The sequence below is a fragment of the Olivibacter sp. SA151 genome (assembly GCF_054130995.1).
The window spans coordinates 1-461373 of record NZ_CP096391.1 but is presented as its reverse complement, the minus strand read 5'-3'; the positions used below and the strand labels follow the sequence as shown (position 1 = coordinate 461373).

The following is a 461373-nucleotide window of genomic DNA, read 5'->3' as shown; positions in this document are numbered from 1 at the left end:
TTACAGCTACGGAGTTTTTCCGGACGGGTGACCGATGAACACAACACCCCATTACCGGGGGCAACCGTGAGCATTAAAGGCACAACCGCAGGTACAAAAACCAATGAAAATGGTGTTTTTGAAATCAAAACTTCCCTAGCCAACGGTATCTTCGTTTTCAGCCTAATGGGTTATGCCCCGGTAGAAGTGCCATTTAATAGCAACACAACGATAAATGTTACCTTGAAGGAAACATTGAGTGACCTCGATGAAGTAGTGGTGGTGGGATACGGTACTGCCAGAAAGAGTGACCTAACCGGGGCGATTACACAGCTGAAACCGGATGAAATTGCCGATGAAAATCCGCGTACCGTTCAAGATATTTTAAGGGGTACACCCGGTTTAACGATTGGACTGGATGCATCAGCAAAAAACGGTGGTAGTATCAACATACGTGGCCAGCGTTCAGTATATACGGAAGCGAATCATAACTCTCCTTTGTTGATTTTGGATGGGGTGATTTTCTATGGCGAGCTATCCGAAATTAATCCGGACGATATTGAACAGATCGATGTATTGAAAGATGCCTCGGCAGCGGCTGTCTATGGTGCGCAGTCTGCTAACGGGGTACTAATCATTACCACAAAAAAAGGAAAGCAGGGAAAGCCCAAAATTAATTTTACCTCAAACCTAGGACTTTCAACGATGGGTGCCAACCGACCGGTTTGGGGCCCCGAGGGGTATTTACAATACAGGCAAGACTGGTACATCGCCGGTACGTATGACATCAATCCGACTACAGGTAATTACGAGCCTTATATGTCCGGTAGTACCGACGCTCTACCTGCTAAAGGTAAGCCTGGTTATTATGAAAAACTGACCCCCGAAATGCTGGCTAAATATGGAATAACGGAGGCCGATTGGCGAGCTTATTCCGTTAACGGAGCCGATGCTTCCAATGAAGAAATATTTGCCAGACGGATCGGTCTCGATCATAATGTATTAACGAATTATCTTGCCGGAAAGACCTTCGATTGGTACGATCATAGTTTCCGTAACGGTTTTAATCAAGATCATAATGTGAGTATTTCCGGTGCCAGCGATAAGATAAATTATTATATGTCCGCCGGATATTTGTCTAATCAGGGTGTTATCGTAGGCGACAATTACCGGGCTGTACGGTCGAACCTCAAAGTAGATGGTAAGGTGACAGACTGGTTAAATATTGGTGCGAATATAAATTTTCAGGATCGTACGGATGGAAACATCGCCACGGATTGGGGTAGAGCTATCACGTTAAATAGCCCTTTTGGGTCTTATCGAGATGAGAACGGGAACCTCGAAGTACACCCGCAGGGCTCCGGTCTTACGGGGCTTATTAGAGGCTATAATTATGATTTTGACAGACAATTCCAAGATCTGGAAAGTGGCTATACCGTGTTAAATTCCATTTTCACAGCTAAAATAAAACTGCCTTTTAACATTACCTATTCATTTAATGGTTCGCCCAGGTATCAGTGGTTCTACAAACGCTATTTTGCTTCATCAACACACCCGGATTGGAACCCGCTTTCTAATAATGCGGGGGTAGATCGCGAAAACAGTAAACGCTTTGACTGGTCGATCAATAACACGATTAACTGGGAGCAAACCTTTGCCGAAAAGCACCGAGTAAATATAACCCTGGTGCAGGAAGCGGAAGAGCGGCGATACTGGTGGGATGTTATCAGGGCCCGGAATATAACACCTACCGATGCGTTGGGCTTTCATGAAACGAGTGGTGGAGACAGGTTGCGAAGTGAATTTGATACCGAAGACAGTCGGCAAACGGCAGACGGTATGTTGGCCCGCCTTTTCTATTCGTATGACGATAAGTATATGTTTACGGGTTCGGTACGCAGGGATGGCTACTCGGCATTTGGTACCTCCAATCCACGGGCTACTTTTTTGTCTGCCGGATTAGCCTGGACGTTTACCAAAGAAAATTTCTTTAATTGGAATGCCATGAGTAATGGGAAACTGCGCCTGTCTTACGGACAAAATGGCAATCGTTCGCTTGCAAACCCTTATATTGCATTGGCCAACTTAGCCAATGGTGTGGGCACGCAGGGCTATATCAACGCAAATGGCGACTATATACAGTATCAGTACTTACGGATAGACCGCTTAGCCAACAAGGATCTGCAGTGGGAGAAAACCGCTTCGTTCAATATCGGTTTGGACTTCGGCTTTCTGGATAATCGTATAGCAACGACCTTGGATTATTTTCAAATGTCCACTACCGACATGATCATGAACCAGTCTTTACCGAATTTTTCGGGTTTTACCAGCATTACTACCAATTTGGGTGAAGTGCAAAACAATGGATTCGAAATAGCCATCAATACACAGAACATCATGAAAAAGGACTTTAGTTGGAGCACTTCTTTTGGTTTTTCAAAATATAAAAACACCATTAAGCACCTGTATTACCAATATCAGGATGTGCTGGATGCGAATGGTAATGTGGTGGCCAACAAAGAAGTAGACGACATTGGAAATGGATGGTTTATTGGCCAGCCTATCAGCGCTATCTGGAATTATAAAGTAACCGGAATTTGGCAGGTTGATGAAATAGACGAAGCCGCCCGGTACGGACAACGTCCCGGCGATCCTAAAGTAGCCAATAATTATACCGCCGATGATATCCAGAATGCAGACGGGAGCATGCGTCCTGTCTACAACGATAATGATAAAGAGTTTTTGGGGCAAACGCAGGCGCCTATTATGTGGTCGCTACGGAACAATTTCACTTATAAAAATTTTAACTTTTCTTTTAATATCTATTCATACTGGGGGCATAAGAGCACGAACGGGGCTTATCTGAATCAGGATAACGGAACCTCAACGATTAGCCAGGGCTTGGCAAATACTTATGAGAAACCTTATTGGACACCGGAAAACCCAAGTGATTTTTGGGCGCGTTTAGAATCGAAAGGACCTGCGGGTCTTAACGCTCCCCAAAGAGTATTCGACCGATCTTTCATCAGGTTGGACAATATAAGTTTGGGCTATGCATTACCTAGTAAATTAATTTCGCGCTACCACATCGAAAATATAAGAGTTTTTGGTTCGGTTCGGAATGCGGCCGTATGGTACAAAGATAAGAATTGGCGGTATTGGGATGTTGAAACCGTTAATGACAATGGTATAGGTAGCTTGGCACCAAGAATATTCACTTTGGGGGTAAACCTAACTTTTTAAAAACATAATTATGAAAACGAAGACTTATTATATATCGGTTATCAGTATATTATCAGTTACTTTATTGGCCAGCTGCACAAAGGATTATTTAAAGCCAGATCCACTTTCGTTTTACGAACCTGAACTTACCTTTTCAACACGTTCTGGTTTAGACGCGACCGTTGCGATGGCAGACAGGCATTTGCGTACCTATTGGAGCCATTTGGAAACAAGGGATGTATCTGTCCCGATTAGTACCGAATATATGCTGTCGGACGTAGCGGTTTCCGGTAAAACAGACGACGGTAACATTTTTGCTGATGTGGCAACGCGCCTTACGCCGACGGACGGAATGCACGACAATCAAATAAACACGATTTCTTTTTTCTGGGATCAGACCTATATGGGTATCAAATATGCCAATACAATCACGAGTTTCATTGATAATGTGCCGGATTTGGATGAGGCTACCAAGCGCGAATACCTAGGTAGAGCCTACTTTCATCGGTCTTTTCGGTATTTGGCACTTTGTTTCCAATTTGGAGATGTACCACTGGTGACGAAAATATTAACAGCACCCAAACAAAACTATAAAACTTCCAGTCGCGCAGCTATTTTGGAAATGATTACCGCGGATATGGAGAAAGCGGTGGAATGGGTGCCGGAACAATCGCAAATGGCCTATGTTGGCATGATCAATAAGGCCGCTTGCCGTCAGCTTTTAATCAAATGCTACCTAGCCACGGGCCAGTGGGATAAGGCAATTGAACAGGCCAATATACTGATTGATCGTTCCGGATATGCATTGATGACGGAAAACTTTGGTACATTTGATAATCCCTCTCCTATTGCATGGCCTGTTACCCGCAATGTGGTATGGGACTTGCATCGCCCTATAAATAAAGCTATCGTAGCAAATAAAGAAGCGATCCTGGTAATGCCTAATCGCGAGGGCACAGATGCTACCATTCGGTATAAATCGATGCGCAACTGGGGTCCTATGTGGAACCAGGCGGCATTGAAATCACCCAGTGGAAAGGTTCTGTTGGCTGCCGCCAAAACCGATTCTAAATATAGAGCTGAATATGACATTAATGGTTCGGTAGGCAGAGGGATCGGATTGATAAGACCTACTCATTTTGCTCAATACGGTCTTTGGTCTGTTAACGGAATTGAAGATACGACTGATTTGCGGCACAACAGCACCGTCGGCAACTGGGCCCGCATGGAGATGCTTAAATATAATGATCCTACAGATGCCTATTATGGACAAAACTTGCGCCTGTACGAAGGCACCACGCTCTTATGCACCGATACAATCCGCAGCTGGTTTAATTGGCCTCACTATAAGATATACATCGATGACCCTGTATTCCTAGCAACGCCTACTTCGAACAGAAATGATGGTGGAGCTGCCGACTGGTACTGCTACCGTTTGGCAGAAACCTATCTACTAAGGGCAGAGGCACAATTTTATAAAGGAAATATTGGAATGGCGACAGCAGATGTCAATACCGTAAGAAAAAGAGCACAGTGTAGCCAGTTCTATGCAAGCGTTACCATTGGTGATATCGTTAATGAGCGCGCTCGTGAACTATATATGGAAGAATGGAGACACATGGAATTAAGCCGCATATCCTATAGTTTGGCATTGAGCAATAAAGCAGATGAATGGGGTAATACGTATCAACTAAATAACTTATCAGACAACAATTATTGGTACCAGCGTATTCAACATTACAACGATTATTATAATAAAAACAAGGTAACTGTTAGGAATAGAAGCTATACCATAGCGCCTCATAATATTTATTGGCCCATTCCTCAGGATGCAATTAATTCTAACCTGTATGCCAAATTACATCAAAATCCCGGTTACAGCGGCTATGACGCAGGAGTTGAAATGTGGACTAACTGGCAGGATGCCGTAGCTGATGAAGATACTACGAATTAAGCATTACATAGGTCTATTGAATTATGTAATGGATTAATAAATCAATAAAAATCAAAAATATGATGTGCAAGAAACGATTTCTTTTCATGTTGGCAATATTTTCTTTTCAATTATTATTTGCCCAGCGTGAGACTGCCAGTCAGCCTAATATCGTCCTCATCATTGCCGATGATATTGGTTGGGGCGATATTGGCTGCTATGGCAACAAGGATGTAAGAACGCCTAATATTGACGCCTTAGGTTCTGCCGGGTTAGTATTTAAGAACATGTATCTTACAACCAGCAGTTGTAGCCCCAGTAGAAGCAGCATCATTACCGGCCGGTACCCACATAACACGGGGGCGCCGGAACTACATGATCCGCTCCCGGCAAGGCAAATCATGTTTCCGGAGATACTCAGAAAAGCAGGATATTATACAGCACTTTCGGGCAAAAACCATATGGGCCCCGCTGTAAAAAAAGCATTTGATATGATTTCGTCAGGTAAGGGCCCCGGTGCGGAGGAAGACTGGGTGTCTATCCTTCAAAACCGACCCGAGAACAAACCCTTTTTTATGTGGTTTGCTTCGCACGATGCGCACCGCGACTGGCAGTTCGATGAACGGGGTATAACACACGATCCGGAAAAGTTAAAGGTGCCGCCCATGTTATACGACGGCCCTGAAACGCGCAAAGATTTGGCGGCCTATTACCATGAGATTTCCCGTCTCGACTACTATGTTGGAAAGGTGGTGGAAGAACTTAAACATCAAGGCATTCTTGAAAATACCTATATCATTTTTATGAGTGATAACGGGAGCCCTTTTCCGCGCAACAAAGTGAGATTATATGATAGCGGTATAAAAAGCCCTTTTATTATGATCGGCCCTGGCATAAATATCGCAGAGAATAGCTCCTTATTTAGCGCCATTGATATCGCCCCTACCATGCTGGACATAGCAGGAATCGCTACAACAGATAAGCGAATGCAGGGAAAAAGCTTTTTCGGGGTGCTACAAGGCCGCGAACAGATGATACGTGATTTTGTTTTTGCTGAACATAACTGGCACGTGTTTCAAGGTTACGAACGCATGGTTCGCTATAAGGATTGGGTATATATCCGAAATGGCTTTCCTCAAAGGCAGAACCTTGCCGGTGAATCAACGAAGATGTTCCCGGCAGGCAAAGAACTTTGGGAAGCTTATGGGAGAGGCTTGACCAACGCAGCACAGGAAGATGTTTTCCTAAAGCCGCGAAAGCCGGAAGAACTCTATAACCTATCCGGAGATACCTTTCAGTTTACCAATGTGGCGGAGGTGGGCAGTAATCAGAAGATACTAGCTTATCTGCGAAAGGTTCTTGATGAATGGATCGTAGAGACCGGTGATTCGAAGCCTCAAAACCCTACACCGGATCGGGACGATGTGGAAGGAAAACGACTTCCAGGAGCGTGGAAGAAAAGAGAGAAGCCAGGTGAACGGAACGAAGCCGATACCATAAACCGATCCGGTCCTATACTTGAAAAGGATCTCAGATAGCAAAACGATTATTTTTAATCATGCTTTCAAAAAAACTTAAATTTTCTCATAATTAAAAAACCATTCAATGAAGTATTTAAAAAAACCATTTTTGTTATTACTAACAGTATGTTCGTTTCAAATCTTATTGGCGCAAAATGTGTTGACCAACTTTCCGAAAGGATCAACGCCGACGGAAGTTGGTAAACGATTGGCTTATCATTTTATAGATGGGAGGCATGAGCTATATGCCGGGCGGTTTATCCATTATGCAGAGGTATGCACCTGGAATGGCGCTTTGGACTATGCTGTAAAAACTAATGACCAAAAGCTTATTAAACTCCTGCAGGAAAAATTTGAACCTTTTTTTACAACAGAAAGAGTATTATTGCCTCCCATGAACCATGTGGATTATAATATGTTTGGAAGTCTCGCACTCAAGCTTTATCAGATAACAAAAGAAGAGCGCTATAAAACTTTAGGACTGGCCTATGCTGATTCGCAATGGAATGTGCCAACAAATGCTAAAGCAGAGGAAAAAGCCTGGGCAGATAAGGGGTACTCCTGGCAGACACGTCTTTGGATTGACGATATGTATATGATTACGGTTGTACAAAGTGAAGCATATAAAGTGACGGGTGATCGTAAATACCTGGATCGAGCGGCAAAGGAAATGGTACTTTACTTAAATGAGTTACAGCGTCCCAATGGCCTTTTCTACCACGCTCCTGACGTCCCCTATTATTGGGCGAGAGGCGCCGGATGGATGGCAGTAGGAATGCCAAATCTGTTAAGGTTATTACCTTTAGACCATCCAGATCGATCACGTATTATGGAAGGTTATTTGACAATGATGAAGAGTTTGAAAAATTATCAGGGGGAAAGTGGTATGTGGAACCAGCTTATTGATGAACCTGATTTCTGGCCGGAAACCTCAGGAACAGGGATGTTCGCTTACGCTTTTATTGTTGGTGTGAAGGAAGGGTGGTTGGATGCGGCATCCTACGCTCCAGCTGCACGCAAAGCGTGGCTGGCGATGGTTCCTTACATTGACCAGCGTAATAATGTAACCGAGGTTTGCATCGGTACCGGCAAAAAGAATGACAAACAGTATTATCACGACCGTCCGCGAAATGCAGGAGATCTTCATGGGCAAGCACCTTACCTTTGGTGTGCAGCTGCGCTACTGGAAAAAGGCACAAAATAGTCGAACTCTCTACTAAGCTCGAAAACTTTTAGAGCACCCACTCAGTGGGTGCTTTGCCGAATTTCTTCTTAAAAGCGTGTGAAAAATGTGAAAGACTTTCAAATCCGAGATCAAGGTAGATGGCAGAGGGCTTCTTGTTCTTTCTTTCTATAAGATGTCGGGCTTCGGCCAGTCTTCTTTCTTGCAGCCAATGGCGAGGTGCCATGCCGAATATCTTATGGAAATCACGCTTGAAACTAGCCAGGCTTCTTCCTGTAAGCCCGGCAAATTTTTCAATAGGAATGTTATAATGAAAATTATTCAACATAAATTTTTCCAAATCGATCTTATAGGGCTCAGAAAAATCGAACAAAAATTCTTTGAGCTGAGGCATGGTATTAAGCAACAGATATACGACCTCTTTTACTTTTAACAAGCCTAACGTATTGATTATTTTTTCCTCAGGATGACGAATATAGGGAATAATGGATTGAAAAAAGGCCGCTAAAAAATCGTTTTCAGGGATGAGAATATTGGAAGGTCCGGCATATTTTTGTCCTATCTCAATTTGCTCTTCAAGCGCAATCTGCCGTAACAAATCTTCTTGCAGGCTTATAACAATCGTCTGATAGTCCTCATTCTCCAAGGGCGTTTTAGTAATCTCTCCCAGCTGATTTTTTCGCATTAATAACATCTGGCCGCGACTCATTGAAATTTTTTGATCCGCAGTTTCCAACGTAAAATAGCCTGAAACTAGCAACACCAAGATGTTGTGCCCCAAGAATGCTCCTTTTTCCTTCCTCTTACTTGAAAGATAGGAAAAAAAAATTACTCCAGGGACTATTTCGGTTGGACTCGTCATGATGTAAAGATATAAAACAGACAGAATTTATGCGTAGTCCGATTAGCGCTGTAAATAAGTACCACCGAGTATTGCATTGGGTGAAAAATGTGTATTGAGGGCGTTCATCTCCTCTGCCGTGAAGTTTATTTCCATCGCTTGCATATTCTCCGGTAGCCGGGATCTCCTGCTCATGCTTACCAATGGCATTACATGATCACCTTGCTTATTTACCCAAGCAATGGCTAGCTGCGTTGGCGTGCATTCTTTTTCTTTCGCCATTTGCTTTAAAAATTCCACTTTTTCCAGATTCCTAATCAGATTCTCTCCTTGAAAACGCGCGAAGTGATTTTGGTAGCTATCGGCCGGAAGCGGCGCTTTCATTTCACCGGTGAGTAAACCTTCGGCCGTATTGGCAAAGGCTACTACACCTATACCTAGCTCTTTAGCAGTGGGAAGCAGATCATGCTCGATTTGACGGTCAGCCAATGAATAACCTATTTCCAATGCCGACACCGGGTAAACACTATTCGCTTTTCGTAGTTGTTCGGCCGTTATTTCTGAGACACCGAGGTGACGTACCTTTCCTTCTTTAATCAGGTCTGCAATAGTTCCTATAATATCTTCTACCGGAACACTGTTATCCATTCTACAGGGTTGATAAAGATCGATGGTATCTATTCCCAACCTAACTAAAGAATAATTTATGAAATTTTTGATGGCTATGGGGCGTAAGTCGAGCCCAATCCATTGGCCTCCATAAAAGATCGCACCAAACTTGACGCTTATGAAAGCCTCATCGCGTCTATTCTTAATGGCTTTACCTACTAATAATTCGTTGTGACCACTACCATAAAAGTCGCCTGTGTTCAAAAAATTAATACCACTGTCTAAGGCCATTTGAATGGTAGCGATGCTTTCCTTTTCATCGTTCACCTGTCCTCCCCAAACGGGCGACATGCGCATACATCCTAGTCCGAGCTTGGACACAAGTGGTCCATTTTTACCTAAGGTTATCTTTGTTATTGTTGCCATTGCTGCTATTTTATGATTAACGGTATAAAGGTCCGTTTTTTTGCGCCGAGATTGCTTTCTCTTACGGCTCAATTTACTTGTCTGGACGGCTCAAGTATCGAGCTGATACGGTGTTCAACCAGTTTTAAGGGGGTAAACAATCTCTCTTGTTGTGAACCGAATTAGGATTCTGTCTTTTATGGCGTTAATGGCTTAGCCCTCATAGAAAACGGAGATACCAAAAGAGTGCAGTTTCTGCCTTTTCTGTTTGGATACCGCTATACAGGTACTGATCATAGCCCCCGAGGATAAACCCGTACTGCTTGTAGAATTTACAAGCGGCAACATTATTATTTTGCGTCTCCAAACGTAGTCCTGCCAACCCTTCTTGTTGTGCCCAATTAGCCGCGGCATTCATTAACAATTTTGCCGCGCCTAAACGACGCAGACCCTGATCAACCGCGAGATCATCGATGGAAGCATAGCCATTCCAAAAGCGGGAAACAGCAATGTAGCCTCTTGGTCTAAAATCGAGATCATCAACAACAAATAAGGCAGCCTCGGCATTACCGATATGCTCTTTTAAAGAGGTTGCATCAAAATCATATATTTTTTCGTACGGAACAGCAAGCGTACTTTCTATGAGATCAGATCCGTCAAAGGGTTCAATAAAAACGGACCGAACCTCAAATGCGTAAAAACCCTCTGCCAATTGAGCGACGTCTCCTTCACGCGCCTCTCTAACTTTAAAGTGCCTTGTCATCCAGAATAAGACTTGTAAAAAAAATGCAATTTAGTTAAGTTTGTGAAAACAACCGATTATGATACTAGAATCCCTAATTGCTGAATTTGAATACGAAGTAAACAGTACTAGAAAACTATTACAAGCTGTACCGGAAAGAGATATTAATTACAAACCTTCTACCATTTCATGGACAATGGGCGAGCTCGCGCAACATATCGCTACCATATATTACTGGTATGTGGGTACACTTACACAAGATGTGTACGACTTAGCGGCAGATCACCTTGAACGCGGAGAGGCGGTTGATATCAAAGCAACTATTGAACTTTTTGAAGAAAATGTGGAAAGGGCACGGGCGGCATTGAAGTCGATAAAGGAAGAAAACTTGCAAGACCCGTGGACCATGAAAGTGGGCGAACGTACGGTACTTGGACCGATGCCGCGAGGTATTGTAGCGCGAAGTTTTCTTTTTAATCATATTTATCATCACCGTGGCGAATTGATTGTTTATCTTCGTGCCACCGGCAATAAGGTGCCAGGCCTTTACGGACCAACCTACGAAGAAATGACAGGGCGCTAATAAAGCCCCTGTCAAGCAGATGCAACAACATAAGGTATCAAGCTAATAAAATGGATGCTTCTTGAACTAAGGATCCCATTAATCCGGCTGCATTACGATGAATAAAGCTTTGTGCGTGCTGGCCTGCCCAAAAGTTTACTAAATCTGTTTTTCCCTGCTCTAACGCAGCTTTTTTTAACGGTGCCAACAATTTTGTATGTAACGGAAATGGCAGTACCTCTTGCTCAAAGGGGATTTCGTCAGCAATACGATTTTTGATCATCCTACCCATTCTTCCGGTAAGCGATTTCGATACAACGGTATATCTACTCTCGTCTGAAAAAAGCTTAGCACGATGCGTCGCGGTTGCGTTACACTCTTCGCAAGCAACGAAGGCTGTGCCCAACTGTACGGCATCAGCTCCCAAATTGAATGCCGCTGCAATCCCCTTCCCATTGGATATCCCCCCCGCTGCAATGATTGGAATTTTAACCTTGGACTTCAGTTGCTGTAGAAGGGCGAACAATCCGGTAAACGACTCCTGAGGCGAGCGAAGAAAAGAAGGTCGATGCCCACCTGCTTCAAAGCCGGCAGCCACGAGGGCATCAACTCCTGCTTCTTCTAACAGAAGTGCTTCATCAAGCGTTGTGGCAGCACCCACTGTTCGAATATTCAGCCGTTTACATTCTCGAAGGATCTCAGATGATGGTGCACCGAATATAAAGCTGAATACTGTCGGCTTAATTTCGAATATAACCTCAACCTGACTTTCGAATTTGGATGGGATATCTGTGGATAAGTCTGGCATGGGAATGCTTAGTTCATCGAAATAGGGCTTGAATTGTTGCTTCACCTGTTCCACCTTTTTCACGGAATAGTCCGTCAGCCGTTCATCAACATCTGATACCCATAAATTAAAGTTATAAGGTTTATCAGTTAACCGGCGAATAGCTTTATCCGCTTCCCTTATCTCTTGAGGCGTTAACGTGTAAGCACCAAAGCTACCTAAACCGCCCGCATTAGAAACAGCTGCCAATAATTCGGGTGTTGAAAACCCTCCTCCCATTGGACCGAGTAAAATCGGGTATTTAATACCAAACAATTCGGTGATTTTTGTTTGATTCCACATTTCTATTTGTTTTTATTATGCCTTGCCCGGAATTATACTTATGCCTCTAATATATTTAAAAGTATCCTGCAATGGAATAATTTGTTAGGTTTTTACTTTTAGGTGTTATCAATTCTATACCCTTTGAATGGATAAGCCAAAATTGTCATTCAGCGTTGACGTAACGAGATTCAAGACGAACTTTACTTCACTAGAGTTCCAAAATCAATCGTGTCATGAAACCAGCCCTTTCAGTTGTATTCCTTAATGGCACTCCTATTACGAGGCCGACAGATACTGCATGGTTTAATGCCAGCTTTAGCTGTGGATGCAGTACACTATGCCATCCGGCCACATCCTTTTCCTGGTTACATTCTATTCCCAAAAAATATCCTCCATCCCATACATAATGGATACTTGTATGTAATTGATATCCTATGTAATTATCCCTTTTACTGGAAGAAAACATCCACTCGGGCCCGGTGTACAATAAGGAGTGGACATGTTTTCCCCATCGTCTTGCTATGATTAGTATTGGATTCTCTGAGACTCCTTTCATTAATTGGTGTCGATGGCGAATAGAATAAAAAGAGTGAAAACGAAATTCATGTATAAAAGCAAATGCCATGGAAGTTTGCCAATCTTCAGACACCAAAAAGGTATACTGGTTCGCCCACTTAAGCCCTTCTATCCGATTACTCGGAACATTTGCCAACGGATCCGAATGATTTCCTTTATAAAACGAAAAATCAGTTTCCACCTCCATTCCCCATCGATTTGCGACAGCGAATTCGAACTCCGCAAACCCTCCCATTTCCTTGTATCTCCCGTTCATTCCGTAACTCAAACCGATGTTAATCTCTTTTTCTCCTTTGTGAGCGCCGAGATCACGTATTAAATCCATATAAAGTGGTTCGGCATGCTTTAGCTTTAGCGGTAATGTACCTGACTCCACTTGGGCACAGCTGTTTTTGGTAGTCGCAAGCAGCAACATCAATAGTATCCATTTTATCATCCAATGTTCCTTTGTTTAATGGCAAGCTTAGAAAGGGAAACTGGAAAGAAGTTGGAATTGCGTAAATCTCTTTTATTTTATTTAGGTGTGTTACAAGAATAAATCCTCTCAAAAAAAAGAAAGGCGACCTAAGCCGCCTTTCCTATCTATTAGGTTTGATGCTATGCCATCGCAGCAGATATACCGTATCGCTGTGATTGACGAGCTAATGCAGTATTATACTCCTCAAGTAACGAAATATATTTATCTTTCCAATACGATACCTCCTCCACATGTTGGATAGAATCGTGGAACACTTCTTTTTTGCGTTCGAACTCCATTTGAAAATCTTCGGAGTTGAAAAGCTCGGGGAATTCCCGCGAAAAATCGTGGCGTAGTGTTACACCGATCTTGAAAATAATCTCTGATTTAACTCGTGGTTGCCCGAACCAGTTATAAATTGATCTTCTATTCACTTTCATCAAACGACTTAACTCACTAATACTGTAACCGTTGCGCCTAATTACCATTTCGATAATTTCGCCATAATGTTTGTCCATAGGTATGCTTTTATTTCAGTAGCACAAAGGTGAGAAATAAAGTAAAAAGTAACAGAAGGATTAATACCTAAATTAACACAGGAGATTTCCTGTTTTTGAGAAAAAATGCTGAAACTTTCATTTGATTTCGCCTCAATATCACAAATCCGCAAAGCAGGCACATAAAATTTGTGAGCAGATTAAAACAAAAAACCCAATAAAGAAACAGATTCGCTATTTCCTTTATAGTTTTAAGATTTTTTTGTAGAACTAAAAACAATACATCAACTTGACGGTTAATTATTAACAATAAATTTTGTTTTTACTAGTTATAAAGCTCCTCGAAAGAGGGGCTTTTGCGTTATTAACCCTACATCGATCCACGCGGCCGGTAATCGTATTTATTTTGATCTCTAGTACTACATCAAAGGCAACTATTTTCATGGCCGTTAACCTAGTAATTACAAATGGAGAAACGATCCATCGCACCAAAAATGATTATAAGGATTAATATATTTCCATAACTTTGTAAGTCACTTATCGGTTACCTCATGAAAGAACTTAAAGTATCCATGCTCATAAAAAAATACCAACGCCTGATTGAGTTGGAACCCAACGAACTCAAAAGAAATATTTATCAAGCAGTTTTAGAGGATCTGATGAGTTTACTTGAAAATAAAGTAGCTCCCAAATGATAATAACACAAAAAAAGTTCTATCTCGGAGCCCATAGGATCTTCCCTTTACCGAAAGGCAACGGATATTCATGCGGTTGGTACGCTGGGACCTGTCCAAATCAACCTCCAACAATGTCTAATTCACACCCGTTATAATCGACCGTAGGCTAGTAGTTTTGTACATTGACAAACGAATTTTAAAAGAACATTTGTAAAAAAACAAATGAACGACTTAGTCCCTTTAGTCTATGAAAATGAAATCGGCTGAATTTATTACACTCTCCGCTTGCACGATGATGCTTACCGCCTTGGGAATTGATATTATGCTGCCCGCATTTAGTGAAATTCGGAAACATTTTGGCCTCGCTGCGGAATCAAACGCCACGGCACAAATAATAGTATTCTTTTTTATGGGGCAGATTGCACAACTCGTTTTCGGTGCACTTTCTGATCGTTTTGGCAGATTAATTATTTTGCGAATCGGATTTCCTCTATATATTATCGGCGGCATTGCTGCAACTTATGCACCCAGCCTAAGCATTATGTTAGTCGCCCGCTTTATAGCCGGAATGGGAGCATCAGCTGTTTTTATGACCGCGATCGCCGGTGTGAGGGACCGGTTTGTTGGCGATAAAATGGCTAGCATCTTATCGCTGATCTTCACCATATTTTTGTTCACACCTGTTTTTGCTCCCTTCTTAGGTCTGGCGATTCTATCTTTTTCGACTTGGCGTGCCGTATTCTTAACACCACCCTTATTTGCGGTTGTAGTATTTGTTTGGTCATTGCGGATGGAAGAGTCGCTGCCGCTTGAGAAACGCAGTAAACTGAACTGGAACACTATCAGTCAATCCATACGATCCATTCTTAGCAATAGCGTATTTCTAAGATATACAGCAGTTACCACGTTTCTTTTCACAGGTTTAAGTTCTTGGGTTTCTAGCTCTGAACATATTTTGGGAGAAATATACGGAAGACCGGAACTATTTGCATGGATCTTTGCAAGCGTTGGTTTTATTGCTGCCTTATCAGCACTTACTAATTCACGGCTTTCATCTAAGTTTGGCGCAAGACGAACCATACGAGGGCTGTTGATTGTTTACAGCCTCGTAGGAGCATTATTGCTTGCCTGCACCTTTGCTTGGGGAGATCCGCCACAGATGACTTTATTTTTTATTGCCATTGCTTTATTGGTTGGCCTTAATTTAGCAGTTGAACCAAACAGTAGTGCATTGGCAATGGAACCAATGGGCGACAGGGCAGGAATGGCATCGGCTATATATGGAACTTCATTCTTTTTCATTGGGGCGGCCTTGGGCTCGTTTATAAGCAATCTGCTGGCCAACACGGTATTCCCATTGATTGCCTCCTTTTTTTTAATTGGAATTGTTACCCTTGCTTTAGTATTCGGAGATAAACGGCCAAGCACGGCCCGGTCTTAATCGTGTTAAGTTGCTGCCAATAAAAACACTTCTCCACTCGCAGGCAAAAGCTGATCAGCTCTGTCTTTGAAATAGGTTTGCTCCATCTCTTTAGTAGAAAATACCCGCGCCTCCTTAAAACCTACTTCCTTAGCTAAGGCCAACACCTCTTGTGGTGCAAAAAAACTCACAAATGGTGTTCCTGCTTCACGGGCGCCCTTTTCCGCTATTTGTTGTAAAGGTTTGTCTTCTTCATCCATCAATGCTAGCGGTAGATAGAAAGTCATAGCAAGTTGCGAGCCCGTGGCGAGTGAAGCGATCTGCTTCAGGGTGGATACAATAGCTTCCCTAGTAAGATATAGGGTTACACCTGTACAAACCACTACGGCAGCTTTATTCGCGTTAAATTTTGATTTTAGCAGTTCTTCCAACCACGAGGTGGCTTCAAAATCGACCGGTACAAAGTGTAAATAATCGGGTATATTATACCCTAAATCAATAAGCCGCTTTTGTTTCCATGCTAGCGTACTTGGTTGGTCTATCTCAAACACTTGAAGCTTGGACGCAATATCCGGCCTGCGTTGTACGAAGGTATCGAGCCCGGCACCAAGAATTACATACTGCTGAATACCGTGCGCACTTTGGTCAATGATTAAGTCCTCAATGAAACGGGCGCGGGCAACAATTGAAGCGCGAAGACGCTTCGTAAATTCCGGATGCATGTCGGGTCGTTCCCGCCAACCGGCATCGGGTGCAACGAGCCTCAACCCTAGGTCATCTTCTATTATAGGCGGTTTTCCGTCCACTTCTAAATGTAAAGCTCTCCATAAAGCGGTTCTTACCGCTGTATTATCCGGTTCCATTATCTTTTGTTCCATATGTTTTTTCCTTTCTGCATGGGAGCTAAGTCCAACCAGTTAATGGTATTTTTCATGCTTTTAAATTTTCAATTCACAGCGTGCAAAAATAACGCCTCTGAACTTTTGAAAATTGTAAAAAACCGACACGACTTGTTTAGGGTCTCCATTCGGGAAAGCCCGGCATACGTTCCGCAGCATCTCTTTTATATATCTTGGGGCTTACTCCCGAAAACCGTTTAAAATCGTGAATAAAATGGGATTGGTCGAAATAGTCAAGCGAATACGCAATATCTGTTAATGAAGCACCGCTGCGCTCTTTCAACAATGTAATCGATCGTTGGAAACGCATTATACGGATGTATAACTTTGGGCTAATACCAATATAGCTTTGAAAAAGGCGTTCCAATGAACGTTCAGATAGGTTAAGCTTGTTCAAAAGATGAGGAATGTTACCCCCTCTCTGCAATATCTCTATGGCATAGGTCAGCATTGTACCCGAATCTTGACGACGACCCGCAAGCCTGTTAAAACAGGTAAAAAGACAATTTGCTTGTTCTTCCAGCGAATCAGCATGGAGCAACTGTTCGGTCAAAGAGGTTTTAATCAGATCATGAATATTTATATGCTCGTCCCTTAGCTCGTTGGCATTCAGATTGAATAAACTTTTAAGGGCCGTCGGTCGAAAATTTATACCGCTTAGCTGAATACGCCCTTTCGCTTGTAAATTTCCATAGTGCGTTGCTTGGCCAAAAATAAACAACTGTGGTAATCGCTCCCCTCCAAAACCAGTAAATACGGCGGGATCTCGCTGAAAAATGAGTCCGGGAAAGCCACTGGACATAACCGTAAATACCCTTTGTGACATATCATCGACGGGTGCTTCCAAAGACCATAGGCAACTAATATATCGTGCTAACGATGGCGGCGGCGCTATTGTCCGATAATTCATATTCTAAACTTTGCTTTGCTAAAATACGGGATCAAAAAAAATAAAAAAAGAGCGGATACCCATAAGGCCGGATTTAACGCTTTAATAAGAGAACGTTGATCTTTAACAAAGACGCATGATCTCCATTAACTGTTGACATCAATGGCCTTTCAAAGAAATCGGTACAATTTATTCACATAATAAGTATCTTTCTTTCGTAATTTCATGTAGGTGTATTTATTATTTTTACCTGTAAATAAGTTTCATCGGCTATAGTAGTAAGTATCACGAATGCCTCAAAAGCCACAAATAACATGAAAAGAAAACCGAAAATAAATCATATAATACCACTTCTTGTCTTGACTTTTTTGCTATCTTATTTTAGAACGCTTGCGCAAGATCGTCCGAATATTATTGTGATCTTGGCAGACGATTTAGGATATGCCGACTTAGGGTGTTATGGAAGTGAAATTCCAACACCAAACCTGGATAATTTAGCTAAACGAGGTATCCGCTTTACCAATTTCTATAATACTGCTCGCTGTTGCCCTTCTCGTGCGACTTTGCTTACAGGCGTTTACGCTCACCAAGCCGGTATTGGGCACATGATGGACGACAAGGGGCCTGAACATCCGGGATACCGCGGACAGCTGAATGATCACACAATCACCATCGCCGAATTATTGAAAAATGCAGGCTATTTTACCGCTATGACCGGCAAATGGCATGTCGGCCAGCCTCATGGCGTAGTTCCCTGGAAGAGAGGCTTCGATCGTTCACTGAATGCACCGGCAGGTGGCTTTTACTACGGTAACGGAAAGAACGCAAAACTTTTTTTAAATGGCCGTGCATTAGACAATAACGCTAAAGAATTACCCAAGAACTGGTACTCAACCGACTTATGGACAGACTATGGATTGCGCTTCATTGATGAAGCTATTTCAGAAAAAAAGCCCTTCTTATTATATTTGGCGCACAATGCTCCCCACTTTCCATTACAGGCTCCGGCTGCTGAAATTGAAAAATTTAAAGGTAAATATATGAAAGGTTGGGACGCATTACGACGGGAACGCTATGAAAAACAAAAGAAACTTGGGCTGATTGATCCGTCTTGGAAATTGCCACCATTCAACCCTAATGTACCTAAATGGGAAACCCTCAGTAAGAAAGAAAAAGAAAAGTATGATCACATCATGGCTATTTACGCCGCTGTAATAACGCATCTTGATAAAAGTATTGGTGATTTGGTATCGGGACTGGAAAAAAGGGGTGTATTGGACAACACACTGATTCTTTTTATATCCGATAATGGAGGAAACGCAGAACCGGGCTATGAAGCTAAGTACGAAGGCCCTGATCCTGGATCCTCACAGTCGACCGTGTTTTTAGGACAAGGGTGGGCGGAAGCTGCCTGTACACCATTTTGGTCATATAAGCATCATACCCATGAGGGAGGGATTTCTTCTCCTGCCATTATTTCCTGGCCAAATGGCATCCCTACCTCGCGAAATGGAGCGTTTGAGCGGCAATCTGCGCATATTGTAGACATACTAGCAACGCTCGCTGAGATCGGCAGGGCCGACTACCCGAACAGCTGGAAAGGAAAGGCAATTTTACCGCCTGAAGGGATTAGTTTAAAACCTGTCTTAGCTGGTCAAAGACTTAAAAGATCGCAGTCCATCTTTTGGGAACACGAAGGGAATAAGGCTGTACTAGATGGCAGATGGAAGCTTGTTGCCGAGTGGCCTGAAACATGGCAACTCTATGATCTACAAGCCGATCGCACCGAATTGCACAACTTGATATTGGAAGAACCGGAAGTGGCCGGGCGCTTAAAACAACAATATGAATCGTGGTTTAAGCGTGTAGGCGCCGAAGCATGGGATAAAGGAGTGAAGTGGTTCTATGATTATGAAAAAGCGAAAAGCGAAACAATAAAATAATTTATACTCGCCTACAATTTGTATCTTTCATGTATCAAAAAGTGACTTTATGAACTTCTTAATTTTTTTTACGCTGATTCTTTTTACGGCAACGGGCTATGCCCAGCAACCCGAGCAAACAACATCAAAAAAGATTCATCAATTAAGAATCTATGAGATTTTTGATCATAATAAAGATGCATTTCATAAAAGATTTAACGATCATGCGCTGCGTATCATGAAGTCTTATAACTTTCATATTTTAGGTATGTGGGAAGCTAAAACTGATGATAAAACTAAATTTATCTATTTATTAGAATGGCCTGATACACAAACGATGGAAAGCTCTTGGAGTAAATTCATGGCAGATGAAGAATGGAAAAACATTAAACAGGAAACGGGAAAAACGCATGGTGTTATGGTCGGCGAAATTGAAGATATAAGAATGAATTCTGTCCCTTATTTCCCTACCTCCGGTTTATCCAACCACTTCACTCGTGGCAACTGATCAATACTAAAGGATATTCCCTGCATTAGGGCAACCTAAGTGTGTAGTACCGGCTAAAAGATAATTGAGAATTTCTTTTAAAAAAATTGCGTAGCTAAATAACTACACATATATTTGTAGTCAAATAGCTACATGATGAACTTAAGAAGAGACGTATTCCAAGCCATAGCTGATCCAACCAGAAGGGCTATACTTTTATTGCTTGCTTCGCAATCGATGACTGCAGGCACCATCGCTTCCAACTTTGATACCGCCAGGCCGACCGTTTCCAAACATCTTCAAATACTTACAGCGTGCGAATTGCTTGCTCAAGAGCAAAATGGAAGAGAGATTTACTATCACTTAAACCCTCGAAAGATGAAAGAAATTGCGGATTTTATTGAACAATTCAGGCAATTATGGGAGGATCGATTCGACAAGCTCGAGCATATTATGAAAAACTACAAAATAGATCAATAAGAATTATGAAATATAAGACGCAGGTGCATGCCGTAGATGGTAAGCAGGAATTAATGATTACGAGAGAATTTGATTTACCTCTAGAACTTCTTTTTAAGGCTCATGTAGAGCCTGAAATTGTTAAACAGTGGATGGGAACGAATGTATTAAAACTTGAAGGTAAAAAGCATGGTAGTTGGCAATTCGAAACAAGAGATGAGCAGGGAAACGTTCTTTTTCGGGCCAACGGAACAATCCACGCGTTTATTCCAAACCAAAAAATCATACGGACATTCGAAATGGAAAATGCACCTTTTGACGTTCAACTTGAGTTTCTGGAATTTGAACAACTTACGGTCGACACAAGCAAACTCACGATACACACAATATTTAGATCGGTAGCTCTTCGCGACGAAATGCTAAAGTTACCTTTTGCCCAAGGCATTAACATGGCACATAACCGTCTACAAAACATGGTAAACAAATTAAAACAAGAAAGATGAATATGCTAAATCGCTCCGCTGGCAAAGCACGAAAAATTACTTATTGGATTGCTACACTTTGGCTTTCATTGGGAATGCTTTCGACCGGAATTGTCCAATTAATAAAAATAAAAGAGGAGGTCGATGTGACATTACATTTAGGCTATCCGATCTATTTATTAACAATAATAGGTATTTGGAAAATTTTAGGTGTTGTAACGGTGCTTATTCCTAAATTTGCTTTATTAAAGGAATGGGCTTATGCAGGTTTTTTCTTTGCTATGTCGGGAGCGATATTTTCTCACATAGCATCCTGCGATCCGGTGAAAGAAATATTTCCGCCGCTACTTCTTTTAGTTTTAACGGTAATATCTTGGTATTTCAGACCGGCGGAGAGAACGCTTGTCACAGCTAACCGATAATCGAATAGACCTAGTATGCTACCGCAGACTATTAAAAAACTAAAAAAAACATGAATCCTAAAGTTGATTTCTTCTTCAATGAGGAACAAAAGTGGCAAAACGCATTTAAAAGACTAAGAACGATTATACTTGACTGTCAGCTAAGCGAAGAACTGAAGTGGGGTAATCCTTGTTACACGTTCCGAAACACTTCTCCTGATAACCAAGAAAGAAACATCGTTTTAATCCACGGATTTAAAGAATATTGCGCCCTTCTGTTTTTCAAAGGAGCTCTCTTGCAGGACATCAACGGCATCTTAATTCAGCAAACAGAAAATGTGCAGGCAGCGCGCCAAATCCGATTCACGCATGTGCAACAGATAATCGAGATGGAAGCCCTCATAAAGGCTTACATATATGAAGCGATTGAAGTAGAAAAAGCAGGATTGAAAGTAAATTTCAAAAAGACTGCGGATTTTACAATCCCGGACGAATTTCTGCATAAGCTAAATAAAACACCGGTTTTGAAAGCTGCATTTGAAGCATTGACACCAGGCCGGCAAAGAGCCTACATCTTTCATTTTTCTCAGCCTAAACAGGCGAAGACAAGAGAAGCGAGGATTGAAAAGTGTATACCACTAATACTGGAGGGAAAAGGATTAAACGATTAATATGTTGGTTTGATGCTTTCTGAAGTCGTAAACTAAATCATCTTAATTGAACTGAATAACAAAGCAAAAATAATATGGCAAATAATACAAAGAGGTTGTCTAAAGAGCAATCTGAAGAGCTATTCAAGACATTGAAAATGCGCTTTGAAAAAAATATGCAACGTCATAAGAATCTTGACTGGACAAAAATACAGGCACGATTGGAGGGAAATCCTGAAAAGCTCTGGTCTCTACATGAAATGGAAGTGACTGAAGGTGAACCGGACGTTGTCGGCTTAGATCAAACTACAGATGAATACATCTTTTTTGATTGTTCAGCGGAAAGCCCAAAGGGGCGTCGAAGCATTTGCTATGACCGCGTCGCACTGGATTCAAGAAAAGAACATAAACCGAAAAATAGCGCGATGGATATGGCTGCTGAAATGGGTATTGAAATGTTAACGGAAGAACAGTATCACTCCTTACAGGAGCTTGGAAAGTTCGACATGAAGACATCCAGCTGGATAATAACACCCGAAAATATTCGAAAACTTGGCGGTGCTCTTTTTTGCGATCGTCGGTATGACCATGTCTTTGTATATCACAATGGTGCCGACTCTTATTATGCTGCTAGGGGTTTTCGTGGTTCGCTTAGGATCTAATTTGATTTAGAGGACAAATATTAGACCTAAACAAAATAAACCCCGGCTAATGCCGGGGTTCGAAACAAGTACATATAAATATTTAATATATTATATTAACGTTTATCTTTTTAAATTGGTATCACTAAGATTAAAATCCGCGAGGAATACCATCTGCGTCTTGTAACCGTAAACTCATAAATTGAATTACTCGGATCAAGGTATTTTAATCTCTCTGGCCGTTTCTACATAAAGCATAATCTGATTGACAACCCGTGGTAGATTTCTTTTCACCTCGTCTGACCAAAAACGAAAAACAGTATAGCCCATTTCTCTAAGTTTTTCATGATTGATACGGTCTTTCTGCATGTTACGTTCAATTTTGGGTATCCAGAATGCCTTGTTGCTTTTAATTTGATGTTTGTTCTTTTCCCAATTATAACCATGCCAAAATTCACCGTCAACAAAAATTGCCAATTTGTATTTTTTTATAACGATATCGGGTTTGCCGGGTAAGGCCTTATCATGTAATCTAAAACGCAGATTTTTGGCCCAAAGCGCACGACGCAGCGTCAACTCCGGTTTAGAGTTTTTGCCTTTCACACGCGACATGTTGTAACTACGCTGCTTCGTAGTATAAAAGCCGGCCGCCTCTTCAAAGCGTGGCACCTTAATGGGATCTTCGCCTGCGGGATGAAATACCATAACACAAAGATAACACTCTTTAATGAGGCTTGTTTTAAGGCTGTCTATTACAATGTACATGCGTAAGAATCGCTGGTGCCACTTACTGGAGCGGGGCTTGGGCCTTCTTGAATTTCCATTACGTATCGTCATGATTTTTCTGTCATATAAAGGACTTAAGAATTACAATTACATTGCTATTGGATGGCTAGTCCATACTGTTTACGACTTGCTCCATCATTTTTGCGGAAATCCCATTGTCCCTATGTCACCAAGCTCATCAGCAGGGTGTGCCGTATGCGATCCGGTGCTCGCTATCTGGTTCTTTATGGGCGCTCCCTCCGTTTTCGAGCTTTTCAAAAAGAGAACATTTGTAGAACTCCAATAACGTTATCGCATGTATCATTTTATTGTTGGAAGGCATTTATGGCAATTTTAAAAACCGTTTGCTAAGTAGCGCGTTACTTCAGTAGAACATATAAACCGAGCACTAATGGCATCACACAAATTGTTTATCTTCCATCTTTTATCGTTGATTATTTTTTTTCACGCCGCCTGTTCGAACGGCAAGGATCCGGAAAAATATATAGGCTTTTGGCTAGACCCGGGCGATGAGTTGGCGATACCGACAGAAATTAAGCAAAAAAATGGGAAGCTTTATATCGTGATGAATGTTAATGGTGAGCAGACTGAATTACCGGCTATGTTTGATCGGGAGGGAAAATCTATCCTTGCCAAACTACCGATGCCTACCGGTAATTTGGTCGATGTGAAAGCACTTTATCTAAGTGAAAGCAAGCGCCTGCAAATGGATATCGCCGGTATGTCAAACGAACTTTCCAAAATATCTGAAGCGGTGGCAACTGAGCGCAAAAAAAAGATAAACGAATTTTATGATCCAAGCTTCTTCGTAGGTAAGTGGATTGACATAAAAACAACCAATCCGGATTCCATTGAAATTTCGAAGCAAGACGACCATTACTTTCTTAAAACAAAACTCGATAGCACGGAAATACGCTATAATAAGCGTTTTTTTGAATGGTTTTACATGGGTAATCCCAATACGATACGTCGATTGAAAAACGGAAATATCGAATGGTCTATCGGTGCTTTACGTACGGAATATAGAAGACTGTGATTAACTACTCCAAATTTAAATTATGATCATTTTCGAACGCCAGTGTTCATAATCGAACAGTGATAGAGAATTAAAATCGTTAGCAAACACAAAAAAAAGCGCTTTTAAAGGTGGCAAGCTTCTTGGTAGGTATCGGTTACACCCCTACTTTTAATGCGATGGTGTTGAACCAGTAGGCAGATTTATTTGTAAAATGATCAATAATACCTTGAAAATTGCCCTGCGCCATTTATGGCGCAATCGCCTTTTTACTACTTTAAATGTTTTCGGCCTGTGTATCAGCATCTCCGCTTGCTGGATTATATATCGTATTATTGGTTACGAATTCAGCTATGATGCACAACTCCCTAACAAGGAACATATCTACAAAGTTATTTCCTCTTTCGTTTCTGAAGATAAAACTTCAAAAATGGGGGGCGTGGCGGCACCCTTATACCAAGGAATCCAGGAAGAAATTACCGGATTGGAGCACGTAGTTCCCGTATTCTTTCAGGGAATTAACCGCGCGGAAACGCAGCGGAATGGAGAAAAGTTTACATTAGAGGACCCACAGCATGTCGCAGCAACGAATAACCAATACTTTCAAATGTTGCCCTATAATTGGTTAGCAGGCGACAAAGTAACGGCCTTAACAGATCCAAAAAGTGTTGTCCTTACCGAGCGTCGTGCAAAGGAATATTTTCCAAATGCAAAACCGGAAGATATGTTACATCAAACGATTACTTATTATGGGCGGGATACTGTACAACGAACGGTAACCGGCATCGTATCCGATTTTAATAAACCTTCCGAATTTATCGCGGAGGAAATGATTGCCCTGCCTGGAAAAGTTTATGAAAGCTACATGTGGACAAACACAAATGGAGGTGATCGTCTTTATCTACAATTCAAAAAAGATGCAAATGTAATCGCCAAGCTCAAGCAGATTAACGAGCTTGATAAAAGACATTGGAAAGCTTTTGCAGATGAACGGGGAAGTGAATTAAAGAAAACCAAATCGTATGAATTATTACCTATACAAGAGGTGCATTTTGCAACTGATGTAAGCGATTATGGTATTAGTAAAACCAGTAAACCGGTCATGTTTGGACTAGTAGGCATCGGTGTTTTTTTATTGATACTTGCCTGCATCAACTATATCAATACAAGCGTTGCCCAAATGCCGCAACGGGGAAAGGAAATAGGCGTGCGAAAGACCTTGGGAAGCAGTAAATGGCATTTGATGAACCAATTTTTAGTGGAAACGCTATTGACTACACTTATAGCGTCGATATTGGCGTTTGCTTTCGGCAAAATCGGATTTTCAATATTAAAGGAGCTTATTCCTATAGGAGTTACCTTTAGCGGCGAACCTCATGTATTCCCGCTATTCGTAAGCATCATTATAATACTAATAACATGTTTAGCGGGCCTTTATCCAAGCTGGCTTATCACGAGGGTAAAAACAGTGGAAGTGTTTAAAAATTCCTTCACTGTGATCCGCTCGGGCTCGCGATTCAGCTTACAACAGGCATTAATTATATTTCAGTTTGCCATTGCCATGGTGTTTATTATCTGCACCATTATTGTCGGCGCACAATTGCGCCATACGTTGAAAGCAGACATGGGATTTAATAAAGAAGCCATCGTGTTGATTGATATACCGTGGAAATATCTTGGTGATGCTCGTTATAGCAATAAGCAATTTACGTTGTTCTCTGAACTACGCAAACAACCAGGCATCAAATCTGTAGCCTTAGGTATCCCGCCCCTTTCCTCCGGGTATTCGTCCAGTCCTTTCCAGACTGCAGTGGATGGCAAAGACTTAAACATGATAAAAATGTTTAAAAAGAACATAGATACAGCGTACCTCCGACTTTATCAAATGCAACTCGTTGCAGGAAGAAATATACTTCCTTCTGATACGATCAGCGAATTTGTGATTAACGAGACCGCTGTTAAGGCTTTTGGCTTTCCTTCTCCCAAAGAGGCTCTCGGTAAAATGATCAATCAGTTAGGCAACACCAAACATGCTATTGTAGGTGTCGTGAAAGACTTTCATACACAAGATTTTTATACTTCAATAGAGCCTTTGGTCATGATGTCAGACAAGTCAAGCCTGTCTACATTGAATATTAAATTAGATACAGAGAATACGGATCAATGGCAAGCAACGCTTAAAGCAATTGAACATCAGTGGCGTAACTTCTATCCACCTGAAGGTTTTCGATACACCTTTTATGATGAAACAATCGAGGCCATGTACAAACAAGAAAGGCAAATTGCTAAACTTATTAACCTAGCGATGGCGATAACACTCTTCATCAGTTGTCTTGGCTTATTTGGCTTGGTTACGTTGACTGCTTTCCAGCGCACAAAGGAAATTGGCATACGAAAAGTGTTAGGTGCAACGGCCATGGGCATAGTAACCATGTTATCGAAGGATTTTATAAAGCTTGTAGTAATTGCCCTAATTGTGGCGTCGCCCGTTGCCTGGTGGGCGATGAATAAATGGTTAGAAAACTTTGTCTATAAAATTAATATTGAATGGTGGATGTTTGTGGTAGCAGCCGCTTCGGCAATCACCATCGCTTTGCTGACGGTTAGTTGGCAGGCCATCCGTGCAGCCCTTGTCAATCCGGTAGATAGTTTAAGGAATGAATGACTATATTTAATTGCCTCGCCTAAATCTATGTAATCACCTCGGGTAACACCTCTCCTTACCCGACGGGGCCTATCTTTGAGCTGTCAGTGGATATTGTCAGCTTGTTTTAGCAATTTTATGTAAATTGGCATCGATGCCAATGGAAATTTGCATTTCAATAAACATCGGACACCTAAAATGATTTTTGCAACAGATTTTTTGCGGAAGAGAAAAGTGGTGCTTTGGCATATCGTAGGCTGGATTATCCTGATCGCTTATGAGGTAAGTTTTATAGTGGCGTTGAAGGTGGGTTTAACGCTTGGCAGAGCTTTGTGTTCGTATAGTCTCGCTATCGCATTATTTTATTTCCATGCCCATTGGGTATTAACCAGAAAAAACAAATACTGGCTGTTTTTCCTTATACCGATCGAAATCATCGCCTATTATACAATTCAGACACTTTTCCTTTATTTAGGAGTCGATACTGAAAACAGCGGCCGTTATAATTTCGACACCCTATTGATTAAACATAGTTATCGCGCCCTTTTCTTTATAATGCTGAGCACAGTATATTGGATTTTTATTAATGCGCTGCAGAAGCACCGACAAGTAGCGAAATTAGAACAAGAACGTGCTGAAAATGAGCAAAAACAGGCAGAACTGAAAATGAAATTAATAAAATCACAAAATGCTAAACTGCGTACGCAAATTGAACCGCATTTCATTTTCAACACCATGAACTTCATCTATGATGCAGTAGAAGGCGTATCAGAAAAAGCAGGCGAGGCAGTTTTGCTCTTGTCGGAGATCATGCGCTATACCTTGCAGAAAACAGATGATGACCATGAGGTACCGCTTCAGATGGAACTGGAGAACATCCGAAATCTCATTAGAATAAACCACATAAGAACCAATGGCAAGTTAAATATCACCCTAGAAATCAATTTGGTAGACTATGACCTGAATGAATTAAAAATTCTTCCTCTTTTGTTTACTACCTTTGTGGAGAACATGTATAAACATGGCGATTTAACGGACCACCAGGCTCCCGGTATTGTTTACGTAATTGCCGAACATGGTGAACTTGTATTTAAAACCTGGAATAAAAAACGTACACATATGCCTGTTCAGGGGACTTTCGTCGGCATTTCAAATGCGCGCGAAAGACTGCAAAGCTTTTACAATGACCGTTTTAGCCTATCCATTGAAAACAGAGTTCATGACTTCTTGATTGAGCTCAAAATTAGATATGCGCATGATACGTTGTTATGTAGTTGATGATGAAGCAGCTTCTGTAAGCCTGCTAAGCAAATTCATAAACAAAACGCCCACCCTTGAATTATTGGGATCCTCATTAAATCCCTTGGAAGCTTTACAAAAATTTCAACAAAATGAAATCAGGGCCGACATCACCTTTCTTGACATTAACATGCCTGAAATATCAGGTTTGGAATTAGCCAATTTAATTAAAGACTATACGCATATTGTCTTTACTACAGCTCATACGCAATACGGTTTAGAAGCATTTGATCGTGACGTTATCGACTACATTGCTAAACCTTTTGGATACGAACGATTTTTAAAAGCGGTATCGCGTTATCAAAAACTTAAGCAGAGCACCCAACAGCCAAGCAAAAAAGAAAATTACTTCTTTATTAAAAGCGATATAAAGGGTAAGTTGATCCGTGTTTTAATAGACAAAATTCTGTACATCGAGTCGACGGCCAATTATATCACCATTTATACACCTACTGAAAGCTATATGACTTATATAACCTTAACTGAAGCAGAGGAATATTTAAAGCCATATGATTTTGTCAGAGTGCATAAGTCTATTATCGTCAATCCAAAAAATATTAAGTCGATTGAAGGCAATAAGATTTTACTTGGCAATGAATTGACAATTTTAGCAAGTCCCGGCTATCGAAAAATATTATCTGAAAAAGTCAACCAAAGTTTATTGATCTCTAAGCGACGCAACTAGCACTCCCATTAGTTTAAATATCAATACCCCACTCCTGCTCATAGAGTGGGGTAAAGAATGGATTATTTAGCGGAGAGTAGTTCAAAAATGCGCTTCCCGATATCGCTGTTTTGCATAAAACCAGTAAACCTAGCGGCTCCGGGGCCATAACCGTATACAGGAATAGGGGCACCGGTATGGTCATTTGTAACGAACTCACCGAGTACGAAGCCCTTCTCATAGTCACCATCCACCAATACTAATCCGCCTGTTTCATGATCAGAGGTCACCACTACCAGTGTTCCCTCATTTTTATCGGCATATTGCAAGGCCTTTCCCAATATCCTATCAAAGCTTAGATATTCCTCAATACATTGTGCAATCTTATTGCTGTGTCCACCCCCGTCAATTTTAGCGCCTTCAACCATCATAAAAAAACGATCATGCCGCTTTTCCATTAGAGCCAAGGCATCGTCAAATGCATCTTCCAACATATGATAGCCCCTGGAAGGATCATCTTGGGCCAGACAAATAAGCTGCTCGCCGGAAACGGTATCCAGCTCATGTGGGTCGGTACAAATAACGGTACCTTTTGCCACTAACTGTTGTTTCAGTTTAGCGCTATCTGCGACTAAGCTTGGGTGGCTGCCGCCTACAAATAACTTTACAGGGCTTTTAAGAATATCATAAGCGATGGCTGTCGAATGGTCGCGCTCGCTTTGATGTGCAAAGAAAGAGGCGAGTGTTGCGCCGGTAAGTCGATCGTTTGTGAGAATAGCACTTGGTATCTGTATGTTATTCAACTTCTCCGGTAAATTGGGCAAAGCTTTGCCGGTACTATCGTTACCGATGTATCGATTTTTTGTTTTTTCACCCGTAGCAAAAGCTGTCGCACCTGCTGCGGAATCAGTGTTGTAATCATCCGCCGGTGCAGTGTTCTGAAAACCAATATGCTTAAACTGTGTCATATTCAATTGGCCACCATTGATGGTCGCTGCTGCCCATTGCTGGTTGAAACCTGCTCCGTCGCTGATAAGCAAAATGACCCGCTTCACCTTTCCTTTCGTACCATCCTGCTTATAGCTTGGCCGATATATTTCATGCTTATTTTTACGGGTATAACTATTCACCTCGTATCTATTTAAAAAGCTAGCCAGAATATTCGGTGAATCGGTATTTAGGTAATCTACTCCCAATTTTATAAAGGCCTGCCAGGCCGTTTTGGTGTCGGGACAGCCCCAGAAGCGTACGGGTTTACCAACTGCATGCACCGAATCGATAAAATGCTTTACTTTGTTCCGCTCCGGCTCAGTTATTCTTCCCAAACCGTTCCAAACACTGAAAGACTGAAAAGGTGCACTATAGAATGCGACTCGTTTAAGCTGTTCATCGCTATAGCGAAGCTGTGTACGGCCGTCAAAGTAAAATATTGGATCAAAGGCCCCGAAACGCTCCGGCTTAGGCATATCACCACTAATTACTAAACGCACGGCATCCGGATTTCGGTTTACATCAAAATAAGCCCGAATGGGGGCAAGTTGGCGCTCCAATGCTTTCAAGGTAGGTTCTCCATCTGTTTTTAAGTCGATCAAAAATTGTAGTTGCCCACCTTCAGGGTATACCTTACCATTATGCAAAGATATCTGTTGCAATAAGGGCTTTAGATAGAGATTCTGAATGGTGTGTCCGGGTTTAATCTCCTCCTCTTCGTGTGCTACATAAAGTGAATCATTTTTCAGAAACACGTCTATTTCGATGGAAGCAAAACGATTCGCATAAGCTGTATAAAAAGGCTGTGCTTGTAAATAATCGTTGTGCGAATGCGCGTTTTTGTTAACCGTGTACTGCTGTGCGTGCGCAAACAGCCCGCTACTTGCCAAGCTGCACGCACATATCCATTTTCTTATATTCATCTAATACTTTTATGGTTGAAACCAAACTTTTGTATTATGAGTAGGCATGTTACCTCCCATTGTGTCATTTACCCATTGAATCAGATTGGGGTTATTTTGTTCATTATCCGAATACACATATCGAACAGGAATAGGTGCCAATACCGATGGTCCGGGCTTTAACTGTGGATAACCGGTACGTCTCCAAGAAGCCCAAGCCTCATAGCCATTTAAAAAAGCATCTATCCATTGCTGCTCGGCGATCTGTTGCAAAGCTGTTTCTTCCCGAAGTGCTATATCGGTACGCCTTAAGAAACCCGTTGTCTCCGCTTGACTGATATAAGGCGTTTCCTCGTTGGGTGCCTGACCTACTTGTGGCCATTTAGCCAATGAAGCGGCTATCCCCTCTAAATAAACAGCCGCCGCATCTCCCTGCACCCCCATATTTCTCACGATTGCCTCTGCTTTTAAAAACAGAAGTTCACTATAAGTGAAGAGGAAGGCCCTATTTTCTTTTCTTATTCGTTTACCCAATACGGAATAATCATCTTTATTGAGGCCTGTTTGCTGGTACAAAGCGTTCTGCTCCAATGAACTCAATCCAACCCGCTGTCCACGATAAACATAAGGAACAGTAGAGTTACTACGATGGGCGTTATAGGAATTTTTTGTCGGGGCTACATAAATTTTCATCCGAGGGTCGGCCACTTTCTGCAACATATCTACCATCGTCTCGCTTACACGATCGTTCGCATCGAAGTTTACACCACTACCATCTGCCGGCGGATTAAGAATAAACCACCGGTATAAATCGGCATTATTATTATAAACTAATGTAGCTTGATCTTCCACTTTTTCGAATATTGGATATTCCGAAGGATTATTAAAAATGGCGCTTACCGCAGCTGCGACATCTGCTTTTTGCGATTGGCGCATCAATATACGGATTTTTAAAGAGTTGGCGAATTTACGCCAAGCACCGGTGTTTCCATTATATAGGATATCGCGATTGATGGTCAATGAGGGATCTATGCCTTTTAGTAATTGATTGGCTTGCTCCAGATCGTTAAGCATTAGTCCATATACCTCCTGCTGCGATTGATAATGTGGAAATTCCAATCCTGCCACATCCCCTTTTCCAGCTTCGTCATAAGGTATATCCCCATAGGCGTCGCTCATGATCGATAAAATATAAACCTTGCAAATCAAGGCAACCGCTTCATAATGCGGCAATTGATTCTCCTGTGCAAGTAAACGTAGCTGATTCACATCTTTAATCAGACGCATCGCGCCGTTCCATTCCTCACGAAAAGAGGCTCCCGTCAGATTGTACCGGCCATCCTCCTCACTTGTTCCGCCCAAATAGGCAATATGCTGAACAAATTGTCCTGCCCTACTGCCTCCACTGGCAGTCATGGTGCTAACAGCACCACTGAGTATGGGGGGTAATAGCATTTCAGGAGGTACAATATCCGGATTATTAGGATTAATGTTAATTGCTTCAAAGTCTTTACACGATCCAAAAATGAGTAAAAGGATCGACAGTGAAAAATAGATCAACTTCTTCATGGTGCTTTCTCTAAAAGTTAATATTTAACGCAGCGCCAAAGCTACGTAGTGAAGGAAGTGAAAAGGCTTCTAAACCCTGAAATTGGCCATCGTAACCGGATACTTCAGGATCAATGTTGGGCACGTCCGACCATAGGACAAGGTTACGTCCCACTAGCGAAAAGCTTGCCTGTCTTATCGGTGTACGCGTCAGTAATTTTTCGGGCAGTCGGTATGTAATTTTCACCTCCCTCAGTTTTATATAAGAAGCATCAAAAGTGGCAATACGGTCATTGTTATAGTAAGCTCGCCAATAGTTACGCACCGTAACTTCTGTATCGTTCGGTTCGCCCGTATCAATATCAACCCCTTCACCAATCATTGTACCACCACCATTTGCATCCCGATTTACTAAGGATTCCTTCAAAGAGCCACTATTGATTCCCTCAATATAAGTACGTGAATGTACAACACCTCCTTTCTGAAATCCGAAGAGGAAGCTGAGGTCAAAATTGCGATAGGAAAATTGGTTAGTAATCCCTCCGGTATAATCAGGATTCACATTACCCAAGTATCCCCAGTCGCCATTTTCTTCTTGGGGTAAACCGTTACGATGCGTCAGTGTACCGTTCTGATAAATCAGGTAATCACCGTACAGAGAGCCGAAAGAACCATCACCTTTTGTATTTTCGGTACGCATTTCCAAAGATGCCCAACGCTCAAGCTGACGGATACGCGAAATGCCTAAATCTTCCGCCAAGTAGAGCACTCGGTTTCTATTTAGCCCAAAGTTCACATTTACGTTCCAACTAAATTGATTCGTTCTTATGGGGGTTACATCTATCATTAGTTCAACACCATTATTCTTCATTTTACCTACATTCATTAACTTCGTATCGTATCCTGCCGAAGGGTTTAGCGTAACGGGAATAATCAGATCGGTGGTAGTGCTTCTATAATAAGTAAAGTCGATCCCCAAGCGGTTATTGAAAAATCTTGAATCAAAACCAAATTCATATGAGCTAACTTTCTCGGGCCGAATGTCCGGATTGGGATAATTATTATTGTGTACAGCAACCGTCTCACCATTCCATCCCTGTGTAACCTGGAAATTTGGCATCGTCTGGTAGGGCTCGAGATCTCGCCTTACCGAAGAAAGGCTACTGCGAAGTTTTAAATAGCTTAAGGCGTCGCTACGCCAACCGAAAAGTTCAGTTGCCACCAAACTGAGGGATGCCGATGGATAGAAATAAGATCTATTTTGTTTTGGTAATGCACTTGACCAGTCGTTTCTCCCGGTGAGATCTAAAAAAAGAGCGTCTTTATAGCCAACCTGAGCAGTTCCATAAACTGAATTTATTTTTTTTTGTTGACGAATATTACCTGACACAATGGGAGAAGCGTTATTCGTCAGGTTGTACACATTGGGAATTGATAGACGATCTACAATAGCGCCGAGCCGTTTTGATTCCTGATTCATCAAATTCCCTCCCAAGGATGCATTTACGCTAAAATCGTCGTTGATCTTGGTATGATAAGAAAGTAAGGCATCATGATTCGTTTCAAGAAAATAAACATCATCTTCCTGATAATATCCATTAACATATTGTGCCGATGACACTGCATGACGCATCGTACGCTTATCATTATAGAAATCACGACCGGTACGCAGCATGAGGCTTAAGTTCGGCAAGAAGTTATAGGTAAACTTTACATTACCGTAAACCCGATCACGGTTGTTACCGTTTAGATTTTCGTAAGCAACAAAATAAGGATTGTTTAATCGACTGCTGTTTAAACCCCAAATGGGCGAAAGTTGCCTCGTTCGCAATGAACCATCTGCCCAATAATTACGCAAGCTATTTATGTTCACATTTCGAGGCATATATAGGAAGATTTTCATGATGGCATCCTCATTCTTGGCACCATAACTTGCGCGGTTATCACTTCCTGAATTAACATAGTTCATATTCACATCTATTTTTAACTTAGGAGTAATAGCATAACCTGCATTTAACCCAACAGCATTACGACTTAAATCGGTATTCGGTACAATTCCGCGCTGAGAGGTATTTGTATAAGAAAATCGGAAATTTAACTTTTCATTACTTCCCGCTATAGCTAAATTATTAGTGAAAGTTTGTCCTGTTTGAAAAAAGTCTTTCAATTGATTTGGATAGGCAATAAAGGAAGTAGGTATACGCTGCCCTGTAGCTGGATCGATTGGTGAGTCAAATTGCGGAATTAGCTGGCCATTCAGGCGTGGCCCCCAGTTTTCCATCACATTATCGTTTAAGCCGCCTCCCATGCCGTCTACATAGCTATATTCGCCATCGCGGCCCTGGCCATATTCGTACTGATAATCCGGTAATTTAAGTGGAGTCTCTGCGCTCGCTTGCGAATTGAAACTAACGCCAACACCCTTTGTTCCCTTGCCCGACTTGGTAGTAATTAATACAACGCCGTTTGCTGCACGCGAACCATAAAGCGCCGCAGCATTTGGTCCTTTTAAAACGGTTATGCTCTCAATATCATTGGGGTCAAGTTCTCCCGCCGCATTTCCATAATCTACTTCTCCTTCTCCGGCAGTGAAATTCGGATTATTAAAATCTTGCCTTCCAGTATAAGCCCTGGTCGACTGCTCATTATTGTTACTGATAGGAACGCCGTCTACAACAAATAAGGGCGAGTTATTATAATTGTAACCACTCACAAAATTTTGTCCACGAATTTGTATGTTGGCGGAGGAGCCAATTCCGCCACTCGAATTGGTGATGCGCACACCTGCCACTCTTCCATTCAAGGTATTAAGCAAATTCGTTTCGTGAGATTCTTGAATGGTTTGGCCTTCTACTTTCTGCTGAGAAAAACCAATCGATTTTGCTTCCCTCGATATTCCTAAGGCAGTAACAACCACCTCGTTCAAAGGGTTGTTATCTTCTTGCAAAGTCACGTCGATTCGGGCCTGCCCATTGACAGTTACTTCATGTGACCGATAACCAATATAACTAAAAACAAGTACGCTTTGTGAAGTTGGAACTTGCAATTGATAATGACCATTATGATCGGTAGCCGCTCGCTGAGATGTGCCCTTCACCTGTATATTTGCGCCGATGACAGGACTACCGCTAGTAGCATCACGCACTTGCCCGTTAACGGCTAATCCCTGTTGAACACGGCGAAGTGAAATAGTGCCGGCTTGTTCTTCAAAAACAATTTTTTCTGCTTTAAATAGATCAGACAGTATTTCGGATAGTTTACTATTTTGATAATGTATATGACTGAAAACCAACTTTTCCAGTTGGACGTCTTCTGTAAATGCAAAATCGACAGATGCCTTTCGTTCGATTTCCTTCAGCAGTGTATAAGCATTTACTTTATTAAAAGAGAGATGAATTCGCTTCTCAAGTCCTTGTTCGGGTTTATTTGCCGAAGCCATTGTAATTACCGCGCACATATTAACTAGTAATGCGAGCGATTGTAGTATTGGCAATTTAAAGCGCCAGCGTATTAATTTCATTTGAGTTAAGGGTTGAATTTTTAAAGATTGATTGATATTACTTCCTTTACGGAAGCTATCCTTAATGTATTAGAAGATATTCAAGGATCCATTCGCCTCCTTTCTGTATTGTTTGTTCAACATATGGCAGATAATCTCCAATGTTTGTGAAGCACTCCGTTCATACTTCAGTTTGAGCGTGTACCGATGACTTAGCACAGCTGCGTCGGTACTGATCAAGGATATCCCATAGACATCGCGAAAACACAGCGCCAGCTCTGAAAAAGACACCTGCGCTAAGGATATTGACCCGCCGCGCCAAGCCAGCGTAGCGGGAACAGCTTTCTTTCTGAATCGCTTATTTGCCCGATCATATATATATCCATCACCTCTATGCAACAGCAATGATTGCCCCTTATTTTCACTGCTTACCTGTACACGACCGGTGCTAACTGTTATTTCTGCTTTAGGCCTGTAATCATACGCTTTTACGTTAAAAGATGTACCTAAAACCTGTATAAACAACTCATCCGTTTGTACCCAGAAAGGGCGATCAGCAAGTGGCCGGATTTCAAAAAATGCCTCCCCTCGCAGCTGAACAAAACGTTGTTTTTCTCCATAACCATCTTTCAACACCAATGACGAATTAGCATTTAACGTCACGACAGAGCCGTCCGAAAGTTTTACTGTTTTATATTCTCCCGAGTTGGTAGAAAAGTGCATCACAATCGGCTCTTTGGTACGGTATTTACGGGACGGTAGACCAAAATCAGTAGGCTTGAACCAAGTGATTCCGAGGATCAACATGATAACTGCCGCCGCGACTCTCAACCATGGTGCAAGACGTTTTTGCTTATTACGTTTAAGCTTTGGCTCCTCCTGCTTATTCGCGTCAATATGTTTTCTCAAACGTTCTTTTACACGTAACTTTTCTTCTTCGCCGGGGCGAACTTCCGCCACCGCTCTCTCCTCTTCAAATGAATCGTACCATATGTCTACAAGCTGCCGCTCCACTTTGGTGCTCTCACCTGCATAATATCTTTTCAATAAATCTTTATATACACTAAATTTCACACCTGCTGATTTTATACTATAGTGTATAAAGTGCACGATCTATACTTCAAGAAAAGATGGTTAAATTGTTAAGTTTTTGTAAACAGGATTGTCAGTAAAGAATAAATAGGCAAATGGGGATGCGACTCAATGAGTTTGGTTTTCAACCGTCGCAGCGCTTCCGTGTGGTTGTTTCGAATGGTTTGGTCGGCTAGTTGCAATACTTCGGCTATCTCACCTATCGTATAGTCTTGCATACGCAGCAGAAAAACTCTCCGCATGTTTTCCGGAAAGGCTCGCACTGCCTCATTTATGGTTTGTTGTAGGGATGCAACTTCTAGAAGACTAATAACACCGTCTTCGATCTCTTTCATTCGCTGAAATAAGTGCGCATGCAATTCCTCCTCGCGTTCTTGTTGGCTTGCCCAACGAATAATTTTATATTTAAGCATAGCGCCGAGATAGCCTCCGAGATCGCTTTGAATCTGTAAATTGTGCCGTTGAATCCAAAAATCAGCAAAAACATCTTGTACAAGGTCTTCGGCCAGTTCCCGACTTCGGAGCCTATAATAAGCTCGCTGATAAAGGTGCTCCCAATATCGTTCGAAGAGCTGCTCAAAAGCCGCGGCGTCATCGTTCCGCATGCTTTCGATTAAGGCCTTTTCGCATGTTTCCAGGACAGGTTGCATTCAATTAACTCTTATAGCAAAGATAAGGGGTCTATATTATGGCAACGTTAAATCTTAAGCTAAGAATCTCGTTCTTCTCTGCATTGTTTGTGCGCCACTCCCCATTGTTCGAGTTGTTGCCAAATGGGGATAAGCGCTTGCGCGCTTGCTGTGAGTCGATAGTCGACCCGAGGCGGGACCTCTGCGTAAACTGTACGTTCGACCAATCCATCTCTTTCCAGTTCCTGTAAATGCAAAGTCAACATACGATCGGTAATGCCGGGAATAATTTTTTTTAGCTCACTAAAACGTAGTGTCTTTTTTTCAAGTTTATATAGAATGATCAGCTTCCATCGTCCTCCCAACATATCAACCGCATACATCATGCCGCAAAAGTCTATCAACTTTTCTCGGTTAATGCTATTGGTGGATGTAGGCTTTCTCTTACTCATTATGCAAACTCATTACTTACAATTTTGTGTGCCTCATACAAAGGGTTGCATACTGGCAAATATAAGGATCAGCCAATAATTTTGTCGACGCTTTATTAAAACATAAATATTATTTGTATGAAAATTCTCATTGTATATGCACATCCGGAACCTCAAAGCATGAACGGAGCCTTGTTTAAAATGGCCATCGATACCCTTACCAAAGCCGGGCATGAAGTAAAGGTATCTGATTTATACGAAATGCGTTTTAACGCTATCTCAGATCGAAGCAATTTTGTCAGCGTTCACAATCCGGAATTTTATAAACAGCAATTAGAGGAAGTCCATGCCACGAAAACAAACGGCTTTGCTGACGACATTGAGGCAGAACAACAAAAGGTTGAATGGTGTGACTTGATGATCTGGCAATTTCCGCTTTGGTGGTTTAGTGTACCTGCTATTTTAAAGGGATGGGTGGACCGTGTATTTGCTATGGGACGCTTCTATGGGAACGGTCGCATTTATGAAAAGGGCGTCTTTAGTAATAAAAAGGCTTTACTATCGCTTACTACAGGCGGCGGTAAGAGCGATTATCTAAAAGGTGGTTTTAACGGGGATCTTGCAGGAATCCTGCGTCCGCTTCATCGGGGGATTTTTGAATTTACCGGTTTCGAGGTACTGTCTCCTCACGTCGTCTACGGCCCTGCAAGGTTATCGCCAGCGGATCGTGAGCGTGAACTTGAAATCTGGAGTGAACGACTAATTCAAATTTTCGAAGAGCAAGCTATCTCGGTTGGAGAATACTAAGACACGTCCAAGCCTTCACGCGATCTTTTTGCTCAATCAGGGTAGATCAGGGTTATTTTTCCGGCATGACACTTTGGCTTAGAAAGAATGTACTTTTATAGTCATTACAAAAATTATATATTTGCATCATAAACCATACAAGGCATTAAATGTAGGATTTAATTTCTTTCAATAACAAATGAACATGCGTTGCCAATAATAGCAACCAGGTCTATGCTTGTACCCTTTAAGAAAGAAATTCATGCTTATCCTACGAAATGTTTCCTATATACATCCGGACAAAGAATTGCTGTTTGATAACATTAATCTGACGGTAAACAATCACGATAAAATCGCCTTGATCGGTAATAACGGTTCCGGAAAATCTACGTTACTTAAAATTATCAGCGGCGAACTGAAAGCTACCGGAGAGGTGATGACGGTCACAAGTCCTTATTACGTTCCTCAGATCTTTGGACAATTCAATCACCTGACTATTGCCCAGGCTTTGCGTGTCGAAGAAAAACTACATGCCTTAAGAGAGATACTAGAAGGACGAGCTACGGAAGAACTGATGGATTTGTTAGCTGACGACTGGACCATTGATGAACGTTGTAGAGAGGTTTTGGATCGCTGGCAGCTCAAAGACTTAAACTTGGAACAAGGGATGGATACTTTAAGTGGTGGACAGCGAACAAAAGTTTTCCTAGCAGGAATCTCCATTCACCAACCAGATTTCATACTGCTCGACGAACCCAGCAATCATTTAGATGCTGTAAGTCGAAAATTACTTTATGAGTTTATCGAATCCACTTCGAGCACGCTGCTTATAGTAAGCCATGACAGAACACTATTGAACTTGTTGAATACGGTTTGCGAATTGAATAAACAAGGTATCGCTGTATACGGAGGGAATTACGATTTTTATATCGATCAGAAGAATACAGAAACGATAGCGTTAAATCAGGATATCAAAAGTAAGGAGAAAGCGCTACGTAAAGCTAAAGAGCGCGAACGGGAAACTATAGAAAGACAACAGAAATTGGATGCGCGTGGAAAGAAGAAACAGGAAAAAGCAGGTATTGCGCGCATTATGATGAATACATTAAGAAACAATGCGGAGAAGAGCAGTTCCAAAATTAAAAGCGTACACACAGAGAAAATCGACGGTATTTCGCAAGAGTTACACACCTTACGTTCGGCTGTAGCCGACCTAGATAAAATAAAGCTTGGTTTCGAAGATTCTGTGCTGCATAAAGGGAAATTACTATTTACGGCCGTCGATATCAACTTCGCTTACAAGGAGCATCAACTTTGGAGAAAAAATTTAAGCTTTCAGATCGCCAGCGGAGAGCGCATTAACCTAGCGGGTTCGAACGGTTCAGGAAAAACGACTTTAATCAATATTATTTTGGGACAATTAAGTCCTTCTTTGGGTAACACTTGGCGAGCGATCAACAAGGCAATTTACATAGATCAAGATTACTCACTAATCCGGAATGAGCTCACGGTATATGAACAAGCACAAAGATATAACGAAGCTGCCCTCGAGGAGCATGAAGTTAAGGTTCGTCTCAATCGCTTTTTATTTACAAAAGATGATTGGAACAAGCCTTGTAGCACCTTAAGTGGTGGCGAAAGGATGCGATTGATACTGTGTTGCCTTAATCTAGGCAACAATTCTCCGGATGTAATTATACTTGATGAGCCAACCAATAACCTGGACATCCAAAATATTGAGATATTAACCATAGCGATCAAGGAGTATAGGGGCACGCTGATTGTAGTATCACACGATACCTACTTTTTGGAGCAGATCGGCATTGAGCGAACGATTTATTTATAGGCGGCGGTCCACAGGTGGCTGGTTTTATCTTTTAAGCCTAACCGAATAAATTATTCGTTCATTTATTAAATCTATTTAGCACGAATCCGCCTGTATCAATACCGAAGCCAATAAAGCTAAGATATCGCTTCAACATTTCAAGTCGGGCACCGCCATGATGTTGCTTTATCTTTTATCGTGAAGCGATAAATTCACTTTTTTTGATAAACTCGTACATAATCGACTACAAAACGATTAGGGAATTGGGTATTTCCTAAATCTCCTCCATTGATCCCGCCCATCGCCAGATTCAGCAGGATATAATGAGGCTGCTTAAATGGGTTAAAGCCCGAGCCATCTCGATTCACCAATTCGTCCAATGGAACCTTATTCAATAGGATATCGTCTACGTATAAAGCAATTGCTTCTTCATCCCAATCCATTCGCCACACGTGGAATTCTGATGCCCACTTTTTGCCCCCTAATTCTTTTACCGCTTTTGTTTTACTATACCATTTCGCCTGGTAGGGCTGATCGGTGCCGCAAGCAATATTGGCAAGGATATTACCTTTGTAGTATTCCATGATATCAATCTCACCATTAGATGGCCATTGCTTTGAAATGCCTAAAGTCCAAAAAGCCGGCCAAAGTCCGGCACTGATATTAATTCGTCCTCTCATTTCAAAACGGCCATATTGCCAGCTATGCAAACCGCGGGTATTGATTGAGGAAGAAGTATGCGTTATTTTTGATCTGCTTTCGCTCCATTGCTTGCTATCCGCATTATAATTCGGATTGGCTTTGTCTTCTCTACGTGCTTCAATAATCAATAACCCGCCATCGCACCAAGCGTTGTCTTTTTGATACCACTGTTTCTCTTTGTTCCTGACAAAGCCTTCCTCGAATTTCCAGTTAGCCGTATCGGGTACTCCGGTCTGGTCAAACTCGTCCGACCAAACTAAATGGTATCCCTCCTTTTCATATTTTCCTACAAGATCATTTACGACACGTTGCGCAAAAACAGAGGAAAAACTAATTGTAAATATGATGGCTAAAAGTTCTATATAATTATTCATTCTATGTCAGTTTTGTATCTTGGTTTATCGTTACCAGTTTATTATTAGTACTAAATTTAAAAATCTTTGGCGGAGTTCTTATTTTAATAGCCAATAGGCCCCGCGCCAGCTGTAACGGGCCATCCCGGATTTTGATAAATAGGTGAGGTCTCCGTTGACTGACCATCGGACGAAGAAATCAGAAAATGCTCGGTAAGGTTGATTGGTTTGTTTTCCTCCCTATAAAAAAGAGGGAAGAAACTCCATTTGGATTTATCGAGACGATAAACGCCCATTTTGGTTCCTACCCAAAGATTAGCGGCGCCATCTTCTTCGATGGCTGATACTCTATTGTTTGGTAAGGATAAAGAATCATCAAGGCTGTTTTTGAAAGTCCTAAACTGATAGCCATCATATTGGTTTAAACCATCAAAAGTACCCACCCACATAAATCCATATCGATCTTGGAAAATCGTGGTAACGGAATTATTGGATAAACCCTCCTTTAAACCGATACGCTTAAACTGCGCATTAACTGTCAAAGAAACAATTATCAATAAAATTAAAATGACCGGTTTCTTTCCGCTTGAAGGGTAAAAATAAAACATATCTTTAGGCTTGATATTAGTTTTACCCAAACATAGGAATTAACTCGCTAAAATCAAATAGCTTTATCCGGTGATCAGGTTAGCCAACAAAGAGCTTTCGCTTCCCGTTTTCTCTTGCAGAGGTTTCACCCCCTTCTTTAAGCTTTTCGCTTATCACGGTATGAGCTTGTTGTTGTTGCTTTCTCTCCCTTCTTAGCTTCAACCAGCCACTGTAAAGCAAATTTTCATTGATTGACGGTTTTGGAAAGAATAGGCTGCTAATATAGCCTACTACGACCACCAGAATATGGCTATATACACCAAGCATAAGCTTGTGATGGGTAAAATTAAAGGTGCCTAAATCCAGCAGTTTGTACTTATTATCTCCTATACCGACTTCCGTTGACGTTAAAAGTGCATAAGCTGTGAAAAATATACATGTTACAATAGCAATATTAACGCCTTTTTCATTGGCCCTACTTGAAAACAGCCCTAACAAAAAGATTCCGACAATGCCACCTGAAAATATAGCATATAATGTAAAAATAACCCCTAAAATCCCTTCACTTCCCAAATAAGCATATACGAAGCCTATTATGATGGTAATGATGCCCGATAATACTACAATCCATCTACTACTAGCTAAATAGATACGATCTGTTTTTCCCGGTTTTATCTTTTTATAGTAATCTTCTACCCCTACTGCTGCCAAGGAGTTAAGATCGGCACTTAAACTACAAATTGCAGCAGAGATCATGGCCGCTAACACAAACCCCACAACACCTGTTGGCAGTTCGGTCATAATAAAATAGGGGAACACACTATTGGCATTTACATTTGCTGGTAGCGGTTGCTGAGTATAGTATGCAAATAAGGCAGTTCCAATGAACATGAACAGCGCCCAAACGGGTACGGTAAGTAAGATACCTAATAGCGAAGCTCCAATAGCTCCCTTGTCTGTCTTAGCAGTTAAGTATCGCTGAACAACCGTTTGGTCAGTGCCGTATTTTTGTATTCCATAAAATAAGCCATTAATGGCAACGACGATGAAGGTCAGATTTTTAAAATCGAAGTCATAAGGTCCGAAGCCGGTTCGATGATTCATTTGGGCAATATGCCATACTTGTTTAGCACCGCCATCAACGGCAAAGAATATCAATAGCAGACAGATGATTCCGCTTAAAAACAGCATAAATCCCTGAAAAACATCTAACCAGATAACGGCCTCCAAACCACCAAGCAAATTAATAGTAATGATAATAGCCCCGGTACCGGCGATTACCCAAAAAGTATTGGCTCCTGTCATACTACTTAAAGCAACTGCCAATAGGTATAACACGGTCCCCATTCCGGAGAATTGGCGCAGAACAAAGGCAATGGAACTGTAATAACGGGCGAATGATCCGAAGCGCTTTTCAAAATATTCATAGGTGCTTAATCCGATTACCTTTCTGTACATAGGTACGATAAACCATATACTAAGCAGCAATACAATTGGCACCATTAACCCTTGGACTAATAAAATCCAGTTGGATGTGAATCCTTCGCTTGGGTAGCCGAGAAAAGTGACACTGCTTATCAGCGTGGCCAAGAGCGAAATACCGATAGCCCACGACGGAACCCTACCCCTTGCCGAAAAAAATGAGTGCGTAGACGTTTGATTTTTTGCATAGCGCATCCCCATATACAGGGTTATCATAATAACGATAACTATGATACCATAATCCACCGCCCCTAATGCAGTTTTTGTCATAATGTTGGTTGTTTTAGTGTTAGTATTTGTGCTATAGCGTATACCAGTTGTAACTACCCGGTTTTAAAGTTATCCATATTTTTGGCTCTTTATATATGCTACAGCGAATTACCCCTGGAGCTAATTCTTCCACTGGTTTTAATTGTCCGATCTGCCGATGTGCTAATATCGTTCCGGCCGTGGCTCCCCCTTCTATTATCAGTTCTTGGATGGTGACTTCATTCAAGAGGCGATCGACAATTTTTGCCATGCTTATCCTTAAGAAGCTTGGAGTTAATGGCATACTGGATACTAGCTCATTATCAAAGGCGATTATTGCTTTTTGATGATGCATTAGCGCAGCCTTCACCCGTTCCATCCAACGGTAGAGCTCTTCTTCATCCATATTTTCCCCCGGTTTACTGATCGGAAGGTAGCAAACAGGTTCATTCACCATACGCCAAGCCTTAATTCTTTGTATACTTTTCTCGTAATTGCTTCCGCAGATGTATAATGAAGGTCTCCTGAATCCTGTAAATGACTTATTTTCCTCCAATGGTTCGCACCTTAATGCCTTTGCTTTATGCTCAAGAAAAGCAATAAATGCGGAAGACCCGCCTGCAAGCAGGGTATCCTCCGGTGCAATTTGTACCCATTTACTAATGTCCTGTTCTGTCGCTATTTCGCCTACAACAAGGCCATGTGCAGGTAACGTGTCACTCCATGATTTTATCTGCACGTCTCCTTGCGCTCCAAGCATTTCCAAGACATTGGCATTTTTAACAGGAAATTCGGGATCGCACGAAAAAGCCGTCTCATGAATTGGTTTATCTTGCACATAGTATTTTCCCTTTCGGATTGTCCGGCCTAACCGTGGATTAGCAGGGAGTAATAATGCCCGTTTGGCACCAATAGCAAGCATTTGCGTTGTAAGCTCAGCAACTATATGTCCTCTTAATACAGAATCTATCTTTTTAAATATATGTGTAAAGGAAAGCGTCTTTATCCATCTCAGTACGTTGTCCAACCGCTCCATCGCCTGCTCTATAGCCATTGACCGCGTGTCTGTATTGATTACCAACAGATCGGTTCCCGAAGTTATAGAAACGTCTATTTGATTCGTAATTTCTACCTGAAGGTTATAACGTAGGGCGACCCCTCCTAATTCAGTGGCTCCGGTTAAATCATCTGCGATTACAATAATCATGTGCTAGACACTTTGTTTAATGCTAATTGTGTTGCTGCTTCGATCGCCAAGAGCATCGCGTCCTCACTGGCAATACCCTTGCCTGCGATTTCAAAGGCCGTACCGTGATCCACGGACGTGCGAATAATGGGCAATCCCATGGTGATATTAACTCCCTTCACGCTATCCATCTGCTTCTTTTCAGGATTCCATTTGAATCCGGTTAATTTAAAGGGAATATGGCCTTGATCATGATACATGGCTACAATTCCTCCGTAATAGCCGGTAGCGGCCTTGGAAAACAGGGTATCTGCAGGTACAGGCCCCTCCACATCATATCCAAGCTGCCCTGCCTCCGCTACAGCAGGGGCAATCTCTTCGTCGTCTTCCGTTCCGAACAGTCCTGAATCGCCTGCATGTGGATTAAGGCCGGCCACACCGATCTTTAAATTTCTTAAGCCTAAACTGATCAGCCCGTTTTGAAGCAATTCAATCACCTCTAAAATACGATCCTTCTTTACCAGATCACAGGCTTGACGGAGGGAAACGTGTGTTGATACGTGAATAACGCGCATTTGCTCTTCTACCAATAGCATCGCATATTTTTTGGTATTGGTATAATGTGCATAGATTTCGGTATGTCCGGGATATTGATGCCCAGCTTCACTAATCGATTTTTTATTAATGGGGCCTGTCACCGTGGCATCAATCTGACCGTCCATCGCCAATTCAATCACCTTTTTTACCGATCGAAAGGCAGCATCTCCCGCCGCAGCCGACACTTGTCCAAAATGAATCGCATTTAAATCAACAGGTCCCAAATCATATACATCCAGTTGGCCATAAATAAACTTTGCGTCTTCTATATGTTGTATTGAATGGATTGAAACCTGAATATCCAATGCATTTATGATATGTTGAAATACGTTGGCATTTCCTATCAGTAGCGGTCGGCATGCATCATAGACTTTTTTTGATAGTAGCGCCTTAACGGCAATTTCAGGCCCGATACTAGCCGGATCGCCCATAGTAATTCCAATAATTGGCTTCTCAGACATGATTATAAATATTCAGTTTTATTCCTTCTTCCTTAATAAGTTGCTGAAACGACTCCTTTAAAAGATTGATTTCTTCTGTGGATGACCCTTGAAGCGGCGGCATCACATGGGGTTCACATAAACCAACTGATTGCATCAGGATTTTTAGCGCCCATAGAGATTCGCCTAAGGTTCTTCCTTTTTGATAAAGATCGCCCAATAGGTCCGATTGTCGTTGATAATAGTATGCTTTCTCTTCGGAGCCTTCAGCAATGGCCTTGTACATTTCGTCGTAAATGGAAGGCGCTAAATTCCCCGTACTAGGTACCAAACCGTCGCTACCATGTAAAAGTGCATACGCGGACTTCGCAGCCCAACCGAGCAGATGACTAAAATCAGGCCTATCAGCCCAACGAGACAATGATTCCTGAAGACGTTCTTCTGATCGTTCGGAATCTTTGGTAGCTACGATATTGTCGTGCAGACTTAACTCGTCTAATAGATTTAGCGGTATAGACATATGGGTGGTAGCGGGTATATTATAAATAACCATTGGACCGTCCACATGATCGGCTAATTGCAGAAAATACTTCTTTATTTGACGTTCTGATAGCTTGTAATAAAATGGAAGCGTAGCAACCACCGCATCCGCGCCAAACTCGAAACAACGTTTCGAAAAATCAATGGTTTCCTTCATTGAATTGGATGATATTCCAACATATAGCTTATGTTCAGTTGATCGAATACCGGCAACTGTTTCAAGATACTCTAGTTTCAATTGGTTAGTCAGCAATGCGGACTCGCCGGTTGTACCCAAAATAAAGGGAGACGCATTGAACTGTTTTAAATTCTCCAAAATTCGGGCGACCGCTTCTTTATCAAGTTGATATTTTGTATTTATGGGTGTTACTAAGGGAACAATGGTACCATGGTATTTCTTTTTTGTCTTCATCTGTCAGTCTTTTGTTTTGTTTACATCTATCTATTTTGGCATTCAGGCGTCAGTCGTTTAATAAGCCTCGCGATAAATAGATATTGCATCATCTATGGTAATTTCCCTTGGATTGTTTACTAATAATCTTGTTATTTTCATGGCATCTTCGGCCAACTGAGGTATCGAAGTTTCCGGAATATTTAAATCTCTTAATCTAGCCGGAAGATTACATGCTCGAATAATTTGCTTTATTTTTTCAACACCCGCCATAGCAGTCCCTCGGTCATCGGCTAACTTTTCACATCCCAATGCGAGCGCAACCGCTGCGTAACGATCGGGTGCTGCGGGAATGTTAAAAGTCATCACATGGGGTAGAAGTAACGCATTGGATAAGCCATGCGCTATTTGGAAACGCGTCCCTAAAGGATAAGCCAGGGCGTGCACGGCCGCCGTATTGACCGGTCCAAGGCAAATCCCACCGAATAAGCTTCCCATCGCTACTTGCGCGCGAGCAAACTCATGGCTACCGTCCTCAACAGCCTTTACTAAATTGGCTGCTATTAACTTTATTCCTTCTAAAGCGTATATATCGATAAAAGGATGAGCAAATTTATTCGTATATGCTTCCAAGCAGTGTGTAAGCGCATCAAGCCCGGTAGCGGCGGTTACCCCTACAGGTACGCTATGCGTCAATAAAGGATCCACACAAACTAGATCGGGTACCAAAAAAGGGCTGATTATTCCTTTTTTTTGATGGTCGACCGGATCGATAAAAATCGCATTAGGCGAAGCTTCACTTCCCGTACCCGCAGTGGTTGGTACACAGATTAGCTTAATCCGTCTCTCTCGAATTAAATTTTTACCGACAATCGCTCCCAGCTTTTGATCACTTTTTAACTGCACGGCTGCAAGTTTTGCTATATCCAGTACGCTGCCACCGCCAATACCTATTACACCATCGATATCTTCCGCTACATAGCTATTTATCAGCTGATTAAAATCATCGAAAGAAGGTTCTTGTTCTATTCCTGTATGAAGAAAAACTTGTATCCCGATGTTATCTAATTGCTTGATCAAGCTTTGTATAGTGGGCAATAAAGGCGCTATACTGACGATCAGTACCTTCTTTAGGCCTAAAGGCGCAATATCAGATGCTATTTGATTCAAACATCCGCTTCCAAAAAGTATCTTGTTTGGAAAATTAACACTTATATCTCGTAGAACTGTCATCATCAAAAACGCAATTGTCAGCTTCTATATGAATTTCAATGGGTCTTCCCCAGAAGTCCCAAAAGTTTATAATGGCCGCTATCTTTCCTTATTATTAGAGACTTACACCGGCTATAAATGAAATTCAAATATAGGGCTCGGTAAAACCACTTTGTTGTACAATTTTCCCCTCATCCTATACAATATTTGCATAGAAACTACAAACATCTTACATTTGAGGAAATCATGCTATAACAAGCATAACAAGCTAACCAAACTTGTTTACATACCTTTAAGGATCGAGTTATCATATGACATAAAGTGATGATAGATTGGTCGGATATTATAAGATACTCGTTAAAAAAGTACGCAATGAAACCTCGTTTAAAAAAAGTTCCTGTAAAATCAGAGAGTTCCTTTAGCATCAATCATGATATCATGCCGAACTTTGGTAATGTTTGGCATTACCATCCCGAATTGGAGTTGCACTACAATATTAAAGGGGAGGGTGTACGGTTTATTGGTGATCACATAGACAATTTTTCTTCGGGTGAAATTATTTTATTAGGCGAAAACCTACCTCATGCCTGGCGCTGTCGAGAAGAGTATTTTCAACAAGATCCGAATTTTAATATTGAAGCCATCGTTATGCAGTTTTTGCCGGATTGTCTGGGCAAGGATTGGATTAATATACCGGAAGCCTACCTTATTCCAAAATTGTACGAAAAAGCCAAGAGCGGAATGATATTTTACGGAGAAACGCAGAAAAAAGTTGCACAGCTAATGCATGATTGTGCTACTGCTGAAAATTTGGAACGTATTATTCTATTGTTATCTATTTTAAAAACATTAGCGGAAAGCGATGAGTATAGGCTTATAACGAATAAATACCATGCCTTCACTTCGCCCAATGAAGCCGACACCATTCGGTTGAATAAAGTCTATACCTACACCTTTAGTAATTATAAATCGGAGATAACATTGAAAGAAATCGCGGCGATCAGCAACCTTAGCGTAACTTCTTTTTGTCGCTACTTCAAAATGATGACCAGAAAAAGCTATTACGATTTTCTAATTGAGATTCGGATTAGCCACGCTTGCCGTTTATTGATCGAGAATATTTTACCAACGGAAGTCATTTGCTTCGAATGTGGATTTAACAATGTATCTAATTTCTATCGGCATTTCAAAAAACAAAAAGGCGTTACTCCACTGGAATATAAGCGCATCCACCTTTCAAGATAAGTTGTAGGTTTTAAGCTCAAACCCATAGAACTTAAAATTTATAACCCATAGCAGTGAGCGCACACTATTTTAATTGGTAAACCGTTAATAAAGCGTATGAAGATAATTAGAAAATGGATAGCGGCCCCAATTTTATTGGCCCTAATATGCGTGCTGAGCTCGTCATATATCGTAGATAAAGAAGCTGAACGGATTCAAAAAGCAGCAAGTGTCTTTGAAGACTTCACAAACATGAAAGAAAGTATACCCGCATCCATGCTGGAAGACTCAAAGGGAATCGTCATTATCCCAAAAATGATCAACGCAGGATTTGGTATAGGTGGAAAACGAGGAAAGGGTGTTGCAATGGTAAAACTTGCTTCCGGAGAATGGAGTGATCCGGTATTTGTAACGATTACCGGTGGTAGTATTGGATTTCAAGCAGGGGTGCAAGCAGTAGATTTAGTGCTTTTATTTAAGCATAAAGAAGCTTTAACAAATGCTAAGAACGGAGACTTTACCATTGGTGGCGATCTTTCGGCTGCGGCAGGTCCTGTAGGCCGAAGTACGAGCGCCAATACAGATTATAAACTGGACGCAGAAGTTTATTCCTATTCGAGAAGTAAGGGGCTTTTTGCCGGCATCAGTATTAATGGTTCTAATATAGCTTTTGATAAAACAGCCAATAGTAATTATTACGGGGCTAATTCGGACACGCAGAAACTGTTTTCGGGAGCAAAACATACGAGTGCAGAAGTAACTGCACTGAGAAATGCGTTAGGGGGCAAATAAAATTTAAAAAGCCTATTGCATTTTAATAAAAAAACGTAGTTTAGCAAAATCATTAACTTAATTTTATAAACCCATAAAAATTTATAAGTATTATGGAAAAATTCTCTAAACTGAAAGAACTTATTGCTCAAGCTGAAAAAGACGCTCTTGCATTCTACGAAAAAGGAAATAAGGCCGCTGGCACAAGATTAAGAGGCGCATTACAACAAACTAAAGCGTTAGCTCAAGACATCCGTAATGAAGTAACGGAAAAGAAAAATGCGAAATAATTGCTTACAAGGATCAAAAAAAGCCTGTGCTTAGTAAGGCAGGCTTCTTTTGATCATTTGATTATTAAGTTCTATTCAAATATTTGCTGACGGGGCCAGTGAGTTTACGGCTAATTAAGCAAAACGTTCGGGTGAAAATAGCGATATATCAGATGAACTTGGCAGCTCATTTGCCAATTCGCAGACGACCTTTCCATAGGCAGGCCCTAAACTAAGTCCCATCATTCCACCCCCTCCGGCTATAATCAAGTTCTTTAACTGTTTAGTGTACCCAAGGTATGGCAAGCCATCGGGTGAACAAGGTCGGAAACCGAACCAAACGTCTTTTCGCTCCGGCATAGCCACTTTTAATTCGGGATAGTAGCGGGGAATAGCTTCAACGATGCCCTGTACGCGGTTCATGTTAATATCTTCGTTCAAAGCGGCCAATTCCATGGTTCCTCCGAAGCGAATATGACCATGCATGGGAGTTACGGCCACCCTCGCTTCGAGTAACAATGATGGATGCGATAACGTATGCTCCTGAGGTTTATACATAAACGAGTAACCCTTTCCCGGCATTAACGGAATCCGAAGTCCCGCCTTTTTTGCAATTGCCGGCAACCAAGCGCCTCCGGTCATCACAAATTTATCGGCACTGAACTTCTTGTTTCCGGCAATAACGGCCTGCAATTTTCCCATACCGGATTCAAAACCCGTTACCGTAGTGTGCTCATGTATCACTGCACCCTTTTGTCTCACAAAAGCAATAAGCTGCGCCATTAGCGCTTGTGGATATAAATGACCATCGCAACGATAGTGTACCGCGCCCAATACATCAAGCTTATTATTTGGTTCCAACAATTGTACTTGCTCTTTCGACAAAGCCTCTACGTCCAAACCCAGTGCTTTCGCCGTTTCAGCCAAATGGATTTCTTCCTCTGCCATTTTCTCTGTTTTATATAGCATGAGAATTCCTTTATGTGCTAATTCAAAGGAGAATTCATCCGTTTTCACCATTTCGTCGTATAAGTTACTGCTCAGGAGATTTAGGTCGCGAATACTTGGTGCAGAACGGTTAACATGGGTAGCATTCGCGTGTTTAATGAACTTTAACCCCCAAGAGATAAGATTAGCACTCAAACTCGGTTTTACATAAAATGGGCTCTTGCTGTTAAACATCCACTTGATTCCCTGCGCCACAATACCTGGAGCCGCGAGTGGTGTAAAGTGACTGGGAACCAGCATTCCGGCGTTACCATAAGAACAGTTGTCTTTTAAATCCCCGCTGTCTAGAAGCGTAACTTTCCAACCATCTTTTAACAGATAATAGGCTGAACATAATCCAGCAATACCTCCTCCAATAATCAGAACACTCCCCTTATTTTCTTTATCCATGTGTTAGCATACTAGTTGTCAGCTTTCTTTGTCCGTTCTCGGCTTTTTGAATTTACCAAGAACCAAACTGAAACGCATAACAGACTTTTTTACTTTTGAATTTTTACTTTTTACTTTTGAATTTAAATCACCTGAAAACCGAAAGCATAAGGGTCCTCATCATCAATGATGATATGATTATATCCTGTAATTAAAGCCCAGCCCTCTACACCGGGTATAATAGCCGGTTTTCCATTTATCGTCGCCTCTTCCTCGATCGTACCAAGAAATTTTGACCCGATATAACTTTCGTGAATAAACCGATCTCCTTTTTTCAGCTTGCCCTTGGCGTACCATTGAGCCATTCGTGCAGAAGTGCCGGTGCCACATGGAGACCTATCTAATGCATTCTCTCCTACAAGTACTGCATTTCGCCCAGTCGACGAAGGATCCAAAACACTCCCTGTCCATTGTATATGGCTTAGACCCGAAATATTACTGTTCTCCGGATGAATAAACTGATACTTTTCGTTTAATAGCTTTCGAATTACTTTACCGTAGTAAATGAGTTGGCTGGCAGAAAACCGGTTGATGTCCTCGAAATTTTCCTGTGGATCAATGATACCATAGAAATTACCTCCAAAGGAAACATCAACACGTATCATCCCTAAATCAGGGCAAACTACTTCAAGTCCTTCCGCGTATAAGAACGATTTAACATTCGTCAATTTAACGGACTTAACCCGTTTACCTTCTTGTTTGTAATCAATTAAGACCAGACCTGCCGGTGTTTCGAGACGTAATTTACCCGGTGTCTTGGGTTCAACCAAGCCCTCTTCAATAGCAATAGTAACCGTCCCTATTGTGCCATGTCCACACATGGGCAAACAGCCACTGGTTTCTATATATAGTACGCCGATATCATTCGCCGGATCGCAAGGTGGATACAATATACTTCCACTCATCATATCATGGCCCCGTGGCTCAAACATCAGCCCCTTCCGAATCCAATCGTATTCTTTCATGAAGTGCAAACGTCGCTCCATCATGGAATTCCCCTCCAACAGTGGGCCGCCGCCTGCAACGAGCCGTACCGGGCAGCCACAGGTATGGGCGTCTATACAGAAAAAAGTTTTTTTCATTGTTGTAGCAATTAGCCTTTAGCTATTAGCTGCTGTTAAATTAAATATTTTAGCTATTAATTTTATTCGCTTGAAAAGCCCCACTACCTTCCTTAAAATTTATAACTTACAACGCAGAAGCGTCCTTCGTCAATACGTTATTTACAGTACGATAAATACCTAGGGGATTTTCATTTTTCAAGGCATCAGGCAATAGTGCGTTCGGCCAATTTTGAAAAGAGATGGGACGTAGAAAACGCTGCACAGCATCTGATCCAACGGAGGTGAACCGTGCATCTGTCGTTGCCGGAAAAGGCCCTCCATGCTGCATAGCTATACATACCTCTACGCCGGTAGGCATACCGTTAAACAACAATCGCCCACACTTATCCTGTAAAAGACTTATTAATTTACTATGTCTGACGGCATCCGCCTCGGTGGCAGCCACAGTAATTGTTAGCTGTCCTTTTATATGATCGGCAATATTCAGCATTTCCTCTTCGCTCTCGCACGCCACGATTAATCCGAAAGGACCAAACACCTCTTCAAGTAAAGCGTCATTTTCTACAACGCTTTTCGCATCGGTTTCAACAAGCAGCGCAGCTCCTTGGCCTTCTGCAGCGATTTGTTCTGCTTTGCCTATTACGCGAATGGTGGATTCCGTTAACATGCGTTCGCTATTGGCATGGTAAGCTTTAGCAATACCTGCATGAAGCATGTTCGCTGGAGGGCAACTTAAAACTTCTTGGCGGAGAACTTCTTTAAATGTCTCAAGATCTTTCCCCTTGACAGCGACGAGTACACCTGGATTGGTACAAAATTGACCCACACCGAGCGTTAGCGAACTTAAATACTGGTTCGCTAAACCTCGCGGATCAGTCGCCATTTTTTCCGGCAGCGCAAAGACTGGGTTTACACTACCCATCTCAGCGAATACCGGTATGGGCTCCTTTCGTTGATTAGCCAAATCAAATAACGCTTTCCCTCCTCCATAAGAGCCCGTAAACGCAACCGATTTGACTATAGGATGTTGAACAAGATAAGCCCCCGACTCGTTTGAATTACCGTATATGTGGGAAAAAATTCCATCATGCCATCCCTCTTCTTTTATCGCACCGAAAATAGCCTCCGCCATTAATGCTGAAGTCTTGGGATGTCCCGGATGTGCTTTAAGAATTACCGGGCAACCCGCTGCGATAGCGCTCGCCGTGTCTCCACCGGCGGTCGAAAAAGCAAAGGGGAAATTACTTGCACCAAAAACAACTACCGGACCAACCCCAACCTTGATTTTACGCAAATCCGGCTTCGGTGGTGTTCTGTCTGGAATCGCTGTATCAATTCTTGCTTCAAAACATAGGCCATCTTTTATATGATCGGCATAGCTTCTCCATTGAAAGACAGTCCGGGCTTTCTCTCCGATCAGACGAGCCTCGGGAAGGTGGCTCTCTTCCATTGCTGTTGCGATCAATTCAGTCCCCAATCCCTCTATTTTGGCTGCAATCGCATACATTAAACCTGCTCTATCGATTGCGCTTCTTCCTTTTAGGTATTGAAATGCTTCTTCTGCCTTGTGCAGTAATTCCTTGACTTGTTCCTGTGGTGTTTCTGTGTACATTCTATTTCCTTTCAATAATTAAACTAGGCTACCGGAACCCTTTGTTTCCAAGTTTGGCCTATTCACCTTACTATCGGCAATAACTTTCAATATACGTTCGCGTTCTTCACCTACTAACGGTAGGCGAGGTGCACGCACGGTTTCATTACTAATACCCTCACTCGTTGCCGCTAATTTGATGTATTGAACTAGTTTGGCATGGATATCTAACTCTAGTAAAGGCAAAAACCAGCGGAATATAGCTAATGCTTTTTCTATTTTACCCGCTTTTACATAATCATAGATCGCAACCGTTTCTTTTGGATAAGCGTCCACTAAGCCGGCCACAATCCCATCCGCTCCCATTAGTAAAGCTTCTGTACTAATGGTATCAACTCCACCTAAAATCTTAAAACGGCCGCCAAATCGATTGATCATACGGGTGATATTGGTCAAATCGCGCGTAGACTCCTTAACGGCCTGGATATTGGGTACAGTAGCCAGTTGTTCAAACATATCCAACGTTACCAGATTACCATAGTCAACAGGGTTGTTGTAAACCATGATAGGAAGACTTGTACTGTTCGCTATCGTTGTGAAAAAAATTACTGTTTCTCTATCATCTGCCTTATAGCGCATAGGTGGCAATACCATCAATCCATCTGCACCTAATTCCTCTGCTTTCCGGGCGATTTTGATCGCTTCAGCGGTAGCTTGTTCCGCAATACCCAAAATAACAGGAACGTCTTTACCCGTTACAAAGTTAACGGTATATGTCAATAAATCGTATTTTTCCTGTGTAGTTAACGTACTGGCTTCACCTAATGAGCCCGCTAAAATCAAACCATGTACGCCCCCTTCAAGTTGGGCAGTCAGATTCTTACCGAACATATCAAAATCGATCTCTCCACTTTCTTTAAATGGAGTTAATAATGCAGGATAAATTCCTTTCCAAAGTTCTTTACTCATTATAGTTCTTATTTTTTTTCAAAAGTAAAACGAACATTTAAAGGTATCCATCCATGTATTAATCAATCATGCGCATATTTTAACTTTTTTAGCAAGGCACTTTGCCTCGCGTAAATAGCCAAATCAAAGAATGTATCTCTACTGTACGTTTCGCTGAAAATTCACCATGTATTCTTTTGGCGAATTACCAATTACACTTTTAAACACCCTATTAAAGTTCGTAATACTATTGAATCCACAGTTATAGGCAACGCCGGATATACTTTCACATTTATGGTGTGTTAATTTTTTACAAGCCTCGTGTACACGCATTTCGTTTAAAAATGCGACAAAAGTATTTCCTGTGTGCTTTTTAAAATATCGGCAAAAAGCTTGAGGAGTTAAATTTGCCTGATCGGCAACTTCCTCCAAGGTGATTGGCTTCGTGAAGTTTTGGGCTATGTAATTGTAAATAGAACCAATACGGATACCTTCATTTTCAGAAATCGAGGAGTTTTTACCGCCCGATAACGCATTTACTTGCTTTGATACATGGCATAACGTACGCAACAAATAAAAGAAGTGCATAAGCTGATCCATTTGACTGGCTTCCTTTAAGCGCAATACGCGCCTTGACACTTCTTTAAAATACTCATTCGGCACTTTAAAGCCTCTTTCGTAATCCTTCACAAAGCTTTGAAGCATATAAAGCTCCGGCAAGTTAAACAAGGAAGCCAACTTTCCGTTTGGATCGAAGAACACGGAAATCGAGCGGACCTGCTTCGGATGAGCCTCGTCAAAGTACTCCGCATTACTTTTAAAAACATGCGATTGATTGGCGCCGAGCAAGAAAATGTCGTTCTCTTGAAAGGGATGCATGCTATTGTCAGCAATCAACGTACCTTTTCCTTCTAGGATCCACATGAGTTGGGCTTCATGATGTCGATGTAAATGAGGATAGAAGTGCGGCATACAATCTTCCTGAACAATAACAGTCCGATCATGCGCTACTGGAATGGTGAATTGTAGTGTCTTCATCGTTGGTTTGGTGTATTAGGTAACGTGAATTTACCAATTTTTAACCCATAAATCCAAGAGTTATCACAAAATAGGTTAAAATAAGGTTATTATTCGTTAATTGACGCGTATTCGAACTAGCTCCGGATTATTTGCCTAGAAGCAACAACGGATCTTGTTAGCTAACGGCATGACTGACAGCCGGAATCTAAACAACTAGTTAAAATATGAATAATATAAGAGAAAAAAGGGAGAGCCATCCCCAAAATAAATTGCGATTTTTACCGGCGTATAATCAACAGCTGATGGGTAATACGCTTTAAATTTGACGTTATATGGGGCGATCTTTGTCAAAAAAGCGCATCATTACTTTTTATTATCAAAAAAGATAAGACCTTTGTTAAAACCATCAGCTATTACATACAGATATGTTCGAAAAATCGATTTATATTCAGCGAAGAAATCAACTTAAAAATCAATTTTCAGAAGGACTGCTTCTATTCCTAGGAAATGATGAACAGCCTATGAATTACGCGGATAACGCTTTTCCTTTCAGACAAGATAGTTCGTTTTTGTATTACTATGGTATTCAGGAGCCCAAGCTCGCAGCTGTCATCGATTTAGATGAAAATAAAGAAATATTGTTTGGAGACGAGCTCACGATCGACGAAATTATATGGATGGGACGACAAGAAACCTTGCGGGAAAAATGTGAAAAAAGCGGTTTAAGTATTGTCCTTCCCACCAAGGATTTACAAGATTATTTACAGCATGCATTAAAAAAAAACCGCAACATCCGTTATCTTCCCCCCTATCAGCCTACCAATAAAATTAAGCTCTTACATTTATTAGGCATCCCCCCTCTTGAACAGGAAAAAAAAGCTTCCGTGTCCTTCATCAAAGCGGTAGTCGCTCAAAGATCGATCAAAAGTAAAGAAGAAATTACCCAGATCGAATCAGCTGTGAATACTTCGGTGGATATGCACGTTCATGCAATGAAGATGGCCAAAGAAGGAATGAAAGAGTTGCAGATTGCCAATGCCATCCAGGAAATCGCTCAAAATGGTGGCGGCAGATTAGCTTATCCAACTATTCTATCTGTTCATGGCGAAATACTACATAACCATAAGCAGCATAGCACCCTAAAAAAAGGGCAATTAGTCTTGAACGATTCCGGAGCGGAGACTGCTATGGGCTATGCGGGTGATTTAACACGAACTTTCCCTGTCGATCTGCAATTCAGTACGAAGCAGAAAGAAATTTACAATATTGTATTGAAAGCCTTTAACCAGGCTTCTGCGATGGTGGCCCCTCAAGTGCGTTTCCTTGACGTGCATCTGGAGGCTTGCACCGTACTATTTAATGGATTAAAAGAAATTGGGTTGGTTAAGGGTGATACAGCCGAGGCGGTGTCAGCAGGCGCTCATACACTGTTCTTCCAATGTGGTACGGGTCATATGATGGGACTTGATGTGCATGATATGGAAGATTTAGGAGAACAATACGTTGGCTATACCGACACATTAAAAAAAGATACCTCTACTTTTGGTTTAAAATCGTTACGTTTAGGCAAAGCACTGGAAGCAGGCTATGTATTGACCGTTGAACCCGGTATTTATTTTATACCTGAGTTATTTGCCCGTTGGAAAGCAACTAATAAGCTAGCAGACTTTATTAATTACCAAGCAGTGGAGCACTACCTTGATTTTGGTGGAGTCCGTATTGAGGACAACTATTTGGTAACCTCATCAGGTAACCAACGCTTAGGAAATTATTTAGCCAAAACCGTTGATGAGATAGAGGAACTAAGAGGCAGTTAGTAAAGCGAACCCACGCCCTATTTTAAACACGGAAAAGACAACTCGGTTATTTAAAAAAACAATTGCTATATAACACATGAGACATGTAAACCACCTACTATGGATCTGCTTCATTGTAAGCAACTTATTCTCCATTAATTTTTTATTTGCACAACCTGGCGTAAAAACACAATGGACACCGGATGGTAACGGATATTATGAAATTTCGGACGGGCAGGTTTTGGAGGTTAAGTTATTAGATCCCAATCATCCGGTCGTTTTTTTAGATGGCTCCGCGCTAACGCCACAAGACAGTAGCGCACCATTGAAAGTTAAACAGTTTAGTATTTCTGCCGATCGCCGGAAAGTCTTGTTGTTTACCAATACAAAACGGGTCTGGCGTTATCATACCCGCGGCGATTATTGGGTTTATGATATTAACAAGAAAGAACTTAAACAATTGGGCAAGGGGCTTCCTGCTTCTTCCTTAATGTTTGCGAAGTTATCCCCTGATGGTACGAGCGTTGCTTATGTTAGCAAGCACAACGTGTATATAGAGGATTTGGCTTCAAATCATATTAGCCAACTTACAGAAGATGGGACCGACCGCATCATTAACGGAACTTTTGACTGGGCCTATGAAGAAGAATTCGGCTGTCGGGATGGATTCCGGTGGTCAAGCGACGGCAAACATATCGCCTATTGGAAAATTGACGCCAGAAGTATTCGCAATTACCTGATGTTGAACACAACAGACTCCACTTATTCATTTACTATCCCGGTAGAATATCCCAAAGCGGGACAAAATCCGAGTGCTTGCTTCATTTATGTGGTCGATGTAAAAACCAAAGAAAACAAAAAAATGGACATTCCCGGCGATCCCGTACAGCATTACATCCCTCGCATGGAATGGACCCTGGATGGCCAATCACTTATTCTCCAACAGTTAGACCGTAAACAACAGGAAAGCCATATCATGCTTTGCTCAATTGAAGATGGCAAAACTAAAACTATCTATACGGAGCAGGATCAAGCTTGGATAGACATTAAATCGCGTTGGAATGATGACGACCCCACAGGCTGGGAGTGGATCGATGATGGCAAGGCTTTTTTATGGGTAAGTGAAAAAGATGGTTGGCGACATATTTATAAAATAGATATGACCGGTAAGGAAGCCTTACTTACCAAAGGAGATTACGATGTTATTGGGATAAATTTAATTGATCAACGTAATGAAAAAATCTACTTCAGTGCCTCACCGGCAAATGCCACACAAAAATATCTGTATCAAATAAGTATAAAGGGCGGTAAAGCGACTCAACTATCTCCAACAAATCAAGCGGGCACCCATAGTTACCGTATTTCACCAAATGGAAAACTGGCTGAACATGAATTTAGCAGCAGCACGACATATTTTACAGGAGAAATTGTCAGTTTGCCAAATCATCAAGAAAGATTGGCCGCAACGGTTCGTCGGAGTCTACCTCAAGGCACGCCTAAGCCCGAATTTTTCAAAGTTACGACAATAGACGGCATAGAGATGGATGGTTGGATGGTTAAGCCAAGCCAGTTCGATTCAACAAAAAGGTATCCTGTTGTTTTTTACGTATATGGCGAACCAGCCGGACAAACCGTTACCGACACCTACGGCGCGGGATTCAACCGTTTATATGAAGGCAGCATGGCAGATGATGGTTACATCTATATTTCCGTAGAAAATCGTGGGGCTCCCGCACCTAAAGGTAGAGATTGGAGAAAAGCAATTTATCGCAACATCGGTGCTATCAACATTCGAGACCAAGCTATGGCGGCTAAAGAAATCTTAAAATGGAATTTTGTAGATTCATCTCGCGTGGCCGTATGGGGATGGAGCGGCGGAGGTTCCTCTACGTTGAATTTATTGTTTCAATATCCTGAAATTTATAAAACAGGCATCGCAGTAGCCGCTGTGGGGAACCAACTCATGTACGACAATATTTATCAAGAACGCTACATGGGCGTTCCGCCTGAAAGCCAAGCAGATTATGTAAAAGGCTCACCGATTACGCATGCTAAAAACTTGCGAGGTAATTTATTATATATTCACGGCACAGGCGATGATAACGTACATTATCAGAATGCTGAAATGCTCATCAATGAGTTGGTCAAACACAATAAACAGTTTCAATTGATGTCATATCCGAACCGCAGCCATTCGATATCGGAAGGTGAGGGCACGTCTGCGCACTTGTCGCGTTTGTACACGAATTATTTAAAACAATACTGCCCTCCGGGAGGGAGATAGTGGGCTGTACGTTCTAGGTTATAAGTTTTAAGTTGTAGGCTACCGTTGGCCTTACAAATAAAAACTACTTTTATCATGATTAAAACACTATATAAAAAATTAGGATACGTCCTTGGATTAGGATTATTGCCTATCGTAACTTCCGCCCAATTACTGGTAAAAGATCAACCGGTATTTACAAAGGCAGATTCGCTAAGAGGGACATTAACTCCTTTACGTACTTGTTATGACATCAAGTATTATCACTTAGACGTAAAGGTTGATATCGATAACAAATTCATCAGCGGAAGCAACCTTTTTAAATTTGAAGCCACTATGGACTTCGACAGGCTACAGTTTGATCTGTTTGCCAATTTAAAAGTAGAAAAGGTCATTTATCATGGTCAGGAGATGCCTTTTACGCGTAATTACAATGCCGTATTTGTAAACTTCCCGGCTAATATTAAACGCGGCTCGGTCGATTCAATGCAAGTGTTTTATTCAGGCAATCCGCAGGTTGCTAAACGAGCTCCATGGGACGGTGGCTTTGTTTTCTCTCAGGATAGCAATGGTAAACCTTGGGTGGCGACTGCCTGCCAGGGACTAGGGGCCAGCGTTTGGTGGCCTAATAAAGATCATCAAGCGGATGAAGTAGACAGCATGCTAATCAGTGTGAGCGTTCCAAAAGGGTTGACGGATGTTTCCAACGGCCGCCTCATCAAGAAAACAAACCGTAAAGGCGGCTACACCCAATTCGATTGGTTTGTACGCAACCCGATCAACAATTACAGTGTTTCAGTTAACATTGGCGACTATGTCAACTTTAAAGATACTTATCAGGGAGAAAAGGGCCCTCTGGATTTAAACTATTGGGTTTTGAGAGAAAACGAAGCGAAAGCTAAAAAGTTCTTCCCGCTTAATGTAATTCCTATGTTGAAGGCTTTTGAACACTGGTTCGGTCCATATCCTTTTTACGAGGACAGTTATAAGCTCGTGGATGTACCTTACACTGGCATGGAGCATCAAAGCGCTGTTACTTATGGTAATGGCTACGCCAATGGTTATCGCGGCCGCGATGCATCAGATACCGGTTGGGGTATGAAATGGGATTTCATTATTGTTCATGAAAGTGGGCATGAATGGTTTGGAAACAACATAACTTCGAAGGACCTCGCGGACATGTGGATACATGAAAGTTTTACCAATTATTCAGAGGCGCTATTTGTCGACTATAACTATGGAAAAGAGGCGGGACAAGCTTATGTGCATGGAATCCGGAGTGGTATCCGAAACGATAGTCCGGTGCAGGGTCCCTATGGAGTAAATCAAGAAGGTTCAGGTGATATGTATCCAAAAGGGGGTGTATTGCTGAATATGATTCGTACCATTATAAATGACGATGAGAAATGGCGGCAGATATTAAGAGGATTGAACAAAACATTTTATCATCAAACCGTTAATTACGAAGATGTAGTCAATTATATCAGTCAACATGCCGGTCGCGACCTGAGCACTGTCTTCGAACAATACGTTAAACACACGAACATTCCTACCCTGGAGTTTCGCTTCAAAGAAGGTAAGACCTACGCACGTTGGATTTCCGATGTGGCAGATTTCACCATGCCGGTGAAGATACGTAAAAAGGACAGTGATTATCAATTTATAGAAGTAGACAGAAGTTGGAAAGAAGTCACTTTACCCGGAGCCAACAAAGACAATATCGAAGTGGATACTTATAACTATTATATCGGTATATTGATTGAATAAATTTAGCTGTTCGCAACCTAAAAAGGCCGTTTTACAAGATAAAACGGCCTTTTTACGTCTAATTTAGTGCTGGTAGAATTTCCATACCGTTTTGCTTTCCCTTGTTAAAGGCTTTTCAAGCAAGATAGCTCGAATCATCTCCACCGGCATCGCATTCAATTTGAGCACGGTATCGTGAAATTCCTTTAAGGTATACTTGTGTGATTTCAAGACTTCCCGCTGGAGGGCATAGAACTGTAATCCGCCGATATAATAAGATACCTGGTAAAGCGGAAAGGCCTGACTATCCCTTGATAAAGGCCAATTTAGCTCGCTCTCCACGTTGGCCCGTTCATGTCCAACTTCGTCTACTAGAAAATCAGCGCATTGTTCTGCCGACCATTTGCCCAAGTGAAAGTTAAGCTGGAAGATGATCCGAGCACATCGATACTTACGCCAAAATAACATACCGATTCGTTCTTCCGGTGTCCGCGCAAAACCTTTATCCCACAGCAGCATTTCCCAATATAAAGCCCATCCTTCCATCCAAAAGGGTGTATCAAAATTCCGATAGGTTCGGTAACGGGCATTCATAAAAAATTCTAAATTATGCCCTGCTATTAATTCGTGGTGTACCGTTGCCCGGGAAAAATAAGGATTGTTGCCAAGCATGCGCATCCTTGCTAAGCCAAAATCCATTGTATTGGTTGGGTAAGTTATACTAATTTCCCACCCTCCCGTGAAAAAGGCATTTGACTTTTGACGTTCGGGCGACATCATAATCATTCCCCAGGTTTCCTCGGCAAGTTCAGGAATCGTAATTAAGTCATTTTTTTTAAGGAAATCTACCGATTCATCATACAACTTACGGATTACGGCAGGTTGTTTTCCAACGGGTACAGCACTTGCTTTCACTTTTTCCAAAGCAGCTTTCCAATCATTACTAAAGCCTAATGCTGCAGATGCCTTTAGCATTTCCTCCTGGCACCAAGCCATCTCCCGATGAGCAATTGCCAAAAGTTCGTCAGGACTATAGTCAATAAACTCGTGCTGAAGCAGTCGCATCAGCTCCTCTCTACCAATAGGGGTGCGTGTATAAATACCCATCTTGTTTGGTTGTTGCTTCTTTTGAAAAACACCGGCATAACGTACAAGCATGCTATCAGCACGATGATATGCCTCGGGCACCCACCACGAAAATGCCGGATCAAAACCATCATAGAACTGGAAAATACTTGCTGCCGTCCTCCGCAACAAATCCGCTTCTTCTCCTGCTGCTCTAATTTGTTCGGGTTCTAAATGCATACCACCCAAGTTCTTCATAAGCAGAGGAATCGCTTTCGCTATATGCGAAAAAGTGGAAGCAACCCGGGCCGCATCGAGTGAATTTCCGCGCCTACGTGAACGCTCTAATGTAAAAATGCTATCTGCGAAGGGAAATAGACCTTTCAGCTGTTCCATCTGCTGTGTAAGCTTTTCCAATTGATTTTGCTTCTCTTTTAAGTCTCTTGTAAATAATAAATAATCGACTTTACACTCCTGCGGTAATCGATCGAAATTTACATTCTTCAGTTGATTAAGGTATTGCTCATTCAACACCCTTAATCGTGCTTGCCGATCAGGCGATCCCAAGCCCTTTGCCATTCGGCAACGGGGGGCATTTTCTGAGGGAGAATAAAAGCGATAAATGGCTGCTTCATCCGCTTCAAACTGTTTCATCAAATAAGGAATCTCCTGACAGGGTACATACCCTTCTGTGGAAATTTGCGCTTTAACGGATGACGCATTAACAAACAGTAATATAAGCCCAATTGATAAAAATGATTTTCTTTCCATTTGGTTCAAATAAAAAGCGCCAAATCAAAGATTTGACGCTAAAAAATGACAACTTATTGAGCATCCCACCAAACACGCTTCGTGAGCGCATCGCCATTATGCTGTGGTTGCGGATTATTGGTTAACTCATTTAATGGGTATAGCATTTTCCGTGGAATATCAGAAACTGCGTTTTGCACTTTATTTATTGCCGGATAACCCGTTCTACGCCAATCGTTGAAAATTTCCGGCGACAGAAAATTGACAATGGCTTTCTCTTCCATAATGTATGACAAAGCATTGTCAGCATTGATATTTCCTCTGCTTGCTAAATAGGCTGCGATTGCGGTGCTAGACGAAACACCAATATGGGCCATATCTGCTTCAATAGCCTGCTGATATATGGGTGCTGCTGCCTCTGCTCCTGATAAGATTAAAGTAGCTTCCGCTTTCAACAGTAATGCTTCCCGATAATTAATGAGGTTTAACGGCGAATTAGCACTTGCGTAAAATGAGCCGCCTAAAGAATAAGATTCCAGCGAGCCAATACCAGATGAGCCAATAACACGACCTAAATAGGTATTATTCTGCTTTGAGCGGGTAATCAGTTGTGTTATTCTCGGATCATTTCGACTTACCAATGAATCAACGGTTTTTGACGATAAAATAATAGTCTCAACGGGCAGAAAATTTCTGTACCACCTATTCTCTTTGCCCGCTGTACCATCGTACACTAAACGCAAATCGTCTGCATTACTTTGCATACCATTTTCTAAGGCGCTCAACGCTAATTGAGCCTGCGCAGCTGCGGTATGATTTGGCGCTTTTGTAAGGTGCATATAATAACGGGCCTTTAGGGTATAAGCTGCCTTAATCCATTGCGTGGCATTTCCTTGGTAGAAAAAATCCCTGTTGCCCGGTAGTGTTCCACCAGCTGTCTGTAAACTGGCAATACCCTCGTCCAACAAGGTCTGAATCGTATTGTAGATTATTTCTTGACTATCATATACGGGTGTAAAAGTTTCCGTAGCATTTAATGCTTGCGAATAGGGGACATCCCCCCACATATCGGTCGCATACGCAAGGGTATATGCAGTTAAAACACTGGCTATTCCGCTATAAATGGTATTACCTTCCTCGTCCGCTTGTTCTTTCATCAATTTAAGATTCTCCAAACAATCCGTATAGGTATAACGCCAGGTATCATTCAAATCCGCCGGATTTAACAAATAAGTGCCTACATTGGGTGGCGCCTGATTCAAAGCAATCAGCTGCATAAAATGAGCCGCATCAATGGATGCCCAGCCAGCAACCACATTGTGCACCAAATTATATTCGATAGCAGGCAATAACAATGATTCCTGTACCGATGAAGGTTCATTCGGATTTTCATTGACATCCAAAAATTTCTCACAGCTGGAAAACAAGCATGATGCAACGAGTATGATATAAGGAATTGACTTTTTCATCTTTCTAATCAATTAAAAGGTAAGGGATAGCGTGAAATTATACGATCTGGAAGTTGGGGCAGAATTTCCGTACAAACCCAAAGCATCGTTCCCGGATCCATAACTATTTACCTCGGGATCAGAACCCGTAAAATGTGGGGCATATATCCACAAATTCCGTCCGGTTGCTGTTAATGAAGCCCGTTGGAAAGGTGTTTTCTTGATCCATTTTTCAGGAAAATTGTAGGTTAAGTTTACATTACGCAGTTTTACATAGGTACCATCCTGCACAGCCGCTTCATAGATCGCATTCAGTCGCTGATAGTAATCCTGAGCCGACACAGTAACCGTATTTGGTTGGCCTGTATTTACGTTCACTCCTTCCACTATGCGGTCTTCACGATTCTCGGTTGCCTTCGGTGTGCCATAAAAGAACCCATAACGATCATCCGAGTTCATAATATCCCCTCCCTTTCGCATATCGAAGAAAAAGCTCAAATTCAAATTTTTATAGGTAAAGCTGTTGTTTAAGCCTGCCAACCAATCGGGTTGAATATTCCCTATTTTTTGGGACGGTCCAATAACAGGTAAGCCGGTATCATCTATTAATTTTTGCCCAGCCTCGTTGTAACTATAGCCCGGAGCGTAGAACGTGCCATAAGGGTCACCGGTAAATGCAAAAGTCTGTCCAATCTGCACTTGATCGGCATCGCCATAAAGTTCCGTTACCCTGTTTTTTATTTTGGTGAAGTTGAAGGTGAAGTCCCAGGAAAAATCTTCACTTTTAACCGGTGTTACATTTAACAAAGCCTCAATTCCCCTGTTATACATACTCCCGGCATTGATATAGGAATTGCGATAGCCGGTAGAATTCGCTAAGGTAATATACGATAGGAGGTCTGTATGGTCTCGATCAAAATAATTAAACTCCAAGCCGATGCGATTTTTTAGAAACTGGGTTTCCAGACCGATTTCAAGCTCGGTGGTTGTTTCATTCTTCAGGTTCGTGTTACCTAAGTCGCCACTGATTAAAAATCCCGGCACACCGTTAAAGGGAAAATTAGTTGCCGTGTTGTATACTGTCGAAGTGGCGTATGCACGTACATTATCGTTACCCACCTTTGAGTAAGAAGCACGCAACTTACCAAAGCTTAGCCAGGGAGTTTGTTCTTTTAAAAGTTCGGAAAACACAAAACCTCCCGACACCGATCCATAATAATAGGTTCGGTTTGCTTTATCAAACACGGAACTTTGTTCCATCCGTCCCGTAAGCGAAAGCGTTAACATTTTTTTGTAATCAACCGTGGGTTGTGCGTAAAAAGATACGCGACGGAAGCGTCTATAATTTTCCGTACTTATCTGATTTTCGGTATTACTGATATTGTCAAAATCATCAACAGTAAATCCTCCTGTTCCTTCCAATTGATAGAGCTGATCATATGTGGCGAACACATTATTGCCCAGCAACATACTTACCTCTAGATCTTCTCCTATCTGTTTACGCGCCTCGGCGATCAAATCGTGGTTGAATTGCCGATAGTTATTATTGCGGTCGCGTAAGACACCGGTAGTTCCCACCGGTATACTAGGAGCTTCATGGTATTTGGATTGCTCGGAGTATATATCTGCCCCTAAGCGTTCTGTAATGGTTAACCAGTCTGTAGGCGTATAATTAAAAGTAGCGATTGGGATAAAACGATTTCCACGCACATCATTATATACATTTTCTAAAGACCAGTAAGGGTTATTGCGGGAGTAGCGGAAAACACGTTGTGTACCATCGTCATCGGTAGCAGGCAAAGGGTCCCAGGAAAAAGGAGCCGTATACACGGTCCATAAGGGTGCTTCTAAACCGTAACCCTCCGGGGTTCTATGCGCCGTTGTAGCGACATAATTGAACTGGAAAGTGGCTGTAAAATTATCATAGATCTTATTGCTGAATTTAGCAAAGGCCGCATGTCTTTTATAGTTCGTTGTTGGTATTGTACCTTCCTGATCCAGGTAGGAATAAGACATAAAATAATTAGATTTATCTGTTCCCCCTTGTACGCTTAATGTATTTGTATAGGTCTTGCCTGTTTGGAAAAACGCATCCATTGGATTCACATTACGTACCGGTTTACCGTCTACCATCAACGTATCCAAGCGGGGGCCCCAAACCAAGCTTGTTTTCTGATCGTTATCCACTCCATTCCAATACACGCCGCGATCGCCTTGTGCGTAAACCGATTGTACTTGTGGATAAATTGCCTTATCAAGCGAAAATTGTGTGCTAAAATTAAAACTTGGCTTCTGCTCTTTATTACCATTTTTGGTAGTAACGATAACTACACCACGTGCGGCACTTGATCCATATAGGGCCGAAGCGGCCGATCCTTTCAGCACATTAATGCTTTCAATGATGGCCGGATCGATATCTGAGAAACGACTGATACCACTTCCATTACCATTTGTAGCCGTTTGATCATTATTTATAGGAACCCCATCGACCACGATCAAGGCCTCGTTATTTCCGGTTAATGAACTCGTACCACGAATGACAATACGCGAGGAGCTTCCCGGTTGCCCGGAAGAAGAAGTAATCTGTACACCCGAAACTCTTCCTGTTAATGCATTAAGTGGGTTCGGTTCTTTTGTTTTGGCAATATCTGCCCCTGAAACCTCCTGCGTGCTATAGGTTAACTGCCTTTTCTCTCTTTTTATTCCTAAAGCCGTTACAACTACTTCATTCAAGGTTTGATTATCCTCTTCAAGTGTAATGTTTAAAACCGATTGCGCAGTAAGGGTGATCTCTTGCGGCCGATAGCCTAGCGCTGTAATTTTCAAAACAGCTCCCGGCCGGTAATCGATGGTAAAGACCCCATTTACATCGGTGGAAGTGCCTTGCGCAGTTCCGGATAATTTAATAGACACCCCTGGGATAGGGGTCTTGGATTGGTCTACTACCGCTCCTTTTAATGTCTTGGTTTGCGCCTGGACATCTAAAAAAGCCCATAAGCTTACGATGAAGGCAATTAAATAGTTGATTTTCATGATTAATTCGTGTTGGTTTTGTTGCTATTACCTATTTTTTTCTGGACTTTAACAAAACTATTACATAAACCCCTCGAATTATTATCAAAAATTAACTACAACAAACCGAATATTAACATAAAATCAAAAAAAAAGCTATTTTATTAGTTATTTTACACCAACAACCAACTACCATCCCCAATAAAACAGATGAAAAAAGTGTACTATTAGCAACAACTAGTGAAATTCATACAAATTAAAATCAGACAGACGTCCATAACCATATTTTTCTGAATAACTAGCTTGATATGGACCTACTTGCAGCACTTTATCAAGCCATTTTGGCTTAACATACGGGCTTCCCGGAAAATCAACCCATATTTTACCATCTTTACTTCCCCGAACAAAGATTAACCTACCTTCTCGCTGAATTTGCAGATAAGGATAGAAGTCGAAACCGGTATTATTATGCTGTTGTTTTCTCCTATGGTCTAGGTCCGTTACAATATTGCCTATTCCCCAACCAAGCATCACCCCATTTTGCAATAACTGTTCATTTTCTTCATTCACATAACGAACCATCAAACCCACTTCATTTGGGCCCAATGGCTTGCGTTGCTGTAGACCGGACAAATCGTTCACTTTTAGTTGCATCAAAAAGTTACCGGATATATTTTTATATAAAAAGGGCCCTCGATTACTACTACCGTCCCAAGCTGTTTTTGCCGAAGCCAGTTCAACAACGCCTTGGCCTTGCCGCATCGTTAAACTATCGGCCGAACCTCCTTCCATACCATCCCAATTATACTGGCCGGCAAAATCCTTTGCGAGGTCTAAGCCCTCTCGCATACTAGTAAATCGGTTTTTTTCGACATCCTTTAGCGAAATTTGTTGTGAACTCCATACAAAGCCGTAACGGTTTTTTACAAAAAACCGAAAAGCTCGCTTTTCTGTTTTATTCAAATCTTGTGCAAGGTAGTGGGTGGTTGATTGCCAGGCTGTACTTGTACTGTCGTTATTTATATTTTGAAAACTAAATTGATAACCCCGATTCGCCAGCGAAGTGTCTACCTCCATAAAAGCCAGTTCCTCCGATACCCATTTTGGATCAATCGTATAGGTCGGATTAATCTGCTTGTCCGGCTTTATATTCAGCACGGAATCTGCCCAGCGCTTTAACTCGTTTTCATCTTTAGTCTCATTCAATAAATGAAGCGATTTTAGATAAATGCCTTTTGAGGGAATCATTTTCATGAGTTCCGCATTCAGCTCATTTCGTTTTTCCCATTTATCCGAATGGTAACAATAAAGCCCATCGCGCTGTTTCACGAGGGCCGTTAATGCCCAGGTATCCTTCGTCTTCCGTTTATCATCTGCGTATACCAAAACAAGGCTATAATAAGCCAAACTATCAAGCGTAGATTTTAAATAAGGAAGCAACGCGTCCCTCCCGTTCTTTATGTATACCGCCATTTGCCCTTTGTAAGCGAGTAGTTCAGCGTCCTGATTTTGAAGCTCTATTCCTGATTTACCATAGCCTTTATTTATCCAAGTCTTCACTTTTCCAAACACTAAATCTTTCGCTTCAAACGATCCAACATACGCGCTCTTTTTAGCGCTAATCCGTAATTTTTCAATCTCTTGCGTCGTTAAAGCATAGTCGTACATTTTTAGCGAAGCAATGGCGCCACTGAAGAAGTGCTGTAAACGTCTGTCTGTTCCAATTAATATATCGGCAGATCTTTCCAGAAAAAGCATGCGGTTACCGCGATTCTCTAACTTGCCATTGACATATAATCGCTCTTCCGTACCATCAAAAACAAGCACCACGTGATGCCATTTGTTAGGACTTGGGATATCCTTGAAAGCCAAATTAGCCCACCCCCCATGTACTACTCCCCCGACGGCCGGATCGGATCCATAGCCCAATGATGCATTTGTCAAGTCCCTCCCGCCCGATGCCCATTGAATAATTGGTTCTTCTTTCGCGATGTTTGGATTATTTATCCATGCGCTGATGGTGAAACTACTGTTTCCTCCTACGGTTGAAGGGAGCGCCATTTCAGATTGCCAATAACTTTGTCCGTCAAAAACAAAAGCTTTTCTTCCCTGCACCAAATCAATCGTGTAGCTTCCGTTTTTTACCCGAAAAAGGCCGCCTAACACACCTTTGTTAGCCACCTTTTTATCTGCAGTATGTAGGGCATATTTTTCTGCCTCTAGGTCGACCAGCAGACCCAGACTTTCTTGCTTTCCAACCGGAGCTTGCAGTGTCGACAGTTTTCCTTCTTCATAAGCAATACGAGGTTCGCTAAATATCTTTACGTTCCAGATAGCCCTATTAAGTCCAGATAACTGAGTGTTTTTTATGGTGATTCGAAAATAACGGGCTTTTACATCGCCGTAATCTTTCATCGGGCTACCCCATTGCGTATTTTGGGTGCGGTCTGCAAAAACTTTCCAACGCTGCCCATCGTTAGAATATTCCATCAGGTATTGATAGTACCACGTAGCGTATTCAAACTGAGTTAAGACGCTCCGTATACATTCTTCTTTTCCTAAATCCACTTGCCACCATGCTTCATGCATATTATTGGCGGCTTTCCAGAGCGTCCCATTATTATCGTCGGCCGCATAGTCAGCTCTAAAATCATCGCTATACACAGAAGAAGCACTTATCTGTTTACCAAATGCTAAATTTATGGCTTGAATGGTATTTTTTGCCAACGCGCCGATACCTTGATGTGTAGGCACAACTTTTTTTATACTTCCCTCTTCGTCGAACTCAAGCTTATCTACGGCTATTTGTCGGTGAAAACCACCTCCACTGTGTGGATTGTTATGTCGGTGGTAAACGATGTAAAAATTATCGCCTTCCTGCAATACACTGTTATGCCCGGGACCATGTACGGTACCGTCTTCATTAGTAACTAATACCGGACTGTTTTTGCCATATACAAAAGGGCCCATGGGTCCCTCTTTGCTCGTTACATAATGGACCTTATAACTTGCATCTTCACAATGTTCAGCGCTGTACATTAAATAATAAATTCCATTTCGCTTAAACATAAAAGGTGCTTCAAAAAAGTCTTTTGCAATGGTATTTGGAATGATCCCCGTTTTCGCAAAAGATTTCATATCGGCATTCAACAACCCCATGCCACAACCACTATTCGGATAAATTCCCCAGGTACCCCAAAACATATACATTTTACCATCATCATCCCGAAAGGTTTGGCCGTCTAAAGTAATCACATTGGGTACAAGATAATTCGGGATCACTGCCTCGGTTCCCGGTAATAGCGGAGTCCATGGGCCCGTTGGCGAATTCGATGAGGCTCCATATAGTTCGCAAGGTTGGCTATAATACATATAATAATTGCCATCACTTGCTTTATTCACATCCGGCGCCCAATAAATCGGTGTATTCGGCCAATTCATCGGCTCCATATACCAGTTCACAAAATCTTTGGATTTCCATACTTGAGATGGCCCCAATCCGAAGCCGTTCCCATCCGTCGTGGCATAAATATAATAAGTATCACCCCATTTCTTTATAGTTGGATCAGCGAAATAACCCGGTATGATGGGATTTCCAGTCCTTGGCGAGTTCTGCCTTAGCACTTGCGTAAATCCACTAAGCGAACAAAGAAGTAGAAAGAAAACAAAAATCTCTTTTTTATCCATTATATTCTAAAAATAAGGAAGAGCCATCTCTTGCCCATAGAGATGGCTTTCCACATCAATTAAACAAACATAAACCAACTATTTAGGCCTTTTTACACTGTAAAAACCAAAGTTAAGGTCTTAGCGAATGGACAACCATCCAGATATTAACAGACTATTGTCTTTTTTTAACAATAAATGTCTTTAAAACAGTTATTTTATTTTTCTACCAACGTTCGATAGAAACGAAAATAGATAGCTGGCAAATAAATGGTTACTATTGGTTAAAATACTTTTAGTTTTAACTGCCAGCAAGTCATTAATTTCGTACAACGCAAATAAATGTCAACAAAACATTTATAAACTGAGCTCATACCCAATTATAAATTAAGTTCAAACTAAGGCAAGCACTACAGAATCCGAAACAGTAGTGATTATTATTATGTAACACTAAATTAATGAGCAATGCACAACAGTTCATGACCCCTTTTTATCCTTCTTCCTTCACAAGCTACAAGGATGGAAGAATCAACATTGGCCAAAGTATTAAAATCAAAGTTTAACGTAAGTTTTATTATTATTTATGAAAAAAATCAACATTTCAGAGAAGGTGGGGCACTTTCGATTAGCTATGCTAGTTCCATTTTTCATTTGCCTTCTTATGCTCGCCACTGTTCTTTCATGTAAGAAAAATCCTTTTCATCCGGTTCCCGGAGAGGAGGTCGATAGTTTAGCAATTTATATTCCGCAAGAATTCCAACATATGGACTTCAATGATACGACGAGCACCTGGTGTTATCCTCGTAGCAGGCAATCAGAACACTTCATTGTCTTTTGGGGAGCAAAATATGGAGATAACGATCCAAATTCAACCGATATTCCCTCTAAATATCGGGTCAATATCGATGATTTGCTAACTAAAGCTGAATCTTTTTATGATTTAAATATCAATGTATTAAAATTTGCTGAGCGTGGTAAGGGTAAATCGAATCTCGACAAATATAAGATGATGATTTTCCTTTATTACCAAGACGAATGGTTAGCAACAGGTTCCGGTTACGATGACGTAATCGGCGCGCTCTGGATAAGTCCGGGCACCTCACAACCCGTTGGTTCCACCATCGCTCATGAAATCGGGCATAGTTTTCAGTATCAGGTTCATTGCGATTTAGGTGGTGGTTCGGGTTTCCGATATGGTTTTGGTGGCAATGGAGGAAACGGTTTTTGGGAACAGACCGCGCAATGGCAAGCCTATCAAAGCTATCCCTTGGAAGCGTTCTCTTCACACAATTTCACCGTTTACACGCAAAACTATCATCGGCATATTCATCATGAATGGCAACGTTATGCAAGTTATTTCATCCATTACTATTGGGCAAATAAGCATGGCATTGACATCATTGGGAAAATCTGGCGTGAAGCACAACAGCCGGAAGACCCGATACAAGCTTATATGCGGATAACCGGTATTTCCAATGCGCAATTAAACGATGAATTATATGACGCAGCAGCAAAATTTGCCACATGGGACTTAGATGCTTTGCGGGAAAACGGAAAAAATTACATTGGAGCTCATAGCTTCAATTTTAATGAACTTGCCGATGGCAGTTTTCAAGTTGCTTATGACCATTGCCCAGGCACATCCGGTTATAATATCATACCACTGAAGGTACCCGCTGCCGGAACACAAATATCAACGGCGTTCACGGGTTTACCTAATGCGACAGGGTATAATACGGTGGACGCTTCGCGCGCAGGTTGGCGGTACGGTTACGTAGCTTTATTAGCTAATGGAGCCCGCGTATATGGGAACATGGAGCAGGGTATTAATAAGACAGTAAATTTTACCATTCCCGAAAACTGTGCAAAGCTATGGTTTGTTGTAACAGGAGCACCTAGTACCTATTCAGTACATCCTTGGGATGAAGACGAAAACAATGATGAACAGTGGCCGTATAAAGTTAAGTTTACAAACACTACACTCATCAATCATATCGATCTAGAAGAGGATGCCACACCAAAGGACACTACATTTACCTATAATGTAAGCTTTCCGAGAGATACTGTGAATTACTCGGGTAAGACCGTCTCGATAGACGTAACTCCTCTTGCCCAAGCTTTTGTACTACAACCTGGCAAGATCACACAATTAATGGGAAGTAGCGTTAAATTCTATGCAGTGGAGAACAATGGAAATTTAAATGCGACGACGACCGCCAATGGCTATGGACACTGGTTCGATGCAAACGGCAATGTTATTAATTGGGGAAATGACGCAAAAGTTTTCTCGGAGTTTAATACCACAAATTTTACTTTTTCAATCGGACAATATCCCGGTCATTCGACTCCAGGCAACCAATATACGGTGAAACAGGCCTTAGTTTACGAATATGAACCAGGAAAAACGGCGCAAGCTACATTTGTATTCAAAATTAACATCGAATAAACTGTAAAGAGGAGTGTCCGAGAACACTCCTCTTTATGCTAATAACTCACCGCTAAGCCAATACTAAAAGATCTTCCTCTTCCTATGGAATAGAAACTTTGTCGAACAGACCATGTTTATTTAGAATAATTTAAAATAGATTGTTTAGACTTATTTTAAATAATATATTTGCTCCCAAAAATCTAAATACCCATGCTACAAAGGTTTACTTTCTTTATTTTTATTTTTTTATGGACTTACGGCTCGGCCCTCGCCCAAGTCACCAGTATAAACGGTACCATCCGTACTTCGGACGGAAAACCTGCCGAATTGGTGAGTATCACCGTAAATGGTACTAACCTCGGAGCGGTAACGGACAAATTCGGCAGTTATTCTATAAAGGGCGTTACTCCTGGGTCCTATGTGCTTAAAGTAACTTCTGTAGGACTAGAAAAACAGGAAAAAACGATCGAGGTAAAACCAGGCAGTCCCTTAACAATAAATTTTTCGTTGGCGGAAAACGCCGCTACCTTGCAAGAAGTGCTTGTGTCCACTAAAAATCTAAATAAAAAGGACAATTACGTTGCACGAATGCCGCTTAAGAAATTGGAGAACCCGCAAGTATATAGCATCGTATCATCAGAGACGATGAAAGAACAAGGGCTTACCAACTTTGACGATGCTTTACGCAATGTACCGGGCATTACGCGTACTTGGGAATCAACAGGGCGGGCGGGTGATGGAGCCTCTTACTTTGCATTAAGGGGGTTTGACTCTCAACCCATTATGTACAATGGTTTACCAGGCTTAACGAGTGGAAACCTCGACCCCATCAATATCGAAGAAATACAAGTGATCAAAGGACCTTCAGCCACCTTATTCGGCGGCAGCTTCTACAGTTATGGAGGGATGATCAATACGATCACCAAGAAACCATATTATGAATTCGGTGGTGAGATCACTTATCAAATGGGAAGTTACGGACTAAACAGGGTAACAGCAGATATTAATACCCCTTTAAGTAAAACAGAAAAAATAGCGCTGCGCATCAATACAGCCTATCACGATGAAAACAGCTTCCAAGATGCGGGTTTCAAGAAGTCCTTTTTCATAGCTCCATCGTTGGTTTATGAGGTAAACGATCGACTGTCTTTCCATTTGATGGCAGAAATTCTTGAAGAAGAGCGTGCCGTTCCACCTGTATTTTTTCATTCAGACCGTACCAGACCTCTGCCATTTAAATCGCTCGAAGAACTTAACTTGAATAATGATCTATCATTTACCAATAATGACATGACCATTAAAAATCCACGATTTAATCTACAAGGTCAAATGCTCTACAAAATATCAGAACAATGGACTTCGCAAACGGCTATTTCAAGAGGGACTGTGAAGTCTGATGGTTATTACACCTATATCTGGGACGACGGAATCAGCGATTCGTATTTTGACCAATTTTTTCATAAAGAAAGACAAACAACCAGTGTAACCAATATTCAGCAAAACTTTAACGGCGACTTCAACATTGTTGGACTTCGGAATCGCTTATTGGTAGGATTAAACTACTTTAGCCGAAATGTTATTGATAATGGCTCAGGCACAGCGGCCGTAAGAAAAGTTACCCCACAACAAGCAGGAGTGGAATATATCAAACCGGGTACCACTGACACGATTGCACCTGTTTACCTCTCGTGCGCTTTCGTTGACCAGATTCTAGCAGGCACGGGGGGTGCCAACAGTAATGTGAGTAACAGTTCGTATAGTGCGTATGTCTCCGATGTATTGAACATTACACCCGCACTATCGGCAATGGTAAGCTTACGGGTTGACCATTTCGTTTCAAAAGGGGAAAAAAGCGACCCGGAAGATGATTTTAACCAGACAGCATTATCTCCAAAGTTTGGCCTAGTTTATCAACCTATTTTGGATAAGGTGTCCCTTTTTGCCAATTATATGAACGCTTTTATCAATGTAGCCCCTCGTTCAGTTGCTGATCCCGATGGAAGTAATCCACGCATAAAATCGTTTAAACCTGAGCAGGCTAATCAATTCGAGTATGGTATAAAAACCGATTTGTTCAATGAACGTTTAAATACCACCGTATCGGTATATAATATTAAGGTGTCAGATAGGGTATCGCCGGATCCCGCTAATGTAAACAACTCATTACAGGGAGGTAAAGTTCAGAGTAAGGGCTTTGAGGTTGAAGTGAATGCCAACCCCATGCAGGGGCTCAATCTAATTGCTGGATATAGTTACAATAAAACCGAGGTTATAGCAGGTGATGAAGCGGATTTTTATAGTGAACCCGGCCGCGCGATTGGAGGTCAAGGTCCACAAAACCTTGCGAATTTATGGGCAAGTTATCGGTTCACAAGCGGGAAATTACAGCATTTCGGTGTTGGCGTCGGAGGTAATTATGCTGGTAAATATCGGGTAATTGATAGTAGTATAACGGGCGAATTTGATTTACCAAGTTATGTATTACTCAATGCAGGGCTGTTTTATAACCAAACACATTATCGCATATCCTTTAACCTAAATAACATCACCAATAAGGAATATTATATAGGTTATTGGTCGGTTAACCCACAGAGGCTCCGCAACTTCGCTGCCAGCTTTAGTTATAAGTTTTAGATCGATTACATGACTGATTAATCTCCTGATTTAGCGCGCATCATACGCTTCATGATGGGATTAATCAGTATTAAGCCAATACCTATCCATACAGCATATAGGGCTAATTGCTTATAACCTTCCGTATAGGCAAATAGCTTATCATATAAAGAGGCCTTTTCATCGGTAATGGACATATCCGCGCCCAATAAACCGGCAACATATTGCCCGTAAGCGCTCCCTAGGAACCAAAGTCCCATCATCATACCCGTCAGCTTTTGGGGAGACAATCTGGTGATGACAGACATTCCGATTGGACCTATGCATAGCTCACTCAAAGTAATAAAAAACCAAGCAAGTGTAAAAATATTCAAAGAAGTTTTACCCTGTTCATTTGCATAAAACCGAGTTGCGAAAAACAAATAGAATCCGATAGCCAGTAAAAAGAATCCGATGCCAAACTTAATTAAGGTATTGGGCTCGATCTTCTTCTTCGCCATCCAAATCCATAACATTCCCAAGGGCGAGCTACAAAGTACAATAAAGAGTGCTCCCGATGAATTATTGATCATGTTGGGATCGATTTGGAAGAAAAGGAGCTCATGTTTTAAATTATTAGCCGCGAACAAACTCAAAGAACCACCCATTTGCTCAAAGAATGCGATATAGAAAATATAAGCGATAATGAAGATCAGTGCCGCTAACAGAGGATACCGAAACCGCTTATCCGACAGTTTGAACCATTCATAAAAGAAATATATTAGCGCTATCGGACCGATTGTATACATAAAAAGGTCGGTATACTGCGTGTTTTGGATCATGATCAAGATGCAGGGGATCGCCAGTAAGGCAAGAAAATAAACGAGTATTTCATTGCGTCTACGTTTTCCTTTTGGTTGATGTAACAGCGGCGATAAACCAATGGGGCCCAACTGTTTTTTTGAGAAATGAAAAGTAATGAGTCCGATCAACATTACCCCACCTGCCGCAGCAAAGGCTGAACTCCAATTCACGTATTTTCCAAGATAAACGCACAGGATACCGCCCAAAAACGATCCGATATTAATACCCGCGTAAAACATACTAAAACCGGCGTCTCTCCGTGTGTCGGTGGGTTTGTATAGCTGACCAACCATCGAAGAAATATTGGGTTTAAAAAAGCCTGTACCAATAATAGATAAGGAAATTCCAATATAAAAGAAATGATTTGGTGAAATAGCAATTAAAGTACTACCTGCAATCATTACCAAAGCACCAAAAATCAGGGATTTATTAAAACCTAAGACTTTATCCGCTACGATGCCCCCCATAAAAGTGAAGGCGTACACAAAAGCCTGGATAGCACCATATTTGAGGTTCGCTTCCCGATCATTTAAAGCCAATTGATCCACCATAAACAGAGCCAATATCCCTCGCATACCATAAAAGCAAAAGCGTTCCCACATTTCTACGGTAAAGAGATACCAGAGTTGCTTTGGATATTTTCCTTCAAAATTTTGGATTTCCTCTAAAGTTGTTGGAGGCATAACATGTATTTGGATTGACGATAAAATTAGGACGAATGTAAATAATTATCCCGGTAACAAATAAAAATCTATCAGTTGTTTTTATGTTACAACTGATAGATATACGCTCAAAATATACTTTTTCAAACTACGGAACAAACACCGGGACTTGACTTGGGTTTGGATTCTGCTCCAATGATCTGTTGTTAATCACTTCTTTTTCAGGTATCATGAGAATCAGTTTATTGGAGTTTTTTGGAACGCTGACATTTTGATAATGCCCTTGTGCAGTTGTCCGTTCCACCGGTAATTGCAAGCGCAGAATATCGAACCATTCAAGACCTTCCCCCCACATTTCCTTTCGCCGTTCCAGTAAAATGGCATCGATTAACGCTTCTTGACTCGAGGTGCTCGTTACCGCTGCGCCTCGTTCTTGCTGTAGGGTATTTAACACTTGTAAAGCAGTTTGTAAATCATTTTGTCTTGCCGCTGCTTCTGCTTCTACCAAATACATTTCTGCTGCCCGAAAATCGTAAAGGTGGCCATATGGAGGCTCGTCCCGCAATTCCCGGAATTTCGTGGCAGCATATTTCCCGGGGTACAACGGATTTTCAATAAAAAGGGCTCGTGGATCATCTTTCATTATTACCTCAACAAAATAATTGGATGGTAAAATTTGTTCGGCCTGCCAAGGCGCATTATTTTGTCCAAAATCAAACCAACAGGCAGGCGAATCATACCACCAGTAATCTTGCGAACCTTGTTCATAACCCAAAACCCACTCTTTATTAGGTGAAGAAAAGCCTGCTTTATATTCACCCGTCGTCATCAATTCATAGTTTGTACGGATTCTATTGGCATATTTTTGTGCATTAACCCAGTCTTCGATGGTAAGATACACTTCTGCCAAAAGAAAATTGACAACGTCAACATTGTAATAATTAATACTAGGGCGATTAAAGTCTATTAATAAAGTTTCAGCGTTAGTTAGATCAGCAATGATTTGATTGTAGACTTCTTCTACGGTTGCTCTCGCTTTTGGATTTAAATCGGAAGTTAATTGTAGAGGGACACCTGGCTTATCCTTAGCAATGATGTATGTGTGTTGATACATACGAACCAAATTAAAATAACAACGGGCTCGTAAAGCCAAGGCCTGTCCCTTAATTGCGTTCTTCTCTGACTGCCCTCCTATTGCTTGGTCCACATTCTCTAAGATAATATTGGTATTATTGATAACCCTATACATGGTAGTCCACATCGTAGATGTGACGCCGCTAGTCGCATCGTAACGTTGGTTACTATAAGTATAGAAGTACCAATTATTACCTACCTGCTCTTGATTGACCATCATATCCAAACCTGAAACGGTTGATAACAATTTAATTCCTAAAGGACTAGATGTCGCTGGATTATCACTGCTACCATTGTTTCCATCTCGCATCATGCGATAAGTACCTTGTAACAGTAAATTTAAACCGGTAACATCTTGCAGAACCGTTGTATTAGTCAAATCAGAAGTTGGCTCTTCTGTCAAGAATTTCTCGCAACCAGTGCTTAGCAATAGCATCGTTGTCAATAGACCTATTAAAGTTTTATTTATAAATTTCATTTTGTTATATTTTTACGCCTCATTTAAAAAGACACGTTTAAACCTAAAGAATAACTCCTTAATGCAGGAACACCTGAACTAGCATCCACTACACCAACTAAACCATTACCATAGTTCTCGGGATCCGTACCACGGCCTTTTGCACTGCCAAAGGTGAGTAGATTATCTCCTCGGAAATAGATTCTTAATGCAGAGAGGCCCCACTTCGACACTAACGACTGCGGTAAATTATACCCCAGCATCACATTTTTCAAGCGTACGAAATTATTAGTGAATATATATTGATCGCTGTAACGCGCATTGGCAAAAGCATCAAATGTACGGTACGTATAGATCTTCGCGATATCGGTTACATCTCCCGGTTTCTGCCAACGGCGATCCAAGTTATCGTAGGCGGCAAAATTCTCCCGCAATACATTACTTTCTGAGTAGTTGTAATCATATAGCTTACCACCGAAGCTATAATAAAGCATAAAGGAAAGATCTAAGCTTTTGTATCGAAAATTATTGGTGAATGCGCCAAAAACATCAGGCAATACAGAACCCTGATTGATGCGTTGTTCGTTCACATTCACTTCATTGTAGTTTTCTGTCTTTTCCTGACCAATAATATTTCCGTTTCCGTCAAATTCATATTTCCACCATTGGTTATGTCCATTATCGGGGTTGACACCGGCGAAACTGGGGGCATAAATATCATAACGCGACCCGCCTTCTTTCCATTTAAAAATGGCAACACCCTGACTATATTGCTCCTCTTTGCTTGGTAGACTTGTTATTATATTCTTATAGCTAGTGGCATTTAACGAAACATTCCAATCAAAATCCTTTGTTCGGACGGCTGAATAATTCAGATCTACCTCCCATCCTTTGTTCTGCACATCTCCAATATTGGTTAAAATTGCATCCATTCCTAAAGAAGGGGCCAATGGCCTGTTTAACAAAAGATCTTGTGACTTACGTGTGAAATATTCCACACTTCCGGAAAGTTTGTTAAAAACTGAAAATTCAAGCCCAATATTCGTTTGAATATTCGTTTCCCATTTTATATTTTCATTCTCCAACTGATTTAATCGTACACCGACAGTTCCAACATAGCTTGTTGGCCCGTATAAAGCTTGATAAGCATAGTAATTTCCTACGCGATCATTCCCCACTTCACCGTAACTGGCTTTCAGTTTTAGGTTCTGTAACCAGTCTTGTGTATTCTCCATAAAGGACTCTTCAGAGATACGCCAAGAAGCACCTAAAGAATAAAATTGTCCCCATCGATGATCAGGATGAAAACGGGAAGATCCGTCAGTACGAATGCTACTCGATATATAAAAGCGATTATCAAAATCATATTCCGCTTTACCAAAGAAACTGGCGAGACCATAACGTCCAAAGGTTGACCACGCAGTTGGATCATTAGATGCAAGTGAGATTTCTTTAAAGTAAGGAAGCGCAAGTCCTGAGCGGGTTACTCCAGAACCAGAAGTAGTATAAGAATAAATTTCCTGCCCAGCGAGTACGTTGATATGGTGCAAGTTATTGAAGGTCTTATCATAAGTTAACACGTTATTAACTGTATGCGAATAAGATCGGTAGTTGTCGCGCTGCACATAACCTTCTGATGGAAGCAGCTGATTTTCACGTTCAGGACTTTTCCACATACTATAGAAGTTGTCAATCAGTTGGAACGAATAAGTCGTTTTCAGGCTTAACCCGTCTAACAATCGGAACGTAAGAGCAGATACGGTTTGTAAATTATCGGTTTGGCTATTTTTTGCTTCTGTTAACGCTCCATAGGCACTCCATCGAGGCCACCAGGCACGACCGTTAGCTACACCCTCATCTAGTTGCGGTTTTCCGGTAAAAGGACTTATCGCATATGAATTGGTTTCATAGTCCCATAAATAGGCTGAATATTCCGTTGGCATCACACGAAACACCCGTGCATCAAAGCCACCGTTTACATCCGCACTGTTCATAAACATAATGGAGTTACTCATACTGAACCAATCGTTGATCTTTGAATTCAAGGCCACTCTTCCGGTGTAACGTTTAAAACCGTCGCTGATATGAACACCCTTATCATTCAGGTAGGAAAAGGAGGCATAATAGGTATTGTTTTCGCCCATTGCCCCGCTAAAATCCACTCCGTAATCTTGCTTTAAACGATAGTTGAACGCTTCATCAAACAGATCAAAATCCCATAAGCGTTGCGCTTCCGGCTTTATTTTCCCGTCCAAACCAACAGGGTAATCCATGTTCCAACCCGAACGATAATTCCTGATCAGGTTACCGTTCGCATCATAGAGGGGCGTCGTATTCCAAAATACAGAAGGTACCCGGTTACTCGCGTACTCTCGCGCTTCTTCATCGGATTTTCCATCAAAATCTCGCGCATCGTTGTACAAGCCTTCCCACGCCAATTCCCATTGTTTGGCGGGAGATACTCGTTCAGGAAACTTCACGGCAAAATCACTAGTTGTCCAAGCGGCCCGTGCATTCACCCTCGCTTTGCCGCTCGCGCCGCGTTTCGTGGTAATCATAATCACGCCATTTGCCGCTCTCGAACCATAAAGCGAAGTAGCAGCCGCATCTTTCATCACGGTGATCGACTCGATGTCCGACGGAGAATAAGCATTTAAATTCACGTCGGAAGGAACTCCATCGACGACGTATAGGGGCGCCATTTCTGCCGTTAATGATCCGATACCTCGTATGTTAATAGTTGGGTTCGCTCCAGGTCGTCCTGAAGTATTTGTGACCTGCACACCTGCGGAAAGACCTTGCAAGCCTTGCGCAACGTTGGAAGTGTTTACGTTTTCAAGCTGCTTCGCATCAATGACGGTAGCCGACCCGGTAAAGGACGATTTTTTGCTCGTTCCGTAGGCCGTAACCATAACCTCATCTAACCCGGCGATATCATCTTCCATCACTACTTCAAGATTATTTGAGTTGGTCACAACCAGCTCGTAATTCTTATACCCTATAGATCGGAAGATTAACTTAACACCAAGCTTCGGTAACTTGAGTAGAAATTTTCCTGATTCATCAGTTTTCGTACCGATACCCTCTCCGTCTTGCACAATACTCACGTCTGGTAATGGAAGTCCTCTCGAATCTTTTACATGTCCTGTTATCTGTTCCTGCGCTTGTACTCGCATTACGGAAAATAGCAACAGCATTAAAAACGTCCAACTGAGACGCCTTTTACTGGTTTGGTAGTTTGTCTGCATACAAATTTAAATTATAGTTAATACATCGTGTGGATACACAAAAGTTAGATCTCGCAGTGATTTCCTCGGTTCTGATAAATAAATAATTGGATAGCGTTAGTATATAAATGTCATTTAAACATTTATATTTCAAATGTAGAATGAAATGAGAAGCCTTACTTGCCGGATTTTAACAGGAACATTTCAATTTTTAACCAGTTTGTTACATGCTTTTCATATCTGCGAAGTTTCAGGAAATAAATAGTAATCTGAAAGGATGGATATCCTCTATTTTACTCTCCTGGCGACCCGTAAAGGTAGAAGCCCTCATGAATAAATAAAGACTGCACTATGTAGCCGTCGCTCCTAGTGCAGTCAAAGAGTCTGTATGGATTTGTTACTATGCTGTCCATCTCACGCTAAAGCTAAAAAGACCATCCGCCTCACGGCGGATAGTCAAACACACATGAAACAAAATCTTTAGTTTTCGGGTTTATCCCCGGATATTTTTCTCGGAAAAAAATGGAATACGTTACAATTGATTAGCCACTAGCCATCCGCTTAGCTTTCCACACAAATCTACATAAGACATTTATCCAAAATTAACCAGATTTTAACAATGTATCATCGAATATGAACAAAAAGGGAACCGCCTCTTTCGAAGCGGCCCCTACCATAGATTATCTTAGTATGGTTTTCTTAGTTATTATTGTTATCAGTCAATGTTAATATCGTTTCTTCGCTATACAATGGAATCAGATAAGCGCCCCTTTCGATATCCAGCTTTTTATCCAAAGAATAGCTCGCTGCTTTACTATCTTGGCTCAATCGCAAAAAGGCCTGTAGGGTAAAAGCATTTTTAGCAGCAAGCTTAATACGTATAGCTTTTGTATTTACATTGTACGCAACTTCACTGAATTGGCCCGCATCGAGGCTTAGCCAGAGCTTGGCCGATGCGATAAATATTTTCGATTTTGCAGCGGTAGTCGGCTTTAGCACAACCCAATCCTTTTCTTCTTTAATGTTACCACCAAAGCTTAACCATCCAAAATCTTCATGACGCACTAGATAGCTCGACGTATTGATTGCATAGCCAAAGAAACCACTACCGTAATCTCCTGATAAGGCATCATTTGCTAAGGTAGACGGGTAAGAGTGAAAAGCGGAAGGACCAAAGCCATCCTCCGTAATATTAGCTATCGCGCCCATTAGGCCTCCATAGCCCACACGCAATAAATGGAGATTTTCTGGCTGATCACGATAGGCTTTCAGTACAGGGATCGCATTCAATGCCGAACCATAGTGATGAATCTGCCGCTCAACGCGCGCTATTTTACCTCCATAAAGAAAATCCCAATAACGGCGCGCATTACCATTATAGGCCCAATGTGGCATAGTAGGCATATACGCCATAATCGCACTTAGTGTTACAGCCGCCTTATCTTGATAGCCAAAATAATCGGACCACATGTATACCTCCTCTTGTCCGGTAGAATCCCACGGCATCTCACTCCCAAACGGATAATTTAATGTACGCCAATGGTCAGCTCGTGCTTTCATAGCTGTCTCCAGCTCTTGTGCCTCCACCAACATATGCTCTTCCTTTAAATCCTGTAGTATAAGCAGGAATATTGTTCCTTCCATCTGGCCAAATTGTGCGTAATAAGGGGCCTGTTTCACCATGGCCATGCTCGTGTTAAAAGCCTTATCTAAATACCATTGCCAACTTTCGCGATCTACCAGCCCCTGATGATACCGAGCCAGTCGGTACAGCACCCAGTGTGCAGCCGCTACATGCGGGTAATTATAGGATCGGCCAACATCATCTGCCCCTTTTTTATTCCAGGCCGACCAAACTTTATAATTAATATTCGGATCGTAAGTACCTGCCGGCATGGAGTCCGGCTCATAGTAAAACACACTTTTTTTAACGCCATACTTCTGAGGTCCTTCGCTGTGCTGAATATTTCCCCACAATGTTTCGTGCGCAAAGGCTTGTAACTTTTGCAGTTCTTCCTTGTTAGGCTGCACTAATTGCTTCATAATGGCTTCCAACCAACTTCCGGCACCACCTTCATCGCTTAACCCGGCAACCCAAGCGCGGCGATCTTGTGTTACTTGCTTTTGCTCTTCATAATCGTATGAAATAACTGATGGGTTCCGCCCAAAAGGGTCATTCGCTCGATCAAACCACTGTTTGGTGGTCAAAAAGTGGCCGATAGAATCCATCACCTGTGTTTCAGGTCGAATGACTTTATAATGGATCGTTTGCACATTGCCATCTGCATAATGAATTTTTATAGTTGCCCTGCCCCATTTGTTTCCTTTAATGCGATAAGATTGTAAGTTTCCTTTTTGTCCCTTTTCTCTGTTTAAGGATAGCGCTCCTTCTGGAAATACTTTGACCGATTGGATTTTCTCTTCATAATCGAGGAATAATTTTCCGTCTACATCTTGTGGTAATACATAACCGGGTATTCCTACTGCAAGAGGTCGGTGATTCGTTTTTAAGGCTTTCTCGATCTGTGTAATATCTGCTGCTAACACAAATTGCAATCCATAACTTAATTTTTGCTTCGGCTTTAAGATCACTGCAGTAGGTTCATTCCACTGGCTAACACCCTTCCATTCCTTTTCCGCATAAGCTTTACTATGCACCGTCCATTCGTGAAAACCTTCAAAAGTAATGCCCCTCGGGGTTGGATCATCCAGCAGTGGTCTGTAGGCTTCAAACGGTGTTTTGCCGTAGGGAAGCACCAACAGTGCTTCTCCCTTCCCGCTCAAACGCGCCACTTGTAGATACCCTGCATCCATGCCTATATAAGGATCAAAAAAAACGTTTTTTGCGTGTGCTTCATCCAAACTTCGCTCGTGCAAGATATTATTAAAGATCATGGGAATCCCGAGGGCTCCTATTTCGACACCGTGCTCCGTGTTGTTAGTAAGTTCAAAACGAAGAATCAGCTTTCCATCTACCTGTTCCCAATAACGCTTAACCTTTATCGGAACGTCATTCCCTAAAGTAGAACTTAAATCAGCCGCCGCTAATACTTTCCCCGCTTGCGGCAAAGCCTGTACCTTACTCCGATGTTTTGCGGACGAGTAATCTTTCCATTCCACTGATCCGACCTGCCTTAAACGCAAATTAATGTCACCTAACTGATAAAGTCCATCCGCCTTACGCAAATCCAGTCGATCACCGGGCGTGAAGTCAAATGCTAAGTCGTTCAATGGTTGCAAGGCCGCAACCGTCTGTGATTCCTTAATGAGCACGAGATTAAATGATTGGGTACGATAGCTCTCCTTCCCACTGGCGAGCCCTAAAGTTTCCGGCCGCTGAGCAAGAGCTTTCCATGGATCTTGCGCATAACAAATGAAAGTCAATAATATACAAAATGGTATAAATAGAAGACTCCGTGTAAGCCCTTTGTCAATGCCAGTCGTTGGTATATGCATCTCTCTGTTCATGTATATCTTAGCTTATGAAAAAATTGCTTCAATACACAAATGTAAACAAGACACTTATTCAATTGAAACCGAATATTGACCTAAAGTAAGCTTATTTTAACGTTTCTCGATAGTTCAACCAGGGATTTCGCCTTTAAAAAAGGAACATTTTTATTAATCAACTTTTTTGTCGCTTTGGCTTGAGTGGCTGTTGCACTACCTGTTTTTTAAGATTTTAAAGATTTGGATTTGGCACATGTTTTAACAGGCATTCTCCGGCACTTTGCCAAGTTAGAAAACAGGCGGTCAGGTGGCGGGAACGAATAGGTCTAACTGATCGAAAATGAGCTGCACAAGTCTTTTTCCGGCCAATTTTATTCTTTGCAGGTTGTCGATCCGCTTTTTCGGGCTGAACTTTAGCATTTTTTTAAGGTTGTAGGCAATTGCGGCCATAGTCAGACATTTATTGGCCTGGGCGAGTCCTTTGGTATTGACCCTTTTCATTCCCAGGTAGTTGACCAGTGTGCCGATGACGGGCTCAACCGTGCTCTGCCGTTTCTTCATCAGGATTTTAGCTTTCCTTGTCTGCATACGCAGGTGCATTCTATCATAATAGGGTTTGTCAACGGTCTCCTGTATCAACGCACCCCTGCTTTTATTTTTAAACACAGTACACTTATCGCGTAAGGGGCATACATTGCATTCTTTTTTGTTTGCCCTGTAGTATTTGTTCAGATATCCCAGGCTCATACCTGTACCTCTATAGGTCAACTGTTTACCGTTGGGGCAGATGTAATAATCTCCATCGTGATCATAGGCTATATCCCGTATCAGCCAGAAGCTCCTCCATATTTAAGCCCTGTTCTTCCAGGTTATCCACCAGCTGTGGCAACAGAACAGGCAGGCACATGCTGTCTTTCCTGTCTGCTGTAAAGGCCTGTATGTGGGTAATCATATGGGATGCCGTATCCACACAGACCTGCCCCAGATAGTTCAGCGCCATTGCTTTCCCTTTTTTTACCGACATTTTTGCATCGGGATCGGAAGGACTGATATGCGTATCGTTATGCGGGTTCTTTTTTGGTCTGAGTAAAGGGTAGTGACGATCCTTTGTCTTTTTCATTTCCACGCTGCGGGGAGATGGGCTTTCTTCATTCTCTTTCAGCTCCCTTGCATAATTCTCCGCATCTTCGAGTATATCCTTCTGCACCATACTGTCCAATGAGGCATTGGCTTTGATATAGACGCCGTCAACAGCCTGCCGCTTACCCGACACCATTCCTTTTTCAATGCACTGGCCTAGCACCCGCCTGAAGAGCTCGCAGAACACCTCCTGACCGTACAGCTGACGGGTACGGCTCAGCGTGGAATGCCACGGCAGTTCCTCGCCAAGGTCATATCCAAGAAAATAAAGAATGTCCATCCGCATTCCCGCAGCGCTGATGATACGCCTGTCGCTGTTAAGGTTCTCCAGATAACCTACCAAGACCAGTTTCATGAAAACAACCGGATCAATGCTTTTCTGACCTTCACTGCCATAGTATTTAGATAGTCGCGTACAGAAACTCAAAATCCAAAGTCTCTTTTAGCCGCCGATAAAAATTATCCACCGGAACATAGTCCGAAAGTTGAAATTGGATGAACAGTTTCTCTTGATAGGTCTTTCTTCCTTGCATGACCTAATTTACTACTATTCAAGGATTTTATTAAAACAAGTTATCAACGCTTGTGAGTTGTGCAACAGCCACTTGATCCAAACCGACGCAAAGATCAAGGCTATGGATGCTACCTTGCACCTGATGGCAAAGCATCACTGGCGCGTATTGGAGCCGTTTCACTTCTTCAATCCGCTTGGATACTGCAATATGAACAGACGTGCAAATGCTTTACTGCTCGTTGCTTCGGTATCCTCCAAGGCCGTTTATCCGACACTCGGGGCCCTATGGCTGCCCGCAAAAGCTCTTCGTTCAGCTGAATATCGCCTAGGAAGTTTGCGGCTTGCAGGTTGAAGCACTACCATCGTAGCAAAGTTCCAAGCGATGAGTCTTTGGTTACTTTCTGCGGAAGAAAGTGACAAAAAAATGTTCCTTTAATATAAACACCTTCATCTATATACTAAAACGAAACCGACCAACGGGAGTTCACCGAAGGTAATCCCTGCCCTACTTTTAGACTGTTTGGACATCAATTACTGGACTATTCAGTTTCTAAAAATTGGACTACATAAACAAAACTACTAATATATACCTTCGTCTAAAAAGTAACATCATGTTTTCAATACAAACTCCCTTAGAAAATGAACGCGCATTATTAGTTCCTTTAGTAGAAGCCGATTTTGATGATTTATATGCCATCGCTTCGGATAAAAAGGTATGGGAACAACATCCCAATAAAGATAGGTGGCAAGAAACTATTTTCCGTACATTTTTTGAAGGCGCTATGCAAAGTAAGGGGGCCTTTAAAATTATAGATAAGGAAACAGACCTCGTAGCAGGCAGTACTCGTTTTTATTCCTATAATCAAGAAGATAATAGCATTCAGATCGGTTACACTTTCCTTGCTACCCAATTTTGGGGTACAGGCTTGAATCCCGCGGTAAAAAAATTGATGCTCGCTTATGCTTTTCAATTTGTGGATCGGGTGTACTTTCAAGTTGGCGCAGGTAATCTTCGTTCACAGATAGCCGTCAGCAGGCTCGGCGCTACGAAAATCGCCGAGCAAGAGGTAGCTTATTTTGGAGAGCAACCGAAGCTAAACTTCGTATATGAATTGAAAAAGCAGTGAGACGCTTCGTCACTCATCCTCGTCACTAAATTGTCTTACCACGCCGGTGGTTCTACCCCAAGCAAATGCTTTACAAAATAATCTCTTCTTTTATGTTCCCCAAAATCGCCACCGGAGGAATGTCCCATTCCCGGCACCATTAAAAAGTCAAAGTTCTTATTAGCTTTAATTAAGGCGTTTACTACCTGAAGAGTAGAAGAGGGATCAACATTATCATCCAATTCGCCCACAATCAGCATTAACTTTCCCTGAAGGCGATAGGCATTTTCGACATTGGATGATTCGGCATAGTGCGGACCAATGGGATATCCCATCCATTGCTCATTCCACCACATTTTGTCCATTCGGTTGTCGTGACAGCCACAGGAGGATACCGCGACCTTATAGAATTCAGGATGAAAAAGCAAGGCTCCTGCGGAACTTTGCCCGCCTGCTGAAGTACCATAGATGCCTACTCGGTTTAAATCCATATACGGATATTTTTCAGCTGCTGCTTTCATCCATGCAATACGATCCGGAAACCCCGCGTCCTTCAAATTCTTCCAACAAACGTCATGAAAGGCCTTTGACCGATTGGACGTTCCCATGCCATCTATTTGTACGACAATAAAGCCCAATTCCGCAAGCTCTTGCGCACCGTAGGGAACAAGGGTCTGAAAACTTTTTGGTACAAAGGAACTGTGGGGACCGGCATAAATATATTCTATTACCGGATACCGTTTATCAGAGTCAAAATTAGTTGGACGAACAATGATGCCCCATATATCTGTTTCGCCATCGCGCCCTTTTGATGTAAAAACCTCCGGCATTTTCCATCCAGTAGCTATTAATGGGCGGATATCAGCTCTTTCCAAATCCATCAGTACTTTTCCGGTAGCCGCATCTCTTATACAAGTAACAGGAGCTAAATCAACCCGCGAATATTGGTCAACAAGCAGCTTATGATTCGGTGAAAAACTTGCATCATGATTAGCATTTTCATTCGTTAACGCCTTTAATTCTGTTCCGTCAAAATTGATGCGATAATACTGAATAAGATAAGGATCTTGTCCTTTTTCCCGACCACTAGCGGCAAAAATGATTTGTCGCGTTTTTTCATCGACATGAACGACTTTCCGAACCACCCATTCACCTTTTGTAATTTGATTTTTGATCTTCCCGGATAAACCATCATATAAGTATAAATGATTCCAGCCATCGCGTTCAGATGCCCAAATGATTTCCTTTCCATCCGCCACATCATAACGATATTTCTTTCCGCTATAATCAATAAAAGTTTTACTCTGTTCATTCACCAACACCCTTGCTACGCCGGTCTGAGCATCCATTTCAATTATTTGATAACGCTGATGGCCGCGTTGGTTGTATTCAACTGTAAACGAACGGCTATCCTTACGCCATGCAGGAAAAGATAAATCGTATTGGTTTTCAACCAAACTTGAGGGTATTGCCATTACTTTTTTTTCCTCTACGATAAACAAGGTTGGCGTACGCTGCGGTAATGCATCTCCAGGTTTTAGGTAATCGCGCGTTTGTAACTTAGGTTGTAGCTGCTCGTCAGGAGACGACTCAATTAAATAAAGCGTATGATCTTCGTTTTTCCTGACCTTCATGGCTGCCAACTTTTTGCTGTCGGGCGACCAAGCCATCCAAGCATCGTAGTATTCACCGGCAGAACCATCGAAACTCAATTGGATTTCCTTATCTGCTCCCTTTCTTCTTTGGAGGTATACATTGTAGTTTTTTATATAGGCTACCCATTGGCTGTCCGGTGAAAAGGTCTTTTTGTCCTGTCCATCTTTGTTTCTGGCGCCCCAATAACCATTTCCTTTTTTCAAACGTTCAGTAAGCTCTTTATTTTCTTCCACTTTTTCGGATGAAAAATCTAAATTCCATCCTTTTTCAAAAGCAACGAAAGTTAATCGCTTCCGCTCCATCGAATAATTAAGCTGAGTCAAGGGTAAATCTTCCGCATTGACTTGTGCACCACTTAATGCTGAAAGCTGCCGGGCCACCTGTTGATGGTTGAATGCGGCTTTCTTTGTCTGTTGCCTGCAATCAGCTATCACAAACTGCTTACCTTTTTCTGTTGTTACACAATAGAAAGCTTGGTGTGTTGAATCTATCCATATTGGATTGGAAGTTAAGCCAGGTGTTTTACCTTTTATTAATTCTCGTAAATTATTGGCTCGATTGTAATCTTCTTTCGTACCCTGGGCTAACACATTCGATCCGCTAAGCGCGACTGTTAAAAATACGATCAAGCTTAGTATGCTTCTGTTCATATGAATCCTTTCTTTATTCTAGAATGAGGCCTATTTTACAATTTGTTTCTTTGCTATCAGGTAGTAAACCGGAATTCCTGCTAAAGTGATGATCAAGCCGGGCCAAGTATATTGTGGTTTATAAATAATCAATAAAATACAAAAACTTAAGCCCATTAAAACATAGATAATCGGCAAAACCGGATAACCGAAAGCTTTATAAGGTCGTGGTTGTTCGGGCCGTTTCTTTCGTAAAATGAATATTCCGATTATGGTTAACATGTAGAATAGTACCACAACAAAGGATATCATATCCAGGAGATCACCATAGCGACCGCTTAAACACCATAACGACGCAATGATAGCCTGCAGCCATAATGCTACCTCGGGAACCGCCTGCTTATTTAGGGTACCTACGTTCTTAAAAAACGCGCCTTCTTTGGCCATCGAATAATAGACACGGGCACCCGCCATAATCAGTCCGTTGTTACAACCGAAAGTAGACACCATGATCATCAACGCAATGATCATGGTTCCTGCATTCCCAAAGATTATATGAGAAGCGGTGACCGCAACGCGGTCCTTTTCGGAAGCGGCCATCTCCGGAAGGGTCAAAACTCCCGTATACATTAAATTGGTGAGCATATATAACAAGGTAACCAGTATGGTTCCCAGCGCTAAACTAAGACCCACATTTCGTTGCGGATTTTTAACTTCGCCGGCAATGAAGGCCACACTATGCCAAGAATCACTACTGAAAATAGATCCGACCATGGCAGCAGCTATAGCACCGAAGGCAGCTATGCTTGTGTATGTTTCTATCGAGCCATCTATATTTAATCGCTGCAAGTTCCAGGTTGAACCGCTTAACCAATTTGTTTGCCATACGTCTGACTTAAGGGCTAATAAGCCAAAAATAATTAAAAGCGCCAGTGACAGTATTTTAGCAAGCGTTATAATCGTTTGTACCCATTTAGCATTGCTTACACCGCGCGTATTAATATAAGTCAACAAGAAAATAATCACAATACTAAGAAGTTGAGCCGGCGAAATTTGGAGGATGCCAAAATTCGCGATCACCAAATCTTCACTGAATTGAGGTAGAAGATAAGCGGTAAACTTTGCGAATGCCACTCCTACGGCCGCAATGGTAGCCGTTTGGATAACTGTAAAAAAACTCCATCCATATAAAAAACTAATCAGTGGATTATAAGCTTCCTTCAAGTATATATATTGGCCACCCGCCTTGGGAAACATAGCACTCAGTTCTCCATAGCTCAAAGCAGCAGTAAGGGTCATAAAACCTGTGATAAACCAAACAAACATCAACCAACCGGCGCTACCGGTCTGACGGGTAATATCGGCACTGACAATAAAGATACCGGAACCAATCATGCTGCCTGCAACAAGCATCGTGGCATCAATGAGCCGTAAAGAAGGTTTAAAGCCCGTTTGATGCATTTCTTTTTCTGTTGTCATGCAGGGGGCGACAGTCAGTTTATCTTTACTTGAAATCATAGAATTTCCATTTTGTTTTGAAATCTTTAGACAATTTTTGATTGGTAAGAATTGCCCGCATCATCTCAATAGGCATCTGATTTTCCTGCATAAACGCATCATGAAATGCCTTCATCGTCATCTTGCCACTGTCAACAAGTTCATGCTTTAAACCCATAATTTGGATTCCTCCAAGTAAATAGGCCGCCTGATAAAGAGGCGGATAGCCGCCTTGAAACGAACGCCTTACTTCTCCTTCTGCGTTTGCACGTTCAAAGCCAACACGATTAACCAGAAAATCAATGCATTCCTGAGGGGACCACTTCCCGAGATGATAATTCAAAGAGAAAATAATACGGGCACAACGGTGCATGCGCCAAAACAACATACCTATACGCTCCTCGGGAGTTTTAGCGAAGCCATTTTCATACAACAACAACTCCCAATATAAGGCCCACCCTTCTGTATAAAAAGGTGTTCTAAATTCTCTTCTATAAGGCTTATATCGACTATTCATAAAGTACTGCAAATGATGCCCCGGAATAAGTTCGTGCTGTACGGTACCTCGAGAGAAATAAGGATTATTGCCACGCATACTCATCATCTTATCTTCGTATGACATCCCGGACGTTGGATATGAGATACTAATTTCTCTTCCTCCTGTAAAAAAGGGATTTACCAACTGCCTTTGAGGTGTCATCATGATCATCCCCCAAGTTTCGTCAGCCAGCTCCGGCCAAGTAATCCAATCCCGTTCCGTTATAAATGACTTGGCATCATTGTACAATTTTATAATCAGCTCCGGTTGTTGCCCTACGGGAACGTAACTATTCTTAACCTGTTCTTGTGCTTTTTTCCAATCGCTTCCAAAACCCATTTCCGCCGAAGCTTTCAATAGTTCTTTATCACACCAAGCAAACTCTTGATTTGCAATTTCAATAAGCTCTTGTGGACTGTAAGGTATATATTCGCGGCGTAGTAATTTATTCAACGCTGCCTCACCAACCGGATTCCCCTTGATACCACTTTGATCGGGTTTCTGCGTGGTCCTCAGTTCACCCAATGCAGCTAATCCTTCTGCGTATTTTCCTAATAATGAATCAAGCTGTTCGTAAGTCTGCGGCACCCACCAAGTAAACATGGGATCATAATCATTATAAAACTTGAAAACATTCTGTAATCTGGCCTGTAAAGCAGATACAGCTTCACGTGCAAATTCAGCCTCTCTCTTGTCAATTTTAGTTTGTTTCGATAATTCTTCTAAGCGCGTTTCCAAGTATTTGGATAGCGCATGCAGTTCTCCGGCAATCTTTTCACCGTCCACTGAGCCACCCCTCAGCCTTACACGCTCTAAGTTATAAATGGAATCTGCGAAAGGAATAAAGGGTTTGATCGATTGATATTGAGCATCTTCCTCCTTTAGCTCCTCTTGATAACCCTCTATCTGATTTTTTAATAAGAGGTAATCTACCTGTCCATTAACTTGTAGCTTATCAAACTGAAATTTAGTCAGTTCATTTAAATACAGAATATTAATTTCATTCAGTCTTTTTCTTTGTTGGGGCGAGTTCAAAACCGGTTGATAGGAAAATCCGTTTGCAGCCCGCGGTGAATAAAAATCGAGGATCGTGTGCACATCTTGATTATATCGGATAATTATTGGAGCTATTTCGCTCGTCTGCTTATAGAAGTCGCTTGGTTGCGCATCCATTTTTTCCACCTGTACTAAGAATAAAAAAACAAACATCATTTTTGAGAGCACCGTAATGGCCTTCGAGTTCGTATTGATCATTTCCTTTTGCTATTTATAAATTAATTTAGTGTACCCTCCTCAAGCCACTTAAATCGCTGATCAAGTATCACAAGTTATCGCCCTAAGCAAAATGGAGGTTTATTATTGTCAATTGTTAGCAAGAGCAAATATAATTTGATATGCATGTAATAGGCGATCAAATATTAACCATTTATTACCTTATTTTAAAAGGAAATGTAATATAATAGTTAGCTTTCACATCCTTAGCCTTCATTCCACCAATGATTTTACTTTTAAAAAGGAACGTTTTCTTTATTCAACTTTTCTTGATAAAAGTTGAGCAAAATCAAGGCTGTGTAGGCTACCTTGCATCTGATGGCAAAGCATCACTGGCGCGTATTGGAGCCGTTTCACTTCCTCAATCCGCTTGGGTAGTGCAACATAAACAGAGGTGCAAATGCTTTGCTGCTCGTTGCATCGGTATCCTTCAAGGCCGTTTTACCCCACACCCGAGGCCTTGTTGGCTGCCCGCAAAAACCCTCCGTTCTATTAAAATATCGCCTAGGAAATTTGCGGTTTGCACGTTGATGCACTACCGTTTGTAGCAAAGTTCCAAGCGATGAGTTTTTGGTTACTTTTTGCGGAAAAAAGTGACAAAAAAACGTTCTTATAATATAAACACCTTCAGCTATATATTAAAAGCGAAACCAACCAACGGGAGTTTGCCGAAGGTAATCTCTGTTCATTCCATGTAAAAAATTTGTAGCTGAAACTCTTTTTTTCGAAAAAGGGTTTCATATAAAAAATTAAAACTCTATTTTCAACGATGCGAGCATCCGGCTTGCATGAGAAGACAATTTTAACCTGCAGATCAAAGATGGAATATACATTTGATGCTATTGTCATTGGTTCCGGTATTAGCGGCGGCTGGGCAGCCAAAGAATTATGTGAAAGAGGGCTGAAAACATTGGTTATCGAGCGGGGCCGAATGGTAAAACATGTCCGGGATTATCCCACTGCGATGCTTGATCCTTGGGATTTTCAACATGGCAATACAAAAACATGCACCATGATTGAAGAGAACCCGACCATCAGTAAACACTATGCATTTGATGAATCAACGAAACACTTCTATATACAGGATGCGCTGCATCCTTATATCCAAGAGAAACCTTTTGATTGGATTCGAGGTTACCAAGTGGGCGGTAAATCACTCTTGTGGGCAAGGCAAACCCAACGCTGGAGCGATTATGAGTTCGAAGCCCCAAAACGCGACGGATTTGCTGTTGATTGGCCTATTCGTTATAACGACTTGGCTCCCTGGTATAGCCACGTAGAAAAATTTGTCGGTATTTCCGGTAATCGAGACGGGCTTCCCAACCTTCCTGACAGTGAAGTTCTACCCGCATTTGAAATGAATGCAGTTGAAAAATACATTAAAAGTAAAATCAATCGCCATTTTCCCGATAGACCGGTCATTATGGGAAGGTGCGCACACGTGACGGCTCCGCAAACAGTACACACGGAGCAAGGCAGAACAAAATGTATGGCTCGCTCACTATGCCAACGAGGTTGCCCTTTTGGTGCCTATTTCAGCTCAAACGCTTCCACCTTACCTTGGGCGGAGAAAACCGGGAACCTCACCATTAAAACAGATACCGTCGTACATTCCATCTTGTATGATGAGAAAGCAGGAAAGGCCGTTGGTGTAAAAGCGATTGAAAGTGACACGAAACGGGAACATCTATACAAAGCCCGTATTATATTTGTAAATGGCGCAACTTTAAATAGCAATTTGATTTTATTGAACTCAAAATCGAGTAAATTTCCGAATGGTCTTGGCAATCTGAATGGCTTAATGGGAACGCACATTGCCTTTCATAACTATCGTGGAAGGATAACGGCCTCTATAGACGGTTTTGAAGATCAATATTATTTTGGTCGCAGGCCCACCCAAGTATTTATGCCCTCTTTTAGAAATGTGTATAAACAGGAAACAGACTTTTTGCGCGGTTATATGGTGGCCTTCAGTGCAAGTAGAGAAGGGTGGTCTAAGCGGGCAGATGGTATCGGCTCCACTTTCAAAGAGGCGCTTACGGAGGCTGGAAAATGGGTAGTTTCTATGATGATGCAAGGAGAAACGGTACCTATCAAAGAAAACCATGTACGATTAAGCAACGATAAATCGGATCAATGGGGAGTACCTTTATTAATAACATCTATCGCCTACACGGAAAACGATGATAAACAGCTTCTAGATTTCTTTCAAGAGGGAGTAAAAATGCTTGAAACAGCTGGCTGTCAAGACATTGTTACAGTTGATCAACATGCTATTGGTTATAGAAATCCAGGGCTTGAAGTTCACGACATGGGAGGTGTGCGCATGGGAAACGACCCGGATACATCCCTTTTAAATAAATGGAACCAACTGCATCATTGCAAAAATGTATTTGTTACAGATGGGGCCTGTATGACTTCAACCGGTAACCAGAATCCATCACTCACTTTTATGGCCTTGACAGCGAGAGCTGCTAATTACGCCGTGGATGAAATAAAAAGAGGCAACTTGTAAATTAAGTTGCCTCGCGCGATATCATTTAATATCTAAAACTTCATAACGAAGCCTCCATTTCCTTTCATCGATATCGGAAGCTTGTTTGTCGCCGTAATAGTTTGATGTGTTATAAGCTCCGAACCATTCCCATCGGTAAATAACGCTCCTTGCTTTCCATCAATAAAAGACAAGTTAAGCGCCAATTGTTTCTCTTGCGTTTCTCCATTAATTCCAGCTATATACCAATTATCGCCTGATTTACGGGCAATAATTACATATTTACCGGGATACCCATCAATAAACTTCACATCATCCCAGCTGTTTGGCAACGCACGTAAAAAATTCTGAACATCTTCCGATACATGTTTCATTCCTTCCGGTGACTCTGCGTAATGTTGGATACCTGAAAGAAAAAGTACACTTGTTGCCAATTCAAACGCACTACTTGTTTTGCGTTGCACACTGCTTTGAATTTTATAAAGATTCATCGGTGTGAAATCCATCGGATCGAATGCATTGCGTGTAAAAGGAAGCATGGTAGCGTGCGTTGCTTCTTTATCAGCGTCGGCTTGACCAAAAGTGACCATTTCAAAACCACGAACAGCTTCTGTAGTCATTAAGTGAGGGTAGGTTCTTGCCCAACCTCTTGGCAAAGTAGCGCCATGAAAGTTTACTAATAATTGGTAGCTGGCTGCGTCTTCCAAGATTTCTTGATAATAACGAATAACCGATTGACCATCTCCGCCGAAGAAATCGACCTTGATTCCTTTAATGCCCATTTCCTTTAAACGCTTAAACTCCTGTTGCCTATCGGTATGGGTTAACAATTTATCTTTTGGCGTGTATTTTACCGTGTTCCAGTCTCCCGCAGAATTATACCATAAAATTAGCCCAACACCTTTCCGGCTGGCATACGCCGATAATTCAGCGATTTTTTCGTAGCCAATCTTTGTATCCCAGTTCACATCAACCAGGCAATATTGCCATTTCATATTTGCCGCAAAATCAATATACCGCTTTTGTTCATCATAGGTAATAAAATCGTCCTTGGAATTAATCCAGCTCCACGAGGCCTTACCGGGTTTAATAAAGGAGGAATCGGTATCCATCGCGGGCGGAGCAAGGTCGGTCCCTAAGGTAGATTCAATTATGGTTGCCAAATTACCAACGGTAACAATCCTCCATGGAGAATAGAACGCTTTATCTGAACGAGGCAAAATACCATCGTTTACTATTTCTTCCCTGGAATCAGGAAAAGCCACTTGATAAACTCCATTGGGCGATTGCGCGGCTAAATGGGTTGCACAATATTGGCTATCCAAAGCCGATTCTGTAATAAGTAACCAGTTATTGCCGCTTTTAAACAGCGAAGGATATATCCAGCCCGCACCTGTTTTTTCCGCCGTCCCTACCGGTATTTCCTGCTCATAATGTTCCTCATAAGAAGGATTCGTATGCTCCCAACCGGTTTTAGCAACGGCCATAGGTTGTAACCACGCCTTCGACCCTGTTGGTAAGTGATAACTTGTTAATTCTTTTTCAACCTTGGTGAGTGCTTTTATGTTAGGAAAATAATAACGGAAAGCTAAGCCATCATTTGCTAATTGAAATATGATGCGGCAATGTTGACCTTCTTCATTTTGTAACCCCAAAACCAGACCATTTGCTGCATAATGATTTTGCTTTCTCTTTGCATTGTACATTACATAGTTATCGCTAATTCCGTGATAGGCGGAATCAAATGTTACTTGTAATTTGTCGTCAAACTTAGTTTGGCTAAGTAGGACACCCAACCGTGACGAGTCTAACACCAGGGTATCATTTTTACGGAGCTGATACCATAGTCTTCCTTTCGCATCCAATTTATAAGTCAGGGCGATTTTCCCGTCAGGGCTCTTCAACACCGACTGCGAGCTCGATTGGCAGGCAACAAAAACCAGACAATATAGAAATAATGTACTATACTTGATCCGGTTCCATATTTGCTTAAATCGTATCATCTTATTTAATTGAAAATTTATAGATTGTTTTGGTCTTATAAGGCTCGCCTGGTCTTAACTCAGTGGAAGGAAAAGCCGGTTGGTTGGGCGAATCAGGAAAATGTTGTGTTTCCAGACAAAAGGCTGAGCGATATCCGTAATCTTTCCCGCCTTTGCCTATCTTTTGTCCTCCCTCCATAAAATTGCCGCTATAAAATTGTATGCCAGGCTCTTCAGTCAGCACTTCCATCTCAATACCTGTTTTTTTGCTATATACCAAAGCAGCTGTTTGTAAGCCTTCTTTTTTGTTCAACACAAAATTATGGTCATATCCCTTTCCTCTTTTCATCTGCTCGTCATCCGCATTAATACGCGCACCGATTGGAGTTGCTTTTCTAAAATCGAAAGGCGTACCCGTAACGTCCATAAATTTACCGGTAGGAATCAGGGTTTCGTCTACAGGTGTAATCTGGTCTGCATATAAGGTTAAATCATGATCTAAAATGGTAGAATCTCCTTCACCACTTAAATTGAAGTAAGCATGGTTCGTTAAATTTAAAACCGTTGGTTTATCGGTCGTAGCCGTATAATCGATTTCCAAGCTATTGTTGTCTTTTAGGGAGTAAAGCACGGTCATATCAACATTACCAGGATACCCCGCTTCCCCATCGGTCGAGTGATAAGTCAATTTAAGTGTTTTTTCATCTATCTGTTCGGCATCCCATACCCTATCATATACACCATTAGTCCCTCCGTGCAGTGAATTTTCTCCGTCATTTTTTTCCAGTTGATACGTTTTTCCATTGAAGGTAAATTGACCTTTTGCGATGCGATTTCCATACCGGCCTACAATAGCACCGTAAAAAGTTGCTTTATTTGCTTTGTAAGTTTCGGCCTTGTCATAGCCTAATACGACGTCTGTTTGTGTATTTTCTTTATTCGGGACTAACAAACTTACCAAACGGGCTCCGTAATTGGTAATGATCGCTTTTGCCTTACCATTTATCAATGTATACAGTTTTACCTCTTTTCCATCAATTTCAGCATTAAAACCGGAAGTTGTATCAACTTTCACCGTATCCGCCGTTTCAGCAGATTGTTGGGTACGCTGGTTGCATGCTCCGTTTAACAGACCCGCGGCTATTGCAGCAATGTAAATTATTTTGCTCATGATTATACTATCTATTGGTTTGATAATTCATTATTAATCAACAAAGGCCAACCTTTGTTGTCCCATTTTAATTTCTCAATTCTTAATTTAGGTTTACCCTGATCCTGAGCGTCATAGCCATGAAAAACGAGATAATCGTCTTCTTCAAGCTTTATTACGGCATTATGCCCGACGCCATGCCATCGGCTATCGCCCGCCAAAAGGAGTTTACCACCGGCAGAAGCCAAGTCTTTCCCCTGATCGTCCAAATAAGGTCCTGTCACCTTTTTCGCTCTTCCCACAATCATTTTATAAGTGCTTGCCGCTCCTTTGCAACAATAATCGATGGAGGCAAAAAGATAATAATAGCCTCCCCGTTTAAAGATAAAAGGAGCTTCAATGGCATTGCCCCCTGCATCAACCGGGTTGTTGTCTATGGCTGGGGGATTAGGTGCCCGGCGATTTATCTTTCTACTGGCAAGTGTTGGTATAGTAAGCAAATCGTCCTCCGTTCGCATACCGTCTCTACTTAGTCTCACCAATTTGATACCGTCCCAAAAGGAACCAAATGCAAGAAATGGATGCCCACTTTCGTCGAAGACTAGATTGGGATCTATGGCGTTCCAATTCGTCTTCCCAGGTATCGACTGGATCACTTTTCCACGGTCCGTCCACTTAAACCCCGAATCTTGCGGATTTAAAGTTGGATTAGTCGCTAGTCCAATACAGGAGGTGTTTTTTCCAAAAGCAGATATACTATAATAAAGATAGTACAAGCCGTTAAAATAATGGATATCAGGTGCCCAAATATGCCCTTTAAATGTTGGCACTTCCCGCTTTGCCCAGGTCGGTGATTCCGGAAAAACAGGTGCCTGTTTAGACCAGTTTTCCAAATCGGTTGAAGACCATACATCAATACCATCTCCGGTAGCAAAGAGATAATATTTATCGTCTGCCGAAATCAACACCGGATCGTGTACGATTACCTGTCCCGGCTGCTGTGCATAGCTAGAACAGGTAATCACGAGAAATACAACAATTAGATTCCGGCTTAGCATATCTATTTAATCTTGATTTTGAAGATATGAAAAGAATAGGGTGATAAGTCGGAGATTATCGTTTTCCCTTTAAGCGTCACCTTGTCAATTTTCGGGCTGACTTTATTGGGATGCTGAATGGAATTCTCTTCCGCTAATCCAGCGGTCAACACAATATGTTCTACTTCTTTTGCTAAATTTTCTTTTGTTTGTATATTAAAACTACCATTGATAGGATAATCGTTATGATTTACCACCTTAATGATCGCTTCGTTGGTTTTACTGTCTAGTACCGCGGACGCATATAGACCATCCTGACCACTAGGAATCACGTTATCCATACGAACGGAGATTACATGAGTTCCTTTGTTTATAGCGTATAGCTTCTGCACTTGATAGTTCGGTGTACCGTATGCTTGCAAATTATCCACCCAAATAAGGTCAGGTGTCCATTGCCATCCGTCAACATGAGCGAATAAGGGTGCATAAGAAGCCATACCGACAACGTCTGCATTTCGTTCTACCCCGGTTAAGAATGCTGCTTCGGCAATAGCCGCTTTCCAATTATTTCGGTTACCGGTACCTGCGGTCCGATCAGTATGGGCAGCATATTCACCCGCAAAAATTTTCGGTCCCTGGCGATCATAAGCGTCATAGCGATTAGCATGGGTCAAAAACCAATCGGGACTGCGATAATAATGTTCATCAATAAAATCGACCTTTAGTCGTCTTAACTCCTTATTAAGAAATTCAAAACGTTCGCCTTCAGGATCGGTACCTGAACTAGCTACAATCTTAATATTCGGATATCGTTCGTTAAGGGCTTTTTTGAAGACTTCAAGTCGTTCTATATATTGCGGACCCCAGTTTTCATTCCCTACTCCTAACATTTTTAAATTGAAGGGCAGCGGATGTCCCATTTCGGCACGCAGTTTTCCCCATTTTGTGCCGGTATCTCCATTAGCAAACTCTATTAGATCCAATGCATCCTGTACATAGTCATCCAGTTCATCTATTGGAACCAGCTCGGCCGTATTGAACTGGCAAGCCATACCGCAGTTCAAGATGGGCAATGGCTCGGCCCCGATATCCTCCGCCAACTGAAAATATTCAAAGAACCCTAATCCAAAGCTTTGATAATAATCAGGTGTTAAGCGATGCTTAAACTCGGTATTCCATCGATTGATGATGAGCTTACGATCCTCAATCGGCCCAACGGTCTTTTTCCATTGAAAACGATTAGCTAAGTCTCTGCCTTCAACGATACACCCACCGGGAAATCGTATAAAACCCGGTTTCATGTCCGCCAATAATTGAACCATATCTTTCCGTAAGCCCCCGGGTCTGTTTTTCCAAGTATCTTCCGGGAAAAGCGAAATCATATCTACATCTAGCGTACCCTTCCCTTCGAACCAGAGAACAAGTTTCGCTTTTGGTTCCGTTTTGGCGGCTCGGAAGCTTATCTGCTGCTTTTGCCAATCCGTCCCGGTTTTTTCCGGACGAAGCGTACTCTCCCCTATTACAGAACCCAAGGTATCCACCAGCTGTAAACGTAAAGTAATGCCCGGTACAGCTTGTTTATACAAGACACTAAAGTCATATCGAAGTCCCTGCTTAATCCCCATGCCGCGAAAACCTTCGTTTTGTAATCCAACTTTTTCTGATGATAAGCTTGTGTTAACCCGTAAAAAACGTGGATTATTGGGTTTGTCTTTTCGATTCAACACCAAAAAGGTTCCCTCACCAATCTTCTCACCCAATTTCTTCCAACCCATAAAAGGATCTGCGAATTCAAAGGACCTATTCTTTATAAGTTCAGCATAGATTCCGCCGTCCGCTCCTAAATTAATATCCTCAAAAAACACCCCCCACATATTGGGGGATATGTTTCCTGTAGGATGTGAAATATCGATAGTAAACGATTTCTTTTCTTGCGCATTTAAGCCGAGTGCGCAACTCAAAATAAATACTCCCAGTAACTTCCGTCGAATCATTATGTTATATATCTTTCGTTTGTGCCTTTAATTTAACGCTAAGACGGCCACAGAGAATGGCGGTAGCGTGACCGAAATTTGGTTATTTTTCATTTTGGCTCCTTTAAATATTTCTGGTTTTATGTAGCCTGGATTCTCAAAAGAATTAAAATCTCTAAGTTTTTTTGAAGTAAGTAATCGTCCGTTTAGACTTTTGTATTGTCTATCACTTAAGTCGATCGTAATTTCTTGCTGGTTTTTAGGATCGATGTTTACCAACGATATGTGTGTATTGCCGTCCTTTGCGATGGATGCCGAAGCAGAAACCGCTGGAATTGATTCGCCGTTAAATGAAAGATTTTGGCTATTTACTTCAATAGGAACCAATCTGGCATCCTGATGCACTTTGTACATTTCCAAAACATGGTAGGTTGGAGTTACCAGCATCTTATCACCTTCGGTTAATATAACCGCTTGCAGCACATTCACCGTTTGCGCCAGATTAGCCATTCGCACCCGTTCTGCATGATTGTTGAATATATTGAGCGTCATACCGGCTATCATCGCATCCCTCATGGTATTTTGTTGATATAAAAAGCCAGGATTAGTGCCGGGCTCTACCTCGTACCAGCCACCCCACTCATCAACAACAAGCGCGATTTCTTTTTTAGGATCATATTTATCCATGATAGCACTATGCTTCTCAACCAGCTCATTCATGAACCAGGCAGATTTCATCGTTTTGAAATACTGTTCATCGGTATACATGGTTGCTGAACCTTTCTTTTGCCAGTCAATTACCGCATAATGATGTAATGCTAAGCCCTTGACCAAAGATTTGGGAATCTTTTTCATAAGCGTTTCGGTCCATTCATAATTATCGCTGTTGGCTCCGGATGCAATACGAAACAGCCCGCCGCTATTGGTCCAATCTGACATAAAGGTGGCGTATTTACGGTATACATCCGCATAATACTCCGGCGTCATATTGCCCCCGCATCCCCAAGCTTCGTTACCAACTCCCCAGAACTTAACCTTCCAGGGTTTGTCTCGCCCGTTTTCCCTCCGAAGATCGGACATGGGGCTTTTTCCATCAAAATTGACGTATTGTACCCAATCGGCCAGTTCTTGCACTTCCCCACTACCTACATTACCAGCTAGGTACGGTTCGGTGCCAAGAAGTTCACACATATTTAAAAAATCATGCGTTCCAAAGCTGTTATTCTCGGTAACTCCTCCCCACCAAGTATTTACGATGCTTGGTCGCTTTCCTTTTGGCCCGATACCATCTTTCCAATGATAGGTATCCGCAAAACAACCACCCGGCCAACGAAGGTTTGGTATGTTTAATTTTTTTAATGCCTCAATCACATCATTGCGAACACCGTTGGTATGTGGAACGGTTTTATTGTCCTCGCCTACATAAATGCCATCGTAGATGCAACGGCCCAAATGTTCGGCAAAATGCCCATAGATATGTTTATTAATGGTAATGGTGTCTTTTCCCGGCAATAATTTCACCAGGTTTTGTGCCCATAATGTCGTACTGGAAATCAGCAAGGACAGTAAGGCAATAAGTGGTTTTTTATTCATGGTATCAATTTTGGTATCTAACAAATAATTGGCTATACGCTCGTCTAAGATAGGAAAATATTAATAAATGTAAAATAAACATTTAAAAACTATCCTATTCAGCTATTCCTTTTAATTTGCCGAATTAGGCAACAAGTTTCTATTAAGATCTAACTCTCGCTGTGGAATGGGAAGGTATTCCTTTCCTGCTCGCCAGGTGTCAAAATCGTTATCATTTTCTTTCAGTTTGGCAAGTTTATCCGGATCATATAACCAGCCCCATCGGATAATGTCATTAATCCGAATTCCCTCAATAGCTAGCTCTAGAAATCGTTCATGTGCGATTTGATCGCGCATTTGCTCTTGTGTCATATTCGGCTTTACACTCGCCAGATCAGGAAGTTTCGCGCGATCTCTTACTTGTTGTATATAAGGATAGGCTTGGTCTGTCTGGCCAAGTTCGTTCAGCGCTTCCGCATACATGAGTAATACGTCAGCATACCGAAGAATACGGTAATTAATGCCTGAGTTTTCCACGCCGTTATTTTCATTTGTATAGCCTGGAATACCATCATGGGTATATTTACGCGGATAGATATTGCTCTTCGGATTTTTCCAAACATCCCCATAGGCCAGTTCGGACACACCTGGCTCAAAGGAAGCAATGGTAGACAGCAGCCTGGGATCGAGCTCACCATCTATTGTCCGCTCTTCCTTAAATTCATTATAAAGGCCTCTTGTAGGCAAAAAGTCAGAATAACCAAAACCGTCCATGGCATAGGTATGCCCAACAGAAGAAACTTGCTTCCAGTTAGCATTCGGCTCTCCTCCGTAATTGAAGACAGTTCCTCCAACCGTTTCCGGGTCGGCAAATTGGACTTCAAATAAAGACTCGGCATTATTTTCGTTAGTTGGCTTGAAATTATCTCGATAATCAGTCATTAAACGATAGGTATTCAGCGTTGGCCCTTCTATTAGCAATCGGAATTGCTCAGCCGCTGCTGCCCAATTTTTCCGATAGAGAAACACTTTCCCGAGCATTCCCACTGCAGCGCCCTTCGTAACTCTCCCGGTTTGATTGGCATCAGGCCCGGATACCGTACTATAAGAAATCGGTAACAACTCTACTGCAGCACGAAGGTCGTCGATAATCTGTTGCCATAAAACCTCTTCAGAGGCTGTTGCCGGGTAATAATCCTGCCTATCGACAGGAGGTGTAAGAATAACGGGAACAGTCTTATAAGTATTTGCTAGGGTAAAATAGGCTAAACCCCTTAAAAAATGAGCTTGTCCAAATAGACGATCCTTCAATGCTTGATCCATCTCAATCTTGGGAACAAACGTAAGCACTTGATTTGCCCTGTATATCAATTGATACCATTGCGACCAAACCCACTCTACCGGTCCGGAGGTTGACATAACCGTAAACTTTCCCGTTTGCACCAAATCGCCCCAAGGGCTGTCCCCTACAAAATCATCTCCTCTTGCATCGGTAAGAGCAGGCATCATCCGCATATAGGTACCGTCTTGAATCAGACTATTGTAAATGGCGATAACACCCGCCGATGCTTGCTCTGCTGTTTGCCAATAAGTCTCTACTTGTTCTTGTTTTTGACTATTAAGATCTAGTTTTTTATCGCATCCAACCATCAACATGGAGAATAAAAACAGTGCGATTATATATCTTTTCATAATTATTTTGATTATATATTAAAACCCAACTTGTACTCCCAACATCAAGGTTCTTGGCTTCGGAAAGGAACCAAAATCAAACCCGGGCTCAAAGACCCCGGCAGTGAAATCAGGATTGTATCCTTTGTAAGATTGGAAAGTATATAAGTTTTGCGCCGTTGCATAGACCCGCAAGCGTTGAACGCCCTTGATCAATTTATCAGGTAAAGTATAGCCCAGTGATACCGTGTTGATCCGTAAATACGTTCCATCTTGCAGCCAGCCCTTTCTATCCGAGTCACGTCCGTTTCCATTGGGATCATTGGCTACCAAACGAGGGATTTCGGTGTTCGTGTTTGTCGGTGTCCAACGCTCCAAAATATCCTCATGTCTATTAATATAATCTGTCGTTAACATAAGGTCTCGGTACATTCTGCTATTGATTTTAAAGCCCGAACTACCGGATGCAAATAAGGTAAAATCTATTTTTTTGTAAGAGGCAGTGAAGTTCAATCCATAATTTAATCCCGGGATAGCACTTCCGAGATAGGCTCGGTCATCTGCATTAATCACATGGTCTCCATTTAAATCCTTAAACTTAAGGTCTCCAGGTGCTGTTCCTGCACTTTGAAAAGCATGCGCATTTACTTCTTCGACCGATTGAAAGATACCTTCCGTCACATAGCCAAAATGCTGTCCCACTTCGCCTCCAATTTCCGTTTTGGAACCGGCACCATAAATAGGTTCATTATTATCACCCAAAGCCAATACTTTATTCTTAATTGTACTTACATTTGCGGCAATACTAAAATTAAAATCTCCTTGGGTTTTATTATAGGCTGCCATAAACTCAAACCCTGAATTCTGCAAACTTCCCGTATTAACTGTCGGTGCCTTATTAACCGATCCCGTTGAACCGGGAATAGGAACACCAACCAATATATCAGTGGTTTTATTGCGATAATATTCTACGGTAAAATCAATTAGTCCATTCAGCAAAATACCATCCAAACCGATGTTGGAGGTAACTTTAGATTCCCATTTGATATCAGGCGACACTAAACTTGTTTGAAGTCCGCCGAACACTTTTTGGCCATTAAAGTTGTAGACAATATTCGGATTGATATAGCTCATATATAAGTAATCCCCAATATTTTGATTTCCCAGCTTGCCATAACTCGCTCGCAGCTTTAAGTCACTTACAATATCCTTCGATACCTTAAAAAATGGTTCATTGGTCAACTTCCATCCCAAAGCAATCGAGGGGAAATAACCGAACCTATTGCTAGGACTAAATCGGGAAGATCCATCTCGACGGATATTGGCAGTCAGGAGGTACTTATCATCGTAATTATATGTAATACGGCCTAAATAAGATGAAAGCGCATTTTCGTCAATGGTGCCGGAGGCCGTTTTATTGCTTCCATTGTCTAAAATTGGGAAATATGGCTCTGTAAAGGCTTCTGAATGTCCACTACGAACTAATGCAGATCCATACTGGTAGGTTTGCCCGATCAGTGCCGTGAGCGCATGTTTTCCAAACTTTTTTTCATAATTCAAGGTGTTCTCTACCAAGCCCGTTGTATAGGTGCGTTGCCCGTCGTCTAATCTGGAAATATTTGAATGGAAAAAATATCCCAAATCGAAGGCAGGTTGAAAAGCGTAATCCCGCGCCTGTGTTTTGTCGTATCCTAAATTTAATTTATATCGTAAGCTATGCCCATTCTTGTTTATTAAATCGATCTCTCCATAAGCAGTTGCAAACATGCGATCGACGTCTGTATAATTCTCAAACAAACTATTGATGGCAATTGCATTAAGCGATATAACATCATGGATATTCGACTCCGTACCGCCAAAACCTCCCTTATTATTAGGATCATAAATCATTTGTGTTGGAATAGCTTCCACCAAATCGATCACCAATGGCGGGCGACTGCCAGTCAATATGGTATTATTGTAGGTAAGTGTATTTTCGTGCGAGTGTGTATAGGTAAAAGTTTGGCCAACTTTGAAAATACCTTTTCTGGCAGTTGTATTGATGCGTGCAGTATACCGATCATAACTAGGTCCATTGCCAACAAAAGTACCGTCATTACCAAGGTAGTCGAAAGAAAGGTTATAGGTCGTATTTTCCCCACCACCCATAAAATTGAGATTATGGTTTTGCCTTGATCCGTTTTTTAATCCTTCCTTTTGCCAATCCGTATCCACGTTATCAATAAATAGTGGTGAAGATGGATCATTTCCCGGAATGAGCGGTAAACCGGCATTGGTTCTTACTTCATTGGCAATCAACTGATAATCGGTGCGCTTTAAAACCGGTATACGTTGCCAAACTTTGTCCATCCCATAGGATCCATTATACTCAATATTTAACGGCGTATTTTTCTTACCCTGTTTTGTTGTAATTATCACCACTCCGTTGGCTGCCATAGAACCGTATATAGCACCTGCTGAAGCGTCCTTTAAGACCTGCATCGATTCGATATCATTAGGGCTGAAATCACGTATGGACGTGCCCACAGGAACACCGTCTACCACATATAGCGGCTGTGCATTACCAAAAGTGCTTACGCCTCGAATTCTTACATTTGGACTGGCACCGGGCTGTCCATCGCTATTTACGGTAATACCCGGACTCCGTCCCTGTAATAGCTGGGAAATATCATTTGTTAAGTATTTCTTGGATTCGGCAACATCCACAATAGCAACAGAGCCGGTAATGTCTGCTTTTCGCTGCGTTCCGTATCCCACCACCACCACTTCTTCCAATCCCAGTAAATCCTCTTCCAAGGTTACGTCGTAGATGAATTGTCCGGAAACTAAAGGGACTTCTTTTTTTATATACCCAACATTGGTAAATACCAGCTTGCCAATTAAGGCCGGTACTTGAACTTGATAAAAACCATTGAGATCACTTGTAGTTCCGATTTTCGAGCCTGGTAGACTTACGCTGATACCGGGTATAGGCTCTCCTTTTTTATCAGTTACCTTCCCTTTAATTTGCGTGCTCTGTTGGCTCCACCCCAAATGGCTTAGCAGAAGCGCCATGTATACTATCAAAGCGCTACGCCAATTGAATTTTAAATTGATTCGTTGCATGTGTTTATATATTGGTTATTCGTTTTAAGCGTAATCGGTCGGAACGAATATAGAAGCTTTTTATTAAATGTCAATGGAACATTTAATAAAAAGTGTCAAAAAAACACTTCTTTGAATACTTAATCGTTTAAACAAATGATTATCTTTGTAACATTGTCTGCTTTACCAATTTGATAAAGCAACTGGAATTTGACTATCTTTATCGCATGTAATGCGAACGTGGAACTAATTTTTACAGAATGCCGATAATTATCTTAAATGAATATTATCTTACCGATCTAATTACCTTTAAATTATGACGAAATACTCAAAACAAACACGCCTACTTGTTGCCGTAGACTGTATCATCTTTGGATTTGATGGGGAAAGTCTTAAATTGCTGCTTATACAAAGAGGCTTTGAGCCTGAAAAAAATAAATGGAGCTTAATGGGCGGATTCGTGGAGCCGAATGAAACACCTGAGGAAGCCGCTGCACGCGTCTTGAAGCAATTGACGGGTTTAGAAAATGTATATATGGAGCAAATGGAGGTCTTTGGCGAACCCAATCGAGACCCCATTGAGAGAACAATCAGTATTGCTTATTATGCACTTATTGACATTCGTAAATACAAAGATCAGTTAAGCAAGGAGTATCGTGCCGAGTGGATGCCACTAAAAGAAATACCGAAACTTATTTTTGATCATAATAGCATGGTAGAACATGCGAAGAAAAAATTACGCTATAAAGCCGCCCTGCATCCAATACTCTTCGAGTTACTGCCCGAAAAATTTACTATCCCGCAAATACTGACTCTTTATGAGGGTGTTTATGATATTGTATTGGATAAAAGAAACTTTAATAGAAAACTTTTGTCAACAGGTTTATTAGTTCGTCAAAAAGATAAGGATAAAGAGAATTCGAAAAAGGGTGCATTTTATTACAAGCTCAATAAGGAAACCTATAAAGATAAAATAAGTTCATTCTTAAACTTTATACCTAACCCTTAATTTTTTTCATGCACATTTTTTCGATAATATTTTTTTATCTAAAAAAATAAATGTTATTTTGACACGAAATAGCAGAAGAGATTGACAGACTGACCAATTAGTATCGTAAACTCACAGCACTGTAATTCTCTGGGTATAAAAATTAAAGAACGAAATACACTTTAGTATATATGGACAATGCATATGTTATCGGAGTAGACTACGGCACGGATTCGGTGCGATCTGTGCTCGTGAATGCCCGTAATGGACAAGAGATCGCTTCCTCGATCTATCATTACCCCCGGTGGAAAAAAGGTTTATATTGTAATCCTTCCATCAACCAATTTAGGCAACATCCCTTAGATTATATTGAAGGTCTGGAATATACGATTAAAGACTGCTTAAAGCAGAGTGGTGAACAGATATCAGCCAATGTAAAGGCTATCGCAGTTGATACAACCGGATCAACACCGGTCGCCGTTGATAAAACAGGTACACCGTTAGCACTGCTTCCTGCTTTCGAGGAAAATCCAAACGCAATGTTTGTACTCTGGAAAGATCATACATCCGTAAAGGAAGCAGACGAGATCAATCAAACCGCCAAAAAATTTGATATAAACTACCTGCAATACGTGGGAGGCATCTATTCCTCTGAATGGTTTTGGGCGAAGTTGCTCCATATTTTACGTAAAGACAAAGCGATCGCCAACAACATTTTCACTTGGGTTGAACATTGCGATTGGATTCCGTTTTTACTAACCGGTGGCAAAGATGCGCTACATATAAAAAGAGGTGTATGCTCGGCCGGTCATAAATCCCTTTGGAACGAGTCATTTGACGGTTATCCACCAAACGAATTCTTTATTGCTGTCGATCCTTTGCTAAATGGCTTTACCGACAATATTTCAGCAGATACCTATACGGCCGATAAAAAGGCGGGCCATTTATGTGAAGAGTGGGCACAAAAACTCGGACTCAGCACATCGGTAGTGATCGGAATTGGCGCCTTCGACGCCCACATGGGAGCTGTGGGTGGACAAATTGAGCCATACTATTTAAGCAAGGTAATGGGCACGTCTACCTGCGATATGCTAGTGGCTCCGAACCATGAAGTAGACGGCATCTTAGTAAGCGGTATTTGTGGCCAGGTAAATGGTTCTGTCATTCCCGGCATGCTCGGAATGGAGGCCGGTCAGTCTGCGTTTGGTGATGCCTATGCCTGGTTCAAAAATCTTTTGATGTGGCCACTAAAAAATCTTTTGTCAACAAATGATAATCCGGCATTGGACGATTTGGCGAACCAACTAGAACAGCAGATTATACCGCAACTGAGTAAACTCGCCGAGAAGATCGAACCTAATATTCAGCAAGAATTTGCAATCGACTGGCTAAACGGAAGACGGACACCTGATGCTAACCAGGCGCTTAAAGGAGCTTTTTTCGACCTAAACCTGGGAACAGACGCGGTGCAGCTCTTTAGAGCATTAGTAGAAGCAACTTGTTTTGGCGCTAAGAAAATTGTTGATCGCTTCAATGAACAAGGTGTACCGGTTAAAGGCTTAATTGGCATGGGAGGTGTCGCCAGAAAAGCACCATTTATCATGCAAATGATGGCTGATGTAATGGATATGCCCATAAAAATCCATCGATCGGAACAAACTTGTGCGATTGGAGCCGCTATGTTTGCAGCCACTGCGGCAGGCATTTACACCAAAGTCGAAGAGGCTATGTCTGCCATGGGCCAAGGCTTTGACGCTGAATATCACCCGAATCCGCAAAGAGTTGCGATTTATAAACTACGCTACGAAAAGTATACACAAATGGGTATGCTCATTGAAGAGAAGTTAACCTCAAAAGACAATATATTAACTCATATCGCTTAAAATTCATGGCTAATTTTAATTATCAAGATATAAGAGAGGCTGCATATGAAAGCAATATGCAGCTCCCCAAACTAGGTCTGGTGCTTTTTACATTTGGCAATGTCAGCGTTGTCGATCGAGCTAAGGGAGTTTTTGCCATTAAACCAAGTGGTGTGCCTTACGAGAAATTAAGTCCCGAAAACATGGTGATTGTCGATTTTGAGGGCAATACCATTGAAGGTAACATGAGACCCTCTTCTGATACGAAAACCCATGCGGTATTATACAAACACTGGGAAAATATCGGCGGTATTGTCCATACCCATTCTACTTATGCTACTGCGTGGGCGCAAAGTCAGCGGGATATTCCCATATTTGGCACGACACACGCCGACCATCTTACTACCGATATTCCATGTGCTCCGCCCATGGCCGATCACATGATCAAAGGTAATTATGAATATGAAACAGGCTTTCAGATCCTTAACCACTTTAAGGATCACGGATTGGATTACCGAGAAGTGGAAATGATTTTGGTAGGAAACCACGCCCCCTTTACTTGGGGAAAGACCGCAGAAAAAGCAGTGTACAATAGCGCTGTCTTGGAAACGGTGGCACAAATGGCCTTATTAACGGAACAGATTAATCCCAATGCACCACGCCTTAAAGATTCATTGATCAAAAAACATTTCGAGCGGAAGCATGGACCGGATTCTTATTATGGACAACAGTAGTTTTAAGTGATGAGTTTTACGTGGTAAGTTTAAATTTACAACAGGGAATAAGCCCCCTGTTTCCCAGCTCCTAAGCCACAGAAAAAGGCTGGAAAATCAATAAACGTAAAACTGAAAACTTCTAGGAATATCTTGATACTTGATACAAAACAAATAACGAACAACGAAATATAGATATGCTAAATTTAAAAACTTTTGACGTCTGGTTTATAACAGGAAGTCAAGATTTATACGGTCCTGAAACCCTCGCGCAGGCTGCGGAGCACGCTAAAAAGATTGCTGATTATTTGACGGATCAAGCACTGATTCCGGTTAATATTGTGTACAAACCAATTGTAAAAAACTCGGAAGAAATATATAACACCATCGCAGAGGCAAACAAAGACGCCAATTGTATTGGCATTATTACCTGGATGCACACGTTCTCTCCGGCAAAAATGTGGATCAGGGGATTGAACGCTCTCAAAAAACCCCTCTTACATCTGCACACGCAGTATAATCGAGATATTCCGTGGGACAGTATTGACATGGATTTCATGAACCTCAATCAGAGTGCACATGGCGACCGGGAATTTGGGTTCATCGTTTCCAGGATGCGGATCAACAGAAAAGTAGTGACCGGCTTCTGGCAGGATGAAGATGTTGCCAAAAAGATTGGTATCTGGACTAGGGCCGCCGCCGCTTGGAACGATTGGCAAGGCGCGAAGTTTGTTCGCTTTGGCGATAACATGCGATATGTTGCTGTAACCGATGGAGATAAAGTGGAAGCAGAAATGAAATTCGGTTTCTCGGTTAATACTTATGCCATTGGTGATCTAGTAGCTGAGATAAACAAAGTAAGTGATGAAGCGGTTGCAGCACTGATAAAAGTATATGAAGAAGAATATATACTTGCCGATAACGCGAAAGAAGGCGGAGCGCAACGACAACACGTACTAGATGCAGCAAAAATCGAAATCGGTTTAAAGAACTTCCTGGAAGCAGGCGGTTATAAAGGATTTACAGACACCTTTGAGGATTTGCACGGTTTAGTACAACTTCCAGGTATTGCCGCCCAAAGGCTTATGCAACAAGGGTATGGTTTTGCAGGAGAAGGCGATTGGAAAACACCGGCTTTGGTTCGTGCCTGCAAAGTAATGGCTTCGGGTCTACCTGGAGCGAATGCTTTTATGGAAGACTATACGTATCACTTCGATCCTGATAATGCAATGGTACTCGGGTCACATATGCTTGAAGTAGACGCTTCCTTAGCAAAAGATAAACCTCGTTTAGAAGTTCATCCTTTGGGTATTGGCGGAAAGGCAGATCCGGCCCGACTTGTTTTTAATGCAGCAGGCGGAAAGGCATTGAATGCCTCATTAGTGGATATGGGAAACAGGTTTCGCCTTATTGTGAATGTTGTAGAAGGGGTTGATGTACAAAATGAACTACCAAAGTTACCGGTTGCACGCGTTCTTTGGAAACCATTACCGGATATGAAAACCGCATGTACCGCTTGGATCTATGCCGGTGGTGCGCACCATACCGTTTATAGCCAAAATCTAACAAGTGAGTACCTGGAAGATTTTGCACGTATAGCAGGTATTGAATTTGTAAAAATTGATGAAAACACGAAGCTTGGTCAATTCGAAAATGAATTGAAATGGAGTGAGGTGTTTTATCAGATCCAAAAATAAAATAAAAGGTGGCGGAACGGCTCTTTTCGCCACCTTTTTTGCTAACCTTTTAACCTTAACTCCATTATGGGAAAATTTGCACAAATTGATTACATCATATTTCTCGTCTATTTTGTAGTAGTAGCGGGATATGGATATTGGATTTATCGCAAAAAAAACAATGCGAACGCCAGTAGTAAAGATTACTTTTTAGCTGAAGGATCGTTAACCTGGTGGGCAATTGGCGCTTCGCTTATCGCCTCCAATATATCGGCAGAGCAATTCATCGGTATGAGCGGCAATGGATTTACCGTCGGGGTTGCTGTTGCAGCCTACGAGTGGATCGCGGCCCTGGCTCTTATTATTGTAGCCGTGTGGTTCATTCCTGTTTATCTGAAAAACAAGATTTTCACCATGCCGCAATTTTTAAATAATCGGTACAATGAAACAACCAGTCTAATCATGGCTGTATTCTGGTTGTTCCTTTATGTTTTTGTAAATCTAACGTCAATCTTATTCTTAGGAGCTTTAGCTATTAATAATTTGGCCGGCGGTGGAAGCTTTCATACGATTGTGTTGGCTCTATCGGTCTTTGCCGTTGTAATTACCCTGGGCGGTATGCGCGTAATCGGTTTTACGGACGTTATTCAGGTGCTGGTACTTATTATTGGTGGCGTAGCTACAACTTATGTAGCGCTTACACTTGTCAGCGAACATTTTGGTTTAGGCAAAGATGTATTGGCCGGCTTCTCGCAACTTATGAAGGATTCGCCGGAGCATTTTAAAATGATTATCGAAAAGCCGACTGCTTCGTCATCCCAGGAGGAAATTAATAAGTACCTTATGCTCCCCGGCTTAGGCATGTACTTAGCAGGGATATGGATTGTCAATCTAAATTATTGGGGTTGCAATCAATATATTACCCAACGCGCTTTGGGTGCTGATTTAAAAACCGCACGTACGGGAATTCTTTTTGCCGGATTTTTGAAGCTTTTTATGCCGGTTATCGTTATGCTTCCCGGGATCGCCGCTTATGTTCTATACAAAAATGGCGCTTTGCAGGAAGAAATGGCACCGGGTGGACATTTCAACCCTGACAATGCCTATTCGGCTATTCTAGGTTTTCTGCCTGATGGCATGAAAGGGCTATCATTAGCTGCCTTAACCGCAGCCATTGTTGCTTCGTTAGCGGGAAAGGCCAACAGTATAGCCACTATTTTCACCATGGACATCTATAAAAAGTATATGAATAAAGATGCGTCGGAAAGAAATCTGGTCAATATTGGAAAAATCACCGTAATCATCGCGATTGCAGCATCAATTCTCTTCACGTGGGACGATATGCTTGGAATCGGCGGAGAGGGCGGTTTTACTTTTATTCAAAAATATACCGGTTTTATCAGTCCAGGTGTATTGGCAATGTTTTTATTAGGTATGTTTTGGAAACGAACTACAGGAGCTGCAGCCATCGTAGGACTTATTATGGGTTTTGCTTTATCGGTAGTCTTTAACAATTACGCGCCGACGTGGTTTGGAAATGACACTTTGTTATATACGGCTTATCCAAACGGGCGCGGTGGTTATGAAATTCCTTTTCAGATTTGCATGGGCCTTTCGTTTCTGTTCACTGTTATTGCAATGATCGCTGTTAGTTTGGCAGGACCAAAAATTAATCCCAAAGCATTCGTTTTAGACACTAAAATGTTTAAAGTAGAACCTTCCGTAATGGTTATGATTGTATTGACTTTACTATTAGTTAGTGCGCTTTACGTAAGATTCTGGTAATCTCCCGAAAATGGGATACCTCTTATATTGCCTTTCAGTTACAAGAGGTATCCCATTCTATACACTTTTTAATCGAATATAACGCCACAGCCTTCGTTTTACACCTTTAAAGAAATCCTAAAAATGGGAGTCAAGCCATAACATTATCAAAACTGCCAAGCAAAATCGATAAAATATTACTAATTTTATACAATAAATATTGCATAAACCAAATTTTATTTTTTACATTTGCAACCATTATTAAATAAGGAAAGATTCTTTATAACATGAATATTGCTAATATGCATATAAATATTGCTAAGCATTCCAATCCAGGAAGTGCGCAAGTAATCCCATGCATAAAAGCGATTGGCAACAAACTTGTTTTAAGAGTCCGACGACCCATTATGCCCCGGGCTTGATTCGAGGGCATACCCACTCCACAAAAAGTACAATAGCGAGTCCGGTTATTGTATCTATCAAAAACAATTAACAAAAAGGTAATCAAAATCAAACGGTAGAGCAAAATGTGTTTTATTGTTTTGTTCTCTTGGGTCATTCACATTCAATGAATACTTCAAATTTTGTTGTTATTCCTGCAAATGAATCGCATATCGGATATGCCGAACAGATTTGCAATGAAATGGCGGAATCTGCCAAAGCACGCGGTACGGGTATTGCACGTCGAAAACCGGAATATATTGCCAATAAGATGCTTGAGGGAAAAGCTGTAATAGCGCTCCATAAAGATGGCACTTGGGCAGGTTTTTGTTATATCGAAACTTGGAGCCATGGTGAATATGTTGCCAATTCCGGCCTCATCGTTAATCCGGTTTTCCGAAAAGAAGGGTTAGCTAAAGCTATTAAAAAGCGGATTTTTGACTTATCGCGCGAAAAATACCCGAAGGCAAAAATCTTTGGTCTGACCACTGGTTTTGCAGTAATGAAAATCAATTCGGAGCTGGGGTATGAACCCGTCCCCTATTCAGAGTTAACCCAAGACGAAGAATTTTGGAAAGGTTGTCAAAGTTGTGTAAATTACGATATCTTAATGAGTAAAGACCGTAAAAATTGTATGTGCACAGCTATGTTATGGGACCCTGTGGAGAAGGAAAAAGAGCTTCGACAAAAAATTGAGCAAAAAGCGAAAGCAAAAGAACGTTTGAAACAGATGCAAAAAAAGCACTCCTTATTAAAACGTATCGAATTAAGTTTGAGAAGAAGGAGCAAAATTATCGCTACCTTATTTTTAGCGTACGATTAGTTGATGTATTAGTTACCGCTTACAGTAATTACAATATAAGCTAGCCTGTAAAAGACAGGTATAACCGAGTGTTAGGAGCTCATTTATGCCAATAAGAGCCTTCACTCATCATATTCTATAAGATGGATTTGCCGGCGTACTGCAAGCGAGTTCATTCCGTTTAATAATAAATTATTCTAATGAAAAAGAAAGTAGTATTAGCATTTAGTGGAGGATTAGACACCTCATTCTGTGCCATTTACCTATCCAAAGATATGGGCTTAGAAGTTCATTCCGTCATCGTCAATACGGGAGGATTTTCGGAAGATGAACTTAAACAGATCGAAACACGCGCTTATGAGCTCGGTGTTGCGTCACATGCTACAGTTGATGAAACCCAAAACTATTATAACGAAAGTATAAAGTATCTTATCTACGGTAACGTATTAAAAAATGCAACCTATCCCTTATCGGTAAGTGCCGAGCGTGTATGCCAAGCAACTGCCATTGCAAACTATGTAAAGAAAATCGACGCAAACTTCGTTGCCCATGGAAGTACTGGTGCAGGTAATGATCAAGTACGTTTCGATATGATCTTTAATATCCTGATTCCGGACGTAGAAATCATAACACCTATTAGGGACTTGAAATTAAGCCGCGAATCTGAAATCGATTACTTGCATAATCATGGTGTAACCTACAGTGCCGAAAAAGCAAAATACTCGATTAATAAAGGCATTTGGGGCACTTCAGTGGGAGGAAAAGAAACCTTAACATCCCATGAAACATTACCGGAAGAAGCATGGCCCACACAAGTGACAGCAAGTGAAAGCAGAAGAATTACCATCGAATTCGAGAAAGGTGAGCCGGTAGCACTTGACGGTGAACGGCTAGGTCCGGTAAAAGTGATACAAAAATTGCAGTCGATTGCCCAGCCATACGGAATAGGAAGAGATATACACGTAGGAGACACAATCATTGGCATCAAAGGAAGAGTCGGTTTTGAAGCGGCAGCACCGGTTGTTATTATTAAAGCTCATCATACGCTTGAAAAACACACACTTACGAAATGGCAGTTAAGTTGGAAAGATCAGTTAGCTTCTTTTTATGGTAACTGGATGCACGAGGGGCAATTTCATGATCCTATTATGAGAGATATTGAAGCCTTTTTGCAAAGCTCACAGGAAATGGTCAGTGGTCAAGTATTCGTTGAATTAAACCCGTATCGATTTAATATAATTGGCGTGGAATCCAAGCATGATTTAATGTCCAGTAAGTTCGGAAGTTATGGAGAGATGAACAATGCATGGACTGGCGAAGATGTAAAAGGATTCTCTAAAATCTTTGGAAATCAAGTAATGATATGGCATAAGGTTAATAAGTTGTAAGTTTTAAGTAATGAGTTATAAGTATCGAGTGAGTAAGAAAAAAACGTATAACGTATTACTTATAACTCAAAACTATTCTGATATGAATAAAATAAAAGTAGGGATTGTTGGCGGAGCCGGCTATACCGGAGGAGAGCTTTTAAGGGTTCTCATTAATCATCCTCATGTAGAAGTTGCCTTTGTCAATAGTAACAGTAACGCAGGGAACCCGGTTCATTCCGTGCATACTGATCTATTTGGCGATACAGAGTTGAAATTTACCGATGAGCTTCCCCAAAATATTGATGTCTTATTTCTGTGTGTTGGTCATGGTGCGGCCCGGAAATTTTTAGAGGCAAACCGGATAGCCGAATCCATTCGGATAATTGATCTGAGCCAGGATTACAGATTGAAGTCAAAGGCGGAAAACTTTGTTTATGGTTTACCCGAGCTTCAACGGGATAAAATAAAAACGGCGCAGCATATCGCGAACCCGGGCTGTTTTGCTACAGCGATTCAATTGGGCTTGCTGCCGTTGGCAGCTAAAGGACTGCTGACTTCGGAAATACATATCAATGCAACAACCGGCTCTACCGGTGCCGGACAGAGCTTATCACCGACATCCCATTTTAGCTGGAGGAATAATAACCTTTCCGTATATAAGGCTTTCGAGCATCAACATCTACATGAGATCGGAGAAAGTCTTATTCAACTGCAATCTTCGTTTGATCAAACAATCAATTTTGTGCCACAACGTGGTGCATTTACCCGAGGTATTTTAGCCTGTACTTATTTGGAGTCAACATTATCTATAGAGGAGGCATCAGATTTATATAGCCACTATTATGCAAGTCATCCATTTACTCACGTAAGTCCGGGCAACATCGATTTAAAACAAGTGGTGAACACGAATAAAGCACTGATTCATTTAGAGAAACATGGTACTAAATTGATGATTATCTCCATCATCGATAATCTTCTAAAAGGTGCAAGCGGACAAGCCGTACAAAACATGAATCTTCTATTCGGATTGGAGGAAACGACTGGATTGAAGCTTAAAGCCGTTGGATTTTAAGATAAAGGGTGAAAGGCATAAGGTTTAAGGTACAAGAATGTTATGAGGGACTATAAAAAGTTAGACGTTTGGAAAAAAGCCCATGAACTAAATATGTTCATTAGACAACGCGTATCCACAACCTTTCCGCAGCACGAAAAATATACCTTAACATCACAATTAGAACGAGCCGCATTATCTATTCCACTTAATATAGTCGAAGGATGTGGAAGATTTTCTGACAAGGACTTCGCCCACTTCCTGAATGTTGCATTAGGTTCATTAAACGAAGCAGATTATTGCTGTTTTTGCGCCTATGAACTTCATTATATATCTGAACAGAATTATTTATTAATTAACACCTTAATAAATGAGGTTAGGGCTATGCTCATTTCATTCTTAAAATTTTTAAGAGATCAACCTGGAAAGCTTACGCCTTAAACCTCACACCGTAACCCTTGCAAAAATGAAACTCTTTGACGTATACCCTATAAATCCCATTGAAATTGTAAAAGGAGTTGGCTCTTATGTTTATGATGCCACTGGCCGGGAATACTTAGACCTATATGGAGGACATGCAGTTATCTCCATAGGCCATAGCCATCCGCATTATATACAGCGTATAACAGATCAACTGAATAAGATAGGTTTTTACTCTAATTCGATTGAGATACCGCTTCAAAAACAACTCGCTGAGCTACTGGGCAAAGTTTCTGACAAAAAAGATTACCAGCTTTTTTTATGTAACTCCGGCGCCGAAGCTAATGAGAATGCGCTCAAATTGGCGTCTTTTTACAATGGTCGCAAAAAAGTGATCGCATTCAAAGGCGCTTTCCACGGAAGAACATCACTAGCGGTTTCGGCAACTGACAATCCCAAGATTATCGCTCCGGTAAACGAGACGGAAAATGTTATTTTCCTTCCTTTCAATGACGAAGACGCACTTGAAAAAATCTTTGCGGAACAAGGAGAAGCGATATCTTCCGTCATTATTGAAGGAATTCAAGGCGTTGGTGGTATACGGGTAGCCAACCACAGCTTCCTTCAGAAAATACGGAGCTTAACCGAACAGTATAATGCAATCTTTATTGCTGATTCTGTACAATGCGGCTACGGACGCTCCGGAAAATTTTACTCCCATGACCATGCAAACGTACAAGCAGATATTTATAGCATGGCCAAGGGTATGGGTAATGGCTTCCCGATAGGTGCCATTTCCATTTCACCCAAGATTAAGCCTTGGTTTGGTGAATTAGGTACCACTTTCGGGGGGAATCATCTTGCATGCGTAGCCGCCTTAGCGGTTTTGGAGACGATGGAGAAGGAACAACTCGTGCAGAACGCATTGCAAATTGGACGCTATTTAATGAGCGAATTAAAGGGATTTGATAAAATCAAAGAAATAAGAGGTGAAGGTTTAATGATCGGCATCGAGCTTCCGGAAGAGCTTAATCAGGTCAAGAAAGATCTATTATTTAAAAACCATATATTTACAGGAGAGGCAAAGCCTAATGTGATCCGCTTACTACCTGCATTGAATTTAGGGAAGAAGGAGGCGGACAGGTTTTTGGAGGCATTATCGGAGAGATTAAGAAGTTATAAGTAATAAGTTTTACGTCGTAAGTGCCTAAAACTTAAAACGTACAACTATTAAAAAAGAGATTCAATGAAGAAATTTTTTTCAGTAGCGGATGTAGATAATTTATCAACTATTGTCAAAGAAGCATTAGCGCTAAAAGCTGCACCGAATGCTCATCGCAAATTGGGAGAACATAAGATGCTCGGACTTGTTTTCCTGAATCCAAGTTTACGCACACGACTTAGTACACAGAAAGCTGCTATAAACTTGGGAATGGATGTTATGGTCATGAATATGGATAAGGATGGCTGGGCGCTTGAAACCAGGGATGGCGTTGTGATGGATGGCACAACGGTTGAACATATTCGGGAGGCGGCGGCCGTAATGGGTGAATATTGTGATGTTTTGGGCTTACGTTCCTTCCCAGGCTTAAAAGATCGTAAAGAAGACTATAGCGAAGACCTTTTTAATAAATTTTCAACTTACTGCAAAAAACCCCTTGTTAGCTTAGAGAGTGCTACACGTCACCCGCTTCAAAGCTTAACAGATTTAATTACGATCTTAGAGCATACGCCATCCACGTCTAAAGAAGTGGACGGTAAATTTTCAACAGTTACAGCCAAGCCAAAAGTTGTTCTTACCTGGGCTCCACATGTTAAAGCATTACCGCAAGCGGTTCCCAATTCATTCTCTGAATGGATGTGTAAAGCCCAAGAGCAGGGATTGTTAGATTTTACTATTACCCATCCTGAAGGATACGAGCTCGATGAGCACTTTACAAACGGGGCTACAATCACCACCAATCAGAATGAGGCTCTAAAAAACGCTGATTTCGTCTATGTTAAGAATTGGTCGAGCTATCAAGAGTATGGCAAAATACTGGTTACAGGAAGAGAATGGATGCCCACACCCGAGAAGCTTAAAGTAACAAACCATGCAAAAGTGATGCATTGTTTGCCGGTAAGAAGGGATCTGGAATTATCATCAGCCCTACTAGACGGTCCGGACTCATTGGTTATTCAAGAGGCTGGTAATCGCGTATGGGCGGCTCAGGTTGTATTGAAAAGGATATTGGAAAATCTATAAGAGCCACTTATATAATCCCTCATATGGAAAAACTAAATATCGTAAAAATAGGTGGCAATATTGTAGAGAATGAAACCGCGCTATCTGCGTTTACTAACGTTTTTGCCAATTTGAAAGGAAAGAAAATATTAGTGCACGGTGGAGGAAAAATTGCCAGTAAGTTAGCAAGCGATCTAGGCATCGAGGCAAAAATGGTCAATGGCAGACGGATAACGGATCTCGAAACGCTGAAAATTGTGACCATGGTATATGCCGGCTTGACAAACAAAAGCATTGTCGCCCTATTACAAGCGAACCACTGCGATGCGATTGGACTAAGTGGAGCAGATGGGAACACGATTCGCACCATTAAACGCCCTGTCAAAGAGATCGATTATGGATTTGCGGGCGATATGACCCCAACTTCGATTCATAACAAGCGTATCCAAAGTCTGCTCGAACTCGGCTTATGCCCTGTATTTTCCGCTATAACCCATAACGGAGAAGGTCAGTTATTAAACACAAATGCCGATACCATTGCTTCTGCATTAGCCGTAGGGCTCGCCTCAAACTATGATATTTCTCTAATTTACTGCTTCGAAAAAAGAGGCGTATTAAAAGATATAGAAGACGAAGGCTCCGTTATTACGCAAATTAATCGTACTCATTATAGCATGCTAAAGGAGCAAGGTATTATTGCCGACGGCATGATTCCAAAACTTGATAATGCTTTTGATGCCATTTCAAAAGGTGTCAAGAAAGTAATTATTAAACATGCGAATGATTTAACAGATGAGCAAGCAGGAACAACCATTTTTTAACGCAAATAATTCAACACGAACATTATGCCTAAGATTACCATCATAGGAAGCGGCAACATCGGCCTATCCTTGGCAAAAGGACTGATAGCGAAGGCTTATTGTAATGCCTCCGATATAACGCTCACGAGAAGGAACATCAGAAATATGTCACAGGAAGCCGAACTTGGATTTAAGCTTTCGGACAATAATAGAGAAGCAGTTCTTGATGCTAATATCATTGTTCTGGCGGTTCTCCCTCAGCAACTAAATCAAGTATTGGAACAAATCAATGGAGCCGTAATTGCCGATGAACAGCTTGTTGTTTCAGTAATTTCAGGCGTAAGCTGCCGAGATATCCGTCATAAGCTGGGCGATGCTGTACAAGTAATACGGGCGATGCCTAATACGGCCATCGCTATCGGACAATCCATGACATGCATCGCCTCCGATAATGCACACGAGCAGCATATGGACGAGGTCACTCGCTTATTTGAAACCGTAGGTGCTGTAGTTACCATCAATGAAGATTTGATGACTTCTGCCACTGCGCTTTGTGCTTGCGGGATTGCCTTTTTCTTAAGAAGTATTCGCGCGGCTTCTCAGGGAGGTGTTGAAATTGGATTTCATGCCCACGATGCATTAAAGATGGCTGTTCAAACCGCAAAGGGTGCGGCCGACTTGTTATTGCAAATGCAAAGCCATCCGGAAAGCGAAATTGATAAAGTAACCTCACCAAAAGGCTGCACAATTGCCGGCTTAAACGAGATGGAACATAACGGCTTTAGCTCTGCCTTTATCAAAGGCATTAAACTCTCTGCGGAACGGGCCGGCGGGCTATATAAGGAATAAGATGGACGCATTAATAAGGGATAGCATCGATTTATTGAAAGACCTAATTGAAATTCCATCTTTCAGCAAGGAAGAAACCGGGACAGCAGATCGAATTCAGCGCTTCTTCCAAGAGCGGGATATACCATGTTATAGGAAGTTAAATAACGTTTGGGCTTACAATCAGTTTTATGACAAGCGTAAACCCACAATTTTATTAAATTCTCACCACGACACAGTAAAACCGAATACAGGTTACTCCCGCGATCCCTTTAAAGCAGCTGTAAGCGATGGTAAATTATATGGCTTGGGGAGTAACGATGCAGGTGGACCGCTAGTCTCTCTCATCGCAACTTTCTTACATTTTTACCCTTTACAAGAACTCCATTACAATATATGCATAGCAGCAACTGCAGAGGAAGAAATCTCAGGAAGGAATGGAATTGAGCTGATATTTCCCTTATTAGAGCCCATAGATTTTGCCATTGTAGGTGAGCCCACGGAGATGCATCTCGCCATTGCCGAAAAAGGGCTAATGGTACTTGACTGCATGGCCCAGGGGGCGTCAGGACATGCAGCAAGAGAAGAAGGCGATAATGCGATCTATAAAGCCATGAAAGACATTGAGTGGTTCCGCACCTATAAATTCCCTAAAGAATCCGCTGTCTTCGGCCCTATAAAAATGAGTGTAACAGTCATCAATGCCGGATCCCAACATAATGTAGTCCCGGCAACCTGCAGTTATGTAGTGGACGTGCGCACAACCGATGCTTATTCCAATGAAGAAGTACTGGCTATCATCCGCCAATATGTGGCAAGCGATGTACAGCCGAGATCCACTCGACTCAATCCTTCATCAATAACAAAAGACCATCCTTTTGTGAAAGCGGGAGTGGCTTTAGGCAGGAAAACATATGGGTCGCCCACCATGAGTGACCAAGCGCTCATTCCCGTGCCGTCTTTAAAAATGGGTCCCGGTGATTCCGCCCGCTCTCATAGTGCGGATGAATTTATATATCTTCGCGAAATTGAAGAGGGAATAGAACTTTATGTAGCTTTGCTAAGCAAGGTTTTAGCTATTAGCAATTAACTTTCGGTTATCAGCAATCGGAGATTGGCACTCGGCTAATGGCTTTTTTACTTTTTAATTTTGAATTTTTAATTTCTTATGAAATGTCCATGATTGCAAAACACAAACTCGAATGAAAATAATCTGGACATTCTATATGACCTTTCAAAGACAAATTATTTACATATGAAACTTTGGCAAAAAGAAACGGAAGTAGAGCAATCGGTCGAAAAATTCACAGTAGGAAACGATCGAGCACTTGATATATTTTTGGCTCCTTTTGATGTATTAGGATCCCTTGCGCATACGCAAATGCTCGAAAGCATTGGCCTATTGACAAAAGACGAACTAGCGGTTATTCAAGAAGAGCTCAAAAAGATTTATCGCGAAATTGAGACGGGTGGTTTTACAATTGATGAGCATGTGGAGGACGTTCACTCTCAGATTGAGCTATTGCTCACGCAACGTATCGGAGATGCCGGAAAGAAAATACACAGTGGTCGTTCAAGAAACGATCAGGTATTGGTCGACCTCAAACTTTACTTTAGAAACGAGATCAAACAAATTGTAGAAAATACTAAGTTTTTATTCGAGCTACTCATAGAACTAAGTAATCAATACCGGGAAGTGTTAATGCCGGGGTATACCCATTTGCAAATTGCTATGCCTTCCTCATTTGGGCTTTGGTTTGGTGCTTACGCTGAAAGCTTAGTAGACGATCTGGAGCTTATGTTGGCCGCTTGGAAGATATGCAATAAGAACCCTTTGGGTTCCGCAGCAGGCTATGGTTCTTCCTTTCCATTGAACAGAACATTAACCACCGAATTATTGGGTTTTGAGACCTTAAACTACAACGTTGTATACGCACAAATGGGCCGTGGAAAGACAGAACGAGTCTTAGCACAAGGAATGAGTGCAATCGCCGCATCACTAGCAAAAATGGCCATGGATGCCTGCCTATATATGAATCAAAATTTCGGATTCATTAGTTTTCCCGATAAATTGACAACAGGATCCAGCATCATGCCCCATAAAAAAAACCCGGACGTCTTTGAACTTATCCGAGCTCGCTGCAATAAAATCCAGGCCTTGCCAAATGAAATCGCTTTGATGACCACAAATCTTCCTTCGGGATATCATCGAGACTTGCAGTTGCTGAAAGAGAATTTATTTCCCGCCTTTCAATCCATCAACGACTGCCTTCAAATGATGCACTTAATGCTGAGCAATATTAAAGTCAATACAAATATTCTCGAGGATCCAAAATACAACTACTTATTCAGTGTAGAAGTGGTGAATCATGAAGTGTTACAAGGCGTCCCTTTTAGAGAGGCTTATAAAAACATCGGTTTGGCAATAGAAAAAGGGACTTTTAAACCCATTAAGGAAGTAAAGCACACGCACGAAGGGAGCATCGGTAACTTACAAAACAAAGAAATAAAAAATCTCTTCGAAAAGGTCCTGGGCGAATTTGGTTTCCATAAAGTGGACCGAGCCTTAAAGGAATTGCTTCAATAAGGACGAAAGGTGAAGATGTAGGACATAACGCATAAGGTTATCAAATTAACCATAAGCCTTATACCCTACATCCCACTCCTTTAAGCTGCCTTAGTCTTTTACTAAAGTACCTATTAGCTCGCCTTGTGCTAAACGAACTAAATTGCCACTTTTATTCATGTCAAATACGATAATCGGCAATTTATTCTCTTGGCATAAAGTAAAGGCTGTCATATCCATTACATTCAATCCTTGATTATATACATCTTGGAAGGTAATCTGGTCAAACTTAGTTGCATTAGGATCCTTTTCCGGATCGGCAGTATAGATACCGTCTACCCGAGTACCTTTTAACACAACATCCGCATTGATTTCAATAGCTCTTAAAGAAGCCGCCGTATCCGTAGTAAAGTATGGGTTTCCGGTACCGGCACCAAAAATTACGATTCTACCTTTTTCCAGATGCCTTACTGCCCTTCTTCGGATAAACGGCTCGCAAATCTGCTCCATTTTTATCGCTGTGAGCAGGCGCGTTTTCATGCCAGCCTTTTCTAACGCATCCTGTAAAGCCATGCTGTTGATGACGGTGGCCAGCATGCCCATGTAGTCAGCTTGCACACGATCCATCCCTGCTTTTTCTGCACTCAGTCCACGGTAAATGTTTCCGCCTCCAATAACAATTGCAATCTCTACCCCTTCATCATAGACAGCTTTTATGTCTTGTGCGTACTGGGCGACACGGTCGATATCGATACCGTACTGTTTGTTACCCATTAAAGCTTCTCCGCTAAGTTTAAGTAGGATACGTTTGTATTTCATTTGTATATAATTATTGATAAGTATTTACATTATTTTGCCCGTACAATTCCTCAACTTGTGGGTCGTCATTAACAACGACGCAAAATTGGGTAGCTATGTTATTTGGGGGGAAAGTATACAAGATAAATAAGGGATTGATAAAACTCGTATTTTCTTGTGATATAAAATGGTGGATATTCATCCAGATGTTATTTAATTTTTAAAGATATATAGCGTAGTCTTTTCAATGTATCTTTCAAAACAACGATTTTGTCAAGGGGATTCTTATTCATCTTTTGAAATTTCACGTTCCCGGCAAATACGTCCCTAACCTGTATGCGGCACCTATATGCTTTAGATAATGAAATAAGAACAGCCCGCCAAAGATATTAAAAAATCGTAATAATCCATTTACTCAAAATCTATCAGATGCATAACAATTTCATCACAAAGTGCGATGATCGCATTGCGCATCTACGTTCAAGAAGCTGTTTAAGTGAAACAGCTTCTTAAAAGGTAAAATACATTAGAAATTAGGTACGATTGTTGTACCTTTATGTCAAAACTTTTACCACAGACCTTAACACATTATATGGTTGTCGACTTAAATAAACGTTCGAAGTTAGCAGAAAAACTTCCGCTAGCTATCATACTTTTTTTATCAACATGCCTTGGACTCCTTTCCTGTTCTACTAAGAAGACCGCAACAGAACAATCTTTGGATGTTCCTTACGTAGCCAGTAAACCAGCGGTTGTTGAAGCGATGCTACAAATTGCCCAGGTAAACAAAAACGACTTAATATATGATTTAGGTTGCGGAGACGGCCGGATCGTTATTACGGCAGCTAAAGAGTATGGAGCCACCGGTGTTGGCGTAGATATAGATCCGAATAGAATTAAGGAAGCGAATCGAAATGCACAGAAAGAAGGTGTTAGCGACAAGGTTCAGTTCCTACAGCAAGATCTTTTTGACGTGGATTTCAGTAAAGCATCCGTGGTGACGCTGTATCTGCTTCCCTATGTCAATTTAAAACTGCGTCCAAAACTATTGGAACAATTAAAACCCGGTACGCGTATTGTCTCGAACGAATTTGATATGGGGGATTGGCAGCCTGAGAAAAAAATCAAAGTTGGCGAATCTACTATTTACTTCTGGACGATCCCGGAAAAGAAGCCTATATAAAATGAGTTAACGATGAAGAATAAATCCATTCCATTGCCTTAACTTTGCAGGCATGGGTGGTATTTACTTTCATATACCTTTTTGCAAACAAGCATGTCACTACTGTGATTTTCATTTCAGCACTTCAATCAAGTACAAAAATGAAATGTTGGAAGCCATGGCGAAAGAACTGCGCCTACAATCGAGCTATCTTCCCACCGATCGAATTAATACAATCTATTTTGGTGGAGGCACGCCTTCGATCTTAGAAGCGTCGGAAATCAGTTTCTTACTGGATGAGGCAAGTCGCCATTACGACATTAGCAATACGGTTGAAATCACCCTGGAAGCAAATCCGGACGACCTAGGCAAAACAAAGATTGAAGCTTTTCGAAGAACTTCCATTAACAGATTCAGTATTGGTATCCAATCGTTCTATGACGAAGATCTGAAATGGATGAACCGTGCGCATACTGCTCAAGAAGCCGATAGTGCGATAAAGCGAGTACAGGATGCCGGTTTTGACGATATCACAGCCGACTTAATTTATGGCTATCCTTTGTTAACCGATGAAAAATGGTTAAACAATATACAGAAACTCGTACAGCTTCACATTCCGCATATCTCTGCTTACAGTTTGACAGTAGAGCCAAAAACAGCCTTAGCCCATCTCATAAAGGTAGGAAAATATAAAAAAATGGACGATGAACAGGCGGCAGCACAATTTCTTCAACTCATTGAAACGCTAGACGGCTATGCTTATGAGCATTACGAAATTTCAAATTTTGCATTACCGAGTCGTTATGCAAAACACAACACAAATTACTGGAAATCAAAGCCCTATTTAGGAATAGGTCCTTCCGCTCATTCGTTCAATGGATTACAACGGCAATGGAATATCAATAACAACCAGCAGTATATAACATCGATAAACCATCAGCGTGTTCCTGCTGAGGTCGAGACATTATCTGAAATCGATCGGATTAATGAGTATATCATGACTTCTTTACGAACAATGTGGGGGCTCGATCTAGAATACCTCGAACGTCTCTACGGAAGTGCCGCCCTGGGCTATGTTGTAAGCAATGCGAAGCAGTTTGAAGAAGATAACAAAATATATAGGGAGCGCGATTGCCTAAAACTGACCGTTTCAGGAAAATTGATGGCCGATTACATCGCTTCCGAACTTTTTATTGAAGAAGGATATGAACATGAAAAGATCTAAAAAAAATATAATACCTGCCGGTCATCGAGTTATTTGGATTATTGGCGCTTCAGCCGGAATAGGAGAAGGCTTGGCCAAGTACTATGCTTCTATAGGCGCTAAGCTTATCATTTCTGCCCGTTCGAGAGACAAGCTATACCAAGTAAAAGCAGCCTGCAAAGGCAATCCCATGAATGTCCATGTGTTACCTCTTGATTTAGAAGACGAAACTTCCCTGCCCGAAAAAGCACTGGAAGCATTACGCATATTTGGCAGAATCGACACATTGATCCATTCCGCCGGTGTAACCCAACGGGCCTTAGCCATAGACACAAAGTTATCCGTGGCACAAAAGATTATGGACATTAATTATTGGGGACCTGTAGCCATAACCCAAGCGGTATTACCCGCCATGCAACAACAGGGCAGAGGGCATATCATAGTTATAAGCAGCTTGATGGGAAAAATTGGAACGCGATTTAGATCTTCTTATGCAGCATCCAAACATGCATTACATGGTTATTTCGAATCCCTGCGACCGGAAATCTACGACGACAACATACACATTAGTATGGTATGCCCTGGTTTCGTAAACACCTCATTGGGCGAAAAAGCACTAATAGGCAATGGTGAAAAATATCAAAAGAAAGATGATGTCCACATCAAAGCAATGTCAGTATCCGAGTTCGTGAAACGCTTGATCCCTCATTTAGACAAACAAAAAGAAGAAATATTTATAGCGGGAAGTGAAATTAAAGCGATTTGGGCCAGTAAATATTTACCAGGCAAGCTCTTTAGGAGGAAAATCAGAGAAGCGAAAGTGATTTGAGCGGATGTATTAGCAGTTGTTAGTCGCACCTTATTCCTTCTACTTTCAAGAATGGTCGAGTAAATGCCACCACTGCACCCAACTACGGACCTACTCTCGACTTCCAGCCAAATAATCGATAATCTTCGCCGTAGCACCAGCCTGTTGTTGTACATAGCCATACGCTCGATTCCCCGCCTCCTGTCTAATCTCTATTTCTTGCAAACGTTCAAACACTGCTACAAACTCTTGTAAGTTGCGAATGCTAAAAGCTGCTTTGGCTGCAATTAGGTCTTTTGCTTCTTGAAATTTGTGATAGTGAGGGCCAAAAATTACCGGAACGCCATAAGTTGCCGCCTCCAATATATTATGAATTCCAACGCCGAAACCACCACCAATATAAGCGACATCTGCATAACTATACAAGTAGGAGAGCATACCTATGTTGTCTATAATTAGTACAAAAGCATTCGCATTATCTTTTGGATGAACGCTACTATTTAACGTGGAGAATCGCACACTCTGTTTAAATCGGCTATCAATTTCATTTAAATGAGCGGCATCAACAATATGTGGCGCAATCACTATTTTCCATTCGGGATAAACCTGTCGCAAAGACATAATCAATTCTTCATCTGGCAACCAAGTACTCCCCGCCACTAGAACTTTATGTCCGTTAACAAAACGGGAAACAACCTCTATCTCGCGTTTATGCTGCGAGAGGTGCGCCACGCGATCGAATCGGGTGTCACCCGTTAACGAAACATTTTTAAGACCAATACTATGCAGCAAAGCAACACTTTCCTGATTTTGAGCGAAATAAAAAGTCACATAGCGCAAAGTCGATCTAAAAAGTCGGCCATACCAAGTGAAATAAAATTGCCCTTTCCGGAATATAGCCGAAACTAAATAAAGGGGAATTCGCCGATTATGAAGCGCCTTAAAATAATTGTGCCAAAATTCATACTTTACGAAGAACACTTCTTCTGGATTGATGAGCTCGATAAACCTCTTGGCATTGGCGGGTGTGTCTGCGGGGAGATAAAACACATAATCCGCTTTGGCATAATTAGCTCGCACCTCGTAGCCGGATGGAGAAAAGAAAGTAACTACCACTAGCTTGTTAGGAAAATGTGTTCTATAGGCTTCCAAAACAGTGCGGCCTTGCTCAAATTCGCCTAAGGAAGCAAAATGAAACCAAGTGTGTTTCTTTGATGAGTCTACTTTACCGGCGATCAACTTAAACAAGCCTTGTCGGCCTTCTTTCCATTTCCGAACCCGCGCATTAAAGGGTGCGGCAATGAGTACAAAAAACTGTCCCAAAAAAATACCCAAATTATACAATATCCACATGCTGTTAGAAGATTATGAATCATTTTAAGGACAGACAAGGTCCTGATAGTTTTTTATAAGAAACGGCAATTATATTCAATTTGTTTATCTTCGCCAAAGAATATTCCAAACATTTATTAAAGCATGTCAAGAAAGCGCATATTAATTACCGGGGCAGCTGGTTTCCTTGGATCACATTTATGCGATCGTTTTATCAAAGAGGATTTCCATGTAATCGGAATGGACAATCTAATAACCGGGGATTTACGAAATATCGAGCATTTATTCAAACTGGAAAATTTTGAGTTTTACAATCATGATGTTTCCAAATTTGTCTACGTACCAGGGCGCCTAGATTATATTTTACATTTCGCATCTCCTGCTAGTCCGATTGATTATCTAAAAATTCCAATTCAGACATTAAAAGTCGGTTCCTTAGGCACCCACAATTTACTCGGCTTAGCACGTTCTAAACAGTCGCGCATTTTAGTAGCATCCACGTCAGAAGTATATGGCGATCCTACGGTAAGTCCGCAGCCGGAAGAATATTGGGGAAATGTAAATCCGGTAGGTCCTCGCGGGGTATATGATGAGGCTAAGCGTTTTCAGGAAGCTATTACCATGGCTTACCATACGTTTCATGGATTGGATACACGGATTGTTCGAATATTTAACACTTACGGTCCGCGTATGCGACTAAACGATGGAAGGGTTTTACCTGCTTTTATAGGACAAGCCTTGCGAGGTGAAGACCTAACGGTATTCGGAGACGGCTCACAAACACGTTCGTTTTGTTATGTGGACGATCAAATAGATGGCATTTACCGGTTATTAATGAGTGATTATACACAACCCGTAAACATAGGAAATCCTGATGAAATAACCATCAAGCAATTTGGAGAAGAAATAATAAGACTGACAGGAACGAATCAGAAACTAGTTTATCGTGACCTACCGATCGATGATCCTAAACAAAGAAGACCCGATATAACAAAAGCGAAGGAAATTCTAGGATGGGAACCTAAGATTGGACGGGAGGAAGGTCTGCAAAAGACTTATAAATATTTTAAATCACTTCCCGAAAAAGAAATAAAACACAAAGATTTTACGTATTATAACAAGCATTAATTAAAATCGATTATATGAGCAAAATTTTGGTTACCGGCGGTACGGGATATATCGGATCGCATACCGTTGTAGAATTACAAAATGCAGGTTACACGCCTGTTATTATTGATAATTTATCGAATTCTAATAAAGGGGTTTTGAAACAAATAGCTTCCATCACCGGAAATAGCCCGGAGTTTCATGAATTTGACCTCTGCAACGAACAAAAGGTAATCGAATTTGTAAAGAATAACCCGGATATCACCGGACTCATTCATTTCGCGGCCAGCAAAGCGGTTGGCGAATCTGTAGAAGAACCCATCAAGTACTATCGAAACAATTTCTTTTCTTTACTCAATCTATTAAATGCATTTAAGGGTCGCGATATCAATTTTGTATTCTCCTCAAGCTGTACAGTTTATGGGCAGCCTAAGGAATTACCGGTAACCGAAAGCGCACCGGTTCAAAAAGCTGAATCGCCCTACGGTAATACTAAACAGGTAGCCGAAGAAATCTTAAGCGATACGGCCAAGGCTTTTACCAATTATCATATCATTGCTTTACGTTATTTTAATCCTGTGGGAGCACATGCCAGTGCTTTAATCGGCGAATTGCCATTAGGTGTACCTCAAAACCTTGTACCCTTCATTACACAGACAGCAATTGGAAAGCGAGAAAAAGTTACCGTGTTCGGAAATGACTATGATACACCCGATGGATCAGCCATTAGGGATTATATCCATGTTGTAGACCTCGCAAAGGCACACGTAGCGGCCATAAAACGTTTAGAAGAACATAAGGCCAAAGCCAATTATGAAGTATTCAACATCGGTACGGGTAAAGGTTTGTCCGTGCTCGAAATTATCAGGGCCTTCGAATCGTCAACAGGCGTAAAACTGAATTATCAAATTGGCCCACGCCGTGCAGGAGACATCGAAAAAGTGTGGGGAGATGTCTCTAAATCATTGACGGAATTGGGGTGGAAAGCCGAATTGGATGTGGAGGAAATGATGCGTTCGGCTTGGGCTTGGGAAGTTTATTTAAAAGAGAAAAATCCATTTGGATAATAAAATTGTGTTTAGCAAACATACTTAATAGAAAGACCATGAATATCATTATAACAGGAGGTGCCGGATTTATTGGATCGCACGTAGTAAGACGTTTTGTTAACAACTATCCGCAATATCACATTATTAACCTCGATAAATTAACATATGCCGGTAACCTTGCCAACTTATCGGATATAGAAGATCAGGTGAACTATGAATTCGTAAAGGGTGACATTACTGACGCTGCATTTATCAATGAGCTGTTCGAGCGTGTCAAACCGGATGCCGTAATCCATCTTGCTGCTGAGTCGCACGTAGATCGCTCTATTAGCAACCCCTTGGATTTTGTACTGACCAACGTCGTTGGAACTGTCAACTTATTGAATGCTGCGCGGAAATACTGGGAAGGTGATAGTAGCAAACGTTTTTATCATGTTAGTACAGATGAGGTCTATGGCGCCTTGGGAGAAAGTGGTATGTTCACCGAAGAAACGAAGTACGATCCACACTCACCTTACTCTGCTTCAAAGGCAAGCTCCGATCACTTTGTCAGGGCCTATCATGATACGTATGGGCTTAATACGGTCATCTCAAATTGTTCAAACAATTATGGTTCCCATCACTTCCCGGAAAAACTGATTCCCTTAGCAATTCATAATATAAAAAACAATAAACCCGTGCCTGTTTATGGGAAAGGGGAAAATGTTAGGGATTGGTTGTGGGTAGAAGACCATGCCCGTGCCATCGACGTTATTTTCCACCAAGCAAAGGCCGGCGATACCTACAATATTGGTGGGCATAATGAATGGAAAAACATTGATCTGATCCGATTACTTTGTAACATTATGGATCGGAAGTTGGGACGACCCGCAGGCGAATCGGCAAAACTTATCACTTTCGTTAAAGATCGTGCAGGCCATGATTTACGGTATGCGATCGATTCCACAAAACTGCAAAAAGATTTGGGATGGGTGCCTAGCTTACAGTTCGAAGAAGGATTGGAAAAGACCGTTGATTGGTATTTAGCAAATGAAGATTGGCTAAATAACGTAACCTCTGGAGCCTATCAGGAATATTATAATAAGCAATATAGTTAATTGTTAATAGGGAACAAGGGAGTGGTTAATAGCGTAAAGCTTTAAGCGCCCTTTCCTCTTTCGATATGCGCTGTCACTTCAAGGTTAGCTTATGAATGAAATTAATTCCCATAAAGATTTATTAGTATATCAAAAGTCTTTGGACTTTGTCCAGAACATTTATCAATTAACCGCTAAATTTCCTGAAGAAGAAAAATTTGGCCTTACCAGTCAAATGAGAAGGGCTGCTATATCAATCCCTTCAAATATCGCAGAAGGAGCCGCAAGACAATTTGTTAAGGAATACATACAATTTTTATATGTTAGCTTAGGATCTATCGTTGAGATAGAAACACAATTGGAAATTGCTAAGCGCTTAAATTTCTGTATTGAAAATAGCCGGTTGCAAGAAGAATTATCCATATAAAGAGAATGTTGATAAAACTTATACAGATATTGAAGACAAAATGATTAGTTATCTCGATTCAACATGTCTATTAACAAGTTCTCTATTTCCTACTAACTATTAACAAGTTCCCTATTAACTATTTAACAATGTTATACTACCCCTTTCAGAAATTTTCCTTTGACAATAAGACTTGCTTTTTAAGTGGGCAAACGCTAACATCATCCGAAGAACAAATACAGGTGTTCCCTTCCTGGCTGATGCAACATTATCATTTAGAAGAAAAGCCATTCAAGTTGCTCGACGAAAGTATAACGACTTACAAAAAGCTTAAGGTGCCTTGTTCGGCAGACACTTCTGATAGATTGGAAAAGTTAGAAGAGGAAGTAAAAGCGGCTTTTTTAGGAGGCTATCAGGAAGTAATCAAACTTAACAAGCAATTATTGTTTCAATGGATTGGAAAGCTTCTTTATGGAATTGTATTCAATGAAATACAGATTGGGATCAGGCAACAGCATATGAGCGGTGAAGCGATGAACTTTTCGCAGGTTCTAGCCAAAAAATTTTCCAATCTACATGTTATGCTGCAATCGATGATTAAACCTATGGAATTCGAAGGCAGTTTACCTTTCAGCATCAACGTATTTGAAATAGACAGTCCGGAAGACAAATTCAGTTATCGAGATGAAATTAACACATTGGTTTTCTCATTACGAATGAACAATTTCGGCATTGTAGCTTGCTTGCAAGACAACGGAGCCAATAATAGATATCACGAGCGGAAGCTTCAGTTAGTATCCGGAAAAAAACTGCATCCCATTCAGTTTGAAGAGATTTGTGGCTTATTTTTTTATTCTGCTTATCTCTTTAATCGGCTACCTGAATATGCCATACTGCCAACCGAAGAAATCGTCTATATCGAACCTATGCCACTAGCGGGCATGGACACACGCCCCATCTTTGATACGTTTCAAGCTAAGACATATGGGCAGGTACTGGAAAATTTCTGGAAACCTTGGGGTTTTACCTTATTTGAAATCATTAAGGATCCTGAAAACCCGATGACATTTTTGGCGGATCAAAACGGATCATTCCGCCCGTGTGAAGCAATTGATTTACCTAAGACTTATGGCGACTAAGTGAACAGTTGTCCTACGGCGCTGAAAAAGTGACCAATAACCTGAGGGTATAGTAATACCGTAACAACAAGGCCAACGATCGCACCATAAAAGTGCGCATCATGGTTGATGCTATCGCGCCCTACTTTAGCTGCCCACACACAATAGAATAAAAACAAGGGACCAAAAATAACCGCAGGGATGGGAATAAAAAACACACCTATATAAGAGGTAGGTTGAAATAAAATAGCACTAAAAAGTACTCCACAGATGGCACCTGAAGCTCCCAAACTATAGTAATTGTAATTGTTTTTCTGCTTCATAATGGTGGTTATATCACTAATAACCAAGCTCAACAGATAAATTAAAGCAAATTGTACATGTCCCCAGCTGCTGATGGATACCAAAATTTTTTCTAATTGAAAACCGAAAAAAGAGAAGGTGAACATGTTAAAAAATAAATGCATCCAATCACGGTGAATCATGCCACTCGTAAGTAATGTATATATTCGCGCTCCCCTACTTATGCTATATGGATGCAGCATAAACTTTTCAAGAACACCGTGATTTGAAAAAGCATAAATACTGGTGATAAGCGTAAAAACAAAAATTAGGCTGGCAACAGGTGTTTCTGTGATATAACTCTCCATATCTTAAATAATAGGGTTGAAAGTACTAAAAAATTGTTATTAATCGTTAGAATAATCCTAATTGTTTCCCCTTGGTTGGAACGAATAGATCGTTACGTAATTCGGTCAGCTTATTTTCACCCATAAAGCGCGACACCGACAATTTAAATAGCTGATGCAGACTATCGGCGAGTTGTCCTTCTCCTCTAATCCGCCTACCAAACTGACTGTCATTTAAATTTCCACCATGACACGCAGCAATACCATGCAAAATTTTTTCAGCCCTATCCGGGTAGGCCTTATGAACCCAATCTTTAAATATCTCCCCGATTGCTCCATTAAGTCTTACAATGGTAAAAGAAGCTGCAGTGGCTCCATGCTTTGCCGCTTGCTCAATAAGGGCCGGCATTTCGTCGCTGTTCAAACCCGGTACAATTGGCGCACACATTAACATGACCGGGATGCCGGCATCCGTCAATTTCTTTATCACATTCAGTCGCCCAGCAGCCGTTACCGTTCTAGGTTCCATTTTTTGCCTTAATTCCTCATTTAAAGAATTGATCGTAACTGCTACATGTACCAGTTTCCATTTTGCCAGTTCAGTTAAAATGTCCAGATCACGAAGTATCAGGTTATTCTTACTAATAATGGAAACGGGATGCTTATATTTCAAAAAAACGTAAAGCAAAGATCGTGTAAGCTTAAGCTTGCGCTCCAGTGGTTGATAACAATCGGTATTTCCGGACAGCATAATGGTTGAAGGAACATAACCTTTTGCGTTAAACTCCTTCTCTAAGAGGGTTGCACAATTACGTTTTACAATAATTTTTCTTTCAAAATCCAGTCCCGCGCTATACCCCCAATATTCATGCGCATTCCGAGCATAGCAATAAATGCACCCGTGCTCGCATCCTTGATAAGGATTTATTGACCTCATAAAGCGTAAATCCGGACTGTCACTCTCACTTATAATCTGTTTAGGATAAGACTCTATGATCTGAGTAGCTGTATTTTCCAGAAAAGGCTCATCTAAGCCCTCTATGTGCTCACAAACATATTTGTTTTTAAAAAACTTATTGTGTGTATTTATTTGAGCTCCCCTACCCTTAAAATACTCCTCATTTTGCATTGTATCCATAAACAAATATACTAATATATTTAGTATTACAGCTAAAAATATTAGTATAATGTTATGACTCAATCGTGTCGTCCAACAATAGTAGATATAATTGTTTAGGCCCGTGAGCTCCTAAAACTAAGGTCTTTTCAATATCGGCAGTCCTGCTCGGGCCTGTAATTGCACTGATCATGGTAGGTATCTGCTCGTATTTTCGCTTGACAACTTCAAATCCGTCCTTTAGATCCATTACCAGTTGCGACATATAGGCGATTACGACATGTACATGAGGATAAATGCTCAATCTTCTTCCTGCAGCACCGCCATTGCTTACTAAAATACTTCCTGACCGTGCAATGAGTGCCTCACATTTCGTAATACCCATTTCTGCTTTTTGAAACTCCGCGTCCCCTCTAAAGAATGGAAATTCATACCGATCAAGTATTTCTTGTATCTCGCTCTCCCAAGCATAAATCCGCTTAATATTTTCCTTTTCCGTAATGGCAAGTAAGCTTTCTATCAGTTGGATTTCATCCTCACAAAAAACGAAGTTACCGGCAACGGCTGTAAAGTTTTGAGCGAATATAATCTCAATGGCTTCATCAGACTCTTTATATAGAGGCACTTCTTCCAAATTAGGGTAGGGATTATCCCGCTTTAGCAACAACGCTTTTCGTATTTTCTTCAACAATCTTTCCTTCGCAGTAGCTTCTTGCATAGTCATCTATTTAAAGTGCAAGTTATAAGTTTTTTATTAAAAACCTGAAAGAGAAGATAGACTGTGTAACCAATTAGGTAGTATAAAAAAAGAGACGCAACCAACTTAGCTGCGTCTCTTTTGATATTAGTTTTGGTAAAACGATTATTTCACCGTGTCAGTTGTACTGTTTTCATCGGAGGATTTGGTTTTATCGAAGGTTCCGGAATTGTCCCCTACACCTTCATGCATGAGCCCCTCAGCTGCTTTCCGTTGGTCAGAAGAACCTTCATCACCGTTCACAAATTCGTCATATGTAGTACGGTGGTCGAAAGGCCTTTTGCCTAAGATTTCCTCTAAATCCGATTGGAATAATATTTCTTTTTCCAATAACTTTTCTGCTAAGGCCTTCAGTCCGTCTGACTTTTCGCTAAGCAATTGCCGCGTTTTCTCATAAACATCGCTTATCAATTTACGAACTTCTTCATCAATAAGCTCCGCCGTCTTTTCGGAGTAAGGTTTTTGGAATTGAGACTCCTGACTATCGTTAAACGATATATTACCAACCTTATTATTCATACCATATACAGCCACCATTGCATAAGCTAATTTGGTAATGCGCTCTAAGTCATTCTGTGCCCCCGTAGAAATTTTGCCAAAAGTAAGATCTTCAGCAACCCTTCCGCCCATGGTCATGCACATACCGTCAATTAACTGCTCCGTGGTATATAAAAACTGCTCTTTCGGCAAGTATTGGGCATAACCTAAAGCGGCTACTCCACGAGGAACGATGGATACCTTAACCAAAGGATCAGCATGTTCCAAGAACCATCCAGCTATAGCATGTCCAGCTTCGTGATAAGCAACAATTCGCTTCTCTTCAGGAGAAATAATTTTATTTTTCTTCTCCAATCCGCCGATAACCCGATCGATTGCATCTTGGAAATCCTGCATATCAACCGATTCTTTATTTTTACGAGCGGCTATAAGCGCGGCTTCATTACAAACGTTAGCGATTTCTGCCCCTGCAAAACCAGGTGTTTGCGCTGATAATTTCTTCGCTTCTACATCTGCTGCCAGTTTAATCGGCTTCAAATGCACTTTAAATATCTGCTCCCGGCCTACCAAATCCGGCTTATCAATCGAAATCTGTCGATCAAAACGCCCCGGTCTCAATAAAGCCGAGTCTAGTACATCCGGTCGGTTTGTTGCAGCTAAGATGATAATACCCGAGTCCGTGCCGAATCCATCCATCTCAACCAACAGTTGATTAAGTGTATTCTCTCTTTCATCATTCCCGCCAACAATATTATTTTTGCCACGAGCACGTCCAATCGCATCGATCTCATCGATGAAGATAATGCAAGGGGCCTTATCTTTCGCCTGTTTGAATAAATCCCGCACGCGCGAAGCTCCAACCCCAACAAACATTTCAACGAAGTCTGATCCCGATAACGAAAAGAACGGTACTTGCGCCTCTCCTGCAACAGCCTTAGCCAACAATGTTTTCCCTGTTCCTGGAGATCCTACTAATAGCGCGCCCTTCGGAATCTTTCCTCCGAGATTGGTATATTTCTTGGGATTTCTTAGAAAATCTACAATTTCCATAACCTCCTGCTTGGCCTCTTCCAATCCCGCCACGTCATTGAAGGTAATATTTACTTGCGATTCTTTATCAAATAGCTGTGCCTTCGATTTACCAATATTGAAAATCTGACCGCCGGCACCACCGGCACCGCCACCCATTCGGCGCATAATGAAAACCCAAAAAAGAATCACAAGACCCAAGGGCAGGATGATAGACAGTAACCAGCCGGTCCAAGGACTATTTCTCTCCTCCAATGTAACACTCACCCGTTGATTTTCGGGAACACCTTGCTGTGCAGCGTTTAACTTACGCTCCAAAGCATCGAAGGATCCATCTTGAAAAAAGTACTGGGGTCCCGCACTACCGGTGGAAAGATTAAGCCCGTTATTTTTTGGACGCACGTCCTTATATTTCTCTTGATTGAGTTTATCCTTTTTAATATAAACCTCAACACCAATTAACTCATTTCGCTTATATGCTACCAACTTTTCCACGTCTCCTTCTTTCAACATGGTAGATTCAAATCGTTGATAGGTAATTTCTTTCGCACTCTCTCCCGTGAAAACGTACTGAAGAGCAATAAAACCCAATATCATGGCTATCCATAACCACATGATATTGAATTTAGGAGGTTTGGGGCTGATTTTCTTCCCCGGAACTTTCTTTATTTTCCCAGGTTGATTTGACATATTATCTTTCATAAATTGTTTTATCCTCTTTGTTTATTTAGCTCGGGGATCTTATGCACTTTGAAAATATTTCAGTTCTGCATCCCCCCATAAATCTTCTATCGCATAAAATTGTCTTTTATCCGTTTTGAAGATATGTACAACAACATCTATGTAATCCAGCAAAATCCATTCAGCATGATCTAACCCTTCTTTTCGCCATGGATCTTGTTTAACCGCTTTATACACTTCCTCTTCCACACTTTTCGCTATCGCCCTCACTTGGGTTGTCGATTCGGCATGACATATTACAAAATAATCAGAAACAGAGCTATGTACATTTTGGAGGTCTAATCTAACTATTTCGTTACCTTTCTTCTCTTGGATACCGTGTATAATAATCTCCGAGAGATGAGTGGATTCTTTAACCTTTTTACCTTTTACCATTAAAAAATTTTAGTTTTGAACAGTTTTTCATTTAATGCCACAAAGACTTTGCAAAGTAACACTTTTTTGGGACTTATTGTTGGAGAAAATATTATTACTCTTCAACGGGTAAATTCAACTAATGATTATCTTAAATCTAACCTGTCAAATTCTACGCCATATACTGAAGGAACTGTAATAATGGCAGTAGAGCAGTATGCAGGAAAGGGACAAGCGGGCAATATTTGGAAAAGTGAACCAGGTAAAAACTTAACTTGTAGTGTTCTATTGAACCCGACCTTCCTTTTACCAAAGGATCAGTTCGATCTCAATATCGCCGTTAGTTTAGCAATTGCGGATACTCTTCAACCGATATTGGGCGAAAATCTGCGTATAAAATGGCCGAACGACCTTTACTACCTAGATAAAAAAATTGGAGGAATTCTTATAGAAAATATACTGCGGGGAAGCAGTTGGAAACATGCCATTATTGGCATAGCGCTAAATGTTAACCAAACTGTTTTTGGTGACAATCAGGCGAGGGCTTCCTCTCTCAAGCTGCTGCTGAATCAGGATTTTGAAATAAAAACCTTACTGCAAAGCCTTTGCCTTCACTTAAGCACTGAATATCAACACCTTAAAGAAAAACATATAATACAGCAAAAAAGTCGTTACAGAAGCCTTCTTTACCGGTTAGGGGAGCCTGCCAATTTTCTGGTGCAAGGACAACACAAAAGCGGCACAGTCATTGACGTAAACAAAGAAGGAAAACTTATAGTAGATTTTGACGGCCAGTTGACAGAGCACGCTATTAAAGAAATTGCGTTCATTTGAGGATTCCTGCCAAGTATGCAGAAGAGAAATCACGGAACTGACTAAAGTTGGGGCGAAGAAGACGTAACCAAATTGCATAATCCCCTCCTTTTCTATAAGTTTGCACCGTCCTCGCTCCATAGTTTGCAAGGCCGACTATTCACACATAAGTTAAACCTTTTTGACCAACAGCGTCTAAAAAGACAAATTGTATTAAAATGAAAAAATTAAGTGCATTTTTAGCCATTTTGATTTTCAGCACCTTAATTGCGTCCGCACAGATTAAAACGCCGGTAAAATGGGCCTATGCTGCTAAAAAGATTAATAAAACGGAGGCTGTGCTTCTAATAAAAGCTACCATCGATAAAGGTTGGCATATTTACTCTCAAAACATCAAACCCGGTGGCCCGGTGCCCACCAGTTTTACTTTCACAAAATCAACAGATTACACCCCTGTTGGAAAAACCAGTGAACCGAAGGGGATAAGCCACTTCGAGAAGGTGTTTGACATGGATGTTGTATACTTTGAAAACGAGGTTGTCTTTCAACAAAAAATCAAACTCAATAAAGCCGCAACCTCTGTTAAAGGGACCATTGAATTTATGGTGTGCAACGATCGGGAATGTTTACCTCCCGATGAAGTGAATTTCAATATTCCAATAAAATAGGGAAAGTGGCTTAAGCCGCTTTCCTTCATCCCATCTTAACCTAACCGTACTTTATTTACAATAAGGAGACCTGAAAATTGGCACCCTCTCAGGAATAATTACTAATTTCACGCCTTCAAACTAAAACTGATGTATAGAAAATTCATTATAATTACATTAGCTAGTATTTTCTTAAGCTTTTTTATGAACGAAGCCTCTGCGCTTACGTTACAAACCGACACCATTTCTTTGGATGATATCGAATTTACTGATATAACAGAAGATACAAGCGTGAATACCGATACAGTCCAAGCAGCTACTCCTACTAAAGGTTTGCCTGCTCAACCGGTAATTTCAACAGATACTGCGAATAGCGTTTCACTTTGGCAAATATTCATTAATGGCTTGCTTTTTGGTTTTGCCGCTATTTTAATGCCTTGTATATTCCCAATGCTTCCTTTAACCGTTAGCTTTTTTACGAAGAGAGCCGGGTCTAAGTCAAAAGCGATAGGACAAGCTATTCTATACGGCTTATCTATTATAGTTATTTATGTTGGCTTGGGAATGCTTGTCACCATTTTTTTTGGATCAGACGCCTTAAATGCACTTTCTACCAATGGTATTTTTAATTTCTTGTTTTTCTTATTGTTAGTGGTATTTGCTGCGTCTTTTTTAGGTGCTTTCGAAATTACCCTTCCCAGCTCATTTGTTAACAAAGTAGACGCTAAATCGGATCAAGGAGGCCTTATTGGCATCTTCTTTATGGCTTTTAGCCTCGCTTTAGTTTCTTTCTCTTGCACGGGCCCACTAATTGGAACTTTGTTAGTAGATGCAGCCTCCAAGGGCGAACGTTTAGGACCTGCCATTGGGATGTTTGGCTTTTCTTTGGCACTTGCTATCCCCTTTGCGCTGTTCGCTTTGTTTCCATCCTTGTTGAAATCCTTACCGAAATCCGGAGGTTGGTTAAATAGCGTAAAAGTGGTATTAGGATTCCTCGAATTAGCCTTTGCTCTTAAATTTTTATCGAATGTGGATTTGGCATACCATTGGAATTGGCTGGATAGAGAAGTATTTTTAGCTCTTTGGATCGTAATATTTGGTTTAATGGGGCTATACCTACTAGGAAAAATCAAATTTGCACACGACAGTGAGGTTCCACATTTATCGGTTCTGCGTACATTTTTTGCCATTGTGGTGCTATCCTTTGTCGTATATCTGATTCCGGGTATGTGGGGCGCCCCATTAAAGTCAGTCAGCGCATTCTTGCCGCCAAGTGCTACTCAAGATTTTGACTTAAGCACCGGTATATCGGCTTCGTCTCATACTACCACAAACTCCGGTCCTAAAAAATATGCAGAGATCTTTCATGAACGTGGAACTCCGAAAGGATTTGATCCCTATTATGATTACGAACAAGCCTTGGAGGTTTCTAAACGAACAAACAAGCCTGTCTTAATTGATTTCACTGGTTGGAACTGCGTGAATTGTCGTAAAATGGAAGCAAATGTTTGGACGGATCCCCGCGTAAAAAACCTCTTAAATAACGAATTTATTATGGCAGAATTGTTTGTCGACGATAAGACTACGCTGCCGCAAAACGAACAATACATCTCGACTTACAGCAAAAAAAAGATCAATACCATCGGAAAAAAATGGAGCGATTTCCAGGCATCCAAATTCAACAGCAATTCGCAACCTTTATATGTTATTGTAGACAGCAATGGTAATGTATTGGTTCCTCCGCAAGGAGCGAATTATGATCCCCAAAATTACATCGACTTTCTTGAATCAGGTATTAAAGCCTATAAAGAAAGGCTATAGCGTCCGTAATAATCAAATCAGCTATACATTAATATGAGCACAATCAAAAATATTGCAGTATTTACTTCAGGTGGAGATTCGCCGGGCATGAACGCAGCTATACGTGCTGTTGTACGCACGAGTTTGCATTATAATCTAAATGTATTCGGTATTCAGCGGGGTTATGATGGTATGGTAAATGGAGATATCTTTCCGATGGATGCTAAATCTGTAGCCAATATCATTCAACGAGGCGGAACTATTTTAAAGACCGCACGTAGCAAAGAATTTCGAACCGTAGAAGGACGTCAACAGGCTTATGAACAAATCAGGAAATTCCAAATCGACGGATTAGTCGCTATTGGTGGAGATGGAACGTTCACGGGAGCAGCAAAATTTATTGAGGAACACGACATCCCGGTAATGGGGCTTCCAGGCACTATTGACAATGATTTAGCAGGAACCGATTTCACCATCGGTTATGATACGGCCATCAATACCGTTATCAGTGCAGTTGACAAAATCCGAGATACAGCGGAGTCGCACGATCGCCTATTTATTATTGAGGTAATGGGCCGTGATTCCGGACTTATTGCGCTTCGTAGTGGCATAGGAACAGGGGCAGAGGCCATTTTAATTCCGGAAAGCGCAACAAATTCAAAAGCTTTATTGGAAAAGTTGGCTCATGGCCGAAAAGATAAATCTTCGAAAATTGTATTAGTGGCCGAGGGTGACGAAGAAGGTGGCGCCTTCGCTATAGCCGAACTGGTGAAGAAACATTTTCCAAATTATGATACCAGAGTTTCCATTTTGGGTCACATACAACGTGGAGGTAGCCCAACTTGTATGGATCGAGTACTGGCAAGCCGTCTAGGCGTTGCTGCCGTGGAAGCGCTACTAGCCGGACGTAAAGGTGAAATGGCGGGCGTTATCAATGGTGACATTGCATTTACTCCATTCAATAAGGCCATCAAGCATATAGACTCCCTTACACCCAGCTTGCTTAAAATTGTGGATATCTTATCTTAATTTTATTTTCAAAACGATGTAAAAAGAGGCTAGGCTGGTTTTGGTCTAGCGCTCTTTCCAATTATAAACAAGTTTTATCGGGATTAATCCCAACAATTATCAAGACATCTACGTTGTTTTATGGAGTGTGATTTCAGAATAAAAGTGTTTTTCACTGCCGCTACGCAATTGAATTTTACAAAAACGGCTTCGGAGCTTTTTATATCACAACCTGCTGTTAGTAAAAATATCCAGGAATTAGAACAACAAATCGGCCAATCTCTTTTCGAACGAAGTGGCAACAAGCTTAAACTAACTGCCGCAGGCTCCATTCTATACAAACATGCTCGTCTTATTATTGAGCAATATAATAAAGCTACGTACGAAATCGATAAGTTAAAGGGAGAAACATCGGGAAAATTAAAATTAGGTGCCAGCACCACTATTTCGCACTACATCATTCCCCTCATATTAGCGAATTTTCATCGCAATTACGACGGTATACATATTGAAGTGGCACACGGCAATACACAACAAGTGGAAGATTGGCTCGATAAAAAAAACATTGATCTCGGAATTATCGAGGGGTTAACGCAAAATAAATCAATGAAATACACACCTCTCTTTAAAGACGAAATTGTTTTAGTTACACGTGCAGAAAATCCGCTTGCTTTGCATGATACATTCGCATTTAGGGATCTTTCACGGCTTGACTTTATTATGCGCGAGAATGGTTCAGGAACAAATGACGTGATCGCTAAACATTTAAAAGAAAAAGGTGTAGATCTACAGGACTTGCAGATAAACGTTAATTTAGCGAGTACCGAAAGTATTAAACAATTTCTTTTGCACAGTAATAGCTTTGCCTTTTTGTCTATTCATGCCATCACTCGCGAATTGCATGAAAAACATTTAAAAATTATTGAAATAGAAGATTTCACCATAGAGCGCAATTTCTTTTTCATCCATCCCCATGGACCGCTATCCGGCCTTCCCGAATTGTTTATGCGTTTTGCAAAGCAACAAGAGCAGTTTTTTATTCATGCCACCTAATACAATGGATTATTTTATTCCTTCACTATTGTTTTTCAGTTTTTTCTTAAAAACCTTTTCAAATTTTTCCAATTTCGGTGCTATTACAAATTGACAGTACCCTTCGCTCCGATTCAAATTAAAATAATTTTGATGGTAGTCCTCGGCTATATAAAAAGCACCGTATGGTTTTACCTCTGTGACGATAGGTTTGTTGTAGGCATGTTCTTCATCTAATCTTTTGATATAATACAATGCCTTCTCTTTCTGTTGCGGATTATGATAAAAGATGGCTGATCGATATTGCGTTCCCACATCATTTCCCTGTCTATTTAGTTGTGTTGGGTCATGGGCCACAAAAAATGCCTCGATCAACTCATCAAAGCTGATTACTTTCGGGTCGAAAATAATATTCACGGCCTCTGCATGGCCTGTATTACCCGTGCAAACTTCTTTGTAAGAGGGGTTCTTAACATATCCACCCGTATAACCGGAGACAACTGTATCAACGCCATTAAGCTGTTGAAACTGCGCCTCTACGCACCAAAAACACCCCGCGGCAAAAGTCGCCGTATCTAAAAGACCGGCATTTGCTGAAGGTGTAACTACCTTATTCTTCTCTTGCTTTTGTTGGGGTTCTCCCGCGCAAGAGAGAAACACGTTCATCAACAAAGCACTTATAACCATTCCTATTGTTTTCATCCTATTATTTCTTTTTAATGGTTAATGAGAGCTCGAGTAAATAACCGAAGCGACCGCGAGGCTCATTGACACCTAAAAATGTAAATGCTTGTCAATAATAATTGCCCTTTGTGTCTATTATTATTTACATCTCGGTTTCATCTTTCTATTACCTAATCCACTCTTAGTACCAGTTTACCAAATTGTTCCGAACGATCCATCTTCCTCACAGCTTCTTCGGCATGCGCTAAAGGAAAAATTGAGTCAATAACAGGCTTTACCTGATGCTTATTTACAAATGCCAACATATCATGAAAATCTTTAGGGGAACCCATCGTACTACCCAATATACTCAGTTGTTTCCAAAATATTTTTCTCGCATTGAGTTCAGGTAAATTGCCTGATGCCGTAGCACCGTAGAAAACAATTCTACCACCTGGTTTCGCAAGCTCGATATAATTATTAAAGCCCTCTCCTATAGCGCTGTCTACTATAACATCAAAACCATCGTTAGGGTGTATTTTATTTGTCCAGTTTTTATCGGTATACAATGCGCCGGCCTTCGCTCCTAGGTCTAGCGCCTTCCTTATTTTTTCCCGCTTGCTTGATGTTACATATACTTCTGCACCCGCAAATACGGCCCACTGCAAAGCAAAGCTTGCTACCCCACCTCCAACACCCGCCAGGAGTAGTCGTTCCCCCCTCTTCAGATGCGCCCTACTGAATAAGGCTCGCCAGGCGGTTAACCCGGCCAAGGGTATCGCAGCCGCTTCCTCAAAAGTAAGGTGAGGTGGCATAATATGTAAATTTTGGAGCGGCACGCTTACGTATTCTGCAAAGGTACCGTCCTGTGGAAGTCCGAGAATATGAAATGTGGTCGACTGTGCGGCTTCGCTTTCGCCCCAATTTAATGAGGGATTGATAAGCACTTCCTTTCCGATCCACTCCTTTTCCGATTCGCTCCCCACCTCTGCTACTACTCCTGCACCATCGGAACCTAAAATAATAGGGAATTTCAAACCGGCGTACTGTCCCTTTTGTATCCAATAATCTCGCCTATTAAGTGCCGCAGCTTTAAGCTTTACGAGTACTTCATTCGCTTTTAGTTTAGGCTTACTTACATTCTTTATCGTTAAGGGTAAGTTAATTCCGTCCAGAACTATCGCTTTCATTTATTTGTGTTTTATGTTGGCGATGCCATTCATCGCTGTCAGGCAGATGTGACCACAACTTTGTGCAACCATAAATCCGGAGCACTGTGCCGATCTTTCACGATTAAAAAAAGCAGTGCTGCCTAGGCAAACACTGCTTCTTCGCATGTTTTTAAATCTTTGAAAATCCAAATGAGCCATTATTTTTTGGCATTGGCGTAACGCTCGCCAACTGATTTCCAGCAGATAACATTAAAAATTGCCTCTAAGTAAGCAGGGCGTTTGTTTTGATATTTCAAATAATAGGCATGTTCCCAAACATCAATACCTAAGATTGGTGTTCCCTTAACTTCTGCAACGTCCATCAATGGACTGTCCTGATTTGGTGTCGACGTTACCTGCAACTTTCCGGAGGCATCTACAACCAACCACGACCAGCCGGAACCGAAGCGCGTTGCTCCGGCATCCTGAAGTTTTTTCTTTAATTCGTCAAAAGAACCAAATGTTTCATCAATAGCGGTAGCCAACTCACCACTTGGAGTAGTTTGCGCATCAGGCGACAATATGGTCCAAAATAAGGAGTGATTATAGTGCCCCCCGCCGTTGTTTCGAACCGCAGCAGGATATTTTGAAATATTCTTTATGATTTCTTCAATAGAAAGCGATTCCGCATCAGTTCCGGCAATTGCTTTATTTAAATTATCAACATATGCCTGGTGATGTTTTCCATGGTGAATTTCCATGGTTTCTTTATCAATATGTGGTTCTAATGCATCGGATGCGTATGGTAACGCAGGAAGTGAAAAAGCCATAATTTTATGTTTTTTAATTTTCTGATTGTTGTACACAAATATAACGATATATGCTCCGAATTGTTCTTATGAATTAAGTTTTTATAAGGAGATGACAATTAGCAATTGGCTGTAAGCGGTAAGCAATAAGCACCTTTCCAATAGCCTAAAGCCTATAGCCTACCGCCTAAAACCTTGGACTATCGTCTTTTCAACTGAAAAAATCGTTGCATTAATTCCCGACACGTCTCTTCCATAATACCACTTACTACCGTAGTTTTCGGATGGACAATATCTTTTGAAATAGTAGCGTATCCTCTCTTTTCATCCCGTGCGCCAAAAACGATTCGCTTAATCTGAGACCAATAGGATGCTCCCGCGCACATAACGCAAGGTTCTATTGTAACATAGAGGGTGCAATCTTTTAAATATTTACCACCAATGTAATTCGCAGCGGCTGTGAAGGCCTGCATTTCTGCATGAGCAGTTACATCATTCAGTGTTTCTGTTAAGTTATGCCCACGCGCTATAATTTTACCATCATGTACAATGACGGCTCCAATGGGAACCTCGTCTGCATCAAAAGCTTTCTGGGCTTCGCGCAAAGCTTCCTTCATAAAGAATTCGTCCGATACGGTATCGCTTGTATCTTCAAAATTTATATATTTCATTTATCTTCTCTTTCGACCGCAGGTTTTAAGCTAGACTGTCGGCCAGCCACTATCCGTTGATTAATTCACTACTAACAAATTCAAGATTCCGTGTTACAAGGCTATTATTGAAGCCTCACATCAGTTTGGCACCATTTGGTACCCTTGATGCAACAGTGGATAAAACAATATCTCCATTTTCGTCAGCGAATCCGGTCACTAAGCATTCAGATATAAAGTTGGCGATCTGCTTTTTGGGAAAGTTTACAACACCAATAATTTGCCTGCCGGGCAATTCTTCTTTTGTATAATGTTTAGTGATTTGCGCGCTGCTTTTTCGAATGCCTATTTCGGACCCAAAATCAATGGTTAACTTATAAGCCGGCTTTCGAGCTTTCGGAAAGTCTTCCGCTGTTACAATCGTACCTACACGTAGTTCTACTTTTTCAAAATCATGCCAATTTATCTCTTCCATGAGATAAACATAGATAAACTTGCTTTTTTTCACAAGTTTTTTTAATTCTCGGCACTTATTCGTAGCGTAACGCCTCGATCGGGTCTAGTTTTGATGCCTTAGAAGCCGGATAAAAACCCGAGATCATACCGACGCCCACGCAGACAACAATCCCCATTATTATCCATTTCCATGGCACGACAAAACTCGTTCCTACAACCACCGCTACGATATTACCAATTAAAATACCAAGCAATATACCGCCTATCCCTCCAAGTAAACAGATTACTATCGCTTCCGTCAAAAATTGCATTCGTATCACTTTTGGCGTGGCGCCGATTGCCTTTCGAACTCCGATTTCCCGCGTACGCTCGGTTACGGAAACAAGCATAATATTCATTAAGCCAATGGAAGCACCTATTAATGTAATAATGCCGATCACAAAGGCCCCCACGGCGACATAGGTAAGACTACTAACCAGTATTTGGGCAACAGCATCGCTTTTGGTGATCTCAAAATTATTTTCCTGTGTAACTGCCAATCCACGAATATTTCTAAATAAAGCGGTTGCTTCCCCAATTGTTGGGTCTATTCCCTGCGCGTTGCTACTCATTACCGTAATAGTATAAGAAGGCATTTCCCCCTGCACTACAGCTCGCGCACGCAACAAGGGGATGATACAGGTCTTATCAGCCCCCATGCCGGCACTGGATCCTTTGTCTTCCAACACGCCTATAATTAAATATTTTGCATTACCGATAACCAGCATTTTGTTCAAGGGGTCTTGTCCCTCTTTAAACAAACGTTTTTTTATTTCACTCCCGATAATCACCACATTGGATCCGGTTTCCAACTCGCGCTGGGTAAAGTTTCGACCGCTTTCCAATTTATACCCCCCGGTTTGCAAATAATGATCATCACCTCCCAATATGGATATGTTTGGATTTGACTGTTCGCTCCCGTACTTTACAACCGCAAAATTGGAAGCATAGGCGCTAATGGAAACAATGGCACCATAATCGAATTTCTTTTGGAAGGCCAAGGCTTCACGATAGGATATTTTTTTGAAAACTTTAGGTCTTGTACCGCTGCCTCCGATTTGTACGTTGATTCCTCTATTCCTAATATTAAAGGAATTGGCTCCCATTGCTGAGAACGAATCTTTTAATGAGTTTTGAATAGCATCAATGGACGTAAGAATGCCTACCAGGGCGGTGATACCGATTGCTATGATCAAGGCGGTCAAAAAAGTACGCAATTTATTGCTAGCAATGGACTCCAACGAAAGCCGGATATTTTCTCGATAGGGCATCTTTACTGACATAATCTCAAACGATTTGCTATTAAGACATGCAAATAAGGATTATGTTACAGCCGGAGACTCACTTACTAGTTCAAAAATGGTGATTTCAGGCAAAATGCCAACACGACCAGGATAACCTAAAAAACCATACCCCACATTAACGTACAGTTGTTGGTTACCATCTGTATAAAGTCCTGCCCATTCTTTATAAACGTATTTTGCAGGGCTCCACTGATAACGATCTCCTCGAATACCAAATTGCATACCGTGTGTGTGGCCGGCAAACATGACATCGATATCCTTATTATTTAATACTTGAGCTCGCCAATGGGACGGATCGTGCGATAATAAAAGTTTTACAGGCAGGTCTTCCGTACCTTTTTTTGCTAAATCAATTCGTCCATACTTAGGGAATCTGCCGGTTCCCCAATTTTCCACTCCTAATATACCAATCTCTTCATTATCAACACGCAATTTTCTATGTTCATTCAAAAGTAAATCCCACCCCATAATCCTATGGATGTCCTTCACCTGCTGTAAGTTTTTACGTTTCTCGGGGCTATCCTCCTTCCCATAGAAATAATCTCCATAATCGTGGTTCCCCAATGTCGAATAAACGCCCAAAGGTGCCTTCACTTTACTAAATAAGTCCTGATAATTGCGCATTTCATCGGCCTTATTATTAACTAAATCGCCGGTAAAAAAAATGACATCCGGTTTTTCGGCAAGTAGCATATCAATGCCTCCCTGAACGGCCGTTTTATTATAAAAGCTTCCTGAATGGATATCCGATATTTGCCCAATCGTTAATCCGTGAAAGGCTTTAGGCAAATTCGGCAAATAAAGTTTCTGTCGTCTCACCCTATAATCATAGCCTCCCACAGCAATTCCCCAACTCAAGGTGGCAAAGGGCACAGCAGCAACAACAATACCAGCTCTAGTTAGGAATTGTGATCGACTAATACGATCAGCATTAGTTGAAACGGTTTCCGCAGAAAGCTTCGTCGCTTCCGATTCACCTTTTCTGCCAAATATCTTTCTTGTCATCCACACGCCGCCTCTCCTAAAATCATCTACAAGCAAGACTAGTACATAAAAAATCTTACTGGTAAAGGTCAAGAAAAAAGCAACCAATATAATGGATCGAACAATCAAAGGAAGGCTGAAGTATAAGCTCGCCAGAACACCAATGAACAAAGCGATACTATATCCCCACCAAACAGCTTTAAAAAAACGCGCTTTAGCCCATCGAATGGTGCTTTTTTGAAGTGCATAATAAATATAAAAATCAATTAAAAGCAGTATAAAGGCATTAATAACGATCAGTCTCATATTTAAATCCTTTCCGGCCCTATCGGGCACACCCATTCAAATCCTACTTGTTCACAACTGTTTCTCCAAGCTGCATATTGGGTATGTTTGCCTGCTCGCCGAGTACCATTTGTTTTAATGCCTCTATCCATTTTGGATGGGTATTTAAGCTTGGCACCAATTCGACATGTTCTCCACCTAGCTTCTTAAATTCTTGCCCGTATTCTACGGTTATTTCATATAATGTTTCTATACAGTCGGCAACAAATGCCGGACTGAAAACCAGCAGTCTTTTTGCACCTTCATGGGCTAGTTTCTCCAGCGCATCGCTCGTATAGGGCTGAACCCACGGCTCCTTTCCTAATCTTGATTGAAAACAGACAGTGTACTTTTCAGGAGCTATATGAAGCTTTTCCGCAATCAACCGTGCTGTTGCATGACACTGCGCAACATAGCAAAATTTATTCGTTGAGTTTATCTGCGCACAGCAATTGGGGGCATCACAACCGTGATTACCGGAATTGTCAACGTTCTTCAATTGCCTAATCGGTAAGCCATGAAAGCTAAATAGTACATGATCGAAAGTTTCAGGTTTCTTTAATCTGCCATTGTCGGCAAAAGCTTCGATCATCAACTCGTTATCATAGAACTGATTGACAAATGATATTTCCGGAAAGGTTGGCCACGTACTCATTAGGCGCATTACCTTTTCAATCACAGACCCAGTGGTAGCGGATGCATACTGTGGAAACAAGGGGATGACGCGAATACTGTCAACCATAGCTAAACGAAGCTTTTCCAATGCCTGTTCGATAGAAGGGTTTTGGTAACGCATCGCGAGTTCAATCTGGTACTCGTCGCTCAGTTCCTCGCGCAATAAAGCTACCTGTTCTTCACTGATGTAAAGCAGTGGGGAACCTTTTTCCTTATCCCAAATCTCATTGTATAACTTAGCAGTCTTTGGACTCCTGAAAGGAACAATAATTCCCCGTACCAAGAGATTTCGCTGGATTACACCGATATCAATCACCCGACCATCCATCAAAAACTCATCTAGATATCGCCGAACGTCAGGTACCTTAGGACTATCAGGCGTTCCCAGATTAATCAACAACACGCCTTTTTTTGCTTTCATCTGTAAATTTTAGTGTTTTAAATCCCTCCCTACACAATCAAGAGCAGTCAGCACAACATTTACTGGTAAAGTAAAAGTCTGTCCTTGCAGACAAGTTAGACCTTTACGCCAAAACCTGTGCCATATTTTGCATCATTACTCCATCCCAAAATTACAAATTTGTATTCGCTTTGGTTTTAATCAAAAATGAATGTGAGCTTTATATGATAATGGGATACATGGAAAGATCGGACGATTAAAAACGCTCCAACTGTTCTTTCACTTTTTGCATTAACCACATAGGTGTTGATGTAGCCCCACAAACGCCAATAGTCTCATTTGGGCCAAACATAGAAGCATCCAGTTCTGCAGGATCAGAGATAAATATACTTTTTGGATTATTTCTTAGACAAACATCATAAAGGACCTTGCCATTAGACGATTTTCTGCCCGACACAAAAACAATTCTATTAAATTGTTTTGCAAACTTAGCCAGATCTTCATAACGATTGGATACTTGTCTGCAAATCGTATCATTTGCTTTCACTTCGTATCCCCGCTTTAACAGCTCATCTTTAATTTGATAAAATTTATCGGTACTTTTTGTCGTTTGGCTATATAAGGTAAACTTACCAGGCAACTCAAGCGCGTCAAGTTCTTCCAGATCTTGAAAAACGATTGCTTCATTATTTGTCTGACCTTGCAGGCCAATCACTTCTGCATGTCCATGTTTGCCGAAGATGAGAATGCGCTCTTTATCGTCGTAAGATGTCTTAATTCTGTTCTGCAATTTTAGCACCACGGGACAAGATGCATCAATCAAGGTTATATTATTCTCCAGAGCTATTTTATAGGTCTCAGGAGATTCTCCGTGCGCTCTGATTAAAACCTTTTCATTCCGGAGCTTAGGTAGATCTTCATGGGAAATGATGCGCAGCCCCTTGGCTTTTAGGCGGGATACTTCCTCATCATTATGAACAATATCCCCCAAACAATAGAGATATCCCTCCTCTTCCAAGATTTCCTCTGCCATGTCAATGGCATAAACCACTCCAAAGCAAAAGCCGGAATCCTTATCAATTGAAACGCGCAGCTGATAACTCATGATGATGCAAAGATAGCATTTTTTGGCTATAAGTTGTTTGTTAGTTGTTAGTTGTTAGTTGTTAGTTGTTAGTTGTTAGTTGTTAGTTGTTAGTTGTTAGTTGTTAGTAAAATTTACTTTTTACTTTTTACTTTTTACTTTTTACTTTTTACTTTTTACTTTTTACTTTTTAATTTCTAACTACTTCAATGCATTCAGTAATCTAAACATCTGCTGTCGCATATTATAAGCGGTACCTTCATAGTTGTTCACGAGCAAGCTAAACACAAGCTCGGTTCCATTAGATGCTTTTTGATATCCAGTGTACCCCAGTACACCGCCAATCGTACCGCTCTTCATCTTCATGCCATTATAAACAGGGATACTTTTATAATAGTCGCTAAACCAAGGTTCTCTTTTAATAGAGGTCAAAATTTTTGCCATGGCCATTGTTGTGACACGATTTTCGGGCGAGAGGCCACTACCATCAAATATTCTCATCGACCCTTTTTCCAATCCTAGTTTGTTAACCCAAAAGTCGCGCATTGTATCAGCCGCGTCGTCCGTGTCCAATACAGACCCTTTTTGTTGAGCGATCGTCTTTAGGAGTGCCTCACCATACAAATTGATACTTTTTTGATTGAACCAATAAACAAGATCTTTTAAGGTTGGAGATTGGTGGACAAACAATGTCCTACCTGCTGATGGCACTTCCTTTCCCGATAGCTTAAGCAATTTGCCACTAGTAGCAGGTTGTCGTACGCTTACACCTTGGCGTTCCAAATTCAACTGTAATCTTAGCGCTGCGTCGTAAGCGGCATCCGGAAGCGCGATCTGAATAGGCTTTTTTAAATCAATCCCGTAAGTACCCCGCAGATATATGAGCGATGAATAGGGTGCACTGTAGGGATAGACTTTATCTCCCGAACCGGGGCTACCCGTAGTAGATTCATTAACGATTTTTAAATACGATACATTAGGCACCGTCGACTGCAGGGTTGTGACAGCTCCTACCTGTCGGCCCGGGAGTATATGAACGTCCACTAAATTTTCTCGCCAATTTAACCCAGATATCCCCGCGCCATAATAACTTCCTAAATCCTGCCAAATCCATCGCGGACCAGCCTTTTGTCCTCCATATAACAAATCGTCACCGATAATACTACCGTTTATTTTCTTGATCCCTGCATTCACAATAGCATGAGTCCATTGTGTTAACAACAGGGATTCCTTTGTTTGCTCAAATCGGTCACTACCTAAAGAGGGGTCGCCACTTCCTTTAATAACTATATCGCCATTTAAGATACCATCTACAACCTGACCGGTATAGTACAATTCTGTTTGATACGTGTAATCTGCTCCCAACAGGTAAAACGCAGCAGCAGAAGTGATCGTCTTCAGGGTGGAGGCTGTAGCTAGCCCTGTATTTCCGTTCTTAGAAAAGATAACGGAACCGGTTTTAGCGTCTAATACGGTAAGTGATGCCGTTCCATACTTCAGGTTCGGATTACTTTCAAACTGTTGATAAGCGATATTTATTTTCTGTTCCAGGGATTGGGCATACGATTGAGTTGTCAATGAAAAAACGACCAAAATCAACCAAAATCGTATGCTTATAGCATTACTTAACACCATCTTTGCTTTAGTTATTTTCCGCTCAATAAGTCAATTCAACCATTACGGGGAGGTGATCGGAGGCATAAGGCTCTTTAATCACCTCGTGCCGTACCGACTGAAAGCGCTTTTTCGGTCTGAACATAATAAAATCAATTTCCCGATCGGGATTTACCTCAGGAATTGTAAAAGCAGCACTACCGCTAGTTTTACTCCTTGAAAAGTAGGTATCAAAATGATTAATTACGTCGGATTCCGGTTTTGCATTAAAATCGCCCCCTAAAATAACGGGTTGAGAATAGGTGCTCAATTTCTTAACGATGGCCTCTGCTTGCAACAGCCGGTTCTGCTCCTTTAGGTCTAGATGTGTGCTAGCAAACACAAGCGGTTTACCGGGCTTCGGCTCTACTGCTACAATGGCGAGTACGCGAGGTTCGCCATTACTTCCTTCAGCCATTGGTAATATTAAGCTATCCTTTTGTTGTATAGGCCACTTAGATAGTATGGCAACACCATAAGCACCCCCTTCGTAGTCGATGGCCTTTACAAAATGATGATGCATCCCTGTCAAGCTTCCCAATGCTGCCGCTTCGTTCAGGTTTTTACCCGATCGCCGGTTATTTACATCCACCTCCTGTAAAGCAACTAAATCCGGCTTATTTTGATTAATAACCGCTGCTATGGCCTCTAAATCGATAAGTCCTGGCTTTGACGGTGGGTTAGCATGATGAATATTATAGGTAATAATACGCAATGTATCCTTTTCATTGGCGGTTACAATTTCGGCTCCAAATATAAATTGAAGCAAACAGGTAATTGTAAAAAGGGTTCTCAAGAAGGCCTTGTTCATTGTTTTGTTTATTATGCTGACGCACCAAAAATAAAAAAGGAAGATGGCTTTCAAGCATCTTCCTTTTATTTTTATTTTCTATTGGCATTAAGCCAAGCCTTGCTTCACTAAATATTCGGCAATTTGGACGGCGTTGGTAGCAGCTCCTTTACGCAAGTTATCCGCCACAATCCACAAATTAAGTGTCTTTTCCTGGCTCTCATCCCTACGGATACGTCCAACAAACACTTCATCTTTTCCATGAGCGTCTTTTGGCATTGGATACTTCAAATTAGCCGGATCATCCACGACGATAACACCGGTTTGCTTTGCAAGTAGATCTCTTACCTCATTTAAATCAAAGTCGTTCTCAAATTCAATATTGACAGATTCAGAATGCCCTCCCATCACCGGGATGCGCACCGTAGTAGCGGTCACGCGGATATTATCATCCCCCATTATCTTATTCGTCTCCTTAATCATTTTCATCTCCTCTTTTGTGTAACCGTTATCTTGGAATACATCGATCTGAGGAATCACATTAAGGTCAATTTGATAAGGATAAGCCTTTTCTCCATCTTTGCCTGCTCGTTCATCGTTGAGCTGCTGTACCGCTTTCACCCCTGTTCCTGTTACCGATTGATAGGTGGAAACGACAACACGTTTTATTTTATATTTCTCATGAAGCGGTTTCAATACGACAACCATCTGAATGGTTGAGCAGTTTGGATTTGCTATAATTTTATCATCTGATGCGAGTACATGCGCGTTCACTTCCGGAACGACCAGTTTTTTTGTAGGGTCCATACGCCATGCAGATGAGTTATCAATTACAGTAATTCCTGCCGCAGCAAATTGAGGTGCATACGCCGTCGACGTTCCTCCGCCGGCAGAAAATAAAGCGATTTGCGGCTTCAAGTCTATTGCCTCGTCGGGTGTAACCACCTTATACTTCTTTCCCTTGAATTCAATTTCCTTACCCTTACTTTTTTCAGAGGCTACCGGAATCAATTCTGTTACTGGGAAATTGCGCTCTGCTAAAACTTTTAACATCTCCGAACCGACAAGCCCGGTAGCGCCAACGACTGCAATTTTCATTGTTTTGTTTTAAATTTTTGTTTTAATAGTAAATTTTAATGAATCATTATTTTTTAACCTTCAAACATACGAATTTTAAAGTTAAAAAGAGGAATGTTTTTAGCAATCAGCTTCTTCAAAGTTCATTTTTTCGAAAACACCTTGTTCAGTTCGTTCATTCTTCTTGCCAAGCGATTGAACGTTTGCCTGCCTCAACCAAGCTTTTTATCTTAGCTCATCTGAAATAAACCAAACCACAACCTGGATCATGAATAAGATCTGTCTTATATTAGCTTCATCCTTATTGTCTTTACTAACCGCGACACTACACGCTCAGGTAGAGCCACTTGATATATTGATCAATGAGATACTTCCCGATCCAAAAGCCAGTGGTGTGGAGTTTGTTGAAGTGTATAACCGGTCGGAAAAAACCATCGATTTAAAAAGCTTACAGATCGCTCGCGTTATTGACAAGGATAGTCTAATCAACGTCCGACCTCTTGCGACCAAAGAGACACCCTTTTACCCTAAACAATATATGGTACTAAGTAAAGATGGTAATATCGTTAAAGATCATTATTATACCGAAAACCCAACAGCTTTCATTGATATAGCGGCAATGCCTCAATTACCCAATACAGGCGGATCAATCGCAATTATAAGCGGTCAAACGATCATTGACCGACTCGACTATCATGAAGGCATGCACCATCCACTGGTAAAGAATCCGAAAGGAGTTTCTTTGGAAAGACAAAGTTTTGAGGAAGACACCAATAAACCGGGCAATTTCACTTCCGCAGCGGCTTCGGTGGGTTATGCTACACCGGGATACAGAAACTCACAGCAACGTACTGAGCGGCATGACGCTATCTGGCTTAGCTCAAAGACATTTTCACCTGACTATGACGGATTCGAAGATCTATTGCAAATCAATTATCGATTTCAGCAAAGCGGTAATATGGTGAATGTCTACCTATATAATGAACAGGGAATGCTGGTAAAAACCTTATACCGGAACCATTTACTTGGTACAAGTGGCACACTATTTTGGGATGGTGTTAGCGATACAGGTCAGCGACTCCCCGTGGGTATTTACCTCGTTTATGTAGAAGTTTACAACTCCGTTGATGGTATAAAAAAATATCGCATGAGTTGCGTATTGGCAACCAAATTTTAGGCAAACAATAGTTAACATATCAAAAGCGTAATCACCACACCTCACCAGAGAATTCGCCTTTAACCTGCTGATAAAGGTGTTTATATTAAAAGAACGTTTTTTTTATTCAACTTTTCTTGATAAAAGTTGAGCAAACCGAAGAACGTAGTGATGAGTTCATGAACTCATCTGAAAACAAACACATGTGAATAAATCAAGGCGGTGTAGGCTACCTTGCACCTGATGGCAAAGCATCACTGGCGCGTATTGGAGCCGTTTCACTTCCTCAATCCGCTTGGATACTGCCATATGAGCAGAGGAGCAAATGCTTTGCTGCTCGTTGCGTCGGTATCCTCCAAGGCCGTTTATCCGACACTCGGGGCCCAATGGCTGCCCGCAAAAGCTCTTCCTTCAGCTGAAATATCGCCTAGGAAGTTTGCGGCTTGCAGGTTGAAGCACCACCGTCGTAGCAAAGTTCCAAGCGATGAGTCTTTGGTTACTTTCTGCGGAAGAAAGTGACAAAAAAAACGTTCTTTTTTTAAAAAGCGATTTCCCTGCACACCTCACTACTCAGTTGCATATGAAAGGCAATTTATCTAAGTTTGTGGGCGATGGAAGAAAGCATTATCATTATCGGGTCTAACGGGCAAATCGGAACGGAATTAGCAACTGCTTTGCGATTAAAATATGGAGAAAAAAGTGTAGTAACATCAGATATAAGGCAACCTAATACCCCATCGCAGGGTCCTTTTGAAATTGTGAATGTTCTTGACAAAGAACTACTACAATCTCTATTCGAAAAGTACAAACCAACACAAGTTTATCTTTTGGCTGCTGTGTTGTCTGCTGTTGGTGAACAAAATCCCAAATTGGCCTGGGATTTAAATATGACCGGTCTACTGAATGTATTGGATCTCTCCGTAACATACCGCGTTGACAAAGTGTTCTGGCCAAGTTCCATCGCTGTTTTTGGACCCCATTCACCTAAAGAGGAAACTCCTCAATATTGCATCATGGATCCAAGTACGGTATATGGCCTCAGCAAACAGGCCGGTGAACGTTGGTGCGAGTATTATTTCAATAAATATGGCCTAGACGTTCGTAGCATCCGATATCCAGGTTTAATAAGCTGGAAGGCTGCTCCAGGCGGAGGCACTACGGATTATGCTATTCACATTTTTCATGAAGCTTTGAGTAAAGGAACCTATGAGTGCTTCCTCTCTGCCGAAACTCGCTTACCAATGCTTTATATGGAGGATGCAATCCAAGGTACACTTCAATTAATGGATGCACCTGCTGAAAATTTAACAATCCGAAGTAGTTATAATTTGACAGGCCTGAGTTTCACGCCGGCGGAATTAGCTGAAGCAATTAAAGTACATGTTCCCGAATTTTCCATTTCCTACTCGAATAATGATCCACGCCAGGCAATTGCAGATGGCTGGCCTTCTTCCATCAATGATGAATATGCTCGAAAAGATTGGGGCTGGAACCCACAATTTAATCTCACGGCAATGACAGAGGAGATGATAAAAAACCTAAAACAAAATTTAGAAACCACTTAATATACATTATATGGGAAGAGCATTTGAGTTTAGAAAAGAAAGAAAATTTAAACGCTGGGCCAAGATGGCGGTCCAATTTACACGCCTTGGAAAGGAAATCGCCATCGCTGTTAAAGAGAGCGGACCTCATCCGGAGTCCAACTCACGTCTTCGCACGGCTATACAGAACGCGAAGGCGGTCAACATGCCGAAAGATCGGATAGAAGCTGCGATCAAACGTGCATCTGAGAAAGACGCCAAAGGTTACGAAGAGCATGTTTATGAGGGCTATGGTCCACATGGAGTACCCATTTTAATCGAAACAGCCACTGACAATACCAATAGAACAGTGGCTAATATCAGAAGCTATTTCACTAAAGCAGGCGGTTCTTTAGGTAAAACGGGCTCACTTGACTTTATCTTTCAACGCAAGTCAATCTTCCGTTTTGCGGCGACAGAAGACCTGAATTTAGAAGAACTGGAATTGGAGTTAATCGATGGCGGCCTGGAGGAACTCTACGTCGAAGCAGACGAAGAAGGAAACGACATTGTGGTAGTACAAACGTCTTTCGAGGACTTCGGCAATATGCAAAAACTATTAGAAGAAAAGGGCATTGACGTAAAAAGTGCTAAATTAGAGCGCATTAACCTCTCTACAACTGAAGTTTCGGAAGAGGCTTCTGCAGAAGTGATGAAACTCATCGATAAGATTGAGGAAGACGACGACGTACAAGCGGTGTATCATAATATGGTTTAATTAGTAGTATCAAGATAAAAGACACCTGCCGGCAGGCAGGTAAGTAGCCAGAATGATACTTGGGTACTTGATACCCGATACTTGATATCTGATACTTAATACTAAAAGAATGACTTTCGAAGATTTCTTTATAAAAAAAAGGATAGACCTTCGCCAATTAGAGAAGGTGGAACCTCAATTGTATAGAGAGTTCAAAAGTCATTTTGAGCTAATGGGCGAAAAGAGCTTCGACCATACAAAGAAATTCTGGTTTAACCGCTTACGGAAAAGCTATCATCTCAAAGAAGAGGTTGGCCTATCTCAGGCGCCCATTAGCACTTCCTCTTTGGACGAAAACAAGGCCATTGCTGCAGCAGAATCCCCGCAAGCCGCGAAACCGACCGGCTTTAAACCGCGGTTTAAAGCAACTCCACCTACCGGAGAAGCAAAACCCGCTCCGAACCCCGAAACGGATACGGATAGTGCAAGCAAAGCGCCCACCGGTTTCAAGCCTAGATTTAAACCGGGACAGACCACGCGTTCCAAAGAAGACCATGCAGAAGATCAATCTGTAAAGGGTGAGGATACTCCTCCAACTGTAGCGCCAGCTACCGACCATGTCAATAAGCCGTCCGGTTTTAAACCCCGTTTTAAAGCTGGCGTAACAAATAAGGAAACGGCAACACCAAAAGAAGAACCGGCGCTGCCTAAGCAACTTGAAACAACAGGCAAAACAGAGGAACCTTCTGAAACACAGAAGACCGGTGAACCAAAAGACCTATCCAAACCCATGGGCTTCAAACCCAGGTTCAAAGCTGGCCTTACCGATAAAACAGCAGCCGAACACCTGCGGAAAGAACCTGACCACCCCTCAAACCAAGCAAGTAAGGTGGAGGGCGAGTCAAAAGATGCGAAAGATGTGTCCGACAAATCGGCTGCTAATGAACCGCCTACTATTTCGAAGCCTACGGGATTTAAGCCTAGATTCAAAGCCGGTATTACAAATAAAACGTCTACGGAAAAACCGCAACAAACATCCAATCCCCGTGCTGAGGAGGATAAAAAAAATATGGCTCCGGAAGCAAAAGCGGAGGTTCCTCATACAAATCCGAATACAGACCCCGAGCACAACGCCGCGAGCACTGAAGCTAAACCTTTAGGCTTTAAGCCTCGGTTTAAACCGGGACTCAAAAAGGGCGATACAGGAAACGACAAATAATATCGTCACTCTTGTGCGCGAAGTACACGCAGCACGTTGCCGCCCCATATTTTTTTAATCATTTCATCGGTGTAACCACATGCAATAAGTGCTTCGGTTAAATGAGGGTATTCACCTACATCCGCCAATCCTGCCGGGGTAGCGTCCATGCCATCAAAGTCTGCACCGATACCCACGTGGTCAATACCAGCCACTTGTACCAAATAATTGATATGATCCACAACGAGCGATAGCGGTGGTGCCAGTTGTTGCCTTACTTGAACAGGAAGCAGACGATATTTTTTATCTATACTTACCGGCAGGCTATCCGTCGAACTGATATGCTTTGCATATAGCAGACTTACATTCCGGCGAAAAGTTGGATCTAAAAAATCCGCATAAAAATTCACGCCGATAACCCCGCCATTTTTAGCAATAGCTTTGATCTGTTGATCCGTCAGGTTTCGGTAATGTGGGTTAATGGAATAAACATCGCTATGTGATACAAAAACCGGCTTATCCGTAATCTTCAGTACATCATAAAAAGTCTGTTCTCCTACATGCGACAAGTCAATTACCATGCCTAATTCGTTCATCCGCCTAACCACCTGCCTCCCAAAGTCTGTCAGCCCCCGACGCTTTCCTTTCCGCTCATCAGCTGCCGAAGAGGCCCACGCAGTACTATTATTCCATGTTAAGGTTAAATAGCGTACGCCCCTACGGTATAAGCTATCCAAATTGCTAAGCTGATTTTCAATCATATGTCCCCCTTCTACCCCGAGCATCGCTACTATTTTACCTTGTTGCACCCCTTTATAAATATCACCTACACTTTTAGCAAGGATTATTTGGTCTGTATTCCGTTCTATCAGTTCATTCAAAGCATCTATTTGCCTATTTGCATACTGAAAGGGCTTTAATTTTTTCCCGTCGCACCATACCGAGAAGAATTGTACATCAACACCCCCTTTCTTCAACCTTGGAAAGTCCGTATGACCTTTGGTCAATCGCTTTGTTATATCTTTTCCCGTGATAATTGATTCCGAAAGAACATCATTATGCAAATCAATCACGATTGCGTTTTTATGAAGGTCGTCTGCTTGCTGCCTGGCGGACAAGGAGGCAGCTAACAGTAAATAGAAAAAAAACAGAAAAAATTTCATGAGCAATAGGGCAATATTTCGCAATATATTATTAAAAACCTTATATTTAAAGCTTTTTTAACGACAGATAATGCTAAGAATAGATACGCAAAAACCATATAGTTTAGTTTATTCGTTATGTCAACATGAATTTTTGGGTTATTTAATTGAGCCGCACATTGTACAATTAAATCCAAATGGCGAATTTTCACTTACCTATCAGCGAATTTTTAGCAATACCGCTCGCGAGTATGCACCCGCACTCGAAGACAACGACTTAAAAATCATTAAACTGCTGGACGAGCTAGAGCAATCGGAACTCATCAAAAAGATGCATAAAAAAGCGATTCGCCCACGCGAATTCTTCAGCAAAATCTTCGACAAAAAATTATTTGATTATATCCGTCCAAAAATAGATAAAAAACTGGCAGCCATCTTACAGCTTATCCGCGATAAACCACTTTACCTAATGAGCAAAGAGGGATGGCCCGTAGAAGAAAAACTGACGATTGCTCCCGAGCCTGCTTCCGTACTGTTTCATTTTCGCAGAAATGCGGAAGAAACACGTTATTTCCCGACCATAAAGTATCAGGGACTGCGCATTGATTTTATGTACAAAAATGCGCAGATCATCAGCAATGAACCTGCTTGGCTATTATTAGAAGGAACGCTATATTCTTTTGAACAAGATTTAGACGGAAAAAAACTATCGCCTTTCCTAAATAAGCGTTATATCAGCATCCCCAGAAATACCGAGTATAATTACTTCGATCGATTTGTACGGTCGTTGATCACTAAGCACCACGTCTACGCGGAAGGCTTTGATATCAAAACCTATCAACATGAGGCATCTCCCTTGCTTAAAATTGTTAATACCACCAATGGCGATGCCTTTGCGCAATTGCAATTTAAATATGGCCCGTATACCTTTGATGCCGGTAGCGAACATAAGGTTACCGTTCGAATGGATTACAAAGAATCAGAAGATCTTTACACCTTCCATCGGGTAAAACGTTCCTTAAAATGGGAGGAAGACCATTTACAAGAACTTTTGAACTTGGGGTTATCAAAACCGGATCCGCTTTTCAACAACCTGAATATAAAAAAACATCCGGAACATATCGACGGCGCCACTAACACCCACTTATTGATCAACTGGATTAACGTAAACCACGACTTTTTGATTAATAAGGGTTATCAAATCGAGCAAAAAACAGAAAACCACCGGAAATATTTACTTGGTAATACCAAGATTGATCTGGAAGTAAAAGAAGAAAATGACTGGTTCGATGTTCATGCCATTGTTCGCTTTGGTCCATATGAAATTCCTTTTATTCAGTTGCGAGACCATATCCTGCATCAAAAGAGGGAGTTTATTTTACCTTCCGGAGAAATAGCGATTATTCCGGAAGCTTGGTTTGCTCAATTTAATAACCTGTTTTATTATTCCGCAAACAAAGGAAGCATTCAGCTTCAAAAACATCATATTGGCTTAATCAACGATCTAAGTGAAAGTAATATCCAAGGGCTTAGTATGGAGCGCAAGTTGCAGCGTCTTCAGGAATTTGAACAAATCGACGATATTGCACAACCACTCCATTTTAAAGGTTCATTGAGAAGTTATCAAAAAGCGGGATATAACTGGTTTCATTTTTTGAAAAACTATCATTTTGGGGGTTGCTTAGCCGATGATATGGGTTTAGGAAAAACGGTGCAAACCCTGGCATTGCTGCAAAAAGAGCGAGAAGAGTTACAAGAGAAAGGCATCCAAGGCACCTCGCTGATCATCATGCCGACCTCACTCATTTACAATTGGCAGAGTGAAGCCGAGAAATTTGCACCTGCATTAAATATATTAATTCATACGGGCACCAATAGGCCGAAAGTAAACGACCATTTTGGAAAATTTGATGTCGTTATTACTACCTATGGCATCGCTCGCGTCGATGAAGAATTATTACAGGGATTTTATTTTCATTATATTATTTTGGATGAAAGCCAGAACATCAAAAATCCAAGTTCCAAGTCCTTTAAAGCAGTAAAAGAACTAAGAAGCAAATATCGATTAACGCTCAGTGGTACACCGGTTGAGAATTCGGTGGGCGATCTCTGGTCGCAAATGTCTTTTTTAAACCCAGGATTATTAGGCAGTCATGCTCATTTCCAGTCCGACTTTGTAATTCCGATTGAGAAGAAAAAGGATGAAGAAAAGGCGCGCAAGCTCCAAGCGATTATCAAGCCCTTTGTGTTAAGGAGAACAAAAGATCAGGTAGCGCAAGAGCTTCCTCCAAAGTCTGAGCAGATCTTTTATTGCAAAATGAGCGATGAACAGGCCGAGTATTACGAAAAGATTAAATCGGAGTATCGCAACGTTCTGCTAGAGCAATCGCTCGACGAATTAATGGTTAAATCACAGATTCAAGTACTGCAGGGCTTAACAAAACTTCGCCAACTGGCAAATCATCCGCGCATGGTGGACGAGGATTATGAGGGAGAATCGGGCAAATTCGAGAACGTGGTGCACACGCTGGACAGCGTCTTATCAAGAGGACATAAAGTGCTTATATTTTCACAGTTTGTAAAACAACTGGAAATTTTCCGCCGGCATTTTGATAAGAAAAAAATCAGGTATGCTTACTTAGACGGCTCAACAAGAAACCGAGAAGATGTGGTTAATGACTTTAGAAATAACGAGGAAGTTAAGCTTTTCCTAATTTCCATTAAAGCGGGAGGTGTTGGATTAAATCTTATAGAAGCAGATTATGTATTTATTCTTGACCCTTGGTGGAATCCGGCTGTAGAACAACAAGCTATCGACCGGTCGCATCGTATAGGACAAACGAAAAACGTGTTCATTTATAAGTTTATCACAAAAGATAGTGTAGAAGAAAAAATTCTGGCTTTACAAGATCGCAAAAAGACGATAGCCAATCAACTAATAACAACCGAAGAGAGCTTTGTAAAATCGCTAACTGCAGATGATATTAAAGAGTTATTAAGTTAGTTGCATTCCCCCCCTATCGCAGACAGATACAACCACAACCAAGCGGGGTTTATAGCTTATGCCTCTAGACCTTTTACCTTACGCCATTGCACCAATGGTGCCATATAAGACCTTTCAGTCCTAGCTCAATAAACCACAATTTCATCTGTAAACAGAAATCCTTTCATATTATTTTGGCCTACAATACGAATGTAACGCGCAAGTCGACCCTCCAGATCGAAACTGAACGTCTTAAATCGTAAAGACGGATCGGTCGTCGGCACATCGTTATCGATTTTTTCCATTTCACGGAAATGCTTACCATCATCAGAGGCTAATATTTTCACACTGCCCGGTATATAAACCCCTGGCCCTGCAAGCTGCATGAACCGCAACTTTATCTCATGTAGTTCTTCGCGTCGTTCAAAATCAAGTGTCACATCAAAATCATCTAAAAATCCCTGCCATTCACCGTCACCGTAGCTTAGACCACCGTATTGCCCATTTAATAAACTACTATCCAGCTTTGCCGGATACTTGTCATTCCATTGATTATTGTAAACGATTTTTTTACCAATTCCCTTATGGATATCAACTGTAAAATCCTCCACCTTACCAAAACGGACAGAATCTTTAAAAACAGCTGCCTTAATAGTCGTTGTGTTTACGAGCGACAAGGAGTCAATGTATAACGTAGAAGCCATTGTTGGCTCGCTTCCGTCTGTCGTATATCTTATTTCAGGACTATATTGCTCAGAAGAAATTGTTACCGTTGCCTTTTTCTTATTGATGTCATATTTACTCGCAATGGAAACATCATAAGAAGGTCGATAGTAGTTGACATGCAAGCGTTGCAAAAGCAAATAATGTTTTTGCAAACGCTTTTTAAAGTCTTGCCAAACCCGTTTATCAGCAGGTGTCCATCCAACTTCTGCCAACGCTATAGCTCTTGGAAAAACCATATATTCAACTTGCTCCTGCGTTGGCATGTATTCTGTCCAGACATTTGCCTGTACCCCTAAAATATGTTTTTGTTGATCGGCCACAATTTCAGCCGGAATGGGATGATAAGAATACACCTTCTCTAAAGGTAAGAAACCACCCATGGCCTCCGGCTGACCAATTGGATTACTTTGGTAAGAGTCGAAATATAGATAAGCGCCGGGCGTCATAATCATATCGTGCCCCGCGTTTGCCGCCTCAATCCCACCTTGCTCTCCCCGCCAGCTCATGACAGTCGCTTCCGTGGGCAAGCCCCCCTCCAATATTTCGTCCCATCCAATGAGTTTTCTCCCCTTGTCTTTCAAATACGCTTCAACCCGCTTGATCGCATAACTTTGCAGGCCTTCTTCATTTTGAAGATTATCGCTCTTTATCCGTTCTTGGCATTTGGGACAGTTTTTCCAAGCTTTCTTGTCTGCTTCATCTCCCCCAATATGGATATACGTAGAAGGAAATATATCCATCACTTCATCTAACACATTAGTAATAAAAGAAAAGGTCTCCTCATTGCCGATACAAAACTCCGCATTTCTATAAGCCTCACCTGAGCAGGAGAGCTGCGGAAAAGTTGCCAAAACCTCTTCACTATGCCCGGGCATCTCAATTTCGGGAATTACGGTAATGCCCTTTTCAGCTGCATAGGCTACAAAATCACGCGCTTCCTCTTGCGTGTAGTACCCACCGGAAGCATTAGGATTTCCCACTTCCAAGTATCTTCGTCCTGAATTCCACCAATCCTTCCAACGAGGATAATTTCTCCACGCCGCCTTTTGCGTCAGTTGAGGATATCTTTTTATTTCCAGACGCCATCCCGCCCCATCCGTTAAATGCCAATGAAAGGTGTTTAACTTATATAGGGCCATCAGATCAATCATTCGCTTCAAAAAAGAAATCGGGTAAAAATGTCGAGACACGTCAAGCATTAATCCCCGATAAGCAAAAGCAGGTTCGTCTTGTATGGAAACAGCCGGTAGCAAGCGTTCGTTTGATTGCGTATAAGCAATTTGGGTGAGTGTCGCTAAAGCGTGTATTACCCCTTGACGATCATGGGCTATGATCGTTATCTTTCCTGTGTCTACCTCCAATTGATAAGCGCGTTGGGGCAGGCGATCCTCGGCTTCGGCTTTAAGCAAAAAAATACCGCTTTCGGGCATCTTTTTCCTGGATTTCAGCTTATGAGGCGTTTCAAAATGGATATAGGGATGGGTTCGGAGCAATTCAACTTCTTCTGTAAAATCTTGACTTACGTAGACCTCCGCTAATTCCGGGTATTGAAAGTATCCGGGCTTTTCTTGTAAAAATGTTGGTGCTGGTATAATAGAAAGGCTATCTTGAGCAAAGAGTATCGTTGGGCAAAGGCAAAGAAAAACCCATAGAGATAGCCCGGTAGAGAACTTCTTCTTTTCCATTTGTTTCTTATAAGATCTGACTTTGCAAACATAGGCAAATTAACGCTTATATACAATGTACCATTGTGTCGCAATGTGAACCTTTGTTGCATCCTTTTTCAATTCCTATAACTATTTTAAATGACTGTCGAATATAACACCTAAAAATAACAGGATTCGCTTTTAAAAAAGAACGTTTTTTTATTCAACTTTTCTTGATAAAAGTTGAGCAAACCGAAGAACGTAGTGATGAGTTCATGAACTCATCTGAAAACAAACACATGTGAATAAATCAAGGCGGTGTAGGCTACCTTGCACCTGATTGCAAAGCATCACTGGCGCGTATTGGAGCCGTTTCACTTCCTCAATCCGCTTGGATACTGCCATATGAGCAGAGGAGTAAATGCTTTGCTGCTCGTTGCGTCGGTATCCTCCAAGGCCGTTTATCCGACACTCGGGGCCCCTATGGCTGCCCCCAAAAGCTCTTCGTTCAGCTGAAATATCGCCTAGGAAGTTTGCGGCTTGCAGGTTGAGGCACTACCATCGTAGCAAAGTTCCAAGCGATGAGTCTTTGGTTACTTTCTGCGGAAGAAAGTGACAAAAAAAAACGTTCTTATAATCTAAACACTTTTATCAGTAGGTTAAAGGCGAAATCGACCGATGGAATTTCACTGAGGTAATCCCTGTTTAGGGAGGAAGCTGATAGTATATTGTAAAATTTGACCCTTACAGTGATATTAGCATTAATTAAAAGAAAATTTCAAGTAGTTGATGTTCTTATTGTCAGCTAGGTATTTTTTCTCGTAATAAGTTTTGATAGTAAGCGTCTCGTTTACAAACTCGGAATGATATAAATCTTCGGTTTTACAGTGCACTTTTAATCCCAGCTCTTCTATTTTGGAGAATGTGTAGGCATGCAAACCATCGTTATCCGTTTTAAGATTGACATAGCCGCCTTCTTTTAATACCCAATGATAGCGTTCTAAGAACTTATCGGATGTCAACCGCTTTTTTTCACGGCTAATTTGAGGTTGTGGATCCGGAAACGTTATCCAGATTTCGTCTACTTCCCCTTTTTCAAAAAAATCCAGGAGCGTCTCAATTTGTATTCTTAAAAAGGCCACATTTGAAATGTTATCTTCCAATGCCGTTTTTGCCCCCCGCCATATGCGATTTCCCTTGTAGTCTACTCCAATAAAGTTCTTTTCTGGAAAAAGTCTTGCCAGGTTTACAGCATACTCCCCTTTGCCACAGGCAAGCTCCAAGACAATTGGGTTATTATTACCAAAATGTTTCTCAGCCCATTGCCCCTTCATCACCTTTCCTTCCTCTAACTGTAGGACATTATCAAACGTAGCGATCTCAGCAAACTTTCTTAATTTATCTTTTCCCATTGCGGCTGCAAACTTAGATAAAAAGTTTTATACGAAAAATAGTTGTGAGTTGCCGGTTGTGAGATGTACTTAAAACTATTCAAGCCATCGCCAATCCCCGGAAATACGCAAAGGTTCTTCCAGTTTGTTCTCGATCATGAGTGCCTTTACTTCCTCATCGGAAAGGCGTTTAGTATCAATCACCGGTGCCTCCGCAATGCCATAAGCCAGCATCGCACCGAAACGAACTGTATTAATAAGCCCCGGTTTATCCACTAAGTTTATATGATCGCAATCCGCATGATAACAGTTTAATACATCCTTGCTAAGATACGTATCACCACCGCCGCCGGTAGGCACCCCTTGCAGCATAAACGGCTGATGATCACTATGCAAACCTGCTCTACCCTCAAAATTATTTTTGAATGTTGTATCAATGGCTTGCACTTGCTTTCCGATGGCCTCAAACAACGTTCTGCTACTTTCCAGACTGGATTGAAAACTCTTTGGGTTATTGGTCATGTCATAATTCAGCATATAACGAATGTGTTCGATACTTTTATCCCGTATCGCTTGCTCTACATAAGCTTTAGATCCAAGTAAGCCTTCCTCCTCACCCATGAAAAGCACAAATTCGATGGTTCGTCGTGGTTTTACGTTTAGTTTCTTCAAGGTACGGGCCATATCGATTACTGCAAACGCACCTATTCCATTATCAATGGCCCCCGTAGCCAGGTCCCAGCTATCTAAATGTCCACCAACCACAACCTTTTCTTTGGGTAATTCCACCCCTTTAATACGCGCAATAACGTTACGTGCCGTGACGGGGCCTGCATAATTAGTCATCACGATGGAAGCATTAAGTCGCCCTTTGTTTTTCAACGAATCCTTTAATGCCAAGCCCTCTTCCAAGCCTATACAAACAGCCGGAATAGGAATGAGCTTTCCAGTCACCGAGGCGGTTCCCGTAAGTAATACGCCTCCCGGAACTGTGTTATAAAGGATGATACCTTTTGCCCCGTATTTAATGGCAAGGGCCGTTTTCTCTGATCGATGTAAGTTTTTCGCAAGTGGGTTGGCGTCCGGCAAAACGCCCAAATAAGCTAGTACAATCTTCCCTTTTGCTTTATCCGGGTCAACTAGATAATCTCCCTCGAGGCCACTGCCCATATCAACGATTTCTGCATGCAAGCTCGCGTTCGTAGGAGCATGCGCAAGGGATACCGCTTTGATTTCTCTTTCCCCAGCATTACCGGTTACTTTTAAAGAAAGCGCGCCCCTGCTCCAGCCTTCTGCTTTAAACGTTTGAAAGGATACCTCGTCGAAACCGTAAGACTTGAAGAGATCATATGCAAATTGCTCAGCCTTGGCACCGTTCTCCGAACCGGTTAGGCGATGCCCTATACGAAGGGTAGATGTTTCCAGATTATGATAAGCCTCCGAGTGCTGAAGTACTTCTTCATTGATCATTTGAAAAATCGGCTTCAAACTCTCATTAGATTGACAAAAGCCTTCAAAAACAAAAAAGAAAAGAACAAAAGATAGTAAATAGATACGCATGTGTCAAAAAATAATCAATAATACCAGTAAATTCACTCCATAAGTACATCCATTAAAGCACGCGGCAAAGTAGTCCCTTTAGATATTCACCCTCCGGAAAGGACGCTCTGATAGGATGATCTTCCGGTTGGTTGAACTGATCAATAAACTGAATCTCTTTGCCGGCGTCCAAGGCAGCCCAAGCCAGTACCTGCTTAAAGGTGTCAATGTCCATCGCTCCCGAGCAGGAGAAGGTTGCCAGCAAACCACCACTGGATAATAACAATAAGCCCAACCTATTCAATTCTTTATAAGCACGGGAAGCCTTTTCTAAACTGCTCCTGGAAGGGGCATACTTGGGCGGGTCTAAAATCACCAGATCAAACTTTTCGCCCTGCTCTTTAAATGCCTTTAGCTGCTTGTTTACATCACTTTGAATGGCCTTGTGCTTCGACTTGTCGAACGCATTCTCGCTAATATTTTGGATCAAGGTCTCGATAGCCAAAGCCGAGCTGTCCACACTAAACACTTGGGACGCACCCATTTTTAAGGCGTTTAAGCTAAATCCGCCTGAATAGCAAAAACAGTCCAATACCTTTTTGTCAGGAGCATGTTGGGCTACAATTAACCGGTTGGTCCGTTGATCACAATAAAAGCCAGACTTTTGGCCTTCTGCAATGTTCACTTTATAATGTATTCCATTTTCAATAATGTCAACAAAGACAGGCGGGTGTTGGCCGAAAAGAACACCCCCTTGTGCCTCCAAACCGTCATGTGCCCTCGCCGCTCCATCTTCGCGTTGGTAAATTCCTTTTGGATTAAGCAGCTTCTGCAATTCATCCACGACGATCGATTTAACGCGTTCGATACCGCTAGTTAATATTTGTAAAGATATGAAATCGCCAAAACGATCTGCTATCAATCCAGGTAGAAAATCAGCCTCGCTAAAAATCAACCGGGCTGTATTTGTCTGTTCATTAAAGATACCATTTCTCGCCTTTACAGCCTTTTGGATTCGCTCTCTCCACCAATTTTCATTTACTTCTTTTGCAGGATCCCATTCCAAAAGACGTATTGCCACGCGCGACTCACCGTTGTAATAACCATAGGCAATAAATTCACGATCATCGTTATAAACGCTTACCAGATCACCATTTGCAGGCTTTCCAACTATCCTCGCGATGGCACCGGAGAAGATCCACGGATGTAATTGCCAAGCTGCTTTATCCTTACCCTTTTTTAATATGATTTCTGTCATTTACTCGCTTACACTATATTTTCCGTGATTTAAGAAATTAAGCCAAACATAGATAAAAAGGATGGTATTCTCGAAAATTGATGCGATAAAAAGCGGTAGGCGGTCAACTACTTCCCTACTTAACTCACTAAAAAAAATAAACAACGTGCAACATCTATAAACCTATTGCGTCTATTAGGCAAAGAACAATAAACAATTACATTGGAAGTCAGCTATAGCGACCCGCATGAAGATTTGATTGCCGACTGTAAGAAAGGTAATCGGCAAGCTCAGTTTAAGTTGTACAAGCTTTATTCAAAAGCTATGTATAATACGGCTTTGCGTATTGTAATCGATGCGGACGAAGCGGCCGACGTACTACAGGATGCATTTATTGACGCTTTCAAGCGATTGGACAGCTTTAGACAAGAAAGCACCTTCGGCTTATGGATGAAACAGATTGTTGTTAATAAATCGCTTTCCGCACTAAGAAAGAGAACCGTTGTTTTCGAATCCATCAGTGATATAGACGATGTGGCGGACGAAGAAATAGAAGAGAACAACTACAGCTTTCAAGTAGAACAAGTAAAAGAAGCAATCAATCAACTGGCAGATGGCTATCGCGTGGTATTAAGCCTTTATTTACTGGAAGGTTACGACCACGAGGAGATAGCACATATACTTAAAATAAGCGAGAACACATCTCGTACGCAATTTTTAAGAGCAAAAAGAAAACTATTGGAGATACTCAAGAATTAAAATAATATAGTATCATCAAAAATGTGGGTTTGGAAAATTAATAGAAGCCGCTCTTTAGCCAAAAGAAGCTTCGTAAAAAATGTTAGGTATGGGAAATATTGAGAAATTCATTTCTGAAAACAGGAAAGCGTTTGATAATGAATTACCACCTGATCGGATTTGGGAGAACATAACAGCTGTTTTCGAGGGGGAAGATTTGCTAAAAAAGCGCGAGAGATCCTTACGTCTTAGAACCATTATATCGATGGCCGCCATGTTTGTATTAGTATGCAGTGCTGCATTTTTGCTTTACAAAGCACGCACATCGAATCGTCTGGATTATAGTCAAATCGACCCTATATTGGCGAAACAGCAAGTAGAATACGCATCCTTAATTAGTGAAAAAAGGGATGCTTTATCAAATATGGCTACGAAAAACCCGCAGCTATATCAAGAATTCACCCAAGTTATTGATAAGATGCAGCGGAACTATAAACAGCTTAAAACCGAACTGGATCAAAGTCCGAATAAAGAGCTTACTTTAGAAGCCATGATCAATAACCTTAAGATGCAAATTGAGGTGCTCAATCAGCAATTGGAAATTTTGAATTATATCCATCAACAAGAAAATAAATCTTCTCATGAACAGGTATAAGATTTCTGTGTATATCATTGCCTTGCTTGTATCAAGTCAGTTTAAACTGATGGCACAAAATAATGACGAGGAAAATAAGCTAGCTCGCCGCTTGGAAGCCACAGGCGAGAAGATCGAACGGATGACAACTGAACTAGTGAAAGGTCTGAAGGAAATCGATACAGAAGGAATTGTTCAGCAAGCGGAACGGATCGCTAGCTTTTCGGAAGAACAGGCTAATAAAATCGCAGGAAAAATAGAAGGTATCGACTGGGAACAGGAGGGATTACTAATCGACCAAGAAAATGCAACTCTCACAAATGGAGTGGAGCAAAGCAAAACGATACAAAAAGTTTATATCATCTCCAAAAACACCCCACTTAGCATTAATAACCGCTATGGAAAGGTTGAAGTAAAAACTTGGACAAAGAACGAAATTAAAGTCGACATAACGATTAGAGCCATAGACGCCTCCGGAAGTAGAGCCGAAGAAATTATCAACAGTGTATCCATATCGGAGACTAAATCACCGAACAATATTTCACTTAGCACGCAGATTAATAAAGGGAAATCCAGTTGGTGGAATAACATAATCAGCGGGAACAATAAAGGGGTACAGATTAACTACCTTATTTCTTTACCGAAGGACAATTCGCTCGCCATCAACAATAAATACGGAACAGTTGTGCTACCTGATTTAGCGGGCGATGTGGACTTAGACGTGTCCTACGGCAGCTTAAATGCCGGCAGATTGTCAGGTAATAATATTCGCGTCCATTCCAGTTACGGTTCAGCTAAAATTCTTTCCGTGAAAGATGCAATGATGGATTTCAAATATGGCAGCATGGATTTAGGTGAAGCCAATAATATACAATTAAATATCGGCTACTGCGGAGGTAGTCAAATTGGCACGCTCATCAGCTCAGGAAACGTTGACATTAAGTACTCGGGCGGTTTTAAGATCGGATTAGATAAAAGCATCCAAAAGCTCAATCTGGACGCAGCCTACTCTTCTAGCACCATCCGTATTGATCCGGCAGCCCATTTTTCCTATCAAGTAGACGTTAGTTATGGCGGATTTGACAAGGGTGATGCGGTTGTTACCAAAGAAGAACCCGATCCAAGTGAACGAGGCCCCAAACTCCATAAAACATATAATGGCTACTTTGGTAAGAGTTCGTCCAATCAGGTACGCATTGATTCCAAATATGGTTCAATAACGTTTAAATAGAGGCTATAAGCTTTAAGCGATAGGCATTAAGCATTCGAATTTTGACCATCCCTTCGGGGTTATTGATGCTTCGTTACCTTATTAAAGGGGTTCGCTTTAAAAAAAGACCGTTTATTTTAACTTCTTTCTTTTCATTAAGTTTTCGTTTTTTAAGGCATTCAAGCTTTCCCTAACGGGAAGGTCCGCGAAATAAAGAAGCAAAGAGCCGACTGTAGGGAGTCTATGAACACCTTTGAAAATAATGAAGTAGTGAATAAAATCGCCACTTCCTGCCTACCGCAGGCAGGCAGCGGCATTGTTTTAGACGTCGGGCTTTTACTTTTAACCGGACGTATTATTATCTTCAGCCCTAAGTATAGCCCTGCGCGTGGGTAAAATGGCCTTGGAGGATACCGAAGCAACGAGCAGCAAAGCATTTACACGTCTGTTCATATCGCAATACCCAAGTGGATTGAGGAAGTGAAACGGCTCCAATACGCGCCAATGATGCTTTGCCATCAGGAGCGAGGTAGCTTACAAAGCCTTGATGTTTGCCTCTCTTTGCATCAAGGTAAAGAGAGATCAAATTAATATAAACACCTTTAGCTATATGAAAGCGAAACCGACGCAACGAGAGTTCACCGAAGGTAATCCTGACGCATCAATGAGCCCGTCGGGGTTTTGACTTCCTGCCTCCCGCAGGCAGGTTTAATTTTTACCCTCCCTGCGGGAGGCAAGCTTTTTAATTTACCATGTAACCATTGGATAAAAACTGCGTCTTATAAAAAACGTTATCCATATGGACCTTAAACTACTTCCTACCCTTATTTGCCGTACCCCTCTTTTTTCATATGAAGATACTTTAGAAGACAAGTGGGACGAGCTGAAAGAAGCCATTAAAATTTCGTCAAAAGACCTTTATGAGCAGATTAAAGACATCAGAAAAGAAGATTATGATAAACTACCCGAGAAAGTAAGGTTTTCTTGCTGGAAGTATTTCAATCGGGCACGCTTCCGGGCCACACCTTTTGGTCCCTTTGGTTCCATCACGATGGTCCCCTTGGAAAGAGAGGGATCCGAAGTTATCGTTGAGAAAGATCCTACGTTACATACGTTTACGAATTGGATTCATAAAGATACCTTACTATCCGATCTACCCAATCTTTATAAGAACGCCAAATTTTTTCAGGCCAACACGTCCGTTTACCCCTGCGGCGATCAATTACGTTACATCAGCACCTTGGAAGACGGCACCTTTGAAATTGCATCGATTGATAAACAAGCAATTATCGAAGATGTACTGCAGCGATGTAAAACCACTATTGCCAAAGAAAAAATAGTAGAGCATCTCATCAGTAAGTATGAACTAGAATTAGCAGTTGTAGACGATTTTCTGATTCAGCTCATCGAATTGCAGCTGCTATTGACTGATCTACATCCCAATATCATCGGTACGGATTACTTTAAGCGAGTTGGACTGGACGGGCAAGAATTTAAAGAAAATCCCTATATAATTGCTACCCGATCGTTGCTTAAAGGTAGTCTCAGCACACAGCAGTTTAAAGTAATACCGGAGGCCATTAATTTTATAAAAGACTATTTACCCCAACCCGTCCATAAGCCATTGGAAGATTTTAAGCGTGCTTTCCAACTTAAATTCGAATATCGGGAAGTTCCGCTCTTGGAAGCCTTGGACCCGGAACTAGGTGTGGGATACAATGAATTGGAATCATCGCCACACACAGACGAATTAATAGAGCTTTTAAAAGGCAGTCGGATACAAGAAAACGAACAAATACCTTACACCCCTTTCCATCAGTTTTTATTAAATGGGATCTTGAAAGGGGAAGATATTCAGCTCGAAGAACTAGCGAAGCACAATCTTCCGAAATATGTCACTAAATTACCCAATACATTTAGCCTGATTATACAGGAGATAGACGGCCAAATTTTAATCCAACAGGCTGGCGGAGCTACCGCAAATTCACTTATAGGCCGATTTACCTTGGAAAATCCCAATTTGACTCGGTACAGTAAAGAGCTCGTGCGCATAGAGGAAGAGGCTAATCCCGAAATCATATTTTTTGACCTTGCTTATCAATCCGAGCGGAAAGTCGATAACGTTAATAGACGGGATAACCTTTATCATTATGAGCTACCTCTGCTCACGTGGACCGAGAACGAACATCAATTACGACTAGACGATGTTTATATTAGTGTAAAAGGCAATGAAATTGTCCTGCGCGCGAAAAGCCTAGCTAAACGTATCGTTCCACGTTTAGCTAGCGCCTATAATTATACACGATCTGATTTATCGATATTTCGTCTTCTATGCGACATACAACATCAGCACCTACTTACCAGTCTAACAATTAATTTAAATAAGATTTTTCCTCAACTTAACTATTATCCTCGGGTTAACTACAAAAACCTTGTGTTTTCTCCTCGGATGTGGAGGATAAACGGAGAGACTTTTTTAAATGAGTCTATACCGATCAGGGCGCTAAAGAAATACCTAAAAAAAGCAGGAATACCTTCAACCTTCAAATGTTTAAATAGCGATCAATACCTGCTATTCAGTAAGGATTCAGATGAAGATCTCGAATTCTTACTGCAATATATAAAAAGCGGAAAGGAACTATATATCACGGAAGCAGCTTTACCAAAAAAATCGGCAATCAAAAGTAAGCAAAAACGACCTTTTTTATCTGAGTTGAACATTCACTTGCACGATACAGCAAACCGATATAAAACTTTTTCGACAGGCCTTACGAAGATCAATGCTGATCAACGAATTTCAATGATAGGACAAGACTGGTTATACGTTGAAATCTATATACATCCGTTACATTCAAATGTGCTGTTAACCGAAAACATTTCTCCTTATTTAGAAAAAGTTAAACCTAACATATCGAAATGGTTTTTTATTCGTTATTCGGCTCCTTCCCCTCACATACGATTACGTCTCAAGCTAACAGACCCCACATCCTTTCATGAAGCAATCTTTCAATTGACCAAACACCTATCTCGAGAAATCGAAAGTGGCATCATCTCCGATTTACAAATAAAAAATTATCATAGAGAAATTGAACGGTACGGTATTTCCACCATCGATCAAGCTGAACATTGCTTTTGGAAGGATAGTGAATACACGTTCATGTTAATTAAAAACAATATTGATCAGCATACTTCTTATAGACTAGTATTGCGTCTATTGGGTGATCTTCTTAACCAATTAGATGATGATCCTAAGAAAATAAGCGCTTTTATTAAAAATGGCAGTGATGCTTTTGCCGAAGAATTTAAGGTAGAAATGAAAGGATTTAAAGCAATCAATGAATTATTTAGCCATCTCAAAAAAGAAAAAGTGAGTATATCCCTGCCTAAAAAAATTGAAAGGGCTTATCAAACCTTATTAAAACAAGTTTCCCTTCTACTGAAACAAACAAATGTAAACGAATCCTTACAGCTAATACGGGATTTAGTCCATATGCATGTTAACCGACTATTTACCACCGATCAACGCGTCCACGAACTGATTATTTACCAATTTTATCTGAAAGAGCTGCTGGCGCAACAAAACCGTTTAAAACAGCAAGCTTGATTTGAACTTTTGTTTCAAAATTGTTCTTCCCGTCCGCAAAATATGAAAAGCTTGCTTGGTCTCCGTAAGTATGCTCAAGTCGTTTAGTTATATTTTCTAATCCTTTACTCAAGCCTGTAGTGTTATGAATAGCGTTGATAAGGTTTTTTGTCTCAATAAATAAGTTGTCTTGATCGGTATAAAGTTTTAAAGTAGCCGGATGATTTGACAGCGATAAGTTGCCATGTTTAAAGATATTCTCCGTTAAGGTTATCAAAACCAATGGAATCATCCAGATATTACGAACTCTTTCCTCCACTTCAATATCAAAATAAATTTGGTGGTTTTGTCTTAAACGATGCAGGTGAATCAAATTATGCACCTGTTCTATTTCCTCTTCGATGGCTATATAACCCTTTTCTTCACTACTCTCCACTGCATAACGCATCATGGCGGATAAGGTTAAAATAGCGTCAGCAGCAACAGGTGCCGATTTACGCGTTTTGTTATAGATAAAATTGAGCGTGTTAAATAAGAAGTGAGGATTGATCTGTGCTCTTAGATACGCATTTTGTGCATTAGTAAGCTCCTTTTCCATTTTCTGTTGGGCAATAATTTGATGTAATCGCTGTTTTTCAAGGGTCGCTGTTCGTTCTCTTTCTTTCAACAAATTAATAAGGAAGTAATATCCTGTGGAAAAGCCTATAAAATACAATGTTCGCCATGTAACCTTTATAAGATTTGCTTTCTCAAAGTTAATACGTTCAATTCCGAAGAACCCAGGATAGTATGCTGCCAAATATGCAATAACGTAATAAAACAAATAGTAAGCAATTACTTCAAGAACGATGCCTATTGGTAAGGTTAGAAAAGCTACTCCTGTTTTCAAAATTTTTGGTAAAACATAATGCGCGTGCAAATAAAATAGACAGATATAAAAAGTGTAGTGAACGAGGTATGAAGCCGGCTTCCCAAATTTTCCAGAGACTATCCCCACAATCACCGTTTCATAAAGCATAAATATTGTCCAGGTAATTACGTGAGCGCGGTATTTCGAAAAAAAATTCAAAAACATTTTACCCATAATTTTCGGTTTCGTGTAAGCTAGAGTGCATTCTGTGTAAAAATTTTGTACCTCATTAGAATAACTCCCAATTTTAAAAGAAAAGCCATGAAAAAGATTGAAGTTACAAAAAAAACAGTTTTTCTGTTTAAGCAGGTAAAAAAAAATGGTCAAGTAAAAAATGAAAGCAACACTACAGAGCTTCTTACCTGGACTTTCACAAATTAAGAATTTAAATAGTTTTAGTTGGTTGGTTTAAAGGCTGGCTTAGTTATGTACGGCCAGTCTTTATTGTATTTTTCAACAAGTAGTCATAAAAGGCATCTTTATAAAAGGTTCCTATAGGAATGAGCATGTTTTTAGGTAGCTTGACGAGACTTCCCTCTACTTTCTCGATAAAGTTTTTCGATATAATAAATGAGCGATGGATTTGTATAAAGTCATCGGTTTCATCAAACCGCTCTTTTATCTCTTTTAAGGTGAGATAGGTCATTATCTCTTCTGTAGTTGTATAGATTTTAATGTAATTCTTCACACTTTCGACCGCAATCACCTCATCAAATTTTATGCGGACAAAGCGATTACGTTCCTCCGTGGTTTTAACGTAAAACTCCTTTGAACTATCCTCCATTCGGACTCGCGGATTATCGTTAAGCAATTTATTGATAGTTAAAGCAAATTTCGCAAAGGTAAATGGCTTCAACAAATAAGCATCCGCTTCCACCTCAAAAGCCTCAAAAGCATATTTCGTGTGTGCTGTTGTGAAAATAAGCTTATTTGTCTTATTCCGTATATTTTTAGAAAGATCAATGCCTGAAATACGAGGCATATCGATATCCATAAAGATAAAATCAACATGCTCATTGATGGAGATGTCTGACATCGCTTTCAATGGGTCTGTGTAGCTTTGCTTCAGTTCAAGCTGAGGTATTTGTTGAATATAATCGTTTATAATCTCTATTGCGTCAGGCTCGTCGTCAATAATAATACATCTATAAGAGCTCATATTTGTTATACTATCCGCTAAAGATAGGAAAAAAATCCATACATCATCACGATTTTACTTTATCGCTTCAACTTCATTTATTAATATTTTTTATTGAAAAAGAGCATTATATCGATTAACTGATGAGTCAAATAAAAAAGGGCTATTGAGAAAATTCTCACAGCCCTTTCGCCTTATAACCCATAAACCCGATTATTTTTCCGGGTTATTAGGTAAAATTTGAGGATTCGCATTCACTTCCGCTTCAGGAATCATAAATAAGAATCTTGCATCTCCTGCAGGAATATTTAGCAAAGCAAAACTTCCATGATTTGTCCCAGAGTAATTTCTCTCAACTCCCTTATTTAAACGTTTTAAATCAAACCAAGCAGAACCTTCTCCCCACATCTCAATCCTTTTTTGCAAAATTATTTCATCAATTAACGCTGCTCCAGATTTTGTCGATTTTACGTACTCAGGATCTCTTTCCTTCGTAATTTCGTACAGCACACTTTGAGCACCGGCCTCATTACCAGAGCGAGCAAGACCTTCTGCTTCAATATAATACATTTCCGCAGATCGTAAATAAATGTAATCACCTTGTGTTCTATCTGAGGTCAGATCTCTAAATTTAAAGCTCATATATGGAGCATAGGTTGTACCTTCAAAGTCTCCTTCCTCCGCCCCTAAGAACATGCTTCTTCTATAATCAGTTGGTGACATCGCTTCATATAATCTCTTATCGATTGCGACATTTCCTCCCTCGGCATAACCAGTGTTAGTATTATCGAAGTGTGAAAAGAAATTCGCTACAAAGCTCGTTAATTCCGCATTGAGGTCTGCTCCCCACATGGTCTCATTTTGGGTAATGTCGTAAAATCCGTTCTTCCACCCACTTTCCGTTAATAAAGCATAACCTGATCTCGCATTATGAGCCATTTCAGCGGCTTCAGCATACTTACCAACCTCCAGATAAACTTGTGCTAAATAAGCCTGGGCGACACTTTGGTCAATTAACTCCCGATTAGGTCGAGAATATCCTTCCAGGGCTGTAACTGCCTGCTCTAAATCCGAAATGATTTGCGCATACACATCTACTACTTTCTGTCTTGTAGGGGTTACAGTACCAGTGTTAATTGGAATAGATAAATCATTTTCGTGACCGATATAAGTTGGTCCGTATATCCTGGCTAGCATAAAATGCAAATACGCTCTTAACGCGAGCCCCTGCCCGCGGATTGCTTTTAATTCTGAATCCGCTGTGTTTTCATCAATGCTATTTACGATCGTATTCGCGTTCTTGATCTGTGTATAATACGTAAACCAAGGCATGTGGGCCCTAGCATTTGTCGCAACTCTACCAGTATAATTGTAATTATACATATTCCAATTTGGATTAAGCATTACAACATCATTGCCCATCAAATCTATAACCGACAAAATCGATTTATGGCCATAATCTTCGTGCCCTGCGTACCCGGTAATTCCATATGACCTTAATCCAGCGAAAATTCCTTTCAAAGATCCCATCGTTGCAGACGGAGAGGATCCCAACTGATCCGAATCAATATAAGATTCTGGAGCCACATCCAAATAACTCTTTTTACAGGAAGTAAATAGAAATATTCCTGTGACGAAGTATATCAGTATTCTGTTTCTATTTTTCATTCTTTTAAAAATTAAGTGTTAAGCCTAGAGAAATACTCCTTAACAAACTGTAATTGTTTAATGTCAAACCGTTATTAATATCTCCTCCCAACTGCATCATTCTTGGATCTAAGCCTTTTCTTTTGGACCATAAAGCAATATTATTCCCAATTAAACTGAGTCTTGCCTTTTTCATACCTATTTTATTCAAATAATCTCCATCGAAATCATAAGAGACTGCAAAATTTTCAAGTGCTAAATAACTAGCTGAAACCAGAAACAAGTCCGAACTACCGTATTGTGTTCTGTCTACGCTCGATAGAACGGGTAAAGATGCATTTGGATTTTCAGGAGTCCAGGTATTATAAACGTCTCGGTGAAAATTTGCGCCACTTGTTCCCATACCAACGCCCTCATTAAAGAGCCCTTGATAGACATTATCGAAAATATAACCTCCCAATTGATAAGAAAAACCTACTGAAAGCGATAATTTTTTATATCGTGCGCTTAACCCAAAGCCACCATATAAATCAGGATTTGCCGTTTTATCACTTAAATATAGAGTGGCTGTTGAGTGTGTTGAAGTCTCTTCTTTCGGCCCTGTTGCCTCGCCAGTAATCTGGTCCGTGTTCCCCTGATACCATTTACCTAACCCTGTTTCCGGATCGACTCCAGCAAACTCTCTTAAATAATAAGTATATGCACTTTTTCCTTCAACAAATCTAAATACACTTGAGACGAATGGATCAGGCAGCTTTGTAATTTTATTCTTGTAATGCGTAGCATTTAGCCAAAGATTCAGATTAAAGTCGGATGCCTTTACTAAATCAGCATCAAAAGACACTTCCACACCTCTGTTACGCATATTGCCAATGTTTCGCGAAACGGATGGCGTCCCTGATGATGGCGATAGAGGGAAGTTATATAACATATCGGAAACAGCTCTTTGAAAATACTCAACTTCTAGGTTTACGCGATTATACAGACTAAGTTCAAAACCAGCATTAAAATTTTTAGAAACTTCCCACTTTAAATCCTTATTGCCAAAATAAACCTCACGTATAGACGGATCACCTGCAGCATCAGCCGTTATTTCATACTGCGTTAAATAGGGTAAAAAGTTTCGTCCAAAACTAAAGTGAGATCTATGATCCATAGAAACATAACTTGGATAGAATAGATTGTCATTTCCTTGCTCGCCATAACTTGCTTTTAGTTTTAAATTTGTAATGGCAGCACTTCCCGCTAAAAAGTTTTCTTTAGATGCCAACCATGCAGCGCCTAGCCCATAGAAATTGCCCCAACGATTATCTGGATGAAATACCGAAGAGCCGTCCCTTCTATAGCTCGCGTTAATAAAGTATTTTTCTGCATATCCATACGTCAATTTAGAAAGATAACCCTCTACTTTATATTTATCGTTATATCCATTTAACGCACTATATTTACTGGCATTCGACAAGAATACTGGACCAGGTATAACAACACTTGTTTTTGTTCCTGCGAGCATTTTGGAAGTAAAATCAGAACTTTCATGTCCTACCAAAAGGTCGATACTATGATCATTTATGGTTTTCTTATACGTGAGTAATTGCTGATTCGTCAGAGTTCCTTCAAACGATGCCGCATTCGTTATTGACCCACCATAAGGAGCTGCATCTCCCCCCAGCGGAGTTGCATATCTCAATCGGTAAGAGTCTAAATAATCATAACCCAAGTTATATGTAAAGTTGAAATCTTTTAGAAAGTCAAAGGACGCATAAACCCTGAAACTCATATTTTTGTTCTCGTTCGTCTGCGTATTCTCTAACGTCGTCCCATAAGGATTCATATTAGTAATATAGGTTCTATTTGCTTTACTTCCATCAGGATTAATCGTTTCACCAGTACCCCAATCGTATAGTTTATTCCCCTTGTCATCATATAAAATGTTACCATCTCGTCCTCTCGCATAAATAGGATAAATAGGTGCTATATTCCTAGTCCAAGAAAACAAGTTAGAATAGGTAGCTGATCCTTTCCCTGCTTGTGGATCTCTCATCTTTGTACTAGAAAAATTCACATTAGCACCTAATTTAACGAAGTTGTAAGGTTTATAGTCCAAATTCGCACGAGCAGATATTCTGTCAAAACCGGAATTAACTACATAACCATTGTCTTTTAAATAGCCTCCTGAAAGATATGTTGATACTTTATCTGTCCCATACTGTAAGTTTATGAGATGTTCATGACGCACGCTATTTTCGAACAGGGCTTTGCTCCAATCATCATGATATAATAATTGTGCATTTGGATTTATCTTTCCCGTAGTTCTATCAATAATCTGGTCATTGGCTACATTGAAAATATTATAGCCTAAATCTGATACTAGGCTGCTAGACGCTTGAGCAGCAGCCTCCTCCGGTGTTAAATCTGGATTATTAGCCATTGCTCCTAACCTTAACCTTTGCCACCTTAGTTCATAATATTCCTTTGGGTCTGTAATGATGTCGTAATCTGATACTGCCCGAGAGTTTACACCAACTCTAGACTCATAATTAATTCGCATTTCTCCAGTTCCCTTTTTTGTAGTAATAATTACAACACCGTTTGCACCGCGACTTCCATAAAGGGCGTTGGCTGCAGCGTCTTTCAAAAAAGATATCTGATCAATGTCCTGTGGAGATATAGCAGCTACGTCCCCATTATAAGGAACTCCGTCTACAACATATAAAGGTTGGTTGGATGAAGAAATAGAACCAATTCCCCTGAACCTGACTTGCGGAGCAGCGCCTGGTTGTCCAGTCGTTGATCTGATTTGTACCCCCCCAACTTTACCAGATAGTGACTGTACTACGTTTGATGTTTGGGTCCGTCCGATCTCTTCGCTTTTTAATGTTGAGATAGACCCGGCAATAGACTCTCGCTTTTGCTCACCATAAGCAGTTACAATAACTTCATCTAAAGTATTTTCTTCAGCCACTAATTGTACGTTTAGTGCAGCCAAATTATCAACTGATAAAGTTTGTCGAATGTATCCGATATATGTAAACACCAGACTTTTGTCCCCTCCTTGAATGTCGATGGAATAATTTCCGTTTGCATCTGTTTGTGTTCCATTTGCCGTTCCAGCGACCACAACAGATACACCTGGTAATGGTTCCCCCATTTCATTGGTAACCTTACCGCTAACTCTTCTCTCTTGCGCATACGCTGCCCCTATTAGCATTGTAAACAGCAAGAAGAAACTTAGTAGTTTTTGTTTCATGTGTTTTGTGTTTTGGTTAAAAATTAAATTGATTAAAAATATAAAATGATTGCACTTATATTATTTCCTTTATATTCAGACTAAAAACCGGAAACCTTATCATCAAGTTTGATAATAAATACACCTCCTTACTGGATTTCAGGTATTAATCTGTCGACCATATACCATAACTCGAGTTCAGTGCGATAAGGGATAGAGAAAAGTCGGCTATAGGACAGGTTGATCGATCCCCTCAAAATTCCTTCTACATCTATTATCCTAGTTAGGCTAAGTAAATCTACCTCAATACGCTACACTTTAGAGTTATATTAAAAAATTGACAATTAATTAGCAAAACTAAGATTTTGAAAATATTTTACAAGTTTTTTTTAGCTTTTTGCTTCTTTCTGAAAACTATAATTGGGCAAAATCGCTTAACTAAGGAGTTTTCTTTTTTATTTGAACTCATAAATCCTCATACAATGTAACAAGAACCTTTATTTAGTCGTCTAGCTTTCAACATCTGCTATCAAAACAAAATGCGCCATGGAATGGTTGCCATGACGCATTATAATAGGATAAGAGAATACGCTATTGTAATTCTTTAAAGCCCTGGGTTGGTTTGCTGTTCACCAACAGGAATCGGGAATATATAGGAAGATGAAGACGTACCAATAGGCCCTCCGGCTCCATACGATAATATCGCTTGTCCTCTTCGCATAATGTCCGGTGCTCGGAATCCTTCTCCGAGTAACTCAATACGGCGTTCTTTCAGAATTTTTTCAATTAAGTCTGCTTTACCGGAAGCAACGAGCGGATTAGCCGCGTCGGAGCGAGTGTGAACGGCATTTACCAAGGCTAAGGCTCTAGCCTGATCCCCCACTTCTGCTTCTGCCTCAGCCAGATTTAATAGTACTTCCGCATAACGGATAACGGGAATCCAATCTAAAAATGGCGATACACCTGTCCACTTAGTTAATATACGTACCGTATTACCCCCGGTTGTATAGTCAGCAGTTAGCAATGTTTTTCTTGCATCAGTACTGCTCCATTGCGGATCTGTGTAAATACCTTTTATGGCATTATCCGCCGTACTACCATTTAAGTAATATTCGACATTTCCATTTGGCACCGTATTATAGTAGTAGCCCATTTGGTTTTGTGTACCTGGTGCATTTGTATCGGCAAAAGGCATCGATAAAATATTCTCAGTCGTTGTGTACGGCGTCACAAAAACGGATTGTACATTCGCTTGCAAAGCATGCGAGACGCCTGATGGTGCACTAAACGGAGCTGATGCCGAAACCATTTTGTTCCCTTCTTCGATCACCTTTGCGAAATTCCCCATCGCTAAATAAACACGTGTCTTCAAAGCAATGGCCGTATTTTTATGCGCTCTGGTAGTGCGCAAAGTGGGATTGGCATAATCCGCGGGCAAAGACGCTTCTGCTTCGTCTAAATCAGTAAGTATTTGCGCATATACTTCAGCAACCGTACTACGGGGCAGCGAATTGTTTTCTGTATTGGTTTCCGCTTTCAAGCGTAGCGGTAAGCCAGGAGAAGTACCGTTATCCAACACATAAGGGCGGGCAAACATATGCACCAGTGCGTAATACATCCAGGCTCGTACAAACTTTGCTTCTCCTCGATAATTTGCTTCGAGCTCCGCACTTACCACGCCAGAATGCTGATCAAAATCTTCCAAAAACTTATTGACCCTGTTTATGGTCATATAGGCCTGAATCCAGAAGTTATTAACTTGCGTGGTAGTCGCATCATTCGTGTGATTATAAACAGCAAGTCCTGTCACACCGTTATTGGTCCGGTTTATAAACTCTTCTGCACGTATATCATTATAGATATAATAGCGTCCAGCCATAAGCCTTCCATCCTTGGCAGATGCATATAATCCGTTAACGTGCGTTAAGATACGTTCCGGCGTATCAAACATATTATCCTCCGGGATATTTAATTCCGGACGCAGATTCAAAAAGTCTTTACTGCAACTACTTACCGTTGTTGCAAGCACAAAAGATACCAAAGAAACTTTTAGTAATCCTTTTATATTATTTTTATATATCGATTTCATTTTATTACTTTAACTAGTCAACTTAAAATCCTACAGTCAATCCCATGGTAAATGTTCTGGCTTGCGGTATTGAATTACGCTCAATACCCGACGATAAATTCTGATTACCATTGCTCGATATTTCCGGGTCTACACCACGATATCCGGTAATGATAAATAGATTTTGTGCAGAACCATATACACGTAATGATTGTATACCACTATTTCCAAAAAGATGTTTTGGTAGGCTATATCCTAAACTGATATTTTGGAGTCTCAAAAAGTCGCCCTTCTCCACATTATCAGAAATCAAGAAAGAGGAACCGTTGGACACATTATCACCATAAACCGCACGAGGAATTTTACTTCCTGTGTTCTCAGGCGTCCACGCATCTAAAACCTCTGTTGAATTGTTCCAAACCCGTTGATCTAATAAGCCGGCACGACTACCATTATAGATGTAATTACCTCCTGAGAACGTAAAGATCAAGCCTAAATCGAATGCTTTATAACGGAAATTGTTGTTAAATCCTCCAAACCAGGTAGGAATGGTATTGCCCAATATCTGTTGTTCATTCGCAATATTTACACCCGTTGCAGGTGTGCCATCTAAATAGGTATAAGAAGTTCTAAAAGTATTGCCGTTTGCATCTACGAATTGCTCGCCGCCATGTAAATACTGTACCTGTACTCCATCTCTAGTTTCAAAAATACGACGACCATTCTCAGGATTCACCCCTGCAGACTTCACGCCGTAAATGCTCGCTGCTGCATATCCTACTCTAGTGATACTGGTCAATTCAAGACTAGAGGTATAAGCGAGCAACGGTGTATTTTCGTCCACTAAACTCGTCACTCGATTTTTTAAGGTCGAGAAATTCAAACTAGTGGTCCAAGTGAAATCCCCTTTATCAATAGGCGTCGCATTGATATTAAATTCAAAACCACGGTTATACATGGAGCCAACGTTCAGCAATATGGTATTTTCATCTGCTGTAACAGGAGCTGGAATGCCCTTGGATGGCGCTTGGGGCACCGCCAATATCATATTATCAATATCTTTATTATAGTAATTGGCCTCCAAGTTCAAACGGTTATTAAAGAAACCCAAATCCAAGCCAACATTTAGCTGGGTACTGGTTTCCCATTTTAAATCATTGTTACCGGCTTGTATATAATAATTACGTGATACACCACCGTAAATACCGGTTTGATACAAATTGTACGAGCCATATAAGTTATTCAAGTTACCATTTCCAACACGACCCCAACTTCCCTTTAATCGGAAGTTCGAAATCGTATTTGAAAGACTGGAATTTTTGAAAAATTCCTCATTGGAGATGGTATAACCGACAGAGGCTCCGCCAAAACTACCCCAACGATTATCTGGCGATAAAGCGGAGTTTCCATCTCTACGGAAATTACCACTTATATAATATTTATTATCATAATTGTAACTTACACTTCCCAAATAAGCTTCATAAGCTACTTCATTTACCCAGTTGCCTCCTGCAGTATTGACCAAGAAAATTCCCTGATATTGATCATAAAATGGATCGGCTAAATTAGAACGCTGGCCACCCCAAGCCCGATCAGACCGCTTTTGCGCGTCTGATCCGACTAACAAACTTAAATTATGGACGCCATTAAAGGTTTTATCGTAAGTCAAAGTATTCACCCAATTCCAGTTCTCCGACCTAATCTTGTTATTAAATGCATGCCCTGTGCTACCTACACCATCTCCTTGAATAGGATTCCAGAAACGTTGGTTTTCTATATTACGTAAATCCCAAGAATAGGTTGTACGAAAATTTAAGCCTTCCGCAAGCTTTATGGTGGCGCCTAAATTCGCCAACAAGCGATTGGTTTCCGAGGAATTTTTGTCCAAATCAATTAAAGGATATGGATTAGGAAACTGTGCGGGGATCAAGTTGGCTCCTCTCCCAATCGCATTTCCTTCAATATTATAGCTACCGTCAGGATTAAAAGGCCGTACGTTCGGCACTTGCGCAATAGCAATACGACCTAAACCGGAAGTTGTATATGCTCCCCCGTCATTTGAACCACTGTTAGGTGCGTTGTTTTGTGTATTGGTATAGTTTACATTGGCGCGTAGATTTAACCAGTTTGTTGCCTGATGATCGATATTCATTCGACCGCTTTTACGTTTGAAGTTATTCGCTTTCAAAAATCCATCCTGATCAGCCAATCCCGCTGAGAAATAATATTTAGTCTTTTGCGTTCCGCCCGAAATGGTCAAGTTATGATTTTGCTGCCAGGCCGAACGGAAGATTTCATCGTACCAACGAGTGTCCACTACCGAGCCATCATCATTGTATTGTAAGAAGAATCCTCTGCTCTCAGCATCTCTCTGAGCCGGTGGCACAGCATTTGGATTAATTGCCAGCGCATTCGCAAGCGCAGCATTCTTATGAGCCACGTATTGTTCCGCATTTAATACATCCTGTAGTCGTACCGCTTTTGTGTTACCTACCCATCCATCATAGGTAACGCTTGTTTTTCCTTCCCTTCCTTTTTTAGTGGTGATTACAAGAACACCCGCAGCTGCTCTTGATCCATAAATAGCAGAAGAAGCAGCATCTTTCAGGATATCCATTGACTCGATATCAGCAGGGTTAATATCTCCCAAAGGATTATTCACCGTAGCGTTCAGATTGGCCCCTTCAAATTGTGTAACATTGTCGCTGGTTATTGGAATACCGTCTACCACAACTAAAGGGAATGAGCTTAATGAAAGTGAGCTTAAACCACGAACACGTATTACCGGCGGATTATTTAATAAACCGTTCGGCTGTACCACATTTACACCGGTTGCCTGCCCGGTTAAACCTTGGCCAAAGCTTTGTATAGGCATGGATTTAATGACATCACCTCTTACGGAAGCAGCAGAGCCGGTAAATTCCTGGCGCTTTTGCGTTCCATAACCAGTAACAACCACTTCGGAAAGCTCCGAGGCGTCTGCTGATAATACAACATCAATGGTATTACGTCCGTTGATTGGTTCGGTAACCGACTTAAAGCCAATATAGCTAAAGGTTAGCGTCCGCGCGTCTGCGGGCACCGCAATAGAGTAATTTCCTTGACCGTCGCTTTGGGTCCCGTTAGATGTTCCCGAAACGACAATGGATACGCCTGGCAGACCTTTACCATCCGCTTCCGTTACCTTACCGCTAATTCGTCGCTCTTGACCATACGTGAGCTGGAATAGCCCTAGGCACAGCAGAACGAAACTAAATAGTTTTTGTTTCATGTGTTTGATTTTTTGGTTAAAAATTAAATTGATTAAAAAATAAAGAAGGGAAATAGCCTTATACGCTGGTTCACTCACCAGGTTTAACAATAAGCGCAAAGATTCTTAGTTGATATTTCATCTCAATTCGTATCGATTGAACTGCTTTTTTCCAAGAAATAGCAAGAAAGAGTTAGGCTTAGGCAAAAAACAAGCATATAGAGTCCGCCTACCGAGAACCTACATGAAGAATACCTAAAAAAGAAAGACGTTTAGTAAACTTTTTTCAAATTAACCCAATCTATACTATTTAATGATACTTGTTATTATCTATTCAGCAACAAAACTAATAGTTATTACAATTTTTGCAAGTATGAACTAAAAAAAATTGTATATTTACAACAAGAAAGCACTTCAACCTTATAAAAAAGCCAATTCGGTTTGAAACTAAATTAAAATTAGATAAGAATTGTAACAACAGTAAGCTAATTATATTATATAGCTTTGTGGCGATAGCCGCAGGTATAAGGTGTTTATTAGGGTATAAGGTGTAAGCTATAAGGTTTAGGAACACGTGGGACCTTTTCACTTAATGTGGTAGCAGATTGACAATCCTTCGTGCTGTTTTGCATTCCTCTTCCGATCAAATTGCTTCCTAACTTAGAATTCTTTCTCATAATGCTTTTCAAATTTCCCGAAGATCCTCGAAGCTTGTCGAAGGGTTGTCGAAGCTCGTCGAACAACACCCGAGCAATTGTCAATGACGACTCGAAGAACACATAGAGCGACTCCGATGAAAAAGCGAAGCCCAGCCGAAGCGCGAGCGAAAGTTTCTCAAAGCACTCCCGAGCCAGTCTCGAAGCAGTGTCGAGCAATTCCCAATGACTAGTCGAGCACTAGTCAAAGGCGTATCGAAGCGTCCCCCTTTGTCATTTCGACTGATGGTATCGTGGTGAATCTTGCGGAATGGAGAAATCTCGAAAATCCTATCATTCCAGCAATCCTATCATAGAGGCAGAACAGCTTCAAAACTTGGTGTAAATAACCTTCCATCCAAGTTAGGTTTGAATTTATGTTGGTTGCAAATTGTTGCCTTCATTCACTTTTTGTGAGTTATCTTCTACCAAGCTCCTCATTTTCTCCCAGTCAACTAGGTTAAACAAAGGATCCGCACCGTATCAGCAGGGAGTTCGAAGGGACCGCACTCCCTTAAAACTCCTTAGTGATACCGACTTGATACCCTGTCGGTCCTTATCTAGACGAAGCCGGTACGAAGCTGACACCTCCCTATATGCCATATACATCAGGTTTCCACCCTGCCCTCTCCCCTGCGAGCCAACTTGAGCGACACTGAAGGTGCACTCAATGGGCAGTTTCCCCATGGAGCTCGCCATGAGCGCCCATTGAGTCCCGACCAAGATCGGTCGAACCACCGAAGCCATCTTCAAGAGAGGGACACGCGAGGGACCCGACAAATTGTGTCGATTTATTATCTATATTAGTAGTGTGCGCATGAGCGGCTTCTTCCTTACCACATATTAAGATGGCGCAACTTTATTACATTTTATCTTCTTTAAAAGATACTTAACTTGCTTTTTATATTTTTAGTTACTGTCTTTATATAGATTAATGATTGCAATTTACAACCATTAGGATTCAGTTAGATTCCTATATGCAAAAGAAGTCTGTTTGTCTTCTTGTCATCATTTTTCTCTATAAGCGACAGCATGATGATGCCTGAGATATTTAGCTAGTTTTGATCTTCAAAGAATAACTTATGTCAATTCGTATTGGATTATCCAGAAACTTAAAAAAGCTAGTATAAAGAAATACTAATGAGGAAAGTTCGATTTAATTATGATATAAAGATGTTCCACCTGTAATTTGCCTATCTGCTGTTACAGATGATCTAGGCACGGAAATTTTTACAGTATCTATCGCTTTTCCTGCTCTCCAATTAATTTCTTCCCTGTCCAGATATTTTATGAGCTACCCCATTACCTAACAGATTTTCGCTAAACAGTTACTTGTACATTTTTTTATCGCAACTTAAAGTATAAATCCTTAGACAGTTTGATTAATTTCTATGCCTCTTTTATTTTTCCCAGAACAACAGTGATAATACAAATAAAAAACTCCGTTGGATAAATTGACTATCTATCCAACGGAGTTAAATCTAAAGGATTGCGGTTAATTAGATTAATCTATTTATCCCACCAAACTGGCTCATAAACAACAACTGTTCCTGGAAAGTTTCCGTTCGTATTAGCCTCGTTACTGGGATATAACAGGCGAAGGGGCATACGATCTGCTCCTATAACAGAAGCCGCGGATCTTACCAGAAAATTTGGATAGCCAGTACGACGCCATTCGGTCCAAGCTTCAAATCCCTGAAAGCCGCACATCGCGTAATACTTCTGCGTAATTATTGCTTGAACTCTGCCATTTAAATCTGCGGGTAGCTGTGCGTCTTCGGCTTGCGAAATATACGCTTCAGCATCACCACTTAGACTGACAGCAGCAAAGCTTTCTCTAATCCCTTGAGTAAATAACTGCGTAACATCACCTGATGCCCACCCTCTTGCAACAGCTTCTGCCTGCAAGAAATAACTCTCGGCAGCTGAAATCACTTTAACAGGAGCAGTAGCCGACGCTGGATTATTTGCAAAACCTCCAACTAATGCAGATGGTGGGGAAACTTCCTTTCCAGTATTTGAGCTATATGTTCCTTGAGGAATATAAGCGATAGAATCCTGACCGCCGATTGGACTGTAGAAAGCAAACCGTCTTGGATCATTGTTCCTCAAAAATGCAGTAACTGCAGTACCGCTAGCTACTAAATTCTGAGTATAACCCAAGTTTACCATTTCATTGTATAATGGATTTTCATTTCCCCCAGTTGTTGAATAAGCAATAGATGCGTCCTCTTCAAGAAATACTGGATTGTTAGCGTATAACGCCTCAATTCCAGCCCGTGCCTTCTCCGCATCTACTTGCGACAAACGTAAATAGGCCTTTAATTTTAAGGTATTTCCAAAAGCTTTCCATTTGTTTATATCGCCTTGAAAAATCATGTCTTGGCTGCCAGGCAAAACGGCATCTTCTGTATTTAACAGCGCCTGCCCTTGATCAATAAACATAAATATGCTATCGTAAACAGTTTCTTGACTTTCATAACGGGGGCTTCCATACTCATTTCCCTTTAAAGCTTCGCTTAAGGGAATATCGCCGAAAGCATCTGTTGCAACTTGAAATGTGTACGCTTTCAAAAGATAGGCAATACCCTTAAAATATTCATTGGAAGTCCCCTGATCGTTTATCATTATTTGCGCATTATTAAGCGCATTCCGATAAATCGTTAACCACACGCGATCTGTCGAGCTGTTAGTTTGGTTATATTGATCAATCGTCCGGTATTGGGAAGAAGAAGGATTTTGGGTCCAGTATTGAGCCCACATTCCTCCATATACCTGAAATGCATTACCAACAACTTGCCCTATTGAAGCTTCTACAGTTGGAAGCAATAAACTTGGTTCCGCGGAGTCCGGATTATTCGGATTTTCGTTCACATCCAAAAAATCCTTACAGCTATTCAACCCTAAACTAGCAACAAGACCCAGAGCTAGTAGGCTTTTTATATTCAATTTAAATTTCGTTCTCATTATTCGTTTCTTTAAAAGGATACCTTTACATTAATACCATAATTTCTCAAAGACGGTTGAGCAGTAAAATCAAAACCTTGTGTATTGCCCGATCCTGCAGAGTTTACCTCCGGATCAGCGAACTGGTTTTCTTTAGGTGTCCATATAAACAAATTATTTCCATATAGGCCAATAGTCAAAGCGCCAAAAGGACTATTTCTTAGTTGTTCTTTTGTAAATTGATAAGAGAGTGTTAGATTTCTCAACTTAACGAAGGAGCCATCGATTACGCTAACGCCACTCGCCATAGCAGGATAATAGTCTTGCTTGTTATACGTAACATCTGTATTAACAACACTGTTTCCATTTTCGTCTAAATAAACCGAGTTAGGGAAAATAACATCAATACGCTCTCCACCAGTTTCAGCAGAAGTTCCGACGAAGCCTAGGATATCCTTAGTCCTAGAGAAAAACTTGCCGCCTTGCTTAGTATCAAATAAGGCGTTAAGAGACCAATTTTTATAGCGAATATTCGTTCCCAATGAAGCCTGATATTTAGGATTATAACTACCAAGATATTGTGCTTCTGCTGTGTTAACCGGTAATCCAGATTCAGCATCTACAATGGTACGACCTTGATCATCTGTAGCATTTGTTACAGCATAGAATTCACCGTAAGGACGGCCTTTCGCTGCTACAATTGACATGCCGCTAAAGCCGCCTAATGAAACCTGATCAACGCCTTCCATTAATTCAATTACTTTATTGTTGTTTTTTGTGTAGGTTCCGAAGAGCTCCAAAGAGAAGCCTCCTTCTGTGCGAATAGGTGTACCCCTCAACGCTAACTCTACTCCCCTATTCCGTACTTCTCCGGCATTCACCACACTGAACCCATACCCTGTAGAATTAGGAATAGGAATGCTTAAGATTTGATTCCTTGAATTGTTGTCATAATAGGAAAAGTCAACAGACAAACGATTGTTGAAGAAGCCTAGATCGGCACCGATTTCGAATGATCTAGTAATTTCAGGTTTCAAATTAGCATTACCAATAGTAGTTCCAGACATCAACGCAGCAACGTTTCCAAAAGGAAATGTGGTGCTACCAAAACTGCCTAAAATTTCACCTCTTGAAAATGTTGTAAGTAGCTGATAAGGGTCTGTATCGTTACCAACTTTTGCCCAGCTAGACCTCAACTTACCGTAACTAATGACATTTCTTATGGTAGATTGTTGATCAAATAATTCGCTGAACACGAAAGACCCACTTACACTTGGGTAAAAGAACGAGTTATTCCCTTGTGGTAATGTCGATGACCAGTCGTTTCTCGCCGTAGCCTCGAGGAAAAGGAAATTTTTGTACGACAGGTTTAAATCTGCATAAACACCGACCAGTCTTCTTTTACTCATATAATCACGTATGATATTCACAGGTCCATTGCTATTCGATAAATTATACCAGCCAGGAACCACTAGTCCCCCGCTTTCGTTTGTGGCAGTTTCGCTCTCTGAAGTATAGCGTTGTCTAATATTATTACCGACCATCAAAGATGCGCTGAAATCCTCATTGAATTGATGGGTGGCTGTTATCATTAAATCATGAACAATCTCGTTGACGTTATATTGATCAATTTGATAGGATCCATTGCTATTATGTAAATTAGCAGAAGCTGAGTAATTACCAGTTGTATTATCAGCCGGTACAAAAGAGTACTTCGGCGATTCAAAACGCCTTCTGTCAGTATAATTGTCTACCCCAATACGCTCCTTTATATCTAGCCAACTAACAGGCTTATATCCAACATTAACATTTCCAGTAATTCTATTTACCTCATTATAATTGTTAAAATTCTCAAGCACCCAATAAGGATTCATTGTATAGGCGCCATAATAGCCATACTTGTCGTCTTGTGGAATGCCATTGGCGTCTACGTAACCATAACCGTAATATTTATTTCTTAAGTCCTTTAAATCCGTCAAAGGAATGTCACGCGGTGTTTGCAATACGTTATCGTATACTGAAAAATCACCTTGGCCTCCTCCAACATTGTTGCTATTTATTCTATTATAGTTTAAAGAAATGCCCGCATAAAATTTATTGCTAAATTCCGTAGTCCCATTAAATCGGACCCCATATTTGTTGTAGGTGTCTTTATTTCCTGGATAAACATTATTTGAGTTGAGAGAATTTAGACCAAGATAAAAACTTGTCTTTTCACCGCCTCCTGAAAAACTGAGGTTGTTATCAGACGTAAAGCCTGGTTTAAAAAAATCTCTGACGTTATTTTTTACTGCGGAATAAGGCTTGGTCAAACGCACACCATCTACTGCTTGCCCCCATTCTTGCACTTCACCTGTGAAAGGCGCTCCCCAGCTCCAATTTTCTTTCGGATCATTAGTAAACGTTGGATTTCCATTTTCATCATAAGCATAGTCGAAATAACCTTGTCCATATTCATTTTGAAAATCTGGAAGTTTTAAAATAGACGACAACGAATTCGTTGTGGTAAAGGTGATTTCCGTTTTATCGGCTCCTCTCTTTCCGCTCTTGGTTGTAATGATCAATGCACCATTGGAGGCACGAGAACCATATAATGCCGCCGCCGCAGGTCCTTTTAACACAGTGATTGATGCGATATCGTTCGGATTGATATCGTTTCCTCTATTACCAAAGTCTACACTCGATAAGGTTGATCCTCCTCCAATCTTACTTTCATTGTCGATCGGAATCCCGTCAACTACAATCAGCGCCTGATTATTTCCTGCAATCGACGAACCTCCACGCAAAACAACACGCGAGGAGCTACCAGGAGCATTAGACGTTGTTGTGATATTAGCGCCAGCTACTTTGCCAACCAAGGCGTTCAATGGACTGGTACTTCTGCCTTCCACTAATTCTTCACTATTGATGGTAGGGGCAGAATATCCCAATGTTCGCTTTTCTCTTTCGATAGCGTTAGCTGTTACCACAACTTCACTCAATTCAGAAGCGGCTTCTGTCAACGTAACGTTTATCGTGGTTTGAGATCCTATTTGAACAGTTTGGGGATTGTAACCGATATACCTAAATATTAAGGTGGTCGCATTCGTTGGTATGGTTAATGAATAATTTCCGTTAGCATCTGTTTGCGTCCCGGAAGTAGTTCCTGTAACGATAACCGACACTCCTGGAAAAGGTTCACCGTCATCTGAGGTTACCTTCCCTCTAATTGTTCTTTCCTGCGCATAGGCTGCCCCCAAGAGCAGAAATGACGCCAAGAAGAAACTTAGTAGTTTTTGTTTCATGTGTTTGATTTTAAGTTAAAATATTAAATAGGGTATTATGAGCAATTAAATAAAAGAGAAAAGATTGGCTGAATAGAATCTATTCACCTGGTTTAATAATAAGTACGTATGCCCTCGCTTGGGTATCCATTTCCTCTATCGTAAGTACTTCTTTCGGTATCCTCAGTAAACCCTTTTATGTCTTTTGAAACACATAAGAGATTCGCTTGTAGCTAATAATTTTAATATTAGCTAGATGTTAAAAAATGTTAAATTCAACCGCAAATATTCCTTCTATTTTAAAATTTTCAAAAAAAATAAAAAAATGTTACAAAAAATGTGGCTCAGAAACATTAGAACAATATTAGAAGTCTCAATTGTAACATTTGGCAATTTCTCTTTATCGCTTGATTTATTGAATCTTCGACGGAAAACGTCATAACAAAAAATGCCTCCCTTGCGGAAGGCATTTCAAATTTACAATAGCTAATGACGCTTAATTCACATCCCAGAAAACTTTATGAACCACATCATCTCCTCCTAATTTTGAGGCCGCAGCGTCTACGTTGGTACCATTCAGTGTACGTTCGCTCACCGGATAAGTGAGTCGGTTAGGTATAATGCCCGGGTCCACCGCTCGGAACGCAGGCTCCAGCTGAGGGTGATCAAGTCTTTTCCATTCTACCCAGGCATCATAACCTCGGTTATATAAAGCTAACCACTTTTGAACGCCAATCTTTTCTTTCCAATCACCCGAAGCGCTAGCATAAGCAACCGCTGGCTGCGCTAAATAGTTCGCTACATCGCGGTCGTCTCCACCCCAATAGGTGATAGATGCTTCAATCGCTTTGTTATAATGCTCGCTTGGTGTGCCTCCGATGCCCCATCGGGCAGCAGCTTCCGCTAAAATGAACTCTACTTCCGAATAATCGAGTAGCAGTGCTTCGAAATCAGGGGCAATTACTTTATCACTTGGCTTGGAGTTCGTTGAATATTGATTACTGGACCCAATTCCTCCACCAACATATTCACCATTAACGGTAGTAAAGAAGAATGGGCGCCTTGGATCTTCCAAGCTATTCAATACATTAACAAACGGTCCTCCAGCTACGTAATCTTGCCGCGAAGTAAACTGAGAATTCAAATTATTGGAAACCGGATTATTATTAGGCGAGGCCGAAACATAGGCAAAGGCGGCATTGTCTGCATTGCTCGTAAAAGCAGCTGCTGCTGAAGCTGTGATGATTTCACGTGCTCTGAGCTCGTCTACATCAGCAAGAGTTATGGCCATTTTTAGTTTTAAGCTATGCGCAAACTTCAGCCAAGCGGCCATGTCACCACCATACAATAAATCTGCACTGCCAAAACCTTCTCCACTCGGGTCTATCATGGCTATCGCCGCATCCAATCTATTCAGTAAATCGCCGTAAATCGTGGCTGCATCATCGTATTTTGGTTGGCCGATATCGGAAAGAGCCTCTGTATAAGGTACATCTCCCCATGTATTGACGAGCACCGTCCAGGCATAAACGGAAGTAATTTCAATAGCAGCTATTTGATTATTCCGTTGAACGTCTTCAATTTCCGTATCCTCGGTTGCATAAGTCTTTGCTTGCTTTAGATCATGTAAAACTTCTTGATAAAGCGGCTCCCAAAAATTTTCAGGAATATTTCGGGTAACAAAGTTATATCGAGGCTCGTCTTGGTATGTCGTGGCAGTCCATTGCTGAATCCAAAACCGAAACACATTGATATTAACGCTCGGAGAAGTTACATCATCCGTAAGTTCTTTCAGTGCATTACTGAAGAGTGGCGCCTGCGAAACTTCTGCAGGATTTTTCTGATCGACATTATAGTCGTCCAGGTTTTTTGCGCACGAAGCTAACAAAACTAGGGGCGCAATATATAAGAATATTCTTTTCATCTGTATACGATCTTAATATTATTAGAACCTCATTCGAACATTAAATCCAAAATTCCGAACAGCAGGGTACACCCCACTTTGAATACCCTGTAAGTTACCGGAGCTTAAGCCCCCTTCGGGATCTGCATAAGGTACATTACTATGAATTAACCAAAGGTTTCTGCCCACTAAAGAAAAGTCAATCCCTTTGAAGAAATTGGTATTGGCCAGCCACCTATTAGGTAAGCTATAGGTAAGCGAAACTTCTCTAAGTTTAATATATCCCGCGTCGTAAATAAATCCCGCTTGCGGATTATTGGCATAACCATAAGGTGTTACAGAATTGTCATAGGCTTCTACGCGGGTTGCGTTGGGAGAGCCGTCGGGATTAACCCCTGGCAACACAACGCCACCTCCCTGACTGATTGGTAAACGCTTTGGATTGCCTAAATCGTTCAATCCAGCCGTTTCGGGATAGATCCCGGTCGACATTCCGTAATATTGATCCAATGAGAATAAACTACCGCCTTTTTTAATATCGATTAAGAAGGACAATGAAAAATCCTTATACTTAAAGTTGTTTTGAATACCGCCCAACCAGTCGGGATTAATATTGCCTAGCACTTGATCCGGACCGGAAGTAAGATAGTAACCATCTTCGCCAACTATGCGATAGTCGGGGTCACCATGATGTCCATCAAGATATAGATAATCAACCCCTCTTAAAGTACCAAAGGGTTGATCTAAAGTGGCATTTAAGGTTATACCGCCTTGGAAGGTACCAAGCTGTAAATTGTTATTCCCTTCGTACAACTCGATCATCTTATTGCGGTTACGTGCGAAATTCAGATTCAGGGTCCAAGAAAAATCGTTGGTCCGCACCGGGATTACAAAAGCACTCAGTTCGAAACCTTGGTTTCGTAAAGAACCCGCATTCACCCAACGCCGATCATATCCAGTGGCTGAGGAAACGGTTACGGCCATAATCTGGTCAAAGGAGGTTGAGCGATAATAACTGGCATCAAAGCCGACTCTTGAATCCCAGAAATTCATCTCCAAACCTACCTCAAAACTTTTGGTACGTTCCGGTTTCAGATTTGAATTACGTAGCTCCTCAGCAATAGAAGCCATAGGAATTCCATTAAAAGGTGTATTAATGGTGTAGGTATTATACAAACTTAAAGCCGATGCGTCGTTTCCAACCTCCGCATAATTAACCCGTAATTTACCGTAATCTAGCCAGTTGGAATCCTTTAATAAATTTGAAAACAAGAAACTACCGGCAACAGAGGGGTACCAATACACATTGTTATCCGTTGGAAGTGTAGTTGACTGATCGCGACGGATAGACCCTTCTATAAAATAAGTTTCTTTGTAACCGAAGTTGGCATTGGCAAAAATACCGTCTACTCCGATTCTTTCATACCGTTCTTTGGGCGGTTCTATCGGGAAAATGGAGTTGGAAAGGGAATAAATGCCCTCATAAGCTAAGCCCCCATTCGTTTGTGCCCGAATAGCCGATAAATAATTTCGCCGCAAGTTACTTCCCAATAAACCCGTAAATGTCAAATCTTCTGCCAGATCTTTATGGAAATTAAGCATCAAATCGTAATTGGCCTCACTATAGGTACGATCGTAACGTTGGTATTCCGGCACTTCTGCACCACCGATTGCCAGGCGTTCTTCCTGGAACTCATTCGATCCATCAAAAGTAACACGGCCCATTACATCCATCCATTCCAGAGGCTTCCAGTTTACTACAGCACTTCCGAAATAACGGTTACGACTGTCGTTCTGGTAGTTTTTGTAACGCTCCCAGTAAGGATTGTTGGAGTAAATAGGTCCAGTCGCGTCGATATCCGACCAATTCCAGGTAACATTTCTTCCCTCTCGCTCGTAAGCTCTTTCCAATTCTCTAATATCGACATTCGTCTGCCACCACTGACGGAAACCCTGATTCGGATTTCTTCCATCATAACCCGTTCCATATCGGCCAATTGCATCTACTCTAGAAAAATTGGCAGTAGCACTAACCGTTAATTTATCATTAATTTGATGGGATCCGGAAAGATTAAACATGTTCTTGGTAATCTTACTGTTGGGCAAAACACCGGTCTCATCGTTTCGGGTATAACCTACTTTATATGTAGTTACATCACCACCTCCATCAATACTGATGCTTTGCATGGAGTTTAAACCGGTTTTATAGAATTTAGATGGATCATTTTGCGCACCTACCCAAGGAGTTGCCTTCCCATAGTTTGGCGAGGTTTCATCAAAGGCATCCCATTGATATACCAACAAATTTGGATCGAAAGCTGCACCATAAGAGGCATCTTCTGTAAAGGGTACTACCAAAGCCGGTCCGGAATTACCGAATACGGTTTCATACCAGAAATTTCCATCGGGAGAGGCATAGCCTTCTTCGCTATACTGGTTAACATATCCCGCTCCGTACTCTTTCTGATACTTGGCAAAGGTGCTTTTATCTATTTTACCAATAGTCAGACCACTATTGATCGTAATATTGGTACTATTTTTCTTTCCCTTTTTGGTGGTAATCATAATCACCCCATTGGATGCGCGAGATCCATATAATGCGGAAGCAGCCGCTCCCTTCAACACGTTGATGGACTCAATATCATCGGGATTGATGTCAGCAGCGGCGTTACCGTAGTCGTAGCCTCCACGTCCTTGATTCTGGGCATCGGCATCTTCTTGCAAATCAGTATTGGTGTTGACGTTACTGACAGGAACTCCATCAATCACGAATAAAGCCTGATTATTCCCGGTTAATGACTTATACCCCCGCATGACTACGTTTGTTGAGCCTCCCATGGTACCGGATTGCTTAATATCCAAACCTGCCACCTTTCCGGAAAGCGCATTTGTGAAGTTATTGTCTCTTGTGCGGGTAATATCTTCGCTTCTCACTTCCTGAGCGGCATAACCCAGCTCGTTTCTTTTACGTTCAATACCTAGCGCTGTCACTACGACCTCACTTAATGCCTGGGCATCCTGTGATAATTCAACGTCTATCACTGTTTGGTTACCAATAGATACCGTTTCTTTCTCAAAACCAATGTAGGAGAAGATTAATGCTTTCGCATTTGCGGGAACCGAAATGGAGTAAATTCCCTCTTCATTAGTTGTTGAGCCTGATGATGTACCGACCGCCATCACGGACACGCCCGGCAGCGGTTCGCCACTGTCCTTTGCAGTGACCTTTCCTCGAATCGTTCTTTCTTGCGCATAAAGGCTTCCTAATAAAGCCAAGCTAACAAGAAAGAAACTGAGTAGTTTCTGTTTCATGTGTTTGTTTGAATGGTTAATGATTATTGGATATAATAGTGCTTACCTTCCTCGTAAGCAACATGCAAGACGATTTCAGCAATATCGACAGCTTTATTCGGCTGGCTTTATTACTAAAACAAATTTTCGACGCTGAGCAGCTCTACTGAAAACAAATTCCTTTCTCAAATACACAATTACGGCGCTAACTTTCATAAAAAATTCCAGAAACACAAAAACTATTCATTACAAAAGATAGATTTCAGTAAAAAACACAATAAAGAATAAAAATTTACAACAAATATTATTCAAATAACATTTGTATCCAAGAAAAATGAAAAATTGTTACAAAAACACAAAATAAAATATACATAAAAAGCATTTTTATACACATTTATTGTATTTTAAATATCAATAAAATAAAAAATAAAGAAAAAATGAAAAATCTATCATCTATTTTTTAAACAAAAGCTATGTTTTTTTACAAAAAGCATCGGATAAAATTTTTGTATTATAAAAAAATTAAAAAAAATAGCAATATATGCCTTAAAGAACCTTAAAACACACAATAGAATCTTTAAAATAAGTTATTATCATATAAAACGGCGCAATCTCCGGAAGAGTGAGATTCTTTTTTGCTCCCTTATACGACTCGTTAAATTAGCAACTTAGCAATGTTGCAGCGTACCTACGTCCTTCTTAACTATCCAATATTTCTATACGCGTTATAATTGGTTCTTAACGATGGAACAAATAGGTGGGCTATTTGTTCAAAGAAATTGAAAATTGACTAAGAATTACCGGGATATAAACCCTCAAAAACCAATTTAGCAGGGCCTTCCAGATAAATGTCCTTAAAAACCCCATTTCCTAAATAAGTGAAACGAATATTGAGGTCGCCTCCCATGGCTTTGATTGGGGTACTATATGTTCCTAAGCGGTTATGATGCCAAGCCATAGCGAGCGCTACAGCCGTTACACCGGTTCCGCAAGCCAGCGTTTCATCTTCAACGCCTCGCTCATAGGTGCGTACTTGATACCCATCATTTACGGCCTCTACAAAATTCACGTTAATACCTGCCTGCTTATAGGTGGCGTTATATCGAATCGCCCGGCCTGCAGCAAACACATCGACATTTTTTAAATCCACCACTTCTTTTACATAATGTGGTGATCCGGTATTTAAGACAAAGTCATCACCATCTTTTTCAATATGCTCAACGTCTATCATTTTCAAACTAACCCAGTCGGCCGTATCATTTATAGTGGCTTCATGCTCCCCGTCTACCGCCAAAAATCGGGTTGACTTTTCAATAATGCCCAAATGTTTTGCAAAAGACACAATGCAACGCCCTCCATTGCCACACATGCTACTAGGGTTGCCGTCAGCATTATAATACACCATCTCAAAATCGTACCCGGCCCGCTGCTGGAGAAGCATAAGTCCGTCAGCACCAATACCAAAACGCCGATCACAAAGCTGTGCCACTAGGGCAGTGTCCTTTGTATCAAATTGCTGATCCCTATTATCGATTAAAACGAAATCGTTCCCGGCTCCCTGATATTTAAAAAATTTCACGTTCGATGATTTTTATATCTCTTTAACGCATCAAACTTAGGGAAAAAGCAGGTATATTTCAACATGATTTTTTCTCAGGGCTATCCTAAATCTTTTTAACGTTCAATGTCATGAGGCCGTCGTACCACGCACGGGCTATATTTAGGGTTTAAGGTATAATCCCTTTTGTTAAAAGTAAAAGTCCTTCGTTAACGCAAAACGTCCTGAACCTTAAACCTTCCTTCCCAAATACCTCACACCCTATACCTTAACAGTGTATACTCCTCTATACAAACCTTAATCCCTATTACCTGTTATAGAACGGAGAAGTACTTGAATGATGTCAGAAGAGCCTTCTCAAAATGTTATTATGCTTACTTTTAACGACAAAGGAATTTATTGTGCGCAGGCAGCTATCTATATTGACCCATGGGCTCCTGTTGATAAGGCAATTATAACACACGCCCACGCAGACCATGCGCGCTTTGGTAGCAAGCATTATCTTTGTCATCGTGATAGCGCCACACTTCTAAAATTAAGACTTGGACCCCAGACGTCGATTCAGTGTTTAGGCTACGGAGAAGAAATAGACATAAATGGTGTCAAAGTTTCTTTACACCCTGCCGGACACATTATTGGATCGGCACAGATACGTCTTAGTTATAAAGGAGAAGTTTGGGTGGTGTCGGGCGACTATAAGCTGGAAAGGGATGGAATCTCTACCCCCTTTGATCCGGTAAAGTGCCACCATTTCGTATCGGAGTCTACCTTCGGTCTACCGGTTTATCGCTTTCCCGAAGCTTATGAAGTAGAACGGGATATGCTCAACTGGATCGATAATAATCGAAAAGCCAACATAAATTCACTATTGGTCGGCTACTCATTAGGGAAGGCGCAACGTATTATTGAAGTTGCCGGAAAAACCGGTTTACCTATTTACGCACATGGTGCCGTAGTAAATATTCAACAACGATTAATTGATGACGGACACCGGCTGCATAACGTCGCCTATGCATCAGCTGATATAAAAAAAATTCCAGCCCCTTATGTCGTGGTAATGCCTCCAAGTGCCTTGCACTCTTCTTGGATGAAGAAATTTGCACCGTACGAAGTAGCTTATTGTAGTGGTTGGATGCAGTTGAGAGGCGCCAGAAGAAGAAGGAATGTCAACCGCGGATTTGTCTTATCAGATCATGCAGATTGGTCACAATTAAATTTAGCAATCACAGCCACGGAAGCCGAAAACATCTATGTAACACACGGTTATAAATCCATTTACGCCAAGTGGCTCCGCGAGCAGTACCATTTAAATGCCATAGAAGTGGATACGTTGTATGAAGACGACCTTTTAATGCAGGAGGACAGGGATGAGAGCATTCAATGAGCTATTCGAAGAAATAGATCGAACAACCTCAACGAACGCAAAAGTGGAGGCCCTCGTTCGTTACTTCAGGTCGGCGCACAACCAAGATCTATTATGGTGTGTATACTTGTTAATGGGTAAATCAACCGGACGCTTTGTTAAAACGGCCATACTTCGCCAAGCGGCCATCCAATTATCGCAACTTCCCGCCTGGCTTTTCGAGGAATCATATCATGTAGTGGGGGATTTGGCAGAGACGATCGCACTGTGTTTGCCACCACCGCTTGAGCCAAAGGCTTACACATTAAACGAAACGATGGCTTTTTTACACGATTTGAAGAATCTTAGCGACGAAGAGATGGAAGCGGTCCTTTCTTCCAGATGGATGCATACACCAAACAACCACCGCTTTGTCTTTAACAAATTGATTACTGGAAACTTCCGGATGGGTGTATCCAAACAACTAGTCATTAAAGCTTTGTCGATAACTTTTGATAAACCGGAAAGCGAAATGGCACATAGACTGATGGGTAATTGGCACCCCACTACGGCGGACGTTCAGCAACTTCTTTTGACAGAAATGCCGAAGGACGAGCGCAGTTTTGAACCGTATCCCTTTTATTTAGCTTATCAATTAGATAAAGACCCTGAAAGTTTAGGAAATGTGGACGAATGGTTTATTGAGCGGAAATACGATGGCATAAGAGGACAGATTATTGTTCGCAACGGCAGTTTATATATATGGAGTCGAGGTGAAGACTTATTGACGGATAAATTTCCGGAATTTCATCCCTTGGCTGATTTACTACCGAATGGTACCGTGATAGATGGTGAGATACTTCCTTTTAAAGACGAAAAAGTACTTCCTTTTTCGGTGATGCAAACGCGGACCGGCCGAAAGCAATTAAGCAAAAAAATACTCGCTGATGCGCCTTTAATCATGATCTGTTATGATCTATTGGAATACGATGGAGAAGATATTCGCGCCCGGCCATTAGAAACGCGACGCAATCTGTTAGTGACGCTCTTGGAAAAGCTTCCCCGGGACATCCCTCTTCTGATTTCCGGCATCATTCCTTGCGATACGTGGCACGACGTCGCTCGCGCACGTGAAGAGGCGAGGGCTTATCAATGTGAAGGAGTTATGCTTAAAAGGAAGCAAAGCATTTATGAAACAGGACGCCGCAGAGGCAATTGGTGGAAATGGAAAGTTGAGCCTTATACGATTGACGGCGTTTTAATATATGGACAACGAGGACATGGACGACGGGCAAATTTATATACCGATTATACATTTGCCGTATGGGATAATGGAGAGCTGGTCCCCTTTGCCAAGGCCTATTCAGGACTGACAGACAAAGAGATATTGGAAGTTGATGCTTGGATAAAACGGCATACCATTGATAAATTTGGCCCCGTGAGGAGTGTAACACCAACATTGGTTTTTGAGCTCGCCTTTGAAGGAATCAGTTCGTCTCCCCGCCACAAATCGGGTATAGCTTTGCGTTTTCCCCGTATCGTCCGTTGGCGAAAAGATAAACCGGCAAAGGAAGCAAACACAAAAGCGGATTTATTAGCTTTGCTGAAGCAACAGAAGGCTTAAAGCGGAAAGCATTGTCTAAAGAAATAGTATTTTACAATTAACAACTATTAACGAATAACCAATAACAATTAACGAGTAACCAATAATCAACAACGTGTTAGCTGAAAAATGGTTTGAACTTAAACGATGGTCGCCGCACCGATTTCAAAAGGAAACTTGGCAGGCCATAATTAAAGGCGCTTCCGGTTTACTGAATGCCCCAACCGGTTACGGTAAAACTTACGCCATGTGGTTTGGTATTTTGGAGCGATTATTGGCCTTTAGGCAAAGCCAAACGAAAGTGTCACGTGGAACATATTGCCTGTGGATAACGCCCCTACGATCGTTATCGCAAGAGATGGTACTGGCGCTCAATCGAGTGAACAATGATCTCGATTTAAAACTGGATATAGCCCTACGCACCGGAGACACTACACTGAAAGAAAGACAACGACAAATCAAAGAAAGTCCGGATGTCCTTATCACTACTCCCGAGAGTATCCATTTGATGCTAGCCCAAAAAGGTTATGCGTCGCGATTGAAGAGCATCCAATTTGTAGTAGTTGATGAGTGGCACGAGTTATTAGGCAGCAAAAGGGGTGTGCTAACAGAGCTTGGCCTATCTAAGTTGAAGGACCTTAATCCACAGTTGCAGATTTGGGGTATTTCTGCGACCATTGGGAACCTAGAGGAAGCCAAACAAATTCTTCTCGGAAAGCAAGACGGCGTGATTATTAAAGCAAACCTTCCAAAGAAAACGCAAATAACCACCGTACTCCCGGATGTTTTAGAAAAATTTCCTTGGGGCGGTCATTTAGGCATCCACTTGGCCACCAAGGTGCTCGAAATTGTTAATAATAGCGATACGACCTTAATTTTTACCAATACGCGGTCTCAAGCCGAGATCTGGTATCAGCAATTGCTACGTCTCCAACCCGATCTAGCCGGTATTCTCGCCTTGCATCACGGATCGCTAAGTGAAGAAATCCGACAATGGGTAGAGCAAGCATTGCATGCCGGCACATTAAAGGCAGTGGTATGTACCAGTAGCCTGGACTTAGGTGTGGATTTTCGGCCGGTGGACACCGTGGTTCAGGTAGGATCCGCCAAAGGGATTGCTCGCTTTTTGCAACGTGCCGGGCGCAGTGGTCACCGACCCGGGGCGACGAGCAAAATTTGGTTCGTACCAACTCACTCGCTCGAAATTATGGAGGGGGCAGCCCTCCGTTATGCCGAGCAGCATCAATTGATGGAAGATCGCATTCCTTATATCCGTTCTTTTGACGTATTGATTCAATACTTGGTAACCTTAGCCGTATCAGACGGATTCAGGCCGCAGGAAGTCTTCTCAGAAATAAAGAGCACGCACTGTTTTGAATCGATTAGCTGGGAAGAGTTTACGCAATGCCTCTTGATGATTACACAGGGCGGCAAGACGCTGGATGCTTATGATGAGTTTCACAAAGTAGTGATTGAAGAGGGGGTTTATAAGGTTGTCAGCAAAAAGGTGGCCATGCGCCATCGCCTGAGTATAGGCGCCATCGTAAGCGACACAATGATGACCGTTAAATACCTTAGCGGCAAATATATTGGCAGTATTGAGGAATGGTTTATTTCGCGTCTCAATCCGGGGGATACCTTTTGGTTTGCCGGCAAAAATTTAGAGTTGATCCGTGTAAAAGACCTGCAAGCGATTGTCAGGATGTCCAATAAGAAAAAGGGACTGGTTCCTTCTTGGATGGGCGGGCGTTTACCCCTCTCTACGCACCTTTCCTTCGCTATTCGCCACGTTTTGGATCAGTGGCAAACCTCCGCAGCCCAAGAACCGGAAATTTCTTTTCTCAAACCTCTTTTTCTGGAACAGCAAAGACGCAGTACCTTGCCTAGCAATGAGTATCTGGTAGTGGAGCAGACAGAGACAAAAGAAGGTCACCATTTGTTTTTCTTCCCTTTTGAAGGAAAATTTATTCACGAGGGCATGGCCGCCTTAATTGCCCACCGATTAGGAAAGGCAAGACCATACACTTTTTCTGTTGCCCTCAACGATTATGGCTTCGAATTGTTAAGCGACCAAGAAATCGATATAAAAACCGCTATTGCCAACGGTCTTTTCTCTGTTGAAAATTTAAGCGAGGATATACAACAGAGTGTCAACATGACCGAATTGGCAAGGAAACGTTTTCGGGATATCGCCGGTATCGCCGGTTTGGTTTTTCAAGGCTTTCCGGGAAAAAAGATTAAAACCAAGCATTTGCAAGCAAATTCAGGTTTATTTTTTAAGGTGTTTGAGGAGTATGAAAGCGATAATTTACTGCTCCGAGAAGCTTACGACGAAGTTTTTGATTTCCAGTTAGACTACAATCGCTTATTGAATGCCCTGAATCGCATTACCTCGCAAAAAATTATCATCAATAAAACCGACCGCTTGACACCGTTTGCTTTTCCTATATTTGCAGAATCCTTCCGGGAACGTTTCAGTAATGAGGCGTTGGAAGATAGACTAAACAAGATTATAGCGCAACTGGAATGAGAGACCGATTGGAGCTGCGAATAAAAAATAAAACGGTATATCTATTAGCGGAAAAATGCATTTTCTTTCCTGAAAATCAAACCTTGGTAATTGCTGATATACACCTTGGAAAGGCTGCTCATTTTAGGAAAGCCGGCATTATCATACCGCAACAAGCGGGAACCGACCGAGATTATAAACTGCTGCAAGATGTATTGAAAAAATATGAAACAAAGCGGATTATTTTTTTGGGTGATTTATTTCACAGTTCCGAGAATACCGCATGGCTTCATTTTGTCGATTTTTCCTCCCAATATCCGCATACAGAGCTTATTCTCATCAAGGGCAATCATGACATACTTCCCCTCGCCTATTACCAACAGGGTAATTTAAAGGTCCATTTGGAAACCTTACAGGAAGATTTTATCCTCTATTCACATGCGCCTTTGCCCGAAGTTCCGGCAGGAGTACTGAACATTGCCGGCCATGTTCATCCTGCGGCCAATCTTAAAGCAAGGGGAAAGCAAACGCTTCGGCTTCCCTGCTTTCATTTAGAGCAGTCGTTACTTTTATTGCCTGCATTCGGTAGTTTAACGGGAACCTTCGCGCTTCCCAAAGGAAATGCACAACAGTTTGTTACCACCGGACGAACAGTTCTCGCTATTTAAAGAATTTTATTTCAAGCTGTTTTTCATTCCTTCCTTACTCGATTTTTTTTCGAATAAGTAAAACAAATTGCTAACTTTAATTATTATGCACTAGTGTAATGATAATCCCAATCAATTGCACAAAGTTTCACTAAAAAACAATTTTATGAAATCAAAAATCTATGCACTATTAACTGTTTTCATGCTAGCTTTCACATTTAGCACCCCCATTGCAGCGCTTGCTAACGACAAGAATGCTAAAACAATAGAAGTGTCTAAAGAAGAAGCGGCTAGAGAGATCAATGCTATGAAAAGGCGCGTGGCAGAGATTAAAGCGATGGATAAATCAACGATGACAAAGGCAGAGCGCAAAGCACTCCGTAAAGAGCTTCGGGAAATGAACAAAAGAGCGCGTGCCCTAGGCAGCGGTGGGGTTTATCTATCCGTAGGAGCCATCATCATCATTATTTTAGTATTGATATTGATTCTATAGGATGGAAGCTGTAGGCAATAGGCTGTAAGCTCGTATGCTGGTAGCCAGTGAGAAGGGAACCCGTTAGTACGGAACATGACTTACGTCTCATACCTCCTATTAACTATTCCCTACTCACTACTCACCATTAACTACTCACAACTCGTTAGTGAACAAGGAAACCTGTTAGTTGAGAACATGGCGTCTCATACCTCCTATTAACTATTCCCTACTCCCAACTCGTTAGTGAACAAGGGAACCTGTTAGTTGGGAACATGGCGTCTCATACCTCCTATTAACTATTCCCTACTCCCTACTAACTACTCACCATTAACTACTCACAACTCGTTAGTGAACAAGGGAACCCGTTAGTTGGGGAATAGGGCTTACGTCCCATACCCCCTATTACTATTCCCCACTCCCTACTAACTACTCCCTACTAACTGCACACCATTAACTACTCAACCATCCTTTTGCTTATCCTAAAAATTTACTAAACTTGTAGTTATAACATATATTAATAAAACAAACGGCTAACTGCATCGTGCCAACACCGAAATGATACTAATTGTTGACGACAAACAAGAGAATCTGATTTCTTTACGGAAGTTCCTAGAAACCAACAACTTTAAAGTTGACACTGCTTCATCCGGAGAAGAGGCACTAAAAAAAGTTCTTAAAACTACGTACGCGCTGATCATATTAGATGTTCAAATGCCTGGTATGGACGGTTTTGAGGTAGCAGAATTGATTTCCGGCTATAGCAAGACCGTTGATACGCCCATACTCTTCTTATCAGCGGTAAACACGGAGAAGAAATTTATTACGCAGGGATATGAAACCGGCGGGATTGATTACCTGACAAAGCCATTTGATCCGGATATTTTGCTTCTAAAAGTAAAAACTTTCTATCGCCTGTTTGAACAAGCGCAAGCGATGCATGAAATGCAAGAAGCACTTAAACAAGAAATCGAACATCGAAAAATGCTCGAGAATAAGAAGGACGAATTTATTAGCATAGCCAGTCACGAACTTAAAACTCCCCTGACCAGCGTGAGGGGATACTTGCAATTATTGGAGCGTCTTCCGGAAGCCAAAAACAACGAAAAATTTAAAACCTATCTCGGGAAAACAAGTGCTCAACTGAACAAATTACGGGAACTGATTGACGACTTACTGGATATTTCCAAAATAGAGAGCGGAAAGATGAAATTTAATTTTCAACCGGTTTCTATAGAAAAGTTAATCAGTAACACACTGGAAAATGTGAGTCAAATGTATCCGGAACACGCTTTTAAAAGGATTGGCCAAGTGGATAGCATTATACTTGCTGATGAAATGCGACTAGAACAAGTATTGATCAATTACCTCACCAATGCGATCAAATACTCACCTAATTCAAAAGAAATATATTTGGAAACGGCGCTCACGGAAGACAACAAAATCCAAATCGGTGTACGCGATTTTGGAATAGGCATACCATCCGACAAACTAAATCATTTATTTGACAAATTTTATAGAGTAGAAGAATCTTCTTACAAATTTCAAGGCCTGGGCATGGGACTTTATATATGTAAAGAAATTATTGCCCGCCATCATGGCGAGCACGGTGTAGAAAGCCGCTTAAACGAAGGTTCATTTTTTTATTTCCGATTGCCATTAAACTAGAATTTGTGCTGAAAAATAAAAACCGATGACAAAAAATCGTTTTAACCTGATTCCACTAAACTATAAACTTACCTTGCTAGGTTTTGTACCCCTTATGTGCCTGTTATTTTTCTTTTTCATTGTCGAAAACGAAAAGACAGAGCGAATAGAAGGGACAAATAATTTCATAACCCGCATCAATCTGGCGCTGAGCGCGGACAACCTCATCGAACAGTTACAGCAAGAACGTCGATTGAGCCTAGATAAGATATTTAAAACAAAAGATGAAGGCGCACTTAATGTACAACAGCTAAAAACCGATGAAGCAATCCAACATTTTAATACCTACATCGACAGCGGATTAAATGCCGACTACGCAAATTATACATTTATAAATGAATTACCCCATTGGCGATCAAGCATCAATAGCGGAGAAATGGGTTATGAAGAGACGTTCAATAACTATCAGAAAATTACCGAAAGACTCAGTGTTTTCAGTAGGGTGTCTACCGATTATGCCAATCTTAATGAAAGCTTGGGAGGGCAAATCGAACTTCGGGAGATCCTATCTCAGCTGATTAATTATGCCGCAATTCTGCGTTTAAATATTTATTTTACTTATGCTGACGACAAGCTGAATACATTGGATTTCTCAAAATTCAATATGAACTACGAGCTTTTTCGATCCTATATCGACCAGCTTAAAAGTCTTGACAAACGCTATAGTGAGCAAAATTTGGATAAACTGAAAGCCAGCCAAGCCTTCAATACCACTTTAGCTTTCTTTAAAACAGTACATGATACTAAAGCATTGCCGGAGCGCTTTACTGCCAACGAATGGTGGAATATATCGGCTACGGCGATGGATGTATTAAAGGCACGTTTAAACACCACCATTGAGTCAATTGGCACGGGTGCATCCAGCGTTTATGAGTCAGAGATATACGACCGTAATTTTACACGTATTACACTGGTTTTCTGTGTATTAGTCGCCATCGTGCTTATTTATTTGGTTATAAAAAATATCGCAAATCACTTATTCGAGCTACAAGAGGCGGCCAGCAAAATTGCCCTGGGCCATACGAATATCGCCTTGCCTACCTTTGCCAAAGATGACTTGGGCGTTGTAGCTCGATCTATCAGGAAAATCGACCTGAGCAACCAGGAGCTAGCGAAAGCAGCCGAAGAAATAGGGAAAGAAAATTACGATATTCCTATTGCAGCCAAGGGCCCTCATGACGTTTTGGGTAACGCCCTCGTCAACATGAGAAACTCGCTGGAACGACATTCGAAAAAAGACAAAACTGAGTTATGGCTACAGACAGGTGAAAGCGTTGTAAATGGCTTGCTTATAGGCCGATCCGAACTGAAGGAATTCGGTTTAGACGTCTTAAAGGCTTTAGTTGATTATTTGGATGCTGCCTTAGGCACTTACTACATAGGTGAATATGGAAAAAATTTCGAACTGATCAGCAGCATTGGCGTAGCTGACCGATCGCAACTACCACAGCAGATCAGCATTGGAGAAACTCTTCTTGGAAAAGTGATCGCAGAAAAGAGAAGCGTTTTATTGGAGCAATTACCCGATGAATATCTTCAAATCCGAACCAGCTTAGGTACGGCTAAGCCCCAATGGGTGTTAATTATTCCTTTGATTCATGAAAAAGAAGTAGAAGGTATAATAGAAATTGCATCAATCAACACCATACCGGAAGCGGCAGTTGCTTTTGCCAACCGTATTGCTACCAACGTAGGTGCAGCTATCCATGCTATTAAGAGTCGAATCCGCTTGAAAGAATTGTTGGAAGAAACGCAAGCACAAGCGGAAGAACTACAGGCGCAACAAACCGAACTCGAAAATCTAAATGTTGAGTTGGAAGCACAGGCAAATAAATTACAAGCTTCTGAAGAGGAATTAAGGGTACAGCAAGAAGAATTGTTAGAAAGCAACCAGGAACTCGAAATCAAATCGCAGGCGTTGGAAGAAAAAAATCAGATGATCCTGGAGCGGAACTTGGAAATACAAAAAAAGGCAGAAGACCTAGCGTTAAGCACGAAGTATAAATCGGAGTTTTTAGCTAATATGTCGCATGAACTTCGTACCCCACTTAATTCGATCTTATTGCTTTCCCGCTTACTCAGCGAAAACAACGAAGGAAATTTACTGGAAGATCAAATTGAATATGCTAAGGTCATTCAAACTTCCGGAAATGGACTTTTAACGCTAATTGACGAGATTCTAGATCTATCTAAAATCGAGGCCGGAAAGATGACCCTTTCCTATGAAGACGTATCACTTGCCGAGATGATCAATGATCTGCAAAATTTATTCGGTCCTATGGCTGTTGATAAAGGCCTCGAACTCAAATTTGACTGCGATAAAACAACCTTTAGCAAAATTCAAACGGACAATCTCCGGTTACAACAAATATTAAGAAACCTGATTTCCAACGCGCTTAAATTTACGGCCAAAGGTTCGGTGACCTTAAGTGTATATCCGAATAAAGAAAAGGAAGGGTATTTAAACTTTGCGGTGCGCGATACGGGAATCGGTATACCAAAAGAAAAACATCAACTGGTTTTCGAGGCCTTTCAACAAGCAGATGGCTCTACGCGGCGCAAATTTGGCGGCACCGGCCTTGGCTTATCGATTAGTAAAGAACTGGCTAAACTACTGGGCGGCTCGCTGTATATTAATAGCGAAGTGACTAAAGGCAGCGAGTTTATTGTCAGCATTCCAGTCGCTAAACCGGTGGAAGAAAAAACGGTGGTGGAAGAAGTTCCTTTAGTTCAACGGGAAACTGAGAAAAATAATGATAAAAAGATAACTTACGAAAAGATTTCCACGCCACCGGTACCTTTCCTAAGTCCAATAATACCGAACGAGCTCACCGACGATCGTGACCAAATTAACGACGGTGATAACGTCTTATTGATTATTGAAGACGACACCAATTTTGCGCGTGCTTTAGTAGACTTCTCCCATAAAAACGATTACAAGGTTGTTACAACGGTAAGAGGTGATTTAGGGATCGAGCTTGCTGAAAAATATATGCCGAGAGCCATCCTTTTGGATATCGAATTACCGGTAAAAAATGGTTGGCAGGTAATGGAGGAGATCAAAAGTAACCCTGCTACGCGCCATATTCCCGTTCATATTATGTCTTCCCATGAAGTGAAACGAGAAAGTATCACAAAAGGGGCCATTGATTTCATCAGGAAACCGATGGCGCTGGAACAAATAGGCCAGATCTTTAATCGCGTGGAAAAAGCGTTATCGGCCGGCCCGCGAAAGGTCTTAATTATTGAAGATAACCTAAAACATGCACAGGCGCTTGCACATTATTTGGAAAGCTTTGACGTCAAAACGGATATCAGCAAGGATATTCATTCCGGCGTTAACCGTTTGAAAAGTCACGAGGCCGATTGTGTCATCTTAGACATGGGTATCCCCGATGCGCAAGCTTATAAAACACTTGAGACCATCAAGTCGGACGCGGGGATGGAAAATTTACCGGTCATTATTTTTACCGGCAAGCAACTTTCGCCATCAGAAGAAATTAAGATTAAACAATATGCAGATTCCATTGTGGTAAAAACCGCGCATTCTTATGAAAGGATACTGGATGAAGTAGCGCTATTTCTGCATCTTGTGGAGGAGTCTAATGACACGCCAAAGAAGGAAAAACTAAAACTGAACAGCACACTGACCGAAGTGCTAAATAACAAGACGGTGCTTATTGCAGATGATGATATCCGAAATATATTTTCTTTGACCAAGGCACTGGAGCGGTATAAAATAAATGTACTAGCCGCAGAAAATGGAAAAGAGGCGCTACAGACTTTGCATGCTCACGCTGATAAAGTGGATATCGTTTTGATGGATATGATGATGCCTGAAATGGATGGCTACGAGACTACCACGCGCATTAGGCAGGAATCCCGATTCAAAAATCTACCCATATTAGCCGTAACGGCGAAAGCCATGATGGGCGATCGGGAGAAATGTATTGCTGCCGGTGCGTCTGACTATATTTCAAAACCTATAGATATTGATCAATTAATATCCTTGTTGCGCGTATGGCTCTACCAATAAACCGAGGCAAAATACTCATCATTGATGACGAACCGTTAAACATTCTGGCCTTAAGTGCTGTTTTAAAATCAAGAGGTTATACGGCCATTACTGCGAGCAGCGCTGAAGAAGGCTTAACTTTTCTTAAAGAGGATAAGGATATAAAACTGGTTTTGATGGATATGATGATGCCCGATCTTGATGGATACGAGGCTACATCGCGGATCAGGAAAACTGAACCTATCAAAGATATTCCGGTGATAGCTGTCACCGCCCAAGCAATGAGCCACGACAGGGAAAAGTGCCTAGATGCAGGGGCGAACGACTATATTTCTAAGCCGATTGACATTGATGAGTTAACTATGGTGATTCGAAAACATTTACAATAATATGTGGCAATTTCCAGCGATCGAAGATACCGACTTAGAAACCCTAATTAATGATCTGCTAGAGATACATGGCTACGACTTTCGCAATTATAGCAGAGCTTCCTTAAAGCGTCAGGTTAACCGACTTTTTACACGAGACCGATTCCCTAGCTTCGCCGAAATGCGTTATCGCTTAAAAGTAGACAAGACTTATTTAAAGCGCTTTGTTGAGGGAATTACTGTTAACGTTACCGAGATGTTCCGCGATGCGGAATTTTATAAATTTCTACGCGCTCAAATCATACCTACGCTGGGGACTTATCCCTTTATACGCGTATGGGTAGCGGGCTGCTCTACCGGTGAAGAGGCCTATTCCATAGCCATTTTGTTAAAAGAAGCCAATCTATTGCATAAGTCTTTAATTTATGCAACCGATCTTAATCCGGCTGTATTGGAAGAAGCGAAGGAAGGGATATTTAATTTGAAAAGCATGAAGCTATACTCGGAAAATTATATACTCGCCGGAGGGTTTCAGGATTTCTCAACTTACTATACAGCCAATTACCATCATGCCATACTAAATCAGGAATTGTCGGAGAAAATTATTTTCAGTCAACATAATCTAGTCTCTGACGGCTCATTCAACGAGTTTCAGCTAATTTCCTGCCGTAACGTATTAATTTATTTCAACAGTTATCTTCAGAACCAGGTTTTCGGTTTATTTGATGATAGCCTAGCTCCGCTAGGTTACCTTGCCTTGGGCACTAAAGAAACCTTGCTATTTTCAAGCATTGCAAATCGCTATAAACAAGTAGCCACCGAAGCAAAAATTTGGCGCAAACAAGTCTTTGAAGGATAAGAAGCTTGAGGCGCATAAGGTTTAACCTTAATCCCCGTATCTAACACCTTATACCCTATACCTTACGCCTTATACCTTATACCCTCCACCTTAAACCTTAAACCTTACACCCTATACCTTACACCCCATCACATAAATCTAGCGATTTTTCACTATGTTTGTCACGTTTCTGGAAAGGCCAATAATGAAAGGTGCCTAAGGGTGGCGATGTTCGATTAAAGCTCAATATGACAGACTAAACAATCCTTTAGACGACCTTAACAAAAAAAAATGCATGCTAAAACTTGAGGAAATTAAGAAACCGATAGCTACCGAGCTCGATGATTTTGAAATAAAGTTTAAAGAATCTATGCGTAGCTCGGTACCCTTGCTTGATAGAATTACGCATTACATCGTGAAGAGAAAAGGCAAACAAATGCGGCCCATGTTTGTTTTTTTCGCGGCAGGCGCATGCGGCGGAATCAATGAGTCTACACATCGAGGGGCTGCGTTAGTCGAACTCGTTCATACAGCCACGCTGGTACATGATGATGTGGTCGATAATTCGTATCAGCGAAGAGGATTTTTTTCGGTTAATGCACTTTGGAAAAACAAAATAGCGGTTTTAGTAGGTGATTTTCTTTTAAGCAAAGGGCTTTCCTTATCCGTAAAAAACCAGGATTTTGAGTTTCTTCGAATTTTAAACGAGGCCGTAACCGAAATGAGTGAGGGCGAATTACTGCAAATGGAAAAAGCTCGCCGACTTGATATTGACGAAGGCGTTTATTTTGAAGTTATTCGGCAAAAAACCGCATCGTTAATTGCTTCCTGTTGTGCATGTGGAGCGGCATCTACCAATGCGCCAAGCGAACTTGTCACCAAAATGCATGACTTTGGGGAAAAGGTTGGTATTGCCTTTCAAATTAAAGACGATCTTTTTGACTTCGGTTTTGATGATGTGGGCAAACCGCTCGGAATCGATATCAAGGAGAAAAAACTTACGCTACCGTTAATTTATGCACTGAACAATACCAGCAAAGAAAAGAAGAGAACGATCATTAATCTTGTTAAAAATCACAACGAAGATCAAAAGAAAGTAATGGAAGTTATAGAATTTGTACGAAATAGTGGTGGCTTAGCCTATGCCCGGGAAAAAATGCTAAGCTACCAAGCAGAGGCATTCAACATACTAGAAGCATTTCCCGAAAGCGAATATAAAACGGGATTGGAACAATTGGTACGATTTACAACTGAGAGAAATAAATAACCATGGCGAACGAATTAGTGTTTTTCTTTGGCTTTCTGCTTTTTATTATCCAGATGCTGGCTATTGATCTGGGGCTCTTCAATAAAAAAGATCATGAAGTATCTTTTAAAGAAGCGGCGATTATGAGTAGTGTTTGGGTGGCGTTTGCTTTAGGCTTTTATATAATTCTCCGGTTCTGGGGCGATAAGCTACATGACATACAAGATTTTGACCATCTTCAGGAAGTCACGCGCCGACATCTCCACAATATTAAACTGTTACCGGAAAATTTTGCCGCGAGCCTTGAAATATATAAGAAGAACCTAGCCCTTGAGTATCTCACCGGTTATGTCGTTGAATACGCACTTTCCGTTGACAATATCTTTGTAATGGTATTAATTTTCACCTCATTCGGCGTTCCTCCCAAATTTTATCATCGCGTGCTGGTATGGGGAATTGTTGGGGCAATCTTATTGCGCTTTTTGTTTATATTTTTGGGCGCCTCCCTTATTAATCGCTTTGAGTGGATCCTGTATGTATTTGGCGTTTTCCTGGTATATACCGGAATAACCATGTACCTAAATAGAAATGAAGAAGAGGAAATCGACCCGAAAAACCATAAAGTTGTCCGTTTTGCATCCCGCTATTTTTCGGTCTACCCAGAATTTGTCGGACACAACTTTTTCCACAGAGAAAACGGGAAAAAATTTATTACACCGCTCTTTTTAGTCTTATTGGTTATTGAATTTACCGATTTAATATTCGCGGTCGACTCCATCCCTGCTATCTTTGCTGTTACCAAAGATCCCTATATTGTATTCTTTTCGAATATATTCGCCATTCTTGGATTACGGTCTATGTTCTTCCTATTGGTAAATATCATTCATAAGTTCCATTATCTAAAAGTAGGCCTTGCGTTCCTGCTGATATTTATCGGTGGAAAAATGCTGGGACATCATTGGTTGGAGGCGTGGGGATTCACCACAGCACATTCGTTGTACATAATCATTGGGATTTTAGCTATCAGTGTGATCGCTTCACTCTTATTTCCCAGAAAGGAGCATAACGCTTAAAGTAGAAAGCTGTCAACAGCTTTCTTGGCATTCAAAAAACGTTCTTCACCAAGGCCGGATATCAGTTGATATTTGGCCTTTAGTTCTGTCAGCTCATTTTTCCATACTTGTAGGAAATACTGCCGCTGTTCAGGTTCAGGAAAATCCCGCAACGGATCGTCCTCCCAAGGTAAATCGATATCCATTAATAAATAAAAATCATAGGAATGATTTTTTAGTGCAGATTTCACCTCCTCCGGTGTATCTCCAAAAAGGTAATCGCACCATACCTTTACTGTCAAGAATGTTGTATCACAAATCAATAAATGATTAAAGGCCAACGGTTCCAAGCTTCGCTCTAAAGCGATCTGACCATAAAAAATATTCAATTCATCCTGCAGCGTGTATTCCCGGTTCAGGTTTCGACAATACTCTCTCGAATATTCCGGTACGCAAATGGTACCGTATAGCTTGGCTAAATAGGTCGAAATCTGCGATTTCCCGGTAGATTCCGGACCTACTACCGCAATTTTTATGAGTTGTTTACTATCATCCATGTACGCTTCCAATCAAAATAGCCCTGCCAGGCTGTAAATGCTAAAATTCCGTATAATAACGCAGTTAAGGTATAATTTTTATAAACAAAAAGCGGAATAAAATATCCACTACAACCCACATTGACCAATTTTGCAGCACCTTTCTAGTCATCGAAAATTAGGGAACAAAACAAAGGAAAGCTGTGACAACAGCAAACCATTCTAATAAAGAGGTTTGTACAATTTGGGAAAGCAATTGCTGTGTAATATTAAAGACTAATCAACGATAAATGGTTCTTGTCTATTATCCCAATAATATAAGAGGTATATATGATTATTAGGTCTTATTTCATAAAATAAGGACGTTTGCTTCGATATTACACACTTCCTTACATTTTCAAGATGAGAAATTCTAAATAGGAAGGGATTCTCTTTTATTAATTCTACATGTCTTTCAACCTCCTTCATTAGTTTTCTAGCAGAAGTAAACCCAAATTTATTCTCGACATTTTGAAGGATACAATCTAAGTGCTATCGGCAGTTTCTGTCCAATAAACAGTGTATTTCATAAATACCTTTTGTACTTATTCATTACTTCTTCATGAGATTTTAAATTTCCTTCCTGCACGTCCAACTGTCCTTTTTGAACACCTTCTTTTACATGGTCAGGGATTCGGCTAACTTTCTCCAGTAAGAAATCGATAAAATCTTCTGCCTCCTGCCGCATATCTTGCGGAAGCTGCTGTAGCTTATCAGTAATACTAAGATTCGTCATAATATAAAATTGAATATTCAAATTTAACGAAAAATGCTTTGCAATACAAGTTGCCACATATGCGCTCTTGGATTTGGTTTTTATGATCAAGCAAAAGAATAGATTCTAAAAAAATAGGATAAAGAAAAAGCCTTTATATTTTTTACATTTTTTTCAAATTATAAACCAAAAAAGTCCTATCTTTGCACTCCGACAAAGCAGTCGGAATAATCTTCACAATCATAGAGCTTCCCAAACTGTTTTATCAAACGTTCTTTTTGATAACTAATACTTTTGAACATATAAAATGCCAAAAAACACCTCCATTCGCTCGGTGCTGATTATCGGTTCGGGCCCAATTATTATCGGACAGGCCTGTGAGTTTGACTATTCGGGTTCTCAAGCAGCTCTTTCATTGAAAGAGGAAGGTATTGAAGTTTCCATTATTAATTCGAACCCCGCAACGATCATGACCGATAAGGTCATCGCAGACCACGTTTACCTATTACCCCTTACCGTTGACAGTATTGAAAAAATCCTTCAGGAACGTCAGATTGATGCCGTGCTACCCACCATGGGCGGGCAAACAGCGCTTAATCTATGTATCGAAGCTTCCAACCGCGGTATCTGGGAAAAATATGGTGTACAAGTAATTGGTGTAGATGTTGCAGCCATTGAAAAAACAGAAAATCGAGAAGCCTTCCGTCAGCTAATGATTGAAATTGGTGTCGGCGTAGCAAAATCAAAAATTGCCAACTCCTTCCTCGAAGGTAAAGAAGCTGCCCAACAAATCGGCTTTCCTTTGGTGATTCGTCCCAGCTATACCTTGGGCGGAACCGGCGGAGGGTTTGTGCATAAAAAAGAAGATTTTGAAGCGGCTCTTAGCCGTGGGCTCCAAGCCTCCCCTACACATGAAGTGCTGGTAGAACAAGCGGTTTTAGGATGGAAGGAATACGAGTTGGAGCTCCTGCGCGACAATAAAGATAATGTCATCATTATTTGTTCTATTGAGAATTTCGATCCAATGGGTATCCATACGGGCGACTCCATAACGGTAGCTCCCGCGATGACATTGAGTGATACTTGCTATCAGGAGATGCGCAATCAAGCAATTAAGATGATGCGTGCGATCGGTAATTTTGCCGGTGGATGTAATGTACAGTTCTCTGTTAACCCCGAAAATGAGGACATCATAGCGATTGAAATTAACCCACGCGTTTCGCGTTCGTCGGCTTTGGCTTCAAAAGCTACCGGTTATCCAATTGCGAAAATTGCAGCCAAATTAGCTATCGGATATAATTTGGATGAGCTGGAAAACCAGATCACGAAAACGACATCTGCCTATTTTGAACCTACTTTAGACTACGTAATCGTAAAATCACCGCGTTGGAACTTTGCGAAGTTCAAAGGAGCCAACCGGGAACTAGGATTGCAAATGAAATCGGTAGGTGAAGTAATGGCCATTGGTCGCACCTTTATTGAGGCCTTACAAAAGGCATGTCAAAGTTTGGAAACCAACCGTTTAGGGTTAGGTGCCGATGGTAGACAGTTACGAAACTTGGAAGAAATTATGCATAGCTTGGAGCATCCAAGCAGCGGCCGTCTCTTCCATATTAAGGATGCCTTTGAGATGGGCGTTCCTTTGGAGTCTATTAGAAAAGCTACGCATATCGACAAATGGTTCTTGGTTCAAATCCAGGAACTTGTTGAACTGGAAACGGAACTAAAACGTTATTCGTTATCTAATATACCGAAAGATTTCTTTTTAACATTGAAGCAAAAAGGATTCTCTGACGGGCAAATCGCTTGGTTATTGGGCAATGTAAGTGAAGATGATGTTTACAACCGCCGGAGAGAGCTAGGTATTAAGCGTGTCTATAAAATGGTGGATACCTGTGCTGCCGAATTTCAAGCTGCCACACCTTACTATTACTCTACCTTTGAAGAAGAGAATGAGTCTATCCCGAGCGATAAAAAGAAAATTATCGTACTGGGTTCAGGGCCAAATCGAATCGGACAAGGGATTGAATTCGATTACTCTTGTGTGCATGGCTTATTGGCTTCCAAAGAGGCGGGATACGAGGCTATCATGGTGAACTGTAACCCGGAAACGGTATCAACAGACTTCAATATGGCCGACAAGCTTTATTTTGAACCTGTCTTCTGGGAGCATGTTCGGGAAATTATCGATTTAGAAAAGCCAGAGGGTATCATCGTGCAGCTTGGTGGCCAAACAGCGCTGAAGATGGCCGAAAAGCTAAAGGAAACAGGAATCCGCATTATCGGAACTTCTTTTGAAGATATGGACTTAGCGGAAGACCGTGGACGTTTTTCTGACTTACTGAAGGAATTGGATATTCCGTATCCTAAATATGGAGTAGCTGAAAACGCAGAGGAGGCACTTAAAGTTGCCAACGAAGTGGGCTATCCTGTGTTAGTACGGCCAAGTTATGTACTTGGCGGGCAGGGAATGAGTATTGTGATTAATGATGAGGAGCTGGAAAAAGCAGTTATCAAAATCATGAAAAATATGCCTGGAAACAGGGTACTGATCGACCATTTTCTTGATCGCGCAGAAGAAGCGGAATCCGATTCCATCTGCGACGGCGAAGAAGTGCATATCATCGGTATGATGGAGCATATCGAACCGGCAGGCATCCACTCCGGCGATTCAAGTGCTGTATTGCCTCCCTTTAGCTTGTCAACAGCTGTTCAGGAGAAAATGGATGAATATTCAAGAAAAATTGCAAAGGCGTTAAACGTAAAGGGCTTGCTGAATATTCAGTTTGCCATAAAAGACGGTAAGGTGTATGTAATTGAAGCCAATCCAAGGGCTTCACGTACTGTTCCTTTTATAGCCAAAGCTTATGACGTTCCTTATATCAATATCGCTACCAAAGTAATGCTTGGAAAAAATAAGCTAAGCGATTTCAAAATTGAGCGAAAACTGGAAGGTTATGCGATTAAGGAGCCTGTATTCTCCTTTGATAAATTTCCGGATGTTGATAAACAGCTGGGGCCCGAAATGCGCTCTACCGGTGAAGCGATTCGCTTTATCAAAGACCTGGACGACCCTTATTTCAGACATCTATACGCCGAGAAATCGATGTATTTAAGCAAATAAAAAAGAAACCCCGGCGATTGCCGGGGTTTTCTTTTTATTTAGCGATTAGCGCTGAGGTTTTAGCTGTTAGCTAACTCCTAAAAGCTATCAGCTGATAGCTAAAATCATTGCCACCCACCCCCTAAAGCTTTGTATAAATTAACAATTGACTGGAGGTATTCCAAATAGGTACTATTCAAAGTGATTTCTGCATCCAGTACGTTTCGTTGTGAGGTAATAACATCCAAATAGTTTGCTCTCCCTGCTTTAAATAATTCAGAAGAAGCGTCAACAGCCAAACGGAGAGCATCTACTTCATGTTGGTTAAAGGATCGCCTTGCTATCAGATGTCTCTGCGCATTGAGCTCTGTTTCAACTTCTTGCCAAGCCTTTAGCACTGTTTTCTCATACTCTTGATACTCGATACCTTTATTTGCTAATTCCTGTTCATAATTAGAGCGAATCATGCGTTGATTAAATACAGGTGCCGTTAACCCTCCAAGCAACCCATACGCAATTGAACTTGGCGAGGTAACAAATAGCTTAGACAAATCAAATGCCTGAAATCCGAAATAAGGAGAAAAGTTGAGCGACGGTAAAAACGCTGCACGGGCGGCTTTAACATCTCCTTTCGCAGCTAGTAAATTCAATTCTGCCGCCCGTATGTCCGGACGCAAGGCCAACATTTTTGCCGGAAGTCCCACCCGAACAGCACTTGCTAAAGGATAAGCATCTAACTCCTCCCGCTTGCGCTCAATTGGTGAAGAAAAGCGCCCGCATAAAAAATTCAAATAATTTTCCTTCGAATTTATCTGTTGCAAAACGGTCTCTTTTCTACTCTTTGAGTTCATCAAAATGGCTCTCATCTGCTGCACACCTAATTCTGTTGCCCGGCCACCTTCTTTTTGCACCTGCACCAACTCGTACGATTCTTGTTGTAAGGCAATATTCTTCTCGAGGATATCTAATTCATTATCCAAGGCCAACAGTTCGAAGTAAGCAGCGGCGATTTCTGCTATTAGCTGCGTTTGTACTAATTTTCTCCCTTCATAAGATGCTAGGAAACGAGCAAAAGCAGCTTTCTTTCGGTTCTTCAGCTTGCCCCATATATCGATTTCCCAAGAGGCACGTAAACCTAGAAAATAGTCCGGCACGGGGTCTGGCACTCGTTCGTCATCTTTCAAATTATTAGAAAAATTGGTGTCGTAGTTACCGATTCCGTCCATGGTATAAAATCCATATTTACGAAGTCCTGCCTCCGCAACCGCATCGATAGAAGGGAACAAGGCATTTTTACGCAAACGCATATTGGCACGTGCCATTTCAACGCGATAGAGAGCTTGCTGCATGTCCGGATTATTGGCTAAAGCCGTATCGATGAGCCTTAGCAAATACTCATCTTGAAAAAACGTTCTCCAAGAGATGGTTGCCATGGAGGTGCTATCATTAGCGAGCGTATCGGTCTGATTTTTTCCGAGGTAGTGTGCCGGAACTTTTCGATGGGTTAACTCCGTTTCCTTCTGCACTCCACAGGATGAAAGCAATAAAATACCCAGTACAGCTACTGCAATACTACTTACTTTCTTAGCCTTTTTCTGTTTTTTCATGGAAGCAAATAGCACATATAGCCCGGGAATGACAATAACACCGGCCAATGTACCTATAATCATCCCTCCGATTGCCGTTGTACCGATTGATCTATTTCCCAAAGCCCCTGCCCCGGAAGCCATCGCCAACGGAATTAATCCTGCTACGAAGGCAAATGAGGTCATTAAAATAGGACGTAAGCGCGCAACAGATCCCTCGATAGCCGCATTTAAGATTGATGCGCCCTGCTTATGCTTCAAGATCGCATACTCAATAATAAGTATCGCATTCTTACCTAACAAACCGATCAACATAATTAAGGCAACTTGTGCATAGATATTGTTCTCCAATCCAAGCAACTTCAAAAATAGGAAAGCACCGAAGACCCCTGCCGGCAAACTTAAAATAACAGGTAAGGGCAGTAAGAAACTTTCATATTGAGCACATAGCAGTAGATAAACAAATAATAAACACAATGCGAACACGTAGATCGCTTGATTTCCGGACAGAATCTGCTCGCGTGTCATACCAGACCATTCGATCTCAAATCCACGCGGTAAGCTTTCGGCAGCAACGCGTTCAACCGCTGCAATTACGTCACCGCTACTATATCCGGGTGCTGCATCCCCATTGATCATGGCCGAGGTAAACATGTTATAACGGGTTAGCTGCTCCGGTCCGTATATCCGTTCCATTTTTATGAAACTAGAAAAGGGTACCATTTCTCCCGCATCATTTTTAAGGAACAACCGCAAAACATCTTCAGGCTTTTCCCGATAACCCGGGCCTGCCTGTACCATTACTTTATACATTTGTCCAAACTTGATAAAGTTGGAGGTATAGAAGCTACCCATCAGTGTTTGTAAGGTTGACATCGCGTTCTCCACACTTATCCCCTTTTTAGCCGCTACATCATAATCGACGTTAATCATATATTGAGGAAAATTGGGATCAAAACTGGTAAACGCACTACCCACCTCGGGAGCCTTCTTCAGGTTATCCATAAAAGTGTTCAACACATCAGACAACTTGCCCAGATCATCACTGCCGCTTCGATCTAGCACCCGTAGCTCAAAACCGCTTGAGTTACCGAAGCCGGGGACGGTTGGCGGTGGGAAAAATTCGATCTCCGCATCGGTTATCTTAGCAGTTTCTTTCTTCATGTGCTCTACCATATCACTAACCGATTCCTTCCGCTCCTCCCAACGTTTGAGGTTAATCATCCCCATCCCATAAGAAGCACCGGTAACTTCATTTACCAAACTGTAACCGGCAAGCGTCGAAACACTTTCGACGGATTCCATTTGCCGAGCAATAGCATCTACTTCATCCAATACGGCCTCCGTTCGCTGAACGGTTGCACCTGGCGGCGTCGTAACGTTCACGTAAATCATTCCCTGATCTTCCGTAGGTATAAATCCGGAAGGTAGAACCGAGGAAATACCCCAGGTAGCTATGAATGAAACTACTAATATAACCAGCGTTATGACGCGCCTACCGGCGATACGACTGATAAGACCGGCATACCTTCCGGATATGCTGTTATAGACGCTATTAAATTTCCTAAAGAAGGTTGCCAAGGCCCCTCTAGGTTCAGGCCGATCGTGTGGCGATCTTAAAATGATAGCGCAAAGGGCCGGTGTTAGCGTAAGTGCATTAATCCCTGAAATAAGAATAGATCCGGCCAGCGTTAAAGAAAACTGTCGATAAAAAACACCTACCGGGCCGGAGAGGAATGCCACCGGTACAAATACGGCAGACATCACCAACGTAATCGCAATAATTGCCCCGCTGATTTCCCTCATGGCCGCCAACGTCGCCTCCATAGGTTGCATGTGCTCTTCTTCCATTTTTACATACACAGCCTCCACCACCACAATGGCGTTATCCACCACGATACCAATCGCCAACACGAGTGCAAAGAGGGTTAATAAGTTGATCGAGAATCCGAGCATTTGCATACAGAATAAGGCCCCGATCAAACAGACCGGAACAGCCAGTGCCGGCACCAAAGTGGATCGAAAATCCTGTAGAAAGATAAACACGACCAAAAACACCAAAATAAAGGCTTCCACAAGCGTATGCAGTACTTCATTGATAGAAGCGTCTAAGAATCGCGACACATCGTAACCCATCGCGTACTTCATGCCCGGAGGAAAGGTAGTGCCCTTAAGTTCCTCCATTTTAGCCTTAATGGCATCAATAACTTCGCTGGCGTTGGAACCCGGCAATTGTTTAATCATGATAGAGGCTGACGGACGGCCATCGGCTTTGGACGCCATCTCATATTCCAAAGACCCAAATTCAACATCTGCCACATCTCTCAAACGCAAAATCGAACCGTCCGGATTTGCGCGTAGTGGAATATTCTCGTACTGTTCAGGGCGATCAAATTTACCGGGGTAGCGGAGTACATACTGCTGCATGTTAACACTCTTATCCGACCCGATTCCGGTTTGCCCGGGTGCTGCTTCCACGTTCTGTGCCCGAATGGCTTTAATAACATCTTCACTTGAGACGCGATAAGCAGTGAGTCGATCCGGCTTCAACCAAACCCGCATCGCATAATCTTTAAAGCCCATAATTTCGGCCCGACCCACTCCCTGGATACGCTTCAATTCTTTTAAGATATTGATATCCGTAAAGTTGTATATAAATCGCTCATCCGCCGTTTCGTCATCGCTGTAGATGTTGAGATACATCAACATACTGTTTACTTCCTTTTCGGTGGTAACCCCGGCTTTGATAACTTCTTCCGGCAATTCGTCTAAAACGGTGGTTACCCGATTTTGCACGTTTACGGCAGCAATATCCGGATCTGTTCCCACCTCAAAATACACTTGTATAAGAGTATTACCATTATTGGTAGAAACCGAAGACATATAGGTCATTCCAGGAACGCCATTTATGGCTTTTTCTAAAGGAATAGCAACGGCATTCGTACTTACTTCCGCGTTAGCTCCGGTATAATTGGCATTTACCACGACGGATGGTGGCACAATGTCAGGGAACTGCGTAACGGGTAGCGTAAAGAGCGATAGGAGCCCGAGTAATGTAATAAATAGTGATATGACCAGTGATAGCACCGGTCGTTTTATGAAAATTTCAAACATGATACGTATCTTAAAGCAACAAAATAATTTATTGTAATCCTTGACTCGGACTGTGTAATAGGCTATCGAGTGAAACTTCACGAGGTTCGATAGCCACACCATCCGTAAGGCTTTGCGTACCTTCGAACACAATTTTTTGTCCGGCTTTAAGTCCTGAGCGAATTAAATAAAAATGGCCAAAACGTGTTCCTAGCTCAATATTTGTCATTTTGACTGTATTCGCTGTATCCAGCACATAGACATAGGCGCGATCTTGGATCTCAAAGACCGATTTTTGAGGAACAATGATAGATTCGGTGATTTTTGTCGGCAACTGTATTTTTCCGGTGGCACCATGTTTTAATATCCTATCCGGGTTGGGGAATCTAGCTCTAAGTGAAATGGTGCCCGTTTGCTCTTCAAACTCGGATTCGGCAAGCTCTATTTTTCCCATATGAGGATAGTGCTGTCCATCGGCTAATGTAAGTCTGACTTCCTTAGATAATATACTGTTTTCCGGTGACTTCCTAGCTATATTCTGTAGATACTCCGTTTCCGATATCGTAAAATAAGCATATACCTCATCCAAATCAGAAACGCTGGTCAATAAGGCCCCTTCGCTCAATAAACTTCCCACTTTGAGTGGAATGCGATCGATCCTTCCCGTGAACGGAGCTCGGATACTGGTATAGCCCAATTGTGTCTGCGCCCGTTGTAAATCAGATCGAGCTTCCTGAACTCTCGCTTCAGCTGCCTTTAATTGCGCTTGAGCGACATCAAGGTCTGTCTTCGTGATAATATTTTTCTTCACCAACGTCTTAACACGTTCCAGTTCGAGTGCCACTGTCTTCGCATCTGCGGTTGCATTGTTTAAAAGAGCTTGTGCTTTGGACACATCCGCACGTTGCTCATCGTCGTTAATCTTAAATAAAATCTGCCCCGCTTGCACCAAGGCCCCTTCATCGACAAATATCTTATCTAAAAAGCCTTGTATTTTGGAACGTACCTCTACGTTTCGCACCGCTTGTATATCAGCAACGTAATCGGTATATAACATCGTATCCACGGCCTTTAGTTGCGTATAGGGTACCGAACGCTTTTCTTCTGATTGATCACTATTTCCTTTACTTGATGTGCATGCTATAGCAGCGGATAAAGCAACACCGTATAAACCTATATAAAATCTGTTCATTAATATATTCTAAGGATGTATTTTGTTTTAGTTGACTGTTGTTCGTGCCTAAAAAGGCAATGGCAGGATACCTATATTTTGGCTCCTGATTTAATTTTCTATTAGATATGGGTACAACAGGGCTAAAAGGGTTTCAGCCTAAATAAGAATATATAATAGCCTAATAAAGGGGTAACTTTTGATACAAAGTAATTTTCACTACTGACCAGCGAAGTTATAATCGGCTTGATCGCTAGAATAAAGCTATCCAAGATCTTAATCGATATGGATATTATAATGGTTAAAAAATTGTAGTTTTTGTAAAAAATGGTCGGACTTACATCCTTTCCTGACATAGGTATATCGAGGACATCGTCAAAGAAACATTCCAATAGGGTGTCGCCATCAAAATCCTGTAGCTTCTTGTCATGAAAAGCTTGCTTCTGATAAAAAAAATTATCGTTCACATAGGTAGGAAAATACGTAATCGTATTTACGAAACCCAACAAAACAATAATATTTATTATCTTAAAAAGAGTCATCCCAAGCAAAAATAGCATTTTTAACTCATGTGTAAAATTTACACTCAAAATATTGTGTAAAAATCTTGTAGGCTAGCCAAAAATTGCCAGAAAAATCTCTTCTACTTTAGCCATCCAATTAATTTTAATGTTATATTTTGAAGTATCTAAGCCTTTGTTGTTGTATTTTGATATATAAATCTCTTCAAAGCCAAGCTTTTCTGCTTCAGCAATTCGCTGTTCGATTCGATTTACTGCTCGAATTTCACCCGAAAGCCCTACTTCGCCGGCAAAGGCAATATGCGTAGGGACGGCGATATCCTGCTGCGAAGAAAGAATGGCTACAATTACTGCAAGATCAATGGCCGGGTCTTCCACACGCAATCCGCCAGCTATATTTAAGAACACGTCCTGCGTGCTCAACCGGAAGCCAAATCGCTTTTCCAGAACCGCCAGCAACATGTTCATTCTTCTCGTATCAAATCCGGTTGACGAGCGTTGAGGTGTACCATAGGCAGAATTTCCCACCAGTGCCTGTACTTCGATTAGCATAGGCCGTATCCCTTCGAGCATAGCGGCTATGGTGACGCCACTTATAGGAAATTCACGCTGTGAAAGCAAAATCTCAGATGGATTGGAAACCTCCCTTAATCCATTATGAACCATTTCGTATATCCCCAACTCCGAAGACGAACCGAATCGGTTCTTTACGGCCCGCAGAATCCGATACATATGATGCCGATCTCCTTCAAATTGTAAAACAGTATCTACCATATGTTCGAGCACTTTTGGTCCCGCAATTGCACCGTCTTTAGTAATATGGCCCACAATAAATACGGGCGTGGAAGATTCTTTAGCAAAGCGCAATAGTTCAGCCGTGCATTCCCTTACCTGTGACACGCTGCCGGGGGTTGATTCAATCTGAGAGGAATGTAAGGTTTGAATGGAATCGATAATAACTAAATGTGGTTCCACAGACGCAATCTGCTTAAATATATTTTGAGTAGAGGTTTCCGTCAGAATATAGCAATCCGCCTTTGAGGATTGAAGCAATCTCTCAGCCCGCATTTTAATTTGTTGTTCGCTTTCCTCTCCCGAAACATATAATGTCTTTATACCTGGTATAGTTAAAGCAAGTTGCAGCATTAATGTTGATTTACCGATACCCGGCTCTCCTCCTATTAGCACCAATGATCCAGGTACAACTCCACCGCCTAACACCCGGTTCATTTCATTGTCAGGGGTCTTCAGTCTCGCCTCCTCCTCATAGTTGATCTCATGAATAACAGCGGCTTTATTGGGTTTTCTTTCCCCCGACACAACGCTGCCACTTCTCCAGTCAGGCACTTTATTCCCACCCTTTTCAACCAGTTCTTCTACAAAAGTATTCCATTGATTGCAGGAAGGACATTTACCAAGCCATTTAGCCGATTCGTATCCACAATTTTGACAGAAATATACCGTTCTCGCTTTTGCCATATTTAGCTGTGAGCTGGCAGCTTTAGCTATCAGCTTTATTTTTGTTAATAATCAATTAAACCGAATGCAGGGATTAAAGATAGCTATTAGCGTTCGGCTATCAGCATTCAGCCGTCAACTTTATATTTATTATTTAGCTGGAAGCCGATAGCCGACGGCTGAAAACTATAAAGAAAAAGCCTTGCTAATCAGCAAGGCTTTTTCTTTATAGTTTTATTTCTTCTTCTTTGGCGTTTAAGAAGTGGAATTCATTCATGAAGTAAGACGAAATAGCCTTTACTTTTATCCATTTACCGTACCGGAAAAACCATTTCAAGCGTCTGGACATAAAGCCTTTCTTAATGAAGGCTTCAATATATGGGTGAACGCAGAGCGTAATATTCTTCTCGTTTTGTTCGTTTAAAACATAACTTAAATTACTCTCAATATCATCCATTAATACGATACTGGCTCGAATTTCGCCGGTACCTCCACAGGCCGGACATTTCTCATTAGTAACCACTGTCATTTCAGGACGAACACGTTGCCTTGTAATCTGCACCAATCCAAATTTACTTGGCGGGAGAATAGTATGTTTAGCGCGATCGTTGCCCATACATTCCTTTAAATAGTCGTGCAACTCTTTCCTGTTGGTTGGTTTGTGCATATCGATAAAATCGACAACCACGATTCCTCCCATATCACGTAGACGAAGCTGACGGGCTATTTCTTTGGCGGCCTCCTTATTCACCAAGAGGGCATTGTCCTCCTGATTTTCTTTGTTGGCCGTTCGGTTTCCACTATTCACGTCAATAACGTGCAGTGCTTCCGTATGTTCGATAACCAAATAAGCCCCTCCCTGCAGATTAACAATTTTACCAAATGCGGCTTTAATCTGTTTCTCTATACCGAAGTGTTCAAAGATCGGATCCTTGTGTTTGTACAGCTTTACTATCTTTTCCAAATCAGGAGAAATCTCCTGAATGTAAGACTTCGTCTCCTCGTAAATAATCGGATCATTGATATAGATATGAGAAAACTCGTCTGTTAATATATCGCGCAAAATGGTGGATGTTCGATCCATTTCACCCAATATTTTTTTCGCAGGATCAGTAGAAGCAAGACGTTTCGTGAAGGATTCCCACTTGGTGATCAAATCTCGGAGGTCCTTCTCCAATTCAGCAACTCCTTTTCCTTCCGAAACGGTACGGATAATAACGCCAAAATTCTGAGGTTTGATTCCCTCAACAATCTTTTTAAGTCGGTTTCGCTCGGTGTTACTTTTAATTTTTTTCGAAATCGAAACCGCGTCAGAAAAAGGTACCAAAACGACAAATCTTCCTGCGATGGATAAATCGGAACTTAAACGCGGCCCTTTGGTTGAGATTGGCTCTTTTGCAATCTGTACCGGCAACAACATGTTACGACTTAGGATCTCAGAAATTTTGCCTGCTTTATTGATATCCTTTTCTAGTTTTAAACTATTGAGCAGCTTATCTTTATAGCTGCCATTCTTTACTAGCTTGGTAAGCTTAATGAGTGACTGTACCTGTGGCCCTAGATCCAAATAATGCAAAAAAGCATCCTTCGAGTAGCCTACATCTACAAAAGCAGCATTCAACCCGGGCATTATTTTCTTTATTCTGCCCAAATAGATGTCGCCAACAGCATAATTATTATTTACCTGTTCTTTATTTAACTCAACAAGCTGTTTATCCTGTAGTAAAGCAATAGTTGTCCCCGTTTCCGGGGAAGAATCTACTATTAATTCCTTTACCAACAGCTACTTTCTTTTAGAAAGAATACAAAGGGTGTGATGGATAGCTATCCAGGTGGTAAACCCTTATTCTTTCGGTTAAACCATAAGATTGTTCAATAAAAAAACAGACATTACATAAACGATATTCCCGTCTACGAATGAAAAAAAAAGCCAACAATCACAATAGCCTGCACCTCAGGTCTTGAGATGCAGGCTACCGAATACTGGCACGCCTAGATGCGCTTATTTTTTCTTATGTCTGTTTTTTCTTAAACGTTTCTTACGTTTATGAGTAGCCATTTTATGTCTTTTTCTTTTTTTTCCGCTTGGCATAGCTTAATTTTTTAAATGTTTTAATAAATTATTTTAATTACTTGCTCAATTCATCAACCTTACGGTCTATGAACTGCGATAAGCTTGGATCCGCCGCTATAGCTTTGCTTTGTTGAAAAGCTTTGATAGCTTCGGCCTTCAAGCCAATATTTTCATAACTTGTAGCCAGGTAAAACCAGGCTTCAGCACTTGGTTGAATTTCAATTACCGTTTTAAATCGATTCACGGCTTTATCAAACTGACGAGAGCGCATAGAGAACATCCCTAAGCTCATGTTTGCTTTTAGGTTTTGAGGATCCTCTTTAACAACCTCCATTAACATTGCAATACCTTGCATAGGTGCCCCGCCTTTATTTACAATGGCAGTTCCCAAACCGGTTTTAGCGTCTAAGCTTTTAGGATTTAAATCTAGCGCCTTTTGATAAGCCTGCTGGGCGTGTTCTATTAATGCCGGAGCAACAAGTGTATCCTGCAAATTTTCATAAGCAGCCGTAAAGGCATCTCCGGCTTTTAACCAATTATCGTATGTAGATTCTAATTTACCGATTTCCTCGTATGAGAAACCCAAGGGAGCAGGTTTTGCAAGATCGTCCCAATGACCTGCTAATTTCTTTAATAAATTTATGCGCTCTTCTCCGCTACTGGTCGGCAAAGCCGCTTCGAGATCAGTAATCTCTTTTACCAAAGAGGCGTTCAGCCCTTGCTTTGCAACACTGGAGACCGAAGCTAGATTGATAGCTTCGGTCTCCGTACTTGTATTTGTTTGCTGTTCTTGTTCGGCTTTATCACGCTTAACCAAACCCTTAATAGGTTGCGCCATCAATACTCCCATCAGTACTACTACAAGCGCAATGACTATTATTTGTTTCGTTTTATGCATGATTATTAATATATCCGAATAAAGCAGATTATTTATTGCCGTTTTTTACTTTCTCAACAAAAACTTTTGCTGGTTTAAAGCTAGGAACGAAGTGTTCCGGAATAATAATAGCTGTGTTTTTTGAAATGTTACGAGCAGTTTTTTTAGCTCTCTTTTTTACAACGAAGCTACCGAATCCTCTAACGTAAACATTCTCGCCACCCACCATAGCTCCTTTTACTACTTTGAAAAATGCTTCAACAGTTTCCTGTACATCTACTTTTTCTAAACCTGTCTTGTTAGAAATCTCTGCGATAATTTCTGCTTTAGTCATGTTATATTCTTCTAATTGTTTGTTCTTTAACTACCACCCGATCAATCGATTTGGGGATGCAAAAGTATTGCTTTTAAATGATTTACAAAAATAAAACGTTAATTTTTATGTAAAATATCTGTCAGCGAAGCCTTTAAGGTAAAAAATTAAACTATACGGCTAATTTATAAGGTATTAGCGGTTAGGTGGTAGCGGTTAGCCTTTAGGGGTTAGCTGTTAGGGATTAGGGGTTAGCTGTTAGGGATTAGCAGTTCGCTTTGACGTTCTAATACCTATGCCTAATACCTTACACCTCCTACCTTATACCCTAAACCCTAATGCCTAATACCTGGGTCATACCTATTACTTACAACTTAATACTTAAAACTAGCTGTTAGCCTTAGGTGTCAGCTGTTAGGGATTAGTGGTTAGCAGTTCGCTTTGACGTTCTAATACCTAATGCCTAATACCTTACACCTCCTACCTTATACCCTAAACCCTAATACCTAATACCTGGGTCATACCTATTACTTACAACTTAAAACTTAAAACTAGCTGTTAGCCTTTAGGTGTTAGCTGATTAGTGGCTAGCCGTTAACTTTGACATTCTAATGCCTAATACCTAATGCCTAATACCTTACACCTAAAACCTAATACCTTACACCTTCTACCTCATACCCTAAAACCTATTTACTACCTTTGCCTCATGTTATTTTCACAAGAGATTATTCAGTGGTATCATCAAAATAAAAGAGATCTTCCTTGGCGTAATACCACGGACCCTTATACTATCTGGCTTTCGGAAATCATCCTTCAACAAACACGTGTGGAACAAGGGCTTCCTTACTTTAACCGCTTTGTTGCTGCCTATCCTACGGTTCGCGACTTTGCTGAAGCAGCTGAAGGTGAGATCCTGCGATTGTGGCAAGGCCTAGGATATTACTCTAGGGCAAGAAATATGCATAAAGCCGCTCAAACAATCATGCAACAATATGACGGCATTTTTCCAAAAGAATATAACTCCCTAATAAAATTACCTGGCATTGGCGAATATACTGCCGCCGCAATTGCTTCCTTTTCTTCTAATGAACCAAAGGCTGTTTTAGACGGAAATGTATTCCGTGTATTGGCAAGATACCTTGGTATAAGTGAAGCGATTAATACAGGAAAAGGGAAAAAGCTGTTCAGCAAAATCGCAGAAGAGATGCTCGACAAGGCCAACGCTTCTGTTTATAACCAAGCGATCATGGAATTCGGGGCGCTCCAATGCAAACCCCAGTCGCCTAACTGTGCTGTTTGCCCTATTAGCATCGGTTGTTATGCCTTGCGTGAAAACAAAGTAAATTTCTTACCTGTTAAGGTAAAAGGAAAAGCATCACGAGACAGATACTTTTACTATTTCATAGTAAGAGATCAGGATAAGATTGCCATGCAAAAACGAGGATCAAAAGATATTTGGGAGAACATGTATGAGTTTCCATTAATAGAATATCCTATAGCGATAGATTTGGTACAATTGAAGGAAACCTCGATTTTCCGACAGTTGTTTGGCAGCGACTGCGAATTAGAAGTAATCAGCACGCCAAAGAAACATGTGCTTAGTCATCAGAACATTTACGCTTCCTTCATAGAGATTAAAAATTTCAATCACTTGAAGACGAAAAAAAAGGTCTGGAATTATGTTTTTATAAAAGATTTAGATACATTAGCTAAACCTAAATTAATTTTCACATTTTTAAGAGACCATATTATTTGCAACAACTAACACTTATAAGCTATGTCAGGAATTAACAAAGTTATTCTGGTTGGACACTTAGGCAAGGATCCCGAGGTTCGCCATTTAGAAGGCAATGTATCTGTTGCGAGTTTTCCCTTGGCAACATCGGAAACCTTTAATAAAGATGGAAGAAAAGTCGAACAAACCGAGTGGCATAATATTGTAATGTGGAGGGGTCTTGCAGATGTTGCAGCTAAATATTTACAAAAGGGGAAATTGGTCTATATAGAAGGAAAATTGCGAACCCGATCGTACGAGGATCGCGAAGGAGTAAAACGTTATACGACCGAAATTGTTGCAGAAAATTTCACCATGTTGGGAAGGAAAAGCGATTTTGAATCGCCCGGCAATGGCGAAAAAACAAGCAATACAGACCACAGCAGTGACCCAAATTCCACCACTGTTGATTTCAATGAGAATAAGGATGACGATCTACCTTTTTAAGGTCTTTAGGTATAGGGTTAGCGGCGTAAGTACCCTATACCTTTTACCCTAAGCCTTAGCGCTTATTTCTATCTTCAATTCATCAAGCTGTTCCTGCGAAATACTGCTTGGAGAATCGATCATTACATCTCTTCCTGCATTATTTTTCGGAAACGCAATAACATCGCGGATAGAATCAAGGCCTGCAAAAATGGAAACTAATCTATCAAAACCAAAGGCAATGCCCCCATGTGGAGGTGCGCCATAGGTAAATGCATCCATCAAGAACCCAAATTGCGTCTGCGCCTCTTCCTGTGTAAAACCGAGATGTTTGAACATCAGTTGCTGTAAATCTTTTTCAAAGATACGAATTGATCCGCCTCCTACTTCTGTTCCATTGATTACCATATCATAGGCATTGGCCCGCACTTCACCGGGCGCAGTATCCAGTAAGGCTATATCCTCGGGTTTTGGCGAAGTAAAAGGATGATGCATCGCATGATAGCGCTTGGTATCATCATCCCATTCCAATAACGGAAAGTCAACAACCCATAGGGCGGAAAACTTATTCTTATCACGAAGTCCCAGCTGGTTTCCCAATTCTAAACGAAGCTCATTCAGCTGTTTCCGCGTTTTATCAGCATCTCCTGCCATTACCAATATTAAATCCCCTACATTAGCATCCATCGCTTTCGCCCAGGCCTGTAATTGCTCCTGGCTAAAAAACTTGTCTACCGAAGACTTTAACGATCCATCCTCGTTATATCGAAGATAAACCAATCCCGTAGCTCCTATTTGCGGCCGTTTTACAAAATCGGTGAGCGCATCAATTTGCTTTCTGGTATAAGAAGCACACCCTTCCGCTTTAATACCAACGACTAATTCCGCGTTGTCAAAAACCGGAAAACCCACGCCCTGCAACACCGGATTCAATTCTACAAATTGCATCCCAAAGCGTGTATCGGGTTTATCGGAACCATATAAACGCATAGCATCCGCATAGGTCATGCGCGGAAGCTTACCAATTTCTACATTTTTAACTTTTTTAAAGAGGTAACTTATTAGCTCTTCAAACAAGTTCAAGATATCCTCTTGCTCTACAAAAGCCATCTCGCAGTCGATCTGGGTGAACTCGGGCTGTCGGTCGGCCCTTAAGTCCTCATCCCGAAAACATTTTACAATCTGGAAATAGCGATCAAAACCCGACACCATCAGCAGCTGCTTAAACGTTTGTGGCGACTGCGGTAAGGCATAGAATTGTCCCTCATTCATCCGGCTTGGCACCACGAAATCGCGCGCACCTTCCGGGGTAGACTTAATAAGCACCGGTGTTTCGACTTCCAAAAAACCTTGTTGATCAAGAAAAGAGCGAACAGCCTGTGCCATTTGGTGTCGTAGCACCAAATTATTGCGTACCGGATTACGTCGTAAATCAAGATAACGATATTTCATCCGAAGGTCATCACCGCCATCGGTTTCATCTTCGATCAAAAACGGTGGCAATTTCGCAGCATTCAGTACAGCCAAGTCTGCTACCTTTATTTCGATTTCTCCCGTAGGGATCTTTAAGTTTTTGCTGGAACGCTCAATTACCGTTCCCTTTACCTGTATTACATATTCTCTCCCCAACTCCCGAGCCCTTGCACGCAGGGCCTCATCGTCATCAGCATTAAATGCCAGTTGAGTAACGCCATATCGGTCGCGCATATCGATGAAGGTCATGCCTCCCAGATCTCTCGACTTTTGTACCCATCCGCATAATGTAATATTTTTTCCTAAATCTGCTAATGTTAACTGTCCGCAAGTATGTGTTCTATACATATATTCTGGTTTCTATATCATTCAAAAACCTTGATAAAATCCTTTCAAAGTTATCGTTTTTGAGTGAAAGATTCCTTTTATTTTATTTCTTAGTGAAATGAATGTAAAAAACACTTGCTTTGTTTGGCACTAAAAGAATATATAATAATTTTGTTTTGAAAGTTTTATTGCCCAAAAACAACTCAAATTACTTGATCGTTTAAGCTAACATAATGTGGAGATACTATTAATTGAAGACGAGCCTACAGTAATCTCTTTAATTAAGCGGGGTTTAATAGAAGAGCGTTACAATATCAGTGTGGCAATGGACGGTCTCACCGGCCTCAAGATGGCTGGACTAAATCCATTCGATTTAATCATACTCGACATTATGTTACCTGGGATGGATGGCTTAGAAGTATGCCAGAACATTAGGATGACGAACCCGGATATCCCGATCATTATATTATCAGCGCTGGATGAAACCGACAGTATTGTTGCGGGCTTCGAAAAAGATGCCGATGATTATCTGGTAAAACCTTTTAAGCTAGAAGAGCTGAAGGCTAGAATTAAACGGCATTCCCGAAGAGCTCAACGGCAAACTATTACGCCCCATGTTATTTCTTTAGCTGATTTGAAACTGGATCTTGAAAACAAAAATGTTACGCGTGCTAATAAATCCATCGCATTAACCGCAACGGAATATCGGCTTTTAGAATACCTTATGTTGAATCGAAATCGGATTATTCCTCGATTAGATATTCTTGAAGAAGTATGGGGGATGGATTTTGATTTGAGTACAAATGTTGTTGATGTATATGTTAATTACCTTCGGAAAAAGGTTGATAAAAACTTTCATCCAAAACTGATCCATACAGTTATTGGTATGGGGTACGTAATGCGTGTGCAGCATGAAGATTAAAACCAAAATTATATTACTCTTCACCGGTTCCGTTGCCTGTATTATTCTCTGTTTCGCATGCTATATATCTTATTTTACGTGGGATAGTCTGAAAACAAAGTTTTTCCATCGACTGGAAGAGAATGTTAAAATAGTTGGCAATCATACCATTGAACGAGACGAATACAACTCCAAACTGTATTATAAAGTCAGACGGAAGTACCTACGGCAACTTTCTGAAGGTAATGATTATCTATTACGCATAGTAAAGGGCAGCAAAACGCTTCGCTTTAAACCAGATCTTCCCATGCCGATGTCCTTTTACGAAGAAGCAATAACAAAAGGTAAGGCAGAATACCTGCATCGCGATACCGCCTATTTTGCTATGTTTTTTCCTGACACGGTCCATAAAGAAGATCTATTGGTTATTTCATCCGGAAGGGACACTTATGGGCATGCAGAACAACGGGATTTACATAGAACATTAATATCTGGCAGCATTATCGTACTTCTTCTGATAGTTTTGACAGCCTTTTACTTTGCTGAGCATATTTTAACTCCTATAATAAGAATTATCAATAGAATCAGAGGTATCGATATTTCGAACTTAGATGCTCGGCTTCAGTACAATAACAACAGTGCAAAAGACGAAATCGCTAGCTTGGTTCACACCTTTAATGATATGTTAGACCGTTTAGAAATAGCGGTCAAATCCCAACAAAATTTCGTAGGTAATGCTTCGCATTCGCTTCGAACCCCTCTAACGGTCATTGGAGGTGAAGCAGAGATAGCACTGTCGCATTTAGACCAGGAACATAAGGCCTATTTCTCTGTTCAAAATGTTGTAAGTGAAGCGGAAAAGATGCGATTAATTGTCAAAAACCTGTTATTAATGGCAAGAACCGGTTATCAGCAGAAAGTGCAGCATATCAGTTCTATTCGAATGGATGAATTAGTCCTTGAAATTAAGGATTCTATTTACCCACTTTACCCGGATGTGAAGATTTATATCGATTATACGCAATTACCTGAAGATAGTAATCTTTTAAATATTCGTGCCAACAAAGATCTACTTCATATAGCCATTTCGAATGTTGTACAAAATGCTTGTAAATATGGCAAAGCGAATCAAGTGTCACTTGCTATTTTTTTGACATCCAACCATCAATTAGCCATCTCTGTAAAAGATGAAGGCATTGGTATTCCAGAGGCGGATCAACCGCATATCTTCGAATCCTTCTTTAGAGCCTCTAACACAACGGGCATTTATGGAAATGGTTTAGGACTTCCGCTGACTAAAAACATTCTCAGCCTACATAATGCCTCGATTGAAATCCATTCTAAGGAAAATATTGGCACAATTGTTACCATGATATTTGGAATAGCATAACTTCCCGGCAGTTTAAACACCATTTCTTATTTCGCACTAATTTCCCCTTTAGATAGTTATTAGGGCCCATTCTTATACTTGCAAAAAAAGCATACTATGAGATTTAGGTCATTAAGGACATCAATATTATTTTTATTTTTTAGCATTTTCTTTACCATAGCTTCCGCCACGGATACATTGCCTAAAGCCGATTCTATCTCATTACAGGACCAGTCGAATAAGAATGTACGAAGAAGCTTATTGCGGCCAAAACCAGACAGTAGCCGCAATGAATCACTACGCATCAATATATTATTACGTAGCGCATTGCATGGAGATGGCTTGTTCAATGAAAATGGACAGAATAAACTTAGCCTAGATGATGCCCGTATTGATATTGGGGGCAATTACAATGATAAGTTGTCATACCGTCTCCGGTATCGTCTCAATAAACCTTTTGAAACAACATTACAGGATAATGCTTCGCGAGCCTTGGACTGGGCTTACATCCAATATAAATTCGGGGCACAAAACAGCTGGTCGATAACCGCCGGTAAACAAAGTGCACTGGTAGGAAGTTACGAATTTCAAAATACGCCAATTTACGAGCTTAAATTCTCAGACTATGTTGATAAGATTTTAAATCTTTTTGTAGTAGGAGCTACCTTGTCTAAGCAAATCACGAAGAATCATTCCTTCAATATACAAATTTATAATACCACTAATGATGGTTTTGATAAGCTATTTCAAGTAAACAATCTTCAAAAGGATGGGCTTCAACCAGCTACAACTCCTTTAGGAAGCTATTTTACGTGGATCGGAGCTTTTCATAATCAAAAAATCCATACAAAATGGTCCTACAATATGGCACAATTTGCTAAAGGGCTAACCAACCATAGCATTTCATTGGCTAATAAATATACAAACAACAAAACATCGGTCTATCTGGATTTACAATACTCATATCTGCCCGTTGATCATGTGATGATTGCGACTCCCATATGGAATGCTATTTATAATCGCAGCGACGGCGATGCGACTTTGGCTCGTGATATAGAATATAAGTCTGCAATAATACGCCTTGATCAATTTTTAACCAAGAAATGGGAAATTTCGTTAAAAGGAGCGTACGAAACCACTTCTTCTAGAAGGGATCAACTTTTAAGCAATAATTTCAGAAAAAATTACACCTATACCGCAGCGATACAACACAAACCATTTGAAAGTCAAGATTTAAGATTTTATTTAGCCTATATCGGCAATACGGTGAGTCACCAAAAATCTTTTCAAATGCCAACAACTCATTTTGACCGCCTATCATTAGGCTTCTTTTATACGATTCCTGCATTTTAATACCAATACTTAAAAGATATCAGTAAAGATTAAACATAGTCAACCATGAGATTAACCCCCAGAGAAACTGAAAAATTAATGTTACACTTAGCTGGCGAACTAGCGGCTAAACGACTTAAACGAGGGCTTCTATTAAACTATCCCGAGAGTATCGCTTACATCAGCGCCCAGATCATGGAAGCTGCCAGAGATGGTAGAAGTGTAGCCGACCTCATGCAATACGGCACAACACTCCTCAAACGCAACCAAGTCATGGAAGGCGTACCTGAGATGATACATGATGTGCAAATTGAAGTCACCTTTCCAGATGGGACAAAGCTTGTAACTATACACACACCAATCCGTTAACAAAAATTTTCGCATATGATCCCCGGAGAATACATTCTTAAAAAAGAAGACATAAAAGCCAATGTTGGTTACAAAACACTTAGTATCTCAGTAGCCAATACAGGTGATCGCCCTATACAAGTAGGGTCGCACTATCACTTTTTTGAAGTCAACAAAGCCTTAGCGTTTAATCGTCCGAAAGCATTCGGTATGCGGCTGAACATTCCGGCAAGTACAGCCGTTCGATTTGAACCGGGCGAGAAAAAAAGTGTTGTTCTTGTCGAAATTGGTGGCAACAAAGAAGTTCATGGCTTTAATAATTTAACCAACGGAAATGTTGCGAATGAGGTCGTCAAAGCTTCTGCGATAGCAAAAGCAAGAAAAAATAAATTTAAAAGCACATAATCACTATTTATTTATAACAAAGATACGTTATGGCAAACTGGAGCAGAAGAAAATGGATTAAAGTCGTCGGCTTAACGACCGCTGGTGCAACAACAGTAGGGCTCAATGCCCTGGCCTTAGAAAAGCTGGGAATCGATGCCAATTCGGTAAAATATATTGATGATGAACTATATATCCCTCGCGACAAATATGCTTCATTATTTGGCCCAACAACAGGTGATAAGGTCAGATTGGCAGATACTGAATTGTTTATTGAAATTGAAAAGGATTATGCAGTTTATGGCGAAGAAAACAAGTTTGGTGGTGGGAAAACGATACGCGATGGAATGGGACAGTCGGCCAGAGCCAAACGTGATCATGACGTTTTGGATTTTTGCATAACCAATGTGATTATTATTGACCATTGGGGCATTGTAAAAGGTGATATTGGCATTAAAGACGGTAAGATCGTCGGGATCGGAAAAGCAGGTAACCCTGACATTCAAGACGGCGTTACCAAAGGACTCGTTATCGGTGCTTCTACTGAGGTACACGGGGGCGCAGGTATGATTTTAACTGCCGGAGGTATCGACACACATATTCATTTTATCAGTCCACAACAAATAGAAACTGCCTTGTACAGTGGGGTAACTACCTTTATTGGAGGCGGCGCCGGACCGGCAGATGGTACATTGGCAACAACGGTCACCTCAGGCAAATGGTATATTGAACGTATGTTGGAGTCCTTTGAAAATCTCCCTATCAATGTAGGCTTTTTTGGTAAAGGAAATGTTTCTACCACCGCACCCATTGAAGAACAAATTGAAGCGGGTGCTCTAGGTGTTAAGATTCACGAGGACTGGGGAGCTACACCGGCAACTATAGACGCCTCTTTAAAAGTAGCCGATAAATATGATGTGCAAGTTGCAATTCATACCGATACCTTGAATGAGGCCGGTTTTCTGGAAGATACAATGGCCGCTATTGATGGTCGCGTAATCCATACTTTCCACACCGAAGGTGCCGGTGGTGGGCATGCGCCGGATATCATGAAGATCGCGATGTACCCTAATATTCTACCGGCATCCACCAACCCTACAAAACCTTTTACCGTCAACACCGCTGAAGAGCACCTAGACATGTTAATGGTGTGTCACCATCTGGACAAGAATGTAAAAGAAGATGTTGCCTTTGCCGATTCTCGTATTCGGCCGCAGACAATTGCCGCCGAAGATATCTTGCAAGATATGGGCGTCTTTAGCATCATGAGTTCCGACAGCCAAGCCATGGGACGTGTAGGCGAAGTTGTTTGTCGGACCTGGCAAACAGCTCATAAAATGCGGTTACAGCGTGGTCCGTTAAGTGAAGATAAGGGAAAGGATAACGACAACTACCGAGTAAAGCGTTACGTAGCGAAGTACACTATAAATCCAGCTAAAGCACACGGTATTGATCAATATGTCGGATCGATTGAACCTGGAAAACACGCAGATCTTATTTTATGGAAACCCGAATTCTTCGGTATAAAGCCGGAACTGATAATCAAAGGAGGAATGATCTTAGGCGCTAAAATGGGAGATCCTAACGCATCGATCCCGACTCCTCAGCCAATTATTTATCGACCAATGTTTGGTCAATACGGTAAAGCGCTATCCAAAACCTGCTTTAATTTTGTTTCTGCGATTTCCTTAAAGAATGGTAACATCGAAAAACTGAATCTGTCCAGGACCTCTCTTCCGGTGGTAGGATGTCGCACCGTGCGGAAGAAAGATATGGTACACAATGCAGCAACTCCTAATATCGAGATTGATCCTGAAACTTATGAAGTAAAGGTAGATGGTCAATTAGCCACATGCGAACCCCTAAAAGAATTGCCAATGGCACAGCGGTATTTCTTGTTTTAACAACGACATTGCAGGATATAAATGATTGTAGTAGGCAAAGCGTTAGGTAATATCAGGGATCAAGCACAAATGCGGGTCAGTGATGCATTGCCATTGGAATGGTTTGAAACCAACAAAAACATCATTCGTAAACGTTCGCTAGCTGGTCGCGAGGTTGCTATACGTAAACGTAGGGCAACACCGCTATACGATGGAGATATACTATATGTCGATAGAATGGAAGCGCTGATAGTTAAAATACTAGCTTGTCCTTGTATCGTGATTCGTCCGCAAACAATAAGGGAAATGGCAATTGTATGCGCTGAAATAGGCAATAAGCATATACCGATATACATTAACGATGAACAAGAAGTAATAACCGCTTTTGAGCGACCGCTATTTTACTTGTTAGCAAAAGGCGGTTTTCGTCCCACGAAGGAGAAAAGAATAATAGCTGAAACAAAAACACTCACTTTACATCGCTGGCCTACTGTTAGTCGCTCTATTATAAATAAAGCACAGAAATAAATGAACTCGCTACTTACGTTATTACAAATAATCGACTCTGCTTTTCCAATAGGGAGTTTCACTCATTCCTATGGTCTAGAGACATATGTCAGTAAGGGCATTGTAAAAGATACGCGTAGTGCACATGAATATGCATCTATTTTGTTGGAGCATAGCATCTACTATAATGACGCTGCCTTTTTTTTGCAGACTTGGCAGTTGTGCGAAAAACGGGCAAGCATACAGAAGGTTGTTGAATTAGACCAGTTGGTTACCGCCTTAAAAGGGCCATTGGAAACCAGACAAGCAAGTCGCAAATTAGCTTTACGCTTTCTGAAGCTGACAGAAAAGCTCAAACCTGTAAAACGTTGCCAACTTTACTTAGAGCATGTAATGAACAAAAAAATACATGGTCATTATGCCATGGCTTTTGCAATGTATGCTTATGCATTAAAGATATCCTTCGATGATGCCTTGTCAGCGTTTTACTTTAACACCTTGCATGGTGTAGTAACAAATTGCGCCAAGTTAGTCCCTATTAGTCAAACGGATAGCCAGCAGATCTTATTCAAGTTACAGCCACTAATAAAGAAACTGGTAGAAAAACAAAAGGACATAGCGACCGATCGAATTGGTACATGCTGCATCGCACAGGATATAAGATGTATGCAACATGAAAAACTTTATACAAGATTATATATTTCATAAAACTATGACTGAAAGAGATTATATCAAGATAGGAATAGCTGGCCCTGTAGGGTCAGGTAAAACTGCACTCATTGAACGGCTAACTAGAGCGATGTCAAGTCAGTATAGTATATGCGTTGTCACCAATGATATCTATACGAGAGAAGACGCTGAATTTTTAATGAAAAACTCTGCTCTTCCTGCAGAACGTATTGCCGGCGTTGAAACAGGGGGGTGCCCTCATACAGCGATACGAGAAGACGCCTCCATGAATATAGAAGCAGTAGAAGATCTAGCGCAACGTTTTCCGGATACGGAAATCATTTTTGTTGAAAGTGGCGGGGATAATTTGTCTGCCACATTTAGCCCGGATCTGGCTGATGTGACGATTTTTGTTATCGATGTCGCCGAAGGAGACAAAATTCCACGTAAGGGGGGGCCAGGCATTACACGTTCTGACTTGCTGATTATCAACAAAATAGACCTCGCTCCTTATGTAAATGCAGACCTTGGAGTAATGGAAAGAGATGCAAAAAAAATGCGGGGGGACAGACCGTTTATTTTTACGAATCTAATGAAGCTGGAAGGGCTTGACAAAGTGATTGCTTGGATTAAAAAGGATGCTTTGCTAGAACAGGAATAAACTAAAAACATGGATAGTACGATCAAAATTAACGTAGCACAAGAAAATAACCGGAGTGTGCTGAAAGAAAGCTTCCATAACGCCCCCTATAAACTTGTGCACTATGGTTCACGAAATCTAAACGAACATTTGGAACTTATCATTATGAGCGCTTCGCCGGGTGTGATGGACGGTGATACACTTACTATTCATGTGACGTTACAACAGCATTCTAGTTTAAAACTATATACACAGGCATTCAATAAACTGCATCCAATGCAAGGCGGGGCGCAACAACTGATAGAAGTAAATATAGAAGAAGATGGGCTCTTTCAATATATTCCGCATCCTACGACCCCCTTTAAGGATTCGATTTATAAGACTACGAATAATATTCATCTGCATAAAAATGCAACATTAATATGGGGAGACATTATTTGTGGTGGCCGGGTACATAGGAATGAATGCTTTGCCTTTAACCGTCTTCACAGTTTGACTAAGGTGCATGTGGATGGAATGCCTCGTTATATCGACAATCAATACCTCGCTCCTAAAGAACAGCCGATTAAGAAAATGTTGTTCTTTGAAGGATATACACACCAAGGTACTCTTCTATATGCATCTCCTTATGCGCAGGAACTAAAATTGGAATTAGATGAGATTCTGAGAGCCGAGTACGATGAGATAACCTATGGATTCACATCTTGTGCTGACGATATGATCATGATACGAGTGCTTGGATATGAGGGTGAGTCGTTATACAATTTCATGGTTATGCTGGGGCAGTTATGTTGGGATTTTACAATTCATAAAATGGAAGAAAAAAGAACCCTGTCTCTAAAGTCAATTTCTCAATCTCCGGAGTCGGCTAAAGAGCCACCCGTACCGAAACAGAAAGCACAAAAAATAACCAGGAAAAAAGTAACGCTACCACGTTAAAAGTAGATAGTTATGCATGAAATCGCTATTGTTAGAGATATTTTTAAACTATTAGAAGAGGAATACCCAGATAAATATCAGGATATTACAAAAGTGGAAATTCATGCCGGCCTGCTCAGCAATGTCCAGCCTATTTTAATTCAAAACGCCTTTGAAGCGTTCATTTTGGACGAGCCTCAGTACGTAGATGTCGAATTAGAAGTTCATCTTTTACCGATTATAGCGTACTGCGATCACTGTAAAAAAAATTTTGAGGTACGCCATCATCGTTTTGTCTGCACGTGTGGAACCCCGGCCGATCAAATCATACAAGGAGAAGAACTGCAAATTAATCAAGTAACTTTTTTCGAGAAAATATAAAGAGCATAATCATGAATACAGAAACAAATCCAAAAAGCAACCGGGCTCCCGTCGGCTCCGTTCAATGCGACAATACAACTTTAAACTTACTCAAAGCCAACGATTTCGTCGCTAAAGCAATACGCGATAAGTTAAGCAACATCACGATCATTAACATTTGTTCGTCACCTGGTAGTGGTAAAACGACCTTGCTTCAGGAAACTGGTAAGCGCTTGGGAAAACGATTGAATATAGCCGTATTAGTTGGCGACCCCGAAACTGAACGTGACGCCGTAAGACTAAAAGACGTGGGCATCAATGCCTTACAGATTGTTACAGGTGGTATGTGTCATATTGAGGCACAAATGATCCTACAAGCCATTGACCATATCAACCTATCCGATGTTGATCTACTCATTATCGAAAATGTCGGAAATTTGGTGTGCCCCGCGGCGTTTGACTTGGGAGAAGATTACCGAGTTACCCTATTAGCTGCGACGGAAGGAGATGACAAACCTAAAAAATATCCGCGCATGTTCCTTACTAGCGAATTGATGGTAGTTTCAAAAGCAGATCTTTTACCTCATGTACCCTTTTCGGTAGAAGCTGTTACTAAAGATGCACGGGAAGTCAACCCTAATTTGGAAGTCATTGCGCTTAGCAGTATTAACGGTGACGGAATTGATCAGTGGTGCGACTGGTTGACAAAAAAAGTACACGAAAAGAGAAACAAAGGTATATCAGCATCCAGCTAATGTCATTTATCCCATGTATGCTTCGTTCATAAAAATAGAAGAAATTTTTGCAAGTTCATTGACACATGAGGCAATCATTGACTATTTAGAAATTGAATGGTTCGAAGTTAACCGAACGACCATCAAAAGACAAAGCATAGGTGGGATGAATTTTTTTATTCAGCGAAAACAAAAAAAACCACTTTACAATGATGACGTTCTATGGAGCGACGGGCATATCGCTGTGTTGGTTCGTATAAAGCCCTGCGATTGTATCGTTCTTAAAACATCCGATTTGAAAACGGTAGGCTTCTTTTGTTCAGATATAGGCAATCAACATTTACCCCTATTCTTACTTGCTCACGATACGCTTTGTGTAGCTTATGACGGTCGGCTTTATCAAGCGCTATGGCATCAATATGGTTCGCTCATTTCTATCGAGACTTGTCAATTGTTACCTCAGGCAAAGTTAACACCATTTTACTCTATAAGCACAAACCGATAAGATCGCCACTGAACCGAGCAAACTTGCAATACAACACATTACCGGGATTTAAAATGTATATCCTAAAGAAACCATGGCATTGCGTGGAGTTCCAGGGAAGGCTCTCGTATAATCGAAACCGCCTACATAATAATATTTATTAAATATATTGTTAATATTTGTAGCCAGTCTAAAGTTTCCGATCTGATAATAAAGCGCTGTATTCGCAATAACATAGGAGGGCCAAAAGCCCCACTCTTGTTCTCCTGTATGAATATTTGTTGTCGGATTCTCCATTCTCCGCTCGCTGATTAACTGACCACCTATACCGACACCAATGCCTTTAAGAATGCCACGATTAAATACATATTTACCCCACCAGCCAGCAGTGTGTTTGGGCGCATTAGCCGCAAGCATACCTTGTTCCATCCTTATTTCCGTTTCCAGAATTCTTGTGTGATTAAAGGCATAATTGCCACTCAATTGAATATTATCCGTTATATTTCCTTTAAACTCAAGTTCAGCTCCTTGTGATTTTACCCGACCATTCTGCCTATAAATCGGATTTCCTAAATCATTTAGTACCCCGGTATTCACCAGCATATTTCTTCGTTCAATATGATAAAAAGATAAGGCAGCAAATACCCGGCGATTAAGAAGAGATCCTTTTATTCCGTTTTCAATCTGGAAACTATTTTCTTTTTTGAAAGGAGTCTCCCTCCCGTAGTTTTCAGGATTACGTACAAATTGGGGATTCACAGGAATAAAGCCTTGACTGTAACTAGCGAAATAATTAACCTGATCGAGGATCGAATAGGTTAACCCAAAACGTGGTAACCAGGCATTTTGCCTAATTTTTTCGATAGCGACGTCAAAGGGCCGACTGTCATTAAACATCTCATAACGCAATCCCATTAATAATTTCAAGCGTTTGCCGGCGTTAATCTGATTTTGTATATAAATTCCGGTGGTGCGATAGGACGAATTCAAGTAATCTACAAAAAATGGTGCTAACGGCAATCTAATGTAATTTGCAGTATTACGAAGCTCGTAGATGGGGTTATTCAGATCTATTGTCAAGGGCACTATTTCTCCGTTAATTTCTTGCGATCTAGCCTCCCATTGATGACCACGTTTATCTGTTTCATAGCGAATATAATCCATCCCACCAACTAAATGATGCTTGAGCGCTCCTGTATTGCCTGAAAAGGAGAAGTAGGCTGATACATTATCTGTGTATTCACGTGTTTTCTTCTCCATATAACGTAAATTCATAATTGTATTCGCAGCGTCAGCATAGGTGTTTAATGTTCGATGCTCCGATAACTCCTCACTATACAAAAACTTCATATAAGCAAGATTCAGTGACAAATTAGAAGTGATTTTATGATTCAAGGAAGCATTGATTGATAAATCGTTGACTCTAAAATAATCACTCGGTTGGCTTAATGTGAATGAACGCGGCAATGCATATAAATCGTTTCCCTTTAGGCTTATGCCCCTATCAAGGTATCCATCATAGCTCCCATAGACAACTTCTGCGTTAATAGTCGTTTGCTCAGTCGGCCGAAACGTAAATGTCGGAGCAAGCATCATGGATTTCCGATGATTTACATCTCTAAACGTATTCGTATGCTCTTGTCCGATATTTAAACGGTACAATAATTTCTTTTCTTTTTCTAGCGCACCTGTAAAATCAAGCATCGTTCGGACGGTATTAAAACTTCCTGCTCCAATTGTAATGGCATGCCGACTCTCTTCCAAAGGCTTTTTTGTGACCATATTCACACTTCCTCCGGGGCTGATGTCGCCAAACAACGCTGCACCCGGACCCTTCAATACTTCAATACTTTCTAGGTTAATAGTCATAGGGACTCTAAAAAAGCTCGTTCCATAACCATATCCCGAACGTAAGCCATTAACCAATCGAAAACCTGAGCCATAACCACTTCGAAAACCTCGAATCGTTAAATCATCGTAAGAAGAATATTGATTAACACCAGCCAAATCACTAACTACATCAGTTATGATGAAGGCTTGTTTATCTTCGATCAATTCCTTCGTTACCGAAGAAATAGTTTGAGGTACATCTATGAGCGCAGTTTCCACTTTTGTACCGATAAAACTATTTCTATTTACATACGAACGCTCCTTCCTTCCCTCCACCAACACCTCCTGTAAAGCCTGTTGAACTGGTTCTAAATATACTTCGACGTCTACAGACGTATTACTATCATTCAAATCAATCATTTTACGATAATCACGATAACCTATTCCGGTTATTCTTAACTCGTGCCTTCCTAAGGGAAGCTTTGTCAAATTAAACATACCGGCAGAATCGCTGACAGTGTAAATTTTAATCAATGGAATACCAATTGTAATTCCCGGCAAAGCCTTACCTTCGATGGATTTAATTACGCCACCTATCGCGTTTATTGATTGGGCTGGGGATAAACGACACACCCCTACCAAGGCTACTGTAATAAATAGTTTTAGTTTCATGTATAGATTAGATTACACCATTACATTTTAGTATTGGCACTTTCTAGCAAGGACATTTCCATATGTATGGTTTGAAATATGGGATCGACTTCTTGATAAGTAAATTGAAAACCACAGTGAAGCCAAAATTCATAAGCACCTGTCAAAAACGGGTGCGTATGCAAATAAAGTCGGCCGATGCCCCGGGCAAATGCTATGCTCTTCAGCTTAGCCAATAATTCTGTCGCTAAACCATTCCGTCGATAAGCTGGGTCGACAAATAGTTTAACGACTTCACTGGTAATAACATCTTGATAGTTTAATCGCTGAAAACGATGATCATAGGCTTTCATCCCAATACATGCCACGATATGGTCGGAAGCACTCTTCGCTATTAAAAAACAACCTTGGGAATTATGAAGGTAAGTCGTTTCAAAGTGAAGTAAGTCGAGCGGTATTGTATCGTGTGTTAACATCGGGAACAAAAGCTTCCTAGACTGTACTACAAAGTCAACAACTGTTTGTATATGGTTTTCCTGAACCTGTTCTATATTAATTTTCATGGCTAAAAATCCGGGACTACCACTGTTTTATTTTTTACGAGCACATCAATCAACTTCACATCATACAGCTCTTCGAAAAGAGGTCTAATCTGAACGTTTGGATTTTCATCTGTCACGAAAACTTTCTTTTCTTTCATAAAAAAGCACTGATCGCCATACAATACTGCCAGATTAGGGTCGTGCATAACCGATACGATTGTATATCCTCGTCTTGCTAGTAAGCGAAGTTTATCGAGCACATAGGTTTGATAGTGTAGATCAAGATGATTGGTAGGTTCATCGAGCATGATAATCTGAGGATTCTGTACCAATACACGAGCAATCATCACTAATTGTCTTTCTCCTCCTGAAAGCTCGGTATAGGCTTTATCGGCCAAATGCAATATTCCTAGTTCGTCAATAGCCTGATCTACCATCATCTTATCCTGTTTCGATGGTAGGTAAGAGGAAAAAGCTGCTCTACCTGTAATTACCACATCTTTTACTTTAAACGGAAATACGGTCTTATGGAATTGAGGTAAGAACCCTAGTATGGTTGCACAATGCTTATAGGAGAGCTGTTTACGTTCTTTTCCCATGAGCTTAACCGACCCTTGCTGATATTTTTCGAGTCCCGCAATAATGTTGAATAAGGTAGATTTACCGCTTCCATTCCGTCCGAGAAGCACGCTGAAACTTCCGGAAGGGAAGGCCGTTGACACTTCGTCCAGAATGTTGCTGTCATCATAAGTAAAAGATAACTTATTAATTTCTATCGCATACTTACTCATAACCAGTTTATTTTTTTCCTTTTTATAAGGAAAATAAAGAATGGAGCTCCTAAAATCATTGTAAATACGCCTATGGGTACTTCATAGGGCATAATGGTTCTCGAAAAATTATCGATAATCAGCAGAAAAGTCCCTCCAAAAAAGATATTAGCACTCGTTGTTTTAATATTATCGGCCCCCATGAGCATGCGGGTAATATGTGGAACAAAGAGTCCATATAGGCTAATAATACCTGCACCGGCGACCGAAGCAGCCGTTACCACCGTTGTTAAACTCACTAGTAAGAACTTGACTTTTAATGGATTTACACCTACCGCCTTCGCTTCTTCATCACCCAAGGCTAACAAATTCAGCTTCCAGCGTAGCACGTAAATCCCCATTAAACCGGCCATAATTGGAACAATCGCCCGATAGAATTTATCCCATGAGGCAAGGTGTAGATTTCCCATTGTCCATTGAATAATTGCTTGTAACTTGTATGGATCACTTAGGTATTGAACGAGCGTAATTCCAGCAGTAAATAACCCGGAAACAATCATTCCGGACAATATAATGGGAACTAACGACGATTTATTTTTTGTAAAGCCAATGAAAAATGTAAGTATCACAGCGAGCGCACCGAATATAAATGCGGATAAATTAATAGGAAGAAATGGAAAGAGAATCGCTAAGGACGCTCCAAAAGCGGAGCCTGAGGAAATTCCCAAAAGATAGGGGTCAACCAAGGGATTTCTGAACATTGCTTGCAGCGCGCCACCACAACTAGCTAGGCCCGCACCAACCAAATAAGTCAATAACACCCGTGGGAGACGAATATTCGTAATAATATTGTCATTCAAAATCACGCTATCGGAACCGGCACCACTTAACCTATAAGCAAGCCAGTTCCAAAACTCCGCAATTCCTAATTCTTTAGACGAACCTATCATTAATGAATATATAATCATAGGAACCGGCAAACCGTAAAAGATGATCCAAATGACTATTCCCCTCCTTTTCATAACAAGGCTGCTTTATCTCCATACAGATTTGATAAAATATCTTTCCTCTCAATGTCCAAATCGTAGGATGAGTGCGTAGGATAGCAAAGTTTATTTAATACAACAGCTGTATAAATGACTTTTAAAGTATGGGGGTCATAATAGAACGGAGGGTCTAACGAATAAACGGCTTTCCTCTTAATTGCAGGCAATACCGCCAATTCCTTCTGTTTATACAGCACCGCAGGATCCGTATTCCACAATAATATGACGTCAGGATTCCAAGAGATAAGTGTTTCCGGATTTACATTAGGCGCATCAATGCTATAGGGGCAAGCATTTACCGCTCCTGCCATTTCAATTGATTTGCTTATCCTGCTGTTTCTTCCCGAAGTGGAATATATACGGCCTCCTGACCATGCGTAATAAATGCTTTTTTTAGGATAGATATCTTTATTTCTGTCTCGAAGAGACTGTATTTTATGTTTCGCGTAATTGATAAGTTCCTTAGCTCGTTGTGAGCTCCCGGTTAGCTCGCCCATTCCTGCTATTTCATTGAATAATTGCTCATTCGTTTCAGAAGCGACTCCAAAGACGGGAATACCCAGCTGCTCAATCAAGGCAATCGCCTCGGTTTGCGTGGCCGCCATAATCACGAGATCCGGCTTTAATTGGACAATACTTTCTGCACTAGCGCCGCTTTCCCAGGCGGCAGGACTTGTTATTTCTTTTTTGGCAATGCGTGGATCAAGTTTACTGAAGTAATTAAAGACGGAGGAGTCTAAGTAAATGCGCTGTTGTATCCCCACAAGGGTATGTTCTGCATGTAGCATATACATAGCATCTAACGCCGCTTGGTACAGAACAACGACACGTTCTGCTGGCTTTGCAAGCTTCACTGTTTTTCCTCTACTATCAATAACTTTAATCTCCGCACCTTCAGGATTATTAACGGCGTTATGATCCGCGGAACGACAAGCAATAATGATACTAAACAGTAATACTTTAGCGAGTTTTGTAAAGCCGGAACAGAAGGTACTTTTCATATCAACAAAAGTACCCCACCACAATTGGTTTTATATAAAGCGCATCTTAGCGCCAGATTAGAGCTTCTTCAAGGCTGGTTTACCCCGCCATAGTATTGGTTTTTCGACCTTCGGAAAGCTGCTTTGCGTTCAAAATAATATGTTGAGCATCATAACCACACTCTGCCCAAAGCTGACTTTGTTCGCCATGCTCGATAAATTCATCGGGGATTCCCAAACGAACGACTTTCGACTGATAACCATGATCTGCCATAAATTCGAGCACAGCACTTCCCATGCCTCCTTGTATACATCCGTCTTCTACTGTGATTACTTTATTGAATTTTCGAAACACTTCATGCAGCAGCTCTTCATCCAGGGGCTTTACAAATCTTAAATCGTAATGTGCAGGAAAAATCCCATCAGAGTTAAGCGATACGGTAGCTTTTACCACCTCATTACCGATATGCCCGATGCTTAATATCGCCAAATCTTCTCCGTCACAAATTTTTCGTCCTTTCCCTATGGTTATTTCTTTAAAAGGCCTTCTCCAATCAGGCATGACACCTTGTCCGCGGGGATAACGGATCACAAAAGGCCCCATATCCTCGATTTGTGCGGTGTACATTAAATTGCGCAACTCCTCCTCATTCATAGGTGCGGCTACCTTCATATTTGGTATACAACGCATATATGCCAAATCATACGCACCGTGGTGCGTAGGACCATCGGCGCCCGCAATACCTGCCCGATCGAGACAAAAAACGACATTTAGATTTTGCAAAGCCACATCATGTATCACCTGATCATAGGCCCGCTGCATAAATGTTGAATATATGTTACAAAAAGGCACCATTCCTTGGGTTGCCAAACCGGCGGAAAAAGTAACCGCGTGCTGTTCGGCAATACCTACATCAAACGCTCTATCGGGCATAGCCTTCATCATAATATTCATGGAAGAACCCGAAGGCATTGCCGGTGTAATGCCTATGATTTTTTCGTTTTTCTCGGCCAGTTCAACCAAGGTGTGACCGAAAACATCTTGATATTTTGGCGCTACAGGCTTGTCGCTAACTGTTTTCTTGATTTCGCCTGTAATTTTATCGAATAGGCCTGGCGCGTGCCATTTAGTTTGATCTTTTTCCGCCAAGGCAAAACCTTTTCCCTTTACCGTGATGCAATGTAAAAGTTTAGGCCCCGGTATATCCCTAAGTTCATCAATAATTTTAACTAAGCGTTTTACATCGTGCCCATCAACCGGACCGAAGTATCTGAATTTTAATGATTCAAAAAGATTACTATTTTTCAGTAAAGTCCCTTTAACGCTCTTCTCTATCTTTTTGGCTAAGCCAAGCGCATCAGGCCCTATTTGGGAGATCTTACTTAAAACTGCAGCAATATCATCGCGAAAGCGGTTATAAGGCTTTGAAACTGTAATATCCGTTAAGTATTCCTTTAGCGCACCAACATTTGGATCGATGGCCATGCAATTATCATTCAAAATGACGAGCAAGTTAGATTTCTCTATGCCGGCATGATTCAGTGCTTCGAATGCCATACCGGCTGTCATAGAGCCGTCACCAATTACCGCAACGTGCTGACGATCATTTTCTCCCTTGTAATGAGAAGCTACCGCCATCCCTAACGCAGCCGATATAGAAGTGGAAGAATGCCCTACGCCGAAGGTATCATATTCACTTTCACTACGTTTAGGAAACCCACTGATACCATTATATACGCGATTGGTATGAAACACATCTCGTCTTCCGGTAAGGATTTTATGTCCATAGGCTTGATGGCCGACATCCCAAACCAATTGGTCATAGGGCGTATTGAGTACATAATGCAGCGCCACCGTCAACTCCACCACCCCTAAACTAGCGGCAAAATGTCCGCCATAAACAGATACAACATCAATAATATATTGACGTAGCTCTTTACAAACATTCTCTAAATCCGACTCACTGAGCTTTTTTAAATCGGCGGGGCTATTTATGTTTTTTAGCAACGTTCCTGGTTCAAAATCCATATTAAAATAGGTTCTGAAAGAATTTGTCCTGCAATCAGTCCTCATTCTCTGCCTGTAAATACAAAATTACGGTAATAACAAAACGTTTACAAAGTAAAGGATAAATATTCAATTTAGCTATGTACTGCTTTTTTTGTTCCTGATCTGTTCCATCTCAACTTTCCGCTAGTTCTGCTCATTTTTCACCAACAAGCAACTACTCGCTTTGTTTTTCAGCAATATATTTCATTTCTTACTTAAAAATCGGTCTTTAGATCCAACACCGGAGATTACCTTCGGTGAACTACCGTTGTCGGTTTCGCTTATAACATAAAGGTGTTTATATTAAAAGAACGTTTATTTTAACTTCTTTCTTTCTCCGCGAAAGAAAAGAAGCAAAGAAAGCTCGCCGCTTCAAAATTTACAGGAACGGTAGTGCCTCCCAGTGCTGACTGTAAATTTTGGAGGCGGCACTTTAGTAGAACGATGGGCTTTTACTTTTAACCGAACGTACTAGTTTTTAGCCTTATATATAGCCAGTGTGTTGGGAAAAACGGCCTTGGAGGATACCGACGCAACGAGCAGCAAAGTATTTGCACGACTGTTCATTTTGCAATATGCAAGCGGATTGAGGAAGTGAAACGGCTCCAATACGCGCTATGGATACTTTGCAATCAGCTGCAAGGTAGCCTGCATAAGCCTTGATTGTTTGGTTCTTTATGATCAAGCATAAAGAACAGATACTAAAAAAATAGATTAATAAAAAGGTTCCTTTTAAACGCACTTACTCTACGTTACAATTTATATTTAATAAAAGCGTACCTTTGGAACCATGCAAACAGAGGGTTTTGAGATAAAGCTTCCACAATTCGAAGGTCCTTTTGACCTTTTGCTATTTTTCATTGAGCGGGACGAACTTAATATACACGAAATTTCGATTGCTAAAATTACAGATGATTTCTTGGGATATATACACCACATGAATGCCCTGAACATGGAATTGGCGAGCGAATTTATTTTTGTTGCTGCTACCCTGATGCGGATTAAGGCCAAAATGCTATTACCACGGCCTGAAATAGATGAAGACGGCAATGAAATTGACCTCAAGAAAGACCTTGTACAAAAACTTATAGAATATAAAAAATTCAAAACGGTTTGTGAAGATCTAAAAGCGTTGGAAGATAACCGTTTCATGGTTGAAAAGCGTGGCAACATTGCATTTAATCTCAAAATTGCAGCCAATGAGGCGGAGCCGGGAGAAGAATTGAATTCATTCGATCTATATAAATTAATGAAAGTTTATGATCGATTAATGAATGCGTATCTAAACAAATCGAATGAAGTAAAACATACTGTTGTACAATATCCGTATACGATTGAACAACAGAAAAAAGCCATTGCCTCATTATTAACCATCAATCAAAAGTTAGATTTTAAGGCCATTCAACAGCACTCTGAAAATAGGGTTCATTTTGTATACAACTTTTTAGCCATACTGGAAATGCTTCAACAGCAGATTCTCGAGATACAATTAGGTTTGGGATATAACAATTTTTGGGTACAAGAGAAAGCACAAGCGGTGTAAGCTATAGGGTTTATGGTGTAAGATTTAAGACCTAAAGGGTAATGCCGGTGGTTAACTAGCTAACTGCTAATAAATGCACAAAGCACTTATCAATTCTCTACATTTTCCCTATCTTTGCGCAACTATCTAAAACTGATACTTATATCAATATTTAATGGAAAGAGATAACATCATATTTGAGCTGATTAATGAAGAATTACAACGCCAGGAAGAAGGTATTGAGTTAATCGCTTCAGAAAATTTTGTAAGCAAACAGGTCATGGAAGCAGCCGGTTCTGTATTAACGAATAAATATGCAGAAGGACTACCGGGCAAGCGTTATTATGGTGGCTGCGAAGTAGTTGACGAAATTGAACAAATAGCGATCGACCGCGCAAAGCAGCTTTTCAATGCCGAATGGGTTAACGTACAACCGCATTCGGGAGCGCAGGCCAATGCCGCCGTATTTTTAGCGATACTTAAACCGGGCGATAAAATTTTAGGGTTCGATCTTTCCCATGGAGGACATCTGACGCATGGTTCCCCGGTAAATTTTTCCGGTAAATTATATGAAGCTCATTTTTATGGTGTCGACAAAGAAACCGGCCTAATCGATTATAAAGCCTTAGAAGAAACGGCGTTAAGAGAACAACCAAAAGCAATTATTGTTGGAGCTTCTGCTTATTCACGCGACTGGGATTATGCCTTTATTCGTCAGGTAGCTGATAAAATCGGTGCTTTAGTAGTAGCTGACATCTCACATCCAGCCGGTTTAATTGCTCGTGGACTCTTGACGGACCCACTTCCGCATTGCCATATCGTCACGACCACGACACATAAAACCCTGAGAGGACCTCGCGGCGGTATGATTATGATGGGTAAAGACTTTGAAAATCCTTGGGGTTTAAAAACTCCTAAAGGTGAAATAAGAATGATGTCTTCCCTTTTAGATATGGCTGTTTTTCCCGGTACGCAAGGCGGTCCTTTAGAGCATATCATCGCCGCTAAAGCCGTGGCTTTTGGCGAAGCACTAAGCGACGATTATATGAGTTATATCTTGCAAGTAAAGAAAAACGCTTCGGCAATGGCAGATGCCTTCGTTAGCAAAGGTTATCAAATTATTTCAGGTGGTACAGATAACCACTCCATGTTGATTGACTTAAGAAACAAAGGAATCAGCGGCAAAGCAGCGGAAGCTGCATTAGGCGAAGCCGGTATTACGACGAACAAAAACATGGTGCCGTTTGATGACAAATCACCGTTTGTTACATCAGGTATCCGTATGGGAACAGCGGCCATAACAACTAGAGGACTGAAAGAAACCGAAATGGTACAAATCGTTGAATTCATTGATCGCGTTATTAACGCGCCGGAAGACGAAGCCGTGCTTGATGCGGTTCATGAAGAAGTGCTTCAATTAATGGCAAAATTTCCTTTATATAAATAGACAGTAAGATCATCTGTCGTAAAATTAACAAACGGGCATTCAATGTGAATGCCCGTTTTTGTTGGCTTAACTTCGACATTAATCCATACATATCTTACCATTAAATAAGTATTCATTTAGTAATAATAAAGAATTAGTGGAGGGTTAGCCTAGATAAAACCTTTACTAACCCTTTGTTAACCCCTTATCAACCCTTTTTCAACCCCTTATTAATAGTATGGTTAATACGAAGAAAGTATAATGTTATTCTAATGATAGACCGAAGAACTCCATCACGTTTATTTGGTATAGGCTAGCGTCACTACACTAACACGTACACCAGCTATTTCCAAGAGTTTATAAGCGCAGGCTTCAATGGTAGCACCTGTTGTTAGCACATCATCCACCAGCAAGATATATTTGTCTTGAAAGGTTTGAGGTTTAAGTACTTCAAATATTTCTTTCATGTTCTCGTAACGTTCATAACGTCTTTTTGTTGTTTGTGATTCTGTGCGAGTATGTCGAATTAGATTTCCTGTTTCTATTGGAACTTTAAAGCTTTCGCTCAGTCCTTTTGCAAAAAACTCACTTTGATTGTATCCTCTTTTCTTTAGCTTTTTAGGATGCAAAGGTACGGGAACGATGAGATCAACATGCCGAAAAGTGGAGCAGTATAACAGTTCGCCATACCGTTTACCCAGCATATTTCCTATTTCCGGTTTATTGAAGTACTTTAAATGGTGCAGTATGTTTTGAACAGTGGATCCTTTTACATAATAAAGATAAGAAGAAACCGCCTGTAACGGAACCCGACCCCACAATTGTTTGCTTGCAGCATTTGCCGGATCGAGATGGAAATTTGTAATTGGTAAATGATAGAGACAATGGGTGCAAATAAGCGATTCATGTTCATACAGCGATCGCTTACAGCCCGCACATAATTCGGGATATAGTAATGAGACAAGGGCTTGAAAATACCGGATCATCATAGGCTATAATTAATGCCATAAGACCATCAATCGCACTTGGCTTCCCGCTTTGACAACCTTACTATTTTGTATGCGCAGCTATTAATACATGATCGTATCAGCTTTGGCCATCGGTTAGTTAAAACTTTCTCTCGAAGCTTTAAGCTTACATCAATTGTTCTTGTTTTTCTTTAACAGCTAACTGTCCACATGCAGCGTCAATGTCTTTGCCCCGGCTTCTTCTGACATTGGTGGTTATACCTCTTTTTCTAAGAAACGCCGCAAAGCGATCAATTTTATCCCCTTCCGCATTCTCGAAATCTGCAAAGGCGATGGGATTATATTCAATGATGTTAACTTTACAAGGCAGGTGTTTGCAGAAGGACGCCAATTCTGCTGCATCTTCCAATTCGTCGTTAAAATTGTTAAAAACGATGTATTCGTAAGTAACGGGATTTTTTGTCTTGGCAAAATAATATTTTAGCGCTTCGGCCAATGCCTTTAACGAATTCTGCTCATTAATCGGCATGATTTCATTTCTTTTTGCGTCATTCGCTGCATGAAGGGAGAGGGCTAAATTAAATTTCACTTGATCGTCTCCCAACTTCTTAATCATTTTGGCTATTCCGGCAGTTGAAACAGTTATCCTTTTTGCTGCCATATTCAGTCCATCAGGAGCTGTAATCCGTTCGATAGATTTTAAAACATTGGCATAATTAAGTAGCGGCTCACCCATTCCCATATAAACAATATTACTTAGGGGGATCGAATAGTTTTCTTCTGCCTGTTTATTGATTAAAACAACTTGATCGTAAATTTCGTCTGCATTTAAGTTCCGCTTTCTATCCATATACCCCGTTGCACAGAATTTGCATGTTAAACTGCAACCCACCTGGGAGCTGACGCAGGCAGTCATCCGATCAGGAGTAGGGATTAAAACACCTTCAATAATATTATTGTCAAAAAGCTTAAACGTGCTCTTTATGGTTTTATCAGCACTGTATTGAGATTTATCGATGCGAACAGCGTTGATTATAAAATTCTCTTTCAGCGAATCGCGTAACTTTTTGCTAAGATTGGTCATATTATCGAAATCTACGCACGACTTCATCCATAACCACTCAAAAATTTGCTTTGCACGAAAACTTTGCTCGCCTAAAGCGAGTAAACTTTCCTTCAACTGTTCAAGGCTTAACGATCTGATATCTACTTTCTTTCCCATGTTTTTCACGGTGCAAATATACCGCTTTTTTAACACAAAAACATATAATCCTTTGTTATACAAGTGTGTTAAAGCGTGAAACAAATTTCGTTAGTTTCATATTTTTTGCTAACATTGCCCGTAATTATTAAAAAAAGTAGACGAATTCTTCATATTTTTAGTGAACCTCAGATGTCATGGTAAATTATTACTCGGCAGACTATATTCTTCCCGTTTCTGCAAAACCCATTCATAATGGTATCATTGGGGTGGACGAGAACGGTGAAATTATAGGTGTTTATGAATCAGGAGCAAAAGAAATATCGGATAAAACCATTACGAAACATAAGGGTATTATTACTCCGGGATTTATTAACACGCACTGTCATTTAGAACTTTCCCATCTGAAGGGTAAATTCGCCAAAGGCACTGGGCTAATTCCTTTCATCGAAGCTGTTATTGGGCAACGGAATGCGAACGAGAAGGAAGTTGTAAAGGCCATGCAATCTGCCGACTCGGAAATGAAAAGGAATGGCATTGTGGCGGTTGGTGATATTGCAAACCGTGCTATTTCGAAAGAAACAAAGGAGAAAAGCAGCCTTTATTACCATACCTTTATAGAAATTCTGTGCTTTGAACCGGAAAAAGCGCAAGAAGTGTTTAGAGATGGCTTAGCGCTCTGTGAATCATTCGACGGGCTACCGTCTTCCATCACACCGCATGCCCCTTACTCGGTATGTAAAGAAATTTTCAGGTTTTTAAAACAACTTCATAAACCGGAAACCAATCTGCTCAGTATCCACAATCAGGAAAGCGAAGAGGAGAACAAGCTTTATCGCTATAAGTCAGGGCAATTTATTGATTTTTATCGAAAGTTAAACCGAGATATTGGCTTCTTCAAGGCGCAAGCCAGGGATTCTATTCAAACCATCGTTCCTCTATTACCAAAGCGGCAACCCGTTATGTTTGTTCATAACACGTACACAAACATGAAAGATATTTTTTTTGTGGATCGTTTTGCGGGAAACGTGACCTGGTGTCTATGCCCTAATGCCAATCTGTATATCGAAAACAGGCTGCCAAAAATCGACCTATTTCTGAATCAGGACAGTCCCATTACGCTAGGCACAGACAGTTTAGCTTCTAACGATAAGTTATGCATTTTATCGGAGCTTTTGACACTGCACGCTCATTTCCCGCATTTAAAACTTGAGGATACCTTAAAGTGGGCAACGCTTAATGGCGCCAAATACTTAGGTATTGATCACCAATACGGCAGTCTAGAAAAGGGCAAAAAACCTGGCCTTAACCTCATCAGTCACACGCAAGGGCTAAAACTGAGCGAAAACTCAACCGTTACGCCCTTAATCTAAAGCATTCATTTTCTGTTAATTGCTATTCGGCATAGTTAATCCTATGGAAAAGAGACAAGTTGATTTACAAAAAAATTGCACATTTGTAACATACAGTTTCGACTGTCCTTAAGAAGTATCAGTGCCAATGAAGCATTTAAATATTACCGTTTTCGGAAAAGTACAGGGAGTCTTTTTCAGAGCAGCAACTAAAGCCGTTGCCAATCAGTTACAAGTCACCGGCTTTGTCAAGAATTTACCCGACGGAAGTGTTTACATAGAAGCAGAAGGAGATGCTTTCGGATTGGAGAATTTCTTAGAATGGTGCCATGAGGGACCGGAACATGCTGTTGTCGAAAAAGTTGAAATTAATCCCGGTGAACTGAAAAACTATAACAATTTCGAAATTCTTAAGCGTTAACATTTTAACTGTCAAAAAAAATTGTCTACACTACGAAAATTTGCCGGGCAAACCATGATCTATGGTTTAAGTACGATCATAGCTCGTTTAGTCAATTTTATCCTTACACCTTTATTTTCAAGAAAACTATCCACAGCCGTCTTCGGGATTTTTACCACGATGTATAGTTATGCTTCGCTATTGAACGCATTACTTGCCTTTGGAATGGAAACCACTTTTTTCCGCTACATTCAAAAAAAAGAGGATAATAAGCAGGCCGTTTACAATAACACCTTTCTGATAATTCTTGCTATCAGTTTATGTTTCCTTCTCCTAGTGCTGCTTTTTAAGCAGGAAATAGCGCACTTTATGAATATATCGGACCCAGATCTATCGAGGTATATCACCTATTTTGCACTTATTTTAGTATTAGATGCTATCGCTGTTATTCCGTTCGCAAAAATCAGAGCAGACGGACGCCCGCTAAGATATGGAATGATTAAGTTATTTAACATTTTCATTTTTGTATCCTGTAATTTATTTTTTATCGTTTTCATTCCTTGGGCCATTAAGACTGATCTATCCATTGCTCCATACTTTTCTACTTGGTATCATCCCCAATGGGTTGGTTATGTCTTCCTATCCAATCTAATCGCTAGCGCGGTCACACTATTACTCATGATCCCGGAATTGCTCAAACTGAAATTACGATTCAATGGCCCGTTAGCGCGAGAAATGTTTTCTTATAGTTTCCCTATTTTGATTGCCAACTTTTCATTTATTATAAATGAAAACCTTGATAAAGTATTTTTAGGACAATTATTACCGGATGATATCGCCGAAACGCAAGTTGGTATCTACGGATTGTCGGCAAAACTAGCCGTATTTTTGAGTATTTTCATCCAGGCATTTCGCTTAGGTGCCGAGCCGTTTTTCTTTAGTCAAGCAAAAGAAAAAAATTCAGGTCAAACTTATGCCATCATTATGGATTATTTCGTTATTGCCATGGCAATAGGCATGTTTGGTTTAGTAGCCAATATTGAGATTTTAAAATATTTTATAGCCGGATCCTCTCTTACAACAAGTATGGAAAATTGGAAAGGATTATCAATTGTTCCAATCCTTTTACTAGGATATATTTTCTTAGGTGTATATATGAGTTTATCTATTTGGTATAAATTATCTGATCAAACAAAATATGGTCTTTATATTTCAGGTACCGGAGCTATTGTTACTATTGTGTTGAATTTGGTTTTTATTCCCTCTTACGGCTTTATCGCGTCAGCCTGGATTACGATGGTAACCTATGCCTGCATGATGATTCTTTCTTATGTTTTAGGACAAAAAAAATACCCAATTCCCTATCATACATTTAAAAATTTGACGTATATTGTATGTGCAATTATTTTGAGTTGGTTATCTTTCTCCGTATTTGGAAGGAACCTAATAATCGGTAACGGACTGCTTTTGCTCTTCTTAATCGGTATATACTTAAAAGAGGGGCCGCAACTTAAACAATTATTAGGCTATAAGCGAAGATAATGGCCCAACCTTTGCGATAGCGTTAAAGCGATGAAAGGAGGAGTACGGATATTGGCACTTCCCTACTTGATCGACTATGGTGAAACGAGTACGATTTAAAACAACAATTGTAAGATGATTTTAAAGAATAAAATATACTGGTTTATATGTCTTTTATTAATAAGTGGACAACAGGTACTTGCGCAAACAGCGACAGACAGCAGTCAGGTAAAGGATTTATATTACCAGGCGCTCAACGAAAAGGCCCGAGGAGATATTGACCTAGCGCAAACTACACTTCACAAGTTGTTAAAGCTAGACGAGAACAACGATGCCGCTTATTTCGAACTAGCCCGATTAGAGTTGGAAGATAAAAACCTAGGTGATGCTGCCATCCATGCAAAAAAAGCAACAACACTAAAGCCAGATAATGAGTGGTATTGGGTTTTGTTGGCAGACATTTACAAACGGATGGAGGATTTTAACTCCCTCCCTCCTATTTTTGACCAGCTGATTCGCATCAAACCCGAAAAGAAAGAGTACTTCTATGACCGTGCTTACGCCCTTTTTCTTAATAATGAGCTTGACAAATCACTACAGGCTTACCATGAAATAGAGCAAAAGTTCGGAAAGGATGATAACATCATTATTGCGCGGCAGGAGATATACTTAAAACAAAAACAGCCCAAAAAGGCCATCGAAGAAGTCACCTCTATTATCGAAAAGGAACCGGATAGTACAAAAGGATATCTACTCTTAGCCAACTTATACTTAAAGCTTAACAAGCCCAAGGAAGCTATTAAGGTCTTGGACGAAGGACATGCACGTATCCCCGGCGATCCTTACATTTCTTTAAGTAAAGCGGATGCCTATCACAATTTGAAAGATGAGGAAAAATCGACTCGGGAGCTTCGAATGGCTTTTGCCAGTGAACGGATGGATTTCGAAGGGAAAATGCGCCTATTGATCAGTCTCATGTCTGACCCGAAGAGTAATGAAATGGCACCTATCGTTCGCGATTTAGCGAATACATTAACGATAAGCTATCCAACGGATGCACGTGCTTTTGCTTTATATGGAGATATATTAGCCCAACAAAAACAACTGAAGGAAGCTCGGGAACAATATCTCAAAGCGATCGATATCAACAGCAGGGTGAATACCATTTGGGAACAACTATTACAGATAGAGCTCAGTTTAGGTATGCAAAAAGAGGCTTTGGCACATGCTTATAAAGCCTCGGCATTGTTTCCGCAACAGCCTTTAACTCAGTTTTTTTCGGGGCATGCTTTCTTTATGGAGAAGAAATATACGGATGCAAGAAGTTGTTTTGAAGCCGCGCTTAATTATGTTGACGAGAAAAACACCCCGTTGCTTACGCAAGTATATAGCAGCTTAGGTGACACCTATCACGCCTTGGATATGTTTGCAGAGTCCGATCAAGCCTATGATGAGGCGCTTGCCATTGATAGCAACAACGTGGGAACGCTTAATAATTACGCCTACTATTTATCGCTTCGAAAAACCAATTTAGAAGCGGCCGCTAAGATGTCGAGAAAGTCAAACGAATTAGAGCCTAATAATCCGACGTTTCAAGACACGTACGCATGGGTGCTGTTTCAACAGGGCAATTACGCTGAAGCTTTAAAATGGATCGAAAAAGCAATCACCAATTCAGGGGAAAAGTCCTTTGCGCTCCTTGAACATTATGGCGATATATTGTTTAAACTGGGTGACATCGAAAAAGCCGTTTCCAAATGGAAGGAAGCAAAAGCCACCGGGGAAACTACGGGGGAAAATGTGGAGCTTTTAACTAAAAAGATCGATGCTAAAAAGTATATTGAGTAATGCCTTTTAACCATTCAAATTTGCGAAAGCTATCCATTTTGACGGTTTTATCGGCTAGCTTGCTGATCGTCGCTTGCAAAAGCAAAAAAGTAATAGTCGACGCAACCAAAGAAGAAAGTCGGATCACCTTGGATAATCGGGTATTGGTGAATGGTATCCTTGACAATCAATTGAGCTTCAACACCTTCAGTGCTAAAGCAAAATCGGCCGTTGCCATCAATAAAGACAACTATGATGCAACCTTAAATATCAAGATAAAAAACCAGGAAGCGATATGGATATCTATTACCACCGTCTTTGGAATCGAGGCTGCTCGCGTATTAATCACGCCGACCCGCTTTCGAATGATGAATCGTATCAACGGAACCTACATCGACGAACCCTTTGCCTTTTTACATCAATTTGCCTCCGAAGAGATTACCTATGGTAATCTACAGGCTATGATGGTAGGTAATATGATTGATCAAGCGTTGACTTATTCGAACGAGGCAAAAAAAGGAGATTTAGGTTATTTACTAAGTGGCTTTAAAAATGATTTAAATTTCTTAGTAAGAACAGATGACAATTTCAGGGTCACTAATTGTAGTTTAAGCACTTACAATCAGGAACGCCAAGTAAATACGGATTATTCTGATTTTGCATTAATAGGCAAACATCCGGTACCTAAGGATATTCGTTTAACCGCTAATTCATCCGCTGTAAAACTGGAATTACAGCTAAAGTACAATCGTATTGCTTTGAATGAGGCCGTAGAGATGCCATTCACTATTCCGTCAAAATATAAGCCCTTAAGTGGAATACGTTAATCAACAAATGTTTATCGAGATAAAAATATTTTAGTACTTTCGTTGGCAATAAATACGTTAAAATAACGATGTAATGTAATACATCATCAATGATTTGAAGAAGAGAATGATTCGGATAAAGTCAATATGCTGTTTGCTGTTATTTATGGGGATAGGCCTATCTAGTTGGGCACAGTCGAGCGCACAGTTGAAAAAGCAGCGGGAGGCCCTTACACGTGAAATAGAATTATTGAATCAAACTTTACGTTCTACATCAAAAGACAAGTCATTATCGCTCAAACAGGTAAATGCCCTTAACGCCCAAATCAACCTACGGGTGAAAAAAATCAAAACGATTAATAGCGAAGTCAATTTAATAGAGAGCCAGATAGCCAAAAATACCAATACGATCCGCTCCTTGCAGAATGAATTGGCGAAGCTCAAAAAAGGATATGCGTCCATGGTACAGTTTGCGTTTCGCAACTCGAGCGCTTACAATAAATTGATGTTCATTTTTGCTTCTAACGACTTTAATCAAGCGTATAAGCGCCTTAAATACCTTCAGCAATTCAGCGATTCCCGGAAAAAACAAGCAAAGGAGATAGAGGAAACGCAGAAAAGTATTGAGCAAAAAATTGCCGAATTGGCGAATAATAAAAAGGAGAAAGTAGTACTTCTGAGCGACCAGGAAAAAGAGAAGCAAGCGCTCGACGGCCAAAAATCTGTTAAATCAAAAGTGCTTAACGATCTTACCAAGAAGGAAAAAGAATATAAGCAAGAGCTGAATAAGAAGCAGCAGGAAGATGCGCGTTTAGCACGTGCCATACAGGCGGCTATCCGAAGAGAGATCGAAGAAGCTCGGCGAAGGGCAGAAGAAGAAGAAAGACGACGAGCAGCAGAGTTGGCGAAGAAAAACCCTAATGCGAAGGCTCCGGAGCCAACCGCTAGAAAAACCGACAAAGAGGCGCTCTTGTCAACACCAGAGGCGGCTAAATTAGCAGCAGATTTCACAGGTAATCGTGGGCGACTCCCCTGGCCGGTAGCTTCGGGATCGGTAACGCAAGGTTACGGACAATATACTTATGGAAAAGGTGTTAAAGTTAATAGTAACGGCTTAACCATTCGTACAGCAGCAGGTGCCGCCGTACGGGCCGTATTTGATGGTGTTGTAACATCAATCGTGCAACTCCAAAATCAATATACTGTTATTATACGTCATGGTAATTACTTCACTGTCTATCAAAACATGAAAACGGTCAGTGTTTCCAGAAATCAGAAGGTTTCTGTAAAACAAACAATTGGCACAGTAGCTGTAGATGCGACGGAAGGAACTTCCGATTTACACTTTGAACTGTGGCAAGGAACTTCGCCTATCAACCCAAGTAGTTGGTTAGCGGGAAATTAGCCATACAAGTGGTGAAATGATAAACGATAAAAAATTGTTTATCTAAGCATTTTTACATAAGTTTGTAAACTGGACGTAAGACGATTACGTATATTGAGGAAAGAATAAAAACTACAATGTAGTCATTGAATAAAGATTTTAAATATTGAGTTATGTTAAACACAATTTTGTTACTGGGTATTGGTGGGCCTGAAATAGCAATTATCGTTCTTGCTTTGTTATTATTATTTGGTGGAAAGAAAATTCCTGAGTTGATGCGTGGATTAGGACGCGGTGTGAGAGAATTTAAAGAAGGCCAAGCCGGAACCACGAAAGATGAAGTTAAAGAGGAAAAACAATAATCCCTCATTCTTATAAAGGATAAGCTGTTGTAACATATAGCATGTTGCAGCAGCTTTTTTTATTATTATTTCAAAAAAAAAATCAACTTACTATACTAAGTGAGCTGATTAAAACGTTGTTTAAGAAATTATTATCAAACCTCTTTTGAGCGTGGCTCAAAATATGTTAACGTATTTAGCAATAATGAACTGATTTGATAATCAACAGCCTTAAATATAAGACATGATATTGAAAAGATTTTCGGCATTTGCCGTAGGTATGCTATTTTGCGTTCAATTGACGCAGGCAACAACAAGCAAAGATACCGACGAACCTTCGAAATTAAGTGCCTCTTCGAATGTTCTATCTAGCGAAGATTCTACACTCAGGAAAAATTCCCACCCTCACGATCTCTCCTGGTATCTCGCCCCTCAAAATATAAAAAAGCAACTGGACACTTTGCAAAAGGTAATCCCCTTAACGTACAATAGCTATGTCCAATCTTATATAGATGCTTATACGGCACCGCGCTATAAAAACCACCTTTCTAAAATGCTTGAGTTAGCGCAGTACTATTTTCCCATTTACGAGAAAGTCTTTGCAGAGACGGATTTGCCACAGGAAATAAAGTATTTATCTATCATTGAATCAGCTTTAAATCCACATGCGGTCTCAAGGGTGGGCGCAACCGGTCCTTGGCAATTTATGTTTGCTACGGCAAAAGCGTTTAATTTAAATATAGACAACTACGTTGATGAACGGAAAGACCCCTATGCCGCGACTTATGCAGCGGCGGCTTATCTAAAAGATGCTTACAACGAATTTGGCGATTGGCAACTTGCAATAGCATCCTATAATTGCGGAAAAGGAAATGTAGCCAGAGCGATACAACGATCAGGTATTGAAAAACCTGATTTTTGGACCGTGCGAAAATATCTTCCCCAGGAAACACGTAATTATGTGCCTGCCTTTATTGCCATGACCTTCGTGCTAAACAACTATGAAGTATTAGGAATTGCAACACCCTCGGGGAGCGGATCTGCCCTTACAGCGGAGAAAGGTACCGACGTCATTTTGATCGATAAGTTTATTCCATTATCAGGCATTGCAGAGGCGTTAAACCTCGACCTGAACCAATTGATCACGCTAAATCCGGCCTATAAAAAGAGCATCATCAATGGTACACCGGAGGCTCCGAAGCGTTTAGTCGTCCCTGCGGTAGATAAAACCGCCTATGCCAGCTTGTATGCAGCTTTAAATACACCGACCGATGCTCCTGCAAAAGTTATTACAGCATCTAACACCGATAGAAAAGCTATTTATCATCGCGTAAGAAGAGGTGAAAGCTTAAGCTCAATTGCCAATAAATATCAAGTCGAGGTACAGGACTTGAAGGTTTGGAATAGGTTGAGGAGAAATGCCATTGTTCCGGGACAGCGTTTAAAGATCTCCGAACCGGGTTATGCAGCAGGGAAAAAAACGAGCTTGGAAAGAAAATCCGTTAATTACGTAACCTATAAAGTTAAAAGAGGAGATACACTTTCCGGAATCGCCCAAAAATACAGAGGAGCCACTGTCAATAATATAAAAGCAATGAACAATTTAAATGGCTCATCTATCAAACCAGGGATGACTTTAAAGATCAATAGCCTTTAAAAATAAAATATTGCTTATGCATTAAGGGTTGACGCCAGGGTCCTTCAACTGCTGGCGGAACCCTACCGAGGGCACTCATCTAGTGCAGGTACGCAGCGTCCTGTTCGTTTTCAAAACCTTCGAGCGTCACAGAAACATGCTCATTAAGAATGGTAGATAATTTGTGCCCGGAGAAGTCGCTTATAACAGGGAATTTATGATGGCTTCTATCAATTAGAACCGCCGTTCTCAGCTTCTTTAAGGGAACATTCAAAAAAACACCCAAACCATAGGCTAAAGTCCGCCCACTATTCAATACATCGTCCACCAATATTACCACTTTATCTTTCGCCTCACTTACCGAAATATCGGTTTCTGCTTGCAGGGTAGAACTGACTTTATTTAATGAAATGTTGATAAGCTTGACATCGACCGCCAATGAAATTTTTGCTAGTTCTTCTTTTAAGCGACGGGCCAAAACATATCCTCTTTCGGCAACACCCGCTAGAACAATCTCTTTTTCTTCAAAGTTATCTTCTAAAATCTGATAAGCAATTCTTGTAATTTTTTTCTGAATCTGGTCCTTGTCTAAAATCAATATTTTTTCGCTTGCCATAGCATTATTCCTGTGCATAAAAGTAGTAATTTTTTTTTTAAGGTAAAAGGGATGGATATACGCATTTGTTCATCACTCACCAACTCGCGTTTGGCTAATTGAGGCGATAAGCCAATGAGCAATCACTAAATAGAAAACTACTAACAGTGGAATTAGGCCAAGCCGACTGATTCTAGAAAAATCGATTGCTAATTTAAATGAAGAACGTCTTCCTCTTCCGACGCATTCTCATTCTGTGCTTTCAAGCTCATACGGCCGCCATTGAAATAATAGCGCTTCCAATAAGCTTCATCAAGATTGCTAATCATAACGCCTCTGCTGGTAGAAGCGTGCGCAAATTTCCTGTCACCCAAATAAACGCCAACATGTGTAATACTTCTACTTCTTATTTTGAAGAACACCAGGTCGCCAGGCTTCAGTTCATTTTTGTTGATGGGATCAACTTGTGTATAAATATTTCTTGAATTATTTCCGATCGACGTATTAAACACCTTTTCGTATAGCTCGTAGGCAAACTTGGAACAATCAATGCCCTTTTTTGTTTTACCTCCTAATCGATAGGGTGTGCCAATCCAATCATAGACAAACTGATAAAGCTTTGTATTGGTGGTTGCTGAAGCAGCAATCCCCATTATTTGAGAAAAATACTCTTTGGCTAAATTATCCGGATCTTCGGGTGAATTATTTTTTTCAGTTAAGGTTTGGGCCTGAAGGTTTAGTGACAGAGCACCTAGCAGTATGCATACTACCAAAAGCGTTTTTTTCATTTGAATAAAATTTTTCCAGTTAATGAAGCTTGCATGAGCACATGCAGTTTTCATCTGCGTTAATTTACTTACAGGAAGGTCATTCTTATCCCCCATTGGCTTGATTGACTATCCGTTTAAGGTTAACAATGTTGTTTTTTAATGTAAAAGTTTATCCATGCACTAAAACAGGTGTGTCGCAAATCTAAATGAAAACTTTTATTTTGTCAAAAAAAGCAAACACAATTTTAACATTTTTTTGACATGTGTACTATATACCATACAGGCCAATAAAAAAAGGAGGAGAAAAACAAATAATAATTCACTTTCTCTCACGTACATTCTGTGAATATCGCAACAATTGATTAGATTTGCCTTCCAGTAAATTAAGTACACGAACATAAAGCGATGAGTTCAACACCAATAACAAAAGAAACATATCTAGAGTGGTATAAGTCGATGTTACTTATGCGTAAGTTTGAGGAAAAAGCAGGTCAACTTTACGGTCAACAAAAAATAAGAGGCTTTTGCCATCTATATATTGGACAGGAAGCCGTTGTTGCAGGTGCCATGTCAGTTCTTCGTAAAGAGGACTCCATGATCACTGCTTATCGTGACCATGCCCATGCCCTTGCCAAAGGCATGAGCGCCAATGCGGCTATGGCAGAGTTATTCGGGAAAGTAACGGGTTGTTCGAAAGGAAAGGGTGGATCAATGCACTTTTTTGATAAGGAAAACAATTTCGCGGGAGGCCATGGTATCGTAGGAGGACAAATACCATTAGGTGCAGGTCTTGCTTTTGCCGAAAAATACAATGGTACAGATAATGTTTGCGTTTGTTACATGGGAGACGGAGCTGTAAGACAAGGGTCTTTAAACGAGACCTTTAATATGGCAATGCTTTGGAAGCTTCCGGTAATCTTCGTTTGCGAAAATAACGGTTATGCGATGGGTACTTCCGTTAAGCGGACGACTAACATGATTGACATTTATAAAATGGGCTTAGGCTTTGATATGCCAAGCGCTCCGGTTGATGGTATGGACGTTGTAGCAGTTCATAATGCAATGGACGAAGCCGTTCAGCGTGCCAGAAAAGGGGAAGGACCAACGTTTTTGGAGATTCGCACCTATCGTTATAAGGGACACTCTATGTCGGATCCTGCCAAATACCGTACAAAAGAAGAATTAGAACAATATAAAGAGCGCGATCCAATTGCCGCGGTTAAGCACGCCATTATAGAGAATAAGTATGCCGATGAGCAATGGTTTGATCAGGAGGAAGCCGAAGTAAAACGTATTGTTGATGAAGCGGTTAAATTTGCTGAGGAATCTGAGTATCCAAACCCGGAAGAGCTATATACAGACGTGTATGTGCAGAACGATTATCCATATATTATGGATTAACAAGAGTGCAATCTTAATAATTTAAATAGATAAAAAACCCCAGATAATATTATGGCTGAAGTAGTTCGAATGCCTAAAATGAGCGACACCATGACAGAAGGTGTAATTGCAAAATGGCATAAAAAGGTAGGCGATAAGGTTAGCTCAGGAGATTTAATTGCTGAGGTTGAAACCGATAAGGCTACCATGGATTTTGAATCCTATCAGGAAGGCACACTATTATATATAGGTCCTAAGGAAGGCGAAGCAGTTCCTATCGATGCTGTAATTGCCGTATTAGGAGAAGAAGGAGAAGATTATCAGGCATTACTTAATGGTAATGGCGACGCTTCGCCTTCAACTAAAGAAGATAAAAAAGAAGAAGAGGCTCCGGCACAGGAAGAAACAGAAGATGAAGGTGAAGAAGTAAGTGCTGAATCATTAGGTGCAACGGTAATCACTATGCCATTGCTGAGTGATACAATGACCGAAGGCGTAATTGCAGAATGGCATTTCAAGGTTGGCGACAAGATTAAAAGTGATGATGTAATTGCCGACGTAGAAACGGACAAAGCAACCATGGAAGTTACTGCTTATGCTGAAGGCACCTTACTGTACATCGGAGTAGAAAAAGGTCAGGCAGCAAAAGTTAATGATATTATTGCCATTGTAGGAAAAGAAGGTACCGATGTAACGCCTTTGCTTAAACAGAAAAGCAGTAAACCGAAGAAACAAGAAGCTCCTAAAAAAGAAGAAGCGTCAACTAGCGCAGCAAACGAGCCAAGCCAAGCGGAAAGCAAAGAAGTTACTTCTTCTGACTCGTCCCGAGTTAAAGCTTCTCCTTTAGCGCGAAAAATTGCGAAAGAAAAAGGTATTGATTTAAATGAACTGAAAGGTTCGGCAGAGAATGGCCGTATCATCAAAAAGGATGTCGAATCCTTCACGCCTGCTGCTAAACAAAAGACTGAAGCACCGGCTGCTGCTCCAAGCGCCGAAAGTAAGTCTGTTACTATTCCGCAATTTATCGGAGAAGAGCGGTTTACCGAAAAGCCTGTGACTCAAATGCGTAAAACGATTGCTAAACGTCTTTCGGAAAGCTTATTTACTGCTCCACATTTCTATGTAACAGTGAAAGTTGACATGGATAGCGCTATTTCCGCACGGAATAAAATCAACGAAGTTGCTCCTGTTAAGGTGTCTTTCAACGATTTAGTCATCAAAGCTGTTGCCGTTGCGCTAAAACAACATCCTAATGTTAACTCTTCTTGGTTGGGCGATAAAATTCGCTATAATGAGCACGTTAATATTGGTGTCGCTATTGCCGTGGACGAAGGCTTATTAGTTCCTGTGGTCCGTTTCGCTGATGGAAAGACATTATCACATATATCGGCTGAAGTGAAAGATTTTGCACAACGTGCTAAAGCCAAAAAACTACAGCCGAAAGACTGGGAAGGCTCTACCTTTACGGTTTCTAATCTGGGTATGTTCGGCGTCGACGAATTTACCGCCATCATTAATCCACCTGACTCTTGTATATTAGCCATTGGCGGCATACAACAGGTACCGGTGGTTAAAAACGGTGCGGTTGTCCCAGGTAACATCATGAAGATTACTTTAAGCTGTGACCACCGTGTAGTAGACGGTGCTACAGGGGCCGCTTTCTTGCAGACTGTTAAATCACTGCTAGAAGAACCCGTTCGATTATTAGTTTAAAAAATTCAAATAGAAAAAAGGCATCTCCTGAACAGGCAGATGCCTTTTTTCATTTAGCGATGATGAGCCTGCCGGTCGGGACCGATCCCTTTATCATTCTTTCGAACCTAGTATAACAGAAAAATCACACGCAAAGTTGTTAATTCAAAACTTTATTTACGATTTTGGCGGCAAACAAACAGTAATTGAAATATGATATTTAAACGACTCTTAATTTTATGCTGTTGTATCAGCTTATACAGTGCGCAAGCCCAACAAAAAACATCCAAAGAAGTAGATCGACCTAAATTGGTAGTAGGGATTATGGTGGACCAAATGCGCTGGGATTACTTATATCGATATTACGACCGCTATGGTGAAGGCGGCTTTAAACGCATGTTAAACAACGGTTTTTCCTGCGAAAACACCTATATTAATTATATCCCGACTGTTACCGCCATCGGACACAGCTCGGTTTACACCGGTACAACACCTGCTATCCACGGAATTGCCGGGAACGACTTTATCATACAAGCTACAGGAAAAAGCATGTATTGCACGGAAGATGAAACGGTTACCCCATTAGGAACGGCCGTTGGTAATCCAGCTGGCAAGATGTCGCCAAGGAACCTACTGGCATCCACCATAACGGATGAACTTAAATTAGCCTCCAATTTCCGTTCTAAGGTGATTGGAATTGCTATAAAAGATCGAGGTGCTATTTTACCAGCCGGCCATTTTGCTGATGCTGCTTATTGGTTTGACAGTAGTGGCGACTGGATCAGTAGCTCATACTATATGACTGACTTGCCTAAATGGGTGAAAGATTTCAACAAACAAAAACTTGCGGAAAAGTATTTAAAACAAGACTGGAATACGTTATACCCTATTGAAACCTATAAACAGAGCATTGAAGACAATAATCCGTATGAAGGAAAGTTTAAAGGTACTCAATCACCAACTTTTCCTGTTAAAACGTCTCAACTGCTTAAAGAAAATGGAATAGGCTTGGTTGCTACGACACCTTATGGAAATACGTTGACACTCGATTTGGCAAAAGCCGCTATTAACAATGAAGAATTGGGAAACAATCCCGGCGGTTTTACTGATTTTTTAGCAATCAGCATATCATCTCCCGATAAAATAGGTCATCAATTCGCTGTAAACTCAATAGAGGTTGAAGACAACTACCTCCGTCTTGATAAAGATTTGGAAGACTTCTTTAGTTACCTCGATAAAACCGTTGGACAAGGGCAATATACTGTATTTTTAACGGCCGACCATGGTGCCGCCCATAATCCTCAGTACTTCATGGACCAACAAGGTAATGGCGGGTATTTCAATTCCAAAACAGCACAGCAAGGATTGAATGAACAGTTAAAAGCGAAGTTTAATACGGACAAATTGGTTATCAGCTTATCAAATTATCAGGTTCATTTAAATAACACGCTTATCAATGAAAGAAATCTTGATCGGCAAGCAATTTGTGACGAAGCGGTAAAATACCTACGGAATTTAGAGGGCGTTGCTTTTGTAGCAGAAATGGACAAGGTATCTGAAGCCGCTATACCATCGCGAATAAAAGAACGCATTATTAACGGTTATAACTATAAGCGGAGCGGCGCGATTCAAATTGTCCTTGAGCCACAATGGTATAGCGGATCAGCCAAGTCTACCGGTACGACCCATGGCAACTGGAATCCTTACGACTCGCATATACCCTTGGTATGGATGGGTTGGGGAATCAAACACGGCGCGACCAATCGTATTACTGAAATGACAGATATCGCTGCTACAGTGGCTGGTCTCTTACATATTCAAGAGCCAAATGGAAGTATAGGCAGTCCGATTGTAGAAGTGCTAAATCAATAGATATTATAAAAGTCCGTAGCGTGAAATGAATCTCTACGGACTTTAAAACGGTCTTATCATAGAACTTTTTAATTCCACTAATATGTCCTCCCACCATATAGTAAAAGAGAAGCAGGAACCTGCCTTAATAGTGGAATTTTTTTCCGATCTAAGCTATGAACTTCTTGGACAGTTATTGGAATGGGCACCAACAGTTATCGCTAATAAAGACAGTGCGCAATGGCTATCGAGAAACGACATTCATATCGATGTTGTCATTACAAATGACGAGCACAGGATCGAACAAGATGGAGTTACCATGCTTTTCGGAAGCCCTTCCTCTTTTAAAAAAGACGCATTAAATTATCTTGTTGAAAAAGGGTATCATGCAGTCAATATCATCTCACAAGACTTTTCGATGGATCTATTCCAACAATTCGCTTCTCTTATCAACCTGGTTTTTATCAACGGTAAGCAGAAAATCTTCGCGATTAAACCTGGTTTCAAAAAGTGGAAGGCAGCGAGCGAAAACGTCTACATACTTGCCAGCGATGCTATTTTCCATACAGAGGGGTTGGAAAAAAAACACGATCAGGCATACAAGACCATAGCAGACGGCTTCTTTGAAATTCATTTCCAAACCGACTACCTGCTCATAGCAGAAGATCTTTAATTCTTTAACGGCTCCAGCCTCGTGGGCGTGTCCTTTCCTGCTATAATTGATCTCGCACCTAACGCAACAGCATTAATAGAGGAAACAATGTTCTTAATATCTAAAGTTTCTAATTCATCTTTCACGGTGTGATAGTAATTATCCTTATCTATTTGAACCGTAGAAACTGTATGTGCGGGAACGCCGAGCGCTGCCAAGGTCGCGTTATCACTTCTATAAAAAAGGTTCTGTTCAGGATAAGGGTCCGGATAAAAAGAAAAACCCGTCCCCTTCACATTTCTCTGGAGAATCTTACCCAAATCGGATTTCTCAAAGCCGGTGAGATACATGGAATTAGCCCCAAACTTAGCATCCTTTCCAATCATCTCAATATTTATCATGGCCACAACATGATCCGGATTAAGCTGTTTAGAAAAATATTGTGAGCCATAACCACCCGACTCCTCAGCTGTAAAAGCAGCGAAGATCAATGTTCGTTCATTATCTTTTTGCTTGGCAAAAATATTTGCCAAACTGATTACCGCGGTGACTCCCGATGCATCATCGTCGGCTCCATTTGCAATAGAATCCTGGCCAATCGGTTTTAGGATACCGATGTGATCATAATGCCCCGAGAAGATAACAAACTCGTTGGGTTTTGATCTCCCGGGCAGCACACCAACTACATTAGCGAGTCCCTTATTCTCCACCGTACCCGTATAGTTAATTCGAAAGGACTTAGGCTGTTCCTTGCTCAGTACAAAAACAAGTGAACCTTTTTTCTTCTGATCGGTATTTAATAAGATTCTCCCGTTATCAGCATGCTGTTTCAAATAATTAAATTCCTTTACAAAACTCTCGTCAACACAAACGATGGCATTAATATCTTGCTGTGAAATCTCCTTATATTTCTTTCGAAAGTTGTCGCTGGCACTTATGGACAAAATCCGCACTTCCGGATCGGTATTCCAGTTAAGACCCGCCTGGTCGCTTAGAACAAAACCGGCGTCACTGTCCAGCTCCTTTCCGTCTAACAAAATCTCACAAAGAGAAGGTTTTATTTGAGTGGCCTGAAAGCGCTGTAAAAAGTCATTTCCATTTGCCTTCAATGGCTGTAGCCCTGCCTTTTTGAATTCCCCTTCAATAAAAGTTGCGGCTTCCTCTATTTCAGGAGTAAACACGGCCCTGCCTTTCAATCGATCATCTGCTAACGTCGATATAATTCGATGGACCTCTTGTTGATCGACACTAACAATACGCTCTTTCTTCTGACTGGCGCAAGCTCCCAACAGTAAAAAGAGAACGAAGGAAAGCTTATTCAAAGGGGTTGTTGTTTTATACATAAATATTGCAATAATTTTAATCTCCTTAGTAAATTACCTAAATGTCACTTGTCATTAGATCGATCAATATCATAGGCAAGCAAATTACTGGTAGACCGATTCCTGTATACAAGAAAGTTTAACTAAGTTTGGTAATAAAGTTAAACAAATTCCCTAGCTTTGACGATTACAAGTATTAATTCTTAAAAAGATAGATCATGAAAGAAATAACCGTCGAGGAGCTAAAGGAGAAGATTGATCGGAATGAAGATTTTCAACTGATAGATGTACGTGAGGAGTTCGAATATGAAACATCCAATCTGAAAGGCGAAAATATTCCACTTGCTCAAGTCTTAATCGAGAAAGATAAAATCAGCAAGGATAAACCCGTTGTAGTGCATTGCAGAAGCGGAAAGAGAAGCGCTCAGGCTATTCTAATGCTAGAAAAAGAGGGATATACAAATCTTTCTAACTTAGAAGGCGGCATTCTCGCCTGGCGTGACACCTTTGAGCCGGATATGGAGGTATATTAAACAGAAATGGGTAAACAAATTCTTTATAATATTTTTCTAAATATTGGGATTCTTGTACTTGCGTATTGTACCATTGCATCTTATAATGGTAAACAGTATAGCATCATGGCGGTGAGCGTTTTGGGAATCGCGGCTCTTATATACTTGAAGATTAAGCTGGCTAAAAGGGTGAAAGAATTGATCAGAAACGGCAAAAAATGAGTTTTTGTACTATATTTGAGTCAATATTGTAGCAATAGTAGACATTTTTTTGCTATTTTTTTTCGGCCATTTTTCAGTTTGTCTATAATTATCTAAACAAGCCGAGGCAGCCGCAAGACTCTTTAAAACAAGCGTTTATACAACAACAAATGGTGCAATATATATTCAAAAAGGGCTAACAACAACAAATTCAGCCCGTCTTTTTTTTTGGAATAGTATTTGCTATTGTTGCATGAATAAAACTAATAACTATTTTTGTATACAAATTATACAATTAAAACTGTTTAACCTTTAAAAGAACGAAGTATGAACTATTCTACAATCAAAAAAGCAGTTACTTGCTCTTTGATTGCCGCCTTAGGTTTCACTGGGGCAGCTCAAGCACAAGATGCTAAAGTATTTGGCGGAAGAAGCCAATACAGAACTTGGTCCATTGGTATCAATGGCGGTATAACCACTCCAAATGTATTGATTGGAGGATCTAATGCTTATGGAAGAAAAGTAGGTCTTTTCGAAGCACCTGTAAGAGAATATTATGGCATCAATGTCCGTAAACAGTTCTCAAGCTGGTTCGGTTTGCAATTAGATGCAAACAGAGGCCGTATTTTTACACATAATGCAGAAGGACAAGCCCCTGAGGTATTACCTACTTGGGATAATGTTAATGGTATCAACGCACAATCAGCAGAAACTGATGTTCAATATGCAGTTAGCTTAAACGGTGTATTCCAATTTGCTACAATCGATTTCTTAAGAAGAGAAAATTCGGTTAACTTCTATGCAAGTGTAGGTTATGGTTTGATGGCATTCAATCCAGTTGGTTATACGAACAATGACGGAACCGGTACTGCATGGGATAACAAAGGTAACTGGGGTGAAAGCGCTGGCGACCGTGAATTAAAAGGCGACAGAGATTACACTCGTGAAGCATTTGTTCCAGTTGGTTTAGGTTTGAAATTCAAGTTATCTGATCGTGTAGCGTTAGATTTAGGCTACACCATGAACTTTGTTGATACCAAGAGCTTATTTGGTCCGGTACAAGGCAGAACTAGTAACGACAAATTCTCTTACACCCATGCTGGTTTAGAGTTCTCATTAGGAAGCAAAGACAAACAAGATTTGACTTGGGCTAATCCTGTAGCTACTCTTTACGATGAGTTGAAAGATCCGGAATTGAGAAACGAAGTTGATGCTTTGAAACAACGTGTAAGCGCTCTTGAATCAACTGTTCAAGCGTTAAGCACTGACTCAGATGGTGATGGTGTTGCCGATAAATTCGACAAATGCCCTAACACTCCTGCCGGTACACAAGTTGATGGATCAGGATGTCCAATTAAATTCCCTGAGCCTGATACATCTGCTCTTTCAACAGGTTCTTATCCAAACATTCAGTTTGAATTTGATAGCTCTGTATTGAAAACCAGCTCTTACCCAACTTTAGATCAAGTATCTTCTGACTTACGTGCTAGCGGTGCTACACTTACTTTAGAAGGTAATGCTTCTGAAGAAGGAACAACTGAGTACAACTACCAGTTAGGTTTAGACCGTGCTAACTCTGTTAAAAATTACTTAGTTAACTCTGGTGTTGCTGCATCACAAATCAATGTGGTAAGTAACGGCGAAACTAAACCAGTTGCATCTAATGCTACTGAAGAAGGTCGTCAGTTGAACCGTAACGTACAATTCAAAAAATAATCCTGTCTATTAAGCAGGTTATTATAGAAACCCTCGGGACAATGTTCCGAGGGTTTTTTCTTTGAATTCTCATCGTTCTGGGCTAATTTCGTAACATGTACTTTTTCCCGAAGAAGAACCAAGAGAATAACTCCAAAAAGAGTTTCAATTTGAAGGTAATGCATGCTATCAATAAAATAGCTATTGTTCTCTTTCTACTTGGAGTTCTATATAAATTGATCGACTGGTTTTTCCTCAATTAATGCTAGATCAAATGAAAGAAATCATTAATACAAACAACGCCCCTGCCCCAATTGGTCCGTACAATCAAGCGGTTAAAGCAGGCAATACACTCTATATATCCGGACAAATAGCCTTATCTCCCGAATCGGGCAATTTAGTTCTAGACAGTATCGCGGGACAAACCAAACAAGTGCTGGAAAATCTACATGCTATTCTGCAGGAAGCGGGTTATTCTTTTGCAGATGTGGTTAAAACGAGTATTTTCCTAACAGATATGGCTAACTTCAATATAGTCAATGAAGTTTATGGTGAATACTTTACGGAGAATGCCCCGGCACGGGAAACGATTGCCGTAAAAGGGCTCCCTAAAGAAGTGGATGTTGAAATTTCTTGTATTGCCTGGAGAGCCTAGTTGCAAAGTCGGTACGAATGCCTGTGATTGAATATGGTTTACATACACCAATAGAATACTTAAAAGGTGTCGGTCCACAAAAGGCAGATTTGCTCAAAAAGGAACTGGCAATATATACTTTTGGCGATCTTGTACACTATTACCCTTTCCGTTATATCGACCGAACGAAATATTATAAGATAAAGGATCTACATCCGGACATGCCATCAGTCCAAATTCTCGGTAGATTAACAGCCGTAGAACAGATAGGACAGAAAAGAGGAAAACGACTGGTTGCGCAATTTAAAGATGAAACCGGACTAATGGAGCTTGTCTGGTTTCAGAGCATCCGTTGGCTGGAAAAGAGTCTGAAAATCGGATCGGTATATATCATATTTGGAAAACCTACCCTTTTTAATGGCCAATTCGCTATGACACACCCGGAGATGGAGCTATATAATGCGGCTAATAAAAACGTAGGTAATCCAAGTTTACAACCTGTTTATCGGTCAACCGAAAAACTAAAGCAATTCTTTTTAGATACAAAGGGGATTCAACGACTGCAAGAAGGGCTAGTTGCTTGGGCTTCAAAAAAAATGGAGGAAAACCTGCCATCTTACCTGCTAAAAGAACAGCATCTGATCTCAAAAGCAGAAGCGATCACCCATATTCATTTCCCGTCCAGTGTAGAGGAATTAAAGGCAGCTGAAAGACGTTTAAAGTTTGAAGAACTATTCTTTATACAATTGAAATTGTTAAAAAACAAGCTGCTTCAGACCCATAAGTTCAAAGGCCATGTATTCGATAAAGTTGGAAGTAATTTCAACGCCTTCTATCAAGAGCACCTACCATTTCCGCTAACAAACGCACAGAAAAGGGTAATTAAAGAAATTCGGCATGACACGCATACGGGAGCGCAAATGAATCGCCTCTTACAAGGAGATGTGGGCAGTGGAAAAACGGTGGTAGCACTCATGACTATGTTGTTGGCTGTCGACAATGGCTGTCAGGCTTGTATGATGGCCCCTACCGAGATTCTTGCTCAACAGCATTTTAACGGTTTAATTTCTTTAATTGGCGACTTACCTGTTTCCATTAAACTGTTAAGTGGATCGACGCCGAAAAAGGAGCGGAAAATTCTTCACGAAAACCTACTAGACGGATCTTTAGACATATTGGTTGGTACCCATGCGCTTATTGAAGATACCGTACAATTTAAGAATTTAGGGCTTGTCGTGATTGACGAACAACATCGATTTGGTGTTGAACAAAGGGCCAAATTATGGCGCAAAAATCAAATACCTCCGCACATGCTTGTTATGACGGCGACTCCTATACCCCGTACCTTGGCCATGACGCTCTATGGAGATTTGGATGTATCTGTGATTGATGAGCTCCCTGCTGGTAGGAAGCCCATCAAAACGCTTCATTTATTCGAAAGTAGCCGATTAAGAATGTTCGGCTTTATGCGGGATGAAATTGCTAAAGGACGACAAGTATATGTCGTGTATCCATTAATCAAAGAAAGCGAAAAACTGGATCTAATGCACTTGGAGGCAGGAATTGAAAACCTCGCTCGTGAATTTCCACTTCCAACATACAAAATCAGCATTGTCCACGGGAAGATGCCCGCTAAAGATAAAGATTTTGAGATGCAGCGTTTCGTAAAAGGAGAAACGCAGATTATGGTTGCCACTACTGTAATAGAAGTTGGCGTAAACGTGCCGAATGCTACCGTTATGATTATTGAAAATGCAGAGCGATTTGGCTTATCACAATTGCATCAGCTACGTGGTCGGGTTGGTCGAGGCGGAGAGCAGTCCTTTTGTATCCTGATGTCTTCCAACAAACTAAGTACAGAGGGCAAACTCAGACTAAGTACTATGGTTAAAACGAACGATGGTTTCGAGATAGCAGAAACCGATCTTAAGCTGAGAGGCCCGGGAGATATTGCCGGCACACAACAAAGTGGTATATTAGATCTTAAACTAGCCGATTTAAGCACTGATCAGGTTTTACTGCAAGAGGCGAGAAATCTAGTGATCAATATCTTTAAACAAGATCCGAAGCTTGAAGACCCGAAAAATCAGTTACTTCGCGATCACCTTCTGGTGCAAAGTAAAGGAATAAGTTGGGATAAAATTTCATAACATGTATTTTTAAAGCAAAAATCGTATCTTTGTACCAGTAAATCATTTCACCCTATAATAAGTATCAGTTATGTAATCCCTTCCATATCATATTATCGCTGCCAAAAGAACCTGGGCGCAAATGCGGTATTTTGATAGGTATGGGTTTCACCTCCTGATAAAAATCATTTCAACGTATTCATCCATGTTTCAGGCACGATTCTTTCATTGAAAGCAATGAAGAAAGAACGTTTATATGTATTGTTAAAATTGCGTATAAACATAAGTTATAGAACTATTATTAGTAATTTTAATTCCATAAGAACACTATGGCGATAAAAAAAATATACGACACAGCAATAAAGCCTGAGCGAGCTGTTTTAGTGGGGATCATAACACCCAATGAAACGGAAGATCAGGAAAAAGAATATCTCGAGGAACTCGCTTTTCTTGTCGAAACCGCGGGAGGCGAGACCATCAATACTTTTACACAACGGATGCAAAAGCCGGACAGAGCTACATTTGTAGGCAGTGGAAAATTAGACGAAATTAAAGCATATGTAAACGCGGAGGAAGCAGATATAGTTGTATTTGATGACGAACTAAGCCCTTCTCAGCTAAGAAACATCGAGAATGAACTGAAGATTAAAATACTGGATCGGAGCAATCTCATACTGGACATATTTGCCAATCGGGCAAAAACGGCACAAGCAAAGACGCAAGTCGAGCTTGCTCAATTGCAATATTTACTTCCTCGCCTGACACGAATGTGGACCCACTTGGAACGTCAGAAAGGTGGTATCGGAATGAGAGGACCCGGTGAAACCCAGATTGAGAGCGACCGTCGGATGATTTTAAACAAGATCTCTTTATTAAAAGAAAAGCTAAAGCAGATTGATAAGCAAAACGAAACCCAACGGAAAAATAGAGGTGAACTAATTCGCGTTGCATTAGTTGGTTACACGAACGTCGGCAAATCGACGATCATGAATATGATCTCAAAATCGGAAGTCTTTGCAGAGAATAAATTATTTGCCACACTGGATACCACTGTTCGGAAGGTTGTTATCGACAACTTGCCATTTCTGCTATCCGATACCGTTGGATTTATCAGAAAACTTCCACATCACTTAGTGGAGTGCTTCAAATCAACCTTGGATGAAGTTCGTGAAGCTGATATTTTGGTCCACGTGGTTGATATCTCACATCCGAACTTTGAAGATCACATTAATACCGTAAATGAGACATTAAAAGATTTAGGTGCAATAGACAAACCGGTGATTACCGTTTTTAACAAAATTGACGCTTACAAACCTGCCGAAGTAGCGCGTGATGATAACGGCGATGAGCAGGCGAAGAAAAACATCACTATTGACGATTTTAAGAACAGTTGGATGGCTAAACACAGCAGCCCTGCCGTTTTCATTTCTGCCACAGAAAAAAAGAACGTTGAAGAATTCCGACAGCTCTTATACGACAAGGTAATCAAAATTCATACAGCCCGCTACCCGTACAATAATTTGTTATATTAATCATTCATAAAAGAAATTGAAAACATGGCATCAACAGAGAGTAAAAGACAACAACGTTTTGCTAGTGTAATCCAGCAAGATTTGGCTGATATATTTCAAAGGGAAGGGATGGTATGGGCTCCTGATACACTGGTGACAGTGACACGAGTAAGGGTGACACCTGACTTGGCCATTGCTCGCATCTACCTGAGTTTTCTCAATGCGAAAAACGTACAAGAGGCGATTGCGAACATAAAAAGTCATGCCGGTGAAATCCGATATAAATTAGGAAGTCGTATTAAGAACCAAGCTCGCATTGTTCCTCAACTTGAATTTTTTGTAGATGATACAAACGAATATGTGGAACGGATGGATAAGCTTTTTGAAAAAATAAGTAAAGAACCGAGACAAGAGGATTAGGCCAGCTATTAGCTAAACATGCTTTTTCAACTTAACGAGGAGGATTTTTGGTTTCCGGATCCCTTATTAGCCGAGGAGGATGGCTTACTTGCAATCGGAGGCGACCTTAAAACAGAACGCCTTCGATGTGCTTATGCACAAGGGATCTTCCCTTGGTATGATGAAAGCACACCTATATTATGGTATGCACCCCCCAATCGTTTTATACTATTGCCACAAGATTTAAGAATCAGCAAAAGCATGCGTAAGGAACTGCGCAGCAATAGCTATCGGATTACTTATAATTCAGCTTTCGCACAGGTTATTCGTCACTGTGCATTGACCCCCAGAAAGGGCCAACAGGGAACCTGGATTACGGAAGATATGCAAACGGCCTATATTAACTTGCACCAAGAGGGCTTTGCCATGTCAGTGGAAGTGTGGAAAAAGGAACAATTAGTAGGCGGCTTATATGGGGTTATCTGCGGAAAAAGAAACCATGTTTTTTGCGGCGAAAGCATGTTTTCATTAGCACCGAATGCCAGTAAGTTAGCCTTAATTGAACTTTGCACCTCCAATCGATTTGAACTCATAGACTGCCAGATAGAAAGCGAGCATCTCCGATCCATGGGAGCAAAAGTAATTCCGGCGAAAAGCTATTATCAGCTATTGCAAACTTAGTATTTAAAAGCTAGTTTAGTAATAAAGAAACATAGCCTTTGTGGACTTACTTTATCAGATAGACTTAATCGGTGCATTAGTCTTTGCTATTTCCGGAGCGATGACGGCAGCTGATCACAAGATAGATATCTTTGGTGCTGCCTTTACCGGTTTTGTCACTGCTATTGGCGGCGGTAGTTTACGGGATATTTTCTTGAACACACGCCCCGTTTGGGTAGACGACGGAAACTACCTTCTAGCTATTTTGATTGGTGTTATTATCGCCATCACAACGCACCGATACCTTGGTAAACTGAGAAGGACCTTGTTTATGTTTGATGCCTTGGGTATCAGCTTTTTTACCATTGTCGGTCTGCAGAAATCACTTGCTGCAGACAGCAGCGAGATCGCAGCTATTGTATTGGGTATGTTTTCCGCGGTAATGGGTGGGGTAACGCGCGACACTTTAATGAATGAAACACCACTTATCTTTAGGCGGGAAATTTATGCCACCGCCTGTCTATCGGGCGCTATTTCATTTATTGTCTTATCAAGTTTTGGTATGGACGACAACCTCAATGCTTTCCTAAGTGCTTCGCTTATTTTTATTATCCGAATCATTTCTGTACGCTACAAACTTTCTTTGCCCATCATTGGCGGATAAGTTTAGCGTTTCTTTTTAAGAGCAGGAAACTTCATTTTGTAATCCACTTTTACATGGCCCTTTGAAATGGCGTCCAGTTTAGACTTCAACATCGCCTTACGCAATACGCTTAATCTATCAGTGAACAGTTTACCTTCAATATGGTCGTACTCGTGCTGAATAACCCTGGCGGCAAGGCCATCATATTTTTCGCGGTGTTCTACCCAATTTTCATCAAAATACCTTATATGTATAATGGAGTGCCTACTTACATCTTCTCTAATATCAGGGATACTTAAGCAACCTTCATTGAACTCCCACTTCTCTCCCTCTTCTTCTTCGATATGCGCATTTATGAACACTTTTTTAAAATCTTTCAATTCAGGGGCATCATCTTCTGCAAAAGGAGACGCATCCACGACAAAGAGTCGGATAGAAAGCCCGACTTGCGGTGCAGCTATACCAACACCATGGGCAGCATACATCGTTTCGAACATATTTGCTATTAGATTCTCCAGTTCAGGATAATCTTTATCTATATCGATAGCTTTTCGTTTTAATACCGGATCTCCGTATGCTACTATGGGTAACTTCATGTTGCAAAGTAAAAATTAAAAAGTCAAAAGTCAAAACGTAAAAGGCCACTATATAGCTATTCCTGCTCCGGAATAAAGTCGAGCTCACTAAGTTTTGTGTCTTCGAATACTTCATTTGCAATTGCCAGAAGCTCTTCCGCACTCACCCTATTTATTTGCTCTACTACTTCTTCCAGCGTGTTTACCTTGCCATAGTCTAGCAAATTTTTTGCCATCGAAATAAGCACTCCCATCCGATTCTCCTCCCCTAAAGCAATCTGGCCGATAAACTTTTGCTTAGCCTGATGGAGTTGTAAGCTTCCCAGTTTGGTATCGCGTAGCTTTTTAAGCTCTTTATTGACTAGCCTTTGAGCCTGATGGGCCTTGTCTCCATCTGTACCATAGTAAATGGAAAATATTCCGGTATCCGTGTATGGCGTATAATTGGATTCAATGGTGTAAGCTATTCCATATTTTTCACGGATTTGGAGATTCAACCTAGAACTCATTCCCATTCCGCCGAGCAAATTGTTTAATACCATTAAGCCAATCTTACGATCATCGTGTAAAGAATAGGCTACATTTCCTAAACTCACGTGCGCCTGTACAATTGGTTTCACAATTTTTCGTTGTATTGGCTTATAATTAATTGTCATATTCCTCTCCCGTGCAGAAAGATTTGCGGGAATATTGCTTAATATGCCTTCTGTTAATTTTTTTATTTTCTTCCAATCATATTGCCCGGTTATTGCTAAAACAATTTGATCAGTACAATAATTTTCTTTCAAGAATTGGAAAATATCTTGTCTGGTTATCGCCTTCAGTGATTCGCTGGTTCCTAAGATATTATGGCCCAAAGCATGCTGATCGAACAACATATCTTCAAAATCGTCTGCGATAGCGTCCTCAGGGCTGTCTTGGTAAGATGCTATTTCGTCCAGGATTACGCTTTTCTCTTTTTCCATCTCTGATTCAGGAAACACGGAGTGGAAAATAATATCTTCAAAAAGATCTAGTACGCGCGACAAATGTTCCTTTAAAAAAGATGCGTGCACGCACGTATATTCCTTGGTTGTGTATGCATTAAGGTCTGCCCCTACGAGCTCAAGGCGATTCAGAATCTGATTTGTATTTCGTCTTTCCGTGCGTTTAAACAACAAGTGCTCGATAAAGTGAGCCATTCCGTATTGTTCAGGACGTTCATCGCGTGTTCCTGCGTTGACTAAAATACAGGCATGGGATACAACCGTATCTGCAGGCTTCAAAAGAACGCGGATACCGTTCGATAAATGAATGATGTGATGATCCATTGTGGTGGACAAACTTAGATAAAATTGTGGGTATATTAAAATCCACCTGGCCTTCCCCCGGGTCCACTCATAGACCGACCACCTCTTTCCCAACGTCCAGGGCCATTATCATCCGGCATAGCTCCCGTTCTACCTGCAAACTTTTGAAAGCGATACGTAAAAGATAGCATAAAATAACGAGCGAGTCGATTTGTTCTGCTATCCGAAATTCTATTTTCGGTAACAGACCTCGATATACTCACCTGTTCGTTTAACAAATCGAAGGCTTGCAGGCGCAACATTCCGTTTTTGTTTTTAAAGAATTGTTTCTCAATAAACGTATTGATAATTAAAGGATTGGCCTGAACATTACCTTCATAGCCATTGTTACTCGTTTTAGCTACATCAAAGTTCCATAATAAGGTGGGTGTGATATAAATATTACCATACATAGAGGCGGCCCAAGTCGTTATATTCTGATTGCTCCGATTCTGTAAACTGTTTTTTGTGGTGTTATAGGTAAAGTCTATTCCCGGTCGAATTTCCAGCCAGTCTTTAGGGTTGATCTGCACATTGAGCCCTTGATTTAATACCCAATTCTTAGCCTCATTCTCCACAGAATTTGCATAGGATATGTTATTATTGAAATTGGCGGATCCTCTTAAGGAAACTACATACTTACGATTATTAAAGGGTTTCGCATAGTGATAAAAACCGCGGGCATTATAATTCCCGCCAGTATTTAGGTATCTCGTTTCTTGAACGATTCCTAAACTATCGTCCATCGTTGTAATACGATTAGTCGTAATTTTATCTTCGATAACATTCGCATTCAATACGGCGAAGAAAATATTACCCGATTTGAAATCAAAGTTACGGTAACGTAGATTTAGCGTGTGGTTGAACTCCGCAGCTAGATTAGGATTACCCGTCGTAGGAAAATTTGGATTTGAAACATCCGTTATTGGTTGTAATTGCGAGAAGGTCGGCTCACTTGCATTCCCCCGATATTCCACATTTAATGAGCGGGTTCGTGAAGCTTTGTATTCAAAACGAGCTACCGGAACAAAGTAAAAGCCGTTTCGTCCGAACGATAAATCTTGACCAGCCAAGGTTGTATGTCCTGTTAGCCTGGTAGGTAAAACGGTAGCCCCTAATTGATAAACGAACTTATCTGTTCTATAGCGATAGGTAACTCCGGCACGATGAGTTGAAAAGGTATACTCGTAAAAATTGCTTAAGGATGGGTTGGGTATGCTATTTCCTTCCACGTCCATTGAGTTCGCTTGCCGATCGTTATCGTAAGTTGCGAAATTAAAATCGTAACTAAACTCTAAATTGCTCTTGTCAGTAAGCGGTTCAATATACGAGACGGACGTACCCCCATTGAACCCCTTATTATTCAAATCTACCAACTGCCTTTGGTAAATAGCAGCGCTGTCGAGGTCTCTACTGAAGGTAATATTATTGATAATTCTATCCAGGTCTTGCTCTGTTCTGGCTGAATTTAGCGAAAAATTAAAAAAGATATTCCTACCCCTATCGTTTATCTTGTAGTTCAATAAGCCACTACCACCATAATTTGGTGTAAAGGACTTATCATGGTTTATATTCTCGATTTTATTAGAAAGTGTATCATTTATACTTTGATAGGTAAATTCATAACTTCCTGTATTATTGTTGCCAATGCTAAATGTAGGCGAAAGTTTGATAAATAATTTATCATTCGGTTTATATTCTACATTCCAGTCGAATCGATGATTATTACTGATCGCATTACTGGTAGCATTGGTACTTCTTAAAATCGTTGTATCAAGAAAAAAGTCTTGAATGGAATTGGCACTGATTACGTTATTATCACTGTGATTGTAGCTATAGTTGCCATAGGTAGTCCATTTATCATTAAAATCTTTTCTATAGTTGAAGCCCGCTGAATACGAATCGGTTAAGCCGTTGCTTCCTCCACCAAAGCCTCCCGGACCGCCAAAACCGCCTCCCATTCTTCTTCCTCCCCCTCCGGGCATCCTTCTGGCTCCACTGCCTCTTGCATTGAAATCAAAAGCTTGGTTGTTATTATTATTTGCATTGACCAAGACAGAAAATTGGCGTGACCCGGTAAATGAATTGTACATACCTCCCAGCTGATATCGATATCCATTATCTCCCTCCGGCTTCGTACCCATCCCGGCACCAAACTGCCCGAAATTACCGTTATTGTTTTCTTCCGCTATCGTTATATTCAATATTTTCTCGGGCTCTCCTGTTCTATTACCGGTTAGATTTGCCTGATCGCCATAATCATCCACGATTTGTATTTTCTCAATGATATCAGCCGGTAAATTTTTTGTTGCTGTTTTCACATCCCCGCCAAAGAAGTCTTTTCCATTAATTCTAACCCGCGTGACACTTTCACCCTGCGCTTGCACGTTACCATCTTTATCCACTTCTACTCCATCCAGTTTCTTTATAAGTTCTTCCGTCATTGCGTTTGGCCGCACCCGGTAATCTTTTGCATTGTATTCCACCGTGTCTTCTTTCATCGTTACTAAAGTACCTCCTGTTACATTTACTACCTCTAAAAGTTTCGATTCGAACGACATAACTAATGGAGGTAAATCAAGCGAATGCTGTCCATTGAAGGAAAAACTTCTGCTAAATGGTCTAAAACCCAAACTGGTAATCAGCAAATTGAAACTGCTTGCCTTTACATTTTTAAAGCTAAATTTTCCATCAACGTCGCTGCTCACCTGAAGCGTATCCTGCGGCGACATCAGTTTAACGGAGGCAGCAATCACACTCAGCCCTGTACTATCCCTGAGCACACCGTTAACTACTTTACCTGTCTGTGCTTGCGCTTGAAAAGAACAAAGGCTTATTCCGAAGAGGGAGAGAAGAAAAATACTTCTAACAATTTGGTTGATTTTTTTTAAGCACATTTAATTAATGATTGTATATTAGTATCTGTACGACTATTTTATTTGGGTTTAGCGAGTGGTAAGATAATCCACGTCCCAGGTTCTTGCTGTGTCTCCTTTCTACTTGGTTGAGTACCGTAATATCCATATCCTCCATAACCATATCGTCCCATTGGTTGCCCACCTCCTACTGTACGCATGATAATGCCATTTATTTTTATGTTAAATGCTACCTCCTTATCTCTTTCCTGTTCCAATCCTATTCGTTCGAAGGGAATAACTGCCTCATAACATACCGCGTCCGAACTGTCAATTTTCACAGCCGCTTTAATACCATAGTTATTTTCCAGTGAGATGGGGCCATCCACGACATCCGCCATTCCGACAATGAAAATGGCTCGTACTGCTTTCAAAACCCCCTCCCGTATATCGGCCGGTTTCTCGTCCTTATCTTTTGATGCCAAGCTTCTCAAAGACTCACGATCGGGAATTGGAAAAATAATCGAAGCCCCTTCCTTCTTCTTTCCCTCCTTATTTACGAGGAAGCTAAACCCTTGGTGCAAGGCTTGCGTCTGCCAACTGCCATCTTTCACACGCATTGCCACATATATCTGCTTCTCGTCATTTGCTATCTCATATTGGAGGTCTTGCTTCTCATAATAATTCCGCAAGCTGTCTCCCCATTCCGATAAATCCCCATCTATCTGAATATCGGATCTAAAGTCAATCGCCGTAGGAACTATGGATTTCTTCTTCTGCGCGTATACGGAACAGAAACTTAACAACAGACAAGTACAGATCAACAGGTTTGTCTTCTGAAATCTCATGTTTTTTTGTATAGTAAAGCAGCTTTTTGACTGGTTCACATTTTTTTGGTTTAATTGTAACATAAAAAATATATTAGGCTTTCAGTAATCGGCCATCAGATTAATCGTTTAAATATACACTTCCCAAAACTATATAGCTGATAGCTGCCTACTGATTTCTGATAGCTCACAAATATTCCTATCTTTGCTTCATTTGTGCGCCATCAATATTGTATCATAGACATGCTGTTATCTACCTTTCAAAATGAATTAATTGAAGCTGGATGCGATGAAGCTGGAAGAGGTTGCCTGGCGGGCCCGGTTTTCGCTGCAGCCGTTATTTTTTCTTCCTCATTTAAGCACGGTATTCTGAATGATTCGAAAATATTATCCGCAGCTCAGCGCTATGATTTGAGGGAAATGATAGAAAATGAAGCCCTTGCTTTTGCTGTTGCGAGTGCGAGCGCGGAAGAAATTGATCAGATCAATATATTAAACGCTTCTTTTCTTGCGATGCATCGAGCTTTAGATGCATTGAAAATGCAGGCCGAATATATTCTAGTTGATGGAAATCGTTTCAAAAGATACCAAAATATTCCCCATCAGTGTGTTATAAAAGGTGATGGAAAATATCTTTCAATAGCCGCCGCTTCCATTTTGGCAAAAACCTATCGCGATGATTATATGGACAATTTAGCCAACGAGCATCCTGAATACGACTGGTTAAAAAACAAGGGCTACCCCACAAAAAGGCATCGGGATGCCGTTCTGAAGTATGGCTTAACCCCACACCATCGTAAAACCTTCAGGATTACAGATCCTCAGTTAAGTCTTTCTTTTGTTTAATTGCTTATGGAGCGCCTTCATAACAAAACAGGCGTTACCTTCGATGAACTCCAGTTGGTTGATTTCGTCTTTAACATATAGATGAAGGTGTTTATATTTAAAGAACCTTTTTCTTAATCAACTTTTGCTTGATCAAAAGTTGAACAAAAATCAAGGCGTGTGTAGGTTACCTTGCACCTGATTGCAAAGCATCAACGGCGCGTATTGGAGCCGTTTCACTTCCTCAATCCGCTTGAATATTGCCATATGAACAGACATGCAAATGCTTTGCTGCTCGTTGCTTCAGTATCCTCCAAGGCCGTTCTTCCCACGCACAAGGCTATATTTAGGGCTAAAGCTAATACGTTCGGTTAAAAGTAAAATCCCTACGTTCTGCTAAAGTATCGCCTAGGAAATTTGCGGTTTGCACGTTGATGCACTACCTCTTGTAGCAAAGTTCCAAGCGATGAGTCTTTGGTTACTTTCTGCGGAAGAAAGTGACAAAAAAAAGGTTCTTTTTTTAAAGCTAAATCCCTGCATAACAAAACAAGTTTTTGCAAGTACCCTTATTTTGTATAAGTTTGCGCAGCATTTTTTGATTTTTTAATTTGTTCTAACATGAAAACTACCGCCCTCACGGATTTACACATAGCGCTCGGTGCTAAGATGGTACCCTTTGCAGGCTACAACATGCCCGTACAATACACGGGTATCAATGATGAACATCAAACGGTTCGTACCGGTGTAGGCGTGTTCGATGTAAGCCATATGGGCGAGTTCATATTAAAAGGAGAAAGAGCATTGGAATTAGTACAGAAAATAAGTTCCAATGATGCGTCAAAGCTTTTTGATGGGAAAATTCAATATGCCTGTATACCCAACGAAACAGGAGGTATTGTCGATGATTTTCTGGTTTATCGTATAGACGCAAAAACGTATTTACTCGTCGTAAATGCCTCTAATATACAAAAGGATTGGGACTGGATTTCAAAATACAACACCTTTGGTGTTGAAATGAAAGACATTTCTGATAAAACTTCCCTGTTCGCAGTACAAGGCCCTAAAGCGACAGAAGCATTGCAGAGCCTAACAAGCCTAGATTTGGGAGAAATGGAATATTATACCTTTAAAAAAGGTGTATTTGCCGGCATAGATAATGTTTTAGTTTCCGCTACAGGATATACCGGTGCCGGAGGATTCGAAATTTATGTTGACAATGAACATGCGAAAGAAGTGTGGGAGGCTATTATGAACGCAGGTAAACCTTTTGGAATCAAACCAATCGGCTTAGGCGCGCGTGATACACTTCGTCTTGAAATGGGTTTTTGTTTGTATGGAAATGATATCGATGATACCACTTCACCACTCGAAGCGGGTTTGGGATGGGTAACCAAATTTACAAAGGACTTTGTAAATGCTGAAAACTTAAAAAAACAAAAAGAAGAAGGAATACAGCGTAAATTAGTTGGATTTGAAATGATTGAGCGTGGCATTCCAAGACATGGCTACGAACTTGTTAATGAAAACGACCAACCAATTGGGCATGTTACTTCCGGCACCCAATCTCCAACGCTTCAAAAATCAATCGGATTAGGTTATCTAAGTAAGGAATATAGCAAAGAAGGAACTGAAATTTACGTCAAAATAAGAGATAAAAAAGTAAAGGCTGTGGTAAGTAAGCCCCCCTTTATTAAATAAGCTGTCATTTACATCATCCGAAAAAAACATTTATATTTTGCTTGACCAAACTAAGGAAATAAACGTTTGCTTGAGCCCTGCGCTCATTCATTTACACGACATCAGAAATAGCATTGTGGTGGTGATCGATATTTTTAGAGCTACTACCTCTATGTGCTACGGATTGGCCAACGGAGCTGAAGGGATTATTCCTGTGGCGGAAGTATCTACTTGCGCTATTTATAAAGACCATGGATATTTACTTGCTGCCGAGCGAAATGGTGAAGTAGTAGATGGTTTTGATTTCGGCAATTCTCCGTTTTCTTATGTTAGCGAGAAAGTCAACGGCAGAACCATTGTATTGACTACTACCAACGGTACGAAGGCTATTCACTTATCACGAGAAGCCAAAAATGTTGTCATCGGATCTTTTTTGAATCTTACCGCGCTTTGTAACTGGTTACGGCGACAAGATGATCCTGTCCTATTAGTATGTGCCGGGTGGAAAGATAATTTTAACTTAGAAGACACGGTCTTTGCCGGTGCGGTTATAAACAAACTGAAGGATAGCCATCAAAAAGGAGATGACGCAGCCATTGCTGCTGAAAATCTGTATCTAGCGGCGGCAAACGATCTGGCCGACTTTCTTGCTCAAAGTGCCCATAGTAAACGATTACAGCACTTAGGGATCCAAAAAGATATTGACTTTTGCTTACAGGTTGATCTGCTGAATACGATCCCGGTTTTAAAAGGAGATCGACTCGTGGTGTTAGAAAGTTAGCTAGCTAACTCCTTTAGCAAGGTTTCGCAACGCGCTGCAATTATCTTATAGACCGGATCAAACAGGTTGTTATCATAGTACGGATCCTGCACAATATCATTTTCTAAGAAGAGGCTTACTTTTGCGCGATCGGCCGGCGAATGAGCCATCGCCAATACATCACGCAGATTATTCCGATCCATCACCAAAATCTTATCGTAATATTCAAAATCAATCCGATTAAATTGGCGGGCCCGCTGCCCGCTGATGTCGACGCCATATTTTTTTGCAATGGCTATCGATCTCCTATCCGGACATTCTCCAACATGCCAGTCTCCCGTTCCTGCCGAATCAATCTCCCAATCTAATCCTTTTTCTTTCGCTAAATGGGCTAATATTCCATGAGCTAGTGGAGATCTACAAATATTCCCCAAACAAACTACGAGTATTTTCATTTTTTTGCCTTCAGTTTTCGGCCATCAGCTTTCAGCGACAGCCGATTTTCATTGTTTAATTTTATCCGATTACTGACTGCTCATAGCCGACAGCCGACTAAAACTGCAATGTAAACACACTTCCTTTCCCTTCCTCCGAGTGGACGCTAATGTTTCCCTTATGCATGAGCATAATCTGTTTGCTGAGTGTTAAACCAACGCCACTTCCGCTTTTACGGGTAGTAAAGAAAGGAACAAAAATGCTTTCCAGCAAATCTTTAGGTATCCCCTTTCCATTATCCATCACCTTAATCTGTGGACTACCGTTATTTGCTAGCGCGGAGAGGCTAATATAAGGTTTCTCTATATCTTTTACTGCCTCCATAGCATTTAACAACAAATTGATAAGTACCTGTTCTATTAAATTGACGTCTAAGGATAATTGGAGGATGGGGTCTTTCAGGATGATGTCCAGTTCAATATTTTTCTGAATAAGCGAAGGTTCCATTAATTGATAAAGGTTTTCGAACAAATCCGAGGCATAAACGGTTGTTAATTCCGGCTGAGCAATTTTGTTGAGGCTTCTATAAGTACTTGCAAATTTCAGCAAACCCTCGCTTCTTCTTTTAATCGTTTCGGTACCTAAGCGTATATCATCCAGCTCTTCGCTGTTTGGTAACGTTTCTAATCGGTTTTTCAAGGTATCAGCAAGGGAAGATATTGGCGCAATCGAATTCATAATCTCATGCGTTAAAACACTTAACAATTTTTGCCAAGCCCTCGATTCGGTTTCATCTAACGCCTCATTAATATTTTGGAAAGCTAATAACCGATAATGTCCTTCCGGTGTTTGAAAACTACTTGTAGAAAACTGAAGTTTGAGTACGCCTTTTGGCGTTGGTACCGTAAAAACGTCCGCTTTATCTGACGACACTTCCATTACTTTCCGATATAGGTCAGGATTACGCTTGTTCAATCCTTCAATAACGGAGATATAAGGGATATTAAATAATTCTTTAAAAGCCTCATTCATCCAAACGACTTGTCCTGTTCGCTCATCATAAGAAAGGATGGCGGTGTTTACTACTTCTAAAATAGTTTGCAGGTATTGGTATTGGGTTTCGCGTTCACTACTTATTTTTTTGAATACACCATTAATCTCATTAAAAGCACCACGAAGTGGCCTGATTTCAGGTCCGGCATTCTGAAGGGGAAAGAAGCGGGTAAAGTCGCGATAGCGGGCCGCTTCTGCGAATTCTTCCAGTTCTCTATAGGCGCGCAATTGCGAACGAAAGTTTAAACTAAGCATCCACAAGGACACCGGAAGAACCAGCAACGCATAAAGGTAATAACCGGTAAGAAGCAACCAGCATAACAGACCAATGATAAGAAAAAGTAAAAACGCTCTAAACGTAATTAAAAGACGCAAACGGTTCATTAGATATTATACTTGCTTAATCTTCTATAAAGAGCCGTACGTGTTAGTCCTAATTCCTGCGAGGCTTTGCTAATGTTACCATTGTGTTTTTCGATTACCTTCATGATCGCATTTTTCTCCATTTCACTTAAATTATAGGCATCATGCTCTACTTTTGCCTGGCCGCCGGCCTGCTCAATTGGAGAGAATATAATGTCTTCTGCGTTTAAGGTCTCACCGTCTGACATAATAATTGCCCGCTCAATGCTATACTGTAACTCGCGAACATTCCCCGGATAATGATAATTTAAAAGCTTGTCTTCTGCACGTTTATCCAAGTCGGGAAACTGCTTTGCATATTTAGAAGCATACTTTTTCATAAAATGGCGAGCCAAAAGTAAGATGTCGTTTCCCCTTTCCCGCAAAGGGGGTACTTGCACTTCCACGGTATTGATGCGGTAGATTAAGTCTTTTCGGAAGCGACTTTCGTTAGCCAATGCCACTAGCGGCACATTAGTAGCACACAATAAACGTATATCAACAGGAATTGGTGTATTACTTCCCAGTGGAATAACTTGTCTATTTTGAAGCACACTTAATAATTTTGCCTGCTGCTGTAAAGAAATGTTTCCGATTTCATCTAAAAATAAAGTCCCTTTATCAGCTGCTTCGAAGCGTCCTACGCGATCTTCCCTTGCATCTGTAAAAGCGCCCTTTTTATGGCCAAAAAGTTCACTTTCAAAGAGTGTATCCGTCAAAGCGCCAACATCAACTTTTACATAAGGCATTAAAACCCGCCTAGATTCGCGATGTATCATGTCAGCAATTACATCTTTCCCTGTTCCATTTTCACCCAGGATAAGAATATTGGCATCTGTTGGTGCAATTTTCGTGATTTTATGCATCAGGTTTTTCATTACTTCCGATTCACCGATAATGTCACTTTGCGCAACTTGTGGTGTTTCCGACTTCTTTTTGCCCGGCTTTTTATTTAAGATATCTCCGATTACTTGTAGCAAATGTTCATTCTGCCATGGCTTTACGATGAAATCGGTAGCTCCCTGCTTTAATGATGTAACCGCTAAATCAATAGCACCATAGGCGGTGATCATTATAACAGGCAGCTCCGGACGGAGCGACTTAACCCGATTTAACCAATACAACCCTTCATTACCGGTATTGATAGCACTCTTGAAGTTCATATCAAGTAGTACCAAATCAATAGGCTGTCTCGACAGGATGGCAGGAATATTCTCGGGGTTTTTATCTGCAATCACTTCACTGACTTCTCTTTTTAACAGCAATTTGACTGCCGTTAATACATCAGGATCATCGTCAATAATTAGTATTCTGGCGTGTTTCATGTTATTTTAGCTTTCGGTAATCAGCTTTCAGCAATCAGACTCGTACGCTTTTAGCAAACAAGCGGTATGCAGGGGCGTCAAACTGTGTTGATTTATAATATATATATTATGTATCTTTTTTCTGTAATATTTAGTCTGATAGCTGACGGCTGAAAGCAGACAACTGGTTCATGTAAAGATATAACTATACCATTATTATTAAAAGACTGATTATCAGAAAAAATGTTACAAAACACTTTATGTACGCTGTACGCAAGCGCACATAAAGTGTACGATATCGGACAGTACCAAAACCGAAAAAACACGTAAAAAGCTGATTATTAGCAGCCTATTTTTATGGCACAAGCTTGTATAGTTGTTAAACGAGCAAAAAGGATATTTTCTTGCCGTATAAAGAATAAAAATGGACAGAGCACTACCAAAAAAGAAATGGAATAATAAGCGGATAGCTACCGTTGCAGGGATTGTGGGCATTGGTGCCTTGATTTTCTCTAGCTATTATTTTACCTCGGGAAAATCAAAATTAAATGTTGACGCAGAAAGAATAACTATATCAGAAGTATCCGAAGGTCCATTCCGCGAGTTTATCCCCGTAAACGGTATGGTCATGCCAATCAGTACCATTTATCTAGATGCATCCGAAGGGGGACGCGTAGAGGAAAAATTTGTCGAAGACGGCGCCATCATGAAAAAAGGCGATCCCATTATGCGTTTATCGAACACGGATTTGGAATTGAGCTTGGTCAACCAGGAAACACAGGTATTAAACTTGCTAACGCAATCGCAGATATCTCAAACAAACGCGCAACAAGCGTCTATCGCTACGCGCAACCAAATGGCAGAGGTAGAAAACGGCTTTAAGGAAGCAACCCGAGAATTTAATCTAAAGAAACATTTATACGACCAAAAAGCAATTGGTCGGCAAGAGTTTGAAAAAGCGCGTAACGAATATACTTATCAGGTTGAACGCATGAAATTGAGCAGAGAAAACCTGCACACCGACTCTATCCGGACGCAGCAATCATTAAGAGAAAGCCGTGAAACCTATGAACGGACACGCAGTGCGCTTGACTTAATGCGTCGTAAAGTAGGCGATTTGATTGTTAGGGCGCCGATAGATGGCCAATTAACAGCTTTTGATGCAGAAATTGGACAAAAGAAGAATCCGGGCGATCGATTTGGCCAATTAGATGTGCTGAGTGGCTTTAAGGTAAAAGCTGATATTGATGAGCATTATATTTCACGTATTTATCCGGATTTAGATGGTGAATTCACCTTGTCGGGTAAAACCTATAAGTTGCGCGTTAAAAAGGTCTATACACAGGTCGCTAACGGCAGATTTCAAGTGGATATGGAATTTGACGGTGAAACGCCAAAAGGCATCAGACGTGGACAAACGTTGCAAATACGTTTAGCTTTAAGTGATGAAACAAAAGCAGTGTTGTTACCAAAAGGCGGATTTTATCAACAAACGGGCGGAAACTGGGTATTTAAGTTGAGCTCGGACGGTAAAACAGCTTACCGCGCCGATGTTCAATTAGGAAGACAGAACCCAGATTATTATGAAGTGATTCAAGGTTTGAAACCCGGCGAGAAGGTGGTAACTTCCAGTTACGAAACGTATGATAAGGTGCAGGAGTTGGTGGTAAAATAGCTATCGGTTTTCAGCTGTCGGCTATCGGCTTATGTTATAATTTCGAAACATAACTGTGGATTAATTTTCTGATGATGATGATTTCATTATTTAGTTCTACAGAGGTATTTGTATCTAAAAGTTTTAGTTCTTTACATAAAATGAGTTGATATTGTAACTCGGAAACGGAACCGCTTGCTATTGTGAGGAAACGTTTTAATTCATTATTTGAATTTCGCCCGCAGCCTTCAGCAATATTGGAAGGAATCGATAATGCGGATCTTCTCATTTGAGAAGTTAGACCAAAGAGCTCTTCTTTAGGAAAGCGATTGGTCAGATGATAAATTTTTAACGTCAACTTATGACTACGAAGCCAAAAATCTAGCGTGGTAAAGTCGCGCATAAAAGAAATTCAGATTAAAAACAGAGGTTTAAATATAAAAATAATAAATAAAAGGCAGTTGGTGTGGTTTAAAAATTCTAACACAAAAAAGGAAACTGAAAGCTGATTTCCGATTGCTTATAGCTAAATGACCATGATCAAAATAACTGAACTTCAAAAATTCTACCGTACTGAGGAAGTGGAAACGGTAGCGCTCAACAACCTAAGTATAGAAGTACAAAAGGGTGAGTTTGTAGCAGTGATGGGTCCTTCAGGATGTGGTAAATCCACATTGTTGAATATTATAGGCCTTTTAGATGATCTAGACGAAGGCAGTTATAAATTCAATGATATAGAGGTGGCCCACTTTAACGAGCGGAAACGTTCAGACTTGCGTAAACACAATATTGGTTTCGTTTTCCAAAGTTTCAACTTGATTGACGAGCTAACTGTATTTGAAAACGTAGAGCTCCCGCTGATTTATACGAAAGTGCCAGCCGCCGAACGCAAAAAACGAGTGGAAGAGGTGCTTGAGAAGGTACAGATTATGCACCGTAGAAACCACTTTCCACAGCAACTTTCCGGCGGTCAGCAACAACGCGTTGCCGTTGCCCGAGCGGTGGTTAATAATCCTAAGCTTATCCTCGCGGATGAGCCGACAGGTAACCTGGATTCAAATAACGGTAATGAGGTAATGCAGCTGCTTACTGAATTAAACGAACAAGGGACTACCATTGTAATGGTTACCCACAGCGAACATGATGCGCGTTATAGCGATCGCATTATCCGAATGCTGGACGGGCAAGTTGTGATGACTACGGTGGCGTAAAGTAGGGTTTCGGCTTTAGACCCTAGCAATTAGGGCTAAATTAAAGTTGACGGGCTGAAATCTGATTAAAAGGAATAGCTATGCTAAAGAATTACTTTAAAAGCGCTTTCAGAAGCTTGGCGAAAAGCAAGCTTTATGCGGCCATTAATATTATTGGCCTATCGGTAAGTCTAGCGGCTTCTGTATTACTTTTATTATGGGTTTGGGATGAGCTAAGTTTCGATCAGATGCACAGCAAAGGTGACCGAATTTTCAGGGCATCGGGCGCCATTGACAAGGAAATGACGAAAATATGGAGTACCTCTGCTCCTTTGGCTGTTTTCGGAAAAAATGAATTGCCCGCCGTAGAAGACGCCTGTAGAATTAATACTTGGCAGGAAACCTTAGTGGATTACAAAGGTAAGAAATTCAAAGAAAGCGTCTACTATGTCGATCCCAGCTTCTTTTCCATATTTGACTTTCCATTGATTGCAGGAAACGAAAAACAACCTTTTCCTGATAAACATTCTATTGTCCTAAGCAAGTCGCTAGCCGAAAAAATTTTCGGCAAAGAAGAAGCTGTTGGCAAAGTGGTAAAAGCGCTTGAGGGTATCAGCTTTCGGGTTTCGGGTGTTATTGAGGATATACCAAAAAATTCGAGCATACGTAATGATTTTTTCATTCCATTTGATCAATTAAATGAAGGTCGCGAGAGCAATCCAATCAACGCCGATTGGGGAAATTTTGGCTACGACACCTATTTTCTTCTAAAATCCGAAGTAAACGCAAAAGAAGTTGGGCTACAACTAGCCGCTCTTCATAAAAAAAACCAGTCGAGCGATTTCTTTAAAGACCTTGTCTATTTAATGCAGCCCTTACATAAAATTCATCTTTATGATCCCAAAGGAGACGAACAAGGCATGCGCCAGGTTAAAATATTTACCTTAATTGCCCTCGTAATTTTATTAATTGCCTGTATCAATTATGTAAACCTTGTTACAGCAAGGTCTGCTAGGCGAAGCAAAGAAGTAAGTGTAAGGAAAGTAGTAGGCGCCAATCGTACGCATCTGTTTTTACAGTTCTTAACCGAATCACTGGTTGTTTTTCTAATCTCCATGCTCCTTTCCTGGTTGTTCAGCTTTTTAGCCATGCCTATCTACAACCAGTTGTCGGGAAAGGAAATGAGCTTTAGCTTATTTGATAGCCGCGTTTGGGCATTATTTGGTGCTGCCTTGATATTAGTATTACTAATGGCCGGAATCTATCCCGCAATAACCCTATCACGATTTAATCCTGCTTTAGGACTTAAGGGCCTTTTGCCTCGATTGGGTAGCAGTGGCTCTTTCCGCAAAGTATTAGTTGTATTGCAATTCACCTGCTCCGTTGTCCTCATTGTTTCTACGATTGTTATTGCAAAACAGCTTTCCTTTATACAGAATAAAAACTTAGGGTATGACAAAGAGAATATTTTAACCTTCGGTGCCTATAATTTCGGAAAGCATTACGCTGCTGTTCGGAGCGAGTTGGAAAACAATCCAAGCATTTTAGGCGTAACGGTATCGAGCCAAGGCGTTATTGATCTCGCAAGCGCTACCGGGGACATTGTATGGGAAGGGAAACCCGATAATATGGGCAGTTTTATGATCAATCAGATCTCCGCCGATCGAAATTTCCTACAGGTATTGAACATGAGGTTGGTTGAAGGAAAAGGCTTCTCGGGAACACCTGCAGATAGCGGTTATTACATCTTAAACGAACAGGCGATCGCCCAGATGAACATAGAAAATCCTGTGGGAAAAACCATTAGTTTCCATGACAAACCTGGCATTATTGCAGGGGTTGTCAAAGATTTTCATTTCAAAAATATGCGAAACGCCATTGAGCCCTGTCTCATTTTTATGGACGAGAGCTGGGGTTGGCAAGCGATGTATGTTAAGATAAAGCCACAACAAGCACAACAGGCGATTGCAGCGATAGAAACTTTATGGAAGAAATACAATGCCGATTATGATTTCAACTACCAATTCATGGATGAGGCTTTTGACAATATGTATAAAAGCGATATGCGCGCAGGAAGGCTATTCAACATCTTTGCGGGCATCGCGATTCTACTTTCTTGTCTTGGTCTATTTGGCTTGGTAACCTATACAGCCGAAACCAAGTTTAAGGAAATCGGTATACGTAAAACTTTAGGAGCCAGCGTAAGCAACATAATTTTATTGATATCAAAAGATTTCATGAAGCTGGTCGGCATATCGTTCATCCTGTCGTTTCCAATCGCTTGGTGGATGATGAGTAAGTGGTTAGAGAATTATGTGTATCGTACGGAGCTTCACGGTTGGGTTTTCATTGCCGCAGGACTTATAGCTTTTGCCATCGCTGGACTTACCGTTTGCGGACAATCGTTAAAAGCGGCAAAAAACAATCCGATAAAGGCAATTCGAACGGAGTAATGAGTTGCGGCTTTTAGCTGTTTTCCTGAAGTTATACGTTTTATCTGCTTGCGGTAGGCAGCAGTTATACGTTATAAGTCAATTAACAACGCTGACAACAAAGTTTTGGCCCTTTGACAGATAAGATCGAGATCAAGGGGCTGAATACTAACACCTAAAAGCTAATGAGCTATGCTTAAGAATTATCTTAAAACTGTATTTAGAAATTTGTTTAACAACAAAAGCTATGCTGTTATTAACATACTGGGGCTATCCGTTAGTTTAAGCGCTGTCATTTTAATTGAGCAGTAACTCTAAGTAACGACAAAATAGATTCGATCACTGCTTATGGCGCTAACGGCTTATGCCTGATAGCTGGCAGCTAAACGCTAAAAATCATGATAAAAAACTATTTAAAAATCGCCTGGCGGAATATCTGGAAAACCAAAGCTTTTTCCATTATCAACATTTGTGGCTTGGCAGTTGGGATGACGGCCTGCTTTCTTATTGCGCTTTACGTCAATTTCGAACGAAGTTACGACCGGTATCATGAAAAAGCTGATCGCATTTATCGCTTGGTGTGCGATGTCAAGACACCCACAGAAACCATCAATGCGAATATCACGTCAGGCCCCATGGCAATGTATGCCGCTAAAGATCTTCCGGAGATCGAAAACTACGTGCGTTTACTGCCCAATAGTTTGTTAATACGCAAAGATAATATCAAATATCAGGAAAGCGCCGTATTCTTTGCTGACTCCTCCCTTTTCCAACTATTTGATTTTCCGCTACTAGCAGGAAGCCCGGAAACGGCATTAAAAGAGCCTTTTAGCGTGGTTTTATCCGAATCGGCAGCCAAAAAATATTTTGGAAAGGAAAATCCAATCGGTAAAAGTTTGCTACTGACCGATGAAGGTTTCAACAGCAAAGTTACAGGTGTGATGAAAGATATTCCTGAAAATTCGCAGTTTAAAGGAGACGTGTTTGTTTCTATGGTCACCCTGATAAAAATGGCCAATTTTAAATTTGATGAGCAATGGGGTAATTTTGGTTTCACTTCTTATTTACTTCTTAAACCGAATACTGATCCTTCCTTATTAACCGCTAAATTTCCCGCTTTTTTAACTAACCGTGTCGGTAAGGAAATGGATCAGTCCAAGATGCATTACACCCTCTTTTTAGAGCCTCTTAAAGACGTTTATCTTTATTCAAAACGAGGTGGTTTTGAAAACGGCAATATCAACAATGTTTATGTTTTTGCTATTGTAGCGCTATTCATTCTACTTATTGCCTGCATTAATTTTATTAACCTTTCCACAGCCAGAGCGGTTGAAAGAGCCAAAGAAGTAGGAATTAGAAAAGTGGTTGGTGCCTATCGCATACAGGTTACCCGGCAATTTATCAGTGAATCCGTATTAATCTGTTTATTAGCTTTTATAATTTCCATTTTACTCTGTCTGGTCTTGATTCCCTATTTTAATTTTCTTGCGGGCAAGGAAATTAGTGGAGGTATATTTCTCCATCCCGTGTACATCCTCGTTTTATTTTTGTTAGCCTGTTTAATCGGGTTACTTGCAGGTATTTATCCTGCACTTGTATTATCCTCTTTTAAACCCGTAACCGTGTTAAAAGGTAAATTTTCGTCTAACACAAAAGGTTTACTATTGAGAAAAACCTTAGTTGTGGTGCAGTTTGTGGTTTCCATTGCGCTGATTGCAGGCACCTTGATTGTAAACCGTCAACTTGCATATATGCGAAATCAAAATCTGGGCTTCAATAAAGAACAAGTATTGGTTTTGCAAACAAACGGAGATGCCAAGAGCAGAATCTTAAAGGACGCAATAACCAGCGTACCTGGCGTATTAGCTAGCGCTGTATCCGGATCGGTCCCGGGTGGTGGGAACCCGGTGGCTTATTCTGAAATTGAGAACAAGCAAGGCGATATGCAGATCGCAAACCTCCCGGTCTATTTTGTAGACTATAATTACCTTCCTCTATATAAAATTGAACTGGTGGCCGGCCGCATGTTTTCGCCCGACTTTGGAACAGATACTGCGCAAGCTATGATTTTAAATGAAAGTGCCGTTAAACTCTTCGGTTATGCAAAACCAGCGGACGCAATTGGTAAAAAATATTCTCAATGGGGAAGCGAAGGTAAAATCATCGGAGTGATCAAAGATTTCCATTTTAAATCCCTACAGTCGAAAATAGAGCCCCTCAGCATGCGTTATGGGCAAGGAAACGGAGGCGGTATGGTATCACTCAAAATAGATGGCCAACATATAAACACGGCCTTGAAGTCAATTGAAAAAAAATGGCAGGAGATTATTCCGAATCGTCCTTTTGAATACTTTTTTGCTGACGAATTTTTTGATAGGCAATATCGTTCAGAAAATCGATTCGGTAATTTATTTTTCAATTTCGCCATGCTCGCTATTTTTATTTCCTGCTTGGGCTTGTTAGGTTTGGTGTCCTATCATACCACACAGCGATATCGGGAAATCGGCATACGGAAAGTTTTAGGGGCCAATATATCAACCATCGTAAAGTTGTTGTCTTTTGATTTCTTGAAATTAGTAATAATCGCTTTGCTTGTTGCGTCTCCACTGATGTGGTTTTTAATGGATAAATGGTTGGATGATTTTGAATATCAAACCACCATCAATATCTGGATTTTTATATTGGCGGGAAGCATTGCCGTTGGTATTGCCTTGATCGTTATTGGGTCGCAAACTATACGCGCAGCATTGACCAACCCTGTTGAGTCATTACGCAATGAGTAACTTGGTGTTGGTTATTGGTTATTGGTTACTCGTTATTGGTTACTCGTTATTGGTTATTGGTTATTGGTTATTCGTTATTGGTTATTTGATGAATCGCTGAAACACCTTAAAAGCTAACATTATGTTACAAAACTATTTTGTTTCTACCTGGCGGAATTTATGGAGACACAAATTTTTCTCCCTCGTTAACATCGTTGGATTAGCGATAGGTATCAGCTCATCCTTAGTCATCGCCATGATTGTTCATTATGAGTTTAGTTTCGATCAATTTCAGCTGGATAAAGATCGGATCTATCGAATTGTATTAGACACAAAACGAGATGGCTTTGAGGGACACTCCACCTCTGTACCTGGCCCTTTGGCTCAGGCAGCTCAAGGAGAAATAACGGGTATTGAGCAAGTAATTCCCATTTATAGTTTTCCCGGTGATGCAAAAGCAGATGTTGAAGTGCCGGCAGGAAGCGTCAACAAAAAGACTTTTAAAAAACAAGAACGTATTATTTTTACTAATTCTGACTATCTAGCCTTAATGGGTTATAAGTGGTTAGTCGGTAATCCTGCCATTGCCTTGACACAACCTTTTCAAGTAGTACTTACCAAGAGTAGGGCCGAGATTTATTTTCCCAAAAAGGATTTGCAGGATGTGCCAGGAAGTACCCTAAGGTATAGGGATATAGAAGTGAGTGTCAGTGGAGTTGTAGATGATTTAGAAAAAATTACCGATTTTCGAAGTAAGGAGTTTATATCACTACCCACATTAGAGAAAACGTCATTGAAAGACGACCTCATGTTAAACGTTTGGGACGATTGGATGGGTTACTCAAATTTACTTGTTAAAATATCGCCACAGGCTCAGCCATCCCAAATAGAGCAAGGACTAAACACGATACTCGCAAAGCATTCCAAAAAAGAGCATTTTTTTTCCGAACTTCATTTAGCGTTACAGCCCTTATCTACCATACATTTTGATGAGCGCTATCAGGGAATGGATATCCGAATCGCTCATAAACCCACTTTGTATGGCTTAATCGCCATTGTGGGCTTTTTATTGCTTTTGGGGTGTATCAATTATGTTAACTTAAGCACGGCACAAGCATCAACACGCGCCAAGGAAGTTGGTATTAGGAAATCGATCGGCGGAAACAAAAAACAACTGGTCGTTCAATTCTTAGGAGAAACTTTTTTTCTGACAACATTTGCTACCGTCCTTTCCATTATCATTATACCGCTGTTACTACAGGCCTTTTCTGCCTTTATACCGGAAGGCCTCACCTTCTCATTCTTAGGTTATCCAAGCATGTTGTTTTCCGTTCTACTCATTGTTTTATTAGTTAGCGTCCTTGCCGGGTTATATCCAGCCTTTGTTCTATCCGGTTATAATCCGATACAGGTTTTGAAGAACCAGCAACTAGTCAGCTTGGGGCAGTCAAGACAAGCGCTGTTACGAAAAGGGTTAACCGTCTCTCAATTTGTTATTGCGCAATTTTTTGTTATATCTACCTTGATTATCAGTAAACAGATTTATTTCGTACTCCATGCAGATATGGGTTTTGCCAAAGAAGCCATTCTTACTTTTCGCACCCCCAGAGATACCATCGCCACCCACCGCATGCAATTCAAGCAACGCTTACAGGCAATTCCGGGCATTGCATCTGTTAGCAATGGATTTCTTGCACCAGCTACAGCGGGCGGAGCCTTTGCCGATGTTAGCTATTTCAACGGGAAAGAAGAGTTAAAACCGACAGTTCATGTTAGATGGGGCGACGATAACTTTCTGGCCTTATACAATATTCCGATCATTGCCGGGCGAAATGCGATTGCGAGCGACTCGTTAACAGAAATTGTGGTTAATGAACAACTCACAAAAGAACTCGGCTTTCAACAACCGGGGGCGGCTTTAGGTCAATTCCTTAAATATAATGAGAAAGAAGTGCCTATTGTTGGCATTGTGAAGAATTTTCATACACAGAATTTGCACGCACAATTAGCACCGCTCATTTTTCAAAACCGCTGGGGAGATATTTTTCACGTAAAACTTCGATCCGCCCAATCCGGTGAAATGAACTGGCAGAAAACAATTTCCGATATGGAAGAACTTTTTAAGGAGAACTATCCCGACGGGGAATTTAATTATGAATTTATGGAAGACAGTATTAAGAAGTTTTACGAGAAAGAGCAAGCTACCGCATCCCTGTTAAACTGGGCAACAGGTTTAACTATTTTAATTAGTTGTTTGGGCCTGTTAGGTTTGGTGCTTTATACCACAAACAGTCGAACAAAGGAAGTAGGCATTCGCAAAGTGTTGGGAGCATCTATTGTTCAACTTATCAGCCTATTGGCGAAGGATTTTATCAAACTCATCCTTATCGCTTTTATTGTCGCTTCTCCTTTAGCTTGGTGGGCCGCGCATCGGTGGCTTGACAATTTTGCCTATAAAACGCCTATCGGCTGGTGGGTTTTTCTAGTGAGTGGATTGGGAATGCTTTTGTTAGCAGTTTTATTATTGAGTGTGCAAACGTTCAAAGCAGCCGCAGCTAATCCGGTAAATAGTTTGCGGGATGAATAGCTTTTAGAAGCTAGCAGCCATCTGATATCGGTTTTTTGCTTAATTAAAAACAGATTGCTGACAGCAAAAATCTCACAGCTAACCGCCATGCAACATTTAATTTCGATTTGCGTCTTTTAGAAAAAAAATTATGAATAAGCTTACTCTTTTTTTCATTGCCATTTATAGCAGCTATTTTTTGGCATCGGCACAAGATACTCCTTCGCCCTATTTAACGAAATCATTGCGAAGTGAAAATATCCGCTCGGTAGATCTACAAACTTCCGGCGGTAGTTTAACAGTTGAAGGTGTAAATGACTCCGAAGCTCGTCTTGAAGTATTTGTGCAAGGTAATAACGGAAATAATCGCCTAAGCAAAGAAGAAATCGAGCAACGGCTAAAAGACAGTTACGATTTACAAATTAGTTCCAATAACGGGCAACTCATCGCAATTGCCAGACCAAAAAGCGGGTTTAAAAACTGGAAGAAGTCGGTATCCATTTCGTTCAAAGCTTATGTGCCTAAAGCAGCATCAGCAAAGTTGAAAACCAGTGGTGGTAGCCTTTCCCTTAATGGCATTAATGGCTATATCGAAGGAGCAACTTCCGGCGGAAGTATCAAAGTAGCTCATGTAAAAAACAATGTAAACCTAAAAACCAGTGGCGGAAGTATTAATGCAGATGATGTTACGGGGAATCTGCTACTGCATACATCAGGCGGTTCCATCAAATTGAGTAATTTAAAAGGAAAAATTGATGCGCGGACCAGCGGTGGAAGTATAGGAGCCAATGATATTAGTGGCGAACTACTGGCAAAAACCTCTGGCGGCAGTATTCGGGTTGATCGCATGGCAGGTAGTGCTGATCTGGCAACAAGCGCCGGCAGTACTTCGGTTAATATGGTAAATATAGATAAATACTTAAAAATCGATGTTTCTGCCGGAAGTGTTAACCTCCAGCTTCCTATGGATAAAGGCTTAGACTTGAATTTATCAGCAGGAAAGATTAATCTTCCCTCTTTAAATAACTTTGCAGGAACGAAGGAAAAAGATCGTGTGGTAGGGAAATTGAACGGAGGTGGAGCTGACGTGGATGTCCACGTAAGTGTCGGGAATTTAAACCTTGAAGCAAATTAGTAGATTAACCTTTCACTATATATGCCACAATTTTTAATACATTTTGTGGCATATAACCTCATTATCCAGCCAAAAACCTGCGCATTTCTGTGATATCAGTTCATCTTTTCTTCAATTAACGGGTATAGTGCCAAATAAATCGTGCGTTTCGTCGTATTTTTATAGACAGCAGCAGACAAATTATTAAATCGCTCCTGGATAGTTTCATCCCTTCGTTGGGGAGTGAAGCCTTATATATCGTTGATAATAAAAATGATGATACTACTTTCTCTTCGCAAAAGGCATTTCGTAAACATTCTTTGGCTATCCATTCTCTTATTAAGCGCTTGTAAAAAAAGCGATGATCATGAATTACCCGGCATCCAAATTACTTCCGCTGAATATGACGGAAAACTCCTTTTCGTAAACAAAAACAACTTCCAAATAACGACGAACAGGGATGCTATCTTTAGCTCCGATGATAGTCGTGTCAAGATGGATGCTAACGGTTTAGTAAAACGCCTAACCTCGGGAGAGGTGGTTGCTATTGATATTGCTCCCAAAGAACAACCCGAAAACAAAACGCGCTTTTATCTATTGGGGGCTACCGACACAAACCATGATAAGCCCCAAATCACCTATAATGGAAAAGGAGCTACTGACACTTATAATTCCTACTTAAAAGGTTGGGCAACCTTACAAAAATTGCCTGTTAGTAACGAGACATATGCGCTTGTTTTACGTCATGCGGATGCCGATCAGGGCGTGGATTATTCTTTAAATCATGATGATGCCGGTCCGGCTAACTGGTGGAAATCAAAGGACAAAGCACTGGCACGCCAATTGAATGAAGAAGGGCGGATCCGCGCGCGCGAGTTAGGGGCCAATCTTAAAGCGCTTGGCTACCCTATTAGTCGGGTCTACGCCAGCGAATTCAATCGTGCAATAGAGACGGTGGAACTGATGGAACTTAATTTGCCGATCAAACAAGATAGTTTGCTGAATCATCCTTCACATAATAAAGGAGATCTGTTTAAGGGCTTAATTAGAATATTGCAAGGAACGCCAATAGATAACAAAATCACTTTGCTATCCACCCATCATCCCATTAATGAAATTATCATTAGTGGCGGTTATCCAACATTTCCCGACGTCTCTCCTTTCAACTGGACCGGCATGTATTTCGTAAAGATCGCCCCCGACAAAACCCTTACCTATGAAGGCGCTGTCTCTTGGGGTATGGTGAATTATTGGAGACAGTTATCCAAACCATAAACCAGCGGAAAGTTAATGTATATCCATTCTAAATAAAAAATTCCTCTTCTATCCATAAAGAAGCTGCATTTATTAACGGCATAAGCCCTATCTTTGAGGAAGTTCAGTAGCCCTGAGTTTACGTTTTATCATTTTAATAAACGCTCGTTATGGACGATTTCCTCGCCGCCCGTTCTCAAATGGCCCTCTCCCTTGGCTTTCATATTATCTTTGCCTGTATTGGTATGGTAATGCCCTTCTTTATGGCCATTGCCCATTATAAATGGCTTCGGACAGGCGAACAGGTATATAAAAACGTCACGAAGGCGTGGAGTAAGGGAGTCGCGATTTTTTTTGCTACGGGGGCTGTCTCCGGTACGGTACTTTCTTTTGAGCTAGGTTTGCTGTGGCCAACCTTTATGGAACATGCCGGGCCTATTTTTGGAATGCCTTTTTCACTGGAAGGAACGGCTTTTTTCATTGAGGCTATCGCTTTAGGATTCTTCTTGTATGGATGGGATAAATTCAATCCGTGGTTTCACTGGTTTACAGGCGTTATTGTAGGGGTAAGTGGTTTGGCTTCAGGTATACTCGTGGTGGCGGCCAATGCATGGATGAACAGTCCGGCGGGTTTTGAATATATTGATGGCAAATACACCAACATCAATCCAATAGATGCTATGTTCAATGATGCCTGGTTTTCACAGGCGCTTCACATGACCCTGGCGGCCTTCGCAGCAACCGGTTTTGCAGTCGCGGGGGTTCACGCGTTTATGATCAAAAAAGGAAAGAACATCAATTTTCACGAAAAGGCTTTTCGGATTGCGGCTATTTTTGCCACCGTTGCTGCGGTATTGCAACCATTGAGCGGCGATATATCGGCAAAAGATGTTGCAAAGAGACAACCTGCCAAGCTTGCAGCAATGGAAGCGCATTTCAAAACAGAAAAAGAAGCTCCCTTAATTATTGGGGGTCTCGTAGATGAGAAGGCAAACGAGGTAAAATATGCCGTGAAGATACCTGGCTTATTAAGTTGGATGGCTCATGGAAATAGCAAAGCAACTGTTACCGGTTTAGATCAAATCCCAAAAAATTATCATCCTCCAATAGCTATTACACACTATGCCTTTCAGGTAATGGTAGGACTCGGCATGCTGATGCTGTCACTTTCTATCATTTATTTCATCACCCTGGCTAAGAAGCGCTCATGGCTGCGTAGCCCCTGGCTCTTAAACTTATTCATCCTCGCCATTCCCTTAGGTTTTATTGCTATTGAGGCGGGATGGATGGTCACTGAAATTGGGAGGCAGCCTTGGATTATTTATGGTATTATGCGAACTGTTGATGCAGTTACGCCCATGCCCGGAATCGTTTATTCTTTTTATTTATTTACAGCCGTATATGTTTCCTTGTCGATCATCGTAGCGTTTCTACTTTACCGGCAAATTAAGATGGTTGGGCGGGTTTATGATGTGTAGAAGCTATCGGAGATCAGCTCTCGGCTCATTAAAGAAAGGAATAAAATTAGTATTAAAGATTGAACCTAGCTGACAGCTGGTAGCTGAAAGCCGAAAACCGTTAACATGTTATACACAGTCATCGCATTTCTTTGGACCTCCATTTGGTTATACCTGCTATTAGGCGGGGCAGATTTTGGTGCCGGTATTATTGAATTAATAAGCAAGCGCGAGCATAAAAGCAAGACACGGCATACCATGTATCGTGTTATCGGTCCCATTTGGGAGGCAAACCACATGTGGCTTATCATAGCCATTGTTATTTTGTTTGTGGGCTTTCCGAAAATTTATACAACCATGTCCATTTTTGTCCATATTCCGTTGACGGCCATGTTGCTGGGAATTATCGCAAGGGGGACAGCCTTTGTTTTTCGAAATTACGACGCTGTTGAAGATCGTATGCAAAGCATATACAATCGCATTTTCGTTTACTCCAGTGCTATTACCCCCTTTTTTCTTGGCATCATTGCCGCAAGCACCGTCAGTCGTAAGATTGATATAGGAGCCAGCGACTTTTTATCCGCTTATGTCTACAGTTGGCTAAATAGTTTCGGAATTGCAGTGGGCCTTTTTACAGTTTGCATCTGTGGATTTTTAGCCGCCATTTATATTATTGGCGAAGTGCATTCTTCAGATGATAGACAGCACTTTATTCGTTTGGCTAAAAAAATGATTGTAGCGGCTTTCGTGGCAGGAGGACTTGTTTTTATTGCTGCACATTATGAGCAAATCCCTTTGTTGGATTGGATTTTCGGACATTGGATAGGTTCATTGGCGATTGGAGCGGCCAGTATTTCCTTAATCTTCTTGTGGATATCTTTAAGTAAAAATCGAGCGATTCTCATCCGTTTATTGGCAGGCTTCCAGGTAAGCATGATTTTGCTGGCCGCCACCTACATTCACTTTCCAAAGATAATCCTTTTGAAAGGAGGCGCGTCGCTATCCCTAGTTGAAGATGCCGGTTTAAATAAAACAATAGAAGCGTTGGCCTGGGCACTCCTACTGGGAAGTATTTTTATTTTGCCGGCCCTATTTTACCTAATTTATAGCTTTGAAAAGAAGAAGGGCATTGCCCATTAAAAAAAGAGAAGGCCAACACCATCTGCCTGCCTTCTCTTTTTAGAAGCTATAAGTAACCGTTAACCTGTAATTTCTTGGAGCTTCGGTTTGCCAATAATAGCTGCTCAACCAGTTATAATAGGAGCCACTAAATAAATACTTATCAAAGATATTAAATGCATTGGCCGTTATACGCATTTTTTTTCCCTCCCAAAAAATCCCACCGTCTACCTTATGGTAGTTCGGTAATCTACGTTGCCCTTCACCCCAATTGTCCGTTGCGCGATCAAATAATCCTGTATAGCCTGCTGATACACCGAGGCCATTTATTGCTTTGAATGGCAATTTATAATTTACCCATCCATTAATCACATGTTTGGAGAAACCAGGCATTACTTGCCCCACTGTCACACTTGTTACACCTGGAGTTACTTTGTTAACTTTTGAATCGGTGTACGCATAATTTGCAATAATGCTCAAATTAGAGCCAATACTTCCCCTTACGTCAAATTCGAAACCCTGCGCCTTTTTCTGCCCTAAAACAATGCTGGTAGGGTTAGTAGGTGTACTATTCGGACCAGTGGTAAGCTCGTTGTTTTTCAATATCCTATAAACAGATAATGTCGTATTTAGGCTACCCCCAAACCATTCATTCTTGATGCCAAGTTCAGTATTATTACCCGTTATTGGTTTCAATTTTCCATCATTCTCAATTGTTCCTGAAGCACTTTGTGGGACAAAAGATTGGTCGTAAACGGCATAAACAGAAGTCGTTTGGTTGATGGAATAGCTTAGTCCTAATCTCGGTGTGAAACGTTTAGCTTCATCGGCACTTTCACCATAGTATTGGCGGACATAGGTGTAGCGTCCTGCTAAAGTCAACCTTAGTTTATTCTCAAAAAATCCTAATTCATCCTGAAAATATAATCCTGTATAACGTTGACCTTGTAAACCACCTGCAGCTAAAGCCCTCGCCTCTAAACTGGTGCTACGATCAAAATTTGGGAGTCCGTTGCTGGGGATTCCGTAAGTGGGATTAAGTGGATCGAAATACAAGGTAGCGCTATCACGGTCTAAATCATGTGATTGTCCCCAATCGGCAATATAGGTCTTCTTGCCCATATCAACACCAGCTAGAATACGGTGCCGAACGGAACCCGTTTGTACATCACCATTTACAAAAACCTGTCCGAGCCCCATACGACCTTGGGCGTCCCAGATACCTACATTTCTAATCAATGTTCTATCAGCATTAACTTTTGAGGGCCAGGAGCTGTAGCCAACCTGATCATAGAAGAAATACGATCCCTGTGCAGTTAATCTCCAATGATCATTAAACTTATGTTCCAAGGTTAGAAATAAACTGTGGTCATCGATATTGGTGGGTGGAATACCCGGATTCGTCATGGTAAAATCTACCGGTAGCGTGGCATAGCCGCCCGCCTCCGGCCCGAACACATAGTAAGATCCAACCTCGGTCATCCGTACATGCTGCAAGGTATATTCAGCGGTAAGCTTGGTTTGCTCATCTACTTGATAAGAGATGACGGGAGCAATACTATACCGATCATTATACTCATAAGGACGATGCGAGGCCTTATTCTGGCCCATAACATTCAATCTATACAAGAGCTTTCCGTCCTTACTTAATTTTCCATCCAAATCGAGTGTTCCTCTTAATAAGTCAAAGCTTCCTAGCGTAAAGCTCGCTTCGCCCTTTGTAATACCGGTAGGCTTTTTGGTGACAACATTATACAATCCGCTTGGATCACCATTAGCCAGCATAAACCCGGCGGGTCCTTTGACAAATTCGATATGGTCAACAAAGCTCATGTCTTCGGTTAGGGGCCCCCAGTAAGAACCGACAACATTAAACCCATTTCTAAACGCTTGGATCTGCGAACCACGCATGTTGATGTTCGCATACAAATCACCCCAATGCTCTAAGCGAACAGCTCCGCTAACGTTGCGAATCAGCCCGTCACTCATACTAACGATTTGTTGATCGGCCAACACCTTATTGGTCACAACTTGAATATTTTGAGGGATTTCCAATAATGGTTCATTTAAGCGCAAGCTTGTTGAAGTAGTATCGACCTTATACTGCTTCTTCTGACTGGAAATAACGACCTCTTGGAGTTGTTCATTGGTTGCCTGCACTACAAAATCTTCAATCAGTTCGTTTCCATCGAAATGAATGAGCCGTTCTTGTTTTTGAATACCGACAGCTGATAAAATGAGCGTATGCTCGCCTGCCTTGACACCCTGAATTTCATATCCACCTGCGCTATTTGTTTTTCCCCCGATTCGGGTACCTTTAATCCAGAGGGATATACCCGCCGCCGGTTCGTTTGATTGATTGCGTACAGTTCCTTTAATTTGCGCATGGGCCAAATGCATAAAACAAAAACTAAGTACTACAATTAGGTTGAATGATAGTAGTCTTTTCACTTTATTTAGAATAAATCTAGTTAAACAAATTGAGCACAAACCTACAATTTGTTTCAAAATTTGTCAATACATTTTTAGACTTATTTTAAATAAGCAATTAGTAGGACAGTTTTAGCTATCAGCAATCAGTCTAGTCTTAGTTTTTACTATTGCCGAAGCTAAATCAGAAGAGTTAGGAGATTACCTAAAATCCTCATCATCCAATTCGTCATCTTCATCCTGTTCAAATGACGAATTGAAAAGACTACCGAACATATCTGAAAAGGCAAACCCTCCGTTCATGATGTTTTTGTTCAATTGAGAATATTCCGCCAATCCGTGCAGAACGAACTCCATCAGAAGCAACTTTTGGTTGTCACTTAGCTTTTTGTGAAACTCCTGAACAACAGTTTTCAATCCAGGCACATGATTTAGAATCATGGCATATTCTTCCGTAGATAAAGCATCATTGATATCCAATTTATTGCCCGCCGTAAACCAATCGATAATATCTTGATATGGATTCGTAACCTTTGTTTTCTTAATTTTCTCAGGATCGGGGAAGTATTGAGCAAACAATGTCTTTATTGCGTTACTGATTAGTTTATTCGCAACATGAATCGGCCCCTCCAATTCGCCTTCATAAACCAGTTCTATCTTCCCTGTAATAGCTGGAATGATCCCTATAAGATCAGATATCCTGGCAAAAGTTTTTTCTTCTTCGGATATAAGCATTCGGCGCTCGGCGGTACTTACTAAATTTTCATAGGCCGAGATTGTCAGACGTGCAGATACACCGGATTTCTGGTCTATAAACTCGCTTTTTCTCGCCTCAAAAGCCACTTGCTCAATCAAGTTTTTCAGTAGGCCGTCGACCTCAATTAAGCTTTTCTGCTGGGGAGAAAGCCTTGCTTCCTGAAAGGTAATCGCTCTCGATACATCAATTGTTTTTGGATAATGTGTTAATATCTGACTTTCGATCCGATCCTTTAGGGGGGTTACAATGGACCCACGATTTGTATAATCTTCCGGGTTAGCGGTAAACACAAACTGGATATCCAACGGTAACCGTAACTTGAAGCCTCGAATCTGAATATCCTTCTCTTGTAGCATATTAAAAAGGGCTACTTGTATCCTTGCCTGCAAATCCGGTAATTCATTGATTACAAAAATACCTCGATGTGCTCTCGGTATCAATCCAAAGTGGATAACACGTTCGTCATTATAGGTAAGTTTTAGGGTAGCTGCTTTAATGGGATCGATATCACCTACCAGATCAGCAACGGTCACATCCGGCGTTGCCAGCTTTTCCGTATAACGCTCGCTCCGATGCAACCATGCGATTGGTGTATCTTCGCCTTTCGCCGCTATCTCGCTCTTGGCGAACCAGGAAATCGGATTCAAGGGATCATCAAATATTTCACTTCCTTCTACATAGGGTATATATTCATCCAATAGGTTAACCATTAGACGTGCTATTCTTGTCTTTGCTTGGCCCCGAAGACCTAGTAAAAGGATATTATGACGCGAAAGGATAGCGGTTTGCAGTTCAGGTATAACCGTTTCATCATATCCCAAAACGCCTTCAAAACCCTCTTCTTTACTTTTTAACTGTTTGATCAGATTTTCTCTTAATTCTTCTTTAACGGATTTACTTTTATATCCAGATGCTTTTAACTCACCTAATGTTTTGATCATAGTTATATTATTAGCTATCAGCCGTAGGCAATCAGCTTTCGGCAGATTTAATTCATACTAAACCTTTTATTACTAATTTACCCGAGTTAGATCAATTACAGGGTAATCAGTCATTGATATTCCTTCGTTACGGACAACAATCTTAATTTTCCTTCTGAAAACCGATAGCTGATTTCTGACAGCTATTTTATCTCACCGTCCGCCTTCTATTCCTAATGTAGTCCTCGAAAATATATTCACCTAATCCCGTTAAAGAGCTGTAGAAGGCTTTCCCGCCATTCACTTGGGTAAATTGTCGGACAAACTGCTGTAAATAGGGATCCCGAGCTATCATAAATGTGGTGATAGGTATCTTTAACCGTTTGCATTGTGCCGCCATGGTGAGTGTCTTATTAATAACCTTGCGGTCTAAACCCATACTATTTTTATAGTACCTTCCGTTCTCCTTCAAGCAAGTTGGTTTGCCATCTGTGATCATGAAGATTTGCTTGTTATGTGTTTTGCGTCTTCGCAGCAAATCAGTCGCCAATTCCAAGCCCGCATAGGTATTCGTATGGTAAGGCCCTACTTGCAAGTAGGGCAAATCTTTCAATGCGATAGGCCAAGCATCGTTTCCAAAAACTACGATATCGAGTGTGTCCTTTGGGTACTTAGTTCGGATCAGCTCTGCTAAAGCCATCGCAACTTTTTTCGCCGGTGTAATTCGATCCTCTCCGTACAAAATCATGCTGTGCGATATGTCAATCATCAGCACTGTGGAGGTAAGTGTCTTATAATCTCTTTCCTCGACTTCTAAATCACGCTCCGTTAAGGTGAAATTTTGCAATCCATGATTAATCTGCGCATTGTGGATGGAAGCTGTTATGTCAATTTGGTCAAGACTATCTCCGTATTGGTATTCCCTCCGATCAGCATTTTTCTCCTCACCCACTCCGCTGCGATTACTTCCGTGGTTTCCCTTGCCTGATTTTTTTAATTTCCCGAAGATTTCCTCTAAGGCCGACTGCCGAATAGTTTGTTCCGTTTTAGCCGTAATTTGGAATGAGCCATCTTGCGGATTCTCTTGAAGATAGCCCTTATTTTTAAGGTCCTCAATAAAGTCTCCCATTCCATACTCATCGGTCGTCAGATTATACTGCTTATCCAGCTCATTCATCCATGCTAACGCTTCCGCCGCATCCCCCGCCGTATAATTAAGTAATTGACTAAACAATTTTAACAGACTATCGAAGCCCCCTTTTGGCATATCTGTCGGAACGAATTCCGAAAAGCGAAATCCTCTCATAGCTGCTCCTTCCTTTTCTTATATTGAACACTTATCCGAAGATAAAAGTTTCCTTGGAGATTATTTCTAAGCTAAAGGTCATTTTTAGCTATAGGTCTTCAGAAATCAGTGTTCAGCTATCAGCTCCTACTTAAGTTAAGACTGATAGCTGATCTCCGAAATATGAAAGCGCTCTTACAGCTTCACTACACAGCCGGTATCCGCGCTTTCGATAGCCGCTTCAATCAACTTCATCGTTTGAACACCCTCTGCCGCGGTAACCGGTTCTATTTGATTATTAACAATAGCCTGGTAAACTCCTTCAAAGAAATCCAGGTAGTTTCCTCGTTCAGAAGGGACCCTTTCCCTGAATGCCTTACCATCACGTTCAGCATGCAATATTCCCCACTCACTTTCCGGCTCTTCACACCAGTTATCTGTATTGGGTTTCTCGCCCGCTAGCAACCTATCCTCTTGTTTATCTGCCCTGCTTTTCAGAAAAGAGCCCTCCTTGCCATGTACAATATACGAGGGAGCCATTTCCCGTGCAAGAAAGCCGCCCTTTAACCGTACTCTTTTATCTTCATAATACAAGATTAATTCGAAGTAATCATTTACCTGCGAATTGGTTCGCATTATAGCTAGATCAGCGAAGAGCGCCCTTGGATAGCCAAAAAGGGATAAGGCTTGATCAATCATATGAGGACCACGATCTCTTATCAAACCTGCCGCCGGCGAAGGTTCCTCTAAATGTGCCTTCGTATTTAATTTAGGCAAATAAGCTTCATAAGAAAATGTAACCTCTACAATTTCGCCTAAAACACCTGATTTTACGATCTTCTTCACTGTTTTAAAATCACTGTCCCATCGCCGGTTTTGGAAAACCGCTAATTTAAGGTTACGCTCCTTAGCTAACGCTTCTAATTCCATTGCTTCGGCGGCTGTAATCGTAAAAGCCTTTTCAACAACAGCGTGTTTACCTGCTTCGAGCACCTTCTTTGTAAAATCGTAGTGTGTACCGGTAGGGGTATTGACAATTACCAGTTCGATTGATGCATCGTTTAAAATGGATTCAAACGACGGATAACTAGCAACCGTTGGATAGTCTTTTTGAATAAGCTTTTTACTTCGTTCCCACGAGCCTGTTAACTCAAAGCCCGGATGTAAATCTATGAAGGGCGCATGGAAGACGCTCCCTGACATTCCGTAAGATAATAAAGCAGTTTTAATGGTATGCATCGATAAATTCTATTGGTTTTATTTCAAACCTAGTCTATTTTTCCGAACTTTCGGTTCTTTGAAACAAATTTATTAGGAATCAGTTATCTTAAAGTGAAGAATAGATGAAATTGTTCTCCTTTTTTCAATAAACGAACCATGGATACGATTAACCTAAAAGTAAATGGAAAAAACTATTCATTACGGGTCGGCCCTGACACTCCCTTACTTTACGTGCTTCGAAACAATTTACAATTAAACGGACCGAAATACGGTTGTGGCGTTGAGCGATGCGGCTCCTGCATGGTACTGATAGATGGCATAGCCATGCCCTCCTGCAAACGACCCTGCCACTCCCTAGCGGATAGTTCTATAACTACCTTGGAAGGTATTAGCCAAGGCGAACAGCTCGATACGATTCAGGAAGCGTTTATTAAGGAGCAGGCGGCCCAATGCGGCTATTGCATTAACGGGATGATTATAGCCTCCAAAGCTTTGTTACAGAAGAATCCCAATCCCACGGATGAGGAAATCCGAATAGCCTTACAACGAGTATTATGCCGATGTGGTAGTCATAATCGGATTATGCGGGCGATTCGTCGTGCCTCGCTTACAGTAGAAGGATCGCTATGAACAGAAAAGAGTTTATATCGACCACCGGCCAGCTGATTATTGGTTTTCATCTTTTACCCTTTCTTTGCTGTAAACCTAGCAAAGGAGGGGCTAAAATTGCCCGAGCGATAGATAGCAACAACATTGATGCTTGGTTAAAATTATCCGACGAAGGAAAAGTAACCTTGTTGACCGGAAAAATGGAGCTTGGCCAGGGAATCCGCATTGCGCTGAAACAAATAGCTGCAGAAGAATTGGATGTCGACCTTAGCCGCATTCACATCATTATAGCTGACACGGAACGCACACCAGATGAACGATATACTGCCGGAAGCGCTTCTATTGAAAATAGTGGAATGAGCATACGCCAAGCGGCGGCAGAAGCACGTTATCGATTGATTAGAATGGCCGCGGAAAAGCTTCGTAGCCCATTTACTTCATTGATTGTTAACGATGGGCTCGTTCTTGATCCATCGCAACCCGACAAATCGATTAGCTATTGGGAACTGCTAAAAGGGAAGGCAATCCAAGGAACGATTTCGGGTAATGCACCCCTTAAAAATCCAAAAGATTATCGACTTATCGGAAAAAGCGTGCCACGAGAAGATATACGTACCATGGTAACCGGAGCTTCTTACTATATACAGGACCTCCGTTTTCCCGATATGCTGCATGCTCGGGTAGTTCGCCCCCCTTCTTATGATGCCAAGCTTCTATCTTTCCCGGAAAAGGAGGTTGCAAAAATGGATGGAATAAGAAAAATTATCAGGAACGGCGATTTTCTGGCAGTAGTGGCTCAAGAAGAGTATCACGCCATTCGGGCATGGGAATACCTTCGATCCTTCAGTAAATGGAAAACAGGCGTTTTACCTTCTCAACAGATCCTGTTTGAAGATATGGTACATCGGAGCAAAGAAGTAAAAGTGGTGGAAGCAAAGGGAGACCCAAATAAACCTAATTTAACAACCATCGAAGCCACTTATACCCGTCCATATCATATGCATGGATCCATCGGCCCATCGTGTGCACTAGCTAGGTGGAGTTCAAAGGGATTAACCGTATGGACACACAGCCAAGGCGTTTACCCACTTAGGAAGAGTCTATCGGACCTGGTGGACTTACCTGAAGAATCCATTCATGTCATTGGTGTCCCCGGATCCGGTTGCTATGGTCATAACGGCGCTGATGATGTAGCGGCTGACGCTGTCTTAATTTCGCAAGCATTACCGGAGAGCACTATCCGTCTACAATGGATGCGCGAGGATGAACATTGCTGGGAACCGTACGGATCAGCTATGCGAATCCAGCTAAATGGAAGTCTCCATGAGGGAAAAATAAGCTATCTTGAAACCCAATTATGGTCAGATACCCACAGCGTCCGCCCTGGAGGACAAGCTTCGTTGCTACTTGCAGCACAGTACATCCATCCGAAGAGACAAGCTGAAAAAAACGGCGTATCCGGTGGGGCTTATCGAAATGCGATCCCGCTTTACAACACGGATAGTCTAAAAGTGACAGCTCATGCCTTCCAAGGTCCGTTAAGAACGTCCGCACTGCGAAGTCTCGGTGCCTATGCCAATATCTTTGCGTTGGAGTCTTTTATAGACGAGCTGGCATCGCGCGGTAAACAAGATCCTGCAAGCTTCCGTTTAAAACACTTGAACGACGCACGAGCCATTGCCGTGATAAAAGCGGTATGCAATAAAGTCAATTGGTCGCAGCGAAAGGAGCGAAAAGACTACGGTTTTGGGCTAGCATTTGCCCAGTATAAAAATCACGCGGCCTATTTTGCAGTGATTGCTGAGGTTGCAGTAGATCGCAGTCGTAAAACTTTTAAGCTCACTAAATTAACCGGTGCTATTGACGCCGGTCAAACGATCAATACTGACGGGCTAAAAAATCAAACTGAGGGCGGTATGATACAGTCGGCAAGCTGGACCCTATTCGAGGAGGTGAAGTATTCAGCGGATGGTATACAAAGTGATACATGGGAAAGCTATCCCATTATGCGCTTCTCTGACGTTCCTGAAACTGAGGTAATTGTTATTGATAGACCGGAAGAAAAACCAATGGGTGCCGGCGAAGCCGCACAAGGCCCTACCGCAGCGGCCATAGCCAATGCTTTGTTTGCAGCAACGGGCCAGCGCCTAAGAAATCTGCCTTTAAGGGCCAATAAATTGCAGTGGTAACCACCCCCTGTAGGAAGCTAATCGCTTTCCTCAAATTTTGTTTCCATGTACAACGCTTCCACTTTTTCCCTGGCCCATGGCGTTCTTCTAAGAAATTGGAGGCTTGATTTGACGCTTGGATTGTTAGCAAAACAATTTAAGCGTACTAAACGTGCAAGTTCTTTCCATCCATAGTGTTGTTCCAAACGCCTAACAACCATTTCCAAGGTAACTCCATGCAAGGGATTATTGGGTTGCTCTTTATGAAAATCTCGTGGCATCGATTAGTCTGCTGACAAAGTTTCTAAATAGGTTATAATGGCCATCACATCCTCTTCTCCAAGCCCTTTATCAAAGGCTTTTTTAAAGGTTTCGGCGAGGGGCTGAGCTAATGGAAAGTCGATTCCCTGCTCCACGGCCAATCGAAGGTCTTTCACCATATGTTTTAGCGCAAAGGCGGCCGGATAGCTATTAGTGACAATCGCGTTTGTTTTTAGTTTCGTTAACGGACTTCCGCAGGCACCTTCATTCACGATACGCAACATATCTTCGGCTTTTATTCCGTTTTTCTTCGCAAATAAAACGGTTTCAGCTAAACCCTCCAGCGTAAGAGCCAAAAAATAGTTGATCGCCAATTTTGCAGACGATCCGGCGCCCACACTTCCAAGCCAAAAAGACAGTTTTCCAAGTTTTTCGAAGATCGGTTGAGCAGCACGATAATTATCTTCATCGCCTCCTACGAGAATCAATAGTGTACCGTCTTCAGCCGGTTTAACACTTCCCGAAACAGGAGCCTCTAAAAACCTTGCGCCTACTGCCTTACTCATTTCTTCTAACTCATAGGACGTTCTGGGCGACACTGTGCTCATGTTTATAACAAGCTTCCCTTCCGCTTGGCAATTAAGTAAGCCGCCTTCACCTAGAAATATACCCTTCACGGCCTGATCATCGGACAGCATCGTAATAATAACCTCACTCTCTACACATAAATCCTTGATACTACTAGCTAAAGTGGCTCCGTCATTTACCAAACCTTCGGCCTTGGATGCAGTCCGATTGTAAACATTTAGAGCATAACCAGCTTTGAGCAAGTTTTTTGCCATGGGATATCCCATGTTCCCTAAGCCTATCCATCCTATCGTGTCGGTCATTTAAATCAATATTTCTGACATAAAGAGTTGCTTCCAACGAATGTTGAGATAACAGATAACAAAGATAATTGTTTAATACTTAAATACAATCACAGGCGGCTCCCTCGCATACCAGCACTTCTTCCAAAGGCTTAGAGGGGTTGATCAGCTTTTTTCGTTTAATAAAAGCAAAAGCGAAGAGGGCGCCGACGAATGCCATAGCAGCACCAACTACTGCCGGCCATGTATAATCAAAGTGATAGACGAGCGGCAAACCTCCCAAGAAAGCACCTAAGGCATTTCCTATGTTAAAGCTAGCTTGACTAACAGAAGCGGCAATCATCTCAGCCCCTTTGGCCGTATTGATCATTAGCATCTGAATAGGTGCTGCCAATGCAAAGGCTACTGCTCCGGTAACAAAGGTCATAATCAACGCTGTAACCGGATTGAAGGAAACAAAATGTACAATGATCAGCGTTATAGCCATTACAACCAGCAAAGCAGCAGAGGCTTTTCCGGGGGAAAAACGATCTGCCAGAAAACCTCCTAAAAGATTTCCAACCATCATTCCAACCCCTGCCAATACTAAAATGTAGGTTACCGCATCCGCTGAAAAACCGGCTACACTCGTCATCATTGGAGCGATATAGCTATACCAGCAAAACAAGCCTCCTGTTCCAATAGAGATCATAAATATAATCAACCAAGCTTCGGTTTTTTTAAAGAAACTAAGCTCGTTTTTTAAATTTCTGTCAGCATTAGCTGATAACGCCGGTAATAGGGTCTTCAAGCTAAACAAGGTAATCAACCCCACAGCTACGACGATAGCAAAAGAAAAGCGCCATGAGAAATTATGGCCAATGTATGTACCTAAAGGAACTCCGGCAATATTTGCAATGGTTAAACCTAAAAACATAAGGGAAACGGCTTGCGCCTCTTTTCCTTTTTTGGCTATACGGCTTGCTACGACAGACCCTACACCAAAGAAAGCCCCGTGCGGCAAGCCAGAAAGTAAACGGGCAATAAACAAGGAATTAAAATCCGGCGCAAAAGCAGAAAAAGCGTTAAAAGCCGTAAACATTACCATTAAGGCGATCAATATATTCTTTGGCGGATATTTACCGGCAATGGCTACCAATAAGGGAGCCCCAATTACAACCCCCAATGCATATGCGGATATGAGATAGCCGGCTTTCGGAATAGAAACCGCTAAATCGCGAGCGATATCGGGCAAAAGTCCCATCATCACAAATTCGGTTATCCCTATACCTAATCCTCCTAAAGTTAATGGAAGTAAGTTTTTGTTCATAAGCTACTTAGTGTCTAAAATACACTCTGCAAAGTTAGTACATTCTCATCCAACTTCTGCCATGCATTTTAAATAAATAGCTATGTTTGTTTCATATTTACACAGAGAAAACAATTTAACCATTTCACAAATGAAAAGAAACATAATCTTGCTAGCTTTAGCATTAGGTGTTAACACTATTTATGCGCAACAGAAACTCTTTAGCAAGCCTGAACAGTAGCAAAATGGGAACGAGGAGACCGATTCCCGCCTTTCACAATAAAGAAAATTTAGCTATTTTGGACACATGACTTTAGACACACACGAACAGTTTCCACTATTGAATCGCTGCACGTACGTTAATACGCCAGGTACCGGCATTTTATCAAAGGACGTTTTAGATTGGAGACGAAAACATGACGAAGCGTACTTCCGGAACGGAAGCTCTTTTCGGATAAACCAAGAGGACTTTCTTAAAGGAGTCAGAGAAAATTTGGCATCTCTATTTCAAGCGGATGCCGACTATACCTTTTTAGTTCCTAATTTCTCCTTTGGTATGAACACCTTTTTGGATGGCCTAGCCTCTTCCGAACGCTTCTTATTGCTAGAAGGAGATTATCCTTCGGTAAATTATGCCGTAAAGAGTAGAGGTTTCAAGGTAGAGACTGTCGAAGTGGATGAAAATCTGGAAGATCGCATATTGATAAAAATCAGCGAGTTTAAGCCTACGGTTTTCGCTTTCAGCCTCGTGCAGTATATAAGTGGCATCAAGTTAAATTTTGAATTCATTAAAAAATTAAAGGCCGAGTATCCCGAACTATTGCTAATTGCTGATGGCACCCAATATTGCGGTACAGAACGCTTTGACTTTAAAAATTCCGGTTTAGACTTTCTGGGAGCAAGCGGCTACAAGTGGATGCTTTCCGGATATGGTAATGGTTTTGTGTTCTTGAGAGGTCGTATTGCTGATCGATTGTATCGACTTGCATCAGGGCAGGAACTTCCAACAGAACCCTTCTTAAGAGGCAGAACGCATTTATCTTTATACTTTGAACCTGGACATCAGGATACCCTAACCTTCGGCACGCTGGCGCAGTCAGTCGCTTATTTTAACCAGATAGGGATGCAGACGATCGAGAACAGGATCCGAACATTATCTGTTCAAGCCTTCGCTGCGTTTTCCGATCGTGGCCTTTTGGCCAATAGCGTCATAAAACGGCCAATACATTCTTCCATTTTCAGTTTATCGATTGATGATGCTGTTCATAAACGGCTTCAAGAAGCAAACGTTGTTTGCATACGTCGTGGTTCGGGCGTACGCGTCGGATTCCACTTTTTTAATACCGCCGATGATTTAAATAAAATATTGGATATCCTTGATCAGTTTATCTGAGTGTTTCGAAAGTTAGCAAATAAAGTGATCATTTAGGGTTGGGTTTCTTTAGGAAGCGTATAAAAAAATGGCCTCACAAGAGGCCATTTTCATAAAACCAAACCTAAAATTGAACTCTTTGCCCCTTACTATCGATATAAAATTCTTCTTCTCCCTTTTTTACCCAAGCTTTCCCATCGATGAATATTTCCGCTTCATCGTAAATAAAAGGAACGACGACCTTGCCATTTTTATCTATAAAGCCAATCTTTTCACCTTTTTGTACATAAGCAACGCCGTCGACAAACAGCGATCCTGTTTGATAACTTGGTTGAACAATCACCTTGTTCGTGGTATCTATGAGGGCATACAGGCCATCCCTCATCGCCCATAAACGATCCGCATCCGCAACAAAAATCCCTTCATATTCCAATGGTATTATTTCTTTACCTGTCTTATCAACCGCGCCAAACTTGTCATCTCGAGAGACCGGCGCCAGACCGGCTCGATAACCATAACGGTCGTGATAGCGCGGTTCTACTATTACATTTCCGGCATCATCTTCTATACCCCATAGTTCACCATCGTCGGTCCAACGATATCCCTCGGCCAATTCATAATCTTCTTCTGCTTCCACCGTACTATCCACAGCCGCGGTATCGCCTGACAAGTCGAACGAGTCTTCTATGGTGTAATGAGCGGGTATGGTGAATAGGGTGTCGTCGACTAACTCTTCTTTAACAGAAGCTGCTTTAATACCTACATCCATACCGTTGGTATTCGTCGAAATTTTCAAGGCCATTCCCGGAATCTTTTCCAAATAATCATATTCACCCCAAAAAAGTTTCGGTAGTTTTTCGGCATACCAAATAGTCATATCTTGCTTAACATCGCCAACATTCATTTCCAATATGGCCTTCTTACAGCTAAAACCATGAATCTCCATAGTTTCATCGGAAAATCGCAATTCTCCATCCGCAGAACTTACCACAATCATGCTGTCACCTTTCATTTCTGTACTTACTTTCGGAGTCGCCAAAGCTGTACGGTATGCTGTTTCGGTTTCAGCATATAAGTTGTAAGAAATGCTGTCTTCTAAATTACTTATTTGAACGGAAGAAACGATCCCTTTTTGTTCAATTCGCATTTTGTTTGCTGTTACATAAGCCTTTAGCAAAGGCTCGCCTTCCTTTGCTCCGCTCATAGCCTTCCCTAATTCCATCATTGCCACCATTTGTTGTTCCTCCTCGGTCATAGTTTCCGAGTCCTTCCTTGGCATGTCAAAAGCGATGTCATATCCGACAACCCAGGCTTTTACTTTTTTTATTTCCTGTGCTTGCACGCTATTGAAACCGATTGGACAGATGAATAGGCCAACCAGCAAAAACAAACCTCTTTGTAATGTTTTTTTCATATAAAAATTGAATGATAGCGGTTCCTTAAATTTATTATAGGTTCCTTCTTGGCGCAAAAATAAGTAATGGTAGCTGCATCTCTCATCACGGGAAACAGGGGTTTTTAAACATCAGAGTGCCTATTCAAAATTAATAATTAACGCAAAGGTCCTATATTAAATAATGATCATTTCGTCAGTATCACGCAGTCAGCTGACACTAATTTATTAACCTAATTATCAAGTTTTTATCAACACAAAAAAGCATTTCGTCCCTAGGTTTTAAACTTTTCGTCAGGTTTTACTGTTTTCCCTACGTTCCGGCTTACAACAATAACGGTAACTCAGTAAGCCTGTTCAAGTGGCTAAAACTGTTAAATGACTTTCGTATATACTAAAAATGAAGTATGTTTGGGAGGCAAGGATGAAGAACCACGCATCTTTTAATGATTTATAGATGGGAAAGGCTTACATGAAAAAACGTCATCTGCATATCCGACATGATGTGCCTTATAGTAAACTTATTTCTTTTTCACTTCTTTTTACTATACTTTACAATTTTAGTTTCGCGCAACGGCCGGGATATGAATTGGAGCCTTCAAGATCGAAAGCAGACACCACAAAACAACGAGATCTTATTGATATAGCAAAAGATTTTCTCAATATAGAGCCTCCAAAGGGCCCTGATAGCAGCGGAAAGTCGATTTACTTTTCCTTTCTCCCTTTTTCCACCACTGTACCCGGGGGAGGCCAAGCTCTGATCACCTCTACGACTGCGGGTTTCTTTACCGGCAATCGTAAAACAACGAACATGTCTCGCGTGACTTTTACACCCTATACCAACTTTAAAGGGCGCTTTGGCCTCCCGATTCGCTCTTATGTTTGGTTAAAAAACAATGAATGGGTAATTATCGGAGATACACGCCTAATGAAATATCCGCAATATACCTGGGGCTTAGGACGGCAACATAGTGAAGATGATAAAATGTTGGTAGACTATACCTATTTCAGATTCTATCAACATGCCTTACGAAAATTTAAGCGGAATTTCTTTGCCGGTCTAGGATATAATTTAGATTACCGTACCAATATCGATGCTGAGAAAAATGGAGTATTACTAAAGGATTATGTCGACTATCCTTACGGTACCGATGATTTTGGAAGAAGTTTATCTTCGGGGTTAAGTTTTAATTTCCTTTATGACACACGGGCCAACTCTATCAACCCATTAGATGGGTATTATGCTTATTTTCAATACCGTATCAATCCTAAATTTCTCGGCAATGATCATTTCTGGAGTTCTGTTTATCTCGACCTTCGAAAGTATATCCGTTTTACGGAGGACCCCAATCGCCAAAATATGCTTGGTTTGTGGAGTTATTATTGGTCAGTGCTCAATCGTCAAGTTCCTTATCTAGATCTGCCGAGTATTGGCTGGGATGTGTATAACCGTTCCGGTAGAGGTTTTGATCAAAATCGTTTCCGGGGCAGACATCTATTTTATCTAGAGGCCGAGTATCGGCGCGACATAACCAATAACGGGCTGTTAGGCTTTGTATTATTTACTAACGCAAATACCGTTTCAGGCCCTAATAGCAACATTTTTAAAGATTGGAACCAAGCCTATGGCGGAGGTTTACGGATTAAATTCAATAAAGGTTCGGGCACAAACATTGCCATTGACTATGGCCGTAGTAAAGGTTTTTCAGGATTTCAAATCGGACTGGATGAAGTGTTTTAACAGCTATCAGTTTTTAGAGATCGGCAATCAGCTATTGATAAACAATTTAAAGCCGACAGCAGATTTCAGATAGCTGATATCGCTTTCATTTGCTATATTGCACATAAATAGGTGTTGAAAATATATTTATGGACAAAAAAGTATACAATCGTATTAAGGCAGTCTTAGCTGAGCAAGGGAAAACCAACAAATGGCTTGCTGAAACCCTAGACAGAAACATTAACACGGTTTCTAAATGGAGCACCAATAAAATGCAGCCTACGGTAGAGTCGCTTTTTGAAATTGCAGACGCATTACAGGTTGACGTTCGTAGCTTACTTGTTTCTACGAAACAGCATTAAATAGCATAATCTGTATAAGAGTAAAGAAATGTAACATCTCTGTACAAAAGATTAAATTAGAAAATGGCATATAAATTAGGAGACTTTGTTCGCTTCGTGGAAGAGGACTTTGAAGGACACATTACAAAAATAATCAATGACGAATTAGTGGGAGTAACGGGAGAAGATGGTTTTGAAATCCCTGTACAAACGACCAAGATAACCCATGTTTATGGGCAGCAAAGCAGGAAAGAGCTGGATTTTGACGAAGATAAAAAGCAGCCGACGGTAACATCCGGCGCTTTTGTAGGAGAAGGAATTTATTTAGCCATTACCGGCGACCAAAAACAGAACATCGCTATCTTCAATTTAGTAAATGAAACCTCGTATGATTTACTACTAAGCTTCAGCACGGAAAAAGCAAAACAAATTGTAGGCGAATATGCAGGTATAATTGCACCGAAAAGCACGCAAAAGATTTATAATGCTAAAATTAGCGAAGTAAGCAGTTGGCCCTTGTTCGATTTTAAGTTTCTATTTCATACGGCTATGCTACAAGCGCCCAAACCCGCTTTAGAGATTACTAAACGTATTAAACCACTTGATTTGTCGGAAGCCAAAAAGCATGTTCCATTACTGAATGATCGCGCCTGGCTTTTCCGTTTAGACGAAGACCTAAAGATCGATGCAGAAAAGCTTAAGGAAAGTTTTTTCAGTCATCGTCCTGATAAGAAATAAGCGCTTCGATTAAGCTCAACTATTTGTTCGATTTTGGACAGTAAACTGTTCGGAATCGAACACTATTCCTCTCTACATTCCTTTCCAGCCACATTTAAAGCCCACTTTTCCATTTGGCGATATTCTTGGTCTACTAGCTAAAGGACATAAGACGCAAGTATCAAGACACAAGATCGCCCGACTAGTGGGTAAGACTCAACATCGTAAAGGCGCTTTCAGATATCTTGATACCTGCCTACCGGCAGGCAGGCTTAATACTTGATACTTAATAGTTGATACTAATATGCTAAAAAATTACCTAAAAATCGCCTGGCGGAATCTACTGAAACACCGCCTGTATTCTGCTATCAAAATTGGTGGCTTTGCTTGTAGCATTGCAGCCTGTATACTTATTACATTATATATTATTCACGAAATAAGTTACGATAAGAGCTATCCCGATGGAGACCGGATTTATAGAATCGTTGCTCAATTCAATGATAATGGGAAAATCATGAAAGGTGTATCTTTTCAAGCACCGTTTAGTAAAGCGGTAAAAGCTGATTTTCCACAGGTGGAAATGGTAGGCAGAATCCTTCCCAATTCCCTATTTTATGGGGCCGGAAGTAATCAGCTAAGCATAGAAGGCGATCCTACAAGCATATATGAAGAGGGCTTTACCTATATGGATCAGGAGCTATTGAATATGCTTCAGCTCCCACTGGCTTTTGGAAAGAGATCAGAGGCTTTGAAAGATCCCTATAGCTTGGTCATGACCAAAAGTAAGGCAGAAAAATATTTCGCAGGAAAAAATCCAATCGGAAAAATTGTTTACTTAAACGGTGATAGGTCCAAGCCTTATACCATAAAGGGCGTTATAGAGGATCTTCCCTCCACTTCACATTTAAAGCCTTTCACCTTTCTGCTTACCTTAAACGGCGTAGTGTTTTATCCTGGCGAGCAGGACAATTGGGGAGCAACGAATTATCCAACTTATGTTAAGCTGCGGAAAGGTACTGATATTGCACAATTCGAAAACATATTGACAAAAGAAATCCTCCGTAAGTATGTCATTCCTAATATGCGCGAAGCCGGCAATGTGCGCGCTGATATTATAGAAAAAAACGTTCGCTTAAGCCTGCAACCAGTGAAAGATATCCACCTTTATTCTGCTGATATACACGATTACCCTCAGATGCAAAAGGGAGACATTAAGTTTGTATGGCTATTTGGAGGTATTGCTGCGTTTATCCTATTGATTGCTTGTATCAACTTCATCAATCTATCTACAGCAAAATCGGCCAACCGGGCAAAAGAAGTGGGTCTCCGTAAAGTGGTCGGTTCTTATAGAAGTGGATTAATCGCTCAGTTTTTAGCCGAATCCACTCTTTACAGCATATTATCTTTCCTCATTGGCTTGTTATTCGCCTGGTTATTGTTACCCTTATTCAACGCCCTCTCAGGAAAGGAGCTTGACTTTCCGTGGTCCAGCTGGCAATTACTTCCCATCATTTTATGTTCCGCCCTATTCGTTGGCCTCATTGCAGGCATTTATCCTTCTTTTTATCTATCCGGTTTTCGTCCTATCGCGGTGTTAAAAGGCGAATTAAGCCAGGGTTCCAGAAACCCTTTTCTTAGAAACGGCTTAGTTGTTTTTCAATTTGTTACTTCCATCATGTTGATTATAGGCACTTTAATCATTAATAATCAAATGAATTTTATCCTCAACAAGAAAGTGGGATTTGACAAAGATCAAGTAATGATTTTACAAGGGACAAATACACTGGGTAATCAAATCAATGTACTGAAAGAAGAACTTCAAAAGCTTCCGCAGGTAAAAATCGCCTCGGTAAGTGACTTCTTGCCCGTGCGCTTGGAAGGGGTAAAAAGAAACGGCAATTCGTTTTGGAAAGAAGGAAAAACGACGGAAGAAGCGCCTGCGGGGGGACAGTTTTGGGAGGTTGATGAAAATTATCTCGCCACTTTAGGAATGACGCTACTAAGTGGTAGAAACTTTGATAAAGATATGGTTACCGACTCGCAAGCAGTTATCATAAATCAAAAGCTAGCGAAAGATTTGGGACTCAAAAATCCTGTAGGTGCCCGTATAACTAATGGCCGTGTATTTACAGTTATCGGCGTAGTAGAAGACTTTAATTTTGAATCACTTAAGGATGAAGTCGAGGGTTTATGTATGGCATTAAGTAATAGCCCCACCATGCTTGCTGTCAAGATAAACGGTAAAGATATGAGCACAGCAGTGCAAGCAATCGGTGCTGTATGGAAGAAATTTTCACCTGATCAAGCCATGCGTTATACCTTTTTAGATGAAGGTTATGCCAATATGTATATGGATGTAAAGCGTACAGGCAATATATTCACCAGTTTTGCTGCCTTAGCCATCTTTATTGCCTGTTTAGGGTTGTTCGGCTTAGCGGCCTTTACCACAGAACAGCGCACGAAAGAAATAGGAATTCGAAAAGTTCTTGGCGCCAGCGTAAACGGCATCGTACAATTACTGACTAAAGACTTTTTAAGGCTTGTGTTTGTCGCCATTGTCATCGCCTCACCTTTAGCCTGGTGGGCGATGAACAAATGGTTACAGGATTTTGCCTATCGGATTGAAATCCAATGGTGGGTATTTGCTATTGCAGGGTGCGCTGCCATCATCATAGCGATATTGACAGTTAGCTTTCAGGCTATTAAAGCAGCTTTGGCCAATCCAACGAAATCGTTGAGAAGTGAATAAATCAGTTACGAGTTATCAGTTGCCAGTTATGAGCTTAACTAAACTCGCAACGCGTAACTCACAACTCACAACTATAAGAAGATGTTAAAAAGCTACATAAAAATCGCTTGGCGAAATATTAGAAGGAATACATCCTTTACCATCATTAATGTATTCGGGCTCACCTTAGGAATCACCTGCGCCTTGCTGATTTTCGCGTTGGTCAATTACCATTTTAGTTTTGACAATTTCCACGAAGATAAAGAAAGAATCTATCGTTTGGTTACAGAATGGCAAGATGATATTGTGGATCATTCCGCTGGCGTTCCTAGCCCCTTAGGTAAGGCCTTTCGCGAGGACTTTAATCTCGACGAATATACTGCAAGGTCGATTAATTTTCGGGATGTCTTAGTCACGCTACCGGGAACACCGGACAAGAAGAAATTTAATGAGGAAAGCTCAATCGCCTATACAGAATCCGCCTACTTCTCCATCTTTACTTTTCCTATTTTAAAAGGTGAGTCGGCAGAAGTCCTTACAGATCCGAACACAGCAATCATCACTGAAAAAATCGCAAAAAAATATTTTGGAGATAGCAACCCTTTAGGACAAGTGATCAAAGTCAATAATAACACTGATTTCACAGTTAAAGCTGTCCTACAAGATTTACCAAACAACACAGATCTTCAAAGTGAAATATTCCTCTCCTTTGCGAACTTGAAGGATCGAGATCCCGAGTTAGCTCGCGACGATGCATGGAATGGTGTATACAGCGGCACGCAATGTTACACCTTGTTGAAAGAAGGTATAAACGCAAATATAGTTGAAAAAGCGCTGCGGCAAACTTCAGAAAAACATTACCCAGGCCGGGATGCAAAGGTTTGGAATTTCAAATTACAACCACTAAGGGACATTCATTTTAACCCTGTTTATAATGGCGCCGTCAATAAAAATTATTTATACGCGTTGTTATTTATCGGCCTATTATTGCTTTCTACTGCCTGTATTAACTTCACAAACCTAGCTACGGCACAAGCGATCAATCGTGCGAAAGAAATCGGTATCCGAAAAGTACTGGGCAGCCAACGGAAACAACTTTTTTGGCAGTTTATTTCAGAAACAGCACTTATTACTTTGATCTCTACGTTAATCGCATGTGGGCTTGCATCGGTGCTTTTGCCAAGTATCAATGATCTCTTCCAATCCGAAATACGTTTAAATCTATTCAGTGCTTGGCAAATGCCCGTATTTTTAATAAGTGTTGTTTCTTTTGTTATTTTTCTCTCCGGGTTTTATCCAGGCTTGGTATTGGCCGGTTTTAAACCCATTCAAGCCCTAAGGAGCAAAATAACTCAACGCGAGGTCGGTGGTTTTGCTTTACGGAGATCATTGGTAGTAGGGCAATTTGCTATTTCACAGATGCTTATCATTGGCACTTTAATCATCGCGAGGCAGATAAATTATGTCAATAATACCGATCTTGGTTTTGATAAAAGCGCTATTGTCAACCTCCCTATTCCGGAAGCGGATCGTGATCACGCCGATAAAAAGTTGACGCTCAAGAACCGCCTTGAAAACGTCAACGGTGTTCAAGCAGTTTCCTTAAATTTTCAACCTCCTGCTTCCCGATCGAACAGAACAACCGGCGTACGCTATGATACACGGACAGAAGAAGAAAGATGGAGCATCAATTTGAAATATGCAGACGACCAATACTTGTCTACATTCAATATGCGTTTGGCAGCCGGCAGGAACATCCGTCGGTCTGATACCATTAACGAATTTTTGGTGAATGAAACTTTTGTCAAAAAGCTTAATCTAATATCAGCAGAAGAAGTAATTGGAAAAAATATCACCATAAATGGCACAGCTTATAGTGGTCCTATTGTTGGTGTGGTGAAAGATTTCTATAATTATTCCTTTCGTAACGAAAAGGACGCTATTTGCATTGCATCTAACAACAAAGAATATGTTAATTGTTCCATTAAATTGAGCAGTCAACACCTCACTTCCACGCTAGCCTCTTTTGAAAAAATATGGAGTGAAACCTATCCTGATTATGTATACTCGCACCAATTTATGGATGAAGCAGTTGCACAATTCTATGAAACCGATAATACCCTCTTAAAACTGATTCAAACTTTTGCATTGGTAGCTATTTTAATCGGCTGCCTTGGTTTATACGGCCTCATATCGTTTATGGCCTTTCATAAAACTAAGGAAATTGGTGTTCGGAAGGTTTTGGGCGCTACCATTCCGGATATTCTCTGGATTTTTGGGAGGGAATTCGTTCGTTTACTGGTCATTGCATTTATGATTGCTGCGCCGGTCGCTTGGTGGGGCATGAAAACCTATTTACAGGATTTTTCTTACAAAATTGAAATAGGACTTAATATTTTCCTGCTTGCTGTCGCCATTACCTTTGTTATTGCTATTGTCACCATCGCTTTCCGATCGGTAAGGGCTGCTACGGTTAATCCAATAAAATCGTTGAGAAGTGAGTGAGTTTAGTTGTGAGTTGCGAGTTATGAGTTTTGAGCGCAACTAATCCGCGCAACTCAAAACTCGTAACTCATGAAATAAAAGCGATACTATTGCAAACTATTCAAATATTTTTCGAGCATTGTATATCCATCGGCAGCATAGTTGTTCCCGTCGCTTGGGTTATTTGGGTCGAGCTGATGATCCGTTTCCCAAGCATCTGGTATACCATCTCCATCTGAATCATCAGGCGGTGTAATACTTTGCAGTGTGGGCCATCCACCCACGTCTTGTTGACTATCGATGATACCAGACGGATGCAGGATACCCGTCGTATTTACCAAGGCATAAGTAGCCCCCTCATAGGTCGCTGTTTTGTTTCTTACTTCCTGAATAATTCGTTTATCGATAGTATCTCGCTTGGGCAATACTGCACCTACATTGTTCAACACTTCCTCATAGGCGTCTTCTGCTGTACTGGTAAGCATCGGTAAAGTCGGGAAGGGCGAACTTTGTTTGGCAGCCGCAATAAGTGCTGCTGCACCGGAATAGCTGTCGCGTTGCACCCCTTTCTCCCAATTGTCAGCACTTACGTCTGGAAATCCGTCAATAAAATTCCCTTGGATAAAGAACCTGCCACCCCATACGGTATCGCCGGCGGAAATACTATAACTGGTATATTGCAAGATCCGGTTCCTCTTATTGCTTATACTACTTAGAGTACTCCCCGGTGTAGCAGGGCCATATTTATAATAGTTGTTAACCATATTGTAGTCGCCATTCTCTCCGCCATAAGTGGAATTTATATTACCCCAATTATAGATCACGTTATTGCGGAAGTCTACCAACTCTTCGTCTGGACCGGTAGCAGCCAATGTTCCTGAAAAACGAGGATTTCTACTTGAATTATGAGCTAGCAGATTATGATGAAACGAAGATCTATTCCCTCCCCAGATTCCTCCATAGCCATGCGTCCCTTTTTCATGGGCCGATTTATATAAGCTTTCGCTCAGTATACACCATTGGAGCGAAAAATCCGTGATACCGTAAAAAGAACCGATTTCGTCTACCGACCAGCTTAAGGAACAATGATCAATGATAATATTTGCATAAGGGGTGCCACCCGCTGCCGGAAGCGAAGTATAGAGTGCATCCGTTGTGATACCGTTAATATCACCCAGTCTAAACCGAAGATACCTGATGATGATATTATTTGCCCGTATTGCGGTTCCGTACCCCGCAATACAAATCCCATCCCCCGGGGCCGACTGTCCGGCAATGGTGATATTATTTTGAGCAATAAATAAGTTGCTTTCCAGAAAAATCGTCCCCGAAACCTTGAACAGTACCGTTCGATTGGGTTGGCTTACCGCATCTCTTAAACTTCCGGGGCCCGAGTTATTCAAGTTGGTTACGTAATACACCGTTCCTCCTCGTCCACCTGTAGCGAATTTTCCGTATCCCTCAGCCCCCGGAAATGCCACAAGAACATCATTAGGCAGTACGTTTCGAGTACTTGTCAATTGTTTTGACGGTGTGTCAATTGTTGCCTTGCTACAAGAAATTAATGTTACAAGGCCAATGAACATCCATTTAATTCTTTCCATAATAGCGATTTATTGATTGTTTAGGATATAAGGTCATGGCGTATACTCGGGTTTCCAGTGTTGAACGGTTTCCGTCTCGGCTGCTAAATTGCCCATATGTATGGCAATTGTACTATCATATGCCGTATGCGCATTAGATAAAGGCTTATCATTGGTCACGATGCAATGAATAAAGTGTTGTAAAGAAAGCACGGAAGGATCGGGTAGCTGCTCATTCTTTTCCTTAAAAATCAGCTCTTCGGCTTCTCCTTGTGTTCTAGCCAGAAGCGTGGCGCCGGTAACGCCATCAACAGTACCTTGTTGGTTCTTTGTCGACTCTGCATAAATAAACGCTCTATCCCTTTGGATCTCTAAGGTGGCCCGATCTCCTAAAATCCGTATATTATAGCCGTTATAAGCGTTTGACAGCACAGAGGTTACGCTCGACTGGATGCCTTCGGGATATTCATAAACCGTTCGGATGTGATCGTAAGTCTCTCGGCCATCCTTCCAATAATTGATGCCTCCAAACCCAACAACTTTTATAGGTTTCTTATCCAGCAGATAATGCACCGCATCAATCTGATGTGCACATAATTCGGATAGGGGTCCGCCACAATAGGCGCGATACATCCGCCAATTGATCAGCTTTTCATCTTTCGGATTATTTACGGGAAAACGCCAATTGGAATTTCGATTATATTGACACTCAAAATGTGTAATCTTACCTAACCAATTTTGACTGATCACTTCCTTCACCTTATGATAAAGCGCGAAATAACGATATTGAAATCCTACTTGGAATACCTTCGATGACGCCTCTACAACCTTCAGCAAATCAATTGCTTGTGGAATATCATAGGCCATGGCTTTCTCAAGATAGACGTGTTTTTCAGCTTGTATAGCATCTTTCGCCATCGGATGGTGTAAAAAGAGCGGTGTAGCAATAATGACAGCCTCGATGTTTTTGTCTTCCAACAATTTTCGATAATCCGTGTAGGCCGACACCTTATCTCCTACTATCTGACGGGCTTTATTAAGATGAGGTGGATAAACGTCGCATAATGCAGTGATCTTCACCCCTTTTATTCCCATTAATATTTTAGCTAAACCGGTACCCCGCGACCCGGTTCCAATAATACCTACCTGTACTTGATCAGTTGATAGTCTGCTCGAAAACGAAGGCAGTTTATCCAACGCCAGTGAGGAGAGCATCAGTCCGCTGCGCGTTAAAAACTCTTTTCTAGAATAATGATTAAATTTTTTCATGGTTTGGTTAAGAATTAACGGTTATTTAATATATGCGCGGAGTGGTAAGTTGGTTTCTTTCAACGCGGAAACTGCGAGCCCCGCAATGCACTTCGCTCCAAATTCCGATAGATGCGTATCGTCCTTTTTCCCCTTGGGTAAAGACGCGAATTTTCCGGGTGGAATATGTAAAAATAATTCCTTGGATTGCTCCGGCCCCGTTTTTTCTAAAAAAGCAGCTACCAGTGCATGTAAATCGATAAGCGGTGTATGCGTTAACTTCGCTACTTCACCTATAACCGTTAAATAAGCGCCGTGGGTATCCACGATATGTCCTTCTTGATCGAATTTCCGATGTGGTATGGACGTAAATAGAATAGGATATGCTTTTTTTGCTTGTACCTCTCGAACATAGCGTTCTATATTTTGCTTGAAGGTCGTATATGGCTCTGTATGCCTGGCCGTATCTGGTTTGGCGTCATTATGGCCAAACTGAATAAACACGTAATCACCAGCCTTAACCTGTTGTATGACCTTCGACCAAAAACCCTCATCACGGAAACTTTTTGAACTGCGCCCGCTCATTGCCTCATTATGTATATGTACATGTTCTGTAAATAAAGAGGGTGTAAGCTGCATCCAACCACGGATGGGGTACCCCTTACCAAATTTATCGAGATAACTTGCCGTATAATCGGCCATGGTAGAATCACCAATGGAATAAATATGTAGCTCTTCGGTTTGTTTAAAGCTAAATAGGCACATAAGGCCTAATATCAGGCCAAACTTTTTCATATAACGGTAGGGTATCATCTCGCTGCGATTAAATGTTTACAATTAATAACCATAGTCTTGTGTTAGGTTCGGGTTGGCATCGATCGCGGTCTGTGGAATCGGAAATAGCTCGCTGTGATTGGCCCTAAAAAGCTGGGCAACATTGGTAATCCAAACATCTGTTAAGGCTGCCATCCAATTTACTCTTACAAAACCCTCAGGCGCGATTGCAGGACTCGCTTTATACAATGAATTTCCCCATACAACTTCCTGTTCTGCCGGTTTATAATACATGTACTGCGGGAGTTGATCATAGGGAGCTACCTTATTTTTCATTTTAGTCAACACATCCCGCACCTCTTGTATCTTCTGACCGATCAGATTCCAGCGAATAAGGTCGTATTTTCGGATCCCCTCGCCGCCAAATTCAAGGTAACGTTCCTGTACCAAGCTGTTAAAAAACCCCTCTTTGTCGTTTGGAATATTTCCGGTTTCGTTTCCGCCGTAAGCACGGGTTCTCACTTCCTGTAAGGCTAATATGGCCTCGCTTGTGGGCCCATTATGGAGTTCATTTTCAGCCTCCGCAAACATCAATAGGACATCAGAAAATCGGATTAGTGGCCAATTTAAACCCGTTGCCTGAATGGCGGAGGAAAGGCGCGGATTGATCCAATCCGAACGGAATTTTCCGCTGGTCATATTCAGCAAGGGTTGCACTTTTTTACTATAATCCGGATCATTATAATAAGGTGCACAGGTAACATCCCGTCGCGTATCCAACGAATCAAAGGCATAAAAATAAGCAGGAATAATTCTAATCTGGCCATTTCCTAATAAAGAGGTATTTCCCGGCACATAAAATCGTGGACCATCATAATACCCTAAATTACTATCTGTTTCACGTCCCATAGCTACTTCAAATAAGATTTCGCCATGTGGGTCGAGCGTATACGCATCAATTCCATCTTTGAATACCGCCTGAAAGCTTGGATTGAGGGTATGTTGTTCCCGATGTTGCATGAGTTCATAACATTCATCTCGGGCAATCTGATAAAAAGACAGGTAATCACCTGTTCGTTCCATACGGTTACTTCTGCGAAGGGAAAACCCGGCACGATACAAAGCCAGCCTTGCCCGCAAGGCCTTTGCGGCTCCTTTCGTAATACGCTCATCGTTACTTGCTTCTGTTCGCCAAGGTAACAGCTCTTGCGCAGTTTTCAGATCTGCAATCAAACGATTGTAGATCGTATCACGATCAACCTTTGGCAGGGTAAGCTCCGCCTGATCGGCTGCTGGTTCGAAAGGTGCCGGTAAATCTCCCCAATTTCGAATAAGCTCAAAATAAAACTGTGCCCTTAGGGTGAGGGCCTCTCCATGCAATCTCTTTAGTTCCAACTGTTCAGAGGCCGTACCATTGCTGTACTGATCCATTGCGGGAATGTTTTTAATACAGATATTAGCTCGTTCGACACCTGCATATAATTGTTCAAAAGGCCCCGCGAGCTGTGCATTGGTTGCCTGTAAATTATAGCGGGATAAGTCTCTGGAACTGTTATCTGGAGCGGCACCATTCAAAACACCAACCATTTCATCACTGTCGTAAGGATACATCAAGCTTAACCGACTGCCATAGGCTTGTAAACCCGATAAACGATCATATACGCCTAGTACCGCACTTCTTGCATTAGGCAGGTTACTGAATACATAATTTTCACTGAACGCAGATGGTGGTTCCAGGTCCAAATAGTTCTTGCATGAAAATAGCGATACGGAAAGTACAAGAACAAGGATTATTCTTTTTAAATGAATCTTGGATATCATGATCATGGTATTAAAGCGTAAGATTAAGACCGATAATAAATGTTTTACTTCGTGGGTAAGCTGAATAATCAACTCCAGGTGTCGTGGGCACGGCTCTCCGTGTATTCACCTCGGGATCATAACCTGAATAATTGGTAAACACGGCTAAATTATTCACGGTACCATAAACTCTTAACTTTTTAAGTTTGATTTTATGAAGCATAGCACTCGGAAAAGTATAGCCAAAAGTGATGTTATTTATCCTCAAAAAAGATCCGTCTTCCATTGCCCAAGATGTAGGGTACCAAGCACCTACACCGCTGATGGGCATCCAGATACTTGCATTCTGATTCAAGGCGGCCAAGGCATCAGGTGCTATCCCTTTCACCACCTGCTTTCCCCCCTCGGTTACCACTTGCTGTACTACCTGGCCATTACCATCGATGGTCTTCCAACGATCATTCATAATTGCTAAGGAGTTTGAATTGCTGCTGTAACCATTGGTAAATTCTATTTTGTTGGCATTATAGATTTTGTTTCCGTACACGAAATTCAAAAAAATGCTCATATCAAAATTCTTATAGGTGAATTGCTGATACAAACCGCCTGAAAATTTAGGTGTCGCATCGCCAATGATGGTCTTATCATTTTCATCAATCCGGTTGTTACCGTCGAGGTCTTTCAATTTCATCCATCCCGGCTGGGCAGTGCCGATGGCGTTGGAGACGTCCACCACACCTTCTTTTAGTGTATAAATGGAAGTCTCCGGATCATAATGAAAATCGTTCACTGAATAGAAGCCGTCTGATACAAAGCCATACATAGTACCAACAGATTGACCTACCTGCACGACATAATCTGCCGGTTGACCAGAGATGCCAAAACCAGAGTATTCATAATAATAAGACTGGCTGTTGGATAATTTGTCAATCCGATTACGGTTAAAAGATAAATTGAATGCCGTATTCCACGTAAAGTTCTTATTGCTGACGGCTGTGGCATTGAGTTGAAATTCGATGCCCTTATTGGACGTATTACCGATATTCTGTAACTGTGTTTTATACCCTGAGGTAGTGGGTATAGGTACGTTTAACAATAAATCGTTCACTTTATTGTGATAGGCATCTATCGTAAGCTGTACACGGGAGTTAAACAGGGCAAGGTCCAATCCAATGTTTTTGGATACCGTGGTTTCCCATATCAGATCACGATTTGCCAAATCATTAACAGCCAGCCCTGGTAATATCTGCTCATTGAGGGCATATTTAGAACCAATACCGAAGATATTTAAAAACAAGTAGTCGTCTATTCTGTCATTTCCAGCTGAGCCATAGCTTGCCCTCAATTTCATATCCGAAATGAAAGGCATATTTTTCAGGAAAGGTTCTGCTGAAAGCCGCCAGGCGATGGAGCCAGAAGGAAAGAAACCCCAACGTTTATCGGAAGCGAATCTAGAAGACGCATCGGCACGTATGCTAAAGGAGGCCAAATATTTATCCGCGAAAGCGTAGTTTGTCCGATTGAAAAAAGAAACCGTGCGTGTTTCAGAATTATAGGTTTGCGGATAGGTTGGGATAACCGTACCAAGGCTTAATTGGGCCAGTGCTTTTTCAGCATTAATCCCCTCCGGAAAATAGCGTAATTGATTTTCTGTCCTCTTGGACGATATGGTATAAAATTCATTCCCTATAATCGCATCGATATGATGTTGCTCGCGCTGTATCTTAAAGGTTAAGACATTACTGTTGTTAAAACTGTTGCGTTCGGTACCCAAGAGTGATACCATAGGCAAGCGTGCACCTAATGTTCTGGCCCTTGAAGTGATCCCATCATCAAAACGATTAATGTCTTCGAGTTGATAGTTAAAACCCGCTGCCGTGCGGAATGAAAGCCAGTCGTTGAACACATAATTGGCATAGCCATTCAGATTGGTGACGCGTGTATGTCTATTTCTGTATTGTGCATTGCTTAGCTCTACCGGATTTATAATACCAAGCGCATTTCCTGTATTGGTCTCTTCATAATAGGCTTCATCCAGCTCTTCTTCCGATAAACCGCCAACAGTAAGAGGCCTATATTTTATGGTATGCCGAAGCATATTATAAGTCGACCCCGATTCATCTGAAGTTCCCGCTCCGTTTATTTTTTGATTATTGTAGCGAACATTAAAACCAACTTTCAGTTTACTATTTACCTTATTGTCGAATCGAAAATTGAGCATTTTCCGATTAAAGTCTGAGTTAAGCATAATACCTTCCTCATCATTGCTGGTTAAGCTTAAGTTATACTGAATGGCTTCTGTACCGCCCGTAATACTCAGATTATGCGTCTGCATGAATGCATCGTTGCCAAATGTTTTCTGTTGCCAGTCTACGAAGGGCTCATTTTTATATTTTTCCAGTTCATTCCATTGACCGTACATCGCGGCAAAGCCCTCTTCCATGCTGGTATTCCCCCTCGTGCGTTCATACTGCCTGATTACGAAATCATAAGGACGCATCACATCCAACTTATTCGCCAATTGCTTTAAGCCAAAGATATTACTATAGCCTATCTCCGTTTTCATTTCCCTTCCTCCTTTTGTGGTGATAATCACGACACCATTCGCTCCTCGTGCCCCGTAAATTGCTGTAGAAGAGGCGTCTTTCAACACGTCAATGGACGCGATATCTTGAGGGGACAAGCTATTGAGGCCATCTTCCACTTGTATACCATCGATAATATATAAAGGTGAATTGTCTTGGGTAATAGAACCTCCTCCTCGAATTTTCAACTGGACATTAGCCCCTGGTGAGCCTTCTGATGTAGTTACCTGCACACCTGCCAGCCTACCGGTAAGTGCTTCCGCGGCTGAATTAATGGGGATGTCTTTTAATTGTTTATCATTCAACGAAGAAACTGAGCCTGTTAGGTCTTTCCGGTTCACGGTAGCATATCCGATAGCCACCACCTCATCCAGCATTACTTGGTCTTTTTTGAGCGCGATCTGCAGTGTTTGCTGGTTCGTAATCGGAATCTCTTGCTGCGAATACCCCATTGATCTGACAACCAAGACGGCATTATTACCTGCCGGAAGTGATAGGTGAAAATGGCCATTTTCATCCGTCTGTGCGACAATGGATGACCTGAGAACTAGCACGGTAGCCCCTTTAATCGGTTCCTTCGAATCAGCATCCCTAACGGTGCCGCGAATAGTTTCACTTGTCTTGTTTTGTTGTGCATACCCTTTTCCGTACAAAAGGAGCACTACGAGTAGCCCTAATAAAGCTGTTGGATAGGTTTTTTTTCTTTTCATAATTTAAACAGTAGGTTTTTTCCGCTCCTAATAGGACGCGGATAACACGACCCTGAGTTTATATTGGTAAAAATTGGCTGTTGTACAGGAATATAAAGCAATATATACTCCTCGTATTCCAAAAATATCAGTTAACCGCATTGCTTTCATGAAAATGATCAAGCTATTAACGAGAACGTTGCCGAAAATCTAAGTCTCAGCAGTGTCCGAATACGAACACCGGTTGTCCATATTCGAACAACAGCTGGAATAGCAATAGCCCAAACGGCTAAAAAGGGCTCTTTTTGTTGTGGCAATAAAGTTGAGTAAAGATATAAGACGCAACGTCGTAAAGGAGCTTTTAACATATCTTGATACCTGCCTACCGGCAGGCAGGCTTGATACTTAATACTTGATACCATGTTAAAAAATTACATAAAAATCGCTTGGCGAAATTTGCTACGCTACAAATTCGTTTCCTTCATCAACTTGTTTGGTTTGAGTATCGGAATCACCTGTTGCCTACTCATTGCCTTGTATGTACTTGATGAACTGAGTTATGACCGCTATAATAGCAAGGCAGACCAAATCTATCGAGTGGAACGAACTTTCTTAAATACAGAGAGTAAAAGCGTCTCCCTAGAACTCGGTGCGGTTGCGCCACCTGTTGGTCCTTTATTAAAAAACGACTTTAAGGAAATCCAGGCACTGACCAGCATACTTCCTATTGGGGGTATGACCTTTCAATACCAAGACAAGGTATTCAATGAAGATAATGTCTATTGTGCGGATGAAAACCTTTTTAAGGTCTTTGATTTTACAGTAACCAAAGGTGATCCGAAAACGGCACTGCAAGAACCTTATTCCATCATGCTTTCCGAAGAAATGGCCAAGAAGTATTTTGGAATGGAAAACCCTTTAAATAAGTTATTAAAAGTTGACCAAAAGCTTACCGGTACGGTAACGGGCGTTTATAAATCGCTTCCTTCCAATGCGCATTGGCATCCCAATATCATGGTCTCTTTTTCTACATTAAGGGATACTGCAATATATGGAGAAGAACAACTTCGTACCAATTGGGGAAACAACGCGTTTTATACCTATGTTTTGTTGCCTAAAGATTACAATGCCGGCAAACTGGAAGCACAATTTCCGTCTTTCTTAAACAGACATATTCCCGGTGCCGACAATAAAGCCCAGGAGTGGACCTTCCTTTCCTTAAAAAAATTAACAGATATTCACCTTCATTCTCATAAAGATTCCGAATTGGAAGAAAATGGCGATATCAAGCGGGTTTATATTTTTTCTATAATAGGTCTTTTTATTTTATTGATCGCTTGTATCAACTATATGAACCTATCCACCGCACGCTCCGCCCTGCGTGCAAAAGAAATTGGAATCCGGAAAGTCGTTGGAGCAGAGAAAACAGAATTGATTTATCAGTTCTTAAGCGAAAGTGTTCTGCTCTGCTTACTGGCCTCGTTGATATCGGTTGTATTGACAGGAATGGCATTGTCCGGATTAAATCTACTGGCCGGAAAGACCTTTACGCTAAACCATCTGCTACAAGCCCCCATTTTAATTGCCATTACGATTCTTCCCTTCATTATCGGTGTGTTATCAGGCATTTATCCCGCCCTATTTCTTTCCGGTTTCCAACCTATCAAAGTACTGAAAGGTATTTTCAAAACCGGCGAGAATACATTTTCGCTCCGAAAGGCACTTGTAGTTTTTCAGTTTTCCATTTCCATTATATTGATCGTTGGTACCCTGATTGTATTCAGGCAACTTCAGTACATCCAAAACAAAAGTTTGGGTTTTAACAAAGAACAGATCGTTGTGCTTAATAATAACCAAGGACTGGATGGTACTTTTCAATCGTTTAAAACCAGCCTATTGGCTAACCCGAACGTTAAGGAAGTAGGACGATCAAGCCGAATTCCTTCGGGAAGGTTGTTAGATGCGGCCGGGTCGCAAATTAACTTAGGAAATGGCCTCGCTCCTTCAAAGGCGGATATCAAATATGTACGTAGCGATGCCGGTTTTATCCCTACTTATGGAATAGATATCATTACCGGCAGGAATTTTCGCGTCGGTAATGAGCGAGATACTTCTTCCTTTATTCTGAACGAAGCTGCAGTTCGTGTTCTGGGATTAACGCCGGAAGACGCGATTGGTAAACCTTTTAAATACGACACGAGGGCGGGACAAATTGTCGGCGTTATGAACGATTTCAATTTCGAATCTTTACATCAACGCATTTTACCCTTAGTTTTGTTTAGTTCTACTGATGAGAACGGTTATGGACGAATTTCTGTCAAGGTTAACGGGAATGTCCAGCAAGCTTTAGCGCACTTACAAGCAGTCTGGGAAAAATACTTACCGGAAACACCTTTTACTTATACTTTTTTGGATGACCGCTTTTCTGATCTTTATAAAGCGGAACAGCAACAACAGGTAATATTTACCTTATTTTCGTGTATTGCCATTGCCATCGCCTGTTTGGGCTTGTTCGGTCTTTCTGCTTTTACCATCACACAGCGAGTCAAAGAAATAGGTATTCGGAAAGTACTAGGCGCCAGTACCACAACGATTATTCGACTACTTTCTACCGATTTTTTACGTCTAGTCCTCATTGCTGCGGTCATCGCTCTTCCCTTGGCGTGGTATGTTATGAGCAACTGGTTAAACGACTTTGCTTATCGCATTGAGATGGAATGGTGGATTTTTGGTTTTGCTTTAGTCATGGCCCTGATCATCGCTTTTCTGACGATCAGCTTTCAAGCAATTAAAGCCGCATTGGCCAATCCGGTGAATAGTTTGCGCAACGAGTGAATTTAGTTATTGGTTATCGGTTCTTAGTTGTTGGGCAGAAGAAAGGGCGCACCGTAAGAGGGGGGTAAGCTGCTTGAACGAAACATCAAAAATAGAAAGCAGGAAATACTTGCTTTCATTTTAACCCAAATAGTCGCCCGATAAAACCTATTCTTCTGATAAAGAATTCATAAGTTAGGAAACAACCGGTTATCGTCGCGAGCAAAACCAAAACAAATTGAATACGTACATCTATATCCAATGGAAAGATAAAATAAGATCCAAGGTAAAGAAAAATCATATGAAGTATGTAAAACGGGTACGCCGCACGGCTTAAATAGCGAAGTAGGTTGCTGGGATAATTGAAATATTTGTACGCAAATGCAAAAAATGAAATAATCCAGCTGTTCGACTCAATAGACAGCATATAAGTCGGCGCTGAAGACTGAAAATAAGTAATCCTTATTATAAAAAAGGTTACTGCAAACGCAAGAAACAGCCATCGCCACCTTAGAATCATATGCCAAAAGGTAGCACCACACAAGACAAAACAAAAGCCGAAGAAGAACGCCAGCATCCCCAGAACGAAACCATGCCATGTCATCGCATACAATTCAAAAGGCATCGGATCAATTAATAAAACTTCGGCGATAAATACACTCATTACTAATAGTATACCTTGCGGACTACTAATTATCTTTTTCATGCTATTCACTAGCCGACTATGTTCTTGCCGCTTTAAATAGAAAAAAATCGGCGCGAACACGATAACATAAACAAAAAGGTTACCAAGAAACCATAGATGGCCGGGACCGGGTAAATAGGCTGTATCAAAATGATAATACCTTTGCCATATATAAATGTGGAGAGGAACGATCAATAGCATCCCAAAAAGAAATGGAAGTAATATTCTTTTGGCTCTCTCCAAAAAAAGTTGTTTCCAGCTTCTATTTCTCATGGCGAAATAGACACCCATCCCTGACACATAAAATAAAAGTGGTATCCGCCATATGTTCATCATGCTCATAGGGATCCACAAAGCATCCCATGATCTTTCATTCGTGATAAACCCGATCATCATCCCCCAAGGCTGGAAACCGATTGCTATATGATATATCAAGAGCAATGCAATCGCGATGACCCGCATCCAATCAATATCATATCTTCTATCTAGTACTGGCATATTCTTTCCTTTTTCGTTGTATATTATTTCACTTGGGCAGCTATCTCCGGTCGAATTTTTTCGAGATATGCGTAATCCAACTCCAATCCAAAAGGCTTAAGCATTTTACCCATCATATCATAGGTACTCTTGACTTCACTGAAGGGTGCTGCTACAGATTCGTAGGCTGTAGCTCCATATTTATTCTTTATTGTTTTATCAGCCCCACTATCCAGTAACATTTTGACAATATGAGGCCGACCAAAAAATGCGGCCGTAATAAGTGCAGTGGACCCCTCCTTATTCTGAAAATTCAGATCTGCTCCTGCGTCGATTAATAGCTTAACCATTTCCGGCTTATCAAATAACGCTGCGGATATTAAAGGACTCGATCCGCCATAAGGGTCTTTCTTATTTAGATCTGTTCCCGCATCGATATGCTGCTGAACAGCTTCCAAATTTCCCGTTATAACCGCTGTGTGGATATCAACTTTTGGAGCGGCTACCTTGTCCTTATCTTCAATAGCATTTTCCTTTTGGTTAGAACCGCCTTGACATCCGGTCATAATAAACAAGGCTATTAAAAAGGATAATGTAAAAGCTGCTTTTGATAAATTTCTTTCTTTCGTTTTCATGATGGCTAGTATTAGTTGTTTTCGATTTTTTTATGTTGTAAAGATCGTTCTAGTTCACAGGAAGCACCAAATAGCCATGCGGATAAAACCATCAAGTTTAGAGATGACAATATAAATTATGATGAATCGATATAAATTATGATGCATAATCGTTCAAATAGGTATATTTCCTTTATAACAATAAGCTCCAAACGCAGAGAAGAGACCAGCAATTTCCTTTTATATGTGACGGTATTATATTGCCTATAAAAGGGAATTTGTCTAAGTTTGATATGAAAAGACAAGATGTAAACCAATGCCTGATTATCAACCCGTTGCTAATGAGTTTATCCGTCAAATTGCTACCATCGTGGAGAAAAATCTCTCCAATGAGCAGTTTGGCGTTTCCGAACTCGCTGAAGAGCTGAATATGAGCCGTTCAAACCTACTCCGTAAAGTGAGAAAGCTCAGCAATTTGTCAGTAAGTCAACTAATCAGGCAGGTGCGTTTAGAGCATGCGATGAATCTGCTACGGGAGTCTTCCTTAAACGTTTCTGAAGTAGCAGACCGTGTCGGTTTTAGCAGCACATCCTATTTTATCAAGTGCTTTCGCGAATATTATGGCTTCCCTCCCGGAGCGGCTAATAGTCAAAGAGAGGCAACGGAAAATATTCCTCCTCCTGCTATTTCCAAAAACCGTAATCGACGCTTCATTTTTATCTTACTATCTGCCGGGTTAATCGTTGTATTAGCCATCGCTTTACTCAGGTATGGTATGAAAGCTTCATCTGCTAAGAGCTCACTTGAAAAATCGATTGCCGTATTACCTTTCAAAAATGACAGCAATGATTCCACTAATGTCTATTTAATCAATGGTCTCATGGAATCTACGCTCAATAACCTTCAAAAAATAAAAGATTTGAAAGTAACGAGTAGGACATCGTCCGAAAAGTATAGAAATATATTCAAATCCATCCCTGAGATGGCAAAAGAACTAAATGTAAATTATTTTGTAGAGGGGAGCGGTCAAAAGATCGGTAACCAAATTTTGTTAAATGTGCAGTTGATTGAAGCTCCAAATGATCGACACTTATGGTCTCGTCAATACCGCAGAGAGGTTAAAGATATTTTTCAATTGCAGCAGGAGATTGCAAAAGACATTGCCAAAGAAGTTCAAGCGACCATTACTCGTGAAGAACGATCGAGGATTGAAAAAAATCCGACCGAGAATTTGGTGGCATACGACCTTTTTTTGAAAGGCAGCGATTTATTACATAAAGGTGGCCGTACCAATTTAGCGCAAGCTATCAGCTATTTCAAAAAGGCTGTTAAAGAAGATCCTCAATTTGCCCTTGCTTATGCCGTTTCTGCCATTGCCTACTACTACCTGGATCTTTTTCAAGAAAGAAAAATTTATACCGCCGAAATGGGTTTTTACGCAGATAAAGCACTTTTATGCGACCCTCTTTTGCCCGAGAGCCTTATTGCCAAAGCTTTATTTTATGCACATCAAAAAGATTATGAGGCTGCCGTTCCCTATCTCGAAAAAGCCTTGGAATACAATCCTAATTCCATTTTGGCTATCCACTTTTTATCAGATTTTTATAACTATTCTATTCCCAATACCGCCAAGTACCTCGAGTATGCGCTTCTAGGGGTTAAGTTGAATGCGGGATTACAAGATTCTACGACCACAAGCGTTAACTATTTACACCTCAGCAATGCGCTGATACAAACCGGATTTGTCGAAGAATCACTTCATTACATTAATAAGTCGATAAGTTACAATCCCGAAAATTCCTATGCTATCTGGGTGAAGGCAGCCATCCTTTTTGCCAAAGACGGAAGTACCGAACAAACGAAGCAGTTGTTGCTGAAAGAATGGGATAGAGATAGTACACAACTCCATATTTTGCAGGAAATAGGAAATGTTTACTGTTACATTGGCGACTATCAAGCCGCTTATCGGTATTACAGGCAATTTATTAACCTGCGTGAAGCTCAACAATTGGACATTTTTAAACACGTAGACCTTACTATTGGAATCGTTCTAGCTAAATTGGGCTTTAAAGAGGAGTCGAATAAATTCATAACCAGTTTTAAAGAGTTTGCAGACAATGACCAATCTATTTATAAGCACGTACACCTAGCGATGTATTATGCTTACCTGAAAGACAGCAAGAAAACCCTCGATCACTTGAAGCTATTTAGCAAGGTAGATAATTATCAATATTGGATACTTTTACTTGAAAGAGATCCTTTAGTTAAACCTTTTAGAAATCTGCCTGAATTCAAGACGGTAATGCATACCATCAAAACAAAGTTCTGGGATAAGCACAAGGAGATAAAGGTATCGCTAGAAGAAAAGGGATTACTATAGTAGAGGTATAAAAGCAAGCGTGCAATACAACCCGATGAAACTGCCAATTCACCAAATCAAGAATTTCACCACTTCCTTGCTGTCACTAAACGAATTTTGGATTGAGGAAAATCTTATTTATCTGCGGGAAAGATATGATTAACGGTTTAGCCCATCTCGTAATGAAATAAAACATCTTGCTCGCAACGGATGCGTATATTATAAATTTATGCGTATATTTGCTTTATTTAGAATGGCCCATGAAAGCAAAATTAAATCTAACTATTGATGAACAGCTATTGGCACAGGTAAAAGCATATGCCACCCAAAAACACAGTAGTGTTTCCGAGCTTGTAGAAAGTTATTTTAGAACATTCATTGTGAAAAAGCCGTCTGAGAAAGGAATCGTTCAGCTTATTGAAAGTTTGCCAAAACCTGAAATCCAGGATCAAGTGGATTTGGCAAAAGATTATTTTGAGGATAACGCGGATAAATATGGCTTTTAAAGTATTGTTGGATGTCAACATTCTACTAGATTTTGTTCTCCAAAGAAAAGCCTATGAAGAAGGAAAAACCATTATAGTCTGGGCAGAACAAGGGAAGATAAAAGGATACGTATCCCCTTCTGTCATACAAATATGTGCTTACTGGATCACCAAATCATATGGTCCCGTTAAAGCAAAAGAAATTCTCGGTTTGTTATTAAGCTTTTTAAACAGTATCGAAATTCCTCATGAACAGGTTTTGGCGGCGATCCATTCATCGATGACTGACGTGGAAGATGCTTTATTATATTATACGGCTCTGCATCACAAACTTGATTTTGTCATTAGTCGCGATCAACATTTTCAGAAAAACAGCCTCCCTTCTCTACCCGTTCTTTCTCCTCAGGAATTTATTAGATTGAATGCATGATTTAATCAGAAGAGGCTCCTAAAATCTTTACTATTGGTTATTAGTGGCTCGTTATTGGTTAGTAGACTAAAAAAAGATGCCGTTAGCGAGATATAAGACGTAACTCTACAAATGGGAGTTTAAGAATACTTGATACCTGCCTACCGGCAGGCAGGCTTGATACTTAAACAAAAAAAAGCCTGTATCTTTGTCCTATTATGAAACTTGATATTAGCTCCCTCAGGCAGTACATCAGACTTTTCGACGCATTTAATCCTTATGAATTATATGCGCTTTTAAGATTAAGAAGTGAGGTGTTTGTCGTAGAACAAAATTGTGCCTATTTGGATGCCGATAATAAAGACCAGTTGTGCCATCATTTATTAATCTATCAGGACGAAACCTTGGCAGCCTATGCCCGTTTGGTTCCGCCAGGTGTCTCTTATCGGGAAATGTCCATCGGACGTATTGTTACCAGCAAGCTCGCCAGAGGAACCGGCTTGGGGAAAGAGCTGATGAAACGGGCTATTCAAGCGTGTTATGAGCTATTTGGGGAAGGTCCCATCCGCATTGGAGCCCAAGTATATGCCACACCCTTTTACGAATCACTTGGATTTGTTGTGGATGGAGAAGTCTATGATGAAGATGGGATTGATCATATTGAAATGATCAAGAACGTAGAAGGGTCATAAAGATAGACTTTTGGGCAGAAGGTCTTCTCACATGACTAAAAGCTACAAAGAAAAGAACAAAATAATCGGTACAGTATTCTTTGGTATTTTGATGATTAAAGCCTATCCCTTATTAAACGGATTTCGACTAACAATTCGGGCAATCTCAATTGTACAGTTTCCCACACAATTTCGTTGTTAATCCCAAAATATTCATGGATGATAAAGTTTCTGAAATCCTTCAAGATCCGCCATTCGATGTGTGAATTCCTCACTTTGAAACTTGAGGGAACTCTGGCAGCCGCCTCACCTATAATTTCAAAATTCCGTTCAACGGCATGCCTGGTTTTAGCATCCGCCTCAAAGTCTTCGAAGGTATAGCTGTTCGTATAATCAAGAATTGCCGTAATAGCTTCTTCGATATCGAGCAATAGCAACGAAAGATTCCGTTCAGACATGCACTAAGCTATTTTCCACATAAGGAAGATATAAGGGCTTAATTCCCTTTCGGGAAACTAAATCTACTTTTTGGTGAAAGAGATCTTCCAATTCATGAGCGAGACGAATATACTCAAATCCATCGATACGTTTGTCGAAATCAACGAGGATGTCAATATCGCTTTCAACGCTATAATCTCCCCTAGCATATGAACCGAACAAGCCAAGCTCCGAAACATGATACTTTCGTACTAGCTCTTGCTTCTTCGCCTTAAGTATTTTCAATATCTGCGCTTTTTCGTACATGATTATCAAAAATATAAAACATCCACTAATATTGCAAATACCCCATGGAATCGATCATCTTGAGATGATCAAAAAAGTAGACGCCTAGATAAATTCCCATTAACGCAACCTAATCCACTGTACGGTATCGCACACTCTGCTGTTCGATATCGAACAGCCACACCACTTACACTAGCAAAATACACTAAAAATCAAGACCTTATAATGCCCATTCGATTTGGCAAAGTTTTTAAGCAATTCAATGAATAGCCGATACATCGCCGAAAAATTAACAATATGCTTAAAAATTATATCAAAATTGCTTGGAGGAACTTACGAAAACACAAATTCAATACAGCGATCAATATACTGGGCTTAGCCTGTGGCTTATCCTTTACATTGCTTATCGGTGCATTTGTATGGCAGGAACTTCGGGTCAATCAAGACATTAAACATATTGATCAGCAATATCTCTTAAAAAGTAATCTTAATGAATATTCCGCTATTGGTATGCTCCCGCGGGCTCTTAAGGAGAATTATCCCCATTTAGTAAAGAACTATTTCCGCTTTGATGGCATCACGGCTATTATTGCCTATGACGGCCAACCTGTTCAAAGTAACGCTATTGTAGCTGATTCAAGTTTATTTGAAATGTTCGGTTTCAAGTTACTTAGCGGCGATGTAAACGCTGCACTTAAAACACCCGATCAGGTCATATTATCTGCTCCTTTTGCTAAGCGTCTGTTTGGGAACGAGGAGGCGCTAGGTAAACAACTTACCGTCCGGAACTTTAACAATCAAGAACAGCTTTTTACGATTGGTGGCGTGTTGGAACACAAAGGAGAAAATGCTGTTTTAAACTTGACAGGCCCCGCGACAGATTTAATACTACCAATACAATCAACCAGCTTTTTTGACCGACCTATTGACGATTGGCAAAGCCTTTATATAGCTTCCTATTTAGAGCTACAACCAAATGTCTCCCCAAGTTCTTTGGAGAAACCTATACGAGATCTCATTCAAGCACATGCTCCTAAAGCGATCGTAAAAGATTATAAAGCCTCGCTGGCACCTTTAAAGACCTATCATCTGGAAAAAGGTGATGGATCGATTAAGCATTTGCTGTACACCGTCTCGATCGTTGCTTTTGCGATCTTGCTATTGGCCGTCATTAATTTTGTAAACATCAGCATTAATACATCTGCCGGTCGATTAAAAGAAATTGGTATCAGAAAAGTGGTTGGAGGTACCAAGAAACAATTACAGACTCAATTTATTGCAGAGGCCCAGTTAGCGGTGATTATATCCATGTTATTATCAGTCTGCCTTTATCCCTTCTTGTCGAAGGTAATATCCAACGTATTGGGAAAATCCATCCCCTCACTTTTCAACTTACCTGGGTCGTTTTGGATATTCGCTATCCTTAGTTGTTTAATAATAGGACTATTTGCCGGAGCCTATCCGGCGCTCCGTTTATCCTCGCTTCCTACCGTCCAGTCAGCACGCGGTAAGCTGGCACAAAGCAAAGATGGGTCCTTTCTTCTTCGGGGGTTAATCAGTGTTCAATTTGCTATTGCGCTGATTGCACTGACATCATCGGCTATTATTGCCCAACAGGTTAGTTTGTTCTTTAGCAAAAACCTAGGTTATGATAAAGAATATCTATTAACGGTACAGGTGCCACGCGATTGGACTGCAGAAGGCTTACGACATACCGAAGTATTAAGGCAAGAACTCGCTAAACTCCCCGAGGTTGAAAATATTTCCATCTCTTATGATATCCCCGGGGCGATGTCTTCGGGCAATACAAACGTTCTGAAAAACGCGACAGGCACCGATCCCATCAGTACCGGTTTAGTTTTTTCCGATCGGCATTTTGCCGAAACCTATAAAATACCGCTACTTGCGGGCAATTTTTATAGCCCTAACGAAGCGTCCGAACCTACGGACCGTGTAGTAATCAATGAAGCTTTATCAAAGGCACTTGGTTATAGCAATCCTGCCGATGCCGTTAATCAAGCCATTTATTTTACGGATGCAAGTTCTGCGATCATTGCAGGTGTAACAAAAAATTTTTACGGGAACTCTATGCACTTTCCCATCGGACCAATGCTATGGTTTAACATAAAAAACAGTAATGTTTACCGCTATTTCAGTATTCGCTTAAAACCAGGAAATGTCGGCGTTTCATTAAATCATTTAACTGCTGCTTGGAAGCAAATATTACCAACCGCCCCGTTCGATTACACGTTTATGGATGCTAAACTAGCACAACAGTATAGGACGGAAATGCAGTTGAAACATGCAGGAACAGTAGCGACTATACTTGCAATGATCATCGTTCTATTAGGCATTGTAGGGCTCATATCACACAATCTACAAAAAAGGGTGAAGGAAATAGGCATACGAAAGGTTTTAGGAGCCTCTGTTAGACAAATTATTTATCTGTTCATCCACGATGTATATCCACTGTTTCTATTAGCGGCATGCATAGCGGTACCGACTAGCTATTGGATAATGAAAAAATGGTTAACAAATTATTACGTAAGGACAGCGTTGGAAGCAAGTACTTTTATTATGCCCATGCTGGTTTTAGGTGGAATTACATTATTCATAATTGCTTTGCAAACCATTAAAACAGCGCTTAATAAGCCGGTTAATGCGTTGAGAAGCGAATAAATTTAATTATCGGTTCTTGGTTGCTAGTTATTGGTAGACCTGTCAATCAAGATGCCGAAATCTGCCAATACGCGTCAGATCAAACAACGAGTAACGGACAACGAAATGATAAGAAACTATCTAAAAATTGCCTGGCGCAATATGCTAAAGCATAGGGCGCACACCTTTATTAATATATTGGGAATGGCCATCGCCTTTATCTGTAGCATGCTATTATTGGCTGCTGTTTATCACGAATTTTCTTTTGATAAGTTTCATCGGTATAAAGATCGCGTATTTAAGCTTTATGAATTTCATAATTTGGTAAAGGGTACGGAACTTGGCGCTACCATGGGTTATCCGGTAGCTACCTACCTGAAGAAGGAAAACATTGGGATCGACAAAGTAACTCGAATTAAAAACAGTGGTAGAGAAATTCGTAATGGAGCCAAATCACTCGAGCAGGGAATAAATCTAGTTGATCCTGACTTTTTCGATATCTTTTCCTTCCGTATTATACAAGGTCAAACTCGCTCACCGTTGGATAACATCGATGCTATCGTGCTGAATCAAACGACTGCAACTAATTTGTTTGGTGAACAAGATCCCATAGGAAAACCAGTTGAGATTAAAATAGGAGGCGATTGGAAGCGTCTTATCGTATCTGCTGTAATGGAAGACGCTCCGCAAAATTCAACCTTTAAGCTCCCCATCTTGGCACGTACAGAACTAGACCCCAATTGGGCCAGAACCAAGGAAGAATGGTATGAGCAGCATCACAATGTATACGTGCGCCTCGCGCCACATGTAAGTCAAGCACAGGTGGAAAAGCAACTGCGTTTGTTTGTGCAAAAGTATTTGCATCCAGATGGAGCATCTTTAAAAAGAGATGGATTCAAAGCGGATGCCAACGGTGACTATTTAGGTATGCGATTATTATCCTTAAACAACCTTCACTTTAATACTGAAATAGGCTCAGGCGACACCGTCAGCAAGACCTATCTTTATATTCTTTTGTTGGTAAGTATCGTTATTTTATTTATCGCCTGCTTCAACTTTATCAATATCCAAATAAGTTTATCCTTTACCAGAAGTAAAGAATTAGGTGTCAGGAAATGTCTAGGAGCCGCCGCCCGGCAGGTATGGGGACAATTGTTTTGGGAGAATTTTATACAGATCGGCTTCTCATTATTTATAGGTTTGTTAGGTGTAGCTACGCTTATTAAAATACTGACCCTTTATAATTTTTTTAAACTCGACCATGCAGTTCTTTACAATCCGCAAATGGCGGTCAGTGTATGTGCTATATGGATACTCATCTCCTTTTTATCATCCGGATACCCCTTTTTCATCTTGAATAAGCTTAAAACTACAGATATCTTTAAAGGCAAATTCAGCATTATTAAATCAGGAATCGGCAGGAACATTCTTATTACGCTCCAGTTTATCACCGCTATTGTACTGATCTGTGCGACGGCTATATGTTACTTACAATTTCAGCATCTACGTACGGCTAGTTTGGGTTATAATACATCTTCAATTATTAGTATACCCGTTAAGGACGTTACACGCGGGCGGGATATTAGTGCCAAATTGCGTATGCGTCTTGCCTCTAATCCTTCAGTAGTAAGTGTAACGGGTGCAGACGTTAATTTGGGCGTTGGCAAAGATGGGAGCACTTCTAAATCGCAGGTCGGTTTTAGCCATGAAGGAAAGAATATAAAAACGACTTACATTTCAGCTGATTACGATTTTTTGAAAACACTATCCATTAAACCATTGGAAGGGAGGGATTTCTCTGTTGCTTTTTCAGCAGACACATCAGAAGCCGTTATCATCACGGAAAGTATGGCCAAGCAACTCGGTAGCGGACAATTACTGGGGCGCCATATTAACACCGATTCGGCGGGTCGCAATGGCTGGCATATCATAGGCATCATTCCGGATTTTCACCTATATTCTATGCACAACCCAACGGAGCCACTCACAATCGCTATTGAAGGCAACGCTTCGCTAGATTACATTTTCGTAAAAGTCAATACGAAAAACCCGGTTGCTACTATGGATATGCTAAAGAAAACTTATGCCAGCTTGGAACCGGATGCTGAATTTAAAGGGAGTTATATTGATGAAAATATCGATCGCTGGTATAAGAAAGAAAAGCGCCTAGCTACGCTTTTTTCAGTCTCGGCAGGAATCGCCATTTTGCTTTCATGCATGGGCTTATTTGGTCTAGCACTTATTATTATTCATCAAAAAGTAAAGGAAATCGGCATACGGAAGGTATTGGGTGCTTCGGTAGCTAATATCACCGGTAAAGTGATCCGCGAATTCGTGAAACCTGTTATTATTGCCTTTCTAATTGCAGCCCCTATTGCTTGGTGGATTATGAATCTGTGGTTGGAAGATTTTGTTTATCGTATGGATATGCCCGTTTGGGTCTTTCCCTTGGCGGGAGTTGCCGCACTGCTAATAGCAATTTTGACAGTTGGTTTTCAGTCGTTACGAGCAGCAAAAGCGAATCCGGTGAACTCGTTGAGAAGTGAATAAATGATGTTTTAAGTTAACATTCCCTTTGCACTACCGAATTTTGGAAAATTTTGTTGTTGCACCTTCACTTTTCCTGTTATACTTTGCTATCCAAAAAGCATTGAAATCAGTGCCCTCGGCCCCCATATGTTCAAGGAGAGATTGTAATCTGCTCACTCTGTTACCTACTCTCTTTCAGCTCGAGATGCCCGTAAAGCTTTATTAATAGCTCACAGGGATCAACGTCAATTGCCTTTGCAATTAATACCAATTCATCGGCTCTTAATTTTGCTGTGGGGTTGAGCGACAGCTCACTAACTCTTGGTTTACTAAGGCCCGTGCGTCTAGCAACAAGCGATTTATTGACAGACTTCTTTGCTAAATATTCTCCTAAAGGGGTCATATGGTCTTTTTCTAGTTACTCGTACCGACAAATATTCAATTTATACAGAATTTCTTTACATTTTATTTGCATATTGAAATATTTTCTTTATAATTGTAAAGAAATTCTTTACAATAAATATGGATTGAAAGTATATTTGATTCATCCAAATGAATTCTTAGAGATTTAAAGCCTATCAAATAAATAAGTATACATTGTAAACCCTTTGATTATGGATGATATCAAACCTGTTCTGGAAAAACTGGCGGAGAAAATCCCCGTCGATCGCATTTTCAAATTTTCTTATTCTTTTTTTAGCGAAAAGAAACAGCATGTACTGGTAGTTATTGACTCTAAATGTCAGATTCCCACTAAAGCCCTAGAACCCATGGCCGAGCTTTGTTTCGCAGAAATTCCCTTTCACCATTTTACATTGATACCCTATGGTGAGTTAAAAACCGCCATCAATAATGGGGTGCTTTATTATAGTTTAGCTTGCCGCGAACAAAATCTTAAACTCGGTATAGGTCAAAAGGCACTTCCCGATCCCACCAAAAAAGAACTGGAAAACACGTGCATGAAGGCGGTTGAACATTATGAAAAAGCGAAGCGCAAGCAAAGCGATTTTTTGGAAGGTATGGAGTTCTACAGAAACAAAGGAAATTTTGCACAAGCGCTCTTTATGCTGCATCAGGCCACGGAATTAACATTCCGTGGCATAGAGCAGGCTATCTTCAAGCGCGATCGTCCTAGCCATAGTTTGCAGGAGCACCTAAAATTAATGGCTAAATATATTCCTGATCTTAGTCAGGTATTTGATAAAGAAGAATCTTATTACTATCGATTACTCAAATTGATCGATCAATCCTATACGGCAGTTCGTTACCAAAGGCAGTTCGATGTGGAGCAGGAGGAGCTTGAGCAATTAATTGATAAGCTAATCCCGTTGCTAACATGGTGTGCGAATTATTATCAACAAAATATGATCGTATTGGAGGACATGATTCAGCAAAAAGGCAGTCAGCCTGCTATTGAAGCAATGGCCTCTTCTACTTCAACTGCTATTACTTTATCTTTTCCAGATCAGCTAGGCAAACAATTAAATTATGAGCAAAAAAAGACATTAAACACCATTTGCACAAACCTCATCAAAAAAGAGAACTTGCAACAATTGGTTCTTATTGGCCATGAAACAGGCAATTCAAGAAAGATAACGCTCTATCAAGATATACCCGACAATCAGCAAACGGATCACTGTTTTTTATTGGGCATTGGCGCCAACAGCAGTACCACCAAAAGTCACATCATTGTGCATCCCGAAATTCGCGTCACGGTTATTTTATCTGCACATCAGCGCGTCAGCCAAGCTTTGGAAAAGAAAAATCGCTTTTTTATCCAAACACTAAGCCTCGGAACAACACTTTATATACATTCAGATAAACCAGCCCTACTAATTCCGGAACCCGACTGGAGCCTTGCCTTGGAAAAGGCAAGATCCGTTTGGAATTACAAAAAGTATAAGTCGGACACTTTTTTAGTCTGTGCCCATCATGCTATTCATCAAAGACAAGACACCCACATCGCCATGTTCCTTGTTTCACAGAGTATGGAACAACTTTGCATTGGTTTAATCTACGCCTGCCTTGGCTATCATGTAGATCAGAGTACACTTCCATTTCTGCTACAGATAACAAAGCTCATATCTCCACAGCTTGCCGATTGTTTTGCTTTTGGTGGATCAGATGCCAAACAAGCTTTTAAATCACTTAGCAACAGTCTACACGCTGTTCGTTATAAAAAGGAAGCTGCACCAAATGATCGCGAGCTTGAAATTGCTATGGCTTGTTATGAGCGTTTTCAAACGATTGCCAAGGCCTGTTGTGACACCCATTTCGCTCAATTAGAAAGGCGAATCCAAGAAGGGACTGTTGTAAATAACGAACCGGTTGAAACGGCAAATGACGCCCTGCCGTAGAACCTAGCAATGCGTTGTAGTCTTTCCTAAACCTTGCTGCAGCCTTGCACAAATACCTTTATCTTTGATTATAAATTTTGCGGCACTGGACCGCAAAATTTATTCTTATTGCTTCCGTAAATACTTAGTCAAGATCACAATCAGCTGCCCTTCTACTCTTCCTTCTATCTGTTCGGGATTATCCTCAACTAAACGAATATTTTTCACTACGGTTCCTAATTTCGCAGAGAGCGAACTTCCTTTTACGTCCAATGTTTTTGTCAATACCACGGAATCGCCATTTTGGAGCACATTGCCATTTGCATCCTTATGCATCGGCTTAAGAGCTTCTCCTTCTTCAAAAACCCCAGCTTGTGCCCACGAAAGCGTCTCTGGTTCTAAATAAAGAATGCCAAGTGAGTCCGCAGCCCAACTTTCTCCTTTTAGACGATTAAGTACCCGCCAAGCTAATACCTGCACGGCCGGTAGCTCACTCCACATAACATCCGGCAAGAAACGCCAATCTTCGGGAGAAAAAGCTTCTTTACCTTCCAGCTGATCCGCTAATGTCTTGGCTATTACAAGCTCATTATTCGAATAGCTATCAGGAGTTATGCTATAAACCACCAATTCCCCTTCTTTGTTACTTAACTCACATCTCCCACCGCTTCTGACCATTAAGGTTTCATTTATTACCATTTATATACTTTTAGACTGCAAAGATACGCTTTTATGATGGCTAAATAGATTCTTCGCAGTCTAAAAGTCTCTCTGAATTACGGTCTGGATATATCAATCATGTTCCAAAATATCATCTAAAAAACATAATACTCTTGGATTTAACTCAAGAATTAGGACACCTTTTTACCGAATCAATCCCCGACACTTTTACGCTTCGGGATCTTTCTTTATGGGACCTTTATACCGCCCTCCTAAAGGTTACCTTACAAAATGGTATTCTCAGCTGTCCTTTGTACGGAAACGAACACTCTTTGTTCATTTCCGTACATCACTTTATCGTAAACCTCGTTCAAGCTGCGAAAGCACTGCTTTTTTATTGTGGCCGCCTAATTGTGCACAAACAGTTGGTTAAGGTACGTTCGTCATTGAAAAATAGTACCCGGCAACAACGTAATCGACACAATACATATTGAAATCTTATACAGTAAGACCAAATGATTAATCATCACCTTAAAGCGACCTTTCGTTATTTATGGCGGAATCGACTATTTACAGGTTTAAATATTTTGGGATTGGCCATCGGCATTAGCGCGTCCTGGATCATCTTTCGAATGGTTAGCTTTGAATTTAGTTATGATAAATTTGAACCCGATCGTGAACGCATTTTTCAACTGACATCGAGCTTCAAAACACCAGATGGACGGGATCGTGAGATGGCTGTTGTTCCTAAAGGTGTATTGCCTGCAATGCTCCGGGAAATTTCCGGGCTGGAGGAGGTTTCTCCTGTTTATTATCAGCATTATGAAACGGCCGAAACTACCAAAAGTCCGTTGGTAGAAAACCTCTCTGAACGGATAGCCACATTACCAGGCTATTTTAAAATGATAGGCTATCAATGGCTAGCGGGAAATGCCCATCAGGCTCTGAAAACACCAGAGCAAGTTATATTAACTGCTTCGCGAGCACAATACTATTTCCCCGGTAAACGCCCTTCAGAAATTATTGGGCAAACCATCACCTATAATGATACCATACAAAAAACGGTATCCGGTGTTCTCGCTGATTTAGGCTATCTCAATAGTTTTCCTGCACAAGAGTTTTTTCCTATAGACCAAGAAAGTCTAACCAGTACCGATTGGAGCAGCTTATCTTCCAACGAGCTGTTGTTTGTTAAGCTTAAGAAAGGAGTGAGTGCTAAGACCGTTCTTGATCAATTGAATGCGCTAAACGAAAAAGTCAACAGCGAGGTTTTTAAACAACGTAACTTTAAATCACATTTTAAGCTGCTTCAGCTGAAGGACAAACATTTTGCCACTCAATCTGACACCCGTACTGCCAATAAAACCGTATTATATGGACTTATCGGAATCGCTACATTTTTGCTTGCTTTAGCCTGTATCAATTATATTAACCTGACCACCGCACAAATACCGCAGCGTGCAAAAGAAATAAGTGTTCGGAAAACGTTAGGAAGTACGTCAGGAATCATTATCCGTTCTTACTTATTGGAAACTTTTGTTGTCTGTCTACTAGCAGTCGCCTTGTCACTATTTCTAACATTTTTATCCCTGCGCGTTTTTGCGGAATACATCCCCGAGGGTATGGACAATTTCACCAATTATCCCGGTATGATTGCCTTTTCCATTGCATTGATCAGTATTATTACGGTTCTTGCAGGACTCTATCCTAGCTGGCTCGCTACCCGTGTACAAACAGTCCGCGTATTAAAAGGCGAAACAAAGCAATCGATTAGGGGCTATCAGTTGAATCTCCGTAAGGGACTGATTGTGTTCCAGTTTGTAATTGCGCAGGTATTTGTGATTTGCTCCATTATTATCGGACAACAACTGAAATATACTTTGGACAAAGATTTAGGTTTTGAACATGAAGCCATCTTAACGGTCGAAATCCCCTATAGGCTACAGCAGGACTCGCTTTTTCAAGGCTCTCAATTTGTTTTAAAGCAACGACTGGCTCAACATCCCGAGATCGCAGCGGTTTCTTTGGGCGACTTACCGATGATTGACCGAATGACGGCTTGGTTAATGGATTATCGCGGAAAAAACGGCACCATACAAAAGCAAGTGATGTTTAAAAATATAGACAATAATTACCTTGATCTTTATCAAATACCGTTACTTGCGGGAAGGAACGTCCAGTTAACGGATACCGTGCGCGAATTGCTTCTAAATGAAACCGCGCTCAAAGCCTTTGGCTTCTCTCGTGCCGAAGAGGCCATTGGGCAAACTTTATATCAAGGTAACACGCCGCGGACTATTGTTGGAGTTATTAAAGATTTTCATCAGTTTAACTTGAAGAGCACAATTGATTTACTCGGTTTTACAGCGCAAAAGCCTGGATTAACAACTTTTAATATCAAACTATCTTCACCTAAGGTTTCCTCCTGGAAAAAGGCGATTGCCCTTATTGAACAAGAATGGAAGCAAGTTTACCCGACAGTGCCATTTTCTTATCAATTCTATGATGACACGATAAAATCGCTATACCGGCAGGAGCATAGTACATCCCGACTGGTGAATGTGGCTACCGCTATAACTTTGTTGATCAGCTGCCTTGGACTATACGGCCTAGCCACCTTTACCGCCTTTCAACGCACCAAGGAAATTGGCATTCGCAAAGTGCTGGGAGCTACCGTTGGCGGAATAACCGGGCTGCTCTCTAAAGACTTTATCAAACTTGTATTGATCGCGTTAATGATTGCCACACCAATTGCCTGGTGGGCCATGAACAAATGGTTAGAGAACTTTGCATTTAAAATAACCGTGCAATGGTGGATGTTTGCCTTCGCCGGACTAGGCGCAGTTACAATCGCCTTATTAACGGTAAGCTATCAAGCTATTAAAGCTGCAATAGCGAATCCGGTTGATTCTTTGCGAAGTGAATAGTGTTCTGAGTAGCAAGTTTTAGGTCATAAGTAACTCGAAACTAATAAAAGAGCTAAATAATAAGCCACATCGAAGACCATTAGAATTTTTGTAGCGCCTTATACGTAAAACGTGAGACTTAAAACTTACAACTCAAAAGATACTTAATATGAAAAAGAATTACATGAAAATCGCTTGGCGAACCCTCTTAAAAAACAAGGGATACACGGCGCTTAATATAGCCGGAATGGCTATCGGCCTTGCCAGCTGTCTTCTTATCGGACTTTACATTCGAAATGAACTATCATATGATCAGTATCATACGAAAAAGGATCGGATTTATCGCGTTGTTCACGGTTATAAAGAGATCGGAACCAGCGGAACAACGAAAGCGGGGCAAAAAGGGGATTATACCTATCAAATTTGGGGGAATGCACCGGTGGGAAAAGCGCTAGAAGCTGATTTTCCGGGAGTAGAAGAGGTTGTCCAATTTTCCGGCAGATCCCCTGTATTGCTTCGCTATGGTGACAAAGCCTTTCAAGAAGACAATGTCTTTTTTGCTGATTCCAACACCTTTAGTGTCTTCAGTTGGAAATTGCTTGCCGGTAATCCAAAAACAGCACTTGTTGCCCCTTATTCCGCCGTGCTTACTAAGAGTACGGCTAAAAAATATTTTGGTGACGAAAATCCAATTGGCAAAACCATTGAAGGAGGTAATACCGGTGGGAGAGCCGCCCCAGGTGTCTATACAGTAACCGGTATTTTAGAAGACATACCCCCTAATTCACACTTCACTTTTGACGCGCTCATGTCTATGAGCTCCTTTAAGCAATCTTGGGCAGAGGTTTTTGATGAGTGGGGTTATGTGGATTTCTATACTTATTTCCTACTTTCGGAAAAAGCAAATCTTGAGCAGTTAACGGCAGACATTCCTGCCTTTCTAAATCGGCACCATGCTAATGATGATGGTCGGTACAGTATTGCCTTTGAACCGATGTTAAATGCTTATTTGCACTCAAGTGCCGATCGTCAGCCCGGCGCTACCGGTAGTTTAGCCAATTTATACATTTTTGGGGTAATAGGTATTTTTATTTTATGTATAGCGTGCATCAACTTTATGAATTTGGCAACGGCACGCTCGCTTGAGCGGGCTAAAGAGGTTGGCGTACGTAAAGTAATAGGAAGCACAAGAAAAGAATTGATTTGGCAGTTTCTGACTGAATCGTTCCTTATGATTTTCATATCAGCTGTTTTAGCGCTTTTATTGGTTTTACTGCTTTTCCCGTTTGTCGCCGCTGTTACCGGGAAGCAGATCAACGCGGATTTTGTCTTTACTTGGCAAACATTTTTACTTTTCCTCCTTACCCTGTTCATTACCGGCTTTTTAGCAGGAAGCTACCCTGCGTTAGTCTTATCCGGTTTCAAGCCCATTACCATCCTTCGAGGTGTTTTCCGTACTTCTCCAAAAGGAGTCCTTTTAAGGAAAGGTTTGGTTATTTTCCAGTTTAGCTTGTCAATTGCCCTAATCGCCGGAACTGTTATCGTCGTATCACAGTTAGATCACTTGCAAAATAAAAATCTCGGGTTTAAAAAAAACCATATGTTGGTCATAGACTTCAATTATGATGAACAGGTACTCCGGCAATTGGAGTCCATTAAGCAGGCTTTTTTGCGCGAAAAAGAAGTCGTATCCGTATCTGCATCCCGTAGCGTCCCTGGCAGCTATTTCCCCAATGCCGGTACGAGTATCGAGACGGCAAATGGTAATTCCGTTATGGAAGTTCCGGCCATCTTTGAAGTGGATATTGATTTCATTCCCCATTTCGGCATTGAAATGGTCGCCGGCAGGCCTTACTCGCGTGATTTCCCGGCAGACACATTACATTCTTTAGTCATTAATGAAGCTACGGCAAGGCTTTATGGTTATAGCAACCCGAAAGATATTATCGGGAAGCGCTTTTCGCAATGGGGACGGGACGGAACGGTAATCGGTGTAACAAAAGATTTTAATTATCTTTCTCTTCATAAACGTGTTGAACCCCTAACCTTACGCTTAGCTCCTATGGCAAGCCGATTTCTGAGTTTGCAAATACAGTCGGATAATTTACCGGCAACGATTAGTAAATTAGGCGAGATATGGACAAAATTGGCGCCACAACGCCCATATTTATATAGCTTCCTTGATGAGAGCTTTAATCGGCAATATGAAGCTGACGCCCATTTCAGGAACGTATTTTCCATTTTCTCTAGCATGGCAATCTTTATCGCCTGTTTAGGATTATTGGGTCTTGCAACCTATACTGCTCAACAGCGTACGAAAGAAATTGGGGTACGTAAAGTACTTGGCGCATCCGTTAACAATATTATCAAACTACTATCCACCGATTTCATGAAATTAGTATTAATCGCGGGGCTTATATCATCACCCCTCGCCTGGTTTGCTATGGATCAATGGTTAGCCAATTTTGCTTATCATATGGAAATTCACTGGTGGATATTTGTAGCAGCCACTTTCTTAGGACTGGTTATTGCCTTTTTTACTGTGAGTTACCAAGCTATTAAAGCCGCGATGGCAAATCCGGTGAAGTCTTTACGGTCTGAATAGGAACGCAACCCATCCTAACCAGATAGGGTACTTACCTTATAAAATGATAACACTTGAGAACGAAACAATACAAATATCAGGATATTTCAGCACCATAAAATCCTTAACGTCGAAATATCCTGATACCTACTTGCCTGCGGAAGGCTGACCTCTTGATACTTCGTACTGCAATCTAAACCTTAACCGTTTTCCATCGGCCTCGCGAAAAAAGCCAAAGGGTAAAAATACCTACCGCTGTTTCGGAAGCAAATATTCCCCAGAACACACCTGTATGGGACAGATTAAGCGAAATAGCCAGAAAATAGGCAAGCGGAATCTGAATAAGCCAAAAGAATACGAGGTTTATCATTGTTGGTGTTTTTGTGTCGCCGGCACCGTTAAAAGCCTGTACAGACACCATCCACCAACCATAAATAAAAAAAGAGTAAGAGATAATACGCAGCCATTCGCTCCCTATAGAAATAACCCGGTCATCCATGCTAAAGGCGCCTACCAATGCTTTATTAAAGAAGAAAAACACCAATGAAATGATAAGCATGAACACCATATTATAGCGGCCAATCTTCCACACGGCAGACTCGGCCCGATCGGGTCTCTCTGCTCCTAAATTCTGGCCCACTAAAGTGGCGGCAGCATTCGATAGGCCCCAAGCAGGCATCATACAGAACATCATGATACGCATGGCAATGGTTGAGCCCGCCACTGCCTCGCTTCCAACTTCTGCTAAAATTCGCATTAGAAAAATCCAGGAAGTCATCGCCACTAACATCTGACCGATACCACCCAAGGATGTACGCAATATGGCAAACATTGTTTTCATATCCCAAACTAGCTGATCCATACGCACGCGAATATGTTTTCCCCCTTTAAATAGTACCCATAGCTGCATCACCACACCTACCCCTCTGCCCAAATTGGTTGCAATAGCCGCACCTTCAATACCAAAAGCAGGAATTGGCCCCCAGCCGAATATGAGTAGCGGATCTAAGAGAATATTAATGCCATTAGCCACCCACAGTACACGCATAGCGATTGCCGCATCCCCCGCACCTCGAAATATCGCATTCATTACAAAAAGCAACATCACTACTGCATTTCCACCTAGCATCCACTGGGTATAACCATAGCCATGCTGTATGGCCCAATCATCTGCTCCCATAAGGGCAAGCAGCTCTTTAGAAAAAAAGATACCGGCTAATGCAAAAGGCAGGGACGCTAAGATTGCAATGAATATTGCTTGAACAGCAGACAATCCCACTTCTTCTTTTTTCCGTTCACCAATTCTACGTGCTATAATTGCTGTTACTGCCGTGGAAAGTCCCATTGCAATGGAATATAATAGAAACAGATACGTTTCAGTAAGTCCCACAGTAGCCACCGCTGAGGGACCTAATTTGCCTACAAAATAAATATCTACAACAGCAAAAATCGACTCCATCATGAGCTCTAAAATCATAGGAACAGCTAGTAACAAAATAGCTCGTTTTAAACTTATCTGCGTGTAGTCAGCTTCTGTACCTCGAATGGCATTACCTAGCTCTTGCCAAATAGTGGGTGGATTTTGTGTCTTCTCCATAGAATCATTTATTTAGACCTTTCATTAACTGGCTCTTTATGTTAGAACGTGTTCCTTACTAACATATTGGTAAAAATACGGAAGAAATTCGCACCAAATTATAGGTAATTCTGACAATTTGAGGGTAATTTAAGACAAAGTGATTTCAACTAATAGAAAAACAAGCCTCGCCTGGCTAATCCAAACCACTCTTAAGAGAATCGCTTTTATTGAATTATGATACTCAACATATTGCAAACAGTTTACCAAGTTTAGTAATCCATAAAAGTTATGCTTTTTGCGGAATCAAATCCATAAAAGTTATGCTTTTTATGGAATCAAATCCATAAAAGTTATATATTTGTATAGTTAATGATACAAAGAGAATTAAAAGACCGACTACTACAGCGAATAGATCATAAGAAAGTTCTTATTCTATTCGGTCCGAGGCAGGTAGGAAAAACGACCTTAGTTAAACAGGTCGTATCTGAACTCCCGGAAAAAGCCATTTATTTTAATGGTGATGATATAATAACCCGAAACATTTGGCAAACAGATCAGATTGCTTTATTAAAGCAAAGTTTTGGTGACAAGAAAATCGTTGTACTTGATGAAGCCCAAATGATTCCGGATATTGGGATTATCTGTAAACAATTGGTTGACGAAAACTTAGGCCTTCAACTTATATTAACAGGTTCATCAGCTCTAAATATCGCGAACATTACGCAAGAGCCATTAACCGGTAGGAAATGGGAATATTTTCTTTATCCCATTAGCTTTTCCGAATTGGTGACACACGAAGGTCTTTTACAAAGTATTCAAAAACTGTCACTCTATCTAATTTATGGCTCCTATCCTGAGATCATAACTTCTCCACAAGAAGCAAAGCCTTTATTGACTAATTTAACAAACAGCTATCTCTATAAGGATATTCTGGCGCTTACGGGCGTTAAAAAGCCCATGCTATTAGAAAAAATATTAAAAGCGCTTGCTTGGCAAGTCGGTTCGGAGGTATCATTAAATGAGTTATCAAGAATAGTTGATGCAGACGTAAAAACGGTAGACCAATATATATATCTATTGGAACAAGTCTTTGTAGTTTATCGTTTGGGAACTTTTAGCAGAAATCTACGAAACGAAATCAACACCAAAAAGAAAATTTTTTTCTACGATAATGGTGTCAGAAATAGCTTGATAGGTAACTATAGTTCACTGGAAGCCCGACAGGATATTGGCTCATTATGGGAAAACTTCTTACTTTCCGAAAGAAAAAAACTGCTAGCCTATAATGGTTTTTACGGATCTACCTACTTCTGGCGGAACAAACAACAAGCTGAAGTAGATTATATAGAAGAAATTGACGGCAAATTATATGCTTTTGAGTTTAAATGGAATCCAAAAACCAAAGTGAATTTCCCAAAAGCCTTTGTAGATAACTACAAGCCTGAGATAACACAAGTAATTCATCGCGACAATTTTTGGGAATGGTTAAATAAATATCCATATTAGGTATTAGTGCCATGTCCACAAAAAACTCAACAAGATCCTCTCAACTATTTATTATTCACCAATATCGACTCCTATTTTTCCGACAAAACCACCATTTTTCATCATTCTTTGTGCTTCGGTTAATTGATTTAGCAAAAAGGTTTTTTCAATATGCAATTTTAGTTTCCCCTGCTCAATCATTTCCTTTAATACGTTGAGATCGTCGGCATTGGGCTTGACAAAAACAAACTTCATATAAGGTTCAAATACAACATCAACCGCCGTTTTGACCAAACCCTTTATATTATTGGTTTCGCCTCTTGTGGTCACGAATAGGCCCTGTTCGTTTAAATGATGTTTCAAGTCGCTATACGTGTACATGCCGGCCGCATCAAATATAAGATCAAACCGGGCACCTGAAGGAATCTGCTGATTTTGATAGTCGATCACCACATCGCAACCCACGCTATGAGCATATGCTCGATGTTTCTCGCTACATAAACCGCTAATGTGACAGTCTAAAGTTCGTGCCAATTGAACGGCCACCGAGCCAACGCCTCCTGTGCAACCGGTAATCAAAATATTCTCCTTTTCTTGTATTCTACCTACCTTAAATAATCCTTGATATGCAGTCAGTCCCACCAAGGGTATCACGGCTGCTTCCACGTAATCAAGATTCTTCGGTTTTAATGCTATTTGATCCGCATTAACTGTCAGCTCTTCCGCATAGGCGCCACCTTTTATTGCGGAAATCATTCCAAACACCTCATCCCCTTCCTTAAACAGTCGACTTTTTGATTGTAATACTTTACCACAAAAATCACTGCCGATTACTTGGTTACTAAAACCGGCACTAGCGAGCAAAGCCCTCCCATTGCGCGCCATTACGTCTATCGGATTAACTGATGAAGCATAATTCCGAACCAGCACTTGTCCGCTCTTAATAATCGGCCGAGGAAGTTCCTTTATCTTAAATCTCGGATCAGTACCCTTTTTTTCTATTACTGCAGCTTTCATTATTTTATCCCATCTTCACTAATAACATGCTGCAAATTAACGATTTGCTTGCCAGGCATTGTTGGTTGTATCTCATTTTGTATGCCTCTTTGTTACGCTATTGTAAAGAATGACTTCTTATGCTCTATGCTACCCCTAGATGTCCGAAATCGAACATCAATCTGTCCGATTTCGGACACCGCACGCTAAAAAATAACAACATAAAACACTTATATACAAACAATTATATCTTATGGAAGTATTTTGGATAGTCGGATTACAAGTTGATACCACGATGATAAACCATTGCAAATAGCTTAGGGAAGGAATGATTTGGTTATTCGTTCCTCGTTATTGGTTATTGGGCCACGAACGATTAACTAACAACAAATAACTATTATGTTAAAACCATCCACCTATGGTGGATAGCTGAAGCACCATAAAAGACAGACACGATGCTGAAACCATGAGCCCTCGGGCGAATAGCTGAAACACCTTAAAGAACTAACACCATGTTGAAAAACTATTTCAAAACGGCTTGGCGCAACTTGTGGAAAAACAAGTTTTATTCGCTGCTCAATATTTTGGGCCTAGCCATTGGTATGGCTGTCTGTATTGTGATTATTCTCTTCGTGAACTACGAACGGAACTTTGATGCAATCCATAAAAAGAATATCTATCGCCTGAATGAGGTTCAAAAATGGGAGGGAATGATCTCTCCTCAAAAGGTCGCGCTCTCTATGTATCCCATGGGACCTAGTCTCCAGCAAGAATTTGCCGAAATTGTTAACTTTACACGGATCAATCAATTCGGCAAAGTTTCTTTTCAACTAAACGGTAACCGGCATGCATTCCCTTCTACTTTTCTAGTCGACTCCACATTCTTACAACTATTTGATTTTAAATTACTCAAAGGCAACAGATCCACTGCCCTTCAAAAGCCGAATAGCCTTGTGCTTACCGAAAAAACTGCTATAAATATCTTCGGTAAAGAGGACGCGCTGGGAAAAACCGTCACCACCTATGGCCGGGATACAACCAGTTTTACCGTCACCGGAGTCTTAACAGACATTCCTGAAAATTCGCATATTCAGTTCGACGCGCTATTCTCGATGAACACCTATGTAGGCCCTCAACAGATGCAGAACTGGGGAAGCAATTGGTTAACGACTTATCTGGAAATTGCACCTAATGTTAGTATGAAAAATCTTGAAAAAAGATTTCCCGCTTTCCTTAAGAAACGAATGGGCGAAGAACAAGCAAAAGGTTATGAACTATTCCTGCAAAAGCTCCGTGATGTGCATGCAGAGTCTACAGATATAACGCATGACTATATCAATTATCAAAAGTTTAATAGTAAGTATACCATTATTTTCTTTGTCATAGCCATTGCTGTGCTTGTTATCGCGTCCATTAATTTTGTGAATCTAACGACTGCCCGCTCAGCTGGCCGTGCGAAAGAAATCGGTGTCAGAAAAAGTACGGGGGCCAAAAGAGGGCAACTCTATCTTCAATTTATCGGAGAATCTATTTTTCTCTGTTTTATAGCGCTAGCCCTAGCCTGCGGTATGGTAAAATTAATGCTCCTCTACGTAAACCATATTAGTCTCCGATCAATTGATTTTCCCATATTTAGCAGTCTAAACTTATTGTTTCTTTTATTAATCGGCGCTATCTTCCTTGGGTTTATGGCAGGATTGTATCCTGCGGCATACCTGTCTGCATTTAAGCCGACGGTCGTACTAAAGGGCACGGTCAACAACGGCAGAAACAAAACTTTTTTTCGCAATGTTTTAGTGGTCGGACAATTTACTTGTGCGATTGTATTAATGACGGCAACCTTGTTGGCGATTAAGCAACTTCGATTTATGCAGAAAAAAGATGTGGGTTTTACGCGTGAACAGATCGTTACGGTTACACTTGACAACTATGCCAATAGAAAGTATGAAACGCTGAAACAGGAGCTGCTCGCAAATAGCTTAATTAAAGGGGTTGCGGCCAATCAACAAAAATTAGGTAACAACCTTCACCAAACAGGGGTTAAGTTTTACGGAAATGGGGCGGTAAAAGAGCTTGCAACTTCTCAAATTGTAGTAGATCCCGATTTTTTGACCGTCTACCAGATCCCTCTTCTTGCAGGGCGCAACTTTTCAAAGGACAGACCAAACGAAAATGGGAAAACATATATCATTAATGAAACCTTAGCCAAAGAACTACTTAAAGAAAGTCCCAATGAGCCAATTTCATCCTTAATAGGTAAACGCTTCGGATTTAACGGTTTAGATTCAGCCAGCACGATCATTGGCATTGCGAAAGATTTCAACTTCAATTCGTTGCATCATAAAATAGAAACACTATGCCTATTCAACCAAAAAGATTTCGGTTATAATGAATTGTCTATCAAGATCGACACAGAGAGAGCCACCGATGCGCTGGCCTATATTCAATCCGTATGGAAACGCATAAGTCCCGATAGTGATTTTGAATACCAATTTTTAGATGATCATTTCGCAGAGCTTTACAAAACCGATCAAACAACTAGTGAAATCGTAGGCATTCTTGCATTGCTCGCTGTCTTGATTTCCTGCATGGGCCTTTTGGGTCTAGCCACTTTTGTCGCTGAACAACGAGTTAAAGAGATCGGAATCAGAAAGGTATTGGGCGCAAGTGTTCAGGGACTAGTTCAGTTATTGTCCAAGGACTTCCTAAAGCTTGTGCTCATTGCCATTTGCATAGCTGTACCCATTGCCTGGCTGGGTATGAATAAATGGTTGGAAGACTTTGCGTATCGAGTTAATATAGAGTGGTGGATTTTTGCATTGGTAGGCCTTTTAGCCATCTCAATTGCCATGCTTACCATTGGCTTTCGTGCTATCAAATCTGCACGCGCCAACCCGGTCAAAAGTTTAAGAACAGAATAAATTTCGTTACTAGTTCTTGGTTATTCGCAATGCCTTACCAAGAACAAACAACTAACTACAAATAACTACAATGTTGAAAACAATTTTCCGTCAGCTGTGGCACAATAAATTGTTCACCAGCTTAAATATTTTAGGTTTAAGTATCGGTATCAGTGCTTGTTTTATTATTTATCAATTGGTCAGTTTTGAATTCGGCTTCGAACAGGCAATTCCAAATCACAAGCAAATTTTCAATGTGGTAAGCCATATGGAATTTGACGGACAGGAAGGACACAATGTTGGCGTGCCCAAACCTCTTGGCCGGGCGATAGAAACGGAGATTCCCGGCATTAAGTTCGTCGTACCTGTTGCAGAACAGTTTATGGAACAAGTAACCGTACCGCAGGCAGAGGGTAAAGAGAATACGTTTAAATCGCCAGATCGTCAAGTAATGACAGTAGCTAAATACTTTAACATGCTTCCCTACGAGTGGCTAGCTGGAGCTAAAGATGAGGCACTCAATAATCCCAACACCGTTGTTTTAACAAAAAGCCGGGCTGAAAAGTATTTCCCTCGTATAGGTTTTAACGATATCATTGGCAAAACACTAATCTATAACGATACAATTCAAAAGCAGGTTAGCGGGATTGTTGATGATTTAACATTTGCTACTAGTTTTTACGGCAAGGAGTTTTTTCCCTTACCTAAGGATTATTTTTCACAGAGCGACTGGGGCTCCACCAATTCCAATGATAAATTATATATACAACTTGACGAAAAAAGTGTTGTTGCCAAAACGCAGCAGCAAATTAATGCGCTTTCTGTAAAGAACACAAAAGACTTATTTGAAAAATGGCGATTTAAACGGGATCAACGCCTGATTCCTGTCGCCACTATGCACTTTACCACCGAATACGGAGAAAATAATGTCCATAAAGCTAACAAACCTGTTCTATTAGGTCTCATTGGCGTAGCAATCTTTTTGTTAATTTTAGCTATTATCAATTTTATTAATCTGAGCACGGCACAATTACCTAAGCGGGGGAAAGAAATCGCTGTTCGCAAAACAATGGGTAGTTCAGGTAGACGGTTAATCTATCAATTTTTAGGCGAGACTTTTATTACTTGCCTGTTAGCAGCGATCCTTTCTTGTTTTCTCACTTACTTGTTTCTGCTATCCTTCAAAGAACTATTTCCTGAACAGATGCACGCTTACATTAACTACTTCCGGATTTTCGCTCTGTTCTGGTTATTCTTATTGCTCACCACCCTATGTGCGGGCCTGTATCCTGGCTGGCTGATTACACGTGTCAATCCCATTCAAATTCTTAGGAATCAAAGCCTTATTACTATTGGAAGTGTTCGACTATCACTCCGAAAAGCGCTTATCATTTTCCAGTTTGTAATTGCCATGTTATTTATTGTGTGCGCGGTTATAGTAGGTCAGCAGCTTCGATATACACTACATAAAGATTTAGGATTTAACAAAGATGCCATCTTATTGGTGAATGTTCCCTGGCGAAAAGTGAGTAACGACAAAGGCACCAAATATACCTTGTTAAATGAGTTGAAAAAGCTGAAAGGAATAGAAGCCGTTTCCTTAGCAGCCCCTCCTCTAAGCAATAATACAATAAGCAATAACTACGATTATATACCTGATAATGGTGGTGCAAAAAAGGAATTCCAACCTTATCTAAAGAATATCGATACCGCCTATCTTGCACTTTACAATATGCAGTTATTGGCCGGTCGCAATCTCTTGCCGCTTGATACCGTAAAAGAGTATCTAATTAATGAAACTATGTTAAGGGTATTGGGTATTAAATCGCCAAAAGACGCGATCGGGAAATTCATCGGTCCCCAAGATGACAGACAGGCTCCTATTGTAGGCGTCGTAAAGGATTTTCACAATAAGACATTTTACAGTTCTATTGATCCTATTATTTTGCTCATTGATAAGCAAATAAATGCAACATACAATATAAAATTAAGGGAACGTAATCCGGAAAGCTGGCAAGAAAGCATCGCTGAAATAGAAAAACGCTGGAAAAAGTTTTATCCGGAAGAGACTTTTGAATATACCTTCTACGATAAAAGCATTGAAGACTTATATACGCAAGAACGACAAATGTCGAAAATTATCAACCTAGCAACAGTCGTCGCTATTCTAATAAGTTGCTTAGGTCTGTTGGGTTTGATCACTTTAACGGCCTATCAGCGCACGAAGGAAATCGGTATCCGCAAGGTACTGGGTGCTTCTATTGCAGGGATTGTCGCTTTACTTTCGAAAGACTTCTTAAAACTAGTGGTATTATCGATCTTAATTGCTTCACCCATCGCTTGGTGGGCCATGAATAAATGGCTACAGAGCTTTGCCTATCGGATAGAAATTCAATGGTGGATATTTGCATTAGCTGGTTTGGTAGCCATTTGTGTGGCATTTTTTACGATGAGCGTACAGGCCATTAAAGCAGCAAGCGCTAATCCGGTTGATAGTTTGAGGAATGAATAAATTTAGTTATTAGTTCTTGGTTGTTGGTTATTCGCGATGCCTTACCAAGAACAAACAACTAACAACAAATAACTATGATGCTGAAGAACTACATCAAAATTGCTTGGCGTAATCTAGCTTCAAACAAATTCTATAGTCTCATTAACATTGGAGGTCTCGCTATAGGTTTGGCCACGGCGATCCTTCTTTTGATCTGGGTGCAGGACGAGAAGAGTTATGATAGATTCCATCAAGATTATCAATCGATCTATCGGTTAAATTCGACTTTCGACGTCAATGGAAAAAAGTCCTCCTGGGAGGGAGTGCCCGCACCGCTGGCCGTATTCGCGCGGAACATTCCTGAAGTAAAACACCTTGTTCGCATAGCGACCGATGTTGACCAAATCCTGTCAACAAGTGATCGCAGCAAAATCATGGATGGCCACACCACCGCCTTTGTAGACAGCACTTTTTTCTCGGTTTTTAGCTTTCACTTGTTAGCGGGCGATACCATGAAACCATTTCCCGATATTCAATCTGCGATCATAACGGAATCAACGGCTAAAAAGTTCTTCGGGTCGACCGACGTGCTTGGAAAACCACTGCGCTTTAGAGGTGAGTTCTTTACCGTTAGTGGTATTTTAGCCGATTTCCCGGTCAATTCCTCCATACGTTTTGATGCTTTATTCCCAATGGAATTCAAAGCAACAAAGTTTACTCAAGATGGAGGTAATGGTGACTGGAAAACTATTGACACCAATCTGGGCAATTTTAACTATATCACATTCGTAAAGCTTCGTAATGGCGCTCACGCAGAAAAAGTAGCAGCAATGTTTAGTTCAAGCTATTCGAAAGCCCGAAACGGCGAAGTGGAAGTCGATTTTAAGCTACAATCATTGGCAAAAATACACTTAGTCTCTATTGCCGGAAACGATTCGGCCGCAAAAATGGTTGACATATTTAGGCTTGTGGCGATCCTCGTCTTACTGATTGCAGCGGTAAACTACATTAATCTTGCTACCGCTCGCGTCTTAAATCGCCTTAAAGAAATTAGCGTTCGCAAAGTAATCGGAGCAGAAAAGAGACAGCTTTTCTGGCAATTTATCTTCGAAACTCTTCCCTTATTTTTAATTGCAATACTCACGGCAACGCTGCTATTATTCTTGTTTAAATCTTTTTATTACAATATAAGCGGCAAACCCTTATCCTTCACCTTAAACAATTATCAACTTTGGCTAACCTTAATCTTGGCCTCAAGCGGCACCTTTATCGCTTCTACTATTTATCCCGCATTACTCTTATCGTCACTCAACCCCATCAAATCACTTAAAGGTGCTTTGTCTAAAAAGTTTGACAAGGCATTTCTTCGGAAATCCTTGGTAACCTTCCAATTTACGACATCGATTATCCTCATTGTTGCTACCTTGCTTATTGGTAAACAAATCCAATATATCCAACGCCAGGATTTAGGGTACGATAAGAGTTATATGTTTACCGTTCCATTAACTTGGGGGATTGTTGAGCACATTGATGCCATAAAAAATGACCTAAAGCAGGAAGCAAGTATTCTCAACGTCGCGCTATCCGGTATCTACGATCTTTCGGAGATGAATGATGCAACCAGTGATATTGAATGGCAGGGTAAGGCTGTGGATAATAAGATGATGATTGGGCAGTCCGTGATAGACAACCAGTTTATTCCAACAATGGGCATAAAACTGTTGGAAGGTCGGAATTTTACGGGCACACCTACAGACAGTAACCTGTATATTCTCAACGAATCCGCTGTGAAAGAAATGGGGCTTAAACCACCTTACACAGGACAAAGTATTGTCTACCATGGAAAAAAAGGTTATATTCAAGGTATAGTGAAAGATTTTCATTTTAAATCGCTTAAAGAAAAAATATCTCCATTGATACTTACTAGGCAATTTGCCGGTAATATTTTATATGTCCGTACGAATGCACGCAACGCCGGTCAAGCAATAGCTAAGGTAAAAGCTCTTTATCAGAAATACGGAGAAGGCTCCCCTTTTTCTTATCGATTTTTAGACAAACAGTTTGAGGCGAAGTATAATACTGACATACGTGCAAACATGCTGTTTAGAGCCTTTGCCTCCATTGCCATTTTCATCTCCTGTCTAGGTTTATTGGGCCTTTCAACACACACCGCTCAGGCACGGATTAAAGAAATCGGTGTTCGAAAAGTATTGGGAGCTAGCGTCCCTTCTATACTCAGACTATTAAGTAAAGAGCCTATCCTATTGGTTATTTTGGGTAGCGTAATAGCTTCTCCAATCGCTTGGTGGGTCATGAGCAAGTGGTTAGCTAATTTTGCCTATCGGATAGAAATCCAATGGTGGTACTTTCCTTTAGCAGGCATCGGTGTAATATTTATTGCCTTACTGACTGTCAGCTTTCAGGCCATTAAAGCAGCAAGGGCTAATCCAGTTGATAGTTTGAGGAATGAATAAATTTAGTTATTAGTTACTCGTTATCTGTTATTGGGCCGAATAACGAATAACTAACAACAAATAACCATTACGACAAAAAAACACTGTCCGTTTCCGAACACCGGTTGTGCACTATCGAACAGCTATCAAAATCAGAATCAAACCAACAGACTAAAAATCAGAAACTTATAGTTTTTGGTTTTATTTATGCCTATTTTGGTACGATTGGTTATAAATGATGGCTCTGGGTAGGTAGTAACCTACTCTTAGCCTTTTTAGAAAAAAGACATAAGACATGGGTATCAAGACATAAGATTCATATTTATAAGCAGGCTCTTAAAATATCTTGATACCTGCCGGCAGGCAGGCAGGCTTGATCCCATACTTGATACCTGATACTTGATAAATAAAACATGAACACCAATAACCTAAAAATAGCGTGGAGAGCAGCTTGGAAATCCAAGCTGTTTACCTTGCTTAACATTTTAGGATTGGCAATTGGCTTCGCCGGATTCATTTTAGCCTATGCATACATCCATCGAGAAAACAGCTACGATAAGTGGAACCCCAACTATGATAATATCTATCTTATCGGTTTAATCAACAAAGATAACCTATCTGATCTTACACCTGCAGCACTTGCGCCTGCACTGAAAGCTGCAGTTCCTGAAATAGAAAGCGCCGGACGCGTCGCTAGAGCTCCTTTTGAAATTCCCTTTATTTCGGAGAATGATATGTTTTATATCAAGAACTGGTTGGGCGCCGATCGAACAATAGCAGATATTTTCGCTATTCAGCTTGAAGGTTTATCTATCACTAATTCTCCGGAAAAATCAATCGGATTATTGTCGGCCGAGGTAGGTAAAAAGCTTTTCCCTAATGAAAAGCAAGCAGCTTTCAAGGCGCCCAAGATCGTATCCTTAATGAACGAGCAGAGCGGTTTTACAGAGAACATACATGGCATTAGCAAACCTCGCCTTTTGTCAAATTTTGAATACGATTACATTGCTTTTAAAGAGGACATTGCACAAGGGAAAGGAGATGGTGATAATAATGTTTATCAAACCTATATACTTGTAAGGCCAGGAACCAGGATAGAGGAGCTCACCGCTAAAATCAATACCATCTACCATAATACAATAGCTAAACAAAGAGAAATTAAAGGATCAATACGCGCTGAAGCCAACATTTACCTTGATCCCCTAAAAAATTTGCATCTGCGTCCAAGGATCGGGTCCAATACAGGATACAAGATCGTTTGGGCACTGGGTGTTCTTTCTTCAGTGATCTTACTATTGGCCTGCATGAACTTTGCCAATTTAATGCTGGTACAAGCACAGAGAAGATTTAAAGAAATCGGTATGAAGAAAGTCTTTGGTGTAACCCGAAAACGTTTGGCTCTTCAGTTTCTGTTGGAAGTATTTGCACAATGTCTCATAGCTGCTGTTATTGCTTGCCTTTTGATCAGTATCAGCTGGAACACCATGATTACTTTTTTTAGGTATGATTTTTCTTCTTTCGATTTCAATATGAGCGTAATTGGTCAACTGGGCACGGCCGTTCTTCTAGCTACGCTACTATCAGGTATATATCCTGCCTACATCTTATCCGGTTATCATCCTATTAACATCATTAAGGGTCAATTCCATAATGGACAACGGGCTTTTAGCTTAAGAAGTGCCTTGCTCATGTTTCAATTTATTATCGCTTTTATTTTTATCAGTGCGATGCTCGTCATTAATAAGCAAATGAACTATATGGAAAAAAGTGATAAGGGGTTTAGTGTCGATCAAGTCGTACATATTAAAAATCTTACCCTTTTCAACAAACCTGCTCAATTCGCCTCTATTAGAAACCAAATGAAAGCCATTCCTGGTATCGAGGAAGTCACTGTAGTAACAAACTACCCCGGTGGGCCGGCACCAAGCAATGAAGCATTTACTTACAGCGATAAAACATATTCATTAGATCATGTAGGTGTTGATTTTGATTATTTCGAAACTTTGGGTATGAATCTGCTATCAGGCAGAACTTTCTCCTCATCCCTTCTGTCGGATACGACGCAATCCATCGTAGTAAATGAGTCGGCAGCACGACGCTTGGGAATAAAGCAACCGAACGGCGAAAAAATCAGTGTCTGTGATCAGACTTACACGATCATAGGCATCGTAAAGGATAGCAAAATGCAAGGTTTCGAACAGCTTATCAAGCCAACAGCTTACACGCTACAAACGAAGTGCGGTTATCCGAATCATCCCTTTAAGTCTGATATTTTAGTGAAAGTAAACAGACATAGCATCCGCTCAACGATGGAAACGTTGGAAAAACAATGGCCATCCATCAATAAACTGGACGGAAAGTACCTTATTTACCACTTTCTGGATCAGCAGTATGCTGCACTCTACGCTAAACAAGAACAACTCCGCCAAGCTTTTACGGCGTTTTCAACTTTGGTCATGATTGTGGCGCTATTAGGCCTATTTAGCATGTCGGCCTTTACAATCAGTCTGCGCGAAAAAGAAGTAAGTATACGGAGAGTTTTAGGCGCCAATACGCGACAGCTCTTCCTTTTACTCAATAAACCGTTCCTTCAGTTAATAGGTATGGCAATTTTGGTAGCTACACCTCTTGCTTGGTGGTGCACAAGTAAATGGTTAGATGGTTTTGCCTATCGCATTCATTTATCTTGGCATATTTTCGCTGTAGGCGCCGTATTGACTCTGCTTTTAGCGTCCATTACGATTAGTTATCAGGCGATCAAGGTTTCTATTGTTAACCCAGCTGATACCTTAAAAGACGAATGAAATTGTCGAGCTTAAAGGAGAATCTTATAAAGATTAAGAATCAGCGGTGTTTTTTGATTTTTAATGTTTTGTTTATTTTAATGTACCAATGAACTTGGCTTTTTACTTTTAATTTTTATTTTTTAATCTAAAAAAAACGATGATTCAACTGAGCAATATTTTCAAGTGGTATAATGTGGGCGGCAACCGTTCATTTGTGTTAAAAGATATCAATCTTACTATCAGTGAAGGTGAGTTTGTATCGATTATGGGGCCTTCCGGTTCAGGAAAGTCTACCTTATTACACGTTTTGGGGCTCCTGGATGAACCGGATGAAGGCAGCTATCAATTCCTTGGACAAGAAGTGCTACGATTAAAGGAGAAACAACGCTCCGCACTTTACAAAGAGCATATTGGCTTTGTATTTCAAGCCTACCATTTGATTGACGAGCTAACTGTTTATGAGAATATCGAAACACCGCTCATTTATAAAAACCTAAAGGGTAGCGAGCGCAAAGCAATCGTGGCAGACCTAATAGACCGATTTGGAATCGTCGGCAAGAAAGATCTCTTCCCTTCTCAATTATCAGGCGGACAACAGCAACTCGTTGGCATTGCCCGTGCACTCGCTACTACCCCTAAATTATTATTGGCCGATGAACCAACCGGCAATCTAAATTCCAAGCAAGGAGAAGAAATTATGGATTTATTTAAGCAGCTGAACGAAGAAGATGGTGTAACGATCATACAGGTTACACATTCAGAGAAAAACGCCGAGTACGGCAATCGAATTATCGAGCTTTTGGATGGCCAGATTGTGAAATAACGCTAATACCGCTCCAGTAAATCCGCATAGGCTTTCAACGCATGGTGCACAAAAACATTTTTCCCCGTGTCCGGATATACCTTATAATACGTTGAGTCGGGCTGGAGAACAATAGGGACTCCAGCTCGCATATAATTCATCGTTTCCGCATAGGCGGGCTCTTTCAATTGTGGTAATGTTTTCTGAGTTTGTTTAAAAAGTGTTTTGCCTAAGTACTTCTCAAAATTCCGTCTAGATTTCTTACTTGATTTATCGAGCTTGTTAAAGGCGTGCTTAAGATACCATCGAACGTAGAAAGGCTTCTGTTTTTTTAATCCCTGATCAATGTTTTGAAAGGGATTTAGCCGATTAAAATCTGCCAAGGTTTGTAGTGAGAAAGGCGTTTCAGGAACCCAATCCAATGCATTTACGATGGTGAATCCCCAACCACCCCTTGTAATGAAATCATAATCATATGCATAGTATAGATTCCCCGGTTTAGGAGCCGCACTGCAATAGGTTTTGATAAGTAAATCCGCAGGTAATTGCTTCTCTTCCCGTTGGTATCGAAGGTAAGACGTGAGCAAAAAGGCCAACGCCCCACCTTGACTATGTCCCATAATCAATAGCTGTTTCGTTCCTTTTTGATATTGTTCCTTAATCTGATGTACGATATCAGGTGCCATGGAAGCGATTCCGATGGTCCAACCGGCATGAACTGCCGCCTTCGGATCCTTCGAAAAAACGTAATCAAATTGGGTGCTATCATTCAATTGCAATACGCCTTTCGCGGGTACCATTGCTGAATAAAAATTTTCTAACCAGCTTACGGGGTCATTAATCGTTCCTCGGATAGAAACTGCCATTATTTGTTTATCACGACTGAGCCAAAGGTCCCATCGATTCTTTAAGCCCGCCTCTTTTGATCGATAAATGCGCTCATAATTCATAGGAGGCTCCAAATAATTGGGCCCCGGTTTAAGTGTATCGCCTTGTGAAGAAGAAATCTTTAGTAAAGTAAGATACTCTTGTTTATCAAACCCAGGCTTTAAGCTTTGCGCACGGAGGAGTCCAATATGTACGTTCAGTAGAAGCCAAATGGCAATAAAATATCGCTTCATATCTTGTTTTCTCTTTATGGAAACGCTACTAAATCTATAAAGTTTTATTCGCTTTTGTTTATCTTGCGGAAAAAATTACGTATTCCTAAAACATCCGAGGTCCAACCATCACTATGAGGAAATTATTGAAAAGTCTGTATTTTCAGGTTATTATAGCGATCATTATTGGTGTATTGATTGGTCATTATTATCCCAAAGTAGGCGAATCACTTAAACCGCTCGGAGATGGCTTCATCAAGCTCGTAAAGATGATTATTGCGCCGCTCATTTTCTGTACGGTGGTATTGGGCATTGCCGGCATGCAGAACGTGAAGAAGGTAGGGAAAGTGGGACTAACGGCGATTATTTATTTCGAGGTAATGACCAGCATTGCGTTGCTTTTGGGGATGGCGATCGTAAACATTTTACAACCCGGTACCGGGATGAACATTGATCCCGCGTCCTTGGATACTTCCTCGGTAGAAAGCTATATCACGGAAAGCAAACACCAGGATAGTCTTAAGGATTTTTTGTTGCATATCATACCGGATAATGTCATTGGTGCTCTTGCCCAAGGAGATTTGCTGCAAGTGCTCTTTTTCGCAATCTTGCTTGGTTTTGGCTTATCGAAAATCGGAAAAGCAGCAGAACCGGTGATGACCGTTTTGCAATCCTTTCTGAACGGAATATTTGCCGTGATTAAGATCATTATGCGTGCGGCACCTATAGGCGCTTTGGGAGCAATGGGTTTTACTATTGGTAAATACGGCTTGAACTCCTTAACGCAGCTAGGCATGCTTATGCTCTGCTTTTATCTTACTTGTCTTATTTTTATCTTTCTGATTATCGGAGCAGTCCTTTACTTTAACGGCTTTAGCGTTTGGAAAGTCTTAAAATACATTAAAGAAGAGTTATTGATTGTTTTGGGGACCTCCTCTTCTGAGTCTGCGCTACCCGGCATTATGCAGAAATTAGAGCGGGCAGGCTGTTCAAAACCCGTTGTGGGCTTGGTTATTCCAACAGGCTATTCCTTTAATTTAGACGGTACCTCAATATACTTAACCATGGCAGCAATTTTCATTGCGCAGGCACTTAATATGCACATGAACTTCAATCAACAATTAACCCTTTTATTGGTTCTTTTACTCACTTCAAAAGGGGCCGCCGGTGTAACGGGCAGCGGATTTATCATCCTAGCCGCAACGCTTCCAATGGTTGGTCATGTTCCCGTCGAGTCCGTTGCGCTGGTTTTTGGGATCGATCGTTTTATGAGCGAAGCCAGAGCGCTAACCAATATTATTGGCAACACGGCGGCAACGCTCGTTATTGCAAAATGGGAAAAAGAAATTGATCTTGAGCAAGCAGTAGAGATACAACGATAGGGTGTCCAGCCATCAGCACTGTCCGAAAACGGACACCCAATGCCCGTTTCCGAACGTAAAGCATCATCCCGCTTTTAATAACAGCTTGTAAATAAAACAGATAAGTTTTTGGCTTATCCTGTGTATTCTTTTGGCATAAGAAATTTTGCATGAACACACTTAAAAGAGCGATATTATTTTTTCTATATATACTCCCGTTAATTACGCATGGTCAAGACTCGGTTAAAACACACTACAATCTAGAAGAATGTATCGCACTGGCGCTCAAAAACAATGCGGAGGCACAGAAAAGTGCTAACAGCAGCCAAGCTGCTTCATTAGATTTGAAACAAGCTAAAGCGGCCTTATTGCCTACGCTCAGTGGAAGCTTAGATCACAATATTAACACAGGTTTTTCAACAGACCCCATAACAAACGCGATTGTTTCTGAAAATATAACATCGGGAAATCAGCGGCTGAATACAAACATGGTTTTATTCAACGGCCTCAATTTGCTTAGAACCATTCGACAACAGGCCTTCGCTTATAAAGCTACCCAAATGGATGAGCAGCGGATAAAAGATAACCTAACGATGGACGTGATCCTCGCGTACTTGCAGGTCATTACAGCAAAAGATGCGCTGGAGCAGTATAAACAACAACGAGATGTCACCAAAAAACAACTGGAACGTTTAGCCATTCTAAATAGGGACGGAGCAGTTGCTCCGGGAGAATATTATGATGTAAAGGGGCAGTTTTCCGGTGATCAAATTACAGTATTAACCGGTGAAAATACGCTTAGAACAAATGTAATCGTGCTGACACGCTTATTAAATATCCCTTATAGCCAAGCGCTTTCATTTGAACCGATTAATCAACTACCTGATGTTTCCAGTGCGTCATTAAGTCAAGAGGCCCTTTATGAAAGAGCCGCTGCTTCACTTGGAACTTTAAAGGCGGCCCAATTCTGGAAAGAGAGCGCTGAATATCAACTGAAAGCGACTCGTTCTTTATATTTTCCAACATTATCCCTCGGGGCCAACCTAACTAGTCGATACTCAAACGCTGACGAAAATAGAGGGACCTACATGGATCAAATTCAGGACAATTTAGGAAAGGGCGCGGGATTGACCTTGAGCATCCCTATTCTAGATGGCTTTAGAAGAAGAATTAATGTCTCCAGGGCCAAACTTGAATTAAGAAACGCGGAGATTGATCTTGAGAACACAGAGAATAATTTACAACAGCAAACAGCACAGGTGTTGATCAATTTACAGACAGCCAAAGAAAAATACCTGGAAATCCGTGAGCAAGTAGAAGCTTACAAAGAGTCCTTCCGCGTGGCGGAAGTTCGTTTCGAAGCGGGGGACATTAATTCAGTTGAATTCCTTCTTCAAAAAACAAAATATGATCAAGCGAATATCAGTTTAGTGGTAGCTCAATATGAATGGCAACTGAGACAGCGTATTGCGAACTACTATAACGGTCAGCGCTAAGCAAGGATCAAGCAAAATCAGCTCATGCTATCAGGCTAAGCAAAAAAATTTATAAATTGCGGATGTTATGGGCAATATTGATTTTAGCTTTTTCAACATCCGCCTACTGGATGTAATTGATATCTTTTTGGTAGCTATCATCATCTATTACATTTATAACCTCATCAGGGGAACCATTGCGGTAAATATCCTGATCGGACTATTCATTATCTATTTAGCCTATTTAGTGGTAAAGCAATCGCAAATGCGCTTGCTTACCGAAATATTTGGTGGCTTTATCAGTGTCGGTTCCATTGCATTAATTGTTGTGTTCCAGCAGGAAATAAGGCGATTTTTAATTCATATCGGAAAGAACATCAGCTTTAGACGAAATAAAAAACTTTGGTCACTTTTCCTGGGAAAGAAAGAGATCGAAAAAGACAATACCGCTCGATTAAAACCTATTATTGATGCTTGTAGGAGTATGTCTAAATCACGGACCGGTGCGCTGATCGTTTTCTCTAAATTTTTTGATGAGGAATACTATCAGAATAGCGGCGAATTTATAGATGCCGAAATTTCAAAACGCTTATTAGAAAGCATTTTTCAAAAAAACAGTCCACTACACGACGGAGCCCTCGTAATTGTGGATTTTAGAATCAAAACAGCCAGTTGTATCCTACCTTTATCCGATAGCGAAGACCTTCCGCTCCAATTTGGCCTGCGGCACCGCGCCGGTATTGGCGTTACCGAAATGAGTGATGCGGTTGCGGTTATTGTGTCTGAAGAAACGGGCGAGATTTCATATGCCAAACAAGGAAATGTTAATATGAATATTACGCATGACGAACTTGAACGTCTTTTAAATGAGGATGTGTAGCTTCGTCGCAGACCCGCCCTGTTAACAAAAAAAAGCCCTCAAATTCTTTTGAGAGCCTACAAATAAGATAATTATTGGTTCTTAGCAGTACTCGTTGAAAGCAGCTACCAAGTTGTCTGCGATCATCTGCGCAGGTCTGCCTTCAATGTGATGCCTTTCAATCATATGCACTAATTTACCATCTTTGAATAAAGCCATTGATGGCGAGGACGGTGGATAAGGTAACATATAGTTCCTTGCCTTATCTACTGCATCTTTCTCCATGCCCGCAAAAACGGTTACTATCTTCGCAGGTTTCTTCTCGTTTTGAATAGCAGCCTTAGCTGCCGGACGAGCATTTGCTGCCGCACAGCCACATACTGAATTTACGACAACAAAAACAGTTCCCTCACTATTAATCGCCGCATCAACTTCTTCAGGCGTTTTAAGTTCCTCAAAGCCTACAGCAGTCAACTCTTTGCGCATAGGCTCAACCAAATATTCTGGATACATCTTTTCCTTTTTTATGTTTATATAATAAAGCAAAGATACTAGATATGAACCGGATGGGCAATACAGCTATTTCAACATAATGTCAGATTATATACTCGGGGACAAGCAGGTAGTTACTTCTCCGAATCTATCTTTTTCTGATCTGACCTTGCTTTAAATTCTGCTTCTACTTTTGCCTGGAATGCTTCAGAACGCCGTGCTAATGCAGCTGCTTTTTTTACAAGCGCTTCCTGCTTTGCTTTAAATTCAGGTGTTTCAAATTGCTTTTGAAAAACTTCAGCCCGCTTGCTTAAATCGTTCGACCTCTTTTCGAGGGCTTCTCTTTTTGCCTTTACTTCGGGGCTATTCATTTTCTCTTCAATTTGTTTAGAAAGGTCTTCCAGTTTCCTGCTCTTCTCTTCCATTTCCTTTTCTTTCTGCTTCCACTCATTTGATTTAAAATAGGTGGAATCGTGGCCCCCTATCGCACGAAGCCCCATCTCTTGTGCTTGTTCTTGTACATCTTTCATAGCTGCTTTCCACTCAGGAGAGTTAAAAAGCTCGGTCGTGCTCAGCTGCGCTAGTTCCGCTGCATTTTGGCTCAGATCTTTTTGAAAAGTCATCCATTCGGGCGTCTCAAATTGCTTCGCTACTACTTCCCCTATTTCTTTGCCATTAGCTTCAATCTCTCGCTGCAAGGTTTTCCACTCAGGAGAAGAGAATAACTTTACCACACTTTCGGTTACTTTTAATTCGTCCAAGGTATCTGGTTTCGATGGGGGTGCCAAGGGTGCTGTCGGTGCAAGAGGCGCTAAGGGAGGAAGAGGCTCCAATGTTTCCGCAGAAGGACGACGAGGAATAATGGGCAAAGGCGGTGCAGGACGATCTGCTTCTGCCAATACAGGAGGCTTAGGCGGATGCGGTACAGTGTCATTAGCGGGACTGACCCAGGCCAAGCCTAAGGCTCCTGCAATTAAAAGTGCCATTGCGCTCAATTTATGGCGTATATTTAATGTTGTAGTTTTCATAATGGTTATTCTTTTAATTCGTTGAAGAAGATGTTCTTTATTGTTAAAGGCCCCTAAAGCTAGAGACGGTGAATTTTTCGTGCGAGCACTTTCAAGAGATAGCAGGGCATAAGCATATACCATAGCATCTCCTCCGTAATTAAGCACTTCGTCATCGCAGGTATATTCTCTCTCCTTTTCGAGCATTCTACATAATATTCGTACAAAAGGATTAAAGAACAAAATTGCTTCAACCAAACATTTTAACATGTTAAGCACATAATCATTTCTACGGATATGACTAAGCTCATGAATGAGTATGGTTTCTACTTGTTTAAGGTCAAGAGCTGATAATGCCGCTATTGGAAATAAAATAAGGGGCTTGAAATATCCAATAACTGTTGGAATCTCTACCTTTGCGGAAAGGTAAAAACCAACCTTTTTCCGTATACCCATCGTTTCATTGAGGCGGGTAAATATCCTTTCCCAAGGTTCCGGGACACCCCCTTTCTCTGCCCTTCTTAATTGGATAATCCCCAAGTACCCAACCATTAAAACCGTGAATTGTATACACACCCCTAGTATATAGAAAAGGCTCATATACGGAAAGTAGCGTTCTAATATCAATAAACTATCGCTATTTCCATTGGCCACCGAAACAGCGATTCCTTCTAATGAAACCGGGAGCTGCGTCTTACCAATTGCTGTAGAGCCGGGCAGGTAACTGATGAAGGTTCCAATGAAAGCAAACAGCAATACACCTAAAAAGGTAAATAAGAGATTTACTTTTTCCTTTGCTGATAAATAAAAAACAGACACCAACACATACGCCATCCCCGCTAATAAGGCGCCTTGCCACAACGAGTGCAGCAGACTCCAACCAAGTGCATAAATTAAGGGTGCTAAATTCATTTTCTTTATTTTTTATTTTCCAAATCGTTTAACAACTGCCGTATTTTCGCTAACTCGGAATTGCTCGCACGATGGTTTCCAAGCGCCTGCATAACCAAACGTGTTGCAGAGCCATCAAATAAATCCTTTATAAATTTATTGACCAACTGTTGTTCCGCAACATCCCTGCTTACCGCAGCCCGATAAACGTGAGTCTTATTACTTTCATCGCGTGCCACCAGTCCTTTCGTATGCATAATTTGCATAAATTTTAAAATAGTGGTATATCCGACATCTTTATCGGAAGCAAATTGTTCATGCACCTGCCTAACGGTACAATCGCCCCGCTCCCACAAAATCTTTAAGATTTCCAATTCACTTTCCGTTGGTTTTATCGTTTTCATTAGCCTCCTGGTTTTCGCTCGCAATCGTTGTCTATAATATATACTTTATCATTACGAAGTATTTCGTAGGTAAATATACGAAGAGTTTCGTATATCCAAAATTATTTAGGATATTTTAACAGATTGCGCTCACTTTTCCTGTCGTCTTGATGCGTACCTTTATTTTGATAGCCATAAAGCGTATATGTAATATTACCTATTGCCAACACAATTCCTCCTAAATAGTTAGTAACTTTGCAGAATATTAAACATAGAAATGCATGCTCCATAGAGGAGTTTTGTCAGATCATTAACAATTTATATCAATAAACTATGTCATCAGTAGAGACAACGTATGTGCCCTATAAGGTTAAAGATATTAGCTTAGCAGCATGGGGGCGTAAAGAAATCGAATTAGCAGAAGCCGAAATGCCCGGTTTAATGGCTCTGCGTGAAGAATACGGAGCATCAAAACCTTTAGCGGGCGCTCGTATCGCCGGTTGTTTACACATGACGATCCAGACCGCTGTTTTAATCGAAACGCTAGTTGCTTTAGGAGCGGAAGTCAGTTGGTCATCCTGCAATATCTTTTCCACACAAGATCATGCCGCCGCCGCTATTGCTGCCGCAGGTATTTCAGTATATGCATGGAAAGGCTTAACGGCCGAAGAGTTCGATTGGTGTATTGAGCAAACGTTGTTCTTTGGTGAAGAGCGAAAACCGCTCAATATGATATTGGACGATGGTGGGGATCTTACCAATATGGTATTCGATAAATACCCGGAATTAATCAAAGGTATCAGAGGTTTATCGGAAGAAACGACTACCGGGGTACATCGCTTATACGAGCGCATGAAAAAGGGAACGCTTCATTTACCGGCTATCAATGTGAATGATTCGGTGACCAAATCGAAATTCGACAATAAATATGGATGTCGTGAATCTTTAGTTGACGCAATCCGGAGAGCTACTGACTTGATGTTGGCAGGAAAAGTCGCTGTTGTTGCGGGCTATGGTGATGTGGGCAAGGGATCTGCAGAATCATTGAGCAGCGCAGGTGTACGGGTTATTGTAACTGAAATAGATCCAATCTGTGCTTTGCAGGCCGCAATGGAAGGTTATGAAGTAAAAAAATTCGCGAACGCCGTTAAAGAGGCGGATATTATTGTTACTACCACCGGTAATAAAGATATTGTTCGCGCAGAACACTTTCCGCTAATGAAGGATAAAGCAGTTGTATGTAATATCGGACATTTTGATAACGAAATTGATGTTGCTTGGTTAAATAAGAACTATGGTCACACCAAGATCGAAATAAAGCCACAGGTTGATAAATATACGATTGGCGGAAAAGACATTATTCTCTTGGCAGAGGGCAGATTGGTTAACTTAGGTTGCGCAACGGGCCATCCTTCGTTTGTGATGAGTAACTCATTCACCAATCAGACGCTCGCACAAATTGAACTGTGGACGAATACGGCTCAATATGAAAACAAGGTTTACACCTTGCCCAAACATTTGGATGAAAAAGTTGCCCGCCTACATTTAGCTAAAATCGGTGTAGAGTTGGATGAACTTAACGAAGAACAGGCCGCCTATATCGGTGTATCGGTGGAAGGTCCCTATAAGCCAGATCATTATAGATATTAAGTAAAAAAGGAGCTGAGCTCCTTTTTTACTTTTCTCCTTTTAGTATATCATAAACATTTGCCAAGTAGGCAGATTCCGTTAATACTTCTTTTATATCTTCCCACTCGTCTTCTGTAAATGCTAGGCTAATTTCGTCTGCGGCAGAATGCATCAGTAACCGATGTTCTCCATCAGGGAAACAGATCGAACGTTGTTGAAATACGTACTTTTTAATGTGCGCCAAAAATAAATAAAACTCTTGCTGTTTAAAATTCAACAGAACGTTGTTATGCCAAATAAAAAACATACCACATTCGGTACACTGACTAACCGTTGTTCTGTTTGATTGACATAATATTCTCGTGTTACACATATATTTGGCTTATTGTGCCTGCTTTAGCCATGCCTTAAGCATGGCTAAACAGGACTTTTCGACATATTCAAACTGTTCTCGTTCTTTTGAATACACAAATATATGTTTATTTTTAATCATTCTAAATAACAATTAGCTTGTGACATTGAGATTACAAATCTGGGCTGTAGAAGTAGAAGAGCGTTTTAGCTCGTAGCCTTGTATTTGAAAGCAACATTCTCTATGTTTGTCTAATAGTCTATTATATCATGACAAAGCTTTCAGTTAATATAAATAAAGTAGCTACCTTGCGGAACAGCCGTGGGGGCAACAATCCCAATGTACTACAAGTAGCGCTGGATTGCGAAAAATTTGGTGCACAGGGAATCACCGTGCATCCTCGCCCCGACGAAAGGCATATACGCTATCAGGATGTTTATGATCTAAAGGCCGCTATTACAACAGAGTTTAATATTGAAGGAAATTGTAGGGAGAAAAAATTTGTTGACTTGGTGCTCGCCAATAAGCCAACCCAGGTAACACTCGTTCCTGACGAACAGGGACAAATAACCTCTAATCACGGATGGGATACGATAGCCAATCAATCTTACCTGAAAGAGATGTCAGCACTCTTTAAAGACGCTGGGATACGGGTTTCGATCTTTGTAGATCCGGATCCCAAAATGGTAGAAGCAGCAGCGAGTACCGGTACAGACCGTATTGAATTATATACAGAAGCTTACGCTACCAATTATTACAAAAATCCCGCGGAGGCCGTTCAACCTTATGCGGAGGCAGCGAAGCTCGCACATGAATTGGGTTTAGGACTAAATGCCGGGCATGACCTCGATTTGCATAATCTGCAATACTTTCGCAGCCAAATTCCGCACCTCTTGGAAGTAAGCATCGGACATGCTCTTATAGCAGATGCGCTCTATCTAGGTTTGGAAGAAACCATTAAGCGCTATAGAGCCCAATTGAGCTAGAAAGGTATAAGGCAGAAGGTTTAAGGAAATACCCTACACCGTAAAGCCTTATACCTTACCACCTTTCTTAGTATTGTTCCAAGGCAGAGAAAAAGAAACTTCCCTCAATAGCTGCATTTTCATCTGAATCAGATCCATGTACCGCATTTGCCTCGATGGATTTAGCATATTTATTTCGAATGGTTCCGGCCTCCGCTTTACTTGGATCAGTTGCACCAATCAATTTCCGAAAATCTTCCACGGCATTCTCTTTCTCCAAAATAGCTGCTACGATGGGCCCGGAACTCATAAAAGCCACCAAATCTTTGTAAAAAGGGCGTTCTTTATGTACGGCATAAAAAGCGCCTGCAGTTCCACCTGTTAAGTGCGTATACTTCATTGCAACAATCTTGAACCCTGCTTCGACAATGTCGTTTAAAATTGCCCCGATATAGCCATTGTTAACTGCATCGGGTTTGATCATGGTAAAAGTTCTATTAGTAGCCATCTATTTAAATTCTAATTTTTGCAAAAATAAGCTTTTATGTCCACTTTGTTTCCTTATTTCAAATATTGTCCATATATATGTAAGTACGAATTTTTCTTTTGAATATCTAAGAAAAAAATTAATAGCTTTGCAATCTTTAAAACACTGCATGTTAACGATTACCACGCTGAAACAAATATTAGCCGAACCCAAAAGTATAGTTATAACAACTCACTATAAGCCTGATGGAGACGCTTTAGGATCGTCTTTGGCTATGTTGTTGTGGCTAAAAGCCCATGGACATCAAGCGCGCCTAATTGTACCATCAGATTATCCATCCTTCTTAGCATGGATGCCCCACCAGGAAGAGGCAATCATTTATACAGAAAACAAAGCACTCGCAGATAAGCTGATCGCAGAGTCTGATTTAATTTTTTGCTTGGATTTTAACGGTCTTGCGCGTACACATGACATGCAGCCCATTTTGAGTACAAGCCAAGCCATAAAAGTGATGATTGATCATCATTTGGATCCGGAAGGCTTTGACCAATTCAGACATTGGAACCCCGAATCAGCCGCAACGGCTTACCTAGTATATGATTTTATTGTTAATCTGCTGGATGACCGATCGTCGATCACACCGGAAATTGCAACTTGCTTGTATACCGGTATTATGACTGATACAGGTTCCTTTCGTTTCCAATCTACTACCGTAGAAGTGCACTTGGCGATAGCCGACCTGATTTCTTTGGGCGCAAAGAACGCCGAAATACATGAGCGGGTATACAATAGCTCTTCAGAAAATAGATTGAAGTTTTTAGGCTTTTGTTTACTCAATCGCTTGGTGGTACTCCATGAATACAATACCGCCTATTTCGCCATAACAAAAGAGGATTTAACCCGTTTTAATATCGTCACAGGCGATACAGAGGGTTTGGTCAATTACGCCCTGTCCATTAGTGGCATAAAGCTCGCCGCCCTTATCATTGATCGTACCTATCAAATCAAATTATCCCTACGTTCTGTTGGGACCTTTCCTGCAAACGAAATTTGTGCTAAATATTTCAACGGTGGAGGGCATCGCAATGCGGCCGGCGGTCATGATGATCATCCTTTAGAGCGGGTGGTTGAAAAATTTAAAGCAGTTCTTCCCGCTTATAAGGAACAACTTATGGATAATTAACAATATGTACAGAACTATACAGAAAATTTAAAAACAGTAAAAGAAAGCAAATAATGAAAAGAACATCCCTTATTTTAGGTTTGGCAGCTTTAACAGGATTGGGAGCTACGTCATGCCAAAGTTTCAAAGACGGTGCAGGTGGCATGCAATATAAAATTGTAAAAGAAGAGGGAAAAACTAAAATCAAAGAAGGTGATTTTATTTCCCTTGGTGCAGTAATCTCTACCGAAAACGACTCGGTTCTCAATAGCAGCTATGAAATGGAGCAACCTTTCTATTTGGCAGCACAGAAATCTATGTATCCCGGCGACATCTTCACGGCTTTATCCATGTTGGGAGAAGGAGATAGTGCCGTGTTCAGATTGAATATTGATACCATGGTAGCAAAAACGGGCCAACCTCGTCCTCCATTTAAAGGACAATACATTGTACATACGTTCAAGATCAACAAAGTCATCCCTAAAGGAACGCTTACAGACAGTGTCTTCAACCAGGAGGTAGAAAAATATATTGCCCAAGATCGCGAAAAAGCAAAGAACGCGGAAGCAGGAAAGATCGAAAACTATATTAAGAAAAACGATCTTGAAGTCAAGACGACAAGCTCGGGCCTCAAATACTCGATCGAAAAAGAAGGGACCGGTAACAAACCAAATGTAGGCGATACCGTTGTCGTACATTATACCGGTAAGTTTTTGGGCGGAAAGATCTTCGATTCAAGCGTTAAAGAGGACGCAAAAAAAGGAAACGTATACAATCAAATGCGCGAACCATACGATCCGATTCGTATTCCGATCGGTGTAGGAGCCGTTGTTCCGGGCTGGGATGAAGGATTAGCTTTATTATCTAAAGGTGCTAAAGCAACCTTGGTCTTGCCTTCAAAATTGGCTTATGGTGAGCATGGAAGCATGGGTATTCAACCTTACACGCCCCTGGCTTTCACCGTAGAAATTGTTGACATCGTTCCACAAAAAGCAAAACCGGCACCAACTGCCGCAGCACCGGACACACCCGCAACTGCTAAAAAATAATGATAAAGCCCGTCGCATTTCGATGGGCTTTTTTGTTTTTGTTCGGCTCATGACTGACCGTCTTTAAGTTTTTTTATATAAGTTTGCCCATATGCAACTTACCGACACCCATACGCATATTTACTATAATGAAGGAAGCGCATTAGAGGAACAGATCGTGCGTTGTAGGGAGAACAGCATTACCCGTTTATTTCTACCCAACGTGGATAATGAATCGATCGAAAAAGTTTTTCATGTAACAGATACGTACCCTGATATGTGTTATCCAATGTTGGGACTACATCCATGTAGTGTCAAGGATGACTTCAAGGAGGAGTTGGCTCTGATTGAAAAAGCACTATTAGCAAAATCAGTGGTAGCAATCGGTGAAATAGGCCTTGATCTTTATTGGGACAAATCAACACTTCCACAACAGCAAGAAGCTTTCCGAATACAGGTCGCTTGGGCAAAAGAACGTGGTCTCCCCATCGTTATTCATTGCCGTGAAGCCTTTGACGAGCAATTCGCTTTACTGGAAGAACTGAAGGACGACAAATTATACGGGATCTTCCATTGCTTTACCGGCAGCTTGGAGCAAGCACAACATGCTATCTCCCTTGGCTTCTATTTAGGCATTGGGGGAGTTGTTACCTTTAAAAATGCGGGTCTCGATAAAGTAGTTGAACAGATAGACTTGAAGCATATCGTCCTCGAAACAGATGCGCCCTATTTGGCGCCCGTTCCCTTTCGCGGAAAACCAAATGAGAGTAGTTATCTTATCCACGTAGCACAGAAAGTTGCCGATTTACACGGCATAGCGATAGAGGAAGTAGCAAATATGACCACTCAAAACGCACTGCATGTTTTTGGAATGTAACTATTTCACTGCTACAAATAGGTCTGATGGACGAGGAGAACCATACGCATTATATTGCATATACTTGTGTCCAAAGGAGCTCCAAAACGAATACTTGTGAAAAAAGACGATTTTATCTAAGTTTACAATGCCTTGAACCTGGGCAAAACGAGCTCTGTTAAGAGATGCAACGCTAATTTACATGAACAATATACTGATATTATACACTGGGGGAACAATAGGAATGGTTACTGATGAGACATCAGGAAGCTTTGTTCCTTTCAACTTCGAATTGATACATAAAAATGTACCTGAACTAAGTCGCCTAAACTATAACCTGTCTATTCACTCTTTTGATCCTATCATCGACTCGTCCAACATGCAACCGGCCATATGGGTGCAAATGGCGGAGCTTATTAAAGATAACTATGACTTATATGATGGCTTTGTAATCTTACATGGTTCGGATACGATGGCATTTTCTGCTTCCGCTTTAAGTTTTATGCTGGAAGGTTTGCAAAAACCGGTGATTTTTTCGGGTTCTCAGTTACCTATCGGCGAAATTAGAACCGATGCCCGCGAAAATTTGATTACAGCGCTGGAAATCGCTTCAGCGAAAAAGCATGGACGCTCCCTAATACAAGAAGTGTGCATCTATTTTGATAGTAAATTGTTTCGCGGGAATCGCTCCTTTAAATATAATTCGGCGAAATTCGAAGCTTTCCGGTCGCCAAACTACCCGGTTTTAGTCGAGGCAGGCGTGCACTTGAAATACAATCGCCCCGCATTGATGAATAATACCGGTAAAGATTTTATTTTACATACCAGGATAGACAATTCGATATCAGTCCTCAAGTTATATCCGGGTATCAGTAAAGAAGTTGTTAAGGCCGTGCTGGAATCCAATGCACGTTCCGTTATTATGGAAACCTTTGGCTCCGGCAATACCACAACGGCTACTTGGTTTCTGGATATGCTTAGAGCAGCTATTCGCGATGGGAAGAATATTGTTAATATTTCACAATGTAAGGTAGGTTCTGTTGAATTAGGCCGATATGAAACCAGTCAATGGCTAAAGGAAATGGGCGTACTCAGTGGTTTTGATATGACTTTCGAAGCGGCTGTGACCAAACTGATGTACCTTCAGGGCGAGTTTGAAAGCCAAAGTGAAGTGGCTCGGTGGGTAGAAGTGAATATCAGAGGAGAATTGACAGACTAATTTATGCATTGAGTGGAGAAATGGAGAAAATAGTTGAGTAGGGAAATTGTTAAAGGACGACTTAACTACTCAACTACTTAACGACTCAACTACTTAAGCAACTACTCAACATTCCCCTCCAGGGCTAATAAGAACGCGTAATTCAAGGCAATATCTTTCAGATAATCAAATCTACCGGAAGCGCCTCCATGTCCAAAGTCCATCTCTGTTTTTAGTAATAATACGTTTTTATCCGTTTTCGTAGCCCGTAACTTTGCTACCCATTTTGCCGGTTCAAAATACTGAACCTGGCTATCGTGCAAGCCCGTGGTTACTAACATATTTGGATAAGCCTTTGCTTCTATGTTTTCGTAAGGCGAATAACTTTTCATATAAAAATAGGCCTCTTTATTCTTTGGATTTCCCCACTCATCAAACTCATTCGTAGTGAGCGGTATTGTTTCATCTAACATGGTGTTTACCACATCTACGAAAGGCACTTGCGCAATAATACCATTCCACAAATCCGGCGCCATGTTCATTACAGCCCCCATTAACAGCCCGCCGGCACTTCCTCCCTGCGCATATAGATGTTCTTTGCTTGTGTACTGTTTATTAATAAGATATTTCCCGCAGCTAATAAAATCAGTGAAGGTATTTTTCTTTTTCATCATCTTCCCGTCTTCATACCATTGTCTTCCCATTTCTTGTCCCCCTCTAATATGAGCGATCGCAAAGACGAACCCTCGATCCAACAGACTCAAACGGGGGCTGCTAAAAGTTGGATCCATCGATGCCCCATAAGAGCCATATCCGTAAAGCAATAAAGGGGCGCTGCCATTCCGTTCAAATCCCTTCTTGTAAACCAATGATATGGGAATGCGAACGCCGTCTTCTGCCTTTGCATAAAGTCGCTCGGTTACGTAAGCTTTCGGATCATAGCCTCCCAGTACCTCTTGCTGTTTTAAAAGCGTTTTTTTCTTCTCTACCATATCATAGTCGAATGTGGAAGAGGGAGTCGTCAGTGAGGTATATCCATAACGAACGATCGACGTATTATATTCCACATTTGCCTGTGTGTAGGCGGTATAGGCTGCCTCGCCGAAATCCAGGTAATGTTCTTCCCCGTTCCGCAGGCTCCTAATATTCAACTGCGTTAATCCATCCTTTCGCTCGGAAACGACTATAAAGTCCTTAAACTCGTCTATGCCCTCCAAAAGCACGTCCTTGCGATGCGGAATAACTTCTTTCCAATGTTCAATATCCGTCTTATCCAAGGGACACTCCATCACTTTGAAATTCAACGCGTCTCTATTAGTCAAGATTAAAAATCGGTCCTCTAAGGCAGTCACTTCATACAACACATCCTTCATTCGAGGCTGGAACACTTTAAATAAATCGCTTGGTTTATCCGCAGAGATAAATCTGGTTTCCGAACTGGTTGTTGCCCCGGAGTAGATATAAATAAACTTGCCCGATTTAGCTCTGGCTACGCCTATGTAATTACTATTATCTTTCTCTTCATAAACAACCGGGTCCATACGCACATCGGTACCAAGCTCGTGTTTTTTTATCTTTTCAGTTAACAATGTCACCGGATTCTTCGCCGTATAAAAGAAGGTTTTGTTATCATTTGCCCACGCAACGGCACCGGTGGTTCCTTTAATCTCCTCCGTATAAAGTGCCCCGGTTTCCAGATTTTTAATAAATATTGTGTATTCTCTACGAGATACGGTGTCTACACCGAAAGCCATTAATTTATTGTCAGGGCTGATACTGAAGCCGGTTGCACTGAAGTAAGGGTGTCCTTCTGCCATTTTATCAACATCCAATAAAATCTCTTCTGTTGCATCGAGCGATCCCTTTTTTCTGCAATACTTAAAGTATTGTTTGCCGTCTTCCGTTCTAGTATAATAAAAATACCCGTTTTTAAAATAAGGTACAGACTCATCCTTCTCTTTTATGCGGGCTCGCATTTCTTTGAATAAGGTTTCCTGAAATTCTTTAGTACCCGACATCATGGTGTCGAGATAGGCATTTTCAGTATTCAAGTAATCGATTACTTTCGTGCTATCAGGTCCTTTTTTAAAGTAATCAATCATCCAATAATAATTATCTACTACCGTATCGCCATGGATTGTTCTTTCGTGGGGAATCTTCTCTGCAACCGGTGCCTTTAAATCGGGCCACCGATATCCTTGTGTTTCTTGATTTTTCTCTCCGCAGGAGGCTAAAAGTGTTAATAATATCATGGGTATATGTTTCATGTTGGACAACGGAACTTATCAGTACTAAGATAAACATTTTGAAACGATCTGTACCAGGTAAATAAAATAGGGCGCTACCCTTGCCTCGCTTCATTCAAAGACTTATATTCAGCGCTAAATTAACGTTCACAATGATAAATAAAACCTTTATCCTTTCACTTTTCTTGCTATATGGTCTCTATTCCTTATCGCATGCCCAAGAAAAACTCTATAGTGAAGCTCAAGGGAAGTATGTTCTGAGTGTAGCCGGTGCCTCCCACCTAGCTAAGCTACCGCTGAAATGTATGCAGCAAGAATTTCCTTACAAAACGAGTGTCACTTTTTCGGACACCTCCTTAATAACAAGGCCCAGAAATTACCATCCGGCATTTTATGGTTGCTTCGATTGGCATAGCAGTGTACACGGTCATTGGATGTTGGTAAGATTGCTCAAACTTTTCCCTCATCTCCCGGAGGCAGCAGAGATTCGAACTAAACTTCGTACCAACCTAAGTGCCGACAATATATTAACGGAAGTCGAAATTTTTAAAGATGAGCAGCAGCGGGGCTTTGAAAGGACCTATGGATGGGCATGGCTCCTACAGCTGCAAAAAGAGCTGTTATCGTGGAACGATCCTTTAGGAAAAGAACTAAGTAAAAACCTTGAGCCCTTGGCACAGCAACTCGTTCGCTTGTATATAAATTACTTACCCAAGATGAATTATGCGGTACGCGTGGGTGAACATAGCAATCTGGCTTTTGGGCTGACTTTAGCTTATGACTATGGAACGGAAACAAAAAATGATTCTTTGCTTCATATTGTTCGGGAAACCGCGCTACGCTTCTACAAAAAAGACACGGGATGTCCAATCAATTACGAACCGGGTGGCTCAGATTTTCTGAGTCCTTGTTTAGAGGAGGCCGATTTAATGTGGCGTATACTCCCCGCAAAAGACTATGCTTCCTGGATCGAGCGGTTTTTACCTGATTTATTTAACGGTCCGGCAACCCTCACACCCGGAACCGTAACAGACAGAACCGATGGTAAGTTGGTGCATCTAGATGGTTTAAATTTAAGTCGCGCCTGGTGTCTATACGGTATTGCCCACCACAGTCGTAAAAACAAGGCGGCTTTAATTAATCTGGCAAAGAAACACCTTACGGCCGCTTTACCACATGTCGCTAGCGGAGATTACATGGGCGAGCATTGGCTGGCTTCTTTCGCCGTCTATGCTTTAACCATACAGTAAGAAAGTAAGGGTTTAGGGCAAGGCATTAAGGCACCGTATGCTTAAAGCCTTGCCCCTACACCGTATTCCTTACACCTTTTACCTCAAACCTTCCCGTCCTTAAAATTTTACATTAAGTCCCAATAGAACGTTCGTTCCAGCTTGCGGGAAGTAGAAATTTGATGTATAAACCGCTGTATCTCCTTGATAAATAGAACTATAGGTATAACCATTCGACTCATATTTTTCATTGAAGATATTATTAACTAATAAGGATAACCCGATATTCTTTACGCTTTTAAATTTCAATTGATAGGACAATCGTAAATTATTGACAAAAAAGGCATCTAAACTTCGATCAACATTCGAGGTATTGTCGAGGTATTGTCTTGATACATATTTAGAGATAAACGCAATTTCTCCGTTTTTTACCGGTACGAAAGCCAATTCGCTCGATCCAACGAACGAGGGTGAAAGCGCAATCGTTGTACGTTCGTAATGATTTACCTGTTGATCTGACACATTCCAATCAGCGTCATAAATATTAATGTACTCGTAAAAGTCCTTGATTTTGTTGCTACTTAAAGCACCGGTCAATGCCCAAGAGAAGGTACGGATAGGCTGCCATTTTACATCGGCTTCCAATCCCAGGCGATAGCTATCGGGGACATTCATGCGTGTTTGGGCGCCAACATCGTTAATCTGTCCTGTTAGAATAAGCTGATTCTTATATAGCATCGCATAGCCATTGATTCCCATATTAACGTGAGCGGTTGACAAGCGATAGCCCAACTCGATATCTTGCATACGCTCTGCTTTTGGCCTACTATCCGGTGTGGAGTTTTCATAGTCATCACGCACAGGCTCTTTATTGCCAACGGCATAAGAAAGATACGCTTGGCTATTGTTGGCAAATCGATAAGTCATACCTACCTTTGGATTAAAGAAATTGAGATCCGCTTCTTGTTGCACGTTATTCAGATTTCTATCAAAACCTAGGAAAGAATAGGTGACACGCCTGTATTGCACATCTGCAAAAAGTGAAAAGTTTGCCATTTGATATTCCCCTTTTGCGAATATATTAAAGTCTGTTTTCTTGGCATCATTAAAGTAATACCGATAACGCGTATCAAATGCGCCCTTATCAATCTCATGAGCTGCACGTTCAAACAAGGGGTTTCTAGACCATGTGATGTCTCCATAATGATCTCCTTTATATTCATTATAAGCCCCGCCGAGGGTTAGATTAAGCTGGTCGCTGGCCTTATATTGCGCGGAATACGTTATCCCGTAAAAATGGTTGGACAACCACCTTTCCCGTACCAGGTCTGTTGAAGAAATAGTACTATCTCCAACCGCTACGGGGGCTAAACCATAGTCTTCGTATGCAGCGCCTGTTTTATATTCTTCGTAATAGCCACGCCCTCTCGTGTAATGTAAAGCGCCATTTAAATTAAGTTTATCCGATACACTCGTAGAGTATAAAAGTTGGTAATGATCCTGCTGATAATTGTCGTTTTGATTTTTATATAAGAAAGAATTATAGCGACGGGGATCTGCGTTTCTTATATTCTCTGCATCTTCTCCAATTAACCCATTTGCTGATATATAGGCCTCTATATCAGCGGCCGTTCCAAAAAGCTTTTCTTCAGGCACACCGTTCCACGCTTGATAGGTTTTTTCCTTCCCGGAAAAGACATTGGCTCTTAACAAGCTTTTTTTTCCATACCAAGCACCGCTTAAAAAGAAAGACTTAAGATCAGACGCACCACGATCAACGAAACCGTCCGACTTAATGCGAGACAGACGACCATCAAAAGTGAACTTATTATTGATTAGCCCGGTACCAATTCGCACGGTATTTTTCCAGGTATTGAATGATCCGTAAGAGTTATCCAATTCGGCATAGGATGTATCAACCCGTGTATTCGTTTGTATATTGACACTGGCACCGAAGGCGCCCGCTCCATTCGTAGAAGAACCAACACCACGCTGAATCTGTATATTGTCCACAGAGGACGCAAAGTCGGGAAGATTCACAAAAAAAGACCCCATACTTTCTGCATCATTATAAGGAATTCCATTGACCGTCACATTTACCCGCGTAGGGTCGCTTCCTCGGATACGCATTCCTGTATAACCAACGCCTGCACCCGCATCTGAATAAGTGACAACACCGGGTGTTTGATCAAGCAAGTAAGGTAAATCTTGCCCTAAATTATTCTTTGCGATATCCTGACGGTTAAGATTCTTATACGTTGTTGCCGCATTTGCATTAGCTCGAGTGGCATTAACAATAACTTCATCGGCTATAAACTCCTGTTGGCTCAATGATACAATAAATTCTTCAGTCGATGGTAAAACCAATTTCTTTTCAACGGGCTTATAACCAACATAACTTATACGGATCGTATAGCTTCCGTCTTTTAGATTCTTAAACAAGATATTACCTTGCCGGTTGGTTTGCCCGTTTGCTAAAGACCCTACTACAGAAACACTGGCACCACCAAGTGGTTTGTTTTCGTCTTTATCGACTACTTTCACGGATAGATTGGTCTGCGCCCATAAGAACATCGGACTAAATGCGGCCAAGATAAAAAGCAAGCCTCTCTTTTTCACAATATACATATATTTTTAATTCGCCTTACCGTTGATAGGGGTTACAACAGTTAATTACTACACTTAAATAAAATATAACCTCATTTGGTAATTCTTCCCTCCCTACGCCGGCATTATCCGGATCAGGTGTTCAGAAAAGTACAGCTTGTCGCTTCCTTTTTCTGATGGGTATAATCTCAGCCCTGATTTGTGTTTTAAAAAAACAAGGCACCCCTTTAGTGATGTACGGGCAAATTTACGAATTATTTTTTTGCTTTCACCAATCTGAATTTAGTCCCAGGAATTACCTTCAGTGAACTTAATATATGTTCTTTATGCTTGACCATAAAGAACCAAACAATCAAGGCTGCACATCCTTCGCTAAAGATTTAGGTTCATCGCTCAAATCATGTGGAGCCGCCCCTCCCTTCAATCCACGCTTCGCTTTTCACATGATTTTTTTGCCTTGGCTATCCTAAATCTTCTTAACGCTCACGCTGTGAGGCCGTTCTTTCCGGCCCATCGAGGCCCCTTGCAAAACCGTTCCGAAGTGCTTACATGGCCTTGGAGGATATCGACGCAACGAGCAGCAAAGCATTTGTACATATGTTCATATTGTAATACCCAAGCGGATTGAAGAAGTGAAACGGCTCCAATACGCGCCAGTGATGCTTTGCCATCAGGTGCAAGGTAGCATCCATAGCCTTGATCTTTGCGTCGGTTTGGATTAAGTGGCTGTTGCACAACTCACAAGCGTTGATAACTTGTTTTAATAAAATCCTTGAATAGTAGTAAATTAGGTCATGCAAGGAAGAAAGACCTATCAAGAGAAACTGTTCATCCAATTTCAACTTTCGGACTATGTTCCGGTGGATAATTTTTATCGGCGGCTAAAAGAGACTTTGGATTTTGAGTTTCTGTACGCGACTACATCTAAATACTATGGCAGTGAAGGTCAGAAAAGCATTGATCCGGTTGTTTTCATGAAACTGGTCTTGGTAGGTTATCTGGAGAACCTTAACAGCGACAGGCGTATCATCAGCGCTGCGGGAATGCGGATGGACATTCTTTATTTTCTTGGATATGACCTTGGCGAGGAACTGCCGTGGCATTCCACGCTGAGCCGTACCCGTCAGCTGTACGGTCAGGAGGTGTTCTGCGAGCTCTTCAGGCGGGTGCTAGGCCAGTGCATTGAAAAAGGAATGGTGTCGGGTAAGCGGCAGGCTGTTGACGGCGTCTATATCAAAGCCAATGCCTCATTGGACAGTATGGTGCAGAAGGATATACTCGAAGATGCGGAGAATTATGCAAGGGAGCTGAAAGAGAATGAAGAAAGCCCATCTCCCCGCAGCGTGGAAATGAAAAAGACAAAGGATCGTCACTACCCTTTGCTCAGACCAAAAAAGAACCCGCATAACGATACGCATATCAGTCCTTCCGATCCCGATGCAAAAATGTCGGTAAAAAAAGGGAAAGCAATGGCGCTGAACTATCTGGGGCAGGTCTGTGTGGATACGGCATCCCATATGATTACCCACATACAGGCCTTTACAGCAGACAGGAAAGACAGCATGTGCCTGCCTGTTCTGTTGCCACAGCTGGTGGATAACCTGGAAGAACAGGGCTTAAATATGGAGGAGCTTCTGGCTGATACGGGATATAGCAGCGGAGAGGCCCTGAAAGCTTTGGAAGACAATAATATCATAGGATATATACCCAACAGGCCGCAGTTTATATACGAAAGGGTCGGTTTCACCTATGATCACGATGGAGATTATTACATCTGCCCCAACGGTAAACAGTTGACCTATAGAGGTACAGGTATGAGCCTGGGATATCTGAACAAATACTACAGGGCAAACAAAAAAGAATGCAATGTATGCCCCTTACGCGATAAGTGTACTGTGTTTAAAAATAAAAGCAGGGGTGCGTTGATACAGGAGACCGTTGACAAACCCTATTATGATAGAATGCACCTGCGTATGCAGACAAGGAAAGCTAAAATCCTGATGAAGAAACGGCAGAGCACGGTTGAGCCCGTCATCGGCACACTGGTCAACTACCTGGGAATGAAAAGGGTCAATACCAAAGGACTCGCCCAGGCCAATAAATGTCTGACTATGGCCGCAATTGCCTACAACCTTAAAAAAATGCTAAAGTTCAGCCCGAAAAAGCGGATCGACAACCTGCAAAGAATAAAATTGGCCGGAAAAAGACTTGTGCAGCTCATTTTCGATCAGTTAGACCTATTCGTTCCCGCCACCTGACCACCTGTTTTCTAACTTGGCAAAGTGCCGGAGAATGCCTGTTAAAACATGTGCCAAATCCAAATCTTTAAAATCTTAAAAAACAGGTAGTGCAACAGCCACTTAAGCCAAAGGGACAAAAAATGATTAAAATAAACGTTCTTTTAATACAACCACCACAACATACAGCAAAATATAAATCACTGATTATCTGGTTTTATCCTTATTAAGGCCTTTGTGATTCTCCGACCTTTATGCATTTTAAACGATATACTTTTAGCTTTTAACTTCTTCTCCCTTATAAGGATAAAAGACAAAATTTGCACCTTCGGGTACAATAACGAAAAGGCACATGAAATCTTCAGGCTTTTTATAGGTCTTTATAAAATGTTCCTTTCGCGATTTAAGAATGACTCCCTTCTCTACAAACTCTTCCAAGGTGGATGCTTGGATAGTCCATTGCGTGCCGAGTTCGTTTCTATCTAATATGAGTTCGCCCAGATTGACCTCATGTTGATGAGCGATAAAAATAGGATATTGAGAGAGCCCTTCCGCCATAATCTCGATAGCAACTTCCTTAATTGAATCTTTATAAAAGTTCAAATCAACGCGTAAGCTCTTTAAGGGACTATCTTTTTTCGGAGCCTGTCCATCGTCACCGGCTTGTGCGGATAATAATTCTTCTAAATTCATTTTCTTTACCGTTATAAGTTTTACGTAGTACGTTATAAGTCTTAAAACGTAGAACTTAAAGCATATTACTTCTTCAATTCCAATAAAACTACATTTTCCACATGCTGCGTATGAGGAAACATGTCAACCGGTTTAATTCGCTTTACCAGGTATTTCTCATTTAACAACGCTAAATCTCTTGCCTGCGTTGCCGCGTTACAGCTAACATATACAATTCTCGGAGCCTCCAGTTCCAGCAGCCTTGCTATCACATCCGGATGCATCCCTGCCCGCGGCGGATCGGTAATGATCAAGTCCGGTTTTCCATGGGTTGCCGTAAATTCGGGAGTCAGCACGTCTTTCATATCCCCCGCGAAAAACAAGGTATTCTCAATGCCGTTGATCGATGAATTCAATTTTGCATCTTCAATAGCCGATGGTACATATTCTATTCCGATTACCTGTTTAACATCCAATGCAACGAAATTGGCGATGGTTCCGGCACCTGTGTATAAATCGTATACCAATTCATGGCCCTTTAAGTTCGCAAACTCTTTGGTTATACGATAAAGCTCATATGCCTGTTCTGAATTTGTCTGGTAAAAAGATTTAGCTCCGATTTTAAACCGTAATCGCACGGAACGGTTCGGTAAGGACATTTCTTCAAAAATATGGTCTTTTCCCGCGTAGGTAATAATCTCCTGGTCGAAAATCGTATCGTTTTTTTTCTGATTAATGATATACTGCAAGGAGCTAATCTCCGGAAACCGTTCCTTCAAAAATTCCATTACTTGCACAATTTGTTCTTGCGTCGGGTAAGCAAAAACCACCACAACCATTAAGTCGCCCGTAGTTGAGGTACGAATCATCAGATTCCGGAGCGCTCCCTCATGATTTCGAAGATCATAATAGCTGATCCCCTTTTCGATTGTTAACTGTTTAAGTTCATTTCTAATGGCGTTAGACGGATCTTTCTGCAAATAGCAATGTTCTATTCCCAGAATTTTGTCGAATCGTAGCGGAACATGAAAACCTAAAGCACTCATCTCGTGTTCCTTTCCGCTTGCGATATCTTCCGTCGTTAACCAGCGCTTATTTGAAAAAGTATACTCCAGTTTGTTTCTGTAGTATACCGTATTAGCCGAGGGCAAAATTTCTTCCATAGAGGAGGTGTCTATCTTGCCTATTCGGCTTAAAGCATTATCGACACTCTTTTGTTTATACACTAGTTGTGCCCTATAGTCCATATGTTGCCACTTGCAACCACCGCACACTCCGAAATGCGCACAGAAAGCGTCGAGTCTATGTTTTGAAGCCTGTTTGACCTTTGTGATCTTCGCCTCTGCAAAATTTTTCTTTTTACGGATAAGCTCAACATCAACTACATCTCCGGGAATCGCTTTTTCTATAAAAATTACTAAGTCATCGGTCTTCCCAACACCCTTTCCTTCTTCCGCTATGTCGATAACTTCAATATTCTCGAGCAGCTTTTTGTCCTGTGGAATCTTTTTTTTCATGAGGATGCAAAATTAGGTAAAATGCTCGTTATTCGCGAACGGAAATATGAAGCGGGTCTCTTAAAGATACTTCATCGTTTTTATTAACGACAGAAGAAAAAACGCTTGAAGAGGAAGAAGAATCCCTTCTTTTTTACCGCGCTTTTATCGAAGCGACTTTCTATCATCATCGAAAAATGAAGGAGCTCACGGCGCATAGAAATGAATTTTGATATAAATGTATGTTTTTTATACCAAAAACCAAAACGGTTCTCCGGCTTAGTGCATGGGTAAAACCGCGGGTGATGTTTAATCGAGCGACGGAAAAGAAATACCTTTTATTTTTCGAAATAGTTCTACTGCGTATAAATCTGTCATACTGGAAACAAAATCTAATACCGATCGTATTTTTCCGTAGGTAGATCTTTCTTCCCGTTTATATTGGTTAGGAATCAGCGCGGCCACTTTCTTGTCGTAAGATGAGGCGTGGTTGAGATAAGCGGGTACAAACTCTTCCAGTAAACCGCTCATTACCTTATAACCTGCAACCTCAATTTGCACAACCGCCGGTGCGTTATAAATTTTATCAATTGAAATTCGTTCAATGGTTTTCATAACCTCTTTCAAGTGACTCGAAATATTGTCGATCAAAGAGGATTCAAAATTACCGGACAAAACTTCGTGCTCTTTTGCAAAAAAGACATGAGAACATTCCTGGATCAAGGTGCTAATAGCTTTTGCTCTTAACAAGCTCACGCGACTATCAACATCATTTATATCTGCCAGCCGCTTTTTTATATTTCCGTCATTTGTTAACGGAATCAGCAATTCTTCCACTTCGACAGCAGAGAGTATGCCTAACCGATGAGCGTCCTCAACATCAATGATATTATAGCAAATATCGTCAGCAGCCTCTACCAGATAAACCAAAGGATGACGTTTATACACTTCTTGGCAGGATTCATCTTGTTCCATACCAAGTTCTTTGGCTATTTTAATAAACGATTCTTTTTCAGGTTGAAAATATCCATATTTTTTTCGATGGAGGCCTCTTCCTTTAACGTTTCCATCAATCGCTGCACATGGATACTTTACAATTGCCGCTAAAGTACTATAGGTTAATGCAAAGCCGCCGGCTTCTTTCCCGTTAAATTGATGCGTTAAAATGCGCAATGCATTTGCGTTTCCCTCAAAGTGAGTGAGGTCTTGCCACTCAGCAGCTGTCACTTGCTCTTTATACTTCAAGCCATCTCCACTTAAAAAATAATGAGAAATAGCCGCTTCTCCCGAATGCCCAAAGGCAGGATTTCCCATATCATGTGCTAAGCAGGCGCTGGAAACGATATTTCCTATTTCTTGTAAATAAGGGTACTGTTCATCCAGCGCTGAAAACACTTCTTTCTTTTTGGTATAGAAAATTCTGCCCAGTGATCGTCCAACACTGGCGACTTCTAAACTATGTGTCAGCCGGTTATGGACAAAAACACTCCCTGGTAAAGGAAACACTTGTGTTTTGTTCTGAAGACGCCTAAAGGGCGAAGAAAAGATCAATCGATCATAATCTCGTTGGAATTCCGATCTCGCGATATCTTGATTTTTTATTTCCCGATGTTCGTATCCCCAGCGTTTTGCAGAAAGTAGTTGTTTCCAGTCCATTCTTCAAGTTTGCCACAAAGATAAGGCTTAATTGTTTAATCAAAACTCTCCGTACATCTTTATAAATTTAAGCAGCACCCCATTACTCCAACCAAAACCATCCTGAGCAGGATATTCTCCACCTCCAGCCTCTACATGGGCATCAATCACGTTATATTTCTCCATCATCTTTCCTGTTTGTTGGTAAACTTTGGTATTTAATGCGATCCATCGTTTGGCGACATTTGAAGCCAAATCAAATTGACGATAATTTTGCAAACCTTTTACTACCATCCATTGCAAGGGCGCCCAACCGTTGGGTGCATCCCACTGTTGGCCTGAGATTTTGAGCGACGTGATAATTCCGCCACTCTTTAGAAAATTTTTACGAATCATCTCGACCGCTTTCTTTATTCCTTTTTGCGGTGCAATACCAATAAAGAAGGGCGTAAAACCTGCAATTGTAGTTTCTTTTGACAAGGAATCAGTCCGAATATTATAATCATAATACCAACCGTCGCGTTTATTATAGCAATATTGATGGATAGCTTGCTTTCTATATTTAGCAATCCGTTTATATTTGATTGCCTTACCTTTATCATCCAAAAGTTTATAACTCTTTTCAATCGTCCTTTCCAGATGATACAAAAGACAGTTCAAGTCGATGGGTATAATTCTCGTTGTCTCAATGGTGTGCAGGTCTTTGCCATCTACCATCCATCTCGAACTGAAATCCCAACCGCTTTCGGCACCCGAGCGGATGTCGCGAAATAAACGGGAATCTTTCTTTTCCGCAACAACAGTTAAATGAGCGTCTTCATAGTACGACTCTTGACGGGCAATATTTAACTGGTCATAATACCGATTTAAGAATTGCCCATCCGACATTTCCACTACATGTTTGGCCTTTTGGGTTTTGTCCATCCAATAAGCATATTCTTTTAACAAAGTTCCGAGGTAATCCCGGTACACTGCTTCGCCTTTTATTTCTGCCAATAAATCCAGCATAAGTGAAAAATAGGGCGGCTGCGATCGGCTTAAAAAGTAACTTCTATTGCCATTTGGAATGTGTCCATAGCGGTCGATCATAAAAGCGAAATTCTTTACCATATTTTCAATCATCTCATACTCGCCACTTTCTTGTAAGCCTAGCATGGTAAAGTAGGAGTCCCAGTAGTAGATCTCATTGAAACGGCCACCGGGAACGATATAGGGAAAAGGAAGTGGCAACAATGAATTTCCGGGAATCACTTTATCGGGTTCTCTTCTCAGAACCGACCATAATTTTTCTATATGCTCAACAATTGGGGTATTCGCATCACTGTAATACTGAACGTCGTGAGGCTGTGGGAGTTCAAAATTTGCTTTTACAAAATCGATTAATGAAAAGTCTTTTATCTGCCTCTGAATTCGAAAGCGTTGTAAAATCACTTCCGGTGTTTCTTTCGGAATAGCGTCTACAAATGTTTTATTATCGGCGAATATCCGTTGCAACTGGACTTCCTTAAACAAATCGCCATAAATTTGATCTGGAGTTAAACAATGTTCTGTGGTGGACATGCCCGTTATTTTTTGCTCCTTCCGATGTGACTTGCTATTACTTTCTCTTAACGCATGCGCAAACGCAATACCTGATTACTAGCTGTAATATACAGGATTTTATCATTGTCCGCTAAGCAGCAATTGGAAACACGTTGCTTTATATGTATTTTTCCTATCAATTCATACGAACTGTTGAAGATCCAAATTCCTCCAGGGCCGCTAGCGAAAATATTTCCATTTTTATCTACTTTAAAGCCATCGGGCCCGCCACCAAATTTGCTAAAATCGAAAACAATCCCGGCCGACTTCAGGGAATCATCGGGAGTAATGTCAAAAGCATAGAGCATCGGCTTTTGATTGTCCGAATTACCGACATATAACCTATTTTCATTGGGGCTAAAAGCGATTCCGTTAGGCCTGTGGATGCTGTCGATCAACAGGCTTAAGCGACCCATCGTATCTAGTTTATAGACCCCGCAGAAATCCAACTCCTGTTGTTCAATATGTTGATCATTCAATCCATAAGGCGGGTCAGTAAAGAATAAATCTCCGTTACTTCGCTCTACAATATCATTCGGACTGTTCAATTTTTTCCCCTTCCATTTGGCGGCAAGCGTGGTATATTTAGCTTCGGGATGACTTAATAAAGCGTCCATACGGGCTATCCGCCGATCACCATGCTGGCAAAGAACTAAATTTCCCCGGCGGTCCAATAGCAAGCCATTTGATCCGACTTCTCCTCCTCTTGCCCTGTTACTTGTATATCCGGAAGGTTCCAAATATAATGCTAAGCCCCCTTGTTCCGTCCATTTAAAAACCTTATTGGGTGGAATATCGGAAAACAAAAGCATTGCTGCTTCTTCTACCCACAAAGGCCCTTCCACCCATGTGAACCCTTCAGCAATGATCTCCAAATCAGCCCCGACATTAATTAATTTGTCCAGATCCGTATGGATTCTTTCGATATTGGCTTCTATTTTCTTAGTAGGTCGATTTTTAACATCGTTGCCGCAAGAGAACAATCCTGTAAGCGCTATTATGGTGAAAAATTTTAGCATGTGGTTTCTTCTATAACTCCCCTGTCCTAAATAAGTTTTCTTCTCTTCCGTTTTTTTGTAACAGCCGGAAATGCGATGCTATCGCCTTCCAGAACGGGTAACAGTGATAAGGCAAACCATATTCAGCTGCATATCTACGAATTACCCGCGTGATATAAGGATAATAGGTGTGTGCAACCCCTGGAAATAGGTGATGCGCTACATGGTGCGTAAAGCCGCCAAAGAGGAAATTGGCCAACATACTATCGGCACTAAAATCCTTTGTTACACGCATCTGATGTTCCGCCCACGTTGTTTGCATTTTCCCGTCTTCGGGAGGCATCGGAAAGTGTGCGTGTTCATCAACATGGGTTGATAGCAAGGCTATTACACCTAATGCGCTTCCCGATAAGTGCATCGCAAACCAGGCCAACAAAACCATATACCATGGTTGCTGTAAAACCAGCATCGGCACAAACAGCAAATAAAACAGGTTAAAAATCTTACAGGCAAATAATTTGATATATTCAATTTTCGGGATGGTAACTACCCGTTTTAAGTAATTGTCCTTCGTTCCGAAAAAATCTTTAAAATCTCTTATAAAAAGCCAATTAAGGGTGTAAAAGGGATATAATAAAAACATATAAATATGTTGATATTTATGATAGTTAAAAAACGGGCTGGATGGGAATATACGTGCTAAGTCACTCTGTTTAATATCGATATCCCAGTGTTGTATATTCGCATACGGATGGTGTAAAACCAGATGCCTCTTTTTCCAGATAAAGCTATTGCTGCCGAAAAGTTCGAGCACGTAGGTAAACCATTTGTTGTATTTAGGGTTTCTGAAGACAGCATTATGAGCGGCATCGTGAAAGGCATTTACAAATAATACAATCATAAACAGACCCGCCAATATATAAAAGAAAAAAAGACCTCCTTTGGTATGGCCAAAAACCAATATCCCTACATAACTTCCTAAAAAACCAAATAATAAAAAAAAGGACTTAATAATATTTCCTGTTTGTATACGCGGATTTTTAAGAATGTTTTCATGTACTTCTTTCTGCATTTTTTTAAAAAAATCGTCAGCTGAAGCTTTTTTAAATGTAGGTTTTATAAGTTTTTCCATATTTCTCAAAGTAATCGCTTGGTTCGACAAAAATGTTCATTGATTCTATCTCACTACAAAAATGAGACGATTTAGTTCTAGCTAATTTCTAGCGATTTTTATTTTTACATAAGCAAGACTCAGCTTTCTTTTCTATTCCTCTTCCAATAAGACGACGGACTCTCACCAAAAAAATTCTTAAAATCTTTCAACAAATGATTCTCATCATAAAAGCCACTTTTAAGTGCGATTGATAAGAGCTTATCCTCTCCTTCCTCAAAATAGTTGCAGGTTCGTAAAATACGCTGTGTCCGCGCATATTCCTTTGGACTTATCCCAATACATTGATGAAAGTTCCGCTCTAACCATTTATAATTTGTTCCCACCCGCTTCGATACTTCCTGTATTGAAATATTACCATGATGCATGCCGATATATTTCATGGCTTCTCGCAAAATACCATTTTGTCCTTGCTTCACAGTTAAATGCCTTCTAATAAACTGTTCAAAAAATCCAATTTTAGCCTGGATATCGCTCGTTGTATACATGAGATCCAATAGGTTTTTGGCCGGTTTACCGAATAAAGAATCTAAAGGGAAGGCTTTTGCTCCTCGAAGATTGTTATTGGTTTTTGCTTCAAGTTGCTGTAAGGCATCGGCCTGAAAGCGGATGATTAATAGTTGATCGATCTGCCTATTACAAGTGATTTTTACCTGTTTTAAGTTTTGACCGCAGCACCATGCTCCAACTATATTTATCGAACTTTCTTTGTTGGTGAACGTTACGTTTATATCCGGATTGGAAAGAAATACCAGCGTGGGCACGCCATCACTTAGCGCTACACAATCCTCCAAATTTATCGACTCGAAGATAACATAGGAATCGATAAATTTAGTTAAATCGGCAGATGGGAGTAGTTTTTTAAATGCCTCCCTTTGATTGCTGTAAGTTATATGTCTAAGTAACTCCACGGGCATATCGCTACAAAGATACTGGTTTTCCTTTAAAACTATCCATAGTGTACGATCTGAGAATTGTCTATTTTTTACTATCACTATGCGGCCAACCCAAGTAATTTTGTAAAGAAAAAGATGATATTACCAATTTTAGCATATGGGGCTACAAACTTAAGAAAAGCCTGTCTAACTGTTTCCCCATCATATCCGGATTTAAACTCTTTCATAAAAAATCTCTGGCAAACCCTGGATAATGCCGAGGGTGTAGGCTTGGCAGCACCACAAGTCAATGAAAACATACAACTTTTTGTAGTCGATAGTCGCATTAGCTTTTCCAGCGTTAATACCGAGGATATGGCGCAAAAAGACTACCCAGGCATACGGCAAGCTTTTATCAATCCGAAAATCATGGCCCATTCCGACGAAATGGAACTGGATGAGGAGGGTTGTCTGAGTATACCTGGCATTAGCTTCCCGGTAAAAAGATTCTCTTGGATTAAAATGACCTATTTGGATGAAAACTTTCAACTACATACCGATTATTTTTATGGCAGAACGGCACGAATCATACAACATGAATATGACCATATACTTGGAAAATTACCGATTGACTATCTAAGCGAATTGCAGAAACTAATGATAAATAAAAAATTGAACAAAATCCGAAATGGTCGTATAAATCCCGGCTATCCCATGCGTTATTAACATCGGTGTTTTATGACGATTCCCTTACCGAAGGTATTGGTATTTACCCTAATTTCAACAAAAATTATGGGTGTAAGGAGCTTCCTTCTAAATCTGAGCGCATATGTTTCTTTTGAATATCCTTAAAAAACTACCGCTTTCGGTACTATATCTTTTATCTGATTGCTTAGCCTTTATCGCGTTCAGTATAGTCAAATATCGTCGCAAGGTAGTATTCGACAACCTTTCCAAAGCATTCCCGGATAAAGAACGGAAAGAACTAAGCAAGATTGCGAGGAAATTTTATAAACACATGGCTGACTGGTTAGTAGAAACGTTAAAAGCGTCTAATCTTTCCGAGGCCCAACTTAGAAAGCGTGTCGATTTTAGAAACACCGCAAGCATTCGTGAATATCTTGATCAAGATAAATCGGTTATCGTCTTAACAGCTCATCAATTCAATTGGGAGTGGGTACTTTTATCCGGTTGCCTTGCCTTTGAAACGCCCATCGATGCCATATACATGCCTGTTAACAATAAGCGGGTAGAATCGCTGTTGCTTGCCATACGAAGCCGCTTTGGTGGTTTACCTATCCCGAAAGACGAGGCCTTACCGACACTTATCAAGCGAATCAAAAAGAAGCGGATTATTGCCATGGTGGCAGATCAACGCCCCCCTCAACATGTAACAGACAAGTATTGGGCGCATTTTTTGCAGCAAGAAACCGCTTTTTACCCGGGAGCGGAATCGCTGCCCAAGTTTACCAAGCTTCCGGTCTTCTTCCTGAGAACACGCAAAATTGGAAGAGGCCGGTACACTGTTTCCATAGAGAAAATAGCCGATCCTCCTTATGACTATCTCAAAAAGGAAATCATGCCAACCTATATCGAGAAGGTTGAGGAGCTCCTTAAAGAGCATCCCGATAATTGGCTATGGACGCATAAAAGATGGAAGTATGCGCGCGGCGCTTACGAATAGGTCATTTTTTCCCATTTATATAGCTTGCTAGTTGCCGAATAGTTGGATAATCAAAAAAGTCGGTCACTTCCACTTTCCCCGGGTAAATCTCTTCGATCTGCTGGTGAATCTGTGCAAGCACCAATGAAGTGGTACCAATTTCGAAAATATTTTCATCTAAGTCGATTCGTTTATTGGCTAATAGTCCGTCACAGATTCCTTTTAAGGTTTTCTCTATTGTGCTCACTCCCTGTTGGCCTTTGTCATCCATAGCGCTCAATTCTAAAAGCTCTTGAATCACCTGATTAAAATCCCCCTGCTGATATCTACTACTTAATTGGTATCGTTGAATTTTTCCGCTCGTCGTTTTCGGTAATTGGTTTATCGGAAGGACCTCCTGCACTTCAATTCCAAGTTGCTCACTTACCACTCCCTTTACAGCATTGATGATCGGAACAAAATCCGGCAGCCTCCCCTTATATAGTATAAAAACCAATATTTTATCCCGTTCCTCACCCTCTCCCCTCACACTAGTTACAGCGACTCTCCCTGCTCCCGTTACGCCTTTGCTTTGTAATATTTGCTCAAGGTCATGAGGATAATAGTTCTGTCCATTTACGAAGATAATGTCTTTCCATCTTCCCGTAACGACCAACTCCCCATCGGTCGTAAGAAAGCCCAGATCTCCCGTATCTAGCCAATCTTCGTGGAAAACTTCGCGATTGAGCTCTTCCTGCTTCAAATAACCTTTCGTTACGTTCTCGCCTTTTATCTCGATTTTACCAATATGATTAGCCGACAGAATTGACTGATCGGGCCCTACAATTCGAACAAAACAACCGGCAATAGGCTTTCCCTCGACAGCAAATGAAACGCCATTCTCTGTATATTGCACTTGTGTATTCATTTGCAGCCGCTCTCGATCAAGCGTTACATAACGAAAACGTTTACCCGGTTCGGGAAAAGCGACAGCCAAGCTCGCTTCAGCCAATCCATAAACGGTGAACATCGCCGTATCGTTAAGTCCATAAATCTGCATTTTTTTTAAAAATTGCTGCACTAAAGGGACCGCAATGGGCTCTGCACCATTAAATATTAGACGAACGTGATTGAGGGCTAAGGCATCTTGTGATTGGTTTCTCTCCAAAGCACTCAAATAATGTTGATAACCAAAGTTAGGAGAGCAAGTAACGGTACTACGCACTTGACTGATTTTCTGAAACCACAGCCACGGTCTTCTGATAAATAAATCCGTGGGCATTAAATACTGATCTACACCCTGCACGAAAGGGGTTAGATGAAAACCGATAAGTCCCATATCGTGTGTGAGCGGCATCCAACTAAATGTACTATCCGCCTCCGTCATCGCCATACCCTTGATAATCCCACGAATATTGGTTAATATATTTTTGTGGCTTAGAACAATCCCCTTAGGCGAGCTGGTTGTGCCAGATGAAAACTGAATAATTGCCGTATCAGTTTCTTCTACAGCAATAAAGTCGTCAGCGACAGTTAAGGGCGGTATTTCTTCAATCACAATACTTTTCTTCTGAACACTTTGCCAAAGGCTGTTCAAACCATTTAGAGCAACAAATTTTTCCAATCGTTCCTTTTGTGTTGCATCTAAGAGTAACCACGGGGACTGCAATTGTTGCCATATCCGAAAGAGCTTCCATTTATGTTCATCGGAAATTCCGAAAGCAAGCGGAATGGCCGGATTACCGCCCAATACGGCGGCCCAAAAACCCTCTATGAATGCCTCATTCCGTTGGCTCAATAAGATGATCTCATCGCCTTGGGTCACACCCTGGCCGTGCAAAAAGGCGCGTAAGCCCAATGCCCGCTGCTTTAATGTTTCATATGACAGGGCAAACTCTTCCTCTGCACCTCGGATAAAGTGTATACGTGCATTTGGTCCTTTATTACTTATAATCGTATCTACAAGTGTCTTCATTTAAAAAAATTCTATTTCAACAGGGAATGATAATAGCTCCGGCATTAGTTCCTTGGGTTTATCAATCGGGCAAAGAGGGGCTTATCAGGTCTTAAATTTATTTGAGCTTCCATGCTTATTGGCTCATCCACCAAAATTTCCATATCTGTAGTGCGAAGAATCAAGGCGAGGTGCAACTGCATCTCTACCAGAGCAAAAAAATCGCCAATACATTGACGTGGCCCCCCCGAAAAAGGAAAATACTCAAAGCGATGTCTTTCCCTTCGGTAAGAAGCATCAAAGCGTTCGGGATTAAATAGGTCCGGTTGTTCCCAATACCTAGGATGTCGGTGGATAACATATGGAGATATGAATATATCGGTTTTCGGAGGCACATGATATCCACCAATGACATCGTCCTGCATAGCGCGTCTGGTAAGAAGCCACCCGGGTGGATAAAGTCGCATGGTTTCCTCAATAACCTGCCTAATATAGGGTAGCTGCTCTAAATGATGAAATCCCAAATGGACGTTTCGCACTTGCAAGGCTTCCTGTTTCGCTCTCGCATAAACCTCCGGATGCTTATGTAATAAGTACCAAGCCCAGGTCAACGCACTGGCTGTCGTCTCGTGACCGGCAACAATTAAGGTCATCATTTCATCTATAATTTCCCTATCAGACATTCCTTGTCCTTCGTCATTTTTAGCTTCCATAATCATAGAAAGAAAATCCTCTTCAACCCGATGTTCCTTGCGTCGAAGATTGATAATCTCTTGAATGGTTTTCGCCAAAGCCCTAAATTTCATGGCAAATACGAGATTACGTTCGTGAACTTCGGTGAGCAGCGCAAAGGGATTTACTCCTTCGCGTTTTTCCAATTGTTGAAAATCAACTGAAAATAATGCCTGTAGTACGATGCGCAAAGTTACCGAACTCAATTCTGCTGTTAGGTTTATCTCTTTGTTGCCGGTCAACCAGTTCGATAACATCGTTTCGTTGGCTTGCGCAATATCATCAGTCAGTTTGGCTATCACTCGTTTGTGAAATGCGGGTTGTATCATCCGTCGCTGTCTTTTCCAATAATCGCCTTCACTTACCATGATCCCATTGCCCAATAAGATCTTTACTCGGTCTATGCCGACGCCTTTTTCGTAATTTCTGTTATTGGTGATCAAAACATGCTTCACCATTTCAGGATCAGAAATTACATAGGTATAATTATTCCGTCTTTCAGAGTAAATCTTATATATATCGCCGTATTGATGAAATAAATTCAAGATGTTCGATAAGGCCTGAGGCCCTTCCTCGACTTCCGATGCCTCTTTGGGACCAAAAGGAATATTTTTATCTGTTAGCAGGTCCATGATCTACCGTTTAATTTAAAAGCTTATTTTTACGAAGCCTTATGGAAAAATATGCACATATTCATGAATACGACAGGGAAATATTACTCCCCTATAGCCGATTTTTCCCGTCAAATCATTTGATATTTAAAACTAAAAATACGGACAGAAAACTGGAGTCGCTACTAGGACTCAAATTGTTGTCAGATTTATTACGTAAAATTGACAGTCAGTGCCAAATTCAGGATATTATGTATACCGCTGAGGGGAAACCCTATTTTAGGGATAAAAATTTACATATTTCCATAGCACATGCCTGCGGAATGGTGTTAGTAGGTTTAGGTGATCATTCCTTGGGGCTTGATATTGAGCATCGCCAAGCCCGTTCGCCTATCATCCCCGAAATACACCTTAATAAAAAACTACTTTTCTTCACCGGTGTCGAAAATTGGATAAAGGCTTGGGTGCACCAGGAAGCAGTCCTCAAAATGTTTGGCTGGGGTGATATGAATTACTGTCAAGACATAATATGGGACTCAGCGAACAAAGGAACTTTTGCAGATTATGCCTTCCTCTTGCAGGAGATAGAGGTGCTTCCTGAATACTACGCCGCCAAATGCTCCTTAATACGGTAAATGCTTCCGTAATTATATCCTCTTTTTTGCGGCCACAATCTTTCCATGTTAAAAAAGAAAAAGCAACAGCCTTAACTTAATATACACCTAACATCAATATAACACCTAAATATCAACTTTGCCTGCGTAAGTGTAAAAACTACACCTAACTTAATGTACAACGCAATTTGATATGTATTTACAAAAACGATTTAGCAGTCTACTAAAGAAGCGAGGACCTTTGCCTACTAAAGCAGGGCTTATGCTACTTTGCAGTCTCGCTGCGAGTCCTTCCATGGCAATGACAGGGAGGTCGTTAAAAGAAAAGCAACCGGTTGCAGCAATCCAGCAAACCGTAAAAGGAACCGTTACTGATGATCGGCAAGTGCCTATTCCCGGGGTAAGCATAAGAGAGAAAAACAAATCTTCAAACGGTACAACAACCGATGGTAGCGGTAATTTTTCTTTGAATGCACCGGTAGGGGCAACTTTGGTTTTTACCTATATTGGCTACGAAACCAAAGAAGTTCTTGTAGAAGAAGGAAATACTCCGTTAATAGTAAGTTTGAATGCCAGTGCCAATGAATTGGAAGAAGTGACTGTTTCCATTGGTTATCAACGGGTCAGGAAATCGGATGTAACGGGCGCGATTTCGAGCGTGAAGAGTGACGAATTAAACCTAACAGCGCCAAAGCTTGGCCAAGCGTTAGTAGGTAAATTGGCCGGTGTGCAGGTTTCCCAAACCAGTGGAGCACCCTATAACAGTACTCGGATCAGAGTAAGAGGTATTGGGTCTATCAATGCCAGCTCGGATCCTTTATATGTCATTGATGGATATCCTGCCGGCAACAATATCAACATTAATCCCAACGACATTGAATCCATAGACGTACTTAAAGATGCTGCCTCTGCCGCTATTTATGGATCTCGCGGAGCCGGTGGTGTTATTTTGATTACGACTAAGAGAGGAAAAGAAGGCACCAGTCATGTTGATTACGATGTGCAAGCCGGCTTTGGTCAACTTTCAAAGAAAGTAGACCTCCTAAATGCCTCTCAGTTCATTGACTTATTGATCGATGGACGTAACAACGCCTATAAAGACTTGGTAATCAACTCGGGTAAAACCTGGTCAGACAATATGCTATTGGATGATAATGCTACGCGGGTGAAACTAGTTGGAAATGCAGGATCCGTACAGATTCCTGCCGATATATATGATTTTTCAACAGGAAAGGCCAAAGCGCCTCAATACGATACCGATTGGCAGGACGAACTCTATCGCAATGCGCCTTTTCAACGACATAATTTATCGTTTTACGGAGGTAGCGAAAAAGTTCATTATTATGTCAGCGGATCTTATCAAAAGCAAGATGGCATTATGCTTGGTACCGACCAAACGCTCTTCAACTTTCGCAGTAATATTGATGCACAGATCAGCAAAAGATTACAAGTAGGAGCGAATATTGCCTTTACTTATAATGATAACAATGAAGTTGGTACCGGTCGTTACAACCAAAGTCCGTCCATGGCAGCCCTGCTTTACCTGCCTTACCTTCCGGCGCGGGATGAAAAGGGTAATCCCATTCAATACCAGATGGCAGAACTTTCTGCGCAAAATTATGGTATTCAGAATCCTGAAAATCCACTTGCTTATGTTTCCATGGTGAAAGATAATCGCAAGGAGCGCCGGTCTTTGTATAATGCCTTTGCTAATTTTGACATTATCGAGGGTCTTCGGCTAAGAGTAAATGGTGGCGTAACAACGTATAACGAAAAATACGATTATTATAAACCGACCAGCCTAAGCGATGGTAACTATGCTCCATATTCGCCACAGGCCATTAATGCGGCCTATGCACAGGCAGATAACCAAGGCGATCTGGATATACTGGGAGAAGCGACCTTAAATTATAAAAGATCTTTCGGCGATCATAACCTCGACGCGTTGATCGGTTATTCCGCACAGCAAACAGATGTAGATTTCACTTCGGTAAGGGCTAATGGTTTTCAAAGCGATGCCATTGGTGAAATCACGGATAAAGGAGCCGCACCAACAAACTTTTGGTTAGAAAAGGCTTATAAACAACGTACTACACTACAATCCTATTTCAGCCGGGTAAGTTACAATTATAAGTCGAAATACTTTTTACAGGGAACTTTCCGTGCAGATGGTTCTTCTCGTTTTGGTCCTAATAATAAATGGGGCTATTTTCCATCTGTATCGGGAGGTTGGACACTCTCGAACGAAGACTTTTATAATGACTGGTTAGGTATGGGGTCGTCAGTAAAAGTTAGAGCAAGCTGGGGCTTGAGTGGAAATAATAACATTGGCGACTACGAAGCCTTAACGACTTATAATGCGCCGGGAGGGGCGATTATAGGCGGTCAAGTGGCAACAGCTTATTGGCCCGACGATTTAAAGGACCCGAACTTGAGTTGGGAGTCTACTTCGCAATACAATGCCGGCTTGGATGTGGGCATTCTGAATGGCCGTGTGAACTTCTTAGCAAACGTTTACCTAAGTCGCTCGTATAACCTGCTATTTAATCAACCCATTTCGGCAGTATCAGGAACCTCTTCTATCTTAACCAATTTGAAAGACAGTAAGGTGCAGAACAAGGGTTTTGATTTTCAGGTTGATGCCGCGCTCATTCAAAAACAGGATTTTAATCTTTCGTTCAGCGGAAACATTAACGTAAACCGGAATAAGGTGTTGGATTTAGGAGGAGCTTCTACCATCTATGTGAACGGTGCAGAACGTTCTTATATCACCCACGTTACCCAGGAGGGTCAGCCCGTTGGTATGTTCTGGGGGTTCAAAGTACTCGGTGTAGCGAACGAGGAAAATTACCAACAGGTGGCTCCTTCTGCGGCTCAATCGAATCCGATGCATCCGGGCGATCTTTACTTTGAAGACATCAACGGTGATGGTATCGTCAACGATAGTGATAAACAGATTATCGGTAGTCCTTATCCCGATTTCACTTATGGTTTTGCTATTAGTGCACGTTATAAAAAATTCGACTTAAGGGCGTCTTTTAATGGCTCTCAGGGAAATAAAATTCTTGATGGCTATGATTATTACCTCTACAATATGGAGGGATCCGGTAATCAATATGCCGATGTTGATCAACGCTGGCGTTCAGCAGCAAGTCCCGGCAACGGAAAGGTATACCGAGCATCCAGAGCAGGCACCCAGAGTAATAGCACGCGTTTATCTGATTTCTATCTGCAAGATGGATCGTACTTGAGAATGACCAATATCATGGTTGGCTTTACCTTCCCGGAGAGATGGATTTCTTCTTTAAAAATATCCGGTGCTCGATTCTTTGCCAGTGTAGATAATCCATTTACGATTACGGATTACAAAGGTTATAATCCGGAGCCTGATTATAATAACGGTAAAAATGCCACCAACCTAACACCTGGAGTAGATTATGGCCTATATCCGTTGGTTCGCTCTTATAACTTGGGATTAAAAGTAACTTTTTAAATAGCACACCATGAAGTGGAAATATATCTTGCCTATTGCGATCATGACATTAGGCTCTTGCAGTAAAGACTTTCTGGATCAAAAAGATCCGAATGCAACATTAATAGATGACTATTTTAAAACAGAGAACGATGTATTATTGGCTGTTAATGGTTTATACCAGGCGCTCCGCAGTGGAAATACCATTGGGGAAACCAGCAGCCTCTATAGTGAACAACGTTCGGATAATACCGGAACTAACGATAATCAGTCCAACTCGGGCGAACCTTTTCAGTTCAATGATTTTTCCTTGCTCCCGAGCAATTCTTATCTAAAAACGCATTGGGTAAACATGTATGATGGAATTGCCCGATGCAACACCTTACTGGCTCATATTGATGGAGTGTCTTTTTCAAATGAAGACACCAAAAAACGCTATATGGCCGAAGCTAAATTTATCCGCGCACTTCTATATTTCCATATGGTGCGGAAATGGGGTGCTATTCCTTTAACAACAGTTCCTCCTACAACAACGGATGAAGTATCGGCAATTGCCTATCGACAAGAGGAACGTATAGTATATGGACAGATTATAAAAGACCTAACCGAGGCTTTGGACAGCAACTTGCCCGATGAGCAATGGGATTACGCCGTTGGAAGGGTTTCCAAAGCGGCTATCAATGCGCTGCTTGGCCAAGTCTACTTAACTATGGGATCTACCTTGAGCGAAAATCCGCAAGCAAATCTTCAACAGGCAGAGGCTTATCTTTCGGCGGCCTACGACATGCGCAGTTTTGGCGAATTACAAGAGATTCCCTATACCGATGTATTTGATGTAAATAAGAAAAACACCTGTAAGGAGTTGGTCTTCCAGATTCAATACCTACAAGGTGATCAAAATTATTCCTCTGCTATTGCACGCAATAATCAAGCAAAAGGAGAGACCATCAACTCCTTAAAACCATCTACAGGATCGGGAGGTATGGCTAAACGTGATTTAGTGAATGATTACGAACAAGGCGACCTCAGAAAAGACTTCTCTGTGAAATTTGCCGCGGATCCGCAAGTAAGCGATTGGTTTATTACTAAATTTAGAGATACCAGTCCGGCAGCTGGTGCACAAGGCTGGGGTGGAAATGATTGGATCGTGATCCGCTATGCCGACATCATGTTATTACTGGCGGAGGCTAAAATGAAATTAGGTAAAGATAGCGAAGCGATCGTTTTATTGAATCAGGTTAGAGCACGCGCTGGCATGCCTTCCTATCAGGAGGCCATGCGAAATACGGCTTATGCCACAAAGTATCCAACCTTAAAAGAAGCCATTCTGCACGAACGTCGTGTAGAACTGGCTTTTGAAAACCATCGCTGGTTCGATTTGATCCGAAATTATACTGCCGAAGAACTAGTTGCTTATTTTAAATCCAAAAACCAAAGTGATTACGGTTTGGCTAATTTGAATAACATCGGTACCAAAGACCGGTATTTTCCAATTCCTTACGATGAATATCAACTGGATCCGGAAAAAATGTATCAAAACCCTGGGTACTAAACACATTGACCCATCTTAAAAGAAGTCTCCTTGTTTTCGCTAAGAAGCATAGGAGACTTCTCCATTTATCAGCCGTTTTAGTTATCGCAACAATTTAGCAACGCTATGTTAACAGTAGGTTCATCTCTCTTCTTTACTCTTGCCTAGTTTTAATAACGCCGTGATACAATTATGAAATTTAAACATTTACTCCCTTTTGCTATCGTTTTAATGCTAAATGCCTGTTCTAAAGATGACGATGCAAATGGAAACGAGCCCGATCAGCAAGAAGATCCTGCTTCATTTACCGAAATCGGCACTTTGGATATCGGCGATACGGGCGCTGCAGAAATCAGTGCCTATGACCCTTCAATGCAACGATTATTTGTTGTAAACAATAGCGAAACAAATAAGATTGATGTCATTGATATAGCTGACCCTTCCAAGATGACTATCATTCATTCTATTCCAACTAACAGCGGCGCGGTAAATAGTGTTTCCGTAAAGAACGGCTTGTTGGCTGCGGCCATTGAATCGCCCGACAAACAACAACCAGGTAGGGTAACGGTATATAATACCAACGATTATTCAGAAATAAAAACCGTAAGCACCGGCCCTTTGCCTGATATGGTGACATTCAGCCCTGATGGCAATTATATTCTTACAGCTAACGAAGGTGAACCCAATTCCGATTATAGCCTTGATCCCGTCGGTTCGGTGTCTATTATTAGTGTGAAGGATAATTATCAGGTTGTCAATGTAGATTTTAGCCGTTTTGAATCGGAGCAAGCGGCTTTGCAACAAAAAGGATTTCGCATTTTCGGTCCCGGGGCTTCTTTTGCGCAAGACATAGAACCAGAATACATCACCATTTCACCGGACTCAAAAACGGCTTGGGTGACCTTACAAGAAAACAATGCCATTGCCAAAATTGATTTGGCGACTAAAACGGCCACGAATATATTCCCCTTAGGTTTTAAAGATTACAATGTTGAAGCAAACGCAATAGACCCGTCCAATGAAGATGGTACTGTCGCGTTTAATCCCTGGCCGGTGAAAGGAATCTACATGCCCGACGCCATTGCTGTGTTGCAGACGGGAAGCATTCCATTTTTATTTACGGTTAATGAAGGCGACGCGCGGGAATACGATGCAATAGAAGAACTCAAACGAATAAAAAATATGAGTCTCGATCCTGCTGTATTTCCAAACGAGCAGGAGCTTAAACAGGATGCGCAACTTGGTCGTTTGAATGTTACTACCACATTGGGAGATAGCAACAAGGATGGCTTATACGAAGCCCTTTATTCTTTGGGTGCACGTTCTTTTAGTGTATGGAATGGCACGACCGGCGAAATGGTCTATGATAGTAAAAACGAATTGGAGGTAAAAGCTAATGCTGCTGGCTATTACGATGACGACCGCAGCGATGATAAAGGCGTAGAACCTGAAGGTATCACCCTTGGAAGGGTGGGAAATAAGGATATTGCTTTCATCGGTATGGAAAGGGCTGATGCCATTGCTGTTTATGATGTAACGAATCCGAGCGCGCCAACTTTTTTACAAATCTTTAAAACCGGTGACGCACCGGAAGGTGTTTTGTTCGTTTCCGCGGCCGACAGCCCAACGAAGAAAAGTTTGTTAATAGTGAGTAGTGAAGAAGATGGCGTGCTAAAAGTATATACGCCTAATACTATATAGAATAATTTTCAACTCGGAGGCCTTCCGATCAAAACGAAGGCCTTATTCTTTCTCTCGCATGCAGCATGGATAAGATTATCTCACTGAACTCAGTGATTCTTAAGAGGGAGAATACCCAAAAAGCTTTCGTACCCTCTACTTAGTCCAAGATCCATTTACCGTGTTTTCAAATAAGCTTGAATCTAGTAAATGAACCTCGAACTTTGCTCTGCAAGCACCTTTTGGCCGTCGGGATGACAGGATTCGAACCTGCGACCTCTTCGTCCCGAACGAAGCGCGCTACCGGCCTGCGCTACATCCCGAATACTCACAGAAAAAACTTAGAGAAATGATCTAAATCTGTCAATAGTCTAAAAAAAACAGTGTCTAGCAAAGCCTGTTCTCTCATGGTCTAGCCAGTTTAACAAGTTTACATATGCTAAGAATTTGCAAGCATATTTAAACCTTAACAACCCGAAAACCTCTAATAAAAAAAGCTATCTATGAGAAAACTCATCTATATTATACTGATTTGTTTCGTTGCTTTTGTTCGATCGACGATCGCCCAAACAAAACCTCAACTCGCTGTTCGTCTGAATCCAAGCAATGGCATTGCCTACTTTCGCGTATTCTATCCCGAATTGCAGGTTGATCTAAACGGAAATGGCCAGCTTATCAATACTTGGAATCATGTGGAGGAGGAGACCGTATCTTTCGATTATTATGATCAATTTGATAACAAAGAAAAGATAGGAAAAATGAAATCAATCGGAAATGTTCATATAGATTATTACGACAATTTCGATGACGAAGCCAAAAGGGGAAAAGTAAAACAAATAGGTGATATACAAATCGACTATTATGGCCGCTTTGACGGCATATTTCAGGGCAAAATAAAATCGATCGGCCATCAACCTGTCACCTATTACGATCAATTCAGTGGAAATGAAAAAAAAGGAAAATTAAAATCGATCGGCTTGGTTGAAATTGATTATTACGATCGATTTGATGGTGAACATCGTGCAGGTAAAATAAAGTCAATTAATGGTAATGGACAGGAGAACGTACGTGTTCTCTTCAATTAGCGAATTTTTATGAAGCAGCGCTTTACATCCATAAAAATATGGTTACTACTAAGCGGACTGACCCTTCTTACCCTCAGTTCCTTTGCTCAAGGTGTTATCGTTAATCAAGACGGAACCATTTCCATACAAAATGGATCCACAATTATCAGCTCCAACGGTTCGGTATCAACTGTTCATGGTTCTATCATCGTTAACGCAGACGGTTCACATTCCGTAATTGCAGGTTCATCCGTCATTAACGCCAACGGCACGGTTAGTACCATTGCCTTGCCCCTTGCTTCAGAAAAAGAGGATAATCATCCTTTTTCCGATAGTAAAGATTCCGATGAGCAATATTTTCCGCCTAGACACAACAAAAAAATCAATATTAGCAAATCTCAGAAGCTAAAACAGAATCCTTCTTTAACTATACCTGTAGAATCGTTTAGCCATCCTGTGAGCACAGATCCTTTCCAACTCAACAACGATAAAAATCTTCGACAAAAAAACAAATCCGTTGTGAGTATATCTAATTAGATATACTCACGGCTTTCCTGATATACTCATTGCTTGTCACCTGTTTTAGCATAAAACCGGCTACGTCCGCCCGAGAAATTTTCAAGGACAGTCCTTTTGCTTTGCTATCAAAGCCGATCTTATAACGATCTGTTCGCTCGCCCGCGGTAAAAGCCGAAGGCCGTACAATTGTATAATCTAAATCGCTGCCTACTAAATGCTGCTCTTGTAATTGATGATCTTTGAAAGCCTTTTTAAGAAGCATACCAAACATAACGTATTTCCAAAAAAAATTGAGGTTTCCGGCACTATCCCCAAGGCCAAGAGTCGTTTCACAGATTAATCGCTTTATCCCTTCCTGCTTCATGGCGTCAATTATATTTTTGGTACCGATTGCTCGGATACTCCCTTTATTTCCATCGCCTATTGCGCATAACACGGCTTCCTGGTTTTTAACCGCTTCTTGTATCGCTGTTTTATCTGTTAGGTCTCCCTTGAAAATGTGCAATAGTGGAGATGCCGGCGCTTGCAACTTTTCAGGGCTTCTGGTAAAGGCTGTTACGCGATGGCCTTCTTGAAGGGCCTGCTTTACGATAAGTGTACCTATACTTCCGGTAGATCCGAATACAATTAAATTCATGATAATTCCTTTTTAAATTTAACACAAAATGATATCACGAATTTCTGCGTATCTCTGTCTGAGAAATAGAAAAAAAACGACAAAAGCTAGTCCGTCCGTTGAGAGAAAACTCGTGGGGTTTCGCCGGTAAATGCCTTAAATACGCGAATGAAGTGCGACTGATCGGCAAAGCCATTTTCATAAACAATTTCATTCATCTTTTTAAAATCTTTGAGCGCTAGTTGAGAAAAAGACGCCTGAAATTGAATAATCTTGGCAAATTGCTTTGGTGATAGGCCTGTTTCTTTTATGAAGCGCCTTTCAAGGGTCCTACCATGGATATATAGTGCAGAGGCAATTGCATGAATACTTTCCTGTCCGTTCGTTTGAATAATCCGCTCAATTGCTTGTTTAATCTTTAAGTCAAGCTTTTGCTTTTTTTGTGCTAACAATGAAGATAGAAGCTGCGTAATGGCTTCTATTTTTTCGTCCACTGTGCGATAAGCTAACAATCTATCGTTAAACGAGGCGATATCTATTTCACGAAAAGACGTTAAATCATAGCAGCCATCATTAATGGATTGCGGGTCGACATTAAAGAAACTTTTGAAAACAAAGGGATAAAGCCGAAATATAATAAGCAAGTATGGCCCGGTTAGCTGCATTTCAATCGGTTGGATTGTCTGTCCATACAAAAAAGATAGGGGCATCAATTTCCCATGTGGCTTAATAAGTAAGCCCTCTTTTGTCTGTTGAAAAAGGAGCCCCGGATAACCATCGGCAAAGAAGGGTAAGTTGACTTGCCCATTGACGGTATCTTCTTTATATATCCAGATATCTTTTACAAATAAGGATATACATTCAGGTGCTCGCAGTTTTTGATGATCCATAACCTAAGCGAATATAGGAAAGAAATGCTAAATCATATGCTGCGTGTGGAAGAGGCTAATTGCTCTGTCAGTTGTTGCAGGTGTCGCAAGGTATGATACGTATTAAAACCCAACCATTCCAACCGTGTAAATGGGCCGTATTGAGGGATAGCAAAATCTGTGCACAAGCGTGATACATCTTCTTGCTGCCATACTTCGCGATGTTGTTCGACGCGCTGTTGAAGACCGTGCATCAGTTTTTTCTTTACGATCCGATCAGCGGACGGCATCACTTCCTGCGGTGCTTGATACTGCTTCTCGAAATTCAGAAGAACACTCTTTATCAGTGGTAGGTTTAAATCAATTGGTCTGTTCGCCTCTATGGTCGTCCCTTTCATCGTATAGATCGAAGCATAAGATTTGTACAAATGCAGACCCAATTGACCCGGTGTCCATTTTCCGATAACCAAGCATCGATTCATCTGTTGCTCCGTCATTGAGTCGAATAACTCTAGCATTTCTGCCATAACTTGTTCAAAAAGATTCTCAAGTTCCTGATGTTTGCTTTTCATGATAATTTTCAATACTGACCAATACAAACTTACGAAAGTTTATACCGTCAAACGGGGAAGGATTACGACAAATGCGACGTAAAATGCGACGAATGAAAAGTACGCATTAATGCGTACTTTTCGTTTTATATTATTTAGCCGGCTTCTCCAATACCTGCTTTTCTTGCTTTAGTTGCTTTTCCAGATCGGCATAGGCGACTTCCTGTACATCGATCCCTTTATCAATAGCTAAAGATGCGGCCAAGGATGCGCTTTGACCAAGAATCATAAATACGGGTTCCATGCGTATACTCCCGAAGGCGATGTGTGAACTTGATACACAAACCGGCACCAATAAATTGCTACATTCTTCTTTTTTGGGCGTAAGAGCCCCATACGCAATCTGATAGGGTCCTTTTTTTGGAGATACACCAATATCCCCTTCATTTTGAACAAAACCATCCGGTTTCACATACCGTTGTACATTATGCGAATCTAAGGCATAGGACCCCATACCTACCGGATCTTTTATTTCGCGCTCACTAAAGGTATCATGCTCTGTCATCACATAGGTACCGATCATCCTTCGTGCTTCCCGTACATAAATCTGATGTGGCCAGCCTCCATTGTCTTTAAATTCATCTTTGGCTAGCCCCCACTGTGCCATTTCTTGACGTACATCTTCCGGTACGCGCGAGTCGTTTGCCAAGAAATACATAAGACCCTGTTGATAATCGGTATGCTCCTTGATAATCTCTTTACGCCGTTCATAACTAGCATCCGGATAATCGTAATTCATACCAATAAAATCGGTACTGAAAGGACCATGATTATTGGTATCGGTTTTCCGGTTCGGTATGGGATCATATTTTTGGAATGTTTCTCGCCAGCCGGCAGCATAAACCCGTGCTAATAACTCGTAATTATCCGCATTATAATTGGCCGGTTTAGGGAAAGGAACACGGTTATCCGGGTGATTACTCAAACACATACGGAAGCAATAGGCTTGTACTTTGTTATCACCTTCACCATATTTACCGGGATCGGCGTTCGATACACCAAAGAGCAAGCCGCTTGTTGAATCGCCTGGAACTTTATAGGGACTGATGTTCGACTTGAAGTAATGTCCATGATGTAGCATGCCTGTTTGTACGCCATTCCATTTTTCGCCATATTGGCTGTTGGCTTCGCGCCCCACGTGGTAGCTTACCCCTGCAGCAGCCATTAAATCTCCTTCATAGGTTGCATCAATAAACATTTTACCACGAAAGGTCTTGCCAGCAAGTGTTGTAATGGACACTATTTTGCCGTCTTCCATCGCTACCCCTTTCTCACGATCAAGCCATTCGTCCCTACGCACGTCCAAATCGAATTCCTTTACGTAGTTTTCGAAAATTTGTTCGGCTACATGTGGTTCAAAAATCCACATGGTGCGGGCATTACCGTCAATTGCCGGAGTTCCCTGACCTTTATTACCGTATTCCGCTTGCTTTTGCCAGCGCCATGTAGCACTGTCCTGATAAGCCATATAAACACGATGATAAAAATCTCGGGCTAAGCCTCCAATAACCGACTTATCTCCTGTGTCGGTAAAACCTAGGCCGCCAGAAGACAGGCCACCTAAGTGCGTATCGGGAGAAACAACGATAACCGACTTACCCGATTTCTTTGCTTGCACCGCAGCAGTAATGGCGGCAGAAGTGCCGCCGTAAATAATAATATCTGCTTCCTCATAATATTGCTTTTTAGAACTGCAACCAATTATTGCTAATAGCAGATAAATCTTGAATAGTGTCTTTTTCATAATAGGGTGTCTATATATTTTAAAATTAAGTTTTCCTCTTAATAACCGGGATTCTGTTCGCTTTCCATTGCTTTGTTGTATAATATCTCCGAATTTGGAAGTGGCCATAGCATCACTTTATCCGCAACGGTAATCCCTTTAACTTCCAAGATACGCTGTTTCGCTATACCAAGCCTCACCAAGTCCAGCCAACGTTTCCCTTCATACATGGTTTCGTATCCCCTTTCTTCAATCACTTTATCCAAAAAAGAATCGAGATTAAAATCCTGAATCTTAAAGTCTATCGCCGATGCAACCGTTGATGGATAACCATAAGCACGTCTATGTATTTTGTTTAGACTTTCTATGGCGGCATCGGTAGGAGCACCTTTCGCTCGAGCCTCCGCTTCCGCATGAAATAATAATAAATCTGCGTAACGGTACCAAGGGTAGTCATTCGCGGCACCTGCCGTTGCATCGGGGTCCCTAAATTTTCTAAACAAGCATGTTGTTGGTCCTAGACCGACATCCACATTGTATAAGATGTGTTCTTTTCTCAGATCAGCATGATCCCAATTTTTTATGAAAGGGTTTTTCAACGAATCTGTATATTGGGCATAAACTCCTCCGGGCCCGTAGTAATTGTATTCTGAAGTTTTGCGGTGGGCATAGCTGACCAGCCCGAAACCTTGCTGTCTATTAAATTTCAAATAAAAGATCTCTTCCGGTGTATTCACCACATCAGGACCGAATATCTTTTGAAAATCATCGGGCGTGGAAACTTCAACCAAAGCAAATCTTTCCGAAGAAATCACCTCTTCCGATTTAGCCGCGGCCTGCTCCCATTTTTGCTGATATAGATAAATTTCTGTCAACAAGGTCTTCGCTGCCCATAGAGTTGGCCTTCCAAGGTCTTGAACTGTTGGTGGTAACCCGGCCTCTGCATCCGTTGCATCTTGCAGTATTAAATTGAACACTTCTTCCACCGATGATCGGGGAACATCCGAGATATCAATATTAGCTTCCGTTCGAATGGGTAATCCTCCGAAGCAGCGAACTAATGAAAAATACATCATTGCGCGAAGGTATTTCGCTTCAGCAATATAAAGCGTTTTTTCTTCATCGCTTACTTCAGTAGCTAATGGCACCTTCGAAATAACAATATTAGCATTTCGAATGGAACGATATAGTTTGTCCCACACAACAGATACTCGATTGATATTCGTGTTATCTAATCCTTGATAGGTACTGACCACTGCTTGCGAACCTCTTGAGTATCCATAATCAGGTAATCCCTCCAGCTGAGCGGGATAATTCAATCCAAAAGCATCCCCTTCCCGCATAGGCCGGTAAATTGCATTGACAGCCGCTTTTACTTCGGCCGTTGTATTATAAAAATTGTCTTCTGCTTGTGATTTGGGTTTCTCCGTCAAGGCATCCGAGCAAGCCGAAAAAACAAACAACCCTACAAGTCCTATTATTAAATTCTTCATGTTGATCTCTTTAATTAAATGACATCTATTAAAAACTTGCCCTGATACCAAACGTCACTGTCTTGGCAGTTGGATAAACATAGTGGTCTATACCCTGCTCGATCGAATTAGTTCCACCATAGGAATTCACCTCCGGATCATACCAAGAGTAATTGGTTATTGTGAATAAATTCTGCGCGCTTATATATACCTGTCCGCTCGACAACCAATTTAATTGCCATTTATCCGTTGGTAGATTGTATGCAAGTTGAATATTCTTCACACGAAAAAAGGAGCCATCTTCCACAAAACGATCGGATACCTGTGCCTGTGAATTGGTTTTGATAATGGGATATTTTGCATTGGTATTTGTTGGAGTCCAATGGTCGGTATATACTTCTCGCAACATATTGAGGGCTTGCCCATAATCATATCCCTGTCCTTGCGCACTCAGATTATAAATATCATTGCCTTGGCTTCCTTGCAAAAAAATGGAGAGATCAAAACCCTTATAAGACATAGAAGAGGTAAAACCGTAAGTAAAGTCTGGGTTGGGATCGCCGATAATTTGTTTATCTCCCTGATCTCTGCTTCCATTTCCGTTGAAGTCTTTATAGACTATATAACCGTTCGCATCATAGCCTTCCTCGACATAGCCATAAAAGGACCCTAGTGGATAGCCCTCCCGCAAAATATTGATATTGTCGATCGATGCAGCTCCGATTGCCGCGCCCAAGATATCGTTCCCGCCATATAGTTCCATTACTTTATTTCGATTAAAGGATATGTTTCCACTTAACTGCCAATTAAAATCTCCTTTAAAAACATCACCTGTTACATTAAGATCAATCCCCCTGTTTCGAATTTTGCCTACATTCTGAACAGTGTACTTGTACCCTTGTGACGCCGGTAAGGTGACGTTATTCAACAAATCGCGTGTGTTCTTCACATAAAAATCAGCGGTTAAGCTCAAGCGATTGTCAAGTAAGCCTAAGTCGATCCCCACATCGGTTTGGGATGTTGTCTCCCATTTCAAAGGTCCGGCCAAGCGGTCGCTTGGTGAATACGCCGGAACCAAAGCATCACCAAATACTACTTGGCTAGAAACCAACTGGTTTAACGTAAAATAGGGATCGATAGCTGTATTCCCGGTTTCGCCGTAGCCTACTCGGACTTTTAAATCCGAAATGGCTGGAATACGCTTAATAAACCCTTCCTCAGAAAGACGCCACGCAAGCGCCGCCGAAGGAAAGTAACCCCATTTTTGCCCTTCACTATAACGGGAAGAACCATCTGTTCGAAAACTAATTGTCGCTAAAAAGCGATTGTCAAATGAGTAATTTACACGCGCCAGATAAGAAATTAAACTCCATTTCGTATAAGAGGAGCTAGGTACACTCTGCGTGGCCGCCGCACCGATGTCATACGTTTCCTGATTATCACTGATAAACCCGGTACCTGAAGCAGTAAAAGTAGTCGCAACATAGTTTTGATACGTGAACCCCGCCAAAGCATTGAGATTGTGTTTACCAAAATCCTTTCGATAATTCACTGTATTTTCGCTTAGTATACTGGTATTTTGAGGGGTCTCAATCCATGCTTGGCCGGTAGAATTAACAAATCGCGTGGTTCGGTATCTATCTTTACGATCACTACTATTTTCAATCCCACCTAATGTTTTAAACACTAAACCCTTTATAGGCTCATAGCTTAGCGATAGATTGGCAAGTACATTATCCGACTTTATTTTATCCGACTCCTCATGTAAAAAATTTAATGGATTCACCATAACGTTCGATCCCCAGGTATAGGCTTCTGTTAGATTTGAATAACTTCCATCTGCATTATACAAAGGCATCGTCGGATAGCCCGATAGCGCTGCTGAAATTAGTGTAGAACCACGGTTTCCTTTCTCCGATTCCTTTCTGTTTTCATCAAAGCGACTCAAAATACCGCTAAAATCGAATTTAAGTTTATCACTGATATCGGAGTTTAAGTTGACACGCAAGGAGTTCCGCATATAATCGCTCCCCTCAATAATTCCGTTCTGCTTGAAGTTTCCTCCAGAAATAGAATATCTTGTTTTATCATTTCCGCCACTGATGGTAACCGTATTGCTAATAATTGGTGCACTGCGGAATACCACATCTTGCCAATCTGTCCCTTCGCCAAATGAAGCAATTTCTTCCGCTGTGAAATGAGGTGCCAAGCCATCATTAGCAGCCTGTTCATTATAAAAATTCGCATATTCTGTTGCATTCATTAGGTCAAGCTTTTTACGTAAAGATTGGATACCGATATACCCGTCGTAATCCACTTTAATCTTGCCGGACTTTCCTGTTTTAGTAGTAATCAAAACAACGCCATTTGCACCTCGAGAGCCGTATATAGCCGTTGCTGATGCGTCTTTTAAAATCTCAACCGATTCAATATCCGCATTGTTCAATAGTAAAGGGGAACCGGAGTACGGAAACCCATCCACCACATAGAGCGGTTCATTACTGCCTTTTATAGAGTTTGTACCTCGAATACGAACACTAACAGGACTTCCAGGCGAGCCTGTGTTTTGTGAAACATAAACGCCCGATGCTCTACCCGCGAGTGATTGAATCATATTGGGAGCCGGTACTTGACTTATTTCTTCGGCCTTTATGGAAGCGACTGCTCCTGTAAGATCGCGCTTTCGCTGTGTACCATACCCCACTACCACAACCTCATCCAAATCACTTATCGATTTTTTCATCATGATATTAATTGTTGTTAAACCATCAATTGGCTTCTCAACGGTTTCATAACCTAAGGCGGTAAAAACAAGGATACTCCCCTCTTTACTTAAATTAATCTGATAGTTCCCCTGTACGTCCGTAGAACTGGCTAGAGAAGTTCCTTTCAATAAAACTGTAACCCGTTCAATGGGCTTTCCTTGCTCATCCGTCACGCGTCCTCTCACGCTTTTCGGTTGTATATCTGCAAAATTAATGTCTCCATTTCCGGTCTGATGCTGACTCTGCTTAATCACAATCGTGCCATCTTTGAATGTCCATTCCAATGCCAACGGCTTTAATAAATCGGCCATCGCTTTATTGAGCGGCACATTTTTAAAATCTGCTTCTACTTTTTTTTCTGCCAAATCTTTTCCATTAAGAAAAAAGGGGTGGCCACTTTGCTTCTGAATAACACGCATTACGTGCGACAAGGGAATGTTCTTTGCCTTTAAGGTAATTGTTTGAGCAAAACCGCTTGCAACTACTTGCATCACAGATAGAAGTGTAATGAAAACTGTTAGTTTCATAATCAGTAGCCATCGATAAGCTAAAGGCCAAAACGAGCCTTTAACACATGCGTAAAAAATCATATGTTTGTACTGTTTGAATGATGTAATATAATCGGTTAGATCCTTTTGCTTCCTTAAAGGAAGCGATATTGCGCATCCAAATCTACCGGGTGGTGTCACTAGCACTATCCGGTTTATTCAAAATGCGACGGGCTCATTGGTCTTAAGTTTGATACGCTATCATCACATTTTTTGTTTAATGGTTAATAATTTGGTTTACTTGTTTGTGCCATAATCTAGCACCACTTACGCTTTTCTCAATACACAATAAGTTTATTTGTCCCGGTTGTTTTATCAATTTTAAACTTCACACCACCCTCCTCTAAAATTGCCAATACTGCGGATAGGCTCTTTTTTCTACTGATTTCACCATAGAAATAAGTATCAGGGACGTCTCCTTTATATACGATTTCGACGTCATACCATCGACTTAGTTGATTCATTGCATCGGTAATTTTCGTCTCATCAAAATAAAAAACTCCTTTTTTCCAAGCGATATAGGGCGCGACATCAACTTTAAGTACAGAAGTCTTTCCGTTATGTACGGTACTCTGCTCCCCTGGCTTTAAAAGGGTAGTCAAAGCACTCGCTGCATTTTCTTCTGAAGAAATAGCTACCACACTAACTGCTCCTTCCACCAAGGTGGTTTTCACCGCTTCTTCCTTGTTATAGGCTGAAATATTAAATTGTGTGCCCAGAACTTTTGTTATCTGGTGTTCATTTTTCACTATAAAAGGTCGGTATTTATCGGGTTGGATTTCAAAATAGGCTTCCCCCTTTAACTCTACCGTTCTATTTTCTTGGGTAAAATCTGTCGGATATTTTAAGGTACTGGCCGCATTGAGCCAAACATACGATCGGTCGGGTAACACAATCTTATATTGTCCCCCCTTAGGTGTTTCTATCGTATTATAAACTATTTCTGCCTTTTTATCCCCTCGTCTTCCTTGCTTAACAGGATCCGCTACCACTTCATAAATGAGTTGGCCATCAGCTGTTTTTGTGATCTTCATACCGTTCTCTTCTGCTATCGCACCATCTGTGCCCGCATCCAAGTTAATTTTACGCCCGTCTGCGAGCGTTAATATGGCTTTATTCCTCCCTGGATTAATATCATTTTTGTTGGTCAACAAACTTTGTTTAAAGCCTACCGATTCACTTACATACACAAAAGTGCCAATGCTAAACATTAAAAGAAGGATAGCAGCAACCGCAATCCAAGAAATAAAACGGCGTTTTGGATACCGCTTTTCTGTATGCCCGGCACCCATATGAGATACTAATTGGTTCAAGAGCCTATTCTTGATCACCTCTTCCGCATCATAGTTCGCCGATATTTCTGCTAATTTATCATTATGACTGTTATACCACGCTTCAAAGTCTGCCTTTTCTGAATCTGTCAATAGTCCTCTTTCCCATTTATAGGCCAATTCTTTAATATATGCGTTGGTAAATTTTGCCGCCATTATATACCGTCTTTATTTTATAGTATCAATTCTGGTCTACCAACCTTAGTCTAAAGAGAACTTTTTTTATTCTTGCCCGAAAGCAGCAAGATAGCTTTATAAAAGTTGGTGTAGAGACGTAATAACAACGCTTATTAAAAAGGTTGGATATTGTTTTCCCAGATCGCTCCGAAGGGTTTTGGTAGCTTTTGTTAGATGTGCCTGTACTGTTTTCTCTGAAAGGTTTAGTTTTTCTGCTATTTCTTTGTAGCTCATGCCTTGCTCGCTGCTCATTCGATATATCAACCGGCATTTTTCAGGTAGTTGTTTAACCGCTGTTTCCAAGGTCTCCACTAGTTCCTTTTCAAGGATATACTCATCTACGGAAGACACATCGTAGCCGTATAATTCATATGCTTTCAACTCCACCGTATTTTGTAAGCCTTTTTGGTACTCTTTCGCCAGTATGCGTATAGCTCTATATTTTACTGCTACGGCCAAATAGGTGGCAAGTGTATGTTTTAAGCTGAGATTGTTCCGGCGCTCCCAAACAGATATTAAAACATCCAATACGCACTCTTCTGCTTGCTCCGGAACCGCTAAGCGATTCAATGCAACGCTAAATAGCTTTTTCCAGTAACGCTCAAAGATTTCGCGCATAGCGGCCTGATCGTCTTGCCTTAACAACTCGATCAATTCAGCGTCAGACATTTGCGTATGCATGATCATTATGTTTTAGATTGATACCACAAAAGTTTATGATATTTAAACGGGTCACTCACGGTATAATTGGTTTTATGCTTCGTTAAAATACTTATGCCGAAAATAGAAATTTTTTCCGTCTCTATCTAATTCTTGAACCTCTCCTTTATACTTGCCTGCTAGTTATTCACAACTTAATAGCATATTGCGGCAGAGGAGATCTAGATAGGGGAAGGGGAAGTCAATGGAATTTAATCTTGGAGACTCTCTTTTATAAGAAGGCAAGGTCTGCAGAGCCATCCATGGCCCTTTAACGGTTCCGTATTAATGAAAATAATTTTCTGTGACTACGCTTATCGCTATTTTATGCAGTAACTAGCTCTTTTATACGTTATCTTTGATAATGTTAAAAGAGCTAGATTATCGAAAACACCGTTTGACGTCCAACCGTTAGTTTTGTAACCTGCTTTTTATTAATCATTGGTCCAAAACGACTTAAAATATTCGGTTTAATAAATGAGATCGAAACACGCTGCCCACTTAGTTTATTTACCAAACTATCTAAACTCACATCTTTAATGTTCGCTTTGCTAATAAAGAACATGCCTGTCTTGTCTTCTAATTCGATAATATAGTCACCCATTCGTCCTTTATTTATTTTGGTGACTACCGATTCTATCTGCACTGTTTGTGTCCGTCGGTCATCAACCGGTTTCAACAAAACATAGAGGATCGCGATAAAGCTCAATGCAATAAGTGTAGTAATTAAACGCCTCATAATTTGCTATTTAATAGTGATACTATTGGTTCATAGCAAGATACGTTTTTTATATGAATATTTGATCTTTTTCTATTCCTCTTTTTCCTTACGACGATCCGATGTCGATTGATCTTCTGCAACTCCGGCTTTCCAATAGGAATATGCATATAACTCTTCTCGCTGCCATTGTTTATCGGAACGAAGATAATTTCTGATAGCTTTCACCGTTGTATATTCTGCCGCTACATAGGCAAAGCGTCGCTGTTCCGGCAAATTTATATGCTGAATCAATTCGGCCAACAAGCTTCCTTTTTGGGGATGATCGTTATGTAGCCAAATCAATTCTAGGTCTGCTTTACTTGTCAAACTTTGTTCGTCATCCTTATCATGTACTTCTAATATACACGTAGCTTTTGTATTTGGAGGTAGTTGTTCTAAAATTGCCGCTAAAACCGGTATTCCTGTGGCATCCCCAACGAGCACGTAATTATCAGTTAATGGAAAAAGTTCTGTCTTTCCATCCCGCATCAAAACACCAAGCACATCTCCTTCTTTAGCGCTGATGGCCCAGGCAGATGCAGGTCCTTCTTCCCCATGTGCCACAAAGTCTATCCATATTTCCTTTGCTTGTAAGTTTATACCCCGGTGCGTATACGTGCGTACAACTGGTCGCACATCTTCTTGAGGATGTATCCATTCGCCCTTTTCATAATCAAAGGTTGGAAAGTAGATCTTTTTAACACCTTTAGGAGGTATCAAAATTTTATTATTGACACCTATTGTTGTATTGGCAAATTGCTCAATGTCTTCGCCTGTTAAAAAAACCCGAATATAGTGTGGTGTAATCCATTGCTTTCTCTTTACACGCAATTCAGTCTGAATTGTCTTTGCTTTCATTTCTTCTCTCTCCTCATGTACTTAGTCTATCCGTGCATTCGTCAGATAACTTGCACAAGACAACCTATTAAGAATAAATCTATGTTTTCCACAAAAGTATTTTTTCTAAGAACTAAATAGTAACGTTATACGGAGAAAAAACAACCCACTCGGGAATATATATACTTATTGACATAAACGAGACTTTTCTCCACTACGAGATACGATAACGAATACAAGCCTATAAGGAAAAAATTCACTAAGTTTAACGAAATTTAGATTCGTTATCCCTTTTATACGCTAACAAACAACTGTAATAATGCAGATAAAAGCATACAAAGTACAAAATAAAGAAATCGCTGAGATCGTCTCGGATGAAATTATTTTGAAAACCAAAGATGACGCACTCGATTTAATGGGGAGTTTATACTATCAGGGATTTGAAAAAATTATACTTCATGAGAAAGATATAAGTCCTTCCTTCTTCGATCTAAAGAGTGGTTTTGCCGGAGAGGTTCTACAAAAGTTTTCCAATTATCGTATGCAACTTGCCATTGTGGGAGATTTTGAAAAATATACCAGTAAAGCGCTAAGAGACTTTATATATGAGTGTAATAAGGGAAAATTAGTCAATTTTGTTAGCTCTGTCTCTTTCGCCATCGATTAACATCCGCATCAATATCAGCTTTCTTCATTGGTTTCGAATCAAGGCCCTCGTTTGCTTGATCTCCATTCCATTGTATCCCTACGGAAGTAAGGTTGAACGGAAATGAATGATTTTGAATCGATTTTGATTCTTTAAATGGTTTATCGTATTCGTTATTTGCGTAAAACCATTATATCTAATCAAAAGTCATGAAGAAAACATCGCACTTTATCTTATCAATTATTTATGTTTTTCTTGCTACTTCTTTGCCGGCACAACAAAAATCTAATGGGTTGAAAGTAAAGGATGGCATTATTACCGTTCCACTGGAAAAGTCTTATTGGCAAAACGATTCAAACCGGGTATCCTACAAAAAAACACAAGATGTGCAAACAATGCATATCCATCCGAAAGCAGGGTTGACTCGGCTAAAGGACTTTGAATTTGCTACCGGGACAATTGAATTTGACTGGCAGCCAATAGATACCATGTTCTCGTCTTTTTACTTCAGATTTCAGAGCAACGAAGCATCTGAATGTGTGTACCTTCGCACACCAAGAGCAGGTAATCCGTTGGCAATGGATGCCCTGCAATATGCTCCTTTTCTAAAAGGTGTCAATCTATGGGATATGTTGGCACATTACCAAGCACCTGCTAATTTCTCGAAAAGAAAGTGGAATCACATTAAATTGGTTATTTCGGAAAAGCAGATGCAAATATACCTGAATGATCAAACCAAACCGGTCCTTTGGGTCCCTCAACTGGAAGGAGATGTTTCGCGTGGAACGCTGGCGTTTGACGGAGAATCGATTATTGCTAACTTAAAGGTTAAACCCGGTTCGATTGAAGGACTTGCAAATACACCAGGGATCGATCCAACTGCTAATGATCCGCGTTATATTCGCCATTGGCAACTTATTGAACCGATCGATTTTCCATATGGCCGGGAACCAAAGAGTGATGATTTTCCAAAATCGGACAACAAGTGGATATCAATTAACACTGAACGTCGAGGACTCGTAAACTTAACAAGGCTTTATGGCGTAAATCCCAACAGGCGCCTCATTTGGTTAAAAACGAAAATTACGTCGGACAACGATCAACAGAAATGGATGGATTTCGGATTCAGTGATGAAGTATGGGTACTGATCAATGGTCGTTATATTTATGTAGACAAGAATTATTACGCTCACCCCATTATGAAAGCTCCTTTTGGCAGATGTTCGATAGAAAACAGTGCTATTAATTTACCTTTACAAAAAGGAGATAACGAAATACTTATTGGGGTAGCCAATAGTTTTTATGGCTGGGGTATCATCGCTCGCCTTCGCGATTTAAATGGAATCACTTCTTTAGGAGAAAATACGTTATAAATAACCTAAGTCAATTTGCGATCGGTTTGCTTTCGTATCGATCGCAAATTGTGAAAATGATATGTAATGTTATCCGGTAAAATCTTTTACATTAGCATACAACATATCGATTTCTTACATGGTTATAGCTCCGATGGATTCTGTTGATTTAGCACCGGTAACATCTTTACAACAAGATGGTTGGTCTGATATACGAGTCGCCTTTTCTCGTTATATAGAGGAACCTTTTTCATATCCGATAAAGGTTGACATGGACAACCAATTGGCGGGCGTTGGCGCTACTATTATTCACGGTGACGTCGCCTGGCTGGGTCATATTATTGTGAGCCCTGAATACCGAGGTAAAGGTTTGGGTAAACTGATTACCGAAACATTAGTCAATATTGCCAAAGAATATAATTGCCAAACCATTTATTTGTTGGCCACAGCGCTTGGTGCACCGGTATATGAAAAAGTTGGTTTTGTAACGGAAACGGAATACATGATTTTTACCGATATTAATTTTCCACAGGAAACGCTTGAAACGAGCCATATTCAACCTTATAAAGAAGATTTCAGGCAGGGAATTTCGAAACTTGATCAAGAAACATCTGCCGAAAACCGCTTATTTTATTTAGAAAAATTTCTCAAAGATGCGCTTGTTTACTTAGAGGAAAATGAAATTGAAGGATACTATATACCAACTTTAGAAAACGGACCTATTATAGCCAAAACCGAAAGGGCTGGATTAGCACTTACCAAATTACATTTAAGAAACCATCATCAATTAATCTTTCCAAAAGAAAATAGGTGTTTACTCCATTTTTTATCCACCTACGGATATGTGGCAAATTCTTCCTGTAAAAGAATGCGTTTTGGAGAACTAAAACCAACGAAAATGGCGTTTATCTATAATCGCATTGCGGGGTACCTGGGTTAAACCATTTTCCTTTCCCTCTCCCTCTCTTGTCCAAAGCGCCTTGTTAAAAACTGTTAATTAATTGTAAATCAGCTGATAAATTCTTTATATCGCAATAAAGAACGACTATGCGTTTTACATTTACGATCATTTTTGTTTTTTGCTTCACTGTTCTATATGCCCGGAACAATCCTACGATAATATTAGACAGTGTCGAAAAATCGGTAACTATAGATAGCACCAAGTCCAATAGAATAATTCTATTGGATGAAATCAATATTACGGCTAAGAAAGACTATTCAATGGATTCCATATATTTTCGAAAACAATATGCATCCGTTTTCAATGCCAACAAGCCTTCTTGGAAAGATCTATTCTCATCCAAAAACTACTTCGATAATACGCCATTACCCTACAACAGAGCAGCCAGCAGTACAGCGTCTATTGTCAGTATAAATTTGCTTTCATTAGTGAATCTTGTCGGAAAGAACAAAAGCCCTATAACCAAGCTTCAAAAGATTCTCTTACAAGAAGAGCGAGAAAAATACTTAGATCACGTTTTTTCGTCGGAAAAAGTGCAAAAAATAACAGGACTTCAGGGCGATTCACTTTTTCTTTTCATTCAACGTTATCGACCTAATAAAGAAGAATTAACTAAAATGTCTGAATATGATATACTTACCCACATTAAAGAGTCTTTTAAGGATTACCGGGCGCCTCGCAAATAATAAAAAGTTTCATAAGTCTATTCTCTCGTATGTACTAGCCTGCATAGGTTGTCTAACTGCCTGTCAACAAAATAGCGAAAGGAAACCGGAAAGCAAATCCGGTTTTAATTTATATTCAAATGAAGTAAAAGACACGTTTTCCATCTATATTCAAAAGCCTTTGGAATATGAAGAAAAGGCTAAATCAACATATCCATTAGTTGTCGTAACCGATGCCAATTTTTATTTTCCTATGCTGGCTCCTATTGTCCACCAATTTGAACAGACAGGCCTAATGAAACCCATCATTCTAGTTGGAGTTGGTTATGATTCGTTGGAGAAAATGGATTCCCTGCGGGTACGCGATTTCCTATATCCGCATTCCATTGCTTCTGACGAAATGCAAGCTGAAGGAGGAGCCAGGAGATTCCAAGCCTTTCTTGCGAACGAATTATTGCCGGGATTAGCAGATTCTCTAAGACTAAATACTGATAAAGTGCTATTAGGCCATTCCTTTGGTGGTTACTTCTCCTTATTAACTTACTTTGAACAGGTGCGAAGTGGAGCAAGCAATTTTAATAAGTTTGTTTCGGCGAGTCCAACTATTTGGTACAATGATTTCTATTTAAACCGCCTGACGGACAGTTTGAAAAATAACGGAAAGCAGGACAGCACAGCTATCTATTTAAGCGTAGGTGGGTTAGAGGATTCTGTTTGGTATGTCAAACCAGCCGAAGTGATGGCAGAAAAACTAAATTCAAATGCTGTAAAAAACCTCGATTGCACCTCAATAACCTATCGAGAAATGGATCATATGGATGTCGGTCTTTTCTCATTTATACATGCACTTAAAAACTGGTATAAACAGGATTAATAAATGTTTATTGATAATGTGATCTACAATGAAAAGACATCAATCTTCCTCATCTTCTAAATGGTTATCTTCTTCCCATTGCTTGGTAATTTCTTCAGTTGATACTTGATTGATATTCTTTAGGGTTTCATATTTTTCCTCAATCAGCTGAATAATTGGTAATACATGTTGAATGTTTTGATCATTTAGGTGGTCAAAGTCGCTATGCTTAAACTCAAACTTTTCTCCTTCTGTAAATATTTCTTCTACTTCGTGAAGCTCACCGCTTACAGCCAGTTGCCGGAGACTTTGATTTAACCCTTTGTAGGCTTCTTCCAAATGATAAATTGCCCGTAATAAATTCTTTCTATATTCCTTGATATAACGTTTACTCATAGGTTATTGATAACGTGTTTTATTCAAAATAACCGTTATCTAATTTTATGCCAAATCAGTACACAGAAGTTCTATGTCCAAAAACGTGAAAAAAGGATGGCAAATAGGCTGAGTTCCTAGAATGGTATCCGATCATCTAGAGAATATTTCAATTTTTAAAGAATAATACTTATCTTTCCTACTACGGCATTTTAATAGGTAAAAGTATATTTCCTAAGTTTGACTGCAAATGCAACTCTTGCCCTCAGCATCCTTAAAAAGCTTGGTAAAGCATTATCTTTTTCTTGAAGCAAAAGGTAACTATTTACATCATCTTCGTTTGTTTCCCGATGGGAATCCGGGTATTGTTTTGTGCGAAGAAGGAAAGCTATTTATCAACAATCATCCAACTTATCAACATGATCTTCCGGCAAGCTTCCTTTACGGAAAAGTTGAGAAATTTGAAGATCTTATCTGTCACGGTTCCTTAAAACTCACCATAATTGTATTACAACCTTATGTAACCTATCGATTTTTAGACAACTCGCTGGATAAAACTATCCTCGATTTGACTGATATTTTAGGAAACACAGCTTCAGGCTTATTATCAACAATGAAGGCCACTGCCGGTATCTATGAAAAAATTGAAGTGCTTGAGCCTTTTCTCATGAAGTCGTTTTTTGACATACTGTATGCCATCCCGCCGGTTGTACCTGCAACTATTTCACATGTGATTAAAAAAAGAGGCTTATTGAGTGTTGATGAAATGGTAAAATTTTCAGGATATGAAAAACGCCAATTAGAACGGATTTTTAATCACACAACAGGGATGACACCCAAACGTTTTGCCAATTTAATCAAACTACATTTCTTTTTAAGCGATATCAGAAAAACATCAACAAAAACCAAGCTAAGCCAAGTAGCCTATGGGGCCGGTTATTATGATCAGTCTCACCTGATTCGCGAATTTAAGAAGATCACGGGATTGACACCTTCGTCTTATTTTAAAACACGTAATAAACTTGCTGTTAATTTCTTACAACTGTAATGAGATGTCGATTCTGTACAATTTTATTTCGTATAGCAGTACTACCTTTGTAAAAAAGAAACATGAACAATATAACCATTGCTACTGCACAATTTGAGCATAGAAGTGCTGATAAAGAATATAATTTGTCTGTGATAGATCGTTTATCCAAAGAAGCCTCTATGAAAGGTGCAAAGGCCATTACTTTTCACGAGTGTTCAATTACAGGGTATACCTTTGCAAGAAATTTATCTTTAGCGGAAATGCTTGAATTAGCAGAACCGATCCCAGATGGCTATTCCATACAAAAATTAACCGAAATAGCTTCTCGAAATAATATAAGCATATTAGCAGGCTTATTTGAAAAAGACAGTGAAGATAACTTGTTTAAAGCTTATGTATGCGTTGATAAAAATGGCCTCGTTGCTAAGTACAGGAAACTACACCCATTTATCAACCCACATTTAAAACCAGGAAATGAATATTGTATATTCGAGTTGGACGGTTGGAAATGTGGTATATTAATCTGTTATGATAATAATATCATAGAAAACGTGCGGGCAACTCGTTTATTGGGCGCCCAAATTATTTTCATGCCGCACGTAACCATGTGTACGCCCTCACCACGTCCGGGAGCGGGTTTTGTTGATCCCAAGCTATGGAAAAATAGAAAAGAAGATCCAACCAGTTTAAGAATAGAATTCAATGGTATGAAAGGACGTGAATGGCTGATGAAATGGCTTCCTGCCAGAGCCTATGACAACGGTGTATACTGCGTTTTCTCAAACGCCATTGGCATGGATGATGACCAACTTAAAAATGGTTGCTCCATGATCCTAGATCCATTCGGCGATATACTTAATGAATGTCGTACAATGGATGATGAAATGGTTACAGCCGTTTTAACGCCTCAGAAATTACAAGATGCCGGTGGCAACCGTTATATCGCAGCTCGCAAACCTACTTTGTACGGTTCCATTTTAAGTTTGGATAATAAAAGTACGCAACAGGTTTCCTGGCTGGAAAGGAAAGATTAATCGACTCGATTCTTTGTCGGAATCGTCGGATTGGTTACGCACTACTGCCCTATACACTACGCTGTAACCATCCTTGAAGAGGAGTCATGGACGAATATTATTTGTTTCCCAAGTATATATCAAAAGAAAGAGGAACCAAAATTCAAACAAGCTTGATCTGATTCCTCTTTCTTTTGATAAGGGCCCTGGGCCTAACACTTATCTGTCGGGATGGCCGGATTTGAACCGACGACCTCCAGCACCCCATGCTGGCGCGATACCGGGCTACGCTACATCCCGAATTTTAGGATGACAAACTTATAGAAAAAATCTGTAAATCACAATTTTTTACCAAGCACATATTATTCGCTGAATATTGCTTTATCAAATACCGTTATTTATTCTGATTACTCCTGCGAACGTTAGCCCATTAATCATAAGAAATAAATGACAAAAATTGTATAAAAAAGAAATTGAAATATGTCAGATATTATGTTTTGCCGTAAATCTATCGTATTTTTATCGTAAATTCATCGTAAAATATACGATGGATTTACGACATTTTATTGATCAATTTACGATGTATTTGAATATTATTCTATAATCTATATAATTTCTGTCTTTCTTTTACTTCATATTAGTTAGATCGCTAGGCATAAGGCTTTAGGCAGTAAGCTCTAGGCAAACTATTTAACGACTCCACTTTTTATAAGGCTTTAGGCAATAAGCTCTAGGCAGATTGTTTAACGACTCAGCTTTTTACGCTTTAACTTACTTATAAGTATTAAACATTGTACATTTGAAAGAAAAAAATAGAGATGCCAAGTGCTACCGTAAACTTCTTTACTGAAGAAATTAAATACACTATAAAAAACAAACTGCTATTAAAACAATGGATAAAGGATGCTATTGCTAATGAAGGTTTAAAACCCGGTGAAATAAGCTTCATCTTTTGCTCGGACGAATATTTGCATAAGATAAATGTGGAGTATCTTAATCACGATACCTATACCGATATTATAACCTTTGATAATAGCGATGACGAAAACGTAATCGCAGGTGATATATTCATCAGTATTGATAGAATCAAGGAAAACGCAAAAAGCTTTTTAGTAAAAGAAATCGATGAGCTGCATCGCGTTATTATTCATGGTATTTTACACCTATGTGGCTATTTAGATAAGAAACCTGTTGATAAAAAGCGAATGACAGAAAAAGAAAATGAATATCTATCTAAACGGTCATTTGTATAAAAACAAAAGGGATTCATTTATTTATGAATCCCTTTGTCCTGCATTGTATGTCTATTTTTTTAATCTCTGGAGCGAAATAAGATGCTTGCATAATATACCAGCGTTGCCAGTGAAGATAGAGCAGCTACCACATAAGTCATGGCAGCCCACCAAAGGGCATTTTTCGCACCATCATGTTCCTCTCTGCTTGCCATTATTCCTTTGTTTGTTTCCAGCCAAGCTAAAGCCCTATTGGAAGCATCAAACTCCACAGGCAGGGTTACGAAACTGAATAAGGTAACCAATGCTAAAGCAGCAACACCTACCGCTAGTACAATAATATTACCTGCAAAAAAAACTAACATAACACCAATCATCAAAGTCCAGGATGTTAGCGTAGAAGCTACATTGACTACCGGCACCATTGCTGAACGAAATTGTAACCATGCATATGCCTTTGCATGCTGCACGGCATGACCACATTCGTGCGCAGCCACAGCGGCCGCGGCAACACTTCGTCCACTATATACTTCGGGACTCAAATTCACTGTTTTATCCGCCGGATTATAATGATCGGTTAATCGTCCTTCCACCGAAACTACCTTAACATCATAAATATTATTGTCATGTAACATCTTCTCCGCAATATCCTTACCTGACATGCCACTGCTTAATGGCGTTTCGGAATGTTCTTTAAACTTACTCTTGAATCGCCATTGAACAATAAAACTAACGATTGCAATACCTATTAATAACAAATACTCTGTTCCCATTTTTTTATCAACTATATATTACTTCCCTCAAACTGCATACCGACATTTACTTTTTCAGGCCTTCTACCTAAGATATGCATTTTTCTCCTAAATTTACGACAAAAAGATTAAAATAGCATTAAAAAAGCTGACCTTACCTGACATTATATCAAGAAGATAAGTAAAAAACTGACAATTTATCCGAGGTCGGTTGATAAATAAACCCGCACTAAAAGGACACATTGGAAAGAGCGCTAAATACCGAGGCTACCTGAATCAATTTTTCTGTCTAAATTTGTACAAAACAATTAACAATGGAAAATCTGCTGATCGTTATTCTACTCATAGTCTTACTTTTCTTTTTATATAAACTGACGCAACGAACCAATCAATCGGGTAATGATAATATACCCGGCTTCCAGGGAGAACGCGACGATCTCCTTGTAAAAATTGCGAAAGCAGAACAGAAAGCGGAGAACTACCGCTTGGAAAATGAACGCTTGTTGAATGAGGTTAAAACCGAGCGTGAAAAAGCTGCAGCAGCCGAGCGAACCATTGAAAGCTTAAATGCCTATTTTGAATCGCAACAAGAAAAATTGAATGAACAGAAATTAGAAATAGCAACCATGAAAAGCCAGTTCAATAAGGAGTTCGAATTGATTGCTAATAAAATTCTGGAAGAAAAAACACTTCGATTTACGGAAACAAATCACAAGACCATCAACCAACTTTTAGATCCTTTAAAACAGAATATCAAAAGCTTCGAAGAGAAAGTCGATAAGACTTATAGCCATGAAGCTGCGGAGCGAAACTCCCTTAAAGGGGTCGTTATGCAATTAATGGAGCAAAGCCAGCTAATTAAGGATGAGGCTGTTAATTTAACAAGAGCCCTAAAAGGCGATCAGAAGAAACAGGGGAATTGGGGAGAAGTGGTTCTAGAACGAGTATTAGAACGATCGGGTCTTACCAGAGATAGCGAATATCGTTTACAGGCTAGTTATCAAACTGAAGACGGTAAACGTCTGCAACCCGATGTGATCATTGATCTACCGGAAGAAAAACACCTCGTAATTGATGCAAAAGTTTCACTGGTTGCCTACGAGAGATGGGTAAATGCAGCGGATAATGATGATGAACGCGAATTGTTTGCTAAACAACATATACAATCTATCAAAAATCATGTTACGGAGCTTTCCCGCAAAAATTATCAGGATTTATACAAAATCACGTCACCCGATTTTGTTTTGCTATTTATGCCCATTGAATCTGCTTTCAGTATGTCAATTACGATTGATAGCGAACTATTTAGCGATGCATGGGATAAACGTGTCGTAATTGTAAGCCCGTCAACGCTACTAGCCACCCTTCGAACCATAGCCAGTATTTGGAAACAAGAGCGACAAACACGTAATGTCATGGAAATAGCAAGAGAAGCCGGCGCACTCTATGATAAATTCGTTGGTTTTACCGAAGACATGGATAAGATTGACAAACAGATAACCATATTAGCAAGGACACATGAAGATGCCCGCAAGAAACTAGAAACCGGTAAAGGTAACGTCATATCTAAAGTAGAAAAGCTAAAAAAACTGGGCGCAAAAGCAAGCAAACAAATAGATATAAGTTTATTTGATGAGGAGGAACTCACTGAAGACTAGCCGGTTTCACGTGAAACCGGCTAGTCTTCAGTGAGTAAGGAAGCAAGTTAACCGGTGAAGAATTTGCAGTTTACCGATTATAATTTATTTACCGGTTAACCGCTACCTGTTAACTAATTAAATGCGTTCCATCCCTGCGCAGTAATTGGGTATAGATTTCCGCTTTTTGATATTAAATTACATCCAGCGTTCTCTTCCATTATATACCCAATTACGCTGATATCCAGATCACCTTTTATCTTTTCATAATCGCTCTGCTTAATGGTAAATAGCAGCTCGTAATCCTCCCCTCCACTAAGTGCGCAGACCGTAGGATCCAATCCGAACTCGCGCGCTGTGTCATAGGTCATTTGATCAATAGGGATTTTTTCTTCGTATAATCTGCAGCCTTTTGATGATTGTTTACATAGGTGCAAAACTTCGGAGGCTAATCCGTCAGATACGTCAATCATCGACGTTGGCTTAATTTGAAGTTCCTTAAGCAATTGAACGACATCACGTCGCGCTTCCGGCTTTAATTGCCTTTCTACAATATAATCCTTTCCTTCCAGATCGGGCTGAATGTTTGGATTCTCTAAAAATATTTGCTTCTCCCGTTCTAATAACTGAAGACCGACATAAGCCCCTCCCAAATCGCCGGACACACAAATCAAATCACCTTCCTCTGCCCCATTTCTATAGGTTACAGCGGAAGAATCAGCATAACCTATACTCGTCACGCTAATAACTAATCCCTGCTTGGAAGCGGATGTATCTCCTCCTACCAAGTCCACATTGTACTTCTTACATGCTAGAATAGCTCCTGCGTATAACTCCTCAACTGCTTCTAAAGGAAACTTGCTCGATAAGCCGATAGAAAAGGTTATTTGAGTGGCAATGCCATTCATCGCGTAAATATCACTTAAGTTTACTTGTACAGCTTTATATCCCAAATGCTTAAGCGGAACATATCTTAAGTCAAAATGTACACCTTCCAATAATAAATCGGTTGAAATAAGTGTCTGTTTTCCTCCATGCTGAATAACCGCGGCGTCGTCTCCTATGCCTTTTACGGTTGATTCTTCCTTTATTTCAATTGATTTATTAATCAGGTCAATGAGGCCAAACTCGCCTAGTTTATCTAAACCGGTATTCTCTTTGTTATCAAACATGTAGAATTAATATAGTATGTATTTCTAATTTAGAGTCCGAATTGTGCAGATATATCCAACATACGCTCAATTGGCTTCCTTGCTCTGTTTATCACGTCCAGTGGCAAATCTATTTCCGGTAATTCAAACCTCATAGCGTTATAAAGCTTTTCTAAGGTGTTCAGCTTCATATGCGGACAATCGTTGCATGCACATGCATTATTAGGAGGAGCGGGTATAAAGGTCTTCTGTGGATTAGCTTTCTGCATTTGATGAATAATACCCGATTCCGTCGCAACAATGTAGGTACTAGCTGGGTCTTTTATGGTATAGTTTAATAAACCGGTGGTCGACCCTATATAATCAGCCTGCCTTAAAATGTGTTCCTCACACTCGGGGTGTGCAATAAATTTCGCGTCAGGAAACTGCAATCGCAAACGATCAATTTTCTCTTGCGAAAATATTTCGTGTACCATACATGCACCGTTCCAAAGAACAAGGTCTCGGCCGGTTTTCTTTTTTACATAGTCGCCTAAGTTTTTGTCAGGTCCGAAAATAATCTTTTGATCTTTCGGCAGGCTTTCAACGATTTGTACCGCATTGGATGATGTACACACAATATCGCTAAGTGCTTTCAACTCGGCTGTGCAGTTGACATAGGTAATGACAAGGTGATCGGGGTATTGCTCTTTAAACTTCGCAAACAAATGGGGTGGACAACTATCTGATAAGCTGCAGCCTGCCTTAAGATCCGGTAGCAACACTTTCTTTGTGGGTGATAGAATTTTAGCTGTTTCAGCCATAAAATGAACACCGGCGAAAACGATTATAGCAGCATCTGTTTTTGCAGCCTCTTGAGAAAGCCCCAAGCTATCCCCAATATAATCTGCGATATCTTGAATTTCAGCATCCTGATAATAATGTGCTAAAATAACTGCGTTCTTTTCCTTTTTAAGCTTGTTGATCTCTTGAACTAAATCCAGTCGAGGGTCAATTGCTTCATCGATATAGCCTTTAGCAGTCAGTTGTTCAGTATAGTTTTCCATTTTCTTAGCCTAAGCATAGTTCACTTATACAAATGTACGCAAAGAAAATGAAATCGGATTTTGTGGCTTTTCCACTGTTCAATAAAAACAATAATTCTTTTTATATAAAATCTTCTTATCGTTTATTAGTGTGTTAGTAATGTTAGAAAATGGGATATCTTTTTTCTTGTTTTATTTGATGTTCTATTTTTATCAACAAGTTTTTAACATTATTAATAAGTTAATGATTTGATTTACAAGCGCTATTTATTTTACAGTTTTTTCTTTCCATATTTTTTTGTCAGTTTTTTATGACGGAATTTTGGTTAGGAACTAGCGGTTCATCGGATGGATAAATAATCTAAAAGTTTTGGTAAATGTGAATATGATGGCTTCTTAACAAGTTATTCTTTTTATTCCACTGACTTTTTACAAAAAAATCCACATATTTAACATGTTTTTCCACCGTTTTGACGGAAGATATCAATAAATAATT

Annotated in this window: 349 protein-coding genes, 2 tRNA genes and 1 pseudogene (1 of these 352 only partly in view); 185 read left to right on the top strand and 167 right to left on the bottom strand. The window is 41.0% G+C overall.

The window, feature by feature from the left end; translation table 11 throughout:
• From M1D52_RS01760 to M1D52_RS01745, 4 genes are all read left to right on the top strand, one after another.
• Positions 1-3222: the 3' portion of a SusC/RagA family TonB-linked outer membrane protein gene (locus M1D52_RS01760; RefSeq protein ID WP_242627123.1), read on the top strand. The gene continues 318 nt to the left of window position 1, outside the view; 3222 of the gene's 3540 nt are visible here — the last part of the coding sequence; the start codon falls outside the window, past its left edge; its stop codon occupies positions 3220-3222.
• Between the two features lie 10 nt (positions 3223-3232).
• A complete protein-coding gene (locus M1D52_RS01755; RefSeq protein WP_437362563.1) occupies positions 3233-5155 on the top strand; it encodes a RagB/SusD family nutrient uptake outer membrane protein in 1923 nt (640 codons plus the stop codon).
• 59 nt (positions 5156-5214) lie between these two features.
• Positions 5215-6672: a sulfatase family protein gene (locus tag M1D52_RS01750; RefSeq protein WP_437362564.1), complete on the top strand. Its 1458-nt coding sequence runs from the start codon at positions 5215-5217 to the stop codon at positions 6670-6672.
• Positions 6673-6739: 67 nt separating this feature from the next.
• The gene (locus M1D52_RS01745) at positions 6740-7858 is read left to right on the top strand and encodes a glycoside hydrolase family 88/105 protein (protein WP_013664244.1); all 1119 of its coding nucleotides are present in this window, start codon (positions 6740-6742) and stop codon (positions 7856-7858) included.
• A 28-nt stretch (positions 7859-7886) separates the two neighbouring features.
• On the opposite strand, the gene M1D52_RS01740 is transcribed toward M1D52_RS01745, so the two are convergent.
• From M1D52_RS01740 to M1D52_RS01730, 3 genes are all read right to left on the bottom strand, one after another.
• Positions 7887-8699, bottom strand: coding sequence for a helix-turn-helix domain-containing protein (locus M1D52_RS01740; RefSeq protein WP_130854879.1), 813 nt, complete (start codon positions 8697-8699; stop codon positions 7887-7889).
• Positions 8700-8741: 42 nt separating this feature from the next.
• Positions 8742-9713: an aldo/keto reductase gene (locus M1D52_RS01735; RefSeq protein ID WP_437365915.1), complete on the bottom strand. Its 972-nt coding sequence runs from the start codon at positions 9711-9713 to the stop codon at positions 8742-8744.
• Between the two features lie 199 nt (positions 9714-9912).
• Positions 9913-10455 (bottom strand): GNAT family N-acetyltransferase, encoded by a 543-nt coding sequence (locus M1D52_RS01730; protein WP_437365917.1) that lies wholly within the window; start codon positions 10453-10455, stop codon positions 9913-9915.
• A 58-nt stretch (positions 10456-10513) separates the two neighbouring features.
• Between M1D52_RS01730 and M1D52_RS01725 the strand changes: the two genes are divergently transcribed.
• Positions 10514-11017, top strand: coding sequence for a DinB family protein (locus M1D52_RS01725; protein ID WP_013664248.1), 504 nt, complete (start codon positions 10514-10516; stop codon positions 11015-11017).
• Between the two features lie 37 nt (positions 11018-11054).
• Here M1D52_RS01725 and M1D52_RS01720 read toward each other — a convergent pair whose 3' ends face one another.
• The 3 genes from M1D52_RS01720 to M1D52_RS01710 form a co-directional block, all read right to left on the bottom strand.
• Positions 11055-12125, bottom strand: coding sequence for an NAD(P)H-dependent flavin oxidoreductase (locus M1D52_RS01720; RefSeq protein ID WP_377611953.1), 1071 nt, complete (start codon positions 12123-12125; stop codon positions 11055-11057).
• 190 nt (positions 12126-12315) lie between these two features.
• Positions 12316-13119, bottom strand: coding sequence for an HAEPLYID family protein (locus M1D52_RS01715; RefSeq protein ID WP_437393941.1), 804 nt, complete (start codon positions 13117-13119; stop codon positions 12316-12318).
• Positions 13120-13280: 161 nt separating this feature from the next.
• Entirely contained in the window at positions 13281-13658 is a 378-nt protein-coding gene (locus M1D52_RS01710) for a hypothetical protein (protein ID WP_013664252.1), read from the bottom strand.
• A 530-nt stretch (positions 13659-14188) separates the two neighbouring features.
• Between M1D52_RS01710 and M1D52_RS01705 the strand changes: the two genes are divergently transcribed.
• Both M1D52_RS01705 and M1D52_RS01700 read left to right on the top strand, forming a co-directional pair.
• Positions 14189-14332: a hypothetical protein gene (locus M1D52_RS01705; RefSeq protein ID WP_157622183.1), complete on the top strand. Its 144-nt coding sequence runs from the start codon at positions 14189-14191 to the stop codon at positions 14330-14332.
• Between the two features lie 229 nt (positions 14333-14561).
• On the top strand, positions 14562-15755 hold the full coding sequence (locus M1D52_RS01700; protein WP_437393942.1) for an MFS transporter: 1194 nt from the start codon (positions 14562-14564) through the stop codon (positions 15753-15755).
• A gap of 5 nt (positions 15756-15760) precedes the next feature.
• On the opposite strand, the gene M1D52_RS01695 is transcribed toward M1D52_RS01700, so the two are convergent.
• Positions 15761-16612 (bottom strand): class I SAM-dependent methyltransferase, encoded by an 852-nt coding sequence (locus M1D52_RS01695; protein WP_437393943.1) that lies wholly within the window; start codon positions 16610-16612, stop codon positions 15761-15763.
• Positions 16613-16748: 136 nt separating this feature from the next.
• Entirely contained in the window at positions 16749-17543 is a 795-nt protein-coding gene (locus M1D52_RS01690) for an AraC family transcriptional regulator (RefSeq protein ID WP_149105095.1), read from the bottom strand.
• Positions 17544-17836: 293 nt separating this feature from the next.
• On the opposite strand from M1D52_RS01690, the gene M1D52_RS01685 reads away from it, so the two are divergent.
• The 7 genes from M1D52_RS01685 (at position 17837) to M1D52_RS01655 (ending at position 22585) form a co-directional block, all read left to right on the top strand.
• A complete protein-coding gene (locus M1D52_RS01685; protein WP_437393944.1) occupies positions 17837-19465 on the top strand; it encodes an arylsulfatase in 1629 nt (542 codons plus the stop codon).
• Between the two features lie 49 nt (positions 19466-19514).
• Positions 19515-19952, top strand: coding sequence for an NIPSNAP family protein (locus M1D52_RS01680; protein ID WP_013664258.1), 438 nt, complete (start codon positions 19515-19517; stop codon positions 19950-19952).
• A 135-nt stretch (positions 19953-20087) separates the two neighbouring features.
• A complete protein-coding gene (locus M1D52_RS01675; RefSeq protein ID WP_041387956.1) occupies positions 20088-20411 on the top strand; it encodes an ArsR/SmtB family transcription factor in 324 nt (107 codons plus the stop codon).
• A 5-nt stretch (positions 20412-20416) separates the two neighbouring features.
• The gene (locus M1D52_RS01670; protein WP_041387097.1) at positions 20417-20893 is read left to right on the top strand and encodes an SRPBCC domain-containing protein; all 477 of its coding nucleotides are present in this window, start codon (positions 20417-20419) and stop codon (positions 20891-20893) included.
• Positions 20890-21294, top strand: a complete 405-nt coding sequence (locus M1D52_RS01665; protein WP_013664261.1) for a DoxX family protein — start codon at positions 20890-20892, stop codon at positions 21292-21294. Before M1D52_RS01670 ends, M1D52_RS01665 begins: the two co-directional genes overlap by 4 nt.
• A 50-nt stretch (positions 21295-21344) precedes the next feature.
• Positions 21345-21944 carry a YdeI/OmpD-associated family protein gene (locus M1D52_RS01660; RefSeq protein WP_013664262.1) on the top strand — a complete coding sequence of 200 codons (600 nt, stop codon included), beginning with the start codon at positions 21345-21347 and terminating at the stop codon, positions 21942-21944.
• A 74-nt stretch (positions 21945-22018) separates the two neighbouring features.
• Entirely contained in the window at positions 22019-22585 is a 567-nt protein-coding gene (locus tag M1D52_RS01655) for a DUF4256 domain-containing protein (protein ID WP_437393945.1), read from the top strand.
• A gap of 195 nt (positions 22586-22780) precedes the next feature.
• Here M1D52_RS01655 and M1D52_RS01650 read toward each other — a convergent pair whose 3' ends face one another.
• Positions 22781-23269, bottom strand: coding sequence for a very short patch repair endonuclease (locus M1D52_RS01650; protein WP_013664264.1), 489 nt, complete (start codon positions 23267-23269; stop codon positions 22781-22783).
• A gap of 58 nt (positions 23270-23327) precedes the next feature.
• Here M1D52_RS01650 and M1D52_RS01645 point away from each other — a divergent pair, with 58 nt between their 5' ends.
• The 5 genes from M1D52_RS01645 to M1D52_RS01625 all read left to right on the top strand — a co-directional run bounded on the left by M1D52_RS01645 (position 23328) and on the right by M1D52_RS01625 (position 28993).
• Positions 23328-23636, top strand: coding sequence for a DUF6010 family protein (locus tag M1D52_RS01645; protein WP_437393946.1), 309 nt, complete (start codon positions 23328-23330; stop codon positions 23634-23636).
• A gap of 105 nt (positions 23637-23741) precedes the next feature.
• Complete coding sequence (locus M1D52_RS01640) at positions 23742-24386, top strand: hypothetical protein (RefSeq protein ID WP_437393947.1); 645 nt, start codon at positions 23742-23744, stop codon at positions 24384-24386.
• 193 nt (positions 24387-24579) lie between these two features.
• On the top strand, positions 24580-27030 hold the full coding sequence (locus M1D52_RS01635) for an FtsX-like permease family protein (RefSeq protein ID WP_437393948.1): 2451 nt from the start codon (positions 24580-24582) through the stop codon (positions 27028-27030).
• 177 nt (positions 27031-27207) lie between these two features.
• Positions 27208-28287 (top strand): sensor histidine kinase, encoded by a 1080-nt coding sequence (locus tag M1D52_RS01630; RefSeq protein ID WP_013664267.1) that lies wholly within the window; start codon positions 27208-27210, stop codon positions 28285-28287.
• Positions 28265-28993 (top strand): LytR/AlgR family response regulator transcription factor, encoded by a 729-nt coding sequence (locus M1D52_RS01625; RefSeq protein WP_165446912.1) that lies wholly within the window; start codon positions 28265-28267, stop codon positions 28991-28993. The genes M1D52_RS01630 and M1D52_RS01625 overlap by 23 nt, the downstream gene beginning before the upstream one ends.
• 62 nt (positions 28994-29055) lie before the next feature.
• On the opposite strand, the gene M1D52_RS01620 is transcribed toward M1D52_RS01625, so the two are convergent.
• The 6 genes from M1D52_RS01620 to M1D52_RS01595 all read right to left on the bottom strand — a co-directional run bounded on the left by M1D52_RS01620 (position 29056) and on the right by M1D52_RS01595 (position 38084).
• Positions 29056-30885, bottom strand: a complete 1830-nt coding sequence (locus M1D52_RS01620) for an alkaline phosphatase (RefSeq protein ID WP_437393949.1) — start codon at positions 30883-30885, stop codon at positions 29056-29058.
• Positions 30886-30894: 9 nt separating this feature from the next.
• Positions 30895-32433, bottom strand: coding sequence for a SusD/RagB family nutrient-binding outer membrane lipoprotein (locus M1D52_RS01615; RefSeq protein WP_437393950.1), 1539 nt, complete (start codon positions 32431-32433; stop codon positions 30895-30897).
• Positions 32434-32443: 10 nt separating this feature from the next.
• Positions 32444-35932 (bottom strand): SusC/RagA family TonB-linked outer membrane protein, encoded by a 3489-nt coding sequence (locus M1D52_RS01610; protein ID WP_437393951.1) that lies wholly within the window; start codon positions 35930-35932, stop codon positions 32444-32446.
• Between the two features lie 69 nt (positions 35933-36001).
• Entirely contained in the window at positions 36002-36985 is a 984-nt protein-coding gene (locus M1D52_RS01605) for a FecR family protein (RefSeq protein ID WP_437393952.1), read from the bottom strand.
• Between the two features lie 68 nt (positions 36986-37053).
• The gene (locus tag M1D52_RS01600) at positions 37054-37653 is read right to left on the bottom strand and encodes an RNA polymerase sigma factor (protein ID WP_437393953.1); all 600 of its coding nucleotides are present in this window, start codon (positions 37651-37653) and stop codon (positions 37054-37056) included.
• Positions 37654-37712: 59 nt separating this feature from the next.
• A complete protein-coding gene (locus tag M1D52_RS01595; protein ID WP_013664274.1) occupies positions 37713-38084 on the bottom strand; it encodes a winged helix-turn-helix transcriptional regulator in 372 nt (123 codons plus the stop codon).
• 117 nt (positions 38085-38201) lie between these two features.
• Here M1D52_RS01595 and M1D52_RS01590 point away from each other — a divergent pair, with 117 nt between their 5' ends.
• Together M1D52_RS01590 and M1D52_RS01585 are read left to right on the top strand one after the other, a co-directional pair.
• Positions 38202-38870 carry an NAD(P)H-dependent oxidoreductase gene (locus tag M1D52_RS01590; RefSeq protein ID WP_013664275.1) on the top strand — a complete coding sequence of 223 codons (669 nt, stop codon included), beginning with the start codon at positions 38202-38204 and terminating at the stop codon, positions 38868-38870.
• Positions 38871-39111: 241 nt separating this feature from the next.
• The gene (locus M1D52_RS01585; protein WP_437393954.1) at positions 39112-40695 is read left to right on the top strand and encodes an ABC-F family ATP-binding cassette domain-containing protein; all 1584 of its coding nucleotides are present in this window, start codon (positions 39112-39114) and stop codon (positions 40693-40695) included.
• Between the two features lie 191 nt (positions 40696-40886).
• Here M1D52_RS01585 and M1D52_RS01580 read toward each other — a convergent pair whose 3' ends face one another.
• The 7 genes from M1D52_RS01580 to M1D52_RS01550 all read right to left on the bottom strand — a co-directional run bounded on the left by M1D52_RS01580 (position 40887) and on the right by M1D52_RS01550 (position 48438).
• Positions 40887-41750: a glycoside hydrolase family 16 protein gene (locus M1D52_RS01580; RefSeq protein ID WP_437393955.1), complete on the bottom strand. Its 864-nt coding sequence runs from the start codon at positions 41748-41750 to the stop codon at positions 40887-40889.
• Between the two features lie 83 nt (positions 41751-41833).
• On the bottom strand, positions 41834-42337 hold the full coding sequence (locus M1D52_RS01575; protein WP_437393956.1) for a ligand-binding sensor domain-containing protein: 504 nt from the start codon (positions 42335-42337) through the stop codon (positions 41834-41836).
• Positions 42338-42416: 79 nt separating this feature from the next.
• Positions 42417-44069: a sodium:solute symporter family protein gene (locus M1D52_RS01570; RefSeq protein ID WP_437393957.1), complete on the bottom strand. Its 1653-nt coding sequence runs from the start codon at positions 44067-44069 to the stop codon at positions 42417-42419.
• Positions 44070-44100: 31 nt separating this feature from the next.
• Positions 44101-45255: a four-carbon acid sugar kinase family protein gene (locus tag M1D52_RS01565; RefSeq protein WP_437393958.1), complete on the bottom strand. Its 1155-nt coding sequence runs from the start codon at positions 45253-45255 to the stop codon at positions 44101-44103.
• Positions 45252-46292 (bottom strand): 4-hydroxythreonine-4-phosphate dehydrogenase PdxA, encoded by a 1041-nt coding sequence (gene pdxA, locus M1D52_RS01560; protein WP_130854848.1) that lies wholly within the window; start codon positions 46290-46292, stop codon positions 45252-45254. Before pdxA ends, M1D52_RS01565 begins: the two co-directional genes overlap by 4 nt.
• The gene (locus tag M1D52_RS01555) at positions 46285-47223 is read right to left on the bottom strand and encodes a dihydrodipicolinate synthase family protein (RefSeq protein WP_013664282.1); all 939 of its coding nucleotides are present in this window, start codon (positions 47221-47223) and stop codon (positions 46285-46287) included. Before M1D52_RS01555 ends, pdxA begins: the two co-directional genes overlap by 8 nt.
• A 57-nt stretch (positions 47224-47280) precedes the next feature.
• Complete coding sequence (locus M1D52_RS01550; RefSeq protein ID WP_437393959.1) at positions 47281-48438, bottom strand: iron-containing alcohol dehydrogenase; 1158 nt, start codon at positions 48436-48438, stop codon at positions 47281-47283.
• Between the two features lie 348 nt (positions 48439-48786).
• Here M1D52_RS01550 and M1D52_RS01545 point away from each other — a divergent pair, with 348 nt between their 5' ends.
• From M1D52_RS01545 to M1D52_RS01535, 3 genes are all read left to right on the top strand, one after another.
• Positions 48787-49659 carry an AraC family transcriptional regulator gene (locus tag M1D52_RS01545; protein ID WP_013664284.1) on the top strand — a complete coding sequence of 291 codons (873 nt, stop codon included), beginning with the start codon at positions 48787-48789 and terminating at the stop codon, positions 49657-49659.
• 96 nt (positions 49660-49755) lie between these two features.
• Positions 49756-50430: a lipid-binding SYLF domain-containing protein gene (locus M1D52_RS01540; protein ID WP_130854846.1), complete on the top strand. Its 675-nt coding sequence runs from the start codon at positions 49756-49758 to the stop codon at positions 50428-50430.
• 92 nt (positions 50431-50522) lie between these two features.
• On the top strand, positions 50523-50699 hold the full coding sequence (locus M1D52_RS01535; RefSeq protein WP_013664286.1) for a hypothetical protein: 177 nt from the start codon (positions 50523-50525) through the stop codon (positions 50697-50699).
• A 114-nt stretch (positions 50700-50813) separates the two neighbouring features.
• On the opposite strand, the gene M1D52_RS01530 is transcribed toward M1D52_RS01535, so the two are convergent.
• The 5 genes from M1D52_RS01530 to M1D52_RS01510 all read right to left on the bottom strand — a co-directional run bounded on the left by M1D52_RS01530 (position 50814) and on the right by M1D52_RS01510 (position 56756).
• Positions 50814-52076 (bottom strand): NAD(P)/FAD-dependent oxidoreductase, encoded by a 1263-nt coding sequence (locus M1D52_RS01530; protein ID WP_130854845.1) that lies wholly within the window; start codon positions 52074-52076, stop codon positions 50814-50816.
• Positions 52077-52198: 122 nt separating this feature from the next.
• The gene (locus M1D52_RS01525) at positions 52199-53197 is read right to left on the bottom strand and encodes a 4-hydroxyproline epimerase (RefSeq protein ID WP_149105110.1); all 999 of its coding nucleotides are present in this window, start codon (positions 53195-53197) and stop codon (positions 52199-52201) included.
• A gap of 106 nt (positions 53198-53303) precedes the next feature.
• Positions 53304-54791 carry an aldehyde dehydrogenase (NADP(+)) gene (locus M1D52_RS01520; protein WP_437393960.1) on the bottom strand — a complete coding sequence of 496 codons (1488 nt, stop codon included), beginning with the start codon at positions 54789-54791 and terminating at the stop codon, positions 53304-53306.
• A gap of 18 nt (positions 54792-54809) precedes the next feature.
• Positions 54810-55739, bottom strand: a complete 930-nt coding sequence (locus M1D52_RS01515; RefSeq protein ID WP_437393961.1) for a dihydrodipicolinate synthase family protein — start codon at positions 55737-55739, stop codon at positions 54810-54812.
• 138 nt (positions 55740-55877) lie between these two features.
• The gene (locus M1D52_RS01510) at positions 55878-56756 is read right to left on the bottom strand and encodes an AraC family transcriptional regulator (RefSeq protein ID WP_013664291.1); all 879 of its coding nucleotides are present in this window, start codon (positions 56754-56756) and stop codon (positions 55878-55880) included.
• A gap of 407 nt (positions 56757-57163) precedes the next feature.
• On the opposite strand from M1D52_RS01510, the gene M1D52_RS01505 reads away from it, so the two are divergent.
• From M1D52_RS01505 to M1D52_RS01495, 3 genes are all read left to right on the top strand, one after another.
• Positions 57164-58555 (top strand): aminopeptidase P family protein, encoded by a 1392-nt coding sequence (locus M1D52_RS01505; protein WP_437393962.1) that lies wholly within the window; start codon positions 57164-57166, stop codon positions 58553-58555.
• A 76-nt stretch (positions 58556-58631) separates the two neighbouring features.
• Positions 58632-60818, top strand: a complete 2187-nt coding sequence (locus M1D52_RS01500) for a S9 family peptidase (RefSeq protein WP_437393963.1) — start codon at positions 58632-58634, stop codon at positions 60816-60818.
• Between the two features lie 75 nt (positions 60819-60893).
• Positions 60894-62564 carry a M1 family metallopeptidase gene (locus M1D52_RS01495; protein ID WP_437393964.1) on the top strand — a complete coding sequence of 557 codons (1671 nt, stop codon included), beginning with the start codon at positions 60894-60896 and terminating at the stop codon, positions 62562-62564.
• 63 nt (positions 62565-62627) lie between these two features.
• On the opposite strand, the gene M1D52_RS01490 is transcribed toward M1D52_RS01495, so the two are convergent.
• From M1D52_RS01490 to M1D52_RS01475, 4 genes are all read right to left on the bottom strand, one after another.
• Positions 62628-64379, bottom strand: a complete 1752-nt coding sequence (locus tag M1D52_RS01490) for a DUF885 family protein (protein ID WP_437393965.1) — start codon at positions 64377-64379, stop codon at positions 62628-62630.
• Between the two features lie 53 nt (positions 64380-64432).
• The gene (locus M1D52_RS01485) at positions 64433-65827 is read right to left on the bottom strand and encodes a SusD/RagB family nutrient-binding outer membrane lipoprotein (RefSeq protein ID WP_437393966.1); all 1395 of its coding nucleotides are present in this window, start codon (positions 65825-65827) and stop codon (positions 64433-64435) included.
• Positions 65828-65839: 12 nt separating this feature from the next.
• Positions 65840-68839 (bottom strand): SusC/RagA family TonB-linked outer membrane protein, encoded by a 3000-nt coding sequence (locus tag M1D52_RS01480; RefSeq protein ID WP_437393967.1) that lies wholly within the window; start codon positions 68837-68839, stop codon positions 65840-65842.
• A 216-nt stretch (positions 68840-69055) separates the two neighbouring features.
• Positions 69056-72505, bottom strand: a complete 3450-nt coding sequence (locus M1D52_RS01475) for a family 43 glycosylhydrolase (RefSeq protein ID WP_437393968.1) — start codon at positions 72503-72505, stop codon at positions 69056-69058.
• Between the two features lie 562 nt (positions 72506-73067).
• Here M1D52_RS01475 and M1D52_RS01470 point away from each other — a divergent pair.
• Both M1D52_RS01470 and M1D52_RS01465 read left to right on the top strand, forming a co-directional pair.
• A complete protein-coding gene (locus tag M1D52_RS01470; RefSeq protein WP_437393969.1) occupies positions 73068-74930 on the top strand; it encodes a DUF4859 domain-containing protein in 1863 nt (620 codons plus the stop codon).
• Between the two features lie 192 nt (positions 74931-75122).
• A complete protein-coding gene (locus M1D52_RS01465; RefSeq protein WP_437393970.1) occupies positions 75123-77546 on the top strand; it encodes a TonB-dependent siderophore receptor in 2424 nt (807 codons plus the stop codon).
• Between the two features lie 17 nt (positions 77547-77563).
• On the opposite strand, the gene M1D52_RS01460 is transcribed toward M1D52_RS01465, so the two are convergent.
• The 7 genes and pseudogenes from M1D52_RS01460 to M1D52_RS01430 form a co-directional block, all read right to left on the bottom strand.
• A complete protein-coding gene (locus M1D52_RS01460) occupies positions 77564-79051 on the bottom strand; it encodes a peptide MFS transporter (protein ID WP_437393971.1) in 1488 nt (495 codons plus the stop codon).
• Between the two features lie 127 nt (positions 79052-79178).
• Entirely contained in the window at positions 79179-80642 is a 1464-nt protein-coding gene (locus M1D52_RS01455; RefSeq protein WP_013664312.1) for a RagB/SusD family nutrient uptake outer membrane protein, read from the bottom strand.
• 23 nt (positions 80643-80665) lie between these two features.
• A complete protein-coding gene (locus tag M1D52_RS01450; protein WP_289554337.1) occupies positions 80666-83869 on the bottom strand; it encodes a SusC/RagA family TonB-linked outer membrane protein in 3204 nt (1067 codons plus the stop codon).
• A 678-nt stretch (positions 83870-84547) separates the two neighbouring features.
• A complete protein-coding gene (locus M1D52_RS01445) occupies positions 84548-87316 on the bottom strand; it encodes a DUF5695 domain-containing protein (RefSeq protein ID WP_437393972.1) in 2769 nt (922 codons plus the stop codon).
• A 285-nt stretch (positions 87317-87601) separates the two neighbouring features.
• Positions 87602-88087: a transposase gene (locus tag M1D52_RS01440; protein WP_457941742.1), complete on the bottom strand. Its 486-nt coding sequence runs from the start codon at positions 88085-88087 to the stop codon at positions 87602-87604.
• A 19-nt stretch (positions 88088-88106) separates the two neighbouring features.
• A complete protein-coding gene (locus M1D52_RS01435) occupies positions 88107-88574 on the bottom strand; it encodes a hypothetical protein (protein ID WP_457941744.1) in 468 nt (155 codons plus the stop codon).
• Between the two features lie 39 nt (positions 88575-88613).
• Positions 88614-88865, bottom strand: a pseudogene (locus M1D52_RS01430) (transposase); the annotation flags it as partial.
• A gap of 208 nt (positions 88866-89073) precedes the next feature.
• On the opposite strand from M1D52_RS01430, the gene M1D52_RS01425 reads away from it, so the two are divergent.
• Positions 89074-89304 carry a hypothetical protein gene (locus M1D52_RS01425; protein ID WP_457941647.1) on the top strand — a complete coding sequence of 77 codons (231 nt, stop codon included), beginning with the start codon at positions 89074-89076 and terminating at the stop codon, positions 89302-89304.
• 259 nt (positions 89305-89563) lie between these two features.
• Positions 89564-90079 (top strand): GNAT family N-acetyltransferase, encoded by a 516-nt coding sequence (locus M1D52_RS01420; RefSeq protein WP_013664316.1) that lies wholly within the window; start codon positions 89564-89566, stop codon positions 90077-90079.
• Positions 90080-90114: 35 nt separating this feature from the next.
• Here the strand turns inward: M1D52_RS01420 and M1D52_RS01415 are convergent, their stop codons facing one another.
• From M1D52_RS01415 to M1D52_RS01405, 3 genes are read right to left on the bottom strand one after another with little or no spacing between them, the layout of a single operon-like run.
• Positions 90115-92364 (bottom strand): S9 family peptidase, encoded by a 2250-nt coding sequence (locus tag M1D52_RS01415; RefSeq protein WP_437394103.1) that lies wholly within the window; start codon positions 92362-92364, stop codon positions 90115-90117.
• 30 nt (positions 92365-92394) lie between these two features.
• Positions 92395-93861 carry an APC family permease gene (locus tag M1D52_RS01410; RefSeq protein WP_437361673.1) on the bottom strand — a complete coding sequence of 489 codons (1467 nt, stop codon included), beginning with the start codon at positions 93859-93861 and terminating at the stop codon, positions 92395-92397.
• Positions 93848-95632 (bottom strand): DUF885 family protein, encoded by a 1785-nt coding sequence (locus M1D52_RS01405; protein ID WP_437394102.1) that lies wholly within the window; start codon positions 95630-95632, stop codon positions 93848-93850. Before M1D52_RS01405 ends, M1D52_RS01410 begins: the two co-directional genes overlap by 14 nt.
• Before the next feature lie 838 nt (positions 95633-96470).
• On the opposite strand from M1D52_RS01405, the gene M1D52_RS01400 reads away from it, so the two are divergent.
• The gene (locus M1D52_RS01400; protein WP_289554343.1) at positions 96471-98165 is read left to right on the top strand and encodes a GMC oxidoreductase; all 1695 of its coding nucleotides are present in this window, start codon (positions 96471-96473) and stop codon (positions 98163-98165) included.
• A gap of 32 nt (positions 98166-98197) precedes the next feature.
• Here M1D52_RS01400 and M1D52_RS01395 read toward each other — a convergent pair whose 3' ends face one another.
• The 7 genes from M1D52_RS01395 to M1D52_RS01365 all read right to left on the bottom strand — a co-directional run bounded on the left by M1D52_RS01395 (position 98198) and on the right by M1D52_RS01365 (position 110634).
• Positions 98198-100147, bottom strand: coding sequence for a glycoside hydrolase family 97 protein (locus M1D52_RS01395; protein ID WP_437394101.1), 1950 nt, complete (start codon positions 100145-100147; stop codon positions 98198-98200).
• A 1-nt stretch (position 100148) separates the two neighbouring features.
• Positions 100149-101297: an aldose epimerase family protein gene (locus tag M1D52_RS01390; protein WP_437394100.1), complete on the bottom strand. Its 1149-nt coding sequence runs from the start codon at positions 101295-101297 to the stop codon at positions 100149-100151.
• 11 nt (positions 101298-101308) lie between these two features.
• Positions 101309-102334, bottom strand: a complete 1026-nt coding sequence (locus M1D52_RS01385; protein ID WP_437394099.1) for a family 43 glycosylhydrolase — start codon at positions 102332-102334, stop codon at positions 101309-101311.
• A gap of 2 nt (positions 102335-102336) precedes the next feature.
• A complete protein-coding gene (locus M1D52_RS01380) occupies positions 102337-104307 on the bottom strand; it encodes an alpha-L-arabinofuranosidase C-terminal domain-containing protein (protein WP_437394098.1) in 1971 nt (656 codons plus the stop codon).
• Positions 104308-104334: 27 nt separating this feature from the next.
• Positions 104335-105879, bottom strand: coding sequence for an alpha-N-arabinofuranosidase (locus tag M1D52_RS01375; RefSeq protein WP_013664325.1), 1545 nt, complete (start codon positions 105877-105879; stop codon positions 104335-104337).
• Positions 105880-105990: 111 nt separating this feature from the next.
• Complete coding sequence (locus M1D52_RS01370) at positions 105991-107550, bottom strand: RagB/SusD family nutrient uptake outer membrane protein (RefSeq protein WP_130854817.1); 1560 nt, start codon at positions 107548-107550, stop codon at positions 105991-105993.
• A gap of 18 nt (positions 107551-107568) precedes the next feature.
• Positions 107569-110634 carry a SusC/RagA family TonB-linked outer membrane protein gene (locus M1D52_RS01365; RefSeq protein ID WP_437394097.1) on the bottom strand — a complete coding sequence of 1022 codons (3066 nt, stop codon included), beginning with the start codon at positions 110632-110634 and terminating at the stop codon, positions 107569-107571.
• A 295-nt stretch (positions 110635-110929) separates the two neighbouring features.
• Between M1D52_RS01365 and M1D52_RS01360 the strand changes: the two genes are divergently transcribed.
• From M1D52_RS01360 to argH, 15 genes are all read left to right on the top strand, one after another.
• Positions 110930-111622 carry an NUDIX hydrolase gene (locus M1D52_RS01360; protein ID WP_013664326.1) on the top strand — a complete coding sequence of 231 codons (693 nt, stop codon included), beginning with the start codon at positions 110930-110932 and terminating at the stop codon, positions 111620-111622.
• A 170-nt stretch (positions 111623-111792) separates the two neighbouring features.
• Complete coding sequence (locus M1D52_RS01355; protein WP_013664327.1) at positions 111793-113484, top strand: ribulokinase; 1692 nt, start codon at positions 111793-111795, stop codon at positions 113482-113484.
• 5 nt (positions 113485-113489) lie between these two features.
• On the top strand, positions 113490-114197 hold the full coding sequence (locus M1D52_RS01350) for an L-ribulose-5-phosphate 4-epimerase (protein WP_013664328.1): 708 nt from the start codon (positions 113490-113492) through the stop codon (positions 114195-114197).
• Between the two features lie 176 nt (positions 114198-114373).
• A complete protein-coding gene (gene araA / locus M1D52_RS01345) occupies positions 114374-115873 on the top strand; it encodes an L-arabinose isomerase (protein WP_013664329.1) in 1500 nt (499 codons plus the stop codon).
• Positions 115874-115939: 66 nt separating this feature from the next.
• Positions 115940-117637, top strand: coding sequence for a sodium:solute symporter family transporter (locus M1D52_RS01340; protein ID WP_437394096.1), 1698 nt, complete (start codon positions 115940-115942; stop codon positions 117635-117637).
• Between the two features lie 547 nt (positions 117638-118184).
• Positions 118185-118880 (top strand): N-acetyltransferase, encoded by a 696-nt coding sequence (locus tag M1D52_RS01335; RefSeq protein ID WP_013664331.1) that lies wholly within the window; start codon positions 118185-118187, stop codon positions 118878-118880.
• 179 nt (positions 118881-119059) lie between these two features.
• Positions 119060-120247 carry an argininosuccinate synthase gene (gene argG, locus M1D52_RS01330; protein WP_013664332.1) on the top strand — a complete coding sequence of 396 codons (1188 nt, stop codon included), beginning with the start codon at positions 119060-119062 and terminating at the stop codon, positions 120245-120247.
• Between the two features lie 82 nt (positions 120248-120329).
• On the top strand, positions 120330-121301 hold the full coding sequence (gene argC, locus M1D52_RS01325) for an N-acetyl-gamma-glutamyl-phosphate reductase (RefSeq protein WP_437361655.1): 972 nt from the start codon (positions 120330-120332) through the stop codon (positions 121299-121301).
• 42 nt (positions 121302-121343) lie between these two features.
• Entirely contained in the window at positions 121344-121721 is a 378-nt protein-coding gene (locus M1D52_RS01320; RefSeq protein WP_437394095.1) for a four helix bundle protein, read from the top strand.
• A 25-nt stretch (positions 121722-121746) separates the two neighbouring features.
• Positions 121747-122886 (top strand): aspartate aminotransferase family protein, encoded by a 1140-nt coding sequence (locus M1D52_RS01315; RefSeq protein ID WP_013664335.1) that lies wholly within the window; start codon positions 121747-121749, stop codon positions 122884-122886.
• Positions 122887-122946: 60 nt separating this feature from the next.
• Positions 122947-123945, top strand: a complete 999-nt coding sequence (locus M1D52_RS01310) for a Rossmann-fold NAD(P)-binding domain-containing protein (RefSeq protein ID WP_013664336.1) — start codon at positions 122947-122949, stop codon at positions 123943-123945.
• Between the two features lie 23 nt (positions 123946-123968).
• Positions 123969-124745, top strand: a complete 777-nt coding sequence (gene argB, locus M1D52_RS01305) for an acetylglutamate kinase (RefSeq protein WP_041387970.1) — start codon at positions 123969-123971, stop codon at positions 124743-124745.
• Positions 124746-124769: 24 nt separating this feature from the next.
• Positions 124770-125573 carry a pyrroline-5-carboxylate reductase gene (gene proC / locus M1D52_RS01300; RefSeq protein ID WP_437394094.1) on the top strand — a complete coding sequence of 268 codons (804 nt, stop codon included), beginning with the start codon at positions 124770-124772 and terminating at the stop codon, positions 125571-125573.
• A 1-nt stretch (position 125574) separates the two neighbouring features.
• Complete coding sequence (locus M1D52_RS01295; RefSeq protein ID WP_437361649.1) at positions 125575-126642, top strand: M20 family metallo-hydrolase; 1068 nt, start codon at positions 125575-125577, stop codon at positions 126640-126642.
• A 165-nt stretch (positions 126643-126807) separates the two neighbouring features.
• A complete protein-coding gene (argH, locus tag M1D52_RS01290; RefSeq protein ID WP_437361648.1) occupies positions 126808-128139 on the top strand; it encodes an argininosuccinate lyase in 1332 nt (443 codons plus the stop codon).
• Positions 128140-128229: 90 nt separating this feature from the next.
• On the opposite strand, the gene pyrH is transcribed toward argH, so the two are convergent.
• Positions 128230-128937: a UMP kinase gene (gene pyrH, locus M1D52_RS01285; RefSeq protein ID WP_013664341.1), complete on the bottom strand. Its 708-nt coding sequence runs from the start codon at positions 128935-128937 to the stop codon at positions 128230-128232.
• Positions 128938-129472: 535 nt separating this feature from the next.
• Here pyrH and M1D52_RS01280 point away from each other — a divergent pair.
• Genes M1D52_RS01280 through M1D52_RS01270 form a run of 3 tightly spaced genes read left to right on the top strand, consistent with a single transcriptional unit; the run spans position 129473 to position 132111 of the window.
• Positions 129473-130099 carry an SAM-dependent methyltransferase gene (locus M1D52_RS01280; protein WP_377609921.1) on the top strand — a complete coding sequence of 209 codons (627 nt, stop codon included), beginning with the start codon at positions 129473-129475 and terminating at the stop codon, positions 130097-130099.
• 52 nt (positions 130100-130151) lie between these two features.
• Entirely contained in the window at positions 130152-131303 is a 1152-nt protein-coding gene (gene hemW / locus M1D52_RS01275) for a radical SAM family heme chaperone HemW (protein ID WP_437394093.1), read from the top strand.
• Positions 131290-132111, top strand: a complete 822-nt coding sequence (locus tag M1D52_RS01270) for an SDR family NAD(P)-dependent oxidoreductase (RefSeq protein ID WP_130854807.1) — start codon at positions 131290-131292, stop codon at positions 132109-132111. Before hemW ends, M1D52_RS01270 begins: the two co-directional genes overlap by 14 nt.
• Positions 132112-132201: 90 nt before the next feature.
• On the opposite strand, the gene M1D52_RS01265 is transcribed toward M1D52_RS01270, so the two are convergent.
• On the bottom strand, positions 132202-133443 hold the full coding sequence (locus M1D52_RS01265) for a 3-deoxy-D-manno-octulosonic acid transferase (protein WP_013664346.1): 1242 nt from the start codon (positions 133441-133443) through the stop codon (positions 132202-132204).
• A 123-nt stretch (positions 133444-133566) separates the two neighbouring features.
• Between M1D52_RS01265 and M1D52_RS01260 the strand changes: the two genes are divergently transcribed.
• The 5 genes from M1D52_RS01260 (at position 133567) to M1D52_RS01240 (ending at position 138199) form a co-directional block, all read left to right on the top strand.
• Positions 133567-134550, top strand: a complete 984-nt coding sequence (locus M1D52_RS01260) for a UDP-glucuronic acid decarboxylase family protein (protein ID WP_130854805.1) — start codon at positions 133567-133569, stop codon at positions 134548-134550.
• Positions 134551-134564: 14 nt separating this feature from the next.
• Complete coding sequence (gene galE / locus M1D52_RS01255; protein ID WP_437394092.1) at positions 134565-135596, top strand: UDP-glucose 4-epimerase GalE; 1032 nt, start codon at positions 134565-134567, stop codon at positions 135594-135596.
• Between the two features lie 38 nt (positions 135597-135634).
• Complete coding sequence (gene rfbB, locus M1D52_RS01250; RefSeq protein ID WP_437394091.1) at positions 135635-136675, top strand: dTDP-glucose 4,6-dehydratase; 1041 nt, start codon at positions 135635-135637, stop codon at positions 136673-136675.
• Between the two features lie 91 nt (positions 136676-136766).
• Positions 136767-137081, top strand: a complete 315-nt coding sequence (locus tag M1D52_RS01245; RefSeq protein ID WP_013664350.1) for a four helix bundle protein — start codon at positions 136767-136769, stop codon at positions 137079-137081.
• 128 nt (positions 137082-137209) lie between these two features.
• Positions 137210-138199 carry a hypothetical protein gene (locus M1D52_RS01240; protein ID WP_013664351.1) on the top strand — a complete coding sequence of 330 codons (990 nt, stop codon included), beginning with the start codon at positions 137210-137212 and terminating at the stop codon, positions 138197-138199.
• Here M1D52_RS01240 and M1D52_RS01235 read toward each other — a convergent pair.
• The 5 genes from M1D52_RS01235 to rsfS form a co-directional block, all read right to left on the bottom strand.
• Positions 138196-138828, bottom strand: a complete 633-nt coding sequence (locus M1D52_RS01235) for a rhomboid family intramembrane serine protease (protein ID WP_013664352.1) — start codon at positions 138826-138828, stop codon at positions 138196-138198. The two genes, M1D52_RS01240 and M1D52_RS01235, sit on opposite strands and share 4 nt — an antisense overlap.
• A 46-nt stretch (positions 138829-138874) precedes the next feature.
• The gene (locus M1D52_RS01230; RefSeq protein ID WP_013664353.1) at positions 138875-139945 is read right to left on the bottom strand and encodes a PA0069 family radical SAM protein; all 1071 of its coding nucleotides are present in this window, start codon (positions 139943-139945) and stop codon (positions 138875-138877) included.
• Positions 139946-139997: 52 nt separating this feature from the next.
• Entirely contained in the window at positions 139998-140642 is a 645-nt protein-coding gene (locus M1D52_RS01225) for a LutC/YkgG family protein (RefSeq protein WP_437394090.1), read from the bottom strand.
• A gap of 144 nt (positions 140643-140786) precedes the next feature.
• Positions 140787-142910: an ATP-dependent zinc metalloprotease FtsH gene (gene ftsH / locus M1D52_RS01220; protein WP_377609928.1), complete on the bottom strand. Its 2124-nt coding sequence runs from the start codon at positions 142908-142910 to the stop codon at positions 140787-140789.
• A 39-nt stretch (positions 142911-142949) separates the two neighbouring features.
• A complete protein-coding gene (gene rsfS / locus M1D52_RS01215; RefSeq protein WP_013664356.1) occupies positions 142950-143324 on the bottom strand; it encodes a ribosome silencing factor in 375 nt (124 codons plus the stop codon).
• 15 nt (positions 143325-143339) lie between these two features.
• Between rsfS and M1D52_RS01210 the strand changes: the two genes are divergently transcribed.
• From M1D52_RS01210 to M1D52_RS01190, 5 genes are all read left to right on the top strand, one after another.
• Positions 143340-144137 (top strand): biotin--[acetyl-CoA-carboxylase] ligase, encoded by a 798-nt coding sequence (locus tag M1D52_RS01210; RefSeq protein WP_013664357.1) that lies wholly within the window; start codon positions 143340-143342, stop codon positions 144135-144137.
• A 197-nt stretch (positions 144138-144334) separates the two neighbouring features.
• On the top strand, positions 144335-144784 hold the full coding sequence (locus tag M1D52_RS01205; RefSeq protein ID WP_013664358.1) for a protein-disulfide reductase DsbD N-terminal domain-containing protein: 450 nt from the start codon (positions 144335-144337) through the stop codon (positions 144782-144784).
• 183 nt (positions 144785-144967) lie between these two features.
• Positions 144968-146584 (top strand): protein-disulfide reductase DsbD family protein, encoded by a 1617-nt coding sequence (locus M1D52_RS01200; protein WP_437394089.1) that lies wholly within the window; start codon positions 144968-144970, stop codon positions 146582-146584.
• Positions 146585-146617: 33 nt separating this feature from the next.
• A complete protein-coding gene (pfkA, locus tag M1D52_RS01195; RefSeq protein WP_013664360.1) occupies positions 146618-147592 on the top strand; it encodes a 6-phosphofructokinase in 975 nt (324 codons plus the stop codon).
• 120 nt (positions 147593-147712) lie between these two features.
• Complete coding sequence (locus M1D52_RS01190) at positions 147713-148624, top strand: LysR family transcriptional regulator (RefSeq protein ID WP_013664361.1); 912 nt, start codon at positions 147713-147715, stop codon at positions 148622-148624.
• A gap of 9 nt (positions 148625-148633) precedes the next feature.
• On the opposite strand, the gene msrA is transcribed toward M1D52_RS01190, so the two are convergent.
• The 12 genes from msrA to M1D52_RS01130 form a co-directional block, all read right to left on the bottom strand.
• Entirely contained in the window at positions 148634-149305 is a 672-nt protein-coding gene (msrA, locus tag M1D52_RS01185; RefSeq protein ID WP_377609935.1) for a peptide-methionine (S)-S-oxide reductase MsrA, read from the bottom strand.
• Positions 149306-149457: 152 nt separating this feature from the next.
• Positions 149458-150456, bottom strand: a complete 999-nt coding sequence (locus M1D52_RS01180; RefSeq protein WP_437394088.1) for a zinc-binding dehydrogenase — start codon at positions 150454-150456, stop codon at positions 149458-149460.
• A 179-nt stretch (positions 150457-150635) separates the two neighbouring features.
• Positions 150636-151247 (bottom strand): superoxide dismutase, encoded by a 612-nt coding sequence (locus M1D52_RS01175; RefSeq protein ID WP_013664364.1) that lies wholly within the window; start codon positions 151245-151247, stop codon positions 150636-150638.
• 179 nt (positions 151248-151426) lie between these two features.
• Positions 151427-151897: a nucleoside deaminase gene (locus M1D52_RS01170; RefSeq protein ID WP_377609941.1), complete on the bottom strand. Its 471-nt coding sequence runs from the start codon at positions 151895-151897 to the stop codon at positions 151427-151429.
• Positions 151898-152012: 115 nt separating this feature from the next.
• On the bottom strand, positions 152013-152351 hold the full coding sequence (locus M1D52_RS01165) for a tRNA-binding protein (RefSeq protein WP_013664366.1): 339 nt from the start codon (positions 152349-152351) through the stop codon (positions 152013-152015).
• Between the two features lie 55 nt (positions 152352-152406).
• Positions 152407-153654, bottom strand: a complete 1248-nt coding sequence (locus tag M1D52_RS01160; RefSeq protein WP_013664367.1) for an ABC transporter permease — start codon at positions 153652-153654, stop codon at positions 152407-152409.
• Between the two features lie 39 nt (positions 153655-153693).
• Positions 153694-154965, bottom strand: coding sequence for a metallophosphoesterase (locus M1D52_RS01155; RefSeq protein WP_242627118.1), 1272 nt, complete (start codon positions 154963-154965; stop codon positions 153694-153696).
• A 43-nt stretch (positions 154966-155008) separates the two neighbouring features.
• Positions 155009-156079 carry a ferrochelatase gene (gene hemH, locus M1D52_RS01150; protein WP_437394087.1) on the bottom strand — a complete coding sequence of 357 codons (1071 nt, stop codon included), beginning with the start codon at positions 156077-156079 and terminating at the stop codon, positions 155009-155011.
• Positions 156080-156314: 235 nt separating this feature from the next.
• A complete protein-coding gene (locus M1D52_RS01145) occupies positions 156315-157163 on the bottom strand; it encodes a 4-hydroxy-3-methylbut-2-enyl diphosphate reductase (protein WP_437394086.1) in 849 nt (282 codons plus the stop codon).
• A 180-nt stretch (positions 157164-157343) separates the two neighbouring features.
• Positions 157344-158777 carry a D-alanyl-D-alanine carboxypeptidase/D-alanyl-D-alanine endopeptidase gene (gene dacB, locus M1D52_RS01140; protein WP_437394085.1) on the bottom strand — a complete coding sequence of 478 codons (1434 nt, stop codon included), beginning with the start codon at positions 158775-158777 and terminating at the stop codon, positions 157344-157346.
• Positions 158778-158799: 22 nt separating this feature from the next.
• Positions 158800-159606, bottom strand: coding sequence for an endonuclease/exonuclease/phosphatase family protein (locus M1D52_RS01135; RefSeq protein ID WP_013664372.1), 807 nt, complete (start codon positions 159604-159606; stop codon positions 158800-158802).
• An 87-nt stretch (positions 159607-159693) separates the two neighbouring features.
• Positions 159694-160683 carry an aspartate-semialdehyde dehydrogenase gene (locus tag M1D52_RS01130; protein ID WP_013664373.1) on the bottom strand — a complete coding sequence of 330 codons (990 nt, stop codon included), beginning with the start codon at positions 160681-160683 and terminating at the stop codon, positions 159694-159696.
• Positions 160684-160930: 247 nt separating this feature from the next.
• Here M1D52_RS01130 and M1D52_RS01125 point away from each other — a divergent pair, with 247 nt between their 5' ends.
• From M1D52_RS01125 to M1D52_RS01105, 5 genes are all read left to right on the top strand, one after another.
• The gene (locus M1D52_RS01125; RefSeq protein WP_437394084.1) at positions 160931-161839 is read left to right on the top strand and encodes a lamin tail domain-containing protein; all 909 of its coding nucleotides are present in this window, start codon (positions 160931-160933) and stop codon (positions 161837-161839) included.
• Between the two features lie 222 nt (positions 161840-162061).
• Entirely contained in the window at positions 162062-162337 is a 276-nt protein-coding gene (locus tag M1D52_RS01120; protein WP_309010443.1) for a P-loop NTPase family protein, read from the top strand.
• A 92-nt stretch (positions 162338-162429) separates the two neighbouring features.
• Positions 162430-163383, top strand: coding sequence for an NAD-dependent epimerase/dehydratase family protein (locus M1D52_RS01115; protein ID WP_013664376.1), 954 nt, complete (start codon positions 162430-162432; stop codon positions 163381-163383).
• Between the two features lie 10 nt (positions 163384-163393).
• Positions 163394-164119, top strand: a complete 726-nt coding sequence (locus tag M1D52_RS01110; RefSeq protein ID WP_013664377.1) for a YebC/PmpR family DNA-binding transcriptional regulator — start codon at positions 163394-163396, stop codon at positions 164117-164119.
• A gap of 109 nt (positions 164120-164228) precedes the next feature.
• Positions 164229-165317, top strand: coding sequence for a hypothetical protein (locus tag M1D52_RS01105; protein ID WP_437394083.1), 1089 nt, complete (start codon positions 164229-164231; stop codon positions 165315-165317).
• 5 nt (positions 165318-165322) lie between these two features.
• On the opposite strand, the gene M1D52_RS01100 is transcribed toward M1D52_RS01105, so the two are convergent.
• Entirely contained in the window at positions 165323-166459 is a 1137-nt protein-coding gene (locus M1D52_RS01100; RefSeq protein ID WP_013664379.1) for a dipeptidase, read from the bottom strand.
• 70 nt (positions 166460-166529) lie between these two features.
• On the opposite strand from M1D52_RS01100, the gene M1D52_RS01095 reads away from it, so the two are divergent.
• Entirely contained in the window at positions 166530-169442 is a 2913-nt protein-coding gene (locus M1D52_RS01095; RefSeq protein ID WP_437394082.1) for a DEAD/DEAH box helicase, read from the top strand.
• A gap of 125 nt (positions 169443-169567) precedes the next feature.
• Here M1D52_RS01095 and M1D52_RS01090 read toward each other — a convergent pair whose 3' ends face one another.
• The 4 genes from M1D52_RS01090 to M1D52_RS01075 all read right to left on the bottom strand — a co-directional run bounded on the left by M1D52_RS01090 (position 169568) and on the right by M1D52_RS01075 (position 175981).
• Positions 169568-171832, bottom strand: coding sequence for a family 20 glycosylhydrolase (locus M1D52_RS01090; protein ID WP_437394081.1), 2265 nt, complete (start codon positions 171830-171832; stop codon positions 169568-169570).
• 722 nt (positions 171833-172554) lie between these two features.
• Positions 172555-173205: a tRNA (guanosine(46)-N7)-methyltransferase TrmB gene (gene trmB, locus M1D52_RS01085; protein ID WP_437394080.1), complete on the bottom strand. Its 651-nt coding sequence runs from the start codon at positions 173203-173205 to the stop codon at positions 172555-172557.
• Between the two features lie 75 nt (positions 173206-173280).
• Complete coding sequence (locus M1D52_RS01080) at positions 173281-174744, bottom strand: M20/M25/M40 family metallo-hydrolase (RefSeq protein WP_437394079.1); 1464 nt, start codon at positions 174742-174744, stop codon at positions 173281-173283.
• A gap of 52 nt (positions 174745-174796) precedes the next feature.
• The gene (locus M1D52_RS01075) at positions 174797-175981 is read right to left on the bottom strand and encodes a class I SAM-dependent rRNA methyltransferase (RefSeq protein WP_437394078.1); all 1185 of its coding nucleotides are present in this window, start codon (positions 175979-175981) and stop codon (positions 174797-174799) included.
• A gap of 201 nt (positions 175982-176182) precedes the next feature.
• Here M1D52_RS01075 and M1D52_RS01070 point away from each other — a divergent pair, with 201 nt between their 5' ends.
• The 3 genes from M1D52_RS01070 (at position 176183) to M1D52_RS01060 (ending at position 178563) form a co-directional block, all read left to right on the top strand.
• Positions 176183-176719, top strand: a complete 537-nt coding sequence (locus tag M1D52_RS01070) for an RNA polymerase sigma factor (RefSeq protein WP_377609966.1) — start codon at positions 176183-176185, stop codon at positions 176717-176719.
• Positions 176720-176807: 88 nt separating this feature from the next.
• A complete protein-coding gene (locus M1D52_RS01065; RefSeq protein WP_013664386.1) occupies positions 176808-177353 on the top strand; it encodes a hypothetical protein in 546 nt (181 codons plus the stop codon).
• Positions 177340-178563, top strand: a complete 1224-nt coding sequence (locus M1D52_RS01060) for a hypothetical protein (RefSeq protein ID WP_437394077.1) — start codon at positions 177340-177342, stop codon at positions 178561-178563. Before M1D52_RS01065 ends, M1D52_RS01060 begins: the two co-directional genes overlap by 14 nt.
• A gap of 321 nt (positions 178564-178884) precedes the next feature.
• Here M1D52_RS01060 and M1D52_RS01055 read toward each other — a convergent pair whose 3' ends face one another.
• Positions 178885-179061: a hypothetical protein gene (locus M1D52_RS01055; protein WP_377609970.1), complete on the bottom strand. Its 177-nt coding sequence runs from the start codon at positions 179059-179061 to the stop codon at positions 178885-178887.
• 280 nt (positions 179062-179341) lie between these two features.
• Here M1D52_RS01055 and M1D52_RS01050 point away from each other — a divergent pair, with 280 nt between their 5' ends.
• Complete coding sequence (locus M1D52_RS01050; RefSeq protein ID WP_437394076.1) at positions 179342-182146, top strand: lantibiotic dehydratase; 2805 nt, start codon at positions 179342-179344, stop codon at positions 182144-182146.
• On the opposite strand, the gene M1D52_RS01045 is transcribed toward M1D52_RS01050, so the two are convergent.
• The 11 genes from M1D52_RS01045 to dapF form a co-directional block, all read right to left on the bottom strand.
• Positions 182082-183014, bottom strand: a complete 933-nt coding sequence (locus tag M1D52_RS01045; RefSeq protein ID WP_157622189.1) for a sensor histidine kinase — start codon at positions 183012-183014, stop codon at positions 182082-182084. The two genes, M1D52_RS01050 and M1D52_RS01045, sit on opposite strands and share 65 nt — an antisense overlap.
• Positions 183015-183459: 445 nt before the next feature.
• Positions 183460-184194 carry a LytR/AlgR family response regulator transcription factor gene (locus M1D52_RS01040; RefSeq protein ID WP_041387120.1) on the bottom strand — a complete coding sequence of 245 codons (735 nt, stop codon included), beginning with the start codon at positions 184192-184194 and terminating at the stop codon, positions 183460-183462.
• Between the two features lie 192 nt (positions 184195-184386).
• Positions 184387-185841, bottom strand: coding sequence for a RagB/SusD family nutrient uptake outer membrane protein (locus tag M1D52_RS01035; RefSeq protein WP_437394075.1), 1455 nt, complete (start codon positions 185839-185841; stop codon positions 184387-184389).
• A gap of 4 nt (positions 185842-185845) precedes the next feature.
• The gene (locus M1D52_RS01030) at positions 185846-189067 is read right to left on the bottom strand and encodes a SusC/RagA family TonB-linked outer membrane protein (RefSeq protein ID WP_437394074.1); all 3222 of its coding nucleotides are present in this window, start codon (positions 189065-189067) and stop codon (positions 185846-185848) included.
• A gap of 583 nt (positions 189068-189650) precedes the next feature.
• Entirely contained in the window at positions 189651-191135 is a 1485-nt protein-coding gene (locus M1D52_RS01025) for a RagB/SusD family nutrient uptake outer membrane protein (protein ID WP_437394073.1), read from the bottom strand.
• A gap of 22 nt (positions 191136-191157) precedes the next feature.
• Positions 191158-194385, bottom strand: a complete 3228-nt coding sequence (locus tag M1D52_RS01020) for a SusC/RagA family TonB-linked outer membrane protein (RefSeq protein WP_437394072.1) — start codon at positions 194383-194385, stop codon at positions 191158-191160.
• Positions 194386-196568: 2183 nt separating this feature from the next.
• Positions 196569-198026 (bottom strand): SusD/RagB family nutrient-binding outer membrane lipoprotein, encoded by a 1458-nt coding sequence (locus M1D52_RS01015; RefSeq protein ID WP_437394070.1) that lies wholly within the window; start codon positions 198024-198026, stop codon positions 196569-196571.
• 11 nt (positions 198027-198037) lie between these two features.
• A complete protein-coding gene (locus M1D52_RS01010; RefSeq protein ID WP_437394069.1) occupies positions 198038-201289 on the bottom strand; it encodes a SusC/RagA family TonB-linked outer membrane protein in 3252 nt (1083 codons plus the stop codon).
• A gap of 475 nt (positions 201290-201764) precedes the next feature.
• On the bottom strand, positions 201765-203192 hold the full coding sequence (locus tag M1D52_RS01005) for a SusD/RagB family nutrient-binding outer membrane lipoprotein (RefSeq protein WP_130854768.1): 1428 nt from the start codon (positions 203190-203192) through the stop codon (positions 201765-201767).
• A 21-nt stretch (positions 203193-203213) separates the two neighbouring features.
• The gene (locus M1D52_RS01000; protein ID WP_437394068.1) at positions 203214-206483 is read right to left on the bottom strand and encodes a SusC/RagA family TonB-linked outer membrane protein; all 3270 of its coding nucleotides are present in this window, start codon (positions 206481-206483) and stop codon (positions 203214-203216) included.
• A gap of 769 nt (positions 206484-207252) precedes the next feature.
• The gene (gene dapF / locus M1D52_RS00995; protein WP_437394067.1) at positions 207253-208041 is read right to left on the bottom strand and encodes a diaminopimelate epimerase; all 789 of its coding nucleotides are present in this window, start codon (positions 208039-208041) and stop codon (positions 207253-207255) included.
• Positions 208042-208357: 316 nt separating this feature from the next.
• Here dapF and M1D52_RS00990 point away from each other — a divergent pair, with 316 nt between their 5' ends.
• From M1D52_RS00990 to M1D52_RS00940, 11 genes are all read left to right on the top strand, one after another.
• A complete protein-coding gene (locus M1D52_RS00990; protein ID WP_437394066.1) occupies positions 208358-209404 on the top strand; it encodes a ligase-associated DNA damage response exonuclease in 1047 nt (348 codons plus the stop codon).
• Positions 209388-210986, top strand: a complete 1599-nt coding sequence (locus M1D52_RS00985; RefSeq protein WP_437394065.1) for an ATP-dependent DNA ligase — start codon at positions 209388-209390, stop codon at positions 210984-210986. The genes M1D52_RS00990 and M1D52_RS00985 overlap by 17 nt, the downstream gene beginning before the upstream one ends.
• A gap of 94 nt (positions 210987-211080) precedes the next feature.
• Complete coding sequence (locus tag M1D52_RS00980) at positions 211081-213495, top strand: ligase-associated DNA damage response DEXH box helicase (protein ID WP_377609997.1); 2415 nt, start codon at positions 211081-211083, stop codon at positions 213493-213495.
• Complete coding sequence (pdeM, locus tag M1D52_RS00975; protein ID WP_377609999.1) at positions 213492-214142, top strand: ligase-associated DNA damage response endonuclease PdeM; 651 nt, start codon at positions 213492-213494, stop codon at positions 214140-214142. The genes M1D52_RS00980 and pdeM overlap by 4 nt, the downstream gene beginning before the upstream one ends.
• A 145-nt stretch (positions 214143-214287) precedes the next feature.
• The gene (locus tag M1D52_RS00970) at positions 214288-214614 is read left to right on the top strand and encodes a hypothetical protein (protein WP_013664409.1); all 327 of its coding nucleotides are present in this window, start codon (positions 214288-214290) and stop codon (positions 214612-214614) included.
• 537 nt (positions 214615-215151) lie between these two features.
• Positions 215152-216261 carry an ATP-binding response regulator gene (locus tag M1D52_RS00965; protein ID WP_013664410.1) on the top strand — a complete coding sequence of 370 codons (1110 nt, stop codon included), beginning with the start codon at positions 215152-215154 and terminating at the stop codon, positions 216259-216261.
• Positions 216262-216286: 25 nt separating this feature from the next.
• Positions 216287-220336: a response regulator gene (locus M1D52_RS00960; protein WP_437394064.1), complete on the top strand. Its 4050-nt coding sequence runs from the start codon at positions 216287-216289 to the stop codon at positions 220334-220336.
• Positions 220321-220704 carry a response regulator gene (locus M1D52_RS00955; protein ID WP_013664412.1) on the top strand — a complete coding sequence of 128 codons (384 nt, stop codon included), beginning with the start codon at positions 220321-220323 and terminating at the stop codon, positions 220702-220704. The genes M1D52_RS00960 and M1D52_RS00955 overlap by 16 nt, the downstream gene beginning before the upstream one ends.
• A 1-nt stretch (position 220705) precedes the next feature.
• The gene (locus M1D52_RS00950) at positions 220706-221542 is read left to right on the top strand and encodes a CheR family methyltransferase (RefSeq protein WP_437394063.1); all 837 of its coding nucleotides are present in this window, start codon (positions 220706-220708) and stop codon (positions 221540-221542) included.
• A 274-nt stretch (positions 221543-221816) separates the two neighbouring features.
• Complete coding sequence (locus tag M1D52_RS00945; protein ID WP_013664414.1) at positions 221817-222788, top strand: polyprenyl synthetase family protein; 972 nt, start codon at positions 221817-221819, stop codon at positions 222786-222788.
• Positions 222789-222790: 2 nt separating this feature from the next.
• The gene (locus M1D52_RS00940; protein WP_437394062.1) at positions 222791-223840 is read left to right on the top strand and encodes a TerC family protein; all 1050 of its coding nucleotides are present in this window, start codon (positions 222791-222793) and stop codon (positions 223838-223840) included.
• Here M1D52_RS00940 and M1D52_RS00935 read toward each other — a convergent pair.
• Together M1D52_RS00935 and M1D52_RS00930 are read right to left on the bottom strand one after the other, a co-directional pair.
• Entirely contained in the window at positions 223837-224376 is a 540-nt protein-coding gene (locus tag M1D52_RS00935) for an AAA family ATPase (RefSeq protein ID WP_377610003.1), read from the bottom strand. The genes M1D52_RS00940 and M1D52_RS00935 overlap by 4 nt on opposite strands.
• A 544-nt stretch (positions 224377-224920) precedes the next feature.
• Positions 224921-225130 carry a DUF2281 domain-containing protein gene (locus M1D52_RS00930; protein WP_130854758.1) on the bottom strand — a complete coding sequence of 70 codons (210 nt, stop codon included), beginning with the start codon at positions 225128-225130 and terminating at the stop codon, positions 224921-224923.
• 286 nt (positions 225131-225416) lie between these two features.
• On the opposite strand from M1D52_RS00930, the gene carB reads away from it, so the two are divergent.
• On the top strand, positions 225417-228233 hold the full coding sequence (gene carB / locus M1D52_RS00925) for a carbamoyl-phosphate synthase large subunit (RefSeq protein WP_437394061.1): 2817 nt from the start codon (positions 225417-225419) through the stop codon (positions 228231-228233).
• Positions 228234-228337: 104 nt separating this feature from the next.
• Here carB and M1D52_RS00920 read toward each other — a convergent pair whose 3' ends face one another.
• From M1D52_RS00920 to M1D52_RS00890, 7 genes are all read right to left on the bottom strand, one after another.
• Positions 228338-232912 carry an efflux RND transporter permease subunit gene (locus M1D52_RS00920; protein ID WP_437361563.1) on the bottom strand — a complete coding sequence of 1525 codons (4575 nt, stop codon included), beginning with the start codon at positions 232910-232912 and terminating at the stop codon, positions 228338-228340.
• 28 nt (positions 232913-232940) lie between these two features.
• On the bottom strand, positions 232941-234083 hold the full coding sequence (locus M1D52_RS00915; protein WP_013664421.1) for an efflux RND transporter periplasmic adaptor subunit: 1143 nt from the start codon (positions 234081-234083) through the stop codon (positions 232941-232943).
• 122 nt (positions 234084-234205) lie between these two features.
• On the bottom strand, positions 234206-234622 hold the full coding sequence (locus M1D52_RS00910) for a hypothetical protein (RefSeq protein ID WP_013664422.1): 417 nt from the start codon (positions 234620-234622) through the stop codon (positions 234206-234208).
• A gap of 54 nt (positions 234623-234676) precedes the next feature.
• A complete protein-coding gene (radA, locus tag M1D52_RS00905) occupies positions 234677-236062 on the bottom strand; it encodes a DNA repair protein RadA (protein ID WP_437394060.1) in 1386 nt (461 codons plus the stop codon).
• A 205-nt stretch (positions 236063-236267) separates the two neighbouring features.
• The gene (locus tag M1D52_RS00900; protein WP_013664424.1) at positions 236268-237821 is read right to left on the bottom strand and encodes an Rne/Rng family ribonuclease; all 1554 of its coding nucleotides are present in this window, start codon (positions 237819-237821) and stop codon (positions 236268-236270) included.
• Positions 237822-238170: 349 nt separating this feature from the next.
• Positions 238171-239013, bottom strand: a complete 843-nt coding sequence (locus tag M1D52_RS00895; protein ID WP_437394058.1) for a tetratricopeptide repeat protein — start codon at positions 239011-239013, stop codon at positions 238171-238173.
• A gap of 28 nt (positions 239014-239041) precedes the next feature.
• Positions 239042-239326: an HU family DNA-binding protein gene (locus M1D52_RS00890; RefSeq protein ID WP_013664426.1), complete on the bottom strand. Its 285-nt coding sequence runs from the start codon at positions 239324-239326 to the stop codon at positions 239042-239044.
• 685 nt (positions 239327-240011) lie between these two features.
• On the opposite strand from M1D52_RS00890, the gene mutY reads away from it, so the two are divergent.
• Together mutY and M1D52_RS00880 are read left to right on the top strand one after the other, a co-directional pair.
• A complete protein-coding gene (gene mutY, locus M1D52_RS00885; RefSeq protein ID WP_437394057.1) occupies positions 240012-241070 on the top strand; it encodes an A/G-specific adenine glycosylase in 1059 nt (352 codons plus the stop codon).
• Between the two features lie 12 nt (positions 241071-241082).
• Positions 241083-241526, top strand: a complete 444-nt coding sequence (locus M1D52_RS00880; RefSeq protein ID WP_013664428.1) for a single-stranded DNA-binding protein — start codon at positions 241083-241085, stop codon at positions 241524-241526.
• A gap of 48 nt (positions 241527-241574) precedes the next feature.
• On the opposite strand, the gene aspS is transcribed toward M1D52_RS00880, so the two are convergent.
• On the bottom strand, positions 241575-243326 hold the full coding sequence (gene aspS, locus M1D52_RS00875; RefSeq protein WP_437394056.1) for an aspartate--tRNA ligase: 1752 nt from the start codon (positions 243324-243326) through the stop codon (positions 241575-241577).
• A gap of 214 nt (positions 243327-243540) precedes the next feature.
• Here aspS and M1D52_RS00870 point away from each other — a divergent pair, with 214 nt between their 5' ends.
• The 13 genes from M1D52_RS00870 to M1D52_RS00810 all read left to right on the top strand — a co-directional run bounded on the left by M1D52_RS00870 (position 243541) and on the right by M1D52_RS00810 (position 253855).
• The gene (locus M1D52_RS00870; RefSeq protein WP_437394054.1) at positions 243541-244227 is read left to right on the top strand and encodes a response regulator transcription factor; all 687 of its coding nucleotides are present in this window, start codon (positions 243541-243543) and stop codon (positions 244225-244227) included.
• Positions 244217-245596 carry a sensor histidine kinase gene (locus M1D52_RS00865; protein ID WP_437394053.1) on the top strand — a complete coding sequence of 460 codons (1380 nt, stop codon included), beginning with the start codon at positions 244217-244219 and terminating at the stop codon, positions 245594-245596. The genes M1D52_RS00870 and M1D52_RS00865 overlap by 11 nt, the downstream gene beginning before the upstream one ends.
• 96 nt (positions 245597-245692) lie before the next feature.
• The gene (locus M1D52_RS00860; RefSeq protein WP_437394052.1) at positions 245693-246928 is read left to right on the top strand and encodes a porin; all 1236 of its coding nucleotides are present in this window, start codon (positions 245693-245695) and stop codon (positions 246926-246928) included.
• Positions 246929-246973: 45 nt separating this feature from the next.
• A complete protein-coding gene (gene ureA, locus M1D52_RS00855) occupies positions 246974-247276 on the top strand; it encodes an urease subunit gamma (protein WP_437394051.1) in 303 nt (100 codons plus the stop codon).
• 15 nt (positions 247277-247291) lie between these two features.
• Complete coding sequence (gene ureB / locus M1D52_RS00850) at positions 247292-247660, top strand: urease subunit beta (protein WP_437394050.1); 369 nt, start codon at positions 247292-247294, stop codon at positions 247658-247660.
• A gap of 29 nt (positions 247661-247689) precedes the next feature.
• A complete protein-coding gene (gene ureC, locus M1D52_RS00845) occupies positions 247690-249543 on the top strand; it encodes an urease subunit alpha (protein WP_437394048.1) in 1854 nt (617 codons plus the stop codon).
• A gap of 21 nt (positions 249544-249564) precedes the next feature.
• Entirely contained in the window at positions 249565-250050 is a 486-nt protein-coding gene (locus M1D52_RS00840) for an urease accessory protein UreE (protein ID WP_437394047.1), read from the top strand.
• Positions 250051-250737 (top strand): urease accessory protein UreF, encoded by a 687-nt coding sequence (locus tag M1D52_RS00835; RefSeq protein ID WP_437394046.1) that lies wholly within the window; start codon positions 250051-250053, stop codon positions 250735-250737.
• Positions 250738-250741: 4 nt separating this feature from the next.
• The gene (gene ureG / locus M1D52_RS00830) at positions 250742-251359 is read left to right on the top strand and encodes an urease accessory protein UreG (protein WP_437394044.1); all 618 of its coding nucleotides are present in this window, start codon (positions 250742-250744) and stop codon (positions 251357-251359) included.
• Positions 251360-251368: 9 nt separating this feature from the next.
• Positions 251369-252277 carry an urease accessory protein UreD gene (locus tag M1D52_RS00825; RefSeq protein WP_437394043.1) on the top strand — a complete coding sequence of 303 codons (909 nt, stop codon included), beginning with the start codon at positions 251369-251371 and terminating at the stop codon, positions 252275-252277.
• A 12-nt stretch (positions 252278-252289) separates the two neighbouring features.
• Positions 252290-252637, top strand: coding sequence for a hydrogenase maturation nickel metallochaperone HypA/HybF (locus M1D52_RS00820; RefSeq protein ID WP_437394041.1), 348 nt, complete (start codon positions 252290-252292; stop codon positions 252635-252637).
• A gap of 11 nt (positions 252638-252648) precedes the next feature.
• On the top strand, positions 252649-253371 hold the full coding sequence (gene hypB, locus M1D52_RS00815; RefSeq protein WP_437394039.1) for a hydrogenase nickel incorporation protein HypB: 723 nt from the start codon (positions 252649-252651) through the stop codon (positions 253369-253371).
• Positions 253372-253384: 13 nt separating this feature from the next.
• On the top strand, positions 253385-253855 hold the full coding sequence (locus tag M1D52_RS00810; RefSeq protein ID WP_437394038.1) for an urease accessory protein UreE: 471 nt from the start codon (positions 253385-253387) through the stop codon (positions 253853-253855).
• A 48-nt stretch (positions 253856-253903) separates the two neighbouring features.
• Here the strand turns inward: M1D52_RS00810 and M1D52_RS00805 are convergent, their stop codons facing one another.
• From M1D52_RS00805 to dxs, 6 genes are all read right to left on the bottom strand, one after another.
• Complete coding sequence (locus tag M1D52_RS00805; protein WP_437394037.1) at positions 253904-256336, bottom strand: TonB-dependent siderophore receptor; 2433 nt, start codon at positions 256334-256336, stop codon at positions 253904-253906.
• Between the two features lie 20 nt (positions 256337-256356).
• Positions 256357-256878, bottom strand: a complete 522-nt coding sequence (locus tag M1D52_RS00800) for a GNAT family N-acetyltransferase (RefSeq protein WP_437394035.1) — start codon at positions 256876-256878, stop codon at positions 256357-256359.
• A 2-nt stretch (positions 256879-256880) separates the two neighbouring features.
• The gene (locus tag M1D52_RS00795) at positions 256881-257648 is read right to left on the bottom strand and encodes an ABC transporter ATP-binding protein (RefSeq protein ID WP_437394034.1); all 768 of its coding nucleotides are present in this window, start codon (positions 257646-257648) and stop codon (positions 256881-256883) included.
• The gene (locus tag M1D52_RS00790; RefSeq protein ID WP_437394033.1) at positions 257645-258649 is read right to left on the bottom strand and encodes a FecCD family ABC transporter permease; all 1005 of its coding nucleotides are present in this window, start codon (positions 258647-258649) and stop codon (positions 257645-257647) included. The genes M1D52_RS00795 and M1D52_RS00790 overlap by 4 nt, the downstream gene beginning before the upstream one ends.
• On the bottom strand, positions 258646-259674 hold the full coding sequence (locus M1D52_RS00785) for an ABC transporter substrate-binding protein (protein ID WP_437394031.1): 1029 nt from the start codon (positions 259672-259674) through the stop codon (positions 258646-258648). Before M1D52_RS00785 ends, M1D52_RS00790 begins: the two co-directional genes overlap by 4 nt.
• 79 nt (positions 259675-259753) lie before the next feature.
• Positions 259754-261682, bottom strand: coding sequence for a 1-deoxy-D-xylulose-5-phosphate synthase (dxs, locus tag M1D52_RS00780; protein ID WP_437394030.1), 1929 nt, complete (start codon positions 261680-261682; stop codon positions 259754-259756).
• 811 nt (positions 261683-262493) lie between these two features.
• Between dxs and M1D52_RS00775 the strand changes: the two genes are divergently transcribed.
• Complete coding sequence (locus tag M1D52_RS00775) at positions 262494-263246, top strand: segregation and condensation protein A (protein ID WP_437394028.1); 753 nt, start codon at positions 262494-262496, stop codon at positions 263244-263246.
• Between the two features lie 154 nt (positions 263247-263400).
• The gene (glyA, locus tag M1D52_RS00770) at positions 263401-264672 is read left to right on the top strand and encodes a serine hydroxymethyltransferase (RefSeq protein WP_013664432.1); all 1272 of its coding nucleotides are present in this window, start codon (positions 263401-263403) and stop codon (positions 264670-264672) included.
• Between the two features lie 278 nt (positions 264673-264950).
• On the opposite strand, the gene M1D52_RS00765 is transcribed toward glyA, so the two are convergent.
• The gene (locus M1D52_RS00765; RefSeq protein WP_437394027.1) at positions 264951-265640 is read right to left on the bottom strand and encodes a ComF family protein; all 690 of its coding nucleotides are present in this window, start codon (positions 265638-265640) and stop codon (positions 264951-264953) included.
• Between the two features lie 145 nt (positions 265641-265785).
• Complete coding sequence (gene rlmN, locus M1D52_RS00760; protein ID WP_041387983.1) at positions 265786-266841, bottom strand: 23S rRNA (adenine(2503)-C(2))-methyltransferase RlmN; 1056 nt, start codon at positions 266839-266841, stop codon at positions 265786-265788.
• Between the two features lie 176 nt (positions 266842-267017).
• Between rlmN and M1D52_RS00755 the strand changes: the two genes are divergently transcribed.
• The 8 genes from M1D52_RS00755 (at position 267018) to M1D52_RS00720 (ending at position 276108) form a co-directional block, all read left to right on the top strand.
• Entirely contained in the window at positions 267018-268193 is a 1176-nt protein-coding gene (locus M1D52_RS00755; protein WP_013664436.1) for an amidohydrolase family protein, read from the top strand.
• A 127-nt stretch (positions 268194-268320) separates the two neighbouring features.
• Positions 268321-268593 carry an acylphosphatase gene (locus M1D52_RS00750; RefSeq protein WP_437394026.1) on the top strand — a complete coding sequence of 91 codons (273 nt, stop codon included), beginning with the start codon at positions 268321-268323 and terminating at the stop codon, positions 268591-268593.
• Positions 268594-268647: 54 nt separating this feature from the next.
• On the top strand, positions 268648-270114 hold the full coding sequence (locus tag M1D52_RS00745) for a lipopolysaccharide biosynthesis protein (RefSeq protein ID WP_437394105.1): 1467 nt from the start codon (positions 268648-268650) through the stop codon (positions 270112-270114).
• Positions 270115-270228: 114 nt separating this feature from the next.
• Positions 270229-271941, top strand: coding sequence for a tetratricopeptide repeat protein (locus tag M1D52_RS00740; RefSeq protein WP_437394025.1), 1713 nt, complete (start codon positions 270229-270231; stop codon positions 271939-271941).
• Between the two features lie 20 nt (positions 271942-271961).
• Positions 271962-272747 (top strand): DUF4292 domain-containing protein, encoded by a 786-nt coding sequence (locus tag M1D52_RS00735; protein ID WP_437394024.1) that lies wholly within the window; start codon positions 271962-271964, stop codon positions 272745-272747.
• Positions 272748-272853: 106 nt separating this feature from the next.
• Entirely contained in the window at positions 272854-274131 is a 1278-nt protein-coding gene (locus M1D52_RS00730; protein ID WP_041387128.1) for a murein hydrolase activator EnvC family protein, read from the top strand.
• A gap of 152 nt (positions 274132-274283) precedes the next feature.
• Positions 274284-274472, top strand: a complete 189-nt coding sequence (locus tag M1D52_RS00725; RefSeq protein WP_013664442.1) for a Sec-independent protein translocase subunit TatA/TatB — start codon at positions 274284-274286, stop codon at positions 274470-274472.
• A gap of 223 nt (positions 274473-274695) precedes the next feature.
• Entirely contained in the window at positions 274696-276108 is a 1413-nt protein-coding gene (locus tag M1D52_RS00720) for a LysM peptidoglycan-binding domain-containing protein (protein WP_013664443.1), read from the top strand.
• 79 nt (positions 276109-276187) lie between these two features.
• Here the strand turns inward: M1D52_RS00720 and M1D52_RS00715 are convergent, their stop codons facing one another.
• Positions 276188-276703, bottom strand: coding sequence for a phosphoribosyltransferase family protein (locus M1D52_RS00715; RefSeq protein WP_013664444.1), 516 nt, complete (start codon positions 276701-276703; stop codon positions 276188-276190).
• 188 nt (positions 276704-276891) lie between these two features.
• The gene (locus M1D52_RS00710) at positions 276892-277470 is read right to left on the bottom strand and encodes a C40 family peptidase (RefSeq protein ID WP_041387987.1); all 579 of its coding nucleotides are present in this window, start codon (positions 277468-277470) and stop codon (positions 276892-276894) included.
• A gap of 387 nt (positions 277471-277857) precedes the next feature.
• On the opposite strand from M1D52_RS00710, the gene pdhA reads away from it, so the two are divergent.
• From pdhA to M1D52_RS00690, 4 genes are all read left to right on the top strand, one after another.
• Positions 277858-278853, top strand: a complete 996-nt coding sequence (pdhA, locus tag M1D52_RS00705; RefSeq protein ID WP_013664446.1) for a pyruvate dehydrogenase (acetyl-transferring) E1 component subunit alpha — start codon at positions 277858-277860, stop codon at positions 278851-278853.
• Between the two features lie 51 nt (positions 278854-278904).
• Complete coding sequence (locus M1D52_RS00700) at positions 278905-280545, top strand: pyruvate dehydrogenase complex dihydrolipoamide acetyltransferase (RefSeq protein ID WP_437394023.1); 1641 nt, start codon at positions 278905-278907, stop codon at positions 280543-280545.
• Positions 280546-280737: 192 nt separating this feature from the next.
• Positions 280738-282396, top strand: coding sequence for an alkaline phosphatase PafA (gene pafA / locus M1D52_RS00695; RefSeq protein WP_437394022.1), 1659 nt, complete (start codon positions 280738-280740; stop codon positions 282394-282396).
• 82 nt (positions 282397-282478) lie between these two features.
• Entirely contained in the window at positions 282479-283048 is a 570-nt protein-coding gene (locus M1D52_RS00690; protein ID WP_437394021.1) for a hypothetical protein, read from the top strand.
• Here the strand turns inward: M1D52_RS00690 and M1D52_RS00685 are convergent.
• On the bottom strand, positions 283045-284370 hold the full coding sequence (locus M1D52_RS00685) for a M20/M25/M40 family metallo-hydrolase (protein ID WP_437394020.1): 1326 nt from the start codon (positions 284368-284370) through the stop codon (positions 283045-283047). The two genes, M1D52_RS00690 and M1D52_RS00685, sit on opposite strands and share 4 nt — an antisense overlap.
• Positions 284371-284567: 197 nt before the next feature.
• Here M1D52_RS00685 and M1D52_RS00680 point away from each other — a divergent pair, with 197 nt between their 5' ends.
• The 10 genes from M1D52_RS00680 (at position 284568) to M1D52_RS00635 (ending at position 292754) form a co-directional block, all read left to right on the top strand.
• Positions 284568-284882 carry a rhodanese-like domain-containing protein gene (locus M1D52_RS00680; protein ID WP_013664451.1) on the top strand — a complete coding sequence of 105 codons (315 nt, stop codon included), beginning with the start codon at positions 284568-284570 and terminating at the stop codon, positions 284880-284882.
• Positions 284883-284888: 6 nt separating this feature from the next.
• Positions 284889-285083 (top strand): DUF6358 family protein, encoded by a 195-nt coding sequence (locus M1D52_RS00675; protein WP_013664452.1) that lies wholly within the window; start codon positions 284889-284891, stop codon positions 285081-285083.
• Between the two features lie 306 nt (positions 285084-285389).
• The gene (locus M1D52_RS00670) at positions 285390-286778 is read left to right on the top strand and encodes an OmpA family protein (protein WP_437394019.1); all 1389 of its coding nucleotides are present in this window, start codon (positions 285390-285392) and stop codon (positions 286776-286778) included.
• A gap of 95 nt (positions 286779-286873) precedes the next feature.
• Positions 286874-287020 (top strand): DUF6728 family protein, encoded by a 147-nt coding sequence (locus tag M1D52_RS00665; RefSeq protein WP_309010511.1) that lies wholly within the window; start codon positions 286874-286876, stop codon positions 287018-287020.
• 11 nt (positions 287021-287031) lie between these two features.
• Positions 287032-287412, top strand: a complete 381-nt coding sequence (locus M1D52_RS00660) for a RidA family protein (protein WP_437394018.1) — start codon at positions 287032-287034, stop codon at positions 287410-287412.
• A gap of 17 nt (positions 287413-287429) precedes the next feature.
• Positions 287430-289541: an ATP-dependent DNA helicase RecG gene (recG, locus tag M1D52_RS00655; protein WP_437394017.1), complete on the top strand. Its 2112-nt coding sequence runs from the start codon at positions 287430-287432 to the stop codon at positions 289539-289541.
• A 308-nt stretch (positions 289542-289849) separates the two neighbouring features.
• Complete coding sequence (gene hflX / locus M1D52_RS00650; RefSeq protein ID WP_437361522.1) at positions 289850-291052, top strand: GTPase HflX; 1203 nt, start codon at positions 289850-289852, stop codon at positions 291050-291052.
• A gap of 24 nt (positions 291053-291076) precedes the next feature.
• On the top strand, positions 291077-291451 hold the full coding sequence (gene rbfA, locus M1D52_RS00645) for a 30S ribosome-binding factor RbfA (protein ID WP_289554161.1): 375 nt from the start codon (positions 291077-291079) through the stop codon (positions 291449-291451).
• 18 nt (positions 291452-291469) lie between these two features.
• Positions 291470-292111 carry a leucyl/phenylalanyl-tRNA--protein transferase gene (gene aat, locus M1D52_RS00640; protein ID WP_289554162.1) on the top strand — a complete coding sequence of 214 codons (642 nt, stop codon included), beginning with the start codon at positions 291470-291472 and terminating at the stop codon, positions 292109-292111.
• 40 nt (positions 292112-292151) lie between these two features.
• Entirely contained in the window at positions 292152-292754 is a 603-nt protein-coding gene (locus M1D52_RS00635; protein WP_013664459.1) for a trimeric intracellular cation channel family protein, read from the top strand.
• A 2-nt stretch (positions 292755-292756) separates the two neighbouring features.
• On the opposite strand, the gene def (M1D52_RS00630) is transcribed toward M1D52_RS00635, so the two are convergent.
• The 4 genes from def (M1D52_RS00630) to M1D52_RS00615 are packed head-to-tail and all read right to left on the bottom strand — an operon-like array spanning position 292757 to position 298339.
• Positions 292757-293329, bottom strand: a complete 573-nt coding sequence (def, locus tag M1D52_RS00630; protein WP_013664460.1) for a peptide deformylase — start codon at positions 293327-293329, stop codon at positions 292757-292759.
• A gap of 56 nt (positions 293330-293385) precedes the next feature.
• Complete coding sequence (locus tag M1D52_RS00625) at positions 293386-294618, bottom strand: M16 family metallopeptidase (protein WP_437394015.1); 1233 nt, start codon at positions 294616-294618, stop codon at positions 293386-293388.
• Between the two features lie 35 nt (positions 294619-294653).
• Positions 294654-297533: an outer membrane beta-barrel protein gene (locus tag M1D52_RS00620; RefSeq protein WP_437394014.1), complete on the bottom strand. Its 2880-nt coding sequence runs from the start codon at positions 297531-297533 to the stop codon at positions 294654-294656.
• Positions 297534-297571: 38 nt separating this feature from the next.
• Positions 297572-298339 (bottom strand): hypothetical protein, encoded by a 768-nt coding sequence (locus M1D52_RS00615; protein WP_377610046.1) that lies wholly within the window; start codon positions 298337-298339, stop codon positions 297572-297574.
• Between the two features lie 222 nt (positions 298340-298561).
• Here M1D52_RS00615 and M1D52_RS00610 point away from each other — a divergent pair, with 222 nt between their 5' ends.
• The 3 genes from M1D52_RS00610 to M1D52_RS00600 all read left to right on the top strand — a co-directional run bounded on the left by M1D52_RS00610 (position 298562) and on the right by M1D52_RS00600 (position 301601).
• Positions 298562-299164 (top strand): ribonuclease HII, encoded by a 603-nt coding sequence (locus tag M1D52_RS00610; RefSeq protein WP_377610048.1) that lies wholly within the window; start codon positions 298562-298564, stop codon positions 299162-299164.
• Positions 299165-299761: 597 nt separating this feature from the next.
• Positions 299762-300841, top strand: coding sequence for a glycine cleavage system aminomethyltransferase GcvT (gene gcvT, locus M1D52_RS00605; protein WP_013664465.1), 1080 nt, complete (start codon positions 299762-299764; stop codon positions 300839-300841).
• Positions 300842-300878: 37 nt separating this feature from the next.
• Positions 300879-301601: a 2-phosphosulfolactate phosphatase gene (locus tag M1D52_RS00600; RefSeq protein WP_013664466.1), complete on the top strand. Its 723-nt coding sequence runs from the start codon at positions 300879-300881 to the stop codon at positions 301599-301601.
• Here M1D52_RS00600 and M1D52_RS00595 read toward each other — a convergent pair.
• The 3 genes from M1D52_RS00595 to M1D52_RS00585 form a co-directional block, all read right to left on the bottom strand.
• On the bottom strand, positions 301598-302035 hold the full coding sequence (locus M1D52_RS00595) for a low molecular weight protein-tyrosine-phosphatase (RefSeq protein ID WP_437394013.1): 438 nt from the start codon (positions 302033-302035) through the stop codon (positions 301598-301600). The two genes, M1D52_RS00600 and M1D52_RS00595, sit on opposite strands and share 4 nt — an antisense overlap.
• A gap of 97 nt (positions 302036-302132) precedes the next feature.
• Positions 302133-303452, bottom strand: a complete 1320-nt coding sequence (locus tag M1D52_RS00590) for a sensor histidine kinase (RefSeq protein WP_437361508.1) — start codon at positions 303450-303452, stop codon at positions 302133-302135.
• Positions 303452-304795, bottom strand: coding sequence for a sigma-54-dependent transcriptional regulator (locus M1D52_RS00585; RefSeq protein ID WP_013664469.1), 1344 nt, complete (start codon positions 304793-304795; stop codon positions 303452-303454). The genes M1D52_RS00590 and M1D52_RS00585 overlap by 1 nt, the downstream gene beginning before the upstream one ends.
• 403 nt (positions 304796-305198) lie before the next feature.
• On the opposite strand from M1D52_RS00585, the gene M1D52_RS00580 reads away from it, so the two are divergent.
• Positions 305199-306449, top strand: a complete 1251-nt coding sequence (locus M1D52_RS00580; protein ID WP_013664470.1) for an efflux RND transporter periplasmic adaptor subunit — start codon at positions 305199-305201, stop codon at positions 306447-306449.
• Between the two features lie 34 nt (positions 306450-306483).
• On the opposite strand, the gene M1D52_RS00575 is transcribed toward M1D52_RS00580, so the two are convergent.
• Complete coding sequence (locus tag M1D52_RS00575; RefSeq protein ID WP_130854729.1) at positions 306484-306831, bottom strand: four helix bundle protein; 348 nt, start codon at positions 306829-306831, stop codon at positions 306484-306486.
• A gap of 133 nt (positions 306832-306964) precedes the next feature.
• Here M1D52_RS00575 and M1D52_RS00570 point away from each other — a divergent pair, with 133 nt between their 5' ends.
• From M1D52_RS00570 to M1D52_RS00535, 8 genes are all read left to right on the top strand, one after another.
• Complete coding sequence (locus M1D52_RS00570; RefSeq protein ID WP_013664472.1) at positions 306965-307639, top strand: ABC transporter ATP-binding protein; 675 nt, start codon at positions 306965-306967, stop codon at positions 307637-307639.
• Between the two features lie 80 nt (positions 307640-307719).
• Complete coding sequence (locus M1D52_RS00565; protein ID WP_437394012.1) at positions 307720-310071, top strand: ABC transporter permease; 2352 nt, start codon at positions 307720-307722, stop codon at positions 310069-310071.
• A gap of 377 nt (positions 310072-310448) precedes the next feature.
• Positions 310449-312833 (top strand): ABC transporter permease, encoded by a 2385-nt coding sequence (locus tag M1D52_RS00560; protein ID WP_013664475.1) that lies wholly within the window; start codon positions 310449-310451, stop codon positions 312831-312833.
• Between the two features lie 121 nt (positions 312834-312954).
• Positions 312955-315399, top strand: a complete 2445-nt coding sequence (locus M1D52_RS00555; RefSeq protein ID WP_437394011.1) for an ABC transporter permease — start codon at positions 312955-312957, stop codon at positions 315397-315399.
• 130 nt (positions 315400-315529) lie between these two features.
• The gene (locus tag M1D52_RS00550) at positions 315530-316513 is read left to right on the top strand and encodes a DUF4097 family beta strand repeat-containing protein (protein ID WP_130854724.1); all 984 of its coding nucleotides are present in this window, start codon (positions 315530-315532) and stop codon (positions 316511-316513) included.
• A gap of 252 nt (positions 316514-316765) precedes the next feature.
• The gene (locus M1D52_RS00545) at positions 316766-317767 is read left to right on the top strand and encodes a histidine phosphatase family protein (protein WP_377610067.1); all 1002 of its coding nucleotides are present in this window, start codon (positions 316766-316768) and stop codon (positions 317765-317767) included.
• A 149-nt stretch (positions 317768-317916) separates the two neighbouring features.
• A complete protein-coding gene (locus M1D52_RS00540) occupies positions 317917-319224 on the top strand; it encodes a cytochrome ubiquinol oxidase subunit I (RefSeq protein WP_437361495.1) in 1308 nt (435 codons plus the stop codon).
• A 105-nt stretch (positions 319225-319329) separates the two neighbouring features.
• Positions 319330-320343, top strand: coding sequence for a cytochrome d ubiquinol oxidase subunit II (locus M1D52_RS00535; protein ID WP_437394010.1), 1014 nt, complete (start codon positions 319330-319332; stop codon positions 320341-320343).
• Positions 320344-320382: 39 nt separating this feature from the next.
• Here M1D52_RS00535 and M1D52_RS00530 read toward each other — a convergent pair whose 3' ends face one another.
• From M1D52_RS00530 to M1D52_RS00515, 4 genes are all read right to left on the bottom strand, one after another.
• On the bottom strand, positions 320383-322773 hold the full coding sequence (locus tag M1D52_RS00530; RefSeq protein ID WP_437394009.1) for a TonB-dependent siderophore receptor: 2391 nt from the start codon (positions 322771-322773) through the stop codon (positions 320383-320385).
• 180 nt (positions 322774-322953) lie between these two features.
• Positions 322954-324450, bottom strand: a complete 1497-nt coding sequence (locus M1D52_RS00525; RefSeq protein ID WP_013664482.1) for a sigma 54-interacting transcriptional regulator — start codon at positions 324448-324450, stop codon at positions 322954-322956.
• Between the two features lie 187 nt (positions 324451-324637).
• Positions 324638-325735: a vWA domain-containing protein gene (locus M1D52_RS00520; RefSeq protein ID WP_013664483.1), complete on the bottom strand. Its 1098-nt coding sequence runs from the start codon at positions 325733-325735 to the stop codon at positions 324638-324640.
• Between the two features lie 174 nt (positions 325736-325909).
• Positions 325910-326953 carry a Gfo/Idh/MocA family oxidoreductase gene (locus M1D52_RS00515; RefSeq protein ID WP_437394008.1) on the bottom strand — a complete coding sequence of 348 codons (1044 nt, stop codon included), beginning with the start codon at positions 326951-326953 and terminating at the stop codon, positions 325910-325912.
• A 138-nt stretch (positions 326954-327091) separates the two neighbouring features.
• Here M1D52_RS00515 and M1D52_RS00510 point away from each other — a divergent pair, with 138 nt between their 5' ends.
• Both M1D52_RS00510 and M1D52_RS00505 read left to right on the top strand, forming a co-directional pair.
• Positions 327092-327565 (top strand): (2Fe-2S)-binding protein, encoded by a 474-nt coding sequence (locus tag M1D52_RS00510; RefSeq protein WP_437394007.1) that lies wholly within the window; start codon positions 327092-327094, stop codon positions 327563-327565.
• Positions 327562-329733 carry a xanthine dehydrogenase family protein molybdopterin-binding subunit gene (locus M1D52_RS00505; protein ID WP_437394006.1) on the top strand — a complete coding sequence of 724 codons (2172 nt, stop codon included), beginning with the start codon at positions 327562-327564 and terminating at the stop codon, positions 329731-329733. The genes M1D52_RS00510 and M1D52_RS00505 overlap by 4 nt, the downstream gene beginning before the upstream one ends.
• Positions 329734-329750: 17 nt before the next feature.
• Here the strand turns inward: M1D52_RS00505 and M1D52_RS00500 are convergent, their stop codons facing one another.
• The 3 genes from M1D52_RS00500 to M1D52_RS00490 form a co-directional block, all read right to left on the bottom strand.
• Entirely contained in the window at positions 329751-329993 is a 243-nt protein-coding gene (locus M1D52_RS00500; protein WP_013664487.1) for a VF530 family protein, read from the bottom strand.
• 3 nt (positions 329994-329996) lie between these two features.
• Positions 329997-330863, bottom strand: a complete 867-nt coding sequence (locus M1D52_RS00495; RefSeq protein WP_437361482.1) for an NAD(P)-dependent oxidoreductase — start codon at positions 330861-330863, stop codon at positions 329997-329999.
• A 79-nt stretch (positions 330864-330942) separates the two neighbouring features.
• Positions 330943-332151, bottom strand: coding sequence for an MFS transporter (locus M1D52_RS00490; protein ID WP_437361480.1), 1209 nt, complete (start codon positions 332149-332151; stop codon positions 330943-330945).
• Between the two features lie 286 nt (positions 332152-332437).
• Here M1D52_RS00490 and M1D52_RS00485 point away from each other — a divergent pair, with 286 nt between their 5' ends.
• Positions 332438-333523, top strand: coding sequence for an aminotransferase class V-fold PLP-dependent enzyme (locus M1D52_RS00485; protein WP_437361478.1), 1086 nt, complete (start codon positions 332438-332440; stop codon positions 333521-333523).
• 103 nt (positions 333524-333626) lie between these two features.
• Here M1D52_RS00485 and M1D52_RS00480 read toward each other — a convergent pair whose 3' ends face one another.
• Positions 333627-334916 (bottom strand): WG repeat-containing protein, encoded by a 1290-nt coding sequence (locus M1D52_RS00480; protein ID WP_437394005.1) that lies wholly within the window; start codon positions 334914-334916, stop codon positions 333627-333629.
• A gap of 451 nt (positions 334917-335367) precedes the next feature.
• Here M1D52_RS00480 and M1D52_RS00475 point away from each other — a divergent pair, with 451 nt between their 5' ends.
• The 5 genes from M1D52_RS00475 (at position 335368) to M1D52_RS00455 (ending at position 342906) form a co-directional block, all read left to right on the top strand.
• Positions 335368-336636 carry a BamA/TamA family outer membrane protein gene (locus M1D52_RS00475; RefSeq protein WP_242627114.1) on the top strand — a complete coding sequence of 423 codons (1269 nt, stop codon included), beginning with the start codon at positions 335368-335370 and terminating at the stop codon, positions 336634-336636.
• 128 nt (positions 336637-336764) lie between these two features.
• Complete coding sequence (locus M1D52_RS00470; RefSeq protein WP_013664493.1) at positions 336765-336977, top strand: helix-turn-helix transcriptional regulator; 213 nt, start codon at positions 336765-336767, stop codon at positions 336975-336977.
• A 63-nt stretch (positions 336978-337040) separates the two neighbouring features.
• A complete protein-coding gene (locus tag M1D52_RS00465; protein ID WP_437361474.1) occupies positions 337041-337694 on the top strand; it encodes a hypothetical protein in 654 nt (217 codons plus the stop codon).
• Between the two features lie 283 nt (positions 337695-337977).
• A complete protein-coding gene (locus M1D52_RS00460; RefSeq protein ID WP_437394004.1) occupies positions 337978-340422 on the top strand; it encodes an ABC transporter permease in 2445 nt (814 codons plus the stop codon).
• Between the two features lie 81 nt (positions 340423-340503).
• Positions 340504-342906, top strand: a complete 2403-nt coding sequence (locus M1D52_RS00455; RefSeq protein ID WP_437394003.1) for an ABC transporter permease — start codon at positions 340504-340506, stop codon at positions 342904-342906.
• An 86-nt stretch (positions 342907-342992) separates the two neighbouring features.
• On the opposite strand, the gene M1D52_RS00450 is transcribed toward M1D52_RS00455, so the two are convergent.
• The 5 genes from M1D52_RS00450 to M1D52_RS00430 are packed head-to-tail and all read right to left on the bottom strand — an operon-like array spanning position 342993 to position 351585.
• Complete coding sequence (locus M1D52_RS00450; RefSeq protein WP_437394002.1) at positions 342993-344489, bottom strand: pectate lyase; 1497 nt, start codon at positions 344487-344489, stop codon at positions 342993-342995.
• A gap of 33 nt (positions 344490-344522) precedes the next feature.
• A complete protein-coding gene (locus tag M1D52_RS00445; protein WP_437394001.1) occupies positions 344523-345737 on the bottom strand; it encodes a Gfo/Idh/MocA family protein in 1215 nt (404 codons plus the stop codon).
• Between the two features lie 21 nt (positions 345738-345758).
• A complete protein-coding gene (locus M1D52_RS00440) occupies positions 345759-346511 on the bottom strand; it encodes a rhamnogalacturonan acetylesterase (protein WP_437394000.1) in 753 nt (250 codons plus the stop codon).
• A 42-nt stretch (positions 346512-346553) separates the two neighbouring features.
• A complete protein-coding gene (locus M1D52_RS00435; RefSeq protein WP_130854708.1) occupies positions 346554-348311 on the bottom strand; it encodes a RagB/SusD family nutrient uptake outer membrane protein in 1758 nt (585 codons plus the stop codon).
• Between the two features lie 10 nt (positions 348312-348321).
• A complete protein-coding gene (locus M1D52_RS00430) occupies positions 348322-351585 on the bottom strand; it encodes a SusC/RagA family TonB-linked outer membrane protein (RefSeq protein WP_437393999.1) in 3264 nt (1087 codons plus the stop codon).
• A gap of 399 nt (positions 351586-351984) precedes the next feature.
• Between M1D52_RS00430 and M1D52_RS00425 the strand changes: the two genes are divergently transcribed.
• Positions 351985-354399, top strand: a complete 2415-nt coding sequence (locus tag M1D52_RS00425; RefSeq protein WP_437393998.1) for an ABC transporter permease — start codon at positions 351985-351987, stop codon at positions 354397-354399.
• 115 nt (positions 354400-354514) lie between these two features.
• Here the strand turns inward: M1D52_RS00425 and M1D52_RS00420 are convergent, their stop codons facing one another.
• Entirely contained in the window at positions 354515-355561 is a 1047-nt protein-coding gene (locus tag M1D52_RS00420) for an acyltransferase family protein (protein WP_437393997.1), read from the bottom strand.
• A 23-nt stretch (positions 355562-355584) separates the two neighbouring features.
• Entirely contained in the window at positions 355585-356175 is a 591-nt protein-coding gene (locus M1D52_RS00415) for an ankyrin repeat domain-containing protein (RefSeq protein WP_437393996.1), read from the bottom strand.
• A gap of 295 nt (positions 356176-356470) precedes the next feature.
• Between M1D52_RS00415 and M1D52_RS00410 the strand changes: the two genes are divergently transcribed.
• The 4 genes from M1D52_RS00410 (at position 356471) to M1D52_RS00395 (ending at position 360099) form a co-directional block, all read left to right on the top strand.
• Positions 356471-358534: a helix-turn-helix domain-containing protein gene (locus tag M1D52_RS00410; RefSeq protein WP_013664500.1), complete on the top strand. Its 2064-nt coding sequence runs from the start codon at positions 356471-356473 to the stop codon at positions 358532-358534.
• Positions 358535-358773: 239 nt separating this feature from the next.
• Positions 358774-359019 (top strand): DUF6364 family protein, encoded by a 246-nt coding sequence (locus tag M1D52_RS00405; protein WP_013664501.1) that lies wholly within the window; start codon positions 358774-358776, stop codon positions 359017-359019.
• Positions 359009-359428: a type II toxin-antitoxin system VapC family toxin gene (locus tag M1D52_RS00400; protein WP_437393995.1), complete on the top strand. Its 420-nt coding sequence runs from the start codon at positions 359009-359011 to the stop codon at positions 359426-359428. Before M1D52_RS00405 ends, M1D52_RS00400 begins: the two co-directional genes overlap by 11 nt.
• A 197-nt stretch (positions 359429-359625) precedes the next feature.
• The gene (locus M1D52_RS00395; RefSeq protein WP_437393994.1) at positions 359626-360099 is read left to right on the top strand and encodes a GNAT family N-acetyltransferase; all 474 of its coding nucleotides are present in this window, start codon (positions 359626-359628) and stop codon (positions 360097-360099) included.
• A gap of 95 nt (positions 360100-360194) precedes the next feature.
• Here M1D52_RS00395 and M1D52_RS00390 read toward each other — a convergent pair whose 3' ends face one another.
• Together M1D52_RS00390 and M1D52_RS00385 are read right to left on the bottom strand one after the other, a co-directional pair.
• The gene (locus M1D52_RS00390) at positions 360195-360536 is read right to left on the bottom strand and encodes a HepT-like ribonuclease domain-containing protein (protein WP_041387133.1); all 342 of its coding nucleotides are present in this window, start codon (positions 360534-360536) and stop codon (positions 360195-360197) included.
• A complete protein-coding gene (locus tag M1D52_RS00385; protein ID WP_437393993.1) occupies positions 360529-360822 on the bottom strand; it encodes a nucleotidyltransferase family protein in 294 nt (97 codons plus the stop codon). Before M1D52_RS00385 ends, M1D52_RS00390 begins: the two co-directional genes overlap by 8 nt.
• A gap of 276 nt (positions 360823-361098) precedes the next feature.
• Between M1D52_RS00385 and M1D52_RS00380 the strand changes: the two genes are divergently transcribed.
• Positions 361099-363480: an ABC transporter permease gene (locus M1D52_RS00380; protein ID WP_437393992.1), complete on the top strand. Its 2382-nt coding sequence runs from the start codon at positions 361099-361101 to the stop codon at positions 363478-363480.
• A gap of 105 nt (positions 363481-363585) precedes the next feature.
• The gene (locus M1D52_RS00375; RefSeq protein ID WP_437393991.1) at positions 363586-366009 is read left to right on the top strand and encodes an ABC transporter permease; all 2424 of its coding nucleotides are present in this window, start codon (positions 363586-363588) and stop codon (positions 366007-366009) included.
• Positions 366010-366169: 160 nt separating this feature from the next.
• On the opposite strand, the gene M1D52_RS00370 is transcribed toward M1D52_RS00375, so the two are convergent.
• Positions 366170-366391, bottom strand: coding sequence for a helix-turn-helix domain-containing protein (locus M1D52_RS00370; RefSeq protein WP_437361432.1), 222 nt, complete (start codon positions 366389-366391; stop codon positions 366170-366172).
• A 211-nt stretch (positions 366392-366602) separates the two neighbouring features.
• Here M1D52_RS00370 and M1D52_RS00365 point away from each other — a divergent pair, with 211 nt between their 5' ends.
• Positions 366603-368345 carry a HEPN domain-containing protein gene (locus M1D52_RS00365; protein WP_437393990.1) on the top strand — a complete coding sequence of 581 codons (1743 nt, stop codon included), beginning with the start codon at positions 366603-366605 and terminating at the stop codon, positions 368343-368345.
• 105 nt (positions 368346-368450) lie between these two features.
• Here M1D52_RS00365 and M1D52_RS00360 read toward each other — a convergent pair whose 3' ends face one another.
• Complete coding sequence (locus M1D52_RS00360; protein ID WP_437393989.1) at positions 368451-369023, bottom strand: PhnA domain-containing protein; 573 nt, start codon at positions 369021-369023, stop codon at positions 368451-368453.
• Between the two features lie 476 nt (positions 369024-369499).
• Between M1D52_RS00360 and M1D52_RS00355 the strand changes: the two genes are divergently transcribed.
• Both M1D52_RS00355 and M1D52_RS00350 read left to right on the top strand, forming a co-directional pair.
• Positions 369500-371911 (top strand): ABC transporter permease, encoded by a 2412-nt coding sequence (locus M1D52_RS00355; RefSeq protein ID WP_437393988.1) that lies wholly within the window; start codon positions 369500-369502, stop codon positions 371909-371911.
• Between the two features lie 148 nt (positions 371912-372059).
• Positions 372060-374495: an ABC transporter permease gene (locus M1D52_RS00350; protein ID WP_437393987.1), complete on the top strand. Its 2436-nt coding sequence runs from the start codon at positions 372060-372062 to the stop codon at positions 374493-374495.
• Positions 374496-374667: 172 nt separating this feature from the next.
• On the opposite strand, the gene M1D52_RS00345 is transcribed toward M1D52_RS00350, so the two are convergent.
• Positions 374668-376071 (bottom strand): MATE family efflux transporter, encoded by a 1404-nt coding sequence (locus tag M1D52_RS00345; RefSeq protein WP_437393986.1) that lies wholly within the window; start codon positions 376069-376071, stop codon positions 374668-374670.
• Between the two features lie 351 nt (positions 376072-376422).
• Between M1D52_RS00345 and M1D52_RS00340 the strand changes: the two genes are divergently transcribed.
• Complete coding sequence (locus M1D52_RS00340) at positions 376423-377559, top strand: ATP-binding protein (RefSeq protein WP_377610146.1); 1137 nt, start codon at positions 376423-376425, stop codon at positions 377557-377559.
• 51 nt (positions 377560-377610) lie between these two features.
• On the opposite strand, the gene M1D52_RS00335 is transcribed toward M1D52_RS00340, so the two are convergent.
• Complete coding sequence (locus tag M1D52_RS00335; protein ID WP_130854685.1) at positions 377611-378555, bottom strand: NAD(P)-dependent alcohol dehydrogenase; 945 nt, start codon at positions 378553-378555, stop codon at positions 377611-377613.
• Positions 378556-379046: 491 nt separating this feature from the next.
• On the opposite strand from M1D52_RS00335, the gene M1D52_RS00330 reads away from it, so the two are divergent.
• The 5 genes from M1D52_RS00330 to M1D52_RS00310 all read left to right on the top strand — a co-directional run bounded on the left by M1D52_RS00330 (position 379047) and on the right by M1D52_RS00310 (position 389987).
• Entirely contained in the window at positions 379047-381455 is a 2409-nt protein-coding gene (locus M1D52_RS00330; protein WP_437393985.1) for an ABC transporter permease, read from the top strand.
• 70 nt (positions 381456-381525) lie between these two features.
• Entirely contained in the window at positions 381526-383946 is a 2421-nt protein-coding gene (locus M1D52_RS00325; RefSeq protein WP_437393984.1) for an ABC transporter permease, read from the top strand.
• A 74-nt stretch (positions 383947-384020) separates the two neighbouring features.
• Positions 384021-386399, top strand: a complete 2379-nt coding sequence (locus M1D52_RS00320) for an ABC transporter permease (protein ID WP_437393983.1) — start codon at positions 384021-384023, stop codon at positions 386397-386399.
• Positions 386400-386791: 392 nt separating this feature from the next.
• Positions 386792-389182: an ABC transporter permease gene (locus tag M1D52_RS00315; RefSeq protein WP_013664522.1), complete on the top strand. Its 2391-nt coding sequence runs from the start codon at positions 386792-386794 to the stop codon at positions 389180-389182.
• 139 nt (positions 389183-389321) lie between these two features.
• Positions 389322-389987, top strand: coding sequence for an ABC transporter ATP-binding protein (locus M1D52_RS00310; protein ID WP_013664523.1), 666 nt, complete (start codon positions 389322-389324; stop codon positions 389985-389987).
• A gap of 2 nt (positions 389988-389989) precedes the next feature.
• Here M1D52_RS00310 and M1D52_RS00305 read toward each other — a convergent pair whose 3' ends face one another.
• Positions 389990-391087 (bottom strand): lipase family protein, encoded by a 1098-nt coding sequence (locus tag M1D52_RS00305; RefSeq protein ID WP_130854681.1) that lies wholly within the window; start codon positions 391085-391087, stop codon positions 389990-389992.
• Between the two features lie 113 nt (positions 391088-391200).
• On the opposite strand from M1D52_RS00305, the gene M1D52_RS00300 reads away from it, so the two are divergent.
• From M1D52_RS00300 to cdaA, 3 genes are all read left to right on the top strand, one after another.
• Positions 391201-392448 carry a dicarboxylate/amino acid:cation symporter gene (locus tag M1D52_RS00300; RefSeq protein WP_013664524.1) on the top strand — a complete coding sequence of 416 codons (1248 nt, stop codon included), beginning with the start codon at positions 391201-391203 and terminating at the stop codon, positions 392446-392448.
• A gap of 149 nt (positions 392449-392597) precedes the next feature.
• Positions 392598-393923 (top strand): TolC family protein, encoded by a 1326-nt coding sequence (locus tag M1D52_RS00295; RefSeq protein ID WP_013664525.1) that lies wholly within the window; start codon positions 392598-392600, stop codon positions 393921-393923.
• Positions 393924-393990: 67 nt separating this feature from the next.
• The gene (gene cdaA, locus M1D52_RS00290; RefSeq protein ID WP_165446905.1) at positions 393991-394782 is read left to right on the top strand and encodes a diadenylate cyclase CdaA; all 792 of its coding nucleotides are present in this window, start codon (positions 393991-393993) and stop codon (positions 394780-394782) included.
• An 81-nt stretch (positions 394783-394863) separates the two neighbouring features.
• Here the strand turns inward: cdaA and M1D52_RS00285 are convergent, their stop codons facing one another.
• From M1D52_RS00285 to M1D52_RS00275, 3 genes are all read right to left on the bottom strand, one after another.
• Complete coding sequence (locus M1D52_RS00285) at positions 394864-395274, bottom strand: BrxA/BrxB family bacilliredoxin (RefSeq protein ID WP_013664527.1); 411 nt, start codon at positions 395272-395274, stop codon at positions 394864-394866.
• 113 nt (positions 395275-395387) lie between these two features.
• Entirely contained in the window at positions 395388-397172 is a 1785-nt protein-coding gene (locus M1D52_RS00280) for a M56 family metallopeptidase (RefSeq protein ID WP_437393982.1), read from the bottom strand.
• Between the two features lie 5 nt (positions 397173-397177).
• Positions 397178-397555: a BlaI/MecI/CopY family transcriptional regulator gene (locus M1D52_RS00275; protein WP_013664529.1), complete on the bottom strand. Its 378-nt coding sequence runs from the start codon at positions 397553-397555 to the stop codon at positions 397178-397180.
• 312 nt (positions 397556-397867) lie between these two features.
• Here M1D52_RS00275 and ahcY point away from each other — a divergent pair, with 312 nt between their 5' ends.
• On the top strand, positions 397868-399184 hold the full coding sequence (ahcY, locus tag M1D52_RS00270; protein ID WP_437393981.1) for an adenosylhomocysteinase: 1317 nt from the start codon (positions 397868-397870) through the stop codon (positions 399182-399184).
• 25 nt (positions 399185-399209) lie between these two features.
• Here ahcY and M1D52_RS00265 read toward each other — a convergent pair whose 3' ends face one another.
• Complete coding sequence (locus M1D52_RS00265; RefSeq protein ID WP_437361385.1) at positions 399210-399536, bottom strand: DUF6686 family protein; 327 nt, start codon at positions 399534-399536, stop codon at positions 399210-399212.
• Positions 399537-399784: 248 nt separating this feature from the next.
• Here M1D52_RS00265 and M1D52_RS00260 point away from each other — a divergent pair, with 248 nt between their 5' ends.
• Positions 399785-400501: a pyridoxine 5'-phosphate synthase gene (locus tag M1D52_RS00260; protein ID WP_013664533.1), complete on the top strand. Its 717-nt coding sequence runs from the start codon at positions 399785-399787 to the stop codon at positions 400499-400501.
• A gap of 67 nt (positions 400502-400568) precedes the next feature.
• Here the strand turns inward: M1D52_RS00260 and M1D52_RS00255 are convergent, their stop codons facing one another.
• The gene (locus M1D52_RS00255) at positions 400569-400988 is read right to left on the bottom strand and encodes a nucleoside-diphosphate kinase (RefSeq protein ID WP_013664534.1); all 420 of its coding nucleotides are present in this window, start codon (positions 400986-400988) and stop codon (positions 400569-400571) included.
• Positions 400989-401136: 148 nt separating this feature from the next.
• Between M1D52_RS00255 and M1D52_RS00250 the strand changes: the two genes are divergently transcribed.
• From M1D52_RS00250 to M1D52_RS00235, 4 genes are all read left to right on the top strand, one after another.
• Positions 401137-402150, top strand: coding sequence for a DHH family phosphoesterase (locus M1D52_RS00250; protein WP_437393980.1), 1014 nt, complete (start codon positions 401137-401139; stop codon positions 402148-402150).
• A 53-nt stretch (positions 402151-402203) separates the two neighbouring features.
• Positions 402204-403178, top strand: a complete 975-nt coding sequence (locus M1D52_RS00245; protein WP_130854675.1) for an FKBP-type peptidyl-prolyl cis-trans isomerase — start codon at positions 402204-402206, stop codon at positions 403176-403178.
• Positions 403179-403269: 91 nt separating this feature from the next.
• On the top strand, positions 403270-404034 hold the full coding sequence (locus tag M1D52_RS00240) for a TatD family hydrolase (protein ID WP_437393979.1): 765 nt from the start codon (positions 403270-403272) through the stop codon (positions 404032-404034).
• 181 nt (positions 404035-404215) lie between these two features.
• Complete coding sequence (locus M1D52_RS00235) at positions 404216-405232, top strand: asparaginase (protein WP_130854673.1); 1017 nt, start codon at positions 404216-404218, stop codon at positions 405230-405232.
• A 101-nt stretch (positions 405233-405333) separates the two neighbouring features.
• On the opposite strand, the gene M1D52_RS00230 is transcribed toward M1D52_RS00235, so the two are convergent.
• Positions 405334-407463 (bottom strand): S9 family peptidase, encoded by a 2130-nt coding sequence (locus tag M1D52_RS00230; protein WP_437393978.1) that lies wholly within the window; start codon positions 407461-407463, stop codon positions 405334-405336.
• Between the two features lie 146 nt (positions 407464-407609).
• Here M1D52_RS00230 and M1D52_RS00225 point away from each other — a divergent pair, with 146 nt between their 5' ends.
• Entirely contained in the window at positions 407610-408707 is a 1098-nt protein-coding gene (locus tag M1D52_RS00225; RefSeq protein WP_437361374.1) for a DUF2891 domain-containing protein, read from the top strand.
• Positions 408708-408806: 99 nt separating this feature from the next.
• Here the strand turns inward: M1D52_RS00225 and M1D52_RS00220 are convergent, their stop codons facing one another.
• Positions 408807-411314 carry a TonB-dependent receptor gene (locus M1D52_RS00220; protein WP_437393977.1) on the bottom strand — a complete coding sequence of 836 codons (2508 nt, stop codon included), beginning with the start codon at positions 411312-411314 and terminating at the stop codon, positions 408807-408809.
• Between the two features lie 773 nt (positions 411315-412087).
• Between M1D52_RS00220 and M1D52_RS00215 the strand changes: the two genes are divergently transcribed.
• A complete protein-coding gene (locus M1D52_RS00215; RefSeq protein WP_437394571.1) occupies positions 412088-413551 on the top strand; it encodes an IS1182 family transposase in 1464 nt (487 codons plus the stop codon).
• A gap of 255 nt (positions 413552-413806) precedes the next feature.
• Here the strand turns inward: M1D52_RS00215 and M1D52_RS00210 are convergent, their stop codons facing one another.
• The 7 genes from M1D52_RS00210 to M1D52_RS00180 form a co-directional block, all read right to left on the bottom strand.
• On the bottom strand, positions 413807-414223 hold the full coding sequence (locus M1D52_RS00210) for a hypothetical protein (RefSeq protein ID WP_013664542.1): 417 nt from the start codon (positions 414221-414223) through the stop codon (positions 413807-413809).
• Between the two features lie 65 nt (positions 414224-414288).
• Positions 414289-415719 carry a 23S rRNA (uracil(1939)-C(5))-methyltransferase RlmD gene (gene rlmD / locus M1D52_RS00205; protein ID WP_437394106.1) on the bottom strand — a complete coding sequence of 477 codons (1431 nt, stop codon included), beginning with the start codon at positions 415717-415719 and terminating at the stop codon, positions 414289-414291.
• Positions 415720-416007: 288 nt separating this feature from the next.
• Positions 416008-417354 (bottom strand): deoxyguanosinetriphosphate triphosphohydrolase, encoded by a 1347-nt coding sequence (locus M1D52_RS00200; protein WP_013664544.1) that lies wholly within the window; start codon positions 417352-417354, stop codon positions 416008-416010.
• A 39-nt stretch (positions 417355-417393) separates the two neighbouring features.
• Positions 417394-418962, bottom strand: coding sequence for an alpha,alpha-trehalase TreF (gene treF / locus M1D52_RS00195; protein ID WP_437394204.1), 1569 nt, complete (start codon positions 418960-418962; stop codon positions 417394-417396).
• Complete coding sequence (locus M1D52_RS00190) at positions 418941-419933, bottom strand: SMP-30/gluconolactonase/LRE family protein (RefSeq protein WP_437394107.1); 993 nt, start codon at positions 419931-419933, stop codon at positions 418941-418943. The genes treF and M1D52_RS00190 overlap by 22 nt, the downstream gene beginning before the upstream one ends.
• 10 nt (positions 419934-419943) lie before the next feature.
• Positions 419944-420984: a fatty acid desaturase family protein gene (locus M1D52_RS00185; RefSeq protein WP_437361362.1), complete on the bottom strand. Its 1041-nt coding sequence runs from the start codon at positions 420982-420984 to the stop codon at positions 419944-419946.
• Positions 420985-421163: 179 nt separating this feature from the next.
• Positions 421164-421994 carry a helix-turn-helix domain-containing protein gene (locus tag M1D52_RS00180; protein WP_437394108.1) on the bottom strand — a complete coding sequence of 277 codons (831 nt, stop codon included), beginning with the start codon at positions 421992-421994 and terminating at the stop codon, positions 421164-421166.
• 120 nt (positions 421995-422114) lie between these two features.
• Between M1D52_RS00180 and def (M1D52_RS00175) the strand changes: the two genes are divergently transcribed.
• Both def (M1D52_RS00175) and M1D52_RS00170 read left to right on the top strand, forming a co-directional pair.
• On the top strand, positions 422115-422684 hold the full coding sequence (def, locus tag M1D52_RS00175) for a peptide deformylase (RefSeq protein WP_437394109.1): 570 nt from the start codon (positions 422115-422117) through the stop codon (positions 422682-422684).
• 103 nt (positions 422685-422787) lie between these two features.
• Complete coding sequence (locus M1D52_RS00170) at positions 422788-423642, top strand: lysophospholipid acyltransferase family protein (RefSeq protein ID WP_437394110.1); 855 nt, start codon at positions 422788-422790, stop codon at positions 423640-423642.
• A gap of 1 nt (position 423643) precedes the next feature.
• On the opposite strand, the gene M1D52_RS00165 is transcribed toward M1D52_RS00170, so the two are convergent.
• Together M1D52_RS00165 and M1D52_RS00160 are read right to left on the bottom strand one after the other, a co-directional pair.
• Positions 423644-425575 (bottom strand): non-ribosomal peptide synthetase, encoded by a 1932-nt coding sequence (locus tag M1D52_RS00165; RefSeq protein WP_437394111.1) that lies wholly within the window; start codon positions 425573-425575, stop codon positions 423644-423646.
• Positions 425576-425619: 44 nt separating this feature from the next.
• A complete protein-coding gene (locus tag M1D52_RS00160; RefSeq protein WP_437394112.1) occupies positions 425620-426918 on the bottom strand; it encodes a cytochrome P450 in 1299 nt (432 codons plus the stop codon).
• 41 nt (positions 426919-426959) lie between these two features.
• Here M1D52_RS00160 and M1D52_RS00155 point away from each other — a divergent pair, with 41 nt between their 5' ends.
• The 4 genes from M1D52_RS00155 to M1D52_RS00140 all read left to right on the top strand — a co-directional run bounded on the left by M1D52_RS00155 (position 426960) and on the right by M1D52_RS00140 (position 434215).
• Positions 426960-427532, top strand: coding sequence for a 4'-phosphopantetheinyl transferase family protein (locus M1D52_RS00155; RefSeq protein ID WP_437394113.1), 573 nt, complete (start codon positions 426960-426962; stop codon positions 427530-427532).
• 172 nt (positions 427533-427704) lie between these two features.
• Positions 427705-431004, top strand: coding sequence for a SusC/RagA family TonB-linked outer membrane protein (locus M1D52_RS00150; protein ID WP_437394114.1), 3300 nt, complete (start codon positions 427705-427707; stop codon positions 431002-431004).
• 10 nt (positions 431005-431014) lie between these two features.
• Positions 431015-432535, top strand: coding sequence for a RagB/SusD family nutrient uptake outer membrane protein (locus M1D52_RS00145; RefSeq protein WP_437394115.1), 1521 nt, complete (start codon positions 431015-431017; stop codon positions 432533-432535).
• Between the two features lie 171 nt (positions 432536-432706).
• Positions 432707-434215, top strand: a complete 1509-nt coding sequence (locus tag M1D52_RS00140; protein WP_437394116.1) for a choice-of-anchor I family protein — start codon at positions 432707-432709, stop codon at positions 434213-434215.
• A 228-nt stretch (positions 434216-434443) separates the two neighbouring features.
• Here M1D52_RS00140 and M1D52_RS00135 read toward each other — a convergent pair.
• Positions 434444-434517, bottom strand: a tRNA-Pro gene (locus M1D52_RS00135).
• Positions 434518-434697: 180 nt separating this feature from the next.
• On the opposite strand from M1D52_RS00135, the gene M1D52_RS00130 reads away from it, so the two are divergent.
• Positions 434698-435279 (top strand): hypothetical protein, encoded by a 582-nt coding sequence (locus tag M1D52_RS00130; protein ID WP_437394117.1) that lies wholly within the window; start codon positions 434698-434700, stop codon positions 435277-435279.
• A 9-nt stretch (positions 435280-435288) separates the two neighbouring features.
• A complete protein-coding gene (locus M1D52_RS00125) occupies positions 435289-435795 on the top strand; it encodes a hypothetical protein (RefSeq protein ID WP_013664565.1) in 507 nt (168 codons plus the stop codon).
• Here M1D52_RS00125 and M1D52_RS00120 read toward each other — a convergent pair.
• The 10 genes from M1D52_RS00120 to M1D52_RS00075 form a co-directional block, all read right to left on the bottom strand.
• Complete coding sequence (locus M1D52_RS00120; protein ID WP_130854655.1) at positions 435788-436414, bottom strand: NAD(P)-dependent oxidoreductase; 627 nt, start codon at positions 436412-436414, stop codon at positions 435788-435790. The two genes, M1D52_RS00125 and M1D52_RS00120, sit on opposite strands and share 8 nt — an antisense overlap.
• An 86-nt stretch (positions 436415-436500) precedes the next feature.
• Positions 436501-437283 carry a helix-turn-helix domain-containing protein gene (locus M1D52_RS00115; protein ID WP_437394118.1) on the bottom strand — a complete coding sequence of 261 codons (783 nt, stop codon included), beginning with the start codon at positions 437281-437283 and terminating at the stop codon, positions 436501-436503.
• Positions 437284-437315: 32 nt separating this feature from the next.
• Positions 437316-437834 carry a DinB family protein gene (locus M1D52_RS00110; protein WP_437361334.1) on the bottom strand — a complete coding sequence of 173 codons (519 nt, stop codon included), beginning with the start codon at positions 437832-437834 and terminating at the stop codon, positions 437316-437318.
• Positions 437835-437964: 130 nt separating this feature from the next.
• Complete coding sequence (locus M1D52_RS00105) at positions 437965-439617, bottom strand: FAD-dependent oxidoreductase (protein ID WP_437394119.1); 1653 nt, start codon at positions 439615-439617, stop codon at positions 437965-437967.
• A 38-nt stretch (positions 439618-439655) separates the two neighbouring features.
• The gene (locus M1D52_RS00100; RefSeq protein WP_437394120.1) at positions 439656-441089 is read right to left on the bottom strand and encodes a RagB/SusD family nutrient uptake outer membrane protein; all 1434 of its coding nucleotides are present in this window, start codon (positions 441087-441089) and stop codon (positions 439656-439658) included.
• 28 nt (positions 441090-441117) lie between these two features.
• Complete coding sequence (locus M1D52_RS00095) at positions 441118-444360, bottom strand: SusC/RagA family TonB-linked outer membrane protein (RefSeq protein ID WP_437394121.1); 3243 nt, start codon at positions 444358-444360, stop codon at positions 441118-441120.
• 299 nt (positions 444361-444659) lie between these two features.
• A complete protein-coding gene (locus tag M1D52_RS00090) occupies positions 444660-445868 on the bottom strand; it encodes a FecR family protein (protein WP_437394122.1) in 1209 nt (402 codons plus the stop codon).
• Positions 445869-445964: 96 nt separating this feature from the next.
• Positions 445965-446570 carry an RNA polymerase sigma-70 factor gene (locus M1D52_RS00085; protein WP_437394123.1) on the bottom strand — a complete coding sequence of 202 codons (606 nt, stop codon included), beginning with the start codon at positions 446568-446570 and terminating at the stop codon, positions 445965-445967.
• A gap of 394 nt (positions 446571-446964) precedes the next feature.
• On the bottom strand, positions 446965-447327 hold the full coding sequence (locus M1D52_RS00080; RefSeq protein WP_437394124.1) for a hypothetical protein: 363 nt from the start codon (positions 447325-447327) through the stop codon (positions 446965-446967).
• A gap of 72 nt (positions 447328-447399) precedes the next feature.
• Positions 447400-448206: a siderophore-interacting protein gene (locus M1D52_RS00075; RefSeq protein ID WP_437394125.1), complete on the bottom strand. Its 807-nt coding sequence runs from the start codon at positions 448204-448206 to the stop codon at positions 447400-447402.
• A 298-nt stretch (positions 448207-448504) separates the two neighbouring features.
• On the opposite strand from M1D52_RS00075, the gene M1D52_RS00070 reads away from it, so the two are divergent.
• From M1D52_RS00070 to M1D52_RS00050, 5 genes are all read left to right on the top strand, one after another.
• Positions 448505-448852 carry a DUF4180 domain-containing protein gene (locus tag M1D52_RS00070; protein WP_289554196.1) on the top strand — a complete coding sequence of 116 codons (348 nt, stop codon included), beginning with the start codon at positions 448505-448507 and terminating at the stop codon, positions 448850-448852.
• A gap of 188 nt (positions 448853-449040) precedes the next feature.
• The gene (locus M1D52_RS00065) at positions 449041-450204 is read left to right on the top strand and encodes a hypothetical protein (protein WP_437394126.1); all 1164 of its coding nucleotides are present in this window, start codon (positions 449041-449043) and stop codon (positions 450202-450204) included.
• A gap of 118 nt (positions 450205-450322) precedes the next feature.
• Entirely contained in the window at positions 450323-451123 is an 801-nt protein-coding gene (locus M1D52_RS00060; RefSeq protein ID WP_130854646.1) for a GNAT family N-acetyltransferase, read from the top strand.
• Between the two features lie 107 nt (positions 451124-451230).
• Positions 451231-451830: a hypothetical protein gene (locus M1D52_RS00055; RefSeq protein WP_437394127.1), complete on the top strand. Its 600-nt coding sequence runs from the start codon at positions 451231-451233 to the stop codon at positions 451828-451830.
• Positions 451772-452683: an alpha/beta hydrolase gene (locus tag M1D52_RS00050; protein WP_437394128.1), complete on the top strand. Its 912-nt coding sequence runs from the start codon at positions 451772-451774 to the stop codon at positions 452681-452683. Before M1D52_RS00055 ends, M1D52_RS00050 begins: the two co-directional genes overlap by 59 nt.
• A gap of 39 nt (positions 452684-452722) precedes the next feature.
• On the opposite strand, the gene M1D52_RS00045 is transcribed toward M1D52_RS00050, so the two are convergent.
• Entirely contained in the window at positions 452723-453058 is a 336-nt protein-coding gene (locus M1D52_RS00045) for a hypothetical protein (RefSeq protein WP_437394129.1), read from the bottom strand.
• Between the two features lie 229 nt (positions 453059-453287).
• Between M1D52_RS00045 and M1D52_RS00040 the strand changes: the two genes are divergently transcribed.
• Positions 453288-454085: a helix-turn-helix domain-containing protein gene (locus M1D52_RS00040; RefSeq protein ID WP_289554201.1), complete on the top strand. Its 798-nt coding sequence runs from the start codon at positions 453288-453290 to the stop codon at positions 454083-454085.
• A gap of 62 nt (positions 454086-454147) precedes the next feature.
• A complete protein-coding gene (locus tag M1D52_RS00035; RefSeq protein WP_289554202.1) occupies positions 454148-455101 on the top strand; it encodes a nitrilase family protein in 954 nt (317 codons plus the stop codon).
• A gap of 205 nt (positions 455102-455306) precedes the next feature.
• On the opposite strand, the gene M1D52_RS00030 is transcribed toward M1D52_RS00035, so the two are convergent.
• A tRNA-Pro gene (locus M1D52_RS00030) sits at positions 455307-455380 on the bottom strand.
• Between the two features lie 518 nt (positions 455381-455898).
• Here M1D52_RS00030 and ybeY point away from each other — a divergent pair.
• Positions 455899-456333, top strand: coding sequence for an rRNA maturation RNase YbeY (gene ybeY, locus M1D52_RS00025; protein ID WP_130854634.1), 435 nt, complete (start codon positions 455899-455901; stop codon positions 456331-456333).
• Positions 456334-456392: 59 nt separating this feature from the next.
• Here the strand turns inward: ybeY and M1D52_RS00020 are convergent, their stop codons facing one another.
• Positions 456393-457085 (bottom strand): zinc metallopeptidase, encoded by a 693-nt coding sequence (locus tag M1D52_RS00020; RefSeq protein ID WP_013664584.1) that lies wholly within the window; start codon positions 457083-457085, stop codon positions 456393-456395.
• 293 nt (positions 457086-457378) lie between these two features.
• Between M1D52_RS00020 and M1D52_RS00015 the strand changes: the two genes are divergently transcribed.
• On the top strand, positions 457379-458722 hold the full coding sequence (locus tag M1D52_RS00015; protein ID WP_437394130.1) for a DNA recombination protein RmuC: 1344 nt from the start codon (positions 457379-457381) through the stop codon (positions 458720-458722).
• Positions 458723-458835: 113 nt separating this feature from the next.
• Here the strand turns inward: M1D52_RS00015 and thiL are convergent, their stop codons facing one another.
• Together thiL and nadA are read right to left on the bottom strand one after the other, a co-directional pair.
• Positions 458836-459873, bottom strand: a complete 1038-nt coding sequence (thiL, locus tag M1D52_RS00010; protein WP_013664586.1) for a thiamine-phosphate kinase — start codon at positions 459871-459873, stop codon at positions 458836-458838.
• 29 nt (positions 459874-459902) lie between these two features.
• Positions 459903-460898 (bottom strand): quinolinate synthase NadA, encoded by a 996-nt coding sequence (gene nadA / locus M1D52_RS00005; RefSeq protein ID WP_013664587.1) that lies wholly within the window; start codon positions 460896-460898, stop codon positions 459903-459905.
• Between the last annotated feature and the right edge of the window lie 475 nt (positions 460899-461373).

Excerpts from the sequence above, each read along its gene's own strand:
- M1D52_RS01755 (WP_437362563.1), top strand. The coding sequence starts at position 3,233 with ATGAAAACGAAGACTTATTATATATCGGTTATCAGTATATTATCAGTT.
- M1D52_RS01750 (WP_437362564.1), top strand. The coding sequence starts at position 5,215 with ATGATGTGCAAGAAACGATTTCTTTTCATGTTGGCAATATTTTCTTTT.
- M1D52_RS01745 (WP_013664244.1), top strand. The coding sequence starts at position 6,740 with ATGAAGTATTTAAAAAAACCATTTTTGTTATTACTAACAGTATGTTCG.
- M1D52_RS01740 (WP_130854879.1), bottom strand. The coding sequence starts at position 8,699 with ATGACGAGTCCAACCGAAATAGTCCCTGGAGTAATTTTTTTTTCCTAT.
- M1D52_RS01735 (WP_437365915.1), bottom strand. The coding sequence starts at position 9,713 with ATGGCAACAATAACAAAGATAACCTTAGGTAAAAATGGACCACTTGTG.
- M1D52_RS01730 (WP_437365917.1), bottom strand. The coding sequence starts at position 10,455 with ATGACAAGGCACTTTAAAGTTAGAGAGGCGCGTGAAGGAGACGTCGCT.
- M1D52_RS01725 (WP_013664248.1), top strand. The coding sequence starts at position 10,514 with ATGATACTAGAATCCCTAATTGCTGAATTTGAATACGAAGTAAACAGT.
- M1D52_RS01720 (WP_377611953.1), bottom strand. The coding sequence starts at position 12,125 with ATGTGGAATCAAACAAAAATCACCGAATTGTTTGGTATTAAATACCCG.
- M1D52_RS01715 (WP_437393941.1), bottom strand. The coding sequence starts at position 13,119 with ATGATAAAATGGATACTATTGATGTTGCTGCTTGCGACTACCAAAAAC.
- M1D52_RS01710 (WP_013664252.1), bottom strand. The coding sequence starts at position 13,658 with ATGGACAAACATTATGGCGAAATTATCGAAATGGTAATTAGGCGCAAC.
- M1D52_RS01705 (WP_157622183.1), top strand. The coding sequence starts at position 14,189 with ATGAAAGAACTTAAAGTATCCATGCTCATAAAAAAATACCAACGCCTG.
- M1D52_RS01700 (WP_437393942.1), top strand. The coding sequence starts at position 14,562 with ATGAAAATGAAATCGGCTGAATTTATTACACTCTCCGCTTGCACGATG.
- M1D52_RS01695 (WP_437393943.1), bottom strand. The coding sequence starts at position 16,612 with ATGGAACAAAAGATAATGGAACCGGATAATACAGCGGTAAGAACCGCT.
- M1D52_RS01690 (WP_149105095.1), bottom strand. The coding sequence starts at position 17,543 with ATGAATTATCGGACAATAGCGCCGCCGCCATCGTTAGCACGATATATT.
- M1D52_RS01685 (WP_437393944.1), top strand. The coding sequence starts at position 17,837 with ATGAAAAGAAAACCGAAAATAAATCATATAATACCACTTCTTGTCTTG.
- M1D52_RS01680 (WP_013664258.1), top strand. The coding sequence starts at position 19,515 with ATGAACTTCTTAATTTTTTTTACGCTGATTCTTTTTACGGCAACGGGC.
- M1D52_RS01675 (WP_041387956.1), top strand. The coding sequence starts at position 20,088 with ATGAACTTAAGAAGAGACGTATTCCAAGCCATAGCTGATCCAACCAGA.
- M1D52_RS01670 (WP_041387097.1), top strand. The coding sequence starts at position 20,417 with ATGAAATATAAGACGCAGGTGCATGCCGTAGATGGTAAGCAGGAATTA.
- M1D52_RS01665 (WP_013664261.1), top strand. The coding sequence starts at position 20,890 with ATGAATATGCTAAATCGCTCCGCTGGCAAAGCACGAAAAATTACTTAT.
- M1D52_RS01660 (WP_013664262.1), top strand. The coding sequence starts at position 21,345 with ATGAATCCTAAAGTTGATTTCTTCTTCAATGAGGAACAAAAGTGGCAA.
- M1D52_RS01655 (WP_437393945.1), top strand. The coding sequence starts at position 22,019 with ATGGCAAATAATACAAAGAGGTTGTCTAAAGAGCAATCTGAAGAGCTA.
- M1D52_RS01650 (WP_013664264.1), bottom strand. The coding sequence starts at position 23,269 with ATGGTATTTCATCCCGCAGGCGAAGATCCCATTAAGGTGCCACGCTTT.
- M1D52_RS01645 (WP_437393946.1), top strand. The coding sequence starts at position 23,328 with ATGCGTAAGAATCGCTGGTGCCACTTACTGGAGCGGGGCTTGGGCCTT.
- M1D52_RS01640 (WP_437393947.1), top strand. The coding sequence starts at position 23,742 with ATGGCATCACACAAATTGTTTATCTTCCATCTTTTATCGTTGATTATT.
- M1D52_RS01635 (WP_437393948.1), top strand. The coding sequence starts at position 24,580 with ATGATCAATAATACCTTGAAAATTGCCCTGCGCCATTTATGGCGCAAT.
- M1D52_RS01630 (WP_013664267.1), top strand. The coding sequence starts at position 27,208 with ATGATTTTTGCAACAGATTTTTTGCGGAAGAGAAAAGTGGTGCTTTGG.
- M1D52_RS01625 (WP_165446912.1), top strand. The coding sequence starts at position 28,265 with ATGATACGTTGTTATGTAGTTGATGATGAAGCAGCTTCTGTAAGCCTG.
- M1D52_RS01620 (WP_437393949.1), bottom strand. The coding sequence starts at position 30,885 with ATGAATATAAGAAAATGGATATGTGCGTGCAGCTTGGCAAGTAGCGGG.
- M1D52_RS01615 (WP_437393950.1), bottom strand. The coding sequence starts at position 32,433 with ATGAAGAAGTTGATCTATTTTTCACTGTCGATCCTTTTACTCATTTTT.
- M1D52_RS01610 (WP_437393951.1), bottom strand. The coding sequence starts at position 35,932 with ATGAAATTAATACGCTGGCGCTTTAAATTGCCAATACTACAATCGCTC.
- M1D52_RS01600 (WP_437393953.1), bottom strand. The coding sequence starts at position 37,653 with ATGCAACCTGTCCTGGAAACATGCGAAAAGGCCTTAATCGAAAGCATG.
- M1D52_RS01595 (WP_013664274.1), bottom strand. The coding sequence starts at position 38,084 with ATGAGTAAGAGAAAGCCTACATCCACCAATAGCATTAACCGAGAAAAG.
- M1D52_RS01590 (WP_013664275.1), top strand. The coding sequence starts at position 38,202 with ATGAAAATTCTCATTGTATATGCACATCCGGAACCTCAAAGCATGAAC.
- M1D52_RS01585 (WP_437393954.1), top strand. The coding sequence starts at position 39,112 with ATGCTTATCCTACGAAATGTTTCCTATATACATCCGGACAAAGAATTG.
- M1D52_RS01580 (WP_437393955.1), bottom strand. The coding sequence starts at position 41,750 with ATGAATAATTATATAGAACTTTTAGCCATCATATTTACAATTAGTTTT.
- M1D52_RS01575 (WP_437393956.1), bottom strand. The coding sequence starts at position 42,337 with ATGTTTTATTTTTACCCTTCAAGCGGAAAGAAACCGGTCATTTTAATT.
- M1D52_RS01570 (WP_437393957.1), bottom strand. The coding sequence starts at position 44,069 with ATGACAAAAACTGCATTAGGGGCGGTGGATTATGGTATCATAGTTATC.
- M1D52_RS01565 (WP_437393958.1), bottom strand. The coding sequence starts at position 45,255 with ATGATTATTGTAATCGCAGATGATTTAACCGGAGCCACTGAATTAGGA.
- pdxA (WP_130854848.1), bottom strand. The coding sequence starts at position 46,292 with ATGTCTGAGAAGCCAATTATTGGAATTACTATGGGCGATCCGGCTAGT.
- M1D52_RS01555 (WP_013664282.1), bottom strand. The coding sequence starts at position 47,223 with ATGAAGACAAAAAAGAAATACCATGGTACCATTGTTCCCTTAGTAACA.
- M1D52_RS01550 (WP_437393959.1), bottom strand. The coding sequence starts at position 48,438 with ATGATGACAGTTCTACGAGATATAAGTGTTAATTTTCCAAACAAGATA.
- M1D52_RS01545 (WP_013664284.1), top strand. The coding sequence starts at position 48,787 with ATGAAACCTCGTTTAAAAAAAGTTCCTGTAAAATCAGAGAGTTCCTTT.
- M1D52_RS01540 (WP_130854846.1), top strand. The coding sequence starts at position 49,756 with ATGAAGATAATTAGAAAATGGATAGCGGCCCCAATTTTATTGGCCCTA.
- M1D52_RS01535 (WP_013664286.1), top strand. The coding sequence starts at position 50,523 with ATGGAAAAATTCTCTAAACTGAAAGAACTTATTGCTCAAGCTGAAAAA.
- M1D52_RS01530 (WP_130854845.1), bottom strand. The coding sequence starts at position 52,076 with ATGGATAAAGAAAATAAGGGGAGTGTTCTGATTATTGGAGGAGGTATT.
- M1D52_RS01525 (WP_149105110.1), bottom strand. The coding sequence starts at position 53,197 with ATGAAAAAAACTTTTTTCTGTATAGACGCCCATACCTGTGGCTGCCCG.
- M1D52_RS01520 (WP_437393960.1), bottom strand. The coding sequence starts at position 54,791 with ATGTACACAGAAACACCACAGGAACAAGTCAAGGAATTACTGCACAAG.
- M1D52_RS01515 (WP_437393961.1), bottom strand. The coding sequence starts at position 55,739 with ATGAGTAAAGAACTTTGGAAAGGAATTTATCCTGCATTATTAACTCCA.
- M1D52_RS01510 (WP_013664291.1), bottom strand. The coding sequence starts at position 56,756 with ATGAAGACACTACAATTCACCATTCCAGTAGCGCATGATCGGACTGTT.
- M1D52_RS01505 (WP_437393962.1), top strand. The coding sequence starts at position 57,164 with ATGTTCGAAAAATCGATTTATATTCAGCGAAGAAATCAACTTAAAAAT.
- M1D52_RS01500 (WP_437393963.1), top strand. The coding sequence starts at position 58,632 with ATGAGACATGTAAACCACCTACTATGGATCTGCTTCATTGTAAGCAAC.
- M1D52_RS01495 (WP_437393964.1), top strand. The coding sequence starts at position 60,894 with ATGATTAAAACACTATATAAAAAATTAGGATACGTCCTTGGATTAGGA.
- M1D52_RS01490 (WP_437393965.1), bottom strand. The coding sequence starts at position 64,379 with ATGGAAAGAAAATCATTTTTATCAATTGGGCTTATATTACTGTTTGTT.
- M1D52_RS01485 (WP_437393966.1), bottom strand. The coding sequence starts at position 65,827 with ATGAAAAAGTCAATTCCTTATATCATACTCGTTGCATCATGCTTGTTT.
- M1D52_RS01480 (WP_437393967.1), bottom strand. The coding sequence starts at position 68,839 with ATGAAAATCAACTATTTAATTGCCTTCATCGTAAGCTTATGGGCTTTT.
- M1D52_RS01475 (WP_437393968.1), bottom strand. The coding sequence starts at position 72,505 with ATGGATAAAAAAGAGATTTTTGTTTTCTTTCTACTTCTTTGTTCGCTT.
- M1D52_RS01470 (WP_437393969.1), top strand. The coding sequence starts at position 73,068 with ATGAAAAAAATCAACATTTCAGAGAAGGTGGGGCACTTTCGATTAGCT.
- M1D52_RS01465 (WP_437393970.1), top strand. The coding sequence starts at position 75,123 with ATGCTACAAAGGTTTACTTTCTTTATTTTTATTTTTTTATGGACTTAC.
- M1D52_RS01460 (WP_437393971.1), bottom strand. The coding sequence starts at position 79,051 with ATGCCTCCAACAACTTTAGAGGAAATCCAAAATTTTGAAGGAAAATAT.
- M1D52_RS01455 (WP_013664312.1), bottom strand. The coding sequence starts at position 80,642 with ATGAAATTTATAAATAAAACTTTAATAGGTCTATTGACAACGATGCTA.
- M1D52_RS01450 (WP_289554337.1), bottom strand. The coding sequence starts at position 83,869 with ATGCAGACAAACTACCAAACCAGTAAAAGGCGTCTCAGTTGGACGTTT.
- M1D52_RS01445 (WP_437393972.1), bottom strand. The coding sequence starts at position 87,316 with ATGAACAGAGAGATGCATATACCAACGACTGGCATTGACAAAGGGCTT.
- M1D52_RS01435 (WP_457941744.1), bottom strand. The coding sequence starts at position 88,574 with ATGGTGTCGGGTAAGCGGCAGGCTGTTGACGGCGTCTATATCAAAGCC.
- M1D52_RS01425 (WP_457941647.1), top strand. The coding sequence starts at position 89,074 with ATGGATGCTACCTTGCACCTGATGGCAAAGCATCACTGGCGCGTATTG.
- M1D52_RS01420 (WP_013664316.1), top strand. The coding sequence starts at position 89,564 with ATGTTTTCAATACAAACTCCCTTAGAAAATGAACGCGCATTATTAGTT.
- M1D52_RS01415 (WP_437394103.1), bottom strand. The coding sequence starts at position 92,364 with ATGAACAGAAGCATACTAAGCTTGATCGTATTTTTAACAGTCGCGCTT.
- M1D52_RS01410 (WP_437361673.1), bottom strand. The coding sequence starts at position 93,861 with ATGATTTCAAGTAAAGATAAACTGACTGTCGCCCCCTGCATGACAACA.
- M1D52_RS01405 (WP_437394102.1), bottom strand. The coding sequence starts at position 95,632 with ATGATCAATACGAACTCGAAGGCCATTACGGTGCTCTCAAAAATGATG.
- M1D52_RS01400 (WP_289554343.1), top strand. The coding sequence starts at position 96,471 with ATGGAATATACATTTGATGCTATTGTCATTGGTTCCGGTATTAGCGGC.
- M1D52_RS01395 (WP_437394101.1), bottom strand. The coding sequence starts at position 100,147 with ATGATACGATTTAAGCAAATATGGAACCGGATCAAGTATAGTACATTA.
- M1D52_RS01390 (WP_437394100.1), bottom strand. The coding sequence starts at position 101,297 with ATGAGCAAAATAATTTACATTGCTGCAATAGCCGCGGGTCTGTTAAAC.
- M1D52_RS01385 (WP_437394099.1), bottom strand. The coding sequence starts at position 102,334 with ATGCTAAGCCGGAATCTAATTGTTGTATTTCTCGTGATTACCTGTTCT.
- M1D52_RS01380 (WP_437394098.1), bottom strand. The coding sequence starts at position 104,307 with ATGATTCGACGGAAGTTACTGGGAGTATTTATTTTGAGTTGCGCACTC.
- M1D52_RS01375 (WP_013664325.1), bottom strand. The coding sequence starts at position 105,879 with ATGAATAAAAAACCACTTATTGCCTTACTGTCCTTGCTGATTTCCAGT.
- M1D52_RS01370 (WP_130854817.1), bottom strand. The coding sequence starts at position 107,550 with ATGAAAAGATATATAATCGCACTGTTTTTATTCTCCATGTTGATGGTT.
- M1D52_RS01365 (WP_437394097.1), bottom strand. The coding sequence starts at position 110,634 with ATGCAACGAATCAATTTAAAATTCAATTGGCGTAGCGCTTTGATAGTA.
- M1D52_RS01360 (WP_013664326.1), top strand. The coding sequence starts at position 110,930 with ATGACGAAATACTCAAAACAAACACGCCTACTTGTTGCCGTAGACTGT.
- M1D52_RS01355 (WP_013664327.1), top strand. The coding sequence starts at position 111,793 with ATGGACAATGCATATGTTATCGGAGTAGACTACGGCACGGATTCGGTG.
- M1D52_RS01350 (WP_013664328.1), top strand. The coding sequence starts at position 113,490 with ATGGCTAATTTTAATTATCAAGATATAAGAGAGGCTGCATATGAAAGC.
- araA (WP_013664329.1), top strand. The coding sequence starts at position 114,374 with ATGCTAAATTTAAAAACTTTTGACGTCTGGTTTATAACAGGAAGTCAA.
- M1D52_RS01340 (WP_437394096.1), top strand. The coding sequence starts at position 115,940 with ATGGGAAAATTTGCACAAATTGATTACATCATATTTCTCGTCTATTTT.
- M1D52_RS01335 (WP_013664331.1), top strand. The coding sequence starts at position 118,185 with ATGAATACTTCAAATTTTGTTGTTATTCCTGCAAATGAATCGCATATC.
- argG (WP_013664332.1), top strand. The coding sequence starts at position 119,060 with ATGAAAAAGAAAGTAGTATTAGCATTTAGTGGAGGATTAGACACCTCA.
- argC (WP_437361655.1), top strand. The coding sequence starts at position 120,330 with ATGAATAAAATAAAAGTAGGGATTGTTGGCGGAGCCGGCTATACCGGA.
- M1D52_RS01320 (WP_437394095.1), top strand. The coding sequence starts at position 121,344 with ATGAGGGACTATAAAAAGTTAGACGTTTGGAAAAAAGCCCATGAACTA.
- M1D52_RS01315 (WP_013664335.1), top strand. The coding sequence starts at position 121,747 with ATGAAACTCTTTGACGTATACCCTATAAATCCCATTGAAATTGTAAAA.
- M1D52_RS01310 (WP_013664336.1), top strand. The coding sequence starts at position 122,947 with ATGAAGAAATTTTTTTCAGTAGCGGATGTAGATAATTTATCAACTATT.
- argB (WP_041387970.1), top strand. The coding sequence starts at position 123,969 with ATGGAAAAACTAAATATCGTAAAAATAGGTGGCAATATTGTAGAGAAT.
- proC (WP_437394094.1), top strand. The coding sequence starts at position 124,770 with ATGCCTAAGATTACCATCATAGGAAGCGGCAACATCGGCCTATCCTTG.
- M1D52_RS01295 (WP_437361649.1), top strand. The coding sequence starts at position 125,575 with ATGGACGCATTAATAAGGGATAGCATCGATTTATTGAAAGACCTAATT.
- argH (WP_437361648.1), top strand. The coding sequence starts at position 126,808 with ATGAAACTTTGGCAAAAAGAAACGGAAGTAGAGCAATCGGTCGAAAAA.
- pyrH (WP_013664341.1), bottom strand. The coding sequence starts at position 128,937 with ATGAAATACAAACGTATCCTACTTAAACTTAGCGGAGAAGCTTTAATG.
- M1D52_RS01280 (WP_377609921.1), top strand. The coding sequence starts at position 129,473 with ATGTCAAAACTTTTACCACAGACCTTAACACATTATATGGTTGTCGAC.
- hemW (WP_437394093.1), top strand. The coding sequence starts at position 130,152 with ATGGGTGGTATTTACTTTCATATACCTTTTTGCAAACAAGCATGTCAC.
- M1D52_RS01270 (WP_130854807.1), top strand. The coding sequence starts at position 131,290 with ATGAAAAGATCTAAAAAAAATATAATACCTGCCGGTCATCGAGTTATT.
- M1D52_RS01265 (WP_013664346.1), bottom strand. The coding sequence starts at position 133,443 with ATGTGGATATTGTATAATTTGGGTATTTTTTTGGGACAGTTTTTTGTA.
- M1D52_RS01260 (WP_130854805.1), top strand. The coding sequence starts at position 133,567 with ATGTCAAGAAAGCGCATATTAATTACCGGGGCAGCTGGTTTCCTTGGA.
- galE (WP_437394092.1), top strand. The coding sequence starts at position 134,565 with ATGAGCAAAATTTTGGTTACCGGCGGTACGGGATATATCGGATCGCAT.
- rfbB (WP_437394091.1), top strand. The coding sequence starts at position 135,635 with ATGAATATCATTATAACAGGAGGTGCCGGATTTATTGGATCGCACGTA.
- M1D52_RS01245 (WP_013664350.1), top strand. The coding sequence starts at position 136,767 with ATGAATGAAATTAATTCCCATAAAGATTTATTAGTATATCAAAAGTCT.
- M1D52_RS01240 (WP_013664351.1), top strand. The coding sequence starts at position 137,210 with ATGTTATACTACCCCTTTCAGAAATTTTCCTTTGACAATAAGACTTGC.
- M1D52_RS01235 (WP_013664352.1), bottom strand. The coding sequence starts at position 138,828 with ATGGAGAGTTATATCACAGAAACACCTGTTGCCAGCCTAATTTTTGTT.
- M1D52_RS01230 (WP_013664353.1), bottom strand. The coding sequence starts at position 139,945 with ATGGATACAATGCAAAATGAGGAGTATTTTAAGGGTAGGGGAGCTCAA.
- M1D52_RS01225 (WP_437394090.1), bottom strand. The coding sequence starts at position 140,642 with ATGCAAGAAGCTACTGCGAAGGAAAGATTGTTGAAGAAAATACGAAAA.
- ftsH (WP_377609928.1), bottom strand. The coding sequence starts at position 142,910 with ATGAAAGATAATATGTCAAATCAACCTGGGAAAATAAAGAAAGTTCCG.
- rsfS (WP_013664356.1), bottom strand. The coding sequence starts at position 143,324 with ATGGTAAAAGGTAAAAAGGTTAAAGAATCCACTCATCTCTCGGAGATT.
- M1D52_RS01205 (WP_013664358.1), top strand. The coding sequence starts at position 144,335 with ATGAAAAAATTAAGTGCATTTTTAGCCATTTTGATTTTCAGCACCTTA.
- M1D52_RS01200 (WP_437394089.1), top strand. The coding sequence starts at position 144,968 with ATGAACGAAGCCTCTGCGCTTACGTTACAAACCGACACCATTTCTTTG.
- pfkA (WP_013664360.1), top strand. The coding sequence starts at position 146,618 with ATGAGCACAATCAAAAATATTGCAGTATTTACTTCAGGTGGAGATTCG.
- M1D52_RS01190 (WP_013664361.1), top strand. The coding sequence starts at position 147,713 with ATGGAGTGTGATTTCAGAATAAAAGTGTTTTTCACTGCCGCTACGCAA.
- msrA (WP_377609935.1), bottom strand. The coding sequence starts at position 149,305 with ATGAAAACAATAGGAATGGTTATAAGTGCTTTGTTGATGAACGTGTTT.
- M1D52_RS01180 (WP_437394088.1), bottom strand. The coding sequence starts at position 150,456 with ATGAAAGCGATAGTTCTGGACGGAATTAACTTACCCTTAACGATAAAG.
- M1D52_RS01175 (WP_013664364.1), bottom strand. The coding sequence starts at position 151,247 with ATGGCTTTTTCACTTCCTGCGTTACCATACGCATCCGATGCATTAGAA.
- M1D52_RS01170 (WP_377609941.1), bottom strand. The coding sequence starts at position 151,897 with ATGAAATATATAAATTTTGAAGATACAAGCGATACCGTATCGGACGAA.
- M1D52_RS01165 (WP_013664366.1), bottom strand. The coding sequence starts at position 152,351 with ATGGAAGAGATAAATTGGCATGATTTTGAAAAAGTAGAACTACGTGTA.
- M1D52_RS01160 (WP_013664367.1), bottom strand. The coding sequence starts at position 153,654 with ATGTCAGTAAAGATGCCCTATCGAGAAAATATCCGGCTTTCGTTGGAG.
- M1D52_RS01155 (WP_242627118.1), bottom strand. The coding sequence starts at position 154,965 with ATGAGACTGATCGTTATTAATGCCTTTATACTGCTTTTAATTGATTTT.
- hemH (WP_437394087.1), bottom strand. The coding sequence starts at position 156,079 with ATGAAAGCAAAAAAAGGCGTGTTGTTGATTAATCTGGGAACGCCTGAT.
- M1D52_RS01145 (WP_437394086.1), bottom strand. The coding sequence starts at position 157,163 with ATGAGTTATCAGCTGCGCGTTTCAATTGATAAGGATTCCGGCTTTTGC.
- dacB (WP_437394085.1), bottom strand. The coding sequence starts at position 158,777 with ATGGTGTTAAGTAATGCTATAAGCATACGATTTTGGTTGATTTTGGTC.
- M1D52_RS01135 (WP_013664372.1), bottom strand. The coding sequence starts at position 159,606 with ATGAACAAGGCCTTCTTGAGAACCCTTTTTACAATTACCTGTTTGCTT.
- M1D52_RS01130 (WP_013664373.1), bottom strand. The coding sequence starts at position 160,683 with ATGAAAATTGCAGTCGTTGGCGCTACCGGGCTTGTCGGTTCGGAGATG.
- M1D52_RS01125 (WP_437394084.1), top strand. The coding sequence starts at position 160,931 with ATGAATAAGATCTGTCTTATATTAGCTTCATCCTTATTGTCTTTACTA.
- M1D52_RS01120 (WP_309010443.1), top strand. The coding sequence starts at position 162,062 with ATGGCAAAGCATCACTGGCGCGTATTGGAGCCGTTTCACTTCCTCAAT.
- M1D52_RS01115 (WP_013664376.1), top strand. The coding sequence starts at position 162,430 with ATGGAAGAAAGCATTATCATTATCGGGTCTAACGGGCAAATCGGAACG.
- M1D52_RS01110 (WP_013664377.1), top strand. The coding sequence starts at position 163,394 with ATGGGAAGAGCATTTGAGTTTAGAAAAGAAAGAAAATTTAAACGCTGG.
- M1D52_RS01105 (WP_437394083.1), top strand. The coding sequence starts at position 164,229 with ATGACTTTCGAAGATTTCTTTATAAAAAAAAGGATAGACCTTCGCCAA.
- M1D52_RS01100 (WP_013664379.1), bottom strand. The coding sequence starts at position 166,459 with ATGAAATTTTTTCTGTTTTTTTTCTATTTACTGTTAGCTGCCTCCTTG.
- M1D52_RS01095 (WP_437394082.1), top strand. The coding sequence starts at position 166,530 with ATGCTAAGAATAGATACGCAAAAACCATATAGTTTAGTTTATTCGTTA.
- M1D52_RS01090 (WP_437394081.1), bottom strand. The coding sequence starts at position 171,832 with ATGGAAAAGAAGAAGTTCTCTACCGGGCTATCTCTATGGGTTTTTCTT.
- trmB (WP_437394080.1), bottom strand. The coding sequence starts at position 173,205 with ATGGGAAAAGATAAATTAAGAAAGTTTGCTGAGATCGCTACGTTTGAT.
- M1D52_RS01080 (WP_437394079.1), bottom strand. The coding sequence starts at position 174,744 with ATGCGTATCTATTTACTATCTTTTGTTCTTTTCTTTTTTGTTTTTGAA.
- M1D52_RS01075 (WP_437394078.1), bottom strand. The coding sequence starts at position 175,981 with ATGACAGAAATCATATTAAAAAAGGGTAAGGATAAAGCAGCTTGGCAA.
- M1D52_RS01065 (WP_013664386.1), top strand. The coding sequence starts at position 176,808 with ATGGGAAATATTGAGAAATTCATTTCTGAAAACAGGAAAGCGTTTGAT.
- M1D52_RS01060 (WP_437394077.1), top strand. The coding sequence starts at position 177,340 with ATGAACAGGTATAAGATTTCTGTGTATATCATTGCCTTGCTTGTATCA.
- M1D52_RS01055 (WP_377609970.1), bottom strand. The coding sequence starts at position 179,061 with ATGGCAAAGCATCATTGGCGCGTATTGGAGCCGTTTCACTTCCTCAAT.
- M1D52_RS01050 (WP_437394076.1), top strand. The coding sequence starts at position 179,342 with ATGGACCTTAAACTACTTCCTACCCTTATTTGCCGTACCCCTCTTTTT.
- M1D52_RS01040 (WP_041387120.1), bottom strand. The coding sequence starts at position 184,194 with ATGAGCTCTTATAGATGTATTATTATTGACGACGAGCCTGACGCAATA.
- M1D52_RS01035 (WP_437394075.1), bottom strand. The coding sequence starts at position 185,841 with ATGAAAAATAGAAACAGAATACTGATATACTTCGTCACAGGAATATTT.
- M1D52_RS01030 (WP_437394074.1), bottom strand. The coding sequence starts at position 189,067 with ATGAAACAAAAACTACTAAGTTTCTTCTTGCTGTTTACAATGCTAATA.
- M1D52_RS01025 (WP_437394073.1), bottom strand. The coding sequence starts at position 191,135 with ATGAAATCGATATATAAAAATAATATAAAAGGATTACTAAAAGTTTCT.
- M1D52_RS01020 (WP_437394072.1), bottom strand. The coding sequence starts at position 194,385 with ATGAAACAAAAACTATTTAGTTTCGTTCTGCTGTGCCTAGGGCTATTC.
- M1D52_RS01015 (WP_437394070.1), bottom strand. The coding sequence starts at position 198,026 with ATGAGAACGAAATTTAAATTGAATATAAAAAGCCTACTAGCTCTGGGT.
- M1D52_RS01010 (WP_437394069.1), bottom strand. The coding sequence starts at position 201,289 with ATGAAACAAAAACTACTAAGTTTCTTCTTGGCGTCATTTCTGCTCTTG.
- M1D52_RS01005 (WP_130854768.1), bottom strand. The coding sequence starts at position 203,192 with ATGAAAAGAATATTCTTATATATTGCGCCCCTAGTTTTGTTAGCTTCG.
- M1D52_RS01000 (WP_437394068.1), bottom strand. The coding sequence starts at position 206,483 with ATGAAACAGAAACTACTCAGTTTCTTTCTTGTTAGCTTGGCTTTATTA.
- M1D52_RS00990 (WP_437394066.1), top strand. The coding sequence starts at position 208,358 with ATGATGTCAGAAGAGCCTTCTCAAAATGTTATTATGCTTACTTTTAAC.
- M1D52_RS00985 (WP_437394065.1), top strand. The coding sequence starts at position 209,388 with ATGAGAGCATTCAATGAGCTATTCGAAGAAATAGATCGAACAACCTCA.
- pdeM (WP_377609999.1), top strand. The coding sequence starts at position 213,492 with ATGAGAGACCGATTGGAGCTGCGAATAAAAAATAAAACGGTATATCTA.
- M1D52_RS00970 (WP_013664409.1), top strand. The coding sequence starts at position 214,288 with ATGAAATCAAAAATCTATGCACTATTAACTGTTTTCATGCTAGCTTTC.
- M1D52_RS00965 (WP_013664410.1), top strand. The coding sequence starts at position 215,152 with ATGATACTAATTGTTGACGACAAACAAGAGAATCTGATTTCTTTACGG.
- M1D52_RS00960 (WP_437394064.1), top strand. The coding sequence starts at position 216,287 with ATGACAAAAAATCGTTTTAACCTGATTCCACTAAACTATAAACTTACC.
- M1D52_RS00955 (WP_013664412.1), top strand. The coding sequence starts at position 220,321 with ATGGCTCTACCAATAAACCGAGGCAAAATACTCATCATTGATGACGAA.
- M1D52_RS00950 (WP_437394063.1), top strand. The coding sequence starts at position 220,706 with ATGTGGCAATTTCCAGCGATCGAAGATACCGACTTAGAAACCCTAATT.
- M1D52_RS00945 (WP_013664414.1), top strand. The coding sequence starts at position 221,817 with ATGCTAAAACTTGAGGAAATTAAGAAACCGATAGCTACCGAGCTCGAT.
- M1D52_RS00940 (WP_437394062.1), top strand. The coding sequence starts at position 222,791 with ATGGCGAACGAATTAGTGTTTTTCTTTGGCTTTCTGCTTTTTATTATC.
- M1D52_RS00935 (WP_377610003.1), bottom strand. The coding sequence starts at position 224,376 with ATGGATGATAGTAAACAACTCATAAAAATTGCGGTAGTAGGTCCGGAA.
- M1D52_RS00930 (WP_130854758.1), bottom strand. The coding sequence starts at position 225,130 with ATGACGAATCTTAGTATTACTGATAAGCTACAGCAGCTTCCGCAAGAT.
- carB (WP_437394061.1), top strand. The coding sequence starts at position 225,417 with ATGCCAAAAAACACCTCCATTCGCTCGGTGCTGATTATCGGTTCGGGC.
- M1D52_RS00920 (WP_437361563.1), bottom strand. The coding sequence starts at position 232,912 with ATGTTTGAAATTTTCATAAAACGACCGGTGCTATCACTGGTCATATCA.
- M1D52_RS00915 (WP_013664421.1), bottom strand. The coding sequence starts at position 234,083 with ATGAACAGATTTTATATAGGTTTATACGGTGTTGCTTTATCCGCTGCT.
- M1D52_RS00910 (WP_013664422.1), bottom strand. The coding sequence starts at position 234,622 with ATGCTATTTTTGCTTGGGATGACTCTTTTTAAGATAATAAATATTATT.
- radA (WP_437394060.1), bottom strand. The coding sequence starts at position 236,062 with ATGGCAAAAGCGAGAACGGTATATTTCTGTCAAAATTGTGGATACGAA.
- M1D52_RS00895 (WP_437394058.1), bottom strand. The coding sequence starts at position 239,013 with ATGCATAAAACGAAACAAATAATAGTCATTGCGCTTGTAGTAGTACTG.
- M1D52_RS00890 (WP_013664426.1), bottom strand. The coding sequence starts at position 239,326 with ATGACTAAAGCAGAAATTATCGCAGAGATTTCTAACAAGACAGGTTTA.
- mutY (WP_437394057.1), top strand. The coding sequence starts at position 240,012 with ATGTTATTTTCACAAGAGATTATTCAGTGGTATCATCAAAATAAAAGA.
- M1D52_RS00880 (WP_013664428.1), top strand. The coding sequence starts at position 241,083 with ATGTCAGGAATTAACAAAGTTATTCTGGTTGGACACTTAGGCAAGGAT.
- aspS (WP_437394056.1), bottom strand. The coding sequence starts at position 243,326 with ATGTATAGAACACATACTTGCGGACAGTTAACATTAGCAGATTTAGGA.
- M1D52_RS00865 (WP_437394053.1), top strand. The coding sequence starts at position 244,217 with ATGAAGATTAAAACCAAAATTATATTACTCTTCACCGGTTCCGTTGCC.
- M1D52_RS00860 (WP_437394052.1), top strand. The coding sequence starts at position 245,693 with ATGAGATTTAGGTCATTAAGGACATCAATATTATTTTTATTTTTTAGC.
- ureA (WP_437394051.1), top strand. The coding sequence starts at position 246,974 with ATGAGATTAACCCCCAGAGAAACTGAAAAATTAATGTTACACTTAGCT.
- ureB (WP_437394050.1), top strand. The coding sequence starts at position 247,292 with ATGATCCCCGGAGAATACATTCTTAAAAAAGAAGACATAAAAGCCAAT.
- ureC (WP_437394048.1), top strand. The coding sequence starts at position 247,690 with ATGGCAAACTGGAGCAGAAGAAAATGGATTAAAGTCGTCGGCTTAACG.
- M1D52_RS00840 (WP_437394047.1), top strand. The coding sequence starts at position 249,565 with ATGATTGTAGTAGGCAAAGCGTTAGGTAATATCAGGGATCAAGCACAA.
- M1D52_RS00835 (WP_437394046.1), top strand. The coding sequence starts at position 250,051 with ATGAACTCGCTACTTACGTTATTACAAATAATCGACTCTGCTTTTCCA.
- ureG (WP_437394044.1), top strand. The coding sequence starts at position 250,742 with ATGACTGAAAGAGATTATATCAAGATAGGAATAGCTGGCCCTGTAGGG.
- M1D52_RS00825 (WP_437394043.1), top strand. The coding sequence starts at position 251,369 with ATGGATAGTACGATCAAAATTAACGTAGCACAAGAAAATAACCGGAGT.
- M1D52_RS00820 (WP_437394041.1), top strand. The coding sequence starts at position 252,290 with ATGCATGAAATCGCTATTGTTAGAGATATTTTTAAACTATTAGAAGAG.
- hypB (WP_437394039.1), top strand. The coding sequence starts at position 252,649 with ATGAATACAGAAACAAATCCAAAAAGCAACCGGGCTCCCGTCGGCTCC.
- M1D52_RS00810 (WP_437394038.1), top strand. The coding sequence starts at position 253,385 with ATGTATGCTTCGTTCATAAAAATAGAAGAAATTTTTGCAAGTTCATTG.
- M1D52_RS00805 (WP_437394037.1), bottom strand. The coding sequence starts at position 256,336 with ATGAAACTAAAACTATTTATTACAGTAGCCTTGGTAGGGGTGTGTCGT.
- M1D52_RS00800 (WP_437394035.1), bottom strand. The coding sequence starts at position 256,878 with ATGAAAATTAATATAGAACAGGTTCAGGAAAACCATATACAAACAGTT.
- M1D52_RS00795 (WP_437394034.1), bottom strand. The coding sequence starts at position 257,648 with ATGAGTAAGTATGCGATAGAAATTAATAAGTTATCTTTTACTTATGAT.
- M1D52_RS00790 (WP_437394033.1), bottom strand. The coding sequence starts at position 258,649 with ATGAAAAGGAGGGGAATAGTCATTTGGATCATCTTTTACGGTTTGCCG.
- M1D52_RS00785 (WP_437394031.1), bottom strand. The coding sequence starts at position 259,674 with ATGAAAAGTACCTTCTGTTCCGGCTTTACAAAACTCGCTAAAGTATTA.
- dxs (WP_437394030.1), bottom strand. The coding sequence starts at position 261,682 with ATGGATTTTGAACCAGGAACGTTGCTAAAAAACATAAATAGCCCCGCC.
- M1D52_RS00775 (WP_437394028.1), top strand. The coding sequence starts at position 262,494 with ATGCAAACAGAGGGTTTTGAGATAAAGCTTCCACAATTCGAAGGTCCT.
- glyA (WP_013664432.1), top strand. The coding sequence starts at position 263,401 with ATGGAAAGAGATAACATCATATTTGAGCTGATTAATGAAGAATTACAA.
- M1D52_RS00765 (WP_437394027.1), bottom strand. The coding sequence starts at position 265,640 with ATGATGATCCGGTATTTTCAAGCCCTTGTCTCATTACTATATCCCGAA.
- rlmN (WP_041387983.1), bottom strand. The coding sequence starts at position 266,841 with ATGGGAAAGAAAGTAGATATCAGATCGTTAAGCCTTGAACAGTTGAAG.
- M1D52_RS00755 (WP_013664436.1), top strand. The coding sequence starts at position 267,018 with ATGGTAAATTATTACTCGGCAGACTATATTCTTCCCGTTTCTGCAAAA.
- M1D52_RS00750 (WP_437394026.1), top strand. The coding sequence starts at position 268,321 with ATGAAGCATTTAAATATTACCGTTTTCGGAAAAGTACAGGGAGTCTTT.
- M1D52_RS00745 (WP_437394105.1), top strand. The coding sequence starts at position 268,648 with ATGATCTATGGTTTAAGTACGATCATAGCTCGTTTAGTCAATTTTATC.
- M1D52_RS00740 (WP_437394025.1), top strand. The coding sequence starts at position 270,229 with ATGATTTTAAAGAATAAAATATACTGGTTTATATGTCTTTTATTAATA.
- M1D52_RS00730 (WP_041387128.1), top strand. The coding sequence starts at position 272,854 with ATGATTCGGATAAAGTCAATATGCTGTTTGCTGTTATTTATGGGGATA.
- M1D52_RS00725 (WP_013664442.1), top strand. The coding sequence starts at position 274,284 with ATGTTAAACACAATTTTGTTACTGGGTATTGGTGGGCCTGAAATAGCA.
- M1D52_RS00720 (WP_013664443.1), top strand. The coding sequence starts at position 274,696 with ATGATATTGAAAAGATTTTCGGCATTTGCCGTAGGTATGCTATTTTGC.
- M1D52_RS00715 (WP_013664444.1), bottom strand. The coding sequence starts at position 276,703 with ATGGCAAGCGAAAAAATATTGATTTTAGACAAGGACCAGATTCAGAAA.
- M1D52_RS00710 (WP_041387987.1), bottom strand. The coding sequence starts at position 277,470 with ATGAAAAAAACGCTTTTGGTAGTATGCATACTGCTAGGTGCTCTGTCA.
- pdhA (WP_013664446.1), top strand. The coding sequence starts at position 277,858 with ATGAGTTCAACACCAATAACAAAAGAAACATATCTAGAGTGGTATAAG.
- M1D52_RS00700 (WP_437394023.1), top strand. The coding sequence starts at position 278,905 with ATGGCTGAAGTAGTTCGAATGCCTAAAATGAGCGACACCATGACAGAA.
- pafA (WP_437394022.1), top strand. The coding sequence starts at position 280,738 with ATGATATTTAAACGACTCTTAATTTTATGCTGTTGTATCAGCTTATAC.
- M1D52_RS00690 (WP_437394021.1), top strand. The coding sequence starts at position 282,479 with ATGTCCTCCCACCATATAGTAAAAGAGAAGCAGGAACCTGCCTTAATA.
- M1D52_RS00685 (WP_437394020.1), bottom strand. The coding sequence starts at position 284,370 with ATGTATAAAACAACAACCCCTTTGAATAAGCTTTCCTTCGTTCTCTTT.
- M1D52_RS00680 (WP_013664451.1), top strand. The coding sequence starts at position 284,568 with ATGAAAGAAATAACCGTCGAGGAGCTAAAGGAGAAGATTGATCGGAAT.
- M1D52_RS00675 (WP_013664452.1), top strand. The coding sequence starts at position 284,889 with ATGGGTAAACAAATTCTTTATAATATTTTTCTAAATATTGGGATTCTT.
- M1D52_RS00670 (WP_437394019.1), top strand. The coding sequence starts at position 285,390 with ATGAACTATTCTACAATCAAAAAAGCAGTTACTTGCTCTTTGATTGCC.
- M1D52_RS00665 (WP_309010511.1), top strand. The coding sequence starts at position 286,874 with ATGTACTTTTTCCCGAAGAAGAACCAAGAGAATAACTCCAAAAAGAGT.
- M1D52_RS00660 (WP_437394018.1), top strand. The coding sequence starts at position 287,032 with ATGAAAGAAATCATTAATACAAACAACGCCCCTGCCCCAATTGGTCCG.
- recG (WP_437394017.1), top strand. The coding sequence starts at position 287,430 with ATGCCTGTGATTGAATATGGTTTACATACACCAATAGAATACTTAAAA.
- hflX (WP_437361522.1), top strand. The coding sequence starts at position 289,850 with ATGGCGATAAAAAAAATATACGACACAGCAATAAAGCCTGAGCGAGCT.
- rbfA (WP_289554161.1), top strand. The coding sequence starts at position 291,077 with ATGGCATCAACAGAGAGTAAAAGACAACAACGTTTTGCTAGTGTAATC.
- aat (WP_289554162.1), top strand. The coding sequence starts at position 291,470 with ATGCTTTTTCAACTTAACGAGGAGGATTTTTGGTTTCCGGATCCCTTA.
- def (WP_013664460.1), bottom strand. The coding sequence starts at position 293,329 with ATGAAGTTACCCATAGTAGCATACGGAGATCCGGTATTAAAACGAAAA.
- M1D52_RS00625 (WP_437394015.1), bottom strand. The coding sequence starts at position 294,618 with ATGGATCATCACATCATTCATTTATCGAACGGTATCCGCGTTCTTTTG.
- M1D52_RS00620 (WP_437394014.1), bottom strand. The coding sequence starts at position 297,533 with ATGTGCTTAAAAAAAATCAACCAAATTGTTAGAAGTATTTTTCTTCTC.
- M1D52_RS00615 (WP_377610046.1), bottom strand. The coding sequence starts at position 298,339 with ATGAGATTTCAGAAGACAAACCTGTTGATCTGTACTTGTCTGTTGTTA.
- M1D52_RS00610 (WP_377610048.1), top strand. The coding sequence starts at position 298,562 with ATGCTGTTATCTACCTTTCAAAATGAATTAATTGAAGCTGGATGCGAT.
- gcvT (WP_013664465.1), top strand. The coding sequence starts at position 299,762 with ATGAAAACTACCGCCCTCACGGATTTACACATAGCGCTCGGTGCTAAG.
- M1D52_RS00595 (WP_437394013.1), bottom strand. The coding sequence starts at position 302,035 with ATGAAAATACTCGTAGTTTGTTTGGGGAATATTTGTAGATCTCCACTA.
- M1D52_RS00590 (WP_437361508.1), bottom strand. The coding sequence starts at position 303,452 with ATGAACCGTTTGCGTCTTTTAATTACGTTTAGAGCGTTTTTACTTTTT.
- M1D52_RS00585 (WP_013664469.1), bottom strand. The coding sequence starts at position 304,795 with ATGAAACACGCCAGAATACTAATTATTGACGATGATCCTGATGTATTA.
- M1D52_RS00580 (WP_013664470.1), top strand. The coding sequence starts at position 305,199 with ATGGACAGAGCACTACCAAAAAAGAAATGGAATAATAAGCGGATAGCT.
- M1D52_RS00575 (WP_130854729.1), bottom strand. The coding sequence starts at position 306,831 with ATGCGCGACTTTACCACGCTAGATTTTTGGCTTCGTAGTCATAAGTTG.
- M1D52_RS00570 (WP_013664472.1), top strand. The coding sequence starts at position 306,965 with ATGATCAAAATAACTGAACTTCAAAAATTCTACCGTACTGAGGAAGTG.
- M1D52_RS00565 (WP_437394012.1), top strand. The coding sequence starts at position 307,720 with ATGCTAAAGAATTACTTTAAAAGCGCTTTCAGAAGCTTGGCGAAAAGC.
- M1D52_RS00560 (WP_013664475.1), top strand. The coding sequence starts at position 310,449 with ATGATAAAAAACTATTTAAAAATCGCCTGGCGGAATATCTGGAAAACC.
- M1D52_RS00555 (WP_437394011.1), top strand. The coding sequence starts at position 312,955 with ATGTTACAAAACTATTTTGTTTCTACCTGGCGGAATTTATGGAGACAC.
- M1D52_RS00550 (WP_130854724.1), top strand. The coding sequence starts at position 315,530 with ATGAATAAGCTTACTCTTTTTTTCATTGCCATTTATAGCAGCTATTTT.
- M1D52_RS00545 (WP_377610067.1), top strand. The coding sequence starts at position 316,766 with ATGATGATACTACTTTCTCTTCGCAAAAGGCATTTCGTAAACATTCTT.
- M1D52_RS00540 (WP_437361495.1), top strand. The coding sequence starts at position 317,917 with ATGGACGATTTCCTCGCCGCCCGTTCTCAAATGGCCCTCTCCCTTGGC.
- M1D52_RS00535 (WP_437394010.1), top strand. The coding sequence starts at position 319,330 with ATGTTATACACAGTCATCGCATTTCTTTGGACCTCCATTTGGTTATAC.
- M1D52_RS00525 (WP_013664482.1), bottom strand. The coding sequence starts at position 324,450 with ATGATCAAAACATTAGGTGAGTTAAAAGCATCTGGATATAAAAGTAAA.
- M1D52_RS00520 (WP_013664483.1), bottom strand. The coding sequence starts at position 325,735 with ATGAGAGGATTTCGCTTTTCGGAATTCGTTCCGACAGATATGCCAAAA.
- M1D52_RS00515 (WP_437394008.1), bottom strand. The coding sequence starts at position 326,953 with ATGCATACCATTAAAACTGCTTTATTATCTTACGGAATGTCAGGGAGC.
- M1D52_RS00510 (WP_437394007.1), top strand. The coding sequence starts at position 327,092 with ATGGATACGATTAACCTAAAAGTAAATGGAAAAAACTATTCATTACGG.
- M1D52_RS00505 (WP_437394006.1), top strand. The coding sequence starts at position 327,562 with ATGAACAGAAAAGAGTTTATATCGACCACCGGCCAGCTGATTATTGGT.
- M1D52_RS00500 (WP_013664487.1), bottom strand. The coding sequence starts at position 329,993 with ATGCCACGAGATTTTCATAAAGAGCAACCCAATAATCCCTTGCATGGA.
- M1D52_RS00495 (WP_437361482.1), bottom strand. The coding sequence starts at position 330,863 with ATGACCGACACGATAGGATGGATAGGCTTAGGGAACATGGGATATCCC.
- M1D52_RS00490 (WP_437361480.1), bottom strand. The coding sequence starts at position 332,151 with ATGAACAAAAACTTACTTCCATTAACTTTAGGAGGATTAGGTATAGGG.
- M1D52_RS00485 (WP_437361478.1), top strand. The coding sequence starts at position 332,438 with ATGACTTTAGACACACACGAACAGTTTCCACTATTGAATCGCTGCACG.
- M1D52_RS00480 (WP_437394005.1), bottom strand. The coding sequence starts at position 334,916 with ATGAAAAAAACATTACAAAGAGGTTTGTTTTTGCTGGTTGGCCTATTC.
- M1D52_RS00475 (WP_242627114.1), top strand. The coding sequence starts at position 335,368 with ATGAAAAAACGTCATCTGCATATCCGACATGATGTGCCTTATAGTAAA.
- M1D52_RS00470 (WP_013664493.1), top strand. The coding sequence starts at position 336,765 with ATGGACAAAAAAGTATACAATCGTATTAAGGCAGTCTTAGCTGAGCAA.
- M1D52_RS00465 (WP_437361474.1), top strand. The coding sequence starts at position 337,041 with ATGGCATATAAATTAGGAGACTTTGTTCGCTTCGTGGAAGAGGACTTT.
- M1D52_RS00460 (WP_437394004.1), top strand. The coding sequence starts at position 337,978 with ATGCTAAAAAATTACCTAAAAATCGCCTGGCGGAATCTACTGAAACAC.
- M1D52_RS00455 (WP_437394003.1), top strand. The coding sequence starts at position 340,504 with ATGTTAAAAAGCTACATAAAAATCGCTTGGCGAAATATTAGAAGGAAT.
- M1D52_RS00450 (WP_437394002.1), bottom strand. The coding sequence starts at position 344,489 with ATGGAAAGAATTAAATGGATGTTCATTGGCCTTGTAACATTAATTTCT.
- M1D52_RS00445 (WP_437394001.1), bottom strand. The coding sequence starts at position 345,737 with ATGAAAAAATTTAATCATTATTCTAGAAAAGAGTTTTTAACGCGCAGC.
- M1D52_RS00440 (WP_437394000.1), bottom strand. The coding sequence starts at position 346,511 with ATGAAAAAGTTTGGCCTGATATTAGGCCTTATGTGCCTATTTAGCTTT.
- M1D52_RS00435 (WP_130854708.1), bottom strand. The coding sequence starts at position 348,311 with ATGATATCCAAGATTCATTTAAAAAGAATAATCCTTGTTCTTGTACTT.
- M1D52_RS00430 (WP_437393999.1), bottom strand. The coding sequence starts at position 351,585 with ATGAAAAGAAAAAAAACCTATCCAACAGCTTTATTAGGGCTACTCGTA.
- M1D52_RS00425 (WP_437393998.1), top strand. The coding sequence starts at position 351,985 with ATGTTAAAAAATTACATAAAAATCGCTTGGCGAAATTTGCTACGCTAC.
- M1D52_RS00420 (WP_437393997.1), bottom strand. The coding sequence starts at position 355,561 with ATGCCAGTACTAGATAGAAGATATGATATTGATTGGATGCGGGTCATC.
- M1D52_RS00415 (WP_437393996.1), bottom strand. The coding sequence starts at position 356,175 with ATGAAAACGAAAGAAAGAAATTTATCAAAAGCAGCTTTTACATTATCC.
- M1D52_RS00410 (WP_013664500.1), top strand. The coding sequence starts at position 356,471 with ATGCCTGATTATCAACCCGTTGCTAATGAGTTTATCCGTCAAATTGCT.
- M1D52_RS00405 (WP_013664501.1), top strand. The coding sequence starts at position 358,774 with ATGAAAGCAAAATTAAATCTAACTATTGATGAACAGCTATTGGCACAG.
- M1D52_RS00400 (WP_437393995.1), top strand. The coding sequence starts at position 359,009 with ATGGCTTTTAAAGTATTGTTGGATGTCAACATTCTACTAGATTTTGTT.
- M1D52_RS00395 (WP_437393994.1), top strand. The coding sequence starts at position 359,626 with ATGAAACTTGATATTAGCTCCCTCAGGCAGTACATCAGACTTTTCGAC.
- M1D52_RS00390 (WP_041387133.1), bottom strand. The coding sequence starts at position 360,536 with ATGTCTGAACGGAATCTTTCGTTGCTATTGCTCGATATCGAAGAAGCT.
- M1D52_RS00385 (WP_437393993.1), bottom strand. The coding sequence starts at position 360,822 with ATGTACGAAAAAGCGCAGATATTGAAAATACTTAAGGCGAAGAAGCAA.
- M1D52_RS00380 (WP_437393992.1), top strand. The coding sequence starts at position 361,099 with ATGCTTAAAAATTATATCAAAATTGCTTGGAGGAACTTACGAAAACAC.
- M1D52_RS00375 (WP_437393991.1), top strand. The coding sequence starts at position 363,586 with ATGATAAGAAACTATCTAAAAATTGCCTGGCGCAATATGCTAAAGCAT.
- M1D52_RS00370 (WP_437361432.1), bottom strand. The coding sequence starts at position 366,391 with ATGACCCCTTTAGGAGAATATTTAGCAAAGAAGTCTGTCAATAAATCG.
- M1D52_RS00365 (WP_437393990.1), top strand. The coding sequence starts at position 366,603 with ATGGATGATATCAAACCTGTTCTGGAAAAACTGGCGGAGAAAATCCCC.
- M1D52_RS00360 (WP_437393989.1), bottom strand. The coding sequence starts at position 369,023 with ATGGTAATAAATGAAACCTTAATGGTCAGAAGCGGTGGGAGATGTGAG.
- M1D52_RS00355 (WP_437393988.1), top strand. The coding sequence starts at position 369,500 with ATGATTAATCATCACCTTAAAGCGACCTTTCGTTATTTATGGCGGAAT.
- M1D52_RS00350 (WP_437393987.1), top strand. The coding sequence starts at position 372,060 with ATGAAAAAGAATTACATGAAAATCGCTTGGCGAACCCTCTTAAAAAAC.
- M1D52_RS00345 (WP_437393986.1), bottom strand. The coding sequence starts at position 376,071 with ATGGAGAAGACACAAAATCCACCCACTATTTGGCAAGAGCTAGGTAAT.
- M1D52_RS00340 (WP_377610146.1), top strand. The coding sequence starts at position 376,423 with ATGATACAAAGAGAATTAAAAGACCGACTACTACAGCGAATAGATCAT.
- M1D52_RS00335 (WP_130854685.1), bottom strand. The coding sequence starts at position 378,555 with ATGAAAGCTGCAGTAATAGAAAAAAAGGGTACTGATCCGAGATTTAAG.
- M1D52_RS00330 (WP_437393985.1), top strand. The coding sequence starts at position 379,047 with ATGTTGAAAAACTATTTCAAAACGGCTTGGCGCAACTTGTGGAAAAAC.
- M1D52_RS00325 (WP_437393984.1), top strand. The coding sequence starts at position 381,526 with ATGTTGAAAACAATTTTCCGTCAGCTGTGGCACAATAAATTGTTCACC.
- M1D52_RS00320 (WP_437393983.1), top strand. The coding sequence starts at position 384,021 with ATGATGCTGAAGAACTACATCAAAATTGCTTGGCGTAATCTAGCTTCA.
- M1D52_RS00315 (WP_013664522.1), top strand. The coding sequence starts at position 386,792 with ATGAACACCAATAACCTAAAAATAGCGTGGAGAGCAGCTTGGAAATCC.
- M1D52_RS00310 (WP_013664523.1), top strand. The coding sequence starts at position 389,322 with ATGATTCAACTGAGCAATATTTTCAAGTGGTATAATGTGGGCGGCAAC.
- M1D52_RS00305 (WP_130854681.1), bottom strand. The coding sequence starts at position 391,087 with ATGAAGCGATATTTTATTGCCATTTGGCTTCTACTGAACGTACATATT.
- M1D52_RS00300 (WP_013664524.1), top strand. The coding sequence starts at position 391,201 with ATGAGGAAATTATTGAAAAGTCTGTATTTTCAGGTTATTATAGCGATC.
- M1D52_RS00295 (WP_013664525.1), top strand. The coding sequence starts at position 392,598 with ATGAACACACTTAAAAGAGCGATATTATTTTTTCTATATATACTCCCG.
- cdaA (WP_165446905.1), top strand. The coding sequence starts at position 393,991 with ATGGGCAATATTGATTTTAGCTTTTTCAACATCCGCCTACTGGATGTA.
- M1D52_RS00285 (WP_013664527.1), bottom strand. The coding sequence starts at position 395,274 with ATGTATCCAGAATATTTGGTTGAGCCTATGCGCAAAGAGTTGACTGCT.
- M1D52_RS00280 (WP_437393982.1), bottom strand. The coding sequence starts at position 397,172 with ATGAATTTAGCACCCTTAATTTATGCACTTGGTTGGAGTCTGCTGCAC.
- M1D52_RS00275 (WP_013664529.1), bottom strand. The coding sequence starts at position 397,555 with ATGAAAACGATAAAACCAACGGAAAGTGAATTGGAAATCTTAAAGATT.
- ahcY (WP_437393981.1), top strand. The coding sequence starts at position 397,868 with ATGTCATCAGTAGAGACAACGTATGTGCCCTATAAGGTTAAAGATATT.
- M1D52_RS00265 (WP_437361385.1), bottom strand. The coding sequence starts at position 399,536 with ATGTGTAACACGAGAATATTATGTCAATCAAACAGAACAACGGTTAGT.
- M1D52_RS00260 (WP_013664533.1), top strand. The coding sequence starts at position 399,785 with ATGACAAAGCTTTCAGTTAATATAAATAAAGTAGCTACCTTGCGGAAC.
- M1D52_RS00255 (WP_013664534.1), bottom strand. The coding sequence starts at position 400,988 with ATGGCTACTAATAGAACTTTTACCATGATCAAACCCGATGCAGTTAAC.
- M1D52_RS00250 (WP_437393980.1), top strand. The coding sequence starts at position 401,137 with ATGTTAACGATTACCACGCTGAAACAAATATTAGCCGAACCCAAAAGT.
- M1D52_RS00245 (WP_130854675.1), top strand. The coding sequence starts at position 402,204 with ATGAAAAGAACATCCCTTATTTTAGGTTTGGCAGCTTTAACAGGATTG.
- M1D52_RS00240 (WP_437393979.1), top strand. The coding sequence starts at position 403,270 with ATGCAACTTACCGACACCCATACGCATATTTACTATAATGAAGGAAGC.
- M1D52_RS00235 (WP_130854673.1), top strand. The coding sequence starts at position 404,216 with ATGAACAATATACTGATATTATACACTGGGGGAACAATAGGAATGGTT.
- M1D52_RS00230 (WP_437393978.1), bottom strand. The coding sequence starts at position 407,463 with ATGATATTATTAACACTTTTAGCCTCCTGCGGAGAGAAAAATCAAGAA.
- M1D52_RS00225 (WP_437361374.1), top strand. The coding sequence starts at position 407,610 with ATGATAAATAAAACCTTTATCCTTTCACTTTTCTTGCTATATGGTCTC.
- M1D52_RS00220 (WP_437393977.1), bottom strand. The coding sequence starts at position 411,314 with ATGTATATTGTGAAAAAGAGAGGCTTGCTTTTTATCTTGGCCGCATTT.
- M1D52_RS00215 (WP_437394571.1), top strand. The coding sequence starts at position 412,088 with ATGCAAGGAAGAAAGACCTATCAAGAGAAACTGTTCATCCAATTTCAA.
- M1D52_RS00210 (WP_013664542.1), bottom strand. The coding sequence starts at position 414,223 with ATGAATTTAGAAGAATTATTATCCGCACAAGCCGGTGACGATGGACAG.
- rlmD (WP_437394106.1), bottom strand. The coding sequence starts at position 415,719 with ATGAAAAAAAAGATTCCACAGGACAAAAAGCTGCTCGAGAATATTGAA.
- M1D52_RS00200 (WP_013664544.1), bottom strand. The coding sequence starts at position 417,354 with ATGGACTGGAAACAACTACTTTCTGCAAAACGCTGGGGATACGAACAT.
- M1D52_RS00190 (WP_437394107.1), bottom strand. The coding sequence starts at position 419,933 with ATGCTAAAATTTTTCACCATAATAGCGCTTACAGGATTGTTCTCTTGC.
- M1D52_RS00185 (WP_437361362.1), bottom strand. The coding sequence starts at position 420,984 with ATGCAGAAAGAAGTACATGAAAACATTCTTAAAAATCCGCGTATACAA.
- def (WP_437394109.1), top strand. The coding sequence starts at position 422,115 with ATGATATTACCAATTTTAGCATATGGGGCTACAAACTTAAGAAAAGCC.
- M1D52_RS00170 (WP_437394110.1), top strand. The coding sequence starts at position 422,788 with ATGTTTCTTTTGAATATCCTTAAAAAACTACCGCTTTCGGTACTATAT.
- M1D52_RS00165 (WP_437394111.1), bottom strand. The coding sequence starts at position 425,575 with ATGAAGACACTTGTAGATACGATTATAAGTAATAAAGGACCAAATGCA.
- M1D52_RS00160 (WP_437394112.1), bottom strand. The coding sequence starts at position 426,918 with ATGGACCTGCTAACAGATAAAAATATTCCTTTTGGTCCCAAAGAGGCA.
- M1D52_RS00155 (WP_437394113.1), top strand. The coding sequence starts at position 426,960 with ATGGAAAAATATGCACATATTCATGAATACGACAGGGAAATATTACTC.
- M1D52_RS00150 (WP_437394114.1), top strand. The coding sequence starts at position 427,705 with ATGTATTTACAAAAACGATTTAGCAGTCTACTAAAGAAGCGAGGACCT.
- M1D52_RS00145 (WP_437394115.1), top strand. The coding sequence starts at position 431,015 with ATGAAGTGGAAATATATCTTGCCTATTGCGATCATGACATTAGGCTCT.
- M1D52_RS00140 (WP_437394116.1), top strand. The coding sequence starts at position 432,707 with ATGAAATTTAAACATTTACTCCCTTTTGCTATCGTTTTAATGCTAAAT.
- M1D52_RS00130 (WP_437394117.1), top strand. The coding sequence starts at position 434,698 with ATGAGAAAACTCATCTATATTATACTGATTTGTTTCGTTGCTTTTGTT.
- M1D52_RS00125 (WP_013664565.1), top strand. The coding sequence starts at position 435,289 with ATGAAGCAGCGCTTTACATCCATAAAAATATGGTTACTACTAAGCGGA.
- M1D52_RS00120 (WP_130854655.1), bottom strand. The coding sequence starts at position 436,414 with ATGAATTTAATTGTATTCGGATCTACCGGAAGTATAGGTACACTTATC.
- M1D52_RS00115 (WP_437394118.1), bottom strand. The coding sequence starts at position 437,283 with ATGGATCATCAAAAACTGCGAGCACCTGAATGTATATCCTTATTTGTA.
- M1D52_RS00110 (WP_437361334.1), bottom strand. The coding sequence starts at position 437,834 with ATGAAAAGCAAACATCAGGAACTTGAGAATCTTTTTGAACAAGTTATG.
- M1D52_RS00105 (WP_437394119.1), bottom strand. The coding sequence starts at position 439,617 with ATGAAAAAGACACTATTCAAGATTTATCTGCTATTAGCAATAATTGGT.
- M1D52_RS00100 (WP_437394120.1), bottom strand. The coding sequence starts at position 441,089 with ATGAAGAATTTAATAATAGGACTTGTAGGGTTGTTTGTTTTTTCGGCT.
- M1D52_RS00095 (WP_437394121.1), bottom strand. The coding sequence starts at position 444,360 with ATGAAACTAACAGTTTTCATTACACTTCTATCTGTGATGCAAGTAGTT.
- M1D52_RS00090 (WP_437394122.1), bottom strand. The coding sequence starts at position 445,868 with ATGGCGGCAAAATTTACCAACGCATATATTAAAGAATTGGCCTATAAA.
- M1D52_RS00085 (WP_437394123.1), bottom strand. The coding sequence starts at position 446,570 with ATGCATACGCAAATGTCTGACGCTGAATTGATCGAGTTGTTAAGGCAA.
- M1D52_RS00080 (WP_437394124.1), bottom strand. The coding sequence starts at position 447,327 with ATGAGGCGTTTAATTACTACACTTATTGCATTGAGCTTTATCGCGATC.
- M1D52_RS00075 (WP_437394125.1), bottom strand. The coding sequence starts at position 448,206 with ATGAAAGCAAAGACAATTCAGACTGAATTGCGTGTAAAGAGAAAGCAA.
- M1D52_RS00070 (WP_289554196.1), top strand. The coding sequence starts at position 448,505 with ATGCAGATAAAAGCATACAAAGTACAAAATAAAGAAATCGCTGAGATC.
- M1D52_RS00065 (WP_437394126.1), top strand. The coding sequence starts at position 449,041 with ATGAAGAAAACATCGCACTTTATCTTATCAATTATTTATGTTTTTCTT.
- M1D52_RS00060 (WP_130854646.1), top strand. The coding sequence starts at position 450,323 with ATGGTTATAGCTCCGATGGATTCTGTTGATTTAGCACCGGTAACATCT.
- M1D52_RS00055 (WP_437394127.1), top strand. The coding sequence starts at position 451,231 with ATGCGTTTTACATTTACGATCATTTTTGTTTTTTGCTTCACTGTTCTA.
- M1D52_RS00050 (WP_437394128.1), top strand. The coding sequence starts at position 451,772 with ATGATATACTTACCCACATTAAAGAGTCTTTTAAGGATTACCGGGCGC.
- M1D52_RS00045 (WP_437394129.1), bottom strand. The coding sequence starts at position 453,058 with ATGAGTAAACGTTATATCAAGGAATATAGAAAGAATTTATTACGGGCA.
- M1D52_RS00040 (WP_289554201.1), top strand. The coding sequence starts at position 453,288 with ATGCAACTCTTGCCCTCAGCATCCTTAAAAAGCTTGGTAAAGCATTAT.
- M1D52_RS00035 (WP_289554202.1), top strand. The coding sequence starts at position 454,148 with ATGAACAATATAACCATTGCTACTGCACAATTTGAGCATAGAAGTGCT.
- ybeY (WP_130854634.1), top strand. The coding sequence starts at position 455,899 with ATGCCAAGTGCTACCGTAAACTTCTTTACTGAAGAAATTAAATACACT.
- M1D52_RS00020 (WP_013664584.1), bottom strand. The coding sequence starts at position 457,085 with ATGGGAACAGAGTATTTGTTATTAATAGGTATTGCAATCGTTAGTTTT.
- M1D52_RS00015 (WP_437394130.1), top strand. The coding sequence starts at position 457,379 with ATGGAAAATCTGCTGATCGTTATTCTACTCATAGTCTTACTTTTCTTT.
- thiL (WP_013664586.1), bottom strand. The coding sequence starts at position 459,873 with ATGTTTGATAACAAAGAGAATACCGGTTTAGATAAACTAGGCGAGTTT.
- nadA (WP_013664587.1), bottom strand. The coding sequence starts at position 460,898 with ATGGAAAACTATACTGAACAACTGACTGCTAAAGGCTATATCGATGAA.